This window comes from Acidovorax sp. LjRoot117 (genome assembly GCF_964252695.1).
GTDB lineage: Bacteria > Pseudomonadota > Gammaproteobacteria > Burkholderiales > Burkholderiaceae_C > Acidovorax.
Genome location: NZ_CAXUPO020000002.1, coordinates 394,854 through 845,467, shown reverse-complemented (window position 1 = coordinate 845,467; position 450,614 = coordinate 394,854). Strand labels below are relative to the sequence as shown.

The window sequence follows — 450,614 nt, the reverse complement described above, 5'->3', positions numbered from 1 at the left end:
AGTACCACCGCACCCGACCCGCCCCACCCCGACCTATTAGTCGGCGCACCACCATGAGCCCACCTCCCATCGCCGCAGAAGCCTCCGCCCCAGAGCGCCCTGCCCCTGTCAGCTTTGCCGAGGCCTTCCGGTTCTGGCTCAAGCTCGGCTTCATCAGCTTCGGCGGGCCTGCAGGGCAGATCGCGATCATGCATGCCGAGCTGGTGGAGCGCCGCCGCTGGATCAGCGAAACGCGGTTTCTGCACGCCCTCAACTACTGCATGCTGCTGCCCGGCCCCGAGGCCCAGCAGTTGGCCACGTACATCGGCTGGTTGCTGCACCGCACCTGGGGCGGCATCGTGGCAGGCGCGCTGTTCGTGCTGCCGTCGCTGTTCATCCTGATCGGTCTGTCCTGGGTGTACCTGCGCTTTGGCGACGTGCCGGTGGTGGCGGGCATCTTCTACGGTATCAAGCCCGCCGTGACGGCGCTGGTGCTGCATGCGGCGCACCGCATCGGCACGCGGGCGCTCAAGAACCGCTGGATGTGGGGCATCGCCGCAGCGTCGTTCGTTGCAATCTTCGCTGTCGACGCGCCCTTTCCGGCCATTGTGCTGGCCGCGGGGGTGGTCGGCTATCTGGGTGCACAGCGCTGGCCAGGGGTGTTCGCGCTGGGGGGCGGGCATGCCGCTGCGCGCACGAGCTATGGCCCGGCGCTCATTGACGACGACACGCCCACACCCGCGCATGCGCGGTTTTCGCGCCGCCACCTGGCGCTGGTGCTCGGGGCAGGCCTGGCGCTGTGGCTCGGCGCGATGGCGCTGCTGGTGGCCACGCAGGGGTGGCACGGCACGCTCACCCAGATGGGCTGGTTCTTCACCAAGGCGGCCATGCTGACCTTTGGCGGTGCCTATGCGGTGCTGCCGTATGTGTACCAGGGCGCTGTGGAGCATTACCAGTGGCTCAGCGGCCCGCAGATGATCGACGGGCTGGCGCTGGGGGAGACCACCCCGGGCCCGCTGATCATGGTCGTGGCTTTCGTGGGGTTCGTGGGCGCCTGGCTGCAGCAAGTGTGGGGCCCCGACGCACTGTTCGCTGGCGCCGCTGCCGGCGCGGTGGTGGTGACGTTCGTGACCTTTCTGCCGTCCTTCATCTTCATTCTGACGGGTGGCCCGGTGGTGGAGGCCACGCACGGCAAGCTGGGGTTCACCGCGCCGCTCTCGGCCATCACGGCTGCGGTGGTGGGGGTGATCCTGAACCTGGCGCTGTTCTTTGCCTACCACCTGCTGTGGCCCCAGGGCTTCGCCGGCCGGTTCGATGCCTTCTCTGCCGTGATCGCGGTGGTGGCCGGCGTGGCGCTGTTCCGCTTCAAGACCGGTGTGCTGACCCTGCTGGGCGCGTGTGGTGCGGCCGGGCTGGCAGTGGTGCTGCTCAGGCCGTGGTTCGCCTGAGCCATGGAGCCGGGCAATCGAGCTGGGAAATGCAGCCGAGTTACGGTCTCGATGCGGCCAGGTGACAGGCGTTGTACCCGCCTGCTGGCCCGGTAGCGCGGCCTGAGGCACTGCGTCTTTTGACATACACAGTCTGCTCGATAATGCGGGTATACCCCGCAGCCACCCCTTGGCTGGCGGCTGTCATTGCCCCACGGGCAGCGGCAGCAGACAGATCAAATTTTCTACCGATGTGGTAGATGGCCACAGGAGCCGAGAGCGATGGCGCTGCATATCGAAGACATTGGCAAACAACTGGAAGTGGTCGCCAAGATCCCCGGCATTCCGGCGATCTTGAAACTGCTGCGCGACCAGACCGGTATGCGTTTCGTCGGTCTGGCAAGGGTGACGCCGGACCGGTGGATCACCTGCGCGGTCCTGGACGAAGGCGGATTCGGCCTGGTGCCTGGCGACGAGCTGGATGTGAACACCACCATCTGCAAGGCGCAACTGGGCGAGCCTCAGACGGTCGTGTTCGACGATGCGGACGCCGATCCCCTCTACTGCAAGCACCCGGCGCCACAGCTGTACGGGTTTCGAAGCCACATGTCGGCGGCCATCCACCTGGCGGACGGTAGCTACTTCGGCTCGCTGTGCGTGCTCGACCCCGACCCGGTGGTCGTCAACAACGAACGCAATATCGGCATGCTGGAAGGCATGGCTGCGCTGATCGGGCGGCTGCTGGACGAGAGCTTCGCGCACGGCGCCACCTTGCAGGCACTGAACGAGGAAAAAGCCGCGGGCTTCTCGCGCGAGCAGTTTCTGGCGGTGGTGGCGCACGACCTTCGCAACCCCCTGGCGACCATGCACGTGGCCAGCGAGCTCCTGACGCGCAGCCCCGATGCCGCCATGGGCCGCATCGGAAGGCGCCTGCGCAGCAGTGCCGCCCGCATGACGGGGCTGGTCGACGACCTCGTGGACTTTGCGCGCGGGAGGGCGGGCTCAGCCATGCCCATCCGCATGTCGGCCTGCCAGGACCTCGACGCCATCCTCGAACATGCGGTGCAGGAGATCAGGGACATCCACCCCACCCGGGACATCCGCTCGGACCTTCAGATGGGCGGCCCGGTGTGGTGCGATCCGGCGCGGCTTCAGCAACTGGTGTCCAACCTGCTCGGGAACGCCGTGACCTACAGTGCTGCGGACTCGCAGATCGTGGTGCAGGGCACCGTACAGGACGGCGAAGCCACGGTGGCCGTGACCAACTGGGGCAACACCATCGCCCCGGACCGCATCGACTGCATTTTTGCGGCCTACACCCGCGACAGCGCCCTGTGCGAGGACACCAGCTTGGGCCTGGGGCTGCACATCTGCCAGCTGATCGCGTCGGCACATGGCGGCACGCTCACCGCCAGCTCGGATGCATCTGCCGGAACCCGGTTTGCGATGCGCTGGCCGCCGAGCGCCGGCCGCTGACCGCTGACCTTCACGTCAAGCCGCCACGCTACCCGTAGGCGCACCGGCCTGGGCCATGCGCTGCTGCACCGCTTGCGCCAGCCAGGCCAGCGCGGGCAGCGGCCTGATGAAAACCTCCACGGCAATGACGCGGCCCTGCGCATCGAACTGCAGGCGGTCGATGCCCCTCACGGCATGCGGCCCCAGGTCGCCGTCGAAGCTCAAGGCGAGTTCCTGGCCGTTATCGCTCCACAACGCGTTGCCGTAGGCAAAGCGGCCATACAGGCTGAACGCGAGGCCCAGCACCATGCCCACGGCGGCCGCGCCGCACAGCGGCTGGTCGTCCAGCGGCGACCGCAGCACCACGTCCGGGTGCAGCAGGCGGGGCATCGCAGCAAAGTCACCCGCAGCGAACAGGGCGCGCCACGCGGCCAGGGTACGGGCTGCGTCGGCGTGCGCGGGGGTGTCGCAGGACGGGGGAGAAGAAGGTTCTTGCATAGCGGGTCTTCATAAGTTGGAAAGAAGCCCGCATGCTCAGGTCGGCGCGTCATCGGCGCAATCACCTCCGAGGTCATAGAACCCCGGCCGACTTGTGCCACCATCCGTCGCCATGTCTTTTGCCGACCCCTCCCCCACCGGCCACCCGCCGCCCCGCATCGGCCCGCTGCTGCGGGCGCTTCGCGTGCGCCGGGGGCACAGCCAACTGGCGCTGGCATTGCACACGGGCGTGTCGCAGCGGCACCTGAGCTGCCTGGAAACCGGCAAGGCCCAGCCGAGCCAGGCCATGCTGCTGGCGCTGTTGGATGCGCTGGGGGTACCGCTTGCAGAACGCAACCAGGCCCTGATGGCCGCGGGCTTCGCCCCCCACTACCCGCGCAGCGACTGGGACGCCCAGGGGCTGCTGCAGGTGCGAGATGCCCTGCGCCGCCTGCTGAAGGCCCACGAGCCAGCGCCCGCAATGCTGCTGGATGCCCAATGGAACCTGCTGGAGACCAACGCCGCCGTGCCCGCGCTGATGCGGCTCATCGGCTTTGTGCCGGGCCCTGCGACACCGGGCGAGCCCCTGAATTTGCTCGACCTCTTGCTGCGGCCCGACGGCGTGCAGCGCTGGCTGATCGACGCACCGCGTGTGGCGCAGGCCGTGCGGCAGCGCGCCGAAGCGGAAGCACCCTTCAACCCGGCCCTGGCCGCGCGTCTGCAAGCCATGCCTTCAGCCAGACACCGGGCAGCCGCCAACCTGGCGGTGGCGCCCCCGCCCCATTCGCCGGTGCTGTTGCTTCAGTTGCAGTCTGGTGCGGGTGTGCTCAGCTTCATGTCGGCCTACACCACGCTGGGCTCGCCGATGGACGTGACGCTGGATTCACTGCGCATCGACCACCTGCTGCCGGCGGACGCCAGCACCCGAGAGGCGCTGGAGCGCGAACTGGGTTAGCAGTCGGCCATTCGCAGTCTGTGGTTGCAACTGCCGTTTGCTATATTTTCAGTAGCTGGATGCGCCCGACCATCAAGCGCGAGGGCAGAAAACAACTCGACATGACAAGGCGGTGATGGTCCCTAGGGCCAACATGGAAACGCAACTGCCAAATGTCACGAACAGGCAGTGCGCTTTGCACAGCCCTCGGCGCCGAGCACTGCCGCCCCTTGGCTTGGTGCGGCGCCCTCCCCCTCAACGACTGCGCGGACTACTTGATGAGCGCCAGCACGTCCTTGAAGGCCGGGTGTTCGCAGCTGCCCAGCCACTCGAAAGCCACCATCTCGGTCGTCACCAGTTCGGCACCGGCGCCTGCCAGCCGGTCGAAGGCCGCGTCGCGGTTGCGCTCGGTGCGGGAGCCGCAGGCATCGGTCACCACCCAGACGTCGAACTCGTCCTCGATGAGTTGCAACGCCGTCTGCAGCAGGCACACATGCGCTTCGCAGCCCGCGATAACGATGGTGCCGCGCTCGGGCGCCTGCTGGGCGGGCTTTTGCAGGTGCTTGGGCAGGCTGCGTGCGTTGCCGCCCTGCGGCCGGGCGGGCGGACGCAGCCACTCGCCCAGGCCTTCTTCGGTGGCACTGAAATTCATCTTGGCCAGCGTCTTCTGGCACAGGGCGCGCAGCGCGGGGTCGTTGGCGCCCAGGCGCGATGGGTTTTGCTCGGTGCCCCACACGGGAACGTCCAGCATCGCCGCGATCTGTGCCAGACGGCGGGCGTTGGCCAGCACGGCGGGGCCCTCGAAAATGGCAGGCATCAGGCGTTCCTGGTAGTCGACCAGGACGAGTTGGGATTCTGTGGCGTCAAGCAGCATGGGTGTGGGCCATTCGGAGTGGCCGGTTCTCGGAAGATGGCCGCATTGTCGCAGCCCTGCCTGGCCGGGGGCGCCAACCGCCCGGGGATCAGGATGGCTGCAGGCGCAACAGCCGGCCCTGCGGGCTGTCGGTCAGCAGGTACAGCAGGCCGTCGGGTCCCTGGCGCACGTCGCGGATGCGCTCACCATTGCCTTGCAGCAGCTTTTCTTCGCGCTGCACCTTGCCCTGCGCCACCTCCAGCCGGTGCAGCGTGCCGAACTTGAGCGAGCCGACAAAGAGGCTGCCCTTCCAGGCGTCGCCATAGCGCGTGCTGGTCAGAAACGCCATGCCCGACGGCGCAATGGAAGGCACCCAGTAGTGCAGCGGCTGCTCCATGCCAGCCTTGGCCGTGCCCTCGCCCATCTTGCCGCCGCCGTAGTTCTCGCCGTAGGTGATGACCGGCCAGCCGTAGTTGCGGCCCGGTTGCGGCACGTTGATCTCATCACCCCCCTGGGGTCCGTGCTCGTGCATCCACAAGCTTCCATCGGGCGCCAGCGCGGCCCCTTGCGGGTTGCGATGCCCGTAGCTCCAGATCTCGGGCAAGGCCCCCTGGCGCTGGCGAAAAGGGTTGTCGGCCGGCACCGCGCCGTCGGGCGTGATGCGCACGATCTTGCCGTGGTGGTTGTCGAGCTTTTGCGCGTCGTCCTTGCGCTGGTAGCGCTCGCCCAGCGCCAGAAACAGGTTGCCGTCGGCCGCCTGTACGATGCGGCAGCCGAAGTGCAAAGCGCTGTCCACCTTGGGCCGCTGGCTGAAGATCACTTTCACGTCCTGCAGACTGCGCGCGTCGGCCGACAGCGTCGCACGCGCCAGCGCCGTGCTGTTGCCGGATGCGCCCGCGGCCGCCGGTTCCGAGAAGCAAAAGAAGATGCGGCGGTTGCGCGCGAAGTTCGCGTCGGTGACCACATCCAGCAACCCACCCTGCCCGCTGGCCGCAACCAGAGGCACACCCGCAAGCGCCGGGCCGACCTGCCCTGTCGCCTGCACGACACGCATGCGGCCTGGCCGCTCGGTCACCAGAAATTGCCCGTCGGGCAAGAAGGCCACCGCCCAGGGGTTGAACAGGCCGGTGGCTACCGGAGTCAGCGTCACGGCAGGGGCACTGGCCTGCGCGCCCGCGCTTCCCACGCCACCCGCTATCAAAAAAATAGCTGCACACGCCTTTGCAGCGAGCGCTGCCAGCCCATGTCGATTGCAATCCATCCCGCGACGCTCCTTGAATGCTGTCAACTTCACCATGTGCCCATCATCGGGCAAATGTTACAAATAACCACAAATTTCAGTCGGACTTTAAGCCGGGCGTGCGCAGCCGAGCACCACGCGCGAATGCACGCTCCCACAGGGGAAAGTTTGATTTACATGAACCAAATCAACAGCTTGCAGGGTTGATTATTTCTCATCACTAAGCGTACGTGTTACCCTCCGTCCCCATGTCCAGATGGCTTTGCATCCTCCTGGTGGCCTGCGCCACCTCCGCCCAGGCGGCGCCCCAAGGGGCCAACTCTGACGAGATGGACCGCTTCATTGCGGACAAAGGCCTGCTCACGCGGCTTGAAGACGTCAGTCAGCGTGTCGCAGACAAGGCCCACACGGTGGCGGACAACGCCTCCAACCTGGCCATCCACGCCATGGGTTTCCTCGGTGTGCCCTACAAGCGTGGCGGCAACAGCGCTGAAACCGGTTTTGACTGCAGCGGCTTCGTGCGCGCCATGTACGAACAAACGGTAGGCCTTTTGCTGCCGCGCCGTGCCGACCAGCAGGCTGCGGCCACCCAGGTCATCGACAAAAAAGACCTGCAACCCGGCGACCTGGTGTTCTTCAACACCATGCGCCGCAATTTCAGCCACGTGGGCATTTACGTGGGCGACAACAAATTCATCCACTCACCCCGCAGCGGCAGCGAAGTGCGCGTCGAAGACATGGGTGTCACGTACTGGGCCCGCCGCTTCAATGGCGCGCGCCGCGTCGCCACCGACAAGGACGTCGCCTCTTCCAAGTGAATCCGCGTGCAGCCGGGCATCTGTTCGTTACCGTGCACCACACTGGCTCCCACGCCCTACGGCTTGATCTGGTACGTCGTTTCCGTACTGCGGATCGGCCCGCCCACCACATTCACCGGTCCCGCTGACGGATCACCCCGCAAGATGGCTTTGGCCTTGGCCATGTCCGCCTGATAGCGGGCGCGTGCCTGGGACTCGCAGCTCTTGCGGTCCGCAGCGCCCATGCTGCGGCACTCTTCCAGGCTCACCTTCAAACCGCCGCCCGCTTCGCGGATAGCGGTTTGATAGTGCTGCTGCCGTGTGGTGTCCGGCACTGCGCCACGTGCCAACGAGGCATCATCGCCGCTTTGTGCCAGCGCCGTGCTGGGCGCAATCGCCGCGGCGCCCAAGGCCAGCGCGGCAACAAACACCAGAGGCAAAGATCGGGTCTTGAAGATGGTGGTCATGGCCTTCCTTTTGCTGTGCATGCCGGTCAATGTAGGCCGGGCAGGCAGCCATTGCCGCCAGCACCTGCCGCGCTACCATGTGGGACACCTCCCACAGGCCCGCCATGAACTCCCCTGCCCCCTTGCCCCTGGCCGCAGACACGCCGCACGACAAGAAATACCTGCACCGCCTGCTGTCGCAGCGCAACCAGCAACCCCAGGACGTGCGCGAGGTGGATGCCGCCATAGAGGCGGCCTTCGTGCGCGACGTGGCGATTCTGGTGCTGGACATGTGCGGCTTCTCGCGCATCACCGCCCGCCACGGAATCATCCATTTCCTGGCCATGATCCACCAGATGGAGCAGGCCGCACGGCCTGCCATCGAGGGTAACGGGGGCCAGGTGATCAAGCAGGAGGCCGACAACCTCTTCGCGGTGTTCTCCAGCGCCGAACACGCGCTGGAGGCGGCCCTGGACACGCTGCGCGCGCTCGAGGCGATGAATGCCGTCCTGCCGCCTGAGCGCGCCCTTGCGGTCAGCGCGGGCATCGGCTATGGGCCTACCCTGGTCATCGCCCATGAAGACCTCTTCGGCCCGGAGATGAACTGCGCCTGCAAGCTGGGTGAGGACATCGCCGGCCCGAGCGAGATCCTGCTGACCGAGGCGGCCCATGCGGCCTTGCCAGCGGAACGCTACGCCTTTGCAGCCAGCCAGCACGAGATCTCTGGCGTGACCCTGTCATCCCGCCGCTTCGAGCGCTGCCTGTACGAGCGGCCTCTGGGCGGCGAGCAATGACGCGCGGCTGAGCCAGCACGCTCTGCGCAGCGCCGGTTACGCCAGCCACCGTGACCCCGCGGGGACTGGCACAGGGCATCTTGTCCGACAGGTGCCGGGCCATGCTGTCCCTAAATTCCCAGACAACCGTTCATAACAAAAAGGGAATGATCATGATGGCTCTCATAGGCACTTTATTGGTCGGTCTGGTCGTCGGGTTGCTGGCACGCGCCTTCAAGCCCGGCAAGGACCAGTTGGGGTGGATCATGACGGCACTGTTGGGCGTTGCCGGGGCCTTCCTGGCCACCTACCTGGGCCTGGCCATGGGGTGGTACCAGCATGGCGAAGCGGCCGGCTGGATCGCCTCGGTGATCGGCGCCATGGTGCTGCTGGCCCTGTTCGGGCTCGTCCGCAGCAAGCCCTGACAGCGCGCATGCCATTGCAATCGCTCAGCGCACGGCTCCACTTAACATTTGAAGGCGTCCGGCAGCATCTGCGCGGCGCCCAACACACGCACCACACCATGCCCACTTCCTTCCAGATGGCCGCCGGCAACCCGGCACTCCAGGCGGCGGTCCAGCGCAGCCGCAAGCTGCTCCACCGCCGCGCCCTGGTGGCGGCAGCGGCCAGTGCCATGCCGATTCCGGGGCTGGACTGGGCGGTGGACGCCGCCCTGCTCTCGCGCCTGCTGCCACAGGTCAACACCGAGTTCGGCCTGTCTGCCCAGCAGATAGACCAGCTGGACCCGCACAAACGTGAACAGGTCCAGAAGGCCGTGAGCTTGGTGGGGTCGGTGCTGATCGGCAAACTGGTCACGCGCGAGCTGGTGCTGCGTGCCACCCAGAGCGTGGGCGTGCGCCTGACGACCAAGCAGGCCGCCAAATACGTGCCGCTGGCAGGCCAGGCAGTGGCCGCGGGCATCGGCTACGCCACGCTGCGCTACCTGGGCGAGCAGCACCTGCGCGACTGCGTGCGGGTGTTGCAGGAGGCAGACCTGCAGTTGCCCGCACCCGCTGCCACCCCCCGCCGCAAATAGCCCGCGCGGGCGCCAGCCTTACTCCGCCGCGCAGACGAAGCTGCTCGCATCCTCCACATTGCCCGACCCCTTGTACTTGGCGAATTGGGGGTAGGCACACAGAGGACGGGTGCGGTTGGGCATGTCGGTGTTGGTAGGCAAGGCCTTGGCCGCGATGGTCTCCGGCGCCACGCCCTTCTCCACCCAGTCCACCATGGCCTGGATCGAATCGAAATTGTCCGTGGCGGGGCCACCGGAGCAATGGTTCATGCCCGGTACCAGGAAGGTGCGCGCAAAGCTCTTCGTCGCTGCGATGCCGCCGTTGTTGGCCGCCAGGCGTTCGTAGTAGTCCATCGTGTCCTTCGCCGAGAAGATCGGGTCGGACATGCCGTGGATGAACAGCATCTTGCCGCCGCGCTGCTTGAAGGCCGCGAGCTTGTCGTCGCGGTAGGTGTCGTAGATGGCCGAGTACGCTTCCATGCGGGCCGGGTCGGTGTCGAAGTTGAACGTCAGCGGGTTGAACGTGAGGTCCGGCGGGGTGAAGAACTCGTTGACCAGGGCGTCCACCATCAGCGTGATGTAGCGCGCATCCGGTGTGGCAGTGGTGGAGCTGCCCAGCGTCCAGGCGCGCCAGCCGGGGGCGGCCAGGCCCGGGTCCCACGGCTGGCCGGCATACAGCGCCTGGCCTGCCGAGTTGCGCGGGCCAGCGAACACGCTCTTGAGCGCACCCACCTGGGCGCTGCTCAGGCAGTCGGCACCCTTGGCGCCGCTGCACTGCAGCACGGCCGGGTCGAACTGGCAGGCCTTGACGTTGCTCACCAGGCCATCGGCCACACCGTCCGCGGCGTCGCACGACGCTTTGACGCCGTTGGCCACCAGGTTCAGGTCTGCATTGCTGAAGGCTTGCGACAGGATGCGCTTGCCTGCGCCGTCCTGCGGGGCGATGGCGTTGAACTGGATGGTGTTCCACATCGCCGCCACCGTCGCGCCGCTTGAGACCCGCATGGCCGGCGCGCCTGCGGTGATGGCGTCGAAATAGTCAGGGAACCGCTGCGAGAACATCATGCCCTGCCGCCCGCCGCCGGAGCAGCCCGAAAAGTACGAGTGGTCGGGCTTGCGTCCGTAACGCGTGGCGATCAGCGACTTGGCGGCCACGGCCGTCTTGTCGTAGGAGTTGTAGGCATGGTCGATGCGGGCCTGCGGGTCGGCGCCGAAGCTGGCCGACGTGCCGCTGTGGCCCGCATCGGTAGACACCACCGCGAACCCCTGGCCCAGTGGCGACGGCGTGCCTACCGAAATGCTGGAGCTGAGCGAGGTGTCGCGCAGGATGCCGTCGTTGCCGCCACCGCCGATGAACAGGAAGCGCCCGTTCCAGTTGTCCGGCATGCTCAGCTGAAAACCGATGGCGTAGTTCTTGCCATCCACGCCCACACGCGGGTTGATGGCGCCGGTGACCACGCAGTGGCCCGGCAAAAAGCTGCCGGTGCTGGCACCGCCGGGGCGCTTGGTGTCTGCGGCCACGTAGCTGGTGCTGAGCGATGTAACCGCCAGGCCTGCCTTGGCGGGCAGTTCGGCGCAGGCCGCGGCCGGCGTGGCCTGCTGCGCCGACGCATCGCCGTTGCCGCCGCCGCAGGCGGCCATCAGCAAGGGCATGGCCAGCGCTGCCGGGACAACCTGGCGGCGCAGCCGGGATGAACGGCGCGAGGTGTTCGCGGCGGGTGGCTGGGCCCGCAAGGCATGGACAAAAGGCATGGCGTGTGTCTCCTCAAGTTGTCGTGGTGGTGATGGTTTGGGTGCTGCGCCCAGGCTCCCGCCCGCCTGCGTTCGCACGCGCAGGTCTCTGGACGTGATGGAAGGTGGCGCTGAGCGCCACCCACCGGGCGGCAACTGAGCTGATGAGCTGCTCAGCTGCTCAGCCACTGAAAACGCGCCGTCAGCAGCGCATTCAGTCGGCCTTGAAGCCCGTGGCCGCCACAGCCTTGCCCCAGGTCACGGTGTCGGCCGCGATGGTGCGGGCAAAGTCCTGCTGGCTGGTGCCCGTCACGCGAAAGCCGGCCTCTTCCATCTTGGCCTTGCCTTCGGGCGACTGCACCGCCTTGACGATGTCGGCATTGAGCTTGGCAATGATCTCCGGCGGCGTCTTGGCCGGCGCCACGATGCCGAACCACGACGAGAACTCCAGGTTGGCGTAGCCCTGTTCCTTGATGGTGGGTACGTCCGGCAGCGTGTTGGTGCGGGTGGCGCCGGTGGTGCCCAGTGCGGCCAGCTTGCCGGCCTTCACGTTGGGGGCGGCCAGGCCCACGCTGGCGAACACGCCCTGCACGTCGCCGCTGAACAGGCCGCCCAATGCATCGGCCGTGTTCTTGTAGTGCACCGGCTCGGGCTTGAGCTTGACCGCATCGCCGAACATGAAGGCGCCAAAGTGCCCGGGCGTGCCCGCGCCGAAGGTGGCGAGGAACAGGCCCTTTTGCTGCTTGGTCCAGTCGACGAACTCCTTCACGTTGCGCGCCGGCACCTTTTGCGGGTTGACCAGCAGCACGAAGTCGGAGGTGACCACCTGGCTCACGGCCGTGAAGTCCTTGGCCGGGTCGTAGGGCAGCTTGTTGTAGCTGCTGGGGGCGATGCTGAGCTGGCCTGTTTCGCCCAGCATCAGCGTGTAGCCGTCGGGCGCGGCGCGCGCGGCTTCGCTGGCGGCGATCAGGCCGCCGGCGCCGGGCTTGTTGTCCACGATCACGCCGGCATTGCCCCAGCCTTCGGACAGCTTTTGCGCCAGCAGGCGCGCCACGATGTCCGGCCCGGTGCCGGCCGGAAAGCCCACGATGATGCGCACCGGCTTGTTCGGGTAAGTGGCGGCACTCTGCGCATGGGCGCCGGCCCAGGGCATGAGCCCGGCCAGCAAGGCGGCGGCCACGAGGGCGCGGCGGGGTGTGGTGGTCAGGGAGGAACGAGGCTGGGCGGTGGTCTTCATGGTTGTCTCCAGAAATTCTTGTGGGTCGGTCAGGGTCAAAAAACGCAAAGGCAAACGGTGGGTGGGTTCAACACGGGCAGCCGCCGGCTACCGCAGCTCGAAAAAGCGCATCGCCACGGCGTCCGGGTAGCGCGCGCCGGTGCCGACGAACATGCGCTCGGCGATCCAGGCCAGCGCCGGGGACGCGGTCTCGAAGCTCGGGCTGCAGCGGAAATAGATCTGCGCCGGGTCCACCGGCTCGCCGCGCACCAGGCGGGCGATCAGCTCGGCCGGGCCGGAGCGCACTGCCCGGTTCTGCACATAGATGAGATCGCCGCCATCGGTCTCCAGCACGTAGCGTGCGTCCAGCTCGGACAGCCGGTCGTTCACGATGAGCTGAAAATCCGCTCCACCGGGCAGCACCCGGGCGCTCCAGCCGTCGCCGGTGGCACTGCCGCCCAGGATGGGGATCAGCCGGCGCAGCCCGTGCACGGTGTGGCCCACCTCCTGCGGGGTGCCGACCTCCACGCGCAGGTCGGCAAAAAATCGGAATTGCGGGTCGGGCAAGGGGATGAGGTCAGACATGGGCCCTAGCGTAAGTCCCGTTGCGAAGCATGCCTGTCATCCCAGAGGATGACGGGATAACCCGACTGTCCGGCGGCGGCTGGCCTGGCGGTTTTGACGCACACTTCCCGATTTCCGCCAGCATCACCTCCCCCATTCAGACTTTCCCATGCGGCAGTGGCTCCCCCCTTCCTCGCAGACAGCGCCCGGCCGGCAGGTGCTGCACAGTGCCGCGAGCCAGACGCTCGCCGGCATGGTGCACCGCCTGGGCGACAACGGCTTTGCACCGGGCCTGCTGCAGGACCTGGAGCCGGTGCTGCCTGCGGCGTCCTGGTCGGTGTACCGCACGGGCCACCGCTGCAAGCCCACGCTCTTCATGTCGGCCAGCCGGGGCGTACCGGACACCACGCAGGACTGCTGGTGGGCGTACCTGTCGGGCCCGTACCGCAGCGACCGCACCTGGGGACGCTCGTTCGACGAGGCGCCGTTCGCCCAGCCCGAAACCCGCCTGTGCCATGTGACCGCCACCGAGGTCGAGGGCGAGCACCGCGCCCGTGTGTACGAGGCCCATGGCGTGGCCGAGCGCGTATCGGTGGTCGAATACGAAAGCGATGGCTCGGTGTTCGCCGTCAACTTCTACCGCCACCAGCACCAGCGCGCGTTCAGCGACCGCCAGATCGCCGCCTTCGAGTCCGTCGCACCGGTGCTGCTGGCGCTCACCCGCAAACACATCCTGCTGTCGCACGGCTGCGCGCCCTCCCCGCCCCTGCTGTGGCTGGAGGGGCCGGGCGGCAGCCCGCTGGCCCCTGGGCACGATCAGCCCGGCCCGCACGCCGCCCCGGCCCTGCTGGCGGCCGACGCGCCGCTCGGTCCGCTGGCTTCAGACGCGCTGCCAGCGCTGCGCATGCGCCTGATGCGGCTGCAGGCCGAGCTGACCGACCGCGAGCTCGATGTCTGCGCCCGGCTGCTGCAGGGCATGACGCACGAGGGCATCGCGAGCGACCTGGGCCTGAGCGTGCCCACCGTCAAGACCTACCGCAACCGCGCCTTCGCTCGCCTGGGCATCCACTTTCGCAACGAGCTGTTCGCGCGGGTGCTGGGCGGCTGAAGCGCCCCACCGGCGCGAAGGTCGCAGACCGATGGCCTGCACCTCCACAATGGACCGGCACGGCCACAGGCCCGCCGCCACGCCAGCAGGCATCACCGCGCGCCCGGCCTGAGGCCACACTCCAGGGCACAGCACGGCACAATCGGCGGCCTATGCCCGCCGCAGGCCCAGACGCCGCCCACCCCGAACCGCCCCGCTCCAACCGCGACGCCCTGATCGCCGCCTGGGCCCGCGCGCTGCGCCAGCGCGCCGATACCGCCACGCTGCAGGCACTGGCCCCGCTGACCGATGCCGAGGCCGCGCGCGTGATGGCACTGCTGCGCGAGGGGACCGCGGACGATGCCCCTCCATCCGCAACCGCGGCCGCCGCCCAGTCCGCGCCCACCCCGCCGGCATCGGGCCTGGTGCCGGGGCACTTTCGCCCGCGCATCACCCTCATGACACTGGGCCGGGGCGACGGACTGCTGGGCATGGCACCCCAGGGCAAACTGGGCCCGCGTGGCGAGAACGTGACCCTGGCGCAGATCGACTGGACCTACCGCACCGACAGCGGGGCCCGCTGGGAGACTGCTGCGCCCACCTCGGTGCTCAACGCCCGCCCTGCCCCCGTTCAAGACCTGTACGACACCGGCGGCCCCGTGGTGCGCATGCAGCGCAGCCTGGCGGCCGAGGCCGACGCCATGGACCGGGTGTGGGACCTGGGCCTGGTGCCCGTGGACCCCAAGCACCTGCAATGGCGCCACCGCGAAGCCGCCGCCACGCTGGGCCCCGTGTGGACCCTGCCGCAGGAGGTGCACTTCGGCGACTTCTGGGCCGACCAGATCCCGCAGCTGCGCGCCGAAGGCTGGAGCGTGGTGGTGCGCCCCGGCTTCGCGCACGAAAGCGTGCCGGTGCAGCGCTGGAAGCTCGTCATCGCCCCGGACACCGGCGAGCTGCTGGCCCGGGAAGTCGACGGCCCGCTGGGCCCACGCGAGCGCCCGGTGCAAAAGCTGCACCTGCCCGAACGCGAAGGCGCCTGGCTGCTGAGCCTGGGGATCGAGATCGACGGCGTCATGCTGGACCTGGCGCCCATGCTGGCCGACCTGCTGCGCCGCGATGTGCGCTGGCTCAACGCCCGCCAGATGGCGGCCATCGACGACATCGCCGTCATCTCGCTGCGAGCCCCGGGCGGGCGGCGCATCGACGCGCCCGCCGGCCCGCTCAAGGCCATCGTGGGCGCCATGGTGGACCTGCTCACCGACCCCACGCGCAAACAATTGCAGGACGGCGACCCGCTGCGCCTGGGCGCCTGGGAGACACGCCGCATCGAGGCGCTGCGTGCGGGCCTGGTGCAGGCGCACCGCGTGGGCACGGTGAACGGTTGGGACAACAGCTGGCAACTGCAGGGCGACCTGGGCCTGGCCCACCTGGCCCGGCGGCTGCGCCGCATCGGTGCGCCGCAGCCCGTGGACGCCCCCGCCGGGCTGCAGATACAGCTGCGCCCCTACCAGCTTGAAGGCCTGGCATGGCTGCAGTACCTGCGGGCCCAGGGCCTGGGCGGCATCCTGGCGGACGACATGGGGCTGGGCAAGACGGCGCAAGCCCTGGCCCACGTGCTGGCCGAAAAAGATGCCGGCCGACTCGTCCGCCCCGCCCTGGTGGTGGTGCCCACGTCGCTGCTCTTCAACTGGCAGGCCGAAGCCGCGCGCATGGCGCCCAGCCTGCGCGTGCTGAACCTGCACGGGCCTGACCGGGGCCGGCGGTTCCTGCAGATCGCGCAGCACGACCTGGTGCTGACCACCTATCCCTTGCTCTGGCGCGACGTCGATGCCCTCGCGGCCGAGCCGTTTCATCTGCTCATCCTGGACGAAGCCCAGATGGTCAAGAACGCCGGCAGCCGCAGCGCCCGGGCGCTGCGCAAGCTGCAGGCGCCGCACCTGCTGTGCCTGACGGGCACCCCGCTGGAAAACCACCTGGGCGAACTGTGGGCGCAGTTCGACTTTCTGATGCCCGGCTTTCTGGGCGATGTGCGCAGCTTCAACGCCCGCTGGCGCAAGCCTATCGAAGAGAACGGCGAAACCCTGCGCGCCCAGCTGCTGGCCCAGCGCGTGCGGCCCTTCATCCTGCGCCGGCGCAAGCAGGACGTGGCCACCGAGCTGCCGCCGCGCACCGAGGTCATCCAGCGCGTGCAGCTGCAGGGCAAACAGCGCGAGCTGTACGAAGCGGTTCGCACCACGGCCGACAAGCAGGTGCGCCGCGCGCTGGAGCGCCAGAGCTTCGAAGGCTCGCAGATCACCATCCTGGATGCGCTGCTGAAGCTGCGCCAGGTGTGCTGCGACCCGCACCTGGTCAAAGGCGCCACCGTCCACCCCGGCACCGAGCGCGCCAAGCTCGACCTGCTGGCCGACATGCTGCCCGCGTTGGTCGATGAAGGCCGCCGCGTGCTGGTGTTCTCGCAGTTCACCGAACTGCTGACGCTAGCCGCCGAACGCCTGGATGCGCTGGCCCTGCCCTACGCCACGCTCACCGGCCAGACGCCGCCCGGGCAGCGCGGCGCCGTGGTCCAGCGCTTTCAGGCCCAGGACGCGGCGAGTGCGCCCATCCTGCTGGTCAGCCTCAAGGCCGGCGGCACGGGCCTGAACCTCACCGCGGCAGACACCGTCATCCACTTCGACCCCTGGTGGAACCCTGCCGTGGAAGAACAGGCCACCGCCCGGGCCCACCGCATCGGGCAGGACCAGCCGGTGTTCGTCTACAAGCTGGTGGTGGAAGGCAGCATCGAAGAGCGCATGCTGGAGCTGCAGGCCCGCAAAGCGGCCCTGGCCGACGGCGTGCTGGGGCATGACGAAGCCGGCGCGGTGAAATTCAGCGAGGCCGACCTGACGGCACTGCTGGCGCCGCTGGCCGAGCCGGCCAACAACCCGCTGGCCATACCGGGTGAGGATGCGCGGCGGTGGGGCGGCACGGGCAAGCGCCGGCCCAGGCCCCTGCAGCCGCCTGAAAATGAATAAAAAGTGCCTCTACCGCTTGATAGGAAAGCGCTAGCAGCTATCAAATAAGTAGCAAATCCCCGCAGTACACCCCAACACACCGCAGCACCCGGCGCCAGGCGGTCTATGGCGCTCGCAACCTGCGCTCTCGCCGGATCATGCTGACCGACAAGCGCAGCAACAGCAGCCCGCCGGCACCGGTTAACACCACCGTCACCAGGTCCCACAGCAGCGAACCCACGCGCAGGCTGCGGTCCGCCACCGATTCCGCCGGTTTGTCAGGGTTGACCCATACCTGTATCGGCGCCCCCGTGCGCTGCGCGGCCTGCCACTGCGCCACCAGCTGCTCGTGATAGCGGCGCCCGCCGTCGCCAGCGGTGTCGATCACCGCGCGCTGGCCGGTGTAGTGCGTGCCGTCCGCGATGTAGCGATGGCGCACCAGGGCCTGGTAGTAGGTGCCGCCACGCGCCGTGCCACCCTGGTGCAACCGCGCGGACTCCACCTGCGCAGGCACCGCTTGCCAGTGGCGCATGCGAGACCAGTCCACCAGCGTGGGGCCCACGCCGAAGAACAGCAAGCCCAGGCTGGTGGCCAGCAGCATCAAGGCGGCCACCGCCAGCGCGACCTGCGACCACATCCCCGAACCGACGGGGCGCGCGGTGCTGCCACCGGGCGGTGTGTCGCGTCGGCGCTGCCGTTTGCGCGTACTGGACTTGCCCACTACGCAGTGACCCTGGCAGCATCGCTGCGCGATACGCTCGGCGGCGCGGTGGCAATGGAGACAACAAGGCGGACAAACGCGGTGCGAGGTGGCATGGGTGACTGTTGCCCGCCAGCGTGTGACAGGCTGTGGACGGTGACGATGGAAACGGAAAGACGGCATGAAGTCTAGAACCATCCGCCGCAGTGGCGCAGAATTCAAAAGCAGACTTCGGAGTGCGCCCCGCACACCCCGTCCCTAGAGTGCATGGCATCGCAACCAATTTGTGAGCCATCCACCATGCAGATGAACACCCTAGCCACCCACCGCCCCGCCATGCCCCGCACCCCGACCTCTCGCCAGGCCGACCAGGCCGCACACGCAGCGGCCACCCAGGCCGACCCGCGCTGGGCAGCGGTGCTGGCGCGCGACGCCCAGGCCGACGGCAGTTTCTGGTACTCGGTGCAGACCACCGGCGTGTATTGCCGCCCCAGCTGTGCAGCGCGTACGCCCCGGCCCGAGAACGTGCGGTTCCATGCCAGCTGTGACGACGCTGAAAGCGCCGGGTTTCGCCCCTGCCAGCGCTGCAGGCCCCGGCAGCCTACGGCGCTGGCCCACCATGCGGCGCTCGTGACCGACGCCTGCCGCACCATCGACAACGCCGCAGCCGACGGTGCGCCCTCTGTGGATGCGCTGGCAGCCAGCGCGGGCCTGAGCCCATCGCACTTTCACCGCATCTTCAAGCAGGCCACGGGCCTCACGCCCAAGGCCTATGCCGCCGCCCGGCGCGAGCAGCGCGTGCGCAGCGCGCTGGAGCAACCGGCCGACTCGGTCACCGACGCCATCTACAGCGCGGGCTACCAGTCCAGCAGCCGCTTCTATGAAAAGTCGCACCAGGTGCTGGGCATGACACCCACGCACTATCGAGCGGGCGGAGCCACGCAGCGCATCCGCTTTGCGGTGGCGCAGTGCTCGCTGGGCGCAATCGTGGTGGCGCACAGCGGCCAGGGCCTGTGCGCCATCCTGCTCGGCGACGACCCCGACGCCTTGGTCCGCGACCTGCAGGACCGCTTCGCCCAGGCCCAGCTGGTGGGCGGCGATGCCGACTTCGAAGCGCTGGTCGCCCAGGTGGTGGGCTTCGTCGAGGCCCCCGGCGTGGGCCTGGCCTTGCCGCTGGACGTGCAGGGCACCGCCTTCCAGCAGCGGGTGTGGCAGGCGCTGCGCTCCATCCCGGCTGGGCAGACCGCCAGCTATGCCGAGATCGCCCAGCGCATCGGCGCCCCCACCGCCACGCGCGCCGTGGCGCAGGCCTGCGGCGCCAATGCGCTGGCCGTGGCCATTCCCTGCCACCGGGTGGTGCGGAGCGACGGCGCGCTGTCGGGCTACCGCTGGGGAGTGGAGCGCAAGCGCGCGCTGCTGGAACGCGAGGCCGAGGCCGCAGCCCCAGCAGCCACAAAGAAGGCAGCAGCATGAGCGCACTGCCCTGCACCCCGCCGGCAAGCCCGAGCCAGGGCACCTGGCCTGGTCGCATCGCTGCCATCGACTGGGCCCAGGCCACCGACGACCTGCACACCCAGGGCCACGCGGTGCTGCAGCAACTGCTCGGCCCCGATGAGTGCATGGCGCTGGCCGGGCTGTACCGCCAGGCCGGCCCGCCCGTGTTCCGCAGCCGCGTCGTCATGCAGCGCCACGGTTTCGGCCTGGGCGAATACCAGTACTTCAGCTACCCGCTGCCGGACGTGGTGGCCGGGCTGCGCGATGCGCTGTACCCGCACCTGCAGCCCATCGCCAACCACTGGAACGCCGCCATGGGCATCGAGGTGCGCTACCCCGCGCGGCATGCCGACTTCATTGCGCGCTGCCATGCGGCCGGCCAATTGCGCCCCACACCGCTGCTGCTGCAGTACGCGCCCGGCGACTACAACTGCCTGCACCAGGATCTGTATGGCGAGCATGTGTTTCCGCTGCAGGTCGCCATCCTGCTGTCCGAGCCCGGCCGGGACTTCACCGGGGGCGAGTTCGTGCTGACCGAACAACGCCCCCGCATGCAGTCGCGCGCCGAGGTGGTGCCCCTGCGCCAGGGCGATGCCGTGGCGTTCGCGGTGCACCACCGCCCGGTGCAGGGCACGCGGGGCGTCTACCGGGTGAACCTGCGGCACGGTGTGAGCCGTGTGCGGTCAGGGCAGCGGCATACGGCGGGGATCATCTTTCATGATGGTGAATAAACTTTCTCCCCCTGAGTCGCCTGCGGCGCCTTCCCCCTCTCTCACTGCGCGGGAGTGGGACGCACCCGGTGGCCTGGCAGAGCCAGTTCCACGGGTGCACTGGCCTTGGCCGCGCCAGTTGCTGCGACCGCGTGTTGGCGCAACGGCAGGGATTTGCACACGATGACACTGGATCTGTTCGAACATTTGCCAACACCCCACGAGCCCGAATTGCTGGAGCCGGGTGCCGTGGTGCTGCGCGGCTTTGCCCTGGCGCAAGCGGCCGAGCTGCTGCAGGCCGTCGACGCCATTGCGGGCAGCGCGCCCTTCGGGCACCTCATCACGCCCGGCGGCAAGCGCATGTCGGTCGCCATGACCAATTGCGGACCTTTGGGGTGGATCAGCGATCGCAGCGGGTACCGGTATGGCCCCGTGGACCCGGACACCGGCAAGCGCTGGCCGCCCATGCCCGCTGCATTTCGGCAATTGGCCCTCAATGCCGCCGATGCAGCGGGCTATCCCGGCTTTGCGCCCGACGCCTGCCTCATCAACCGCTACGAGCCCGGCACGCGGCTGTCGCTGCACCAGGACCGCGACGAGGGCAACTACGACCACCCCATCGTGTCCGTCTCGCTCGGCATTCCGGCGGTCTTCCTGTGGGGCGGCGCAGCGCGCGCCGACAAGGCCCGGCGCGTGGGCCTGTGGCATGGCGACGTGGTGGTGTGGGGCGGGCCGGCGCGGCTGCGGTTCCATGGCGTACTGCCGCTGGCCGTGGGGGAGCATGCGATGACGGGGCCGGTGCGCATCAACCTCACCTTTCGCAAGGCCGGCTGACAGACCACAGATTGCGTTCGCCCCGCCGGTGCTGCCATCGCTCCATCCAAGCATCCCATAGACCAGCACAGCCAAACTCTGCGAGATCGATGTTTTGGGCGATGGTCTGGTGCTCACCCAGATCGTCAATCTTGCGTTTGTACAAGCGCATGGCGCCTCTAAACAGCATATTTCTGTGCTCAGCATCCCCTGCGAAGAATAAATGCATAGTTTAAATTTGAATTATGCACGAATCTATATCGTTTCTGTTCGTTGCAGCTGGTCAAGCTTACTCTCGCTATAGTTCCCAATCGTCTCTTGATGATAGCAATATCGAAGTCGAGATGCCGCCTTTTCATCAACATGAAATAGCTTGGGAAACTAATAAATGATGTACTTCTACAAAGATAAAAATGGGCATCCAGTCTATTCAGACCGAATGCCATCTCCAAACGAAACAACTTCACCGGTGACCGTCACATTGAACGGTATCGTGGTAAAAACAGAGTCTGCACCCAAAAGCCCGCATGATGAAGCCAAGGGATACATTGCCGATGCACGCAAGCATATTCCAAAAACAATTGCCTACATTGACTACGTAGAGTACTTAAGAAAAAATAATCCCGTACGCTATCATCAATATATAATGGACATTAAAAAGAATGACCCAAAAACCTTTGTCAAGTTGACGCAAGCCCGTATTTTTCAGCCCCTTCAGCCACACCAACGGCTCTCCAATATGCTGGATGCTGGTACGTCAGTTTTGGGTGATCTGTTTGCAGGCCGCTCCAGCACAGGCACGGCTGCTACGTACGCCGAAAAAACCCTGACAGACTACATGAAGAAAGATGGCTTCATTCCTGGCAGTGTCTTGGGAAACAAGGCAACAACCTTGCCTGAAAAGATACCCACCTACAGCAATACGCGCCTGGGGCAATGGTCACAAAAAGAGAGTGAGAGACTCGCAAAGGCATCCAAGGCAGCGCAGACGGCTGTTTCTGGGCGGCCTGTGTTGACGGCAGCGGGCACTGCGGCTACCAGAGTTGGTGGGCCTGTGTTGGATGCGATGATAGGCGCGCTAGACCCGCAAATGGTTCCTGGCATTGCAGCAACTGCGGGCTTCGCAAAATACAAGAAAAATTTAGAGGCAAAGGGCATTTTTTTGTACGAAGACGAGCTGTACCTTCGACAATACCTGGCAAGCGGTAACTGGGAAGCCGCAAGAAATTTAATCAGAGAAGCGGCCTTGAGGTCCAAAAAATGAAAAGATTTTTTATATTTGTATTCCTGTGGTTATTCATTAATAGTTCCGTCTTGGCGCTCGATTTGCAATGGCCTCCCCAAATGCAACAGCTTTGCAAGAAAGCTGAAAAAGAAAAATTCTCGCCTAGTCCTGCATCATTAAAATCACCACATCCCGAGAAGCTATTTAATTTGATTGAGATGGGTGGAGGCTACGACGAAGTTTCAAAAGAAATCGGTCAAAGAAGCCCTGATAAAATAATCAGCCAAGGTGTCACCCCCATGATGGTGGCTGCGTTGGTGGGAAACTGGGCTGCAGCCTCAGCGTTGATCAGCAAGGGAGCCGATGTAAACTTCAAGCGACCTCCCGAAATCACCACAACTCCGCTTGAGCTCTCGATATTCAGCAGGAAATTTATTTTTGCTTGCAAATTGATGGAGAACGGAGCAAAAATCCCTCGAAGCAAAAATGATAGACAAGCCCTCCTCAGAGACTCTCTAATTACGCTTCCATCTGAAATGGAGGATGGCGCTATTTTTGTGGATTTTTTAATTGAGAACGGATTGAATGCGAATGATATGGGCAGCACACTCGAAACGCCATTAATGCGTGCGGTGGGAGTAGGCTCCATCCCGGCCATTCAAGTTTTGCTATCCCATGGAGCGCGCTTAGATATTGCAAAACACAATGGCTTGACTGTCTGGGATGTAGCAAAAAAGAAGAACAATCCGGAAGTCGTTAACCTATTAATGGCCGCACAGAAAAAACAGAATTCCGCCGGAGGAGGACGTGTTAAATTCAGAAATGAGAAGTAATCGCTGTGGATGATTGATATTTCATACCAGATGATGGATTGGTTTAAAGCGGTATTAACTTCCCAAGGCATTAGCGGTTGCGCAGGATTTTTTGCTGCTGCCAGTGCTCTCGGCGCAAAGAAGCCGCCACATCCGCGTGCTGCTTTTTAATCTGGCTATTTTTGTTCTTTACCGCTGGATGGACAAGCGCCAGCAGCTATGCATTCAATAGCCCTCAGGCGTCCACGCCGCCTCGGGGCCAGAAGCGCACCGGGCCCCATGCGGCCCCGGCTTTGCCAAAATGCCGCCATGACCACGCCCACCGCCCCACTTGGCCGCACGCCGCACTACTGGCTCATGAAGTCCGAGCCCGAAGAATGCTCCATCGACGACGCCCTGGCCGCCCCGGCCGCCACCGTGCCGTGGACCGGCGTGCGCAACTACCAGGCCCGCAACTTCATGCGTGACGACATGCAGGTGGGCGACGGCGTGCTGTTCTACCACTCGAGCTGCCCCGAACCCGGCATCGTCGGCATCGCGCGCGTGGCCTCGGTCACGCGGCCGGACCCGACCCAGTTCGAACCCGCATCGCCCTACCACGACCCCAAGTCACCCACAGACAAGCCGCGCTGGCTGCTGCTGGACGTGCAGGCGGTGAAGAAGACGCGGCTGATGCCCCTGGCTGAAATGCGGGAGCACCCCGCCTTGACCGAGATGCGCGTGCTGCAAAAGGGAAGCCGCCTGTCCATCACGCCCGTCGCCCCGGCCGAGTGGGCGGCCATCGTCAGCGCCTTGCAGGCGGGCTGACGGGGCTCATCGCTTTCGCAATACTGCCGCATCGCTGCGGTATCGCTCCCCAGGGCAGCCATACCGCAGCAACGGCCACCGCCCCACGGCCCGGTCGCGGCCCACGCACTCACCCCCGCCGCCGGGGCATGAGCTCTCGCGGCGCCATGTCGCCCGACGCTGCGGACTGCAGCAGCTTGCGAAACGACGGGCACTCCATGTGGCTCGGCGCCGGGCACACGGCGGCATGGCGCAGGCTGGCGCTCATGGCCTCCAGGCGCCGCACCATTTCATCGATCTGGTCCGCCTTGGCCGTCAGCATGCCGCGGTCGATGTCGGGCTGGCCGTCGCTCGCAAACATGGTGGCGATCTCGTCCAGCGAGAAGCCCGCCACGCGCCCCAGCGCGATCAACGCGAGCTGATCGAGCACCCGCGCGTCGAACAGCCGCCGCAGGCCGTGGCGGCCGGTGGAGGCTATCAAGCCTTTTTCCTCGTAGTACCGCAGTGTGGACGCGGCCACGCCCGAGCGCCTGGCGACTTCGCCGATGTCGATCACAAAAACCTCTTTACTTCAAGTTGACTTGAATTCGTACAGTACCCAAACACCGGTGCTCAGTCAACTGTGAAAGAAACGAGGAACCTATGAATGAATGGACCCACGAGGCGCTGCGCGTGCTGTGGATCGGCGTCGGCGCCACGGCGGTGATGGACGTGTGGCTGACTGCGCTGCGGCGGCTGGGCGTGCCCACGCAGCCGTTTGCGCTCATCGGGCGCTGGGCGGGGCATCTGCTGCGTGGACGGTGGTTTCACGACGCCATTGCCCAGTCCACGCCGGTGCGTGGCGAGCGCGTGGCGGGCTGGACCGTGCACTACGCCGTCGGCATCGGATTTGCGGCCCTGGCTGTGCTGGTGAATGGCCGCGGCTGGGCTGCAGAGCCCACGCTGCTGCCGGCGCTGGCCATCGGCATTGCCACCGTGGTGGCGCCCTGGTTCGTGATGCAGCCCGCCATGGGCAGCGGCATCGCGGCGTCCCGCACTGCCACGCCCTGGCGCAACCGGCTGCGCAGCCTGGCCAACCATGCGGTGTTCGGCCTGGGCCTGTACCTCGCCGCCTGGGCGTGGATCCGCTGCGTTGCGGCCTGACCCTTTTTCGCCTATCCCTGTTTTTGAATGGAGCTTTTGACATGACGACAAGCAAGAAGATCGCCGTGGTGTTCCACAGCGCCCACGGCCACACCGAGCGCATCGCCCAGCACGTCGCGCACGGCGCGCGCAACGTGGGCGGCACACAAGTGCAATTGATCGAGGCCGCCAGCCTGACCCCGGCGCCTGATGTGCTGCAAGAATTCGACGGCCTGGTGTGGGGGTCGCCCACCTACCTGGGCGGTGTGTCGGGCGTGTTCAAGACCTTCATGGACGCGACCGGCGGCCTGTGGCGCCGACAGCAGCTGCAGGGGCGGCTGGCGGCGGGTTTCACCGTGTCGTCGCTGCCTGCGGGCGACAAGCAGTCCACGCTGCTGTCGATGTTCGTGTTCTCCATGCAGCACGGGATGGTCTGGGTGGGCAACCCCATCCTGCCCGAGCAGCACAGCGGCACGCCCTATGACGAAGCGGCCAACCGGCTGGGTTCGTGGTCGGGCCTGATGGCGCAGGCGGGGCATGCGTCTGCACCCGATGCGTTTGCGCCCGGCGACATCAGGACGGCCCACCTGTTCGGGCAAAACTTTGCGCGCAAGGTGCACGGCTTTGCGCCACACACCGTGCAGGGCATGGTGGCCGACGCAGCCGAGGCCGCAGCATGATCCCGCAGCGCTTTGCGCCGGTGCTGTTCGGTTTCATCCTGTCGGGACTGATGTCGCTGCTGGTGTCGGGTATCTCCACGCTGCACGCGCGCGGCTGGTCGGCCGAATTCGTCGGCGTGTGGGCCGGGGCCTGGCTCACGGCCTGGGCTTTTGCGTTCCCTTGCGTGCTGGTGGCGGCCCCGCTGGCGCGGCGCTGGGTGGCGCGGCTTACGTCGCCGTAGCGCTGGCGGGGTCCGGGGCCATCAGGTCAGGCGCGCGGTACACCAGCACCTTGAGCGACCGGTCTGCATCGGCGTCGGCGAACACGGCCGGGTTGGCCACGCGCTCCACAAAGGCGAGCTCCGGCGCCAACTCGCGCATCTGGTCCTGCAGAAAAGCGGCGCCCAGCTCCGGCGCATTCAGGCACAGCAGCGCGTGGCCGCCCGGCGCCAGCAGATCGGGCAGGCGGCGCATCAGGCGCGCATAGTCCTTGGTGGCCACGAAGCTGCCCTTCTGGTAACTGGGCGGGTCCACGATGACCAGGCCATAGGGCCCACCGCGCGTGATCTTGCCCCAGCTGCTGAAGATGTCGTGCGGCAAAAACGCGGCGCCGGTGGTGATGCCGTTGAGCTGGTGGTTCTGCTGCCCGATGCCGATGGCCCCATGGCTCATGTCCACATTGACCACCTGCCGGGCGCCCGCCTGCAGCGCCACCACCGAAAACGCGCAGGTGTACGCAAACAGGTTGAGCACCTTGAGGCCGTAGCGGTCGGCGCTGCGCGCGGCTGCGTAGTCGCGCACCCACCGGCGGCCTGCGGCCATGTCGAGGAACAGGCCGTGGTTCTGGCCGCGCAGCACGTGCACGCGGTAACGCGCGCCGGCTTCGGTCACCGTGTGCGGGTCGGGCACGGCGCCGGCCATCAGGCGGGTCTCGCTGCGGCCCTCGATGCGCAGCGACTCGCCCCGGTGCTGGAACACCCAGTTGAGCGGCTCGCCAGCCGGGGCGATCTGCGCCCAGCGTGCCTGCAGGGCTGCGCCGATGGCAGCCAGCTCTTCTTCCGTCGCGGGCGCAAAGCTGGTCAGCACGAAGACCGGCGGGTAGGCATCCAGCGCCCATTGTTCGCAGCCGGGGTGCAGACCCCCGCGGCCATGAAAGACGCGCCCGGCTTCGGTCGGCAGGGGCATGGAGGCAATGGCGTCGAGCAGGGCTTGCATGGGAGCGTTGAGGTGAAGAACAACCGGGGAGATGATAAAAAACAGCCGCTACCGCTGGATGGACGCGCGCGGGCAGCTACGGAATCAATAGCACCGGATTATCGCGCGCGGGGCGGTGGTACAGGCGTGCACTCGGCGGTTTGCCTTCACTCGCGATTCAGCATCCACCTACACCCACCTGCATCGACCAGTGCAAAGATGTGCGGCCGTGACCAAAGTGCAGACCTATGGGCTATCGATCGACCACCCAAGGCCTGGTAGCAAATGCCATTACATTCGCTGCCAGGGCATGGGCACGGCCTCAACTTCAGCCAAAGACTTCAACCAAGGAACCTCATGTTTTCCATCATCGGAACCATCATCGTCGGCTTCATCGTGGGACTGATCGCGCGGGCCCTGAAGCCGGGCGACGACAAGCTGGGCTTGATCATGACCACGTTGCTAGGCATCGCAGGTGCGTTTGTCGCGCGCTATGTGGGCGTGGCGATGGGCTGGTACGCACCCGAAGCGCCCGTGGGCTGGATCGCATCGATCATCGGCGCCATCGTGCTGCTGGTGATCTACGGGCTGATCAAGAAGAAGGCCTGACCTTCGGCGGGGCTGTGGGCCGCGATGGGTGGGCGGTGCCCTGAAAGCGCAGCACGGCGACCCCACCGCGACCCCACCGCGAGTCTCCGCACCTGATTCCCTTGCGCGGCCCTACCCGGCCGCGCCCTGCAGCATCAACGCCACATGCTGCAACAGCATCACCGTCTTGCCGTCCTCGATGGCGCCGCTGCCGATGCCCGCCAGGGCTTCGGCCAGCGGCATCTCGATGACCTCGATGTCCTCCCCTTCGTCGGCCAACCCGCCCCCGCTGCGGATGCGGTCCGCTGGCTCGTATTCGGCCACGAAGAAGTGGAGCTTTTCAGTGACGGAGCCCGGGCTCATGTACGCCTCGAACACCTTGCGCGGCTGGCGCACGCGGTAGCCGGTTTCTTCCTCTGCCTCGCGGCGGATGCAGGTTTCAGGGTCGTCGCCGTCGAGCAGGCCCGCGCAGGTCTCGACCAACATGCCGTCCGCGCTGCCGTTCAGAAACGCCGGCAGGCGGAACTGGCGTGTGACCACCACCATCCTCCGGCGCGGGTCGAACAGCAGCAGCGCCGCGCCGTTGCCCCGGTCATACGCTTCGCGGCTCAAGGTCTGCCACTGGCCGTCGCGGCGGCGCAGGTCGAAGGTGACCTTGCGCAGCGTGTACCAGTGGTCGGAAAGCACATCCACCGCCAACAGCTGGACCTGGTCAGTGCTGGCCGGCACCGGCGCGGGCACGGGGCGGCTCACAGGCTTGTTCCTTCGGCCGGCACGGCCGGGGTGCGCTGGTGCAGCGGGAGGTCGTGGTCGATAGAGGTGGACATGGTTTTGCGCCATCGTGATTCGTGCAATATCATGCACAAACACGCAAATTCACGCAACCCGGGTACCGTACCGTTTGCCCACGCCACGTTCCTCCCATGCTGACCCGCCACCGCAAGCAACTTATCCTGGAACGCCTTCGGCAGCACGGCCAGGTCGTGGCCAAAGCCCTGAGCGAAGAACTCGGCATCTCCGAAGATACGGTGCGCCGCGACCTGCGCGAGCTGGCGGCCGAAGGCCTGCTGCAGCGCGTGCACGGCGGCGCCCTGCCCGCCTCCGCCGCGGTGGGTAGCCTGCAGGTGCGCGCGCAACTGGCTCCCGAAGACAAGCGCGCCCTGGGCCGCGCCGGGGCGGCGCTGGTGCAGCCCGGCCAGGTGGTGATCCTGGACGGCGGCACCACGTCGCTGCAGGTGGTGCAGCACCTGCCGCTGCAACTGCGCGCCACCATCGTCACGCACAGCCCGGCCGTGGCCGTCGCGCTGGCGGGGCATACGGAGGTGGAGGTGCTGGTGCTGGGGGGCCGCCTGTTCCGCCACTCGATGGTGAACGTGGGCGCCAGCGTGGTCGAAGCTGCGGCCCAGCTGCGCGCGGACCTGTACCTGATGGGCGTGACCGGGGTGCATGCGGACGCGGGCCTGACCACGGGCGACTTCGAGGAGGCCGCCGTCAAACGCGCCCTGCTCCAGCGCGCGGCCGAGACGGTGGTGCTGGCCTCTGCCGACAAGCTGGGGGCCGCATCGGCCTTCACGGTGGCGCCGCTCAAGGCCCTGGTGGGCCTGGTGGTGCCTGCCAATACGCCCGCAAGCGTGCGCAATGCGCTGAAGGCGGCCGGAGCGCCCGTGACCCTGGCACCCGCCTGATCCTGGGTGGACCTGGGGGGCCGGTGCAGACCCGCAGGCGCTGCCTCAGGGCCGGGGCAAGCCGCCGCCCGGCCCCACCAGCGGGGCATGCTGCGCCATCAGGGCCGCCACCCAGTCGATGAACACCCGCGCCTTGGCGCTCACGTGGCGGTTGGGTGGGTAGGCCACGTACAGCGGCATGGTGTCCAGCGCCCAGTCCTGGAACAAAGGCACCAGCTCGCCAGTGCCCAGGTGCGGCTGGGCGATGTAATGCGGCAACCACAGGATGCCCATGCCCGCCAGCCCCGCGGCCTGGTAGGCATTGCCGTCGTCCACCGCCAGCACATAGCGGCCTTGCACCTGCACGTCCTCTGCGCCGCGCCGCATCGCATAAGGAAAGGTCTTGCCCGAGCGCGACCACAGGAATCCCACCACGCGGTGGTGCGTGTCCTCCAGGTCCTTCGGGTGCGCTGGCATCCCGGCGCGCTCCAGATAGCCGGGGGCCGCATACACCCCAAGCTGCAGGTCGCCGACCCGCCGCGCGATGAGCGACTGGTCCTGGATCTCGCCCCCGCGCACCACGCAATCCACGTTGTCGCCGATGAGGTCGACCATGCGGTCGCTCACGCCCATGTCGAGCTGGATGTCGGGGTACTGCGCATGGAACTGCGGCAGGGCCGGTACCAGGATCAGCCGGGCCAGCGGGCTGGGCACATCCACCCGCAGCCGCCCCCGGGGCGCGGCCGATGCGCTCGACAGGCTGGTTTCCGCATCGTCCATGTCGGCCAGCAGCCGCACCGCGCGCTCGTAGTACGCAGCGCCATCGGCGGTGACCTGCACCCGGCGCGTGGTGCGGTGCAGCAGCTTCACCCGCAGCCGCGCCTCCAGCTGCTGCACCAGCTGCGTGACGGTGGTCTTGCTGACGTGCAGGGTGTCCGCCGCCTTGGTGAAGCTGCCCGATTCGACCACCCGCACGAAGGCCTGCATTGCATCGAACCGGTCCATAGCGCTCCTGTCTTGCCCAAGATTGGCCAACGATTGTTTGGAGTTTACAAACAGTGATGGACAGGCTGGCCTGTTTATCCCCGGCGGGCGCGCCGATAAATTGCAGGGCATCGACAACCCGGGCCGACACGGCCCACCGAAAAGGAATATTCCCATGCCCTCGACCATGCCCTCGACGTCTCCCCGCGACGTGGTCTTTCCGCCCGGCCGCCAGGCGCTCTACGAAAAGAACCGCTACTCGCCCGCCATCCGGTCCAACGGCTTTCTGTTCGTCTCCGGCCAGGTCGGCAGCCGCCCCGACGGCTCGCCCGAGCCCGACTACCAGGCCCAGGTGCGGCTGGCCTTCGAGAACCTGAATGCCATCCTGCAGGCCGCTGGCTGCACCTTCGACGACGTGATCGATGTGACGGTGTTCATGGTGGACCCGGAAACCCATTTCGAGGCCGCGTGGGAGGTGGTGGGAGAGTACTGGGGCAACGCGCCGCACCCCACGCTCACGGGCATCGGGGTGACGTGGCTGTATGGCTTTCAGTTCGAGATCAAGGTGATCGCCAAGCTACCCGCAGCTGCGGACCGCTGAACGCTGAACGCCCGCTGCAGCAGGTTCTGTCGGTGTGATGCCGTCCGAGCCACGCCGAATCAGTGCGACCCGGCGCGCAGCGCATCCACCAGCGCCTGCGCAAAGCCCGACAGCTCCACACCGCGGCGCACGCAGATCTGCAGGTCGCGTTGCGCCCAGGGCTCGTCCATCTCGACCACCACGGGCGGCTCGCTCAGGCCCGCGGCCGGCACCGCACCGCGGGGAACCAGGCCGATGCCCACACCCGCCCCCACCATGCGGCACACCGCCTCGAAGCTGCGCACCTGAATGCGTACATCCAGGTGCCGGCCCAGGGCAGCCGCTGCATTCATGGTGAAAGTGTGAATGGCCGAGCCGGCGTGCAGCATGACGAAGGCGTGGTCCAGCACTTCGGCAAACCCCACCTTGGCGCGCGCAGCCAGTGCGTGGCCTGCGGGGACGATGAGCACCAGGCGGTCCTGCCGGTAGGGCGCCAGCTCCACCCCCGCGCCCGTGCCGCTGTCGGCCAGCACCCCCACCTCGATTTCGCCGCTGGCCACCGCGACCACGATCTCTGCGCTGGTGCGCTCCTCCAGGCTCACGCTGACCTGCGGGTGCCGCTTCAGGAACCCCGCCAGGTCGTCCGGCAGAAAAGTGTGGGTAGCGTGCGTGTTGGCCCACAGGCTCACATGGCCACGGATGCCGGTGGCAAAGGGCGACAGGTTGGCGTGCATCTGCTCGATGCTGGCCAGCACCTGCCGCGCATTGCGCAGCAGCGCCTCGCCCGCGCGGGTGAGCGCCAGGCCGCGCGTCTGCCGCTCGAACAGCGTGGTGTTCAGCGCCTCCTCCAGCCGCCGCAGCCGGTGGCTGGCGGACGACGGCGCCAGGTAGGCGCGTGCGGCGCCGCGCGTGAGGTTGCGCTCCTCGGCCATGGCAACGAAGAGGCGCAGATCGGTGAGGTCGTAGTTCAAGGGCGGCCTGGCATCGTTCGTCTGCAACGAACGCAGGGTTGTGGGATGGGCAATTGTGCATGACTGCTTGCCCGGGCACCATGCAACCCCTTATCACTCCATGCCGATGCAAAGCACACACAGCGTTCGAAGATTTCACACGATCTGAACGCACTGCCTTGCCGCACAAATCCCCCATGCCCTGGAAGAACTGGTCCGCCGAACGCCTTGGTCTTGCCCTCGCCATCCTGGCTGCACTGGGCTTTTCGTTCAAGGCCATCTTTGTGAAGCTGGCCTACGCCGTGCCGCAGGCCGTCCCCGTGGATTCGGTCACCTTGCTGTGCCTGCGCATGGCGTTTTCCGTGCCGGTGTTCGCCTGGGTCGGCTGGCGTGCCAGCCGGCAGCTCGCGCCCCTGAGCGGGCGCGACTGGCTGGCCATCGTCGCGCTGGGGCTGCTGGGCTACTACGGCGCCAGCATCCTCGACTTCATCGGCCTGCAGTACATCACTGCCAGCCTGGAGCGACTGATCCTGTTCACCTACCCCACTCTCACCATCGTGATCGGTGTGCTCTTCATGGGCAAGCGGGCATCCCGCCGCGAGATGGGGGCGCTGCTGCTGTCCTACGCCGGCATCGGCCTGGCCGTTGCGCACGACCTGCAGATCGCGGGCGACACCCGCGCCGTGTTCCTGGGCGCAGGCTTCGTGTTCGGCTCGGCGGTGTCGTACGCGTTCTACCAGGCCGGCAGCGAGCCCGCCATCCGCAGGCTGGGCGCGGCGCGCTTCACCGCGCTGGCCATGCTGGTCTCCACCGGTGCGACGCTGCTGCACTTCATGGTGTCGCAACCGATGGGCGCCCTGGTGCAACCGGCACCGGTCTATCTGCACGCGCTCGGCATGGCGGTGTTTTCCACCGTGCTGCCGGTGTTCATGACATCCGCAGCCATCCGCCGCATCGGCGCAGCCCAAACCGCACTGGTGGGCACGCTGGGCCCCATCCTTACGATCTTCTTCGGTTGCTGGCTGCTGGACGAACCGCTGTCCTGGCCGCAGATGGCGGGGGCTGCGCTGGTGCTGGCGGGGGTGTTGCTGATCAGCAAGCGGGGCAGCATGGCGGCGCCCCGCACGCCGGACGGAGCGACGTCGACCGCATCCGCCGAACCCGCCGCCAGGTCAACCTGACACCGCGCGCGGTGGGCGCCCAAGGAGGGGCGTTGGCCTCCCGCCCGTCCGTGCCCAGGCCGCACCAGTGCCTGTGGCCAGGATCGCGGGCTCACTTCAAACCCAGCCGCGTCAGCTTCTTGATCAGGCCCACCCGCGAAATCCCCAGCCGCCGCGCTGCTTCCGACTGATTGCCCGACACCGCCGCCATGGTGTCGCGCAGCATGCGCAGTTCCAGCTCCATCAGCGCTGCGTCCAGCGGCCCGGTGCTGCCGTGCGGGGCCTGCGGGCTGGCGGGGAGGTTCGCCGCGGTGTCCGTCATGTCGGGCATATCGCCGCTGGCCAGTTGCAGCAGCGCTGCATCCACCTCGCGCTGGTCGGGCATCAGCAGTGCCCCGGCGGACTCCACCACGGCCTTGAGCTCGCGCACATTGCCCGGCCACTCGCGCGCCATCAGCCATGCCAGGGCGCTGGCCGACAGGCTGGCGCGGTGTGCCACGCGGTGCAGAAACCGCGTGGCCAGCAGCGGGATGTCGGCGGGCCGCTCCGCCAGCGACGGCGTGCGCAAGACCACCCCTTTGAGGCGGTAGAACAAGTCCTCGCGGAAGGACCCGTCGCGCACCATGGCCTCCAGATCGCGGTGGGTGGCGGCCACCACGCGGGTGTCGGCACGTTTTGGCACACGGCCGCCCACGGGCACGAAGGACCCCTCTTGCAAAAAGCGCAGCAGCTTGACCTGCATGGGCGGCGGCATCTCGCCCACCTCGTCCAGAAACAGCGTGCCGCCGTGCGCAGCCTCCACCAGGCCGGGCTGGTCGCGGTAGGCGCCGGTGAAGCTGCCCTTCATGTGGCCGAAAAGCTCGCTCTCCAGCAGCTCGGCCGACAGGGCGCCGCAGTGGATGGCAACAAAGGCCTCGCTGCGGCGGGCACTGCAGGCGTGCAGGGCGCGGGCCACCAGTTCTTTGCCGGTGCCCGTGGGGCCCAGCACCAGCACGCTGACGTGGGTGGGCGCCACACGGCGCACCAGGGCGCGCAATTGCACTGTGGCAGCGGCCTGCCCCACCATGCCCAGATCGTCCAGCGACTGCCCTGCGCGCAGGGTTGCCAGTTCGGCATCCAGCCGCGCCTTGCGCAGCCCACGTGCCACCACAAACCGCAGCATGTCGGGGTCGATGGGCTTGGTCAGAAAGTCCCAGGCGCCCAGTTCGGTGGCGCGCAGGGCCAGGGCGTGGTCGCCGTGGCCGGTCAACACCACCACCGGCACGCGTGCAAAGCGCGGGATCAGCTCCAGGCCGATCTCTGGGTCCATGTGCGGCGGCATGGCCAGGTCCAGCAGCACCAGTTCGGGCTGCTGTTTGGCAAACGCCGCCAGGGCCTGCTCGCCATCGCCCGCCAGCGTCACGGTGTGGCCCAGGTTGCGCAAAAAGGCGCCGCCCAGCCGCTGGAAGGCTGCCTCGTCATCGACCAGCAGCACGTGGCCGTTGACATGGTCGCTTATCGGCTCGCCCGCTGCCGCGGCGTCTTGCCCTGCATCTGGCTGGGCGTCGGCTGCGTTGTCTGTGGTGTGTGCAGTCATGGCAGGCGTTGCGTCGTCGTCAAAGGAAAGCGCAGCGTGAAACACGTGCTCCACGGCGGCCGCTCGGTCAGCGCCACCGAGCCACCATGCGCCGCCATGATGCGGGCCACGATGGCCAGGCCCAGCCCGGTGCCGCCGGGGCTGCGCGATGCAAAAGGCTCGAACAGGCGGCTGCGGATTTCGTCGGGCACGCCGGGGCCGGCGTCGCAGATGTGCAGCAGCACGGCGTTGTCGGTGGTTTCTGCGTCGATGTGCACGGGGCTGTGTGTTGCTGGCGCCGATTCAACGCCATCGGCCTCGGACTCCATCGCGATGCGTGCGTTCTCCAGCAAATTGGTCAGCACCTGGTCCACACGCCGGGAGTCCGCCTGCAACACCAGCGGCTGGGCCAGGCCCGCGCCCAGGCTCACCTGGGGCAGACGCTGCGCTGCATTGCGCACGTGGGCGGCCAGGTCGAGCTCGCGGGGTGCCAGCTTCCAGGGCTTGGCAAAGTCCAGCAGGTCGTGCGTCAGGTTGGCAATGCGCGCCACCTGGTCGGCCACCTCGCGCCGGGTCTCGCCGGGCGCAGCAGCCACGGCCATCGAGATGATGTTGAGCGGGTTGCGGATGTCGTGCGCCACCGTGGCGGCCAGTGCGCCCAACTCGGCCAGCCGCGCCTGCAACTGGCGCTCGCGTTCGCGGGCGGCAAACTGCTGCGCCTGCTCGACGCGCGCGGCCGCCTCGGCCACCACCGTGCCGAACAGCTCGGCCACATGGCGCGGCCCGGGGGGTGCCGCGTCCCAGCCCTGCAGCGTGGTCTGCCAGCCTTGCTCTGCGGGGCTGCACACCAGCTGCGGGGTGCTGCCGGGGGGCGTTGATGGTGCCGTTGACGCCGTTGACGATGTGGAAGTGGGCGAAGTGCCGATCTGCACCTCCACCTGCGTGCCAATGCGCGTGCTCAGCAGCGTGGCCGCCTGCTGCGCCAGCGCCTGGGGCGTCTCGGCCGACAGCAGTGCGCTGCGCCAGGCGCCCAGGTCGGCCACCGACACCTCGCCCCCTGGGTAGACCAGCCGCTCGGCCACGCGGCGCACCGGGCCGTTGAGCGCCAGCACACTGGCCGCCACCGCCAGACCGCCCAGCCAGCGCGACTCGAACGGCAGCAGTGGCGTGAGCGCCAGCACCACCGCCCCCAGCGCCAACAGCAGCGCCCACACCAGCGCGCGCCGCGCCCAGGCGTTGGCCACAAACACACCGTAGCGCAAGATGCCGTAGACCAGAATCAACGAGTACAGCGGCAGGCCCAGCAGCGGAAACGGGTAGATCGGCCAATCCAGCACCGCAATGCCGTAGCCCGCCAGGCACAGCAGGCCCCACAGGCACGACGCGGTGACGGCGGCAATCTGCCGAAACTTCTGCCCGTCGCCCGACCGGCGCGCGCGCAGCAAGGCCAGCAGCAGCACCGCCACACCGCCCATGCCCAGAATGACCCAGGCCATGCTGGCGATGGTGCCCACCGGGTCGGCCACGGCAATGAAGCCGATGTCGCGGTGCTCGATCAGATGGCCCGGCACCAGGATGACGGAGACCACCGTGGCGCCACCACCCAGCGCATAGGCCGCCGCAACGCCCCAGCGCCCCAGGTCCACCCGGCAAAACACCGTGCAGAAATGAAAAAACAGCGCGGAGGTAAATGGCGCCGTGGCCAGCAAGCGCATCGCCACCGGTTCGGTCTCGGGCCCCAGCCAGTTGGGCAGCTCGTTTCCCACCATCCACATCGAGATGCCGATCAAAAAAGCCGCCAGCAGGCGGGCCCCCGCCACGCGGTCGGCCCAGGCCAGCAGCAGGGCTGCCAGCACCAGCGTTTCGAGCACCGAAAACCCGAGGACGGCGTGGATCAGCATGTGCAAACGGTGGTGGTGATCATGGCGTGACCTGTTCCTGGGGTTAACGGTAGGGGCTGCGCGCACTGTAAACCAAGTATGCAGCCCATAACGCAAATTCCAATGAAATCAACCACTTGCAGCGGCCGCTGAGCCTGGCCCGGGTTTCGCAATAGAGAGTGCAACCGCCACTCTTGCAAAGCCCGCCATGTTTGCCCTTTTCAGCCCCGCGCCCCGCCACTGCACCACCAACCCAGCGCACCCCACCAGCCCCGTGCTGGACTTGCCCGCCCTGGCCGGCGCCGCAGCCTGGGCACGCCTGCCGGCCGCCGTGCAACGCCGCTTTGGCACCGCCCACGCCGACGTCAGCTACCACGGCCACATGGACCTGCGCTGCTCGCTGATCGGCCACATCTACGCCGCGCTGACCCGGGCCTGGGGCGGCCCGCTGACCCACATCAACACCACCGCCCTGCCCGCCACCGTGAACGTCAGTCACAACGGGCGCGGCGGCGTGGTGTGGGAGCGGCGTTTCCACACCGGCACCGAAACCGAAAACGGCACTGACAACGGCGCAGACCGCACCGTGCGGTCCACCAAGGAGCTGGGCACCGACGGCACCCTGCTGGAGCGCACCGACGGCGGTCTGGCCATGTCGCTCGACGTGCTGGAAGAAGACGGCGCACTGGTGTTCCGCAGCCGCCGCTTCTGGTGGGTGCTGGCAGGCCTGCGCATCCCCGTGCCGACCTTGCTGACGCCCGGCACCTGCCGCGTTGCCCACACCGACCTGGGCGCAGGCCAGTTCCGCTTCACGCTGAGCATGGTGCACCCGCTGTGGGGCGAAACCTTCCACCAGTCCGGCGTGTTCACCGATCCCGTGGTCGATTGACCCACCGCACCCGTCGGCATCGATTCATCTTCACACTCACACACACCATGACCGCCATGAACACCATCTTCCTGCTGCTCTCCATTCAGGCCGCCCTGGGCGCGTTTGACAACCTGTGGCACCACGAGCTGCAGGCCCGGCTGCCGCACCGCACTTCGGCACGTTATGAACTCTCGCTGCACGCCGCGCGCGAAGCCATTTACGGCGTCGTCTTTGTCGGCCTGGCCTGGTTTGAATGGCGCGGCGCCTTTGCCGCCGTGCTGGCCGGGCTGCTGCTCATCGAAGTGGGCATCACCCTGGCCGACTTCCTGGAAGAAGACCGCACCCGGCGCCTGCCGCCGTTCGAGCGTGTGCTGCACACGGTGCTGACGATCAGCTACGGCCTCTTCCTGGGCCTGATCGCCCCCGTGCTGTGGGCCTGGGTGCAGCAACCCACCGCGATGGCGCTGGCCCCGCACGGCTGGGTGTCTTGGTTGTTCACGGCCTACGCAGTCGGCGTGTGGACCTGGAGCGTGCGCAACACGCTGGCCGCCATCAAGCTCTACCGCACGGCCCCGCCTGCCCAGCCCAGCGCCACCCTGCATGCCCGTGGCCTGCAACCCCAGCCAGCCACCCTGGTCACAGGCGCCACCGGCTTTGTAGGCAGCGCCCTGGTGGCCGACCTGGTGCGCGACGGCCAGCGGGTGATCGTGTTGACACGCGATGCCCTGCAGGCCCGCGCCAGCTTTGGCCCCGGCGTGTGGGTGGTGGACACGCTGGACGCGATCCCGCCTGAAACGAGCATCGACGCAGTGGTCAACCTGGCAGGCGCCCGCGTGCTGGGCATGCCGTGGACCCAGGCGCGCAGACGCCAACTGCTGGCCAGCCGCGTCGACACCACCGTGGCACTCGTTAGCCTGATGCGGCGCCTGCACAAGGCCCCGCGTGTGCTGGTCAGCGCATCAGCCGTCGGCTTCTACGGCGCATCGCCCAACGCGTCGATGGAGCCCTTGGACGAAACCGCTCTACCCCGCCCGGGCGAATTCCAGTCCGACCTGTGCGCCGCCATCGAACACGAGGCCCGGCGCGCCGAAGCCCTGGGTGTGCGGGTGGTGCGCATGCGGTTTGGCGTGGTGCTGGGGCACGGCGGTGGCGCGTACCCAATGCAAGCGCTGAGCGCCCGCCTGGGCCTGGGCGCCGTGCTGGGCCATGGGCGCCAGCCTGCTCCATGGATTCATCTGGCTGACGCGGTGGGTTTGGTGCGGTTTGCGATGGCGCACCAAACCCTGCAAGGCCCCGTCAATGCTGTGGCGCCTGAGGCGGTGACGCAGGCCAAGTTTGCGCAGGCCCTGGCTGCATCGTTCGGGCGACGCGCCTGGCTGCGCATGCCTGGGTTGCCGTTGCGGGTCATGCTGGGAGAAATGTCCTCCCTGTTGCTGGAGGGGCAGAACCCGGTGCCGAGTGCCGTGCTGGCTCGGGGCTACCGATTTGTGCACCCGCGACTGGGCGGCGCGCTGGCTGAGCTTGCAGGCACTTAAACCTACGCAACAAGGTTCGGCGAAAAATTACTAAACCTTAGGCCCTTCTGCTAATTGAAAAGGCGCTGATAGCTATAAAAATAGTGGTGAATACGATACGCTATTCCACTGTGCAGCGGTAACAGTCGGTCAGAGTGCATTTGACCTATTTTGGCCGAGGTCAAGAACCGGTCACGCGGCAACTTCGAATTTCGACTTCTTGCTGTACATGCCGAGAAGTCTTATTAATCTCCGAAAAATAAAAATTTAACACATGCATAAATTGCCAGAATAATAATAAGACTATACCAAATCGGTTTTAGATATCCTACTAGTGTAAATATTCTATCCAAGAAATTATGCCGAATTGTTGAATGCATTCTTAAATCAACTTCCTCAACAGGCGCGCTTGGGTTTAATAAGGGCAGCCAATACTTCTGCATAAACTTATCACCCACAAAATATGAGCTATGCCCTCCAAGGAAGAATCGATTAATTCTAAACTCATTCTGAGATCCATAAAATCCAAACTTACCTGCCATCCCGGTGCCAAGCACCAGCGCTTGACTCAGATATAGAATGTAATCATGATCAGCGCAATCATTTACAAGACGAATGTTCGCCAATTTCAAAAACTCCAGATCAGTTCCAGAGTGTAGAACGCTTCCAGCAAGTACTAATGTGTGAACAGGTACCACAACTCCGTCTGAAATTAACTGTTTCAAGGCATTAACAGCCAAGAAAGTGCCGAAGCTATGACTGTATATAGTCAACATATTACCATCTAAACTAGGAAATATATTCTCTAGGTCATTTTTTAATCGCGTGATTTCCCGATTTCTAAAAAAAGGAATGAGAAATGCAATAAATGAAAAAACACCATACCTATATGTGAAGAATTGACCACGCCCCAGTGTGTTCCTTGCAAGAATTCGTAGCCGGCGCTGCCAAGCTCCGAAGGTTTGTATGCCGTGTATAGTCAATGCATAGTGTGTAACTTCCCCTACCTGCCCACGCGAGCGCTTCGATATTGTAGTGTGGCTCAGTGATTGCAAAACCTGGTTACGCCACGCAATCTCATCTTCACGAGCTTCAACAACAATCGTACAGTGACTTAGAAAAGCCGTTCGGAATTGAGCGATGTCGTCCAAGTGAGCGGTAATTCCAATGATTTTCTCTGGGCACTTATAGCGAGGCGACGTCGTTGCCAACTTTAATAGATCAATTCCGAGTGCGGCACTTGCGCGTCCACCTGTCCGCTTTGGAATAACAACATCGAGCACCATCACATCGAAATATTCGCGCTTTAATGCCTCTCTAGCTCGGTCTTGGCAGTCGACCTCAAGGACGCATTCTTCACCGAAGCCGCCATGAATCATTAGATGATCAGCTAACTTCTTTCGCCGTCTTTCAGAATCATCAACGATTAGAATTCTCATTTTCTTCTTGCAGGATGATTGAATTTAATTGCTCTTTCCATGTACTCATCGAGCTATCGTAATAAATCATACCTAAAAATTGCGCCCCTAAATCACTAGAAAGCATATCCGAAAGTTCATGGAACGTATATGATAGTCCTTTATCGCCAAAAGACTCATACTGGGTTATAAATACTACACGCTCACCCTTTCCGGCGCGAGATATTTTCCTTGCTATCTCTCTACCGCCCAGCGCCCTAAAACGGCCGCCCGATTCCGTGGGTGACTTGTCATAAGTTGGAAGACTAATATCTGCAATTACCAGATCAAAGGTTATATTGGTAAGCGCCTGGGATCCTGAACTAAACGATCTTGCTTCGGTAATCTGCAAGGATTCTGTCCTCTGCTTTAAAAAATCCAACACTCGCTGTAGTTTATGTGGATTGTCTTCAATGAGCAGAATATTAAGCGACATATCTCACCTCCACGATGAATTGACTCTTTTCTAGCCTGACAGATAAATCGGAACCTGGAGCTTTTTCAGAAAGCTCGTAGTAAGCTTTTCCAATGCCAGTCCCCCCTTGTTTGGTGAGAACCTTCGCGCCACCCTTGCCGCGAAATTTCTTATTAATTGTGCTTAGATAATCTTGATCAAGTACTGCCAAACGATCCTGTGATACGTCATTACGAACTTCAATGGTGACGAAATCTTTTGCTGCCACAGCACGAACTACTACCGCAGTTGCGCGACCCAACCCGCTATGACGAAAACAATTGTCCAACAAGTTGGTTAGAGAAATTGTAAGCGCCTTACGTCTATGCTCGCTAGTTGGAATATCATAGAGTGGACCATCTATTAAAAGATCTAACGGGCGGGGTAATAATTTAAGCCTTTCAAATGACCCGATAGCAATTCTAATTGCATCGTCCAGCGGGACCTTGATATGACTCGGCCCATTTGCTCTTCTAAACCATTCGGAAATAGTCGTAACGTCCTCGCGAACATCTCTCCGACACGCACGTATGGTCGACATTAAGTTGTGAAGCGCAGCGGATCCTTTTTGTTCAGTTATATCAAGCTCTAATGTTTCAAACTGATCATCGATGTGTTTTCGAAATTCTATATTCAAATAATCTCTAATTCCGCTCAAAGAAATCTCAACTTTACTCCAGATCAGTTTTAGCATCTCTTCAATCATCAGATCTGCCGAAGTATCAGCACGTTCAGCCAACTCATGGAAATATTTAAACTCCACCTCAGTTAGCTGCACAAATACTCCTGTCACCTTCTGTTGGGAAGTTATTTTAATAACATCCTCTGCCTTGTCAATTACAGATTTAATGCTTCTAGAGAATTTTGCAAGAGCTTCATCTATACGGTCTAAAATATACTCACCAACAAAACCACACTGTTTTCTCCAATATTCGTTCGGAAGAATTTCACCATTCTTAGAAGCCTCTGTGAGCAGCCTTTTTTCTTCTAATTGCGCCCGCATAAGGTTTGCAAAGAATCCGTGCTTAATTTCCGTGATGAGGTTTTTTGCTAAGCCATGTCGCTCATCAAACAAAAACGCTGTCCGAACACAGAGCCATATTCTAAATAAAACTGTATTGCGTTCTCCAGTTGCGTAAGATGGCGATAGCACCCCTTCGTCGGATGATTCTCCGTATGTTATTACCTGCTCACGCTCAGGAATATTTGGATAAGCTCGGAGGAGCTGAAGCAATACATTGACCTCATTTAAGCAATTGCGTCGAACCAATGCATCATCAACAAAAATTCTTGGACCCGTTAAATCGCTTGCGGCTGAATCCTGAATGAGACGAGACACGAGTTCCTCAAGCTCTCGCATACGGCTCGTTGATTCAACAACATCTCGGTCTGCAAGCCAGTCCAGTATTGCCAATCGCTCAGCATGCAGTTGTTCTGTGCCACTGAAGCAACTTAAATAATCCAAAGTATCAAGCGAGCACACATCTCTGAAAAACGCAATCATCAGTGGAGTCGTTGAGACATCACGAGTGAATAGATCGCTGGGACGGTCGACGCCTTCCTGGTCAAGAAATGCTTCGAATGCCTCATTCAATATATTGGATGCGGAGTCAGATATATTTCTAACGTAACACTGGGCAACAAGTACGGCTTCTATAGAGCAAAGGTTGTTTTTTTCAATGCATTCAATCAAATAATCCATTGGCAAACAAATATGAGCATTTTGATTGTCAACCAATGCATTTGCTGCTTCAACCAGAAGCTCCGCTGCCGCATCCACATATACTGCGTAAGCACTAAATAACTCTAGATAGTCCTTTTTTAATATACCGAGCGCAGGAAGCTTTTTAAGCGCCGAGAAAATTAAATTGCTATTTTCACCTTCGATAATCAGTCTACATATCTTGCGCTTCTCAGCGCGATAGGGCGGGACTTGTGCGGCAGAATCTACTACCTCCCAATTAAAGGCACCTTTCCCGAGAGAAATTGCCGCAGCAAGAGGCGTAACCTCTGGATGTGCTATCCATGCCATAGTAGCTATTGCTTTAGCATCACCTAAAGGATAGCGATATGGAATTGCTTTGAATATTGCCAACTGAACGTGATATCCACCTGTCAATAGTGTCCGAAAACGGATAGCCTCCGATATTAGCTCATGATGCGCTGGGACAGACGCTGCATCCAATTTGTAAATTTTAGATAAATGGTGAATCAAGTTTCGTATTGGATCAGGAAACTCAAAATCTCGTTCTGGCAAATAAGCCAAAGCTTTCGCCACCAAATTCGCATATGCAAATGGATTGGGTAGGGACTGTAGGGATGCCAAATAGTAGTCAACGACCTCCTGATAATAGCCTTGCTCATATTGAGAAAGTAGATGCTTTCCGCAATCTCCCACATCAAATACCATTGTTCCATTCATGGCTAGGGAAATTCGATCTATTACAGGATCATCAACTATTTGACTTAGTTGGAGGATGACCGATGGGGTGATAGGCCTATGTGATTTCGACGACTGGCCTAGCTCAGTGATAGAGTGCGCCAGCAGTTCAAGCGAGACGATATACGCATCGATAGTTCCTACTCTCTGGAGGGAGGTCAGTGTAGGAGCCGGCGAGTCACTTGATAGCAAAGGAATCGGAGTACAAAACGCCTGAAGTAGTCCGACCAGATCCTTTCGGTCCGCTTCGGAAAACTCACGGACATGGGGTGCAATCATTGTATTGTGATGGAATTCTGCATTGCCAGAGTCCACAATAATTTGAAATGCGCCTAGAAGATAGTTTGTGAAGGTTTCTTTAGAGCGGTCTTTTATTGAGTTGCAATATTCAAGCAACTCCTCTCGTTTTTCATAGTGCGAGAAAAGCAAAATTTTTGATTTGACAAGCCAGAGACTTTCTCCACATTGCTCTTCAATTGAAATTAGTGCGCCAAGTGCGGCATCAAAATTTCCAGAAGTAAAGGCACCCTCGAACCGTTCGCGAAGCACTATAAACGCTTGAAGTTCTGCCTTTTCGAATTCAAACTGAGCTAATAGCAGAGCCCATGCATTTTCAACGGTAAGGTCTTCTGCACCCAGTATGGGAAATAAGCCGAATTTCTCAATTCTTTTTGCAAATCCGTTTAAGGTTGATCTTATTTTGGCAGAGCGAAAAATTTTAACTAAACGGCTTCTAAGATTTGCTGACGACTCGTAAGCGATTACGACGATGAGCAATCTACGGATCTCCTCAGTTGAGGAAAGGCTGATGAAGGCTGGATTGCTAAGTTTGAGCCATTCCGTTCGAGGTAGCTTCAGTTTTTTCAAAGTCCGTGTCTCCCCTGCGCTATGGATTTTGTCGAATGCGCGAAGCATACCGAACCTAGAGCTAAAAACTAAACGATGCGGCAATGTGGAACTCAGGCGTGGGCTGTACGCAGCCCAGAAAACTGCATGTCGTTACCGTGGCCTGAAAATTCGCTAGTTGCCGCTCGCGCCTCGCGCTTAAACGCGGGTCTGTTGAGTTTCGCAACGGGCAGCGGAGGGGAGCGATTGCGTCGACGCAGCGTCACGGCTTGACGATGAATGCGTATCTCTGCTTCTAGGAGGCGTTGATTGACTTCAGATCATCGGCAACAACCCGCCTTGAGCGGTCAATGAGCCAGCTCAGCATAGATTTCCTAATACAGAGCACGCCTTCGCCCGCCTGTTGGCCTGCCTCCAGCGCGGCGCAGCACCACTCCTACGGCAAGTTCTCCCGAAATATCACCTGACTCCGCGTCGTCTCCACCCCGCTCGTCGGCTCCCGCCCGTCCCGTAGATTCGCAAATATTCGCACGCAGTTCATCACCGCGCCCTGCGGGTTCTGGGTGATCACCGCATCCATCGTCCCGTCGATCAGCAGCGCGCGCGTATCCGGCGTGAGGCCATGCCCGATGAACACGATCTTGCGGTCTGCGCCCGCCTCTTTCAGCGCGCGGCCGATGCCTTCCGCCCCGCCGCCGATGTTGTAGATGCCCGCCAGGTCGTCATGCTGCTCCAGCAGCGCGCGGGCCTGGCGGTAGTTGCGTTCGGCGTCGTCCTGGCCTTCGCGCACGCCCATCACTTGCACCAGGGGGAACTGTTCTTCAAATAGGTGCAAAAAGCCCGCCTCGCGCTCCTCGTGGGCGCGGTAGCGCAGCGATCCAACAATCATCGCCACATGCGCCTTGCGGCTGTGGGCCAGCGGGCCCATGAAGCGGGCGATCAGGTAGGCGGCGGTGCGGCCTGCGGCGCGGTTGTCCAGGCCCACGTAGGCCACGCGGCGCGAGTTGGATAAATCCGAGATGAGCGTGACGGTGGGCACGCCCTGCTCTGCCAGCTGGGCCACGGCCTCGCGCACCACGGGGTGCTCCAGCGCCATGAAGGCGATGCCGTCGCACCGCTTGCCGTAGTGCAGCAGCGCTTTGGCCAAGGCATCGGGGTTAAAGCTTTCGATGTACGCCGCCTGGCAGCGCACGTTGAACGGTGCCCAGTGGTCTTGCGCGTAGCCGATCACGTCGCCCAGCATTTGCAGAAAGCGGTTGCTGCCCTCGGGGATCAGCACCATCAAGCGCAGGGGCTGCGGCTGCAGTGCTGCGTGCAGCTCGGCCTGCGGCAGGTAGCCCAGGGTGGCAGCGGCCTGCAGCACCCGCTGCGCGGTGGCGTTGCGCACGCCCGAGCGCTGGTTCAGCACCCTGTCGACCGTGGCGGTGGAGACGCCGCACAGCTTTGCGATGTCGGGGATGCGCGGGCTGCGCTGGTTGCTGGGGTTGGGCGGGGTTTGGGCCATGTGCGATTCAATCAAAAACCATCATCCAGCTTGCTGGTATTTGATGGATTCTGCGGATACTATCACTCGGCGTTCGATGCTCAAAGGCATCAGAACCCATCAGTAAAAACCCTAGGTTGTGACGGCTGGCACGCTGGCCAGGCCGATCACGCAGGAGACAAAGACATGCCTGGTATTTCCGCTCACGCTCACGCTCGCCTGCGCCCACAGGGCAAGCCGCCAGCTTTTGGCCGCGGCGCCAGCACACTCGCTGATTGACGCGCACGGCTGCCCGACCCATGACGTACGAGTTCGACTTTGCCAGCGTGCTGGCCAACTGGCCCCAGTTTCTGGAGGGGGCGTGGATGACCATCTTGCTGTCCTTCCCGGCCACGGTGATCGGTTTTGTGGGCGGCACGCTGCTGGCCGTGGGCCGGCGCAGCGACCAGCGCTGGCTGGTCAAGGCCTGCGGTGCGTATGTGGAGGTGCTGCGCAACACGCCGCTGCTGGTGCAGGTGTTTTTAGTGTTCTTCGGCTTGGCCAGCCTGGGCTTCAAGGTGTCGGCGTTTGCTGCGGCGTTGCTGACGCTGGTGATCAACGTGGCGGCCTACACCTGCGAAATCATGCGGGCGGGCATGGATTCGATCCACAAGGGCCAGATCGAGGCGGCCGAGTGCCTGGGCCTGACGCGCCGGCAGGTGTACTGGCACGTGGTGCTGCGCCCGGCGATGGAGAAGGTGTACCCGGCGCTCACCAGCCAGTTCGTGCTGTTGATGTTGGCCTCGTCCATCACCTCGCAGATCTCGGTGGAGGAGCTCACCGCCGTGGCGGCCCGGGTGCAGTCCGAGACCTTTCGCCCGTTCGAGGCTTACATCCTGGTGGCGGTGGCGTACCTGGCGCTGTCGCTGCTGATGCGGTTGGGGCTGTGGGTGTTCGGGCAGATGGTGTTCACGCGCAAGCGCAGGCTCGGCGCCTCTGGGGGCATGCGATGAGCGGGCCACTGACACCGGGTTCGTTCGACCTTCATCCGTTCACGTTGGGCTTGCCCAGGCGCTGCGTGAGGCTTCGACAAGCTCAGCCCGAACGGGGGATTGTCCTTCGACCCTGTCAGCCTCGTTGTCAGCTCAGTAACAACGGCAACAACGGCAGCGACAACCGCTACAGCCAAAACAAAAGCAACAACCCTATGGAGGTGCGCCTGTGATTGATGGCGGACTGAACTCTTATCACCTGCAGTACCTGCTGTGGGGCGCGCTGTGGACCGTCGGCCTGTCGCTGATTGCGTTTGTGGGCGGTGGTCTGGCCGGGGGCGTGATTGCGCTGTGCCGCGTCAGCCCGATCAAGGCGGTGCGCTGGGCAACCATTGCGTGGATTCAGATCATCCAGGGCACGCCGCTGCTGGTGGTGCTGTTCCTGTGCTACTTCGGTCTGTCCATTGCGGGCTTGGAGCTGCCCGCCATCGTGGCGGCCAGCATTGCGATGATTGTTTACGTCAGCGCGTATCTGGGCGAGATCTGGCGCGGGTGCATCGAGTCGGTGCCACGCACGCAGTGGGAGGCGGCCGAGTGCCTGGCCCTGTCGCGCACCCAACGCATGCGGCTGGTGGTGCTGCCGCAGGCCGTGCGCATTGCCACGCCGCCCACGGTGGGCTTCATGGTGCAGATCGTGAAGAACACTTCGCTGGCGTCCATCGTGGGGTTCATCGAGCTGGTGCGTGCCGGGCAGCTCATCAACAACTCGATCTTTCAGCCCTTCACCGTGTACCTGTTGATCGCCATCGTCTACTTTGCGATGTGCTACCCGCTGTCGGTCTGGAGCCGCAAGCTGGAGCAGCGCCAGCAGTTTGGAAACCGTGGCCCAGCCACTGGGCCTGTGACCACCGCATGAAACGAGACGACACCATGAATCTGGCCCAAGACGCTGCCATGCAAGCTTCTGCGCAAGCTGCGCTGTCTGCACAACCACCGCTTCAACAACAGTCACAGCAACAGCAACCGCCGCAGCCCGTGGTGGAACTGAAAGACGTCCACAAAAGTTTTGGCAGCAACCAGGTGCTCAAGGGCGTGTCGTTTGCCATTCCCCGGGGCCAGGTGGTGGCCATCATCGGCAAGAGCGGCTCGGGCAAGAGCACGGCGCTGCGCTGTATCGACCGGCTGGAGATCATCGACAGCGGCACCATCAACGTCTGCGGCCACGCGGTGCACGACCCGGCCATCGACCTGCGCCAGTTGCGCCAGGACGTGGGCATCGTGTTCCAGAGCTACAACCTGTTTCCGCACCTGACGGTGGAGCAGAACATCACGCTGGCCCCCAAGGCCGTGAAGAACATGCCCACGGCCAAGGCGCGCGCGATTGCCGCCCGCACGCTGCAGCAGGTGGGCCTGGCGGACAAGGCGCAGGCGTACCCCGAGCAGCTCTCGGGCGGGCAGCAGCAGCGCGTGGCCATTGCCCGGTCGCTGGCGATGGAGCCGCAAGTGATGCTGTTCGACGAGGTGACCTCGGCCCTGGACCCGCAGCTCACCGGCGAGGTGCTGCGCGTGATCGAAGCCCTGGCCCAAGGCGGCATGACCATGGTGCTGGTCACCCACGAGATGGAGTTTGCCGCCCGGGTGGCGGACACCATCATCTACATGCACGAAGGCAAGGTGTGGGAGACGGGGCCGGGCGCGATGCTCAAGAACCCGCAGACCGCCGAGCTGCGCGACTTTCTGTCCCATGGGCTGTGACTGAAGCCCTGCCCTTTTCGATTTCCTATCCAAAAAACCACCAGGAGACAACACCATGACCACTTCCCTCATCCTCCGCCGCACCCTGCTGGCCCTCAGCGCCGCTGCCCTGTGCGTGCCCGCCATGGCCGAGCTGGCCGACATCAAGTCCGCCGGCAAGCTGCGCGTGGGCATCGACTTTGGTGCGCCGTTCTACGGCTACGTGGACGACAAGATGAAGCCCGTGGGCTCGGACGTGGAGGCGGCCGAGCTGCTGGCCAAGGACCTGGGCCTGACGCTGGAGATCGTGAACACCACCAACTCGTCGCGCATCCCCAACCTGCTGTCCAACAAGGTGGACCTGATCATCTCGTCGCTGTCGATCACGCCCGAGCGCCAGAAGGCGGTGGACTTCTCCATCCCCTACGGCGCCATCCAGGCGGCAGTGGGCGCACCCAAGGGCCTGAAGCTCACCAGCATTGAAGACCTGGCCGGCAAGACCGTAGCCGTGACGCGCGGTGGCCCGCAGGACAAGATCGTGACCGAGCGCGCACCGCAGGCCAAGGTGGTGCGGTTCGACGACGAGTCCGCCTCCATCACCGCAGCCGCCACCGGCCAGGCCGACATCGTGGCCATCACGCCGCCGATCATTGCGGCCATCGCCAAGAAGAACCCGTCGCGCGACTTCGAGACCAAGTTCATCCTGCAGTCGTACCAGCTGGGCGTGGCCATGCGCAAGGGCCAGCCCGAGCTGATGGCCGCCGTCAACGGCTGGATCAAGACCAACCTGGCCAACGGCAAGCTCAACGACATCCACCTGAAGTACGCGGGCGTGCCGATCCCCAAAGAAATCATCGACGGCGCGAAGTAAGCAAGCAAGCAGCCAACAAGACCAGCCAAGCCAAGCCTGCGACAGGGCGGCACGTGATGGGCGGTGGGTAAAGCCACCCCGCCCGGCAGCGCCCTGCCCCGACCTGGCTCGATCCGATCCGACCGTTACCACCAAAGGAAATTTTTATGAGTCGCCATTTCGGTGCCATCCGCCAACTTGGCTATGTGGTCCACGACATCGAAGCCGCCATGGACTACTGGAGCAAGACCCTGGGCGTGGGCCCCTGGTTCTACAACCCCAAGGTTCCGATCAAGAACTACGTGTACCAGGGCGAGTCGTACGAGCCGCACAACTCGGTGGCGCTGGCCAACTCGGGCTATGTGCAGGTCGAGCTGATCCAGACGCGCAACGATGTGCCGTCGATGTACCGCGACTTTTTGCAGGCCGGGCGCACCGGGCTGCAGCACGTGGCGTACTGGACAAGCGACTACGACGCCGACCTGGCGCGCTTGACGGCCCAGGGCTTCAAGACGGTGATGAGCGGCGAGGTGGGTGAAAAAGGCCGCTTTGTCTACTTCGACACCGAGTACCACCCGGGCACCGTGATCGAGCTGTCAGAGGTGGCCGGCCCCAAGGGGCGCATGTTCGACCTGATCCGTGCCGAGTCGGAAACATGGGATGGCGTGACGGACCCGGTGCGGCCTTTTCCTGATCTGTCGAAGATTTGATTTTTAAGGGCCATCCATCTCTCCCCCAACCGTTCGAGCTGAGCCTGTCGAAGCCTGTGCGCATGAGCCAAGTCCGCCTCACCGTTCAGGCTGAGCTTGTCGAAGCTTCTGCGCGCACGGCAAGCCCTTCGTCAGGCTGACTGCGACCGCGGGTAACGCGTTGAGTGCGTGCAATTTTCAAGCCAAATAGGCCTCTACCGCTTGATCTGTAAGCGCTAGCAGCTATCAAAACAGTAGTAAACCGACTTATGTCCCCAGACCGCTTTGAAGCCACCTACCTGATCGAGACCCCGCTAGACCCCGCGCACGTGGCCGAAGTGCTGGCGGGCGAGCAGTCGTGCGGCACCTTCACCCGGGTGGAGGGCGAGACCGACGCGCTGCGCGAACGTGCGCGCGCCACGGTCGAGTCGGTCGAGCTGCTGGACGTGGCGCCCGCCCCTTCGCTGCCCAACGGCTGGATGCAGCGGCGTGGCATGTTCGACACGCCGCAGACCTGGCAGCGGGCCCGGCTGCGGGTGAGCTTTCCGTGCGACAACATCGGCCCCAACCTGCCGACGCTGGCCGCCACGGTGTCGGGCAATCTGTACGACCTGGGCGAGGTCACCGGGCTGCGCCTGGAGTCGATGAAGCTGCCCCGCGCCTACCGCGCCCAGTTCGACATGCCCCGCCACGGCATCGCCGGCACCCGCGCGCTGACCGGTGTGCAGGGCCGACCGCTGATCGGCACCATCATCAAACCCAACGTGGGCTTGTCGGCCGAAGAAACCGGCGACCTGGCCGGCCGTCTGTGCGCTGCGGGGGTGGACTTCATCAAGGACGACGAGGTCTGCGCCAACCCGGTTCACGCGCCGCTGGCCGACCGCGTCAAGGCTGTGATGCGCCGGGTTCGCGCCCACCAGGACAAGACCGGCAAGCTGGTGATGGTGGCCTTCAACATCACCGACGAGACCGACGCCATGCGCCGCCACGCCGACCTGATTGCGGCCGAGGGTGGCAGCTGTGTGATGGTGAGCCTGAACTGGTGTGGCTACTCGGCCGTGCAAACCCTGCGCCGCCACAGCCCGCTGGCGCTGCACGGCCACCGCAATGGCTACGGCGCGCTGTCGCGCCACCCGCTGCTGGGCTTTTCATTCAACGCTTGGCAGACGCTGTGGCGCCTGGCGGGCGTGGACCACATGCATGTGCACGGCCTGCAGGGCAAGTTCTCGCAGACCGACGAAGAAGTCATCGAGTCGGCCCACGACACGCTGGCACCGCTGTGCGAAGGCCTGGACGACCGCGTGCTGCCCGCGTTCTCCAACGGCCAGTGGGCCGGCACCGTGCCCGCCACGTGGGACAGCATCCAGTCCAACGACCTGCTGTTCATGTCCGGCGGCGGCATTCTGGCCCACCCGGACGGCCCCGCTGCGGGCGTGGCCAGCCTGCAGCAGGCCTGGGACGCAGTGCAAAAGGGCGAGACCCTGGCACAGCGCGCCACCCAGGCCTCCGAGCTGCGCCGTGCGATCGAATTCTTCGGCAAGAAATAAGCAATGACGACGAGTGCCCCCCTGTACGGCTGGTACGGAGACGATTTCACCGGCGCCACCGACACCCTGGCCGTGCTGGCCCAGGCCGGCCTGCGCTCGATGTTGTTCATGGGCGTGCCCACTGCAGAGGCCCTGGCCGCTGCCGGGCCGCTCGATGCGGTGGGCATCGCGGGCGCCGCGCGCGCCATGCCGCCAGAGGCGATGCGGGCCGAAATGTCGGCTGTCGGCCGCTTCTTCGACAAGCTGGCACCGCCGGTGCTGCACTACAAGGTGTGCTCCACCTTCGACAGCGCCCCGCATGTCGGCAACATCGCTTGCGGCATTCAGACCCTGCACCCGTTCGTGACCAACCGCTGGGTGCCCATCGTGGGCGGGCAACCCAGCCTGGGGCGCTACTGCGCGTTCAGCAACCTGTTCGCTGCGGCGGGCACCGGCGGCGCCGTGCACCGCATAGACCGGCACCCCACCATGCGCCAGCATCCGGTCACGCCCATGGGCGAGGCCGACCTCCGGCTCCATCTGGCGCGCCAGGGGCTGGATGGCATCACCGCCCTGCACTATCCGCTGTACGACACCACCAACGACAACGACAACGACAACGAAACCACCGCCACTTCCACTACCGACGGCCTGAACGCCGCCCTGCAGGCCCTGCTGGCACATGGCGCAGCGTCCCACGCCATGGCGCCCACCTTGCTGGACCTGACCACGCCTGGCCAGTTGGCCACCGTGGGCCGCCTGCTGTGGCAGCAGTCGCAACACGCCCGGTTGCTGGCCGTGGGCTCCAGCGCCGTGGCCCAGGCGCTGGTCGCCCACTGGGGCAAGCCGGCGTCCACGGCCGCTGCACCGCTGGCGCCCGCCGACGGGCCGGTGTTGGCCTGGGCGGGCAGCTTGTCCCCCCTGACCGCGGTGCAGGTGCAGGCCGCCACCACGTACCACCGCATCGCCGTGGACGCCCAGCGGCTGTGCGGCGACACGGCCTACGCGCAGGGCCTGCAGGACGCTATCTGCGCCGGGCTGCAGAGCGGACAGAACGTGCTGGCCTTCACCGGCCCCACGGACGGCGCGCCGCTGGCCGCTGCGGCGTCGTCCACCGACATCGCCCAGGCCAGCGCCCATCTGATCGCCCGCGTGGTGCAAGCCCGCGCAGAACACGGCGCGCCCCTGCGCCGCATCGGCATTGCTGGCGGTGACACGTCCAGCCACGCAGTGCAGGCGCTGCAGTTGTGGGGGCTGTCGTACAAGACCACGGTCTGCCCGGGCGTCACGCTGAGCAGCGCGCACAGCGCAGACCCGTCACGCCACGGGCTGGAGTTGATGCTCAAGGGCGGGCAGATGGGGGGAGCGGATCTGTTCGAAAGGCTGCTCGGCCATGGCTAACGCCAGCAACGCCCACGTACTCTCCAGACCAGCAAACCGTTCACGCTGAGCCTGTCGAAGCGCGGCACAACTCGTCGAACCACCTCCACTGAGCACATCGCAGGGCCCAGCCCAAACCGCCTGGGATCGGCTTGGCGTACCACGAGACTGAACGCAAACCCGTGGGGCGGACACCCTCAAATTTGCCCACACCCGTTCACGTCCACCCAGACGACAAAAAGCCCGCGCAAGGCGGGCTCTCGGTCATCCATCGCAGGCTTCCTGCATCGGCTCTCTGCATCTGCTTTTATGCACCGACATCACGGCAGGCGATACCCCTGCCGCCACGTTGTCACACGCGCGGCACCGGCGCGCCGGAGTTCACGCACAGCGCCAGGTTCAGCGCCTTGACCGCCGTCTTGTAGTCTTCGCGTTCGATCACGAACTGCATGTTCACCTGGCGCAGCGTCTGCGACACGCAGTTGACGTTGACCTCTGCATCGGCCAGCGCCTGCGCCGCCTTGGCCAGCACGCCGGGAATGCTGATGTTGGAGCCGATGGCGCACACGATGGCGCTGGGCTTGATCGTCACGATCTGGTAGTCCCGCTGCAGCTCGGCCACCATGGCGGGCGTGAGCTGGTTGTCCCACACCAGGTGGGCGATCGAGTTGGCGTTGGTTGCCTTCAGGATGTAGCTCACGCCGTGCTTGCAGAACACGTTCATCAGGCCGGCATCGAAGCCCACCGTGCCCACCATGCTGGGGTCGTGGATCTCGATCAGCGTGACCTTGTCGGTGCCGGTGACGATCTCCACGCGGGCGCGCTCGCCCACGAAGTCCTTGGTGATCAGCGTGCCGGGGTGGTCGGGCTCGAAGGTGTTCTTCAGGCGGATCGGAATGCCGGCCAGCTCCATGGGCTTGGCGGCCTTGGGGTGGATGGCCTCCATGCCCACGTCGGCCAGTTGGTCGGCCACGTCGTAGTTGGTGGCGCCGACCACGATGGCGTTTTCCAGGCCGACCAGGTTGGGGTCGGCAGACGAGAGGTGGAATTCCTTGTGGATCACCGCCTCGGCCGGGCGCACTTCCACCGCGATCTTGCTGAACGTGACCTCGGAATAGCCGCGGTCGAACTCGCGCATGATGCCTTCGGTGCCCTTGGTGTAGCCGGTGGCCACGACCACCTTGTCGCTCAGGTTGAGGCCCTTGAAGCTTTGCGCGATGCGCTCGTCGATGGTCCAGGCTTCGTTGTCTTCAAAGCCGGCCAGATCCATCAGGATGGCATTCACGCCGTTGGCCTTGAGGATCTCGACCGAGTTGAAGGCGCTGTGCGACTCGCCGATGGAGGCCAGCACCTCGCGCGCAGCCAGCAGGACGTCGTGGCGGCTCAGGTAACCGCTGGCCAGCACGTGCTGCATGGCGCCCAGGTACTCGCGTGCCTGGCCGATGCGCTGGTCGATGAAGGCATCCGCCACATCGAGCGGCAGGCCGATGTCGGCATAACCTGCGTTGAGCTTTTTCAGGCTGACGGCCAGCTGGGTCAAGGCATCCTGGTAGCCCTTGCCTTCGGCAAACAGCGCATAGATGCCGCGCTCGCCCGTCTTCTTGTGCTCCAGCAGCTGGTTGGTCACGCCCGAGTACGCGGAGACCACGTAGATCCGGCCGTTGATGCGCTTGGGATCGTGCAGCACGATGTGGCGCAGCACATCGCCAAAGGCGGTCATGGAAGTGCCGCCGATCTTTTCGACAGAGATCTTGGAGTTTTGAACGTCTTGCATGGACAGGCTCAAGGGAGCAAACAAGTAAAAAAACCGGGCCGCAGCGCTGCCCGAAAGGCATGCGGCAGCAAACCCGGTATTTTCCACCACTTTTGGCGCGGCACTCTGGCGCGTCCCTGTGTCGGGGCCGCATGTCGGGGCCAGGCACACGCCACAAGGGCTTCGCGGCGATGGAAGGCTGGCGTGCGCCGCGACAGACACCGGCACAAATTGCGAGACCATTTTCGAGGTTCAGTGACATACTTTGCCGGCGCGCGCTTGCCTGAGGCCTTTGCAAGGCATCCACCGCTTTTGTTCATCCACAACAACCGGTACGAAGCACCATGGCACTACCCAATTTGCATGTCCGTTTTGATGGAATCGAGCAGGCGACGCCTGACATGCCCTGTTACGACCCCGCACAGCCGTGGTTTGCCCACGTGACCGTGATCAATGCCAACTACCGCACCGACCTGAGCCCACCGGACGCCTTCCTCGACCCCAAGAGTCCGACGGGGGAAACCGGGCTGTTCTATGTGCGGTTCGAGGTATTTGCCGGGCCGACGCAAGCGGATGGCCCCATGTACGCGGTGGGCCACGACATCGACAAGCTGGGCGGGTATCCGGGCAGCGGGGACTGCATGATCGGCTTCTCGATGCAGCTGCCCAAGAACATCACCAAGGATCAGTTCGGGTCGAAGCACGGTTTCCGGATCACCGCCGACGGTTATGGCGACGTGATCGAGTCGAACGAGAACGACAACGTGGTGTTGTGGGAAAAGGCGCAAGTGCCCCCGTTGGCGCCGAAGTGGAAAGAAGGCGACCCTAGCCCGTTTTCCAACCTGAAGTTCATCGACTTCAAGGCGGTGCCGGGCAGCAAGCGTCAGCTCGACGTTCTGGTCAAGAACCAGGGCACTGAACAATCGCTGCAACTGGAGCTGCGCCTGACCGTGATGGGCCCGCCCTCCCCGGCCAGCCCTCTTGGCACGGCGGCAGAAACCGTCAGCGTCAACTCCACAGCGATTCCCCCCGGCGGCCAGACCTGGGTGCGCTTCAGCGCGCGCAGCGCCTTCGTGCAGCCGCTGGCGGACCTTTCATTGCGCGAGCGCCGGGGCCTGGCACAAGGGGCCAACCGCCGGTTTCGGCAGGTGCAATCGGGAGCGTCGGGCTTTGCCGATATCGGCCCTTTGTCACGGTACCTGGTGGTGGAAAAGAACTTCGATTTTGTGCCGCTCAAGCCCTTCTTCATCGCACTGATGAACTCGGAGCGCAGCGAGAAGGTCGCTTTCGGAGAACACAAGCCGGTGACCAAACCGCCGCGCAAACGCCCTATTGCGATTCCGCACAAGTGACAGGGGCGGTTTGCATCGGACTCCGGTCCTGATCAGGCTGACAACGGCCCAGCAACCCCTTGGGCAGACAAAAAAAGCCCAGGCAGCGAACTGCCTGGGCTTTTTTGCGCAATGGCTGATGCGATTACTTCTTCTGCGGTGGCACGTCCGTGCAGCTGCCGTGGGCAATCTCCGCCGCCATGCCGATGCTTTCGCCCAGCGTCGGGTGCGGATGGATGGTCTTGCCGATGTCGACTGCGTCCGCGCCCATCTCGATGGCCAAAGCGATCTCGCCGATCATGTCGCCAGCGTGGGTGCCCACGATGCCGCCGCCCAGGATCTTGCCGTGGCCGTGGGCCTCTGGCGAGTCGTCGAACAGCAGCTTGGTCACACCCTCATCGCGGCCGTTGGCGATGGCGCGGCCGGAAGCATTCCACGGGAACAGGCCCTTCTTGACCTTGATGCCTTGCGCCTTGGCCTGGTCTTCGGTCAGGCCCACCCATGCCACTTCGGGGTCGGTGTAGGCCACGCTCGGGATCACGCGGGCGTTGAAGGCGGCGCTGGCCAGTTCCTTGTTGCCTTGCAGTTCACCTGCGATGACTTCGGCTGCCACGTGCGCTTCATGCACCGCCTTGTGCGCCAGCATGGGCTGGCCCACGATGTCGCCGATGGCGAAGATGTGCGGCACGTTGGTGCGCATCTGGATGTCGACGTTGATGAAGCCCCGGTCCGTCACGGCCACGCCGGCCTTGTCGGCGGCGATCTTCTTGCCGTTGGGCGTGCGGCCCACGGCCTGCAGGACCAGGTCGTAGGTCTGCGGCGCGGGCGCGGTGCCGCCCTCTTCCGCTGCGGCGAACGTCACCTCGATGCCTTCAGGCGTGGCCTTGGCCCCCACCGTCTTGGTCTTGAGCATGATGTTGTCGAAGCGCGGCGCGTTCATCTTCTGCCAGATCTTGACGAGGTCGCGGTCGGCGCCCTGCATCAGGCCGTCCATCATCTCGACCACGTCCAGGCGTGCGCCCAGCGTGCTGTACACGGTGCCCATTTCGAGGCCGATGATGCCGCCGCCCAGGATGAGCATGCGCTTGGGGACTTCCTTGAGCGCCAGGGCGCCGGTGGAGTCGACCACGCGTGGATCGTCGGGCATGAAGGGCAGGCGCACGGCCTGGCTGCCGGCGGCGATGATGGCCTTCTTGAAGGCGATGACCTTCTTGGTGCCCGTCTTCTCCTGCGCGGTGCCGCTGGTCTCTTCCACCTCGAGGTGGTTGGCGCCGACGAAGCTGCCGTAGCCGCGCACGGTGGTCACCTTGCGCATCTTGGCCATGGCGGCCAGGCCGCCGGTCAGCTTGCCGATGACCTTGTCCTTGTGGCCGCGCAGCGTGTCGATGTTGACCTGCGGTGCGCCGAAGTCGATGCCGGCCGCCTTGAGGTGGCTGACTTCATCGATCACGGCGGCCACGTGCAGCAACGCCTTGGAGGGGATGCAGCCCACGTTCAGGCACACGCCGCCCAGGGTGGCGTAGCGCTCGACGATGACGACCTTGAGGCCCAGGTCGGCCGCACGGAAGGCGGCGCTGTAGCCGCCGGGGCCGCCACCGAGCACGACAACGTCGCAGTCCAGGTCGGCCGTGCCGCCGAAGCTGGATGCTTCGATTTTAGGAGCGGCTGGCGCTTGCGCGGCGGGCGCTGGAGCAGCTTTTTGCTCAGGACTTGCGGGTGCAGATGCCGCGGCTGGAGCAGCCGCAGGCGCTGGCGCCGGTGCAGCGGCCGCATCCGACGTTTCGAGCGTGAGCACCACCGAGCCTTCGGCGATCTTCTCGCCGAGCTTGACCTTCAGCTCCTTGACCACACCGGCGTGGCTGGAGGGGATCTCCATGGAGGCCTTGTCGGACTCCACGGTGACCAGGCTCTGCTCGGCCTTGATGGTGTCGCCGGGCTTGACCAGCACTTCGATGATCGCCACTTCGGCGAAGTCGCCGATGTCCGGAACCTTGATATCAATGATTGCCATACCAGGGTCTCCTTGTTACAGCAGGATGCGGCGGTAGTCCGCCAGCACCTGGCCCAGATAGGCGTTAAAGCGCGCAGCCGATGCACCGTCGATGACGCGGTGGTCGTACGACAGCGACAGTGGCAACACCAGGCGCGGCACGAACTGCTTGCCGTCCCACACGGGCTTGGTCTGGCCCTTGGACAGGCCCAGGATGGCCACCTCAGGTGCGTTGATGATGGGGGTGAAGTGCGTGCCGCCGATGCCGCCCAGCGAGCTGATCGACATGCAGCCGCCCTGCATGTCGGCAGCGCCGAGCTTGCCGTCGCGGGCCTTCTTGGCCAGTTCGCCCATCTCCTGGCTGATCTGGATGATGCCCTTCTTGTCGGCGTCCTTGAGCACGGGCACCACGAGGCCGTTGGGCGTGTCGGCCGCAAAGCCGATGTGGTAGTACTGCTTGTAGACGAGTGTGTCGCCGTCCAGGCTGGTGTTGAACTCAGGGAATTTCTTGAGCGCGGACACCACGGCCTTGATCACGAAGGCGAGCATGGTCACCTTGACGCCGCTCTTCTCGTTCTCCTTGTTGGTGGAGACGCGGAAGGCTTCGAGTTCGGTGATGTCGGCCTCGTCGTTGTTGGTGACGTGGGGGATCATCACCCAGTTTCGGTGCAGGTTGGCGCCGCTGATCTTCTTGATGCGCGACAGGTCCTTGCGCTCCACCGTGCCGAACTTGGTGAAGTCGACCTTGGGCCAGGGCAGCAGATCCAGGCCTGCGCCGGAGCCACCGCTGACGCCCGCGGGCGCCTTGGCGGCCTGGGCCTTGGTCTGGGTGGCGCCGCTCATCACCTGCTTGGTGAAAGCCTGCACGTCGTCCTGGCTGATGCGGCCCTTGGGCCCGGTGCCCTTGACCTCGTCGAGCGGCACGCCGAGTTCGCGGGCGAACTTGCGCACGGAGGGCGATGCGTGCGGCAGGCCGGGGGTGGGCGTGCCGGGCTGGTGGGCAGGCACGGCCGCCGCTGCCGGGGCAGGTGCTGCCGCAGCGGCCTGGGCCGGAGCCGGTGCTGGGGCCGCAGCCTGGGCTGCAGGCGCAGCAGCAGCAACCGGGGCGGCGGCAGGTGCCGGCGCAGATGCCGCAGGCGCGGCTGCACCTTCCAGCACCGCGACCAGGTCGCCGATGTTCACGGTGTCGCCGATCTTGACCTTGAGTTCCTTGAGCACGCCAGCGGCGGGCGAAGGGATCTCCATGGAGGCCTTGTCGGACTCCACGGTGAAGAGCGACTGCTCGACCTTGACCGTGTCGCCGACCTTGACCAGCATCTCGATGATGGCCACGTCCTTGAAGTCACCGATGTCGGGGACGCGCACTTCCACCGGGCCCGATGCAGCGGCCGGCGCCGCTGCAGGAGCGGGAGCCGGTGCTGCGGCCTGGGGTGCTGCAGCGGGTGCGGGTGCAGATGCCGACGCGGGTGCTGCAGCCGGAGCGGCCGCAGGAGCGCCAGCGTCTGCCGCTTCGAGCACGACGATGACGGAGCCCTGCTTGACCTTGTCGCCGACGGCGGTCTTGATCTCCTTGATCACGCCCGCGTGGCTCGACGGGATTTCCATCGATGCCTTGTCCGATTCCACCGTGATGAGCGACTGCTCTGCCTTGACGGTATCGCCAGGCTTGACGAGCAGCTCGATCACGCCGACTTCGTCGAAGTCGCCGATGTCCGGGACTTGAATGTTGACCAATGCCATTGTTGTCTCCGGTTCGATTTATGCGTAGAGCGGGTTGACCTTGTCGGCCTGGATGTTGTACTTGGCGATGGCTTCTGCCACCTTGGCCACAGGCACCTTGCCTTCTTCGGACAGCGCCTTGAGGGCCGCCACGACGATGTAGTGGCGGTTGATCTCGAAGTGCTCACGCAGCTTGCTGCGGAAGTCGCTGCGCCCGAAGCCGTCGGTGCCCAGCACCTTGTAGGTGCGCCCAGCCGGGATGAACGAGCGGATCTGGTCCGCATAGTTCTTCATGTAGTCGGTGGATGCGACCACGGGGCCCGTGGTCTTGCCCAGTTGCTCGGCCACGAAGGACGTGCGTGGGGTTTCCGTGGGGTGCAGCAGGTTCCAGCGCTCCACGTCCTGGCCGTCGCGGGCCAGTTCGTTGAAGCTGGGGCAGCTCCAGATGCTGGCGGCCACGCCCCATTCCTTTTCGAGCAGTTCCTGGGCGAAGAAGGATTCGCGCAGGATGGTGCCGCTGCCCAGCAGTTGCACGGTGGGTGCGTCTGCCGCCAGGGCGGGCGCCTGCTTGCACAGGTACATGCCCTTGATGATCTGCTCTTCCGTGCCGGGCTGCAGGCCGGGCATGGGGTAGTTTTCGTTGAGCAGCGTCAGGTAGTAGAAGACGTTTTCCTGGCGCTCGACCATGCGCTTCAGACCGTGGTGCATGATCACGCCGACTTCGTGGGCGAAGGTCGGGTCGTAGCTCACGCAGTTGGGGATGGTGCCGGCCAGGATGTGGCTGTGGCCGTCTTCGTGCTGCAGGCCTTCGCCATTGAGCGTGGTGCGTCCGGACGTGCCGCCCAGCAGGAAGCCGCGGGCCTGCATGTCACCCGCCGCCCAGGCCAGGTCGCCGATGCGCTGGAAGCCGAACATCGAGTAGTACACGTAGAACGGGATCATGATCCGGTTGTTCGTGCTGTAGCTGGTGGCAGCGGCGATCCAGCTGGCCATGCCGCCGGCTTCGTTGATGCCTTCCTGCAGGATCTGGCCGGCCTTGTCTTCCTTGTAGTACATCACTTGGTCGCGGTCGACCGGGGTGTACAGCTGGCCCTTGGGGTTGTAGATGCCGATCTGGCGGAACAGGCCTTCCATGCCGAAGGTGCGGGCTTCGTCCACCAGGATGGGCACGACGCGCGGGCCCAGGGCCTGGTCGCGCAGCAGCTGCGTCAAGAAGCGCACGTACGCCTGGGTCGTGGAGATTTCACGGCCTTCGGCGGTGGGCTCCAGCACGGCCTTGAAGGTGTCCAGCGAGGGCACGGTGAAGCTCTCTTCGGCCTTGGGCAGGCGCTTGGGCAGGTAGCCGCCCAGGGCCTTGCGGCGCTCTTGCAGGTACTGCATTTCCGGCGTGTCGTCGGCCGGCTTGTAGTAGGGGATGTCGGCCAGCTGACTGTCCGGAATCGGGATGTTGAAGCGGTCGCGGATGTACTTGATGTCTTCGTCCGACAGCTTCTTGGTCTGGTGCACGGTGTTCTTGCCTTCACCGGCCTTGCCCATGCCATAGCCCTTGACGGTCTTGACCAGCAGCACCGTGGGCTGGTTCTTGTGCTCGTTGGCGGCGTGGAACGCGGCGTACACCTTGGCGGGCTCGTGGCCACCGCGGCGCAGCTCGAAGATCTCTTCGTCGCTCATGTGCTCGACCAGCTTGGCCGTTTCGGGGTACTTGCCGAAGAAGTTCTTGCGCACGAAGGCGCCGTCGTTGGCCTTCATGGCCTGGTAGTCGCCGTCCAGCGTCTCCATCATCAGCTGCTTGAGCTTGCCGGTCTTGTCGCGCGCCAGCAGGGTGTCCCAGCCGTTGCCCCACAGGAGCTTGATGACGTTCCAGCCGCTGCCGCGGAACTCGCTTTCGAGCTCTTGCACGATCTTGCCGTTGCCGCGCACCGGGCCGTCCAGGCGCTGCAGGTTGCAGTTGACGACGAAGACCAAGTTGTCCAGGTTTTCACGCGCGGCCAGGCCGATGGCGCCCAGCGATTCGGGCTCGTCCATTTCGCCGTCGCCGCAGAAGACCCAGACCTTGCGCTTGGCCGTGTCGGCAATGCCGCGGGCGTGCAGGTACTTGAGAAAGCGCGCCTGGTAGATGGCCATCAGCGGGCCCAGGCCCATCGACACCGTGGGGAACTGCCAGAACTCGGGCATGAGCTTGGGGTGCGGGTAGCTCGAGAGGCCCTTGCCATCCACTTCCTGGCGGAAGCTGTCGAGCTGCTCTTCGGTCAGGCGGCCTTCGAGGTAGGCGCGGGCGTAGATGCCGGGCGAGCTGTGGCCCTGGATGTACAGCAGGTCGCCACCGTGGTCCTCACTGGCAGCGTGCCAGAAGTGGTTGAAGCCGGCGCCGAACATGCTGGCGACGGACGCGAACGAGCCGATGTGGCCGCCCAGGTCGCCACCGTCGGCAGGGTTCAGGCGGTTGGCCCGCACGACCATGGCCATGGCGTTCCAGCGCATGTAGGCGCGCAGGCGCTTTTCGATCGCGATATTGCCAGGGCAATGGGCTTCCTGGTCGGCTTCGATGGTGTTGACGTAGCCCGTATTGGCGGAGAACGGCATGTCGATGCTGCTCTGGCGGGCATGTTCGAGAAGTTGCTCGAGCAGGAAATGGGCGCGCTCAGGGCCCTCCTTGTCGATGACGGCGGACAGGGCGTCCATCCATTCACGGGTTTCCTGCTGATCGGCGTCCGTGCCGATGCCGAAACCGGCCTCTTGGTCGGGCTGAGCTGACATGTTTGTCTCCTGTAGATGTGGCAGCAAATTTAGGTCGTTGGCTCTAGTTTCGCATATTTTTTACCAATTTCAAATGGTGCTTTTGCATTTCACATTGCAAGAAAATGCTGCAAACGCACAAAATACCGGGGCCAGCAGGGCCACAAGCCTCACCTACACTCGGAGGATGGACCCGCTGCCGACCACCTCCCCTCCCACGGCCTCCCCCGTGGCCGCCCCGATCCGCTGGTGGCGCAAGTGGTGGCGGGGGCTGTCGCCCACCCGGCAGGACCGTTTTGCCGCCCTGGCGCCGCTGGCTGCGGTGCTGATGTTTCTGGCGGCCATCGTGGCGGCGTTCTGGTATTTGAGGGCCGAAGAGGCCGAACGCGAACAGGAAGCCCTGCGCCGTGATGTGGAATACGCCCAGCAGCGCGTGCGGCTGCGGCTGCTGGAGCGCCAGGAGCAGCTCATGCGCATTGCGCGCGACCTGTCGAACCAGGAGCTCGAGCGCTCCGAATTCGTGAGCCGCGCCGAGACCCTGATCAGCCAGTACCCCGAGCTGCAGGCCATCACCTGGATCGACGAGCGCCGCCGCATCCGCGCCAGCCACGCCGCCCCCACCCTGGCCAGCAGCGAGCTGCGCATCGCGGGCGAAGTGCTCAAGCCCGGCGACACGGCGGACACCTTCGGCCTGGCACGTGACCTGCAGCAACCCGTGTATGCCCAGCCGGCCGTGACGGCGGGCGACACCACGCCGCTGCTGCAACTGCAGGTGCCCCTGAACAACCAGGGCAAGTTCAGCGGCGTGGTGCTGGGCGAATATTCCATCGACAGCCTGCTGCGCTACGGCACCCCCACCGAGGTGCTGGCACGGTATGCCGTGACGCTGCTGGACGGCAAGAACCAGGTGCTGGCCGGCACGCCGCTGGGGCCGCGCAATACCGCCACGCAATTTCTGCCGTGGGCATCGCGTGCCAACGAATACGAAGTGCCCGTATCGCCGGTGGGTAACGGCCTGGTGCTGAAGGCACAGGCCTACCGCACGTCCCTGGGCGTGGTGGGCAGCGGGCTGTTCTGGCTGGTGGGCACGCTCTCGGCCATGACCGCGTGGATGCTGATCGCCACCTGGCGCCACACGCGCCGGCGCATGCAGGCGCAACAGGCCCTGGTGGCCGAGACCAACTTCCGCCGCGCGATGGAGAACTCCATCCTGACCGGCATGCGTGCGCTGGACATGGAAGGCCGCATCACCTACGTGAACGCCGCTTTCTGCCAGATGACGGGCTGGAGCGAGGCCGAGCTGGTGGGCCTGAAGGCGCCCTTCCCCTACTGGCCCGATTCCGACCACGAAGCGCTGCACGCCAAGCTGCGCGACGAGCTCTCGGGCAAGACCATCGTGGGCGGCTTTCAGGTGCGGGTGCGGCGCAAGAGCGGCACCTTGTTCGATGCGCGGCTGTACGTGTCGCCGCTGATCGACGCGCGCGGCCACCAGACCGGCTGGATGACGTCGATGACCGACATCACCGAGCCCAACCGCATCCGCGAGCAGCTGTCGGCCTCGCACGAGCGCTTCACCATCGTGCTGGAGTCGCTGGACGCCTCGGTGTCGGTGGCGCCGCTGGGCAGCGAGGAGCTGCTGTTCGCCAACAAGCTCTACCGCCAATGGTTCGGCTCGCAGACCGGCGGGCACCTGCAACTGGTGGCGCAGGCCGGCGTGGTGCCCGTGGCCGGCAACAACCCCACGGGCATGGACGACGAGGACGGGCTGATGGGCCTGCCGACCGACCCGCTCACCAGCGCCCGCACCGAGAACGCCGAGATCTATTTGCCCGACCTGGGCAAGTGGCTGGAAGTGCGCTCGCGCTACCTGAACTGGGTGGACGGGCGCCTGGCGCAGATGGTGATTGCCACCGACATCACGCCGCGCCGCCAGGCCGAAGAGCAGGCCTCGCGCCAGGCCGAGCGGGCCCAGTCGGTCAGCCGCCTGATCACCATGGGCGAGATGGCGTCGAGCGTGGCGCACGAGCTGAACCAGCCGCTCACGGCCATCAACAACTACTGCAGCGGCATGGTCTCGCGCATCCAGAGCGGGCAGTTGACCGAAGAAGCCCTGCTGACCGCGCTGCAGAAAACGGCGCACCAGGCGCAGCGTGCGGGCCAGATCATCCAGCGCATCCGCGCCTTCGTGAAGAAGAGCGAGCCCAACCGCACGCTGGCGGACGTGCATTCGATGGTGAACGAGGCCGTGGAGCTGGCCGACATCGAACTGCGCCGCCACAACGTGCGCCTGACGCACTACGTGGCTGCGCGCCTGCCGCCGGTGATGGCGGACACCATCCTGATCGAGCAGGTGCTGGTGAACCTGATGAAGAACGGCGCCGAATCCATCCAGCATGCCGACCGCCCGGTGGCTGGCCGCAGCGTGGAGCTGCGGGTGGTGCCCAAGACCATCGAAGACCGGCAGGGCGTGGAGTTCTCGGTGCAGGACACCGGCAAGGGTCTCGCGCCCGAGGTGCTGGAGCGGCTGTTCGAGGCGTTCTTCTCCACCAAGGCCGAAGGCATGGGCATGGGGCTGAACCTGTGCCGCAGCATCGTCGAGTCGCACCAGGGCCGGATGCAGGCGGAGAACCTCTACAATGGAACAGAGGTCATTGGCTGCAGGTTCTTCTTCTGGCTGCCGCTTGCCAAACCTGCGGATGCCACTACAAATTCTGTAGCAAACGTACAAAACCCAAGGACAATTGCATGAGCTTGATTCCGAAAAAAGGCACCGTCTATGTGGTGGATGACGACGAGGCGGTTCGCGATTCCCTGCAGTGGCTGCTGGAAGGCAAGGACTACCGGGTGCGCTGCTTTGATTCGGCCGAGACCTTTTTGTCGCGCTACGACCCGCGCGAGGTGGCCTGCCTGATCGTCGACATCCGCATGGGCGGCATGACCGGCCTGGAGCTGCAGGACCGCCTGATCGAGCGCAAGTCCCCCCTGCCCATCGTCTTCATCACCGGCCACGGCGACGTGCCCATGGCGGTGAACACCATGAAGAAGGGCGCGCTGGATTTCATCCAGAAGCCTTTCAACGAAGAAGAACTGGTCGGCCTGGTCGAGCGCATGCTGGACCACGCCCGCGAAGCCTTCGCCGGCTACCAGCAGGCCGCCAGCCGCGACGCCCTGCTCTCCAAGCTCACCAGCCGCGAAGCCCAGGTGCTCGAACGCATCGTCGCCGGCCGCCTGAACAAGCAGATCGCCGACGACCTGGGCATCAGCATCAAGACGGTGGAAGCGCACCGCGCCAACATCATGGAAAAGCTCAACGCCAACACCGTGGCCGACCTGCTGAAGATCGCCCTCGGACAGAACGCACCCAAGGGCTGAGCTGAACCAATAGCATTGCTCACATTTTCATAGCTTCTTGCGCTCTACAGACCAGCGGTAGCGGCCATTTTGATCCGGTATTTTTGACATGACAGCACAGCTCATCGACGGCAACGCCCTCTCCCGACAATTGCGCGCCGACGTGGCGCAGCGCGCAGCCGCCCTCACCGCACGCGGCCACCAGCCGGGCCTGGCGGTGATCCTGGTCGGCGAAGATCCGGCCTCGGCGGTGTACGTGCGCAACAAGATCAAGGCTTGCGAGGACAGCGGCGTGCGTTCGGTCTTCGAAAAGTACGACGCCGACCTGACCGAAGCGAAGCTGCTCGATCGCATCGCTGCACTCAATGCCGACCCGGCAGTGCACGGCATCCTGGTGCAGATGCCGCTGCCCAAGCACATCGACCCCCACAAAGTGATCGAGGCCATCGCAACGGCCAAGGACGTCGACGGGTACTCCGTGCTGTCGGCCGGTGAGCTCATGGCGGGCCTGGACGGGTTTCGCCCCTGCACGCCTTACGGCAGCATGAAGCTGATCGAATCCACGGGGCAGTCGATCAAGGGCAAGCACGCGGTCGTCATCGGCCGCAGCAACACCGTGGGCAAGCCCATGGCGTTGCTCCTGCTGCAGGCCAACGCCACCGTGACCGTCACCCACAGCGGCACGCCGGACCTGGGCTATCACACCCGCCAGGCAGACATCGTCGTGGCGGCCGTAGGCCGGGCCAACACGCTGACCGCCGACATGGTCAAGCCCGGCGCCATCGTCATCGACGTCGGCATCAACCGGAAGGCGGACGGCAAGCTCTGCGGCGACGTGGACTTCGACGGCGTCAAGGAAGTCGCCGGCTGGATCACCCCCGTTCCTGGCGGGGTCGGCCCGATGACCATTACCATGCTGCTGGTGAACACCATCGAGGCAGCCGAGCGCACTGCGGCCCGCTGAGCGCGGGCCGAAAGCCCAGACGACCACCGGCGACATGCGCTGGCTGCCTTGCAACTTGAACCTACGCCCCTCGGCGTCATCTACCTTCGCATGAGCAACGCCCTTCTCGACTTCACCGGCCTCCCCCCCTTTGACAGCATCCGTCCCGACGACGTGGCGCCCGCCATGGATGTGCTGCTCGAACGGGCCAGTGCGGCCCTGGAAACCGTCACGGCACCCGAGTTCCCGGCCCGCTGGGATGCGATCGCCAAGGTGCTGGACGTGGCGACCGAGCGGCTGGGCATGGCCTGGGGCGCGGTCAGCCACCTCAACAGCGTGGCGGACACCCCCGAGTTGCGCGCCGCATACAACGCCGCCCTGCCCCGCGTGACCGAGTTCTGGACGCGCCTGGGCGCCGACGAACGCCTGTTCGCCAAGTACAAGGCCATCGACCCCGCCACGCTCACGGACGAGCAGCGCCAGGCGCACCGCAACGCCGTGCGCAACTTCGTGCTCAGCGGCGCTGAGCTGACGGGTGCCGCCAAGGAGCGCTTCGCCCAGATCCAGGAGCGCCAGGCCGAGCTGTCCCAGAAGTTCAGCGAGAACGCGCTGGATGCCACCGACGCCTACGCCTACTACGCCACGGCCGACGAGCTGGACGGCATCCCGTCCGATGTGCAGCAGGCTGCGCTCGCAGCCGCGCAGGCCGACGGCAAGGACGGCTACAAGCTCACCCTGAAGATGCCGTGCTATCTGCCGGTGATGCAGTTCGCCACGCGCAGCGACCTGCGCGAGAAGCTGTATCACGCGTACGTCACCCGCGCCTCCGACCAGGCCCAAGGCGATGCGCGCAAGTTCGACAACACGGCGCTGATCGGCGAGATCCTCGCGCTGCGCCGTGAAGAGGCCCAGCTGCTGGGCTACGCCAATTTTGGCGAAGTCTCCGTGGTGCCCAAGATGGCGCAGTCGCCCGCACAGGTCGTCGGATTCCTGCGCGACCTGGCCCGCCGCGCGCGCCCCTATGCCGAAAAAGATGTGGCAGACCTGCGCGCCTTTGCGGCAGAAAAGCTTTCGCTCTCCAATCCACAGGCCTGGGACTGGCCCTATGTCTCCGAAAAGCTCAAGGAAGCGCGTTATGCCTTCAGCGAGCAGGAGGTCAAGGAGTACTTCACGGCGCCCAAGGTGCTGGCGGGCCTTTTCAAGATCATCGAGACCCTGTTCGAGGTGTCCATCCGCCGCGACAGCGCGCCGGTGTGGAACCCTGCGGTGGAGTTCTATCGCATCGAGCGTGGAAGCACATTGGTCGGCCAGTTCTACCTGGACCAGCCGGCCCGCACCGGCAAGCGTGGCGGCGCCTGGATGGACGACGTGCGCGCCCGCTGGCTGCGCCCTGATACCGGCGTGCTGCAGACCCCGGTGGCGCACCTGGTCTGCAACTTCGCCAGTGGTGTGGACGGCAAGCCGCCGCTGCTCACGCACGACGACGTGATCACGCTGTTCCACGAGTTCGGCCATGGCCTGCACCACATGCTGACCCAGGTGAATGAACGCGACGTCTCGGGCATCGGCGGCGTGGAGTGGGATGCGGTGGAACTGCCCAGCCAGTTCATGGAAAACTTCTGCTGGGAATGGGATGTGCTCAAGCACATGACGGCCCATGTGGACACCGGCGCACCGCTGCCCCGCGCGCTGTTCGACAAGATGATTGCGGCCAAGAACTTCCAGAGCGGCATGCAGACGCTGCGCCAGATCGAGTTCTCGCTGTTCGACATGCTGCTGCACACCGAACACGACCCGGCAAAGGACTTCATGCCCCTGCTGGCCCAGGTGCGCGACGAGGTCTCGGTGCTCACCCCACCTGCCTTCAGCCGCACGGCCCACACCTTCAGCCATATCTTTGCCGGCGGCTATGCGGCAGGCTACTACAGCTACAAGTGGGCCGAGGTGCTGAGCGCCGACGCCTACGCCGCCTTCGAAGAGACCGCCGGAAGCGATGGCCTGCCCAGCACGGAGACAGGCCGCCGCTACCGCGAGGCCATCCTGGAGGCTGGCGGCAGCCGCCCCGCCATGGAGTCGTTCAAGGCGTTCCGGGGCCGCGAGCCCAATCTGGACGCCTTGCTGCGCCACCAGGGCATGGCGCAAGCGCCAGCCGCGTGAACAAGACATGGAGCCCGAAGCATGTGCGGTGTTTGTTATGCATCCCGTGCCGACGGACCAGCCCCCGAATGAGTGAGGAGAATCGAGCATGCACAAGCCCCTGACCGCCCCTTTGCTGGCGTCTTTGCTGATGACACTGGCCTGTGCCGGCGCCCATGCGCAAGGCGTCTATCGCATCGTCGGTCCCGACGGCAAGGTGACGTTTTCGGACCGCCCGCCCGCGGAAGGAAACGCACAACCGGCGCGCATGACGGGCACGGCACCGGCTTCTGCCAACGACAATCTGCCGACCTCGCTGCGCCAGGTCGCCGGTCGATTTCCCGTCACGCTCTACACAGGCAATGACTGCACACCGTGTACGTCGGCGCGTACCTTCCTGACATCGCGGGGAATTCCGTTCACGGAGCGCACGGTCACGAGCAATGAAGATATCGCAGCGCTTCAAAAATTGAGCAATAACACCAGCCTGCCGTTTGGCACGATCGGGAATCAGCATCTCATAGGCTTCTCGGAAGGCGAGTGGTCCCAGTACCTGGACACGGCAGGGTATCCCCAGCAATCTCAACTCCCACGCAACTATCGGGCTCCGACGCCGACGCCCCTGGTCGCAGTCAAGGCGGCAGAACCGGCTGCTTCGCCTGCATCAGCGTCTGCACCGCCGGCAGCCACCAATTCACGGGTGCGGCCCCCGGCTCCTGTCAATGAAGGACCCAGTCCCAGCAACCCTGCCGGTATCCGTTTCTGATATCCACCCATTCCGCGGCTCGCAGGTGCCGACACACTGGCGCCGCGGAGCTCCAAACACAAAGGGCCGTTGCTACGGCCCTTTGTGTTTTCTGCAGGGCTCCGGCGCCGTTCAATAAGCCAAGGTTTTGACACCCTGGGCGGTACCCAGCAGGCACACTGACGCCTTCTGGTGCGCGAATACCCCCACCGTCACCACACCGGGCCACTGGTTGATCTCGGACTCGAATGCGAGCGGGTCCTGGATGGAGAGGCCCGTGACATCCAGGATGTGCTGACCGTTGTCAGTGACCAGAGGTTGGCCGTCCTTGAGGCGCAGGCTGGCGGTGCCGCCCATCGCGGCGAACCGGCGCGTGATGTGCTGGGCGGCCATCGGGATGACCTCCACCGGCAGCGGGAACTTGCCCAACGCGGCCACGAGCTTGGATTCGTCGGCGATGCACACAAACCGGCTCGCCAATGCCGCCACGATTTTTTCGCGGGTGAGCGCAGCGCCGCCGCCCTTGACCATGTGGCCTTTGCCATCGATCTCGTCGGCGCCGTCGATGTAGACCGCCAGCGATTCGACCTCGTTCGCATCGAACACCGGGATGCCCAGGGCCTTGAGGCGCTCGGTGCTGGCCACCGAGCTGGAGACCGCGCCCTTGATCTCGCCCTTCATGCCGGCCAGCGCATCGATGAACTTGTTCACCGTGGAGCCTGTGCCCACCCCCACTATCTCGCCGCGCACCACGTATTGCAACGCGGCTTGGCCTACCAGGGTCTTGAGTTCGTCTTGGGAGAGGGAGGTGGAGGTCGTCATGAGAGAAAATCGGAGGTTATTGCGCAATTATCCCCCGCCACACCTCCATGTCCCTGATCCCCTACGCCCTGACCCGCCCTTTCCTCTTCGGCCTGGATGCCGAGGCTGCGCATGAACTCACCATGGACATGCTGGCCCGCGGTCAGCGCACCCCCCTGCAGTGGGCCTGGTGCAACGAGACGGTGGACGACCCCGTGCAACTGGCCGGGCTGACCTTTCCGAACCGCGTCGGCATGGCGGCAGGCCTGGACAAGAACGCCCGCTGCATCGATGCGCTGGGCGCCATGGGGTTTGGTTTTGTAGAGGTGGGCACCGTCACCCCGAAGGCGCAGCCGGGCAACCCCAAGCCACGCATGTTCCGGCTGCCCGAAGCCCGTGCGCTCATCAACCGCCTGGGGTTCAACAATGAGGGGCTGGATGCCTTTTTACACAACGTGCAGCAGGCACGTTTTCGCACCACGCAAGCCCGGCGCCACCCCCTGCTGCTGGGCCTGAACATCGGCAAGAACGCCACCACCCCCATCGAGAACGCCACCAGCGACTACCTGACCTGCCTGGAGGGCGTGTATCCCCATGCCGACTACGTCACGGTCAACATCAGCTCGCCGAACACGCAGAACCTGCGCGCCCTCCAGAGCGATGCGGCGCTGGACGCCTTGTTGGGGGCCATCGCGGAGCGTCGCGAAGTCCTGGCCACGCGCCATTCTCGGCGCGTGCCCGTGTTCGTGAAGATTGCGCCGGACCTGGATGAAGCGCAGGTCGCCGTGATTGCAGCCACCCTGACACGCCATGGCATGGACGGCGTGATCGCCACCAACACCACCATCGTGCGCACTGCCGTGCAAGGCCTGCGGCACGCCGAGGAAACGGGGGGGCTGAGCGGCGCACCCGTGCTGGAGGCCAGCAACCAGGTGATCCGGCAGCTGCGTGCAGCGCTGGGGCCGCAGTTTCCCATCATCGGCGTCGGTGGCGTGATGAGCGCGCAAGACGCTGTGAGCAAGATCCGCGCGGGAGCGGACGTGGTGCAGATCTACACCGGCCTCATTTATGAAGGCCCAGCTCTGGTGGTCAAAGCGGCCAAGGCCATCAAGGCCATGGCGCGATAAACACCCTTCTCGCCGGTCGGAAGGCAAAAAAAAGCCGCTGTACGACAGCGGCCTTGGGATGCACGCGCGCAGCGCTCAGCGGCGCAGCCGCATCAACAGCGGCAACACCACGCCAGCCCAACGGATCAGACGACGAGGCCCCGCCACCAGGCCCACACCCGCCATCGCGACCATGGCCACGGGATGTTCGCGGGCAAAACCCGCCAGGCGCAGTGCCATGGACTCATCGATCCCGCCCGCGCCCTCACGTTGCCGTGACAGCGCCAGGGACTGGGCCCGCGCAACCCGGCGCGCACGCAGGCGCGCGCGCTGGGTGGCAATGCGATCAATGACCTTTTGCTGCGCATCCGTGGGCGGCGGAACGTCCGCCACGTCAGGGACGGCAGTGGTTGGAGATGCGGCGGCCATTACAAACGCTCCTTGATGTCACGCCAGTCTTGCGCCAGTTCTCGGCGGGTCAATGCAAAGCCATCACTGGCCCGCTTGGCCACCGAAACCAGCGACAGCAATGTTGCGCCCCATCCGGCCACCCAGACACCTGCAACGATCCAGGCCACCAGCGTACGCTGTGGCGTGTCCCAAAAATGCACGAGGACGGCCAGAGAGAGCATGATCAGCGCCACCACCGTGAGGCCTGCAACCAGAATGGTCAGCACCAGCATTTGCTGCAAGCGCTGCTTCTGGTCCTGCCACTCCAGGCGCGCCAGATCCATGCGGTCTTCGGCCGCGATGGCAGCCTCGATGACGTTGGCACGCCACCGGGACACCAAGCTTTCAAGCCCCAGAATGGACAGCCAGTTCATGGACGGCCTCCGAACCTTTGCTTCATAGGGCGCGGCACCAGGTTAACGGCGGGCCAGCACGAAGCCCACGAGGGCGCCCACGGCCAGAGCGGCACCGGCCACACGCCATGGCTCATCGTGCGCATAGCGGTCTGCGGCGAGGGCAGCGTCCTTGGCCTGGCGTGCTGCGTCCTGCGCCGCACGGACTGCGGATTCACGGGCGTTGTGCAGGCCATCGTCCAGGCGTTGGCGCAGCACTTTGATGTCGGGCACGGCGTCCAGGTCCTTGCTGGCCAGCAGCCCGCGCAGGTCGGACACCAGTTTTTCCAGTTCGCCCTGGGTCGTGGTGATGGTGTCGGAAACAGTCATACAAGCCTTTCTTGAGAGCAACAAAAAATGTTGGACCTCGACACAGGAGGTCTTGGGTTTCATCTTAGCCACGTGCCCGAAGCCCCTTCGTAGGACGGGGACCCAAGAGGTTACGGTGTGCAAGCAGCTTGCGCCAGATCAAGCCAGCGCCGCCACATGCTCCCCAATCGCGAGGGCACTTGTCAACCCGGGCGATTCGATGCCGAACAGGTTGACCAGCCCTGCGATCCCGTGCACCGATGGCCCCTGGATCACGAAATCCGCCGCCGCGGCGTCGGGACCGTGGATCTTGGGGCGCATGCCCGCATAGCCGGGCACGAGCGCGCCATCGCGCAAACCGGGCCAGTAACGTCGGACCTCGGCATAGAACGCATCGCCACGGGATGGGTCCACCGCCAGATCGTCGGGTGAGTCGACCCACTGCACGTCCGGCCCGAACTTCGCCTGCCCGCCCAGGTCCAGCGTCAGGTGCACACCGAGGCCTGCGGCCTCCGGCACGGGGTAGATCAGCCGGCTGAAGGGCGCCTTGCCAGACAGGGTGAAGTAGTTGCCCTTGGCGTAGTGGGCGACAGGCACATGCGCGGCGCCGAGCCCCGCAAAGCGTGCGGCCAGCCCGGGGGCATGCAGGCCGGCGGCATTGACCACGGAACGCGCCACCAGGCGTGTACCGTCAACCGCTACCAATTCAATAGCATTTGGCGCGCATTCAGCGTGCGCCAGGGGCGAATTCAATACCACCATCCCACCCGCGTGCTCCAGGTCTCCCTGCAGCGCGAGCATCAGCGCATGGCTGTCGACGATGCCGGTGCTCGGCGAATGCAGAGCGGCCACGCACTGCAGCGCAGGCTCCAGCGCCTGCGCGGCCTCGGCATCGAGCCATTGCAGATCGCCAACGCCGTTGGCACGCGCGCGCGCTTCGATGCCCTGCAGCGCCGGGATCTGTTCCGGGGACGTGGCCACGATCAGCTTGCCGCAGCGCCGGTGCGGCACGCCGCGCTCGGCGCAGTAAGCGTAGAGCAGCTCGCGGCCTTGCACGCACAGCCGCGCCTTGAGCGAGCCCGTGGCGTAGTACAGCCCGGCATGGATGACCTCGCTGTTGCGCGAGCTGGTGCCGGTGCCGATGGCATCGGCCGCCTCCAGCACCATGACCTCGCGCCCCTGCAGCGCCAGCGCACGGGCCACGGCCAGGCCGACCACGCCAGCACCGACCACCACGCAGTCGACAGCTTCGCTCATCGCGGGGCCGCCTGCTCGAAACCATCGAGCACGTTCACGGCGTTGTGGCCCAGTTCGGCAGCCGCGTAGCCGCCTTCGAGCACGAACACCGTGGGCAGCCCCAGGGCGGCCAGCCGCTCGCCCAGGCGGGTGAAGTCCGAGGTCTTGAGCGCGAATTTCGAGATGGGGTCGTCCTCGAAGGCGTCGAGCCCCAGCGATACCACCAGCGTGTCCGCCTGGTACTGCGCAATGCGCACGCAGGCCTGCTCCAGCGCGGCGAACCATTGCGTGGCGGTGGTGCCCGCGGGCAGCGGCAGGTTGAGGTTGAAACCTGCGCCCTCGCCTTCGCCGGTTTCGTCGGCATGGCCCAGGTAGAACGGGTATTCGGTGCGTGGATCGCCATGCAGGCTGATGAACAGCACGTCGGCACGGTCGTAGAAGATGCTCTGCGTGCCGTTGCCGTGGTGATAGTCCACGTCCAGCAGGGCTACGCGCCCGGACCCGTGGTTGCGCAGCCACTGCGCCGCCACGGCAGCGTTGTTGACAAAGCAGTAGCCGCCCATGAAGTCGGGCCCTGCATGGTGGCCCGGCGGGCGTGTACAGCAGAACGCGGCACGCGCGCCCTGGGCCACGCGGGCCGCTGCGCTGGCAGCGGCATCGGCCCCTGCCTTCACGGCCTCCCAGGTGCCCGCGGCCATGGGCGTGCCGTTGTCCATGGAGTACAGACCCAGTTTCGCCACGAAGTTGTCCGGCTCCACGTCGCTGCGCAGGCTGCGCACCGGCCACACCGACGGGAATGGCTGGACCGAAGCGTTGGCCGCGTCCAGTGCCAGCCACTGTTGCCATGCGCTCTGCAAAAAAGCCAGGTAGCGCGGCGCATGGATCTGGGCCAGCACCGGCGTGCTGTCCACATCAGGCGCCAACAGCCCATGGCCGCGCTCCAGCAGGGCGTCCTCCACATATTGGGCACGGACCGGTTTCTCGAAGCACGGCACGCGCTCTCCCCGGTAGAACTCATGGACCGGCGCATGCCGGTGGTGCAAGGGGTTGTGGAAAGAAATCATGCGGATACAGAAAGGAAATGGTTTTGCCCGCGTCCGTCGATGCATCCCACGGAGGCAGGCAGGGCTCACCACTTTAGCGCGTCCCAAACCGCTCGAAACGCTGCCCATGCACCACACCGCAGCGAAAACTGGCACCAGGCAAGGCTGGCAGGGCTGGCAGCACAGGCAGGCACCCAGCCGCACGTGCCGCGCTTCATGTGCCGGTACCAGACATCGTCCGGGCCCCAAAGCCACGAGCTTCCCTCTAAGCGCAATGCAGTTCTTGCGGGACTGCCTGCCTCTGGGAGCACATCGATCTTGTCGATCCGCTGCGAACTCAGCGGGCCTGGCACAGCGCTTGCATCTCTTCTTGTATCCAAGATTGAATTCTTCAAAATGGTGCAAGCAACAAACTCCCTGGTGGCCGAATTTCCTCCTGTGCCTGACGGTTCACCGCGCCTCCCATTGGCCGAGCAGGCCTGGTTGGTGCGCTGCGAGCCCGCTGTCGCCGGCAGGGCTGGCGGCCCGCTCAGCGGCCTCCGCTTTGCGGTCAAGGACAACATCGACGTGGCCGGCTACCCCACATCCGCCGCCTGCCCTGGCTTTGCCTACACGGCGACGGCCCATGCAGCGGTAGTGCAGCGCCTGCTCGACGCCGGGGCAACGCTGGTGGGCAAGACCAACCTGGACCAGTTCGCCTGCGGGCTCAACGGCACGCGCTCGCCGCATGGCGCGGTACCCAACGCGCTCAACCCCGCCTACGTGTCCGGTGGCTCCAGTTCAGGCTCTGCCTATGTAGTGGCTACCGACCAGGTGGACTTCGCGCTGGGGACCGACACGGCCGGCTCGGGCCGCGTGCCCGCAGGGCTGAACAACATCGTGGGCATCAAGCCAACCAAGGGTCTCGTCAGTACACGGGGCGTGGTGCCGGCCGCGCAGAGCGCCGACTGTGTCTCGATCTTCGCGCGCACGGTGGACGTGGCGGCCCGCGTGCTCCAGGTCGCACAGGGCTATGACGGGCAAGACCCCTATGGGCGGCAGCTCACCCTGGCCACCAAGCCATTGCCCGCCAGCTTCCGTTTCGGCGTGCCCGATGTGCTCGAGTTCTTCGGCGATGCAGCGGCCGAGGCGGCATTCGCCGAGGCCGTGGCACGCCTTCAGGCGCTGGGCGGCACGCCGGTGCCCATACCCTACGCGCCGCTGGCCCAGGCCGCGGCCCTGCTTTACGAAAGCGCCCTGGTGGCAGAGCGCTATGCCGCCGTGCGCAGCTTCTTCGACCAACACGAGGACCAGGTGGTGGAGCCGGTGCGCAGCATCCTGGCCAGCGGGCGCAGCTACAGCGCGGCCGACCTGTGTGACGCCCAGACCCGGCTGCGCGCCCTGGGCCAGCAGGTGGCACCGATGTGGCAGGGCCCCGAGGCCATCGACGTGCTGCTGGTGCCCACGGCCCCCACGCACTACACGATCGCAGCCATGCAGGCCGACCCGGTGGTGCTCAACCGCAACCTGGGCGCCTACACCAACTTCGTCAACCTGCTGGACTATGCCGCCATTGCGGTGCCCAGCAGCCTGCGCGCCGACGGCCTGCCCTTCGGCATCACGCTGATAGGCCCCTGCGGCAGCGACCTGCAGTTGGCGGAGCTGGGCCAGCGCTACCACCACGCCACCGGCCTGCCCCAGGCCGCCGGCAGCACGCCCTTGCCCGTGCCCCAGCCCATCGCCGGGCTGCAGGCGCCCGCCACAGTACGGGTCGCCGTGGTCGGTGCCCACCTGAGCGGCATGCCGCTGAACGGCCAGCTCACAGACCGCGGCGCCACGCTGGAGCTGGTGACCGAGACAGCCGCCGACTACCAGCTCTACGCCCTGCCCGGCACCGTGCCGCCCAAGCCCGGCCTGCTGCGTGTGGCGCCGGGCCAGGGCACGCGCATCGCCATCGAGGTGTGGCGCATGCCCGCCGCGAACTACGGCAGCTTCGTCGCGTTGATCCCGCAGCCGCTGGGCATAGGCACGCTCACCCTGGCCGACGGCAGCAGCGTGCAGGGCTTCATCTGCGAGCCGCTGGCGCTGGCCGGTGCGCACGACATCAGCCACTTTGGCGGCTGGCGGGCGTACATCGCGTCGCTCAGGGCCGGCACCTGATTCCCTGTTTGTTCCCCTCCAACCCTGCTGCAGGAGCCTTCCATGACATCCCACAGTTCCATCACGTCCACGGGCGCATCGCGCCGCCGCATCTTGCAGGCCTCGGCCGCAACCCTGGGTGTGCTGGCAGCACCCGCGCTGGTGCGCGCCCAGGCGGCGCCCAAGATCCGCATCGGCTTCTGGCCCGTGGCGGCCGGGCTGCCTTTCTTCGCTGCGGTGGAGAAAGGCTATTTCAAGGAGGCAGGCCTGGACGTAGAGCCGCTCAAGTTCGCGGGCGCCCAGCAAGTGATGGAGGCCATGCTCGCGGGCCGCTCCGACGGCAGTTCCAACGGCACGGGGTCGGCCAACCTGGCCATCGGCGAAATCGCCCAGCCGGGTCTTTTCAAGATCTTTGCCACCAACCCGAGCAACGCCAGGTTCGTGCTCGACCAGTTCATCACCGGCAAGGACAGCGCCATCAAGACCATGGCCGACCTCAAGGGCAAGAAGGTCGCCTCGGGCCCCGGCATCCAGAACATGACGCTGTGCAAGACCATGCTGGAGCGCGCCGGCGCCACCGGAGCGACCGTGACCGAGCTACCCATCGGCCAGCACATCGCCGCCATCGTGGCCGGCCAGGTGGATGCCTGCTACACGCTGGAGCCCACCGGCACCATCGGCCGCATGAACGGCACCACGCGGATCATCGAGTCGGGGGTTGTGGCCAGGTACATCCTGGGCGATGCGATGGCGCCCTGGCACGGCGGCGCAGCCAGCCTGACCAGCGAGTTCATCAAGAAGAACCCCGAGGTGGCCAAAAAGTTCATCGCCGCCTACGCCCGCGGTATCGAGCTGGTGCGCAGCAAGCCCGACGAGGCCCGGCAGTTCATGAAGGGCTACACCGCCATCGAAGGCGCGCTCACGGCCGAGGTGCCGCTGGCCTCATACATGCTCTACAACGAGTTCAAGCCCAGCGACCTGGCGTACTTCCAGAAGTTCTACGACCTGTTCACCGAGAAGGGCATCTTCGAGAAGAAGGTCGTGGTCGACAGCCTGATCTACAAGGCCTGAAGGGGCGCACCATGGCCGAAACCACCTCCACCACTGCCGGCGCCTGGTCGCCGCCAGCGAGCACGGCGGCATCCGCTGTGCCCAAGACGCCCGCCTGGGACAGGCTGCTTCCCTTCGTCGGCCCCCTGGCCCTGTTCGTCCTCTGGGACCTGGTGGTGCGCCTGGGCTTCATCAAGCCCATCCTGCTTCCACCACCCGGCGCCACCGTGCTCACGCTGGTCACCGGCCTGGCCGGCGGGCCGCTGCTGCTCGACTTCGCGGTGACCGTCTGGCGCACGGTGCAGGCCTTTTTGATCGCGGCCGTGGTCGGCGTGCCCCTGGGCGTGCTGCTGGGCAGCAACGAGCGCGCGTACCGCAGCGTGGAGTTTCTGATCGACTTCTTCCGCTCCACCCCCTCTTCGGCGCTGATCCCGCTGTTCCTGTTGATCTTCGGCGTGTCGGATGTGAACAAGGTAGCCATCGCCGCGTTCGGCGCCTTCCTGATCGTGATCTTCAACAGCGCCTATGGCGTCATCAACGCCCGCAAGCAGCGCGTCATGGCGGCGCGCGTGATGGGCGCATCGCGCTGGCAGATCTTCAAGGACGTGCTGATCTGGGAAAGCCTGCAACCCACCTTCGTCGGCCTGCGCTCGGCCGTGTCGATGGCGCTGGTCATCGTCATCGTGGCCGAGATGTTCATCGGCTCGGACAACGGCCTGGGCCACCGCATCATCGATGCGCAGCAGGTGCTCAACGTCAAGAGCATGTACGCCGCCATCCTGGCAGCAGGCGCCCTGGGCTATGCCCTGAACATTCTCTTTCTGATCGCCGAACGCAGGATCGTGCACTGGAGCGGCCGATGAACGCCGTCGTCAATGGCGCCGTGTATGCCGATGTGCCCCAGCGTGTCTTCACGCCCGGCCCGGCCGGCACCCACATCACCATCCGTGGGCTGACCAAGTACTTCGCGGGCTGGCCGCTGTACGAGGACTTCGACCTCGACATCCCCAAGCACAAGATCGTCTCGGTCTTCGGCCCCAACGGGTGCGGCAAGAGCACGCTGATCAACATGATCGCGGGCCTCGTGCCCATCGACCGCGGCGAGATCCTGTTCGATGGCAAGAGCCTCAAGGACACGAAGATCGGCTACGTCTTCCAGAACTACCGCGAGGCGATGTTCCCGTGGATGCGCACCATCGACAACATCGCCTACCCGCTCAAGCTCGAAGGCAAGAGCAAGGCCGAGGTGGACCGCCGCATGGCCGAACTGGTGGCCTCGTTCGACGTGAAGTTCGACCTCAACCGCTACCCCTACGAACTCTCGGGCGGGCAGCAGCAGACGGCGTCCATCATGCGCGCGCTGGCGCCCAACCCCGAGGTGCTGTTCCTCGACGAGCCCTTCTCGGCACTCGACTTCGAGATGACGCTGTTCATCCGCGAGAAGCTGCAGGAGGTGTTCATGCAGACCGGCACGACCATGCTGCTGGTGTCGCACGACCTGGAAGAAGCCGTCTACCTGGCCGACGAAGTGCTGCTGCTGACCAAGCGCCCTACCAAGGTGGCCGAGATCCTGAACTACGAAGACGCGCGCCCACGTACGCTGGCCACGCTGAGCGAGCCGAGCTTCGTGGCGATGAAAAAGCTCAGCCTGGAGATCTTCCAGCGCGAGGTGCGCCGATGAACGCCACCGAGCTGGAACGCTACCTCGACGCGGCCTCGGCCGCCATCGGCCTGCCCATCGCGCCCGAACACCGCGCGGCCGTGCTCGGCTACCTGGCGCTGGCCAGCGATTTTGCCGACACCGTCAACGCCGTGCCGCTGGCCACGACGGACGAGCCCGCCATGGCCTTCGTCCCGGTGGTGCCGCCTGAGGGAGGCCGCGCATGACCGCGCCCTGGTGGCAACAGGACGCCGCCGGCATGGCACAGGCCGTGGCGGCGCGCGACGTATCGGCCACGGCGCTGGTGACGGCCTGCCTGGACCGCATCGAGCAGACCGACGCCCGCGTCAACGCCTTCACCGCCGTGCTGCGGGCACGTGCCCTGGCGCGCGCTGCACGCATCGATGCCGGCCTGGCTGCGGGGACACAGGCCGCCCTGCCCCTGCTGGGCGTGCCCTTTGCCGTGAAGAACCTGTTCGACGTGGCGGGCCTCACCACGCTGGCCGGCTCCAAGATCGAGCGCGACCGCCCTCCCGCCCGGGCCGACGGTCTGCTGGTGCAGCGCCTGGAGGCCGCAGGCGCCATTCTGGTGGGGGCGCTCAACATGGACGAGTACGCCTACGGCTTCACCACCGAGAACAGCCACGAGGGCCCCTGCCACAACCCGCACGACCTGGCGCGCATCGCCGGTGGTTCGTCGGGCGGCTCCGGCGCGGCCGTGGCTGCGGGCCAGGTGCCCATCACGCTCGGGTCGGACACCAATGGTTCGATCCGTGTGCCGTCTTCGCTGTGCGGCGTGTTCGGACTCAAACCCACCTTCGGGCGGCTGCCGCGCACGGGCAGCTTTCCCTTCATCTCCAGCCTGGACCACCTGGGCCCCATGGCGCGCAGCGTGCGCGACCTGACGCTGGCCTACGACGCCATGCAAGGCCCGCAGGCGCCTGGCACGCACGCCGATGCAGGCTGCGCGCAGAGGCCCGCAGACCCGGTGGCCCACGACCTGGAGACGGGAATCACCGGTCTGCGCATCGGCGTACTGGGCGGCTACTTTGCCGACAACGCCCTGCCCGAGGCGCGCGCTGCCGTGGCCCGGGTGGCACAGGCGCTGGGCGCAGAGGCCGAGCCGGTGGAACTGCCACTGGTGGAGGCAGGCCGCGCGGCGGCCTTCCTCATCACCAATGCGGAGGCGGGTGCCCTGCACCTCGACAACCTGCGCACGCGCGCAGCCGACTTCGAGCCGCTGTCACGCGATCGCTTCCTGGCAGGCGCGCTGATCCCTGCCGCCTGGGTGGCACGCGCCCAGCGCGTGCGCAGCCGCTATGCCCACGAAGCCGCACGGGTGCTGTCGCGCTACGACCTGCTGCTGGCCCCTGCCACGCCCTGCGCGGCCACGCCCATCGGCACCGAGCGTTTCAACCTGAACGGTCGCGACCTGCCGCTGCGCCCCAACATGGGCCTGCTGACCCAGCCCCTCTCATGCATCGGCCTGCCGGTGTGCGCCGTGCCGGTGTGGGGCGCGCACGCAAGCCTTCCCATCGGCGTGCAGATCATCGCGGCGCCCTGGCGCGAAGACCTGGCGCTGCGTGCCGCCACCGTGCTGGAGGCTGCGGGCATCTGCCGCGCGCCCATCGCCACTTTGTGAAAGCCATCTTTTTCATGCCCTACACCATCAACCAGCCCGAGGTGCTCGCCGAGGTCGAGGACGTGTTCGCCCGCTACGAAGATGCCCTGGTGCACAACAAGGTGGAGGTGCTCGACGAGCTCTTCTGGGACAGCCCCCACACCCTGCGCTACGGCGCCACCGAGAACCTGTACGGCTACGCGCAGATCCAGGCCTTTCGCGCCGGGCGCCCGGCCCAGGGGCTGCAGCGGCGCCTGCTCAAGACCGTGATCACCACCTACGGCCGCGACTTCGCCACCGCCAATGTCGAATTCCAGCGTGAGGGCAGCGCCCGCACCGGCCGCCAGAGCCAGACCTGGCTGCGCACCGAGGCCGGCTGGCGCGTTGTCGCAGCCCACGTGAGCCTTCTATGAAGCACCCCCTGAGTCGCTACGCGCCTTCCCCCTCTCTCGTCTCGCTGCGCGAGTCGGGAGGGGGACGCCCCCAGCGCGGCGGGGCGGCCCTTGCGCGGGGGCACTGGCCTTGGCCGCGCCAGTGGCAGCGGCTTCGGGCATAGCGCGGCCAGAGGCCAGAGGCCAGAGGCCAGAGTAATGCACCTCTCTCGATTTCTTTCTGTTCCCCTTTATCCAACCCCTGCCGAAAGGACCGCCATGAAACACGAGAAACCCATGTCCCGCCTTGCCCACCCGAACCGCCGCGAATCCCTCCAAGCCCTTGCGGCGCTGGGCGCTGCAAGCACCCTGGGCGGCTGGGCAATGCAGGCCAACGCACAGGCCCCGCCCACCGTGGGCGTGATCTATGTGGGCCCGCGCGACGACTACGGCTACAACCAGGCCCATGCGCAGGCTGCGGCCGAGCTCAAGAAGATGCCCGGCATCAAGGTGGTGGAAGAGGAGAACGTGCCCGAGACCGCCGCCGTGCAAAAGACCATGACCGGCATGATCGCGCAGGACGGCGCCAAGCTGTTGTTCCCCACATCGTTCGGCTACTTCGACCCGCACCTGCTGGCCCTGGCCGCCAAGTACCCGGACGTGCGCTTTTCGCACTGCGGCGGCATGTGGACCGAGGGCAAGCACCCCAAGAACGCGGGCAGCTTCTTCGGCTACATCGACGAGTGCCAGTACCTCAACGGCGTGGTGGCCGGCCACATGAGCAAGAGCGGCAAGATCGCCTTCATCGCGGCCAAGCCCATCCCGCAGGTGCTGCGCAACATCAACGCCTTCACGCTGGGCGCGCGCTCGGTCAAGCCGGGCATCACCTGCAGCGTGATCTTCACGGGCGACTGGTCCATGGCCGTCAAGGAGGCCGAGGCCACCAACAGCCTGGCCGACCAGGGCTGCGACGTGTTCACCATGCACGTGGACGGGCCCAAGGTCATTGTCGAAACCGCGGCCAAGCGCGGCAAGATGGTCTGCGGCTACCACGCCAGCCAGGCCAAGCTGGCGCCCCAGGCCTACCTGACGGGCGCCGAATGGAACTGGCTCACGGCCTACACCACCATCATCGAGGCGGCCCGCACCGGCAAGCCGCACCCCAACTTCCTGCGCGGGGGCTTGAAGGAAGGCTTCGTGAAGATGTCCGCCTACGGCCCTGCGGTGAGCGACGCGGCCAAGAAACAGGCCGACGACACCAAGGCGAAAATGATCGCGGGCAGCTTCGACATCTTCAAGGGCCCGCTCAAGAACAACAAGGGCAAGGAGGTCATCGCCAGCGGCAAGTCGTTCAAGCAGACCGACCTGGAGCTGGAAAAGATGGACTACCTGGTCGAAGGCGTCCTGGGTTCGTTCTAAGCAAGGGACTGCCATGCACTCGGCCGCCAAGGACGTCCTCTTGCCCATCGCCGCCATCGGGCTGGCGCTGCTGCTGTTCGGCGGCTTCGTCGGCTTGGCGGGCGTAAACCCAGTGGACATGTGGCTCACGCTGTTCAAGGGCGCGTTCGGCGACTGGTTCTCGTGGCAGAACACCCTGCAGCGTTCTGCGCCATTGATGCTCACGGCCCTGTGCGTGGCATTGCCTGCGCGGGCGGGGCTGACCATCATCGGCGGCGAGGGCGCGCTGGTGCTCGGCGGCCTGGCCGCCGCGGCGCTGCCCATGGCCGTGGCCTTGCCCGGCCATGTGGCGGGCACGGCGCTGGCCTGCGCCGCTGGCGCCGTGGCCGGCGCGCTGTGGATCATGCTGGCGGGCTGGCTGCGCCAGTACCGCGGGATCAACGAGACCATCAGCAGCCTGCTGCTGTCGTACGTCGCCATCGGCCTGTTCAAGCACTTCGTAGAGGGCGCGCTGCGCGACCCGGCCAGCCTGAACAAGCCGGCCACGCCCAGCCTCGATCCGGGCCTGCTGATCGGCGGTATCGGCGGCTCGGACGTGCACTGGGGCCTGGTGCTGGGCGTGCTGGCCTGCGTGGCGCTGGGCCTGTGGCTGCATTTCACCGCCTCGGGCTTCTCGATCCGCGTGGTGGGCGGGAACCCGCGTGCCGCGCAATTGGTGGGCCTGCCGGCCACGCGCCTGATCCTGGTGGCCTGTGCCCTGGGCGGCGCGGCGGCAGGCCTGGCCGGTGCCGTGGAGGTGGCGGCGGTTCACACCAATGCCAATGGCGCGCTGATCGCGGGCTACGGCTATGCCGGCATCCTCGTGGCCTTCATTGCGCGGCACCACCCGATCGCGATCATCCCCGTGGCCATCGTGTTCGGAGGCTTCGGCGCGGCCGGCAGCCTGCTGCAGCGCCGCCTGGGCCTGCCCGACGCCTCGGTGATGGTGCTGCAAGGCATTGCCTTCGTGCTGATCCTGGCCAGCGAGGCGCTGCGCGACGTGGACTGGCGGGCCCTGTGGGCCCAGCGGCGCAGCCGGCCCGCCGAGCCGACGACGCCGAGCGCCCCGCCCACCGCGAATGGGGAGGCGATATGACCGCAGACCAATGGATTGCCCTGATTGCCGGCATCGTGGGCGGGGCCCTGCGCGTGGGCGTACCCTTCCTCTTCGTGAGCCTGGGCGAGTGCCTCACCGAGAAGTCGGGCCGCATCAATCTCGGTCTGGAGGGTGTGCTGGTGCTCTCGGCCATGACCGCCTTCGGCGGCGCCTACGTCACCGGATCGCCCTGGCTCGGGGTGCTGGCCGGTGCCACCGCTGGCGCCGTGCTGGCCACGCTGCACGGCGTGCTGTGTTCGCTTCCGCGCGTGAACGATGTGGCCACCGGCATCGCGCTGATGCTGCTGGGCACGGGCCTCGCCTTCTACCTGGGCAAGCCGCTGATCCAGCCGCAGGCTCCGCAGATCCCCGCCCTGCCCCTGGGCGGCTGGAGCGATTCGCCCGTGGTGCAGTCGGCCCTGCAGGTCAACGCCCTGCTGCCACTGGGCATCGTGCTGGCTGTGTTCCTGTGGTGGGCCTTTGCGCGCACGCGCTGGGGCCTGCTGGTGCGGGTGGCAGGCGACTCGGTCAACGCCACGCGGGCGTTGGGCTATTCGGTGCCGGGCATCCGCATCGCGGCCACGGCGGCCGGCGGCTTCATCGCCGGGCTGGGCGGGGCCTCGCTCACCCTGTTCTACCCCGGCAGCTGGAGCGAGGGCATCTCCAGCGGCCAGGGCCTGATCGCCGTCGCACTGGTGATCTTCGCGCGCTGGAACCCGCTGCGCTGCCTGGTTGCCGCCATGCTTTTCGGCGGTGCCGGCGCCATCGGCCCGGCGCTGCAGTCGGTGGGTGTGGGCTGGGGCTACCACCTGTTCAACACCGTGCCCTATGTGCTGACGCTGCTGATCCTGGTCGTGACCTGCAAGCCCGGCAGTGTCGCCACCGGCAGCCCCGGTGAACTCTCTTCCACCAAACAGTCTTGAAGGACCTCCCACGTGACCACAGCGACCACCCGGCACGTCCAGGCCAATCCCTACGCCTGGCCCTACAACGGCGACCTGCGCCCGGACAACACGGCGCTGCTCGTGATCGACATGCAGACCGACTTCTGCGGCATCGGCGGCTATGTGGACGTGATGGGCTACGACATCGCCCTCACGCGCGCGCCCATCGCGCCGCTGCAGCGCCTGCTGCCGGCGATGCGTGCACAGGGCTTTCGCGTCATCCACACCCGCGAGGGGCACCGCCCGGACCTGGCCGACCTGCCGGCCAACAAGCGCTGGCGCTCGCGCCAGATCGGCAAGGAGGGCCTGGGCATCGGCGATGCCGGGCCCTGCGGGCGCATCCTGGTGCGCGGCGAGCCGGGTTGGGAGCTGATCCCCGAACTCGCGCCGCTGCTCGGCGAGGTGGTGATCGACAAGCCGGGCAAGGGCTCGTTCTACGCCACTGACCTGGACATGGTGCTGCAGCTTACGGGCGTGCAGAACCTGATCCTCGCGGGCATCACCACCGATGTCTGCGTGCACACCACCATGCGCGAGGCCAATGACCGGGGCTACGAGTGCCTGCTGCTGTCCGACTGCACGGCGGCCACCGACCCCGCCAACCACCAGGCTGCGTTGAACATGGTGACCATGCAGGGCGGCGTGTTCGGTGCGCATGCCACGTCTGGCGCACTACTGGCCGCATTGGCTTGAAGGAAAAGGAAGTCCCATGCCCGACCAACCCATAGGCGCGCTGCCCACAGGCACCGGTGCATTGGCGCTGGAGACCTGGAACCTGACCAAGCGCTTTGGCAGCTTCACCGCCATGGACCGCGTGAACATGCGCGTGGAGCCCGGCAGCGTGCACGCCCTGCTGGGCGAGAACGGCGCGGGCAAGAGCACGCTGGTCAAGTGCGTGGCGGGCTTCCAGAGGGCCGAGGAAGGCGCCATTCTGCTGGACGGGCGCGAGCAGGCCATCGCAAACCCCATCGTCGCGCGCAGCCTGGGCATCGGCATGGTCTACCAGCACTTCACACTGGCGCCGGGGATGACGGTAGCCGAGAACCTGCTGCTGGCCGGTGGCCAAACCCCGGCGGTGATCGACTGGCGCGCCCAGCGGGCCGAGCTGCAGGCCTTTCTGGCCACCACGCCCTTCCGGCTGGACCTGGATGCCCGCCCGTCGGAACTGGCAGCCGGCGAAAAGCAGAAGCTCGAACTGCTCAAGCAGCTGTACCTGCGCCCGCGCCTGTTGATCCTGGACGAACCCACCTCGGTGCTGACCCCGCAGGAGGCCGACGAGGTGCTGGGCCATGTGCGCACCTTTGCACGCAGCGGCCAGTGCAGCGTCATCATCATCACGCACAAGTTCCGTGAAGTGATGGCCTATGCCGATGCGGTGACCGTGCTGCGCCGCGGCCAGGCTGTGCACCACGGCCGGGTGGCCGACACCGGCCCTCAGGCGCTGGCACAGGCCATGATGGGCGATGCCGCCAACGCCTCGCCACCCGCAGCCAGCGCGGCAGCGACAGCAGATACGGACAACCCGCCGGGCGAGGTCGCGCTGCAGGTGGAAGGCCTGCAGGCCCTCGGCGACCGTGGCACCCTCGCCCTGCATGGCCTCGATCTGTCGGTGCGCAGGGGCGAGGTGCTGGGCGTGGCCGGCGTGTCGGGCAACGGCCAGCGCGAGCTGGTCGAGGCGCTGGTGGGCCAGCGCCCGCGCCTGGCCGGCAAAGTGCAGGTGCTGGGCCGGGACTACACGGCCACGCGCGCGCAGAACCGTGAACTCAGGGTACGCAGCCTGCCCGAGGAGCCGCTGCGCAATGCCTGCGTGGGCGACCTGTCGGTGGCCGAGAACATGGCCCTGCGCGACTTCGACCAACCGCCGTTGTCAACGGGCGGCGTGCTGCGTTTTTCCACCTGGCGCAGCCGGGCACGCGAGTGGATCGCTGGCTACGGCGTCAAGACCCAGGGGGAAGGCGCCCCCATCCGCAGCCTGTCGGGCGGCAACGTGCAGCGCGCGGTGCTGGCGCGCGAGCTGGCGGGCGAGATCAATGTGCTGATCGCCGCCAACCCGGTGTTCGGGCTGGACTTTGCGGCCGTGGCAGAGATCCATGCTCGCATCCTGGGCGTGCGCGAGCGCCGCGGGGCCGTGCTGCTCATCAGCGAAGACCTGGACGAGCTGCTGGAGCTGGCCGACCGCATCGTGGTCATGAGCGAAGGCCGCATCGTCCACGAAACCCCCTCCGCCATCGCCGAGCGCCATGTGCTGGGCGCCTACATGGGCGGCGGACACGATCACACACCCCACCAGGAAGCGGCATGAGCCTGACGACCATCCACGCCCACCCTTTCGACTACCGCTTCTCGCTGCCGCACACCGCGCTGGTGATCATCGACATGCAGCGCGACTTCATCGAGCCCGGCGGCTTTGGCGAGACGCTGGGCAACGACGTGTCTTTGCTCGAAGCCATCGTGCCGGCCTGCCAGGCCGTGCTCCTGGCCTGGCGCGCCGCGGGCGGCCTGGTCGTGCACACGCGCGAATCGCACCGGCCCGACCTGTCCGACTGTCCGCCCGCCAAGCGCCTGCGCGGCAACCCACAATTGCGCATCGGCGACGCGGGGCCCATGGGCCGCATCCTGGTGGCGGGAGAGCCGGGCAACCAGATCATCCCCGCGCTGGCGCCGGTGGTGGGCGAGATCGTCGTCGACAAGCCCGGCAAGGGGATGTTCTACGCCACGGGCCTGCACGAAACGCTGCAAGCGCGCGGCATCACCCACCTCGTCTTCATGGGCGTGACCACCGAGGTCTGCGTGCAGACCAGCATGCGCGAGGCCAATGACCGCGGGTATGATGGCCTGCTGCTCGAAGACTGCACCGAGAGCTATTTCCCCCATTTCAAGGCAGCCGCCATCGAGATGCTGCGCGCCCAGGGCGCCATCGTCGGCTGGACCGCTCCGTCGGCCGCGTTGCTGCCGCGATTGGCCGACGCGTTGCTGGCCCCGTAGTTGCTAAAGTCGCCCTGTGCAGCCCCCCCGCCCCGCCCCCCCTCCTTCCAAGACGAAACCGGTGCGCAACTCGCGCGCCGACGATGTGTACGCCCAACTCAAGCGCGACGTGGGTGAGTTCAAGCTGGTGCCGGGCGACCGCTTCACCGAGAACGAGATCTGCGAACGGCTGGGCGTCTCGCGCACGCCCGTGCGCCAGGCCCTGGTGCGCCTGCAGCAGGAGGGCTACGTGGAGGTGCTGTTTCGCAGCGGCTGGCGCGTGCTGCCTTTCGACTTCGACCAGTTCGAGCAGCTCTACGACCTGCGCATGGTGCTGGAGACCACGGCCGTGCACCGCCTGTGCGACGAAGGCACGGGCGCTCTCAAGTCCATCCAGGTCGACCACCGGTTGCTCGACGAACTCAACAACATCTGGCTGGTGCCGCCGGACCAGCGCAGCACCGACACCCTGCAGGTGGCAGCCTGGGACGAGGCATTCCACTGCGCGCTGGTGCGCGCCGCCGGCAATGCCGAGATGACGCGCGTGCACCGCGACGTGACCGAGCGCATCCGCATCATCCGCCGGCTCGACTTCACGCAGCAGGCGCGCATCGATGCCACGTACGATGAGCACGCCACCATCCTCAAGGCCATCCGCGCGCACCGCGGCGACCAGGCCGCCATGCTGCTGCGCGCCCACATCCAGACCAGCCAGGCCGAAGTGCGCAAGATCACCCTGCACCAGGTGCACATGGCGCGTCTTGGGTCCAGTGCCGGGTAAGTGACACAATCTGCGGGTTGCGGGTTGCGGGTTGCGGGTTGCGGGTTGCGGGCTGCGGGCTGCGGCAGCAGTCGCAGCCCGGCCCACCCACCGAATGAGGAGATGCCATGCGCTTGAAGTGCTCTGCCGCTGCCCTCTTCCTGGTCGCCGCTTTGTCGGCCCAGGCCCAGAACGTGAAGGTGACGCCGTTGGGCGGCATCGAGGGTGAGCTGTGCCCGCAAGACCGGGCCCTGGTCTTCGAGGACCCCAACGGCACGCGCGTGCTGTACGACCCGGGCCGCACGGTGGCCGGCGCCAGTGACCCGCGCCTGGGCAAGATCGACATCATCCTCGTGAGCCACATGCATGGTGACCATGTGGGCAACGCGCACAACGCGGCGCCCAATTCGGGGACCTGTGCCAGCCCCGACATGTCGGTCTCGGCCCTGCCCAACTCCAACGCGGTGAACATCGCGCTGGCCAAAAAGTCCAAGATCGTGACCGGCAGCGAGATGCCGCCCTTCTTCGCGGCCAAGCTCAAGGCCAACGGCGGCGACCCGGCCAACTCGATGCTGGCGCGCTTCGGCGGCAGCGTCACGGTCGCCGGCGTGCGCATCGCCACGGTGACGGCCATGCACAGCAACGGCGTCGACCCGGACTACATCGGAGGCCAGCTGGGCGATGCGATGAAGGCGGCCGGCATTGCCGGTGACGTTGGCCTGGCAACCGGATACGTGCTGACTTTCAGCAACGGGCTGGTGGCCTACCTGTCGGGCGATACGGGCATCACCGCCGACCAGGAACGCGTGGTGCGTGACTACTACAAGGCCAAGCTCGCGGTGATGAACATCGGCGACGGCTTCAGCACCGGCCCTGCGGAAGCCGCCTTCGTGATCAACGAACTGGTCAAGCCGGCATCCGTGATCGCCTCACATGTCAACGAGGTCGGCACGGTGGACGGGGTGGTGCGCCCGGGGAGCAAGACGGAAGCCTTCATCAAGGCATCGCGCGTTCCGGTCATCGTGCCGCTGTCGGGGCGGACCATGGAGTTCGCGGCCTCGGGCCTGTGCGCCGCTGGCTGCGGCAAGGCCAGCAACTGAGCGGGCTTGTACGCGCCGCAACGAAAAAATCCTTGCAAGCCCTAAGCCTGCAAGGATTTTGAATTGGTGGGAGATGCAAGTTTCGAACTTGCGACCCCTGCAGTGTGAATGCAGTGCTCTACCCCTGAGCTAATCTCCCGCAGCTCCGTCCTTCGAAAAAAGGACTTTGCCGTGGCTTGTCTGCGAGCGTGCTTGGTGGGAGATGCAAGTTTCGAACTTGCGACCCCTGCAGTGTGAATGCAGTGCTCTACCCCTGAGCTAATCTCCCGTCGTCGCTCCGACAAGCCTTCGATTATGGCACAACTTTTCAGGCGTTTTCAAATTTTCGCCAGATTGTCTTGCTGCCGCTGGCCTTGTCGATTTGTGCCAGCACCTCTTCGTGCGCCACATTCTCGGCCTCGCTGGCACTCAGCACCGGCAAGCTGAAAGTGCGCAGATCCACCGCGACGATCGGCAGTCCGTCCGCGCCCTCGTCGCCATCGTCGGCAATCAGCAGCGCGTCCTGGCCCCGCGTGAGGTTGATGTACACATCGGCCAGCAGCTCGGCGTCCAGCAGCGCGCCGTGCAGTGTGCGGCTGGAGTTGTCCACGCCCAAGCGGTCGCACAGGGCATCCAGCGAATTGCGCTTGCCGGGGTACATCTCCTTGGCCATGGCCAGCGTGTCGGTGACGCTTTCCACGTAGGTGCGAAACGCGGGCCGTCCGATCAGCTCCAGCTCCTTGTTCAGGAAGCCGACGTCGAACGCGGCGTTGTGGATGATGATTTCAGCGCCCTGCAGGTACTGCAGGATCTCATCGGCCACTTCCGCAAACTTGGGCTTGTCCTTCAGGAACTCGTTGCTGATGCCGTGCACTTTCAAAGCATCTTCATGGCTGTCGCGGCCCGGGTTGAAGTACAGGTGCAGGTTGTTGCCCGTGAGCTTGCGGTTCAGAAGCTCGACGCAACCGAGCTCGATGATGCGGTCGCCGCTGTCGGCCGACAGGCCGGTGGTTTCGGTGTCGAGAACGATCTGGCGGGTCATGCGCGCCCCCAGGCTTGGCATGCCGTGTCCACGCAGCCCCCCAAGGAGGCGCAACCTTGCTGGGTGTGGCCCGTCGCCGCGCGCATCAGTGGTTCTCCTTGGCGTGGTTGATGGTGTATTTGGGAATCTCCACCACAACGTCCTGCTGCGCCAGGATGGCCTGGCACGACAGGCGCGATTGGGGCTCCAGGCCCCAGGCACGGTCGAGCAGGTCTTCCTCTTCTTCTTCGGCCTCGTTGAGTGAATGAAGACCCTGGCGCACGATGACATGGCAGGTGGTGCAGGCGCAGCTCATGTCGCAGGCGTGCTCGATGTTGATGTGGTTCTCGAGCAGCGCCTCGCAGATCGATGTGCCCGCAGCCGCGGTGATCTCCGTGCCTGCAGGGCAGTATTCGGGATGGGGAAGGATCTTGATGACGGGCATGGGGTCGTTTCTTCTTGTCGTCTGGACGGGTCGTCTCGGTCGTCTTTTCGGGTTTTGTCGGGTTTTGTCGGGGGCTGATGTCGAGTCGGCGTCAGAGCGCCTGAACGTTCTTGCCCGCCAGCGCCTGCTGGATGCCACGGTTCATGCGCTGGGCCGCAAAGGCTTCGGTGCCTTTGGCCAGGGCCTCGGTCGCGGCTTCGATCACGGCGGCATCGTCCACCTCGCGCTGCCCGCGCAAGGAGGCCATCAAGGCCTCGATGCGTGTGCGCTCTTCCGCGGTGAGCACGTCGCCATCTGCATCCAGTGCGCTTTGCGTGGCGATGAGCATGCGGTCGGCATCCACCCGGGCTTCGACCACGGCGCGCGCCTTCATGTCCTGCGCGGCCGTCGCAAAGCCATCCTGCAGCATGCGGGCGATCTCGTCGTCCGAGAGGCCGTACGACGGCTTCACGTCGATGCGCGCCTCCACGCCACTGCCCTGCTCCTTGGCGCTCACGCTCAACAGGCCATCCGCGTCGACCGTGAAGGTCACGCGGATGCGGGCGGCACCGGCCGCCATGGGCGGAATGCCGCGCAACTCGAAGCGCGCCAGGCTGCGGCAGTCCTGCACCAGGTCGCGCTCGCCTTGCACCACGTGGATGGCCAGCGCGGTCTGGCCGTCCTTGTAGGTGGTGAAGTCCTGCGCCTTGGCGGTGGGGATGGTTTCGTTGCGGGCCACGATGCGCTCCACCAGCCCGCCCATGGTTTCGATGCCCAGCGACAGCGGTGTCACGTCCAGCAGCAGCAGGTCCCCAGCGGTGTCGTTGCCCGCCAGCTGGTTGGCCTGCACCGACGCGCCCAGGGCCACCACCTCGTCAGGGTTCAGGTTGTTCAGCGGCTGCTTGCCAAAGAATTCGGCCACGGCACGCTGCACCTGCGGCATGCGGGTGGAGCCCCCCACCATCACCACGCCCTGCACTTCGTCGCGGGCCAGGTGCGCATCGCGCAAGGCGCGGCGCACAGCGGCCATCGAGCGGGCGGTCAGGTCGGCGGTTGCGGCTTCAAAATCAGATTTCTTGACGTCGAAATGCACGCTACCGCCCGATAGATGCGCGCTGAACGCTATCAAATCAGTAGTGGTCAGCGCCTCCTTGCAGGCCCGCGCGGCCATCCGCACGGCCGCCTTGTCGGCAGGGGTCGTCACCTGCAGCTTCAACTGCGCCAGCACCCAGTCTGCCAAGGCTGCGTCGTAGTCGTCACCGCCCAGGGCAGAGTCGCCACCGGTGGCTATCACCTCGAACACGCCCTGCGTGAGCCGCAGGATGGAGATGTCGAAGGTGCCGCCGCCCAGGTCGTACACGGCGTACACACCCTCGCTCGCGTTGTCCAGACCGTAAGCGATGGCCGCGGCCGTCGGCTCGTTGATGAGGCGCAGCAGATGGATGCCGGCCAGCTTGGCGGCGTCTTTGGTGGCCTGGCGCTGCGCGTCGTCGAAGTAGGCAGGCACGGTGATGACCGCGCCGTAAAGGTCGTCGTTGAAGGTGTCTTCCGCGCGGTAGCGCAGCGTGGCCAGGATCTCTGCACTGACTTCCACTGGCGACTTGACGCCATCGGCTGTGTCCAGGCTCACCATGCCTTCGGACTGCGGCCCATTGCCCGATACGAAGTCGTACGGAAGCTTGTCGGCATCGGCCACATCGCGCAGGCCACGGCCCATGAAGCGCTTGACGGACGCAATGGTGTTGCGCGCATCCTGCGTCTGGGCTGTCACCGCGTCGTAGCCGATCTGGCGGCCGCCGTTGCCCAGGTAGCGCACCACCGAGGGCAGCAGCACCCTGCCCTGCGCGTCGGGCAGGCATTCGGCAACGCCATTGCGCACGGCCGCGACCAGAGAATGCGTGGTTCCCAAATCAATGCCCACGGCTATGCGCCGCTGGTGCGGGTCGGGGGACTGGCCGGGCTCGGAAATCTGCAAAAGCGCCATGGAATTCGGTATCTCTAACGAGGAAGGCAGGCCACGGTCACGGCCTGCTTCTGGAGGGGAAACACAAGAAACGGGGGCTATTGTCCCAGTTGCTCTCGCCGGCGCTCGATGTCGTCGGCAAATCGCGCAATGAACATGAGGGCTCTGACCTGCTGCGCGGCGCCCGCATGGTCGTGCTGTCGGTCGATCAACGCCTCGCAGGCTGCCAGCGCCGCCCGGCGCGCCTGCGCCACGGTGTCGTCCAACGCATCGAGTTCGGAGTCCGCCTGCGCCTCTTCGAGCGCCTCGCGCCACTCCATCTGCTGCATGAGGAACGCGGCAGGCATTGCCGTGTTGTCCTCGGCACGGATGGGCGCACCGTGGAGCTCGCACAGGTAGGACGCCCTGCGCATGGGGTCCTTCAGGCGCTGATAGGCCTCGTTGATGCGCACCGACCACTGCATGGCCACGCGCTGGGCGGCAGCGCTCTGGGCGGCGAACTTGTCCGGGTGCGCCTCGCGCTGCAGCTCTTTCCAGCGCGCATCGATGGCGCTGCGATCCTGCGCAAAGCGGCGATCCAGGCCAAAGAGTTCAAAGTCGTCAGATTGCAGGTTCATAGGCCAAGAAAAAACCGCCAACGGGGGCGGTTTGTCAGGTGGTTGTCCATCGCGCTAAGCACTGCCCACAGCCCATGAAACCGATACGGCTGCCACCAGTGCCACCGCAGTGCTCACTCTGCCAAGCCCCGTTGGGCGCCCCACTCCCACGGGAGAGGGGCAAGGCGCTACGCAGCTCACGGGGCGGTTCATACCTCAGACGCGGAAGCTCTCTCCGCAGCCGCAACGATCCCGCTCATTGGGGTTGTTGAACTTGAAGCCCTCGTTGAGGCCTTCACGCACGAAGTCGAGCTCGGTACCGTCGATGTACGCAAGGCTCTTGGGGTCGATCAGCACCTTGACGCCGTGGTTCTCGAACACGATGTCTTCGGGCTGGGTGTCATCCACATATTCCAGCTTGTAGGCCAGGCCAGAGCACCCCGTCGTCTTGACGCCCAGGCGCACGCCCAGCCCCTTGCCCCTGCGGGACAGGTACCGGTTCACATGCCGGGCAGCGGCTTCAGTCAGCGTAATGGCCATGGCAATCAGGCAGCAGTGGCAGTGGCTGCGTGTTTGGTCTTGTAGTCCAGCACGGCGGCCTTGATGGCGTCTTCCGCGAGGATCGAGCAGTGCACCTTGACCGGCGGCAGCGCGAGCTCTTCGGCGATTTCGCTGTTCTTGAGCGCCGCGGCTTCATCCAGCGTCTTGCCCTTGACCCATTCGGTCACGAGCGACGACGAAGCAATGGCAGAGCCACAGCCGTAGGTCTTGAAGCGCGCGTCTTCGATCACGCCGGTGGCAGGGTTGACCTTGATCTGCAGCTTCATCACGTCGCCGCAGGCTGGCGCGCCCACCATGCCGGTGCCCACCGAATCATCACCCTTGTCGAACGAACCCACGTTGCGGGGGTTCTCGTAGTGGTCTACCACTTTGTCTGAGTAAGCCATGATGTGTACCTCTTGAATCTTCGGATATTGGGGATCAGTGCGCAGCCCACTGGATGGTGCTGATGTCGATGCCGTCCTTGTACATCTCCCACAAGGGGCTCAGCTCGCGCAGGCGGGCGACGTTCTCGCGGATGGTGGAAATCGCGTAGTCGATCTCTTCTTCCGTGGTGAAGCGGCCGATGGTCATGCGCAGGCTGCTGTGCGCCAGCTCGTCGCTGCGGCCCAGGGCGCGCAGCACGTAGCTGGGTTCCAGGCTGGCAGACGTGCAGGCGGAGCCGGACGACACTGCCAGACCCTTGATGCCCATGATGAGCGACTCGCCTTCGACGTAGTTGAAGCTCATGTTCAGGTTCTGCGGCACGCGGCGTTCCATGCTGCCGTTGATGAACACCTGCTCGATGTCCTTCAGGCCGTCCAGCAGGCGCTGCTGCAGCGCATGGGCCTTGGCATTGCTTTCGGCCATTTCTTCCTTGGCGATGCGGAAGGCCTCGCCCATGCCCACGATCTGGTGTGTGGGCAAGGTGCCCGAGCGCATGCCGCGCTCGTGGCCGCCGCCGTGCATCTGGGCTTCCAGGCGCACGCGGGGCTTGCGGCGCACGAACAGTGCGCCGATGCCCTTGGGGCCGTAGGTCTTGTGCGCCGTCATGCTCATCAGGTCGACGGGCAGCGTGGCCATGTCGATCGCCACACGGCCGGTGGCCTGGGCCGCGTCGACGTGAAACAAGATGCCCTTCTCACGGCACAGTGCGCCGATGGCCGGAATGTCCTGGATCACGCCGATTTCGTTGTTCACGAACAGCACGCTGATGAGGATGGTGTCAGGGCGGATGGCCGCCTTGAGGGCGTCCATGTTGACCAGGCCGTCTTCCTGCACGTCGAGGTAGGTGACCTCGAAGCCCTGTCGCTCCAGCTCGCGCATGGTGTCCAGCACGGCCTTGTGCTCGGTCTTGAGCGTGATGAGATGCTTGCCCTTGCCTTTGTAGAACTGGGCGGCACCCTTCAGAGCCAGGTTGATCGATTCGGTGGCGCCGCTGGTCCAGACGATTTCGCGCGGGTCGGCGCCGATCAGGTCGGCCACCTGGCCGCGGGCATTCTCTACCGCTTCTTCCGCCTCCCAGCCCCAGGCGTGGCTGCGCGAGGCCGCGTTGCCGAAATGCTCGCGCAGCCAGGGAATCATGGCGTCCACCACGCGCGGGTCCACCGGAGTGGTGGCGCCGTAGTCGAGATAGATGGGGAAGTGCGGGGTCATGTCCATGGCTGGCTCAGTAGAGGTTTCTGGCTGGCAGATTTGCTGGAAGAAGGTCGATGTTCAAATAACGTTCAGGGCGGTGCCGACCCCAGGGCCAGCACGGCGCACCGAGGCTCAAGACTTCGCGAAGACGTTGCCCAGGGCAAAGACGGAGTTCGGGGCATTCACGCGGATGGGCTTGACCACCGGCGTCGTGGAGATCGCGCGGCGCACCACGGGCTTGTCCTCGATCTGCACACCCTTGGCAAGCTGCTCTTCCACCAGCTTTTGCAGCGTGACGGAGTCCAGAAACTCCACCATGCGCTGGTTCAGCGAAGCCCACAGTTCGTGCGTCATGCAGCGGCCGGCTTCGCCCAGGCAGTTTTCCTTGCCTCCGCACTGGGTCGCGTCGATGGGTTCGTCCACCGACACGATGATGTCCGCCACGGTGATGTCGCCCGCCTTGCGGGCCAGGGTGTAGCCGCCACCGGGGCCGCGGGTCGATTCGACCAATTCATGGCGGCGCAGTTTGCCGAACAGCTGCTCGAGGTACGACAGCGAGATCTGCTGGCGCTGGCTGATCGCGGCCAGCGTGACAGGGCCATTGTTCTGGCGCAGGGCCAAATCGATCATGGCGGTGACCGCAAAACGGCCTTTGGTTGTGAGACGCATCGCAAGCTCCTTGTGCTAAGGCTTGTTCGTTGTAGAAACCGCCGCCACTGGCTGATGGCCAGTGAGGCACCGTCTCCGCCCCTTCTCCGTGCGATCACCTGCAAAGGCGTGCAAGGAGCCCTTCATCGCTGGGCTGTTTTCTTGAGTGTTTTGTGCAAGTATAACACAAATCCCTATCGAATTGGTCGGGATAAAAAACCAACTGGTCGCAATTTGATCAGCAATGTCTTAACCCGACACTTCCAACGCCCATTCACAAGGCCACCGAATCATTTCCGTGCGCACCGAACGCCTGGTCCTTGAGCCTCGTCAGCTGGTCCCGCACGCGGGCAGCCTGCTCGAATTCCAGGTTGCGCGCGTGCTCCAGCATGAGCTTTTCCAGCCGCTTGATCTCGCGTGCCACGTCCTTCTCGGACATGTCCTCCACTTGGGCGCGCCGCATGGCTTCCTGCTCCAGACGTTCGGCGTCCTTCCCGGCCTTTTCGCTGTACACACCGTCAATCAGGTCTCTTACCCGCTTGACAATGCTGCGCGGCGTGATTCCGTGTTCCTCGTTGTGTGCGATCTGCTTGATGCGGCGTCGTTCCGTCTCGCCCATGGCTTTTTTCATGGAGTCGGTGATCCGGTCGGCGTACAGGATGGCGCGGCCGTTCAGGTTGCGCGCTGCGCGGCCGATGGTCTGGATCAGGCTGCGCTCGGCACGCAGGAAACCCTCCTTGTCCGCATCCAGAATGGCCACCAGCGATACCTCGGGAATATCGAGCCCCTCCCTCAGCAGGTTGATCCCCACCAGCACATCGAAAGCACCCAGGCGCAGGTCGCGGATGATCTCCACCCGCTCGACCGTGTCCACGTCGCTGTGCAGGTAGCGGACCTTGACGCCGTTGTCGGTCAGGTAGTCGGTCAGTTGCTCGGCCATGCGCTTTGTCAGCGTGGTAATGAGTACGCGCTCGTGCTTTTCAACCCGAATGCGTATTTCCTGCAGCACATCATCCACCTGATGGGTGGCGGGGCGAACCTCGACCTGTGGGTCCACCAGCCCAGTCGGACGCACCACCTGGTCCACGATCTGCCCGGAATGCGTGCGTTCGTACTCCGCAGGGGTCGCGGTGACGAAGATCGCCTGGCGCATGCGCTGCTCGAACTCCTCGAACTTGAGCGGGCGGTTGTCCAGCGCCGACGGCAGCCGAAAGCCGTACTCCACCAGCGTCGTCTTGCGCGATCGGTCGCCGCTGTACATGGCGTTGAGCTGGCCGATCATCTGGTGGCTCTCGTCCAGGAACATCAACGCATCCTTGGGCATGTAGTCCGTCAGCGTGCTGGGCGGGTCGCCCGGCGCAGCGCCGGACAGGTGGCGTGTGTAGTTCTCGATGCCCTTGCAGTGCCCTACTTCGCTGAGCATCTCCAGATCGAACCGGGTACGCTGCTCCAGCCGCTGCGCCTCCACCAGCTTGCCGTCGGCCAACAGTTGCTGCAGGCGTTCGGCCAGCTCCAGCTTGATGGTCTCCACAGCGGTGAGCACCTTGTCGCGTGGTGTGACGTAGTGGCTGCTGGGATACACCGTGAAGCGCGGTATCTTTTGCTTGACGCGGCCGGTCAAGGGGTCGAACAGCTGCAGGCTCTCCACCTCGTCGTCAAAAAGCTCGATCCGGATCGCCAGCTCGGAGTGCTCGGCTGGAAACACGTCGATCGTGTCGCCCCGCACGCGGAACTTGCCGCGTGAAAAATCGGCCTCGTTGCGCTGGTACTGCATGCGGATAAGCTGCGCGATCACGTCTCGCTGGCCCAGCTTGTCGCCCACGCGCAGCGTCATCACCATGCGGTGGTAGCTCTCGGGCTCGCCGATGCCGTAGATGGCCGACACGGTGGCCACGATGACCACATCGCGCCGCTCCATCAAGCTCTTGGTGCAAGACAGCCGCATCTGCTCGATGTGCTCGTTGATCGCGCTGTCCTTTTCAATGAACAGGTCCCGCTGCGGCACATAGGCCTCGGGCTGGTAGTAGTCGTAGTAGCTCACGAAGTACTCCACGGCGTTCTTGGGGAAGAACTCGCGGAACTCGCTGTACAACTGCGCGGCCAGCGTCTTGTTGGGCGCGAAGATGATGGCCGGGCGACCCATGCGGGCGATGACGTTGGCCATGGTGAAGGTCTTGCCCGAGCCCGTCACGCCCAGCAGGGTCTGGAAGGCTTCGCCATCGTTCAGGCCCTCCACCAGCTTGGCAATGGCCTCGGGCTGGTCGCCCGCAGGCGGGTACGGCTGGAACAGCTCGAAGGGTGAATCGGGGAAACTGACGAATTCGCCGTCTTGCTTTTCCGTTATGACCTGTGTGATATCCGGCATGGGTGCAGTCAACGAGTGGTGTGGGCAGGCCGTTAAAATCGGCGGAACCCGGCACAGTACACCACGCCTGGATTCTTCGCTACTGACAACCTTTCAAGGATTTTCATGTCTCTGTTCACCGCCGTCGAAATGGCCCCCCGCGACCCCATCCTGGGCCTCAACGAGCAATTCAACGCTGACACCAACCCCAACAAGGTCAACCTGGGCGTCGGCGTTTATTTCGACGACAACGGCAAGCTGCCCCTGCTGCAGTGCGTGCAGGCCGCAGAAAAGACCATGATGTCCGCCCCCACCGCCCGCGGCTACCTGCCCATCGACGGCATCGTGGCGTATGACAACGCCGTCAAGAGCCTGGTGTTCGGCGCCGTCAGCGAACCCGTCACGTCCGGCCGCGTCGCCACCGTGCAGGCCATCGGCGGCACCGGCGGCCTGAAGATCGGCGCCGACTTCCTCAAGAAGGTCAGCCCCAACGCCAAGGTCTTGATCTCCGACCCCAGCTGGGAAAACCACCGCGCCCTGTTCACCAACGCCGGCTTCGAAGTCGACACCTACGCCTACTATGACGCAGCCAAGCGCGGCGTGAACTTCGAAGGCTTCCTGGCCAGCCTGAACGCAGCCGCTGCCGGCACCATCGTCGTGCTGCACGCCTGCTGCCACAACCCCACCGGCTACGACATCACTCCCGAGCAATGGGACCAGGTGGTGGCCGCCGTCAAGGCCAAGGGCCTGACACCCTTCCTCGACATGGCCTACCAGGGCTTTGGCCACGGCATCGCCGAAGACGGTGCCGTGATCCAGAAGTTCGTGGCCGCTGGCCTCACGTTCTTCGTGTCCACCTCGTTCTCCAAGAGCTTCAGCCTGTATGGCGAGCGCGTGGGCGGCCTGTCGGTGCTGTGCACGGACAAGGAAGAAGCCTCCCGCGTGCTGAGCCAGCTCAAGATCGTGATCCGCACCAACTACTCGAACCCGCCCATCCACGGTGGTGCGGTGGTGGCTGCGGTGCTGAACAACCCAGAGCTGCGCGCTCTGTGGGAAAAAGAGCTGTCCGAAATGCGCGTGCGCATCAAGGCCATGCGCCAGAAGCTGGTCGATGGCCTCAAGGCTGCCGGCGTGAAGCAGGACATGAGCTTCATCACCACCCAGATCGGCATGTTCAGCTACTCGGGCCTGACCAAGGACCAGATGGTGCGCCTGCGCAATGAGTTCGGCGTGTACGGCACGGACACCGGCCGCATGTGCGTGGCTGCGCTCAACAGCAAGAACATCGACTACGTGTGCCAGTCGATTGCCAAGGTGGTCTGACTTGGATGCTGAAGCGGCGCTCGAGCGCCGCTTTGTGACCGAAGCGCTCCAGAACCCGCACAACGCGGCCATTCTGGAGCGTTTGCCACTTCTGGGCCTGCCAGATGCCTGGCTGGTGGCCGGCTGCCTGTTCCAGACGGTGTGGAACCTGCGCTCCGGGTGGGCACCCACGGCGCACATCAAGGACTACGACCTGTTCTACTTCGACGCCGCTGACGTGTCGCAAGCCGCAGAGCACGCAGTGCAGGGCCGCGTCGCCGCCCTCTTCGCCGATCTGCCGATCACTGTGGAAGCCAAGAACCAGGCCCGGGTGCACTTGTGGTACGAGCAGTGGTTCGGCTTTCCTTACGACGCACTGCAGTCAGCCCGCAATGGCATCGAACGCTTTCTGGTGCCCTGCACCTGCGTGGGCTTGCAGCCGGGCGCGGCGGCCGGGGCACCCACGCTGTACGCGCCGTATGGCTTGACAGAGTTGTATGCGGGCATCCTGCGGCCCAACCCGCAGTGCCCTCATCTGCCCCTGTTTCAGGCCAAGGCTGCGAGCTACCGCCATCGCTGGAGCTGGCTGCAGATTCAAGACGCTCAAGACACCAAGACAGAGCAGGCCGGCCTGTCGCCCTGAGCGGTGGGGCCAAGCGATCTGATAAGGCGGTGTCATCCGTTCAGCAGACGGCGCTTGCGCAGCTGCACCAGTGTGGCGGCCAGCACGATGCGCATCACGATGGAGAGCGCCGCCACATACATGCCCACCTTCATCAACTCACGCTCGCGCAATTTGGCAACGTCCTGCCGCTGGTTCAACAGCGACTTCTCGGTTCGCACCACTTCTTGCACCTCAGCGCGCACAGCGTCCATCAGTTGCTTGCCCTGGCCGGTGGCGATCTTCGCCCCTGCAGCGGCAAACCCATCCCTGCGCCGCAGCAAGATCACTTCCCGCAGCTCATCCAGCTTGCTGTCGATCAGGGACTCCAGCCTGTCCATCTGCGAATTCTGAATGGCGCTGCCTACCAACAGCGCGCGCAGCCGCTCGAACGCTGGCCCCGTGGCGCCCACCGCCTGCCGGTAAGGGTCCAGATAGCTGTCGTCACCGGTGATGACGAACCCACGCTGCCCGGTCTCGGCGTCCTGCAGCAGGATGAAAAGCTGGTTGACCTCTCCCAGGACCCGATGGGTGTAGTCCACCTGCGAGCGGCTTTGCACCAGCTGTTCATGAAAATGGTAGGACAAGTAGGTCCCCAGCAGCACGACCATCGTCATCGGCAGCGCCGAGAAAACCGACCACACCATCACACGCCGCGGAGGCGCCTTGAACCGGCGGCTGCGCAGGCTGCGCAAGGGTTTGGTGACGAAACGGAACACTGAGCGTGCCCGACCTGGCACGGCTGAAGACCGGGGCAGCTGAAAATTCATGGCGTTGATCGGTAGGGAGGGACGCTAAAAGATGGGGGACGCCATGTGCACCGCATGCGGTGGATGCAGCAAGCACAACACTGCTCGCCGCCAAGATATGGCGACCCAAGGGCCCCCTCAGTCGGCAGGAAACCTGACAGGCTGTAGTCCGCGCGGCGGGCGCTCAACGGTGGCCGTCGAGCCCGATGCGCGGACGGTATGGGCTTGGGACCGATTGCGCGCGCGCACCGTGCCACAGCGCAGGGCCAAGTGATTCAGTGCCGGTGAGGCGTGAAGGCAAATCACCCCCGTCCCCCTGCGCGAGGCTGCAGCGTGCATACAGAGTGCACGCACTGCCGCGCCGTCTTCATGGCTACCTCAGGCAGAAAAAATACGCGTGGGCCCAGGCCGCCACTGGCACCCAGGCGCTGCATCAACAACAGAGCGCAGCTGCATTGCGACAACGCAGTCGCAAGCCCAAGAGTGCCCGCCCCGTGCAGACGAGATCAACCTGCACGCGTGCCCAAAGAGCCGCTCAACCCCACAGCACCGACCGCATCGAGATCGACGCCGACTGGTAGCCCGTGTTGAAGAACCGCGGCATTTCGCTGGGCGCCACCGCGCCTGCGGCGTACAGCAGCGGCAGGTAATGCTCGTGCGTAGGGTGCGCCTGCTGCGCCACGGCGCCCAGTTTTTGAAAGCCCTGCAGGGCGCCGAGCTGGCCCTTCTTGATCTGGTCCTGCACCACCGTGTCGAACTCGGTGGCCCAGTCGTAGGCCTCGTTGGCGGCAGAGCCGCGGCGCGATGCACGCAGGTTGTGCACGATGTTGCCACTGCCGACGATCAACACGCCGCGATCGCGCAGGCCTTTGAGCTGCTGGCCAAGCGCGTAGTGCTCGGCCGGGGCGCGGCTGTAGTCCATGGACAGCTGCAGCACCGGGATGTCCGCCTTGGGGAACATGGGCTTGAGCACCGACCAGGTACCGTGGTCCAGCCCCCACTCGCCTTCGTCCACCCCCAACGCGCCGCCCGTGGCAGGTGACTTCAACTCCTTGGCCAGGCTGCGCGCCACCGCCGGCGCGCCCGGTGCGGGGTACTGCTGGTCGAACAGCGCCTGCGGAAAGCCGCCGAAATCATGGATCGTCTTGGGCTGCGCCATGCCGGTGACCTGCCAGCCTCCCCGCGTGAGCCAGTGGGCCGACACGCACAGAATGAGCTGCGGCTGCACCGCGCGCGCCATCAACTCCGTGCCGGTGGCCTGCCAACTGCGGCGCCATGCGTTGTCCTCGATCGCGTTCATGGGACTTCCGTGGCCGACGAACAGCACCGGCATGCGGGGCGACGGCTTCAACGCCTGCAAGGGCGGCAAGCCGGCGGCGTGGCTCAAGGAAGTCATGGAGAAAACTCCCGGAAAGGTGGCCAGGCCCGCCAGGGCCGCCAAAGAGGTTCTGCGTTGCATGGGTCTGGGAGCGTAACAAATTATGTATAACGCAGGGAAGGAGCGCCCGCCCCCGCCAAAAGTTCCAGCCAGTGGCGGTGCCGATCCACACCTGTCGCGCCATCTCCGCCATCTCCGCCGTCTCTGCTAGCTCCCAGCCATACCCCCAGCCAACGCCACGCCCCATGTCCGCTCGCACCGCCTTCCTCGCAACCACCGATCAGCCTCAACCTCAGCCCCTGCGCAGCACCCGCATCTTGAGCCTGGCGCTCAACCTGCCCGGCCCTGCCGCACTGATGCGCTGCGCACGCCTGGGCGCGGAGTGCACCAAGCTCGAGCCGCCCCCGGCGACAGGCTACCCCAGTGCCGACCCGATGGGCATCTACAGCCCGGCGGCTTACGCCACGCTGCACGCTGGCGTGCGGGTGTTGCATGCGCACCTCAAGACCCCTGAAGGCCAGGCAGTACTGCATGAGGAACTGGCGCGCACGGATGTCCTGATCACGTCCTTTCGTCCATCGGCGCTGGGCAAGCTGGGCCTGGCGTGGGATGCACTGCAGGCGCGCTACCCGCGCCTGTCGCTGGTGCGCATCGTGGGCGCCGCGGCCGAACGGGCCGAGGAGCCTGGCCACGACCTCACCTACCTGGCCGACGCGGGCCTGGTGACCGGCACCGAGATGCCCCCGACGCTCTACGCCGACATGGGCGGTGCGCTGATGGCCAGCGAAGCCGTATTGCAGGCGCTGCTGGAGCGCGCCCGTAGCGGCCACGGCGTGTGCATCGAGGTCGCACTGGCCGACGCTGCCGCATGGCTGGCCCAGCCCCGCGACTGGGGGCTCACCACCCCCGACGGCGATGTGGGCGGCCAGCATGCGGGCTACCGCATCTACCCCTGCGCCGACGGCCGCGTGGCCGTGGCCGCGCTGGAGCCGCACTTTGCCGCGCGTTTGTGCACCGCCGCAGGCCTGCCCGCGAGCGGTGATGCCGACGTACTGCGCGCACCCGCCACCCACCAGGCCGTGGCCGCATTCCTGCGCACCCAGACTCGGGCACAGCTCGATGCCCTCGCGGTGGCCCAGGACATTCCCCTGCACACCCTGGCCTGACGCACCCGAGACCGATGCAAAAACAAGGCACCGTCATCCGCTGGGACGCCACGCGCGCTTTCGGCTTCATCCGCAGTCCCGGCACGTCGGCCGATGTGTTCTTTCATCTGCGCGACTTTCGCGGGAGCGCGCCGCCCCGCGAAGGGCTGGCCGTCAACTACGAAGAAATCCATGTCGGCGGCAAAGGGCCGAGGGCCATGGCCGTCGAGCCCGCGGGGCTGGCCCCCCGCAGCACAGACATGTCGCGCAACCCTCCAGCCCGGGACGCAGCGCGCCCCAGACCAGACCGCGGCAGCCGCAATGCACCCCGCTCGAACCCCAGCCCAAGGGCCGCGCGCACCCGGGGCAGGCGCGGAGGTGGCCAGTCCGCATCGGCTGGCTTGGCACTGGCACTCACGTTCGGCTGGGTGTTGATGCTGGGGTGGGGCATCTCTGCACACCAGCTGCCGCTCGGCTGGACGCTGACTGCAGCCGCTGCGGTGAACGTGGTTACCTTCTGTGCCTATGCCGCCGACAAGAGCGCCGCCATGCATGGCCGCTGGCGCACGCAGGAAAAGCACCTGCACCTGCTCGGCCTGGCTGGCGGCTGGCCGGCCGCGTGGCTGGGCCAGCAGGTGCTGCGGCACAAATCGAGCAAGCCGGAGTTTCGCGCGGTCTACTGGCTGACCGTGGTGGTGCATTGCGCGGCGCTGGCGGCGTGGATCACGGGCCTGGGCCGTTGACCACGGCATCGCGCCACCGGGCAATTGCTACTGTATTGATAGCTGGTGGCGCTTATCCACTGAGCGTCTGGGGCCATTCAGGCACGAGTGCGCTGCCTGACGGCAAAAAGGCCAGACGACCTACACGGCCGGATCCCGCCGCACGGTTCAATCCAGGCAGTTGAACCACTACCGGGAGATGGCCATGAAGCCTTTGATTCTTGATTCGTCCATGACCAACATGGGCGGCACCTTCTACCCCACCGGCCACGTTTTCGCGCTGTTCCCGGACGAAGACTGCGTGCGCCAGGCCGCCGCGTCCCTGCAGGCGGCTGGGCATGAGGGCGACGCGGCCTACGCCAGCCCCGAGGTCATCATGCAGGACATCGTGCGCACGCTCGGCACGGCCGATGCCCCCCTGCCCTCCGTCGGCGCCGAAGGCGACATGGTCCGGCGCATTGCGGACCTGGCCGGGGCGGGACACCACGGCATGCTGGTGAAGATGGCGGACAAGGACAACGCCGATGCACTCGTGTCCGCCATCACCCCCGAAGGCGCAGTCGCCGCCTTCTACTACCGCACCTTCATCATCGAAGACCTGATCACCCCAGCCATCCCGGACGACCAGCAGTCCGTGACGGTAGGCACGCGCGCAGCGTCACCGGCGCCCTAACGCTAACTTCCAGCGCCCAGCGCCCGGGGCATCGAAGGCTTCGCCTTCGCCCCAGCGACCGGCCCATGGCAGCATGTCTGCCGTGGGCCGTTTCTCTCTGGGCTTGCGCGGCAAGCACGCCAAGGGTCCAGGCGGCCGAGGATCGGGGTGGCGCAAGCTTTGGTGCATTCGCCGCACGATCGCTATATAGTGCGTCGAGACCTTCCGGCAAGGCCCCCACGGCGCCCTGCAACCTGCGGAAGGCACAGCCAGCACGGCCTGGTCAGCTTTTCGGGGAGCAGCACTGCAGGCCCCGGACCTGGGCCACGGCGGGAGATCAATCCATGGATGCGTCGCAGCCGGTTGAGCGGAGCCCCCTGCAGCTGACATTGCGGCTGACCTGGCCATTCATTGCCATGGTGCTGCTGCTGGCCGCCTGCGCCACGGCCAGCCTCTATGTGCTGTCCAGCGTCCGCGCCTTCGTGGCCGGCGAGAGCGTGTGGACGAAAGGGCAAAAGGACGCCATCTACTACCTGGGCCAGTATGCGGCCAATGGCTCGCCCCAGGCATTCGAACGGTTCACGCAGGCCATGCAGATCCCGCTCGGAGATCGATCGGCGCGCCTGGCGCTGCAACCCGGACAAGTGCAGGTCGCGCTGGCGCGCGAGGGCTTTGCGCACGGCGGCAACCACCCGGACGACATCGACAGCCTCATCTGGCTGCTGCGCTACTTCCACCGCTTCGAGATAGTGCAAAAGCCGATGGAGTTCTGGCTGGTGGGCGACGAATACATCAACGCGCTGCGTGACCTGTCGCACGAGATCCGCCATGACACCGAGCTGGGCCAGGTGGACGAGATCACGCGCGTGCACTGGCAAGCCACGATCCGCGACATCAATGCCGGCGTGACGCCTGTGGCCCGCAGTTTCAGCGAGGCACTGGGCGACAGCTCGCGCCGCATCGTGCAGATGCTGATGTGGCTCAACGGCGGCATGGCCGCCACCCTGATCCTGCTGACGCTGTGGCACACACACACCTTGCTCGCACAGCGCCGCCGCGCCGAGCAGGCGCTGAGCGTGAACAGGCCCGCACCACGCTCACCGCCATCGGCGATGCAGTGATCACCACCGACATCCATGGCCAGATCGTCTACATGAACCCGGCGGCCGAGGTTCTGCTGGACCACGCTGCAGCGCCGTCAACAGGGCAGCCGCTCGCGGACATCCTGAAGTTCGACGGTGACGGCGGCCAGGTACCCAGCGCCGCAGCGCTGGTGACCGACATCCTGCAGGCCGGTGCGGGCGGCCACAGCGGCAGCGTTTCGGCGGGCCCGGTGCACGCACCCTCCCACCGCACCATCGTGCGGCCCGACCAGACCGCCGTGCCCGTCAAGCTCATGGGCTCGGCCCTGCGCCACCACGGCACGGTGACGGGTGCAGTGCTGGTGCTGCACGACGTCACGCGTGAGCAGCACTATGTCGAGCAGCTCTCCTGGCAGGCCAGCCACGACGCACTCACGGGCCTCGTCAACCGGCGCGAGTTCGAGCTGCGGCTCGACGCCCTGCTGCGCCGCCCGCGGCAGCCGGGCCGCGAAGGGTGCCTGCTCTACCTGGACCTGGACCAGTTCAAACTCATCAACGACACCTGCGGCCACCAGGCCGGCGACGAGATGCTGCGCGAGGTCTGCCGCATGCTGCAAGCCCATCTGCGCGAAGGCGACACGCTGGCCCGGCTGGGCGGCGACGAGTTCGGCATCCTGCTCACGGACTGTCCCGCGGGGCCCTCGGCGCGCATTGCCGAACAGCTGCGCCAGGCCGGGCAGGACCTGCGGCTGGACTGGGAAGGCCAGCAGCTGACCACCGGCCTGTCCATCGGCATGGTGCAGCTCATCCCGGCCCTGAACTCCATCCAGGAGGCCATGCGCGTCGCCGACATGGCCTGCTACCGCGCCAAGGAAGGCGGGCGCAACCGGGTGTTCATCTACCAGCCCGAAGACATCGAGATGACCCGGCGCGAAGGCGACATGGACTGGGTGCGGCGCCTGCGCCTGGCGCTGGAGCACGACCGGTTCCAGCTGCACGCCCAGGCCATCCGCGCACTGCACACGCCCGGCGACGAAGGACTGCACATGGAGGTGCTGCTGCGCCTGTGCGATGAAGAGGGCGCGCTGGTGGCGCCCGGCGCCTTCATCCCCGCAGCCGAACACTACGGAATGATGCCCTCCATCGACCGCTGGGTGATCCACAACACGCTCAAGGCATTGGCACAGCACCAGCGCACGCCGGGCGCGATGGCAGTGCACGCCTGCGCCATCAACCTCTCGGGCACCAGCCTGGGGGACGACAGCCTGCTCAAGTACATCCGCACGGCCCTCACCGAATCGGGGGTGGAGCCTGCGCTGCTGTGCTTCGAGATCACCGAGACCAGCGCGATATCGCACCTGCCCAACGCGGTGCGCCTGATGAAGGAACTGCAGCAACTGGGCTGCCGGTTTGCGCTGGACGACTTCGGCGCCGGGATGTCTTCCTTCACCTACCTCAAGCACCTGCCCGTGCACTATCTCAAGATCGACGGCGCCTTCGTGAAAGACCTGCTGCACGACCCGACCAGCCAGGCCATGGTGGAGATGGTGCACCGCATCGGCCATGTGATGGGCAAGCAGACCATTGCCGAGTTCGCGGAGTCTGACGCCATCGTGGACGCATTGCGGCTCATCGGCGTGGACTACGCGCAGGGGTATGCGGTGGCAAGGCCCGTGCCGCTGGCGCAACTGCTGCAGCTTCAGGGCACACCGGGCACACCGGGCACACCGGGCACACCGGGCACAAAGCAGCCGCCTAACGAGCTTTCTTGAATGGCTTGCCGCTGCCCTTGCCTGCGCCTGCGGCCGCAGGCCGGCCTGCGGGCGCCGTGCCAGAGCCCGTCACGCGCGGCGGCAAGCCCGTGTGCTGCGTCAGGATGCGGCCCTTGGTGGGCTGCTGCACGCTGCGCGATGCGGGCACCACGGCAGCCTTGGCGCCGGTGGGGGTCGAATTCTTGCGGCGGGCACTCTGGTAGCCGCCATCGGTCAGCGGCTGGAAGGTCGGGATCAGGTGGTGCTTGCCATTGCCGATCAAATCGGCCCGGCCCATGGCCTTGAGCGCATCGCGCAGCAGGGGCCAGTTGTTCGGGTCGTGGTAGCGCAAAAAGGCCTTGTGCAGGCGGCGGCGCTTGTCGCCGCGCACGATGTCCACCGCCTCGCTGTCGCGCGTGATCTTGCGCAGCGGGTTCTTGTTGCTGTGGTACATGGCCGTGGCCGTGGCCATAGGGCTCGGGTAGAAGGTCTGCACCTGGTCGGCACGGAAACCGTTCTTCTTGAGCCAGATGGCGAGGTTCATCATGTCCTCGTCGCTGGTGCCCGGGTGCGCGGCGATGAAGTACGGGATCAAGAACTGCTTCTTGCCCGCCTCTTCGCTGAACTTCTCGAACATCTGCTTGAACTTGTCATAGCTGCCGATGCCCGGCTTCATCATCTTGGTGAGCGGGCCCTGCTCGGTGTGCTCGGGCGCGATCTTGAGGTAGCCGCCCACGTGGTGCTGCACCAGCTCCTTCACGTATTCGGGGCTCTTCACCGCCAGGTCGTAGCGCAGGCCCGAGCCGATCAGGATCTTCTTGATGCCCTTCAAGGCACGGCCGCGGCGGTAGATCTTGATCAGCGGGTCGTGGTTGGTGCCCAGGTTGGAGCAGATGCCGGGGTACACGCAGCTGGGCTTGCGGCAGGCGGCCTCGATCTCGGGGCTCTTGCAGCCCAGGCGGTACATGTTGGCCGTGGGGCCGCCCAGGTCGCTGATGGTGCCGGTGAAGCCGCTCACCTTGTCGCGGATGTCCTCTATCTCCTGGATGATGGAATCCTCGGAGCGGCTCTGGATGATGCGGCCTTCGTGCTCGGTGATGGAGCAGAAGGTGCAGCCGCCAAAGCAGCCGCGCATGATGTTCACGCTGAAGCGGATCATCTCCCACGCGGGGATCTTGGTGCCGTGGTCGTGGCTGCCGTTCTCGTCGGCGTAGCTCGGGTGCGGGCCGCGCGCGTAGTGCAGGTCGAACACATAGTCCATCTCGGCCGTGGTCAGCGGAATGGGCGGCGGGTTGATCCAGACGTCGCGGGCGGTCACGCCCTCGCCGTGGGCCTGCACCAGCGCGCGGGCGTTGCCGGGGTTGGTCTCCAGGTGCAGCACGCGGTTGGCGTGGGCGTACAGCACCGGGTCGCTCTTGACCTGCTCGTAGCTGGGCAGGCGGATCACGCTCTTGTCGCGCGGCGGCACCTTGAGCTTGGCCTTGAGTGCCGGGTTGGCGACGAACTGGATGGGCTGGATCGCAGGGTTGGGGCTGTTTTGGCCGCTACCGCTTGCTGCGCCTGCGCTAGCAGCTATCGAATCAGGAGCATCATCCTTGCTGCAGGTGCTGCCCTGCGCGGCGGCCTGCTCGCTCGTCGTCATGTAGGGGTTGACGTGCGCCTCCACGCGGCCGGGTTCGTCCACGCTGGTGGAGTCGATCTCGAACCAGCCCTTGCCGCTCTCGTCGTCGGGCCGGCGCACGAAGGCGGTGCCGCGCACGTCGGTGATCTTCTCGACCGGCTCGCGCGCCGCGATGCGGTGCGCCACCTCGACCAGGGCACGCTCGGCGTTGCCGTACAGCAGCAGGTCGCACTTGGCGTCCACCACGATGGAGCGGCGCACCTTGTCGCTCCAGTAGTCGTAGTGGGCGATACGGCGCAGGCTGCCCTCGATGCCGCCCAGGATGATGGGCACGTCCTTGTAGGCCTCGCGGCAGCGCTGGCTGTAGACGATGGCGGCGCGGTCGGGGCGCTTGCCGCCGATGTCGCCGGGGGTGTAGGCGTCGTCGCTGCGGATCTTCCGGTCGGCGGTGTACCGGTTGATCATGGAATCCATGTTGCCCGCGGTCACGCCCCAGAACAGGTTGGGCTTGCCCAGCACCTTGAAGGGCTCGGCGCTCTGCCAATCAGGCTGGGCGATGATGCCCACGCGAAAGCCCTGGGCCTCCAGCGTGCGGCCGATGACGGACATGCCGAAGCTCGGGTGGTCGACATACGCGTCGCCGGTGACGAGGATGATGTCGCAGCTGTCCCAGCCCAGCTTGTCCATCTCGGCGCGGCTCATCGGCAAGAACGGGGCCGTGCCAAAGCGCTTGGCCCAGTACGGGCGGTAGCTGGTCAATGGCTTTGCGGCACGCGCAAAAAAGGAGACGTCGACGGGGGCGTTCATTCGGATGGGGAGCGCGGCCGGCCCATGTGCGGATGGGCCCTCGTGGGGCGCGGCTGTGGTGGGTAACCCGCGATTTTACGTGAGTGGGCACTTTTTGTCGCCCCACAAACACTTCCCCCTCGTAATGGCAGGCTTGATGAAGGCTCGGCATATACTTGCTTTTGTCAATTAATTACATGACAAAGGCAATCATGGAGACCCATACTTCCAACGCCAGCAGCTCGACCATCGACCCACCGAACGCGCCTCCTGTCGCGCCGGAGGCTGTGAAGGCCGTGCGCCGGTTCAACCGTTTCTTCACCCGCTGCGTGGGCGTGCTCGACCCGTACCTGGGCAGCGACCTGTCATTGACCGACGTGCGCGTGCTCTATGAACTGGCCCACCGCGACATGCCGGTGGCCAGCGAGCTGGCGCGCGACCTGGGCCTGGACGGCGGCTACCTGAGCCGCATCCTGCGCCGCTTCGAAGCCACGGGCTGGATCAGCCGCAGCGCCAGCACCCGGGACGCGCGCCAGAGCGTGCTGACCCTGACCGCCGCCGGGCGCGCGGCGTTCGAGCCGCTGCAGCAGCGCTCGCGCGACGAAGCCGCCGCCCTGCTCGCCCCCCTGCCCCCGGCCCGGCGCCAGGAGGTGGTGGACGCCATGCAGCGCATCGAGGCATTGCTCGCCCCGGCATCCACACCGCAAGGCCCCGCCAAGGTAGCCGTGCTGCGCGACCCTGTACCGGGCGACATGGGCTGGGTGGTGCAGCAGCATGGCGAGACCTACTGGCGCGAGTACGGCTGGGACGCCCGCTTCGAGGCCCTGGTGGCCGACATCGCCGCGCAGTTCGTGACGAAATTCCAGCCACAGTGGGAGCGCTGCTGGATCGCGGAGCTTGACGGCGAGCGCGTGGGTGCCGTGTTCGTGGTGCGCAAGTCCCCCACCGTGGCGCAGCTGCGCATGCTGATCCTGTCGCCCAAGGCCCGGGGGCTGGGCCTGGGCGCGCGCCTGACCGACGAATGCATCGCCTTTGCCCGCGCCAAGGGCTACAAGAAAATGGTGCTGTGGACCAACAGCTGCCTGGCTGCGGCGCGTGGCATCTATGCCAAACGCGGCTTCCAGTTGGCCCAGTCGGAGCCGTACGAAGGGTTTGGGCAGCAACTGGTGGGAGAGCACTGGGAACTCAAACTCTGAACCGGTGAAGCGTTCTGACGCTTCTAGCCGGTGGACAGCAGTGCCATCCGGGCTTTGGCGGCGCACGGCCGGCGTGGCGATGGCCGCGCACGCATGCCATCATGGCGTCCCACTGCCTTGCCATCGCCCCCATGACGACCGCCAGCCCCACCACCTTGATCCGACCCGTCAGCGCCGGCGATGACCTGCAGCGGCTGACCCACCTCATCCACACTGCCTACGCGCCCCATGCGGCGCGGGGCCTGCGGTACTGGGGAACCCACCAGTCGGTGGAGGACACGGCCAAGCGATTCGCATCCGGGACCGGGCTCGTGATGCTGGAGGGCGATGAATACGTCGGGACCATCACGCTGCGGCCACCCCAGCCTGCCTCCCCGGTGGCCCTGTACCGGGAGCCCGGCGTGTGGACCTTCTGCCAGTTCTGCATCTCGCCCGATGCCAAGGGTCGGGGGTACGGCGGCCAGCTGCATGCACATGCCACTGCGTTTGCACGGCAGGCGGGCGCCCAGGTCATGGGTTTGGATACCGCCCAGCCCGCATCCACGCTGATTGCGATGTACGAGTCTTGGGGCTATCGGGTGGTGGGGGAGTGCGACTGGCGGCCCTTGACCAACTACACCAGCGTGGTCATGTCACGCCAGCTGGTGGGCGGCTGAACGCCCCGCAGCGCGCCAAAAAGGCTGCAGCCGCAAAAGGCAGGCCTGCCTACCACTCGCCCGTTTCGCGCACACGCTGCGCCAGGTCCGGCACCGCGTCGTCCACCGCGGCATCGCTCATTGCCAGCGGCGGCACGGCGGCCTCTGCGCCCGCGGCGGTTGCTGCAGAGCGGGACATGAACCTGCCGAACACGTGGCTGGTCAGGGTTTCGTGCAAAGGCGCGATGAGAGGAATGGCGAACATGGCGGTTCCTTTGTGCCTTCGCTAGGCCGAGTGCCGGCAACCTGGCCGACACCACCGCTTATCGCAAGCAACGCAGAGAGATCGATGAACTGAACATGAAGCGAAGAAGGTCTTCAACACGCTTCAAAAAACGTAGCGCGAGCTTAGACCGCAGCCACAAAAATCCAGTGTAGGAACAGATGCCATCTGCGAGTGTGACCAAACGCACACTCTGAGACGCCATGTGAACAGCGCTGAAAAACAGGCGCGCGCCTGTGGCATTCGCCCCACACCCTGCCGATGCCGCACGCTCAGCCCATGCGCACAGGGCGCATCGGCCGGCGCACGGCCGGTAGCGTGACGCGCCGTAAACTCACCGCCCCATGCCCTACACACTGGCTGCGCCCGCGCACAGCGATATCACCATCAAGAAAAGCCGCTTCATCGGCTGCGTGCAGCCAATGCCCGACCGGGCCAGCGCGCAGGCGGCGGTCGACGCGTTGTGGCAGCAGCACCCCGGCGCGGCGCACATCTGCTGGGCGCTGCTGGCGGGCGGGCAGTCTGCGGCGGTGGATGACGGCGAGCCGGGCGGCACCGCCGGGCGCCCCATGCTCGACGTGCTGCGCCACCAGGACCTGGAAGGCGTGCTCGCCACCGTGGTGCGCTACTTCGGTGGCGTGAAGCTGGGCGCGGGTGGCCTGGTGCGCGCCTACACCGACGCGGTGGCGCAAGCCCTGCTCACCGCGCCCAAGGTGACGCTGCAGCGCATGGCCACGCTGCAGTGCCAGGTGCCCTACTCGCTCGAAGGGCTTCTGCGCCGCGAGATTGAGGCCGCCGGGGCCGAGCTGGGCGAGGTCGGACACGGCTCCCTGGTCACCCTGCAGCTGCGCCTGCCCGAGACGCAGGCAGCCGGCTTCGTGCGGCGCGTCAACGACATCGGTCAGGGCCGCGTCGGCTGGACCGAACCCTGAGAGCCAGAAATGCCTGTGCGCCTACACCGCACCGGCCGGGGCCTGCCGCACACTCCTCGCACCAAGGTTTGCCTAGGAGCCCACCCCATGAGCGAACCGCTCGACACCATCATCATCGGCGCCGGCACCGCCGGCCTGGCTGCCCTGCGCGAGGTGCGCAAGCGCACCAGCCGCTTCCTCATCGTCAATGACGGCCCCTGGGGCACCACGTGTGCCCGCGTGGGGTGCATGCCGTCCAAGACCCTCATCGAAGCCGCCAATGCCTTCCACCGCCGCCATGCGTTCGAAGAATTCGGGATACGCGGTGGCGATGCGCTGAGTGCCGACATCCCCGCCGTATTGCAGCGTGTGCGCGCCCTGCGCGACGACTTCGTGGCCGGCGTGATGAAAGCCACCGACAACCTGGGCCACGCCAGCATCTCGGGCCGCGCCACACTGCTGGGGCCCGGCACGGTGGACATCGACGGCAAGGTCTACCAGGCCAACAGCATCGTCATCGCCACCGGATCGCGCCCCAAGGTGCCCGAGGAATGGCTCGCCTTCGGCGACCGCATGCTGACCACCGACACGCTGTTCGAACAAGCCTCATTGGGCCCGCGGATCGCCGTGGTCGGCATGGGCGCCATCGGCGTGGAGCTGTCGCAGGCGCTGGCGCGGCTGGGCCTGCAGGTGGCCGCATTCAGCACCGGCGACACGCTGGCGGGGCTGAGCGACCCCGGCCTCAACGAAGAACTGGCCGCGCTGCTCAAGAAAGACATGGTGCTGCACACCGGCGAACCCGCCGAGCTGCGCGAAGTGGCCGGTGGCATCGAGGTCTCCAGCGGACCGAACCGGGTGGTGGTGGACCAGGTGATCGCCGCCATGGGCCGCACACCCAACATCGAACACCTGGGGCTGGAGACCCTGGGGGTGCCGCTGGACAAGCGCGGCCTGCCGCAGGTGGACCCGAAAACGCTGCAGGTCGGCAACCTGCGGGTGTTCATGCCCGGCGACGCCAACACGCAGGTTCCGCTGCTGCACGAGGCCGCGGACGAAGGCCACATCGCCGGCATGAACGCCATGGCCGACACGCCCACGCGGTTCCAGCGCCGCACCCCGCTGGCCATCGTGTTCTGCGACCCCAACATTGCCACTGTGGGCCAGCGCCTGGACGACCTCGACCCGGCCTGCACCGTGACGGGCACCGTGGGCTTTGCCGACCAGGGCCGCGCCCGGGCTGCCCTGTACAACCACGGGCGGTTGCTCGTCCACGCCGACAAGACCACGGGCCGCCTGCTGGGTGCCGAGCTGTGCGCACCCGACGGCGAGCACCTGGCCCACCTGCTGGCACTCGCCATCCATCGGGAGCTCACCGTGCAGTGCCTGCTGGGGATGCCGTTCTATCACCCCACGCTGGAGGAAGGCCTGCGCACGGCGCTGCGGGATGTGGCGCGCCAGTTGCCGGACGGATCGGCGTCCGACCTGGCCACATGCGCCGGGCTGGGCGTGCCTGCGCTCGACTGAGAGGGGCTCACAAAACTCTCAGTGCCTGCGACGCAGCGCCTGGCAAGAACCGCTTCGCTGAGTTTTGTTATCAGCTCCAAGCTGCGGGGCCAGGGTGTCACACAAGGTAACAGGCCTCAAGTCTCGGCCTGACCTGCCGATACGGAACCATTAACCCAAGGAACCGCCATGGACGTCGCACTCGCCAACAGCATCGTCAGCACCGCCACATCGCTGGCCAGTGCCAAAACGTCCGACGCCCTGAACATGGTGGTGCTGAAGAAAGCGCTGGACATACAGGCCGTGTCCGCCACCACCCTGCTGGACGCCATGCAGCAGTCCATGCCCCAGCCGGCGCTGGCCACGTCGGGCACGCTGGGCACCCAGGTCAATACCTTCGCCTGAGCGCTGGCAGCAGTCGGCCGCTGCGGGTTTTCGGCGCAATGCGGCCGGTAGGGCGCTGTGCACAGCCCGGGGCGCCCGCTGCCTGAGCTAGCGCCAAACGCGCCCGGCGCCCGGTCCTTCGCTACCGCAACCGCGCCGGCGACAGCGCTTCCGGCACCACCCCCTCACGCACCAATTCATCGCCCAGCGGCTCGCCGCGCAGCAGCTGGCACGCCAGCAGCGATGCGCCCGCCGCGCTCTGGATGCCATAGCCGCCCTGCCCTGCCAGCCAGAAGAAGCGCGGCACGTGGTTGTCCCAGCCGATCACCATGTCGCCGTCCGGCACGAACGAGCGCAAGCCCGCCCAGGTGTGCGACGGGCGGCGAATCTGGAACCGCGTCATTTCCTCGATGTGATAGATGCCGGTGGCCACGTCCAGCTCTTCGGGCACCACGTCGTGCGGGTGCGTGGGGTCGGCATTGGCGGGCGAGCCCAGCAGTTGGCCGGCGTCGGGCTTGAAGTAAAAACTCTCGTCGATACCGATCACCGCAGGCCAGCGGCTGGCGTCCATGCCCTCCGGCACGGCAATGGTGAAAGCCGTGCGGCGGCGCGGCTCCAGGCCGATGGGCGGCACGCCCGCCAGAGCGGCCACCACGTCGGCCCAGGCCCCGGCGGCATTCACGAGGGTGCGGGCCTGCAGCGTGCGGCCATCGGCCAGGGTGATGTGCCATGTCTCCCCCGCCCAGGCCAGGGCCGTGACTTCGGCGCCCGTCAGCACCTGCCCGCCGCGCTGGCGCAGGCCGCGCAGGTAGCCCTGGTGCAGGGCGTGCACATCGATGTCGGCTGCTTCGGGCTCGCTCATGCCCGCCGCCACGGCGTCGGGCTTCAGGCACGGCAGCAGCTCCATCAACGCCGCGTGGTCCACCCACTCCACATTGGGCGACGCTGCGCGGGCGTCGTCGTAAGCCTGCTGCAGCAAGTCGAGCTGCCCGGGCCCCGCGACGTACACCACACCCCGTGGCGACAGGATGGGCGTGTCGCCAAACTCGGGCGGCGGCGCGTCGTAGAACCCGCGGCTCGCGCGGGTCAGCGCCTGGATGTTGGGCGTGCCGTACGTCGCCATGTACAGCGCGGCCGACCGCCCGGTGGTGTGGTAGCCGGGCTGCGATTCGCGCTCCAGCAGCAGCACGCGGGTGGCCGCGTCCGCATCGCCTGCACCGGTGGCCGCGGCCGCCAGTTGCCAGGCCACGGAGGCACCGGCAATGCCCGCACCGATCACCACATGGTCGTATGTCACAGAGTCCATGGCCTGTCCTTCGTTGCCTTCATGGTGGTGCACTGGCGCTGGTCACACCGCCGACACCGCGGCCTGTGACGCCACCCGGTCTTCGCGCGGCAGGCTGCGGGCGTCCCTCGGGTCGGGTGCACCGGTGACGATGGAGGTCAGTGCAGGCTCGGCCCGCGTGCCCTGCAGCTTGGCCAGGTCCGGGCGCGGCCGCGCCAGCCCGGGGATGCCCTTGAACGCCTGCTCCAGCGCATGCCCCACGCCCAGCGTGTGCCGGTCGGCCCTGAAACGCCCGACGATCTGCAAGCCGAACGGCATGCCCGCATCGTCCAGCCCGCACGGCAGGCTGAGCGCGGGGTGGGTGGTGAGCGTGGTGACGTACGTCAGCGCCAGCCAGCGGTAGTAGTTGGCCTGCGGCTCGCCATTGATGTGGCTCGCGTACAGCTGTGTCCACGCAAACGGCGACACCGGCGTGGTCGGCGCCAGAATCACATCGTAGTGCTCGTACAGCTTCTGGAACCGCGCCAGGATGCGCGTCTGCTCGGCCTGGGCCCAGGCGCTGTCGAGCAGCGTCATGGTGGCGCCCAGTTCGTAGTTGGCGCGGGTGTTGGGCCCCAGGCTGGCGGGGTCGCGCTCGTACGCCTCGCGCGTGCTGGCCACGAAAGCCTCGGCACGCAGCACGTCGAAGCAGCGGTGCACGTCGCCCAGGTCCACATCGATGGCGTCGCAGTTGCCAAACAGGTGCTTCATGGCCTGCACCTTGCGGCGGAACACGGCGCGAATGCCGTCGTCCACGGCGCAGGCGCCGAAGTCTTCGGTGTACGCCACGCGCAAGCCGCCCAGGTCCACGCCTTCAGGCAGCAGAAAGCTCATCGGGTCGAGCGGGTAGGTCAGCGGGTCGCCGGCCGACAGCCCGGCTGTGGCGGCCAGCTGCAGGCAGGCCTCTTCGACCGTGCGGCCCATGGGCCCCACCACAGAGATGGGCGTGAAGGCCAGCAGCTTGCGCGAGCTGGGCACCACGCCGGGCGATGGCCGAAAACCCACCACGCCGCATTTGGCGGCCGGAATGCGCAGCGATCCACCCGTGTCCGACCCTGTGCACACGGGCAGCATGTCGCAGGCCAGCGCCGCGGCCGAGCCGCCCGAGGAGCCGCCCGCGTTCAGGTTGGGGTTGAACGGGTTGCCCGTGGCGCCCCACACCGTATTGCGCGAATTGGCGCCAGCACCCATTTCCGGGATGTTGGTCTTGCCGGTGACGATGGCGCCCGCCGCGCGCAGCCGGGCCACCAGCACGTTGTCTTCGGCCGGGATGTTGCTGCGGTAGATCTCCGAACCGTAGGTGGTCAGCAGCCCGGCCGTGGCCTCCAGGTCCTTCACACCCAGCGGCAGGCCGTGCAGCAGGCCCAGCGGCTCGCCGCGCAGCACCGCCTGCTCGGCGGCCTGGGCCTCGGTGCGGGCACGTTCGTAGCAGGTGGCGGTGATGGCGTTCACGTGCGGGTTGATCGCCTCGATGCGTTCGATGCAGGCATCGAGCAGTTCGACGGGCGATACCTCGCGGGTGCCGATGCGGTGGCGCAGCTCGTTGGCGGTCAGCTCGACCAGGGTGCTCCGGTTGCTTTGTGTGCTCATGTCAGGCTTGTGTCCTCTGCTGGTTCGCGGGTGGCTCAGTCGGCGGTGATGCTGGCGCGCTGGGCAATGGCGCGCATCAGCGGCAGCTCCTTGTCGATCAGCTCGGCCACCGCCTTGGACGAAGCATAGGCGGGTTCAAACCCCACCGCGATCATCTTGTCGCGGGTGTCCGGGTCCGACACCACCTGGGCCAGGGTCAGCTCCAGCCGCGACTTGACGGCGGGCGGCAAACCGCGCGGCGCCACCATGGCCAGCCAGGTGTCCATCTCCAGGCCCGGGTAGCCGCTCTCGGCCAGCGTCGGCACCTTGGGCAACAGGGCCGACCGCTTGCCGGCCGTGACGGCAATGGCCTTGATCTTGCCGTCCTTGAGCTGCGGCAGCGCGGCCGACACCGTATCGACCGTGAACGGGATCTGCCCGCCCATCAGGTCCGTCATGGCCGGTGCACTGCCCTTGTAGGGCACATGCTGGATCTTGAGCGCCGCCGCGTGGAAGAACATCTCGCCCGCAAACTGCGACGTGGTGCCTGCGCCGAACGAGCCATACGAATACTTGTCGGGCGCGGCCTTGACCAGCGCCACGAACTGCTTCACGTCTGCCGCGGGCACGTCCTTGTTGGCCAGCAGGATCAGGCTGGTGCGCCCGGCGATGCCGATGGGCTCGAAGCTCTTGACCGGGTCGTACGGCAGCTTGGGGCGCACCGCGGGGTTCACGGTGAAGGTGGTGCCCGAACTCATCAGCAGCGTGTAGCCATCAGGCGCCGCCTTGGCCACGGCACTGGCACCGATGGTGGTGCCCGCCCCGGCGCGGTTGTCGATGACCACGCTTTGCCCCAGCAGGTCGCCCATCTTCTTGCCGATCAGCCGGCCCAGCACGTCGGTGGCGCCACCCGGCGGAAACGGGATCACGAGCGTGATCGGCTTGGCAGGGAAAGGACCGTCCTGCGCCATGGCGGGCGCCCACGCAGCGGCCCCCAGGGCACAGATCACGGCAGACAAAAGCAGCTTCTTGCGGTTCATGGCGTTCTCTTCAAAGGTCAAGGGATTCAAGGGGTTGTCGGGACGGATTCGGTGGGGCGAGAAGGCGGAATGCCGGTGCGATGGACGGGCGTCGGCAGCGTCAGCCACGGGCCGCCAGCAGGGCCCGCCCACGCTGCACAAAACCCTGGTACTGCGCATCGGGCACCAGCAGCCCGCCCGTGGTCCACACCAGATGGGTGGCGTTGGGCAGCGCTGCGCCCACCCCCGCGCGGTGCAGCCAGGCCTGGCCCGCATCGGTGCCGGTCAACATGCCCGGGCCACTGAAACCCGCTGCCGCCGAGGGCTCGATGCGCTCGCCCAGTGCGTCCAGCACCTGCACCAGGTGGGCAAACAAGGTGTCGTCTGCCACGGTGAACACGCCCGACAGCAGCGGCCCCATCAACTGCGCCGCCAGCAGGGACGCGCGGGGCACGGCCAGGCCGTCGGCCTCAGTCTGGTTGGTGAGGCCCCAGTCGTAGACCGAGGGGTGCGCCTGGCCACCACCCGACTGCGTGGCCTGATCCGCCAGCATCTGCACCATGAAGCACGGCGACTGCACCGGCTCGGCAAAGAAACAATGCACATGCGGCCCCAGCACCTGCCGCAGGCCAAACGCAATCCCTGCAGGAGCGCCGCCCACGCCGCAAGGCAGGTACACGATGAGCGGGTGCTCGGCGTCCACCACGATGCCCTGCTCTGCCAGCTGCGCGGGCAGGTGCAGGGCCGCTGCGCTGTAGCCCAGCAGCAGCGAGAAAGATTGCTCGTCGTCGACAAAGTGGCACAGCGGGTCGCTGCCCGCCTGCGCACGGCCGGCAGCCACGGCGCGCTCGTAGTCGCCGGCATGCTCCACCACCTGCACGCCACGCTGGCGCAGGCGCTCTTTCTTCCATTCCTTGGCATCGGCCGACATGTGCACCGCGGCCCTGAAGCCCAAGGCCGACGCCACCACGCCGATGCTCAGCCCCAGGTTGCCGGTGGAGCCCACCGCCACCTGGTAGCGGCCCAGCACCGCGCGCGCCTGCGGGGTGGCCAGCGCGCGGTAGTCACCATCCGGCTGCACCAGGCCGTGCTGCAGCGCCAGCCCCTCCGCAAACTCCAGCACCTCGTGCATGCCGCCCCGGGCCTTGATCGATCCGGCCACCGGCAAACTGTGGTCCGCCTTGATGAACAACCGACCTTGGCCAGGCCCCATGCCCAAGGCTGGCTGCAGCGCTGCGGCAGGCAGCACGGCAGATTCAACGACCCCGCCCGTGCCTGCCAACTCGGGAAACACCTGCGCCAGCAAACCTTCGAAGCGATGGAACCGCGCCGCAGCCTCCCGCGTATCATTCAAACTAATGGTGCGACCCAGTGCCTGAAGGGATGCAGGCGCCTGCAACAGCCGCACCGGGTTGGTCCACAGGCAAGGCTGGGCCTGGCGCAGGTGGCTCGATAGCAGCGGATCGATTCCCTCTAGGGCTGGCGGTTCGACCATGTATTCGGTTTCGGACATAGATGTTTTGGCGGCAGTGGCACACAGTGGGCGGGCAGGTGCTTGTCGCACCCCGGGCCCACGCACTGCAGCATTCTTCGCCTGTCACTCGCTTGTCACAACGCATTTATAGTGACGAAGACATTAGCCAAAGTAATGGACATTCGACTTTCCCCCTCTCTGCTCGCGTGGCTGCGCAGCTTTGATGCGGCCGCCCGACACGGCAGCTTTACCAAGGCGGCGGCAGAGCTGTGCATCACCCAGGGCGCGGTGAGCCAGCAGGTCAAGCAGCTCGAAGACTGGCTGCGCCGCCCGCTGTTCCTTCGCACCCCGCGCGCCCTGGTGCCCACGCCCGAGGGCCAATGGCTGGCCGTGGTGCTGCGCGAGAGCTTCACCGCCATCGAAAGCACCCTGGCCCAGATGCGCCAGCCGCCCGAGTCCGCCACTGCCACCCTCAGCTGCTCGCCGTCGTTCGCCATGAGCTGGCTCACGCCCCGGCTGGGCGAGTTCTTTCGGCAGTACCCGAGCCTGGGCCTGCGCGTTTTCGGGGAGTTCCACACGCTGGACCGCACCCGCATGGTGCGAGACGGCATCGAGGCTGCCGTGCGCTTCGACCTGGGCGGCTACCGCGATCTGAGCGCCACCGTGTTTCTGGACGAATGGCTCATCCCGGTGGCCAGCCCCGCCTTCCTGGCCCGCCACCCGCCCATCACTACGCCAGGTGATCTGCAAGGCGACTGGCTGCTGCACGACGGCAGCGCTTGGGACGGCGCGGACACGTACGAGGAATGGCAGCACTGGTTCACCCAAGTGGGCACCACGCCGCCGTCCTGGGCGGGCGGGCAGCAGTTCAACCTGTCGCAACTGGCGCTGGGCGCGGCCCTGGCAGGCCAGGGCATCGCCATGGGCCGCGCAGCGCTGGTGCTGCAGGACGTGAAGGCCGGGCGCCTGGTGCCTGTCTTGGCGCACAGCGTGTTGTCGCGTGCGGCGTATTCGTTCGTGACCACCGCACACCCCAGCCCGGCGATGGACCAGGTGCGGGAATGGCTGGTGGACGAGGCGCAGCGGTTTTGCGAGGAGCGGCGGCAATTGCTGCCGGCGCCCGCGCAGCAACACACATTGCTTGCCAAGTAAATTCCAGCAAAAAGATCACTATATTTATCTTTTTATCGAAAAAGAGTATAAATAAGATCATGACAAATGATCTTATCCAGAGTTTGGCCGTGGCCCGAAAGTCCACCAAGCTCACCCAGGCAGAGCTGGCCGAGCGCGCCGGCCTTTCCCGCATGACCGTGCAACGCACCGAAGGCGGCGACCTGGACCCGCGCTATTCCACCCTGGCCGAGATGGCCCGTGTGCTGGGCATGGACATCATCGCCGTGCCCAGCAGCCTGCGGCCCAGCCTGGAGGCGTTCATCCAGTCCGGCGGCAAGTTCCTGGGCCAGCCCGAGGGTGTGGACGCACCGCCCTCCGTGGTGGACAGCCTGAGCCGCCCGGGCTGAACGCGCCAGCATCGCGCACAGCCACCACGGCCCCGCAGCCATCGACGCCATGAGCACCTCCATCCGCTACCTGCGCCTGTATCTGCACCGCCCCGTGCTACATGCGGCTGGCTCGTCGGGCCACGCAGACACGCCAGGCACTGCAGACGCACGCGCCAGCCGCCGCGAGCCCATCGGCTATCTCTCGCAGTACGGCGACATCCTGCGCGTTTCGTTCGACGAGAGCTACATCCGCAACCCGCAGCGCCCCACCCTGTCGCTCAGCTTTCAAGGCGCCGACGAGGCGGCCACGCAGCAGATCCTGGCGTCGGCGCGCGATGCCAGGCTGGTGCGCACCGACGGGCGCTGGCCGGTGTACTTTCAGAACCTGCTGCCCGAGGGCCACAACCGCGACCGCCTGGCGCGCGAGCGCGGCTGCAGCCCCGACGACGAGTTCGAACTGCTGGCCGCTGCGGGCCACGACCTGATGGGTGCGCTGGAGGTGGAACCCGTGCCTGCACAGGACGGCATTCCGGACGTGGTGCGGCACTGGCACACCACACAGGGCCTGGACGTGCTGGAGCCGGGGTTTGTCGAATACCCGGTGGAAGACGCGGCGTCCCTGCCCGGCGTGGTGACCAAGTTCAGCGCCGTGCAGGATGGCCGCCGCTACACCGTGCACCGCCGGGGCGCGGCCGGCAGCGTGATCCTGAAGTTACCCACCACGGCCCACCCCGACCTGGTGGCCAACGAGTACACGGGCTACCAGCTGTGCCAGGCGCTGGGCCTGCACTGTGCCGAGGTGCGCGTCATCAGCCGCGCCGAGGCCGACCTGCCCGACACAGTGCCCTTCAACGACATATTGGCCGTGCAGCGCTTTGACCACCTGCCCGGCGGCGCGCGGGTGCACATGGAAGAGTTCAACCAGGTGCTGGGCTACACCCCGCGGCAAAAGTACGGCAAGGGCATGCTCCAGGACTGGGCCACCATGCTGCGCGTGCTCAACCGCCTGAGCAGCCAGCCGGTGCAGGACACGCGCGAATTCATGGCGCGCATGGTGGCGTTCATCCTGATGGGCAACACCGATGCGCACCTCAAGAACTGGGCGCTGGTCTACCCCGACGCCCGCGTGCCGCAGCTGGCGCCGCTGTACGACCCGGTGTGCGTGGCAGCGTTCTTCGACGGCGTGCCCGAGAGCCAGTACGCGGTGAACCGCGCCATCGACCGCACGCTGCGCGCGTTCAGCTGGAGCGACATGGAGGGCCTGATGAAGTCCGCCGGACTGCTGCGCGTGCCGCGCCATCTGGCACTGCTGCGCGATGTGGTGCAGCAGGCGAAGGCGCAGTGGCCCGCGCTGCTGCACACGGCCCCCCCGAACCTGCGCGCCACGGTGATCGAGCGACTGGCGGGCGGCGTAGCGCTGGCGACGGCGTAGCTGCACATGAGCAGGTCGGCAGGCATTCCGCCCGCGGCCTATGCTCCACTTTCGATAGCACCCAGGGCAATATGAGTGAGCGGTAGAGCAGGTTACGGCGCATGCTGCGCCCCACCAGCCATGTCAGACACGGCAAGCGCCCACCACCTTCACGGCGGCGGCCATCTGGCGGTGCCGTCCTTCATGCCGGCCTGCATCGGCACTCGGATACTGATGTGCATGTCTGAAAAACTTCGCTATCAATTGCTGCGGCTGGCCCGCAAGACCTGGAGCCGCTGCGCGCTCTTCTCGCTGTTCGCGTTGATGGCGGTGGCGTCGTCCGCTCTGATCGGGCCCTACATACCAGAGAGCGTGGCGATCAAGCTGGGGTCGGATTCCATCGGCAGCCTGCTGGGCATCCTGGCCTCCAGCATGCTCACGGTGGCCATCTTCTCGGCCAGCACCATGGTGGGCTCTTTCAGCGCGGTGTCGAACAGCGCCACGCCCCGCGCTTCGCAGTTGCTGATCGAAGACTCCACGGTACAGAACACGCTGGCGGCGTTCATCGGGACGTTTTTGTACAGCGTGATCGCCTTGATCGGGCTGCATGCGCATTTGTATGGCGACGGAGGGCGGCTGGTGCTCTTCGGCTTCACGCTGGTCATTCTGGTGCTGGTCGTGGTGGTGCTGCTGCGCTGGATCGACTATCTGTCCGTGTTGGGCCGCCTCGGCGAGACCATCCGGCGGGTCGAAGCTGCCACCATGGCGGCCATGGCACAGCGCCTGCAGAAACCTTTTCTGGGCGGTCAACCGCAGCCACCCGGCGCCCAAGGAAGCCACGCGGTGCGGGCGCCCGCCACCGGCTTCGTGCAGCACATTTCGATGGACATCCTGCAGGCCCGGGCCGAGGCACTGGGCACGACGCTGCATCTGCACGTCCTGCCCGGCGCATTCGTCGAGCCTTCGGTGGTGCTGGCCAGCTGCGATGTCGACCTGACCGTAGAGGAACAGCAGGCCATTGCCGATGCCGTGCTGATCGGCGCCGGGCGCACCTTTGACCACGACCCGCGCTTCGGGATGGTGGTGATGGGCGAGATCGCGGCGCGCGCGATGTCGGCCTCGGTCAACGACCCGGGGACGGCCCTCGACGTGATCGCTGCGGCGGTGCGCACCCTCATCTTCTGGGTGGACACCGGGCGCCAGACCGCTGCGCAACAGGACGCCGCGGTGGAGTTCGACAGGGTCACCGCCCCGCGGTTGCGCGAGGCGGGCTTGCTCGAGGACGTGTGGACGCCCCTGGTGCGCTACGGCGCGCCCGCGGTCGAGGTGGGCATGGCACTTCAGCGCGCGCTGGCCTCGCTGCGGCGGCTGGACCACCCCGGGTTCAATGCGGAGGTGGAAGACCTGTCGCGCTATGCGCTGGAGAAGGCGAGCCATTCCAACCTGATCGATCGGGAAATGGCCATGCTGCGCCGGGAGTCTGCAGCGTGCGGTAGCAGCAACAGCAGCGGCAGCAACGCGGAGGGCACCGGGTACAACCACCAACACGCCGCCACGCATGCATCTTCACAATGATGAGGGCTGAGGCACCGGGCACGGGACGCTACTGACACGACGGAGCATCGCACGACGCATGCACCTGGCGTTTGGCGTGTTGCACGGGTTGTTTTCTAACCCAGAGTCAATTCCCGCCCGCTGCTTCGCTCAGAACGGGTTGAACGCGACCTCTCCAAGCCCTGCCGATTTCCGTCAGACCCATCACAAGGACAAGGACACCCATGGCCAAGATCCTCGAAGTGAAATACGAGCACCAGGCCGACGCCCGCGTGTGCGAGGTGGCCCAGCAGAGCTTGGCCGACCTGTGCTGGCATGAGGTGGCCTACCCCACGCAGGCCAGCGGCGACGCCATCTGGTTCTTCGTGCCCTATGCCAACCAGGCCAGCTTCAAGGTCTTCCGCGTCAAGCATGCGAGCCAGGCCGACATCAAGCTTTTCAAGGTCGCCACGCCCGACGATGCGGGGTGGCGCAACAAGGAGCACCTGCTGCGCGGCAAGCTGGGGTGAAGCCCACTGTTGTCTGCGGGGCGAACACACACGCCCCGCCCCGCCCGGCCTGTCCGAGGGCCGCTGGCCGCGGGGTGTCCGCGCCGTGCACGCCAATCGCTCACCCAGCCTTGCCGCAACGCGACGCCAGCGCCCCGCGCCGAGCCCAGGCGGCGCCTGCGGCGCGCGTAACATGGCGCGTGGGCGCGACGCTCCGGGCCGCCCCTTCGCACCACTCCTGATTTGATAGCTGCTACCGCTCGCCAGATGCGCGGTAGCTGCCACTTTTACTGTGAATTAGTCATGGCCATCGCCACCGATCTGCCCTCCCCCGACCCCACCCCCGGCCTACCGCCGCGGCCCCAGCCCCGCAACCCGTCCGATCTGTTCTGGTCCTTCACCTGGCTGGCCCTGCAGGGCTTTGGCGGCGTGCTGGCCGTGGTGCAGCGCGAACTGGTCGAGAAAAAGCGCTGGATGACCAACGAGGAGTTCGTCGAGGACTGGGCCGTGGCGCAGATCATGCCGGGGCCCAACGTGGTCAACCTCAGCATCATGATCGGCGACCGCTACTTTGGCCTGCGCGGTGCGTTCGCTGCGCTGGCGGGCATGCTGACCTTTCCGCTGATGCTGGTGCTGGCGCTGGCCGTGATCTATGCGGAGTTCTCCAGCCACCCTGCCGTGGCCGGTGCACTGCGCGGCATGGGGGCCGTGGCGGCGGGGCTGATCGCCGGGGTGGGCATCAAGCTCTTCGTGTCCATCAAGAAGCACCCGCTGGGCCGCCCGCTGTGCGTGGCCTTCGTGATTTTGACCGTCATCACCATGGCGGTGCTGCGATGGCCGCTGCTGTGGATCCTGCCCGTGGTGGGCGGCTCGGCCTGCCTGCTGACGTGGAGAAAGCTCGCGCCATGACCACTGCCACCGCTGCTGCCATCACCCTCGCCACCGCCGTGACCGCCCCGCTGATCGCGCTCAGCCCTGCGGACTGGTTCAACCTCTTCCTGTACTACATGTCGCTGTCGCTGCTGGCGGTGGGCGGCGCCATTGCCACCGCGCCCGACATGCACCGCTTTCTGGTCGAGCGCAATGCCTGGCTCACCGACCCGCAGTTCAACGCGTCCATCGCCATCGCCCAGGCCGCGCCCGGCCCCAACGTGCTGTTCATCGCGCTGCTGGGCTGGAACGTGGGCATCAACGCCGGCGGCCCTGGCGTGGGCGGCTGGTTGCTGGGCGCCCTGGGCATGGCGGTGTGCATGCTGGGCGTGATGCTGCCCAGCAGCCTGCTGACCTGGATGGCCACGCGCTGGGGCCACCGCAACCGCGAACGCCGCGGCGTGCGCGCCTTCAAGCAGGGCATGGCCCCGGTGGTGATCGGCCTGCTGCTGGCCACCTCGTGGGTGCTGGCCCGTGCCCATGGCGGGCCGGCCACAGCCTGGCCGCTGTGGCTGCTGAGCGTGGTCACCGTGCTGCTGGTGTGGCGCACCAAGCTGCATTTGCTGTGGATGCTGGGCGCCGGCGCTGTGCTGGGCGCGCTGGGCTGGGTGTGAGCGGCAGCCCATCTGTGCACCGCATGCACCACGCCCCATCGAGCCAGCGCTGTCAGACCACGCCTGAACTCCAGTGCATCCGTTGAACCCGAGCTTCCATCACCCTGCATTGAAAGGCTACGGATGAACCTCCGTCCCCTGGGCCGCTCCGGCCTGCAAGTGTCTCCCCTGTGCTTTGGCGGCAACGTGTTCGGCTGGACGGCCGACGAAGCCACCTCGTTCTCGCTGCTCGATGCCTGGGTCGACGCGGGCTTCAACTTCATCGACACGGCGGATGTGTATTCGCGCTGGGCGCCCGGGCACGCGGGCGGAGAGTCCGAAACCGTCATCGGCCAATGGCTGCGCGCCAGCGGTAAACGCGACCGCATCGTGCTGGCCACCAAGGTCGGCAAGGACATGGGCGACGGCAAGGTGGGCCTGCGGCCCGAGTACATCCGCCAGGCGGTGGAGGCATCGCTCAAGCGCCTGCAGACCGACCGCATCGACCTGTACCAGTCGCACGACGACGATGCCACCGTGCCCCTGGCAGACACGCTGGGCGCGTACGCCGACCTGATCCGCGCGGGCAAGGTGCGGGCCATCGGCGCGTCGAACTTCAGCGCCGCCCGGCTGGCGGAGGCCCTGCAGACCAGCGAGCGCCTGCACCTGCCCCGCTACGAAAGCCTGCAGCCGCTGTTCAACCTGTACGACCGCGCGGTGTTCGAAGACGCGCTGCAGCCGTTGTGCCTGGAGCACGGCGTGGGCGTGATCAACTTCTACGCGCTGGCGGCGGGCTTCCTGACGGGCAAGTACCGCACACCGGCCGATGCGGCCAAAAGTGCCCGCGGCACGAACACGACTGCCAAGTACCTCAACGACCGGGGCCTGCGCATTCTGGCGATGCTGGATGCGGTGGCACAGCGCTACGGCGCCACACCCGGGCAGGTGGCGGTGGCGTGGCAGATGCGCCAGCCCGCCATCGTCGCGCCGATTGCCAGCGCCACGTCCCTGGGCCAATTGCAGGAGCTGGTGAAGGCCGCGCAGCTGGTGCTGGACGATGCCACCTTGGCAGAGCTCAACGCGGCCAGCGCGCAGGGCTGATCGCTGCTGGTCACTGCAGGTTACCCCTGAAAGGCGATGCTCCAGGGGGCGCCGCCCGCCATGGACAGCTCGTTGCTGAAAACTATTGATCAGTGATCAGCGACGAGTGACCAGGGGCCGGTCAGCTGATGCGCCGGCCGTTCTCGGCGTACACCGCCAGGTAGATCGCGTCCGAGCCGATGTACGGTGCCTTGTTGCCAAAGCCCACGTTGAAGTCGCCGAACGACAGCGCCCGGATGCCCGCCAGGCCCGCGCGCAGGCGGTCGCGCGTGAGGTCCTTGCCCGCGTTCTTCAGGCCCTCGATCATGATCTGGCCGTTGAACCAGCCTTCGAGCGCGCTGCCGCTGTTCAGGAACGCCGCATTGGCACCCACGGCCTTCATGGTCGTCTGAAACTTGCGCACCGCCACCGATTTTTGCGAGTTGGCATCCGGAAACACCTGCACCAGCGCCAGGCCGCGCGTGGAGGCAGCGAGCTTGGGCATCTCGGACGCGATCACCGTGACCGACAGGCCCGCCAGCGGCACGCCCTGGGCCTTGGCGCGAAACGCCTGCACAAACGCCGTGTTGGCGGTGCCCGTGGTGGCCAGCAGCACGGCGCCCGGGCGCTCGGCGGCGACCTTGTCGGCCAGCTCGGCGCCGTTCTTGCCATCCACCGCCAGCGCAAATTCGCCACCGCGCTCGACCTTGATCTCGTCCAGTGCGGCAGACATGTCCTTGAGCACTTCCTTGCCGAAGGGGTTGTCCAGATACACCACCGCAATGCGCTTGAGGCCCATGTCCACGATCTGCTTGACCAGGCGCTGCGTTTCTTCGCGGTAGGTGGGGCGCAGGAAGAACACGTGGCGGTTGCCAGCGGCGCGCAGCGAGGTGGCGCCGGTCACCGGCCCCACGGTCGGGATGCCCTTGGACTCGACCAGCGGCAGGATGGACGCGGTATTGGCCGTGCCCAGTGGCGAGATCAGCGCGAACACCGACTGGGCGTCCACCATCTCCGTCACGTTCTTCAGGGTGCGGGCGGCCACGTAGCCGTCGTCCTTCACCTCCATGCGAATCTCGCGGCCGTGCACGCCGCCTGCGGCGTTCACTTCGGCGAACGCGGCCTTCATGCCCGCCAGCTGCTCGATGCCGGCCTGGCCCAGCGGGCCGGTCAGCGCGATGGAGCAGCCCAGCGTCACCGACTTGGCCGTGAGCGCCTCTTCAGCCGCCATCGCGGTGTGGGCCCATGCGGGAAGCCCGGTGGCAGCAGCGACCTGGGTGGCGCGCAGAAGAAAGTGACGACGGCTCATGGTGTGGAACGCCCCAAAGGTAACGGAAACAAAATGTGAAAGGTGGCGCAGGCTACAGGCTGTGCCCGCCCGGCCGGTGTCCGCTGTGCGACACGACGCCGCATTCCTGCAACGAAACCGCCAGGGATCCTCTGCACGCATCGAGCTGCCAAGTGTGCGCTGCGGATCGGGATGGAGTGCAATGCGCAAAACGCAGCAATAGCCGTAGCTATTGCGAGTATTGGCAACGCCGCAGGCCGCCCGAGACCGCAGATGCACACGGCGCGATGATTCGTGCAGAGGGTCCCTAGGGGCAGCTCTCTACCGCGGCTAGAGGCGATCAGCAGCCGGCCGGCCAGGCAGCCGAAAAGTGCGAAGGGGAACGTGGCCGTTGCGCGCTGTGCAGCGGTTCACGGCCTGTGGCCTGGAAGACAGACTGAGCGACCGTGGCGTGGGTCACACCGCCAGCAACTGCGGCAGCAAGCTGCCCGCCGTGCCACGCAGCACGGCATGCGCAGCATCATCGAGCTCGCTCGGCGCCGGGTTGAGCACCACCACCCGCGCCCCGGCAGACCGCGCCTGGCGCGCCAGCCCCGCGGCCGGGTACACGGCGCCTGCCGTGCCGATGACCAGCATCAACGCGCACTGGTGGACGGCCAGCTGCGCTGCGGCGAGGGTGTCATGGGGCAAGGCTTCGCCGAACCACACCACGCCGGGCCGCACCAGGTTGCCGCAGCGGTCGCAGTACGGTGGCTCGCCCTTGACCGCATCGGCGATGTGGCAGCAAGCGCGCGGGGTGTCGAGCCAGCGGTTCTCCCGGATATCGCCGTGCAGGCACAGCACGCCGCTGCTGCCCGCCCGCTGGTGCAATCCGTCGACGTTCTGGGTGATCAGGGTGAGCCGGCCCGGGTGTTGCTGCTCGAAGTCGGCCAGTGCCCGGTGCGCCGCATTGGGCTGCACGCCGGCCAACAGGTCGCGGCGGTACTGGTACCAGTTCCACACGCGCTCCGGGTGGTTGCGAAAGCCCTCTTCCGTGGCCATCTCTTCGGCGCGAAACTGCGCCCAATAGCCGGTCTGCGCATCGCGAAAGGTGGGCACGCCCGACTCCGCACTCACGCCCGCTCCGGTCAGCACCGCAACGCGCTGCGCTTGCTGAACCCAGGATCGGGCGATGTCCAGCATGTCAGTAGCCCCGCGCTCTGCGCGCCACTGGTGGCATGCGATTGAGGGCGGTGTGCCGAAGCCCGCGTGCCCGAGGAATGCGACTCACCGAGCCACCGCATGCCGTCCCATGCCCTGCCATCGGCGGGGCGCCAGACGCACCGTGGCTCGGGTGGCGTTTCATGTCCGCTGGCGCAGAGCCTCGTACAGGCAGACACCGCTGGCCACCGAGACGTTCAGGCTCTCGACCGCGCCTTTCATGGGGATGCTGACCAGCTCGTCGCAGTTCTTGCGGGTGAGCTGGCGCATGCCGTCGCCCTCGGCGCCCAGCACCAGGGCCACGGGGCCTTTGAGGTCCACCTGGTAGATGGTCTTGGGCGCATCGTCGCTGGTGCCGATGCACCAGATGTTGCGCTCCTTGAGCTCGTTCAGCGTGCGCGACAGGTTGGTCACCATGAAGTACGGCATGGTCTCGGCCGCACCGCTGGCCACCTTGGCCACGGTGGCGTTGATGCCCACCGCGTGGTCCTTGGGGGCGATCACCGCGTGCGCGCCCGCGCCGTCGGCCACGCGCAGGCAGGCTCCCAGGTTGTGCGGGTCGGTCACGCCGTCGAGCACCAGCAGCAAGGGCTGCTCGACGCCCGCGGCCTCGAGGTTTTCGAGCAGTTCATCGAGCGAGGTGATCTGGGCTACCGGCTCGACCCGCGCGGCCACGCCCTGGTGGCCGTGGCTGCCGGCCAGCTTGGCGATGCGCTCGCTGTCGGCTTCGATCAGGCGGGCACCGGCCTCGCGGGCGCGGTCGAGGAACTGGCGCATGCGGGCATCGCGCCGCGTGACTTCGTAGTAAATCTCGATGACGGATTTCGGCGCGGTCTTCAAACGCACGCCCACGGCGTGAAAGCCGAAGAGAACTTTGGGGCTGGACATCGGGCGATTATCCGCTGGCAGCAGGGGTGCCTGTCACGTTGCTATCAATTAAATAGCTGCTCGCGCTTGCTGGAAGCGCGGGAGGGTCCGAAAAAGACCTCAATCGGGTGCGTACGGGCCCTGCGGGTGCGTGCAATGCACGCGGTGTGCGGCACTGCCGCGCGCTCGGTGCGGTGCATGGCGAAGCCATTCGCCGTGGTGCGCTGCGCTGCGTTGCGGGTCCTACACCACGCGGCCCGCTTCGATGGTGATGCGCCGCTCGCACTGCGCGGCGATGGCGCGGTCGTGCGTGACCAGCACCAGCGTCGTGCCCTGCTCGCGGTTCAGGTCGAACATCAGCTGCATGATGGTCTCGCCAGTCGCGAAGTCCAGGCTGCCCGTGGGCTCGTCGGCCAGCAGCACGGCGGGGTGCACCACGAAGGCCCGTGCCAGCGCCACACGCTGCTGCTCGCCGCCGGACAGCACCTTGGGGTAGTGGTTCAAACGCTGGCCCAGTCCCACGCGCTGCAGCATGTCGGCCGCGGCCTTGCGCGCATCGCGGCGGTTGGCCAGCTCCAGCGGCAGCATCACGTTTTCGAGCGCCGTGAGGTTGCCCATGAGCTGAAAGCTCTGGAACACGAAGCCGACCTTCTGCGCACGCAGCGCGGCGCGCGCATCCTCGTCCATCGCGAAGAGGTCATGCCCGTCCAGCCGCACCGTACCGCGGGTGGGCGTGTCCAGGCCCGCAATGATCGACAGCAGCGTGCTCTTGCCCGAACCCGATGCCCCCACGATTGCCGCCGTTTCCCTGGGCGCCAGGCGGAAATCGATATCCCGCAGAATGTCGAGCGTGCCGGTGGAATCCGTCACCGACTTGAACACATGCTCGACGGCAATAATCGGCGTGGCAGATGCAGCGGCAGTGGCCGCCGCCACAGGGGATGAGAGGGATTCGGACATGAAAGGTTTTTTACTTTGATCGGATTGACGCACCGGCGCCACTTTATCCTGAGCGCCACTCTCGGCCTCGCGGTGGGGATTTGCGCCCCCGCTGCGCTGGCGCAGTCCTCGGCCAAGACACCCGTGGCCCCGGCCTCCACCAAGCCGCGCACGCAACCCCTGATCCTGGTGCTGGGCGACTCGCTCAGCGCCGAATATGGACTGGCCCGTGGCACCGGCTGGGTGGCCCTGCTGGAAAAACAGCTGGCCCAGGAAAAGCTCGCCGCCACCGTGGTGAACGCGAGCGTGAGCGGCGAGACCACTTCGGGCGGCCGCTCGCGCCTGATGGCGCTGCTGGCGCAGCACCAGCCCACGCACGTGGTGATCGAGCTGGGGGGCAACGACGCCCTGCGCGGGCTGCCGCTCAAGAATACGCAAGAAAATCTGACCGCCATGACGGAGGCTGCGCAAAAGGCTGGCGCCAAGGTCCTGCTGGTGGGCATGCAGGTGCCGCCCAACTATGGCACCGACTACGCCAACAAGTTCGCGGCCCTGTTCACCACGGTGGCGCAGGCCCGCAAGGCGGCGGTGGTGCCTTTCTTCCTGAAAGGTGTGGCGGATGGCCCGGACCCGACCCGCCTGTTCCAGCCCGACCGCATCCACCCGCGCGCCGAAGCGCACCCGCAGATGCTGGCCAACGTGTGGCCGGAGCTGAAGAATCTGCTGCGCTGAGGTCAGGCGCCGGCGCCGCCGGGCTGGCCGGGCGCTGGTGCATCCCCACCGGGCTGGCCGCCCTCGCCGGAGTTCTCCTCGGGCGGGTCTTCCGGCCGGCGCTGGGACTTGGCCCTCAGCTTTTCTTCCTTTTTCTGCTTTTTGGCGAGTTCGCGCTGGCGTTTTTCGTATCCGTAGTTGGGTGTTGCCAAGGTAGTTGCTTCCTGAAGTAATGGCCCACTGTAACAGCATGAACTGGGCGTGGATTCATGCCACCAAGAAGCTGCCCTGCGCCCTTTGGGCCCTTGCAAGTGCCCTGCCACCATTGGATGCCAGGCGTGGCCTGCAAACGGCAGATGGTGCTGGCCTCCAGGGCACCAAAGCCGTAAAAATCTTGCGGGCCGAGCGCAGGGTGGCGCACACAGGCGGGCGCCCCTGCAGGGCCCGCCGCAGCACCTCATGGCAGCGGTACCCCAACGCGATCGCCCCCAAGGCCCGGTGCAATGCCTGACAAGCCAGGCGGCGCTACCGACGCCCGGTAGGCGTGCCAGCTCGCGTGGCCGAGCAGCGGCCCTGCCAGCAGCAGGGGTACGCCCCAGAACCACAACGACAGCCCGACGATGGCCGTGATGAGCGCGCCCCACAGCAGCATGACCGCCGTGTTCTCCAGCACCGCGCGCACGCTGGTGATCCCGGCCGTGAGCGCATCGGTGTCGCGGTCCAGAATCATCGGGATGGAGACGACGGAGGTTGAAAACACCAGCGCCGCGAACACGCCGCCCACCACCGCATAGACCGCCACGAAGCTCCAGTTCTGCGGGTTGAACACGGCATCGAGCACGCCGGTGGTCGATGGCATGCCGGTGTTGAAGAACACCGCAAACACCACGAGCGAGGCGCGGCCCCACAAAAGCTCCAGCACCACGAGCACCAGCACCAGCATGCCCATGCTGCCCATGTGGCTGTCCCAGCACGTCAGCGATTCGCTCAGTTGCGGCCGCTGGCCGGCCTCGTGGCGGCGGCTGGTGTCGTACAGGCCCATCGCCAGGAAGGGGCCGAGCAGCAGGCAGCCGCTGGCGAGGGACATGGTGTATTCAGGGCGGGTGCGGAACACCCAGCCCAGCAGCATCGCCATGCCCCAGAAGCACACGCCATATAACACCGCGATGCCCGGCGCAGCGCGCATGTCGTGCAGGCCGCGCAGCAGCCAGCGAAAAGGGTCTGCCGCATGCAGCCGTTGCAGCGCAATGGGCGCAGCAGTGTCACGCAGCGCCTGCCCCGCAATCGCCTCCGCGCACTGGGCCTGCGATGGCGCAGACGCGTCGGGCACGGGCGTGGGAGATGTGGCAGTCATGCCGCCACACTAAGCCCGCCAGCGCCGGGGCGCCACTGAGGAAACTACCACCCCGCCCCTCGCCGCCGTACATCGCCCTCCGTCACCCTTCCCCGCCCTTCACGCGGCGCAAGGCATCACTGCGTGAACGCGCGCTCCATCGCCTGCTGCAGGTCGTTTTGCAGGTCTTGCACCGCCTCCAGCCCCACCGAGAAGCGCACCAGCGTGCCCTGCCGCAGGTGCTGCGTGCTCTGGCTGCGCATGCTGGGCAGGTCGTAGGGCACCACCAGGCTCATCGGCCCACCCCAGCTGTAGCCGAGCTTGAACCAGCGCAGGCCGTCGCAGAAGGCATCCACCTGCGCCTGGGTGTGGCGCGCGTCGAACAGCACGCTGAACAAACCGGCCGCCGCCCCCTGGCCGCCGTTGGCACTGCCGCACAGGGCCTTCCAGTGCGCGTGGCCGGGCGATCCTTCCAGGGCCGGGTGCAGCACCTGGGCCACCGCGGGCTGCTGCTGCATCCAGCGCGCCAGCTGGCGGGTCGCCTCGTCGTGGGCGCGGTAGCGCAGGCCGATGCTGGGCAGCGCGCGCAGCACGGCCTCGGCATCATTGCCCGCCACCCCAAGGCCCAGGCGCATGTGGGTGAGCTTGAGCTTCATGTGCAGCCCCGCATCGCGGGTGATCACGCTGCCCATGAGCACGTCGCCGCCGCCGCTGGGGTACTTGGTCAGCGCATGGGCCGAGATGTCCACGCCCAGGGTGCCGTCACCCAGAAGATCGAACGGCGCAAACGCCAGGCCCGCGCCCCAGGTGTTGTCCAGCGCAGTCGTCACGCCGCGCGCGCGGCAGATGCGCACCTGCTCGCACAGGTCCGGAAACTCCAGCGTGACCGAGCCCGCGGCCTCCAGCCACACCAGTTTGGTGGCGGGCGTGATGCGCGCAGCCAGGTCGGCCGGGTCGAGCGCGTCGTAGAAGGCATGGGTGATGCCGAAGCGGCGCAGTTCGCCATTGGCGAGGTCTTTGTTGGGGCCGTAGGCGTTGTCAGGGATCAACACCTCGTCGCCGGGCTTGAGCAGCGCCAGGGCGACGTTGGCGATGGCCGCCAGGCCGCTCGGGACCAGCAGGCACTGCAGGCCGCCCTCCAGTGTGCACAAGCGCTCTTCCAGGATGAAGGTCGTAGGGGTGCCGTGCAGGCCATAGGTGTAGCCGCTCTTGTCCTTCCATTCCCGCGACCGCATCGCAGCCACGTTGGGGAAGATAACGGTGGAAGCCTTGAAGACCCCCGGCTGGGGCGAGACGAAGTCGCCGGGAGGAAGATAGTCATGGTGGACGATGCGGGTCGCCAACTGATCGGAATGTGCGTCTTTCATCCGGCCATGGTAGCGCGCCGCGCGGGGCCTCAAACCCCGCGCGGCGCGCAGTCTTTGCCGAGCGCCTCAGGCGCTCGCTCAGGGTCAACCAGCTTAGCTGGCGCTGACCACCAGCTGGTTGTTCACGGCGGTCACGCCGTCTACAGCCTTGGCAATGGTTTCAGCGCGGTCGCGGGCCACGGTCGTGGGCGCGGGGCCGTTCAGGGTGACCTTGCCGTTCACGGTGTCGACATTGATCTTCAATGCGCTCAGATCGGGATCACGGGCCAGGTCAGCGTTGACCTTGGCGGTGATGGTGGCGTCGTCGATGGCGCCCTTGGCATTGGTGGCTGCATCCTTGGCAGAAGCCTCTGCGTTGGCGGCGCTTTGCTCGACCTTGTTTTCGGTGTTCTTCATCGCGGCTTCTGCCTTGATGCGTGCGTCCGTGGCGGCCTGTTCGGTCTTTTCAACGGCGGAATCCAGGCGCTGGCCCACGGTGGGCTCTTCGTTCTTGCCGCAGGCAGACAGGCCCAGGGCCAGAGCGCTCACGGCCAGGATGCTGGCGATACGGTGGGCGGGACGGAGGGTAATCGCGGATGTGTTCATGGTCAGACTCCTTGGGTTGAGGTATGGATCGAACTGTAGGCACGCCCCCGCGCGCACCGGGTCGGACGGTGCCGAAGCCTATGTAGGACGCTCGCGCCTGCTTCCGCAGGCCAAGACTTCCGCCGCCAGGCACGACAATCGGGGCATGTCGCCCACTTCCCTGGCCCGCTGGCTTCCGTTTCTCTCCTGGCCCCGCCCTGACCGCCATCTGATCAAGGGGGAATTCTGGGCCGGCATGACGGTGGGGCTGATGCTGGTGCCGCAGGGAGTCGCCTACGCGGCGCTGGCCGGCATGCCCCTGATCACCGGCATTTACGCGTCGCTCATCCCTGCGCTGGTCGCGGTGTTGTTCAGTTCGTCCACGCGGCTGGGCGTGGGGCCTACGGCGCTGACCAGTTTGCTCATCGGTGCGTCGCTGACCGGCTTGGCCGAACCAGGCAGCGCCCAGTGGGTGGCCATGGCCGCCTGGATGGCGCTGCTGTCCGGCCTGCTGCAACTGATCATGGGTCTCGCACGCTTCGGCTGGCTGCTCAACCTCGTTACCTCGCCGGTGCTCAGCGGGTTCACGCAGGCCGCGGCGTTGCTGATCCTGGGCTCGCAACTGGCGTCGCTCACGGGCCTGCGGGCAGACTGGGGGGCGCTGTTTGCCACGCCGTCGCCGGGGCTGTTCGACCTCACGGCGGCGGCCTTCGGGCTGGGCAGTCTGGCGCTGCTGATACTGGCCCGGCGCTGGCGGCCCAACTTTCCGGCTGCCATCGTCGTGGTGGGTGCCGCGGGGGCGCTGAGCTGGGCGTTGGGCTATGCCGATGCGGGCGGCGCGGTGGTCGGTGCCCTGCCATCCGGCCTGCCTGCGCCGTACTGGCCGGGCATGCTGCCGTGGTCGGGATTCAGCGCGCTGGTGATGCCGGTGCTGGTGGTCACGCTGGTGAGCTTTCTGGAGACGGCCTCCAGCGCCAAGGTCGAAAGCCAGCGCTCGGGCGAGCGCTGGAACGAGAACCAGGACCTCATCGGCCAGGGCCTGGCCAAGATCAGCAGCGGGCTGTGCGGCAGCTTTGCCACCAGCGCGTCGTTCTCACGCTCGGCCATCAACCTGTATGCCGGTGCCAAGAGCGGCTGGGCCACGCTGTTCGCCATTGCGCTGGTGCTGGTGGTGCTGCTGTGGCTAACGCCGGCGCTGTACCACGTGCCCCAGTCGGTGCTGGCCGCGGTGGTGGTAACGGCCGTCATCAGCCTCATCAAGCCCGGCACTTTGCTGCGCCTGTGGCGTGTATCGCGGGTGGAGGCGGTGATCGGTGGCGTGACCTTTGCCCTCACGCTGGCCACGGCGCCCCGCATGTATTGGGGCGTGCTGGTGGGCCTGCTGATGAACCTGAGCCACTTTCTGTACCAGCGGCTGCACCCGCGCATCATCGAGGTGGGCCTGCATCCGGACGGCAGCCTGCGCGACCGCCACCTGTGGCACCTGCCGCCGCTCGCGCCGCAGTTGCTGGCCCTGCGCATGGACGCGGAACTGGATTTTGCTTCTGCCAGCGCGCTGGAGCGGTGGGTGACCGAGCACATGGCCGCCCACCCGGACGTCGCCCACCTGTGCCTGCTGGCCCAGCCCATCAACCGCGTCGATGTGACCGGTGTGGAAACTTTTGCGCAACTGCTGGCGCTGATGCGCGCCCGCGGAGGCACGCTGCACCTGAGCGGGCTCAAACTCCCCGCCGAGAAAGTGCTGCGCCAGGCAGGCCTGCTGGAGCCTGGCTCGGGCTTGGCGATGTACCGCACCGACACCGAAGCACTGATGGCCTTGCAGCAGTTGTGCCGGCCGGCAGGCGGTGCCTGATTCGGGTTTAAACCTATGCCGGCGGCTGGCCCTCTTCTTGCTGGGGCGCTGGTACACTCCGCAAACTCTTTTTGCTCCGATTTGTGTCTGATCCTGCAGCCTCCCATCTTGTAGATCTGCGCGACCTCCGCCTGGATACTGCACACGCGCTGGTAGCACAGGCTGGCGGCAGCGAAGCGGCCTTGCGCCAGGACGTTCCGTCAAGCTATCTGCAAAGCCTCATCGACGGGCTGTGCGAACTCTCCCTGAAAGACCCGCTCACCGGGCTGGCGAATCGCCGGCACTTTCGGGCGGTGCTCGAACGCGAGATCGACCGCGTGACCCGATCCGGCGAAGCCGCGCTGCTGCTCATGCTGGACATCGACCACTTCAAGAAGGTGAACGACACCCACGGCCACCTGGCTGGCGACATCGTGCTGCAGTCGGTGGCCCGCACCCTGGACGCCTGCGTGCGCCCCATGGACACCCTGGCCCGCTACGGCGGCGAAGAATTTGCCGTGGTGCTGCCGGCCTGCCAGGCCGGCTTCGGCAGCGTGGTGGCCGAGCGCATTCGCCGCGCGGTGGCCAACACGCCCATCCGGGTGTCGGGCTCGGTCGAGCTCAACATCACCGTGAGCATCGGCGGCGCGTTTGCGATGCAGTGGATCAGATCCACCACGCTGTTGTGGACCGACCGCGCCGACCAGCAGCTCTACGAAGCCAAGGCCGGGGGCCGCAACCGCATCAGCATCGAGGAGCAACCTGACAGCACCGTCAGTGCCGAAGAGAAAAGCCTGTTGTTCGGCCCGCTCTACACTCCCTCGGGCTGGGGCGACCTGCCCCCACTGGACCCACCAACAGGCAGCGCCTACTGAAAGTTAGAAGATGAGCGACGCGCTGTCCCCCCAACCCCCTTCGCCGGCAGCCCCTGCCGGCCACGCCACGCCCCAGGCCCAGACGCCCGGCGGCGCCCGCATCATCGCCATCACCAGCGGCAAGGGTGGCGTCGGCAAGACCTTCGTATCGGCCAACCTGGCAGCCGCCCTGACCCGCCGCGGCCACCGTGTGCTGGTGCTTGACGCCGACCTCGGGCTGGCCAACCTCGACGTGGTGCTGAACCTGCACCCCAAGATCACCCTGCACGACGTCTTCACAGGCAAAGCCACGCTCGACCAGGCCGTCATCCAGGCGCCCGGCGGCTTCAATGTGCTGCTGGCAGGCTCCGGCATGGTGGAGTATTCGCGCCTCACACCGGAGGTGCGCGGCCAGTTCCTGAGCGTCATCCAGGCGCTGACCCCGCAGTACGACGTGGTGCTGCTGGACACCGGTGCCGGCATTTCCGACGTGGTGCTGTTCTCCATTTCGCTCGCCTCCGAGGTGCTGGTCGTGGCCACGCCCGAGCCCACCTCGCTGACCGACGCCTACGCCGCCATCAAGGTGCTGGCCATGCAGCAAAAGCGCCAGCACGTGCGCATGGTCATCAACCAGGCGGCGCGCGCCGGCGATGGCCGCGCCATTGCCAGCCAGTTGCAGCAGGTGCTGGACCGCTTCGTGACCACCGAGTCCGGCCGCCCGATGCGCCTGATCCACATGGGCGACATTCCGGCCGACCCGTCCGTGCGCGACGCCGTGATGCGCCGCCAGTTGCTGCTGCTGCAAACCCCCGGCTGCCCGGCCGCTTTGGCGATTGCCCAGCTGGCCAACAAGATCGAAGGCGCGCTGCTGACGCCCGTGACCTGACAGCGCCGCGCCGCCCGCACGCGCTCAGCCGCGGTCGCGAGGCGCTGTGGTTATGCGCACTCCCTGCCGTTTGATGGGCGGCGCCCGCCCAGCGATCGCAGCGACCGTACAGTCACACGCCGCACAGCTTATACAGCCCGGCGCATTCAGCGCAGCCGCAATGCCCTATTTGCCGTGAACTCCACCGACACCATCCTCAACATCTCCTGCTACAAGTTCGTGCCCCTGCCCGATGCGGCAGCGTTGCGCGACCTGCTGCACGCCCGCGCCACGGAAGGCGGGCTCAAAGGCACCATCCTGCTCGCAGAAGAAGGCATCAACTTCTTCCTGGCCGGGCGTGCCGATGCGGTGCGCGGCTTTGTCGATGCGCTGCGTACCGACGCGCGCTTTGCTGACGTAGACCCGAAGGAAAGCTGGTCTGCCACCGTGCCGTTTCGCAAGATGCTGGTCAAGGTCAAGCGCGAGATCATCCGCATGGATCACCCCACCATCCAGCCCGCCGCGGGCCGCGCGCCTTCGGTGGACCCCGCCACGCTGCGCCGCTGGCTGGACCAGGGGCACGATGACGCGGGCCGCGAAGTGGTGACCCTGGACACGCGCAACGCCTTCGAGGTGGACCAGGGCACCTTCGACAACGCCATCGACTGGCGCATTGACAAGTTCACCGAGTTCCCCCCGGCCCTGCGGGCGCACAAGGACGACTTGCGGGACAAGACCGTGGTGAGCTTTTGCACCGGCGGCATCCGCTGCGAAAAGGCCGCCATCCTGATGCACGAGGAAGGCCTGCCGCACGTCTACCAGCTCGAAGGCGGCATCCTCAAGTACTTCGAACTGACCGATGGGGCGCACTACCACGGCGGCTGCTTCGTGTTCGATGAGCGGGCGGTGCTGACCAGTGACCTGTCGGCCGATGCGACCACCCATGTGCGCGACATCGCCAGCAAGGCTGCAGGCACCGGTGCCAGTGACGCTGCCGCAGTGTCCACGGCACTGCCACCAGCCACCGGCGCAGCGTGAAGCGCCAACGCCGCAGCGCACGCAGTGGGCAGCGCAACAACACGCGCAAATACTGTTGCTATTGAAAAATGAGCATTCAGCGCCCTACCAGCGCGCGGCAGGGGCTTTTTTGATCTGATTCACGCCGACGAATGCCGGGTGCCTGTAGGCCCCGGCACCCGCCCGCGCCACGCCCTGTCAGGCCTTGAAGCGCCGCTCCGGCAGCGGAATCCACTCCACCTCGCCCGGTACCTGGCCCATGGTCTGGGCTTCCCAGTCGGCCGCCGCCTGCACCATGCGCTCCTTGCGGCTGGAGACGAAGTTCCACCACATGTGGCGCGGGGCCTCCAGCGCGTCGCCGCCAATCACCATGAGGCGTGCGGCAGACTCGCCGGGCACCGACAGGTGCATGGCCTGGCCAGCATCCATCACCGCCAGTAGCTGCGGCCCCACGGCCTCGCCGTTGAGCTGCACCGGGCTGTCCACGGTGTACACCGCCATCTCCTGCGCCAGCGCGGGTATCTCCAGCGTGGCACCGGCCGGGAGCTGCACATCCAGGTACACCGTGGGCGCAAGGGTCGCTACCGGTGATGTCTGACCGAACGCGCTGCCGATCAGCACGCGCACCGTGGCATCGCCCACCCGCACTTCCGGGATGTCTGCCGACGGCGTGTGCACGAACGACGGCTCGGCTTCTTCATGCGCCACGGGCAGCGCGGTCCACAGCTGGATGCCGTGGTTCACATAGGTCTTGTCCACCAGGCTTTCGGGGCGGCGTTCGGAGTGCACGATGCCGCGGCCAGCGGTCATCCAGTTGATGGCCCCGGGCTCGATCTGCTGCACATAGCCCAGGCTGTCGCGGTGCATGATGGCGCCCGAGAACAGGTACGTGACCGTTGCCAGCCCGATGTGCGGGTGCGGGCGCACATCGTGGCTGTCGCCCGGCACCACGGTCACGGGGCCGAAGTGGTCGAAGAACAAAAACGGCCCGACCGCCTGGCGCTGCACGGCCGGCAGCAAGCGGCGCACGGTGAAGCCGCCGCCCAGGTCCTTGGCCTGGCCCTTCAGTTGCAGGATGGCATCGCTCATGGGTGAATCTCCGTGCGGCACGCGGCGGTGCGGGTGGGTGTCCGGTGGCTGGGCACGGCGCTCATGCCATGCGCTCCACCGTGGTGTCGATCTCGGTGGTGACCGTGGTCATGAGCTTGTGCACCGGGCACTTGTGCGCCACAGTTTCCAACTCGGCGATCTGCGCGTCGGTCAGGTCGCCGCTGATCTGCAGGCGTGCCGTGAGGCGGTAGGTGCCGGCGCGCTCGGCAGAAGCGTCGCGCTCGATCACGGTCTTCACGTCTTCCACCGGCAGGCCCTTGCGCCGGGCGTACCACAGCACGGTGAGCGCCTTGCAGGCACCCAGTGCCGCGTCGTACAGGTCGTGCGGGCTGGGGCCGCCATCGGCCCCGCCCTCTTCCACGCTGGCATCCGCCACGAATTCGTGGCTGCGGATGTGAACGGCCTGGGCCATGGGCGCGCCGGGAATGCGCTGCAGTTCGATTGCCATAGGTTCCTTGTGCGCCTTGGTAGTTTTTCAGGTCGCTGGCACTGTAGCGCCATCCGGCGCAGGTTCAGTGCCGTCGCGGTGCTGGCTCAGCGCGCCCAGCGCTGCGCCGCGGCGGCCACGCGCTGGCCGAACTGACGGCCGGTTTCCAGGTCGCCCGGGAACATCTCTGCGGCCGACGCATCGGAGGGCGACTGCGACATCGCGCCGCTGAAGGAGCCCATCCAGTTCACGTCGTCGCGCGTCGCGGCCTTGGAGTTGGCCGGCATCATGCCGTTGCCCACCCACAGGCCGCCGTGCTGCATGGCCAGGTGGTACAGGTAGTCCAGCGTGATCTGCTTGTCGCCGTTCATGCTGGCACTGTTGGTGAAGCCGGCAAACAGCTTGTCCTTCCAGGCCTGGCCGAACCAGGGCTTGGACGACGCGTCGGCAAACTTCTTGAACTGCCAGCTCGGGCCGGCCATGTAGGTGGGCGTGCCGAAGATGATGGCGCTGGCAGCGGCCAGCGTCTCCCAGCCGCCTTCGGGCAGGTTGCCATCGGCATCGATGGCGATGAGCTCGGCGCCTGCGCCGTCCGCCACGGCCTGGGCCAGGCGCTGGGTGTGGCCGTAGCCAGAGTGGTAAACAACTGCGATCTGTGCCATGGAGAAACTCCTCAAAGGGGTTTAAAACGAAAGGAAATGCCAGCCCGTCAGGCCGGCGAAGGGGCCGAGCGAAGCACGATACCGTCGCTCACCCCGCCTCAGCGCTCCCTTCACCGCAGCCGCGCCGACTGCGCGCGGCCAAGGCAAGGGGGTTGCATCGCATCAGCGTTCGCCGCGGCGTGCGTCCAGGCTCCAGCCACCGGCGCCAAAGGCCACCAAAGCCAGCAGGCCACCGCTCACCGCCACGTTCTTGAAGAACATGAGCTGCTGCATCATTTGCTTGTCGGCCGGCAGGCTCCAGTAGGCGTGGAAGAAGAAGCTCGCCACCAGGGTGAACACCGCCAGCGCCAGGGCCGCAAAGCGCGTGCCGAAGCCGAAGATCAGCGCCAGGCTGCCCAGCACCTCGACCGCGGCGGCCACGGCGGCCGCCACCGTCGGCATGGGCAGGCCCACGGACGTGATGTAGCCGACCGTGCCGGCAAAGCCGGTGATCTTGCTGATGCCCGCAGGCAGGAACAGTGCCGCCAGCAGGAAGCGGGACGCCAGGGCGAAGGGGTTTTGCAGGTTGGCGAGCATGGTGGACTCCTCAGGTGGATGGTGTGGATGAAAAGAAAAAGAACGGTGCGAACACCGGGTGGGTGAAGCTTCAGGCGGCCAGGTCAAACACCAGCACCTCGGCGTCGTGGCCATGGGTCAACGACAAGGCGGTTTCGTTTTCCATCAGCGCGGCATCGCCGCCCGACAGGGGTTGTCCGTTGACCTTGAGCGCACCGCGGATCAGGTGCACATAGGTCTTGCGTGCGGGGTTCAGCGCCAGTGTGACGGCCTCTTGCGCGTCGAGCAAGCCCGCGTACACCGCAGCGTCGGCATGGATGCGCACGGAGTCCTGCGCGCCATCGGGCGACGCCACCAGCCGCAGCGCGCCGCGCTTGCCGGACTCTGCAAAGCTCTTTTGGGCGTAGCTCGGCGCAATGCCGCGCACGTTGGGCTCGATCCAGATCTGCAGGAAGTGCGTGCTCTGGCCTTCGGCATGGTTGAACTCGCTGTGCGTCACGCCCGAGCCCGCGCTCATCAACTGCACGTCGCCGGGCGGTATGCCCACGATGTTGCCCATGCTGTCCTTATGGGCCAGCTCGCCCGACAGCACGTAGCTGATGATCTCCATGTCGCGGTGGCCGTGCGTGCCGAAGCCCGTGCCGGCGGCAATGCGGTCTTCGTTGATCACGCGCAGGTTGCCAAAGCCCATGTGCTCGGGGTCGTAGTAGCCCGCGAACGAAAAGCTGTGGAACGACTGGAGCCAGCCATGGTCGGCATGGCCGCGGTCCTGGGATTTGCGAACAGTCAGCATGGTGCGTGCCCCTTTCAAGCCCTCACTGTAGGGCGGCGTGCGCCGTGGCAGGCGCTGCCGGATTGATGGCAATATTCAAAAAAATTGAATTACCATGGGGCAACCATGCAAAACGCACGCGATGTCCTCACCCCCGATGCGCTCGCCATGCTGCAGGTGATCGCCGAGGCCGGCAGCTTTGCCGCGGCGGCGCGGCAGCTGGGGCTGGTGCCCAGCGCCCTCACCTACCGGGTGCGGCAGATCGAGGACGCGCTGGATGTGCTGCTCTTTGACCGCAGCGCACGCCAGGCCAAGCCCACCGAGGCGGGCGTGGAGCTTTTGCGCGAAGGTGCGCGGCTGCTGCAGGACATCGACGCGGTGGCCCACCGCGTGCGCCGCGTGGCCACGGGCTGGGAGCCGCAGCTCACCATCTCGGTCGACGGCATCATCTCGCCCCACACCATGCTGGAGCTGGTGGATGCGTTCTACGCCATGGCCCCGCCCACGCGCCTGAAGCTGCGCGACGGCATCATGACCGGCACGCTGGAGGCACTGACATCGGGCCGCGCGGACCTGGCCATCGGGGTGTCGGTGTCCGGCGCCAGCATCGCGGGCCTGCAGCAGGCACCGTTGGGCGACGTGCTCTTCATCTACGTCGTGGCGCCGCACCACCCGCTGGCCGCTGTGCCCGAACCGATCACCGACGCCACCTTGCTGCAGCACCGCGCCGTGGCCGTGGCCGACTCGGCCACGCGCGGCGGCGCCACCATGGGCCTGCTGGGCGGGCAGGACGTGCTCACCGTGGACACCATGCAGGCCAAGGTGCGCGTGCAACTGCGCGGCCTGGGCGGCGGGTTTCTGCCCGAGCCCATGGTGCGCCCGTACGTGGAGGCCGGCCGCCTGGTCGCCCGCCAGGTGGCGCGCCCCGAACGCAACGTGCGCGTGCACTACGCCTGGGGCGGCCCCGGCTTCACCGCGCCGGGCCGCGCGCTGCAGTGGTGGCTGACCCAGCTGCAAAGCGCCGCCACCCGCCGCGCCCTGCTGGAAAACCACCATCACTTCTGACCCCGATCAGGCGCCAGGCGGGCAGCGCCGCGTGTAGAGTGGTTCCTGTTGGTTTTGTCCTGTTGGTTTTGCATTGCATTTCACCTGTCGACCGTCACCGAAAGGCCTTCCATGAGCAAACCTGATCCCCTCCCCGCCAAACGGCTCCGACGCACCAGCGCCCCCGCTTCCACCCCGCAGGCAGCCCCTGCAGCCCCCACCACCGCATCCGGCAAACCCCAGCGCCATTTCGCCATCATCGGCGCGGGCATGGCGGGCATCGCCTGCGCACGCACCCTGGTGCAGGCCGGCCACCGCGTGACGGTATTCGAGAAATCTTCCCGCGCCGGGGGCCGCACCGCCACCATCGACAGCCCCTTCGGCAACTTCGACGCGGGCGCGCAGTACTTCACCGTGCGCGACCCGCGCTTTGCGCGCGCCATCGACACCGTGCCCGGCGTGTGCAAGCGCTGGAGCGCCAACTCCGTGCAGGTGCTCGACGCCGCAGGCCGCGTGGCCGCCGTCGGGCTGCCGCACCGCGAAGCGCACTGGGTGGCCAGCCCCGGCATGCAGTCGCTGGTGGCCACCTGGGCCGAGCCGCTGCGCCTGGCGGGCCAGCTGATCACCGACACCCGCGTTTCGCGCATCGAGCGCGACGCCGTCAACCCTTCCGGCTGGCAGTTGCGCACCGAAGGCGCCGGTGGTACGCAGCACGTCTATGCCGGTTTCGACGCCGTGCTGCTGGCCCAGCCGGCCGTGCCCGCGCAGGCCCTGCTGGCCAGCTCCGCCATCGACACGCCCCTGTCCGACCCGTTGTCCACCGTCGCCATCGCCCCCTGCTGGACGCTGATGCTGGCCTACCCGCAGGCCGTGCGCCCGGGCCTCACGACGCTCGGCCCGCAGTGGAACGCCGCACGCAGCACCCACCACCGCATCGCCTGGCTGGCCCGCGAATCCTCCAAGCCCGGCCGCAACGTGGTGGAGCGCTGGACCGTGCAGGCCAGCCCCGCCTGGTCGGCCGAACACCTGGAAGACGACGAAGCCCGCGTGCAGGCCAAGCTCCTCAAGGCCTTCTCCGAAGTGACCGGCATCCGCGCGCAGCCTGCGCATGCGGACACGCGCCGCTGGCGCTATGCCCAGACCACCCACCCCCTGGGCAAGACCCATCTGTGGGACGCCGGCATGGGCCTGGGTGCCTGCGGCGACTGGTGCCTGGGGCACCGTGTGGAAGACGCCTTCGTGTCGGGCCTGGAGCTGGCACTCGCGGTGGCATGACGGCTGGCCCGCCCCCGGGGGGGCTGCACATCGGCGGCCATGTCGGCCGCAACATCGGCGGCTATATCGGCCGTTTTGCGCCGTCGCCCACCGGCACGCTGCATGCGGGCTCGCTGGTGGCGGCGCTGGCCAGCTGGCTGGACGCACGGGCGCACGGCGGCCAGTGGCTGGTGCGCATCGAAGATGTGGACACCCCCCGCTGCATCCCCGGCGCCGACACCGTCATCCTGCAGCAGCTGGCGGCCTGCGGCCTGGTGCCCGACGCACCGCCCGTGTGGCAGTCTGCGCGCAGCGATCTCTACCAGAAGGCATTGGACCAGCTGATCGTCCAAGGCGACGCCTACCCCTGCGCCTGTTCCCGCAAGGACATCGAAGACGCCCAGGCGGCCCTGGGCCATGCGCGCGAGCGCCACGCCGCGCTGCCCTACCCCGGCACCTGCCGCCATGGCCTGGGCGGCCGCACAGCGCGTTCGTGGCGATTCAATGTGCACGATTTAGAGCAAAAAAGGGCTCTACCGCTGGATAGAAAAGCGCAAGCAGCTATCAATTCAATAGCAACCAACGTGTTGCACTGGGAAGACCGCCGCCTGGGCCCCCAGCAGCAGAACGTCGCCGACACCGTGGGCGACTTCGTGCTGCGCCGCGCCGACGGCCTGTGGGCCTACCAGCTGGCCGTGGTGGTCGACGATGCCGCGCAGGGCATCACCGACATCGTGCGTGGCGAAGACCTCGCCGACAACACCCCGCGCCAGATACTGCTGCAGCAGGCCCTGGGCGTCCCCACGCCCCGCTACCTGCACACGGCCCTGGTGTGTGGCGAGAACGGCGAAAAGCTGTCCAAGCAAAACGGCGCGCAGGCGCTGGACCTGGACCACCCGCTGCGCGCGCTGGCGCAGGCCGCCGGGGTGCTGAAACTGCCCCCCGTGGCCGATGCAAACACTGGTTGCATTTCAGACGCGTTACAAGCGTGGGTTTCAGCGTGGCGACGAAACTACAATGGCGCACCGTGATTGAACAGAACAACGCCTTAGCCCCCGCCGACGCAGCCGCCGATGCTGCGGTTGCCCCCGCCGCCACCGGAGGCATTCCCGCCGGTGTGACCCACCCCAAGACCATCAAGAGCTTCGTGCGCCGCGCCGGCCGCACGACCACCGGCCAGGCCAAGGCCTTTGAAGATCTCGGCCCGCGCTTCGTGCTGCCCTATACCGCAGCCCCCACCGACGCCACCGCCACCTTCGGCCGCAGCGCCCCCCTGGTGCTGGAGATCGGCTTCGGCATGGGCGAGGCCACGGCCCACATCGCCCGGGTGCGGCCTGGCGACAACTTCCTGTGCTGCGAAGTGCACGAGCCTGGCGTGGGCGCGTTGCTCAAGCGCATCGGCGAGCAGGAGCTGACCAACATCCGCATCCTGCAGCACGACGCGGTCGAAGTCATCGACCACATGCTGCCCGAAGGCAGCCTCGACGGCGTGCACATCTTCTTTCCGGACCCCTGGCACAAGACCAAGCACAACAAGCGGCGCCTGATCCAGCCGCCGCTGGTGGCCAAGCTGGCCGCGCGCCTCAAGCCCGGCGGCTACCTGCATTGCGCCACCGACTGGCAGCCCTATGCCGAGCAGATGCTGCAGGTGCTCAGCGCCGAACCGCTGCTGCAAAACACTGCCGAAGGCTTTGCCCCACAGCCCGACTACCGCCCCCTCACCAAGTTCGAGAACCGCGGATTGCGTCTCGGGCACGGTGTGTGGGATGTTGTGTTCAACAGACGCCATTGACAACGTGTCCTCGCTGGCCCAACGTACATCCCCGATGAAGCCCATTCTCCAGAATCTGGTTGAGATGACCGGCCACCGCGATCACTTGCGGTTGGAAGTGTCGGTGTTGTCCACGTTGCAAAAGCTCAGCAGCATCGTCGAGGTGAGGGCCCTGGAGCTTTTCACCCACGCCGGCGTGCCGCACGTGCGGCCCCGCACCTGGGTCGACAACGGCAACCTGGTGTCCACCGACTCGGAAGCCGCCGCCGACCCCCGGCGCGAGGCACTGGACCAGTACCCCGCCCTGCGCGAATGCGTGGCCAGCCACGGCGACAGCGCATTGGCATCGCCCCGCCGGGGCCGGTACGTGCTGTGGCTGCCGGTGTGGATGCAGGACAAGGTCAGCACATGCCTGGAGATCACCCAGTCCCGCCCGTTCTCGGCCCACAAGCTCGATGTGCTCAAGGGCGTGTTCCAGGTCTACCAGAACTACCAGAGCCTGCTGGACTACAGCGAGCGCGACGCGCTGACCGGCCTGTTCAACCGCAAGACCTTCGACGAGCAGTTCTCCCGCCATGCCAGCGCACTGGCCAGCAGCAACGCAGCGGCCATCAGCGAATCGTTTGCCCCGGAAGACGGCCCGCTGCCCAGCGAACCCGTGCAGCAGTGGCTGGCCGTGGTGGACATCGACCACTTCAAGCAGGTCAACGACCGCTTCGGCCACCTGTACGGCGACGAGGTGCTGATCCTGATCGCCAACATCCTGCGCAGCTCGTTCCGCAGCCACGACCGCATCTTCCGCTTCGGCGGCGAGGAGTTCGTGGTGCTGCTGCGCTCCACCACGCTCAGCACGGCGCACCGCGTGTTCAACCGCTTTCGCATGGCGGTGCAGGAGTACAACTTTCCGCAGGTGGGCACCGTGACGGTGAGCCTGGGGTTCGTGAGCACTTCGCAGGGCTCGCCGGTCGAGATTCTGGGCCAGGCGGACCAGGCGCTCTACTACGCCAAGGAACACGGCCGCAACCAGGTGTGCTTCTACGACGACCTGGTGTCCAGCGGACAGCTCGCGGCCAAGGTGGCCAACGACGACGTCGAGCTGTTTTGACCGCTGGGGCTGGTTGAAGGGATGCAAGCCCGCAACCGGGCTGCACCACCCGCAGCGCCCGGCTCGGTTTGCCACACTCACTCCAGCGACGCGAGGATCGCCTCCACATCCACTGCATCGCGCTGTGCCTCGGGCAGGAACTGCAGCGCATAGTCGCACCACACGCCGCTTTGCAGGAAGAAGCGGAACACCTCCGGATCGATGTGCCGCTCGCGCACCATCTGGGCCATGATCTTGAGCGACTCGGACAGCGTCTTGGGCGGCTTGTAGGGCCTGTCGGCGGCGGTCAGGGCCTCGAAGATGTCGGCCAGCGTCATCACGCGGTCGGCCAGCGTGAGGTCGGCCGATGTCAAACGGCGGGGGTAGCCGGTGCCGTCGAGCTTTTCATGGTGCGACCCGGCAATGCTGGGCACGCGCGCCAGGTGCGGCGGAAACGGCAGGCCGCTGAGCATCACGATGGTCTGCACGATGTGGTCGTTGATCCTGAAACGGTCTTCCGCCGTGAGCGTGCCGCGGCGTATCGACAGGTTGTGCAGCTCGCCGAGGTGCGCCTGCTGCGCGGGCAGCGTCATGTCGAAGCCCCAGCGGTTGGCCGGGTTGCCCGCCTCGACCGGCGGACGCCTGTCACCCCAGGGCACGATGTGCTCCGGCCGGTCGGCCAGCAAGGGCTCGTTCGCCGGCAGGGGCCGCACCGGCACCTTGGCCAGGCGCGCCGCCTCGGCCTTCGACAGGCCCAGCCGGTCGTCGAAATGGCGCTGCCACACCTGCCGCGCAATGGCTGCCAGGCGATGCACATCGGCGTCGTCCATGAACTCGCCACCCACGTTGCACCGGGCGACGAACGCAAACTCCTCCTGCAGCCGGTCGCGCCGCTGCAAGAGCTCGCGCTGCAGTCGCACCGGGTCCACGCCCGCCACCTGCTGCTTCCAGTAATCCAGCTCTGCATCGCGCCACAGCACCTCGAAGCGCATGCGCACCTCGTGGATGCGGTTGTGCAGGGTTTCGAGCTTGGTGGCTTTGTCGATGATGTGCTCGGGGCTCGTGACCTTGCCGCAGTCGTGCAGCCAGGCCCCCAGGCGGAATTCATACCGCTCGGCATCGGTCATCGCCACATGGGCGAACGGCCCCTCCGTGGCATCGCACAGGCGCTGCATCAGCGATTCGGCCAGCTGCGGCACCCGGTCGCAGTGGCCGCCGGTGTAGGGGCTCTTGGCATCGATGGCATCGGCCATCAGGCGGATGACGGCGTCGAACAGCTTCTTTTGCCCCTCGATCAGGCTGCGCGTCTCGATGGCCACCGACAGCGTGCCCGAGAGCTTCTCGACAAACGCCCGAAAATGCACGTCCTCTTCCCGCCCCTCTTCACGCCCCTGCGTCACCCGGTAGCGCAGCACCAGCAGGCCCAGCGGCTGCCCGTCGCGCGTGCGCAGCTGCACCCGCAGCACACGGTGGTGGCTGGCGGTCTCGGCATCGTCGTCCTCGTGCTCATCGCCGGGCTGCGGCTCGCCATGGTTGATGAAGTGGCCCATCGGAAGGTGGTCCGGGTAGCGCGACTGGTGGTCCGGGTCTTCGCAATAGCGGGCCGTGCGCAGCAACCCGGCGCGCTCTAGCTCCACCAGGTACACGGCCCCGGCGGTGCAGCTGGTGGCGCGCACCAGCTCGAACAGCACGCTCGACAGCATCAGGTCCAGCCGCGACTCGGCGCTGATGTGGTGGGTAATGTCCAGAAACTCCTGAATGGTCTCCGACATGCGGTCCATCACCTGGCCCAGCGCCCGCACCTCGCGCACGGGCGACCGGCGCACCGCCGCCCGGCGAAAGTCGAACCTTGCCAGCGCCTGGGCCTGAATGGCCAGGCCCGACAGGCTGCGCCCCACCCTGCGCCCGGCCAGCCATCCCAGCGGCAGCATGAGCGCGATCAAGCCCAGCGACAGCCAGACCTGGCGGCGCAGGTTGTCGTTCACGCCCGAGAGCAATTCCCGGGTCGGGATCGCCATGAGGACCTGCAGGCCCTGCCAGCGGGGCGACGTGAGTGGCAGCACCTTGGCCAGCCACTCCTCGCCGTCGGCCATGAAGCGGTGCGACGGCCCGGCCTTGAGCCCCATCGCCTGGATGGCCTGCAGGCTGGGCACGCCCAGCGCGCTGAGCGTGCCCAGCTCCAGCCGGGGCGAGCCAGCGTCTTCGCTGCGCACCAGCACGCGGGCCATGTCGGGGTAGGCCAGCACGCGCAAATCGGGGTCCACCACGGCGATCTCGGTGCGCGGCATCAGGCGCAGGCTGCCGATCTCGGTGCCCAGGTCGGTCAGGGCCACGTCCAGACCGAGCACCGCGCGCCCATCGTCGGTGGGCTGGCTCAGGGTCACGCCCACCTCCTGGGTGGTGAAGAACACATAGGGGGCCGTGAGCACCTGCGCCTTCTGCAGCGCTGCGTCGGCAAACCAGGGCCGGCTGCGCGGGTCGTACCGGTATTCGGGCCGCACGGCCGAATCGATCAGGCGCAGCTTTGCGTCGTAGTAGCTCCAGCGGCCCACGGTGCTGGAACCGCCGCGCTCCCGCGCCATCGACTGCAGCAGGTACGTCGCCTCGGCAGGGGCCTCCAGCCGTGCGCGCAGGGCCGCATTGCGGATGGGGCGCAGCAGCAGAAACTGCCCGTCGGGGTAGCCGACGAACACGGCCGACAAGAGCTTGTTCTGCTCCAGTAAGCTGGCCAGCACCGGCAGGCGCTGCAGGCGTGCGGGCAAACTGGCGGCCGCAGCGATGGGGTCGAAAGCCAGCAGGCGGATGGTGGCGTCCGCAGGGTCCACGATGCGGTGCACCCGCTCGCTGATCAACTGGCTGATGTGCTGCGCGTTCTCGTCGGACGCATCGATCATCGCCTGCCGCGCGCTGGTGCCCACCTGGTAGACCAGCAGCGCCGTGAGCAGCAGCATGGCCAGCACTACGACCGAGGCGATGAGCACCTCGAAAGGGACGGTGATGCGGCGCCACCAGGGCAAGGCGTCCGCCGCCGTGGCGGCGCGGGCCAGGCGCGCACCGGTGCCCGGCGACAGCGGCTGGGACGGGCGCGAGGAGTCCATCCGCCGCAATGTAGGGCGAAAGGCTGTAAGGCGTCACTTTCTTTTTGGCATGGCGGAGCGCCATGGCATGCGGCGAGATATCCCTCGTCGCCGTCAAACCCACGCAGCGACAGCGACCGCAGAAGTGGCAACCACGGTGAAGCGCGGCAGGGTGCCGTCGAGCGCGATCAAATTCGTCCGAACCCGCTCGTCGTCAGTAGGACGCGGCGCGATGCGGTCGGGCCCTGGCGAGCATCGGCCAGGCGCAAAAAAAGGGGCAGCGCCCCTTTTTCCGTGATGTGCTCGGCCATCGCCTCAGCCCATCGTTACCGACGTCGCGACTTCTTTCGTTGCGCCTGCGCCTGGAGCAGTCCCTCTGGACCGCCTGAACCACCTTCGCCAGACGTCAGCCCGGCAACATGGTGGTCCAGAGCCAGTCGATCAGCCCAGCTGCTGCGTCACCCAGCCCGTCACAGATGCCAGCGCTGCGGGCAGCTTGGACGCATCCGTGCCGCCCGCCATGGCCATGTCAGGCTTGCCGCCGCCCTTGCCGCCCACTTGCTGGGCCACGAAGTTGACCAGTTCGCCGGCCTTGAGCTTGCCGATGCTGTCGGACGTCACGCCCGCGGCGATCTGCACCTTGTCGCCGTCCACGGCCGCCAGCACGATGGCGGCGGTCTTGAGCTTGTCCTTGAGCTTGTCCATGGTGTCGCGCAGGGTCTTGGCATCCGCGCCCGGCAGCGCAGCGGCCAGGACCTTCAGGCCCTTGATCTCCACCGCCTGGTTCACCAACTCGTCGCCCTGGCTGGAGGCCAGCTTGCCCTTCAAGGCCGCCACTTCCTTCTCCAGCGCACGCACGTTGTCGAGCGCCTGGCCGATGCGGCCATTGAGCTCGGTCGCCGATGTCTTGAGCGTGCCGGCCGCCTGGTTGACGGTGCTTTCAAGCTGCTGCAGGTAGGCCAGCGCATTGGTGCCGGTCACGGCCTCGATGCGGCGCACGCCCGCGGCCACGCCGCCTTCGGCCACGACCTTGAACAGGCCGATGTCGCCCGTGCGCTGCACGTGGGTGCCGCCGCACAGCTCGCGGCTGGAGCCGATGTCCAGCACGCGCACGGTCTCGCCGTACTTCTCGCCGAACAGCATCATCGCGCCGGTCTTCTGGGCCGATTCGATGTCCATCACACGGGCCTGCGTGAGGTGGTTGGCCAGGATTTCCTCGTTCACCAGGCGCTCGATCTCGCGCACCTGCGCATCCGTCACCGGGGCGTTGTGTGCAAAGTCGAAGCGGGTGCGCTCGGCGTTCACCAGGCTGCCCTTTTGCTGCACGTGGCTGCCCAGCACTTCGCGCAGGGCCTTGTGCATCAGGTGGGTGGCCGAGTGGTTGCGCACCGTGGCGGCGCGCAGGGCCGTGTTCACCTCGGCCTGCACCGTGTCGCCCACGTTCAGCGTGCCTTCTTCCAGGGTGCCGTGGTGGCCGTACACGTCGGCCTTCACCTTGAGCGTGTCGCCCACCGCAAAACGTGCCGAGCCGCTGGTGATGGTGCCTTCGTCGCCCACCTGCCCGCCGCTTTCGGCGTAGAAGGGCGTGGTGTCGAGCACCACCACGCCGGTCTGGCCGGTCTTGAGGGCCGCGGTGCTGGTGCCGTCCACGTAGATGGCGACAATTTTTGCGGCTTCGGCCAGCTTGTCGTAGCCGGTGAACTGGTTGATGTCACCGGTGTACTCCAACGCCTTGTCCATCTTGAACTTGCCGGCAGCGCGGGCCTGGGCCTTTTGCTTTTCCATGGCGGCCTTGAAGCCGGCCTCGTCCACTTCGACGTCACGTTCACGGCACACGTCGTTGGTCAGGTCCAGCGGAAAGCCATAGGTGTCGTGCAGCTTGAAGGCCACATCGCCGGGCAGCACCTTGGCGCCACCGGCCAGGGTCGAGTCCAGGATTTCCATGCCGTTGGCCAGCGTCTCGAAGAAGCGCTCTTCCTCGGCCTTGAGCACCTCGGTGATGCGCTGCTCCTGCTCGCGCAGTTTGGGGTAGGCATCGCCCATCAGGCGCACCAGGTCGGCCACCAGCTTGTGGAAGAACGGCGTCTTCTTGCCCAGCTTGTAGCCGTGGCGGATGGCGCGGCGCACGATGCGGCGCTGCACGTAGCCGCGGCCTTCGTTGCTCGGGATAACGCCGTCGCTCACCAAAAAGGCGGTGGCGCGGATGTGGTCCGCGATCACGCGCAGGCTCTTGTTGTTCAGGTCGGCCACGCCGGTCTCGCGGCCCGCGGCCTTGATCAGCGCGTCGAACAGGTCGATCTCGTAGTTGCTGTGCACGTGCTGCAGGATGGCGGCCAGGCGCTCCAGGCCCATGCCCGTGTCCACGCAGGGCGCGGGCAGCGGCGTGACCGAGCCGTCTTCGGCCATGTCGAACTGCATGAACACGTTGTTCCAGATCTCGATGAAGCGGTCGCCGTCTTCGTCGGGGCTGCCGGGAGGGCCGCCGGGGATGTGCGGGCCGTGGTCGTAGAAGATTTCCGAGCAGGGGCCGCAGGGGCCGGTGTCGGCCATCATCCAGAAGTTGTCGGACTTGTAGCGGCCGCCCTTGTTGTCGCCGATGCGGATCACGCGCTCGGGCGGCAGGCCGATTTCCTTGGTCCAGATGTCATAGGCCTCGTCGTCTTCCTGGTAGACGGTGGCCAGCAGGCGCTCCTTGGGCAGCTTGTAGACCTCGGTCAGCAGCTCCCACGCCCACTTGAGCGACTCGCGCTTGAAGTAGTCGCCGAACGACCAGTTGCCCAGCATCTCGAAGAAGGTGTGGTGGCGGGCGGTATAGCCCACGTTCTCCAGGTCGTTGTGCTTGCCGCCGGCCCGCAGGCAGGCCTGTACGGACACTGCCCGGTTGTACGGGCGCTTGTCGGTGCCCAGGAACACGTCCTTGAACTGCACCATGCCCGAGTTGGTGAACATCAGCGTGGGATCGTTGCCGGGCACCAGGGGGCTCGACGCCACGATGGTGTGGCCCTTGGAGGCAAAGAAGTCCAGGAAGGACTTGCGGATGTCTGCGACGGAAAAAGTGGGATTGCTCATGGTGTGTAGGAGTGGTTTCACACAGCAGGCCGCCCTGCAGGCCAATGCCTGCGGGCCGCCCATCGGGACCAACCTTTCATTATAGGTTTGCTCTCGCTGGGTGCCGTGGCTGGGCAGCGACAGGCGGGCGCTGCGTACGGCCATGGTCCAACCACCCTTTAAACGCAAAGATGGGTCGCGTCCGCACCGCCCCATTCACGGACTGCAAACGCCGCGCGCCCTGACGCTGCCCGCCCTCCTTCCCTGCTGAAAATCCCGCTTGTGAATTTTAGATATGTTGTTAATATATTTATAAATCCACCGAAGCAGCAGCGCTTCACCCTCACCCCCAAAGGAGCATCCGTGAACCCCCAACCCCGCTGGCAAGGCATCTTCCCCGCCATCACCACCAAGTTCCACGCCGACGAGTCCATCGACGCCGAGGGCACGGCCCGGCACATCGACTTCCAGATCCGCAACGGCATCCATGGCCTGGTGACCTGCGGCTCGCTGGGCGAAGCCAGCACGCTCAGCCTGGAAGAAAAGCTCCAGGTCGCCAAGATCGCGCTCGACGCCGCCGACGGCCGCATCCCGGTGCTGGCCAACGTGTCCGAGACCAGCACCCGCGAGGCCCTGCGCTACATCGACGGCGCCAACAAGCTCGGCGTGGCCGGCTACATGGTCATGCCCTCGGTGATCTACGTCGCCGATGCCCGCGAGGCCATGGCCAACGTGCGCGCCATGGCGGGCGCCGCCCAGCGCCCCCTGATGGTCTACAACAACCCCGTGGCGTACCGCGTGGACCTCAAGCCCGAGCACATGGTCGAGCTGGCCGACTGCGAGTGGATCGCCGCCATCAAGGAAAGCACCGGCGACATCCGCCGCATCACCGACCTGCGCAACACCGTGGGCGACCGCTACCAGCTCTTTTTGGGCGTGGACGACCTGGCCTACGAAGGCCTGGCGCTGGGCTGCGACGGCCTGCTGGCCGGCGTGGGCTGCGCCTTCCCGCGCGAAACCGTGGCGCTGTACGACCTGATGAAGGCCGGCAAGTTTGCCGAGGCGCTGCCGCTGTACCAGTGGATGACGCCCATGCTGCACCTGGATGTATCGAACAAGCTGGTGCAGAACCTCAAGCTCATCGACGCACTCGTCGGCGTGGGCACCGAGCACATGCGCCGCCCGCGCCTGCCGCTGGTGGGCGAAGAGCGCGCGTTCGTCGAAAGCGTGGTGAAGAAGGCGCTCGACACCCGCCCCACCCAGTACCAGTCCGTGGCCTGAGCAGGCCCGACCTGCCAGACCGCACCGCCGGGCCGCACCGCCGGGTCACAGACGACAGCGGCCCTTTCATTCACCTCACCCACCCAAGGCTTCCCATGACACGTGCTTTCGGATTTCGCGCCCTGACCCCTGCCGCCATCGCCGCGCTAATGCTGGCCGGCCACGCCCACCACGCCAGCGCCCAGGAGCAGGTCGTCAAGATCGGCCACAGCGGCCCGCTCTCGGGTCCCAATGCCTTTGCAGGCAAGGACAACGAGAACGGCGTGCGCCTGGCCGTCGAGGAGCTCAATGCCAAGAAGATCACCGTCGAAGGCAAGGTGCTGAAGTTCGAGCTGGTGTCCGAGGACGATCAGTGCGACGCCCGCACCGGCGTCAGCGTGGCGCAAAAGATGGTGGACAGCGGCGTGAAGTTCGTCATGGGCCCGTACTGCTCGGGCGTGGCCATCCCGGCGTCGCGCGTGTACAGCGACGGCGGGGCCATGGTGTCCACCGTGGGCACCAACCCCAAAGTGACAGAGAGTGGCTACAAGAACCTGTTTCGCATCATCGCCAGCGACACGCAGATCGGCTCCAACATGGCCGTGTACGCCGCGCAGGTGATGAAGGTCAAGCAGGTGGCCGTCATCGACGACCGCACCGCCTTCGGCCAGGGCGTGGCCGACCAGTTCACCAAGGAGGCCAAGAAGCAGGGCCTGACCGTGGTGGGCCAGGAGTTCACCACCGACAAGTCCACGGACTTCCTGTCCATCCTCACCAGCCTCAAGGGCAAGCAGCCGCAGGCCATCTTCTTTGGCGGCTACGCACCGCAGGCCGCCCCGATGGCGCGGCAGATGAAGCAGCTGGGCCTGACCGCCAAGCTGCTGGGCGGCGACACGCTGTGCAGCCCCGAGGTGGGCAAGCTGGGTGGCGACGCCGTCAACGACACCGTGTTCTGCGCGCAGGGCGGCACCATGCTCGACAAGGCGGCCAACGGCCCCGCCTTCAAGGCCAAGTACAAGGCGCGCTTCAAGCTCGATGCCGACGCGTATGCGGCGTCTTACTACGACCAGGTGATGTTCATGGGCGAGTCGATGCAAAAGGCCAACTCCACCCAGCCCGCGAAGGTGGGCGCGCAGATGTACAGCGCCAGCTACCAGGGCGTGGCCGGCACCTATGCCTACGATGACAAGGGCAATCTGAAGCAGGCGCCCATCACGGTGCTGACCTTCCGCAACGCTGCGCCCTTTCCCTTGGCGAGTTATTGAAGCTGAAGCCCCCTTGACGAATCTTTGAAGCGCCCCTGGTCCCCATTTCGTCAAAAATGCAAGAACCGTTCAGGCTGAGCTTGTCGAAGCGCTGCGCAAGGCTTCGACAGGCTCAGCCCGAACGGTGTTGAATGATGGATGGAAAGCACATCCGCATCAGCTGCCGGCGGCGCCTTCCCCCGAATCGCCCAGACCATCTGCAACGCCCTGAACCACCTCACACCATGAAACGCATCCAGATCCTCGACTCCCACACCGGCGGCGAGCCCACGCGGCTTGTCGTCGGCGGCTTTCCCGACCTGGGTGCGGGCAGCATGACCGAGCGCCGCGCGCTGCTGGCCAGCCAGCACGATGCATGGCGGGCCGCCACGGTGCTGGAGCCGCGCGGCAACGATGTGATCGTGGGGGCGCTGCTCTGCGCGCCGCAGGACCCTGCCAACGCGGCGGGCGTGATCTTCTTCAACAACACCGGTTACCTCGGCATGTGCGGCCACGGCACCATCGGCCTCGTCGCGTCGCTGGCCTACCTGGGCCGCATCACGCCGGGCGAGCACCGCATCGAGACGCCCGTGGGCACCGTCACCACCACGCTGCACGATGACGGCTCGGTCAGCGTGCGCAACGTGCCGGCGTACCGCCTGCACCACCAGTTGGCCGTCGACGTGCCGGGCTATGGGCGCGTGGTGGGCGACGTGGCCTGGGGCGGCAACTGGTTCTTTCTGGTGGCGGACCACGGCCAGCGCGTGGCCAGCGACAACCTCGACGCCCTGACGGCCTACACCTTCGCAGTCCAGCAGGCATTGAAGGACCAGGGCATCCGCGGCGACAACGGCGGCGAGATCGACCACATCGAACTCTTTGCCGACGACGACCGCACCGATGACCCGGCCGACAGCCGCAACTTCGTGCTGTGCCCCGGCAAGGCCTACGACCGCTCGCCCTGCGGCACCGGCACCAGCGCCAAGGTGGCGTGTCTCGCGGCCGACGGCAAGCTGCAGCCGGGCCAGGTGTGGCGGCAGGCCAGCATCATCGGCAGCGAGTTCGAGGCCAACTACACGCTGGCCGATGACGGTGGCGGCAAGGTCATCCCCACCCTGCGCGGCCGTGCCCATATGAGCGCTGAAGCCACCTTGTTGATAGAAGACAACGACCCCTTCGGCTGGGGTATCCGGCTGTAATTCGTCGCACACCCAGACCTTTCATTCATGCAGCACACCGATGTCCTCGTGATCGGCGCCGGCATCATCGGCGCGGCCTGCGCGCACGCGCTGGTGCAGGCCGGGCTGTCGGTGCGCATCGTCGACGCGCGCCTGGGCGGCGCCACTGCGGCCGGCATGGGGCACCTGGTGCTGATGGACGACAATCCGGCGGAGCTCGCGCTCAGCCAGGCGTCGCTGAACCTCTGGCACACCTGGGCGCCGCGCATGGATGCGGGCTGCGCCTTCAGCGCCTGCGGCACGCTGTGGCTGGCCGCCAATGACGCCGAGCTGCAGGCCGCACAGGACAAGCGCGCCACGTTGCAAGCCCACGGCGTGGACTGCGAACTGTTGGACGCCGCCCCCCTGGCGCGCGCCGAGCCGGCACTGCGCCCCGGCATGGCCGGTGCGCTGCGCGTCGCTGCCGACAGCGTGGTCTACGCCCCACGCGCGGCGCAGTGGCTGCTGGACGACGCCGCCCTGCACGGCGGCCCTGGCCGTCTGTGCATCGAAGAGGCCGAGGTCGTGCACATCGACGGCCAGTGCGCCACGCTGCGGGACGGCAGCACGCGCCAGGCGGGCGCCATCGTGCTGGCCAGCGGCATCCACGCCGCCGCGCTGTGCCCCGGCCTGCCCCTGCGACCAAAAAAGGGCCACCTGCTCATCACCGACCGCTACCCCGGCACCGTGCACCACCAACTGGTGGAGCTGGGCTACATCACCAGCGCGCACCACAGCGACGGCACCTCGGTCGCCTTCAACGTGCAGCCGCGGCCCACGGGGCAGCTGCTGATCGGCTCGTCGCGCGAGTTCGACACCACCGACCCGGCGGTCAACGACGCCGTGCTGGCGCGCATGCTGCAGCGCGCGCTGGAGTACCTGCCGGGCCTGGCCGACCTGAACGCCATCCGCACCTGGACAGGCTTTCGCGCGGCCACGCCCGATGGCCTGCCCATCATCGGCGCGCACCCGCACCGCCCGCACCTCTGGCTGGCCGTGGGCCACGAGGGGCTGGGCGTGACCACCGCCCCGGCCACGGCGCAGCTGCTGGCGGCGCAGATCACGGGCACCCCGCTGCCGCTCGACGCTGCGCCCTTCGCAGCCCACCGTTTCGCATCGCTGCAGGCATGACCGCCCCCGCCACCATCACCCTGTCGCTGGACGGCCATTCCGTGCAGGTACGCCCCGGCACCACCGTGGCCGCGGCCCTGGCGCAAGCGCAGCCGCCGGGCGCCACGCGCCGCTCGGTGCGCGGCGAGGTGCGCGCCCCGCTGTGCGGCATGGGCATCTGCCACGAATGCCGCGTGCAGATCGACGGCGTGCGCCGCCTGGCCTGCCAGACGCTGTGCCGCGACGGCATGCAGGTGGCCACCGGCTTGCAGACCGCGAACAGCAGCCCACCATGACCACCGCCACTCCCACCGCATCCCCCGACGCCCCACCGTCCACCTGCGACCTGCTCATCGTGGGCGCAGGCCCTGCCGGGCTGGCCGCCGCGCTGGCGGCTGCGCCCAGCGGCGCACGCATCGTGCTGCTGGACGACAACCCTGCCCCCGGCGGCCAGATCTGGCGCGACGGCCCAGGCGTCACGCTGCCCCCCGCCGCCCGGCAGCAACGCAAAGCGCTGGAGCGCCACGCCCATGTGCAGCTGCGCTGCGGCACGCGCGTGGTGGGCCTGGCCGAGCAGACGGCGCGCAGCGCGGGCCTGCATGCGCTGTGGCTCGAAGACGCACAGGGCGGCTGGGTGCAGCACGCCCGCCAGATCATCCTGTGCACCGGCGCGCGCGAACTGCTGCTGCCCTTCCCCGGCTGGACGCTGCCGGGCGTGACCGGCGCCGGCGGCTTGCAGGCCCTCATCAAGGGCGGGCTGCCGGTGGCCGGCCAGCGCATCGTGGTGGCGGGCAGCGGCCCGCTGCTGCTGGCGGCTGCGCACACCGCCCGGCAGGCCGGCGCACAGGTCGTCGCCGTGGCCGAGCAGGCCCCCTGGACTGCGCTGGCCCGATTCGGTGCCAGCCTGGTGCGCTGGCCGGGCAAGGCTGTACAGGCCGCAGCCTTGCTGCCCGCGGTGTACCGCGCCGGCAGCCATGTGGTGCGTGCCCATGGCGCCCACAGCCCACACGGCGCGGTGCAGTCGGTCACGCTCCGCCAGGGCGGGCAGGAGCGCGAGATCGCCTGCGACCGCCTGGCCTGCGGCTTTGGCCTGGTGCCCAACACCGAACTCGGCCAGATGCTCGGCGGGCGCGTGGGCAAGCGCCAGGGCCTGGCGGTCGATGCGGACCAGCGGCTGCTGCGCGGTAGCGCCGCCCACGGCCCCGGCGAACCACACCCCGCCGACGCTGTGCCCGGCCTGCTGGCCGCGGGGGAGTGCACCGGCTTTGGCGGCAGCGAGCGCTCGCGCGCCGAAGGTTCCATTGCCGGCCATATCGCCGTGGGCGACATCGCCGCGGCCCGCGCTCTGCGCGCCGAGCGCGCCCGCTGGCATGCCTTTGCGGACGCGCTGCACCGGCACTTTGCGCTGCAGCCCGCGCTGCGCCGGCTGGCCGAGCCGGACACGCTGGTGTGCCGCTGCGAAGACGTGCGCTACGCCGACCTCGCCCAGCGCTCCGGCTGGATCGACGCCAAGCTGCACACCCGCTGTGGCATGGGCGCCTGCCAGGGCCGCATCTGCGGCGCAGCCACGCACCACCTGCTGGGGTGGACGCCCGCCCCGCCGCGCCACCTGCTGGCGCCCGTGCGCATCGGCACGCTGGCCGCTGTGGCCGCTGCGGCCGCTGTGGCCGATGTAGCCGCAAGCAGCAGCCGTGCCGACGAGGCCCCGCGGCACGCCGGTTGACGAGGCGCCACCGCGTGGCGGCAGGCCCCCTTTCGCGCCGGCACTGCCACGGCGCAACATCAGCCGCCGCGTGCGCGCAAGCGCTGCTTGCCGTCGCGCCCGCGGGGTCATACCCTGAGGCCACTAAGATTCCGCTCCAAACACAACACCTACAACACCGGACACGCCCTCCATGACCACCCGCAGCGCCCCCACCCAGCGAGACCCGGCCCTCAAGCGGCGCGCGGCCGACGTGGCCTACGACGCCATCGAGACCATGATCTCCACGCTGCAACTGCTGCCCGGCTCACCGGTGGTCGAGGCCGAGATCGTGGAACGCACCGGCCTGGGCCGCACCCCCGTGCGCGAGGCGCTGCTGCGCATGGTGTCCATCGGGCTGATCGCGCAGCAGCCCCGGCGCGGGCTGCTGGTGTCGCACATCGACCTGGCGGACCATCTGGACGTGATCCAGACCCGCCGTGTGCTGGAGCGCCTGATCGCCGCCTGCGCCGCCCGCCGCGCCACCGCGCCGCAGCGCCAGGCCATCGTGCTGTGCGCGGAGAAAATGGTGGATGCCGCGGCGCGCGGCCACCTGGACGACTACATGCAGGCCGACCACGCGCTGGACGTGGTCGTGCACCAGGCCTGCCAGAACCATTCCGCCGTCAAAAGCGTGCAGCCGCTCATCGTGCAGTGCCGGCGGTTCTGGTACGCCTACCAGCACGAGGGCGAGGTGTCCGAAGGGGCCCGCGCCCACATGCACCTGGCGCAGGGCATCGCCAGCGGTGACGAAGCGCACGCCGTGGCCGGTGCCGAGCAGTTGCTGGACTACCTGGAGCGGTTTGCGCGGCACATCATCGACCGGTGAAGCTTGCATTGCGGGCAGGCGGATGACAAGTCTACTGTGCCTGGTACGTCTTTACTACTTTTTTCATAGCATCTTACGCTTAACCAACAAGCGCTGCAGCCCAGTTGGCGGCACCGCCACCTCATCTGTCCTCGCTGCGGCTGGCGCGGCCGCACCAGCAGTAGGCAGGTATATCCGCCCCCACCGTTCCAGCCGTCCTCACCGGCCCAGTCGCTCATGCCAGTGCCGCATGCGTGACAACCGCGACGTCGCTCCGTGCTAGCCTTTACCCACGCAGCAGAGGCTCTGGCCGCCACCTACGACACCCGTAGTCCGCGCACTCTGTGCCCCAATCCTTCGCCTATCCGGAAGCATTCCCATGGACATGAAGACATCGCCCCTTTCCTTGCTCAACGACCCCACCTTGCTCAAGACCGACGGCCTCATCGACGGCCAGTGGGTGGCGGGCAGCAGCCGCTTCGACGTGAACGACCCGGCCACGGGCCTGAAGCTCGCCGACGTGGCCAACCTGGGCCCGGCAGACGCCGAGGCGGCCATTGCCGCCGCCAACAAGGCCTGGGGCCCCTGGAAGCGCAAGACCGCCAAGGAGCGCAGCATCATCCTGCGCAAGTGGTTTGACCTGCTCATGGCGAACCAGGACGACCTGGGTCGCCTCATGACCGCCGAGCAAGGCAAGCCGCTGGCCGAGGCCAAGGGCGAGGTGGCCTACGGCGCGAGCTTTGTGGAATGGTTTGCCGAAGAGGCCAAGCGCGTGAACGGCGAGATCCTGCCGCAGTTCGACAACACCCGCCGCCTGATGGTGCTCAAGCAGCCCATCGGCGTGTGCGCCGCGATCACGCCCTGGAACTTTCCGCTGGCCATGATCACCCGCAAGGTCGCGCCCGCGCTGGCCGCAGGCTGCCCCGTGGTCATCAAGCCGGCCGAGCTCACGCCGCTGACTGCCCTGGCCGCGGCCGAGCTGGCCATCCGCGCGGGCATTCCGCCAGGCGTGTTCAACATCCTGCCCGCCGACAGCGACAACTCCATTGCCATCGGCAAGGTGCTGTGCGCGAGCGACGTGGTGCGCCACATCAGCTTCACCGGCAGCACCGAGGTGGGCCGCATTCTGATGGCGCAGTCCGCCCCCACGGTCAAGAAGATGTCGCTGGAGCTGGGTGGCAACGCGCCTTTCCTGGTGTTCGACGATGCCGACATCGACAGCGCGGTCGAAGGCGCCTTCGCCAGCAAGTACCGCAACGCCGGCCAGACGTGCGTCTGCACCAACCGCTTTTACGTGCAGGAAGGCGTGTACGACGAGTTCGTGGCCAAGTTCGCGGCCAAGGTCAAAACCGCCAAGGTGGGCAACGGCTTCGAGGCCGGCGTGAACCAGGGCCCGCTGATCGAGGAAGCCGCGCTCGTGAAGGTGCAGCGCCACGTTCAGGATGCGCTGGCCAAGGGCGGCAAGGTGGTGGCCGGCGGCCAGCGCCTGCAAAGCCTGGGTTCGGGCCAGTTCTTCGAGCCCACCGTGGTGGCCGACGCCACGCCCGACATGCTGTGTGCACGCGAAGAGACCTTCGGCCCGTTTGCGCCGGTCTTCAAGTTCAAGACCGAGCAGGAGGCCATCGACGCCGCCAACAACACCGAGTTCGGCCTGGCCAGCTACTTCTACAGCCGCGACGTGAGCCGCATCTTCCGCGTGGGCGAGGCGCTGGAGTACGGCATGGTGGGCGTCAACGTGGGCCTGCTGGCCACCGAGCATGTGCCGTTCGGCGGCGTCAAGCAGTCCGGCCTGGGCCGCGAGGGCTCGCACCACGGCATGGACGACTACGTGGAGATCAAGTACCTGTGCCTGGGGGACATCCAGCAGTAACGCCGGCCGCGTCAGCGTAGGGCCGTGTGCCCTGCGCCGATCACTATCATTTCGATAGCTGCTGCCGCTTGCGCACCGGGCGCGAGCGGCATTTTTTATTCAAATTTTCACTTATCACCGACCGGTGACCGGTTGGTGTAGCTTGCATTGCCCAGCCCCGTGCCCACGGTCAGCACCGCCCAGCGCCTCACGTCCTGCGTGAACGGCAGTTGCGACAGGCCCTGCACCACCGCATCGTTGTGCAGGCACACCTGGGTGCGGCCGTGGCCGATGGTGGGCAGGCGTTCGCACAGGTCGCGCGGCAGGTGAAAGCGGGTGCTCTCCCAGTTGCCGGGCAGGTTCTGCGTGCCCCCGGCGATGGAGCCGTCTTCCACGATCAGGCCGGGGCAGGCCACGCCGATGTAGGGTGCGAGCGCGATCTTCTTTTTCTCGGCATGGGCGATCAGGTCTTCCAGCCGCTCGGCGATGCCTTCGACCAGTTCATCGCGCCGCGGGCTGTCGTCCTTGTGCGTCCATTTTTCGCGGCGCACCACCTCGGCCAGCGACATGTCGGGCGCGCGGTGCAGATGGGTCTGCACGATGCCGCAGCGCACGTTGGTGCCACCGATGTCCACCGCCAGGATCGCGTCGTAGCTCTGCAGCAGCGCCGGTGGCGCCAGGTGCACCCAGCCGATCAGGCCGCCCTCGTCGGCGTGGTGGTGCAGCGTGTGCAGCTCCACCGGGGTCTTGTCGGCCTTGAGGATGTCGCGCACCCGATCGATGGCGCGGCTGCCGAACTCGCTCTGGTGAAAGCCCCCGCCCAGGATGACGCGCTCCACATCGCGCCAGGTGGGCTGCTTCATGAAGCGCTGCACCACGCCGGCCAGCTGCAGTGCATAGTCTTCGGCGGCCTGCTCCAGGGCGTGCGCCGCGTCGTCGTTCTTGTCGGCCAGCTTGTCCAGCTGTTTCTTGGAGAAGTCGCGCGTGGCCTTGCTGCCGAAGGGGTCCTTGCCTGACATGGAGGTGACGAGCTTTCGCCAGGCATCGAGCATGTGGCGAAACGCGGTACCGCTGGCCACGTCGCCCACGAAGCCGTCGCTCTCGCGGTCGCGCAGCTCCAGGCTATAGCCGTTGATGATGACGGACGCCAGCCTCATGTCGCCGTGCGGGCCGAGGATGCCCAGCTCGCGCTGGGCCTTGGAGTCCTTGTCGTCCTGTTTTTCGCTCCCCTTGCCGGTGCGGGGTTCCTTGCCGTCAGTGTCCTTCGAAGCCATTCATGCCCTCTCGCGGTGGGCCCTCACGCGGGGCCGAGCAGGCATCGTGCCGCAGTGACCGGTATTCGCGCGTCAGCCAACGCCGTGACCGCGCACGGGACCGCAGGCCGCAATGGCCCTAGGAAGGCCATGGACTAAGGCCCCGGGAGGACCTGGGCGAACAGGCTCAACGCGCGCCAAAGCCCCGCTGCCGGGCCACGCGCCGGCCCCACAGCCCCGCCCACACCGCAAAGAACACCGCAGCGCCAAACACCCAACCCGACAGCGCCCCCGCCATGCCGCCCGACAGCAAGGTGCCGATGGTGCAGCCCAGCCCCGTCATCGCCCCCCACCCCAGCAGCACCCCACCCGACAGGCCCCGCGCCGCATCGCGCCAGGTGGGCCAGCGCGGCGCGAACTGGCGGCTGGCCAGCGCCGCCACGAAGGCCCCGGCCACCAGCCCCGCCAGCAGCAGCGCATTGGGCGTGAGCCAGGTGGACGGCGGCAGCGTGGCGCAGCCCGCAAAGCCGTCGAGCCCGTCCAGCCGGTCCGGTATCCACCCCTGCCCTTGCGCCCATTGCCGCGCCGCACCCCCCAGCGTGGCCGTCACGCCCAGCGGCCGCATGCGCACGATGGCGAACGCACCGATCAGGCCCACGGCAAGCCCGCCCACCCAGTAGTGCCAGCGACCCGTCCAGAGGCCGCGCCACACCATGCGCAATGGAGGGACCCCGCCCGCACGTGGCCCGCCAGCCTCACGCGCAAAGCCGCGCCACAGCCAGGCAGCCACGAGCACGAGCACGCCCAGTTGCACCAGCAAGGCGCCGCCGTACCCCAGGTGCGCCGGCAGCCACACCACCGGCGCATCGGCCACGCTGGCGCTGTACAGCGTGTTCCAGGTCTTGAAACCGAGGATGAATCCGAGCGCCGACCCCACCAGCGCGAACGGAGACACCACGGACCCCTCGGCCAGCCGGTACCAGTGCGCACTGATGCACGAGCCCGACACCACCATGCCCGCGCCGAACGACAGCCCCGCCGCCAGCAGCACCCAGCTCACCGGGCCGATGTGCATGTCCGGCGGCAGCTTGCCGGGCTGCGGCACGGGCAGCCAGCTGCCCAGCACCACGGTGTAGCCCACCACGCCCACGGCCAACGCCAGCACGATGGCGAGCATGCCCCGCGGGTTGCGGTCCTCGAACCAGTCGCGTGCGTGGCAGTAAAAGCAAAAGCGCGATCGCTGCAGCACGATGCCCAGCACCGCACCGCAGGCCAGTGCAAACACCAGGGTGCGCCCGCCCGCCTGGCCCTGCAGCCACTGGGCGACGGCGATCAGAGCGGCCAGCAGGGTCAAGGCCAGCCATGCTGTCGCAGAGGGAAATCGGAATGAAAAGCTCATAGATTGATGGATGGATCAGTGGGGCCGTTGAGACGACGTGGACAGATGCCGCACAGCGCGAAGTCCCAGGCAGAAAAAAAGCCCGCACGAAGCGGGCTGTAAAAGAGACCCCCTACCAAAAGCCGTGACTTTCGCTGTCTCTCGCTCGTCGCTTCAATCCGTCCACCTCACTTGGCCGCCCACACGGTGCCGGCCGGGTTGTTGATGGGCACGCCGACCGAATTGCCATATTCCGTCCAGGAGCCGTCGTAGTTCTTCACGTTGTAGCCCAGGATCTTGGACAGCGCGAACCAGGTGTGGCTGGAGCGCTCGCCGATGCGGCAGTACGTGATGATGGGCCGGCTGCCGTCCACGCCCGCGTTGGCGTAGAGCTTCTTGAGCTCGTCGGCAGACTTGAAGGTGCCGTCTTCCTTCACCGCCTGGCCCCAGGGCACGTTGGCCGCGCCGGGGATGTGGCCGGCGCGGATGCTCAGTTCCGGCACGCCGGCAGGCGCAAAGATCTTGCCGCTGTATTCGTCGGCCGAGCGGATGTCCACCAGCTTCGCGTTGGTCTTGCCCTCGGCGGCGGCCAGCGCGTCCGACAAGCGGGCCCGCAACTGCGTGTTGACTGCGCCCACCTTGTAGCTGGTGGCCGCGAATTCGGGCACGCGGTTGTTGAGCGGCTGGTTCTCGGCCTCCCACTTCTTGCGGCCACCGTCGAGCAGCTTGACGTTCTTCACGCCGTAGATGTCGAACACCCACGCGCCCCAGGCGGCAAACCAGTTGTTGGTGTCGCCGTACAGCACCACGGTGGTGTCGGGCGACACGCCCGCCTTGGACAGCAGGGCCTCGAAGCCCTCCTTGCTCACGATGTCGCGGCGCACGCGGTCGTTCAGGTCCTGGTGCCACGAGAAGTTGACGGCGCCAGGCACGTGGCCGCGCTCATACAGGCCCGGGTTCACGCTCACCTCGACAATCCGCACCTGCTGGTTGTCCAGGTTCTGCGCCAGCCATTCGGTGCTGACCAGCGGGCCGGCAGGGATGGGCGTGGCAGCCAGCACAGCCCCGCCCCACACCACCATGCTGCCCGCCACACAGGTGCGAAGCCAGGCGCTCCAGGTGGAACGTGTCGAAGGGTTGCGTGGGGTTGTCATGGGCGTCCTTTCCAAGTCTGTGAAGAGAACCTGCGCCGTGTGCAACAGGTGAAAGGAATTTAGGGCGCACAGCCCATCGGCCCAACCAACAAGATCGGCTATGAATATGCGTTTTGCGTGCTTGGCGCAACCCGAGGCCGGGGCCTGCACGGATGCTGCCTATAATCGCAGCCGTCGCGGGTGTAGTTCAATGGTAGAACGGCAGCTTCCCAAGCTTCATACGAGGGTTCGATTCCCTTCACCCGCTCCAGATCCTCGGCCTGATCGCTGACGACCGTACTGTCAGCGATTCGCCCAGAGCCTGCCATGCATACCCGCTTGAAAATGGGAATGACTTGACAGGCTCTTTGTACTTGTGCGTCGGCCGTTGCTGCCGCTTGCCGATGCATTGCCTCCTGACCAGCACCTGACCGCATGCAAGCTTTCAGTGCCACCCGAGGGGTATCAAGCCAACGCCTTGGAGAGATACGGAGCCGTGCGACTGCCCTGGCTTGACGCCACGGCCTGGGGAGTCCCCTGCGCCACGATGCGCCCGCCCTCGTCACCCGCACCGGGGCCCAGGTCGATCACCCAGTCGCAGGCGGCCACCACCCGCATCTCGTGCTCCACCAGGACCACCGTGTTGCCCGCTTCGACCAGGCCATCGAGCTGCGCGAGCAGGCGGTCCACGTCGGCCGGGTGCAGCCCGGTGGTGGGCTCGTCGAGTACATACAACGTTCCCCCGCGCTGCTGCTGGCGCTGCAGCTCCGTGGCCAGCTTGATGCGTTGCGCCTCGCCTCCGCTGAGTTCGGTGGCGGGCTGGCCCAGGCGCAGGTAGCCCAGGCCAATGTCGCGCAGCACGGCCAACGGGCGCAGCACCTGCGGTTCTTGCGCAAACACGTCGCACGCCGCATCGACCGTGAGGCCCAGGACATCGGCGATGGACAGGCCGTTCCACAGGATCTCCAGCGTGGCGGCGTTGTACCGGGCGCCGTGGCACGCCGGGCATGGGGCGTACACGCTGGGCATGAAGAGCAGTTCCACGCTCACGAAGCCCTCGCCCTCGCAGGTCTCGCAGCGCCCCTTGGCCACGTTGAAGGAAAACCGCCCAGCGTCGTAGCGGCGCTTGCGCGCAGACGGTGTGGCTGCAAAAAGTTTGCGCACGGTGTCGAACAGGCCCGTGTAGGTGGCCAGGTTCGAGCGCGGCGTGCGTCCGATGGGCTTTTGGTCCACCTGCACCAGGCGTTTGATGCCCTCGCCGCCAGCGGCCAGGCGGCCTGTTGCAGCTGTGGCGGCCGTGGCGGTTGCCAGAGGGATGGAGCCAAAGCCTGCGCCTTCTCCAGCCGATGCGTCGGCAGCATCGCCGTCCGGGTCTGCCACCACCGGGCGCCCCAGGTGCGCGGACACCAGCTCCAGCAGGGCCTGGCTCACGAGGCTGGATTTTCCGCAGCCCGATACCCCCGTTACCGCCGTCATGCACTGCAGGGGAAAAGCCACATCCAGGTCTTGCAGGTTGTTGCGCGTGATGCCTTCAAGCTGCAGCCAGCCCTGGGCCTGGCGTGGTGCGTGCACCGGGGCGGCGCCTCCGCCAAGACCTGCATGGCCGTCGCCAAACAGGTAGCGCCGGGTTTGCGACCGCTCGATCTTCGCCAAGCCGGCGGGCGGGCCGCTGTAGAGCACCTCGCCGCCGCCTTCGCCAGCGGCCGGGCCCACGTCCACCAGCCAGTCGGCGCGCTGCATGGTGGCCACGTCGTGCTCGACCACGAACAGCGAGTTGCCGGCGGCTTTGAGGTTTTGCAAGGCCGACAGCAGTGCCTCGCCGTCCGCAGGGTGCAGGCCGGCCGAGGGCTCATCCAGCACATAGACCACGCCGAACAGGTGGGACGACAGCTGCGACGCCAGCCGCAGCCGCTGCAGCTCGCCCGGCGACAGCGTGGGCGTGGACCGGTCCAGCGACAGGTAGCCCAGGCCGAGGTCGATCAGCGCCAGCACCCGCCGGTGCACCTCTGCAGCCAGGCGCTGCGCAGCCATCACTTTCTCTTCAGACAGCCAGTGCGTGCGGTGCACGTCGGGCGCCGCCGCGTGCGCATCGCCAGAGGCAGCCCGCTTTTTGCGTGCGCGGGTGGCGCGGCCGCTCAGCTCTGGCTCTCCCTCGCCCAGCCTGCCTTCTGCGGCGGGCCGGAGCAGGTCGGCCAGCGCCTTGAGCGGCAGCTGTGCCAGCGCGGCGATGTCGTGACCGGCGAAGGTGACCGACAGCGCCTCGGTCTTGAGCCGCTTGCCATGGCACACCGGGCACAGCGTGCCCACCATGTACTGCGCCACCCGCTTTTTCATCAGCGCGCTCTGGCTGTGGGCGAAGGTGTGCATCACGTAGCGGCGCGCCCCGGCGAAGGTGCCCATGTAGCTGGGGGTGAGCTTGCGGCGAATCGCATCCTTGACTTCGGCCACGCTGAAGCCTGCGTACACCGGCACGGTGGGCTGCTCGTCGGTGAAGAGGATCCAGTGGCGCAGCTTCTTGGGCAGGTCGCGCCAGGGCGTGTCCACGTCGTGGCCCAGCGTGGTCAGGATGTCGCGCAGGTTCTGCCCCTGCCACGCGGTGGGCCAGGCGGCCACGGCACGTTCGCGGATGGTCAGCGAATCGTCGGGCACCATCGATTGCTCGGTCACCTCGTACACGCGCCCCTGGCCATGGCAATGCGGGCAGGCGCCCTGCGGCGTGTTGGGCGAAAAGTCTTCCGCATACAGCATGGACTGGCCTGCGGGGTAACGACCGGCGCGCGAGTACAGCATGCGCAGCGGGGTCGATATGCCGGTGACGCTGCCCATGGAGGACCGCGCGCTGGGCGTGCCGCGCTGCTGCTGCAGCGCCACGGCGGGGGGCAGGCCCTCGATGCTGTCGACCTGCGGCACGCCGGCCTGCACGATCAGGCGGCGTGCGTAGGGCGCGACGGACTCCAGGTAGCGCCGCTGGGCCTCGGCGAACAGGGTGCCAAAGGCCAGCGACGACTTGCCCGAGCCCGACACGCCCGTGAACACCACGAGCGCATCGCGCGGGATGTCCACATCCACGTCCTTGAGGTTGTGCTCGCGGGCTCCGCGCACGCGCACCATGCCGCGAGCAGAAGGGTCCGTTGCAATGGGCGAGGATTTGGGCATGGGGCGCTGCAGCACGGGGCTGTGGAAGGTGAATGAACCTCGGATCATTGCCTACGACACAGCCTCTTCGTGCAGGCATTCGCCGCATCTTCATGTGATGGGCACCCGGCCCCTGTGTGGATCGGGGTGATGGATCAGCGGCCCCCGAGCGCAAAGTCCACCGCCGCCTGCGAATGCAGTCGCGTGGTGTCCAGCACGGGCAGCACGCTGTCCTGCGGCTGGATGAGGAGCGTGATCTCGGTGCAGCCCAGCACCACGGCCTGCGCGCCGCGCTGCGCCAGCGACTCGATGATGCGCTGGTAGGTCTTGCGGGACGCATCGCGGACCACGCCCGTGCAGAGCTCTTCGTAGATGATGCGGTGCACTTCGGCGCGGTCCGGCTCGTCCGGCACCAGCACCTGCAGGCCGTGGTCACGCGCCAGGCGATCGCGCATGAAGGGCTGCTCCATCGTGAAGCGCGTGCCCAGCAGGCCCAGCACTTGCGCCCCGGTGCGTGCGGCCTCGCGCCCCACCGGGTCGGCGATGTGCAGGAAGGGAATGGGCACCGCCGCCGCGATACGGTCTGCCACCTTGTGCATGGTGTTGGTACACAGCACCACGCAGTCCGCGCCGCCGCGGTGCAAACGCCTGGCGGCGTCCTCCAGCATGCCGGCCAGGTCGTCCCAGCGGCCTGCGTGTTGCGCCTGCTCGATGGGCCCGAAGTCGACGCTGAACATCAGCAGGCTGGCCGAGCGCAGCGGCCCCAGGCGGCTACGCACTTCCTGGTTGATGAGTTCGTAGTATTCGGCGCTGGATTCCCAGCTCATGCCGCCGATGAGGCCGATGGTGCGGGGGCTCTCGCTGCCCTGGTGTGCGGGGGTGTTCATGCCGGCAGTGTCCACGGGCATGTGGCGGGCGTATATCATGGAATTTCAGCCGCGCCACCCTGGCGCCCCGTCTCCGAGATGCCAGACCACCCCCTCTTTGTGGATGCCAGCGCCCTGCAGGACCTGCAGGTGGCGCTGCTCAGCCGCAGGCCGTACAGCGCCAGCGACCCGGTGCGCACGCATTCCGTGGGCATGGCGCTGGAGCGCCAACGGGGCGTGCACGCGATCGGCTCCGACCGTCGGGAGGACTTCGACACCTGGCCCGGCACGCTGGCCTACACACCGCCCGGCGTGGATGTTTTTTCCGAGTCCGCGACGGGCGGCGAATACCTGGTGGTGCGCTGGAATGGCGGCGGCATGGAGCCTGCCAGGCACTTGGGCGGCACGCAGCGCCGCGTTCACTGGATGGGCCATGCGCAGGCCTTGGCGGCAGCCCGGCATCTGCGCCGCCTTGCGCTGGCGCCCGCACCCGACGCGCTGGCCATCGAACAGGCGGCCTGGGGCTTTGTGGGTTGGGCAGGCCTGAGCGAGACCGCCAGCCACGCAACGCACGCCGACCGGTCGCTGCGCCCGCTCTACGCGCGTGTGCTGGACCGCATCGCCAGCGACTACGCCCAGCCCTTGACGATTGCGCAACTGGCGCTGGCCGAGGGCAAATCTCCGCTGCGTTTCCTGCGTGAATTCACGCGGCTCGTGGGTATGACACCCCATGCCTTCATCGTCGAGACGCGCGTGCAGGCCGCCCGCGCATTGCTGCGGCGCAGCACCGAGCCGCTGGCATCCATCGCACTGGACTGCGGCTTCACGCACCAGTCGCACATGGGGACGGCGTTTCGCAAGGTGCTGGGGCAAACGCCCGGGCAGTACGCGGCAACGGCGAAGGCCACCGCCGTGCGGGGTTGACCCCGGGGTGGGGCCGGGCGCCGCTCAGCGCTGCGCCGGCGCGGACGACGGCAGCGACAGCGATGGCGAGCCGCCCGCATGCCCTGCCCCGCCCAGATTGAACTGCGCCACCGCCGACACCATGTGCTGCGCCTGCGTGCGCAGGCTGCTGGCGGCAGCGGCCATTTCTTCGACCAGGGCGGCGTTCTGCTGCGTGGTCTGGTCCAGCTGGGTCACCGCCTCGCCCACCTGCCCCACGCCCGCGGTCTGCTCGCGGCTGGCAGAGCTGATCTCGGCCACCATGTCGGCCACGCGGCGGATGGCGCCGACCACCTCCTGCATGGTGGTGCCCGCCTGGTCGGCCAGGGCAGAGCCCTGCTGCACCATGGCGCTGCTGGCGCCGATCAGTTCCTTGATCGACTTGGCCTCCGCCGCGGTGCGCTGGGCCAGGTTGCGCACTTCGGCAGCCACCACCGCAAAGCCCCGACCCTGGTCGCCGGCGCGGGCGGCTTCCACGGCGGCGTTCAGCGCCAGGATGTTGGTCTGGAAGGCGATGCCATCGATCACGCCGATGATGTCGCTGATGCGGTTGCTGCTGGCATGGATGTCCTGCATGGTGGACACCACTTGCGAGACGACCTCGCCGCCGCGCGTGGCCACCTGGCTGGCGCCCACCGCGAGCTGGTTGGCCTGGCTCGCGTTGTCTGCGTTGTGCCGTATGGTGGCGCCCAGTTGCTCCATGCTGGCGGCGGTCTGCTCCAGCGAGCTGGCCTGGCTTTCTGTGCGGCCCGACAAGTCCTGGTTGCCCTGAGCGATTTCGGTGCTGGCGGCGGAGACACTTTCGGCGCTGGTGCGCACGGTGCTCAGGCTCTCGACCAGGCGCCGGCGAAAGCCCTCCATGGCCTCGGCCAGCGTACCGATCTCGTCGCGCGAGCGCACCGACACCGCATGCGACAAGTCTCCCTGGGCCAGGTAGCCCAGCGCGGTGCTCAGTTGCTGCACCGGAGCGCCCACCAGGCGCCGCGTGACGAACACCAGCACCACCGTGAGCAGCGCCAGCGCCACCAGCACACCCAGCCACAGCCAGGTGAGCACGGTGCGCGCCTCCTGCATCATTTCGGACAGCGGCGCTTCGGCCACGATGCCCAGGTTCCAGGGCTTGTAGCGCTCCACCGCCACGAAGCGCTGCGCGGTGTCCCCCGCACCGGTGCGGCGCGGCGACCAGCTGGATTCGAACGAGCCGGTCTGCTCGATGCCCTCGAGCGACGCCAGCCAGGCCTTGGCATCGCCGTCTTTCTCGTCGAGCTTGACCGGCGCACCTGCCAGGCCGAACACATTGCCCCGCGATGGCCCCGCCGCCAGGCTGACCGAGTAGACCGCGCCGGTGGCGTAGAGCTTTTGCCCGGCCATCACGGCATTGAGCTTGGCCAGGATGGGGCCCATGTCCGAGCCGGTGAACAAGATCCCGATGGTGCGGTTGCCGTCGCGGATGGGCTCGTACACCGTCATGTAGTCGCGGCCGAACAGGTTGGCGCGGCCGATGTAGGTCTTGCCTTCGTTCATCAGCGCATAGGCAGGGTGCTTGCGGTCCAGCAGCGTCTTGTAGGCCCGCTCGCCGTCCTGCTTCTTGAGCGAGGTCGTGACGCGAATGAAGTCCTCGCCAGAGCGCGCGAAGATGGTGGCCACGCCGCCCATGCTGTCCTTGGTGAATTTGTCCACCGCCTGGAAGTCGCCGTTCAAGGGTGCGCCCTCCAACGAGAGCACCGCTTCGGGCTTGCCGTCGGCGCCCGGTGTTTCGCTCACTTCGAATTTGCCCGAGAGGCTGGACTTGAACAGTCCGAAATCGCGCTTGGCCTGCTCTTGCGCCGTTTCATCGAACGACTGCACCAGCGTGCGCACCTGGGCCGCGTACTGCACGCCGTCGTCGCGCGACAGCCGCCCGAAATCCTTCCACAAGAGCACGCTGACCAGGCCCATGGTCACCAGCAACACCACAAGCAGGCTGAGCAAGGCTGTGAGCGACAGCTTGAAAGCCACGGAATGGCGAATGTTTGATGAAATCATCTTGTGCTTTTCTGTAATTTATGCAGTGATGTGCGTCGTGGTCGCTAAAAGTACCGCATCTACTGCTAATTACAAAACCACGCACGTGCAATGGCCATTGCAGACATAGGGAAAACCCTTGTATTGATCACTGCAATGGGGCTGCCGACTGCCGGCCACACCCCGTGGCCCCAGGGCATGCAAGACACACCACTGCCGTTCGGTGTCTCGGCAGGGCCTGACAGTGCTCAGCCCAGTGGCAGTGACTGGGTGGTCTCGAACCTGCGCATACCACCCGTGACAGCGTCCCGGAACTCGAGAGACCGTGCCAGCAACTGCAGAGGTTTTGAATAATCGCCCTCGGGCGGGTCGTTGACGACGGGGTAGAACGGATCGTTGCGCAGCGGCAGCCCCAGCGCCGCCATGTGCACGCGCAACTGATGGCGTTTGCCGGTCACGGGGGACAGCCGGTAGCGCGCCCAGGGGCCGGCCACTTCCAGCACGTCGATGCGGGTCAGGCTGTTGGGCTCGCCCGGCACTTCCTGCATGCGAAAGAACTGCGGACTCTCTTCCAGGCGGCTGGCGTGTTCGAACGGGAAGGTCATGCCGGCGCGCCAGGGCGCGATGGCGTCGTAGTCCTTGGTGATCTGCCGGTCCCTGAACAGCGCCTGGTAGGCCCCCCGCGTGCGTTGCTGCACCGACAGCAGCACCAGACCCGCCGTGTCGCGGTCGATGCGGTGCAGGGGGGAGAGCTCTTGCAGGCCCAGCCGGCGCTTCAGCCGCACCAGCAGCGTGCTGTGCAGGTAGCGGCCCGATGGAGTGACCGGCATGAAGTGCGGCTTGTCGGCGACGACCAAGTGCTCATCCTGGTACAGCACGGTCTCGGAAAACGGTGGTGCGGGCTCGTCGCCCAGGCTGCGGTAGTAGTACACCCGCAGGCCGCCCTCGAAGGGCCTGTCGGGCGCCACGGTCTGCCCGCGCTCATCCACCACATCGCCAGCGTCCAGGCGACGCAGCCATTCTTCGCGCGATACAGCCTGCAGCCGTTGCGCCAGAAAGTCGAGCATGCTGCCCGCGCCCTGGCTGGGCAGCACCACGCAGCTGGCGCCCACACCGTCGCGCGGGGGCGGGGCGTAAGGGTGGCGGGGGTTGTGCATGGCGCGCATTCTAGGCGTGCAGGCGGTGCAACTGCCCCTGTAGGACAAGGGCGGCAGTTGCCATGCCGGGGACGCTGCACGGGGTGATGCGGTCTAGCATGGGGCATGGTGCAGCCCACGGGCGTCGGGCCCGCGCGGCCGGCGTGCGCAGCCGCCCCCAGTCCGCCCAGGGCGCATCACCCCTCAAGCAAAAAATTCCTCCACTACTTTCGCTGCATGCCCTCCGACTCCATCCATCCTTCTCCCGCCCGCCCGCCAGCTTCGGACACAGCTGCCCGGCGCATGGCGCGCGGCCCTTTGCAACGGGCGGCGGTCTGGGGCCTGTGGCTGCTAGGCTTGGTGCTCGCCGTGCTGGTGGTACTGGCCATCGTGGTCGCAGTGATGGACTGGAACCGCGCCAAACCATGGGTGAATGCGAAGGTGAGCGAAGCCACGGGGCGGAATTTTGCGATCGAAGGGGATCTGTCGGTCGACTGGCGCTGGCCTCAGCCGCTGGAGGACGGATGGCAGCGCTGGTTGCCCGGTGTCGCTGTCAAGGCAGACAATCTCGTGATGGACAACCCCGATGCCTTCGTTGCGCCCTTTCGGCGCGCCGATGGCAAGCCAGCGCCCGGCAAGGCCGGCCCGTCGAACAAGGACGCCGAAGCCCCGGCCCAGATGGCCCGCATCGGCAGCGCCACCGCGACGCTCAGTCTCTGGCCGCTGCTGGGCAAGCACGTGGCCATCGACACCGTGGACCTCACCGGTCCGGACATCGCACTGGCGCGCTCGGCCGACGGCAACAACAACTGGACCTTCCAGCGCAAGGATGGGCCACCGAGTGGCTGGTCGTTCGATGTGGACCGCCTGATCGTGCACCAGGGGGTCATCGCCTACGCGGACGGGATCAAAGACCTGGATGTGCGGGTCCGCCTGGACACCACCGCGCCCGAGCTGCCGCGGCAGCGCTCTGCCCCCGGCGGCCGGGCAGCCCCAGCCAACCCTGCCACGGCCAAGGCGTCGGCACCGGCCAGCGCGGCCTCGGGTACTGTCGCCCCATCGGTGGCTGCCGCATCCGCCCCGGCCAACGTGCCGTCGGGCAGCAACGCGCCCGTACCCTATGGCCTGCGGTTCGAGCTGGAAGGCCGCTACCTGAAGGCGCAGATCAAGGGCCAGGGGCGTGCAGGCCAGGTGATCAGCCTGCGCAACAAGGTGGTGAACTACCCGCTGCAGATCGACGCGAGCGCTGGCAGCGTGGTGCTGTCGGCCGAAGGCATCCTTGCCAATCCGGGCGCATTGTCGGGGCTGGACTTTCAGGTGCGGCTCAAGGCAGACAGCATGGCCGACCTGTACGAAGTGACCGGCCTGGTGCTGCCCAACACGCCGCCCTTCGAGACCGACGGACGCCTCACCGGCAGCCTGGAGCCCGAACGTGCGGTGTGGCAATACGACGGCTTCGACGGCAAGGTGGGCCAGAGCGATCTTCACGGTTCGCTCAAGTACACATCGGGCAAGCCGCGCCCGCGCCTGACCGGCACGATGACCTCCAACCAACTGAGGCTGGCGGACCTGGGCCCGACCATCGGCACCAGCAAGGCCGACAACGCCAACCGCGGCCGTGAACGGGTGGGCAAAGGCAAGGTGCTGCCGGATTCCAAGTTCGCGGCCGAGCGCTGGAACGCCATGGACATGGACATCGTGTTCAAGGGCCGCCACATCATCCGGCCCGAAAGCCTGCCGCTCGAAAACCTGAGCGTGCACGCCGTGATGGAAAACGCACAGCTCAAGCTCGCGCCGCTGACCTTCGGCGTGGCCGAGGGCAAGATCGAGTCGCAAGTGAGCATCGACGGCCGCACGCCCCCGCTCAAGGCCCAGATACGCGGCACCGTGCAGGGCCTGCAGCTGTCGGCCCTGTTCCCCAAGGTGCAGCTCATGAAAAAGAGCTTTGGCCGCATGGACGGTGCCATCGCGCTGGAGAGCACCGGCAACAGCGTGGCCGGGCTGCTGGGCCAAGGCACCGGCGAGATGCGGCTGTATGTGCGCGAGGGCACGTTGAGCAAGCAGATGCTGGACCTGGCCGCGCTGAACGTGGGCAGTATCGTGGTGGGCAAACTTTTTGGCGATACCAAGGAAGTGCACCTGCGCTGCGCGGTGGCCGACTTCACGGTGGTGGAGGGCCTGGCCACCACGCGCGTGGTGAAGATGAGCACCGACGACGCCATCATCGAGGCCACCGGCACGATCGACCTGGGCACCGAGGAGATGAACCTGCGCATCAAGCCCGAGTCGCTGGAGTGGAAGTTCTTCTCGCTGCGCTCGCCGCTGTACGTGAAGGGCACGTTCGGAAACCCTGACGTCGGCGTGGAAGCGGGCCCCCTGCTGCTGCGCGCAGGCGCTGCGGTGGTGGCAGCGGCCGTGGCCCCCGTCGCGCTGGCGCTGGTCCCGGTCACGGTGCCCGCGGCCGACGACGACACGCATTGCAAGCCGCTGCTGGACCTGGGCAAGCAGCCCGTGAAGCCTGGCCGCCAGGGCGCAGCGGGTACCGCATCGCAACCTGCGCGACAGGCGGCCAGCAAGGCGGCGCCCGCGCGCTGAGCCCACCTGCAGGCCGGGATAGGGGTTGCACGCACGGCCCTGCCCTGCGCTACAGCCACTCAACTCCTGCCCTGCTCCTGGCCAGTCTCCTGCCAGGCGGAATAATCGCGCTCTCGCGCCCAGGCGCTTACGCGTTGCCCGTTCATGAAAATTGCAAGAAACCTGTGCCTGGGGCTGCTGGCCATCATCGTGGTCGGACTGCTGCTCCCCGAGCGCATCCGCATCCCCGTCGCCGGAGCATCGGCCCGGGACTGGAACCCCCGATCATTCTGGTTCGAGCCCTGGGGCACGTCGGGGGTGCACAAGGGGATCGACATCTTCGGCAAGGTGGGCACGCCCGTGCTGAGCACCACGGATGGCATTGTTCTGTACACGGGCGAGATCTCCAAAGGCGGCAAGGTCGTGCTGGTGCTGGGGCCCCGCTGGCGGCTGCATTACTTTGCGCACCTGGATTCGATACAGACGGGGGCCTTGTCTGTGGTGGCATCCGGCAGCGCCATCGGTACGCTGGGCGCCAGCGGCAACGCGCAGGGCAAGCCGCCCCACCTGCACTACTCCATCGTGCGGATGCTGCCCGCGCCGTGGAAGGCCGATGGCTCCACGCAGGGCTACAAGAAGGCGTTTTTCATCGACCCGCACTCCTACCTGCTGGAGCGGTGAGTCTCCACGGGGCGAGTGCACAGGCGCCTCAATGAAAATCCCGGCTGCCCTGCAGCGCCTGCGCCATGCGCCCGAGCAGCGGGGTCAGGTCCTTGAAGCGCTGGGCCACCAGATGCCGCACCACCATCGGTGCCGCGCCCTGCGATGGCGATGATGCGGCCGGGCCATGGGCTTGGTCTTGGCCGGGCGCACCCTCTTGCGGCACGCTGCACTGCCAGGTGCCCTCCACCGCCAGCAACTGCGAACGCAGCAGCGCGTTGCGCCAGGCATCCACCAGCGAAGGCCACACGATCACGTTGACGGGGCCGGTCTCGTCTTCGAGCGTAACGAACATCGTGCCCTTGGCCGTGCCCGGGCGCTGGCGCACGGTGACGATACCGCAGGCCCGCACCTTGCGGCCGTGGGGCATGGCGTTCAGTTGCAGCGCACTCAGCAGCCGCCAGCGCACCAAGCGCGGGCGCAGCAGGGCCAGCGGGTGGCGACGCAACGTAAGGCCGGTGGCGGCGTAGTCGAACAGTATCTCTTCGCCTTCCGGCGCAGCGGGCAGCGCGAGCGGCGCCTCGTGCACCGGCACGTCGCGCAGCAGGGCCGGTGCCGCATGCTGGGCGGCGGCCTCCCACATCTGCTGGCGCCGGTGGCCCGACAGGCTGGCCAGTGCATCGGCCGCAGCCAGGGCCTGCAGGTCCTGCTGGCTCAGCTGCGCGCGCAGGGCCAGGTCTTCGGTGCTGGCAAAGGCGGGGCCCGCCAGGCGCGTCTGCACCAGTCGCTCGGCAGCATCCCCCTGCAGGCTTGCCACCAGGCGCAGGCCCAGTCGCACCGCGGGTTGCGGCAGGGGCGGCGCGGGCAGCCCCTTGTGGGGCTGCAGGTGCTCCAGGTCACCCTCCAGCGTGCAGTCGACCTCGCTCTGGGTCACATCGATGGGCAGCACCCGCACGCCGTGGCGGCGCGCGTCCTGCACCAGTTGCGACGCGGTGTAGAACCCCATGGGCAGCGAGTTGAGCAGGGCCGCCAGAAAGGCCGCTGGCTCGTGGCACTTGAGCCAGCTGCTGGCATAGGCCAGCAGGGCAAAGCTGTAGGCATGGCTCTCCGGAAAGCCGTATTCGCCAAAGCCCAGCATCTGCTGGAAGATGGCCTGGGCGAACTCCGTGCGGTAGCCGCGCGCCTCCATGCCGCCGACGAGCGGGCGCTCGAAGCGGTGCACCCCACCCCGGCGCTTCCATGCCGCCATGGATCGGCGCAGGTCGTCGGCCATGCCGGCGCTGAAGCCCGCGGCCACCATGGCGATCTGCATCACCTGCTCTTGAAAGATCGGCACGCCCAGCGTGCGCGCCAGGGCACTTTCCAGTTCGGGTTTTTCCAACTCCAGGGGCTCGCCACGGCGTCTGCGTTCCCGCGCCTTCAGGTACGGGTGCACCATGCCCCCCTGGATGGGGCCCGGCCGCACGATGGCGACCTCCACCACCAGGTCGTAGAACTCGCGCGGCCGAAGGCGCGGCAGCATGCTCATCTGCGCGCGGCTCTCGATCTGGAAGACGCCCACGGTGTCGGCCGCGCAGATCATGTCGTAGGTGGCCGGGTCGGCGTGCGGAATGTCCTTGAGTCCCCAGCGTTCGCCGCGCAGGGCGGCGCGCAGGTTCAGGCAGCGGCGCAATGCGCTGAGCATGCCCAGGGCCAGCACATCGACCTTGAGCAGGCCCATGTCGTCGAGGTCGTCCTTGTCCCACTGGATGACCGAGCGATCCTCCATGCTCGCAGGCTCCACCGGCACCAGCCGCGTGAGCTTGCCCTGGGTGAGCACGAAGCCGCCCACGTGCTGGCTCAGGTGTCGCGGGAATCCCTTGAGCTGCGCCGACAGCTGCAGCCAGAGCAACGCGGTGTGCCGCTGCAGTGTTGCCCCCACACCGTGGGCCAGGTCCTGCAGCCGGTCGGCGGCGATCTCCTCGTCGAACCAGTGGTGGTCCTTGGCAAACGCATCCACCAGCACGGGCGCCACGCCCAGCGCCTTGCCCACGTCGCGCAGGGCGCTGCGGGTGCGGTAGGTGGTCACCACCGCCGCAATGGCGGCGCGGTCGCGGCCGTATTTGCCGTAGATGTACTGGATGACCTCTTCGCGCCGGTCGTGCTCGAAGTCCACATCGATGTCCGGCGGCTCCTTGCGCTCCTTGCTGATGAAGCGCTCGAACAGCAGGTTGGAGTTTTCCGGCGGCACGGCGGTGATGCCCAGCATGTAGCAGACCACCGAATTCGCCGCCGAGCCGCGCCCCTGGCACAGGATGTCTCGGCTGCGTGCATAGCGCACGATGTCGTGCACCGTGAGGAAGTACATCTCGTACTGGCAGAACGTGATCAGGTCCAGCTCCTTGCGGATCTGCGCCAGCACGGCGTCGGGTGCGCCCTCCGGGTAATGACCTTGCACGCCCGACTCCACCAGCCAGGCCAGCGCCTGGCCCGGGGTCATGCCTTCGGGCACGGTCTCCAGCGGGTACTGGTACTTGATCTCGTTGAGGCTGAACGTGCAGCGCCCCGCCACGGTGAGCGTGGCCGCCAGCAGGTCCGGCGGATACAGGCCCGCCAGCCGCACGCGCCGGCGCAGGTGCCGTTCGGCGTTGGGCTGCAGCGCGAACCCGCATTCGCCCACGCTGCGGCCCAGGCGCACGGCGGTGATCACGTCCTGCAGCGGCTTGCGCGAGCGGCCATGCATGTGCACGTCGCCCGCAGCCACCAGCGGCAGGCCCAGGGCCGCGCCCGCCTGCTGCAGCGTGGCCAGCCACAGCCCATCGTTGGCGGCCAGGTGCAGCTCGGCAGCCAGCCAGACGTGGCCTTCAAAACTGGCATCAAAATGTGCCCTTGCGCTTGCCAGGCAAGCGCTGACAGCTATCAAATCAGAAGCATCAAAACGTGAACGGATCGGCGCCAGCAGCAACTCGCAGCCTTGCAACAGCGCAAAAGGGCTGCCCGGGCCGACGTGGTATTGGCCCTTGGGTGCCGCCCTGCGCGCTGCCGTGATGAACTCGCACAGATTGCCCCAGCCCTCCACATCCCGCGCCAGGGCCACCAGCCGCACATCGCCCCACAGGAACTCGCTGCCGACGATGAGGTGCAGCCCCAACTCCTCGGCCGTCCCCTTCGCCCGCACCACGCCGGCCACCGAGCATTCGTCGGTCAGTGCCAGCGCCCGGTAGCCCAGCTTGACGGCATGCTCCACCAGCTCCTGCGGGTGCGATGCACCGCGCTGGAAGCTGAAGTTGGACAGGCAATGCAACTCGGCGTAGTCCGGCAAGCCCGCAGCGCGGGTGCTGGGGGTCGCAGGCGGTTTCATGCGCGTCTCCCCATGCAGGCTGCACTATTGCAGGATGGCGGCAAGCACACCACGGCCATGTTCCCTGCTGCCCCATCAACCGAAGATGCCATGCAGGAACCAGCGGTGCGGGCGCGCTGCGGCCTGCGCGTCATCAGGCACCGGTGCCAGGCGCTCGCGGAACACCCACACCAGCCCGGCCACGTCGTTGTGCGCCACGAAGTAGTCGCGCAGGGCGAGGCCCGCCTCCGGATGTGCAGGGTTTTGCTCTTGGTCGGCAGCGGACCACCACCCCGCCTCGAAGCGGTGGGGGCCATCGAGCAGCCGCAGCCGCCCGTGGTGGCACGGCCGGTTGCCCTGCACCGCCAGACGCCGGGGCGGGTTCAGCAGCCAGGTGGGTTGCAGCAGCGCGTCGGGCGTGGCGTCCAGCGACTCGTTCTGGGCCTGCAGTGCGGCGCCCCTGCCCGCAGCGCGGACTGCCGCCGTCGCCACGCGCAGTACCTCGGCCGCAGGGCGCCACTGCTGCATGCGCTCGGGGCGGTGGTCGGCCTGCAGCACCGGGGCCAGCACCCGCTCGGGCCCCAGGCGGGCGGACAGCCGCTCGAGCAACTGGTGCAGGGCCTCGGCCGACGCGCCCGCGGCATCGCTGCCGCCGCCGCTGCGGCCATCGGGCGGCAGCAGGCTGGCGCTGCGCTGCTGCAGCGGTGCGGAGTCGAGCAGGCGCAGCGTGATCTGGTTGGCCGGCGCCGCCATGGCGGTGCGCGCCAGGTTTTCGGACAGCAGCCGCCGCAGGTGGACAGTGTCTTGCGTGGCCTGTGCGGTGCGCACCTGCAGAGCGCGCGTGGCAGGCACCGCCACTCCGTCGAGCCGGCGCAGGTCGTGCCGCCAGGCCAGCTCCAGCCCCAGGGCCCCCTGCTGGCGCGCCTGCAGCCAGCCCTGCAGCACCGTCAGGCAGCGGCTGGCACTCCACAGCAAGGCATCGGCCGACTCGGCCAGCGCGGGCAGCTCGGCGGTCAGCACGAACGCCTCCGGCAGCTCCAGCCAGCTGTGGGCCTGGGGCGCGTGGCCCAGGGCCTGGTCCAGCACCTGCAGCACGGCCGCACCAAAGCGCCGCGCCACCCCTGCGCGCGGCAGCGCCTGCAAGGAGCCCCAGGTGCGGCAACCCATGCGCTCCAGGCTGGCCACGTGAGGGCGCAGGGCCGTCAAGGTGTGCAGCGGCAGGCCCTGCGGCATGCGGGCCGGCAAGGCACGCCCCGCCAGGGCCATCCGCAGCACCGCCTGCGCAAGCAGCGCGGTGGAGCCGCAGCCCCAGACGGGCGAAGGGCCAGGCGGCTGCGGAGCCGAAGAATCTTTCGCACCCGCACCTATCGCGGCAGCACCACCTGCCGCCAGCGACCACGCCTGGCCCACCTGCGCCATCAGCGCGTCCCGCCCACCCCACAGCCGCTCGGTGGTGGAGACTTCCAGCAGCAAGGCATCGCCGTCCACCAGCGCGACCCGGGGGGTGAAGCGCAGCGCCCACCAGCCCACGGCCGTGGCGTCTGCCAGGGTGGCGGGCGCATCAGCCTCCCACCGTGGCAACGGCAGTGCGATCCAGTGCACGCCCCCTCCCCTCTGGTCCGGCAAATGGGTGCGTTGCAGCCACGCCAGCACCGGGCACCACCACCGGAGCCTGGGGTGCCACCGCCGCCATGCCGTGCGCGGCCTCGTGGACGGCACGCTGGCGCGCGGCTTGCGCTGCAAGCTCCTGGGCCAGCCGGGGGTGGCATCCGGGCAGGCACAGGCCATGCATCAGCGGAGGCCCCCTGCGTTTGAGAATCTGCACCTGCATCGCAGGGAACGGGACGCCATCGCCCTGCGCAGCGTGCTCGCGCAAAACCTGCGGGGTGGGTGCCTGCACTTGCAGCCGCAGCAAGGCTGGCGACGCCTGCGGAGCCGCCGCCACGGGCCGAAAGACCCACAAAAGCTGCTGATGCTGGGCGGCCGCCAGCTGCAGCCTGCGCAACGCGGCTGGCTGCACCTGGGGCAGCCACGCCATCACGGCCATCACATCGCGGCAGCGCAAGGCCTGCTCCGCAGCCCACAGCGCGGAAGCCCCCTCGGCCTGCACCAGACACAGCCGCTGGGCCGTCAGCCCGCGCGCCTGCAGCACCGGGCCAAAGGGCTCGTACGGTGGCGCCACGCCCACCACAGCCCCGTCGCGTGAGGCCACGGCCTGGGCCAGTGCCGGCAGCACAAGCTGCCATTCATGCCAGCCGGGCGAGGGCTGCAGCACTTCGCTCAGCGCCCCCACCGGCCATCCACCCCCGGGCAGTTGCGCGTCGAGCAATGCATAGCCCGACGGCTGCGTCAACTGCAAGCCCGCGCCCAGCGAATCCGCATGCCAGACGCCGGGGACGGCGGACGGCAGGTCGGATGCGGCCATCCGGCGGGGAATGCGCAGCGCAGACATGGGAAGGAGCGTCTTTCAACAACATCAATACTGTAAATATACACAGTATTTTGCCGCACCTCACAAAATTTCAGCAGATTATTCCGAGCGCCTTGCCTCCATCAAGGGATTCAAGGGCCTGCCCCCTGAACGGCTTGAAGCTGCTGATCCTGGCACCCCAAGGCGCCTGGAGCCGCCTCCACCCGCTTCAAGCTTTGTCGGCCACCGCAGGAGCTGCGCCATGAAAGACTGCCTCGATGTTGTAGCCGTCCGGGTCCAGCACGAAGGCCGCGAAGTAGCGTGCGTGGTACTGGGGACGCAGGCCGGGCGCGCCGTTATCGCTGCCGCCCGCAGACAGCGCCGCCTGGTGGAAGGCAACCACCTGCGCCTCGCTGTGCGCACGAAAGGCGATGTGCGAACGCGGCGTGAATGGCGGCCCTGCAGAAATCCAGAAATCCCCTCCCGGATCATCTCCGGGCTGGAGCTCCCGGGCGCCAAAGCCCACGGCATCCTCCAGCGCCAGCCGCACGCCATAGCCCAGCGTGGACAGGACGGATTCATAGAACTGCCGGCTGCGGCCGAGCTCTGACACAGTGATGCCTGTGTGGTCGATCATTGCAAACCCCTCCATAAAAGCGGATCACGAAATTCAGCGAAGCGGTTCTGGCCAGGCGCCACGTCGCAGGCAGTACAGGTAGTCGCACGGGTAGCACGACCAGGGCGCGGCAACGGCGCCAAAAGAGTCTTGTACGCCGCTCTCCGTGCATGACAAAAACGGGCCTGCCCCAATGTTGCCAAGGCCGCCCCCACCCGCTCCCACCCGCTCCCACCTGCTACAGCCTGCGGATGGCCCAGTCGCACCAGTCGGCCACGGCGGTGTCGTGTGGCGTGGCACGGTCGGCCAGTTGGGGCCAGCGGCGGTGGCAGGCGTTCAGGATGCTTTCCAGTTGCCACAGCGCTTCGCGGCCCACCAGCGCCACCTCGGCCAGGCCGATGGCATCGCCGTCGAGCTGGGCCATGAGTTCGCTTTGCTGCTGAGGGTGGGAGCCGGATTCGAGCAGGGCCTTCTGCAGCGCCAGCAGGCGGGCGTCGGCAAATGCAAATGCGCTGCCGGGCAAGGCCTTGGCACCGCCCGGCAGGGCCGCCTTGAGGCTGTCCCAGTAGGCAAAGGCCTCGGCCAGCAGCTCGATCTGGCGCGGAGCCTCGTGGCCCAAGGGCATCAGCGAGGATTCGCGCGCCACCTCTTCCTGCAGCAAGGGCAGGATGCAGGCCACCAGCGCCGCCGGAAACTTGCGGTGGTTGAGCCGGAGCACCAGCGACAGGCGCTGCGCGGGCATGTCATCGTACTTTTCGTAGAAGGCGGCCACCACCTCGGCCAGCAGCAGAATGCGCCCCAGCGGCGTGATGTCCGCACCCGCCAGGCCCCGCGGATAGCCGCTGCCGTCCATGCGCTCGTGGTGCTCCAGCACGGCCACCTCCGCGGCTTTGGGGTAGGCGCCGGTGTCACGGACCATGAGCATGGCGGTGATGGGGTGCGCCACCAGGTGCTTGCGCTGCACGCCCACCACCTTGTGGTCCGGATCGCTCCAGGCCGGGTCCATGTGCAGCACCCCCAGGTCGTGCAGCAGGGCCGCAGCCGCCAGGGTGGCGCAATCGCGCTCGCCCAGGCCGGTCTTCAAGCCCAGGAACAGCGCCACGGTCATCATCTGCAGGCCGTGCTGGAACAGCTCCGGGCGCTGCTCGCGCATGACCGTGAGCTTGCAGGCCATGGAGGGCGGCAGCGGCACCGAGCGCAGCGGCGAGAGCAGCCGCGCGCCCGAACCCAGGGCCTGGGCCAGCATGTTGGGCAGGGGCTCCTGCTCGATCAAGGCCTGGCCCGCGGCCATCAAGGCCGCCACATCCACAGGGTTCTCCACGGACAGATGCCGGTCGATGGGCTCGCGCAGCTTGTGCTGAACGAGCCGGTCGTACAGGCGGCTGTCGATGCGCGCTCCCTTGTCCACCAGCTTGATGCCGTTGTCGGTGTAGATGGCGGCATCGGCCACCACGGTACGCCGGTCGGCCATCTCGGTCAGGGCGCGCAGGTAATGGGGGCTGTCTGCCGTATCGATATCGGCCGGTACGGAAATGTCGGTCATGCAAAGGACACAAATGGTGGCCTTCGAATATAAGACCTTCGCCCACCTGCACAGCCCGCAAGGGATACCCCAGCCCTGCCGGGGCTTGAGCTATATCAAGGGGGAATGGCGCAGTGGAAGACCGGGGTTTGCACAGGGCTTGCGCCGGTCGGCGCGGCACGGGTGCGGGATCTTCTGTACGATGGCACTGTCCCGAAATCGCATAAGGGGTTTCCAGCATAAAACCCCTGCAGAAGCCATCGCCAGCCCTATGGCATGGGTAAACCCTCAAAAGTTCCCGATGGATTGTTTCCAATACTGGAACAGTTAGTTCGCGACTCGGTGGTTTTTCTTCCGCCTTCATCCGCGTACAGTTCAACCCATCGATGAGCCGAACCCGCAAGGCGACTCACCGAACCCGGCAGGAAGCACCGACCTGTTTGTCTTCCCTCCGGTTTTTTTGAGACGCTCATTTAATTCAAGGACTTTCATCATGAACAACACCGCACGCTTCCTCTCCATCGCCGCTGTCGCTGCCTTCGCTTCCTTTGGCGCCCAAGCCGACGAAGCCGACGCTTCGCAATATGTGTCCAAGTTCGAAACCAACCGCACCCGCGCCGAAGTGGCGGCAGAAGCTTCGAGCGTTGCCCAGACCCGCAGCATCGAGCCCGCTGGTTCGCGCGTCGTGACCTACAAGTCCACGGCCGACCGCGCTGCGGTGCGTGCCCAGGCTGCCGACGCTGTGCGCACCGGCCAGATCCCTTCGGGTGAGCAAGGCTGATCTGAATCCGACGGATTCAGCTTCCTGACTCTCTCCATAAAAAACCTGACTTCTAAAAAATACACTGGACTTTCATCATGAACAAGACTGCACGTTTCCTCTCCATCGCCGCTGTGTCCGCTTTCGCTGCCTTCGGCGCCCACGCTGACGAAGCCGATGCTTCGCAATTCGCTACCAAGTTCGAAACGAACCGCACCCGCGCTGAAGTGGCTGCCGAAGCCTCCACCGTTGCCCAGACCCGCAGCATCGAGCCTGCTGGTTCGCGCGTGGTGACCTACAAGTCCACGGCCGACCGCGCTGCCGTGCGTGCCCAGGCTGCTGAAGCCGTGCGCACCGGCACGATCCCTTCGGGCGAAATCAGCGCGATGTAATTCGGCTGACGGCCATCAAAAACGGGCTCCATTCGGAGCCCGTTTTTTTTGGCGCCGCACCTGCGGCGACCGGATGTTTTCCAGGGCAGCGCTGCGTTGAGCGAAGCCTTGCGATCACACCATCAAGCGATCAACGTCACACCCGTCTTGGCCTGCAGCGCCTCGAAGGTCACGCCCGGTGCCAGTTCGACCACCTTGAGCCCCTCGGGCGTCACATCCAGCACGGCCAGGTCGGTGATGATGCGGTCCACCACGCCCACGCCGGTCAATGGCAGCGTGCAGGCGGGCAGGATCTTGAGGTCTTCGGTGCCATCCTTCTTCTTGGCCACATGCTCCATGAGCACGATCACGCGCTTGACGCCGGCCACCAGGTCCATCGCGCCGCCCATGCCCTTGACCATCTTGCCGGGGATCATCCAGTTGGCCAGGTCGCCCTTTTCGCTGACCTGCATCGCGCCCAGGATGGACAGGTTGATCTTGCCGCCGCGGATCATGGCGAACGACTGGTCGCTGCCGAAAATGGACGAGCCCTTGATCGTCGTCACGGTCTGCTTGCCAGCGTTGATGAGGTCCGGGTCCACCTTGTCGTCCGTCGGGAAGGGGCCGATGCCCAGCATGCCGTTTTCGGACTGCAGCCACACTTCCTTGTCGCCCGTGAAGTTGGCCACCAGCGTGGGAATGCCGATGCCCAGGTTCACATAGAAGCCGTCTTCGAGTTCTTGGGCCGCGCGGGCGGCCATCTGGTCTTGGGTCCAGGGCATGGTCAGGCTCCTTCTTTCTTTTCCGTGATCGTGCGCTTCTCGATGCGCTTTTCCGGGTTGGCATTGAGCACGATGCGGTGCACGTAGATGCCGGGCAGGTGGATGTCGTCGGGGGCCAGTTCGCCCACTTCCACGATCTTTTCCACCTCGACGATGCAGACCTTGCCGGCAGTGGCGGCTGCGGGGTTGAAGTTGCGCGCGGTGAGGTTGAAGCGCAGGTTGCCCGACTTGTCGGCCACGTCGGCCTTGACCAGGGAGACCTCGGGCACCAGGGCGCGCTCCATCACATAGGTTTCGCCATCGAACTCGCGCAGTTCCTTGCCGTCGGCCACGATAGTGCCCACGCCCGTTTTGGTGAAAAAGGCCGGAATGCCCGCGCCGCCCGCGCGCAGCTTTTCGGCCAGCGTGCCCTGGGGCGTGAATTCCAGTTCCAGCTCGCCGGCCAGGTACTGGCGCTCGAACTCCTTGTTCTCGCCCACGTACGACGAGATCATCTTCTTGATCTGGCGCGTCTCGAGCAGCTTGCCCAGGCCGAAGCCGTCCACGCCAGCGTTGTTGGAGATCACGGTGAGGTTCTTCGCGCCCGAATCGCGCAGCGCGTCGATCAAGGCCTCTGGAATACCGCACAAACCGAAGCCGCCAACGGCCATGAGCTGACCGTCTGCCACGACGCCCTGCAGGGCTTCGGCGGCCGAGGGGAATATCTTGTTCACCACGATCTCCTTATGAATTGGGATGCGCTACGATACTACGTATCTGCATAAGTAGTTTCTCGTAAAGACTTGTACCATGGACGTTGATTACCGGCTGGCTTTCGACATGGCGCCCGTGGGCCTGGTGCTGTCGCGCAACCGCACCATGGTGGACTGCAACCGGCATGTCTGCGAGATGTTCGGCGCCTCGCGCGAGGTGCTGATCGGCCAGTCGTTCCAGGTGCTGTACCCCAGCGCCGACGAATACGAACGCCTGGGCGCGCACATGGAGCCCATCCTGAACGCCAAGGGCCACTACGCTGACAACCGCATCATGAAGCGCGCCAACGGCGAGGTCTTCTGGTGCCATGTGTCGGGCCGCGCCTTGAACCGCGCCGACCCGCATGCTTCGGGCATCTGGAGCTTCGAAGACCTGTCGGCCCAACGCCCGGTGAAGGCCGAGCTGACCGGCCGCGAGCGCGAGGTGGCCGCCCGGCTGCTCGAAGGGCTCACGTCCAAGGAGATCGGCAAGGCGCTGGAGATCAGCCACCGCACGGTGGAGATCTACCGGGCGCGGCTCATGCGCAAGTACAACGCCTCCACCGCGGCCGACCTGGTGCAGAAACTCCTCGCTGGGAGTTAACAAGCCCCCCTGAGCCGCTTCGCGTCTTCCCCCAAGGGGGACGCACCCGGTGGCCTGGCAAAGCCAGTTCCACGGGTGCACTGGCGTGGATCGCGCCAGTGGCAAAGGCCGCGTGCAGATCGCAGGACTCGGTTTTGAACCTCCTGTCCGTTACCCCTTCATGGGTCCGTCAACCACTTCGGCAGCCGTGCGGAATGCGTCCACGGCGCTGGGCAAGCCGCAATAGATGCTCGCGTGCAGCAGCAACTCCTGCAGTTCCTCGGCCGTCACACCGTTGTTGAGCGCGCCGCGCACGTGGGCCTTGAGTTCGTGCTGCTTGCCCATGGCGATCAGCATGGCCACGGTGATCATGCTGCGCGTGCGGCGGTCCAGCCCGGGCCGCTGCCACACGTCGCCCCACGCATTGCGCGTGATGAATTCCTGAATGGGCTGGGTGAACGCCGTGGCATTGCCCAGCGCGCGGTCCACGTAGTCGTCGCCCATGACCTGGCGACGGGTGGTCAGGCCTTGTTCGTAGTCCTTCGATGCGGGGGTCTGTGTCATGCGGTCTTCTCCTTCATGGTTTCGGAATGGTCGGTTCGGCAACCGATCAATGGTAGCGATGCCCACAAACACCTACGCCGCGCAAGCCATGGGCTGCGCGGCGTTGGTTTGTTGTATTGAGTGAGCAGCAGGCTACTAGCGCTCACTCAGCGGCGCTGGGCATCATCACGCCACGTCAAATCGATCAAGGTTCATCACCTTGGTCCAGGCTTTGACGAAGTCCTTGACGAACACCGCCTGCGCATCGCTGCTGCCATACACCTCGGCCAGGGCGCGCAGTTGCGAGTTGGAGCCGAACACCAAGTCGGCCACTGTGCCCGTCCACTTCGGCGCGCCACCGGCGCGGTCCACACCTTCCAGCACGCCGGGGGCCGAGGCAGACTTCTGCCACTTGGTGCGCATGTCCAGCAGGTTCACGAAGAAGTCGTTGCTCAGCGTCTGCGGGCGCTGCGTGAAGTTGCCGTGCGCCGACGCGGCCGCCACGTTGGCACCCAGCACGCGCAGGCCGCCCACCAGCACCGTCATCTCGGGCCCGGTCAGCGTGAGCTGGTTGGCCCGGTCGATCAGCAGCTCGGCCACGGCGCCTTCCATGCCCGGCTTCACATAGTTGCGAAAGCCATCGGCCGCAGGCTCCATGACCTCGAAGGATGGCACATCGGTTTGCTCTTGCGATGCATCGGTGCGGCCGGGGGTGAACGGTACCGTCACATCCTGCCCGGCCTTCTTGGCTGCGGCTTCCACCGCGGCGCCACCGGCCAGCACGATCAGGTCGGCCAGAGAGATCTTCTTGCCGCTGCCGCTGGTCTGTTGCGCTGCATTGAACGCCTGCTGAATCGCTTCGAGCTGGCCCAGCACCTTGGCCAGTTGCGCGGGCTGGTTCACCTCCCAATCCTTTTGCGGCGCCAGGCGGATGCGCGCACCGTTGGCACCGCCGCGCTTGTCGCCACCCCGGAAGGTGGAGGCCGACGCCCAGGCGGTGGACACCAGCTCGGCGATCGACAGGCCCGATGCCAATACCTTGGCCTTGAGCGCCGCCACATCCTGCGCATCGACCAGCGCATGGTCCACATCCGGCACCGGGTCTTGCCACACCAGCACTTCGGCCGGCACGTCTGCGCCCAGGTAGCGCGAGCGCGGGCCCATGTCGCGGTGGGTCAGCTTGAACCAGGCGCGGGCAAACGCATCGGCGAACTGTTCGGGGTGCTCGAGGAAGCGGCGCGAGATCTTCTCGTAGGCCGGGTCGAAGCGCAGCGACAAATCGGTGGTCAGCATGGTGGGCACCAGCTTCTTGGATGGGTCGTGCGCATGCGGGATGGACGCCTCGGCATTCTTGGCGGTCCACTGGTGCGCGCCGGCGGGGCTCTTGGTCAGCTCCCACTCAAAGCCGAACAGGTTTTCGAAGAAGTTGTTGCTCCACTGCGTGGGCGTGGTGGTCCAGGTGACTTCCAGGCCGCTGGTGATGGCGTCGCCGCCAAAGCCGCTGCCGTGCTTGCTGATCCAGCCGAAGCCCTGGTCTTCAATGCCGCCGCCTTCGGGCTCCAGGCCCACCAGGGCCGCGTCGCCCGCGCCGTGGGTCTTGCCGAAGGTGTGGCCGCCGGCGATCAGCGCCACGGTTTCTTCGTCGTCCATGGCCATGCGGGCAAAGGTGTCGCGGATGTCGCGCGCTGCGGCCAGGGGGTCGGGGTTGCCGTTCGGGCCTTCGGGGTTCACGTAGATCAGGCCCATCTGCACGGCGGCCAGGGGCTTGGCCAGGTCGCGCTCGCCGCTGTAGCGCTTGTCGCCGCCGAGCCAGGTGGTCTCTGCTCCCCAGTACACGTTTTCATCGGGTTCCCACACGTCGGGGCGGCCACCGGCAAAGCCGAAGGTCTTGAAGCCCATCGACTCCAGAGCCACGTTGCCCGTGAGGATCATCAGGTCCGCCCACGAGATCTTGCGGCCGTATTTCTGCTTGATGGGCCAGAGCAGGCGGCGGGCCTTGTCCAGGTTGGCGTTGTCGGGCCAGCTGTTCAGGGGCGCAAAACGCTGCTGCCCTGCCCCGGCGCCGCCGCGGCCATCGGCCAGGCGGTAGGTGCCGGCGCTGTGCCAGGCCATGCGCACGAAGAGTGGACCGTAGTGGCCGAAGTCGGCCGGCCACCAGTCCTGCGAGTCGGTCATCAGCGCGTGCAGGTCGGCCTTCACCGCAGCCAGGTCCAGGCTTTTGAACTCTTCGGCGTAGTTGAAGCCGTCGCCCATGGGGTCCACCAGCGGCGAGCTCTGGTTCAGGGGGCGCAGGTTGAGCTGGTTGGGCCACCAGTCCGCATTACCCCGGCCCTTGGGCGCGGCGGTTTGGGTGTGGTCGAACGGGCACTTGCTTTCTTGCGTCATGGGGCACTCCTTGTTGTGGCTGATGAGCGACCGATGCTAAGGAATGCAGACCCTCTTTAAAAGACAATCGTTTCGATTGATTCAATAGCTTTTATCTAATCAATCACGGCAAGCGCAGCGGGCTCCCGGCCTCCTCGCACCCGCAGGTGTCGAACAGCACGGAGCGCACCCAGCGGTGCCCTGGCGAGCGGTGGGTGCGCTCGTGCCAGGCGGCGGTTTTCACAAAGCCCGGAATCGCCACCGGTGGCTCCAGCACCACCAGCCCACGGGCATCGGCCACGACCCGCTGCGGCACCACCGCAATCATGTCGCTGTTGCGCAGGATCTCCGGCAGCACCAGAAAGCTGGTGATGGACAGCACCACGCGCCGCGACCGGCCCAGGCGTGCCAGCACCTCGTCCGTCACGCCGCAGAAGCTGCCGCCGGTGTACGAGATGAGCGCATGGTCCAGCGCGCAGAAGCGGTCCAGCGACAGCGCGCCGCCCCTGGCGTCCGGGTGCCCCGCGCGCATCACACACACATAGCGCTCGTCAAACAGGTGGCGGGCATACAGGTCGGGAGCGGTGTTCTCCGGGCTGATCAGGGCCAGGTCGATATCGCCGCGCTCCAGCCGCTCGTACACCGGCAGGTGCTGGGCAGGCACCACGGCCACACGCACGCCGGGCGCGCGGCGCCGCAGCTTGGCAAGAAACGGCACCACCACCGCCTGCAGCGCGTAGTCGGTGGATGCCAGGTGCACGGTCATCTGCGCCGTGGCAGGGTCGAAGGCCTGGGGCTGCAGCAGCGACTCGATCCCGCCCAACAGTTCCTTGACCGGCGCGGCCAGCTCCTGCGCGCGCAGCGTGGGCGTGATGCCGCGCTGGGTGCGCACGAAAAGCGGGTCGTCGAAGCTTTCGCGCAGACGGGTCAGCATGCCGCTCACTGCCGGCTGTGTCAGGGACAGGCGCCGGGCGGCGCGGGTCACGCTGCGCTCGTCGAGCAAGGCATCCAGCGCCTTGAGCAGGTTCAGGTCCATGGCCCTGATATCGATCGCCATGATTTCAAGAATAAGAAATATCGATTTGGTTTATGGCTGCATAGTACCCACCATCCTCACCGTGTGTGGCCATGACTAGTTTTGGCCCTCCCGCTTCACCCCCCTTTTAGCCTCCCACAAGAAAGAAAGCTGCATGTCTGCCCTGTTCACCCCGTTCCAGCTCCAAAGCGTCACCCTGCGCAACCGCATCGCGGTCCCGCCGATGTGCCAGTACAGCGCCACCGACGGCCTGACCAATGAATGGCACCAGGCGCACTACGCCGGCCTTGCCCGTGGCGGCGCAGGCCTCGTGATCGTCGAGGCCACCGGCGTGTCGCCCGAAGGCCGCATCACCCCGGCCTGCACCGGCCTGTGGAACGACCAGCAGGTCCAAGGCCTGGCCCGCATCGCCGCCAACATCAAGGCTGCTGGCGCCGTGCCCGGCATCCAGATCGGCCACGCCGGGCGCAAGGCCAGCGCCCAGCGCCCGTGGGAAGGCGACGACCACATTCCCGAAAGCGACCCGCGTGCCTGGCAGCCCATCGCCCCGTCAGCCATTGCCTACGGCGGCGACCTGCCCCGCGTGCCCAAGGCCATGACGCTCGCGGACATTGCGCGCGTGCAGGCCGACTTTGTGGCCGCTGCCCGCCGTGCGGTAGCCGCAGGCTTTGAATGGCTGGAGCTGCACTTTGCCCACGGCTACCTCGCGCAGAGCTTCTTCTCGGCCCACAGCAACCAGCGCACCGACCAGTACGGCGGCAGCTTCGACAACCGCGCACGCTTTCTGCTGGAAACCGTGGAGGCTGTGCGCAAGGTTTGGCCCGCGCACCTGCCGCTCACGGCACGTTTCGGCGTGATCGAATACGACGGCCGCGACGAGGAAACCGTGGCCGAGTCCATCGAGCTGGTGCGCCAGATGCGCGAGCGCGGCCTGGACATGGTCAACGTCAGCGCCAATTTCGTGATCGCAGAGACCCAGATCCCCTGGGCCACGCCCGCCTTCCTGGCCCCGGTGGCCCAGCGCGTGCGCAGCGAGGCTGGCCTGCCCGTGGCCTCGTCATGGGGCATCGACGACCCGCACATTGCCGAACGCGCAGTGGCCGACGGCCAGATGGACCTGGTGATGATCGGCCGCGCCCACCTGTCCAACCCGCACTACACCTACCACCTGGCCCAGGTGCTGGGCGAGCCCAAGCCCGAATGGACCACGCTGCCCGCGCCGTATGCCCACTGGCTGTCGCGCTACCGGGGCGCGGCCAAGGTCGCTGCAGCGCAGTAGCCCGCCAAAACGGCGCGGCCCCTTCCCTAACGACGTCCCGGCCGCCCTGCGCCGCCGCCCCTCAGTGCGCGGTCAGGCGGTACAGCGGCAGACCCGGCGCATCCAGTTGCGCGCGCAGCACCTGGCCGTGGGTCGAGTTGGTGACGTAGACACTGCGGCCACCCTCGCCGCCAAAGGCCAGATTGGTGGTCGACGCCCCGGCCGGCCCGCGCAGCACCAACTCGGGTTCTGCCCGGTGGTTGAGCACCCAGACATAGCCCAGGCCCGGGTTGGCCACCAGCAGCCGGCCCTGCGCATCCACGGCCAGCCCATCGGGGCCGCTGGGCCCGTAGGACGTGAAGAACTGCCCCACCTTGGCCACGCTGCCGTCGGGCAACAGCGGCACGCGCCACACGCAGTTGCCGCGCGTGGCGGCCAGGTACAGCACGCGCCCGTCGGGCGACAGGGCCACGCCATTGGGGCTGGGCACGTTGGCCAGCAGCAGGTCGAGCTGGCCATTCGGGCGCAGGCGGTACAGGCGGCCGCTCGGGTCGTGCAGGCCGCTCTGGCCCTGGTCGGTGAAATACAGGTTGCCGTCGGCGTCGAAGATCAAATCGTTCACGCCCTTGAAGCGCTCGCTGTTGCGGCGCTCGAGGTACGGCGTGACGGTACCGGTGGCCACATCCAGGCGCATGAGGCCGTTCTTGTAGTCGGTGATCAGCAGCGTGCCGGCGTCCATGAACTTCATGCCGTTGGGCTCGCCGTCGTACTCGGCCACCAGCGTCCACGCGCCCTCTGGGCTGATGCGAAAGATGCGGCCCCACGGGATGTCGGTCACGTACAGGTGGCCTGCGTCGTCGAACACCGGGCCCTCCAGAAACGAATCGGTGACGGTGCCGCCCCGGTTGGCATCGGCCCACTCGCTGCGCTCGCGGCGGCGAAAGTGGTCGGGCATGGAGGTGAACACATCCAGGTCACGGACCTGGGGTGGTTGCAGCAGAAACATGGCGGTGTCTTTCTTGTTGTTCAGGCAGGAGCGCCGAAACCATACCGCCGCGCCGGGTTGTCGACGAGGCGGCCCCCACCGCATCCATGCGGCATGGCATCGCGCAACGGCAGGACCATGGGCGATCAGTCCAGCTTGATGTTGCCCTTGCGCACCACATCGCCCCACTTGCTGTCTTCCTTCTTGAGGAAGGCCGCGAACTCGGCGGGCGTGGAGCCCACGGGCTGCGCGCCCATGTCGGCCAGGCGCTGCTTGAGCTCGTCTTCCTTCATCACCTCCTGCACGGCCTCGCGCAGCTTGGCAGCGATGGGTTCGGGCGTGCCTGCGGGCAGGAACATGCCGTTCCATTCATATGCTTCGTAGCCGGGGATCACCGTCTCGGCCACCGTGGGCACGTCGGGCAGGCGCTTGGACCGTTCGGGTGCCGACACGGCCAGTGCGCGCAGCTTGCCGCCCGACACGTGCGGGTAGGTGGCCGCCACGGTACCGAACATGAAGTCCACCTGGCCGGCCATCACGTCGGTGATGGCGGGGCCGCCGCTCTTGTAGGGCACGTGCACCATGTCCAGGTTCAGCTGCTGGCGCATCAGCTCGGCCGCCAGGCGCTGCACCGTCCCGCTGCCGCCCGAAGCGAAGTTGAGCTTGCCCGGCGCCGCCTTGGCCCGGGCGACCAGGTCGTTGATGTTCTTGAGCGGCGAGTCCGCCTTCACGATCAGCACGTTGGGCGCCAGCAGCACCAGCGACAGCGGCTGCAGCGCGTTGGCGGCATACGGCATCTTGGGGAACAGGTGCGGGTTGATGGAGTACGGCGTGGCGTCGTACAGCACCGTGTAGCCATCCGCATTGGCCTTTGCCACGTAGCTCGCGCCGATGGTGCCACTGGCGCCGGCCTTGTTGTCCACGATCACGCTGGTGCCCAGCCTGGCACCCAGGCGCGTGGCCAACACGCGGGCCACGGCGTCGGCCGCACCGCCGGGCGCATACGGCACGACGATGGTGATCGGGCGCTCGGGGAACGCGGCATGGGCCAGGCCGGCAGCCAGGGCGCAGGCGGTGATCAGGGGTTTGAGAAAACGCAACATGTCTTGTCTCCGATCCATCGTTCATGCGGGCATTCAGCCCAAATGCTATCAATAACATAGCTATAACCGCTTGATGGACAAGCGGTAGAGGCCATTTTTTTATAAAAATCTTGTTTGCCGGGCTTTCCCAGCCATGGCTACGCGGCACGCATCGCTGGCGTCTCGCGGGCCAGCACTGCCAGCAGGTTCGTGGCCGCGCCCACGCCCATGTTCACGTAGGCGTCGCTGGTCACGCCGCCGATGTGCGGGCTGAGGATGAAATTCTTCTCGCCCTGGAACGGGTGGCCGGCCACCATGGGCTCCACCGCAAAACTGTCCAGCCCCGCCGCCATCACCTGGCCCGAGCGCACGGCTGCGAGCAGCGCGGCTTCGTCGATGAGGCCGCCGCGGGCGGTGTTGACCACGATCACGCCGCGCTTGCACTGTGCGAGCGTGGCGGCATTCAGCATGCCGCGGTTCTCGTCGGTCAGCGGGCAGTGCAGGGACACGGCATCCGCCTCCCGCCAGATCGTTTCGAGCGGAACGCACTGCACGTAGTCGGGCGGGTTCTTGGCGAATGGGTCGAAACCGATCACGCGCATGCCCAACGCATCGGCCATCTTGGCAAAGCGCAGGCCGATGGCGCCCAGGCCCACCAGGCCCACCGTGCGGCCGCCGAGCTCCAGGCTCTTGTGCGTGGCCTTGTCCCAGTGGCCGGCATGCATGCGCGCATCCAGCTGCACCACCGACTTGGCGCAGGCCAGCAGCAGCGCCAGCGCCTGCTCGGCCACGGCTGCGGCATTGGCGCCCACGGCGGCCACCACCTGGATACCGCGCGCCTGGGCCGCCACCTTGTCGATGGTGTCGGTGCCGCTGCCGTGCTTGGAGATCACCTTGAGCGAAGGCGCCGCGTCCATCACGGCCGGGCCCACCTTGCCGTAGCGCACGATGATGGCCACGGGGTCGTGTTGCCTGGCCAGGGCGACCAGGTCGTCTTCGGTCGGCGTCTTGCCAGCGTAGACGATGTCGTAGCCGGTGAGCAGGCCGAGCGCCTGCTGCGCCAGGTCGGCGCCCGTGACGATGATGGTGGGGTTGGTGCTCACAGCGATTCCCCTTCCGCCAGCACACCCGCCGCACGCAGCGCGGCGGGCAGCCACTTGGAGGCCGTGTCGCCACGGGCGATGGCCTCGATGCGGGCAGCTTCATCAGCCACCTTCTTGTCGGCCAGGGCCATCATGCCGGGGGCCTTGGCGCGCTCGATCACGACCACGCCGTCGGCATCGCCCACCACCAGGTCGCCGGGGTTCACGGTGGCGCCACCGGCAGAGATGGGGTGGTTGATGCGGCCGGGCACGTACTTGGTGGGGCCGGCGGGGTTGAAGCCTGCGCTGAACACCGGGAAGTCCAGTTCCAGGATCTCCAGCTTGTCGCGGATGGCGGCATCCACGATCACGCCGGCGAGGCCCCGCTTCTTGCAGGCGCTGAGCATCAGCGTGCCCATCAGGGCGGCGGTCAGGTCGCCCTTGCCGTCGATCACCAGCACGTCGCCCGGCTGGGCCAGCGCAATGGCAGCGTGGATCATCAGGTTGTCGCCGGGGCGCACTTCCACGGTGAAGGCAGGGCCTGCCACTTTCATGCCCTGGTGCACCGGGGCCACGCGGCCGTGCATGGTGCCGCGGCGGCCCGCCACGTCGGCCAGGATGGCGGCCTGGAAGGTCGCGGCTTTGCGCACGACGTCGGCGCTCACGCGGTCGATGTCACGGATGATGTCGGGGAGTTGGCTCATGGTGTTCTGTCCGTTTGAAAAATGAAGAAGGGGTGCGTGCAGGCAATGCCCGTGCAAAAGCCGTCTCACTCAGCTTTTATGTTTCCGTCTTTGATGACCTTGGCCCACTTGGCGGAGTCGGCCCTTTGCAGGTCGCCCAGCTGCTGGGGCGTGCCGCCCACCAGCGTCACGCCCAGCCTGTCGGCCAGGGCGACCACGGCGGGGTCCTTCAGGGCCTTGTTGATTTCCTGGTTCAGGCGCGACACGACGGCGGTGGGCGTCTTGGCCGGTGCGAACACGGCCTGCCACTGCTCCACCACGAAGTCCTTCATGCCCACCTCGGCCATCGTGGGCACGGCCGGCAGGGATTTGAGGCGCTGGGCCGAGGTGACGGCCAGCGCGCGCAGCTTGCCCGCCTGCACATGCGGCAGCGCGGCGGCCGCGGGCGCGAACATGAACTGCACCTGGCTGGTCAGCGTGTCCTGCAGCGCCGGGGTGTCGCCCTTGTAGGGCACGTGAATGAAGCGCGCGCCGGTCTGCTGCTGCAGCAACTCGCCCTGCATCTGCAAGATGGTGCCGTTGCCGCCCGAGGCAAAGGCGAGCTTGCCCGGCTGGGCCTTGGCAGCGGCCAGCAGGTCGGCCACTGTCTTGAACGGCTGGTCCGTGCCCACCACCAAAATGTGCGGAATGGTGCCGATGATGACCACAGGCTCGAAGGCCGTGATGTGGTCGTACGGCAGCTTGCCCATCAGGTGCGGCGCGATCGCCTGCGGCCCGATGGAGGTACCCAGCAGCGTGGTGCCATCGGGCGCCGCCTTGGCGACGAAGGCCGCGCCGATGGTGCCGGTGGCACCGGCCTTGTTGTCCACGATCACGTTGGTGGACAGCGCCGCGCCGATGCGCTGCGCCACGTTGCGGCCCAGCACGTCGGTGCTGCCGCCTGGGGGGTATGGCACCACCCAGGTGATGACGCGGCCGGCGGGCCAGTCACCCTGGGCTCGTGCTGGGGCGGCCAGCCACGGGGCCAGCAGCGCGGCACCGCTGGCGGCGAGCACGCTGCGGCGCGGCAGGCCGGCCGATGGGGTGGGGGTTGCGGATTCGGTCATGGGCAGGTCTCCCGGTGTCGTCAAGGCAATGAAGAATTGGTCGGCGTGAAGCCGTAGAGCGCGGCCGGGTTGTCCACCAGCACGCGCTGCAGCGTGGCGCTGCTGTCGCCAGCCTCGCGCGCCCAGTCGGCCAGCCGGTCCACCTGGCGTGCGTCGTCGGGCAGCGGCTGCACGCCGGCCGATGCGGTGGCATGCGGCCAGTCGCTGCCCCATACCACGCGGAGGGGCGCGCAGCGCAGGTAGCTGGCAGCCAGGGTGTCGAGCGCGGGGTCTTCCACCGAGTGCTGCTCGCTCACGATGTAGCCGCCCGACAGCTTGACCCACGCCTGCCCGCCCTGCAGCAGCGCCAGCAGCAGCGCATGGGCGGGGTGCCGCCCCGCCTGCGCGGGAGCGATGCGGCCGAAGTGGTCGAACACCACCGGCACGGGCAACTGGCGCAGCACATCGGCCTGCGCGACCAGCACATCGGGCGCCATCAGCAGTTGCAGGTGCCAGCCCAGCGGCGCGATGCGGCGGGCCAGCGGCAGCAGCGAATCCGCCGTGCCCGACACGCCCAGCGACAGGTTCAGCCGCACGCCGCGCACGCCGGCGGCGTGCAGGCGCTGCAGCGCTGCATCGCTCTCGGTGCCGTCGATCACCGCCACGCCACGGGCTGGCACGCCCATGGCGCGCAGCGCGGTCAGGCCTTCCAGCATCGGGCGGTTGTCGGTGCCGTAGGTCGACGGCGTGACCAGCACCACCCGCGTGGTTCCGATGCGCTGCTGCAGCGCTGCATAGTCCAGCGCCGACGCATCGGGCGGCAGCAGCCTGGCCTGCGGCGCGGCCGGAAAGCGGCTGTCGTACACATGCACATGGCAGTCGCAGGCACCGGCCGGCACCAGGGTGCGCGGCACGGCAGTACCGGCTGAAAACCGCACGGCGTGGGCGGTACGCACAGGCGTGACAAGGCTGTCGCGGTGCATGGCGCGGACTCTCTGGGGGACGTGAAGCGGTCGCTGTGGCGGCGCTGTCGGTCAGTCCAGGCTGGCGCCCGAGTCCTTGACGATCTTGCCCCAGCGCGGCACTTCGGTGCGCAGCAGCTGGCCGAACTGATCGGCCGAGCCACCCAGGATGTCGCCGCCTTCGGAGCGCAGCTTGTCAGCCACTTCGGCGTGCTGCAGTGCCTGGTTGATCGCCTTGTTGAGCTGCGCCACGATGGGCGCGGGCGTGCCAGCAGGCGCCAGGATGCCGAACCAGGTCACCGCCTCGAAGCCCTTGTAGCCGGACTCGGCCAGCGTGGGCACATCCGGCAATTGCGACGAGCGCTTGGCCGACGTGATGGCCAACACCTTGAGCTTGCCGTTGCGCACCTGGCCCAGCAGCGTGGGCACGGACGACATGTACAGATCGATCTGCCCGCCCACCAGGTCCGTCATGGCCTGGGCCGCGCCCTTGTAGGGGATGTGGCGCAGCTTGATGCCCGCCGCGTTCTCGGCCAGCTCGCCGGCCAGGTGGGCCACCGTGCCGTTGCCCGAGTAGCCCAGGGTGAGTGCGTCAGGCTTGCCCTTGGAGGCGGCCACCACGTCGGCGAAGGTCTTGTACGGCGAACTGGCCGGCGCGGCGATCACGATGGGCGACGACGACACCAGCGCCACGGGCACCAGGTCCTTGATGGGGTCGTAGGGCAGCTTGGGGTACAGCGTGGGGTTGATCGCCAGGTTGCTGGTCTGGCCCATGACCAGCGTGTAGCCATCCGGGGCCGACTTGGCCGCGGCGTCCACGCCCAGGTTGCCGCCCGCGCCGGAGCGGTTGTCCACGATCACGTTCCACTTGTTCTGGTCCGTGAGTTTTTGCGCCACGGTGCGCGCGATCATGTCGGTGCCGCCACCGGGTGGGAACGGAACGATCAGGCGGATGGGTTTGTTGGGGTAAGCGGCTTGGGCCTGGGCGGCCACGGGCACGGCGGTTGCGGCAAGGCCCATCAAGGCTGCGCACAGGTGCGCGCCGACAGCACGCGAAAGCGATGGAAAAGCTGGCATGGATTTGTCTCCGTTTTATGGTGGTTCGTCACGCCGGTCTGCAGAACCTGCGAGGGCCCGGCGCCGTGGCTGCGACTTTACGCAGACGTTTCAACCCATACAATGGCGTTGCACACAATGAAACGAATGGCACCATGAGCAACAGCCCCAGCAAGCCAGCGCGCCCTGCCGCCCACCGTGCACGGGCGCCCGAGCCACCGGCTCCAACGCCAGCCCCAGAGGCCTCAGGGACCGCAGACTCCGAGCCTGCGACGGGCGTCATCGCCGTCACCCGGGCCCTGCAGGTGCTGGAGGCTTTTGCCCTGGGCGAATCCAGCCTGCCGCTGGCCGAACTGAGCCGCCGCTGCGGCCTGCACAAGACCACGGTGCTGCGCCTGGCGCGCACGCTGGCGCAGTCGGGCTTCATGGTGCAGCGCGAGGATGGCGACTGGCGCCTGGGCCCCGCCGCGGGCTGGCTGGGCGCGCGCTACCAGGCGGGCTTCGATGTGCAGAACGTGCTGGAGCCCGCGCTGCGCGAGCTGACCCACGCCACGGGCGAAAGCGCGGCCTTTTACGTGCGCGAAGGCCAGGTGCGGACCTGCCTGGTACGCGTGGAGGGCCCGCAGGCACTGCGCCACCACGCCCGCATGGGCGAAGGGCTGCCGCTGGACAAAGGCTCCCCGGGCCGCGTGATCCTGGCGTTCTCGGGCGAGCCGGGCAAGGCCTACGAGGACATCCGCAAGAAGGGCTACCACTGGTCCATCGGCGAGCGCGAGCAAGGCGTGGCCACGGTGTCGGCGCCGGTGTTCGGCATGCACTGGCGCCTGATGGGGTCTGTGTGCATCTCGGGCCCTGCATCGCGCCTGCCCGCTGAAAAGCTCGAAGCCCTGGCCCAGACGGTGGTTGCCGCCGCCACGCAGTTGTCGTATGCGCTGGCAGGCAACACGGCAGCGCCCGCGCAAAGCCCGGTGCGGGCCACGCACTGGCATCCTTGACCCCCCTGAGCCGCCTGGCGGCGTCTTCCCCCTAAGGGGGACGCACCCAGTGGACCGGCGGAGCCGGATCCACGGGTGCACTGGCATGGTCAGCGACAGTTTCGGGGGGCGTGGGCGACGCATGCATCGCGGATACTGGCATCCACGACACAACACAACACAGCCAAGGAGACCTTCGTGAGCCGCTATCCCTTCCCCGACCTGAACACCCTGCCCGACGACATCCGCGCACGCATCGTGGAAGTGCAGGAAAAGGCCGGCTTCATCCCCAACGTGTTCCTGGCGTTTGCGCGCCGCCCTGCCGAGTGGCGAGCGTTCTTCGCGTACCACGATGCGCTCATGCTCAAGGAAGAAGGCAGCCTGACCAAGGGCGAGCGCGAGATGATCGTCACCACCACCAGCGCTGCCAACCAGTGCCTGTACTGCGTGGTGGCCCACGGCGCCATCCTGCGCATCTACGAGAAGAAGCCGCTGATTGCCGACCAGGTGGCGGTCAACCACCGCAAGGCCGACATCAGCCCGCGCGAGCGCGCCATGCTGGACTTTGCGATGAAGGTCTGCCAGCGCTCGCACGAGATCGAGGACGCCGACTTCGAGGCCCTGCACCCGCACGGCTTCGACGACGAGGACATCTGGGACATCGCGGCCATCACCGCGTTCTTCGGGCTGTCGAACCGCATGGCCAGCTTTGCCGGCATGCAGCCCAACCCCGAGTTCTATCTGATGGGCCGCCTGCCGCGCGAGAAGAACAAGTAGGTGCGGCCCCGGCAAGCCCGGGGGCCCTTACAACGTGGCCGATCCGGCCGCGGCGTCAGCCCGGCACGGCTGCGGTGGAGGCCCGCTCGATCAGCTCGAACCCCAGGTCGAACGTCGAGCGCTGCGGCTGCACGCCGCGGCAGCGGTCCATGATGAGCTGCGCTGCCAGGCGGCCGATCTCGGGCCCGTCCACGTGCACGGTGGTGATGGGCGGCACCATGTGCGCGCTGAAGTCCGCATTGCCAAAGCCGGAGATCGCCAGGTCCTGCGGCACGCGCAGACCGCGCGCCTGCGCCTCCACCAGAATGCCGTGGGCCAGCATGTCCGAGCTGCACACCACCGCCTGCAGGCCGGGCTCACGGGCGAGCAGCTCGCACAGCGCCCTGCGGCCCAGTTGCAGCGTGCTGGGCGCAGGCACCACGGCCGTGGGTACGTCGCGGCCCCAGGCGGCCAGAAAACCCTCGCGCCGCTCCATCGCGCGCTGGTCGCCGCCGGTGGCGATGCCCACGCGCTGGTAGCCCCGCGACAGGAAGTACCCCGCCAGCGCACTGCCGACCTTGAGGTGCGAAAACCCGATCACCATGTCCACCGGCCGGTCGCTGATGTCCCAGGTCTCCACCACCGGCACGCCCGCTTTGCGCAGGCGGTCGCGCGCGGCTTCGGACTGCACCAGGCCCATCATCACGATGCCGTCCGGCTGCCGGCTGACCATGGCATTGAGCACGTCGATCTCGCGCTGCGCGTCGTAGAACGTCTGGCCCAGCAGGAGTTGGTAGCCCTCTTCCGCCAGCGTGGCGGTGAGCGACTGCACCGTGGGCAAAAACTGCGACACCGACAGCGCCGGCACGATCCCCGCCACCATGCGGCTGCGCTTGGACTTGAGCCCGCCGGCCAGCAGATTGGGGATGTAGCCCGTGGCTTCCACCGCCTGCTGCACGCGCGCACGCGTCTTCTCCGACACGATGCCGGGGTTCCCCAGCGCACGCGACGCCGTGATGGGCGAGACGCCAGCCGCCTGGGCAACGTCGTGCAGGGTGGCGGGCTTGCGGGGCGATGGCAGGTTCATGAAGGGTACGGCGGAGACTGCGGAAAGAGCGGAAGGGGCGGACAAGCGGATGTCGGTGCGAGAAGCGGCCGGTGGGGACCACGGCCCGTGCAGTGGGCTGTGGCGGCCGTGCGCTTCAGGGCACAACCCACAGCGCGACCCGCCATGCGCGACGTTAGCAGATAGCGCAGCGGCCCCGCCCCGGTGCCCGCCTGCGCGAAGACCGCGCGCAGAGCCTGCCAAGCACCCCCGATGGACGCGCCCAGCCGGCGCCCTGGTCGCCGCACCCAGCGAAACATGCAGCAGATCGCACCGCATTGACTTTTGAAATGACAACGATATCATTTATCCGGCCAACAAAAAAACAGAGTTCATGGCGACAGAAATAAAACAGATGCTGGCATTCGCCCAAAAATGACAACGATGTCATTCAACCATCAAGGAGACAAGCATGAAGAAACTTTGGATCACCGCCGCGCTGGCCATGGCCGCGTGGAGCACCTCGGCCCTCGCCTGGCCCGACAAGGCCGTCACGCTGGTGGTGCCCTTCCCGCCCGGCGGCTCCACCGACCAGGTCGCCCGTGCCGTGAGCCCCCGCCTGACCGACAAGCTCAAGCAGCCGTTCACGGTCGACAACCGGGCCGGCGCCACCGGCACGATCGGCGCCACCTTCGTGCAGCGGGCTCCGGCCGATGGCTACACCTTCCTGGTCACGTCGCTCGGCCCGCTGGTCATCGTGCCGCACCTGCTCAAGAGCCTGCCCTACGACCCCACCAAGGATTTCGACTTCATCACCGTGGCCGTGGCCTCGCCCAACGTGCTGGTGGTGCCCGCCAACTCGCCCCACAAGAGCGTGGCCGACGTGATCGCGCACCTCAAGGCCAACCCCCACAAGATGAGCTTCGCGTCCGCCGGCAATGGCTCCAGCGACCACCTCACGGCCGAGCTGTTCTGGCAGCAGACGGGCACGCAGGGCGTGCACATCCCCTACAAGGGCGGCGCTCCCGCGCACACCGACCTGATCGGCGGCCAGGTGGATGCGTCGTTCCAGAACATCAACGCCGTGATCCAGTACATCAAGGGCGGCAAGATGCGCGCCCTGGCCGTGACCAGCCCCCAGCGCTCGCCCGTGCTGCCGGATCTGCCCACGCTGGCCGAAGCAGGCGTGAAGAACGTCGAAGTCGCATCCTGGCAAGCCATCGTCGCGCCCAAGGGCCTGCCGCCCGCCGTGCGCCAGAAGGCCCATGCCGCGTTCGTGGAAGCGCTGAACGACCCCAAGGTGAAGGAGCAATTCGTCTCCATCGGGTTCGAGATGGTGGCCAACACGCCGGAAGAATTCGCCGCCTTCCAGCGCAAGGAATACGACCGCTGGAAGACCGTGATCCAGGCCGGAAAGATCACCATCGACTGACCCCTGGCCGCCGGGAAACCCGCGCAGGCCGCCGCGGGTTTCCCTTGCACGCATCGCCCTGCTCCCAGCCCGTTTTTTGCCTTTCGTCCTTTCGTCGCCCCCCCGCTTGAACGCCATGACTGCCCTCTCATCCGCCGACAACACCCCGCTGAGCCCCGACAGCATCGCCTGGATCCGCCTCTCGTCGTGCTACCTGCCGCTGGCCAACCCCATCAGCGACGCCAAGGTGCTGACCGGCCGCCAAAAACCCATGACCGAGATCGCGATGCTGTTCGCCGAGATCGAGACCCGCGAGGGCCACCGGGGCCTGGGCCTGAGCTACTCCAAGCGCGCCGGCGGCCCCGGCCAGTTCGCGCATGCCAGGGAGATCGCCCCCGCGCTCATCGGCGAAGACCCGAACGACATCGCCCGCCTGTGGACCAAGCTGTGCTGGGCGGGCGCCTCGGTGGGCCGCAGTGGCATGGGCGTGCAGGCCATCGGCGCGTTCGACGTGGCGCTGTGGGACCTGAAGGCCCGCCGCGCCAACCTGTCGCTGTCCAAGCTGCTGGGTTCGCAGCGCGAATCCGTGCGCTGCTACAACACATCGGGCGGCTTCCTGCACACGCCGCTCGACCAGCTCAAGGTGAACGCCCGGGCCTCGCTGGACCGGGGCATCGGCGGCATCAAGCTCAAGGTGGGCCAGCCCGACTGCGCGCTGGACATCCAGCGGGTGCAAGCCATGCGCGAGCACCTGGGCGACGCCACCCCCATCATGGTCGACGCCAACCAGCAGTGGGACCGCCCCACCGCCCAGCGCATGTGCCGCATCTTCGAGCAGTACAACCTGATCTGGATCGAGGAGCCGCTGGACGCCTACGACTACGAAGGCCACGCCGCGCTGGCAGCCCAGTTTGACACCCCCATCGCCACCGGCGAGATGCTGACCAGCGCCGCCGAGCATGGCGAGCTGATCCGCCACCGCAGCGCCGACTTCCTCATGCCCGACGGCCCGCGCCTGGGCGGCATCACGCCCTTCCTCAAGGTCGCGGCGCAGGCCGAACTCGCCAACGTGATGCTGGCCCCGCACTTCGCGATGGAGCTGCACGTGCACCTGGGCGCCGTGTACCCCAGCGAGCCCTGGGTCGAGCATTTCGACTGGCTGGAGCCCCTGTTCAACGAACGCCTGGAACTGAAAGACGGCCGCATGCTGGTGCCTACCCGCCCGGGCCTGGGCCTTTCGCTCACGGAGCAGGCCCGCGCCTGGACCCGCGAATCCGTCGAGGTGGGCCAGCGGGTCTGACGGCTCACCCTGCGTTGCCCACCCCGCTGCCCCATCCCGCCACCACCACCCGCCAGCGCATCGAACACACGGCACGCCCTGCGTGCCCAGGAGCCAGCCCCATGAACGCCAGAACCACTCCCTTGCGCCCTCCTCTGTGCATCCAGATGCACGAGGCCGACAACGTCGCGATCGTCGCCAACGACGGTGGCCTGCCGGCCGGCACCACCCTGCCTGCGGGCGTGACGCTGGTGGATGCCGTGCCCCAGGCGCACAAGGTGGCGCTCCAGGACATCCCCCAAGGCGGCGTGGTGCGGCGCTACAACGTGCCCATCGGCTATGCCATCCGTGCCATCCCGGCCGGCAGCTGGGTGCATGAAAAGCTGCTGGACATGCCCGATGCGCGCTCGCTCGACGGCCTGCCCATCGCCACCGTGAAGCCGGCTGCACTACCGCCGCTCACGGGCTACACCTTCGAGGGCTACCGCAACGCAGACGGCTCGGTGGGCACGCGCAACATCCTGGCCATCACCGAGACCGTGCAGTGCGTGGCCGGCGTGACCGAGTTCGCGGTGCAGCGCATCAAAGCCGAGCTGCTGCCGAAGTACCCGAAAGTGGACGACGTGGTCGCCCTGGCCCACACCTACGGCTGCGGCGTGGCCATCGACGCGCCCGATGCCGTGATCCCCATTCGCACGCTGCGCAACATCAGCCTGAACCCCAACTTCGGCGGCGAAGTGATGGTGGTGAGCCTGGGCTGCGAGAAGCTGCAACCCGAGCGCCTGCTGCCCCCCGGCTCCATCCCGCTGGTGGACGAACGCACGCAGGCACCAACCCCGCTGGACGTGGTCTGCCTGCAGGACGAGGCGCATGTGGGCTTCATGTCCATGGTCGATTCGGTGATGCGCCAGGCCGAGCGGCACCTGCAGCGCCTGAACCAGCGCCGCCGCGAAACCGTGCCCGTCAGTGAGCTCGTCGTGGGCGTGCAGTGCGGCGGCAGCGACGCCTTCAGCGGCGTCACCGCCAACCCGGCCGTGGGCTTTTGCACCGACCTGCTGGTGCGCGCGGGCGCCACGGTGATGTTCAGCGAAGTGACCGAGGTGCGCGACGGCATCGACCAGCTCACCGCGCGCGCATCGACCCCCGAGGTGGCCGACGCCATGATCCGCGAGATGGCCTGGTACGACGCCTACCTGCAGCGCGGCCGGGTGGACCGCAGCGCCAACACCACGCCCGGCAACAAGAAGGGCGGCCTGTCCAACATCGTGGAAAAGGCCATGGGCTCCATCGTCAAGTCAGGCAGCTCGCCCATCACGGGCGTGATCTCCCCGGGCGAGAAACTCCAACAAAAGGGCCTGATCTACGCCGCCACGCCCGCCAGCGACTTCATCTGCGGCACGCTGCAGGTGGCAGCGGGCATGAACCTGCACGTCTTCACCACCGGCCGCGGCACGCCCTACGGCCTGGCCGAGGTGCCCGTCATCAAGGTCGCCACGCGCGACGACCTGGCACGCCGCTGGCACGACCTGATGGACATCAACGCCGGCACCATCGCCACCGGCGAGAAGACCATCGAAGACGTGGGCTGGGAGATGTTCCACCTCATGCTGGAGGTAGCCAGCGGCCGCAAGAAGACCTGGGCCGAACACTGGAAGCTGCGCAATGCGCTGGTGCTGTTCAACCCGGCGCCGGTGACTTGAGCTGATCTGAGCTGAGCCCCAGCGGAATGCTACTATTTCAATAGCTTCTGGCGCTTTACCAGTGCGCGGTAGAGCACTATTTCGCTCGAATTTTCACTACCCCATCAGGCACTGACGAGCGCCCGCATCCAGTCGGGCAGGTCCGTGGCCTTCTGCCGCGGAAAGTCCACCCAGATGGTGGTGGCACCGCCTGCCGCGCACACCACGCCCGGCTGGTCCACGCGCTCCATGGTGCCCCAGGTCTCGAAAGTGGTGCGGCCCGGGTCGCTCACGTAGAGCTTGAGCAGCACATCGGCCGGGTACTCCAGCTGCCGGTAGAAGTTGCAGAACGCATTGACGATGACCGGCCCCTGGCCCTGCGGGTCGGGGTTGCAGCCCACCGACACCAGCCAGTCGATGCGCGCCGTCTCCAGGTACCTGAAGTACACCGTGTTGTTGACATGGCCCATCGCATCCATGTCGCCCCAGCGCACAGGAAAACGCATCTCGTAGACCAGCTTCTTGGCTTCAGGAATTTCAATCTTCATCGATAGTCCAGTTTGGTGGTACCGCCCAGGTCTGTGAAACTGGCGCTGCCCCATGCCAGTGCCACCGTGGAACTGGCTCCGCCAGGCCACCGGTGGCGTCCCCCCTCGGGGGATGGCGCGCAGCGCCTCAGGGCGGCTTCCTGTTCCGGGGGCTTCCTATACAGCGAAGCCGTCGTCAGCGGCGATGACGGCGCCGTTGATGAAATGGCTCTGGTCGCTGGCCAGCATGACCAGCAAGGCATCCAGGTCCTGCGGGCTGCCCACGCGTTTGCGGGGGAGCATGGCGATGAGCTTCTTGCCCTGCTCGGTGTCCCAGTGGTGGTGGTTGATCTCGGTGTCGATGTAGCCGGGGCAGATCGCGTTGGTGTTGATGCCGAACTTGCCCCATTCCATGGCCATGGCGCGGGTCATCTGCACCACGGCGGCCTTGCTCATGCAGTAGGCGCCGATCTGCGGCAGCACCTTGAGGCCCGCCATCGAGGCGATGTTGATGATGCGCCCACCCGTGAAGCTGCCTGGCGCAGCACCGCGCGAGCGGGCCAACATGCGCTTGCCGACCTCCTGCGCCACGAAGAATGCACCCTTCACGTTGGTGTCGAAGATGAAGTCGTAGTCCTCGGGCGTCACGTCCTGCAGGCGCTGCGTGGTGCTCACGCCCGAGTTGTTGACCAGGATGTCGATGGAGCCCATCTCGGTCTCGGCATGCGCGACGGCAGACTTGATGGAGTCATGGTCGGTCACATCGAGCTCGATCACGTGGGCGTCACCGCCCTCGCCTTCGATGCGCGCGCGCAGCTCCTTGAGCTTTTCCACCCGGCGGCTGGCCAGCACCACCCCGGCGCCGGCGCGGGCCAGCGTGCGGGCAAACTGTGCGCCCAGGCCGCTGGAGGCGCCGGTGATGAAGGCCACCCGGCCGGACAAGTCGATGCTGTAAGCCATTTAGAGTCTCTCCACTCAACAAAATAGAACGGTCGTTCGATTGTCGCTATTCCATGAATACAATCAGTCGCCAGCCAGACAGGGCATTGCATCCTGTTCTGTTCAAAATATCCATTATCAAACGCCCGACGAGAAGCCCATGACAAACGAAGAAATCATCGCCCAGTATGGTCCCCGTGAATCGATGGAATACGACGTGGTGGTCGTCGGTGGCGGCCCCGGCGGCCTGGCCACCGCGATCCGTCTGAAGCAGCTGGCTGCCGAAAAGGGCCAGGATGTCTCGGTGGTGGTGCTGGAAAAAGGCTCCGAGCCCGGCGCGCACATCCTGTCGGGCGCCATCATGGACCCCAAGGCACTGACCGAGCTGATCCCCGACTGGAAAAAGCGCGGCGCACCCCTCAAGCAGCCCGTCACCGACGACGCCTACATCTTCCTGTCGGAAAAATCGGGCCTGCGCGTGCCCAATGTGTTTCTGCCCCCCTTCGCGCAGAACCACGGCAACTACATCGTGCGCCTGGGCGACGTGACCAAATGGATGGCCGAGCAGGCCGAGGCCCTGGGCGTGGAGATCTTCCCCGGCTTTGCCGCCGCCGAAGTGCTCTACAACGAGAATGGTTCGGTCAAGGGCGTGGCCACTGGCAACATGGGCGTGGGCAAGGACGGCGAGCCTACCGAGAACTTCCAGCTGGGCATGGAACTGCTGGGCAAGTACACCGTGTTCGCCGAAGGCGCACGCGGCCACCTGGGCCGCCAGCTGATCGAGCGCTTTCACCTGTCCGAAGGGCGCGACCCGCAAAGCTTCGGCCTGGGCGTGAAGGAACTGTGGGAGATCGACCCCAAGAAGCACCAGCCCGGCTTCGTGATGCACACCGCCGGCTGGCCGATGGAGAACGACACCTACGGCGGCGCATTCCTGTACCACCTGGACGACAACAAGGTCGCGCTCGGCTTCGTGACCGGGCTGGGCTACAAGAACCCCTACCTCAGCCCGTTCGAGGAATTCCAGCGCTGGAAAACCCACCCCAACGTCCGCTACTACTTCGAGAACGAAAAAGGCGAGATCACGGCCAAGCGCCTGTCCTACGGCGCGCGCGCCATCAACGCCAGCGGCATCAACGCCCTGCCCAAGACCATCTTCCCGGGTGGCGCACTCGTGGGCTGCAACGCAGGCTACCTGAACGTGGGCCGCATCAAGGGCAGCCACGCCGCCATCAAGACGGGCATGCTGGCCGCCGAGGCTGCGTACGACGCCGTCGTGGCCGGCCGCCAGCACGACGAACTCAAGGCCTACCCCAAGGCTTTCGAGGAAAGCTGGCTCTACACCGAGCTGAACAAGGACCGCAACTTCAAGAACTGGTTCAAGTACGGCCTGACCACGGCCACGGTGATGAACGGCTTCGAGCAGCTGATACTGCGCGGCCGCATGCCCTGGACGCTGCACCGTGACAAGCCCGACCACGCCTACCTCAAGCCCGCGGCCGAGTGCAAGCCCATCGTCTACCCCAAGCCCGATGGCAAGCTCACGTTCGACCGCCTGAGCAGCGTGTTCATCAGCAACACCAACCACGAAGAGAACCAGCCGGCCCACCTGACGCTCAAGGACGCGAGCGTGCCGGTCAACATCAACCTGGCCAAGTACGCCGGCCCCGAGGCGCGCTACTGCCCGGCGGGTGTGTACGAGTTCGTGCCCGATGTGGCCAAGGGCGGCGACGCGCAGCGCCTGCAGATCAACGCGCAAAACTGCGTGCACTGCAAGACCTGCGACATCAAGGACCCGACGCAGAACATCGTGTGGGTCACGCCCGAAGGTGGCGGCGGCCCGAACTACTCGGGCATGTGACCCGCGCTGGCGATACACCGCCAGCCACCCAGATCAAAGGGCCTGCCATGCAGGCCCTTTTTCATGGCGCGGGCCCGCAGGCCCGGTTCACTCAGCGGCCACGCATTCGCCGAACCCGCCACCGCCCGGGGTGGAGATCTCGAACACATCGCCCGGCTCCATCTGCGCGGCGCCGATGTGGCCCAGCTCCTCGACCTGGCCGTTCGCGCGCAGCACCCGGTTGGCGCCTGCGCGGCCCGGCTGGCCGCCCGCCATGCCGAAGGCGGGGTTGAGCCGCCCGTTGGACAGGATGCTGGCCGTCATGGCCTCCAGAAAGCGCACGCGCCGCACGCCGCCGTCACCACCGGCCCAGCGCCCCGCGCCGCCTGACCCACGCTGGATCTCGTAGCTGTCGAGCACCACCGGGAAGCGGAACTCCAGCACCTCGGGGTCCGTGAGGCGCGAGTTGGTCATGTGGGTCTGGACCACGCTCGTGCCGTCGAACCCGCGCACCGCGCGGCCTGATGCATCGAACACCGCACCCGCACCGCTGCCGCCGGCAATGGTTTCGTAGTACTGGTACTGCGCGTTGCCGAAGGTGAAGTTGTTCATCGTGGGCTGGCTGCCCGCCATCACGCCCAGGGCGCCGAACAGCGCGTTGGTGATGCAGGTGGAGGTCTCCACATTGCCCGCCACCACCGAGGCCGGCGGGTTGGGGTTGAGCATGGAGCCCTGCGGGATGATGACCTGCAAGGGCTTCAAGCACCCGGCGTTGAGCGGAATATCGTCGTCCACCAGCGTGCGGAACACGTACAGCACCGCGGCCATGCACACCGCACGCGGCGCGTTGAAGTTGTTGGTCTGCTGCGCGCTGGTGCCCGCAAAGTCGATCACCGCGCTGCGCTCGGCCACGTTGACCTTGACCGACACGCTGATCTGCGCGCCGTTGTCGAGCGGCAGGGTGAACTGCCCGTCCTTGAGCTGCGTGATCACGCGGCGCACCGACTCTTCGGCGTTGTCCTGCACATGGCGCATGTAGGCCTGCACGACGGGCAGGCCGAACTGCTCCACCATCTTGGAGAGTTCCTGCACGCCCTTTTCGTTGGCCGCGATCTGCGCGCGCAGGTCGGCCAGGTTCTGCTGGGGGTTGCGGCTGGGGTACTGGGTGGTGCCGCCGCCCGTGGCCAGCAGCGTGCGCACCTCCTCTTCCAGGAAGATGCCGCGGTCCACCAGCTTCACGTTGTTGATCTGCACGCCCTCTTCGTCGATGCGCGTGGAAAACGGCGGCATGGAGCCCGGCGTGGTGCCGCCAATGTCCGCATGGTGGCCCCGGCTGCCGACGTAGAACGTGGGCTCTGCGCCTGCGGCCACGTAGACCGGCGTGATCACCGTCACATCGGGCAGATGGGTGCCGCCGTGGTAGGGGTCGTTGAGCATGAACACATCGCCCGGGTGCATCTTGCCGGTGTTCTCGCGGATCACGGTCTTGATGCTCTCGCCCATCGAACCCAGGTGCACCGGCATGTGCGGCGCGTTGGCAATGAGGTTGCCGGCAGCATCGAACAACGCGCAGCTGAAGTCCAGGCGCTCCTTGATGTTCACCGAATAGGCCGTGTTCTGCAGCTGCAGGCCCATCTGCTCGGCGATGTTCATGAACAGGTTGTTGAACACCTCCAGCAGCACCGGGTCCACCGTGGTGCCGGCGGCGTACTGGACCTTGCGCGCGGTCACGCGGTCCAGCACCAGGTGGTCCAGGTCGGTCAGGCGCGCCGACCAGCCGGGCTCCACCACGGTGGTGGTGTTCTTCTCGGCAATGATCGCGGGGCCCGGGACCACGTCGCCGGGGCGCAGGTCCTCGCGCACCACCAGGGCTGCGTCGTGCCACTCGCTGCCCGAATACATCTGCACCGTCTCGCGCAGCGGGTGCTTGCGGTGGGCGTGCACCGGCAGGCGCGGCTCGGCGGGCGCATCGCCGGCGATCACCGCCTCGACCGACACTGCCTCCACCACCAGGCCCTTGCCCACCATCAGGAAGGCAAAGCGCTGGCGGTACGCCGCTTCGAAGGCGGACTGGATGGTCGCCATGTCGCCGAAGGGCACGACCAGCGCGGAGTCGGTGCCCTCGTAGCGCACATGCACGTTGTGGCGCACCTGCACGGGGTTGGCGCTGACCTGCTGGCGCTCCAGCTCGGCCTGGGCGGCAGAGCCCAGCGCGTCCAGCCGCTCGGCAATCAGGGGCAGCACCTCGGTGGCGAGCGGCATCTCCACCGCCTGCTCACGGATCACGTTCTGGTCCGCCAGGCCCATGCCGTAGGCGCTGAGCACGCCCGCCAGCGGGTGCACGAACACCCGCGTCATGCCCAGGGCGTCGGCCACCAGGCAGGCGTGCTGGCCGCCCGCGCCGCCAAAGCACTGCAGCGTGTAGCGCGTGACGTCGTAGCCGCGCGCCACGCTGATCTTCTTGATCGCGTTGGCCATCTGCTGCACGGCGATCTGGATGAAGCCTTCGGCCACTTCCTCGGGCTTGCGCTGGGTCTGCGTGGCGATGTCCTGAAAACGTGCGCGCACCGCGTCGGCATCCAGCGTCTCGTTGGCGGCAGGGCCGAACACGCTGGGGAAGTAGCGTGGCTGCACCTTGCCGACCATCACGTTCGCGTCCGTCACGGCCAGCGGGCCGCCGCGGCGGTAGCTGACGGGGCCGGGGTTGGCACCCGCGCTCTCCGGGCCCACCCGGAACCGCGATCCGTCGTACGCCAGCACCGACCCGCCGCCGGCTGCCACCGTATGGATGCTCATCATGGGTGCGCGCATGCGCACGCCGGCCACATGGGTTTCGAACTCGCGCTCGAACGCACCGGCGTAGTGGCTCACGTCGGTGGACGTGCCGCCCATGTCGAAGCCGATGACCTTCTCATGCCCCGCCAGCCCTGCGGTGCGCGCCATGCCCACGATGCCGCCGGCCGGGCCGGACAGTATGGCGTCCTTGCCCTGGAAGGTGCCCGCATCGGTGAGGCCACCGGACGACTGCATGAAGAACAGCTTGACGCCCGGCATCTCGCTGGCCACCTGGTCCACGTAGCGGCGCAGGATGGGCGAGAGGTATGCATCCACCACCGTGGTGTCGCCGCGGCTCACGAACTTCATCATGGGGCTGGTTTCATGCGATGTGCTGATCTGCGTGAACCCGACCGACCGCGCGATGCGCTGCGCCGCCTTTTCGTGCTGCGCGTAGCGGTAGCCGTGCATGAACACGATGGCCACGCTGCGCAGGCCGCGCGCGTAGGCTGCCAGCAAATCGCCGCGCAGCGTGGGCTCGTCCAGGGGCAGCATCACGCTGCCGTGCGCACCCATGCGTTCGCGGGCCTCGATCACCTCGGTGTAGAGCAGCTCGGGCAACTGGATATGGCGGTCGAACAGGCGCGGACGGTTCTGGTACGCGATGCGCAGCGCATCGCGAAAGCCGCGCGTGGTGACCAGCAGCGTGGGCTCGCCCTTGCGCTCCAGCAGTGCATTGGTGGCCACGGTGGTGCCCATCTTCACGCACTCGACCTGGGCAGGCGTCACCGGCTCGCCGGGCTTGAGCCCCAGCAGGTGGCGTATGCCCGCCACCGCGGCGTCCTTGTACTGCTCGGGGTTTTCGGACAGCAGCTTGTGGGTGGTGAGCGAGCCATCGGGCCGCTTGGCCACGATGTCGGTGAAAGTGCCGCCCCGGTCGATCCAGAACTGCCAGCGGGGCGTGTGTGTGGGGGGTGTCAGGTTATTCATGGTGTGATGGTTCCGACAGTTGAGAAAGGGAAAAACGGAATGCCGCAGCGCCTTTCAGCGCTGCGTGTAGTACGGAATGAAAAGCTGGTTGGCCTCGCTGCCCACCGATCGCACCCACTCCCGCGAGAAGCGTTCGCCCAGCCGCTTGAGTTCGGCGTTGAGCTCGGCGGTGGGGCGCTCCACCTTGATGCCCTTGCGCTGCAGTTCGCCGACCGACTCCTGCGCGATGGCCTCGCTCATCGCCCAGCCGCGGGTTTCCGCCTCGGCTGCCGCCTTGGTGACGGCCTGGCGCACGGGTGGCGGCAGCGCGTCGAACGCCTGCTGGTTGACGAACACGATGTTCTTGGGGAACCACGCGTCGATGCCGTAGTACTGGCGGATCTGGCCCCAGACCTGGTTCTCCACGCCGGTGAGGGCTGAGGTGATCATGGAGTCGAGCTGCCCGCCGGCCAGCGCCTTGTTGACCTCGACCATGGGCACGTCCACCGGCGTGGCGCCCAGCAGCTCGGCAATGCGAACGGTGGCGGGGTTGTAGGTGCGCATGCGGGTGCCCTTGAAGTCGGCGGACGACTTCACGGGCGCCACGGAGAACAACCCCTGCGGCGGCCACGGCACCGCGTACAGGGCCTTGAGCCCCTTGCGCGCGAAATGCCCCTCGATCAGCGGCCGCTGCAGTCCCCACATGCGCCGCGCGTCGGCGTAGCTGTGCACCACGAAGGGCACGGCGTCGGCCCCTGCGATGGGCATCTCGGCCACGAGGCTGGTCATGATGGTCTCGCCTGCCTGGACCTTGCCGCCCTGCACTGCCGCAGGAATGTCGGCCAGCTTGGCCAGCGTGTTGTTGGCGTGCACCTCGATGCGCAGCGCACCCGACGATGCGGCCTCGACGTCCTGCGCGAACTGCACCAGGTTGCGCGTGTGGAACGATTCGGCACGGTAGCCCGTGGCCAGCTTCCATTGCACCGGCGTCTGGGCCAGCACATCGAAGGCGCAGCCCATCCCCGCCGCACACAGTGCGGTCATCCAAAAAGCTTTCACAGGAACTCCTGGGAGGTGAAATGACCGGCTGGCTGGGCGTGGCAGGTCGGGCACGCAGGCGCGCGGGATTAAAGGCCCAGGTACGCCTTCTTGACGCCTTCGTCGTGCAGCAGCGTCTGGGCCGGGCCTTCCATCGCAATGCGCCCGGTCTGTATGACGTAGCCGCGGTGTGCGATGGCCAGCGCCTTGTGCAGGTTCTGCTCCACCAGCAAGATGGAGACGCCCTTGGCGTTGATCTGCTGGATCACGTCCAGCACCTTGGTCACGAACTTGGGCGCGATGCCCCACGAGGGTTCGTCCAGCATCAGCAGCTTGGGCCGCGCCATCAGCCCGCGGGCGATGGCCAGCATCTGCTGCTCGCCACCGCTCATGGTGCCCGCGAGCTGCGTCGCGCGCTCCTTGAGGATGGGGAACAGCCCCAGCATCTCGTCGATGCTGCTGGCCACCTCGTGCTTGTCTCCTCGGGTGAAGGCGCCAAGCTCCAGGTTGCGCAGCACCGTGAGGCGCGGGAACAGCCGGCGCCCTTCGGGCACCAGGGATAGCCCGAGCGACACCCGCTTGTGGGCTGGCAGCCCGCCGATGGACTGGCCGTTGAAGGACACCTTGCCAGCCGCAGCCGCGTTGAGCCCTGCCACTGCGCGCAAGGTGGTGGACTTGCCGTTGCCGTTGCCGCCCACCAGGGCCACGATCTCGCCGGCCCCCACGGTAAGACTCACGTCCGAGATGGCCAGCACGTCGTCGTAGCAGACCTTGAGGTTTTGGATGTCGAGCATTTTCATTCGTCTCCCAGGTAGGCGGAGATGACGTGCGGGTCGCTGGAGACCTGTTGCGGCGTTCCCTCCGCGATCTTCACGCCCCGGTCCAGCACCACGATCTTGTCGGCGATGGGCATGATGCCCTCGAGCACGTGTTCCACGATCAGGCAGGCGATGCCCCGCTCGCGGATCTTGAGCACCACGTCCACGGCCTCGCGCACTTCGGACGGGTTCAGCCCCGCCATCACTTCATCCATCAGCAATATCTGCGGCTCGATGGCCAGCGCACGGGCCACCGCCAGGCGGCGCTGCTCGCTGATGGTCATGCTGCCCGCAGGCTTGTCGGCAAAGCGGTGCAGGTTGACGAACGCCAGCCACTGCATCGCCGAAGCCCGGGCCTTGGCCACGTTGTGCTGCAGCAGCATGGCGCCGGTCATCACGTTCTCGCACGCCGTCATGCTGGTGAAGCTGCGCGCCACCTGGAAGGTGCGGCCCACGCCGGCACGGGCACAGGCCTCGGGCGGCAGCCCGGCGATGTTGCGACCGCCCAGCAGGATGCTGCCCTCTGTGGGCGCGAAGTAGCCCGCCACGCAGTTGAACATGGTGGTCTTGCCCGCGCCGTTGGGACCGATGAGCCCCACGACGGTGCCCTTGTCCACATCGAAAGAGACGTCCTGGTTGGCGGTCAGCCCGCCAAAGCGCTTGCTGACCTGTTTGACTTCGAGCAGTTTCATCAGACCTCTCCCTTTGCCGACTGCAGGGGCGCAGCGCCGGCTGCATGCTCGGCCACCTGGCGCGATGCGTCGGCCCGGGCCGCCCGCCGCTCCTTGAAGCTCTTGACCCATCCGAGAATCCCCATGGGGTAGTACACGGCGATCAGGATGATCATGGTGGCGTAGATGATCACGTCCGTGCCCCGGCCCGTGCCACCGAAGACGATGCGTGTGAACTCTTCGATGCTGGTGAGCACGATGGAACCCACCACCGGACCGAACAGCGTGCCCACCCCGCCCAGGATGGCCACCAGGGCCATCTTGATCGACAGCGCCGTGGACAGCACCGAGCCCGGGTCGATGAACAGCTCCTTCTGGGCATACAGGCTGCCCCCCAGCGCCGCAAAGAAGGCGCTCAGCGACAGGGCCACCTGCTTGTAGCGGGCGATGTTGATGCCCACGCTCCGCGCAGCATCGGGCTCGTCCTTGATGGCCCGGAAGTAGTAGCCCAGGTAGCTGCGCTCCACCCACCAGTTGGCGGCCAGGGTCAGCACCAGCAGGCCCAGCGCCAGCCAGTAGTACGGCAGCTTGGTGGCGAAGTTCATCCACAGCCAGCCCTGCTTGTCCATGGGCACGTACAGGCCCACGGCGGCGCCGCCGTACTCCCACTCGTTGAAGAAGATCTGCACCAGCTCGGCCACGGCAATGGTGGCCATGGCGAAATAGTGGCCCTTCAAGCGAAAGCACGACCAGCCGAACGCCAGGCTGAGCAAGGCCGACAGGGCCCCGCCGATCAGCGCGCCGATCCACGGGTTGACGCCGAACTTGAGCAGCAGCAGCGTGGAGGTGTAGGCCCCCAGCCCGAAGAACGCGGCATGGCCCAGGGACACTTGCCCGGCGTACCCGCCGAGCATGTTCCACGCCACGCCCAGCTGGGCGGCCATGAGCACGAGGATAGCCATGTTCAGGTGCGACGCATCCACGAAGGACGGCAGCGCCAGGGTGGCCAGCAGCAGCGCTGCGATAAGGATTGAGTTTTTCATGGTGATCACGCCTTGCCCATGAGGCCTTGCGGGCGGAACATCAGCACTCCGAGGAAGAGCACCAGCACCACCGCGGTCTTGTACTGGGGCCCGAGCAGCAGGCCCCCCATCACCTCGATCACGCCGACCAGGATCCCGGCCCAGAAGGCACCGGTGATGCTGCCGAAGCCGCCCAGGTTCACCACCACGAAGGCCAGCAGGATGAAGTTCGCGCCGACGTCCGGAAAGATGGGAAAGAAGGTGGACAGCAGCACCCCGGCAGCGCCGGCGCAGGCAGCAGCCACACCCCAGGCCAGCGCAAACATCTTGTGCGAATCGATGCCCATGAGGCGCGCGGCTTCCTTGTCGGACGCGGTGGCTTCCAGCGCCGCTCCCAGGCGCGTCTTGTTGAGGAAGAAGTAGATGAGGCCGGTGATGACGATGGCCCCGATGCCCGCCACCAGCTGGGGCTGCCCGACCTGCACGCCGAAGCCCTTGACGGTGCCGCTGACCAGCGAGTTCTCGATGGAGCGGAAGTCGGGCTTCCAGAAGAACTGGGCCACGCCGCGCAGCAGGATCATGATTCCGAAGGTCGTGAAGATCTGCGAGAGCATGGGCGCATTGATGATGCGCACGATCACGAACTGGTACAGCAGCACACCGAACGCGAACAGCATGAGGACCGTGAGCGGCAGGGTATAGAGGGGGTCGAGCGCGTACAGCGAGAACATCCAGAACGCCGAGTACATGCCCAGCATCAGGAACTCACCGTGCGCGAAGTTAACGATGTCCATGACCCCGAAAATCATGGTCAATCCGATCGCAACCAGCGCATATATCAACCCGATCATCACGCCCGAGGCCAGCGTCTGAAACAGAATTTCCGCAGTCATGGTTTTCTTTCAGGATTCAGCCCGTGGGGCCTTCACTTGCGCTGGTCCCACTTGGGCATGGGCCACACCACTTCGCGGGTTGCCATGTTGAAGGGCCAGACCGTGTGGTACTTGCCGTCGATGATCTGCACCAGGATGCCGCGGCCCAGCGTGTTCTGGCCCGAGGTGTCGAACTTCACACCCTTCCACGGCATGATGATGTCGTCGGCCCGGATGTTGGTCTGCGTGAGCGCGGTGCGCACGGCCTCGGGCTCGGTGGAGCCCGCACGGTTGATCGCGTCGGCCATCACCATCAGGCCGGTGAAGGTGCGCGAGCTGTTGCCGGTGAAGTTGATCTTGTAGCGCTTTTGAAAGAGGTCGTTGACCTCCTTGATCATCGGATTGCGCGTGGCCAGGTCCAGCGCCCAGGTCTCGCGGGTGATGATGAAGTCGGCGTCCTTGCCCAGTGTCCTTATGAAGTCGGTGTCGGTGAACCCGGCGTTGTTGGCCAGGATCATGTCGGGCGAGAAGCCCAGTTCCTTGTACGTCTTGATGGACATGATGGCGTCCGCCGTGTACGACGACTGCAGCACCAGGTTGGGGTTGGCCGCCTTCAGGGTCTGCACTTCGGACGTGAGCTGCGTGGTCTTGGCCGGGTAGGACACCTGCTTGACGATGTTCTGGCCGAACTCTGTCGCCAGCTTGGTCTGCAGCTTGGTCGTCTCGGCGCCCCACAGGCCGTTCTCGTTGAGCGATGCGATCACCTTGGGCTTGATGCCCCGCTTGGCCTCGAACTCCTTCAAAAACTCGAACGCGTTGTGCACGAACAGATCGTCATGCGGCGTGGTGCGGAAGAACCACTTGAAGTTGCGCTGCGTGAGCGAGGCCGAGGACGACTCGGGGTTCAGGAACGGAATGCCGGCCCGTTCGGCCACCTGGCTGGCCGTGGCCGTCACGTTGCTGTTGTACGAACCGATCAGGGCGACCACCTTTTCCTGGGTGATCAGGCGCTCGGCTTCCGTCGCGCCGATCTGCGGGTTGGACTGGTGGTCGGCGAACACGAGCTTGATCTTGGCGCCCTTGAGGTTGGGCAGGCCCTTGCCGGCCGCGAACGGCAGGTTGGGGACTGAGGGAGCACCGTTGTTGACGATGTCGGCGGCCAGCTCCAGCGCACTGCGCAGCTCGGCGCCCACGGCCGCGCCGGTGCCGGTCAGCGGGTAGATCACGCCGATCTTGACTTCCTGCTGCGCATGGGCGGCCAAGGTCATGCAGGCACCGCCGATAGCCGCGGCCACACGGGCCCAGAGGGTCTTTTTCATCTCAGATACTCCTTTGAAAGGTTGAAAGATTCGTCGCGGGGTGAAGAACTCAGAAAGACGCGAGGTGGTGGTTGAGCAACGAGGTCACCAACATGGCCCCGGGTGCGTGCGTGATGCAGAACGCAGGCTGCGCGGTCAGGATGGCCGACTGGGGGGTGACGCCACAGGCCCAGAAGACAGGGATGTCGCCGGGGGCCAGCTCCACCGCGTCGCCGTAGTCGGGCCGGGCCAGGTCCTTGATGCCGATGAGCGAGGGGTCGCCGATGTGCACCGGTGCCCCATGCACATTGGGGAAGCGCGAGGTGACCTGGACCGCCCGGATGACATCGGCCGCGGGCATGGGCCGCATGGACACGACCATGGCGCCGCTGAAGGGACCGGCAGGCTCGGTCGCGATGTTGGTGCGGTACATCGCCACGTTGCGGCTCTCGTCGATGTGGCGCAGGCGGATGCCGGCCTCCTGCAGCGCATGCTCGAACGAGAATGAGCAGCCCAGCACGAAAGTCACCAGGTCGGGGCGCCACAGGTCCGTGATGTCGGCGACTTCGTCCTTGAGCTCGCCGTGGCGCCAGACGCGGTACATCGGCACATCGCTGCGGATGTCGATGTCCTCGCCCAGGCTGGGCAGGCCCACCTGGCCGGGCTCGCCCACGGCCAGCACCGGGCAGGGCTTGGGGTTGCGCTGGCAAAAGCGCAGGAAGTCGCCGGCCAGCGCCTCGGGCAGGATGACGAGGTTGCCCTGCACATGGCCATGCGCCAGGCCACTGGTGTGCAGGGTCCACAGCCCTTTGCGAATGACGCCGCGCACATGGGCTGCGTCGCCGTGGCCCTCAGGGCCGAAGGCTGCCAGTGTGTTTTTTGCTTCCGGTTCCACCGTGTTTCCTCGCATCGAAAAATGTCAAATGCATGACGATGGGAGGATTGTGTTGGCGGGGTGCGAGCACTGGCAAATTCAAAAATTTTCTCTCACTTCATCGATTTTTTCGATGCACTACCCTGGAGCACACTTCACCCAACTTGGTGCTCAGTAAAAACCCTAGGACTCTGAAATCCACGCCGTCGCGCCCCTGGCCGATACCTCCGCAAGCCCCGTGCGGCGGGCTTTTGTGGCCGATGGTGATAACGCGCCATCCAGACGATGCCGGCCGCGCCCGGGCTTGTGCGTGCCGATGGCATGCACCAACAGCAGGCACTGGAACGCGATGGACACCGTTGGAGAGTGCGCGCGGCAGCCACGCAGCGCACCCCAAAGGCTTGCGCAGTGCGCAGGCCACCGCCGTGGCGACGCGGGAGACGCGCCGTCCGTCAGCTTGGCTTCAGGTTTTGGCGCGCACCTTGGTGCGTTCGGACTGCAGTTCGAGGAACGCCATGGCCGAGCGCACCACGCTGTCGACCGGGGTGGACGGGTCTTCGCGGTAGCTCAGGTGGATGGGCAAGGGCCGCAACTCCGTGTCGCAGGCCAGCGCCCGCAGGTCCGGAAACGCCAGCAGCCGCTGCACGGCGTGGCGCGGCAAGGTCGCGATGCCAAAGCCGCCCTGCACCAACTGCACCATGGCCGAGATGGACGAGATGGTGTGCACGCGGCGCGGCTCCACCTGGGCCTGGCGCAGCGCATCCAGCAACGTTACGTGCGGGTGCGATCCGCGCTGGAAGGTCAGGATGTCCATCTCGGCGAAATCCGCCAGCGCGTAGCGCCGCTTGCGGTGCAGCTTGCTGTTGCCGACGAACACCATCTCCATGGGCGCCAGGGCCTGGGTGCGGATGCCTTCGGCGGACGCCGGCAGCGCCGCGAACACCGTGTCCAGCGCGCCGCGGCGGATCTGGTCCAACAGCACGGGCGTGGTTTCCATGGTGAGTTCAAGCTCCAGCGCCGGGTTGTCCTTGCGCAACTGCTCGATCCACGGGATCAGCCAGGAGTGCAGCACCGACTCGATCGCGCCCAGTCGGATGGAGACTTCCATCGGCCCGCCCGACCCCATCTCTGCCTTCAGCTGGCGCTGCAGCTCCAGCATGCGCTTGGCATAGGTCAGAAACCGCGTGCCCGCCACCGTGAGCTTGAAGCGCTTGTCGCTGCGGTCCAGCAGCAGCACGCCCAGCTCTTCCTCCAGCGCCGCCACGCGGCTGGACATGGCCGACTGGGTGAGGAACAGTTTTTCGGCGGCGCGCGTCACGCTGCGCAGGGACGCGACCCAGTAGAAGGCTTCGACGAAACGCAGGTTCATGGTGTGTGGCGCGGTACTGGCGGTGTGGACGGTGTGAGCAGTGCGGGCGATGTATGCGGCGGCTGGATTCTGCACCTGTGCCAGCCCGCAGAGCAGCGAACGTGCCAGCGCCTTAGGCCTTAGTCCACGTAGAGCGGCATGTCGGCTTTTTTCAGCGTGCGCAGCACGAAGCTCGAGCGGCTGTGGCGTATGCCCTTGATCTTGTAGAGCTTCTCGCGCAGCAACCGCTCGTAGTCGCGCGTGTCCTTGACCACCACGCGCAGCAGATAGTCGTAGTCGCCCGAGACTAGGTGGGCTTCGATCACTTCCGGAATGCTGGCCAGCGTCTCGCCGAACTTCTCCAGCGTGTTGTCCGAATGGCTGTCGAGCGTAACCTGCACCAGCACCGTGTCGGGCAGCCCCAGCGCCTGCGGGTTGAGCCGTACGGTGTAGCCCTGGATGACACCGGCCTCTTCCATCTTCTTGATGCGGCCCCAACACGGCGAAGGGCTCAGGCCGACGGCCTGCCCGATCTCCTGCAGACTGGCGCGCGCGTCGCCCTGCAGCACAGCGAGAATTTTTCTGTCTAGACGGTCCATGCTGCGGATTATTCCTTGAACTCCGCAGATGCAAAAGGATTTTCTGCAACAGCCAACTTTTGAAGCAAAGAACAGCAAGAACTACCGGCGCTTGCCGCGCATACTTCATCCATCAAGGCGTTCTTACCGGAGCGCACGAACTGACAGGGCCCCGGACCGGTTACCGCCGGACCGGGGCACTTGGCAAGACGGCAGCGGCGGCACACGCTTTTGCACACATCCGCAGACCCTGGATTCAACGGGCATCTGCACGCAGCCTTTCCTACACGCCAGCGTCGCCTCACCAGGGCGATGCTGCGCTCCACAGCAGCACCTCCGTCACCTGTCCCGCTCGCGACCCGTAAACCGGTACCGCACGACCGGCAAGCCATCGCTTTAGTAAGCACGCTTACCAGCACAAACCCCGATGCCCTGCGGCATGTTGCAGCGCCATAATTTTTGAGTCCGTGGCACTGGCTGCGCGAAGCCTCCAGCGACAGGTACGCAGGCGACCACGGCAAGAACCACATATACAGGAGACACCATGCAACTGACTTCTCTCGCCGCGGGCCTGGGCCTTGCGTTCGGCTTGATCGCCACGGCCGGCGCGCAGACCACGACGCTCAAGATCGGCTACGCCACGGCGCCCGATTCGCACTATGGCGTGGGCTCCAAGGTGTTCTGCGATGAAGTCGAAAAAGGCACGCAGGGGCGCTACAAGTGCCAGTACTTTCCCAACTCGGCGCTGGGCGGCGAGCGCGAGCAGATCGAGGCCATCCAGCTCGGCACGCAGGACCTGGTGAACACCTCCACCGGCCCTGTGGGCAACTTCGTGCCCGAAGTGAAGATCGTGGACATTCCGTTCCTGTTCCGCGATTACGACCATGCACGCAAGGTGATGGACGGCCCCATCGGCCAGGACATCCTGACCAAGTTCCCGAGCAAGGGCATCATCGCGCTGGCCTGGACCGAAAACGGCTTTCGCCACATGACCAACAGCAAGCGCGACATCGTCAAGCCCGAGGACGCCAAGGGCCTGAAGATGCGCACCATGGAGAACAAGGTGCACATGGACGGCTACCGCACCTTCGGCATCCTGCCCACGCCCATGGCCTTCCCCGAGCTGTTCGGTGCCATGCAGCAGGGCACGGTGGACGGCCAGGAGAACCCTATCCCGGTGATCCTGTCGGCCAAGTTCTCGCAGGTGCAAAAGCACCTGTCGCTGACCGGCCACGTGTACTCGCCCGCGCTTCTGCTGCTCTCGCCCAAGGTGTGGAACAAGCTCAACGATGCCGACAAGAAGGTCTTCACCGACGCCGCCAAGAGCGCTTCGGTGGCGCAGCGCAAGAAGGTCAACGACGATGAGAACAATGGCATCGCGCTGCTTGAATCGCAAGGCATGAAGGTCACGAAGACGGTGGACGGCGCAGCCTTCCGCGAAGCGCTCAAGCCGGCGTATGTGGGCTATGCCAAGGAGTTCGGGGCCGACAACATCAAGAAGATCCAGGACGTTCGTTAACCCGAGCAGACAAACTCCAACCGTTCACGCTGAGCCTGTCGAAGCGCCGCGCAAGGCTTCGACAAGCTCAGCCCGAACGGTTTTTTTTCGCTTTCAGCCAGAACCGAGAACAACACCGTGAAAGCCTTCGAACGCTATTTCCTTGCCGCCAACCGCTGGGCGCTGATCCTGCTGCTGGCGGCCATGTCGATCATCATCTTCACCAACGTGGTGATGCGCTACGTGACCCACAACTCGCTGGAGTGGGCTGAAGAGGTCTCGCGCCACATGATGATCTGGCTGACCTTTCTGGGCGCCGGGCCGGTGCTGCGCTACGGCGGCCACATTGCGGTGGAGAACCTGCAGGACGCCCTGCCCCGCGCAGGCGGCATTGCCATCCGGGCGGTGGTGGCCGCGCTGCTGTTCGCCTTCTTCGGCTTCATGGTCTGGTACGGCTGGCTGTACATGCAGCGCACCATGTTCCAGATGACGGCCGTGACGCAGGTGCCCTTCGCCTACATCTACAGCGCCATGCTGATCGGCGGGGTGTTGCTCATCGTGCACTTTGCGTTCGTCGTGCGTGGCTATGTGCTCGACCGCACCTTCGCGGCCGATGAGCACTTCGATGCGAATGCGAGTGCCTCACTATGAGCGCGTCCATCATCCTCATCGTTTCGGCCTGCCTGTTCCTGGCCATCGGCGTGCCGGTGGCGTTTGCCCTGGGCCTGGCCACCGCGGCCACGCTGATCCTGGCCGAGAGCTACCCGCTGATGGTGCTGCTCAAGGAGACCTTCACCGGCATCGACAGCTTTCCGCTGATGGCCGTGCCGTTCTTCATTCTGGCGGCCGAGCTCATGAGCGGCGGCTCGCTGACCGAGGTGCTGCTGCGCTTCGCCGGCCAGTTTGTGGGCCACAAGCGCGGCGGGCTGGGCTACACCAACGTGGTGTCGCTGACGTTCTTCTCGGGCATCTCGGGCTCGGCACTGGCCGATGCGGCCGGCCCGGGCTCGATGCTGATCCGCATGATGGACAAGGCGGGCTACGACCGTTCGTATGCAGCGGCGCTCACCGCGTCCACTGCCATCGTGGGGCCCATCATTCCGCCGTCCATCATCATGATCATCTATGCGCTGCAGGATGAAACGGTGTCGGTGGGTGCGCTGTTCGTGGCCGGCCTGCTGCCGGGCCTGCTGATCGCGGTGGCCATGTGCATCGTGAACTTCCATGTGTCGAAGAAGCGCAACTACAAGGGCGACGGCAAGATGCCGCCCATGGCCGAAATCCTGACCACCACCTGGAAGGCGCTGCCCGCCATCTTGCTGCCCGTGGTGATCCTGGGCGGCATGCGTGCAGGCTGGTTCACACCCACCGAGGCCTCGGTGGTGGCCGTGTTCTACGCGCTGGTGTGCGGCAAGTTCGTCTACCGCACGCTGCAGTGGAAGGCCCTGCCCGACATCCTGGCGCGCTCGGCCCTGCTGTCGGCGTCGGTGCTGATCATCATCGGGCTGTCGGCCGCGTTCGCGTGGATTTTGACCATCGAGGGCATTCCGCAGCAGATGGCCGAGTGGCTCATCAGCATGAACCTGTCGCCCTGGATGTTCCTCATCATCGTGAACATCTTTCTGCTGCTGTTCGGCATCTTCATTGAGCCGCTGCCGGGGGTGATGGTGCTTGCGCCCATCCTCGCGCCCGTGGCCGTGAAGCTGGGCGTGGACCCGGTGCACTTCGCGATGATCGTGATCTACAACCTCACGCTCGGGATGATCACGCCGCCGGTGGGAGGGCTACTCTTCGTCACCTGCAATGTCTCCCGCGTGCCGATGTCGCAACTGGTGCGCGAGCTGGTGCCCTTCCTGTGGGCGCATGGCGTGGTGCTGGTGATGCTGACCTTCATCCCGCAACTGTCCACCTGGCTGCCGAAGGTGTGGGGTTTCATCAAGTAGCGGGGCTTTCCAGCGGGGGTGCCAGGCGCCAGCGGATATACTGGCGCCCGTCAGGAGAGAGCCCCCTTCGCGGGGGCCGCCGAAGGCGCAGGGACAACCCGAACGCTCAGGCAAAAGGACTGGCAACCGCCCGCAGTGATGCGGGCGTTTCCTTGCTGGAGAGAGATGGACCGCCGGTCACACCGCGCGCGGCACCCATCCACCGAAGGAGCAAGCCGCACGGCCAGCCAGGGCGCTGCGGTGAATCTCTCAGGTAAAGCGGACAGCAGGGCAAATACCGTGGCCTGGTACAGGCTGCGGCTTTCATTTGCCTTGTCCTGAGAAGCCCGCCATGTCCGCCACCGCTCCCCTGCTCACCACGCCCCTGAACGCACTGCACATCGAGCTGGGCGCCCGCATGGTGCCGTTCGCCGGCTATTCCATGCCCGTGCAGTACCCGGCCGGCCTCATGGCCGAGCACCTGCACACCCGCACCGCAGCGGGGCTGTTCGATGTCTCCCACATGGGCCAGCTCAAGCTCGTCGGCCCGGACGCTGCGGCCGCCTTCGAAACCCTGATGCCGGTCGATGTGATCGACCTGCCCGTGGGCAAGCAGCGCTACGGCCTGCTGCTGACCGATGAGGGCACGGTCATCGACGACCTGATGTTCTTCAACCAGGGCACGGTCGAAGGCGAGCCCACCCTGTTCGTCATCGTCAACGGCGCCTGCAAGGTGGGCGACATCGCCCACATAGAGGCCCGCATCGGCCAGCGCTGCCAGGTGGTGCCCATGCCCGACCATGCGCTGCTGGCGCTGCAAGGCCCGCAGGCGGTCACCGCCCTTGCCCGCCTGGCGCCGGGTGTGGACCAGCTGGTGTTCATGACCGGCGGCGCGTTCGACATTGCGGGCTGCGACTGCTTCGTCACCCGCAGCGGCTACACCGGCGAAGACGGCTTTGAAATCTCGGTGCCCGCAGTCCAGGCCGACACCCTGGCGCGGGCGCTGCTGGCCCAGCCCGAAGTCAAACCCATCGGCCTGGGCGCGCGCAACTCGCTGCGCCTGGAAGCGGGCCTGTGCCTGTACGGCAACGACATCGACACCACCACCACACCGCCCGAAGCGGCCCTGAACTGGGCCATCCAGAAGGTGCGCCGCACCGGCGGCGCACGGGCGGGCGGCTTTCCAGGCGCGGACAAGGTCCTCGCGCAGATCGACAACCCCGCCACCCTGCAACGCAAGCGCGTCGGCCTCGTGGCGCTGGAGCGCGTGCCCGTGCGCGAGCACACCGAACTGCAGAGTACCGACGGCCAGAAGATCGGCGAAGTCACGAGCGGCCTGCTCGGCCCCACGGTGAACGAGCCAGTGGCCATGGGCTACGTCGTCCCTGAATTCGCCGCCATCGGCACGCGCGTGAACGCCATCGTGCGCGGCAAGGCCGTGCCGATGGAGGTGCGTGCCATGCCGTTCACCCCCGCGCGCTACTACCGCGGCTGAACCCCCGCATTCGTTTGCCGCGCATTGCATCGCCTGCGCCCCAGCCCGGCTACAGTGGCAGCTGGCATCGGCACTTTTTTAGACAACCCTTTTTTCTGGAGCCCCCATGACTGTCAAGTATTCCAAGGACCACGAGTGGATCGACATCTCCGACCACGAAGCCGCCACCGTCGGCATCACGCTGCATGCGCAGGACGCGCTGGGCGACGTGGTGTTCGTGGACCTGCCCGCCGTCGGCACCACCTTCACCCAGGGTGAAGTGGCCGGCGTGGTCGAGTCCGTCAAGGCCGCAGCCGACGTGTACATGCCCGTTACCGGCGAGATCGTCGAAGTGAACGAGGCGCTGCGCGCCGACCCGTCCCTGGCCAACAGCGACCCGATGGGCGCCGGCTGGTTCTTCAAGGTCCACGTGACCGACATGACGCAGTTCGACGCGCTCATGGACGAGCCGGCCTACGCCGAGTTCGCCAAGAACGCCTGATCGGACCGCCCCTCCCTTCGCGGCCTGGCAGCCACCTGCCGGGCCATGTGTCCCCGCCCTTGCCGCCGCCGCCGATGACCTCCCAAGCCCCCCTGCCCTCCCTCGCCGCGCTCGAGAACGCCACCGAATTCCTGCCCCGCCACATCGGCATCGACGCTGCGGATGAAACCCACATGCTGTCGGTGATCGGCGAGGCCTCGCGCAGCGCCCTCATCGAAAGCATCGTGCCGCGCTCCATTGCGCGCACCACGCCCATGGACCTGCCCCTGCCCGTCACCGAAGCGGCAGCGCTGGCCGAGCTCAAGGCGATTGCGGGCAAGAACAAGGTCCTGCGCAGCTTCATCGGCCAGGGCTACTACGGCACGCACACGCCGGGCGTCATCCTGCGCAACATCCTGGAAAACCCCGCCTGGTACACCGCCTACACGCCCTACCAGGCCGAGATCTCGCAAGGCCGTATGGAGGCCTTGGTCAACTTCCAGACCATGGTGTGCGACCTGACCGGCATGCCGATTGCCAACGCATCCATGCTGGACGAAGCCACCGCCGCCGCCGAGGCCATGACCCTGGCCAGGCGCTCGGTCAAATCCAAGAGCAATGTCTTCGTGGTGGCGGGCGACGCGCACCCGCAGACCATCGAAGTCATCCAGACCCGCGCCAAGCCCCTGGGCCTGGAAGTGCGCCTGGCCAACTCGGCCGAGGAATGGAACGACCTGCTGGCCGGCGACTACTTCGCCGTGCTGGCCCAGTACCCCGCCACCAGCGGCCGCATCGAAGACCTGCGCGCCGATGTGGAAAAAGCCCACGCCAAGCAGGCCGCCTTCATCGTGGCCGCCGACCTGCTGGCGCTGACGCTCATCACGCCGCCCGGCGAATACGGCGCCGACATCGTGGTGGGCACCACGCAGCGCTTTGGCATGCCCATGGGCGCGGGCGGCCCGCACGCTGCCTACATGGCCTGCCGCGACGAGTTCAAGCGCAGCCTGCCCGGCCGCCTGGTGGGAGTGAGTGTGGACGTGCACGGCAAACCGGCCTACCGCCTGGCCCTGCAAACGCGCGAGCAGCACATCCGCCGCGAGAAAGCCACGTCCAACATCTGCACGGCGCAGGTGCTGCCGGCCGTCATCGCCAGCATGTACGCCGTGTACCACGGCCCCGAGGGCCTGCAACGCATCGCCCAGCGCGTGGCCAGCTACACCGCCATCCTGGCCCAGGGCCTGGTGCAGCTGGGCGCGCCGGTGCGCCCGCAAGCCACCTTCGACACGCTGAGCCTGCATACCGGCGACGCTACCAAATCGATAGCTGCTCGCGCAATCCAGATGGGCGCCAACCTGCGAATCTACTTCGAAGAGTACCTGTGCATCTCGCTGGACGAGACCACCACGCGCGCCGACGTCGAGCTGCTGTGGAAGGTCTTCGCCCAGGACGGCCAGGCCCTGCCCACCTTCGACGCGTTCGAGAACGGCGTGGAGCCGCTGATCCCCGCCGCGCTGCGCCGCACCAGCCGCTACCTCACGCACCCGGTGTTCAACACCCACCATTCCGAAACCGGCATGCTGCGCTACATCCGCCAGCTGTCCGACAAGGACCTGGCGCTGGACCGCAGCATGATCCCGCTGGGCAGCTGCACCATGAAGCTCAACGCCACCAGCGAGATGATCCCCATCACCTGGCCCGAGTTCGCGCACATGCACCCCTACGCGCCCGCCGACCAGCAGGCCGGCTACCGCGAGCTGGACGAGCAGCTGCGCGCCTGGCTGTGCCAGGCCACGGGCTACGCCGGCATCAGCCTGCAGCCCAACGCCGGCAGCCAGGGCGAATACGCGGGCCTGCTGGCCATCCAGGCCTACCACCGGGCGCAGGGCGAAGGCCACCGCAACATCTGCCTCATCCCCAGCAGCGCACATGGCACCAACCCCGCCAGCGCGCAGATGGTGGGCATGCAGGTAGTGGTCACGGCGTGCGACGCCGCCGGCAACGTGGACCTGGCCGACCTCAAGGCCAAGTGCGAGCAGCACAGCGGAAGCATTGCCTGCGTGATGATCACCTACCCCAGCACGCACGGCGTGTTCGAGACCCAGGTCAAAGAGCTGTGCGCGCTGGTGCACAGCCACGGCGGCCGCGTGTACGTGGACGGCGCCAACATGAACGCCCTGGTGGGCGTGGCCGCCCCCGGCGAGTTCGGCGGCGACGTGAGCCACCTGAACCTGCACAAGACCTTCTGCATCCCCCACGGCGGTGGCGGCCCGGGCGTCGGCCCGGTGTGCGTGGTCGAAGACCTCGTGCCCTACCTGCCCGGCCTGCCGGGCCAGGGCGACCAGCCGCTGGCCCCCGCCGACGGCAAGGTGGGCCCGGTCAGCGCTGCCCCCCTGGGCAACGCCGCCGTGCTGCCCATCAGCTGGATGTACATCCGCATGATGGGCGCCGAAGGCCTGCAGGCCGCGACCGAGACAGCCATCCTGTCGGCCAACTACATCAGCGCGCGCCTGAAGGACCACTACCCCACGCTGTACGCCAGCGCCAACGGCCACGTGGCGCACGAGTGCATCCTGGACCTGCGCGGCCTGAAGGAGACCAGCGGCGTGATGGCCGAGGACGTCGCCAAGCGCCTGATCGACTACGGCTTTCATGCGCCCACGCTGAGCTTTCCCGTGCCCAACACGCTGATGGTGGAGCCCACGGAGAGCGAGACGCTGTTCGAGATCGACCGCTTCATCGACGCGATGATCGCCATCCGCGAAGAGATCCGCCAGATCGAGGCGGGCAAACTGCCGCAGGACAACAACCCGCTGAAGAACGCGCCGCACACGGCGGAGAATCTTCTGACCGGCGAGTGGGCCCGCCCGTACACGCGTGAGGCCGCGGCTTACCCGGTGGCGGCCCTGCGCCAAGGTAAGTACTGGTCGCCTGTGGGACGCGTGGACAATGTGTATGGGGATCGGAATCTGTTCTGCAGTTGTGTGCCGGTAGGTGACCTGGCGTAAGCCAAATATCGCGCACCGCACCCAAGCCTGGGCTATCACAAGGACTCTCATTCTGCAGACCATCTTCACACAATGAGTAAGTCACAACCGTCTGTTTTGCCTATCCGAACGGTCTGTCGGGACGGCCAAAAGCTCCGTTGCGCGTTCACCGCATTGACTGTGCTTCTTGCCCTCTCGATCACTTCAATTGCAGATGCGGCTGACAGCTATCACGCGTTGGTAGCGCCCTGCAAGAGCGTCCTTCACGACTCCGATTTCGAATTGAATATTCCGATCGCCGAAGGTCAACGTCGGGTCCGCGCCACTTGCGAGACACGGCAGGTTTCGTCGGGTCCGAAAAAACGCCATCGCACTCAAATGGAGGTACGGTTCAACTGTCGCACGGCTCCCGCAAATCCAGGAGATGAATCCACTGAGTTCTACGCAAGAAAGATCCTCTACTTCACATTGCGCAAGTCGGAGTGGCGCATTGAGTCCGCTGAGCTCAATCTGACTGGAATTCCGCCAACCCCATCAGCGATTCAGACGGAAAAAATACCAACAGCATCACTGGGTCCTCTGCTACCTCAAGCAACCGCATGTCTTGGGTCGCCATGACGCCGTGAGACTCACCAACGGGTCAAACACACTGCGGCAATATGCAATGCGCTAAAAGCGAAAGGCCCTAACATCAGGCCTTTGTTTTTTCCTGGAGTTTTCTTCATGCGTGTTCTTCTCGCACTGCTCGCCTCTCTTGCCTTTGCCCCAGTTGCTCAGGCACAAACCGCCCAGCCCGTCACCACCGCCAGCGGCCTGGTGTTTGAATCCTTGAAGGAAGGCTCAGGCGATTCGCCCAAGTCCACCGACACCGTGAAGGTGCACTACAAGGGCACATTCCTCGACGGCAAGGAGTTCGACAGTTCCTACAAGCGCGGCGAGCCCACCGAGTTTCCGCTCAACCGCGTGATCCCCTGCTGGACCGAAGGTGTGCAGCGCATGAAGCCCGGCGGCAAGGCCAAGCTGACCTGCCCACCTGCCATTGCGTACGGCGCTGCGGGCGCAGGTGGCGTGATTCCGCCCAACAGCACGCTCAACTTCGAGATCGAACTGATCTCGGTGCGCAAGTAAGAAGAAGACCCATGCTGCTGAAGGTCGGTGATCTCGCGCGGCGCACCGGCCTCACGGTGCGCACGCTGCACCATTACGACGAGATCGGGCTGCTCAAGCCTTCGGGCCGGTCGGACGCGGGCTATCGGCTGTACAGCCAGGCCGACGTGCAGCGGCTGCACGGCATCCAGACGATGCGGCAGATGGGCTTGGCGCTCAGCGACATCGGCGACCTGCTGGTGGGCGACACGATGGCGCCCGAACGCATCATCGGCCAGCAGATCCGCGCGCTGGACCAGCAGATATCGCAGGCCACCGAACTGCGGGGGCGCTTGACCATGCTGCGCGACGGGCTCATGGCGGGGGCCGAGCCCGACATGGGCAACTGGCTCGAAGCGCTGGCGCTGATGACCACCTACGGCAAGTACTTCAGCTCGGCCGAGCTCAAGCAGATCTTCACTAAATGGAGCCTGATCGAGTCCGATTGGCTGGTGGTGAAGGAGCTGGTGCAGAGTGCCATGGACCGCCAGTTGCCACCCGAAGACCCCGAGGTGCAGGCGCTGGCATACCGCTGGATGGCGCTGATGCTGCACTGGATGGGCGGCGACATGGACCTGCTGGAGCGCTGGGGCCACATGTTCCGCACCGAGCCCACGACCCATGGCCGCAACCATGCGCCGCCGGGCGAGATGATCGAGTACGTCGAAGTGGCCATCAAGCTGCGCATGAACCTGCTGGACAAGTACCTGACCCGCGACGACCTGCGCGCGCTGGGTCATGTATCCCACACGCAGTGGGCGGCGCTGGAAGACTGGGTGCAGCAACTGCTGGCGCGCGGCGTGGCCCCGCAGCACGCTGACGCCGCGGCCGCTGCGCAGCGCTGGGATGCGCTGTTCGGCCAACTCACACGCAACGACGCGGCACTGCGCCAGAAGCTGCTCACCGCGTCGATGCAGGAGCCGTTGCTCCAGGCGGGCTCGCCGCTGAGCGCGCCCGTGCGCGCCTACCTGCACGCCGCCCTGGCGCACGCACGGGCTTCGCACGCAGTGGCAACCTCGCCACCCCAACGCAAAAAAGCAGCAAAAATCGCTTGACCCTCACGCAACGTGAGGCTTGACAGTCGGTCTCTTGATGGACCGACACATGACTGCTGACCCCTCCCCCTATCCCGCCGCGGCCTCCGGGCGCCTGCACGCGCTGGACCACCTGCGCGCCACCATGATGTGGCTGGGCATCGTGCTGCACGCCTCCATTGCGTACATGGCAGCACCGTCGCCCCTGCCGTGGCACGACGACCTGTCCACGCCGGTGGCCGACCTGCTGGTGGCGGTGATCCATGCGTTTCGCATGCCGCTGTTCTTCATCCTGGCGGGCTTCTTCGTGGCGCTGCTGGTGCAGCAGCGGGGCCTGGCCGGCATGGCCCGCCACCGCGTGCGCCGCCTGGGCCTGCCGTTCGTGGTGTTCTGGCCGCCGCTGTTCATGGCGACGGCGCTGCTCGGGCTGATGTTCCTGCACCGCATGGCGCACGGCACCTGGGGCATGGACCGCAGCCTGCTGCCGCGCGGCCCCAACGTGCCGCACGGCCCGCCCACCATGCATCTGTGGTTTCTGTGGATGCTGCTGTGGCTGAGCATGCTCACCCCGCCGGTGTGGGCAGCAGCCCGGGCGCTGCCATCGTCGGTGCAGCGCAAGTTGCAGGCTGCGTCGGCATGGCTGTGCGCCACGCCGCTGGGTGGCGTGCTGCTTACGCTGCCGCTGGGGTGGATCGGCGCGCAGTACGACCACGGCATCGTCACGCCGAGCGGGTCGTTTTTGCCGCCGCTGGCGGAATGGGTGCACAACGGCTTGTTCTACGCGTTCGGCCTGTGCCTGTACAGCCAGCGGCGCCTGCTGATGGCGCGCTACGAAAGGCATTGGCCGGTGTTCGCCGCTGCAGGGCTGGCGTGCTTTGTGGTGACCGGGTTCCTGTCAGAGATATTGGCCCAGCCCGAAGCATCGGCCTTTGCGCTGGTGCTGCTGACCGGTGGCTTCACCGACGTGCTGGCCGCGCCGGTGTCGGCCATCCGGCATCTGCAGTTCTGGATGGCGCTGGCCTACAACGCGGCGTCGTGGCTGTGGAGCTTTGCGCTCATCGGCCTGTTTCTGCGGCATGTGGCGCGGCCCCGGGCCTGGCTGGCCTACCTGGCAGACAGCGCGTACTGGGTGTACCTGGTGCACCTGCCGCTGACGGTGGGCTTTGGCGCGCTGCTGTATGGCGTGCCCATCCCTGCGATTGCCAAGATTTTTCTCAACGTGTTGGCGACCACGGCTCTGTGCCTGGCCAGCTACCACCTGTTCGTTCGTTTTACCGCGGTGGGCCAGTTGCTCAACGGCCACCGCCATTCCCGCCCCTACCCCGGAGAACCTGCCCATGCCCACTGATACCCCCACCCGCGACAACCCGCCGCCGCGTGCCGAGCACGCCCAGCCCGCACCCGCAAGCCCTGCAGGCCCCGACCAGCGCGCCGCGCTGCTCAAGGACCGCAACTTCCGCTGGCTGACCGGCGGCGCTTTCCTGTCGATGCTGGGCGACCAGTTCACGCTCATCGCCCTGCCCTGGTTGGTGCTGCAGATGACCGGCGACACGCTGGTGCTGGGCACCGTGCTGGCTCTCATCAGCGTGCCGCGCGCGCTGTTCATTTTGATCGGCGGCGCGCTGGTGGACCGCCATTCGCCCAAGCAGGTGCTGATGATCACCAAGTACATCAACCTGGTGCTGCTGGCCGTGCTGGCCGCCCTGGTGCTCGCTGGCAGCCTCACGCTGTGGATGGTGTATGCGCTGTCGCTGGGCATTGGCCTGGCCACGGCGTTCAGCATTCCCGCGGGCGTCGCGATGATGCCGCACGTGGTGGCCCGCCACCAGCTGCAGGCCGCCAATGGCGTGAACCTGGGCCTGCGCCAGCTCACGATGTTTCTCGGGCCGCTGCTGGCGGGCGTGCTGATCGCGCTGTTCGGCGATGCCACGGCGGTGCATGCCAGCGGCAGCGGAGAAGCGCGCGCCAATGCCACCGGCATCGGCCTGGCGTTTGCGCTCGATGCGCTGAGCTTTGCGGTGTCGGCCTGGACGCTGGCCCAGGTGCGCACGCTCGGCGGCGGCGGTGCACCGTCGGCTGCAGCACCCGCAGCCCCGCCGCAGGCGGTGCTGGCATCGGTGGCGCAGGGCCTGGTGCACTTTTGGCGCGACACCGAGCTGCGCACCTGCTTTCTTTACTGGAGCGCCATCGCCCTGTTCATCATGGGGCCCATCCACATTGCCATTCCGGTGCTGGCCAGCAGCGCGCCCGGGCTGGGCGCGGCCGCGTTCGGCATCATCGTGGGCGCGCACGGCGCGGGTACGCTGCTCGGCATGGTGGTGTCGGGCATGGTGCCGCGGCTGCGCATCGGCAGCCTGGGCATGACCATCCTGGCGTTCGACGCGGTCATCGGCGCGCTGTTCATGCCCATGGGCCTGATCACCGCTGTGTGGCAAGGGGCGGCGCTGATGCTGGCCATCGGCCTGTTGGGCGGCTTCATGCAGGTGAGCGTGTTCACCTGGATCCAGCAGCGCGTACCGCCCATGCTGCTGGGCCGCGCGATGAGTCTGTTCATGTTCATCTTCATGGGCCTGGCGCCTATCTCGGCCGCCGTCACCGGCTGGTTGATGAAGAGTGTCACGCTGACCCAGCTGTTCGTTGCCAGCGGCGGCACGCTGGTGGTGCTGGCTGCGCTGGCCCTGGTGCTGACGCCCATGCGCCGCGTGACGGATGCGGCACCCGTGGCCCGCTGAGCGCCGCTTCATGAAAAATGCCGGGCGTGTGCCCGGCATTCTTTTATGCGTCGCCTGAAGCCTCAGGTTCAGACTTCGGTCACGAACTGCTCGCGGGGGCGGCGCACCTTCTTCAGGTTCACCAGCCAGTCGCCTTCGTCGGCACGGTAGCCCAGCGGCAGGATCGACACGCTGCGCAGGCCGCGTGCCCGCAGGCCCAGGATCTCGTCCAGGGCGTTGGGGTCGAACCCTTCCATGGGGGTGGAGTCCACTTGCTCGAAAGCGGCGGCGATCAGGGCGGCGCTCAGGCCGATGTAGGCCTGGCGGGCCGCGTGCTGAAAGTTCACCTCGGCATCGCGCTGGGGGTAGCTGCTCAGCAGCATCTGGCGGTAGTTCTCCCAGCCTTCGTTCTTGAAGCCGCGCTGGTCGTTGGTCAGGTCGAACATCATGTTGATGCGATCGGCCGTGTAGTTGTCCCACGCCGCGAACACCAGCAGGTGCGAGCCGTCGGTGATCTGGGCCTGGTTCCAGGCGATGGGCTGGATCTTGGCGCGCACCGCGGGGTCGGTCACGACGATGATCTCGAACGGCTGCAGGCCGCTGGAGGTGGGGGCCAGGCGTGCGGCCTCCAGGATGCGCTCGACCTTGTCTTGCGGAACCTTCTTTTCGGGGTTCAGCTTCTTGGCGGCATAGCGCCATTGCAGTTGGTCGAGCAGCGGCTGGGCAGCGGCAGCGGTGGTGGTGGTGGTGTTGGCAGTGGTCATGTTGGAATAGTCCTGTGATCTGGGCCGTGATGGGTGCGCACGCCGTGCGGTACGGCGGCGGCATATCAAATGTATGCAGGCCTGCGCGCGCCGGTAAGCCGTCAAAGGGAAAAGGATTGTTCACGTTTGGCCAACAATCGCCGCTTTTGCAGCAGGCCGGTGCGGGGCCAGCGAACACCCCGCGACCCGCGCCTACCCGCCTACCCGCCTACCCGCCAACATCCGCCTCCCACCCACAGCGACCCACGCCAACCCACCTGGCGGGCTGTGGTCTTGCGCGCTGCGCCTGCCGCGGCGCAATCTGCGGGCGTACACTTCGGCGCATGCCTTGCGGCGCCCCCGCAAGCCCTGCACGGCGGCAGCGCACGGCCCTTGCGCTGCACAGCACCTGCGTGGAGTCCGCGCGGCCTTTTTCCCATGAGCGAACCCGACCTGTCTTTTCTGGACCCCTCCCGCCGCATGCCCGCCGAGGCAGCCGGTGCGCCGGGCCCACCGGTGGTGCGCACCGGCCCGCCCGCGCTGCAGCCCGGCGCGCCTGCCGACGGCCTGGTGGCGGAGCTGCGCGCCTACCAGGCCGAGCTGGAAAGCCAGAACAAGGTGCTGCGCTACAGCCAGACCGTGGCCGAGAGCGCCTACGAGCGGTTCGAGACGCTGTTCGCCAGCCTGCCCCTGGCCCTGATGGTGGTGGACGAACACGACCTGGTGGTGCAGGCCAACTCCATGGCGCACCGATCTTTCCAGCCCACCGAGCGGGCCCGGCCGCTGACGGCACTGCTGCCCTTCGTGCGCGAGCAGGACGCTCGGCGGGTGCGCGAGGCCTTCGCGCTGGCCAAGGACCTGGGCCACAGCGACGTCAAGGAGGTGGTGTTCGCGATCAATGACGACACCCGCATCAACGGCGACCTGCACATCGCCCATATCGAGGCACCGCAGGCCAGCGGGCCGCCGCTGCCGCAGTTCCTGTGCGCGGTGATCGACCAGGGCCCGCTGCTGGCCGAGCGCCAGGCGCTGCAGCACAGCGCGCTCACGCTGCAGCAGCGCAACCAGCAGCTCTACGCCAGCGAAAAGCGGCTGGAGGCCATCATCAATTCGGCGCTCGATGCCATCCTGTGCGTGGACCAGCACCAGCGCATCACCGTGTTCAACCCCACGGCCGCGGCGCTGTTCCAGTGCAGCGCGGGCGACGCGCTGGGCAGCACGCTCGACCGCTTTCTGCCCGACGCGGCGCAGGCCCTGGCGTTTGCGCAGCTCACCACGCAGGCCATGCTGGGCGAGATGACCGCGCTCACGGCCAGCGGCAAGGAGCTGGCGGTGGAAGTCAGCGTCTCGTTCGAGCGCCACGCGGAAGGCGAGACCACCACGGTGTTCGCGCGCGACCTCACCGGCCGCAAGAAGGCCGAGGCGCACCGCAACGAGCTGGAGGCGCAACTGCGCGAGTCGCAAAAAATGCAGGCCGTGGGCACCATGGCCGGCGGCATCGCGCACGACTTCAACAACATCCTGGGCGCCATCCTGGGCAATGTGGAACTGGCCAAGGCCGACTGCGCGCCCCACTCGCCGGTGCTGGAGAGCCTGCTGGAGATCGACAAGGCCGGACGCCGCGCGCGCGACCTGGTGCGCCAGATCCTCACCTTCAGCCGCAACGAGCCGCCGCGGCGCACCGCCGTCTCGCTGGCCGAAGTGGTGCACGACACCGAGCGCCTGCTGCGCGTGACGCTGCCCCCCGCGGTGGAGCTGCACATGCACCTGCAGCAGGGCCTGCCGCCCGTGCTGGGCGACGCCACGCAGGTGGAGCAGGCGCTGCTGAACCTGTGCACCAACGCCGTCCACGCCATCGGCACCGAGCGCGGCAGCATCCATGTCGAAGCGGCCGCCGTGCAGCCCGACCACCGGCTCAGCGAGCGGCTGGGCCTGGCCCCGATGGACTACGTGGCGCTGGCCGTGCGCGACACCGGCCCGGGCATGGACGCGGCCACGCTGGAGCGCATCTTCGAGCCCTTCTTCACCACCAAGCCTGTGGGCCAGGGCACGGGCCTGGGCCTGGCGGTGGTGCATGGCGTGATGCGCACGCACGAAGGCGGCGTGGACGTGCAAAGCGCGCCCGGCCAGGGCAGCCGGTTCACGCTGTACTTTCCGGTGGCGCCGGCCAGCACCCTGCCCACCCCGCCCCCCGTGCCGCACACCCCGCCAGCCGCACCGCCCCCTGAGCCCGAGGTGGCCGACTGCGCACCGCCACCGCGCAAGCCGCATGTGATGTACGTGGACGACGACCAGGCCCTGGTGTTCCTGGTGCAGCGGCTGCTGCGCCGCCGGGGCTACGAAGTCAGCGGCTTCACCGACCCGCACGAGGCCACGGCCGCGCTGCGCGCCGCGCCCCAGTGCTACGACCTGCTGGTGACCGACTACAACATGCCCGGCTTCTGCGGCGTGGACCTGGTGCGCGAGGCCCGGCTCATCCGACCCGACCTGCCGGTGGCGCTGGCGTCGGGCTACGTGACGGCCGAGATCGAACAGGAAGCCCTGGCCGAAGGCGCGCGTGCCCTGATCCACAAGCCCAACGACGTGGAAGAACTCTGCGCCACCGTGCAGCGGCTCATTGCCGGCAGCGCAGCAGGCGATGACGCCGCCTGAGCCGGCTGAGCCCGCGGTGGGCGCCGGGCACGCGGTGGACGCTCTTCACGCCCCGCCCGCTGCGCAAGCCGCGCTCGCCGTGCAGGCGATGTACGAGGACGCCGATCTGCTGGTGCTGCAAAAGCCCTCCGGCCTGCTGTGCGTGCCCGGACGCGGGCCGGACAAGCAGGACTGCCTGAGCGCCCGCGCGCAAGAGCGCTGGCCCGGCGCGCTCATCGTGCACCGGCTGGACCAGGCGACGTCCGGCCTCGTGATCATGGCGCGCCACATCGACGCCCAGCGGCGCCTGAGCCACGCCTTTGCCGAGCGCCAGGTGCACAAGCGCTACCAGGCCGTGGTGCAGGGCCGCATGCAGCCCGACGGCCAGGCGACCGATGCCTGGCAGGACATCGACCTGCTGATCGCGGCCGACTGGGAGCGCCGCCCCCTGCGCGTGATCGACCCCGTGCTGGGCAAGCCCAGCCTGACGCGCTGGCGCGTGCGCCGCCACGACGCGGCCCAGGGCACTACCCATGTCGAGCTGGAGCCGGTGACCGGGCGCACCCACCAGCTGCGCGTGCACCTGGCGGCGTTGGGCCACCCCATTCTGGGCGACGCGCTGTATGCCGATGCCGCCACGCAAGCACAGGCCCCGCGGCTGCTGCTGCATGCGAGCCATCTGCGCCTCTTGCACCCGGCCACACGGGCCGAGGTGGCGCTGGAATGGCCGGCCGAATTTGAATAAAAACAGGGCCTACCGCTCTCTAGACAAGCGCTGGCAGCCATTATTTCAATAGCAACTGCCGGTGACCGCTCCGTGCAGCAGTGCCGTCAAACGCGCCCCAGGCTACACCGTCGCAGGCCGCGACATCGCCCACTGCACCGCCAGGATGCTGCCCAGCACCACCAGCATGCCCACCAGCGAGATGCCCCGCATCGACTGCCCCAGCAGCGCCCAGCCCAGCAGCACCGCCGTCACCGGGCTCAGTAGCCCCAGCGACGACACCGCCACCGAAGGCAGCCGCGCAATGCCGCGGAACCACAGCGCATAGGCCAGCAAGGCGCCCGCCACGCTCAGGTACACATAGCCGGCCACGTTGACGGCGGTCAGCACGGGCAGCGGCGGGTCCACCAGCCAGGCCACGGGCGCCAGCATGAGGCCGCCCGCCAGCAGTTGCCAGCCGGTGAAGGCCAGCACCGGCAGGTCGGACCGCCAGCGGCGCGACCAGAAGGTACCCGCCGCCATGCACAGCGTGCCCACCAGCGCAGCGGCCACGCCCACCATGTCCCAGCGTGCGCCGGGCGACAGCAGCAGCGCCGCCATGCCCAGCACGCCCAGGGCACCGGCCGCCAGGGCCACGGCGGGTGGGCGCCGGTGGTCCATCGCCCAGGTCAGTCCCATCACCACCAGCGGGCCGATGGCGCCCACCACGGCGGCCACGCCACCCGGCAGCCGGTACGCCGCCACAAACAGCAGCGCCTGGAACACGCCGATGTTCAGCGCCGCCAGCACCACCAGGCGCCGCCAGCCGGTCCAGTCGCCCCATGCCGGCCAGCGGCGGCACCACAGCACCAGCAGCAGGCCGGCGGGCAACGTGCGCAGCAGCGCGGCGGTGAAGGGCCGGTCTGGCGGCAGCAGCTCGGTGGTGACGATGTAGGTGGAGCCCCAGATCACAGGGCCCACCGCGGTGGTCAGCGCATCGAGCCAGGGGGTGGAGCGGGTGCCTTGCATGGTTATTTATCTTCAATTCAAGATAAATAACTCTACCATACAATCTTGAAATCAAGATATTTTGAAGCCCGACACGATGGCCACACAACGCCAACCCGACGCCGTGGACGCCATCCTGGCTCAGTGGCACCGCGAGCGCCCCGACCTCGACGTCAGCCCCATGGGGCCGATCGGCCGCATCAAGCGCTGCACCGCCCTGCTGGAGCGCCGGCTGGACGAGACCTTTGCCGAGTTCGGCCTGAGCGTGTGGGAGTTCGACATGCTGGCCACGCTGCGCCGCTCTGGCGCGCCGTATTGCCTGGCGCCCACCACGCTGTTCTCCACCCTCATGGTCACGTCGGGCACGATGACGCACCGCATGGGCAAGCTCAAAGCCAGCGGCTGGATCACCCGGCTGCCCAACCCCGACGACGCGCGCAGCTCGCTGGTGCAGTTGACCCCCGCCGGGCTCGCGCTGATCGACCGGGCCGTGGAGGCCCATGTGGCCAACGAACACCGCATCCTGGCGCCGCTCAAGGCCGCCGACCTGGCCGCGCTGGACGCCCGGCTGTCGCTGCTGCTGGCGGCGCTGGAGTCCCCCACGGGGCAGTAGTTAGCCACCGACACGCGCTGCGGTGCGTACTGCGCAGTAACATGGCGGGATGCCTCAAAACCACCTCTACATCCTGACCGGCGCGTCGCGCGGCATGGGCCTGGCCATGGCCCAGCAGCTTTTGCGCAGCGGCAACACGCTGATCTGCATCGCCCGCAGCGCCAACACCGACCTGGCCACCGAAGCCAAGGCTTCAGGCGTCACCATCGAACAATGGCAGCTCGACCTGTCGCAGGGCGAGCAGGCCGCGCACAAGCTGCAGGCCTGGCTGGCAGCCCAGGGCCCGCAGGCGTTTGCCAGCGCCACGCTGATCAACAATGCCGGCATGATCCCGCGCATCGCCCCGCTGTCCGGCAGCGATGCCGCCGACCTGGCCACTGCCCTGCGCGTGGGGCTGGAGGCGCCCATGCAGCTGACCGCCGCCTTCCTGGGCGCCACCGATGCATGGACGAGCGTGCCGCGCAAGGTGCTCAACATCTCCTCGGGCCTGGGCCGCCGCGCCATGGCCTCGCAAGCCGCGTACTGCGCGGCCAAGGCGGGCATGGACCATTTCACGCGCTGCGTGGCGCTGGACGAAGCCATCAAGCCCCACGGCGCCAAGGTGTGCTCGCTGGCGCCGGGCGTGATCGACACCGACATGCAGGTGCAGCTGCGCGGCGCTGCGCCCGATGCCTTCCCGGACCAGCAGAACTTTGCCAACCTCAAGACCGGCGGGCAGCTCACATCGCCGACGGACGCCGCCGCCCGCGTTCTGGCCTGGCTCGACCGCGCCGATTTCGGTGCGAACCCGGTGGCGGACGTGCGGGACGCGTAAACCGAAAGCTCCCATTTTGATAGCTGCTGGCGCTTGATGGACAAGCGGTAGCGGCCCATTTGATTCAAAACCTCTCTGAAAGGACCTCCCCATGACCCGTGAAGTCGTCGTCGTCAGCGCAGTGCGCACCGCCATCGGCACCTTTGGCGGCAGCCTCAAGGACATTCCGCCCACCGAGCTGGGCGCCCTGGTCGTCAAGGAATCGCTGGCGCGCGCCAACGTGGACGGCAAGGACGTCGGCCATGTGGTGTTCGGCCATGTGGTCAACACCGAACCCAAAGACATGTACCTGTCGCGCGTGGCGGCCATTAACGGCGGCTGCGGCGAGGGCACTCCTGCCTACAACGTCAACCGCCTGTGCGGCTCGGGCCTGCAGGCCATCGTGAACGCCAGCCAGTCCATCCTGCTGGGCGACACCGACGTCGCCATCGGCGCCGGTGCCGAGGTCATGAGCCGCGCACCGTTCGCGAGCCTGAACATGCGCTGGGGCGCCCGCATGGGCGACACCAAGATGGTGGACATGATGATCGGCGCGCTGCACGACCCCTTCCACAACATCCACATGGGCGTGACGGCCGAGAACATCGCCGCCAAGTGGGGCATCGGCCGCGAGCAGCAGGACCAGCTGGCGGTGGAGAGCCACAACCGCGCCGAGCGCGCCACGGCCGCCGGCTACTTCAAGGACCAGATCGTGCCCGTGACCTTGAAGAGCAAGAAGGGTGACGTGTCGTACGCGACCGATGAGCACTTTCGCCCCGGCGCCACGCTGGCCGACATGGCCAAGCTCAAGCCCGTGTTCGCCAAGGAAAACGGCACGGTGACGGCCGGAAACGCCTCGGGCATCAACGACGCCGCCGCCGCGCTGGTGCTGATGGAAGCCGGTGCCGCCAAGGCGCGCGGCGCCAAGCCTCTGGCCCGCCTGGTGGCCTATGCCCACGCGGGTGTGGACCCCAAGTACATGGGCATCGGCCCGGTGCCGGCCACGCAGGCGGCGCTGAAGAAGGCCGGCCTCACCGTGGCGGACCTCGATGTGATCGAGGCCAACGAAGCGTTTGCCGCGCAGGCCTGTGCCGTCACCCAAGACCTGGGCCTGGACCCGGCCAAGGTCAACCCGAACGGCTCGGGCATTTCGCTCGGCCACCCCATCGGCGCCACCGGCGCGCTGATCACCGTGAAGGCGCTGCACGAACTGCAGCGCGTGCAGGGCCGCTACGCGCTGGTGACCATGTGCATCGGCGGCGGCCAGGGCATCGCCGCGATTTTCGAGCGCATGTAGTCCATGCGTTCGCCGCCCGGTGCGGCAGCCATCGCCAGCGGCGATGCTGCCACCCTGGATTGGCAAGGCAGGGCCCCCGGCGGATCAGCGATCATCCCCGGGTGCTGGCACCAAGACCGGCAGAGCGGCGCGCGGCCCATGCACATGGGCAACGCCGCCCGCCCATTTCATTGAACCGACGGAGACATATCTGACCATGATTCGCACCCTGCTTTCTTCCTTCACCGCGCTCGCCCTGGCGATGGGTGCCACCGCCCAGGCCCAGACGGCCGCCACCCCGGCCGCGTCCGGCGCTTACCCCAACAAGCCCATCCGCCTGATCGTGCCCTTCCCGCCCGGCGGCGGCACCGACATCCTGTCGCGCCTGGTGGCCACCAAGCTCACCGAGAGCGCCAAGTGGACCGTGGTGGCCGACAACAAGGCCGGCGCCGGCGGCACCATCGGCATCGGCGAGGCTGTCAAGGCCGCCCCGACCGGCTACGACCTGGTGATGGGCCAGAAGGACAACCTGGTCATCGGCCCCTGGCTGTACAAGAACCTGCCCTGGGACCCCACCAAGGACCTGACGCCCGTGGCCCACGTGGCCTACACGCCCGTGGTCATCGCCACCAGCGTGAACTCCAAGTACAAGAGCCTGGCCGACGTGGTGGCCGCCGCCAAGGCCGCGCCCGGCACCGTGACCTACGGCTCGCCCGGCAACGGCACGTCCATCCACCTGGCGGGCGATCTGTTCGAGAAGGCCGCGGGCGTGAAGCTCAGCCACATCCCGTACAAGGGTTCCAACCCCGCGCTGATGGATGCGCTGGCGGGCAACGTGGACCTGCTGGTGTCGTCGCTGCCCTCGGCCATGGGCCAGATCAAGTCCGGCAAGCTGCGCCCACTGGCGGTCACGTCGGCCAAGCGCAGCTCGTCGCTGCCTGATGTGCCCACCGTGGCCGAGTCGGGCTTCAAGGGCTTTGACGTGAGCACCTGGTACGGCGTGTTCGCACCCGCAGGCACGCCTGCCAACGTGGTGGCCGCGGTGAATGCCGAAGTCAACAAGCTGCTGGCCACCGCCGACATGAAGGCCGCCATCCACGCGCAAGGCGCGGAGCCCGAAGCCATGTCGCCAGCGCAGCTGGGCACGCTGCTCAAGACCGAGTATGTGCAATGGAAGGGGATCGTTGAAGCTTCTGGCGCGAAAATAGAGTAACCCCCTGAGTCGCTTCGCGCCTTCCCCCAAGGGGGACGCACCCGGTGGCCTGGAGAACAGGAAGTCCCCCTGAGTCGCTTCGCGCCTTCCCCCCAAGGGGGACGCACCCAGTGGCCTGGCAAAGCCAGTTCCACGGGTGCACTGGCCTGGGGGCGTGCCAGTTTCCATGGCTGTGGCGATGGGCGGCGTTGTCAAGAATTCCAACGAAAAACGGCTCCCTTGGGAGCCGTTTGTCATGGGGCGGTGCTGTTTGCGGTGATCAGGTGCGAACGACCAGCACGGGGATGTGCACCACACCCAGCACCCGCTGGGTGACGCTGCCCAGGACCAGCTTTTCCAGGCCGCGACGGCCGTGGGAGCCCATCACGATGAGGTCGGCGCCGGTGCTCTCCAGCGCACGCAGGATGCCGTCGTGAACGGCATGGCCTTCGCCGACCACGGTGGTCACCTGCACGCCCGCTTCGGCCATGGCCTTGCGGGCGGCTTCGAGCGCCGTGTTGGCCTCTGCGGTGGCGGCGTTGATGTACTGCGCCTGGCCGTAGGCGAAATCAGCGCCCACGCCGGTGAAGGGATAGGGGTCGACCACATACACCGCCGTCACTGCGCTGCCGAAGGTCTTGGCCAGGGCGGCGGCCTTGGACACCGCCAGTGCGGAGGTCTCCGAGCCGTCTACAGGAACCAGAATGTGCTTGAACATGGTGCTTCTCCTTGGAGTGGATGGAAAGGGGGATGGGCCGGCTTGTGGCGGGCCCGTCTGACGCCAGTGTGAACGTCCACCATACCTTGCATCTTGATTCGCATCAAATGCGGCGCAGTCATTCCCGCGAGCCCGCAGGGTTTGACGCTGCGCCGGCCAGCATCCCGCAGGCCTGGCCGGGTCAGCCGCCCGCCGGCACCGTCCCCACCACGTCCGCACCCTGGAAGTTGCCGCGCCGGCAGGTGACCACGAGCGTGTCGCGGTGGCCCGCAGCGTCCACCGGCTGGATGGGGGTGGACTCATGGATCATGCGCGCGTCGTCCAGCAGCAGCAGCGACCATGGCTCGGTCAGGGTGAAGCGCTGGCCGCTCGGGCCATGGGCTTCAAACACCCGCGTCTCGCCGCCCTTGATGCCCGCGCGCCCCACCAGGAACACGGCCACCAGGTCCACGCCGTCGCGGTGCGCGCCTTCGGGCGTGGGGCGGCCGATGCCGTCGGTGGTGTCGATGCGGAACTGGTGCGCCTCCACGAACCAGGGCTGCGGCGCATTGGCGTTGGTTGCAAACACGGCGTCGGAGACGTTGGCCAGAGCCGCCAGCAACTGATGCCATGCGGGCTGGGCCACGGTGGCGGGCTCCATGGGCGCGAACCAGCGCTCCATGCCGCCGTGCAGCGCGTTGTATTCCACCGGCTGCCAGTGGGCGCGGTGCGGCACCTGCTGCACCTGCCCGCCCTGCACCACGAAGCACGCGTGGCGACGGCGGCGGTAGCGTCCGCCGTCTTTCAGAAATTCATCGGGCGGCAGGCTGTCCCAGTCGCGATTGAGCGCCATCAACGCCGGCAAGTCGCCGCCGATGAAGTGGGCCACATCGGCCGGGGACAGCACGGCATAGCCGCGCTGGCTCAGATGATTGGCAACGTCCGAAGGGGTGGTGAACGGGGGTGAGAAAGTGACTTGGGCCATAGAGGCCCGAGCTTAACCGCTGCCACCTTCGCAGCGTCTGCGCTGGCGCAAATGGCAGCGCCTTCCAGGCCTATAGGCTCAGGAAGGCGCGGGAGGCTGGAAAGGGCGCTGGGCGCTTCAGGCCGCCAGCTCACCCCTCAATCGCGGTGGCCGTGCCCGTGCCCCTTGCCGTGGCCGCGTCCCCGGTCGTCGTCGCCGTGGCGATCACGTCCACGGTCCCGGTCGTGCTTGCCGCCATGGCGGTGGTCGTCGTCCCAGCGGCGGTCATCGCGCCCGTGCGGGCCGCGATGGTGGGGAGGACCCCGGCGCGGTGGGGGCTCCTGCACAAAGTAGACCGGCTGGTTGCAGGCGTTGTAGCGGCCGCAGTGCTTGCCCCAGTTCTTGGCATGGCCGGGCGGCACGTACATGTAGATGGGCGCGCGGGGCACCACGACCGCAGGGCGGTGGATGATCACGGGCTCGGCGTACAGCACGGGTGGCGGTGCCGCGTTGCCGATGTTGATGCGGCCATACACACCCGGTGCCAGTTCGCCGCCGACGGTGGCGTTGACGTAGCCCTGTGCCTGCGCACCGCCCGCCACAGCCATCAGCAGCGCAGCGGCGGCGCCAGAAAAGAAAAGGCGAAGACCGGAGGTCATCGTGGGGGTTGTGGTGTTTGTCATCGGGTGCTCCTTGTTGTTCAACGCGCCACGCACGCCAACCGTGCACCAGGGCCACCCATGGGCTGGACCATCAAGCGCCCTTGACCCTACTGCATCGCGCCGCGCAGCGATGTCATCCAATGGCGACAGACGGGCCGACCAGCCGCAAGATGCCCAGGCCTGCAGACCCCGCATCCCGCGCCATGCCGGCCGTGCCCGAGGCCACCACCGCTAAGACAGCGAAGACAGCGAAGAAGGCGACGACGATGTTCTCAGGCCAACACGATCTCGGGCACGGCGAGCAGCGCGCTGGCCGGGCCCGGCCGTCCGAACAGGTAGCCCTGCCACACGTGGCAGCCCAGGCTGGCCAGCATGTCGCGCTGCTCGGCGGTCTCCACGCCCTCGGCGATCACGCCCAGTTCCATGGTCTGCGCCAGGGTGACGATGGCGCGCGCAATGCTGGCGTCGTTGGCGTCGGTGAGCAGATCGCGCACGAAGCCCTGGTCGATCTTGAGCTGGTCCAGCGGCAGCCGCTTGAGGTACGCCAGGCTGGAATAGCCCGTGCCGAAGTCATCGAGCGAGAAGCGGATGCCCAAAGCCCGCAGCGTGGTCATGCGCAGGATGGTGTCTTCCACGTCGTCCAGCAGCAGGGTCTCGGTCAGCTCCAGCTTCAGGCGCTGCGGGTCGGCGCCGGTCTCTTCGAGCATGGTCAGCACATCGTCGACGAAGTCGGGGTGGCGGAACTGGCGCGCGCTCACGTTCACGGCCAGGCTCCAGTGGGCAGTCACCGGGCTTTGCGCCCACTGCACCAGCTGCACGCACGCGGTGCGCAAGATCCACGCGCCCAGCGGCACGATCATGCCCGACGCCTCCGCCACCGGGACGAACTCCCCCGGCGACACCAGGCCCCGCTCGGGGTGCTGCCAGCGCACCAGCGCCTCGGCCCCCACCATGCCGTCAAACTGGCTGATCTGCGCCTGGTAATGCAGCAGGAACTGTCCGTCGCGCAGGGCCTCGCGCAGGTCGGCCTCCAGTGCGGTGCGGGCCGACACGGCTGCCTGCGTGCGGGGGTCGAAGAACTGCAGCGTGTTGCGCCCTGCCGCCTTGGCCTGGTACATGGCCAGGTCCCCGCGCTTGAGCAGCTCGTCCACCGAGCCCTGCGCATCGGCATACAAGGCCACGCCGATGCTGCAGGAGCCGTGGTACATGCGCCCGCCCAGCGGGTAGCCCTGCCCCAGCGCCAGCAACACGGTGCGCGCCACCGCCTCGGCCTGCGCCGCGGCTTCCGCGGGCTGAGGGCTCAGCCCCTCGATCAGCAGGACGAACTCATCACCGCCCAGGCGCGCCACGGTCACGCCCTGGCGCACGCCGCCCAGCCTGGCCGCCACCTGGCACAGCAGCTGGTCGCCGATCTCGTGGCCCTGCGTGTCGTTCAGGTCCTTGAAGTTGTCCAGGTCCACGAACAGCAGCGCACCGCCGGTGCCCATGCGCGCCGCACTCGCGAGTCCATGCTGCAGGCGGTCGGCCATCAGGCGCCGGTTGGGCAGACCCGTCAGCGGGTCGTAGTACGCCAGCAGGCGGATCTCTTCCTCCGCCGCCTTGCGGGCCGAGATGTCGGTCTGCGTGCCCACGTAGTGCGTGATCTCGCCCTGCGGCGAACGCACCGCGGTGACGGTGATCCACGCGGGGTACACCTCGCCGTTCTTGCGGCGGTTCCAGACCTCGCCCTGCCAGCCACCGGTGGCGCTGAGCGCGTCCTTGAGCGCGGTATAGAAATGCGTGTCGTGGCGGCCCGATTGCAGCAGCCGCGGCGTCTCGCCCACGAGCTCCTGCACCGAGTAGCCCGTCAGCCGCGCATACGACTGGTTGGCCGTCAGGATGCGCTGGTCCGGCCCGGTCACCACCATGCCTTCGAACGACTCGAACACCGTGGCGGCGATGCGCAGCGACTCTTCGGCCTTGCGCCGCTCGGTGATGTCGGTGGAGATGCCGCACAGCGCATGGATGCTGCCATCGGGCAGGCGCAGCGGGATCTTGACGGACAGGTACGCGCGGGTCTCGCCCGTGGCCAGGTGCGTGTTGACCTCCTCCACCTCCAGCAGCTCGCCCTGCTGCAGCACGCGCCGGTCGTTGGCCTGCAGCTGCGCGGTGGTGGCCTGGTCGAAGAAGGCGGAATCATCGAGCCCCACCACGTCCTGCGCCTGCCGGCCGAACAGGCCAAGGATGTGGTGGTTGGCGTATTCGTAGCGGAAGTCCTGTCCCTTGATGTAGATGAAGGCGCCCACGCTGTCCAGGATGGTGGCCAGCTTCTGCTCGCTGGCCTGCAGCTTGCGCGTGCGCTCGTCCACCTTGCGCCGCAGCGCCACCGCCGACACCGCCGCCAGCAGCGCGAACACCGCCAGCGCCACCATGGCCCAGCCCATGGCCGCCGACATCTGCGCCCCTGCTTCAGGCCCGGCCCAACGGCCCATCACCTGCGTGTAGCGCGGCTCCGCGCCGGAGCGCCAGCGCTGCACCGACTGGTCGATGGCCGCCAGCACATCGGCATTGCGGCCCGGGCCGGTGGCGAAATACAGCGACGAGGGCTGGAACACGATGCCCGCATCGACCAGGCCGAACTGCCCCGCCTGCAGGTTGCCGAACAGGTGGTTGGAGATCACCGCGTCCGCATCGCCGCGCTGCACGAACTCGAAGGCTTCGACCAGCGTCGACGCGTCGATCAACAGCACGGCGATGCCGAAGCTGTCCATCATGCTCAGAAAGGTGGCGCGCTGCACCGAGCCCTTGAGCACCGCCACACGCTTGCCCGCCAGGTCGAACATCGACTGGATGGTGCTGCCGCGTGCGCGGTAGACCTGCGACCAGCTGTGCAGCACCGGCAGGGAATGGAAGTCGTACAGCCGCTCGCGCTCGCGGGTGCGGGCCACATCGGGCATCAGGTCGAGCTGACCCGCGGCCAGGGCATCCAGGCAGTCCTGCCATTCGCACGGCACATAGCGCAGCGTCCAGTGCTCGCGCTCGGCCACCAGCTGCAGCAGGTCGACAAAAATGCCCGACGCCCTGCCCTGCGCGTCGACAAACAGCTTGGGCTCGTTGGAGTACACCCCCACGCGCAACTCGCGGGGCGCAGCATGCGCACTGGTGCCGATGCATGCATACAGCAATGGCGCCAGCACCATCCAGCGCAGCCACACAGCGTACCGGGCTCTGAACAGGGATGCGCGTGAATTCAACAGCTGATCCCCTAAGAGAAAGCCACATGTTACCGAAAGGTTGCAAAAACATCCAAACGTAATAAGCGACCGGCGCGCTTGGAGTAGCATGTACCCACCACCCCGCTTCGCCCAGGAGACAGCGATGCCCCATGAACGGCGCCACTTCGTCCGCGTTGGTTTCGACGCACCGGCCCTGCTGACCACCGCCACGGATGCCTTCAGCGTGCACGTGCTGGATTTGTCCCTCAAGGGCGCGCTGCTGGTGGCCCCCGCCCAGGCGGAGCTGGAAGCCGGCATGCTGTGCCAGCTCACCATCCCGCTGGCCGAGACGGGCAACCACATCGCCATGTCCACCGAAATTGCCCACGTCGAGGGCCAGCACGCCGGCCTGCTGTGCCGCGGCATCGACCTGGACAGCGTGACCCACCTGCGCCGCCTGATCGAACTGCAGCTGGGCGACCCGGCCCTGCTGGAGCGGGACCTGGGCGAGCTGACGCTGGCGGGGCCGCAGCACTGAGGGTGCTGATGCGGCCTTGCATGCGGCCCCCTCTCCCCAGCCCTCTCCCGCGAGGGGAGAGGGAGTGAAGGCAGCGGAGCCTGCGCGCGCCGAGTGGCCGCCGTCCTACTGCTGCGCTTCCTGCTCCTGCAGCGCCCGCCACATCACTTTGCCGCTGCCGCTCTTGGGCAATGCGCTCACAAACTGCACGATGCGCGGCACCTTGTAGACCGCCATGTTCTCGCGGCACCAGTCGATGATCTGCTGCTCGGTGGTGGTGTCCTTGTGCGATGCGCGCAGCACCACCACGGCCTTGACCGTCTCGCCGCGGTAGCTGTCCTTGGCGGCGATGATGCAGGCCTCCTGGATGGCGGGGTAGCGGAACATCAGCGCCTCGACCTCGGCCGGCCAGACCTTGAAGCCGCTGGCGTTGATCATGCGTTTCAAGCGGTCGGTCAGGAAGAAATAGCCGTCCTCGTCCATGCGGCCCAGGTCGCCCGAGCGGAAGAACCGCTTGCCCTCGAATTCGATGAAGGCCGAAGCCGTGGCGTCCGGGCGTTTCCAGTAGCCCTCGAACACCTCGGGGCCGTGGATGATGATTTCGCCCTGCTCACCCACGGGCATTTCCTGCAGGGTGTCGGGGTCGACCACGCGCGCATCGGTGCTCATGAACGGGATGCCCAGGCACTGCTGCTTGGGGTGGTCCGGCGGGTTGGAGTGCGACGGCGCGGCGGTCTCGGTCAGGCCGTAGCCTTCGGAATACCGCAGCCCGTACTGCTCCAGCAGGCGCTGCGCCACGGCCTGCGGCATGGCCGCGCCACCGCCGCCGATGTAGACCAGGCTGGAGAGGTCGTAGCTGGCAAAGTTGGGGCTGCCCAGCAGGTCGATGACCATGGTGGGGATGTTGGTCCAGTTGGTGACCTGGTAGCGCGAGATGAGGCGCCCGGCGAGGTCGCGGTCCCACCGGGGCATGATGACCAGCGTGGCGGCCGAGTAGATGGCCGTGTGCATCACGCTCACCATGCCGGTGATGTGGAACATGGGCACCACGGCCAGCGTGACGCTGTCGACCGACCCTGTGCCCCACAGCGCACTGGCGGCAGCGTTGTGCAGGATGCTCCGGTGCAGGTGCATGCAGCCCTTGGGCAGGCCGGTGGTGCCGCTGGTGTAGGGCAGCAGTGCCAGGTCGTCCGGGCCCACCTGCAGTTCGGGCGGCGCCTGCGCAATGTCGAGCGCGTCGGTCCACGCATGGGCCTGGCCTCCGTCGAGCACGGGCAGCGGGTGGCGTGTGCCCAGCCACTCCATCCAGGCCTCCGGGGGAGCATCCGCCCCGGTCACGTTCACATCGAAGGCATCGGTGAACTGCGTCACCACCAGGTGCGCCAGGCGTTCAGCAGCGGGCAGCGCGTTGCTGGCCTTGGCCATCTCGGCGGCCAGGTCGCCGGTGGTCAGCGCGACCTTGGTATCGGGGTCGGTGATGTAGTGCTTGAGCTCTTCGGCCCGGTTCATCGGGTTGACCGGCACCACCACCGCATTGGCGCGCAGGATGGCGAAGTGCGCCATCACCAGCTGCGGGCAGTTCTGCATGCACAGCACCACGCGGTCGCCGCGCTGCACGCCCAGGGCTGCGAGCCGTGCGGCCAGGCGCTCGGCGCCTTCCACCAGTTGCCGGTAGGTCAGCGTGCGGCCAAAAAAGACCAGCGCCGCCTTGTCCGGGTAGCGGCGCGCACTGATGGCCAGGTTGTCCCACAGCGAGGTGGACGGCAGCGTGATGGCCTTGGGCAGGCGGTGGGGCCAGAACTTGTAGTGAGGGCGCATGGAGCAAGGATTCCTTTGAAGAACGCAGCCTAGTTCGCATGGTGCCCGACGGCATTGGGGATGGCACTGATGCAGCGTCGCGCAGGTGACGCTCCGAGGTCGCGGCGGACCGGGCCCCGGCGGCGCTGTGCTGCGGCTTCGGCAGCACCAGGGCCCCGCAGGGCGTCGGCTACCATCGTCACCACGCCGCCTGTTCTTTTTTGCCCTGCTTCATTCAAGACCCGACGACATGCTGACCCTCGCCTACTACGCACTGATGCTCCTGGTCGGATACTTCTTCTACCGGTACGGGCAGAAGCTGCTCCACCAGGGCCGGCGTGACGACAACGATGAGCTCACCAAGCCGCCTGTCGGGCCCATCAGCTTTCTGTTCGTGGCCGGCTTGGCGTGCTATCTCCTGTTCGAGGCCCTGCGCGCCATCGTGCTGCAGCAGATTCCATGCATCGGCAAAGGCTGCAAGGGGCAGCTTTACACCTTGGCGGAGCATTCCGGCCCGTACTGGGCGAACCTGTTCTTTGTGGTGTGGATGGTGCTGGCCCTGGGCTACACGATGTACGTGACGGTCAGGATCTGGACCAGGGACTGAAGACCGGGCTGTATGCGCCGCACCGCATGGCCTGGCCCGCGCGAGACCTCATCCCCGTGGCCACACGACGCCACCTCTGCCTGATCGTCGGGGATGGGCACCCCGTACTTCCCCAGCCCTACAGCCTCCGGACAATTCGGGCGCGGCAGGGCTGCGGCAAGCAGCCAGAGCGTCACGAAGATGAGCCCGCCAATACCGCGCAGCCCCGCATGCCGCCGGGGCATGCGCAACAGGCCCGCCACGAGAGCAGCGGACACCAGAAAGCAGGCAGACAACGCGTCGCGGTAGTTGCCGTAGTACACCCACTCGGCGTAGTGGCCGCCCCACCGGTTCACCAGCCAGAACGACCACATCGGCAAAGTCGCCGCCAGCACCAGGGCCAACCACCAGGCCATCGCCCGGCGCCAGCCAGACCGCTGCGGCGTCAGCTCTGGATCTGCGCCCACAGCTTGTCCAGGCGCTTGACGCTCACCGGCTGCGGCGTGCGCAGCTCCTGCGCGAAAAAGCTCACGCGCAATTCCTCCAGCAGCCAGCGCAGTTCCTGCATGCGCGCATCCACCGCGCCCTTGCGCTCGGCCACCAGGCGCCAGTAGCGCTGCTCTTGCGGGCGCAGCTCGGCCAGCTTGGTGGCGTCGCGGGCGGGGTCGGCGCGGTACTTGTCCAGCCGCAGGGTGATGGCCTTGAGGTAGCGCGGAAAGTGCGCCAACTGGGCCCAGGGCGCCTGCGCGATGAACTGCTTGGGCACCAGGCGCTGCAGTTGCTGCTGCGCGTCCTGCGTGGCGTCGGGGGCGTTCTTGGTGTCCTTGATCTTGCGGGCGGCAGCGGCGTACTCGACCAGGATGCCGGAGGCCAGCCGCGCCACTTCGTTGGCGATCAAGGTCAGCCGGCCCCGGCCCTCTTCCACGCGGCGCTTGAAGGCGTACTCGTCGGTGGGCAGCGGGTCGAGCAGGAACGCGCGGTCCAGCGCCACGTCGATGATCTGGGCGCGCAGTTCTTCCTGCGTGCCGCCGCCGGTGCCGTCCGGCGACCGGCCGACCTGCATGTAGGCCACCGCCATTTTCTGCAGGTCGGGGATGTTCTTTTCCAGGTACTTGAGCGCGTCCTTGATCTGCAGCGCAAACAGGCGGCGCAGCCCGGCGCGGTGCTTGGCGGCGGCCACTTCGGGCTCGTCGAAGACTTCGATGGTCACCGCATCGCCGCCATCGATCAGCGCCGGAAAGCCCACCAGGGTCTGGCCGCTCTTCTTGATTTCCATCAGCTCCGGCAGCTCGCCAAAGGTCCAGGCGGTGTAGCGCTGGCCGGCTGGCGCAGCCGGGGCAGAAGGAGGCGCTGCAGCCGGTGCGGCCTTGCCACCCGCCCCGCCCTTTGCTCCTGATTCGATAGCTGCTTGCGCTCGCCCAGCAATCGGTGGGGGCTGTTTTTGCTCAATATTTGCACTGTCTGCAGCGCCACCACCGCTGCCACCACCGAGCTTGAGCCCCGCCAGCGCCTGGAACGCGCCCCGCGCCTTGGCGCCCCATTCGGCCTTCAGGGCGCCCAGGTTGCGGCCATGGCCCAGTTGGCGGCCGTGCTCGTCCACCACGCGGAAGTTCATGAACAGGTGCGGGCTGAGCATATCGAGCTTGAAGTCGGCGCGCTTCACATCGAGCGATGTCTCGTCGCGCACCTGCTTGAGCAGTGCGTCCGTGAGGCTGCCGGTACCAAACCGCTCGGGCGTGTTGAACAGCGCGGCCAGGCGCGTGGCCGACTCGGGCAGCGGCACGAATCGGCTGCGCGGGCGCTGGTGCAGGCTCTTGAGCAGGGCCTGGATCTTGTCCTTGAGCATGCCGGGCACCAGCCACTCGCAGCGCTCGTCGTTCACCTGGTTGAGCACGAACAGCGGGATGGTCACGGTGATGCCGTCACGCGGGTCGCCAGGCTCGTGCAGGTAGGTGGCTGCGCAGTCCACCCCACCCAGGCGCACGGTCTTGGGAAACGCGTTGCTGGTGATGCCCGCGGCCTCGTGGCGCATGAGCTCTTCGCGCGTGAGCTTGAGCAGGTCGGGCTTGGCCTTCGACTCTTCGCGGTACCAGGCCTCGAAGCCATGGCCGTTGCAGATGTCCGCTGGCAGCTGCTGGTCGTAGAAGGCATAGATAAGCTCGTCGTCCACCAGCACGTCCTGCCGGCGCGACTTGTGTTCCAGCTCTTCGACCTTTGCGATGAGCTTCTGGTTGGCGGCCAAGAACGGCAGCCGGGTCTCCCAGTTGCCGCCCACCAGCGCTTCGCGGATGAAGATCTCGCGTGCAGCATAGGGATCGATCTTGCCGAAGTTGATGCGCCGGCCGCTGTAGATCACGATGCCGTAGAGCGTGGCGCGCTCCAGCGCCGTCACCTCGGCCGACTTCTTCTCCCAGTGCGGGTCGAGCAGCTGCTTTTTCAGCAGATGGCCGCCCACCTGCTCGATCCACTGCGGCTCGATGGCGGCGATCCCCCGGCCGAACAGGCGCGTGGTCTCCACCAGTTCGGCCGCCACGATCCAGCGGCCGGGCTTCTTCGACAGGTGCGCGCCCGGGTGCTTGTAGAACTTGATGCCGCGCGCGCCCAGGTACCAGTCTTCCTCTTCGCTGCGCGCACCGATGTTGCCCAGCAGCCCGGCCAGCATGGACAGGTGCAGCTGCTCGTAGCTGGCAGGCTGCGTGTTGATGGGCCACTTGTGCTCGGTGACCACGGTGAGCAGCTGGGTGTGGATGTCGCGCCACTCTCGCAGGCGGCGGATGCTGATGAAGTTCTGGCGCAGCAACTGCTCGTACTGGCGGTTGCTCAGCTTGTGGGTGGGCGCCGGTGCGGTGGCGCTGGCCACGGCGGGCGCGGGTGCCGCAGCGGCCACCAGCCGCTGGGCCACGGGCAGGTGGGCCTGCGACGGGGCGCGCTGGTGGGCCATGGCCTTTTGCGCGCGGGCCGAGGGCAGCGTGGGCGCGCCGCCGCGGGCCTCGTTGATCCACTTCCAGAGCTTGAGGTAGCCGCTGAATTCGCTCTTTTCGTCGTCGAACTTGGCATGCGCCTGGTCGGCCTGCTGCTGGGCTTCCATGGGCCGGTCGCGCACGTCCTGCACGCTCAGGGCGCTGGCGATGACCAGCACTTCGTCCAGCGCCTTGCGATCGCGCGCCTCCAGAATCATGCGGCCCACGCGCGGGTCCAGCGGCAGGCGCGACAGCTCCACGCCCATCGGCGTGAGTTCGTTGGACTCGTCCACCGCGCCCAGCTCGGCCAGCAGTTGGTAGCCGTCGGCAATGGCGCGGCCCGACGGGGCCTCGATGAACGGGAACTGCACCACGTCGCCCAGGTGCAGCGACTTCATGCGCAGGATGACGCCGGCCAGCGATGACCGCAGGATTTCGGGGTCGGTGAAGCGCGGGCGGGCGTTGAAGTCCGCCTCGTCGTACAGGCGGATGCAGATGCCGTTGGCCACGCGCCCGCAGCGGCCCGCGCGCTGGTTGGCTGCCGCCTGGCTGATGGGCTCGACCAGCAGTTGCTCCACCTTGCTACGGAAAGAATAGCGCTTCACGCGCGCCGTGCCTGCGTCGATGACGTACCGGATGCCCGGCACGGTGAGCGAGGTCTCGGCCACGTTGGTCGCCAGCACCAGGCGGCGGCCGGTGTGGCCGTCGAAGATGCGGTCCTGCTCGGCCTGCGACAGGCGGGCGAACAGCGGCAGCACCTCGGCGTTGCGCATCACCGGCTGGTGGGCCAGGTGCTTGCGCAGGTGGTCGGCGGCCTCGCGGATCTCGCGCTCGCCGGGCAGGAAGATGAGGATGTCGCCACCGGCATTGCCCTGCCAGAGCTCGTCCACCCCATCGGCGATGGCTTCATTGAGGCCGTAGTCGCGCGTGTCCTCGAACGGGCGCCAGCGCTGCTCCACGGGAAAGGTGCGGCCCGACACGTAAATGATCGGCGCAGGGCCTTTGGCGGATTCGAAATGCTTGGCAAACCGGTCCGCATCGATGGTGGCAGACGTGACGATGACCTTGAGGTCCGGCCGGCGCGGAAGGATCTGGCGGATATAGCCCAGCAGGAAGTCGATGTTCAGGCTGCGCTCGTGCGCCTCGTCGATGATGATGGTGTCGTAGGCCTTTAGCAGCGGGTCGGTCTGCGTCTCGGCCAGCAAGATGCCGTCGGTCATCAGCTTGACCGACGCATCGCGCGACAGCCGGTCCTGAAAGCGCACCTTGAAGCCCACCACGTCACCGAGCGGCGTGTTCAGTTCTTCGGCGATGCGCTTGGCCACGCTGCTGGCGGCGATGCGGCGCGGCTGGGTGTGGCCGATGAGCTGGCCCTTCTGCCCGGGCTTGGCATTGCACTTGCCACGGCCCAGCGCCAGCGCGATCTTGGGCAGCTGCGTGGTCTTGCCCGAGCCCGTCTCGCCGCACACGATCACGACCTGGTGCTTCTCGATGGCCGCCATGATCTCCTCGCGCCTGCCCGACACCGGCAGCGACTCCGGGAAGGTGATCCGCAGCGGCGCGGTTTTGGGGGCAGTGGGCGGGGCTGCTGCTGGCGGGGAGGTAGGAGGCGCGGATTCGGTCATGAAGGCACGCATTATCGGAGGCAGGCGTTGGCCCTGTGCAACACAGGCCATGCGCACCACCGCGCCGCACCTCGCACGGCACCCGCGCAGGCCCCGCTCGGTGCCGTCTTTTTGCCGAGTGCTACTTTTTGATGGGGTGGATTTCAGGATGTAATGCGCACACCCCATTGCGCCCCGACGATGTCTGCGTGGCGGGTGCCCCTCAGGATTTTGACCGCATGCTCCCGCAGACATCAGCCACCCCATTTTCACCGGACGACAGCGCCACGCCCGCGCAGCCCCCGCACCCCTCGCGCCGCGACTGGCTGGCGTGGGCCGGCGCCGCCGCCCTGGCGCCCCTGCTGCCGGCCTGCGGAGGCACCGGCAACCCCGGCCCCACGCTCGCGGCCACCATGGCCTGGGGCCGCAGCGAAATCCGCCAGGCCATGCAGCGCAGCGAGGCGCGGGCGGCCTCCGTCGCCCTGCTGCAGGGCGACCGGCTGGTGTGGCAGGAGGCCTTCGGCGTGCTGGACGACACCACCCGCGCGCTGGCGACGCCGGACACGCGCTTCAATGTGGGCTCCGTGAGCAAGGTGGTGGCGGCGCTGGCCGTGATGGTGCTGGTGGACCGGCAGATGGTGCAGCTCGATGCGCCGGTGGTGCGCTACCTGCCTCAGTTCACCATGCTGTCGCCGGGCTACCGCGACATCACCGTGCGCCACCTGCTCAGCCATGCATCGGGGCTGCCGGGCACGCACACGCACAACCTGTTCGCCACCGCGCCGCTGCCAGGCTATGCCGCCGAGCTGGAAGAAGCGCTGGCCGACGCCCACCTCAAGCACGCGCCCGGCGCGCTGGCGGTGTACTGCAACGACGGCTTCACGCTGATCGAGCGCATCGTGCTCGCAGTGACCGGGCAGACCTACCCGGCGTTCGTGCAGTCGGCCCTGCTCAACCCGCTGGGCATGGCCCGCTCGGGCTACACCCTGCTGCCGCTGCCCGAAGGCAGCTTCGCCCACGGCTACATCCGCAAGCAGCGCCAGGCCCAGGAGTTCGTGATGGGCTACGCCACCGGCGGGCTGTGCACCACGCCCGGCGACATGATGAAGCTGGCCACCATGCTGCTGCAAGGCGGCGAATACGACGGCCGGCGCGTCGTCTCCAAGGCTGGCGTGCTGGAGATGGGCCGCGGCCAGAACCCGGGCCTGCGCGCCGACCTGACGCCCGACTGGCAGTGGGGCCTGGGGTGGGACAGCGCGCAGCAGCAGGGCCTGTCTGCCGCGGGCGTGCTGGCCTGGCAAAAGAGCGGCGGCACCATGTTCTATTCGAGCGATTTCTACGTGCTGCCGCAGGCGGGCATGGCGCTGCTGATCACCGGCAGCGCATCGGCCTTCAAGCCCGGGCCGGTGGCCGAAGGCATCCTGCTGCGGGCGCTGCAGGAGACCGGGCAGCTCGCAGCACTGCCGCCCAAGGTGTCGACGGCGGCCCCGTCACTGGCCACCTCGTCGGCCAGCGCGGTCGATGCGGTGCTGGGCATCTACGGCCGGTCCGCCAAGCCCCTGAAAGCCACCTCGCCTGACAGCCAGCAGATCGACCTGTGGGTATGGTCGGCCGAGGCCAGGGGCTGGACGATGCTGAGCGCCGGGCTGCGCCTGCGCAGCGACGGCTGGTGGTGGTCCGACGCGCAGCCGCGCACCCAGTACCGCTGGGAGCAGGCCGACGGCCGCCGCTACCTGCTGTCGCGCGAGCCCGCCACCGCTGGGCACTACTGGGTGACCATGCCCATGGCGCAGCAGATGCCCCGCGCCGCAGCGCCCCTGCCCGCGCAGTGGGTGGCGCGCCTGGACAGCCATTGGGTGCTGGCGAACGAGGCGCCCGAATCGATTCCGCTCGCGTTCGGCGTGCCGGCAGCGACGCTCCGGGAACTGCCCGAACTGCCCGGCTATTTGTTCTGGGACGACAGCCAGTTCTTGCTGCCGCTGTCGCCCGACCGCGCGGGCATGACCGTGCAGGTGCCCCTCAACGACGGCCGCGATCTCGTCGAGCTGGTGGTGCAGGCGCGCGACGAGCAGGAATGGCTGCACGCGGCCGGGTGGAGCTACCGCCGCCAGGCCTAGCCCGGCACGCGCCCGCCCTGTCCCACAGCCACCAGCGCACACGCGCCGGCCGCGGCGCACTGTGCGTTTCATGCGACAGATGCAGGTTGCCAAAGCCCTGAGCGCTTGCCAAGCCGCAGAGCCCTCGCCACAATTCGCGCTTCTTTCTTTCAGCCACGGGCACACCGCCACGCAGCCGCTGAAACCACTGGAGGTCACCGCTATGTTTGTTCCTTTGTCCGCAATCACCTGACCACAGTCCACCGCCCCGGCTGGACTGTGCATTCACAAGTCCAGCCAAGGCCGACAAGCGCGCTATTGCACCCCGTGCAGCGCTCCACAAGCCCTGGCTACCTTGCCGGGGTTTTTTGTTTGTGGAGTGCACATGAGTGCTCAAAAAATCTCTCGGGCCTTTGCCCAGGGTCAAGTCAAGAAGCTGCGCCGCATGAAGCAGCCCCTGGTTCTGAAGCTCGAGGCCTCGGGCCCGCCCCGAAACCCTGTGGCCACTGCGCTGGCCCAGCGCAGCCTGTCGAGCGCGGCAGGCAAGCACATCCGAAGCGCCGGCGCCCAGCGCCGCGCGGACAAGGTCGCCCTGCGCAAGGCGACACGAACAGACTTTTCTTTCCATGACTGACAACAACCATCCCACCGCCGCACTGGCGGACACGCGGGCGCCGTGGGGCCCCGCCCAACCTGGATACCCAGGACAACCCGGGCACCCAGGACAACCTGCATCCAGGGCAACGCCCGACCCGGCGGAACCCCGCACGCTGAACGTGGACGCCACCGTGGCCCCGCACGGGCTGCCGCCCGCGCACAGTGCAGCGGCTGTGCCAACACACCGGCTGCCCACCGCCGCCGAACTGGCCCAGCGTCAGCAGCACCTGGCCGACACCGCGGCGCAACTCAAGACCGAGCTCGTTGGCATCGACGAGGTCATCGACCGCGTGATCGATGCGGTGCGCGCCTGGTACGTGCTGCCGCAGCTCATCCGCCGCCCGGTCATCGTGTGCCTGTGGGGCCTGACCGGCACGGGCAAGACGCAGCTCACGCGGCGCCTGGCCCAGCTGCTGGGCTTCTACGACCGCTTTGTCGAAGTGCAGATGGACGGCTTCAGCCACGGCGCGGGCTACCGCAGCTCCACCATCTCCGGCATGCTGGCGGACTCCGGCATCTCCGAAGGTGCGCCGGGCATGCTGGTGCTGGACGAGTTCCAGCGCTTTCGCACGGTGGACCGCAAGGGCGAAGAGGCCAAGGTGGAGCGCTACCAGGACGTGTGGTCCCTGCTGTCGGACGGGCGCCTGCCGCCCGCGCTGACGGCCCTGTCCAACATCGAACGCAAGCTGGCCGACAGCCACTACGAGGCCGAGCGCGCCGAGGACGACGAGAACGAACGCGCGGGCAAGAAGCCCTACCGCTTTCAGCTCGACGCATGGGACGCGCAAGAGCTCAAGCGCATGCTCAAGCTCTCCGAACCCCTGGCCGAGATCATGCAATGGCCCTCGGCCAAGGTGCTGGCGATGTACATGGAGTTCCAGCGCTCCAACCAGTCGTGGGAGACCGACTACAGCCGGCTGCTGGTCTTCGTGTGCGGCAACCTCGACGAGATGTACCACGAGACCGCGCAGCGCGTGGAAGACTGCGATACCGACGCCGACATCTTTCACCGCCTCACGCGCAAGCTGTCCATCATCGACGTGAAGAAGGCGCTGTCCGAGCGCTTCAAGCCCGAGCAGATCGCGCGGCTGGGCAACGAGCATGTGATCTACCCGTCTTTCAGCCGCGCCACGTACGAGCTGCTGATCCGCCAGCTGTGCGACCGTTACGTGCAGGACGTGGCCGCCCAGTGCGGCGTGCGCTTTGCGATCGGAGAGGACGTGCAGCGTGAGATCTACGCCAACGCGGTCTTCCCCGCGCAGGGCACACGGCCCCTGTTCTCGTCGGTGCACGCCATCCTGAGCGCCAACTTGGTCAAGGCCACGCTGTGGGTGATGGAGCAATCGCTGCCGCTGTCGCAGGTGTTCGCCATCCACCTCGCGGCAGACCGCCGGCACCTGGCCGTGCAAGGCGCCGACGCCCACGGCGGCACGCACGAGCGCCAGTTCGCGGTGGCGCTGGAGCTCAACCGCCTCAAGCAGCGCGCCAACGCCGACTTTCGCGCGCTGCTGGCGGTGCACGAGGCCGGGCATGCGCTGGTCTACTGCCTGCTGTTCGGCCAGGCCCCGCAGGAGGTGAAGATCAACATCGCCTCGTTCGAGGGCGGCTACAACAGCTTTGCGGGCCTGAAGGTCACCACGCGCCAGAACGCGCTGGACATGATGTGCGTGGGCCTGGCCGGTCGCGTGGCCGAAGAGCTGGTGTTCGGCGAGATGGCCTGCACCACGGGCGCCGAGCAGGACTACAAGCAGGCGACGGCCGAGGCCGCCCGCTACGTGCGCCACCACTGCTTTGGCGCGCGCATCAGCCGCACCGACGCCACGGTGGAGATGGACAACCACATCAACACCGACGTCGGTCCCAGCAATGCCGCCATCGAGGCCTTGCTGCAGTCCCAGTACCAGCGCACCCAGGCGCTGCTGCACGGCCACCAGCCCGCGCTCAACGCCCTGGTGGGTGCGCTGATGGACCACGGCATGATCGCGCAGGACGAGATGCAGGCGCTGATGGCGGCCCAGGGCCTGCCGCTCGCCGTGCGGCCCGGGTCGTGCGGCGGTGCGGAAGATTCGCTGGTTCTGGAGCCCTTTGCCGAGCGGCTGGCGCTGTTTCAGCGCCACGGCACCACGCAATGAGGCGCCCTGTCACCACAAGGATGCCCTGCATGCTTATGATGCGCGCCTACAGCGGATTTACACCGCAGGCTTTCACACACCACCCGCCATGTCCGCCGTTTTCAATTTCACCTTCGTGCCCTGGTTCCGCTCGGTCGCGCCGTACATCCACAAGTTTCGCAACCAGACGTTCGTGATCGGCCTCACGGGCGAGGCGATTGCGGCGGGCAAGCTGCACAGCCTGGCGCAGGACCTGGCGCTGATCCAGGCCATGGGCGTGAAGATCGTGCTGGTGCACGGCTTTCGCCCGCAGGTGAACGAGCAACTGGCAGCCAAGGGGCACGCCGCCAAGTATTCGCACGGCATCCGCATCACCGACTCGGTGGCGCTCGACTGCGCGCAGGAGGCTGCGGGCCAGCTGCGCTACGAGATCGAGGCCGCGTTCAGCCAGGGCCTGCCCAACACGCCCATGGCGGGTGCGACGGTGCGGGTGATCTCGGGCAACTTCCTCACGGCGCGGCCCGTGGGCATCGTGGACGGGGTGGACTTTCAGCACTCGGGCCTGGTGCGCAAGGTGGACGTGGCGGGCATCCAGCGCACGCTGGACATGGGAGCGCTGGTGCTGCTGTCGCCGTTCGGCTTCTCGCCCACGGGCGAGGCCTTCAACCTGAGCATGGAAGAAGTGGCCACCAGCGTGGCCATCGAGCTGCGCGCGGACAAGCTGATCTTCTTGACCGAGGTGCCCGGCATCCGCATGCAGCCGAACGAGCCCGAGAGCGAAGACAACCCTATCGACACCGAGCTGCCGCTGGCCGCCGCGCAGGCCCTGCTGGCCACGCTGCCCGAGGCGCAAACGCCCACCGACACCGGTTTTTACCTGCAGCACTGCGTGAAGGCCTGCAAGGCCGGCGTGGAGCGCAGCCACATCCTGCCGTTTGCGGTGGACGGGTCGCTGCTGCTGGAGGTGTACGTGCACGATGGTATCGGCACCATGGTCATCGACGAAAAGCTCGAAGAGCTGCGCGAGGCCACCATCGACGACGTGGGCGGCATCCTGCAACTGATCGAGCCGTTCGAAAAAGACGGCACGCTGGTCAAGCGCGACCGCACCGAGATCGAGCGCGACATCGCCACCTACACCATCATCGAACACGACGGCGTGATCTTTGGCTGCGCAGCGCTCTACCCCTACCCCGAAGCCCGGACGGCCGAAATGGCCGCGGTGACCGTGTCGCCCCAAAGCCAGGGCACGGGCGACGGCGAAAAGCTGCTCAAGCGCATCGAGCAGCGCGCCCGCATCCTGGGGCTGGACAGCATCTTCGTGCTGACCACCCGCACCATGCACTGGTTCATCAAGCGCGGGTTCCAGCCGGTGGACCCGGACTGGCTGCCGGATGCCCGCAAGCGCAAGTACAACTGGGACCGCAGGAGCCAGGTGCTGGTGAAGAAGCTCTGAGTTTTTGGTTTGCGGTTTGCGGTTTGCGGTATTCAGTTGGGGTGACCATAGAGCACGGCAACCTCACATCCGTTCACGCTGAGCTCCGTCGAAGCGCCGCGCAAGGCTTCGACAGGCTCAGGCCGAACGGTGGGGAGGTGATCAGGCTCAGCCCGAACGGTCGGTGGCGGCTGAGCCCTAGCGCGAACGGTCGGTGGCGGCCTAGACCCAGCCCGAGCGGTGGAGCTGTGGCTGAGGCTCGACCAAGACTGACAGCTACCCCTGCCTGGCCGCCACCACCGCACGCGCCACCTGCGCGATCGCCGCATCGCGCTGTTCAGACGACGCAGTCGACGCGGTGACGTAGCAGGTCACCACCACCGGCGCACCTCCGCCCGGCGGCCACATCACAGCGATGTCGTTGGAGGTGCCGCTGTCGGTGGTGCCCGTCTTGTCCCCCACCTTCCAGCCCGGCACGCCGGCGCGCAGGCGCTTGCCGCCGGTGCTGGTCTCCAACAGCCAGCGCTGCAGCCAGGCGCGTGACGCGGGGGTGAGCACGTCGCCCAGCACCAGTTTCTGCAAGGTCTGCAGCATGGCCAGCGGCGTGGTGGTGTCGCGCGGGTCGCCCACCTTGGCTTCGTTCAGCGTGGGCTCGGTGCGGTCCAGCCGGGTGGTGCCGTCGCCCAGCGACCGCACGAAGGCGGTCAACCCGGCCGGCCCGCCGTGGCGCGCCAGCAGCACGTTGGCGGCGGTGTTGTCGCTCAGGCTCACGGTGGCGGCGCACAGCTCGCCCACCGTCAGGCCGCCACCGTCGCCTGCGCGGGGGCCGCTGACGGGTGAATACGCCACCACATCGGCCGCGGCGTAGTGCACGCGCGCATCCAGGCGCTCCTTGCCCTGGTCCACCAGCGCCAGCATCCAGCCCGCCAGCACCGCCTTGAAGGTGCTGGCCATGGCAAAACGCTCGTCCTGGCGCCAGCCCAGCGCCAGGCCCGTGCCGGTGTCGAGCATGGCCACACCGAGGCGGCCCTGGGCGGTGCGTTCGATGCCGGCCAGGGTGTCGTTCCAGGCCCGCGCACTGTGGCCGCCGGCAGCGCGACCCGGCCCGCCGGCGGCATTGCCGGCGCCGGCACAACCCCACAGAGGTACCGCTGCAGCGGCCATCAAGCCCAAGGAAAACTGTCGTCTTTGCATAAAAATGGGGAGTGAAGTGGAAACAAGGCCTGAACGATAAGGACTCCGGGCCCGCAGCACCATCGACAATAATTGCCGCCAGCCCCAACAAAAACTTGGATCGGCACACACAACTCTTTCGGCGTCACTGCGGCGCCCGGGTCCCGGTACTACCGCACTGCCCGCATCGCAGCGACTGGCCCGACCCGTTGCGCCGAGTTGTGTGATCCGCCCTCAGCCTTCGCAATGCACCTGCCACTGAACGCCCTGCGCGCCTTCGAAGCCTCGGCGCGCCACCTGAACCTCACCCGTGCGGCCGAGGAGCTGCACGTCACCCAGACCGCGGTGAGCCAGCACATCCGCAAGCTCGAAGACCGCCTGGGCAAGCCGCTGTTTCGCCGCCTGCCGCGCGGCCTGGCGCTGACGGACGAGGGCCAGGCGCTGCTGCCCGTGGTGGTGGAGTCGTTCGCCAACCTGGCGCGGGCGCTGGAGAAGCTGGGCGACACCCGCCCGCGCGAGGTGCTGACCGTGGGCGCCGTGGGCACGTTCGCCGTCGGCTGGCTGCTGCCCCGGCTGCGCGACTTTCAGGCGGCGTGCCCGTTCGTGGACCTGCGCCTGCTCACCCACAACAACCGGGTGGACATGGCCGGCGAAGGGCTGGACCTAGCGATCCGGTTTGGCGACGGCGCTTGGCATGGCACGCACGCCGAACGCATCATGGACGCGCCGATGTCGGTGATGTGCACCCCCGCCCTGGCCCACGGCCTGCGCACCGCTGCCGACCTGGCGCGCCAGCCACTGCTGCGCAGCTATCGCGCCGACGAATGGGCGGCATGGTTCGACGCGGCGGGCGCGCCCTGCCCGGTGGTGCGCGGCGCCGTGTTCGACTCGTCGCTCACGCTGGCCGAGGCCGCTGCGCAGGGCGCCGGCATGGCCCTGCTGCCGGTGCGCATGTTCACGCGCGAGCTGCGCCAGGGGCGGCTGGTGCGGCCGTTCCCGCAGGAGCTGCAGCGCGGCTCTTACTGGATCACGCGGCTGCAGTCACGCCCGGCCACCGGCGCCATGGCGGCCTTCTGCGACTGGTTGATGGCCCAGGCGGGCAGCGAGACCGATGAATTGGAATAAAAAAGGCAGCTATCGCTCTCTGGACGGGCGCCAATAGCTATTAAAAATATAGCAAATGATTCCCTTGCCAGAGGTGGAGACAAGCCCGAGGCGCGGGGGCGTTCAGACGTGCAGCGGCATTGGCATTGGCATTGGCAGGGTGGCGCAGGCGTTCGTTCCACGGTCCACGGACGGGGTCAGGCGGCCAAGCCGGCGCTACGCAAACCCCAGCGCCGCGATGTCCACCCCATCCACCTGGCCGGCGTCGAGAAATTCCTGGCCGTAGCGCAGGTATACCCCTTCGCGCACGAACACCTCGAACAGGTCTGGGTCGATGTGCCCGTTGTCCCGCATGCGGCACATGATCGCCAGCGCCTGCGACAGCGTCATGCCGCTTTTGTACGGCCGGTCGGCCGCGGTCAGTGCCTCGAAGATATCGGCGATGCCCATCATGCGGGCCTGCAGCGACATCTGATCGCGCGTGAGGCCGCGGGGGTAGCCCTTGCCGTCCATGCGCTCGTGGTGGCCGCCCGCGTACTCGGGCACGTTCTTCAGGTGCCGGGGCCAGGGCAGCGTCTCCAGCATCTTGATGGTGGCGACGATGTGGTAGTTGATGGTGTCGCGCTCGGCCTGGTTCAGGGTGCCGGAGCGGATGGTGAGGTTCTCCACCTCTTCGGCGGTCAGAAAGCTGGTCTGCACGCCCTGCGGGTTGCGCCAGTGCCGCAGGGCGGCGATGTCGCGCACGCGCTGCTGGTCTTCGGCCCGCATGGCTTCGCTGCCGGTATTGCAGCGGCGCAGGAAGTCGCGGTCTTCTTCCAGCGCCTGGATCTCGTGCTGCAGGCCCAGCAGCTCCTGGCCCTCGGCGCGCGCGTCCACCACCGGGCGCAGCGCCAGCTGGCGGCGCAGCGCGGCCAGCTCGGCATCGCGCTTGAGCACCTCGAAGCGGGTGTCCACCACGCCGATGCGGTCGTACAGGGTCTGCAGCTTGGTGGCCTTGTCCACCACGTGCACGGGGGTGGTGATCTTGCCGCAGTCGTGCAGCAGGCCGGCCATCTTGAGCTCGTACCGGTCGCGGTCGCTCATGCTGAAGCCGGCCAGCGGGCCGCTCTGCGTGGCGTTCACGGCTTCGGCCAGCATCATGGTGAGCGCCGGCACCCGCTGGCAGTGGCCGCCGGTGTAGGGGGACTTTTCGTCGATGGCCAGGTTGATGAGGTTCACGAACGATTCGAACAGCCGCTCCAGCTGCGTGATGAGCAGCCGGTTGGTGAGCGCAATGGCGGCCTGCGATGCCAGCGACTCCGCCAGGCTCTGGTCTGCCTCCGAGAACGTGGTGACGTCGCCGGTGTCCGGGTCGTGCGGGTTGATGAGCTGCAGCACGCCGATGAGCTCATGGTCGTGGTTCTTCATCGGCACGGTCAGGAACGAGCGCGAGCGGTAGCCGGTGCGCGCATCGAACGCCCGCGTGCCCGAGAAGTCGAACCCCGCCGCGGCATACGCATCGGCAATGTTCACCGTGCGGTCGTGGATGGCGGCGTGCGCGGCCACCAGCGAATCATTGGGCGAGCCGTCGGCGTGGCGCAGCGGCAGGTGCGGAAAGTCGATGGGCTTGCCCGTGGTGCCGCCCAGGCGGATGCCGAGCGAATCCGTGCGCAGGATCTCGAACTTGAGCGCCGTGCCGTCGTCCGTCACGCTGTAGAGCGTGCCGCCATCGGCGCCGGTGATGGCCTTGGCGGCCTCCAGGATGTTCTCCAGCAGCCGGTCGATGTCCCGCTCGCGCGACAGCGCGGCGCCGATGCCGTTGAGCTGCTCCAGCCGGCGAAAGAGGTTGACTGTGGATTCCTTGCCCATAAAAGCCCTGCGTCCCGCGGTGGTGAGAGCGTGCCGTGCGCGCCCCAACGCACATCGTAACGAAAAGTGACCGCTATCATCAGCCCCCTGCCCCTTCCTTTTCCCATCCCTCCCGCTATTTTTGTGGACTCGGTCACACCCCGCTTTCTCACTGCCGCCCTCTACCAGTTCGTCGACCTGCCGGACTTTGCAGACCTGCGCGAGCCCTTGCAGTCCCTGTGCGACACACACGGCGTGCGCGGCATGCTGCTGCTGGCGCCCGAGGGCATCAATGGCACCATCGCGGGCGAACCGCAGGGCGTGTACGCCGTGCTGGCCTGGCTGCGCAGCGACCCGCGGTTCGCCGCCCTGCAGCACAAGGAGGCGCATGCGGAGCGCCTGCCGTTCTACCGCATGCGCGTGCGCTTGAAGCGCGAGATCGTCACCCTGGGCGTGCCGGGCCTGAACCCGGCGCGCAACGCGGGTACCTATGTGAAGCCCGAGGACTGGAACGCGCTCATCGACGACCCCGGCGTGGTGGTGGTCGACACGCGCAACGACTACGAAGTGGGCATCGGCACCTTCCAGGGTGCCGTCAACCCGCACACCAGCAGCTTTGCGGAGTTTCCGGCCTGGGTGGCCGCGCAGTCGCAACCGGGCGGCGTACTGGCCGGCAAGCCGCGCGTGGCCATGTTCTGCACCGGCGGCATCCGCTGCGAGAAGTCCACCGCGCTGCTCAAGTCGCAGGGGTTCGAGGAGGTCTTCCACCTCGAAGGCGGCATCCTCAAATACCTGGAAACCGTGCCCGAGGACGCCAGCCGCTGGCAGGGCGACTGCTTCGTGTTCGACGAGCGCGTGTCGGTGGGCCACGGCCTGGTGCGCGGCCACCACCAGCTGTGCCGGTCCTGCCGCATGCCGCTGGGCGAGGCCGAATTGCAGTCCCCACACTACGCGCGCGGCGTGAGTTGCCCCTATTGCCACGGCACCCGCACGCCAGAGCAGGAACGCGCCTTGGCCGAGCGCCAGCGCCAGATGGACCTGGCGGACCAACGCGGCGAAGCCCATCTGGGCGCACGCCAGCCGGGCAACCCGGCGCGGCGCCTCGTCGCGGACGAGCCGACTGGCGAAGTGACAGGTGGGGTGGCTGGCGAGGACAGCCCCCCGTGAGCGCCCTGCCCGTTCTCTACTCCTTTCGCCGCTGCCCGTATGCCATGCGCGCGCGGCTGGCGCTGGCCGTCAGCGGCCAGGTCTGCGAATTGCGCGAGGTGGTATTGCGCAGCAAGCCCCAGGGCCTGCTGCAGGCCTCGCCCAAAGCGACCGTGCCCGTGCTGGTGCTGGCGGACGGACAGGTGCTGGACCAGAGCCTGGACATCATGCTGTGGGCCCTGCAGCGGCGCGACCCCGGCGCCTGGCTGGCACCGAGCGATGGCAATCTGCAAGACATGCTGGCGCTGATTGCAGAATGCGATGGCCCGTTCAAACACGCGCTCGACCGGTGCAAGTACCCCAGCCGCTACCCGGACACCGAGATCGACGCCGAGCGTGCCAAAGCCACGGCTTGGCTGGGCCTGCTGGACGCACGCCTGTCCACCCGGCCCCACCTGTTCGGCACCCATGCGGCGCTGGCCGACATGGCCATCGGCCCGTTCGTGCGCCAGTTCGCGGCGATCGATGCACCGTGGTGGGACGCCCAGCCCTGGCCCCATCTGCAGGCCTGGCTGGCGCACTGGCAGGCGGCGCTGCTGCTGGCCCGCGTGATGGACAAGCTGCCGGCGTGGGTGGACGGGACGCTGGGGGTGGTGTTTCCGGCAGAGCCAGCGCCCTAGCGCCGGACGACGGCACAGCGAGCGCGCGCAAGTCGATCACAACGCAGGGTGCTCCAGGATCTCCTGGCCCTCCGGTCAATCGCAGTACTGTTGCCCGAACCGCCTCTCAACCGCGCTATCGCGGCACTGCACGCCAACGTCCGGTTGTCCTACCCCTGGCGTTGTGTTGCGGCACAAGGATGGTGCTTCACCACAGAAAGCACCTTGATGACCGACCCTCGCAACATTGCCCACGACAAGAAAGTCCAGCAAGCCAAGAAGCACAACAACGAGGAGATCGCTCCCGGCGCCGACAAGACGCCGCAGCCCGGCAAGAAGACGCCCATGGAACATCACGCGTCCGACACTCCCAAAGTACCGGATGAGGCGGCCCCTGTGCCCACCGAAGAAAAGCCTTTGAACTAGGCGCAAAGGCCAGGCCCATGCAAAAGGCGCTCCGAGGAGCGCCCTTTTTTACGAAACCTAGTGCAACCGCAACGGCATCACACCGTCGAGTAGGCGGACCCGCCGCGGCGACCGCCCTGAAGGCCGCGCGCCAGCAACGCCAGCAGCACCACGGCAAAACCCACGAAGCAGACGAACGACCAGTTGGCAATCGAGCCGCCCAGGAAGGTCCAGTCGATCGCGGCGCAGTCGCCCGAGCCGCGGAAGATCATGGGGATGGCGCGGCTGATGGGGTAGTTTTCGATCATGCCGTAGAAGTCGCGGCCGCAGGTGGCGACTTCGGGCGGGTACCACTGCAGCCAGCTCTGGCGGGCTGCCACAAAGGCACCGAAGCCGGAGGCGATGACGGCGATGCCCGCCATCGACATCCACCAGCCGCGCGAGTCGCGCGCGGCGGCCAGGCCTGTGAAGATGGCAACGCCGATCAGTGCGTAGCGCTGAACGATGCACATGGGGCAAGGCTCCAGGCCCACCACATGCTGCAGGTACATGCCAAAAGCCAGCATGGCCACGCAGGCAGCGCTGATCAGTGCCAGCACACGGCGCGGGTTCGCGGTCAACCAATTCATTTTTTATCCCTCATCCAATAAGCCGTTGCAAACGGTGCCGCCGGTGAAACGGGCACGGTCCGCGCCAGTGCACCCGTGGATCTGGCTCCGCCAGTCCACCGGGTGCGTCCCCCACAGGGGGATGGCGCCGAAGGCGACTCAGGGGGGAATCAAATCCCCGCGGCGTGGTCCAGAAAAACCCGGGCGCGGCGCGGTGTCACCACCAGCGTTTCACCCTCTTTGAAACCCATCTCCTTGAACTGCTGCGCAGGGATCTGCGCTTCGATCAAGTGGTCCGGGGACGCATTGTCCGCTGGTTTGTGATCGTCGGATGGAATAAGTTCCAGCCGCGCGATGGGGCCCACGACGATGGCGCGGCTCAGTTGCGCCACGATGCCGCGCGGGCGGCCTTCGGCATCAAGCCCTGCGCCGGGCGAGTAGCGCTGCACATCCAGGTCGTGCGGGCGCACGTAGGCAAAGGCCTTGGCGTTCTGCGCGGTCTGGTGTTCGGGCGAGTCGATCTGCATGCCGTCCAGGTGCACCAGGCCTTCGTGGGCACGGCCATGGAACAGGTTCACATCGCCCAGGAAGCCGTAGACGAAGGGGCTCGCGGGCTGGTCCCACACCTGCTGGGGCGAGCCGCTTTGCTCGATGCGGCCCTGGTTGATCACGACCACGCGGTCGGCCACCTCCAGGGCCTCTTCCTGGTCGTGGGTGACGAAGATGCTGGTCACGTGCAGCTCGTCGTGCAAGCGGCGCAGCCAGCGGCGCAGCTCCTTGCGCACCTTGGCGTCCAAAGCGCCGAAGGGCTCGTCGAGCAGCAGCACCTTGGGCTCCACCGCCAGCGCGCGGGCCAGCGCGATGCGCTGGCGCTGGCCGCCGGACAGCTGCGAAGGGTAGCGGTCGGCCAGCCAGTCGAGCTGCACGAGCTTGAGCAGGTCGGTCACCTTCTGCTTGATCTGCGCCTCGCTCGGGCGCTCGCCGCGGGGCTTCACGCGCAGGCCGAAGGCCACGTTCTCGAACACGGTCATGTGGCGAAACAGCGCGTAGTGCTGGAACACGAAGCCCACGTTGCGCTCGCGCACGTGCACATCGGTGGTGTCTTCGCCGCTGAAGTGGATGGTCCCGACATCGGCCGTCTCCAGGCCCGCGATGATGCGCAACAGCGTGGTCTTGCCGCAGCCCGAGGGGCCGAGCAGCGCGATGAGTTCGCCGGAGGCGATGTCCAGGCTCACGTCGCGCAGCGCGTGGAAGTCGCCGAACTGCTTGCTGACGTTACGGATTTCAATGCTCATGGTCTTGTTCCTTCAGCGGGCGGCGGGCGCAGGTGTGGGCCGCTCGGGGGGCAATTCGGCAGCCGCCTTCTGCGCCTGCTCGTTGCGGTGTTCGGCAATGGTCTTGATGACCAGCGTGACCAGGGCCAGCAAGGCCAGCAGCGATGCAGCGGCGAACGCGGCCACGGACTGGTACTCGTTGTAGAGAATTTCGACGTGCAGCGGAATGGTGTTGGTCTGCCCACGGATGTGGCCCGACACGACGGACACCGCACCGAACTCGCCCATGGCCCGCGCATTGCACAAAATCACGCCGTACAGCAGGCCCCACTTGATGTTGGGCAGCGTCACGTACCAGAAGGTCTGCCAGCCGGTGGCGCCCAGCACGATGGCGGCCTGCTCCTCGTCGTTGCCCTGGGCCTGCATCAGCGGGATCAGTTCGCGCGCGATGAACGGGAAGGTCACGAACACCGTGGCCAGCACGATGCCCGGCACGGCGAAGATGATCTTGATGTCATGCGCCTGCAGCCAGGGGCCGAACCAGCCCTGCGCGCCGAACATCAGCACGTAGATCAGGCCGGCCACCACGGGAGAGACGGAAAACGGCAGGTCCACCAGCGTGGTCAGGAACGCCTTGCCCCTGAACTCGTACTTGGCAATGCACCAGGCGGCCGCGACGCCGAACACGAGGTTCAGCGGCACCGCGATGGCGGCGGTGATCAGCGTGAGCTTGATGGCCGCCCAGGCGTCGGGCTCGCGCAGGCCTTCGAGGTAGGCCCCGAAGCCCTTGCGCAAGGCCTCGGCGAACACGGCGGCCAGCGGCAGCACCAGGAACAGCAGCATGAAGGCCAGCGCGATGGTGATCAGCGTGTAGCGGACCCAGGGCGCTTCGGTCGTACCGGCCTGTGCGCGGCGGATGGTCCGGGAGTTGTTGCCGCTCATGCTGGAGCCCCTGCGTGGCGTCGCTGCCAGGCCTGCAGCGCATTGATGATGAGCAGCAGGATGAACGAGATGACCAGCATGACCACCGCCACGGCGGTGGCGCCGGCGTAGTCGTACTGCTCGAGCTTGCCGATGATGATGAGCGGCGTGATCTCAGACACCATGGGCATGTTGCCGGCGATGAAGATCACCGAGCCGTACTCCCCCACCGCCCGCGCGAACGCCATGGCAAAGCCGGTGAGAAGCGCGGGGGTGATGGAGGGCAGGATGACCTTGGTGAAGGTTTGCAGGCGCGTGGCCCCGAGGCAGGTGGCGGCTTCTTCCAGCTCTTTTTCAGCGTCTTCCAGCACCGGCTGCACGGTGCGTACCACGAAAGGCAGGCCGATGAAGATCAGCGCGATCACGATGCCCGCGGGCTTGAACGCCAGCTGGATGCCCATGGGCTCCAGGATGCTGCCGACCCAGCCATTGCCGGCCAGCAAGGCGGTCAGCGAGATGCCGGCCACGGCGGTGGGCAGCGCAAACGGCAGGTCCACCAGCGCGTCCACAATCTTCTTGCCGGGAAACTTGTAGCGCACCAGCACCCAGGCGATCAGCAGGCCGAACACCAGGTTGACCAGCGCCGCCAGGAACGAGGCGCCGAAGGTGAGGCGGTATGACGCCATCACGCGCGGCGCGCTGATGGCAGCCCAGAATTGCTCCCAGGTCAGGGTGAAGGTCTTGAAGATCAGTGCCGACAGCGGGATCAGCACGATGATGCTCAGATAGAAAAGCGTGTAGCCCAGGGTCAGCCCAAAGCCGGGCAGCACGCGTTTGGGCGCGCGCCGTCCGGCCGGGGCTGCGGCCACTGCAGTTGCGGTGGTCATAAGTGCGGAGGTAGAGACGAAACGCGCTGGCTTACTTGGCGCCGGGCGTGTAGATCTTGTCGAACTGGCCGCCGTCGTTGAAGTGCACCTTCTGCGCTTCGGTCAGCGAGCCGAAGTACTTGGCCACTGTGAACTGCTTGAGCGGCTTGAAGGTGTCGGCGTACTTCTTGAGCACGGCTTCCGAACGCGGGCGGATGGCGTGCTTGGCGGCGATTTCCTGGGCTTCGTCAGAGTACAGGTAGTCCAGGTACGCCTTGGCCAGCTGGGCCGTTCCCTTCTTGGCCACGGTGCGTTCGACCACGGCCACGGGGTTTTCGGCCACCACGCTCACCGACGGGTAGATCGCATCGACCTTGCCGGCGCCGAACTCGCGGTCGATGGAGACCACTTCGGACTCGAACGTGATCAGCACGTCGCCCTGGTTGCGCTGCAGGAAGGTGGCGGTGGCATCGCGCCCGCCCTTGGCCAGCACGGGCACGTTCTTGTAGAGCTTGCCGACGAACTCGGCCGCCTGCGCTTCGGTGCCGCCCTTTTCGCGGATGGCGCCCCAGGCAGCCAGGTAGGCGTAGCGGCCGTTGCCGCCGGTCTTGGGGTTCACCACGATCACCTGCACGCCGGGCTTGATGAGGTCTTCCCAATCCTTGATGCCCTTGGGGTTGCCATTGCGCACCAGGAACAGCATGGTCGAGGTGGTGGGCGATGCGTCGTGCGGGAATTTCTTGGTCCAGTCCTTGGCCACCACGCCGTTGTCGGCCAGGAACTGCACGTCGGTGGTCGTGTTCATGGTGACCACGTCAGCCGCCAAGCCGTCGTTCACGGCGCGCGCCTGGGCGCTGGAGCCAGCGTGCGACTGGTCGATCTTGATGTCCTGGCCGGTCGTCTTCTTGTAGTGGGCGGTGAAGGCGGCGTTGTAGTCCTTGTAGAACTCGCGCGCCACGTCGTACGAGACATTGAGCAGCGAGTTCTGCGCGGCGGCCATGCCGCTGGCAGCCAGGGCCAGGGAGGCCAGGAGAGTCTTGAGTTTTAAAGAGGTCATGGTCGCTTCGCCCGAAGGTGCTGGTACTGGAGATGCTCCATTGTGCGGAGCAAGCACTTAAAACTCAAAAGAATATATTCTTGTTAAATAATCAGCTATTGGCATATAGATTTTCTATGGCCGGTGGGCGGACGAAAGCCGCTGCTGATGCATGGCGGGTGCCAGGACTGCGCTCGCAGCCCAAAGCCCCTCTAGCGCTTGCGGGACAAGCGCCAGCAGCTACAAAATTGATAGCTATCAGTCTACTGCGCGGCCGAAGACGCTTGCGCGTGCTGCGGGGCCGGCTGGGCGGCCTGGGCCCGGAGGGCGGGTTCACCCTCCAGCGACTGGAGCAGCGCCCAGCCCAAAGGCCATTCGCCATGGCCGGATTCGATGTTGATGTGCCCCGCGTTCTGCATGCGCACGAATTCGCTGCCCCAGGCACGCGCATAGGCGCCCGCCAGGCGGATGGGGCAGTACGGATCGTTGCTGCTCGCCACCACGATGCTGCGGTACGGCAGTGCCGCATACGGCACCGGCGCAAAGTCGCTCAGCACTGCGCGGCGCTCCGGGTCGGCCGGGGCCACGAGCAGTGCGCCGCACACGCGGGCAGCCGCCTCGGGGCCGATGTGGCTGGTGGCAATGCAGCCCAGGCTGTGCGCCACGATCACCACCGGGTGGGGCGCGGCGAGCACGGTTTTTTCCAGCTGGCCCACCCAGGCCGCGCGCGTCGGCGTGATCCAGTCGTCCTGCACCACGCGGCTGGCATGCGGCAGGCGCTCGGCCCACAGGCTCTGCCAGTGGCCGGGGCCCGAGTCGCGCCAGCCAGGAACGATGATGATGGAGGTCGTGGTCACGAAGATCAGAGGGCCTGCCGCAGCGTTGCGCCGCGGCCCTGCCCTGTGGTTGTGGTTTGTGTCTTCTGCCGCTTACTTGTTGGGCTGCGGCGTGATGCGCAGGTAGGGGCGCACGGCCTTGAAGCCCTTAGGGAAGCGCTGCGCGATCTCGGCCGGGTCCTGCAGGCTGGGCACGATGATCACGTCGTCGCCGTCCTTCCAGTTGGCGGGCGTGGCCACCTTGTGGCTGTCGGTCAGCTGCAGCGAGTCGATGACGCGCAGGATCTCGTCGAAGTTGCGGCCCGTGCTGGCGGGGTAGGTGAAGGTGGTGCGGATGACCTTCTTGGGGTCGATGATGAACACGCTGCGCACCGTGACCGTGGTCGATGCGTTGGGGTGGATCATGTCGTAGAGGTCTGCCACCTTCTTGTCCGCATCGGCCAGGATGGGGAAGTTGACGGTGGTGTTCTGCGTCTCGTTGATGTCGCCCACCCAGCGGTTGTGCGAATCGACCGGATCCACGCTCACGGCGATGGGCAAAACGCGGCGCTTGGCAAACTCGCCGCCCAGAGCGGCCGTCTTGCCCAGTTCGGTGGTGCAGACGGGCGTGAAGTCGGCGGGGTGCGAGAACAGCACCACCCACGAATCACCCGCCCATTCGTGAAAGCGGATGGTGCCGGCAGTGGATTCCTGGGTGAAGTCGGGGGCGGTATCGCCGAGTCGCAGGGTGGCCATGGAATGTGCTCCTTCAATGTCTGATGGAGCATTCTGCGAGCCGATCTTTAAAACCCAAACGAATATATAGCTCTTACTTAATCGCCAAAAGGTCTATAAAGCGGGCTCGCCAAAAGCCTGTCACCCTGCGAGCAGGCGCTGGAGCCGATCCCGATAGTTGTTCAGGAAGTCGTGCGTCACCACGTAGTGCTCGGTGTCCTCGAATGCGACTTCGGACAAGCCGCCGCCGTCGAACTGGATGATCTTGGCGTTCGGGTAAGACAGCAGGATGGGCGAGTGCGTGGCGATGATGAACTGCGACTTGTCCTCGACCAACCGGTGGATGGCCGCCAGCGCAGCCAGCTGCCGATTGGGCGACAGCGCGGACTCGGGTTCGTCCAGCAGGTACAGGCCCTTGCCCTGGAATTTGTGGGTGAGCAGTGCCATGAAGGCTTCGCCGTGCGAGCGGGCATGCAGCGACTTGCCGCCATAGGAGTCCAGGTAACCCACCTCGTCCATGTAGGTGGCGACATTGAAGAAGCTCTCGGCCCGCAGAAAGTAGCCATCCTTCGGCGCGCGGTAGCTGCGCGCGAGCCGCAGCACCTTATGCAGCGACGACTCGGACCCCGCGGTGGCCAGCTGAAAGTTGCGGGTGCCGCCCTCGGGGCTGTAACCGAGGGCCAGGGCAATGCCCTCCAGCAGCGTCGACTTTCCCGAGCCGTTTTCACCCACGAAGAACGTCACGTCCGGGTGAAACTCCAGCCGGCCCAACTCGCGGATGGCGGGGATGTTGTAGGGGTAGGTGTCATAGTCGATGGCTGCATCCGGGCGGATGCAGGCGCTCTGGAGGTAGGGTTTGGCAGACAGCATGCACCCCATGCTAACGGGCGCAATGGCCGGCTGCGGCGGCGCCATGGCCTCGCCGCCCAGGCACACGCACAGGCACAAGCAGGCCCTGCATCCTGAACTTTGGAAAAAATTTTGAAATTTTTCAGCGCCGCTTAACCCCATTCGCCCGCCCCGTTCGTTTCACCTAGCACCAACAACCCCTTTGATGGAGCTGCCATGACAACCGGTGCATTCCCCCTCCCCGTAATCACCCACGCCGCACTTGCGGCCCTGACTGCCGTGCTGACGCTGGCCAGCGCGCCGGCACATGCCGTCGGCCGCCTGGCCGACATCACCATCGTGGACCGCGACACCGGGGCCACGCTGCCGGTGCATTACGCCAAGGGCGAGTACTGGGTGGCGGGCCGCCCGGGGGCGCGCTATGCCGTCACGGTGCACAACCGCAGCGGGGAGCGCTTGCTGGCCGTGCCGTCGGTGGACGGTGTCAACGTGCTCAGCGGCGAGACCGCGGCCTGGGACCAGCGCGGGTACGTGTTCTCGCCGTACGAGCGCTACCAGATCACCGGCTGGCGCAAGAGCAGCAGCGAGGTGGCAGCGTTCGAATTTTCGAGCATCGCCAATTCCTATGCCGGCCGCACGGGCCGTCCAGCCAACGTGGGCGTGATCGGGGTGGCGCTGTTCCGTGAACAGCAGCCGGTGGCGGTGCCGTCCATCACGCCCGAGCCCTACCGCCAGCGGCGCGAGGCACGCGACAGCGCCGAGCTGCAGCGCAGCATGCCCTCTGCCGGTGCCCTGCCCCCGCCGCCTGCAGCGGCGGCGCCTGCCCCGACCGCAGAAGCCGACTCCTCCGCTGCGGGGCCATCCGCACTGTCGGAGCAGCGGTCCGCCAACAGCAGCGTGGCCAAGTCGATGCCGGCACCCTCGCTCCGGCTCGGCACCGCCCATGGCCAGCGCGAGACCTCGGTCGTGTCGCACACCACCTTCACGCGCCTGCAGGACCAGCCCAACGAGGTGATCAGCATCCGCTACGACAGCCGCGCCAACCTGGTGGCCAGCGGCGTGATCCGCGAGCAGCCAGCGCGCGCACCGTCGCCCCGCGCATTCCCGCAGTCGGACAACGTGTCGTATGTGCCCGACCCGCATTGAACGGCCCGCGGGCCGCAGCCGGTGCATGCCGGCCTGCCACGCGACGCGCCGACGGTGAATGGGCGCCTCGCATAATGCGCGGGTGCCGACCGCCCCCTCCTCCGACGATGCCGACAACGCCGACGAAACGCTGATGCAGCGTTTTGCCGCCGGAGATATGGGCGCCTTCGACACGCTGTACGGCCGGCACGAGCTGGCGGTGTGGCGGTTTGTCTATCGCAGCGTGAAGGTCCAGGCGGTGGCCGACGACCTGCTGCAGGATGTCTGGTTTGCCGTGGCGCGCAGTGCGGGCGGCTACCAGGCCACCGCCCGGTTCCGCACCTGGCTGTTCACCCTGGCGCACAACCGTCTGGTGGACCATCTCCGAACCGCCCGGCAGCACCTGAGCCTCGATGCCAACGACGACACGGAGCGCAGCCTGGCGGACACGCTGGCCGCCGACTCCGGCTTCGGACCCGTGCGCCAGCTGCAGTCCCGCGAGCAGGCCGCCGCCCTGATCGCTGCGGTGGAGCAGTTGCCCTTCGAGCAGCGCGAGGCCTTTTTGCTGCAGGCCGAAGGCGACCTGAGCGTGCAGGAGATTGCACAAGCCACCGGTGTCCATTTTGAAACGGCCAAGAGCCGCCTGCGCTATGCGCGGGCCAGCCTTCGCCAGCATCTGCAGGAGTTTGCATGAGCGCGCCGGACCACGACGAGCTGACCGAGCGGTACCGCCAAGCCAGCGCCCAGGACGATGCCCGCCCCGGCGCGCAGGTCCGCGATGCCGTGCGTGCGCATGCCCAGATGCTGGCGGCTGCTGCTGCGGCCTCAGGCTCGGCGTCTGCCGCTGCAGCGCCGTCGCCGACCACAGCCGCACCGGGGCGCGCCGCCGCGAACCAGTCGTACTGGAAGCTGTCGGCCCTGGCCACTGTGGCGGTGATGGGCCTGACCGGTTTGCTGCTGCTGCAGTTTCAGCGCGGAACGCCCGAAGAACGCGAAGTGGCATTCGGCGAGCGCCAGGTGGCCGCAACGCCCCCCGCGGAGTTACCCGCGCCTGAACCTGCAGCACCAACCACCTCGCCACCCACCTCGCCACCCACCGCGCCTTCTGCGGCGGCGGATGCCAACGTTGTCCCGGCGCCTCCACCGCCCACGGCAGCGCCCTCCCAGGCAACGCAGGACCGCGCTGTGGACCAGCAAAGACGTGCTGCCCAACGCGCAGCCCAAGAACGGGTGGACCCGGCAGAGACACCCCCTAGGCCGCAGGCCAAGTCGGCCCCTGCCCCTGCGGCCACCGAGGCCGAGTCCGCCCGGCGAGAGCCAGGCAGCAACGCAGCAGCACCCCGGCTGCACGCGCCCGCGCCGCTGGTGACCGATGGCGCTGTGGCACCGCAGACCGCGCCTGCGCCAGCACCCGTGCAGTCGCCGCAGCCGTCACCGTCGCCGCCTGCAGGTCCGCCCCACCCCTCCGCCGCGCCTGAAACATTGCGCGAGCGGGCCACCGCGCAACGCATGCCTGCCGCCCGGGATGCTGCGCGATCTGCCGAGGCACCTGCGCCGGCAAACGCGTCCGTGTCCGCACCGGCGCCTGCCGCCCAGGCAGCCCCCGAAGCGCCTCCTGCCCGTAGCCAGCAAAGCAACAATGCGGCTACCGCGGGCGTTGCGGCCGGTGCCGCAGCAGCCAAGCCCAGCGCCGCCGGCGAGCACCGCGACGCGTTGGCACAGGCGTTGCGCCAGGCGGCGCGTGAGGGCCGTGCCCAGCGCGTAGAGCAACTGGTGCAGCAAGGCGCGCCCATCGACGCCCGCGACGGCACGGGCAAAACGGCGCTGATGCTGGCCGCCGCCAACGGCCAGGCGGAGACAGTTCAGCGGATCATGGCCCTGGGTGCCAATCGCGCACTGGCAGACCAGGCAGGCCTGACTGCCGCGCAGCAAGCACGGCGCCTGGGCCACATGCGCATCGCAGACCGGATCGACGCGGGGCCCTGACTGGCTCCTAGAACCGCACGGCCTCAAACGCTGGGTGCAGCTCGTCGATCCAGTGGTCCAGCTCTTCCGGCGGGACCGCCAGGTGGTCCATGCAGGCCTGGCCGTGATCCTGCCATTCCCGCGTGGGCGGCAGGTTGTCGTGGTGGTTGACCAGGTACTCGGCCAGCATCCCCAGCGCCACCAGATGGCGCACCGTGGGGTTGAAGCGCTCGTCGCCCAGGCACGCAAAGTCGTGGTGCAGCCAGATGGCCTGCGCCACGTCGCCGGGCAGATGCCAGGTGCGGGCCACGATCGCGCCCATCACCGCGTGGTCGGTGCGGTGGTTGGCGTTTTCGGTCTGGGTGAAGGTGCGGTCCCTGCGGGCCAGTGCTTCGGTCACGGTGGACCCGTAGCCGCGCACCGCCTTCACCAGCACCGGCATGCCCACATGGCAGAACAGCCCGAAGCTGTAGCCCAGGCCGGGGTCGAAGCTGTAGAGCTGGCGGCCGATGTGCTCGCAGGCGATGGCGCGGCGCTGCGAGCTCTCCCAGAAATGGTCGAGCAGCGGCGAGCGCACCAGCAGCGCGTTGCGGGTGATGAAGGCCGACAGCAGCTCCACCGACGGGTGCAAGCCCAGCACCGTGAGCGCCATGCCCACGGTTTGCACCGGCTGCGCCAGCGCGTGCAGCGGGCTGTTGGCCAGGCGGATCAACGCCGCCGCCATGGCCACGTCGGAAGAGGCCAGCTGATCGAGCGCATCGGCGTCGATCTCCGGCTCGGCCATGATGGCCTGCAGCCGCAGGAGCGACTCCGGGCACGGAGGAATCACGATGGCCCGCACGGACGGGTGCATGCGCACCTGCCGGATGTGCTGGTCGATGGGGTGGGCTGAAGTCAAGGCGCGTACCGGGCAGCGCGCACGGTTGTGCGCGGCGTCCCACTCAGTTTCAATTGGTTGCATTGTGGCGCCAAAACTGGGCGCTGGCACGAACCTCGGTGTCAGGCAGGCGCTGGACCGGGGGCGTGGCCCTATCGTGGCGCGGCTGCAGAAAGGTCCGCCGCACGCTGGTACAGCGCCGCGACATGGCCGCTGGCAAAAACCTGCTCGCCCACCCGCACGAAACCACACCGCTCGTAGTAGCGGCACAGGCCAGGGTTGCCTGCGGAGCAATCGAGCCGCAGCCAGCCCCTGCCTTGCGCCGACACATGGCGCAGCGCCCACTCGATGATCCCGTGGCCGATGCCTGCGCCGCGACAGGCGCTGTGGATGGCCAGGCCGTGCAGGTAACCCGCCACGGGCGGCTGGGGGCCCCAGTAGGTTGCATCGTCCCACTGGATGCACGCCGTGCCGATGTCCTGCCCCGCGTGGCTCACCACATGCATCTCACCACGCTCGATGGCGCCGGCCACGCGGCGGGCGGAGTCGCCGCGCGGCCCCCAGGCCAGGTCTCCACGCTCGACCTTGTAGAGCGTGGCGTCGTCCATGATGGCGATGAGCGATGCGGCGTCGCTACCGCACGCCTGGCGGACCGAGATGCCCGCCCAGTCCACCGCGCCGAGCCTTGCCTTTTCCAGGTCCACGTGCGCACCCATCAGATGTTGGAGCCGTCCACGCCGTCCATTGCCTGCCGTGTGACCTGACTGCTGCGGCCCGGCATGGCCTCGCCCAGGTAGTCCAGAAACCGGCGCACCGCGGGCGACAGGCCGCGGCGCGACGGAAAGACGGCATGCACGATGGCGGGCAGCGGTGCCCAGTCGGGCAGCACGCGCACCAGGCGGCGGGCACGGATCTCGTCGTAGCACATGTAGTCCGGCATCCAGCAGATGCCGGTGCCGGCCATGGCCGCGATCTTGAGCGTGAGCAGGTCGTCGGCGACGTAGCGCGGCGCGTGGTGCACCACCTGGTGCACGCCGCCGGGGCCGATCAGGTTCCAGGTGGAGCGCCCGTCGGGCGCCGACATGGCGATGCTGTCCAGGCGCGACAGGTCTTCCAGCGTTTCAGGGGTGCCCTGGCGGATGAGCTGCTCGGGGCTGGCCACGAGGATCTGCGTGGCGTGGTCCAGCCGCTTGACCACCATGCTGCCGCTGTCCTCCACCGACGGACGCACCCGCAGCGCCACGTCGACGCCCTCCTCCACCAGATTGACGGCGCGGTTGCTCACCATGATCTCCACGCGCACCTCCGGGTAGGTGGCCAGGAACTTGGGCATCAGTTCGGCCAGCACGGTCTGCGCCAGGGTCACCGGACAGCTCACGCGGATGGTGCCGCGCGGCGCTGTCTGCACCTGGGCCACGGTGTCCGCCGCCGCCTGCGCCGACTCGCGCATGGCCTGGCAATGGCGCAGGTAGGCCTCGCCGACTTCCGTCAAAGACAGCTTTCGGGTGGTGCGCTGCAGCAGGCGCACGCCCAGGTGGGTTTCCAGGTCCGACACGCGCCGCGACAGCCGGGACTTGGGAATGCCGAGGGCCCGGCCGGCGGCTGCAAAGCCCCCGCGCTCCACCACTTCAGCGAAATACAGCATGTCGTTGAGGTCTTGCATAAAGTTCATCGTTCCACTGATAGAACAATCTATCGCAAGTTCAGTACCTTATCAACATTTTGATGAATCTCCACAATTCATTCCATGGCCACACAGCGTGGCACCCACCCAACGGCGATCCAACACACTCCCAGGAGTTCTCTCATGCAACTGCTTCACATCGACTCGGCCATCACCGGCGAACAATCCGTCTCCCGCGAGCTGACCGCCCGCACCGTGGCCGCCTGGAAGGCTGCCCACCCCGGCACCACTGTGCAATATCTGGACCTGGCAGTACAGGCGCCTTCGCACCTGTCGGCCCAGTCGATGGGTTTTCGCACCGGCCAGGCCGCCGCCACCGACGTGGAGCGCCAGGAAAACGCGCTGTCCGAAGCGCTGGTGAGCCAGTTCCTGGCGGCTGACGTGGTCGTGATCGGTGCGCCGCTGTACAACTTTTCGATCCCCAGCCAGCTCAAGGCCTGGATCGACCGCCTCGCCCAGGCCGGCCGCACCTTCAAGTACACCGACAAGGGCCCTGTGGGCCTGGCCGGCGGCAAGACCGTGATCGTGGCATCGAGCCGCGGCGGCGTGTACTCCACCAGCGAAGGTGGCCAGGCCATGGAACACCAGGAGAGCTATCTGAAGGTGGTGTTCGGCTTCTTCGGCATCACCGACGTGCGCTTTGTGCGTGCCGAAGGCGTGGCCATGGGGCCTGACGCCAAGGCTGCAGCCCTGGTCAACGCCGACCGCGATGTGCAGGCGCACACGGCCGCAGCGGCGAATCAGCCCCACGCCACACAAGCCGCCTGACGCACACTGCGCGCCGGGCGAGCGTTGCCCGGTCGCGCCGATGGTTACTAGACGCAAGCAGGCACTGGCCACACCTGCGGCTTACCGGCTTGCTTGCGACACAGACAGCCCCAAACGCATTGACCACAGACGCTCAAGGCCGTTGGCCAGAGCGTTCTGTCGGACGCCCTCGATCAAACAGTCGGTTGTGACGTCACGCAGATCCGCGTGTCACTGCATGAACCAGCCGTGGCTGACCACCAGCGACTGCCCGGTCAGCGCGTTCGTCGGGAAGCCCGCGAACATCAGCGCGACCTGCGCGACGTCATCGGTGGTGGTGAACTCGCCGTCCACGGTCTCCTTGAGCATCACGTTCTTCACGACTTCCTCTTCGGTGATGCCCAGGGTCTTGGCCTGCTCGGGGATCTGCTTTTCCACCAATGGCGTGCGAACGAAGCCGGGGCAGATCACGTTGGCGCGCACGCCGTGTTTCGCGCCTTCCTTGGCCACCGTCTTGCACAGGCCGATCAGGCCATGCTTGGCCGTGACGTAGGGCGCCTTGAGCATCGACGCCTCCTTCGAATGCACGGAGCCCATGTAGATCACGCTGCCGCCGCGGCCCTGCGCATACATGTGCTGGAGGCAAGCCTTGGTGGTGAGGAAGGCACCGTCCAGGTGGATCGCCAGCATTTTCTTCCAGTCAGCGAAGGTGAATTCCTCGACGGGATGCACGATCTGGATGCCGGCGTTGCTGATCAGGATATCGATGCCGCCGAACGCAGTCGCCGCTTCTTCGACGGCTGCATTCACCTGCTCTTCGCTCGTCACGTCCACGCCGACGCCGATGGCCTGTGCGCCCGTGGCCTTGAGTTCTGCCGCTGTCGCATCCGCAGCTTCCTTGTTCAAGTCGGCAATGACGATCTTGGCGCCCTCCTTCGCGAAGACGATGGCGATCTCCTTGCCGATACCGCTGGCCGAGCCGGTGATGAAAGCGACTTTGTCTTTGAGCTGCATGAGGTTTCCTTGTGTGGAGGTTGGGGAGAGGGGAAAAAAGGGAAAAGGGAAAATCGGGTGGATGAAGAAGCTACTGCTTCGCCGCCAGATAGTCGTATTCGACGGTACCCAGCGCCAATGTCATGTCTGCAATGAAATGCACGGCGGACTCGATGTTCAGCACCGGCAGGTCGGCCACGGGCGCCAGCGCATGCGGATGCAACGCCAGCGAGGCTGGTGCGGTCCAGGCGCCGTGCAGCGTGACGTCGACCATGTGGTAGCGCACCAGTTCGCAGATGCGGGCCGTGCCGTCCACGTGCGGAATGATCTTGAGCAGGAAGTTGGGCTGGGCAATGCCCGCGAGAACCGGGCCCGGCTCCAGCGCCTTGTGCTTGAACCCCATCGTCGCGCTGGCCACGCGCACCTTGCCGTAGTCCAGCGTGCCGACCACCACGTCGGTCTCGTAGGCGAATGCGGGCGACGCCAGCTTTTTCGGAAAGCCCCACAGCTCGCGCCCGCCAGCGATGGGCGGGTGGTCGTTGAGGTACATCGAATGCACGTAGGCACCCTGCTCCACGCCCGCGGCGGTGCGCAGTTGCACGGGGATGACCTGGCCGGATTCTGTGTAGTCGCCGAACCCGGTGGAGTCCGGCATGCGGATGAACTCGTACTTGACCAGCGGCTCGACCACCTCGAGCGGCTCGGGCACCACCGCACGCAGGGCATCGAGGTCGGTGCGGTAGGTGATGACCATGAACTCCCGTCGCATGAAGCGGTAGGGGCCCGGCGGAAATGCCGGGCTGGTCAGCGGCATGGCAAAAGCGCGTTGCCTGACGTCGTCGATCTTCATGGAGCGGATTCCTTGCTGTCGGTTGAAGGTCAATTCAATGGGCACTGAGCGAGTCCCACGTGCGCCATCGCCATCGCCATCCGCGTTGCCGAGGACTCGTTCGTTCTGCGCCGTCTGGAGGCACTGCCAGTCTTTGCGCCAAGACTTAGGCCCCGCTTAAAGCGACCCGGCAAGCCCGCCCCCTCACAGCGGCCGCCTGGGTTTGCGTGGCGCACTGCCCTGCAGGTCCAGCGCGGGGCGGCGCACGCGCTGCACGCCGGGCTCGCCCAGGTCGAAGGTGGTCACGCCGTACTGGGTCTCGCTTTGCAGCCATTCGGGGTGCGACAGCGTGTTGCGCATGTCGCGCATGCCGGCCTCCCAATGCTCCGCCACCGATGTGCGCGAGAACTCATAGTCTTTCGAGTCGAGCTCGTAGGGCTTGTTGCGGTAGATGAGGTGCACGATGTCGATGGGTTTGTGCGTCATCTGCGCGCACAGCGCCGTCACGCTGGGGTCGTCGTGCAGGTGCGGCGGCAGCTTTTCCATCAGGTCGGCCAGCGCCTGCTGCAGGTTCACGTTGGCCGACAGCGCATCGGTGTTCATCCGTGTGCGGCTGGAATACGTGATGTCCTTTTGCCGCTGTGACACCTCCGACAGTGTCTTGGGCATGGCGCCGCGCGCACTGAACAGGTCGACCTGCAGCACCACCAGCGGCCGGGTGCGCGGATGGACATCCAGCACATACTGCAGCGGCGTGTTCGACACGATGCCGCCATCCCAGTAGTCCTCGCCGTCGATGTGCACCGCCGGAAAGCCCGGCGGCAGCGCGCCGCTGGCCATGATGTGCTCGGCACCGATCTTGTGCGTCGTGTTGTCGAAGTAGACCGAATTGCCGGTGCGCACGTTCACAGCGCCCACGCTCAGCCGCATGCTGCGGTGATTGTTGATCCGGTCGAAGTCGATCAGCCGCTCCAGCGTCAGCTTGAGCGGCCCGGTGTCGTAGTAGCTGACAACCGGCGCCGCGCCTCCGAGCCACAGGGTCGGGTCCAGGCGCGGCTTGAAGAAACCCGGAATGCCGAACAGCACCGCCGTGGCCGCGCTCAATTGGTTGAGCGCCGTGCGGTCGCCCGCAATGCCGGGCACCTGCTGGCCAAAGCCCGAAGACACCTGCTGCCAGAACTCGCGCAGCCGCGCCACGCGGTGCTCCGGCGCATTGCCGGCGATCAAGGCGGCGTTGATGGCCCCGATCGACACGCCGGCCACCCAGTCCAGGTGTGGGAATTTATCGAACAGCACGTCATAGACGCCCGCCTGGTAAGAGCCCAGCGCCCCACCGCCCTGCAGTACCAGCGCCCGATCGGCGGAGGCCATGTCGATACCTGAAGCAAGCCGTGGGGTGGATGCCAACGCTGATGGGGACCGAGGTGAAGTCGTCGCCATGGTTATCCGTCTGAAAGGCTGCCAGTGTGCGGCCATTTCTGATGGCGGCCTTGTCAGCGGGCTTCGTTTTTCCACGGCGATTCCGTCGCAAACCGCTGTTTGCGCACCGACCACGGCTGGGCTGCAGACACCCGGCAGGCTGGCCCGAGCCGAATGCGACGCCCAACGAAAAGGGCGGCAACTGCCGCCCTTCTTCGGTGTGTTGACCCGCCCGCTGCCCGCTTAGAAGCCCGGCAGCACCGAACCCTTGAACTCGGTCTGGATGAACTTCCTCACTTCTTCCGACTGGTAGGCCTTCACCAGCTTGGCCACCCAGGGCTTGTCCTTGTCGGCTTCGCGCACGGCGATCAGGTTGACGTAGGGGCTCTTGGCGTTCTCTTGTGCGATGGCGTCCTTGCCGGGGTTCAGGCCTGCGGACAGCGCGAAGTTGGTGTTGATGGCCGAAGCGTCCAGGTCATCGAGCGAGCGGGGAAGCTGGGCCGCGTCGAGTTCGACGAACTTGAGCTTCTTGGGGTTGCTCACCACGTCCAGCGGCGTGGCCTTGAGGTCCGCACCGTCACGCAGCTTGATCAGGCCCTTGTCCTGCAGCACCAGCAGCACGCGGCCGCCGTTGGTGGGGTCGTTGGGGATGCCGAACTTGGCGCCTTCCTTCAGGTCTTCGAGCTTCTTGACCTTCTTGGAATACAGGCCGATGGGGAAATTGACCGTGTAGCCCACGGGCACCAGCTTGTAGCCGCGGTCCTTGACCTGGGCATCCAGGTAGGGCTTGTGCTGGTAGCTGTTGGCATCCAGGTCGCCAGCGGCCAGCGCGGCGTTGGGCTGCACGTAGTCGCTGAACTCGACGATCTGAATCTTCAGGCCGTCCTTCTCGGCGATCTTCTTGACCTGCTCGAAGATCTGGGCGTGGGGGCCGCCCGTCACGCCGATCTTCAGGGGCTTGTCTTGCGCCATCACGCCGGTGGAGAAACCTGCGGCCAGGGCCAGGGCGAGAGTGGTTTGCAGCAGCGAGCGCTTGTTCACGGGAATACCTTTTCGTTAAGAGATGTTTCGCATATTAGGGTTTACCCAATAAAACCGGAACGAATAGGTTCTTATTTTCTTAGAACCTGTGAGCATAAAGAAGCCGCACATGCACCGACCCGCACGCGCACTGCGCACTGGTTCGACCCAAGGATGTCGGTGTCGCCCCGGGCTGGGGCGAGCGCAACGGCTGCCTAAGCTCTGAGCGCGACGTTGTTCAGCTTGTCCAGGCGCTCGGGCCAGGTGCCGCCTACCGTGGCGCCCTGCAGCAGGATGCGCGTCCAGGCCACCCAGGCGTCCCACTGCACGCGCTTGTCCCACGAATTGCCCCAGGCGCTGAAGAGCTGCAGCGCGCTCGCGGCGGCCACTCGCGCGTCGTCCTGGCGCCCGGCCGACAGGTACAACTGCGCCAGCACCATTTGCGGCTCCCCCACCCAGGGGTTGTGGTGCACGGCGCTTTCCAGCACGCCGGTGGCCACGTCCAGGTCCACCAGCGGCTGGTCCTGCTGGATCACCGACCAGTACAGCGACGCGGCCGCCGCCTCGTCCGCGGGCGCCAGGGGCTGGGTGCAGCGGGCGAACACGGGCGGCATCGGCAGCAGGCCCTGCAGACCCGGGTGCTGCAGTGCGAGCGCGAGGCCAGTGATCTGCGAGACCATGCGCCCAGTGGGCCGCATCGGGCCGGGCCACAGCGACGCCGCCCAGTGCACCGCTTGCGGGCGGTGCTGCACCGCCGGAAAGCGCGAGAAGATGTCGTCCTGCCAGCTGAACCACTGCTCGATGGTGTCGGCCATGCTCACGATGATGAACACCGCCACCTCATAGGGCGTGAGCACGCGGTGCCCGCCGCCTTGGCCCGCGTCCTGCTCCAGCACCAGGCTACCGTCGCCCTCCAGCGCACCGGCCAGCACCTTCTGCACGAACTGCGTGCGCGACTGCGTGCAGAACAGGTACACCAGGTGCTCGGCCGACTCACCCGCGATCTCGCGCACGCGGGCCCGTTCCTTGGCGGGGTCGAACTTCACCAGGTCCACGAAGGCATTGCCGTACACGCTGTGCAGCAGGCCCAGCAGCCGCACATCGCGCGGCTGCTGCCACACCGTGAGCGACCGCGCCACGCCGACCAGGTGGTGCCGGAAGGTGCCCGCCTTGTGCCAGTCCTGGCCCACATTGCGCGCGAGCACGGTGGGCAGCACCGGAGCGAGATCGGGGTCGCGCCCCAGCCACTCGTCGTCCAGCAGAGGTTGCACGCGGCTGAACAGGTCGGCGTCCAACGGTTGGAAAGGCAGGTTCATGGCTTGGGTCTCCTGAAATTTTTATGGGGAATACAACGTGCACACAGTATCAGGCGTGGCGGCTTTGGAGCGGCCGCGGCCCGTGCATGCACGCGGGCAAAGCCCCTGGAGCTGCCCATTTTTGTAAAAAAAATGCCTGTACCGCTTTACTGGCAAGCGCCATTAGCTATGAAAAAAGGAGCAATCTTGTCCAACACCTGACGCCGTGTGGATGGCGGGAAGCGACATGCCACACGACCATTAAGGGCAGCGACACAGGCCGTGACGCAGTGATCATCCATTTTAATGGATTAATTTTCCATTAAACTGCCACCATGGACATCAACACCCGCATCGCCCAGCGCCTGCGCGATCTGCGCACCGCACGCGGCTATTCGCTGGAGACCCTGGCGGAACGCAGTGGCGTGAGCCGCTCGAACATCTCGCTGATCGAGCGCGGCCAGAGCAGCCCCACGGCTGCCGTGCTCGACAAGCTGGCCATCGGCCTGAGCGTGGCGCTGGCGTCGTTCTTTGAAGACAGCAGCGACAACGCCGCAGCCCCCTCGCCCCTGATCCGAGCTGCCGACCAGCCGCGGTGGCAGGACCCGGCATCGGGCTACGTGCGCCGCCGGCTCTCGCCGCCCGCGCCTTCGCCGCTGCAACTGGTGGAGGTGGTGTTCCCGCCCGGCCAGCGCGTGTCGCTCGATTCCGCGGTGCATGACGCCGACATCCACCAGCAGGTCTGGCTGATCGAAGGCCGCATGGACCTGACCGTGGGCGAGACCACCTGGGCGCTGGCCGCGGGCGACTGCCTGGCCATGCAGCTCAACCGGCCCGTCGTCTTCCACAACCCCGGCGCGCAGGCCGCGCGCTACGTGGTCGCCTTGACCACCCTCCCCGCTTCTGCCCCCACGGCCCGGAGAAAGCCATGACCGACACCACCCTGCCGCCCTCCCCCGACACCGCCACCGCCAACGAGGCGCCCGGCATCACCATCCGCCGCCTGGGTGCCGACGAGGCCGCCGCCTGCGCTGAGGCCCTGGCCAAGGTGCTGATCGACTGCGTGCAAGGCGGTGCGTCGGTCAGCTTCATGTGGCCCCTGCCGCACGACAAGGCCCTGGCCTTCTGGCGCGGCGTGGCCGATGGCGTGGCGCGCAACGAGCGCGTGCTGCTGGTGGCCGAGGATGCACAGGGGTGCGTCGTGGGCACGGTGCAGCTCATCACCGCCATGCCCGACAACCAGCCCCACCGCGCCGACGTGGCCAAGATGCTGGTCCACCGCCAGGCCCGCCGCCAGGGCGTGGCCCAGCGCCTGATGGCCGCCGTGGACGAGGCCGCGCGCGATGCGGGCAAGGCGGTGCTGGTGCTCGACACGGTGACGGGCGGCGACGCCGAGCGCCTGTACGAGTGCGCCGGCTGGCAGCGGGTGGGCGTGGTGCCCGACTACGCCCTCATGCCCGATGGCGCGTTCTGCGGCACTACCTTCTTTTGCAAGCGGGTCTGAGGGCCTCCGCCCCCGTGTCTACACGGCCAACCTGGCGCAGCGCAGGCCGAAAGAATTCGCCGGTCCCCATGCCACGGCCCACCGGCCACGGGCTTGCAGGCAGTGCCCGCCGGCTGACCTTTGGCCTCCGCCACCCGTGGCTGCTCAGCCGCTGGTACGGCCCTCAAGTGATGTAACCCTCGCGCTGCATGATCTTCTTCACGGCCTGGGCGGCATCGTTCAATGCAGCTTCGGCGGGTTGGCGCCCTGCGATCACGTCGTGGATGCTCTTGCCCAGCACATCGGTGTTGATCTCGTCCCACTGCGCAATGATGGGCCGCCAGTTGGGATTGGCGTCCCCGATGCTGCGCGACAGCATCTGGAACTCCGGGTACTTCCTGCCCAGGCTCTCGTCTGCCAGGGTGGACATGCGGTGCGGCATGCCGCCCAGGTGGCACACCGCCTTGTCCTGGTTTTTTGCGGTGAGCCACTGCATCAGCAAGAACGCACTGTCGGCGTTCCTGGCGTTGGTGGGGATGGCGAGGCCCAGACCCCCGGTCTGTGAGGCATACCTGCTGCCGCGCGGATGCCTGGCAAACGCCACCTTGCCGTTGACCTTGGACAGCTTGGGGTCGCGCACCGCGCCGAAGATAAGGGTGGAGTCGAGGTACATGGCGGACTCGCCCTGCAGGAAGGCGTTGATCATCTCGCTCTGGCCGAAATTGAGCGCCCCTGCCGGGCCGGTGTCGATGATCTTCTTGAGCAGCTGCGCCGCGCGCACGCCCGCCGCATCATTGAAGCGGGGCAGCCAGCTGTTCTCGAAGATGCCACCGTTGAGCGGGTTCAGGTGCAGCAGCCAGGCGTGCACGCACTGGTGCCCCTCTTTGCCCCGCGACGCGAGCGCTCCCATGCCCGCCTTGTCGTGGAGCACCGGCAGCATCTGTTCGAGCTCGAAGTACGACGTGGGCGCCTTGAGGTTGAGCTTGTCGAAGATGTCGCTGCGGTACGCCAGCACGGAGGTCTCGGCGCCATAGGGCAGTCCGTACAGCTTGGCGGCACCGCCCGCCAGGTAGCCCTTCCAGCCACCCACCAGCCCGATGTTTTCCAGAAAGCTGGGAATGACGTCCGGCAGGTCGAAATCACCGAGTGCCAGCTGCGGGTTCTTGAGAAAGGGCTCGATCTCGCGGATGAAGTTCTTCTTGACGTACTCGCCCTTCCACATCACGACGTACGAAATCAGGTCGTAGCCGCCCTGGCCCTTGGCCATCTCCACCAACTGCTTCTTCTTCATCTCCGCAATCGGCAGCTGCTCGAACTCCACCAGGATGCCGGTCTCCTGGGTGAACTGCGGAAACAGCTTGATCGCAGCGTCGTAATGGTGGTGTTTGGGCAAGCTCAGCACGACCTTCTGCCCACGGTAGCGCGCATAGATATCGGCGGCCCGCAAAGACGGCACAAAGGCTGCCGGGACGGCGGCGGCGCACGCCGACCGGATCAACAAGGCTCTTCGCTTCATACGGCATTCCCCCCATTTACCTGCTTGTCCATGAATCTGCTCACTCGATGTCCAGCACATAGACGCCGGACGAGACGAACGTGTCGCCCACCCGCTGCACATAGGCCTTCTTGACCATGACGCGCTGCGTGACGGGATTGAGGATGTGGTACGGCGCAGACCACCCGCTGTTGCGGTCCCGGGCCAGATCGCGGGAGTTCTTGACGATGGGCACGCCGTTGAAGTCCTTCATGTCGATCAGCGTCTTGCCCACGTTGGCGGGGTTGGCGCCGTGGGCCAGGTTGCGGCCGCCGAAGTCGTACACCGTGATGTACAAATCCCGGTCCTTGAAATTGGTGCCGCGGGTGAACTCGGCGTAGGCCTTTTCCGGGCCCACCTGGTGGATGAGGGCCACGGCGCGCCGCACCTGCTCCTCGGCCTCGCGCGCCGACCCGTTCAGCGTGAAGACGTTGACGGACTCGACTAGGCGGGCCGCCTGCAGGCGCAGCTGCTGCGAGGCGGCGGCCGTCTGCTCCACCAGCGCGGCGTTCTGCTGCGTGGCCTGGTCGATCATCTCGATGGACTGGATCACCTCGCCGACGTTCTGGCGCTGGGTGCGGCTCGACTGCGCGATCTCCGTCATGATGCTGGTGGCGCTGTGGATGGCCTGCGTCATGCCGCTCAGCTGCCTGGCCGCGGTGTGCACAAGGTTCGCACCGGTGGCGATGCGGTCGCTGCTGCCGGTCAGCAGCTCCTTGATCTCCTTGGCCGCATCAGCGCTGCGCTGGGCCAGCGACCGCACCTCGCTGGCCACCACGGCAAAGCCCCGGCCCTGCTCCCCCGCGCGGGCCGCCTCGACCGCCGCGTTGAGCGCCAGGATGTTGGTCTGGAACGCAATGCCGTCGATCAGCGAGATGATATCCGCGGCACGCGCCGAGTCCGACGCGATCTGCTGCATCGTCTGCTGCACCGAGGCAAAGGCCCGGTTGCCGTGTTCGCCCGCCTGGGCCGTCTGCTGCGCAATCGTGTTGCCGGAGTCGGACTTGGCCCCCACGAGCGAGGCGCTGCTGGCCAGCGCGTCGATGGCGTCGGAGGTCTGCCGCAGCGACATCGCCTGGCGCTCGGTGCGCTCCGACAGGTCGGTGTTGGCCTGCGATATTTCGTCGCTAGCGATGGAGACCTCTTGAGCGCCCGCCCGCACCTTGGTGACCACCTTGGTCAGCGACTCCTGCATCTCGCGCATCGCCGTCATGAGCGGCGAGAACTCGTCGGCCACCGGATCGTGGATCAGCGTGGTGAGGTTGCCCACCCGCACGTCGTCGGTGAACTTGCGCGCCAGCGCCACGCGCCGGCGCAGCACGCTCCCCACCCACCACGCCAAGGCCAGCAGACCGGCCACCACCAGCGCGACCGTGATGCCCAGCATCTGCTGCGCGGCCCCCACGCTGTCGGCGATGGCACCGGCTTCGGCCGACGCCGCAGCCTTGCCGGCCACCGTACCGAGCCGGTCGGACACCTGCCATGCACCCAGCAGCACCAGCGCGGCGAGCGTGGTCGACAAGGCAAAAAGTTTCTGCGCAATGCTCAGCTTCTGCGTGATTCTCATAAGGTCTGTGCGGTGACTGGGGGAAAGGTTCGGCGTCAGGCAAGCGGAGCACGGCGATCCGGCGGGGCGTCAGCCCTTGACGGCGCCGGCCGTCAGCCCGGTGATGATCTGGCGGGCCGCGACGAAGGTGAAGATCAGCGGCGGAATGGCAATGAGGCTGCCCATGGCCATCACCCGCCCCCAGTCCACTCCCATGTCGGTGATGAACAGCGATGCAGCCACGGGCAAGGTGCGGGTGTGGCGGTCGGTGAGCACCAGGGCGAGGATGAACTCGTTCCAGGCGATGCGGAAGGTGAAGATCGACGCCGCGGCCAGCCCCGGCGCCATCAGCGGCAGGAGCACCTTGGTGAACACCCTGATGGGGCCGCAGCCGTCGATGGCGGCGGCTTCTTCCAGCTCGACCGGCACCTGCAGCACGAAGCCGTACAGCAGCCAGATCGTGAACGGCAGGTTGACCGCCACGTACAGGAGGACCAGGCCCCACAGGCTGTTGACCAGATGCCATTCGTTCCAGATGAGGAACACCGGAATCGCCATCACGGCCAGCGGCACCGTTCGGAGCAGCAGCGTGGTGTAGGCCAGCGCATGCCGCCCGGGAAAGCGAAAGCGCGCCAGGCCATACGCCGCCATGCAGCCCAGGACCAGCGTCACGGCAGTGGAGATCACGCCGACGAACAGGCTGTTGTAGAGGTAGCGGTCCAACTTGTCTTCCTGCAGCACGGCGCGGTAGTTCTCCAGCGTGGGCGTGAAGAGAAAATTCAGCGGCTCGGAGAAGATGTTGACCTGCTGGCGCAGGCTGGTGGCGAAGATGACCGCGATGGGCGCGATGCACAGCAGGGCCAGGCCCACCAGCATGGCGTAGTGCGCGGTGACGAGGACGGGAGAGCGTTTCATGGACATGTCCGGCCTCGCTTACTTTTTGCTGTCCAGCGGGTTGGAAATGCGCAGCGCCGCAAACGACAGCCCGGCCACCACCACCAGCAGCAGCACGGAGATCGCCGCCGCCACACCGAGCTGTTGGCCCACGAAGGCGGTCTTGTAGATGTGAAGCGCCAGGATCTCGGTTGAATCGCCGGGCCCGCCGAAGGTCAGCACATAGATGACTTCCAGCACGCGGAAGGCATCGACCAGCCGCATCATCAAGGTGATGGCGATGACGTGCGCGATCATGGGCAGCTTCACCAGGGTGGTCATCTGCCACCAGTTGGCGCCGTCGATGCGCGACGCTTCGATCACGGCGCCATCCACGTTGGCCAGCGCCGCGACCATCATGATGAAAACGAACGGCGTCCACTGCCAGATGTCGGCAATCACGATCGCGGCGAACGCGAGCGTGGGGTCTGCCAGCCAGGTCAGGGGGGCGATCTTGAACAGGCCCAGCACGGCATTGATCAGGCCGAACTGCGCATCGAACATGTAGCGCCACGCCAAGCCCACGGCGATGGGCGCGATCATCATCGGCAGGATAAACAGGGTGCGGAAGATGGCCGTGCCGCGCACGGGCCGCTCCAGGGCCAACGCCAGCGCGATGCCCAGCAGCATCTCTGCCGTGACGCAGACGCCGGCGAACATCAGCGTGGTCCAGAGCGACGACCAGACCCGCGGGTTCTTGAAGGCGGCCGCGAAGGCATCGAGGCCGACCCAGCGGGCTTCGCTCCACGGCGTGCCCATGCTCCAGTCGTACAGGCCCAGCTGAAAGGCCGAGAGGACCGGGTAGAGGCAGGCCGCGGCCATGATCAGCGCGGCCGGCCCCACATAGAGGAGAGGAACCCAGGAGGGGGTGCGCATGCCGTACGCTCCTCAGACCTTGTAGCCGGCTTCGCGCATGATCTGCGTGACCGGGGCCACCAGGTCGTTGAGCGCAGCCTCGGCGGTCTTCTTGCCGGTCAGCGCCTCCGAGATGCCCACCCCCAGTGCCTGCACGTTGATCTTGTCCCAAACAGGAATGATCGGGCGCCAGTCGGGGTTGGAGTACTTGAGGGCTTCCTTGAAGGTGATGAACTCGGGGTACTGCCGCACCAGGTCGGCGTCGGCCAGCGTCGAGTTGCGCGTGGGCGCACCGCCCGCCTTGGTCACGGCCTTGTCCTGCGCCTTCGAGGTGAGCCACTGCATGAGCAGAAAGCCTGCATCCGCGTTCTTGGCATTCTTCGCAATGGCCAGGCCCAGGCCGCCCGACTGCGATGCCCGGCGGGTGCCCATCGGATGCAGCGCCCAGCTCACCTTGCCCACGATCTTGGACTTGGCCGGATCGTTCACCAGGCCCGCGATGGACGTGGAGTCGAGGTACATCGCGGCCTGCCCCTGCAGGAACGCGGTGTTGCTCTCGCCCTGTCCGTACCCTGGAATGCCCGCCGGCCCGGTAGCGACCACCTCCTGCAGGAACTTGAGCGCCTCGACGCCCACCTTGTCGTTGAAGCGCACGCGCCACTGGTCGTCGAACACGCTGCCGCCCAGGGGGTTGAGGTGCAGCAGCCAGGCATGCACCGCCTGGTGGCCGGCCTGCCCGCGCGAGGCCAGCGCGCCAATGCCTTCCTTGTCCCTGATGACCCTGAGCAGCTGGCCGAGATCGGCATAGGTCTCGGGGACCTTGAGGTTGTGCTTGGCAAAGATGTCCTTGCGGTAGGCCAGCACCGACGTCTCCGCGCCGTACGGCAGGCCGTAGAGCTTGGCGCCCGGCCCTGCCAGGTAGCCTTTGGGGCCGCCCACCAGGCCCAGGTTTTCCAGGTAGACGGGGATGATGTCCTTGATGTCGTAGGCGGGGTCTGCGAGCGCGGGGTTCTGCAAGAAGGGATCGAGCGGCCGGATCAGGTTCTTGGCGACGTATTCGCCCTTCCACATCACCACATAGCAGCCCAGGTCATAGTCGCCCTGCGGCTTGGCCATCTCCAGCAGCTGCTTTTCCTTCATGCGGCCCATGGCCAGGCGGTCGGTCTCGACCTTGATGCCGGTTTCCTTGGTGAACTCCGGCAGGATCTTCATCATGGCGTCGTAGTGCGGGTGCGACGGCACGCTGAACGTGACGGTCTGACCCGCATACTTGGAATAGCGGCTCTGCGCACGGATGCCGCTGAAAGGCAGGCTGGCGCCGAACACGGTGGCACTGGCACGTTTGACGAAGTCGCGTCTTTGCATGGTTGTCTCCTGGGGCATAAGGGGTGGTGCGCGTCGAGATGGGGTGAAAGCAGGTTCAAAGGTGCAGCGAGCGGCCGGATTCGGTGTCGAAGACATGCATGTCCGCGGTGTCGAAGCCCAGATCGATGCGCTGGTGCAACTGGCTCTGCGCATTGCCGGGCACCATCGCCGCCACGCGCTGCCCGGAGGGCGTGTTCATGTGGCCCACGACCTGGCTTTCGGTGCCCAGGTACTCCACGACATCCACCTGCAGGCTGAGCAGGCTGTTGTAGTCGCCCCGGGGCCGCAAGGCCTGGGGGCGCAAGCCCAGCGTGAGCGCCTGGTCGGGCCGCGGCTGCTTGGCCACCAGCCACTCGGGGGCCGCCCACGCGAACCCCTCCCCGCGCAGGATGCCCAGGCCCTGGTCCAGGGTGTAGCGCGCCTGAAAGAAATTCATGGTGGGCGTGCCGATGAAGCCCGCCACGAACAGGCTGGCGGGGCGCGTGAAAACCTCTGACGGTGTACCGACCTGCTGGATGCGCCCTTTGTCGAAGATCACGATGCGCGACGCCAGCGTCATCGCCTCCACCTGGTCGTGGGTGACGTACACCGTGGTCTTGGCCAGTCTTTCGTGCAGCAGGGCCAGTTCTGCGCGCATGTGGCCCCGCAGCTTGGCGTCCAGGTTGGACAGGGGCTCGTCGAACAGGAAGACCTTGGGCTCCCGGACGATGGACCGGCCGATCGCCACACGCTGCCGCTGCCCGCCCGACAGCTCCTTGGGCTTGCGTTCGAGCAGATGCTCGATGTTGAGGATGCGTGCGGCTGCGTTCACCTTGTCGGCGATCTCGGCCTTGGACCGGCCCGAGAGCCGCAGCGCGAACGACATGTTCTCGGCCACGTTCATGTGCGGATACAGCGCGTAGTTCTGGAACACCATCGCGATGTCGCGGTCCATGGGCGCGGCGTGCGTCACGTCTCGGCCGCCGATCAGGATCTGCCCCTGCGTGACCTCCTCCAGCCCAGCGATCATCCGCAGCGTCGTGCTCTTGCCGCAGCCCGATTCACCGAGCAGCACGATGAACTCGCCCTCTTGAATGGACAAATCCATCTGCTGCACGACCGTCACATCGCCGAAGCGCTTGACGACATTGCGTAGTTCCAGTCCTGCCATGTGTTCTCCTGATTGCCTATCGTTGTTGGTGGGGCATGCGCGGCGGCGGGGGCGGCCCGAACTTCTGTTGCCACTGGTCGGCGGTGTAGCGTTTGACGCCCCAGCCCACGGGCGGCCGCTGGCTGGCCGGCGTGCCCGTGTCAGGGCCCCAGATGGCCTGGTAGGTGTCCATGCAGCGACCGCGGTGCTGCAGGACGGCGAACACTGCGCCCAGCACCAGCCACCACGCCACCAGCACGATCCACATCCACCGCGGGGCATCGACGGCAAAGAGGCCCAGCAAGATCGTGGCAACGGATGCCAGCAGTGCGATGTAGCCACCCGCCTTGTGGACATGCTCGAAGGTCACGCGCGTGGGCGTCATGTCGAAGTGGTCGCCGCGCATCTGCGCGCTGGTGGGCCCGCCCTTGGTGCCGCGCGCCCAGGCAGACGCTATCTGCACGATCACCAGGCCCAGCACGCCCCATCCCATGGCACCGTGCAGGGTCGCCACCGGGTGCGCCCCGCGGGCGTTGCCCCAGGCAAGCGCAACGCCCAGGAGCATCAACGCGAAGCCGGCGTACTGCAGCCCCCGGTGCGCGTGCCACCAGGCCTTGTTGTCGCGCACGGCAGGCCAGTTCTGGCCCGGCATGACCTTGAAGAAGCGCGCCACCAAAATGCCCAGTGGCAGCACGATGGCCCACGCCAGCACCATGACCCGCGCATGCCAGTAGGCCCAGGGGGCGATCTCGTGGTGCGTGGAGCCACTGATGGGCGTCAGCAGCCACTGCAGCAGTTCGTTCATGGCAAGCCTTCCGTGTTGCTATGCGTGCGAACGGCTGAGAACACGCGACACGTCGGGCTCGCGCTGCGTGGGCACGAAGCGCTCGAACTGCAGCGTCTCCATGTGGAAGTACCCGAGCAGATCGTTGTCCTGGCTGACGAAGGCGATGGGGCGTGTGGGGTGAAAGCTCAACGCGATGGCCCGGGCGTCCATCTGCACGTGGGCCGTCTCCTGCAAGGTCGCAGGGTCCACGATGGACAGGCTGCGGGCCCCGTAGTTGGTGACCACCAGGCGGCCGTCGCGGTACAGGTACAAGCGCGTGGCATCGTCGCGCGACGGCGCCTGGTACTTGACCTGCATGGTGGCCGTGTCGATGGCGCACAGCGTGTTGCTCCAGCGGCATGTCACGTACAGGGTCTTCTCGTCCTCGCTCAGCGCATAGCCCTCGGGCTTCTCGCCGGGTGCGCAGGCGACGGGTGCTGCCGTGGCGTCGTGCGGGCGGATCTTGGTCACGGTATGCGACAGCAGGTTCATCGCGTACGCCGTCTGGCCGTCGCGCGTCAGCGCGAACAGGTGGCTCTTGATGCCGCCGGTGCTGACCGCGCGGCGCGGCGCGGTGTCGGTGGCTGGGTGGTCCAGCACGACAAGCTGCGCGCGGTCTTCGCTCAGTGCGTACAGCCGGTCCTGTGCGTCCATCTGCATGCCGTGCAGCCGGTTGAAGGGCGCGATGTCGATGGTCCGGGCCAACTCGCGGCGGGCGATGTCCACCTGGAAGATCTGCGTGCCGCCAAAACCCAGGTGGCCCGACGTCTCGACACCGTAGTGGCCGATGTACGCGTACCGCTCCTGCGAGTCGATCACGAACTCGTGGGGAAAGTCTGGCAACTGGATGCTGGCCAGGCGCTCACCGGTGTCGATGTCGTAGTAGCTCAGGCAGTGGCTGCATTTTTCCACCAGCAAAAGGATGTTGTCGGTCATGGTCGGATGGCTCCGCGGGTATTGAGGACGATGCTGTAGAGCGATGTGCTGGCGGCAATGAACAGCGTGTCGCCGCGCACGCCCCCGAAGGTGAGGTTGCCGACCTTTTCAGGCACCAGGATCTTTCCCAGCAGCGTTCCGTCGGGGTGGTACACCTGCACGCTGTCCAGGCTGCTGGTGTAGATCCAGCCGCAGTGGTCGACGCGAAATCCGTCCGGCAGGCCGGGGGATATCTCGGCGAAGACGCGCGGGTTCTGGAGCGTGTGGCCCTTCACATCGAACACCACGATGTGGTGGTGGCCCGTGCCGTCGGCGCTCAGGGCTGCCGAGGTGTCGCTGACATACAGCAACTGCTCGTCCGGCGAGAACGCCAGGCCATTGGGCTCCTGCATGAAGTCGGAGGCCGCGTGCAGCGTTCCCGCAGCGGGGTCATAGCAAAACACATGGTTGTGCGGCTGCTCGCGCCGCCCCTGGTGGCCTTCGCGGTCGCTCAAAATGCCGTACGGCGGGTCGGTGAACCAGATGCAGCCATTGCTCTGCACCACGACATCGTTGGGGGAGTTCAGGCGCTTGCCCTGGAACTCGCGTACCAGCACCTCGTCGATGGTGTCGGCGCGGATCACGCCCTGTACCTGCGGGGTGCGGACAATGGCGCGCAGGCCGTGCGAGCAATGGAGCAGGTTGCCTTCGCGGTCCAGCGCATGTCCGTTGGTGAACTCCACCTGCTCGCGCCACACCGACATGCCGGACGCGGCGCTCCAGCGCAGGATACGGTTGTTGGGGATGTCGCTCCACAGCACGGATTGGTCCTGCGACAGCCAGATGGGCCCCTCGCTCCAGATGGCGCCCGTGCACAGCCGGCGCAGCGACGCGCCCGCAAACACCGGCGCCACGCGCGTGTCCAGGATCCGCAAGGAAGAAGTGGTGTCGTTCGCGGTCATGCGTGGATGTAGGTCGTCTTCACGGTGGTGAAAAATTCCTGGGCGTGCGAGCCCTGCTCGCGGGGGCCGTAGCTGCTGGCCTTGCGCCCGCCAAAGGGCACGTGGTAGTCCACGCCGGCGGTGGGCAGGTTCACCATCACCATGCCCGCCTGCGCGTGGCGTTTGAAATGCATGACGTGCTTGAGGCTCGCCGTGGCGATGCCGGCCGACAGGCCGAACGGGGTGTCGTTGGCCACCTGCAGGGCCTCTTCGTAGTCCTTCACGCGGATGACGCTGGCCACCGGGCCGAAGATCTCCTCGCAGTTGACGCGCATCGACGGCAGGCTGTCCACGAACAAGGTGGGCGCCATGAAGTAGCCCTTCTTCCCGCTGCCCGTGTGGCAGTCGACCGGATGCCCGCCCACCGCCAGCGCCGCGCCTTCGGAGCGGCCGATATCGACGTACTCCAGGTCTTGCTCCAGCTGGCTCTGGCTGACCACCGGGCCCATGTCGGTGCCGATGGCGCGGGCGTCGCCGACCTTGATCTTCTGCACCCGCGCCTGCAGTGCGGCAATGAACGCGGGATAGATCCTGTCGGTCACGATGAGGCGGCTGGAGGCCGTGCAGCGCTGGCCCGTCGAGTAGAAGGCGCTTTGCGCACAGAGTTCGACGGCCTGGCCCAGGTCTGCGTCGTCCAGCACCACCTGGGGGTTCTTTCCGCCCATCTCCACCTGGATCTTCTTGCCCAGTTGCGCGCACACGGCGGAGATGCCGCGGCCCACGCCCACAGAGCCGGTGAAGCTGATGGCAGCGACGTCGGGGTGGCGCGTCAGGGCCTCGCCGACCAGGCGGCCCTGGCCCATGACCAGGTTGAACACACCGGCCGGAATGCCGCTGCGCAGGATGATGTCCGCGAGCGCCCAGGCGCAGCCGGGCGCCAGTTCGGCAGGCTTCAAGACCACGCAGTTGCCGAAGGCCAGCGCGGGCGCGATCTTCCACGCCGGAATGGCCATGGGAAAGTTCCAGGGCGTGATCAGGCCCACCACGCCCACCGGCTCGCGGGAGACCTCCACGCCCACGCCAGGACGGACCGACGGGAGCATTTCTCCCGCCAGGCGCAGGCATTCGCCCGCGAAGAACTTGAAGATGTGGCCCGCGCGCGTGACCTCGCCAATAGCTTCGGGCAGCGTCTTGCCCTCTTCACGCGCAAGCAGGTTGCCCAGTGCCTCCTTGCGGGCATGGATCTCGGCCGCGATCTTTTCCAGCGCATCGTGCCGGGCCTGGACGCCCGACGTGCTCCATGCCGGGAATGCGGTTTTCGCCGCGAACACGGCAGCGTTCACGTCGCCGGTATCCCCCTGGGCGTATTCGCCGATCACGTCCGAGAGGTCGCTGGGATTCGTATTGGCCGCATAGGCAGCCGCGGGCGAGCGCTCGCCGTGGATGAAATTGTCGTAACGAAGCATGCAGTTCTTTCAGCGGGCCCAGCGCAAAACCAGGGGATCCAGGCGCCGCGCGATGTCCAGCAGTTGTGCGCGTACCTGGGGGTGCAGGGGTGGCCAGGGGTGGCGGGGGGCATCGCACGCGATCACGCCGCCCTCTTTCATCAAGGCCTTGGCGGCCAGGAAGCCGGCCTGGCGGTTCTCGTGGTTGATGAGCGGCAGCCAGCGCTGGTAGTGCGCAAACGCCGCGTCCTTGTCTCCGGCGCGGTGCGCCTGCAGGATGGGCCGGATACCGTCGGCAAAGCCCGCGCCCGTCATGGCACCGGTGGCGCCAGCCTCCAGGTCGGCCAGCAGGGTGATGGCCTCTTCCCCGTCCCAGGGGCCTTCGATGGCCTCGCCGCCCAAGGCGATCAGCTCGCGCAGTTTGTTGGCGGCACCGGCGGTTTCCATCTTGAAGTAGCAGACCTGCTCGATGTCCTGCGCCATGCGCGCGAGAAACGCGGGCGACAGCGGCGTGCCGGCCGCCGGCGCGTCCTGCACCATGATGGGAATGCCGATGGCGTCGGACACCTGGGCGTAGAACGCGTGGATCTGCGACTCGCTGAAGCGGAAGGTGGCGCCGTGGTACGGCGGCATCACCATCACCATGGCGGCGCCCATGTCCTGCGCGCGGCGGCTGCGTGCTGCGCAGATCGCGGTGCCGGTGTGGGTGGTGGTGACGATGACCGGCACGCGGCCTGCCACATGCTCGAGCACGGTGCGCGTGAGGCTCTCCCGCTCTTCATCCGAGATCAGGAACTGCTCTGAGAAGTTGGCGAGGATGCACAGGCCGTCCACGCCGGAGTCGATCATGAAGTCCACGCAGCGTTTCTGGCTCGCAAGGTCCAGGCTGCCGTCTTCATGGAAGGTGGTCGGCGCCACAGGGAAGATGCCGCGCAAGCGCGGGCTGGAGAGTCCGGGCATGCTGCTCACTCGGTGATGTCGAACTGGTCCAGGTAGTCCGTCTTGAGCGTCAGGCCCAGGCCCGGCACGTCGTCCTTGAGCTGGATGAAGCCGTTTTCCGCGATGGGCTCTCCGTCGAAGATGTACCAGAACAGCTCGTTGCCCACCTCGACGTCGAAGATGGGGAAGTACTCGGCCATGGGCGACGCCAGCGTGCTCATGGTCAGGTGGTAGTTGTGCATCTGCCCGGCGTGCGGGATGACAGGCACGCTGTAGGCCTCGCACAGTGCATTGATCTTGTGGGCCGCAGTGATGCCGCCGACACGGTTGGTGTCGTACTGCACGACGCTCACCGCCTTCTTGTCCAGCAGTTGCTTGAACCCGTAGAGGCTGAACTCGTGCTCTCCGCCCGAGATCGGGATGCTGGTGAGCTGGTTGAGCTCGGCATAGCCGTCGATGTCGTCCGCGATGACGGGCTCCTCCAGCCAGCGGGGCTCGAACTTTTCGAGTTTGGGCAGGATGCGCTTGGCGTACTCGACGTTCCAGCCCATGTAGCACTCGAGCATGAGATCGTTGTCATAACCGATCACCTCGCGCACGGCCTCGACGGACCGGAGGTTCTCCCTTACGCCCTGCTGCAGGTGCGCCGGGCCGTAGCCGAAACGCATCTTGAACGCCGTGAAGCCCTGGTCCAGGAACTTCTGCGCTTCCTGCTGCATGTCTTCGAGGCGGGTGCGGTACAGCTTGGAGTAGTAGCAGGGGATCTTCTCCTTCGTGCGCCCGCCCAGCAGCTTGAACACGGGCTTGTTCACGCTCTTGCCCAGGATGTCCCAGATGGCCAGGTCCACCGCCGAGATCGCGGCCATGGTGACGCCCTTGCGGCCCCAGGCATGCGTGGCCCGGTACATGCGCTGCCACAGATATTCGTAGTCCCACGGGTCCTGGCCGATCACCAGCGGCGCCAGGTACTGGTCGATGATGGCTTTGGCGATGCTGGGCGCCAGGGCCACATTGCCCAGGCCCACGATGCCGTCGTCGGTCTCGATCTCGACCACCGTCCACGCATGGAAACGGAAGGTGCTCATGGTCTCCTGCGGCGCGTAGAGCAGGTCCATCGCGTTGGAGCAGAAGTTGCCTTGCGGCGGCACGGTCTTGCCCTTCCATTGGAAAACGCGGGCGCGGACGGATTTGATTTTCATGGTGCGCGGTGTCCTGGTGGTCAGTGGTTGGAGGTGGCCTGGTCACGGGCCTGCGACGCGCTGTGCCCCATGCGGGCGGCGATCTGAAACGCGTTGCGCGTGGCATTGACATCGGCCATGCCCTGGCCGGCAATGTCGAAAGCGGTGCCGTGCGCCGGGGTGGTGATGGGCACTGGCAGCCCGCCTTGCACCGTCACGCCCTTGCTGAATCCCATGAGCTTGATGGCGATCTGGCCCTGGTCGTGGTACATGGTCACGATCGCCTGGTAGAGGCCGTCGCGGGCCTTGAGGAAGATGGTGTCCGCCGGGAACGGGCCCTCCACCGGAAAGCCGCTGTCCCTGAGCTGCCGCACCGCGGGGGCGATGATGTCGATCTCTTCCCGCCCGCACATGCCGCCGTCGCCGCCATGCGGGTTGAACGCAGCCACCGCCACCCTGGGCTCGGGGTGGCCGCTGGCCTGCAGCGATTGGTAGATGAGCCGGGCGGCGCTGACAATGCGCTCCTGGCTCAGCATGCGGGCCGCATCCTTGAGCGGGATGTGCGAGGACACGCGCGACGTCCACAGGTCACCCAGGGTGTTGAATTCGCAGAAGTAGCCCTGCACGCCGAGGTACTCGGCGAAGTGGTGCAGCTCGTCTTCACGCGCCAGGCCGCCCAGCTTCATGGCGTGCTTGTTCAGGGGGGCGAAACAGATGGCATCCACCTCGCCCGCCTGCGCTCCATCCATGCACCGGTCCAGCACCTGCAGCACCGAGGCGCCGCAGTCGGCGCTGGCCTGGCCGAGCTGCACTTGCTCCGGCTTGATCGTGGCGACGCTCAGGAAAGCGGGGCGACTGCTGTCTGCGCGGCTTCGCACATCGGACAGGCCAGCGATTGCCTGCGTGGCGACGTTCACCCCCGCGACGCGCTGCCCCTCGAGCCACACCCAGTGGTCCCCCACCACGACGATGTTGGCCTGCTCTGTGACGCCGGGTGTGGCCAGCAGTTTGGCGATCAGTTCGGGGCCTATGCCTGCAGGGTCTCCGAGGGTGATGGCAACGACGGGCTTGGTGGACTTCATCATGTACGGCATGTACGCAGGGGTTACAAAAAGCTTCAGGCAGCGGATGGGGGGCGAATATAAGAACAAATACTATTAACGTATATTGAAAAGTTGCACTCGACAGATAACCCATGGCTATCATTTATGATTTATATGTACTATTTGGTACATACAAACTTTTGTGCTGTCAGACATGCCTGAAAACACCCAGCTTCTGGTCTCCCAGATCCTCAACCGCCTGCGCATGCGCCAGGTGGCATTGCTGCTGAGCTTTGCGGACCACGGCACGCTGCGCCGTGCGGCCGCAGAGCTGGGCATGAGCCAGCCGGCGGCCACCAAGATGATTCAGGAACTGGAGTCGGCGCTGGGGCAGCGGCTCTTCGAGCGCGATGGCCGCGGCCAGAAGATGACGCAGGCCGGCGAGAAGGTGCTGGGCTTCTTCCAGGGCATGCGCGGCTCGCTGGAGTCGATGGTGCGCGAGCTCGACGAGCTGCAGCTGGGCAGCTCCGGGCGGGTGTCGGTCGGCTGCATCATGGCCCCGCTGCCTACGCTGCTCAACCAGGCCATCATCGCGCTCAACAAGACCTACCCGCTGATCACGATCCACGTGACGCTGGACACCAGCGACCGGCTGGTGGAGATGCTCAAGGACGGCTCCATCGACATCGCCGTGGGCCGGGTGGCGCCCGAGCACCGCGCCGACTTCATCTTTCAGCCGCTGGAAAACGAAACGCTGTCGGTGGTGGTGGGCGTGGACCACCCGCTGTCCACCAAGAAGCATGTTCCGTTCGACAGCCTGCTCGAATACTCCTGGATCCTGCAGCCCTCCGGCAGCCCCATGCGGGACGTGCTGGAGCAGGAGTTCCGCGCCATCCATGCTCCATTGCCGCGCGGGCTGGTCGAGACCGCGTCCATCCTGACCACCATGCGCCTGATCGCGGACACCACGATGATTGCGGTGATTCCCCTGTCGATCGCCGACATCTACGCGCGGCACAATCTGCTGTGCATCCTGCCCTGCCACATAAAGCACAAGATGGGCGCCTTCGGCTCCATCATCCGCAAGGACAGACCGCTGCCGGAGGCGGCGCGCTACTTTCTTTCAGGCCTGCACAACACGGTGTGAGGGCGGCGGCGGTGCCGCCACGTTGGCAAACGTGTCCAGCGCGCGCCACACCGCCAGGATGGCCGGGTCCTGCGCGTCGGCGGACCGGCGGGCGAGCCCCAGTTCGCGCAGCAAGGGCGGGTGCAGCGGGCGCACCTGCAGCTCCGCGCCGTCCGGCTCGCCATGCTGTCCCGCCACGCCCGGCTGCTCCAGCGGCAGCACGGCCACGCCATGGCCAGCCACCACCAGGCTGCGCAGCGCCAGCGGGTGGTTCAACTCCATGCGGGGCCGCGGGTTCAGGCCGGCCTGGGCGAACCAGCCGGCCGTGAGACGGTACATCAGCGTGGCCGGGCCGAACGACATCCAGCGCTGATCCGCCAGCCACTGGGGCGTGACCTGCGGCGGCGCGGGCCACGCCGCAGGCACCAGCGCCACCATGGGGTCGCTGCGCCAGGCGTCCACCTGCACCCCGCTGCCCGACGCCTGCGGCAGGGCCACGATGGCCAGGTCGAGCGTGCCTGCCACCAGGCGGGCCATCGACTCGGCAGAACTGAGCACATCCAGCTTCACGTCCACCCCGGGGCTCTGCTGGGCCAGCCACTGCATCAGCGGCGGCAGCAGGCCCGCGCTCACGCCGGCCGTGGTGGCCAGGCGCACCACGCCCTGCAGCCCCTGCGCACGCCGGTGCACCTGCTCCACCGCCTCGTCCGCAGCGGCCAGCAGCCGGCGCCCCGCGTCGACCATCACCTGGCCCGCGGCAGTCAGGCTGGCCTGCCGCCGGCCGCGCACCACCAACGTGGTCCCCAGGCGCGACTCCAGCTCACTGATGTGCAGGCTCACGGTGGGGGGCGCCAGGTGCAGGGCCTGGGCCGCCGCGGCCAGCGTTTTCAGGTCGGCGATCGCTATCAGCGTCTGCACTTGGTCGAGGTTGAGGTTTCGCATCAGAAATCCTGAATCCAATCATCATTGAACTCAACTTTACAGAAGTCTGCTTCAAAAAGATCATCACGCATCCAAATAAAATGCTGCGCCCTCATGCTCACAAACGACATTTTCTTCGTCGTGCTGCTGTCCGCGGCACTCAATGCCGGGTGGAACAGTGCCATCAAGGTGGGCGGCGACCGGATCACCGCCATGGCGATCACCACGCTGATGGGCAGCGGGTTGTCCCTGCTGGCGCTGCCGTGGGTGGACCTGCCGGCGTCGGCCAGTTGGCCGCTGCTAGCCCTGTCGATCGCGGTGCACACGGCCTACCACTTCGCCCTGCCCGTGGCCTACAACCACGGGGACATGGGGCAGGTGTACCCCATCGCCCGGGGCTCCGCGCCGCTGATGGTGATGCTGGGCGCCGCAGTGTTTGCGGGCGAATGGCCCGGCGTGGGCGCGGTGTGGGGCGTGACGTGCCTGTGCACAGGCGTGCTGTCGCTAGCGCTCATCCGCAGCGGCACGGGGAGCGGCCGCGCCCAGCGCAAGGCTGTGGGCTATGCACTGCTGACGGGGGCGCTGATCGCCGCCTACACGGTGATCGACGCCATGGGTGCGCGCCAGGCGGGTTCGGCCATCGGCTTTGCAGTCATCCTCACGCTAGGCGACGGCATTGCCACGGCGCTCATCGTGCTGCTGTGGAAGGGGCCCCGCACCTTCTGCGTGGACCGCGCCATGCTCTGGCGCTGTAGCGCCGCGGGCACCATGCAGATGGGGGCGTATTGGATTGCGGTGTGGGCGCTGGCACGGGCCCCCATGGGCGCGGTGTCGGCCCTGCGCGAGACCAGCGTGCTGCTGGTGGCGCTGATCTCCACCTGGCTGCTCAAGGAGCGCATGGGCCCGGCGCGCATCATGTCGGCCGTGCTGGTGTGCGCAGGGCTGCTCATGGTGCGGCTGTCGTCCTGAGCCACCAACTCCAGGCCCGCTGCGGCCTCACGGACTGCTGGCCGGGCGCTTTGCCGCCGCATCCCTGGCGCCCGGTTTCGTACCAGCCCTGGCCGCTTTCTTCGCACCAGGCCCGGGCCCTGCGCCGTCTCCCACGTCCACCCCCGCCAGCGTGCCCGACTTCGCCAACGCCTCAGCCAGAAACTTCACGAAGGTCTGCACCCGCGTCGAGAACTGGTGGCGCTGGGGGTACACCGCGTACACGTCGGCCGCAGGCGTCTGGTAGTGCGGCAGCACGGGCTCCAGCAGGCCCTGCGCCAGGTGCCTGTTCACGTCCCACTCGGCACGCATCACGATGCCGTGCCCCTGCAACGCCCACAGCACGGCGATCTCGCCGTCGTTCGTGGTCAGGTTGCCGGTGATCTTGATGGACTCGGTGTGGGCCTTGCTGCCCCGCCCGGTGGTCAGCCGCCACAGGCCGTAGGCCTCGTCGCCCTGGCGGATGCCGATGCACTGGTGGGCCATCAGGTCGCGCGGCACGCGGGGCCGGCCGTGGCGCTCCAGGTAGGCCGGCGCCGCGCACAGCACGCGCCGGTTGGGTGCGATGCGCCGGGCGATCACGCGGCCGTCGGGTGGCTCGCCGAACCGCACGCACACGTCGTAGGCGTCGTCGGTGATGGGTGGCGGGTGAACCGACAGCTGCAACTGCACATCCACCTCAGGGTACAGCCGCACGAAGTCGGAGATAGCCGGCGCGATGTGCATGCGCCCGAAGCCCAGCGTGGCGTTCACGCGCAGCAGGCCCTTGGGGCTGGCGCGGGACTGCACGATGAGCTCGTCCAGCGCATCGATCTCGCGCAGGATGCGGCGCGCGTGCTCCAGCAGCAGTTCGCCCTCGGGCGTGAGGCTCATGCGGCGCGTGGACCGGTTCACCAGCACCACGCCCAGGCGCCGCTCCATCTGCGCCAGGTGCTTGCTGACAGCGGCGGTGGAGACGCCCATCTCGCGCCCGGCGGCACTCAGGCTGGGGCTGGCGGCCAGGGTGGAGAAAAAACCCAGTTCGGCGGGCTGGATGGTGCTGGAACTCATCGGCTAAATCTTCAACCCAGGGTTAACGATGGATTCACTTTATCGCCGTTCCTGCGCCGCGTCCAGGCCTACAGTCCGCTCCATCCCTTCAGCCACCCACCGCGTTCAACGCCCTACCACCATGACCACCTACGCAATAGCCACCATTCCCGGAGACGGCATCGGCAAGGAAGTGATTCCCGCCGGCCAGCGCGTGCTCGAAGCCCTGTCCACCCAGCACCCCGGCCTGCAGTTCGAGTTCGAAAACTTCGGCTGGGGCGGCGACTGGTACCGCGCCCATGGCGTGATGATGCCGGCCGATGGGCTCGATGCCCTGCGCGGCAAGGACGCCATCCTGTTCGGCTCGGCCGGCGACCCGGACATCCCCGACCACATCACGCTGTGGGGACTGCGCCTGAAAATCTGCCAAGGGTTCGACCAGTACGCCAACGTGCGGCCCACGCGCATCCTGCCGGGCATCGACGCACCGCTCAAGCGCTGCGCCCCCAAGGACCTGGACTGGGTCATCGTGCGCGAAAACTCCGAAGGCGAATACTCCGGCGTGGGCGGCCGCGTGCACCAGGGCCACCCGATCGAGGCCGCCACCGACGTCTCCATGATGACCCGGGTGGGCGTGGAGCGCATCCTGCGTTTTGCCTTCCGCCTGGCGCAGTCCCGCCCCCGCAAGCTGCTCACCGTCATCACCAAGAGCAACGCCCAGCGCCATGCGATGGTGATGTGGGACGAGATCGCCGCGCAGGTCAGCCAGGAGTTCCCCGACGTGAAGTGGGACAAGGAACTGGTGGACGCCGCCACGGCCCGCATGGTCAACCGCCCCGCCACGCTGGACACCATCGTCGCCACCAACCTGCATGCCGACATCCTCTCGGACCTGGCCGCCGCGCTGGCCGGCAGCCTGGGCATCGCGCCCACCGGCAACATCGACCCGGAGCGCCGCTACCCGAGCATGTTCGAGCCCATCCACGGCTCGGCCTTCGACATCATGGGCAAGGGCCTGGCCAACCCCATCGGCACCTTCTGGTCGGTGGTGATGCTGCTGGAGCACCTGGGCGAGACCGAGGCCGCCCGGCAGGTGATGCAGGCCATCGAGCAGGTCACCGCCAACCCGGCCCTGCACACCCGCGACCTGGGCGGCTCGGCCACCACGGCGCAGGTGACCGACGCGGTCTGCGACCTGCTGGCGCGGGCACCGCTGCAGCGCGCGGCCTGAGGCGCGGCACGCCGTAGAGCCCCTGGCAAGGCGACCGTAGGTCACCACCCGCCAGGGGCCACGTCGTTGCAGGCGGAACGTTCATCAGAGCGCCAGCCGCACTCGCGCAGACATGGCCAGCGAAGCCATGCGCGCCCCACAGGTCCCCACCACAGGCCCTGCCACAAAAAACACAACGGAGACAACTATGAACCCCATCGCCCTTCCCCGTTCCACCGCCACGCAACGGCCCACCCGGGCTGCACAGCCGCACGCCCTGCCCTCACGCCGCAGCCTCATGGCTGGCGTCGCCATCGCGGCAGCCGTCTGGTGCTTGTCGGGCACCCAGGCCAGGGCGCAAACGCCAGCGTGGCCGACCAAGCCCGTCACGCTCGTCGTGCCGTTTGCCGCAGGCGGCACCACCGATGTGCTGGCGCGCGCACTGGGCGAAAAGCTGGGCGCGGCCCTGGGCCAGCCGGTGATCGTGGAAAACCGCGGCGGCGCGGGCGCCACCATCGGCGCCGACTACGTGGCCAAGGCCGCGCCCGACGGCCACACGCTGCTGATGGGCGCGGTGCACCACACCATCGCCACCAGCGTGTACAAGAAGCTCGGCTACGACTTTCAAAAGAGCTTTGCGCCCATCACCACCGTGGCCCTGGTGCCCAACGTGCTCGCCGTGGCCGCCACCACGCCCGCCAAGGATGTGAAGGAACTGGTGGCCTTGATCAAGGCCGCGCCTGACAAGTTCTCGTACGGCTCCAACGGTGCTGGTACCGCGCAACATTTGATCGGCACGCAGTTCGCCGCCGCCATCGGCCAGCCGCTGCTGCACGTGCCCTACAAGGGCAGCGGCCCGCTGACCACCGACCTGCTGGGCGGCCAGGTGTCGATGTCGTTCGACACGGTGACCCCCGTGCTGCCCCACATCAAGGCCGGCAAGCTGCGCGCGCTGGCAGTGACCACGGCCAGGCGGTCTTCGTCGCTGCCCGATGTGCCCACGCTGGCGGAAAGCGGCTTTCCGGGGTTTGACATCGGCACCTGGTTCGGCGTGCTGGCCCCCGCCCGCACACCGCCCGAGGTGGTGGAGCGGCTCAACGCCGAGATGGTCAAGGTGATCCAGTCGGCCGACTTCAAAAAGCGCATGCAGGACATCGGCGCCGAGCCCATCGGCAACACCCCGGCGCAAATGGCGCAGCAGATCGCGAGCGACACCGCGCGCTTTGGCAGGCTGGTGACGGAACACAAGATATCGACGGACTGATGCGCTGAGGCCTGGGGGCGCCCGTTGGCGGGTGCCAGGGCGGCAACCATGCACTGCGCCAACTCGCTCCGCCGTGCCGTGCCGCGCAGTGCAGTGCAGTGCAGTGCTGCACGCTCGTAGCGAGAGGTCGCGCGGCGCGAAACGGTTTCGGCGAGGCTGCTTGCGGACCCCAACAGATGCGCCTGCCGCTGCATAGCGCGGCAAGTTAGCGGTTCAGCGATTCAACGCACGCAGCAGTCCAGCGTGCTCCACCGCCAGGTCGGGCGACTGGTCGAAGTGGTGAAGGTACCGCGCACCAAACTCTCCAGGCTGATCCCGGTCGAGCCGCAGCAGGTCGCGCACCCGCTGAGCGACCACCGTGGGGGCGACGCTGTCAATGCCCTTGCCTTGCGCATCCAGCGCCTCGTCCAGCATCACGATCAACCGGCTCAACGGCTCCAGCCACCGCATGGACTCGTCGTACGCCATGAGCTGCAGAAACTGCCCCGCAGACTGCTGGCCGTGTTGCTTCTCATAGTCGCGCCGCTCCAGTTCCACCAGGGTGCGGTGCAAGCCCAGCAGGGCTGTGCGCAACTGGGCGCATTCGTCGGACGGGGCGTGGTTGGGGGTGGTCATGGGCTGGCGATCAGGAGTCGAGGGATGGGCGATGGTAGTGGCTCGGAAACGGTCTGGGAGAGAAGCAGCAGCCCTTCTGCCTAAAAATGCCTCTACCGCCCTCAACGAAAGCGCCACCAGCTATAAAAACCATAGCGAATGTGCCAGGACCAGAGTTCGGCTGCCCCCACCTGTCAGTCCCAACGGCGTCTTCAAATCGCCAAGTGTTGCTGCCCGGCCCAAAACCGGCTTTCAGCATTTTTTGCGCACGGCCCTCTCCTAGAATCGCCCCGCGAGTTTCGGCTGGTCAGCTGTCACTCGCAAGCAAGCAAGCAAGAGGGAGGCAGGAACGGGCCGTGCCCGCCGTCGGCGGAGACTGGCACGCACTCCTGCCTGGGATTTTCAATTTCAACATCAAGACATATGAAAAATAGAAACCGTTCGTGGTTATCCAGAGGCGCAAGTGCTCTGTTCATGGCGGCTGCCGTCTTCCTGACGGGTTGCGCATCCGTCTACGTCGATACCGCCACCAAGGAAGTTGGGGATGCGGACATCAGGCGCCCAGCCACCGCGATACCCGCCACGCTGGTCTTCGACTACCAGAACAGCGGCGCGCCCAACACGCGGGCCACGCAATTTTTGAAGGACCAGGTCACCGCCCAGGTGAAGAAAACAGGCATCTTCGAGATCGCCGCTGGCGAAGCCACAGGCAAAACAGCCTTGCTGACCATCACCATCAACAACGTGCCCATCACCAAGGATGCGGCGCAGCAAGGCTTTGTGACGGGCCTCACATTCGGCCTGGCAGGCAGCGCGGTCACAGACGGCTTTGTCTGCACCGTGACCTACGTGCCCGCCGACGGAAGCTCCACACTGGTCAGCACAGCGCGGCACGCCGTTCACACCACGATCGGCAATGCCTCGGCGCCGGCCAATGCCGTCAAGTCCGCCAGCATCGAAGAAGGCCTGCGCACCATGACCCGGCAGATCGTAGCCAACGCATTGCGGGACCTGTCCACCAACCCGCAGCTCAAGTAACAGCCCAAGGCACCACCATGAAAACCACACTCATCAAGCTCTTCGCTCTGGCATCCGTCGTCCTGTTCACAGGGTGCGCCCAACTCACCATGGGCGCTCCGCAACCCACCGCCGAAAACACCGCCAACCTGCGCCGCGCAGACCTGGCTGAAACGCGTGTGGGCTCGTTCACGCTGGACGCGGCCAAGCCTGCGACCATCGACAAGGGCCACTCGATGCGCGGTGTCAACACCTTGCAAGCCCCCACCAACAGCTCCTTCGCCGAGTACGTTCGCGAAAGCCTGAGGGTGGAGCTGGCAGCCGCCGGACTGCTCAACCCCCAAGCCGCCGCCGTCATCTCCGGCGTGCTGCTGGACACCCAGCTGGAGCCCGACATCGGCACCGGCAAGGGCTTGATCAAGGTGCGCTTCACCGTCATGCGGGGCACCGAAAAGCGCTACGAGAAGGACCTGACCGCCAAGGCTGAATGGGAATCCTCCTTCGTCGGCGCCATCGCCATTCCTGCGGCAGCGCAGAACTACGAAGGCCTGTACCGCAAGCTCGTCGGCCAGCTGATCGCCGACCCGGATTTCCGCAAGGCACTGGCCAAGTAACCAGCGCGCGGTGGCGCCAACGACCGCCACCGCCCCCCCACTGAAAAGGCCTTCTCTGCCACAAGCGGAGAAGGCCTTTTCTGTTGGCAAGGCAGAGCGTCGGACGGTCGGGCGCGTGGCCCGGACACCCACCGCGGAGAGGCCCCGTGACTGCGCCGGCATGTGCCGGGCCAGAACCGCAGCACCGTGTCCTTATACGCAGCGGGCCCGAACGCTGCAGGTCCACATGCCCGGCCCCTTCCACGCGCCACAGCTCCTTGGGTTCAGAAACCGCGCGCGGGCCAGCATCTGCGTTCTGTCTGCCCGCACGCCGTGCAGCAGCTGCACGGCCCCCTTGCCGGGCCGTCCTGTGGCCAGCCACCCCGCCACGGCCTGCCCGGCGGATGTGTGGGCCAGAAACGCCCGCACCGGAAAATCGTGCGGGGCGGGGCCGATCTTCCGATGAGCAGGATGACTGAGTAACTCGCCCGCAGCCACAGCTGCCAGGGCGAAAGTCGCCACCCCTGCGATACAGGCGAAGACAAGGCGTCGAACCCGCATGCCTGGGATGCCTACAAGGTGGCTGGCACCGGCCCCGCCCTCACCGGTGGCTCAGCCTGCGCACCGCCCAATCGCCCAGGCTCTGCACCGCCTGCACGAAGAAGATCAGCACCAGCACCACGGCCAGCATGATCTCGGGCAAGAAGCGCTGGTAGCCGTAGCGGATGCCCAGGTCGCCCAGGCCGCCGCCGCCGATGGCGCCGGCCATGGCCGAGTAGCCGGTCAGGCTGACGAAAGTGATGGTCAGGCCCGCGACGATGCCGGGCAGTGCCTCGGGCAGCAGCACCTTCCAGACGATCTGGCTGGTGGTGGCGCCCATGGCCTGGGCGGCTTCGACCAGGCCGTGGTCGACCTCACGCAGTGCGGCTTCGACCAGGCGTGCCACGAACGGCGCGGCGGCGATGGTCAGGGGCACCACGGCGGCGGCCGTGCCGATGGACGAGCCGGTGATGAAGCGCGTAAACGGAATGATCGCCACCAGCAAGATGATGAATGGCGTGGACCGCACGGCATTGACCAGCCAGCCCACGAGCTTGTTGGTGGGGCCGTTTTCCAGCACGCCGCCGTGGTCCGTCAGCCGCAAAAAGACGCCCAGCGGCACGCCGATGAGGCCGCCGACGATGCCGGAGATGCCCACCATGATGAGCGTCTCCCACAGCGAGGACGCGAACAGGTCGAGCATGGCGGGGGTGAAGTTGTTGAACATGGGTCGTAGTCCTTTTCTGTTCAGGCCGCCACGGCGACTTCTTCGACCTCGACACCACCCGCGCGCAGGTGCGCCACGGCGCCGGACAGGCGCTCGGCCTCGCCGCTGGCGTACACGGCCAGCGAGCCGAAGGTCTCGTCCTGGATCTCGTCCACCTGGCCGTGCAGGATGCTCATGTCCACGCCGAACTCGCGGATCAGCTGCGACAGGATGGGCTGGTAGGCGCTGTCACCCGCGTACGACAGGCGCAGCAGCCGGCCGGTGCGCCCGGCGCCCAGCTGGCTGGCGAGCTTGCGCACGTGGCCGAGCACGCTGGGGGGTAACTCTTGCGGCAAGATCTCGTCGATCAGGCTTTGGGTGATGGGCTGCTGCGGGCGGGTGAAGACCTCCAGCACGCGGCCCTGCTCCACGATGCGGCCGGCCTCGATCACGGCCACACGGTCCGCCACCTGCTTGATGACCTGCATCTGGTGCGTGATGAGCACCACGGTGAGGCCCAGCTCGCGGTTGACCTGGCGCAGCAGGTCCAGGATGGAGCGTGTGGTCTCCGGGTCCAGCGCGGACGTGGCTTCGTCGCTCAGCAGCACCTTGGGCCGGCTGGCCAGCGCGCGCGCAATGCCCACGCGCTGCTTTTGGCCGCCGCTGATCTGCGCGGGGTAGCGGTCTGCCAGGGCCGACAGGCCCACCAGCTCCAGCAGCGGGTTCACGCGCTCGCGGATGGCCGCCTTGTCCATGCCGGCCAGCTCCAGCGGCAGCGCGGCGTTGTCGAACACGGTGCGCGACGACAGCAGGTTGAAGTGCTGGAACACCATGCCGATGTCTCGGCGCGCTTCGCGCAGTTGCGAGTCATTGAGCTGGGTCAGGTCTCGGCCATCCACGATGACCTGGCCCGTGGTGGGGCGGTTGAGCAGGTTGATGACGCGCACCAGCGAGCTTTTACCCGCGCCGCTTTTGCCGATGATGCCGAACACTTCGCCGGACGTGATGTGCAGGTCAATGCCCTTCAAGGCCTCGACCGGGCCTTGTGAGCCCTGGTAGGTTTGGGTGATACCCCGTAAATCGATCATGGAAATGCCAGAGCGCCGCACAGGCTGTTGTCAACCCGCTGCGGCGCCCATGTCAGTGAAAAAAAGGGATGCAGGAAATGTATCGGCAAAGCCTCATATCTCAAACGATAGAAAAATCGATTGGTTAGACCTGACGCTTATATGAACAGTGCTAGCGGCTGCACTTGCTATATTATTGATAGCATTCAGCGCTTACCAGATGCGCGGTAGAAGGCATTTCAGATCACAGGCGGGCATACCAGTGCAAACATGAACACACCGGCCCGTTGGGCCAGCGTCAGGCACGCACGGATCAGAGTCCGACAGATCAGCGCCGTCGCGCCCCTGACAGCGCCCCAGCCTACCCGCCCGTCCCCATCACAGCATGCACCTTGTTGACCAACGCCTGCGCATCGAAAGGCTTGACCAGCAGCTCCATCTGCGTGCCCAGGAACTGCGGGTTCATGGCCGCCTGCTCGGCGTAGCCCGTCATGAGGATGATCTTGATGGCGGGCAGCTTTTCGCGCGCGTAGTCGGCCACCTGGCGGCCGTTGGGCCCGGGTAGCCCCACGTCGGACAGCAGCAAATCGAAGTGCACGGCACCCGACAGCAAGGCCATGGCCGCGCTGCCCGACGCGGCCTCCATCACGTAAAAGCCGTTGTCGCGCAGCAGCTCCACGGCCAGTGCGCGCACGGTGTCGTCGTCTTCCACCACCAGGGCCGAGTCCGGGCGGCGCGGGCTGGTGAGCGGGGTGGCAGGCTCGGTACGCTCGGCAGGGGCTTCGGCGCGCGACCGGCAAAAGTACAGCGACACGCGCGTGCCCTGCCCCACGGTGCTCTCCAGCACGGCCATGCCGCCGGACTGCCGCATGAAGCCGTAGATCATCGACAGCCCCAGCCCCGTGCCCTGCCCCAGCGGCTTGGTGGTGAAGAACGGGTCGAACGCGCGGGCCATCACATCGGCCGGCATGCCGGTGCCGGTGTCGCTCACGGCCACGCGCACGTAGTCGCCAGCGTCCAGGCCCAGCACCGAGTCGTCGCCCGATGCCTGCAACTGCACGTTGTCGGCCGCGATGCGCAGGGTGCCCCGGTCGGGCATGGCGTCGCGGGCATTGATACAAAGGTTCAGCACCGCGTTGTCGAACTGGTGAACGTCGGTGTACGCCGGCCACAGGTCCGGCTGCAGCGACATCTGCAGCGTGATGTTTTCGCCGCAGGTGCTGCGCACGATGGTCTCCAGGCTGCTCAGCGACGCGCCCAGGTCCACCGCGCGCGAGTCGAGCGGCTGGCGGCGCGAGAACGCCAGCAGCCGCTGCGTGAGCGCCGCTGCGCGCTTGGCGGCGGCCAGGCCGGCGTCGATGTATTTGCCCGCCTCTTCCTCGCGGCCCTGGGCAATGCGCTGGCGGATGATCTGCAGCGGCAGGACGATGCCCTGCAGCATGTTGTTCAGGTCGTGCGCGATGCCGCCCGTGAGCTGCCCCAGCGCTTCCATCTTCTGGCTCTGGCGCAATTGCTCCTCGGCGCTGCGCAGGGCCTCGGCCTGGGCGCGCTCCTCGGTCACGTCGCGGCCCACGGCCTGCACGAAGCCGTCGGCCGGCGCGGCCGTCCACGCCACCCAGCGGTCCGTGCCGTCACGGTGGCGGTAGCGCAGCGTGCCCTGGCGCTTGGGCGCGCCCTTTTGCAGCGACTGAAGCTCGCGCACCAGCGTGGGCTCGTCCTCCGGGTGGGCAAAGGCCTGCACGGGCCGGCCCACGGTTTCTTGCTCCGTCCAGCCCAGCACCGACGTCCAGGCCGGGTTCACCGCCACGATGTGGCCGTCGAAGCGCGTGACCATCAGCAGCGCGTCCGAGCCGAGCCACAGGCGGTTGCGGTCGGCCGTGCGCTCGGCCACCTGCTGCTCCAGCGACGCTGCGGCCTCGCGCAAGCGCCGCTCGGCTGCCACTTTGCCGGTGGTTTCGATCACCGTGTCCATCATGGCGACCACGGCGCCGTTGTCGTCGCGCACCGGGCTGTAGCAGAAGGTGAAGTACGCCTCTTCGCTGTAGCCGTGGCGGTTGATGGTGAGCGGAAAGTCCTCGACAAAGGTGGACTCGCCCTGGAACGCCTTGTCCACGATGGGGCCGATCACATCCCACACCTCGCTCCACACCTCCTGCACCGGGCGGCCCAGCGCGTCGGGCTTGTCGCCCAGAATGGTGCCAAATGCATCGTTGTAGAAGCAGTAGCGGTCCTCGCCCCACATCAGGCACTTGGGAAAGTCCGACGACAGCACCATCTCCACCGCAAACCGCAGCGCCCGCGGCCAGCCTTCGGCGGGGCCCAGCGGGTGACTGGCCCAGTCGTAGTGCCGGATCTTGTCACTCATCACGCCAGCGGCGTGCGGAAATCCAAGGGATGCGGGCGGGAAGGAATCGGTCATGGCAAAAAGGTCGGCCCGGAGTCTGTGTCGTAGTGGATGATCCAAAGTGGGGAGTGGCCCGCAGGTGCGCTGCAGCCAGGGCGGGGCCGTGTGCGCATGGTGCTTGCCCTCTGGGCATGCCACCGCACACGGTCCTCTCGGAGTCTACAAGCGAAAACCCTGCAGGCCGAAGGTCTGCGGGTATCCCCCAGCGGTGGCGGACAAAGGGGCCCCGCCGGGGCCTTGCGCCTCAGGCGCCTGCAACCACGGCCCCGCGCGCCTGCACCCGGCGCGAGACCAGCAGGCCCAGCACGAACACGCCCAGCGCCGCCACCGAGAACACGGGCGGCAGCCAGCCCCGGTCGACGCTGAACGCCACGATCAAGACACCCGTGGACTGGCCCAGGAACAGCAGGCACGCGAACATGGTCACCGCCGCGCCCCGCGCCTGCGGTGCCATTTGCGTGGCCTGCACCTGCAGCGTGTTGTGCAGCATGTAAAAGCCGATGCCCGCCATGAAGCAGCCCAGCATCGCCCAGCCCACCGCCGGGGCCCAGGCCAAAGACAGCAGGCCCACGGCGATCAGCGTGGCGCCCGTGATGGCCAGGCCCCGCTCTCCCAGCGCGGCCAGCCAGCGGCGCGCGAACACGCTGTAGATCAGGCCGCCCACGCCGTACAGCACCATCACGCCCCCGGCCGCGGCGGCCGATAAGCCGAAGCCATCGACCATTCGTGCCGGCACAAAAGCCAGCGTGCCGAACGCGAGCGCCCCCTCGATGGCCACCACCGTCAGCACCCAGCGCACACGCTCGATGCGCAGCAGGGCCAAAGTGCCCGCCAGGTAATTGGCCAGCGAGAAGGCCGGTGCGCCCGGTGCGGCGGCAGGCCGCAGCGCCCCGCTGGCGCGTGCATGGCGCAGCAGCAGCGTGGCGGCGGCAAAGAACAGCACGGCCAATGCGCCCAGCGCCGCGCGCCAGCCCAGCGTTTCGGTGGCAAAGCCGCCAAACCACTGGCCCGCCATCATCCCGGTGACGGTGGCCACCATGAGGCGCGCCAGGGTTTCCTGCCGCTGCTCGTAGGCCACCTCGTCACCGATCCAGGCCATCGACAGCGGAATGATCCCCGCCGCGGCCGCACCCATGGCGGCGCGCGCCACCACCAGCAGCGTGAAGCTCTGCGCCAGTGCGGTGACGGCACTGAACACCGCGCACGCCGCCGTGGCGCCGATGATCACGCGCACCTTACCGATGCGGTCGCCCAGCGGGCCGTACACCAGCTGCAGCACGCCGTAGGCCACGGCAAACGCCGCGATCACGGCTGAGGCATCGCCGGTGGTGATTTGGTATTCGAGGGACAGTGCGACCAGCATCGGGTCGCACACGCGCATGGACGCCATGCTGCAAAAGGCCGCCAGGCTGATCAGCCGCAGCATCGTCGAGGAAGAGGTCATGGGACCCGATTGTGGTGCGGCTGGCGCGATGGTGCTTGCGCCGCGCGCTATGCACCCCGCGGGTTGAAGGTCTGGACCGCGGTTCGATCGATGGTTGACCGTTCACGGAGCGGTGGGTCGGGAGCAGCACTTCGACAGACTTAGCGCGAATGGGCGGGGATGGCCCTCGGCCGATGGCCCCTCACCCCCACCCGTTCGGGCTGAGCTTGTCGAAGCCTCGCAGCGCGCCCCACCAAGCCCCGCCTGAAAAGCGAGGAGGCCTGCTTCACGACGAAAGCGTCGCAGACGTCTCGCTCAGCCCTTGCCCACATTGAAGCTCGTATCGAACGTGCCCCGCACATCGAGCCGCTGCTTGATGAGCCCGGCCGCCAGATAGAAGTCGGCCGTCTTCTGCTGGTCCGCCAGCACCTGGGCGTCGATGTCCTGCCAGCGGGTGGCGCGGCGGTCGAACTGTAGCTGCGCTGCGTCGGCCGGGATGCCGACGATGCGGGCCAGAGACTGGCCAAAAGATTTGGAGTTCTGGTACGACCAGACCTGCGCCCGTGCCACGCGCTCCTTGAAGTCCTGCAGCACGGTGCGTTTTTCGGCCAGCGCCGCGTCGGTGGCGGCCAGGAAAGACAGGCCCGTCCACAGCCCCCGGCCACTGACCAGCACGCGCGCATGGCCGCTGGTTTCGGCCAGCGCGGTGTAGGGCTCCCACGTGGCCCAGGCGTCCACCGAGCCCTGCGTGAGCGCAAGCTTGGCGTCCGGCGGCGGGATGAAGCGCAGTTGCACGTCGTCGGCCTTGAGCCCGGCGGATTCAAGCACTTTGAGCGTGACGAAGTGGCCGATGGAGCCGCGGTTGGTGGCGATGCTCTTGCCCTTCAGGTCGGCCGCCGTCTTGAGCGGCGAGTTGGGCGCCACCAGCACCGCGGTGCCGTACGCGTCCGACCGGTTGGCCGCAAAGGCCTTGACGCGGCTGCCCGCGGCCAGAGTGAACAGCAACGGCGCATCGCCAATGGGCCCGAAATCCACGGCGTTGGCGTTGAGCGCCTCGGCCAGCGGCGCAGCGGCCGGGAACTCGCTCCACTTGATGTCGTAGGGCAGGTTCTTCAGTTCGCCCGCAGCGTCGAGCAACGCCTGCAGCCCGCCCTTCTGGTCGCCTGCACGCAGCAGCACGCGCTGCTGGGCGTGGGTGAGCACGGGCGAGAGGAACGAACTGGCGGCGACGGAGGCGGTCAGCAGATGGTGGAATTGGCGGCGCAGCATGGTGGTCGGGTGTGAAAGGGGGTTGGCACTGTCGAAGGGACTCTGGCTGCCATTGCATCACCGGGCCCGCGCTAAACCAACGAAGCCTTGCGACCATCCATATGCGGTTTTCGCATGCAGGGCACTGGCCGCGTGCGGCCCCTGCCCGCCCGCGCGACCTGGCATCAGTAGCCCCGCGCCCCATCCACCACGTCTTCCAGCGGCTCCCCTGCCACATGGCGCGCCAGGTTGGCCACGAACTTCCGGGCCGTCAATTCCGCTGCGCCCTGCGCCGCCCACGACACATGGGGCGTGAGCCGCACGCGCGGGTGGGTGTACAGCGGGTGACCGTCGGGCAGGGGCTCGGGGTCGGTCACATCCAGCGTGGCGCCCGCCAGGCGGCCGCTGCCCAGCGCATGCAGCAGCGCCTGCTGGTCCACGAGTGCTCCGCGCGCAATGTTCACCAAGTGCAGCCCAGGCTTGGCGTGCGCCAGGGTGGCGGCGTTGATGAGGTGGTAGGTCTGCGCGGTGATCGGCAGGGCCAGCACCAGGTGGTCCGAGGCCGCTAGCAGCTGCTCGATGGAGGGGGCGGTGCGCACACCATCATCGCCCTGCACATCCGCCCCGCCGCGGCGCAGCACCGTGACCTGCATGCCGAAGGCCTGCGCCAGCCGCGCCACCTCGCGCCCGATGGCGCCGTAGCCCGCGATGCCCAGGGCCCGCCCCTGCAGCGTGCCGGGCAGTTGCTGGTCCACCCGCGCAAACGTCTCGCGCCACGGCCCGGCGCCCGACACCTGCAGCGTGTCCCATGCGCGCTGGTGCGTCAGCAGCGCGGTCAACACGTACTCGGCAATGGGCACGGCCGCCACGCCGCGCGAGCAGGTCACCTGCGGCACCTGCAGCAGCCAGGGCGGAAAGAAGTCGATGCCGGCAGATGCCACGTGCACCCATTTCAATCGCCCGGGCCAGCCTGCGGGTGCGGTGGCCGGCGCCTGGCGCCAGCCGTTGCGCGGGCCGGTGAAGAGGATGTCCACGTCGGCGGCGCGCTCCCAGGCGGGCACGTCGGCGTCGTCGGCGGCCAGCACCACGGGCAGGCCCGCTCCCGCCACCAGCGCGTCGGCTTCGGGTCCCGTCTGGTTCAGAACGACCCAGCGATCCGCATCAACCCTGGCGTCCGTGTCGTCACGTGCATCGACGTTCCCGCTGCCAGGGTCATGCGCAGTCAGCACCGCGCTCATGCGGCCCCCACGGCCAGCGCCCGGCGGCCCGCGGCAACATAGGCGCTGTCGTCCTGCGGCGTGTGCACGCGGCCGCACAGCACATCGCGCAGGTGGCGCTCCAGCGGGTTCTTGCGGGCCAGGCCGTGGTTGCTGGTCAGCTCCAGCGCGGCCTGCACGGCCTCGATGGCGTTGCGCGTGGCCAGGGCCTTCACCAGGCCGCTGTCCACGGTGGGCACCAGCGTGCCGGCATCCAGGTCATGGGCCAGGCTGGCGATCAGGCGGTCGTTGGTGAGCAGCAGGCCTTCGATGCGGCCCACGGCCTCTTGCGCGCGGGGCAAGGTCGCCAGCGGCGCGCCCAGGCTGGCGGGCACGCGCTCCCGCAGAAACTGCACCAGCCAGTCGCGCGCGGCGCGTGCCACGCCGGTGTACAGCGCAGCCAGCATCACCGTCATCTCGGCCTGCATGGCGGGCTCGCCGCGGGCCCAGTCCTGTGGCAGACGCAGGTCCAGCGCGTGTGCGTGGGGGATCAGCACATCGTGCAGGTGCACATCGTGGCTGCCGCTGGCGCGCAGGCCCAGGTGGTCCCAGGTTTCCTCGATGCGGATGCCGGGCAGGCCCGCTCGCACCAGGAAGGCGCCGGTGCGCGGCGCGTCCTCGTCCGTGCGGGCCCACACCACGTACCAACGCAGGATGGGCGCGCCGGTGGAATACACCTTGTGCCCGCTGATGCGCCAGCCCTCGGCCGTGTGCCGCGCCACCGTGGCCGGCAGCCCGCCGCGCGCGGGCGAGCCCAGCTCGGGCTCCACGCGCAGTGCGTTGATCAGCGACACCTCATGCACCGATTCATTCACCAGCTGCTGCGCCAGTGCCTGCGGCCAGGGCGAGCCAGGGCGGCCCATGCCGCGCTGCTGGATGTACTGCATGGTCAGCACCAGCGCCGTGGCCGGGCAGCCCTGGCCGATGGCGCCGATCACCTCGGCCAGTTGCGCGGCCGACGCGCCCTGCCCGCCCAGTGACCGCGGCGCGGCCAGGGCCAGCAGGCCGGCCTGCTGCAGCCCGTAAAAGTTGGCGTGCGGAAAGCTCGCGTCGCGGTCGTGCACCGCGGCGCGCGCACCGAACTCCACCGCCAGCGCGCGTGCGGCCTGCCCCCACGTCAGTGGCGCATTCACTGCAGCACCTCGGGCTGGTCGCGCACGATGATGTCGAACAGGCTCTTGAACGCGAACTGCGCACCACCCGGCCCGCCGATCTGCGAATGCGTGCGCTGCGCGATCTCGTGCGGGATGGGCTTGGGGGTGCCGGCGGCTTCGGCCAGCAACTGGGCCTGGCAGGCGTTCTCCAGCGCGATGTACCACCACGCGGCGGCCTCCACCGAGGGGCCTGCGGTCAGGATGCCGTGGTTCTGCAGGATCACGGCCTTTTGCGCGCCCAGGGCTTCGCCGATGCGAAAACCTTCGTCGGTCTCCAGCACCACGCCGGTGAAGTCGTCGAACAGCGCGTGGTCTTCATAGAAGATGCACGAGTCCTGCGTGAGCGGATCGAGCTTGCGGCCCAGGGCTGACCAGGCCTTGCCGTAGGTCGAATGCGTGTGCGCGGCGGCCACGATGTCGGGACGCGTCTCGTGCAGCGCGGCGTGGATCGCGAACGCCGCGCGGTTCAGCGGGCCCTGGCCCACCACGATCTCGCCGGCAGCGTTGACCAGCAGCAGGTCGGACACCTTGATCTGCGAGAAATGCAGGCCCAGCGGGTTCACCCAGAAGTGGTCCGTCCACTCCGGGTCGCGCGCGGTGATGTGGCCTGCCAGCCCGTAGTTGAAGCCCTGCTGCGCAAACAACCGGAAGGCCACGGCCAGCGTCTCCTGCCGGTGGCGGCGCTCGGCCTCCACTGTGGGGCGCGCCACCGGGGCGTCGAACCAGTCCTTGCGCTGGGGCGCGGGGTTGAGGGCGAGCTGGGCGGTGGGCAGGGGTTTGAGGACGGCGGACATGGCGGTGGCTTTCGGTATCGGTGGGGGTTGGAATGCAGGACCCCGTCCACCTTAGAAGCGCCCCGCCGCCATGCCAACGAAGAAATCCGCGTGACCACATACGGTTTTGTCATGAACCAGCGCCGTGCCGCAGCCACCGCGGTCATGCACCCCGCTGGGTGCTGCGTTTCACGCATAACGATGCTACGCAAAGGTCTTTGCGCGCAGGCCGGGCTTGGCGGAATCTCGCTGCCCAAGCACGCAACCCCTCTGCTGCTGCCCACCGACCCATAAAAGGCCCGACCACCATGCATCGCAACTGCACCCCCACACTCAACCGCCGCCACCTCATCCAGGCCGGCCTGGGCGCCGCCGCCTGGGCCGCCACGGCGGGCGTGCCCGCGCTGGCCGCCCCTCCAGCCCCCGACCTCTCCAGAGTGACCCTGCGCATCGGCACCTACAAGGGCCTGTGGCGCGCCCTCATCGCTGCGTCCGGCCAGGGCAACACACCCTACCGCATCGAATGGCGCGAGCTGAACAACGGCGTGCTGCACATCGAGGCCCTGAACGGCGACGCGCTGGACCTGGGCTCGGGCAGCGAGATCCCGGCCCTGTTCGCCGCGCGGCAAAAAGCCCAGGTGCGCTTCATCGCCGTGGTGCGCGAAGACCTCAACAACCAGGTCACGCTGGCCCGCAAGGACGCGCCCATCCAGCGCATCGCCGACCTCAAGGGCAAGCGCGTGGGCTACGTGCGCGCCACCACCTCGCACTACTACCTGAGCCGGCAGCTGGCCGAGGCGGGCCTGTCGTTCGCCGACATCAACGCCATCAACCTCACGCCGGCCGACGGGCTGTCGGCCTTCGACCGGGGCGACCTGGATGCCTGGGCCATCTACGGCTACAACGGCCAGCTGGCGCGGCTGCGCTACGGCGCACGCGTGCTCAAGACGGGCCAGGGGTACCTGTCGGGCAACTTCCCCATCTACGCCAACCCACGCGCGGTGGAAGACCCGGCCCGCCACGCTGCCATCAGCGACTACCTGCAGCGCCTGCGCCGCGCCTACCTCTGGGCCAACGGCAACTACCTCGACTACGCCCGCGCCCAGTCTGCCGAAACCCGTGTGCCGGTGGGCGACCTGATCGAGCTGTGGAACAACCGCAGCACCGACTACGACCTGCGCCCCGTGGACGACGGCGTGGTCAAGGGCCACCAGGCCGTGGCCGATGCCTTCCTGCAGCTGGGCGTGCTGGACGGCCCCGCGCAGGTCGCGCCCCTGTGGGACCGCAGCTTCAAGACCGTGCTGCAGCCCCTGGCCGCAGACAAGGCGGCGTGAGCCTGGGCGGTGGTGGCCCCGGCGTATGGAGCGACGGCCCCAGCGTGCCATTTTTTGCGTGGCGTGGGCGCCGGTTGCGCTTAGGATGCGCCCCTCATTTGCACCGAGGAGCCCATCCACATGAACAAACGCCACTTCATCACCGCCACTTTGGGCACCGCCAGCCTGTGGTCTGCCACCGGCGGCAGCAGCCACGCCGCACCGCCAGCGAAGGCCGCCACCGGCCCCACGCTGCTGACTATCAGCGGCGCCATCACCAAGCCCAACCGCGGCGCGCTCGACCCTGCCATCGACCAGATGATGGGCAAGCACGGCATCCAGTTCAGCAACGCCCATGCGCTGGACGCCGCCGCCCTGCAGCGCATGCCCGCCGTCACCATCAAGCCCACGCTGGAGTACGACAGCAAACCCCACACCCTGACAGGCCCCCTGCTCACCACCGTGCTGGCCGCAGCCGGCGTGGCCGCAGGCAGCCCGGTGCAGCTGGTGCTGCGCGCGGTGGACGGCTACAACGTCACCCTCAGCATGGCCGACGCGCAGGCGTACGGCATGATCGTTGCCACCCACATCGACGGCCAGCCCATGGCCCTGGGCGGCCTGGGCCCGCAGTGGGCTGTGTACGACGCCGACGTGCTGCCCGCCTTCAAGGACAAGCCGGTGAAAGAACGCTTTGGCCTGTGCCCCTGGGGGCTGTATCACATCGAGGTGAAGAAGGCCTGAGGCTTGAGGCCTGGCGACTGAGGCCACCGACCGCTTGGCCAGCGTGGCGCAGTCCAGAAAAAGAGCGGCTCCATGGCCGCTCTTTTTTTGATAGCTACTAGCGCTTACCCAGCAAGCGGTAGAGGCAATTTTTATCCAAAAATCAGCGCACACGCCCTGCCATCCGCACCGCCAGTGCAGCCAGCGACCCCACGGTAGCCAACGCCACGACGCCCAGCCAGCCCCACTGCGCCAGCGCCAGGCTGCCCAGCGCGGCACCGGCCGACATGCCGATGAACATGCCGGTGAACAGCAGCGCATTGAGCCGGCTGCGCGCGGCGGGGTCGATGCCGTACACGATGGTCTGGTGCGCCACCAGCGTGGCCTGCACGCCGAAGTCAAAACCGATGGCACTCACCACGATCAACGCCAGCTGCGCCTGGGCGGGCAGCAAGGGTGCCAGCGCCATTGCGGCAAACGATGCAGCGGCCAACCCGGAGCCATAACGGGTCACGACCTCGGGCCCGCGCTTGTCGGCCAGCCGCCCGGCCAGCGGGGCAGCCAGGGCACCCGCCGCCCCCGCCAGTCCAAACGCCCCGGCTGCGGCCGTGCCCAGGTGGAACTGGCTGTGCAGCATCACGGCCAGCGTGGACCAGAACGCGCTGAAGCCCACGGCCAGCAGCCCCTGCGCCCAGGCCGCCCGGCGCAGCGCACTGTGCTGGCGCCACAAGGCCACCATCGAGCCGATCAGCGCGCCGTAGCCCAGTTGCGTGGTGGGCGCAAACCGCGGCAGCCCGCGCCACACCGCCACCGTCAGCAGCGCAATCGCCACAGCCGCCGCCACATACACCGTGCGCCAGCCCCACTGCTGCGCCACAAAGCCGCTGACCACGCGCGACAGCAAGATGCCCAGCAGAAGCCCCGTCATCACCGTGCCCACCATGCGCCCGCGCTGCGCGGCCGGGGCCAGCGTGGCGGCAGCGGGCACCACGTCCTGCGCCACCGTGGCCGCCAGGCCCACGGCCAGGCTGGCCGCCAGCAGCGCGCCCATGCCGGGCGCCAGGCCGCTGAGCAACAGTGCCAGCATCAGCGCCACCGACTTGATGACGATGATGCGGCGCCGGTCGTACCGGTCGCCCAGCGGGGCCAGCAGCAAGATGCCCAGCGCGTAGCCCAGCTGCGTGAGCGTGGGCACGAGGCCCACCACCCGGCTGTCGGCCTGCATGTCCGGCCCCAGCACGCCCAGCATGGGCTGGCTGTAGTACAGCGACGCCACGCTCAGCCCCGCCGTGGTGGCCAGCAGCAGCAACAGCGGCGCGCTCACCGTTGCCTCGGCCGGCGGCTGCCCCGGCGCGGTGCCGACGGCAGGGCTTGCATGCACGTTTTGAATGGAAGACATCTCGACACCTGTTCGACTAAAGGAATGGTGCGATTGTTCTTGGGTTGCAACGCAGTGGGTAGTGGGCTGGGCTGCAGATTTATTATACGCTTGGCGTATGACCATCGCCATGCCACCCGGCGCCGACCGCATCGAGCTGATGCAGACCTTCATCCGCATCGTCGAAACCGGCAGCCTGTCTGCCGCCGCCCAGCAGCTGGGCACCAGCCAGCCCACCGTGAGCCGTCGCCTTCAGGCGCTGGAGCGCAGCCTGGGCATCAAGCTGCTGCAGCGGTCCACCCATGTGATGAAGCTCACCAAGGATGGCGAGCGCTGCTTTGACCACGCCAAGGCCCTGCTCGAAGACTGGCGCGCCATGGAGGACGACTTGCGCGGCACGGCCGACACCCCGCGCGGCACCCTGCGCGTGCTGGCGCCGCACGCCTTCGGGCAAGACCAGTTCATTGCTCCGCTGATGGCCTACCTGCGCCGCTACCCCGAGGTGGATGTGGAATGGATGCTGCACGACCGGCGCCCGAACTTCATCGCCGAAGGCATCGACTGCGCGATCCAGGTCGGCGCGGTGGACGACCCCTCCGTCGTGGCCGTGCGCCTGGCCGAGGTACCGCGCATCGTGCTGGCGTCCCCCGCCCTCATGGCCGGGCGCGCCACGCCAGCGCACGCGCAGGACCTGCAGCCGCTGCCCTGGCTGGCGCTGAGCACCTTCTACCGGCGCGACGTGACGCTGACGCACGAGCCCAGCGGCGAGGCCCACACCTTCGGCATCACGCCGCGCCTGGCCACCGACAGCCTGTACGCCCTGCGCAGCGCCGCACTGGCCGGGCTGGGGGCGTGCATTTCATCGGCATGGATCGTGGACGGCGATGTGCGCCGCGGAGACTTGCTGCACCTGGTACCCACCTGGCACGCGTCGCCGCTGCCGGTGTACCTGGTGTACCCGTATGCGCGGTTTTATCCGGCGCGGTTGCGGCTGTTTCTGGAGGCGATGCGCGGGGCGATGCCGGGGCTGGTGGGGATGCGGGCGGTGGGGGTTTGAGTGCAGGACCCTCATCGGCCACGATGAGGCGTCCAGGCAGGTGTCGGCAGGCGCTTGTAAGTCCGGCAGGCGCTCAGGGTTCGCCGGCTTCGTTTTTTTTCTTCTTCTTGTCTTGGTCGTAATGCCACTTGATGGCGAAAAACATGCCCGTGCCGAACACGAGAACCTTGAACACGATGAAGACTACAGGGACCCAATCCATCTTTGATCACTTCCTGGCGGTTAACTCACACTATGGGTCGTGATCGTAGCAAGCCAGGCAGCCATTGGGTTGGGACATTTTGTCTCACCGAGGCTCGCTCACGCCGCGCCTTTCCACACCCCCACATCCGTGATCCCCGCCACATCCACCCGCACCGGCAGGATTCCGTCCCGCGCCGACCGGTCCGCCACCGTCTGCAGCGCAGTGACATCCGCCTGCGTCACCGGCCGCGCCGCAATGGCCGCGCGCCCCGTGATGATGCGCGAGGCCTCGATGGGCAGACGTGTGAGCTGCGTGTAGACCTGCGCATACGCCTCGCGGTTGGCCAGGGCCCAGTCGCCGGCGCGGGCCAGGCGGTCCAGGTACTGCACGATGGCGGCGCGCTTGGCCGGGTCGGCCAGGGCCGCCTCGGTGGCGGTGATGAAGCCCAGCGCGGTGTTGATGCCGCGCCCGTCGCGCAGGATGCGGCCGCCCTGCTGCAGGGCGATGGTGTAGTAGGGGTCGAAGATGGCCCAGGCGTCGATCTGTTTGGATGCGAACGCGGCGGCCGCGTCGGTGGGCAGCACGAACTTGACCGTCACCTCCTCGCGCTTCACGCCCGCCTCTTCCAGCGCGCCGTACAGCTGGTACTGCGAGATGCTGCCGCGGGCGGACGAGACAATCACCGTCTTGCCCCGCAGGTCGGCCACGCTGCGCAGGGGCGAGTTGCCCTGCACCACGATGCCCAGCGAGTCGGGCTGGCCGACGCGGGTGGCCACGATCTTGAGCGCGGTCTTGCCCACAGCGGCGGCCAGCACAGGCAGGTCGCCCGCCATGGCGGTGTCGACAGCGCCGCTGCGGTGCGCTTCGAACAGCGGCGCGGCGCCCTGGAAGTTGGCCCAGCGCCAGGCAAACGGTGCGCCGTCCAGCGTCTTGGCGGCTTCGAACAGGGCACGCAAACCGCCCGCCTGGTCGCCCAGCACCAGCGATGCGGCCGGTGCCGGAGCCGGTGCCTGCGCCTGTGCATGCGCGGCCGAGCCCAGGCCCAGGATGCCGGTGGCGCCCACCGACAGCGCTGCCGCCTGCTGCAGCCATTGGCGGCGCGATGTGCCAGGGCGGCTGGGGTGGCCGGCGCTGCCTGCGCCGTCACTGCCGATGCCGTGAAGGTTGCCCTCTGCGTGGTCGATGCGGCCGCTCATCACGCCGCCTTGCGCAGGGTGTGCGCAGCGTGCTCGCCGTCGCGTTCGGCGACTTTGGCGCGCACCAGGGGCAGCAGTTCGCGGCCGTAGTCGATGGCATCCACCAGGGGGTCGAAGCCCCGGATCAGGAAGGTGGTGATGCCCAGGTCGTAGTACTTGAGCAGCGCGTCGGCCACCTGCTCGGGCGTGCCGACCAGGGACGTGGAGTTGGACCGCCCGCCGATCTCGCGCGCCACCGCCGTCCACAGGCGTTCGTCCACGCGGTCACCGTTGGCAGCATCGGCCAGCAGGCGCTGCGCGCCCTCGCTCTGCTGCGGGCCGACACCGCGTGCGTAGCCCTGCTGCACGCGCAGGCGGCGGGTGTCGTCCAGAATGCGGTCGGCCTTGGCCCAGGCCTCTTCTTCGGTCTTGCCCAGGATGGGGCGGAACGAGATGCTGAAGTCCACGTGCCGGCCGTTCAGCGTGGCCTCGGCACGCACGCGGCGCACCAGGTCGCCGGCCTGGTCCAGCGATTCGCCCCACAGCGCGTACACGTCGGCGTGCTTGCCCGCCACCTGCAACGCGGGCGCCGATGCACCGCCGAAGTAGATGGGCACACGCTGGCCCTGCAGGGGCTTCACTTCGGACACGGCGCCCTTGGCGCGGTAGTAGGTGCCTGCGTGGTCGAAGGGTTTGTCTTCGGCCCACACCCGGCGCAGGATGGTGAGGTACTCGTCGGTGCGCGCATAGCGCTCGTCGTGGCTGAGGAAGTCGCCGTCGCGCTGCTGGTCTTCGTCCGAGCCGCCGCTGATGTAGTGCACCGCCAGGCGGCCGCCGGTGTAGTGGTCCAGCGTGGCCAACTGGCGCGCAGCCAGCGTGGGGGCCACGAAGCCGGGGCGGTGGGCCAGCAGCAGGCCGATCTTCTCTGTGACCGACGCCGCATAGGTGGCCGTGAGCAGCGTGTCGGGGCTGGACGAGCTGGCAGGCACCAGGATGCGGTCGAAGCCCGCATGCTCGTGCGCCTGGGCGAACGCACGCACGTAGGCCGGGTCGATCGCCGGGCCCTTGCGCGGGATGGTTTCAGAGACTTCGTGCGGCTGGATCATGCCGATGAACTGGACGGGCATAGCGGGCTCCTGGGCGTTGGATGGGAAACGGTTTGGGTGTGGGTTGCAGCCCATGATCTGCGCGGGGGAGCAGTGCACCAACGAAGAAAAACGCGTTTGCAAAGTCGCAGGCTGCATACAGGGCGTCTGTTGCGGTACGACGGGAGCGACGGGCGGTTAGAGTGGCGGACAGGTAGCCCGGTGGCCTCAGACCGTCCGTGATCAGTCGCGGCCCTGATGGCTTGCATCGCACCCGCTTTCCATGAAGTTGCTAGAACCCGCGCAGTACCAGACCAAAGCCGCAGCCGTGTTTGCGGATGTGGCCGCCCAAGTGGCGGCAATCCTTCCGCTCGCCCGCATCGAACACATCGGTGCGTCGTCGATTGCAGGCGCCATCTCCAAGGGCGACCTGGACATCTGCGTGCTGGTAGCACTGCAGGACCACGCACGCAGCGTCACCACGTTGGAAGCTGCAGGTTATGTCGTCAAGACAGACACGCTGCGCACGCCCGCGCTGTGCATGTTGCTGGCGCCCAGCGCGCCCATGGACGTTGCTCTGCAGGTGGTGGCCGTCGGGTCGGAGTTCGAATTCTTCCTGCACTTTCGCGATGCCTTGCGCGCCAACCCTGACCTGGTGGCGCTGTACAACCAGCTCAAACAACGTTTTGCAACCGAGGGCATGGATCGCTATCGCGAGGAAAAGTCGCGGTTCATCGCTGGAGTCCTCCAGGGCGCGGGCACGACCGCCACGCCGAGCTGATCCGCCGCCGTCGCACGATCACTGCGCCACAGGAGACACGCACATGCCGTCCAGACCCACCACAGCCACCCAGCCCGCATCGACCCTCATCGACCAGCCATCGCCGACCTCGCCGACTGGCGCGGCCCGGTGCTGGCCCGCATGCGCGCGCTCATCCACGAAGCGGCGCCCGATGTGGTGGAAGAGTGGAAGTGGATGGGCACGCCCGTGTGGTCATTGGGCGGCATCCTGTGCACTGGCGAGAGCTACAAGGCGGCCGTCAAGCTCACCTTCCTCAAAGGCGCGTCGCTGCCCGACCCGGCGCAGCTGTTCAACGCCAGCCTGGACGGCAATGCGCGGCGTGCCATCGACATCCACGAGGGCGACACCGTGGACGCTGACGCTTTCAAGGCGCTCATCCGCGCTGCGGTGGCACTCAACGCCGCCAAGCCCGCAGGCAGAAAACCTTCTGCCGGCGCAAAGGCAAAGTGAAGGCGCGTGTACAGCGCCTGGGGAAAGCCGATGAGGTGACAGCCCGTCGCAGCCTGCAACGCCCCGCGCAGCAACCGCTACGTTTTCGATAGCATCTTGCGCTTTCTGGACAAGCGGTAGCTGGCAATTTCTTCTGTTTTTTGGTGCTTGCCCTGCGTTGTCGTTGCGAGAAAACGGGTCTGTCAGGGTTGATCCCATAGCCATGCCTGCCCAAATGACTGTACATTTATACAGTTATTCAACCAGGAGAACGCCATGGACACCCTCGAAGCCTGCTACACGGTCACTCTGCGCGACTACCCCGAAGAACTGCCTGCCCAGCAGCGGGCGAACGCCGAGCGGCGCTATGCCAAAGAGCTGGAAAAGCAGTTCGGCGGCCCCGAGCAAGTAGCTGCAGCCCTCGACACCATGTCGAGCCTGGAAGAGTCCCCCCCAGAGATCGTCTCGCCCGGCGACCTCACCCTGCTCAAGCACTGGGGCCGCGCCAGCGTCGCCGCCAAGCAGGCGGGTTTTCGGGACCTGGGCGAAGCTGATGGTGCGTACTTTGAAGTGCGCGTGGCTTGACTTGCGCCGACAGCGACGACCGCAGTGGCAACGCTGATGGGCCCGGCAGTTGCAATCGCATCCTTAACTTGCGTCACCTTCAGCCGCGTCTTTAATTCGGTCGCGCGGACGGGCACTTTTTAGGCTGCGATGCAGGGGCCGCACAGCCACACAGAATCGACCCCGTTGGTGCCTGCGTCGATTCGTGTCCAGCCTTGTTTCGACTCCCGCTGCAGCCCTGTTCCAGCCTTGTTCTTGACCGCGGTCAAGACCTAGCGGCGGTACAGGCTTTTGTCCGACAGGCCAGCGAATCGATGGATGGCGAATCAGGTGTGCAGGCGGCTCAAGAATTTGTTCAGCGGGCCCTGACCCGCCTGTTCAAAGACATGACAAGGAGCACCTCATGAACCCCATCCTCCACCCTGCCGCCGACACTACGGCACATCCTGCGGCCTCCAGCACCGACACGCACACGACGGTCGACGCAGACCTGGCAGCCCAGGCCGTCCCTGGCCACGGTGTTCCATCACAGGACCCCGACCCCGCCGCGCAGCACGCGCTGACCGACAGCGAGTCCCGCCGCGAATCGCAGTCTGCCCTGATGGGCGGCGGCGTGATGGCAGGCGCCGCTGCAGGTGCTGCCGTGGGTGTCGCCGTGGCCGGGCCGGTGGGCGTGTTCGTTGGTGGTACGGCGGGCGCGATTGCCGGTGCCCTTGGCGGCGCTGCCGTGGGGCAAGTGGTGGAACCTCAGCCACCCGTTGGGACCGACTATGAGGCAGCGCAGCCACGGTCCATCGAAAGGCCCTGAACACGGCACCGGTCCACCGAGCCGGCCCCTGTAAAGCCCGCGCAATGCGGGCTTTTTTTATGCGCACTGCTGAAGGCTCAAGCAGGACGAATGCGGCACATGGCAAAGAATCCTTAAGCGTTGTAAGGCACTACAGGGCCGATGACATGCAACCAACGTTGGAGCTTCAATCCAACAAATCCAAGGCGCAGTTGAGCGCCGACAAGCACTGCTGGTATGCGGCCTCTGGCTGACTTGGCCCACCGTGTCTACTTCTTCGTCTGCTCATACAACGGTCCGAAGCTCAGCTTGGTCGCCGTACTGCCCTTGCGCGCCGACACTTCCGGCGCCAGCTCCCGGGCAGCATCGTCAATGGATTTCATGATCTTGACGGCCTGCACCAGTTCATCGGCGCTTCCTGTGCGCTCCGCGGCACGGAACATGCCAAACGCCATGTTCAAGGCTTTCTGCTTCTCGCTCAGGTCGGTGTGGGCGGTGCGGCTCACGTCGTAGGCCGTGCTGTCCGCGAGCCCTTCGATCAGATGGGCAACGTCGCTTTTCAGCAAGGTGAAGCAAGACTCTTTGCGGGTGGGGTCGGTTGCTGCCTGATAGGCATCGAGCGTGGGCAGAGAGGCCAGGATGCGGGTCGCCAATTCCTCCTGCAACGCTTTTTTTGCGGTGTCGTAAGTCTTTTCCACCTGCTTCGGGTCTTCGCCGGATTTCGGCACGGGCTTCGGCCCGGCCGCCGGAAGGCCATAGGCCTGCAGTGTGGTGTCCAGGATGGGACCACTCAGGCTCCCCGTGGCCTGGCGAAGCACGGCGGTGATCCCGGCCTCGCCAGTGGCCGAACTGAGTTGCTGCAGCCGCTGATCTTCTGTGTGGTGCAGTGCCGCCGTGGAGGAGCCCGCGCGCTGGTTCTCCAACGCATCGCCCAGAAAGAAGTTGCCTTTGCAGACGAACAAGAAATTGTTGAGCTTGCCTGCTGTGGCCAAGCCACGCTGGTGGTCGTCCTTGATGGGCGAGACGTCGCCCATGGCGTCAGCGAGCCGGTCCAGGGTGGCGTAGTTCTGTTGATCGGTCTTGGAGATTCGCAACACGGCCTGCACGGAGGACTGCATGGTTTCGTAGGCCACCACGTGGCGCAGGTCCTGCGCGTGGCCTTCGCCGTCCTTGCGGGAAATGACTCTGCCGGTCAGGGGCGTATCCCACCTGGGCCGTTCGAGCCTGCTGCAAAGCTCTTCGGTCTTGGGCTTGTCGCGCAAAGGCGTGGCCCGGGTGGCGTCCAGCGACTCGCGCAGGGCCCATTGCAGCGCTGCACTGCTGCTCATGGGGTCGGTGGATGCCTTGACCGCACTGCCGGACGAGGACATGAGCAGCGCTTTCTTGGTGCTGGCTTCGGTGGTGGGATCGCCCCCCTCGTCTCCCCGGGCACGCTTGGTGCCTTGCGCAGTAGACGCAGTAGGCGCAGCGCCGTCGTCCGCAGGCAGTGGCGGAAAGCCATCTGGCACAACCAGCGCCATGTGGAACACCGTTGTCGATGCCGTCAACCCAGGGTCGGCCAGGTCGCCGCCCAGTTGCGTGCCGGGCATGTCGTGCGGCAACGTGCCCGGCGTGAACAGGCTGGGCACGCCCTGGGGCAAACCGCCCTGCGACGGCGACAGCGGCGCGATGAAAGGCTGGCTGATGGAGGGGAAATGGCTGGACATGGTCAGCGTCTCGATGGCTGTGCGTGAATGGGATCAGGCCCGCAGGTTCATGAACTGGCTCGACAGTGCGGGCGCGGGCACCTCGGCGGCAGCGCCTGCCCTGGCAGCCGTGGCCTCCAAGCCCCACAGTCGCTGGGCGAGCGGGCCCGCGCGGGCCGCCAGATTGGCGATGACGTTGGCCAGCACCGTGCCGTCCAGGCCGTGGAGCGGAAGCCGGTAGCACAGGTACAGGCTGCCGTCGCCATTGGGGTGCGCGGCCACCGCGGCACCGTCGCCCTCGGCCAGGAACATGTTGTACTGCAGCGCGGCCATCACAACGGATTGGCGGGCCGCTGGGTCGGATGGCAGCGAGCCCAGGCCCGTACTGCAGACCACGTGGCGTGCATGCGCGGGCACGTCCACCACCACGGTGGCCTCCCCCGCGGTGAGCACGCCCCGGCCTTCGGCGGTGAGTGCGAAAGCTGCGTGGCCCACCAGCTCTCGCAGCTCGGCCTCCACGCGTTGTTGCTCCGGCGTCAAAAGGGTCATGCGGTGAGGCTCCAGGGTGGCGAATGGTTAAGGTGGCCGCAGTGGCAAGGCATACATCACGCCCCCCAACGGAGGGCCGTGCCGCCAATATAGGCGCGCCTGCCCAAGCAGCCCAGCAAAGAATTGCAACGTGGAATCGCGCCGCGAAGCCACCTCCGCACCGATGGCCGCCTGCAGGACGCGGGCCTGCGCGCGTGCAGGCAAGTGCACGATCGCGGTGCAGGGGCCAGACCATGCAGAATCGGCCAGCGCTCCCATGATCAACCACCCGGCCGAGCACCATGGACCATAAGACGATCAAGCAACCGCCCCTGGAACACACCCGCCACAACCCATCGACATCGGGCGAGCCGATGTCCGTGCTGATGGTCTGCATGGGCAACATCTGCCGCAGCCCCACGGCCCACGGCGTGCTGCAGAAGATGGTGGCCGACGCAGGCCTGGCGGACCGCATCCACGTGGACTCCGCCGGCACGCACGGCTACCACGTGGGCGAGCCACCCGACGAACGCGCCCAGGCCCACGCGGCGCGCCGCGGGTACGACCTGTCATCCCAGCGCGCGCGCAAGCTCACCCGGCGCGACTTCAGCGACTACGACCTGGTGCTGGTGATGGACGACAACAACGAACACGCCGCCCGCGCGCTGTGCCCGCCCGGAAGCGAAGACCGTTTGCGCAGGCTGACGGACTTCTGCATCAGGCTTGAAGCCCACGAGGTGCCCGACCCGTACTACGGGGGCGCCGACGGGTTTGAGCATGTGCTGGATGTGGTGGAGGATGGGTGCGAGGGTGTGATGCGCTGGTGGATGGACAAGCGCTGAAGGTGACGTCTGCAAAGTTCACTGGCCTTTTGGACACAGCACGCCTTGAACACAGCACGTGTTTCAAAAGCTAGATGTGGTTGTCGCAGCCGTACCCTTGGGGCCCACATGCATGGTGAGGTATCCGGTAAGTGCGTGCATGGCTGAGTAGGGGCGGGGGCGCGCAGTGTAGAAAGTGCCCATCCGTACGGGCGGGCATTTCCACACGGCCCGCCGGGATCATGTGGCACGGGTGCCACGCAGCGCGCCGCAGGTTGGCGCAGGCATACCGCCTTCGAGCTGCGCATTCCGGTGATGATGACGGGTTAGTTCAGCACCATGAAACCCGCAGCAGGTATCCTCAATCAGCGGCCGCAAGCGGCCAGAACCGGCCGTTCGCCAGTCGGTCAGAATCCTCCGTGAGCTCTCATTCAAGAAGCTATGAACCGCTGAACTCCAATTTCTCGTGAAGAGCTGGAGGGGCTATTGTCCGATCAGCTCGCCAAGTGCTTACAAGAACACGCCGAACGGTTTGCCCGCTTTCGCGTCCCATTTCGCACCGCATCGGTCATGCGTGGCGGTGTGAGCGAATCAGTATTTATCGTGGCGCAGCTTGGGCAAGTAGCCATCTACTACGAAGACGTTGAAGAAGGGTTCAACGTTTCAGAGGTCGCATCCGACGGCTCACTTATCACCCCCGGTTTCGAGCAGTGGACTATCTCCGATGCAATTCAACACCTTCTCGCCCTCCCTCACGATAGCGTTCGGAGCGAGCCTGATACTGCCCATCGTTGACAGGCAAAGCTCGGCAACGAGCGGGCTGTCGCAGTGACAATTCATCAGGATGACCAAGAAGCCATTTCCGCCATTGGAGTTTTGCAAACGTCGCATATAAGTTGACGAGGCAGAGAACCAGCTAAAGGTAAAAGCAGCGCATTACGGTGTCGAAATCAGTCCCCAGTGGCTGAATCGTTGAGTTGCGTTCAAAGTGGAAATTCTTCCGGGCGACGAGCTTTGGTGGTGGGAGAACTTCGCTGGACCAATGACAGGGGGTGCCGGACACTGCGTTGTACGTGATGGGGCAAGCGCGCACTGGATCGCGACAATGCGCAGTTGAGAATTCTTCGCTGAATGACTGCTGTCGAGCGCGCCTCACGCCCGCTATGGGCCCATTTGAAAAATTCGCACTTGCCCAGAACGGTCTTACGCCTCTGCGAGTTGTAGGCGTCGCGCTCTATCGAAAATGGAACTTCACAACCTGACTGTCCGACGCTTTAAATGAAGTGGCGGAGCAACTACTCAGACTGACGTCTGACTTATGCCAAAGCAAAGCTCAGACAAGGCTATGCCTGAGTAGAAAGTGTCAGCAGCTCGGCATGCCCTTCAAAAGGCGGAGCCGAGCCTTGGGCAAGAGCCCACTGCGCGAACTTAGCAGACTCATCCAGACGGCATTGCAATTTGCGCAAACGGGCCATTGCGTAGGCTATGCGAATGCTGCTTCCAAAGCTATAGCGTCCGAGCGCGTCGATGTCGGCTCCGGGTTGCAAAGTTAGAAGGAGCGACGTAGGTCCGGAGAACTGGGAAAAAAAAGGAACCCCGCTCCGTTGAAAAACCCCTGCGGCATTCGTGACTGCGGCAGCCATGCTTTCGCTCGTTCCGTCGTGGTCCCACTCGCCCACCGAATTCCCTTCTGCGAGGCGGTCTCTAAACTCGCACTTTTCATGAGTGACTTTCTTCGGGTCAACTGTCCCGCCGCCTGTGTATGGCAATCCCAAGGGCTGCACCCCGAGATTCACGGCAAATCGTCCCCCGTAATAGAAACCTTGCACATTGACGACGTGGACCGTGTCGTCAACGACACGACGGAACGTTCGTCCTGCCCCTTTGAATCCTTCTTGGCGAAGGAGTGGTGCAAAGTGAACGCGAATAGCGTCTTCGAGGTTGGGTAGCTTTTCACTCATGTTATGGGTTGCGTTTTGCCATCAGTTGCCATGCACCTATGTGTTCAAACGTCCGCTCCAGGCCTAGTTGAGCGGTGCAAACGAATGACAGTTTCTGGCCGAATTGTGCCGTAGAGGAGCGTCTGGACAGGCTGGCTGGCGGCCTGTCATCGGTGCCGGCGGAGTGGTCAGATCGAAATGGACTCAGTGTTCAGTTGCGCCCGGAATACGCACGAGCCCTCCCCGCCCGCCTTGCGCGGCATGGCAATTGCATGCTTTCAACGCCGATGAACCAAGAGCCCAACTTCCTTGCGAATGTCCGTGAAGAACTGAAGAACGGCCGGCGCTGGCTGGACCGCACCATCGTGCTGGCCTGTGCGTGCGCGGCCGGACTGTGCGTGGTGGCCTTCACGCTGATGGCCGATGCCGCGTTCGAGCTGTTCATGCACATCTACCACTGGCGCGGCGGCTGGGCTGTGCTGGTGTGGATGCCGGCCGTCACCGTCGCGGTCGTGTGGGCCACGCGGCGCTGGGCGCCGGGTGCGGCGGGCTCGGGCATCCCGCAGGTGATGACGGCCCTGGAGCCTGCGCTCGACGCGAACCAGCGCGGGCGCTTTGTCTCGCTGTGGCTGTCGTTCGCCAAGATCGTGCTGGCCAGCGCCGGTTTTCTGGCGGGCCTGTCCATCGGGCGCGAGGGGCCGTCGGTGCAGGTGGCAGCGGGCGTGATGCACCATGCGCGGCGGTGGTTCGACCCGCGCTCGGGCATCACGGCCCATGCGCTGCTGGTGGCGGGCGGGGCCGCCGGCATTGCGGCGGCGTTCAATGCGCCGCTGGCGGGCGTGGTGTTCGCCATCGAGGAGCTGTCGCGCAAGATGGAATCGCGCAGCAGCGGCGTGATCATCACGGCCATCGTGCTGGCGGGGCTGATGGGCGTCTCGGTGTTCGGCAACCTGAGCTACTTCGGCCGCATCCAGGTACCGCGCCTGGATTGGGACGCGCTGGTGCCCGGCCTGGCCGTCGCCCTGGCCTGCGGCGTGCTGGGCGGTCTGTTCGCCAAGCTGCTGGCGGCGTCGCTCACCGGCCGTACCGAGCGCATGTCCCGGCTGCGGGCGCGCTTTCCGCTGCGTTTTGCCGCGTGCGGCGCCCTGGTGGTGGCCGTCATCGGCCTGGTCACCGGTGGCGCCACCTTCGGCGCCGGGTCCGAGGCGGTCAAGCACATGCTGGCCGGGCAGGCCGACGTACCGGCCCTCTACGTCACCCTCAAGTTCATCGCCACGTGGCTGTCGGCCTGGCTGGGCGTGCCGGGCGGCATCTTCGCGCCGTCACTGTCCATCGGCGCGGGCGTGGGGCACAACGTGTCGGTGCTGCTGGGCTCGGACATCGGCCCTGCCCTCATCGCGATGGGCATGGCAGCCTTCCTCGCGGCGGTCACGCAGGCCCCGCTCACGGCGTTCATCATCGTCATGGAGATGGTGGACGGCCATGCCATGGTGCTCAGCCTCATGGCTGCAGCGATGCTGGCCAGCCTGGTCTCGCGCATGCTGGCGCGGCCTTTGTACGAAACGCTGGCGATGGCAATGCTTCACAACCTGGCACCACCTCCGCCTGCAGTGGACCCGGCACCGCCTGCGCCTCGGTAACCTGGCCGCAGGACGCGCATCCAGAAGTCAGCCCGTAGCCCAGAGGCGCAGGCCGCGCCGACGCAGCAGCAGCAGCAGCACCAGCAGCTGCGCCACCACAGGTCAATGCGGAAAACCGCCCCGCAGCAGCCGCACCGGCTCTGCATCCATGCGGCGAATGAGTGCCTGCAGTCCATCCACCTCTGGCGCCGCAGCGCTGCCGCCACGGCTTGCTGGCGAACCGTCACCAGGCGCTGCCGCCGCGCTGGAGCGGCAGACCAGGTCGTCCTCCGACCACGCCGCCTGGCCGGGCGCACCCCGGGCGCGCAGCCAGCCTGCACGGTCGACGATGAGCTGGTAGCCCGGCAGTTCTGCGGTCGGCACGCCCAGCACCAGGGCCAATGCCTGCTGGGTGGCAGCCATCGCATCTGGGCCGCCCTGCGGCTGGCACTCGGCATCGGCCCCCGCGGGCAGACCCGCGACCAGCGTGACCAGGCGCGGGTCATCGGCCACGGCAGGCGCACCCTGTGATGCGGCCACCACGCGCACGCGCTGGCCTGCCAGGTCACGGCTGTGGCGAACCCGCCCCTGGCGGCATGCCACGGCCATGGCCGGCAGGCGCACAGGGCGGTCCCAGGTGCCTGACTCGCGCAGCATCTGCCCGGCCGCATGGGCCTGCAGGTACTCCAGCACCTCCCAGATCTGATCGTCGCGCAGCGCATCGCCCACGCCGGGCATGGTCACCACACCGGCGCGGTTGTGCATGCCTTCGCGCACACGCCAGAAGAGTTCTCCGTCCAGCCGCTTCCACAGCAGCGCGCCGTTCAGGTTGGGGGGCCACTGCGCCAGTTGCGCGGCGTCCGGGCCTTCACCGCGCCCATCGGTGCCGTGGCAGCGCACGCAGTGCTGCTGGTACACCGCCTGCCCGCGCACGATGCCGGTGGCTTCAAAGCCGGTGGGTGACTGGTGCAGGCTGGTGGGCACGGCAGGCGCCAGCAGCAGGTGTGCCTGCGGCCACGGGGCCAGCACCAAGAGCGCGATGGCAGCGGCCCACAGCGGCACGCGGGCGCGCCGCCAGGGCAGCGACAGCCCCAGGGCCAACACCGCGGTGCCCGCGCACAGCAGCGACAGCAGCACGCGCCGGGCATGGCCGGCGTCCACCACCAGCATCTCCGCGGCGATGCGGTGGGCGAGTGGCCAGGCCGGCTGTCCATGGACATCGGGCGCCAGGCCCAGCAGGTGCAGCAGCGCGCGCAGGCCCTGCTGCGCGGCATGCAGGCCTTCGAGCAGGCCGTTCAACAGATCAGGAGACAAGGGGAAAAACCGGCGCTCCGTGGTTACCAGCTCGCGTCCAGCCCCAGCAGCGCCAGCGCCTCGTGGCGCAGTGCGGCCAGGCGCGGGTCGCCGCGGTGGCGCGGGTACGGCAGGTCGTTGACCAGCACCTGCTTCACACGGGCCGGCCGGTCGGAGAAGACCACCACGCGCTGCGCCATGAAGAGCGCCTCTTCCACATCGTGCGTGACCAGCAGGGCCGAGAACCCCGTGCGCTGCCACAGCTGCACCAGCTCGGTCTGCATCGTCAGCCGCGTGAGCGAGTCGAGCTTGCCCAGGGGTTCATCCAGCACCAGCAGGCTGGGGTCGTTGACCAGCGCACGCGCCAGCGCCACGCGCTGCGCCATGCCGCCCGACAGCTGGTGCGGAAAGGCCTTGGCAAAGTCCTGCAGGCCGACCAGGGCCAGGGCTTCGTCCACCCGGTGGCGCTGCGCCTTGAGGATGCCCCGCGCCTGCAGGCCCAGGGCCACGTTGTCCCACACCGTGCGCCACGGGAAGAGCGTGGGATCCTGGAACACCACGATGCGCGACGGGTCGGGCTCGGTGATGGGTACGCCGTCCTGCAGCAGCTCGCCGGTGGTGGCGGGCTCCAGACCCGCCACCAGGCGCAGCAGCGTGCTCTTGCCGCAGCCGCTGGGGCCCAGCAGCGCGACGAATTCGCCGGGCGCAATCGACAAGTCCAGCTCGTCGATGACATGCAGCGGGCCGGCGGGCAGGTCGAACCAGTGGCTGACATTGCGCACGTCTATCCGTGCGCCTTTAATTTCGGGCACATCGATGCGTGCGCCTTGACCTGCAGGCACGTCGATGCGTGCACCCTCCGGCACGGCGGGGGTTGCCACGGAACTCACCATTTCACCACCCCTTTTTGCCACGACAGCACGCGGTCGCGCAGCACGAACAGCAGCGTGATCACGCTGGAGAACAGCAGCGCCATCACGATGAGCGCCGCATACATGTTGGGGTATGCCGCCCAGCCCTGCGCCCAGGTCAGGTACCAGCCCAGGCCCGCCTTCACACCCAGCATCTCGGCCACCACCAGCGTGGAGAACGCGGCCCCGAGGCCCATGAACAGGCCCACGAACACCTGCGGCAGCGCTGCCGGAATGGCCACGCGCAGCACCAGGAACCAGGGCGATGCGCCCAGGGTGCGTGCCACGTCGTAGTAGTTCTTGTGCACCCCCGCCACGCCCGACCAGGTGAGGATGGCCACCGGAAAGGCCGTGCCCAGCGCGATCAGAAAGATGGCGGTGGACCAGCTGGACGGAAAGAAGTAGAAGCTCACTGGCAACAGTGCGGTGGTGGGCACCGGGCCCAGGATGCGCAGCACCGGATGGATCCAGTAGCTGGCCTGGCGCGACCAGCCGATCAACACACCGGTGACGAAGCCCGCCACAGCGCCAATGGCGATGCCCAGCGCCAGCAGGCGGACGGAGGCCACGGCGCTTTCCAGCAGCCGCGCCCAGTCGGTCACGTACACCTCGACCAGGCTTTGCGGCGGCGCAAAGAATGGCGGCGGCAGCGTGCCCAGCTTGGCGGTGAAGACCTCCCATACCGCCAGACCGACGGCAATGGCCACCAGCCAAGGGCCTGCAGGCCGCAGCCGCTGGCCCACCGCACCCAGCACGCGGGGCACCAAAGCCACCACCGCCAGCGCCAACGCAATGACTGCCGCACCGGCTGCGAACTCTTCGGTAAACGCCCATTCGCTGAAACCCGCCGGCTTGTTGGGCCAGACATAGGTCAGCACGGCCAGCGCCGCCCAGGCCACGGCGGCGGCCAGCCCTGTCCACCAGAAACGCTGGAAGGCATGGGCCGCCTTGAAGTCGGGCACGGCGGCAGGCCGGGCACTGATGGAGGCACGCGGTGATGCGCCGGGCGCAGGCAGGGGTGGTGGCGATGGCTTGGGGCTGATGCCCGGTGGTGCGCCCAGGATTTGGTCGGCAACAGTGCTCATGTCAGGTCCAGTGGTGTGGGTTCATCACGGTGAATGCTTCTTCGCTGCAGCGGTGCGATATGGGCGCGGCCCATGCCAGGGCAGCCGGGCAAGGGCCGACGCGCAGCGACTCAGCGGGGTGCTCCCTGCTAAGCCAGCACGTCTGCGTGCACGTGCGCCGCAAAGCGTGCCGGGTCGGTCGAGGGCTTGAGCACGTTCACCAGCTTGAAGTCGCGCGCATAGAACTCGATCTCCTGGCGCAGTGCCGTGCCCACCGGGTGGCTGCGGTGCGTGAGCGTGCCCAGCACGGCGCGCAGGTCTTCCTGCGGCACTTTGGAATACGGACTGAAAATGCGCGCGGTCTCGTTGGGGTTGTCGGCCACGAAGTCCGACGCCTCGATGATGGCGCGCGTGAGCGCCGCTGCCGTGCCCTTGTCGTTGCGCACCATGGCGCCGCTCACGCCCAGCACGCAGCAGGTCTTGGCGGCGTACTCGCCCGACAGGTTCGAGGCCAGGTCCACCAGGCCCTTGGTGCGGCGCTGGATGAGCAGCAGGTTGGGGTCCCCGTCGGCAATGGCCTGGGCCTCGCCTTTTTCCACGGCCAGGCCCAGCATGTCGCCGGGGAATTGGCGCCAGGTCACGTCTTTTTCGGGGTGGAGGCCGGCCTTGGTCAGCAGCACGGCAAAGAAGTTCTTGCCCGGGCTGTTGAGGTCCGACACGGCAATGGTCTTGCCCTTGAGCTTTTGCAGGCTGGTCACGCCCGCCGCCTCATACCCCACCAGGCGCGAGCAGCCGCCGTGCGAGCTGCCCACCAGCTTCACATCGAAGCCCGACTCCAGCGGCTTGATCCAGCGGTGGATCATGCCCACGCCGGCATCGGCCTTGGACGTGGCGATGGTCTCCAGCAACTGGTCGGTGGAGCCCGCAAAGTTGATGAGCTCGACCTTGAGGCCGTGCTTTTCAAAAATGCCGCGCTCCACCGCCACGGGCGCGGCCGACAGGCAGATCGCGTTGGCGTTCCAGGCCAGCTTCACCTCGCGCAGCTTGCCGGCCGCCAGCACCTGGCTGCCCACCACGCCGGACGCTGCCACCACGCTGGCGCCACCGGCCACGCGCAGCAACTGCCGGCGCGACCACTGCGTGCCTGCTCCCCCCAGAATAGGGCCCTTGTCGTTCATGCTCTGCACCTCGTGTAATGAATAAGACCACGGTGATCCGCACCGCACTGCCCGCATTGAAGACGGCGCGGCCCGCAAAGAGAACGAAGAAAAACGGAGATGCATATGCAAAAGATTCCGCACACCCCGATGCCCGGCGCTGGTGCAATACCACCCATGAATGCCGTCGCCTCTACCGCCCTGCCGCTGCCCGCGTCCACCGCGACGCCCGCAGCCCCCGACACCGCCCGCCTGCGCCACTTCGTGCAGCAACTGGCCGCCCTGGTGGACAGCGCGCCGCCCGAGCCCGACCTCCTGGCACGCGGCGGCGCGCTGCTGGGCGCACTGGTGGCACACGACGACTGGCTGCCCGCTGCCTATGCGCAGCCCAGCCCCGAGCGCTACCAGCAGTACCTGCTGCATGCCGATGCGCTCGGCCGTTTCTCGGTGGTGAGCTTCGTGTGGGGGCCCGGCCAGGCCACCCCCATCCACGACCACACGGTGTGGGGCCTGATCGGCATGCTGCGCGGGTCCGAGGACTCGCAGGCTTTTGCCCGCACCGCCGACGGCCGCTGGGCGCCCCAGGGCTCGCCGCACCGCCTTCATCCCGGTGACGTGGATGCCGTGTCCCCCACCATCGGCGACGTGCACCGGGTGAACAACGCGTGGGAGGGCCAGACGTCCATCAGCATCCACGTGTATGGCGCCAACATCGGCGCCGTGCAGCGCAGCGTGTACCTGGAAGACGGTACGGCCAAGCCGTTCATCTCCGGCTACAGCAACGCCACGCTGCCCAATATCTGGGACCTGTCCCGCAACCCCGCCGCTGCCGCCTGACCTTCCAGCACAGATCCAGCCTTCCAAGACTTTGCCCATGACCGCTCCCGCCCTGCCCCAGACATCCGTCCTCCAGGTCCGCGAGGCCCTGCTCGCCCGCCGTGAAATCGCCCTGCTCGACGTGCGCGAGGAAGACCCCTTCGCCCAGGGCCACCCGCTGTTCGCCGCCAACCTGCCCGCCAGCAAGATCGAGCTGGAGGCGTTCGCGCGCATACCGCGCCGCGACACCTTCATCGTGGTCTACGACGATGGCGAGGGCCTGGCCGAACCTGCTGCGCGCACGCTGCAGGCGCTGGGCTACACAGAGGTGAGCCTGCTCGCACGCGGCCTGCAGGGCTGGCGCGACGCGGGGGGCGAGCTGTTCATCGACGTGAACGTGCCCAGCAAGTCCTTCGGCGAACTGGTGGAGGCCGAGCGCCACACGCCCTCGCTGGCGGCTGAAGAAGTGCAGGCGCTCATCGACGCCCAGGCCGACGTGGTGGTGCTGGACGCGCGCCGCTACGACGAGTACCACACCATGAACATTCCCACCGGCGTGAGCGTGCCCGGCGCCGAGCTGGTGCTGCGCGCGCAGGCGCTCGCGCCCAACCCGGCCACGCAGATCATCGTGAACTGCGCGGGCCGCACGCGCAGCATCATCGGCACGCAGTCGCTGGTGAACGCGGGCATCCCCAACCCCGTGGCCGCATTGCGCAACGGCACCATCGGCTGGCTGCTGGCCGGACAAACGCTGGAGCGCGGCGCCACGCGCCGCTTCGACCCCGCCGTGCATGCCGACCGCACCCGCGCCCCCGCACAGGCCCGCAACGTGGCCGACCGCGCCCGTGTGCAGCGCGCGCAGGCCGCCGACCTGGCCCGCTTTGCGACCGAGGCCCGGCGCACCACCTACCTGCTGGACGTGCGCACACCCGAAGAGTTTGCCGCGGGCCACCTGCCGGGCTTTCGCAACGCCCCCGGCGGCCAGCTGGTGCAGGAGACCGACCACACGGCCGCGGTGCGCGGCGCGCGGCTGGTGCTGGTGGACGACGACGGCGTGCGCGCCAACATGAGCGCATCGTGGCTGGCGCAGATGGGCTGGGAGGTGTGGGTGCTGGACGGCGCGCAGCCTGCCGACTTCACTGAAACCGGTGCCGTGGCCAACGCCGTGCCCGAGCCCGAAGGCCCCATCCGCTGGACCACGCCCGCGCAACTGGCTGCCTGGCTGAAAGACGAAAGCCCCGGCCACACCGCCGTGCTGGACCTGACCACCAGCGCCAACTACACCCTGCGCCACATCCCGGGCGCGTGGTTTGTGATCCGCTCGCAGCTGGCGCAGGCCTTGCAGTCCATTCCGAAGGCGCAGCGCTACGTGCTGACCTGCGGCAGCAGCCTGCTGGCCAAGTTCGCGGCGAAGGACCTGGAGCGTTTGACGGGCGGTGCTGAGGTCCTGGTGCTGGAAGGCGGCACGCTGGCCTGGATCGCCCAGGGCCTGCCGCTGGAACACGGCGAGACGCGCCTGGCCTCCCCCCGCATCGACCGCTACCGCCGGCCGTACGAAGGCACGGAGAGCCCGCGCGAAGCCATGCAGGCGTATTTGGATTGGGAGTTTGGCCTGGTCGCGCAACTGGGGCGCGATGGCACCCATGGATTTCAGGTGCTGTGACGGTGACGGTGACTGTGACTGTGCCCGAGTACGTTCGCTACAAAATCAATAGCTGCCAGCGCTTTCTGGTCAAGCGGTAGCAGGCAATTTTGATCTGAACTTCGGGTTGCAGCCCCGCTTCAACCCGGCATCGATTCGTAGCGCCACTGCACCTTCAACTCCAGCGACTCCCCCTGCGCCAACGTCCGCAGTCCCGGCTGCCCGGGCTGGTGGAACGCGTCGATGGGCTGGGTGATGGGCTCGAAGCAGAACGCGGGGCCCTGCGGCGGGCGGTAGATCAGGCAGTAGTGTTCCGACGCGCCACCGTCCCGTTCGAAGTCCGGCATGCGGGCCGTCAGTTGCAAACCGCGCTCGGGCCACTCGATGCGGGCCGTGCCGCCCCAGCCGGTGTAGGCGTTGTCGATCAGGCTGCCGTTCGCAGGGATGCCCTCGCTCAGGTTCCAGCTGTCGGGAAACTGCGTGGTGTGCTGGGTCGGTATCGGGTCGCTGCCGCTGAGCCACACGGCTTCCACCGGGGCAGTGATGCGCGTGGCCGGTGTGCGCGGGAACCACGGATGCAGGCCCAGGCCATACGGCATCGGCCGGGTGCCCAGGTGCCGCACCCGCAGGCTCTGGTCCAGGCCCCCATCCACCAGGCGAAAGGTCTGCACGCAGTCGTAGTCGTACGGGTTGCCGTCGAAGCGCTCGGAGCGCAGCGCCATCTCCAGCGTGTCGCTGGCCGGTTGGCTGATGGCCCAGGGCTGCAGCCAGCCGTCGCCATGGATGGGGTACGGCTCGCCAGCGCGGTTGGGCTGCATGGCATGGAACTGTCCGCCGTGCGAGAACCCGCCGCCGCTGATGCGGTTGGACCAGGGCACCATCGCGAACGATGCCAGCTTGTACAGGTCAGGGGTCTGGCCGTCCCAGCGTCGCCACAGGTCGATGCGCTCGGGCGTCCCGCGCGGGTCATCGACCTGCCAGGCCGCGACGCTGCCGCCCAGGGTGGGAACCAGCCCCAGGTGCTGGTTGGCGTGGTGGAGCCAGACGATGGGGTGCGTGGCTTCGGTCATGGGCAGGCTTTCTTGAAATGGAGACGTTGAAGGGTGCACAAGGCAAGGCAGGGGAACTGCGGCCCGCTTGCCATGCTGCGCGATGCGATGCGATGCGGTGGGGTGCAGGGCTGCGCGCCGCCGCCTCGGTCAACCGCCGAACAGGTGGGCGGGCAAGCCCGCGCTGTCCACGGACACGGCGAACAGCGCCCCGGCCAGCGGCTCGGCCGCCAGCTGCGCAGGCGTCAGGCCCCCGCGCGCCGAGGTGATGAACAGCGTGCGCAAGTCGGCCCCGCCGAAGGCGCAGTTGGTGACCTGGCTCACCGGCAAGGCCACGCGGCCCAACTCGGCCCCCGTCACCGGGTCGTGGCAGGTCACGCACGAGCCGCCCCAGTGCGCAATCCACAGCCGCCCCTGCGCATCCGTGGTCATGCCGTCGGGCACGCCGTCCTCGGGCAGCCAGCGCATCCACAGCATCTTGTTCGTCAAGGTGCCCGTCGCGGGGTCGGTGTCGTAGCGGTAGGTGCAGCCTTGCACGGTGTCGTTGAAGTACATCGCCAGGCCCTGCCCCGTGCCCGACCACGTGGGGCCATTCGTCACGGCAAAACCGTCGTCATGGCGGGTGCAGCGGCCATCGGGGTCGTAGCGGTACAGGGCGCCCGCGGGGGCCTCGCACGCAAAGTCCATGGAGCCCGCCCAGAAGCGCCCTTGCGCATCGCACTTGCCGTCGTTGAAGCGGTTTCCCGCGCGCTCCATTTCGGGCTGGTGCACGTAGCGGGGCTGTTCATCGGCGGCCGGGTCGAAGAGGGCGAAACCCCGGCGCAGCGTCACGATGAGGCCCGGCGCATGGGCGCGCTCGGCCAGGGCAGAGATTTCTTCGGCAAAGGTCCAGCGCCGGTATGCGTCGCTCGCCGGGTCCCAGCGGTGCAGGTGCCGCGCGAGGATGTCCACCCAGTACAGCGCCTGTTCGCGCACGGACCACATCAGGCCCTCGCCCAGTTCCGACTCCAGCGCCTGCACGCAGCGCACCGTGCCGATGGTGGGCACTGAGAAAGCCGCAGCCTGTGGCGCGGCGGTGGACATATTGAGCTGGCTCACGCGTTGTCTCCGGTGATTGTTTTTGGCCCTGTCTGCTGCAGGGCTCTTGACGGTCGGCATCTTATCAACGCAAACTGATGCCTGTAATTTATATTTTTATCATCCATCGATACCAATATTGATATGTCATCAAATTCGACCCCCACAGCTGCCGTCCCGGGGGCATCGGCCCTGCTGCCCGACGGCCTGTCGCTCTTTCCCAGCCTGCGCGGGCGCTCGGTGTTTGTCACCGGCGGCGGCAGCGGCATCGGCGCCGCCATCGTGGCCGCGTTCGCCCAGCAAGGCGCACGTGTCGCTTTTGTCGACGTGGCCCGGCAGGCCAGCGAAGACCTGGCACAGCAACTGGCAGACGCCGGATTCGCCCGCCCCTGGTGGCGCGTGTGCGACGTGCGCGACATCGACGCCCTGCGCGCCGCCATCCAGGACGCCGCCACGGAGCTGGGCGACTTCCACACGCTGGTGAACAACGTGGCCAGCGATGACCGCCATACGCTCGAGTCGGTGACGCCGGCGTACTACGACGAGCGCATGGCCATCAACGAACGGCCCGCATTCTTTGCCATTCAGGCGGCGGTGCCGGGCATGCGCAGGCTGGGGGGTGGGTCGGTGATCAATCTGGGCTCTACCGGTTGGCAGGGCAAGGGCACGGGCTACCCCTGCTATGCGATTGCGAAGTCGTCGGTGAACGGGCTTACGCGCGGGCTGGCCAAGAGCTTGGGGCAGGACCGGATCCGCATCAATACCGTGTCGCCGGGGTGGGTGATGACGGAGCGGCAGATCAAGCTGTGGCTGGATGCGAAGGGCGAGGAGGAGATTGCGCGGAATCAGTGTTTGCCGGACAAGCTGCGGCCGCATGACATTGCGCGGATGGTGTTGTTTCTGGCGTCGGATGATGCGGCGATGTGTACGGCGCAGGAGTTCAAGGTGGATGCTGGGTGGGTCTAGTGTCACCCTCGCCCGTTCAGGTTGAGCTTGTCGAAACCTGGGCGCTGCGACCCACAGCCGTTCGGGTTGAGCCTGTCGAAACCTGGGCGCAGCGACCCACAGCCGTTCGGGTTGAGCCTGTCGAAACCTGGGCGCAGCGACCCACAGCCGTTCGGGTTGAGCCTGTCGAAACCTGGGCGCTGCTCGCAGGCTCGCTGATGGGCAGCATGCCTTTGTTGAGGGCGGAGGCCGGGAGTCGCCCGGCGTGCGAGTAACTTTCTTTCGCGTCGCCGAAAGAAAGTCACCAAAGAAAGGGCGACCCTACAGCCTGCGTCCCCACTCGCCCTGCGGGCGAGTGGGGCAACCTGCGGTGCTCGGTCGTGGGGTGCGCTGCGGAACTCGCTGCGCGCTGCCGCGCTACGCTCAAACATCCGCAGCGAGTCAGTTCACGATGCGTGTGTCCTTCGGCACACGCTCACCCCACGCCCTGCGCTCCTCGGCGCATCCTGAAGGGATGGGGATGGGGGGAGAGAACATCCACACGGGCCATCGCTGCGCTCGGCCTGGCGGTCGCGGCGCGAAGCGCCTGCGCGTTCGGGGCCGAGCAACGCGATGGCCCGTGTGGCTGTTCGGCTGTCCACCCCCTGTGGCTGCGCCTGCGGCGGGGCGGTTGCGGGGTGGCATGCGCGTCGGAGCGCGCATGCTTCGTGCTCTAGCTCGCCGCAGTTGTTTGAACGTAGCTGCAAAGCAGCGCAGTGAGTTCTGCGGCGCACCCCGCAACCGCCCCGACGCAGGTTTGCCCCGTAGCGCAGCGAAGGGGTCGCAGACTTGGGGTCGCCTTCTCTTTGGTGACTTTCTCTTGGCGAACCAAGAGAAAGTTACCGCGCCGCCGGGCGCGCACCCCGGCTCCCGCCCTCAACACAGGCACACCTCTCAAACCAGCGAGCTCGCGAGCAGCGCCCAGGTTTCAACAAGCTCAACCCGAAGGGATGGAGTTGCGGACGGGCAAGGTTTCGACAGGCTCAACCCGAACGGGCGTGGATCGATGCGCCCAGGTTTCGACAAGCTCAACCCGACCGGACAGTGATGACGTACAAAAGCTTCGACAGGCTCAGCCCGAACGGCCGGTGAGCGCACACAACGCCCCTCACTCACCCACCTCCAGCTTCCTCCCATACTGCACCAGACTCGTCTGCTTCAACGCCCTCATCATCACCTTCGCCGCCGGCGACAACAACCGATCCGTCCGCGTGATGATCCCGAACGCATCCATATGGCAAGGCATCGCCATCGGCAAGACCGCCACGATCCCATGCGACGCGTAGTAATGCGCCACATCCGCCCCCACCACCGCCACCATGTCGCTCTGCTGCAGCATCCGCGTCATGAACAACAGGGCCGCTGTCTCCACCACATTCACCGGCGGCGCCAGGCCATCCTGCTGGAACATCAGGTCGAACCGGTGCCGCAGCACACTCCCCGCGGGCGGCACGATCCAGCTGGCCGACAGCACATCGCGCAGCGTCAGCCCGCTCATGCTCGACAACGGATGCCCCGGCCGGGTAATGGCGCAGACCAGCTCCTCGGTCAGCGGCTCATAGCGCAGGTTGCTCTTGTCGTGCTCTTCATACAGGCGCCCCACCACGATGTCGAGCTTGCCCTGGTCCAGGCGCTCCAGCAGCACCGGGCTGGTTTCGATGTCCAGCGAAATGCGCAGGCTCGGGTGCTCCTGCTTGACCAGCGCTACCGCCGCCGGCAGCAGGCTCAGGCCCGGCGAGGTGATCGCGCCGATGCCCACCTGGCCGTAGTGGCCCCGCTTGAGCGCGCCGATCTCGTCGTGCGCCTGGTTCAAATTGGCCAGCGCCATGCGCGCGTGGCGGATCATGGTCTCGCCGTACCAGGTGGGGCGCATGCCGCGGGGCAGGCGCTCGAACAGGGGCACCTCCAGCACATCCTCCAGGTCCTTGAGCAGCTTGGACGCCGCAGGCTGCGTCATGCTCAGCACCTGGGCCGCGCGGTGGATGTTGCCCTCCTCGGCCAGCGCCACCAGCAGCAGCAGCTGGCGCGTCTTGAGGCGGGCGCGGATGAACCAATGGTTGTAGGTACTCATGGGGAGGGGCGCCGCGAGGCGTGGTGGCTGGGGTTTTCCAGAATGCGGTTATCGATATGTATTTTGACGAAAAAATGATTGGATTGATATCAAAATCATCCATAGACTTCGCCGCAACAGTCACAACGGCTCTTAAAGACCCCCATGAAGTTCGGCGACATGCAGCAGAACCCCCGGCACCTGATCAACGGCCGATGGGAAATCGGCACCACCACCGGCGTCAGCACCAACCCATCGGACACCCGCGAAGTGGTGGCCGAATACGCCCGTGCGGACCGCAACCAGACCGAACTGGCCGTGCGGGCCGCCGCCGATGCCCTGCCCAGCTGGAGCCAGAGCAACCCGCAGCGCCGCGCCGACGTGCTGGACATGATCGGCAGCGAACTGCTGGCCCGCAAGGAGGCCCTGGGCACGCTGCTGGCCCGCGAAGAGGGCAAGACCCTGCCCGAGGCCATCGCCGAGGTCGCGCGCAGCGGGCAGATCTTCAAGTTCTTCGCAGGCGAAGCACTGCGCATCCAGGGCGAGCTGATGGCTTCAGTTCGCCAGGGCGTGCAGGTGGACGTCACCCGCGAACCCGTGGGTGTGGTGGGCATCATCGCGCCGTGGAATTTTCCGTTTGCCATCCCGGCCTGGAAGATCGCCCCGGCCCTGGCCTACGGCAACACGGTGGTCTTCAAGCCGGCCGAGCTGGTACCCGCCTGTGGCTGGGCGCTGGCCGAGATCATCAGCCGCAGCGGCCTGCCCGCCGGTGCCTTCAACCTCGTCATGGGCAGCGGCCGCGAGGTCGGCCAGACCCTGGTGGACCACCCGCTGGTCAACGCGCTGAGCTTCACCGGCTCCGTGGCCACCGGCGACCGCATCCTGCGCTCGGCCTCGGCACGGCGCGCCAAGGTGCAGCTGGAGATGGGCGGCAAGAACCCGCTGATCGTGCTGGCCGATGCCGACCTGGAGCAGGCGGTGGACTGCGCGCTGCAGGGCTCGTACTTCTCCACCGGCCAGCGCTGCACGGCGTCAAGCCGCCTGATCGTGGAAGCGCGCGCGCACGACGCCTTCGTGGGCCGCCTGCGCGAGCGGCTCACCGCGCTCAAGGTCGGCAATGCGCTGGAGCGCGGCATTGAAATGGGCCCGGTGGTGGACAGCACCCAGCTCGATCAGAACCTCAGCTACGTCGATATCGCCCGCACCGAAGGGGCCGAGCATGTGTGGGGCGGCGAGCGCATCGAGCGCGCCACGCCCGGCCACTACATGAGCCCCGCCCTCTTCCTGGCGCGGCCCGAGCACCGCATCGCCCGCGAGGAAATCTTCGGCCCCGTGGCCTGCGTGCTGCGCGCCGACGACTACGACCACGCGCTGTCGCTGGCCAATGACACGCCTTACGGCCTGTGCGCGGGCATCTGCACCACATCGCTCAAGCACGCCATGCACTTCAAGCGCAACGCGGCGGTGGGCATGACCATGGTCAACCTGCCCACGGCGGGCGTGGACTTTCACGTGCCCTTCGGCGGGCGCAAGGAGTCGAGCTACGGAGCGCGCGAGCAGGGCCGCTACGCCGCCGAGTTCTACACCACCGTCAAGACCGGCTACATGCTGGCCTGAACGAATCAAACAGAGTCAAAGAAGAGTCACCGAAGAGTCAAGAGAGCCGAGAAAAAGACGCACGATCGATCCCGCAACGCTGTCATCAACCAACCATTAAAGAAACCAGGAGACAAATGATGATGAAACTGAACCGCCGCACCCTTGCCATAGCCCTCGCAGCCAGCCCCGTGGCCGCGCTGCTGCCTTCGGCCGCCTGGGCACAAAAGCCCATCGTCCTGGGCTTCAGCCAGGTCGGCGCCGAAAGCGAATGGCGCACCGCCAACACCGAATCCATCAAGTCGGCCGCCAAGGAGGCCGGCATCGAACTGAAGTTCTCGGACGCCCGGCAAAAGCAGGAGAACCAGATCAAGGCCATTCGCTCGTTCATCGCGCAGAAGGTGGACGTGATCGCGTTCTCGCCCGTGGTCGAGTCCGGCTGGGAGCCCGTGCTGCGCGAAGCCAAGGCCGCGAAGATCCCCGTGGTGCTGACCGACCGCTCCGTCAACGTCAAGGACACCTCGCTCTACGTGACCTTCATGGGCTCGGACTTCGTGGAAGAAGGCCGCAAGGCCGGCCGCTGGCTGGTCGAGAAGATGAAGGACCAAAAGGGCGACGTCAACATCGTCGAGCTGCAGGGCACCGTGGGCTCGGCTCCCGCCATCGACCGCAAGAAGGGCTTCGAGGAAGTCATCAAGGCGGACCCCAAGTTCAAGATCCTGCGCTCGCAGACCGGCGACTTCACCCGCGCCAAGGGCAAGGAAGTGATGGAAGCCTTCCTCAAGGCCGAGGGCAAGAAGATCAACGTGCTGTACGCGCACAACGACGACATGGCCATCGGCGCGATCCAGGCCATCGAAGAGGCCGGCATGAAGCCCGCCAAGGACATCACCATCATCTCCATCGACGCGGTCAAGGGCGCCTTCGAAGCCATGATCGCCGGCAAGCTCAACGTGAGCGTGGAGTGCAGCCCCCTGCTGGGCCCGCAGCTGATGAGCGCGGTCAAGGACATCAAGGCCGGCAAGACGGTGCAAAAGCGCATCGTGACGGAAGAAGGCATCTTCCCGATGGAGGTCGCGGCGAAAGAATTTCCTAACCGCAAGTATTGACCCCCCTGAGCCGCCTGCGGCGTCTTCCCCCTGAGGGGGACGCCACCAGCGCCCGCAAGTGAAACGCAGCGTTCGCTGCGTGGCGGCCCTTGCGCGGTAGCACTGGCCTTGGGCCGCGCCAGTTGCAAAGGCCATGACGCCACTGGCATCCCTTAAAGCAAAAGATTCACAACAGGAGACGACAACAAATGAAGCGTGCAATTTTCAAGGCCGTGCTGGCCACCGTGGCGCTCGCAGCCATCGGCGCCACGTCGGTGGCATCGGCCCAGGACAAGGGCAGCATCGGCATCTCGATGCCCACCAAGTCCTCGTCGCGCTGGATCGCCGACGGCGACAACATGGTCAAGGTGCTCAAGGAGCGCGGCTACAAGACCGACCTGCAGTACGCGGACGACGACATCCCCAACCAGCTGGCCCAGATCGAGAACATGATCACCAAGGGCGCCAAGGTGCTGGTGATCGCCTCCATCGACGGCACCACGCTCTCGCGCGTACTCCAGAACGCGGCCGACAAAGGCGTGAAGGTCATCGCGTACGACCGCCTGATCAAGGGCTCGAAGAACGTGGACTACTACGCCACGTTCGACAACTTCCAGGTCGGCGTGCTGCAGGCCACGTCCATCGTGGACAAGCTCGGCGTCAAGCAGGGCAAAGGCCCGTTCAACATCGAACTCTTCGGCGGTTCGCCCGACGACAACAACGCCTTCTTCTTCTACGACGGCGCGATGAGCGTGCTGCAGCCGTACATCGACAGCGGCAAGCTGGTGGTGCGCAGCAAGCAGACGGGCATGAACAAGGTGGGCACGCTGCGCTGGGACGGCTCGGTCGCCCAGGCGCGCATGGACAACCTGCTGTCGGCCTACTACGGCAAGGAGAAGGTGCATGCGGTGCTGTCGCCCTACGACGGCCTGTCCATCGGCATCCTGTCGTCCTTGAAGGGCGTGGGCTACTGCACGGCCCAGCAGCCCTGCCCCGTGGTCAGCGGCCAGGACGCCGAGGTGCCATCGGTCAAGTCCATCCTGAAGGGCGAGCAGTACTCCACCGTGTTCAAGGACACGCGCGAGCTGGCCAAGGTGGCCGCCAACATGGTGGACGCCACGCTGTCGGGCAAGCAGCCCGAGATCAACGACACCAAGACCTACAACAACGGCGTGAAGGTGGTGCCCTCGTACCTGCTCAAGCCCGTGTCGGTCGATGCATCCAACTGGAACGCCATCCTGGTGGGTAGCGGCTACTACAAGGAATCGCAGATCAAGTAGTGCAGAGCGTCTCAAAAACTCTTCTGGCGTCGTTGCCGGGTCTTGTCGTACTGGCGTACTGCCTGCGACCCAGCGCCTAGCCAGAACCGCTGCGCTGAGTTTTGTGAAACGCTCCACGCCATGCCTCGCTGCCGGGACACCACCCGGCAGCAAGACTTTCAGGGCCCCAGACGGCCCCCTGTACGAGCCTAGTCAGTCCATGCTTCTTGAAATGCGGAACATCCGCAAAACCTTCCCCGGTGTGGTGGCCCTGAACCAGGTGAACCTGCGCGTGAAGGCCGGTGAGATCCATGCCATCGTCGGCGAGAACGGCGCGGGCAAGTCCACGCTGATGAAGGTGCTGTCCGGCGTGTACCCGCACGGCAGCTACAGCGGCGAGATCGTCTACGACGGCGAGGAACGCCAGTTCGGCGGCATCCGCGACAGCGAACACCTGGGCGTGATCATCATCCACCAGGAGCTGGCGCTGGTGCCTTTGCTCTCCATCGCCGAAAACATCTTCCTGGGCAACGAGACCGCGCGCTACGGCGTGATCGACTGGATGGCCGCGCACAGCAAGACGCAGGCGCTGCTGCACAAGGTGGGCCTGCGCGAATCCCCCGAGACGCTGGTCACGCACCTGGGCGTGGGCAAGCAGCAGCTGGTGGAGATCGCCAAGGCGCTGTCGCGCCAGGTGCGCCTGTTGATCCTGGACGAGCCCACCGCCAGCCTGAACGAGAACGACAGCCAGGCGCTGCTGGACCTGCTGCTGGAACTCAAGGCCCAGGGCATCACCTGCATCCTGATCTCGCACAAGCTCAACGAAATCTCGCGCGTGGCCGACTCCATCACCGTGCTGCGCGACGGCAGCACCGTCGAGACGATGGACTGTGGCGCAGCGCCCGTGAGCGAAGATCGCGTGATCAAGGCCATGGTCGGCCGCGAGATGGCCGACCGCTACCCGCCGCGCGAGCCCCGCATCGGCGAGACCGTGTTCGAGGTGCGCGACTGGCACGCCTGGCACCCCCAGCGCCCCGACCGCGCCTTCATCAAGGGCGTGAACCTGCAGGTGCGCAAGGGCGAGATCGTGGGCATTGCCGGCCTGATGGGCGCAGGCCGCACCGAGCTGGCCATGAGCATCTTCGGCCGCTCGTGGGGCGAGCGCATCAGCGGCCAGGTGCTGCTGCACGGCCGCCCCATCGATGTGAGCACCGTGGAAAAGGCCGTGGCGCATGGCCTGGCCTACGTGACCGAAGACCGCAAGGGCAACGGCCTGGTGCTGAGCGAGGACATCCAGTTCAACGTGTCGCTGGCCAACCTGGGCGGCGTCTCCACCGCCACCGTGATCGACGGCGGGCAGGAGCACCGCGTGGCACAGGACTACCGCGAGAAGCTGCGCATCCGCTGCTCGGGCGTGGACCAGAAGACGCTGAATCTCTCGGGCGGCAACCAGCAGAAGGTGGTGCTGAGCAAATGGCTCTTCACCAACCCCGAGGTGCTCATCCTCGACGAGCCCACCCGCGGCATCGACGTGGGCGCCAAGTACGAGATCTACACCCTGATCGCCCAACTGGCGGCCGAGGGCAAGTGCGTGATCGTGATCTCGTCGGAGATGCCCGAGCTGCTGGGCATCACCGACCGCCTGTACGTGATGAACGAGGGGCGCTTCGTGGCCGAGATGCCGACCGCCGAGGCGTCGCAGGAAAAGATCATGCGCGTGATAGTGGCTGCCCCCCCTGAGTCGCTTCGCGCCATCCCCCCCGAGGGGGACGCCGCCCGTGCGGCGGGGCGGCCCTTGCACGGCGGCTCTGGCCTGGACCGCGCCAATGCCAGCGCCAGCGCCAGCGCCAATCCCTCCGCATCAGACAGCCACCCGCAGCGCAACGCATAACAACCATGAGCCAGATGACCAATCCCTCCCCCACGGCCTCGGCCGCGCCTGCACCGGGTGCGCCCGCGCGCCCCACCCGTTCGCTGCTGGACCACGCCAAGCACAACCTGCGCGAGTACGGCATGCTCATCACGCTGGTCGCCATCATGGGCTTCTTCCAGTACATGACGGACGGCACGCTGATGCAGCCGCTCAACCTCACCAACCTGGTGCTGCAAAACAGCTACATCGTCATCATGGCGCTGGGCATGCTGCTGGTGATCGTGGCGGGGCACATCGACCTGTCGGTGGGCTCCGTGTGCGGCTTCATCGGCGCGCTGGCTGCGGTGCTGATGGTGCAGTACCAGTGGCACTTCGTGCCCGCCACGCTGGCCTGCCTGGCCTGCGGCGGCCTCATCGGTGCGGTGCAGGGCTGGTTCGTGGCGTTCTCGCGCATTCCTTCGTTCATCGTCACGCTGGCCGGCATGCTGGTCTTCAAGGGCCTAGCGCTGGCGCTGCTGGCCGGGCAGTCGGTGGGCCCCTTTCCTGAAGCGTTCCAGATGCTGAGCTCGGGCTTCATGCCCGACCTGTTCAGCGTGGAGGGGCTCAAGCTCACATCGCTGCTGCTGGGCGTGGCCGTGGCGGCCGCGCTGGTGGTGGCCGGCCTGCGCGCCCGGGCCAACCGGCTGCGCCACGGCGTGCATGTGGAGCCCACCGCATTCTTCCTGGCACGCACCGCGGTGTTTGCCGCACTGCTCATCTACTTCAGCTACCTGCTGGCCTCGTACAAGGGCCTGCCCAATGTGCTCATCGTGATGGCGCTGCTGATCGTGCTGTTCGACTTCATCACCAGCCGCACCACCATCGGCCGGCGCATCTACGCCATGGGCGGCAACGAAAAGGCGGCCAAGCTCTCGGGCATCAAGACCGAACGGCTGTCGTTCTACGCCTTCGTCAACATGGGCGTGCTGGCGGCGCTGGCGGGCCTGGTGTTCGCCGCGCGTCTGAACACCGCCACGCCCAAGGCGGGCCTGGGCTTCGAGCTCGATGTGATCGCGGCCTGCTTCATCGGCGGTGCGTCTGCCTCGGGCGGTGTGGGCAAGGTGATGGGTGCGGTGATCGGCGCGTTCGTGATGGGCGTGATGAACAACGGCATGTCCATCCTGGGCATCGGCATCGACTACCAGCAGGTGATCAAGGGTGTGGTGCTGCTGGCTGCCGTGCTCGTTGACGTCTACAACAAGAACAAAGCCTGATGCCATGGACGCGGCCACCGCTCACACCCCTGCCCCCGTGCTCGAACTCACGGGCATCCACAAGCAGTTCGCGGGCATCCCCGTTCTGCGCGATGTGCAGTTGCGCCTGTACCCCGGCGAGATCCATGCGCTGATGGGGCAGAACGGTGCGGGCAAGTCCACGCTGATCAAGGTGCTGACGGGCGTGATCAAGCCCAGCGGCGGGCAGATGCGGCTGGGGGATGATGCGGTGTGGCCCGACTCGCCGCTGGCCGCGCAGCGCCTGGGCATCAGCACCGTGTACCAGGAGGTCAACCTCTGCCCCAACCTCTCGGTGGCCGAGAACATCTTTGCGGGCCGCTACCCACGCTGCGGCATCGCGCAGGGCTTTCGCATCGACTGGGCGCTGATGCACCAGCGCTCGCGCGAGCTGGTGGCGCGCATCGGGCTGAACATCGACGTGACGCGCCTGCTGTCGGACTACCCCGTGGCCGTGCAGCAGCTGGTGGCCATTGCCCGCGCGCTGAGCATCGAAGCGCGCGTGCTCATCCTGGACGAGCCCACCTCCAGCCTGGACGACGACGAGGTGCAAAAGCTCTTCGAGGTGCTGCGCCGGCTGCGGGGCGAGGGCCTGTCGATCGTGTTCGTGACGCACTTCCTGAACCAGGTGTATGCCGTGTCGGACCGCATCACCGTGCTGCGCAACGGCACCTGGGTGGGTGAATGGGCCGTCAACGACCTGGGGCCCCAGGCCCTGATCGCCGCCATGCTGGGCCGCGACCTGGCTGCGCAGGCCGCGCAGACATCGCCGCCCCCCGTGGCGAACGCTTCGGACACCGCACTGCTGCAGACCGAAGGCCTGGGGCAGACCGGCCAGCTGCAGCCGCTGGACCTGCAGATCCGCGCGGGCGAAGTGGTGGGCCTGGCGGGCCTGCTGGGCGCGGGCCGCACCGAGCTGGCACGCCTGCTGTTCGGGCTGGAGCAGCCCGACCGCGGCATGCTGCGCATCGACGGCAAGGCGGTGAGCTTTTCCAACCCCATGGACGCCATCCGCCAGGGCCTGGCACTGTGCCCCGAAGAGCGCAAGACCGACGGCATCGTGGCCGAGCTGTCGGTGCGCGAGAACATCGCCCTGGCACTGCAGGCGCGCATGGGCGTGGGCAAATTCCTCTCGCGCGCCGAGCAGGCGGCCATTGCCGACCGCTATGTGCAGCTGCTGGGCATCAAGACCGCGAGCGTGGACACGCCCATCGGCCTGCTGTCAGGCGGCAACCAGCAAAAGGCCATCCTCGCGCGCTGGATGGCGATCGAGCCGCGCCTGTTGATCCTGGACGAGCCCACCCGCGGCATCGACGTGGCGGCCAAGCAGGAAATCATGGACCAGATCCTGCGCCTGGCGCAGGCCGGCATGGCCGTGCTGTTCATCTCGTCGGAGATGAGCGAAGTGGTGCGCGTGGCCCACCGCATCGTGGTGCTGCGCGACCGCCGCAAGGTGGGCGAGCTGCCCGCCGGCAGCACCGAAGACGCCGTGTACGAACTCATCGCTGCCGAACATGCTTGAAGAACGCAATACCCCTTCCCCATTTGCAGCGCTGATGCGCCACCGCCTGGCCTGGCCCATCATCACGCTGCTGCTGTTGCTGGCCGTCAACACGGCCTTCAACGCCAGCTTCGTGCGCATCGAGTGGCGCGACGGGCATCTGTACGGCAGCCTGATCGACATCCTCAACCGCGCGGCGCCGCTGGTGCTGGTGTCGCTGGGCATGACGATGGTCATTGCCACGCGCGGCATCGACATCTCGGTGGGTGCGGTGGTGGCCATTGCCGCCGCCGTGGCGGCCTGGATGATCGGCGGTTCGGTGTCGGGCACCGAGAGCCGCTTTCCGCTGCCCGTGGCCATCCTGGGCGCCATTGGCGTGGCCCTGCTCTGCGGGCTGTGGAACGGCGTGCTCGTGGCGCGCGTGGGCATGCAGCCCATCATCGCCACGCTGATCCTCATGGTGGCGGGCCGGGGCATCGCCCAGCTGATCACCGACGGGCAGATCATCACCATCTACTACACGCCCTACTTCTTCATCGGCGGCGGGTACCTGGCCGGGCTGCCGTTCTCGCTGTTCATCGTGGCGGCCGTGTTTGCCGTGCTGTACCTGGCCGTCACGCGCACGGCGCTGGGCCTGTTCGTGCAGGCAGTCGGCATCAACCCCACGGCGGCGCGGGTGGCGGGCGTGCAGGCGGGCCGCCTGACCATGGCGGCCTACGTCTTCTGCGGCGTGTGCGCGGGCATCGCGGGCCTGTTGATCAGCTCCAACGTGAAGAGCGCGGACGGCAACAACGCAGGCCAGTTGCTGGAGCTCGATGCCATCCTGGCCGTGACGCTGGGCGGCACGGCGTTGACCGGCGGGCGATTCAGCCTGGTGGGCAGCGTGATCGGCGCGCTCATCATCCAGACGCTGACCTATGCCATCTACTCGCTGGGCGTGCCGCCCGAGGTCAACCTGGTGGTCAAGGCCGTGGTGGTGTTCATCGTGATGCTGCTGCAGTCGCCCGAGTTTCGCGCGCAGGTCGGCGCCATCGCACGCCGACCAGGCGCGGGGGCCCTGTCATGAGCGCCGTTCCGAAGACTGCAGGCTTGAGCACCGTGGCCTCCTCATCCGCGCCCCAGGCCGCCGGCACACGCTCGCGGCTCAACCCCAAGTACCTGCCGCTGGCCGCCACCATCTCGCTGTTCGTGGCCATGGCGACGCTGGGCTCGGTGATGTACACCGGGTTCTTCTCGGCCCAGGTGTTCCTCAACCTGCTGATCGACAACGCTTTTCTCATCATCGTGGCAGTGGGCATGACGTTCGTCATCCTGTCGGGCGGCATCGACCTGTCGGTGGGCTCGGTGGTGGCGCTGACCACCATGGTGCTGGCCGCGCTGGTGGAGCACAAGGGCTGGAGCCCGCTGGTGGCCGTGCCGGTGGTGCTGCTGATGGGCACGCTGTTCGGCGCTTTCATGGGCTTTCTCATCGAGCGGTTTCGACTGCAGCCGTTCATCGTGACGCTGGCGGGCATGTTCCTCGCGCGGGGGCTGTGCTACCTCATCAGCATCGACTCGATCAGCATTACGCACGAGGCGTACTCCGAGATCTCGCAGTGGCGCCTGCCGCTTTGGGAGGGTGCCTCGCTGTCGCTGGGCGCGCTGATCGCCATCGCGGTGCTGCTGGCGGCGCTGTTCGTCGCGCACTGCACGCCGTTCGGCCGCGCGGTGTATGCCGTGGGCGGCAGCGAGAACTCCGCCGTGCTGATGGGCCTGCCCGTGCGCGCCACGCTGATCGGGGTGTACACGCTCTCGGGCTTTTGCTCGGCGCTGGCGGGTGTGGTGTTCACGTTCTACATGCTCTCGGGCTATGGCCTGCATGCCGTGGGCATGGAGCTTGACGCCATCGCCGCCGTCGTGATCGGCGGCACGCTGCTCACCGGTGGGGTCGGCTACGTGGTGGGCACGCTGTTCGGCGTGCTGATGCTCGGAATCATCCAGACCCTGATCTCGTTCGACGGCACGCTCAGCTCGTGGTGGACCCGCATCGTCGTCGGCGTGCTGCTGTTCGTCTTCTGCCTGCTGCAGCGCCTGCTCACGCGCCGCTCCGGCAAGCGGTCCTGACCTTTACCCATCTTCTCCCTGATCCGCATCCACAATGACCAACACCCCGCGCAAACTCCGCTCCGCCGAATGGTTCGGCACCGCCGACAAGAACGGCTTCATGTACCGAAGCTGGATGAAGAACCAGGGCATTCCGGACCATGAGTTCGACGGCCGCCCGATCATCGGCATCTGCAACACCTGGTCAGAGCTCACGCCCTGCAACGCGCACTTTCGCAAGATCGCCGAGCACGTCAAGCGCGGCATCTACGAGGCGGGCGGCTTTCCGGTCGAGTTCCCGGTGTTCTCCAACGGCGAATCCAACCTGCGCCCCACGGCCATGCTCACGCGCAACCTGGCCAGCATGGACGTGGAAGAAGCCATTCGCGGCAACCCCATCGACGCGGTGGTGCTGCTGGTGGGCTGCGACAAGACCACGCCCGCGCTGCTGATGGGCGCGGCCAGCTGCGACGTGCCGGCCATCGTGGTCACGGGCGGGCCCATGCTCAACGGCAAGCTCGACGGCAAGGACATCGGCTCGGGCACGGCCGTGTGGCGCCTGCACGAATCGCTGAAGGCCGGCGAGATCAACGAGCACCAGTTCTTCGCGGCCGAGGCCGGCATGTCCCGCTCCGCCGGCACCTGCAACACCATGGGCACAGCCAGCACCATGGCCTGCATGGCCGAGTCGCTGGGCACATCGCTGCCGCACAACGCGGCCATACCCGCGGTGGACTCGCGCCGCTACGTGCTGGCCCACATGTCGGGCCGCCGCATCGTGGAGATGGCGCACGAAGGGCTCACGCTCTCCAAGATCCTGACGCGCGAAGCGTTCGAGAACGCGATCCGCACCAACGCGGCCATCGGCGGCTCGACCAACGCGGTCATCCACCTCAAGGCCATCGCGGGCCGCATCGGCGTGCAGCTGGACCTGGAGGACTGGACGCGCATCGGCCGCGGCACGCCCACGCTGGTGGACCTGCAGCCCTCGGGCCGCTTCCTGATGGAAGAGTTCTACTACGCCGGGGGCCTGCCGGCGGTGCTGCGCCGCCTGGGCGAGAACAACCTGCTGCCCCACCCCGACGCACTGACCGTGAACGGCAAGACGCTGTGGGACAACGTGCGCGAGGCGCCCCAGTACAACGACGAAGTCATCCGCACCATCGACAACCCGCTGATCGCCGACGGCGGCATCTGCATCCTGCGCGGCAACCTGTCGCCGCGCGGCGCAGTGCTGAAGCCCTCTGCCGCGTCGCCCGAGCTGCTCAAGCACCGCGGCCGCGCCGTGGTGTTCGAGAACCTGGAGCATTACAAGGAGCGCATCGTCGATGAGGACCTGGACATCGACGCCAGCTGCGTGATGGTGATGAAGAACTGCGGCCCCAAGGGCTACCCCGGCATGGCCGAGGTGGGCAACATGGGCCTGCCCCCGAAGCTGCTGCGCCAGGGCGTGAAGGACATGGTGCGCATCTCCGACGCGCGCATGAGCGGCACGGCGTACGGCACCGTGGTGCTGCATGTGGCCCCCGAGGCCGCCGCGGGTGGCCCGCTGGCCGCCGTGCGCGATGGCGATTTCATCGAGCTGGACTGCGAGCAAGGCCGCCTGCACCTCGATATCAGCGACGAGGAACTGGCCGCGCGCCTGGCCGCATTGGCCAGCACCGACATGGGCGGGCGCGGTGGCTACCAGCGCCTGTATGTGGACCACGTGCTGCAGGCCGACGACGGCTGCGACTTCGACTTCCTGGTCGGCTGCCGCGGCTCTGCCGTCCCTCGTCACTCGCACTGATACCAATGGCCCATCCGCTACAGGACGCGCTACATATTTCATAGCTTTTAGCGCTTTCCAGACAAGCGCTAGAGCCGCATTTCATTCAAATATTCACCCATCCTCCGCCATGCCAGCCACGCCTTCCCTCCAGAGCCCACGCTACCGCGGGATCTTCCCCGTAGTGCCCACCACGTTCCATGAAGACGGCACCCTGGACATCGAGAGCCAGAAGCGCTGCCTCGACTTCATGATCGACGCCGGTGTGGACGGCGTCTGCATCCTGGCCAACTTCTCCGAACAGTTTTCGCTGTCCGACGCCGAGCGCGAGACGCTGACCCGCGTCTCGCTGGAGCACGTGGCCGGCCGCGTGCCGGTCATCGTCACCACCACCCACTACGGCACCCGCGTGTGCGCCGAGCGCAGCCGCGCCGCGCAGGACATGGGCGCCGCCATGGTGATGATCATGCCGCCCTACCACGGTGCTACCTTCCGCGTGCCCGAAGCGCAGATCCACGAGTTCTATGCCCGCGTGTCCGATGCGATCCGCATTCCGATCATGGTGCAGGACGCACCCGCCAGCGGCACCGTGCTGTCGGCCCCGTTCCTCGCGCGCATGGCGCAGGAGATCGAGCACCTGGCCTATTTCAAGATTGAGGTGCCCGGCGCTGCGAGCAAGCTGCGCGAGCTGATCCGCCTGGGCGGCGCGGCCGTCGAAGGCCCGTGGGACGGCGAAGAGGCCATCACCCTGCTGGCCGACCTGGATGCCGGCGCCACCGGCGCGATGACGGGCGGCGCCTTCCCCGACGGCATCCGCCCCATCATCGAAGCCCACCGCCAGGGCGACATGGACCAGGCCTTTGCGCTCTACCAGCGCTGGCTGCCCCTCATCAACCACGAAAACCGCCAGGGCGGCATCCTGACCGCCAAGGCGCTGATGAAGGAAGGCGGCGTGATCGCCTGCGAGGCGGGCCGCCACCCCTTCCCGGCCATGCACCCTGAAGTGCGCCGGGGCCTGATCGACATCGCACGCCGGCTGGACCCGCTGGTGCTGCGCTGGGGCCGGTAAACACGCCATGGCCGACACCGCCAACCTCTCGGACACCCGCCTGGTGGCCCTGGACTGGGGCACCAGTTCGCTGCGCGCCTTTCGCCTGGGCGCCCACGGGCAGGTGCTGGAGCAACGCAGCCGCCCCTGGGGCATCATGAACCTGCCCCCGGTACCCGCGGGCCAGGCCGATGCCGAGCCCGGCGCAGCCTTCGAGCGCGCCTTGCAGGACGCCTGCGGCGACTGGCTGGCCACCCTGCCCTCGGTGCCGGTGCTGGCCTGCGGCATGGTGGGCAGCGCCCAGGGCTGGCGCGAAGCCCAATACCTGGACACCCCCACTTCGCTGGACGACCTCGGGCGCGGTCTGACCGTGGTGCAGCGTGGCAGCGGCACCCCCCTGCACATCGTGCCCGGGCTGCTGCAGCGCGCGGGCCTGCCCAACGTGATGCGCGGTGAGGAAACGCAGGTGCTGGGTGTCTTGGCCGACACATCCGTCGCCAGCCCAGGCCCCGTACTGGTCGGCCTGCCGGGCACGCACAGCAAGTGGGTGGTGGCGCAGGGCGACGGTGCCCGGCGCAGCATCCAGGGGTTCCACACCTTCATGACCGGCGAAGTGTTTGCCGCACTGCGCGGGCACACCATCCTGGGCAAGACGATGCAGGCACCCGCCGCGCCTGACGACGCCGCCTTTGCGCAGGGCCTGCAGGTGGCGCGCGGCAGCGATGCGGCGCTGGGCCTGCTGTCGCACATCTTCAGCACCCGCACGCTGGGCCTGACGGGCGCGTTGCCCGCCGCGGCGCAGGCGGACTACCTGTCGGGCATCCTCATCGGGCACGAGATCGCCAGCCTGGCGCGCCTGCACCCGCCCACTGGCGCCGCCCCCATCCCGCTGGTGCTGTGCGGCGAGGCCGACCTGTGCCGCCGCTACGCCATCGCCCTGCAGGCCTATGGATTTACACAGCCCACCATCGCTGCGCAGGCCACCGTCACGGGCCTGTGGCAGATCGCCATCGCTGCTGGGCTCGCCGCCGGGCTGCCAGCAGCAACGGACGCAGAACGCACCCCATTCCCCAGGAGCCACGCCGCATGAACCCCATCGACAAGAACCTGTTCAGCACCATGCAGGCCTGCGGCCTGATCGCCATCCTGCGCGGCGTGCAGCCGCACGAGGTGGTGGCCATCGGCCACGTGCTGTACGACGCGGGGTTTCGCATCATCGAGGTGCCGCTGAACTCCCCACAGCCCCTGGCCAGCATCCGCGCCCTGCGCAATGCGCTGCCCGCCGACTGCCTGGTGGGCGCGGGCACGGTGATCACGGCCGAGGCCTGCGCTGACGTGGCCGCCGCGGGCGGGCAGATCATCGTCATGCCCCACAGCGACCCCGCGGTGATCCGCACCGCCCGCGCGGCCGGCATGGCCTGCGCACCCGGCGTGGCCACGCTGACCGAGGCCTATGCCGCGCTGGCCGCGGGCGCCAACATGCTCAAGCTCTTTCCGGCCGAGGCGCTGCCGCCGCATGTGCTCAAAGCCTGGCGCGCGGTCATCACCCCACCCATGGCGCTGGTGCCGGTGGGCGGCATCGTGCCCGAGAGCATCGCCACCTACGCAGCGGCCGGGGCCAGCGGCTTCGGCCTGGGCTCGGCCCTGTACCGCCCGGGCGACAGCGCAGGCGACGTGGCCGCCAAGGCCGTTGCGTTCGTCACCGCGTGGCAGGACGCCTACAGCCCGGCACACGGTGCGCACCCCAATGCCGCCACGGGCCCGGCTGCCTAGACGTCCTATCGCTGCGTTGCCGCTCCTCAACCGCATTTGCATTCCCACGGTTTCCTTTCCATCCGCCCTCCCATGAAGATCACCCGACTGACCACATTCCTGGTGCCCCCGCGCTGGTGCTTTCTGAAAATCGAAACCGACGAAGGCATCGTCGGCTGGGGCGAGCCCATCCTGGAAGGCCGCGCGCAGACCGTGGCCGCCGCGGTCGAAGAGCTGGGCGACTACCTCATCGGCAAGGACCCGCGCCACATCGAAGACCACTGGACGGTGCTGTACCGCGGCGGCTTCTACCGGGGTGGCGGCGTGCACATGAGCGCCCTGGCCGGCATCGACCAGGCGCTGTGGGACATCAAGGGCAAGGCCCTGGGCGTGCCCGTGTCCGAGCTGCTGGGCGGCAACGTGCGCGACCGCATCCGCGTGTACAGCTGGATCGGCGGCGACCGCCCCAGCGAAACCGCCCAGCAGGCGCGGGACGCCGTGGCCCGGGGCTTCACCGCCGTGAAAATGAACGGCACCGAAGAAATGCAGTTTGTGGACACCTACGACAAGGTGGAGCGCTGCCTGCAGAACGTGGCCGCGGTGCGCGAGGCCGTGGGCCCCCATGTGGGCATCGGCGTCGACTTCCATGGCCGGGTGCACCGCCCCATGGCCAAGGTGCTGATCAAGGAGCTGGAGCCCTACCGCCTGATGTTCATCGAGGAGCCCGTGCTCAGCGAGCACGAAGAGGCGCTGAAAGAGATCGCGCGTATCTCGTCCACCCCCATCGCCCTGGGCGAGCGCCTGTACTCCCGCTGGGACTTCAAGCGCGTGCTGCAGGAGGGGTATGCCGACATCATCCAGCCCGACCCGTCGCACTCCGGCGGCATCACCGAAACCCGCAAGATCGCCACCATGGCAGAGGCCTACGACGTGGCCCTGGCCCTGCACTGCCCCCTGGGCCCCATCGCGCTGGCCGCCAACCTCCAGCTGGACGCGGTCTGCTACAACGCCTTCATCCAGGAGCAAAGCCTGGGCATCCACTACAACCAGGACAACGACCTGATGGACTACGTGTCCAACCCGCAAGTGTTTGCGTACGAGGACGGGATGGTGGCCATACCGAACGGACCGGGGCTGGGCATCGAGGTGAACGAGGAGTACGTGCGCGAACGTGCGCAGCAGGGGCACCGGTGGCGCAACCCGGTGTGGCGGCACAAGGACGGGAGCTTTGCGGAGTGGTGAGCGGGCGCATCCGGGGCGCATCCTTGGCGCCCTGTGACGCCCTCTTCCCGCGCACCCGGCCCGCACAGCCCCCGTCACCGCGGGGGGCGCGCCGCGCGGCTCAGACCTTCAACGACCGCTCGATGTCGGTGAGCTTGTAGCGAGCCAGGGCCAGATTGCCCTTGGCCTTGTCCAGCACCAGGTACAGGAACAGCCCGTCATTGTTGGGCACCAGGCGGATCAGGTGGTACTGGTCGGCCAGGGTGATGAGGATGTCCTCGATGCCGCGCTTGATGCCCAGGGCCTCCATGGTCTTGAGCTTGGCCTGCACCACCCGGGTGTTGCCGGCCGCCGCCAGGTCCAGGTTCATGCCGCCCCCCGCCTGGGCCAGGCACATGCCGCTGCGGTAGTCGACCAGGGCGACCGCCTGTGCGCCGTCGATGGTCATCGCGGCATCCATGGAACTCTTCAGATTCGAACTCATATCGTCGGGCCTTCTGTCTTCGTTGAAATAATCGTTGACGCGCGGGATCTTTCCCATCTGCTCCATCAGCACGAACCACAGCGTCTGCGGGTCGCTGTTGGGCAACTGGTACTTGTGCACGCCGGCACGCCGTTGGGCGCCCAGGAACCTGGTGATTTCGATGTCTTCCATCACTGCGTTGGGCAAAAGAACGAACCAGACCGCGGGCGCGGAACGCACGGTGCCAAGCGCCAGGATGGCCGGCAGCATGGTGAAGACGCCGGGCCCGACCAGGACGGCCAGTGCGTCGGGCTGCGCAGGCAGTTTCTTCAGGTCGGCCAGGGCTGCCGGCCGGTACCAGCTGATCTCGGGGGCGCCCGCAACCTCCCCCAGCGGCAGGCGTTCCCAGGCGCCATGGCCCGATGCGCCCGCCACGCCCAGGTGGGCCAGTGCGTATCCGCCGATGCGGGAGGTCAGGTCCAGCACTGCGAGTTCAGGGGTGCGCATCGACGGTGGGTGTCCTTGTGGTGGTTCTTGCGCCTCCCGCCGCTGCGCGAGCGCAGGGTGGCTGCGCGGCACGGCGGCAAAGCTCTGGCAAAAAACGCGGTGATCGTGGGTGGTGGGGTGGATGCAGGGCGTGTGGCTGTGGGGGCCACTGCGTCAGCGGGCTGCGCTGGCCCGGCCTGGGCGGCACGCCAGCGTGGGGTTGCCGCATCGGTCGGGCTGCGTTGCGGCGGATTCTAGGGACGTGCATCGGCACTCAACCGCTTGTTGAATGCATTCAACAGTTCATCCCGTCGCAACGATTTTTTTGCTGCAATCGCCATGGCTGGCGGCCTCATTCCGCAGATAGCTCTGCGCCAACGCAGGTCACACCGCGGCCCCGGTATGTGCTGCGGTGCCAGGTGCCTTGACCATAGCCAGAGCCATCAGGCGCCACGCGAAACGGGCGCACTGACTGCGATAGCGCTGGTTGACCGGCGCGATGCACGCGCTCTGCTCTGCATCGCCTGCCTCGGTCGCGGCCGATGCCGTGCGGGGCGAATCGGTGCGGTGGTGCACCCGGTCACCGGGCATTGCCGAACGCCATCGTGGCGCGAGGAGGAGATTCGGAACCCCCTCAGTCCCTCTCGCAAGGCACTATATTTTTTATAGCATTTACCGCTTATGCAGTGAGCGATGGAGTCCAACAATACCCCCCCCCAAACCCCTCGCCCCCCATGATCACGGCCCCGTGTTGAGCATCTGCAGGTACTGTGATTAAAATCAGTGCCCAGCCTGCCGACCCCACCACCCCATGACGGCTCTGCCCTCCCCCGCATCGGCCCCTGCGCCCGCCATCCAGCTCACCCGCTTTCACCGCACGCGCCTCATGCAAATCTGGCGCTCGGCGGGTTGGCCGTGCAAGGACGCGCTGGAGATCGACCTGCTGGCCGCGCAACTGGTGGTGCTGCAGGTGTCGCCCGAGGGGTTCGAGTCCCTGCGGCTCACCGACGAGGGCATCCGCACGCTGGCCGTGGCACGCCAGCGCAGCGTGCGGGCGCTGAGCACGCACGACCGGCTGGCCGCCAGGTTCGCCGAGCACCTGCTGGCGGCGGGGCGCATCGTGTGGCGCGAGCTGTCACTGCGCGCGGTGGTGGACGGGCCGGCGCCGCTGACGCCACCTGCGGCGGACGCCGCCCTGCCGACCGTCCCCACCCCCATCGGCCACGGCCGCAGCACCCCGCTGTGGAGCGAAGACACCGATTCGCCCGCAGCCCGCGCCGCCGCCAACGTGTGGCGCATGGCGCGGCCTGACCTGTTTTCGGTGCGCAACACGTCCGTGCCGGCCTACTTGCAGCCCATGGTGCACGAGGTCAAAGCGAGCCGGGCCGACCTGCTGTCGGACTTGCGGCACGACGCCAAGCGCCAGGCCTACCAGTGGCTGTGCGAGGAGTGCTACTACGTGTTCCCGGCAGGCATCGCCCAGCCGGAGGAGATCCCGGAGCACTTCGGCATCTGGGTGCTGCACGGCAAGCTGGACGATGGCGCGCACAGCCGGTTCGAGCTGCTGCGGCCCGCGCGGCATGCCAGCTGCACCCTGCCCTTCGCGGTGTGGATGGCGCTGTGCAAGGCCACGCCGATGCGCAGCGAGGCCGAGCTGGCGCAGGCCCACCTGGGCGAGGCCGCAGAAGCTGCGGAGCAGACGGCGGGGCATGCGGCAGGGCAGACCGCGGTGCCCGCCAACGATGCATCGGCCAACGACGCCTCGGCCACCAGCGACACGCTGACCGGCGACCTCCCCGCCCCGCCCTGCGCCGAGCCCCCGCCATGACCTACACCGTGGCGGTGCGCGAGCTGTGCGAGTTCACCGCCAAGCTGGGCGACCTGGACCTGCGCTTCACCCCGGCGCCCACGGCGCTGGAGGGCATCGCGGGCCATTCCACCGTGGCCACGCGCCGGGGCGCTGGTTACCGCGCCGAAGTGGCATTGGCGGGCCAGTACAAGACGCTGCGCGTGCGCGGCCGGGCCGATGGCGTCGATGCGGCGCAGCAGCGCCTGGACGAGGTCAAGACCTTCAAGGGCCGCCTGGACCGGCAACCCGCATCGCACCGCGCCCTGCACTGGGCGCAGGCGCGCATCTACGGCTGGCTGCTGTGCCAGCAGGAGGGCTGGAGCCACATCGACCTGGCGCTGGTGTACTTCGACATCGGCACGCAAAAGGAAACCGTGTTCACCGACCGCCACACCGCGGACGACCTGCAGCAGCACTTCGAGGCGCAGTGCGAACGGTTCCTCGCCTGGGCCGAGGCCCAGGTGGCGCACCGTGCGGCGCGCGATGCGGCCCTGGGTGCGCTGGCGTTTCCGTTCGGCACCTTTCGCGCCGGGCAGCGCCCGCTGGCCGAGGCGGTGTACAAGGCCGCCGCGTCGGGCCGCTGCCTGCTGGCCCAGGCGCCCACGGGCATCGGCAAGACCATGGGCACACTGTTCCCACTGCTCAAGGCCATGCCGGGGCAGCAGATCGACAAGGTGTTCTTTCTGGCGGCCAAGACCTCCGGCCGGCAGATGGCGCTGGATGCGCTCCAGCGCCTGGCCCCACCTGCCGCCACCGCCCCGGGCCTGCCGCTGCGCGTGCTGGAGCTGGTGGCGCGCGACAAGGCCTGCGAACACCCCGACAAGGCCTGCCACGGCGAGTCGTGCCCGCTGGCGCAGGGCTTCTACGACCGACTGCCTGCGGCCCGCGCCGCCGCCGTGGCCCCAGCCACCGAAGGCGGCAGCCAGGGCCCGGCCCCGCTGCTGCAGGCCCGCGTGCGCGAGGTGGCGCTGGCCCACCAGGTCTGCCCCTACTACCTGAGCCAGGAACTCGCGCGCTGGGCCGATGTGGTGGTGGGCGACTACAACTACTACTTCGACCTGGGCGGCCTGCTGCATGGCCTGACGCAGGCCAACCAGTGGCGCGCCGCGCTGCTGGTGGACGAGGCCCACAACCTGGTGGAACGCGGCCGCAAGATGTACACGGCCGAGCTGCGCCCGGACAGCCTGGCGCTGGCCCGCCAGTCGCCCGCCGCCACGCGCCACCCCGCCGTAAAAAAGGCGCTGGACAAGGTGCGCCGCTGCTGGGTCGCGCTGGACAAGGAACAAACCGCGGCTGGCGCCCACTACGCGGTCTTCGATGCCTTCCCCGACAAGCTGCTGGCCGCGCTGCAGCAGTGCGGCAGCACGCTGTCGGACCACTTTGCCGACCACCCGGCCGAGCCCGATGCGGCGCTGCAGGCCTTCTACTTCGATGCGCTGCACCTGGTGCGCATGGCGGAGCTGCTGGACACGCATTCGTTGGTGGACATTACCCAGCCCCACCAGCCCACGCAGCGCCCGCAGCGCGCAGCCGGCAAGGCACCGGCGCCGGGCGGCTCCACACTGTGCATCCGCAACGTGGTGCCCGCGCCCTTCCTGCAGCCGCGCCTGCAGGCTGCGCACACCAGCACGCTGTTTTCGGCCACGCTGCAGCCTGCGCGCTACTACGGCGACCTGCTGGGCCTGCCCGACCAGCATGTGTGGGTGGATGTGGAATCGCCTTTTGCCAGCGCGCAGCTGCAGGTGCAGGTGGCCCGCCACATCTCCACCCGCTACCCGGACCGCAATGCGTCGCTGGCGCCCATTGCCGACCTGATGGCGCGGCAGTTCACCGCGCGGCCGGGCAACTACCTGGCGTTCTTCAGCAGCTACGAGTATCTGCAGCAGGTGGCCCATGTGTTCGAGCGCAACCACCCGCACCTGCCGCACTGGCGCCAGTCGCGTCGCATGCTGGAGGCCGAGCAGCGGCAGTTTCTGGACCGCTTCACCGACACCAGCGAAGGCATTGCGTTCGCGGTGCTGGGCGGCGCGTTTGCCGAGGGCATCGACCTGCCCGGGCGCCGGCTGATCGGCGCCTTCCTGGCCACGCTGGGCCTGCCGCAGGTCAACCCGGTCAACGAACAGATCCGCCAGCGCATGCAGGCCCTGTTCGGCGACGGGTATGACTACACCTACCTGTACCCCGGCCTGCAGAAGGTGGTGCAGGCGGCGGGCCGCGTGATCCGCACGCCCAGCGACGAGGGCGTGGTGCACCTGATGGACGACCGGTTCGGGCGCAGCGAGGTGCGGGCGTTGCTGCCGACGTGGTGGCAAGCGTGAGAAATGCCCCCCACGCTCCCCACTTCGTGTGGTCGCTGCCCCCCGAGGGGGCCGCTTTTCATCTTGGGGCGACACAGCGATAAAAAAAAAGGCCGGTCACGCAGGGTGACCGGCCTTGTCAAGGCTGCCGAAGCAGCTTACAGAGAGTCAATCTGTCGGGTCGTTGAGGTGGTTTCTTCAGCTGGTCTCAGGTCGCAGCCGGTGCCACCACCTCCAGGTCCTTGGCCTTTCCGCGCTGGCGGAAGAAGCCGAATGTCTGCCAGGCGATGAACAGCACGATCAGGCCGATGAGCGTGCCGCTGATGGGGCGGTTGACGAACACATCGAAGCTGCCGCGCGACAGCAGCATGGAGCGGCGGAAGTTCTCCTCCAGCATGGGGCCCAGGATGAAGCCCAGCATGAGCGGCGACGGGTCCATCTCGAGCCGCATGAACAGGTAGCCCAGCGCACCGAAGGCCACGGTGATGAACACGTCGTCCAGGTTGTTGTTGATGCTGTACGTGCCGATGCAGCAGAAGAACAGAATGGCCGGGAACAGCACGTTGTACGGGATCTTGAACACCGACAGCCAGTAGCGCACCAGCGGCACGTTCAGGATCAGCAGGAAGCAGTTGCCGATCCACATGCTGGCGACCAGGCCCCAGAACAGCTCGGGGTGGCCGGCGATCATGTTGGGGCCGGGCTGGATGCCCTTGATGATGAACGCGGCCATCATCAGCGCCATGACGGCGTTCTCGGGGATGCCGATGCTCATCAGCGGGATGAAGCTGGTGCGGGCGGCAGCCTCGTCGGCAGCGGCCTGGCCGGCCACGCCTTCGATGGAGCCGTTGCCGATCTCGTGTTTGTACTTGCTGACCTTCTTGTCGAGCGCGTAGGCTGCGAACTGGGCGATCGTCGGGCCGCCGCCGGGCAGGATACCCAGGATGGAGCCCACCACACTGCCCCGCAGCGCGCTGGGGATGATGCGCTTGAACTCGGGCCAGGTGGGGATGAGCTTGATCGTGCCGTTGAAGGGCGAGCGCTCTTCACGCGCATCCAGGTTCTTGGTGATCTCGGCGATGCCGAAGCACCCGAGCGCAATGCTCACGATGCCCACGCCGTCGGCCAGGAAGGGCATGTCCAGCGTGAAGCGGGCCGTGCCGCTGTTCACGTCGGTCCCGATCGAGCCCAGCAGCACGCCCACCATGCACATGGCCAGGCCGTTGAGCAGGCTGCCGGTGGTCACGAAGCTCACGCACACGAAGCCCACCAGCATCAGCGCGCAGTAGTCCGCAGGGCCGAACAGGAAGGCCACCTCGCCCAGGCTGGGCGCGAGGAAGGTCAGCACCAGGATGGCCACCGTGCCGCCGATGAAGCTCGACACCCCCGCCGTGAACAGCGCCAGGCCCGTCTTGCCTTTCAAGGTCATCTGGTACCCGTCGATGCACGCCACGATGGAACTGGCGTGCGGGATCTTCATGGTGATGGCGCTCACGCTGTCGCCGTACTGCGCCCCGTAGTAGATGCCGGCCAGCATGATGAGCGCGCCGGTGGTGTCGATGGAATAGGTCAGCGGCAGCAGCAGGCTGATGGTGGCCAGCGGGCCGAGGCCCGGCAGCAGGCCCACCAGGGTGCCCACGGTGCAGCCGAGGGCGCAGAACATCAGGTTCTGCAGCGTGAGCGCGTGGCCGAAGCCGAACGCGAGGTTGTGAAGGACTTCCATGGTGGTGCTCTCAGAACAGCGGCAGGTTGACGCCCAGAAGCTTCTGGAACATGAAGGCGATGCCCAGCAGCACCGCGGCGATCTTGAGGTTGCGCACCACCGAGTACGACGTGCCCGCAAACCCCGAGCAGAACACCAGGAACACGATGCCCGCGATCATGTTCACGTAGTGCGACAGCGCCGCAAAGCCGCACAGGCTGCCCAGGATGATCGAGATGTTGCGCACCTGGAAATTCAGCGGCGCCGGCGCCACCAGCCGCGAGCGCACCACGGTGATCACGCCGATGGCGAACAGCATGCAGCTCACGATGAACGGGAACAGGCCGGGCCCGGCGTGGCTGAGCTTGCCCAGCGAATAGCCCACCGACGGCAGGCCAAAGCCCAGCGCCAGCGCCATGAGGACGACGCCCCTGGCTAAGTTGCGGTTGACCATGAAATGTTGTCTCCAGAAAAGCTTGTGGGGGACACCCCGGCGAGCCGGTCCGCACCGGTGGCTGGGGTATGCTGACGGCGCAACTATCCCCACCGAACCTGATCGCTGGCTGATCTGGGCCATGCGTAATTCCACGTAGAACTTTGAACCGACCATGCGCCTCCTTCTGGTGGAAGACGACCCCGTGCTCAGCCGCACCATGGCCCGGGGCCTTGAAAACGCAGGCCACCGCGTCGAGCTGGCCCACACGGTGGAAGAGGCCCAGCACTGGTGGGCCGTGCAGGCCTTCGACGCCGTGCTGCTGGACCTGAACCTGCCCCATGCAGCGCACGCGCGCAGCGGCCTGGGCAGCGGCCTCACCGCCCTGCGCAGCGCCCGCGCCCGCGGCGACCGCACGCCGGTGCTGGTGCTCAGCGCGCGCGACAGCACCGAGGAGCGCATCGCCGGCCTGGACGCCGGGGCCGACGACTACCTGGGCAAGCCCTACGAACTCAAGGAAGTGGAAGCCCGCCTGCGCGCCCTGCTGCGCCGCGCCAGCGGCACGGCCGACCTGGTGACCGTGGGCCAGCTGGCGCTGGACCGGCAGGCCCGCCGCGTGAGCGTGGCCGGGCAGCCGCTGGAGCTGCCCGCGCGCGAGTTCGACCTGCTGTGGGAGCTGATGACCCCGCCCGGCCGCGTGCTGAGCAAGGGCGATCTGTCGTCGCGCCTGTCCGATGCGGGCGAGGCGCTGGGCGAGAACGCGCTGGAGGCGTCGTTCTCGCGCCTGCGCCGCAAGATCGCGGGCAGCGGCGCGGCCATCCGCACGCTGCGCGGGCTGGGCTACCTGCTGGAGGAAGAATGAGGCACCGCCCCGCCGAGGCCCTTGCGCGGCGCCGGCCTCGTGCATCGCAGGTGGAGCGCAGTGCCACGCCCCGCTGACACGACGCCCGCGCGCCAGCGCCCCGCCCTGCGCGAGCGCATCGGGCGGCACGTGCTGCTGTCGCTGGTGCTGATCTGGGGCCTGGGCAGCACTGTGGTGCTGGGCGTGGGCAACCACTTTGTGGCCGAGGCCTTCGACCGCGCGCTGCTGGACGACGCGCATGCACTGGCGGCGCACGTGCGCGGTGGCGACGCCGCACCCGGCACGGCGCCGCTGCAGCTGGACCTGACGCAGCGCGAGGTCGGGCTGCTGCGGTTCGACCAGAGCGAGACCGTGTGGTTTGCGGTGTACGGCGACGGCGGCACGCTGGTGGCGGGCGAGGCGGACCTGGCCCCGGACGGCGTTGCGCCCGGCAGCACACACACCTTCTCGCCATTGCGGCGCGACGGCCGGGAGCTGCGCCGGGTGAGCCTGCGCATCGACGGGCCGCAGCCCTTCACCGTGGTGATGGCTCAGACCACCGCCGAGCGCACGCAGTTGCTGCGCCGGCTGCTGGTGTACTCGGGCCTGGCGCAGCTGTGGCTGCTGGTGGCGCTGGGCTCGTGGCTGCTGCGCGGCATCGAGCGCGACCTGCAGCCGCTGAGTGACCTGCAGGACGCCGTAGACCGCCGCGACGCGGCCGACCTGCAGCCGCTGCCCCCGGCCCTCACCCACGATGCCGCCACGCGCGACGTCCAGCGCCTGGGCGAGGCGCTGGACGGCCTGCTGGCGCGTGTGCAGCAAAGCCTGCATGCGCAGCGCGAATTTGCGGGCAACGTGGCGCACGAGCTGCGCACGCCGCTGGCCGGCATCCGCACCCAAGCGGCGCACGCGCTGGCGCACAGCGACCCCGCCGTGTGGCGCAATGAACTCGAAGGCATCGCCGCTGCCGAGCAGCGCGCCAGCCGCACCGTGGACCAGTTGCTGGCGCTGGCCCGCGCGACTGAAGGCGGCATTGCGCTGGCGCTGCAGCCCCTGGCACTGAACACCGCCGTGCGCGACACCGTGCTGCGCTACCTGCCGCGTGCCGATGCGCAGGGCGTGGACCTGGGTGCCGAGGGGCTGGACCACGCCGTGGGGGTGCATGCCAACCTGGCGCTGGTCGAGGGCATCCTCAACAACCTGCTGGACAACGCGCTGCGCTACGGCCGCGGCCAGCCGCCGCGCATCACCGTGTCGGTGCATACAGAGGCCGACCACGCCGTGCTGTGCGTGGCCGACAACGGCCCCGGCGTGGGCCCGGACCTTGCCGGACAGCTGCAGCGGCGCTGGGCCCAGGGCGACCCGGGCCTGCAACTGGGCCAGGGCGCGGGCCTGGGGCTGTCCATCGTGGCGCGGTATGCGCAGCTGATGGGCGGGCGGCTGGAGCTGGCCGAAGCAGAACCCGGTGCGCAGGCCACGGGGCTGGCCGCCCGGGTGTGGCTGCCCCTGGCGGCGCGGAGCGCGCGGGACGGCGGCCCCGCGAACGACAGGACCGACGGAACCAGCGGCAACACGCACGCTTGATGCAGGTCAAGGCGGCTGCGGGCAGCCTGGCCACAATGGGCCGGTGCCAAACCTCCTGAACCCGCCTTCCCGCTCCCCCACATCGACCGTGACCAGCATCACCGACCGCAGACTGCAGCGTGCCGCGCTCTGCGTGGCCGTGGTGGCCGCCGCGGTGGCACTGGCGGCCTGCGACAGGGTGGGTGGTGCGCTGGGCACCCAGGCTGCCGTGCCTGCAGTTGCCAGCACGGCCGAGGCAGACTTCGACACGCTGGTGGCCGCCTGCACGCAGTCGCTGGCAGGCCGGGAGCGCACGGTGCAGCCCGACAACGAAGGCCAGTGGACGCAGACCGGCTACAGCCCCGCACAGGTGCAGCGCGAGGTCCTGCGCACCGAGTCCCCCATCACGCCTTACGTGGGCAAGATCGTGGCCAAGGACAACGTGGCGCAGGCCAGCGCCGGGTCGCAGGCCGAGGCGGCGGCCATCACGCTGACGCCCGCGCACCTGCGCTCCAACCGCACCCACACCTTCGTCTACAGCTTTGATGGCCAGCGGTGGCGCTGGAACAACGGCCTGCGGCTGACCAAGGCGCCGCCGCAGAACGACGAGACCACGCCGTTGGCGCTGGCCGATGTGGCAGCGGACAAGGGCCTGGCGGGCTGCCTGCCGCGGTGATGCGCCAGCGGCGGGCGCCAGGCCACCGCTATCATTTCAATAGCTTCCAGCGCTTGACCATCAAGCGGTAGAGGCCATTTTCATTCAGAACTAGCGGCCCCTGTGCTGCCGAGCGCGGGCTGGCTGCCCGCTCCTTCACGGACCCCGGGGCGTCAATCACCCACCGGGGTGCCGATCACTGGCCGGATCAAGCCCTGTCGCGGCTGCGGCCAGCGTCATGCAGGCACGGCGTCCTGAGCGCTGGGCACCGTCGACGCGGACGGGGCGTCGGGTGCAGCAGCCGCCCGCGCCGCCCCGTTGCGCCGTGCGGTGTACCGGTTCTCCGGCACCGGCAGGCTCAGATTGCCGCGCAGGGTCTCGGCCGCGTATTCGGTGCGCAGCAGCCCGCGCGCCTGCAGCGCCGGCACGGCCAGCTCGACAAAGGCCTTGAGCGAGGTGTTGGGCAGCGCCTCGAAGAAGTTGAAGCCATCGGCCGCCCCGCCCTCGAACCAGCGCTGGATTTCATCGGCGACCTGCTCCGCCGTGCCGACGAAGGTGCGCTTGGGCCGGGCGTGCCACAGCGCCACCTCGCGCAGCGTCAGGCCGTGCTCGCGGGCGTGCCGCTTGATGCGGTCGCTCGCGCTTTGCTGGCTGTTGCGGCCCAGGTCGCCCAGGTCCGGGAAGGGTTCGTCCAGCGGGTACTGCGAGAAGTCGTGGTCGCTGAACGGACGCGCCAGCGCGGCGATGGCGTTCTCGATGGGCACCAGCGCGGCCAGTTCCTCGTAGCGCTGCGCGGCCTCCTGCTCCGTGCGGCCCACGATGGGCCGAAAGCCCGGCAGCAAGAAGACCTCGTCGGGGTTGCGCCCCTCGGCCCGCACGCGGGCCTTCACGTCCCGGTAGTAGGCCTGGGCTTCCTCGAACGTGTCGGCGTGAAAGAAGATGGCGTCGGCCCGCTGCGCGGCAAAGGTCTTGCCGTCGTGCGAGGCGCCGGCCTGGAAGATCACGGGCTGCCCCTGGCGCGAGCGGGCGATGTTCAGCGGCCCCTCCACCGCAAAGAACTCGCCCTGGTGGTCCAGTTTGTGCAGCTTGTCTTCGTCGAAGAACTGGCCGGTGGCCTTGTCGTGCACCAGGGCATCGTCCTCCCACGAGTCCCACAGGCCCTGCACCACATCCAGGTGCTCGCCCGCCAGGCGGTAGCGCACGTCGTGGGCGTAGTGCTCCTGGCGGCTGTAGTTGCGCGCGCTGCCGTCCAGCCACGACGTGACCACGTTCCAGCCCGCGCGCCCGCCGCTGATGTGGTCGAGCGAGGCGAACTGCCGCGCCACCGTGAAGGGCTCGCTGTAGCTGGCGGTGAGCGTGGCCACCAGGCCGATGTGCGAGGTGGCGGCCGCCAGCGCCGACAGGATGGTGATGGGCTCGAAGCGGTTGAGGTAGTGCGGGCTGGAGCGCGGCGTGATGTGCACGCTGTCGGCCACGAACAGGAAGGTGAAGCGCGCCTGCTCGGCCAGCTGCGCCTGGGCCTTGTAGAACGCGAAATTGGTGCTGGCCTCGGTCACCGCGTCCGGGTGGCGCCAGTCGCCCCACCCGGCACCCACGCCGTGCAGCACCAGGCCGAGTTGAAGGGTGCGCGGCGCGCGTGGCGCCGGCGTGGCGGGTGCGGAAGATGAGGTCATGGTGGTCCCTAAACAAAGGCCCGAAGGCAGGTCACAAACCCCCCAGCGTAGAAACCTCGGCCCGCCGCGCCAACGAAGAAATTCAGATATCGGTATGCCCCCGCTCATCGCCCACCGCATCGCCCGCGCCCTGGCCCAGGCCGTGCGCGCTTTGCTGCACCGCCTTCTCCACCGCGTCGCGGGTGAGCGTGGGCACGAAGCTTTCGATGAAGTGGTAGGCATAGCCCCGCAGCCAGGCCCCGCGGCGCAAGCCCAGGCGCGTGAGGTTCACCTCGAACAGGTGGCCCGCGTCGATCAGGCGCAGGTGGCGGTCGCGCTCGGCATCCACCGCGATGGACGCGACGATGCCCACGCCCATGCCCAGCTCCACATAGGTCTTGATCACGTCGGCGTCCATGGCGGTGAGCACGATGTCGGGCGCGATGCCCTCGCGCGCAAACGCCTCGTCGATGTGCGCGCGGCCGGTGTAGCCCAGCTCGTAGGTGATGATGGGGTGCTCTGCCAGCTGCTCCAGCGTCACGGGGCCCGCCAGGTCCAGCAGTGGGTGGCCCGGGGGCACGACGATGCTGTGCGTCCAGCGGTAGCAGGGCAGCGTGACCAGCCCGTCGTAGCCCGCCAGCGCCTCGGTGGCCACGCCGATGTCGGCCTCGCCGGACATCAGCATCTCGGCCACCTGGCGCGGCGAGCCCTGGTGCAGGTGCAGCGACACCTGCGGGAACATCGCCCGGAAGTCGCGCACCACCTGGGGCAGTGCGTAGCGCGCCTGCGAGTGCGTGGCCGCCACCGACAGGCGCCCCTGCGCGCTGGCGCTGAAGTCCTGGCCCGCGCGCTTCAAATTGTCGGCTTCGAGCAGCAGGCGCTCCACCGTGGGCAGCAGCGCCTCGCCCGGCGGGGTCAGGCCCGTCAGGCGCTTGCCGGCGCGCACGAAGATCTCCACACCCAGCTCTTCCTCCAGCTCGCGGATCTGGCGGCTCACGCCCGGCTGCGAGGTGTGCAGCATGTTGGCCACTTCGGTCAGGTTGAAGCCGCGCCGGACGGCTTCGCGCACGGAGCGCAGTTGCTGGAAGTTCATGGCTGGCTCCTGGCGGGGAGCGATGATGGCGCTTTGGGCGCGCGCACAGCCAGGCGAGAGGTCGAGTGGGCAAAGGAGATCACAGGCTGTATGTTGTAGTTCAAATAACCTGTCAATCTTAAAATAACGAATTTAAAACGATAAACAATATATAGAGATAACTTTCCGCCCAAAATGTCTATGTGGACTGGCTGCACGGCGAGCGGGAGGCGAACGCAAGCTCCGCCCGAAGAGGCTCCCAAGGTGCCAACTCTTTTGGGGGAAGTGAATCGATGGCCGTTGGACGGCCGGGTACCTGGGCCCAGCCTCAGCGCACCGCGATGCGCCGCAGCCAGAGCATCACGAACACGGCGCCTAGCCCCGCGGTGACGATACCCACGGGCAGCTCCTGCGCGCCCAGCACCGTGCGGGCCAGCAGGTCGCTGCCCAGCAGCAGCGTGGCGCCCAGCAAGGCCGCGCACGGCACGAACGCCGCATGCAGCGGGCCCACGAAGCGCCGCGCGACGTGCGGCACCATCAGGCCGACAAAGCCGATCACCCCTGTCAGCGCCACGCAGCAGGCGGCTGCCACGGCAGCGACGAGAAAGACCTGCACCCGCAGCCGCTCGGGCGCCACGCCCACGCTGTGGGCGGTGTCGTCGCCCGCCAGCAGCGCGTCGAGCGCGCGGTGCCGCAGCGCCACGAAGGCCGCCACCACCACCAGGCCCGCCAGTGCCAGCCACAGGTTGTCCCACCGCGCCAGGCCCAGGCCGCCCATGGACCAGAACACCACGGCATGCGCCGCACGCTGGTCGCCGGCAAACACCAGCGCGTGCGTCAGCGCGCCGAACAGGAAAGACACCGACAGCCCCGCCAGCACCGTCTGCGCCGGGCCCTGCCCCACCGCGCGGCGCACCAGCAGCAGCACGGCCGCTGCGGCCACCATGGCCCCGGCGAAGGTGGCCAGCGGCAAGGTCCAGGCGCCCAGCGAGTCGCCCGCCCAGGCCAGCACTGCCACCGCACCCGCCGATGCGCCCGAGGACAGCCCGAACAGGAACGGGTCGGCCAGGTCGTTGCGGGTGACGGTCTGCAGCAGGCTGCCCACCATGGCCAGTGTGGCGCCCACCAGCAGCGCCAGCAGCACGCGCGGCAGACGCAGGTCGCGCACGATGGCCTGGGCCATGGCGCCATCCGCGCCCCCACCACCGGGGCGCGCCAGCGCAGCCAGGGCGTCGTGCCACGCGACAGGGGTGCTGCCCATGGTCAGCGACAGCAGGGCCAGCACCAGCAGCACGGCCCCGGCGGCTAGCGGCAGGGCCCAGCGCGGCAGCGTCATGGCAGGGCCCGCAGCGCGCGGGCGATCTTTTCGATGGCGCCGATGTTGGCCGGCCCCGGCGTGAGCTCGGCATAGCGCAGCGGGATGAAGCGGCCGTTGCGCACCGCGTCGGTGAGCCGCATGGCCGGGTGCGACTGCAGCACCTGGCGCAGGTGGTCGGGGCCCTGGCCGTTCTGGTAGTCGAGCAGCACGATGAACTGCGGGTTGCTGGCCGCCACGGCCTCCCACGACGCGGTGCCCCAGCTCATGGGCAGGCCGTCCATCACGTTGCGGCCGCCGGCGGCGTCGATCAGTGCGGTGGGCATGGCGGCGCGCCCGGCGGTGAAGGGCTTGTCCTCGCCCGAGTCGTAGACGAACACGCGCGGTGCCGCTGGCAGCACGGGCTGCGCTGCGGCCCGCACGCGCGCCTGCCACTGGGCCACCAGCCGCTCGGCCGCGTCGCGGCGGCCGAACACCGTGCCCAGGCGCAGCATGTCGCCGTAGAGCAGGTCCAGGGTGGCGCGGGGCTTGTCGCGCAGCGTGTGCGCGCAGCTTTCGGTCAGCACCAGGGTCTTGATGCCGTGGCGTGCCAGCGTGGTGGGCGTGACCTCGCCCCCGGGCTGCATGCCGTAGTACCAGCCTGCCATGAAAAGGTCGGGCCGCGCGGCGAGCAGGTTCTCGAGCGTGGGGTACTTGGGCGCGAGCTCGGGCACGTCGCCCAGGGTCTCGCGCAGCGATGCGTCGGACTTGTACCAGCCGGTGATGCCCGTCACGCCCACCAGTTGCGGGCGCAGGCCGAGGGCCAGCGCAATCTCGGTCATGTTGAGGTCGTGCACCACCAGGCGTTGCGGCGGGGCATCGAAGCGCAGGGTGTCGCCGCAGTTGGAGACGGTGACGGGAAAGCCCGAAGCACCAATACCAGCACCTGCAGGGCCTGCTGCAGCCACAGGGCCCGCAAAAGCCAGCAGCAGCGATGCGGACGACAACCAGGATTGCAGCACTGCCTTCATCACGCGGCCTCTCTTTCAAACGACCACAGCGTGCCGCCGTGCCGTGGGTGCCGGGTGCGCACCAGCTCCATGCCGAACACGCTGGCCACGCGCTGCGCGCTCAGCGCCTCGCGCGGGGGGCCGTCGGCCACCAGGCGGCCGGCCTGCAGCATCCACACCCGGTCGGCAAAGGATGGCACCAGCCCCAGTTCATGCAATGCCGCCACCACCGTGATGCCCAGGCCGCGCACCAGCGCCAGCAGGTCGGCGCGGGCCGCCAGGTCCAGGTGGTTGGTGGGTTCGTCCAGCAGCAGCAGCGTGGGCTCTTGCGCCAGCGCCCGCGCCAGGTGCGCGCGCTGGCGCTCGCCGCCCGACAAGGTGGAGAGCCTGCGCGCGGCCAGGGTGTCGACTCGGCAGGTGCGCAGCGCGGCGTCCACCACCCGCGCGTGTTCGGCGCGGGCCACGCGGTGCTGGTGCGGCAGCCGGCCGATGGCCACGTAGTCGCGCACCCGCAGGCCCAGGTCCACCGATTCGGACTGCGCCAGCACCGCCACGTGGCGTGCGCGGTCCAGCGCGGGCCAGCCGGCCAGGTCGTGCCCCTGCACCCGCACCACACCGTGCGTGGCCGCGATGCGTGCGCACAGCATTTTCAGCAGCGTGCTTTTGCCCGCGCCGTTGGGCCCCACCAGGGCCACGCATTCGCCGCGGTGCACGGTGGCATCGATGGGCGCCAGCAGTTCGCGCCCGCCGTCGGTGCAAAAGCCTGCGACCTGCAGCTGCAGCACGGGGGTGGGCGTGGCCAGGGGTGGAGACATGCGGCGAGCTTATAGCGCCCAGCGCACGGCCAGCTCGACGCTGCGCGGCGCGCCCAGCAGGATCTGGTCGGGGTAGAACGGATCCGACCAGGCGGCATACACCTTGTTGGCCAGGTTGCGGCCCCGCAGCGTGACCTGCACGCCGCGCGCCACGTCCACCGTCAAAGCCGCGTCCAGTGCGGTGTAGGCGGCCAGGCGCACAGTGTTGGCGTCGCTGTGAAAGCGCTCGCCCACGTGCCGCACCGAGGCCGACAGCTGCATCGGCACGCCTGCCACGAAGCGGTAGCCCACGCCCGCATTGGCCACCACGCGCGGCGCGTTGGGCGGTGTGTTGCCCGACAGCGACCCGCCGCCGGCCAGGGCGTAGTCCTGGTAGCGCGCGCGGTTGAGCGCCAGGTTGCCCCACACGCTCCACTGCGCATCGGGCCGCAATGCGACCGAGGCCTCGGCGCCGCGCGACTGCAGGGCGCCGGCCCGCGCCAGCGTCTGGCCGCCCTGCCCCGCATACACGTTGCGCCGCTTGGTGTCGTACAGCGCGAAGGTCCACTCGCCACGGTCCTGCCAGAAGCCCTGCTTCACGCCCACCTCGGCATTGCGGGTGCGGGTGAGATCCAGCGGCTGCGTGCCGCTGAGCAGGAAGATGTTGTTGGCCGCCACGTCGGCGCCCGTGCCGTACTGGCCGTACACGGTGGTGCCCGCCGCAGCCTCCCAGGTGAAGCCCAGGCGGCCCGTGGTAGGGCGCCAGGTCTTGTCGAACGGAAAGCCGTTGCGCTGCACGCCCTGGGCGTTGGCCGAGGTGCGCGACAGCTCGATGGACTCGTGCCGCACGCCGCCGATGAGCGCCACGCTGGGCGTGAGCTTGAGGCGGTCTTCCAGTGCCAGCACGGTGTTGCGGATGCCGGTGGTCTGCCGCTGCTGCGTGAGCGGACCGTAAGTGCCGCGCGCGGGGTTCACCAGGCTCACACTGTCGCCGGGGAAGTTGGCCGCACCGGGGCGGATGAAGTCGAGGTCGCTGTATTCGAACGCCGCCACCAGGCGGTTGTCGCGGCCCGCCACCTGGCTGTCCCACTGCAGCTCGGTCTTGTTGCCCACCGAGGTCTGGTCGTGCGCCAGGAAGAAGCGCTCGCGGTCCACCAGGCCCGTGGTGGCGTTGAACGCGGCGATCTCGTTGTTGAACCAGGTGCGGTCGGCGGTGTAGCGGTAGAACTGGGTGCGCAGCGTGAAGGCGCTGTCGATGCGCCAGTCGGCGCCCGCGCGCAGCCAGGTCTCGCGGGCCTCGTTGCGGTTATCGAGCACGTTGTAGTTGGTGCGCAGCGTGCGGCGGTCGATGGCCACCGGGCCCAGGTTGGTGCCGTTGTAGTTGGAGGTGTAGGTGCCCGACACCACACCGCCCACCGGCTGGATGCCCGGGGCGTTGGCCGACACCAGCGGCGTGCCCCAGTAGCTGCTGCCGTTGTCGCGCTTGGCCTCGCCGGCGACGAAGAGCTTGACGCCCGGCGCCACATGCCAGTCGAGCCCGCCCGAGATATGGCGGTTGCGCTGGCCGGTGTCGTTGACGAAGCCGTCGCTGTGCGAGCCGCTCACGTCGATGCGGTAGTCCAGGTCCTTCCAGGCCGTGGTGCCGCCCGAGCCGAAGGCCACACGCCGCTCGCCGAACGAGCCGACTGCGCCGGTCACTTCGCTCTGCACCGCGCCGCGGTGCGGCGCACGGGTGACGAAGTTGACGGCACCACCCACAGCGCCCTCGCCCGACATCAGCGATGCGGCGCCCTTCAAGAACTCGATGCGCTCCAGATTGGCCGCGTCCATCACACGCGATGTCATGTTGGGCGGACCGATCTTGATGCCGTTGTACAGCGTGTTGATCTGGCTGTTGGCAAAGCCGCGCATCGAGAACGCGCTGGGCTCGGCCGGAAAGTCCCCCGCCGTTACGCCGACTGCGGCCTGTGCGGCCTCGGTCACCGTGCGCAGGCCGCGCTCGGCCAGCACCTCGCGCGGCACCACGTCGATGGACGCGGGTGTCTCGCGCACCGTGAGGCCCAGGCGCGATGCGCCGTCAGCGCGCTGATCGAGCAGCGGGCCGGGCGTGGCGGACTCCTTCACGACAACGTCGGGCAAGGTGCCTGCGGTCTGGGCATGCGAAGGGAATGCAGCGGCCAGTGCCCACGGCACGACGGCCATCCGCAGGGGATGAAAAGAGTGGCTCATACGATGATGGAAAACAAATAGGCCCGGCGCCGGCCTCCCGCCAGCGCTTGAGCGTTATGGCAGCGCTCCATAGGAGCTCCACCCACTTGTTGGCCGGTATCCGGGCTGGCGGAAGAATCCCCCAAAGCCTTCCCAGGTGCTTGTTCAAGGCAGTCCAGTGGCTGTGCGTAAGGGGAGCGGGCTGCCGAGGTGGCGACCCATCCGTTGACCGTTGCGGGGGCAGCGCAGGCGCGGCACGGTCCTGTTCGGTGGTGCCTCCCTGCTTCCCGTTGAACTGCGGCATGCGAACCATGCTGCGAGCACCAACGGGGCGATTCTAGGGGCACGGTGCGCCCTCGCGTCAGAAGTCATACCGGGCCGACAGCTCGAAGGTGCGCTGCGGCGCGATCAGCACCTGGCTGGTGGCCCGGCCTGCAAAGCTGGCGTAGAGCTTGTCGGTGAGGTTGCGCACACGGAAGGTCAGCAGCACCGGCTGGATGCGCCAGCTGGCCGCCACGTCGGCCGTGGTGTGGCCGTTGATGCGAATCTGGTTGGCGTTGTCGGTGTACATCTTGCCGGTGTGGTTGATGGACAGGAACAGATCGAGCGGCAGGTCCTTGAACCGGTAGTTGGCGAACAGGTTCACGATGCGTTCGGGCACGTTGGGCGGCGTGTTGCCCACGCGCGATACGCCGCCCGCCTCGGTCAGCGTGTCGAAGCGCGCATCCAGTGCCGCCACATTGCCCGACAGCGTGAGCTGCTTCGTCGCGCGCCACGCAGCGGCCAACTCGACCCCGCGCGACGACTGCCGGCCGTTGTTGATGGTGACGTTGGCGTTGTTCGGGTCGCGCGAGAGCACGTTGTCGAGCGCGATGTGGTAGGCCGCCGCCGTCCATTCCACGCTGGCCAGGCTTTGCTTGAAGCCCACTTCCAGCTGTTGGCCCTTGGACTGCGGAAACGCCGCGTTGCCCGCCGACAGCAGGAAGAGCGAGCCCACCGGAATGGTGGCGTTGGTGTACTGCGCGTAGACGGACGATGCCGCGCTGAGGTCGAACACCGTGCCCAGCCGCGCGGAGTTGGACGAATACTGCGTGCCGAAGGCGCTGAACGTGCCCAGGTTGAGGTCGGTCACGCTGCGGTCCACATCCACGCGGTCGTGGCGCAGGCCGCCCACCAGCGTCCAGGCCGGGGTGAGCTTGAGCGAGTCTTCGGCAAACACCGAGGTGCTGCGCACGTCCGAGGTGAAGTTGGTGCGGTTGCCGCCGCCCGCCATCAGCGCCGGGTCGTCGTTGTAGGTGCCCACGGCCGGGTCGAACAGCGGCACGCGCAGGCTGGCAGCAGTGGCCGCCGAGCCGTTGGAAAAGCGCCGCGTGTTGTCGAAGTCGGTCTTGCTGATCTCGCCGCCCACCACGAACTTGTTCGCCATGCCCGCCAGGCGCCCTGTGTGCGCGGCATCCAGCCGGTTGGACAGGTAGCGCTGGTCGTGCGCGATGGTGGTCTGGTCGCGCGTGATGGACGCGGGGGCGGTGAACACCGCGCTTTCTGAATTGCGCCACAGCCGGTCGACCTGGTTGGCCGTGAGCTCGTTGCGCAGCGTCCACTCGGGCGTCAGGCGGTGGGTGATGCGGGCGCGCAGCCAGTAGGCCTCGGACTGGTTCCTGTCGTCCAGGATGTTGTAGTTGTTGCGCGCGATGCGCCGGTCCACCACCCGGCCGTCGGGCGTGCTGACCACGCTGGTGGGCTGGGTCGCCAGACTGCCGGGAACGAGCGGCGTGCCCCAGTAGGCATGGCCTTCGTCGCGGGCATAGTCGAACGACACATCGAGCCGGGTGGCACGCGCCAGGTCGAACGACACGCCGGTGGTCAGGTGCTCGAGCCTTTCGCTGTTGCGGTCGATGGTGCCCACGCGGGTGTCGTTGCGGCTGTAGTCGATGCGGTAGGCGCCCGTCTCGCCCACGGCGCCGCCCAGGCCCACCGCCGCCCGGGTGGAGCCGTAGCTGCCGTAGGACAGCAGGGCCTCGCGTCCGGGGTTGCCACGGTCGGGCCGCTTGGTCTGGAAGTTGACGAGGCCGCCGATGGCGCTGTCGCCCTGCAGCACCGACGCCGGGCCCTTGAGCACCTCGATGCGCTCGTAGTTCCAGGTGTCCTGCACCCGGTTGGTCACGCCCGCGCCGGACATGCGCACGCCGTCGTACAGGTACAGCACGTTGGTGAAGCCGCGCATCGACAGCGTGGTGGGTGCCGCAGGCGTGCCCCCGCCCGCCATGCCGGCCGCACCGCGCAGCGCCTCGCGCAAGGTGCGTGCGCCGCGCTCCTGGATCACGTCCTGCGACAGGATCTCCACCGACGCGGGCGTTTCGCGCAGCGTGAGGCCGAGGCGCGATGCGCTGGTGCTGCGCTGGTCCAGCTGCAGGCTGTCGCGGTCCTGCCCGCCCACGATGCTGACCGCGGGCAATTCGCGGTCGGGCTCTGGCGTCTGCGACCAGCTGGCGTGCGTGGCAGCAGCCACCGCCAGCGCCACGGCGGTGCGGGTGAAGGGGGTCATGGAATCGTCCTCTCGGGTTTGTTGTTCGGTGTTGGATGGATGCGCTAGACGACGCGGTAGCGGCGCAGCCGCCAGAGCGCTACGCCCAGCAGCACGAGCGTGGGCAGCAGCAGCTGCAGCACGGCCCGCGCGGCCTGGGCCTGCACAGTGCCGGGCGCTTCGTCGCGCCATGCAAAGGCGGGGATGTGCGCGAAGTCCGCCTCGGTGATGGCCAGGCCACCGTCGATGCGGGGAAAGAAGAAGTCCTTCCACGCCTGGTGGTAGGCCGTGATCTGCGCCATGAACCAGGCGTTGCGGCTGTGCCCCGTGCCCGCCAGCGCGGTGATGCCCTCGTACGCCACGGCCGCAGGCGACACGGCGCTCCAGCGCGCGACCAGTGCCTGTTGCTGCGCCTGCTGCGCATCGAAGCGGTCCAGCTCGGGCTGCAGCGTGTCGTCCACCTGGCGCTGGATGCGGTAGTTGGCCATGGCCCGCCCGCTCATGGCCAGGCGGCCGTCCTTGGGCACCAGCACGTCGGGCTTGTCCACATGCTCGTAGTCGGTGGCCAGCAGCGCGGCGTTCTGCGACATGGCCTGCGCGGTGACCACGCGGGTGCGGGTGGCCAGCTCTGCGCGCGAGGGCGCCGGGCTGGTGTGCGTGACCGCGATGTTCAGCAGCACCGGCACCACCAGCACCAGCACCACCCAGCCGATGATGAGCACCATCGCATTGGTGGCCGAAGACCGGCCGAAGGCATTGACCGCCACCACCGCGGTGAACCAGAAGAGCGCATACGCCCCCACCACCAGCGCCCACCACAGCGTGGCGCCGGGCAGGGCCAGGGCCTGCGGGCGCGCCACCAGCAGCACCGCCAGCGGCACCAGCACGGCGGCGCCCAGCAGCACCGCGGCGCGCACCGCGATCTTGCCGGCAATCAGCGTCGGCAAGGCCAGCGGCTGCGAGAGCAGCAGGCGCAAGGTGCCGTCTTCCTTCTCGCCGGACAGCAGGTTGTAGCTGAGCGCGAAGATCAGCAGCGGGAGCAGGTACACCACCACGAACGCCAGGTCGAAGTGCCCGCTGAGCAGGTGCCAGGGGTTCTCGATGTCGTTGTTGTGCAGGAAGTTGACCTTGCTCTGGTGCGTGACCTTGAACTGCGACGGGAACAGGTCGGTCTGCCCCAGCGCCATCGGCGCCAGCGCGGCGCTGGGCATGACGGCGTAGTGCGCGCCCAGCCCGCCGGCCATGTTGGCGGGGTTGGCCGGGTTGCCGAACGGCGTGGGGGTTTCGGTGCCGGCCATGATGCGCTGGAGCTGCGCCAGTTGGCCGGCGCGCGACTGCGCATCGGCCGCCACCAGGGCCGCCTGCGCGCTGTCGCGCTGCGTGGTCTGCAGCACGCCGTTGAAGAGCGCATAGCCGATGAGCAACAGGAACAGGCCGCCCACCCACCAGAGGCTGCGCTCCTTGAGCAGCAGGCGCAGCTCCTGCCGGGCGACCATGCGAAATCGTTGGAACTGAAATGCTTGCACGGATGGTTTCCTTAGAGCGCCCGTTGGCGCGCCACGGCAGCCCAGGCGAAGGCCACGGCGAGCAGAAGGCTGGCGCACAGCACCGCCAGGCTCGCACCGCTGCGGGCCAGCGCCCAGCCCACGGAGGGCGCGTGGTACTCAAAAGCCGGCACACGCGCCCACAGCGACGGGCTGGCCTGGTAGGCGAAGTGCTGGTGGCCCAGCGGGTCGGCGTGCGCCACCAGGTCCTGGCTCACGATGTCCTGGATGACGCGGCGATGGCTCTCCGCAGCGGTGGTGAAGTCACGGTGGTGCACGAAGTCGGTGCCCGCCATGGCGGTAGAGAAGGTGCGGATGGCCAGCAGCGGCATCAACAGGCCACCGGCTTCCTGCACCGCCTGCTGGCTCTCCCAGGTGTCCCACAGCCGCCCGAAGTGGCGGTCGTACACCGCATAGCTGGACTGGTCGTCGAGCTTGAGCGCGATGCCCCATTTGTTCAGCGGCACATCGCGGCTCCAGCGCTCGGTGGTGCCGAAGGCCTGCATCCAGACCTTGTCGGAAGTCGCCTTGCGGTCGGCGTCGAGCGCCTGGTTGAATGCGAGCCGCGTCGGGCTGGGGAACACGGCGCGCGACAGCTCGGACATCACGCGCGGCGCCACCACGGTGTTGGCGATCCACAGCGCCAGCAGCACGGTGATGGCCACGCGCGAGGTGCGCGATGCGGCCGACACCCCGAGCGTGACGAACACGAAGATCGCCAGGTACAGCGCATAGCCCAGCGCCAGGCCCGCAAAGCGCAGCAAGGCGTCGCCGCGCTCGCCACTGGCGGCAGACAGGGCCACCACCGCCGCCGCGATCAATGCGGCCGGCAGCAGCAGCGCCGCCAGGCCCAGGCCCAAAGCGGTTGCCTTGCCCCACAACAGGCGCAGCGGCGGCACGCCCAGGCTCAGCGTCTGGCGCAGGATGCCCTGCTCGCGCTCGCCGGCTAAGGCGTTGAAGCCCAGCACCACCACCAGCAAGGGGCCCAACACCTGCAGGATCCAGCCCACCGACAGGTCGCCGAAGCGCTGCAGGCCGGTGGCGTCCTGCGCGGGGCGGAACTTCACCTCACTTTGCCGGTGCGCCTGCAGCCACACGGTGCTGCCGATGTAGGGGTTGATGCCGGGGTCCAGCAGCGCCAGCGCCGCGTCGGGCTTGAAGGCGTGCATGCCCTGGTGCGCCGCGTCGTGCGGGTGGCGTGCGCCCTGCCGCAGCCAGTCCTGGTAGTCGGAGTTCTGGGCCGCGGCCTGCTCTGCGCGTGCCTCCTTCTGGTGGCCGTAGCCCACGGCGAGCGCGGTGAACAGCAGCAGCATGACGATGCCACCCGCCCAGTACAGCCGCCCGTCGCGCAGGCGCTCGCGCAGGTCCTTGAACGCGATCAGCCAGATCATTGGCCGCCCCGCATGTGCCGCAGGTACAGGGCCTGCAGGTCGGTGTCGCTGATCTGCTGGCTGTCCAGGCTCTCGACCAGGCGCCCCTGTTTCATGATGCCGATGCGCGTGGCCGTCTGCTTGGCGTGGAACAGGTCGTGCGTGGTGGCCAGGATGGCCACACCCGCGTCGCTCGCGCGCTGCAGCAATGTGGTGAACTCGGCCGCAGCATGCGGGTCCAGGCCCGAGGTGGGCTCGTCCAGCAGCAGCGCCTTGGCGTCCTTGGCCAGTGCCACGGCGATCCAGATCTTCTGGCGCATGCCTTTGGAGTACGCGGCCACCCGCTTGTCGGCCGCGCCGGCGTCGAGCCCCACCTGGGCCATCAGCTCCAGCAAGCGCGTGCGCGGCGGCGGCTCGCCCAGGGCCAGCGCCGCGAAGTAGCGCAGGTTCTCCAGCCCGGTCAGCGTGCCGTACAGGTTCACCTGCTCGGGGATGTAGGCCAGGTACTGCTTGGTGGCCACAGGCTCGCGCGTCACGTCCACGCCGTGGATCAGCGCCTGCCCTCCGTCGGGGTCGATGAAATTGAGGAACAGGTTGACGGTGGTCGTCTTGCCCGCGCCGTTGGCGCCCAGCAGGCAATAGATTTCGCCCGGGCGAATGCACAGGTCGAGCGGGTGCAGGGCGGTGTGGTCGCCGTAGCGTTTGGTCAGGCCGATGGCTTCGAGCACGGGGAGGTTCTCCAGTCAGGCGCGGGAAAGGGGGCAAGCTGGCTACTGCACCGAGGCACAGGGGCACAGGGGCACAAGGGCAGCCAGCGATCGGCGCAAAAACCTGGCGATGCCAGATCAGCCTTTAATGATAATGCATTATCGATATCAAAAAAACCCATCCGGTGGACTGCACAAGAAACCACACGCCCGGCATCGCGGGCCGCATGGAGTGCAGTCACCGATAATTCGCAGTCCCTGCTCCACGCCACCCTGTCTTCCCCGATGGAACGATCCACCAAGCAACGCACCGCCATCCACGCCGCCATTGCGGACGCACACCGCCCCCTGACACCGCAGGAGGTGCTGGACAGCGCACGGGAGAGCGTGCAGGGCCTGGGCCTGGCGACGGTCTATCGCAACATCAAGGCGCTGGTGGAAGACGGGTCGGTGCAGGTGGTGAACCTGCCGGGCGAGAGCCCGCGGTACGAGTCGTCTGCGCACGACCACCACCATCACTTTCAATGCACGGTGTGCTCGCGGGTGTTCGACGTGCACGAGTGCCCCGGCGATCTGCGCAACCTGGCGCCCAAGGGCTTCACCGTGGAGCGGCACGAGCTGACGCTGTACGGGCGGTGTGCGGATTGCGCGCCGGTGCCTGCGCGGGCGCGTGCCAGGCGGTAGGCAGCGGGCGGTACGCGTTTGGTGCGTACCGGGCTGCCGGCCAGAACGCAAAAAGGCGAGCCGTGGCTCGCCTTTTCTTCTGGCACCACCGCAACGCGTGAGGCTGCGCTGCGACCTGTGGCTACCCCCGCGTGAGCCGGTGCGGCACGTAGTGGTCGGCCTGGACGTCGGGCGTCACGCCATGGGTGTAGACGTCGTCGGTGATGGGCAAGAACTGCGCGTCCCACGCGGCCCACCGCGTCTTCAGGCGCGCGAAGACCGCGGGCTCGAGGTCGCGCAGGTTGGCGCGTTCGCGCTCGTCCTCGGCCACGTTGAACAAAAACTCGTTGTCATTGACCTTGAGGTACTTCCAGTGGCCGTCGCGCACCGCGCGCTGGGCCTGTGCCTTGTAGCGCCAGTACAGCGTGCGCGGATGCGCGGGCGCTGCGCCTTGCAGCACCGGCAGGATGTTCTCGCCATCGCTCGGGTAGTCCGCATGCGGCGACAACCCAGCAGCGGCCAGCAGCGTGGGCAGCCAGTCCATCGATGCGGTGACCTGGTGCTGCACCTGCGGCGCGATGCGCGCGGACCAGCGCAAGAGCGTGGGCACGCGCAGGCCGCCTTCGAGCAGCTCGGTCTTCTGGCCGGTGAAGGGCCAAGTCTTGGAGAAGCGCTCGCCGCCGTTGTCGCTGGTGAAGACGACGATGGTGTTGTCGGCCTCGCCCACATCATGGAGCGCCGCGAGCACCTGGCCCACCGCGGCATCGAGCGCTTCGACGATTTCGCCGTACTTGCGCAGGCTGCCGCCGTCGTAGTGGAACAGGCTCTTGATCTGGTGCGCCACGGCCTCGTCGCCCGGCCCTTCCCAGGGCCAGTGCGGCGCGGTGAAGTGCAGCGACAGGAAGAACGGCTTGCGCTCGTCCGCGCCCTGCCCTGCGCGGGCGTTGATGTACGCCGTGGCCTCGTCGGCCAGCACCTGGGTGTAGTAGCCGGCGCGCTCCACGGGCACCTCGTTCTCCCACAGGTCGCGCGCCACGTCGTCGCCCACGCCCGGCTTGTGCGTGAAGTAGTCGATGGCACCGTGCAGGTTGCCGAAGAAGCGGTCGTAGCCGCTCTGCAGCGGCCCGTACTGCGGCGGCAGGCCCAGGTGCCACTTGCCGATGAGGGCCGTGTCGTAGCCCACGGCCTTGAGCAGCGACGGCAGCGTAGGGTGCTCGGGCGGCAAGCCCAGGCCGGTGTCGCGCAAGGCGATGGGCTCTTCCAGCCCCGCGCGCAGCCGGTACTGGTAGCGGCCGGTGATGAGCGCGATGCGCGTGGCCGAGCACACGGCCGAATTGGCGTACGCCTGCGTGAACCGCACGCCCTGCCCGGCCAGGCGGTCCAGGTGGGGCGTGGCGAAGTCCGTGGCGCCATAGACGCCCAGGTCCGCCCAGCCGAGGTCGTCGGCCAGGATGAAAACGATGTTGGGAGCCTGGGCCACGGTCAATCCGCCCAGAACCCGGACGACTCGATCACCGGCCGCCATTTGGCGATCTCGGCCACGCGCAGTTGCTCCAGGGCTTGCGGCGTGCGCGGGTCCGGGTCGAGCGCGATCTCGTCGAGCCGTGCCTTGACCACCGGGTCTGCCAGCGCCTTGTTGAGCGCACGGTTGAAAGCGGTGACGGTGGCTGCCGGCGTGCCGCTGCGGGCCCACAGGCTGTACCAGCCGCTGCCCACGGCCTTGGGGTAGCCGGACTCGGCGAAGGTGGGCACGTCGGGCAGTTCGCGCGTGCGCTTTTCCGAGAAGGTGCCCAGGATGCGGATCTTGCCCTGCTTGTGCAGCGGCAGCAGCTCGGTGGTGGTCTGGATGGCCGAGCTGATCTGCCCGCCCGCCAGGTCCGACAGCATGGGCCCGCCGCCCTTGTAGGCGATGTGCACGATGTCGATCTGCGCCGCGCCACCCAGCAGCAGTCCGAAGAAATGCGGCAGGCTGCCCGCCGCCGGGCTGCCGAAGTTGGCGCGGTCGGGGTGGGCCTTGAGCCAGGCCACGAACTCGGCCACGTTGCGCGCCGGGTGGTTGGCCGGCACGGCCAGCGCGAACTGGAAGTGCGCGAGCAGGCCCACCGGCGTGAAATCCTTGGCCGGGTCGTAGCCCGGCTTCTTGTAGACGATCTGCGACAGCACCGGCGTGATCAGCGGGGCGATCAGAAAAGTGCTGCCATCTGCAGGCGCCGACAGCAGCGCCTGCGCGGCGATCTGGCCGCCGGCACCGGGCCGGTTGTCCACGATGATGTTGTGCTTGCCGCCCAGGTGCGCGGGGATGCGCTCGGCCAGCACGCGGGCCAGCAGGTCGATGCCGCCGCCCGCGCCAAAGCCGACCAGGATGCGCGAAGACTCGGGCACCGCCGTCGCCTGGGCCCACGCGGCCGGGGCACCGCCCACACCGCAGGCCAGCGCGCACACGCTGGCCGCAGCGCGGCCCAGCAGCGTGCGCCGCTGGCGCGAAAACTCTGTCGACGATGGCGAAGTCCGTGTCTCGGTCATGGCTGCTTCCGGGTCAGAGCTTGGCGATGGAGACTTCGGTGGACTTCACCAGGGCCACCACATCGGAGCCCACGACCAGGGCCAAGTCGTCCACCGAGCGGGTGGTGATGACCGACGTGACGATGCCCCAGGGGGTTTCGACATCGACTTCGGAGACGACATCGCCGCGAATGATCTCGCGCACTTTGCCCTTGAACTGGTTGCGGACGTTGATGGCTTGGATGGACATGAAAAGGCTCCTGGAAGATAGGAAAAAAATGGGCGGATGCTGGGGCGGAGGCCCGTGTCGACAACGATCTGTCGCACCGGGCAACCTGCCGTGCATCCACAAAACTAAACAACCAGAAGCAATGTAAATTAAGTTTCTTATACGAATAAATGGTCATTACTCATAAGCTTTGACTTAGATGTGTGGGGCATGAGTTGCAGCCACCACGGCATAAGCGCGGGCCGTGGAAGTGCCCCCGGCATCCAGGCCGCACCACCCGATGGCCGCTGCCAAACGCAGCCGCCCCGCCAGACCTTGCAATCTGGCGGGGCGAATGGAAGCGGCCGGTTCAGCCGGGGAGGTTGCTGGTGTCTCAGGCGGGCTGCGGCAGGTAGCTCGGCCGCGTGGCCGTCATCGACAGCTTGACGTGCTGCGTGAGCTCATCGGCCAGCACTTCGTCCGCGCCTGCCGCCAGGCCGTCCAGCGCGCGCTGCACGATCTGCTCGGGGCTCGACTTGGGGACGTCGAAGCCGCGCGTCAGGTCGGTATCGACATAGGCCATGTGCAGGCCCAGCACCTGCGTCTTTTGCGCCGCCAGTTCGTGGCGCAGTGCGTTGGTCAGCGACCATGCGGCCGACTTGCTGGCCGAATACGCCGCCAGCTCGCCGCCGTTGACCCACGACGCCACCGACAGCACGTTGAGCAGAGCCCCACCGCCATTGGCCGCGAGGATGGGCGCAAAGGCCTTGCTCACGCGCAGCACGGCGAAGACGTTGGTGTCGAAGATGCGGCGGGCCACCTCTTCGCTATCGGCGGCCATGAAGCCCCCAGGCTGGGCGATGCCGGCGTTGTTGATGACCAGCGTCACATCGTGCGCCTCAGCCGCTGCAGCGGCCACGTCGGCCGGGTTGTTGACATCCAGGCGCAGGGCCTGCACCCCCGGCTGGGGCGTAACGGTGGCGGGGTCGCGCGCACCGGCGTAGACCTTGCGTGCGCCGCGGGCGAGCAGCTCGCGGGCAAATGCCAGGCCGATGCCGCGGTTGGCACCGGTGATGAGGACGACAGCGTTTTCGATCTTCATGGAAATCTCCAGAGGGACAGGTGGAACGGATGGGACGTTGGGTGGGGACTGACGGCGTGTGAAAAAGGATGTGCAGCGGCCTGCTGGCTCACACCACCTGGATGACGACCTTGCCCTTGGCACGGCCCGCTTCCACATAGGCCAGGGCGTCGTTGGTGGCGCTGAACGGAAAGACTTTGTCGACCACCGGGCGGATGGCGCCCGCTTCGACAAGGCGCGTGATCTCCTGCAGCTGCGCGCCGTGCGCCCGCATGAAGAGGAACGAGTAGCCCACGCCCAGCGCCTTGGCGCGCCGCCGGGTGCCGGCGCTCAGCAGGCGCATCACCAGCCGCACAAAGCCGGGGGCGCGAATGGCTTGGCCGAATGCCGGGTCGGGCGGGCCGGAGATCGAGACGACCTGGCCGCCGGGCTTGAGCACGCGCAGCGACTTCGCCAGCGCCTTGCCGTCCTGGCTGTGCAGCACGACGTCGTAGTCGCGCAGCACCTCTTCGAAGTCCTGCGTCTTGTAGTCGATGACGACATCGGCGCCCAGGCTGTGGACCAGCGCAGCATTGCCCGCGCTGGCCGTGGTGGCGACGGTGGCGCCCAGGTGCTTGGCCAGCTGGATGGCAAAGGTGCCCACCCCACCCGACCCGGCCTGGATGAAGACCTTCTGGCCTTTTCGCAACTGCGCCTTTTCCACCAGCGCCTGCCAGGCCGTCAGGCCCACCAGCGGGATCGATGCGGCCTCTTCCATCGTCAGGCCGCGGGGCTTGCGGGCCAGCGACGATGCCTTGACGGCGATGAGTTCTGCAAAGGTGCCGATGCGGAAATCGTCGGCCCGGGCATAGACCTCGTCGCCCGGCTGGAACTGCTGCACGCGCGGCCCCACCCGCACCACCACGCCCGCCACGTCGTGCCCTAGCACCAGCGGCATGGCGTACGGCAGGATGAGCTTGAACTCGCCGCTGCGGATCTTGGCGTCGAGCAGGTTCACGCCGGCGGCATGCACCGCCACCAGCACCTCGTCGTCGCGCAGGTCCGGCGCGGGGACATCGGCGTGCCGCAGTGGGCCCTGCTTGGCGTAGCGGTCAAGGACAAAGGCTTTCATGGGGCTTCCTGGGTAAAGGACACAGCGCTAGGCGGTGCAGATCGCAAGCAAAGTCGCATGATGATCGTCATATGTAAAGGCAAAAAAAAGCGCCCCGCTGGGGAAGTCAGCCGGGCGCGCCGGGCGGCGTGGCAGGTGCAGCGTCTGCAGCGTGCGTCGAGTTCGTCAGCTGTATCAGGTGCTTGAGCGCGGCCTCGCGCAGGCTGTCCGACAGCGCGGGCTCGTCCACCGCGCGGGACAGCACCAGCGCACCCACCATCGTGGCCATGGTGACGAGCGCCTGGTCGTGGGCTGCGGGCTGGCCCCACTGCGGCGACTGGCGCGCGATGAGATCGACCATTTCCTTGATATGCCGGGTGGCCACGCGGCGCACCTCGGGTGCCTGGCGCGATGTCTCCGAGCCCAGGGCCGCCAGGGGGCAGCCCATCTCGACACTCTCGACATGTTGGCGCGACAAGTAGGCCGAGAGCATGGCGGCCAGCGCGCGGGGCAACGGCTCGCCGGCCGCGGCACCGGCCGCCAGCGCTGCGGATTCGGTGCATGCCTTGGCAGCGGCCTCGGCCAGCATGGCCTCGCGGGAGTCGAAGTGCGCATAGAAGGCGCCGTGCGTCAGGCCCGCCTCTTTCATGATGTCCGCCACGCCCGTGCCGTGGTAGCCCTCGCGCCGGATCGCGCGCGAGGCCACCGACACGATGCGCTCGTGCGTGGCCTCCTTGGCGGCGGCTCTGGAATGGTGCGTGGACTTTGGCATGATGCGCATCATACGACATAGCGCCGTGTGTCGCAACCCCGGCCGTCTGCGCCGCTGCTTCTGCGAGGCCCCATCCACCGGAGCCCCGGCCCCCTCGATACCAGAGATTCAGGCCCTGCAAAAAGGCCTGTCTGCAAACACTACTATTTTCATAGCGCCTTGCGCCCTACCAGCAAGCGGTAGGGGCATTTTTCCTCTCTCACCCGCTCACAGTTTGGCGATGGACACCTCGGTCGACTTGACCAGCGCGACCACGTCGGAGCCCACGGCCAGCGCCAGCTCGTCCACCGAGCGCGTGGTGATGACCGACGTGACGATGCCCCAGGGCGTTTCGACATCGACTTCGGAGACGACATCGCCGCGCACTATCTCGCGGACTTTGCCCTTGAACTGGTTGCGCACGTTGATGGCTTGGATGGACATGTGTTTCTCCTTGATGGGGCCTTTGGGCGAAGAAAGGAATGACAGAAGACAGGAAGAAAGCAGCGACAGGCAGCGGGCGCCAGAAACGGCTACACCGCCCAGCGCAGACCATGCGCAGGCACGCCGGGCCACGGCGCTTCGTGCGCCGGCTCGCCGTCGGGCTTTTGCAGCACGCGGTCCAGGATGCGCTTTTCGATGGCGGCAAAGGCGGCGTCACCGTGCGACCGGGGACGCGGCAGGTCTATGCGCTGGTCCAGCGCGATCTGCCCGTCCTCGATCAGGATCACGCGGTCGGCCAGGGCCACGGCTTCTTGCACATCGTGGGTCACCAGCAGTGCGGTGAAGCCGCTGTTGCGCCACAGGCCTTCGATGAGGCGGTGCATCTCGATGCGGGTCAGGGCATCGAGAGCGCCCAGCGGTTCGTCGAGCAGCAGCAAGCGCGGGTTGTGCACCAGGGCTCGGGCCAGGGCCACGCGCTGGCGCTGGCCGCCGGACAGGCGCGCAGGCCATTCGCCCAGGCGGTCGCCCAGGCCCACGCGGGCCAGCACGTCGGCGGCGGCGCCGCGCCGCGTGGGCGGCAGGCCCAGGGCCACGTTGTCGGCCACGCGCTTCCAGGGCAAGAGGCGCGAGTCCTGGAACATGATGCGGGTGTCCTCGCTCAGGCCGGCCACGTCCTTGCCGTCGAGGCGGATCGCGCCGCCCGACACGGATTCGAGCCCCGCCACAAGGCGCAGCAGCGTGCTCTTGCCGCAGCCGCTGCGGCCCACGATGGCCACGAACTGGCCAGGCTCGATCACGAGTTCGGTCTTCTTGAGTACGTCGCGCGCGCCGTAGCGCTTGTCCACGCCACGCACTTCCAGGCGCACGCCTTGCGCGGCGGGGGTGTTGGTCGTCTGGGTCATGGTGTCAGGCTCCGGTCTTGAACAGCGGCACGTCCAGCGCGTTCACGCGCTTGGGCAGCAGCTTTTCGGCAAAGAAGGCATCGGCGATGCGTTGTTGTTCGGTCAGCGCCGCGGGCACCACGGCACGCACCTCGTAGCTGCGGCGGCTGTTGGCCAGCTCGATCACGCCCGCGTCCAGCCCCCACACGGGCGCCAGCAGCGCGGCTGCGTCCTTGGGGCTTTGCTTGACCCACACGCCGGCCTTTTGCAGCTCGTTGAAGAACACGCGCAGCACGTCGGGCCGCGCCTGGGCAAACGGGGTGCCGGCCAGGTAGTAGCGCTGGTAGGAGGCCAGGTCGCGCCCGTCGGCCAGCACGCGCACGGCGGACTGCTTTTGCACGGCGGCGAGGAACGGGTCCCACACCACCCATGCGTCGATGGCGCCGCGCTCGAAGGCGGCGCGGCCATCCGCGGGGGTCAGGTACGCAGGCTCGATGTCCTTGAACGACAGGCCGGACTTTTCCAGCGCGGCGATCAGCAGGAAGTGCACGCCGGCGGCCTTGGCAAAACCGATCTTCTTGCCCTTGAGCTCGGCCACCGTCTTGATGGGCGAATCAGCCCGCACCACGATGGCCTGGGCCGATGGCGACGGCGATTCCTGCGCCACGAAGGTCAGGTTGGCGCCCGCCGCCTGGGCGAACACCGGCACGGTGTCGGCCACGTCGGCGCTCACGTCGATGTTGCCCAGGTTCAGCGCTTCGAGCAGCGGGAGGCCGCTGGTGAACTCGTGCCACGTCACCTTGACGTTGAGCGGCGCGAGCAACTGCTCCAGCGTGCCGCGCGTGCGCAGGATGGTGGTGAGTGTGGATGACTTTTGCAAGCCAATACGCAGTGTTTGCAAGGTTTCAGGCTTGCCCTGCGCGGCGGCCAAACCGCTCGACAACGCGGCGATGGCACCCAGCACGGTGCGCCGGTGAAGGTTGAAAGAGGTGGTCATGGTGGTCCGCAATGTTGGAATGACAGTGAGAGTGGGCGATTCAGCGAGGTATGTCTTGCCCGCGATCTTTGCAACTGGCGCGCCCGAAGCGAGGGACGCCGCGCAAGGGCCGCCCCGCCGCGCTGGCGTCGTCCCTCTTCCCTAGCGCGCAGCGCGTAGAGAGAAGGGGGAAGCCGCGCAGCGGCTCAGGGGGTTGCATAACCAGGATGCCAACGCAGCCAGTAGCGCTCCAGGCCCTTGGCGAACAGGTCGGCCAGCTTGCCCAGCAGTGCGTACAGCAGGATGCCGACCAGCACGATGTCGGTCTGCAAAAACTCGCGGGCGTTCATCGTGAGGTAGCCGATGCCCGCCTGCGCCGAGATGGTCTCGGCCACGATCAGGATCACCCACATCAGGCCCAGCGAGAAGCGCAGGCCCACCAGAATGCTGGAGAGCGCGCCGGGCAGGATGATCTGTTTGTACAGCTGCCAGCGGCCGAGGCCATAGGTGCGCCCCATCTCGATCAGGCCCGGGTCCACATTGCGGATGCCGTGGAAGGTGTTGAGGTAGATCGGGAAGAACACCGACACGCTGATGAGGAACAGCTTGGCCGATTCGTCGATGCCGAACCACAGGATCACCAGCGGGATGAGCGCCAGCGCCGGGATGTTGCGCACCATCTGGATGGTGGAGTCGAGCAGGGTCTCGAACAAGCGCACCGAGCCGGTGAGCAGGCCCAGCAGCAGGCCCAGCCCGCCGCCAATGGCCAGGCCTGCCAGCGCGCGGCCGGCGCTCACCTTGACGTGGGTCCACAGCTCGCCCGACACGGTGAGCGTCCACGCGGCCTTGATGACTTCGAGCGGCGCTGGCAGCACGCGGGTGGACAGCCAGCCCTGCGACGATGCGATCTGCCACAGCACGATGAGCCCCACGGGCACGGCCCAGGGCAGCAGGCGCTGCAGCAGGCCGGACAGGAAGCGGGAGAGCGCTGCAGGCAGCACGGGCTTGTCGATCGGCAGATCGACGGAATCGGCCACAGGCGATACCTGCAGCTCGCGGACGGTCTGGGTTGGGGTCATGGGGTGATTTCCTGTTCGTGATCGGGTTCCAGGAACTCCAGCTGGTTGCCCGCCGGGTCCTTGACGTAAAAGCGCAGATAGCCGGGCAGCGCGCGGTTCTCTACCAGCGGCAGGTCGGCCTGCAGCAGGCGGTGGCGCAGGGCCGGCAGGTCCTGCACTTCGAATGCCAGGTGCGACACCGCGGGCGCGGGCTGCCAGTGCTCGGTGGGCACCAGGTCGATGCGCTGGGTGCCCGCGGCAAAGCGCAGCGTGTTGCCCGCCTGCAGGCGCACCTCGGGCAGGCCCAGCAGGCTGGCGTAAAAGCGCCGCATCGGCGCCTCGGCACCGGCCGGAAAGGCCAGTTGCACGTGGTTGATGGACTGGATGCTCATGGCGTGGCTCCTCATCGGTGCGTTCAGCTTTGCGAAGCGCGTGGCACGAAGTCGTTGGCCACGGTTTCGCCGAACGGGCCCAGCGGATTGCCGCCGGTGAGCTTCTCGCGCACGCCCAGCGGCAGCAGCGGGAACACCAGCTCGGCAAAGCGGTAGGCTTCTTCGAGATGGGGGTAACCCGACAGCACGAAGTGGTCGAGCCCCAGGTCTGCGTATTCCGTGATGCGCGCGGCCACCGTCTCAGGGTCGCCCACCAGGGCCGTGCCCGCGCCACCGCGCACCAGGCCCACGCCGGCCCACAGGTTGGGGCTGATCTCCAGATCTGCGCGGCTGCGCTTCACGCCCCCGGCATGCAGCGCGGCCATGCGGCGCTGGCCTTCGGAGTCCATGCGTGCAAAGACCGACTGCGCGCGCGCCACGGTCTCGTCGTCCACATGGCTGATGAGCTCTTCGGCTGCGGCCCAGGCCTGTGCCTCGGTCTCGCGCACGATGACGTGCAGGCGGATGCCGAAGCTGACGGTGCGGCCGTGCCTGGCCGCGCGGGCGCGCACGTCGGCCACCTTCTTGGCGACCTCGGCCGGTGGCTCGCCCCAGGTCAGATACGTTTCCACCTGCTCGGCCGCCAGGTCGTGCGCAGCGTCGGACGAGCCGCCGAAGTACACGGGCGGATGCGGCTCCTGCAGCGGCGGGAACAGCAGCTTGGCGCCCTTGACCGACAGGTGCTTGCCTTCGTAGTCGAAGCTTTCGCCCCGGTGGCTGCGCGTGAGGATCTCGCGCCAGATGCGGATGAACTCGGCCGACTGCTCGTAGCGCGTGGCGTGGTCCAGGAACACGCCGTCGCCTTCCAGCTCGGCCCGGTCGCCACCCGTCACCAGATTGACCAGCAGGCGCCCACCGGAGAGCCGGTCGAACGTGGCGGCCATGCGGGCGGCCAACGCGGGCTGGTGCAGGCCGGGGCGCACGGCGACCAGGAACTTGAGCTTTTTGGTGACCGCCAGCAGGCTCGATGCGATGACCCACGGGTCTTCGCACGAACGGCCGGTGGGGATGAGCACGCCTTCGTAGCCCAGGCTGTCGGCGGCCACTGCCACCTGCTGCAGGTATTCGAGGCTGAGCTGGCGTGCGCCCTTGGCCGTGCCAAGGTAGCGGCTATCGCCGTGGGTAGGGATGAACCAGAAGATTTTCATATCGTCGCGTGCCTTGAACGTGTGCCGTGAGGGGATCAGTAAGAGAAGGCCAGGCCGTAGCCCGCCAGCGAAAAGCCGAAACGCAATGGACAAGCCCGCATGCCGCCCGCCGCCACATCGGCACGCACACCGGCATGCACACGGTTGCGCGTGCGGACCGGCCTGCGCGCCGGCGCCTTCAGGCGCCAGGCGTTGGCCGTGGTGCGCAGCACGCGGCGTGCTGCGTCGTGGACAGGATTAGCGGAAGCGGTGGGCATGTCAGGGCTCCTTGGTTTCAATTGCGGCGACTGTGTGACGCACGGCCGTTAAAACTGGCGCTGCCGAGGCCAGTGCACCCGTGGATCTGGCTCTGCCAGGCCACCGGGTGCGTCCCCCTCCCGCGCAGCGAGAGAGGGGGAAGGCGCGAAGCGACTCAGGGGGTGCACCCCGCCCCCTACCACGGCGAGCGCGCCACATCGCGCACCTGGATGCGCTGGGGGATCAGCTTCAGGTTGAAGAAGGTGTCCGCGATCTTTTGCTGCTCGGCCAGGATCTCGGGCGTCACCGGGCCGGTGCCGTACTCGGCACGCGACGTGGACAGATCGAGCACGGCCTTGGGGATGCCGAACAGCGGGGCCAGTTCGGCCGCCAGCAGGTCGCGGTTGACCTTGGCCCAGATGTCGATCTTGTTGAGCTCTTCGATCGCGATGCGCAGCACATCGGTGTTCTTGTCGGCGTACTGCAGCGACGAGAAGTAGTACGCGCGGTTGCCCACCACGCCCGTGGCGTCGGCCAGCAGGCGGGCATCCAGCGTCTTTTCGGCCGCGGCGGCAAACGGGTCCCAGATCACCCAGGCGTCCACAGAGCCCTTCTCGAAAGCGGCGCGCGCGTCGGCAGGGGGCAGGAAGGCCACGTTCACGTCGCTGTACTTGAGGCCGTGCTTCTCCAGCAGCTTGACCAGGAAGTAGTGCACGTTGCTGCCCTTGTTGAGCGCGATCTTCTTGCCCTTGAGGTCGGCCACGGTCTTGATCGGCGAGCCCTTGGGCAGCAGCACGCTCTCGGCCTTGGGGCGGGGCACGGTGGCGGCCACATAGGCCAACGGGGCTCCTGCGGCCTGGGCAAAGATCGGAGGGGCTTCGCCCACGTCGCCGAAGTCGATGGAGCCGACGTTCAGTGCTTCGAGCTGCACGGGGCCGGCGGTGAACTCGGTCCATTTGATGGAAACACCCAGCGGGGTCAGGCGCTTTTCCAGCGTGCCGCGGCCCTTGAGCAGGCTCAGGAAGCCCTTCTGGTGGCCGATGCGGAACTCACGCGCCGGGGTTGTTTGCGCCAACGCGCCGAAGGCCGGCAGCGCCACAGCGCTGGCCGCACCCTGGACGAGGCGGCGGCGGGACAGGGAGATCGAAGTCGTCATGGTGTTCTTCTGAAAATGGATGCGTGTGCAACAGGCCGGGGCATCAAGGCTGCGCGCCGAGCACGACGGCGTCGCTCACCTTGATGGCCTTGGGGATCAGCTTCAGCTCGAAGAACGTGTCGGCGATCTTTTGCTGGTCGGCCGCCACCGCAGGCGTGATGGGCTTGACGTTGAATTCATAGCGCTGCAGCGCCAGCTCGACCACGTCCACCGGCAGACCTTGCAGCGGCGCGATCAGCTCTGCGGCCTGGCGCAGGTTCTTCTTGAGCCAGATGCCTTGCGCCACCGAGTCTTCGAACAGCGCTGCGATGACCTTGGGGTTCTTGGTGACGAAGTCGCGCGCGCCCAGGTAGTACTGGTAGTTGTTGACCACACCGCCCGTGCCGTCGGCCAGCACGCGGGCGCCGGTGGCTTTTTCAGCCGCGGCCTGGAACGGGTCCCAGATCACCCAGGCATCCACGTTCTTGCTTTCGAACGCGGCACGGCCGTCGGCCGGGGCGAGGTACACAGGCGTGATGTCGGACAGCTTGAGGCCGTTCTTCTCCAGCTGCTTGACCAGCAGGTAGTGCACGTTGCTGCCCTTGTTGAGCGCGACCTTCTTGCCCTTGAGGTCGGCCACCGACTTGATGGGCGAGTCCTTGGCGACCAGGATGGCCTCGGCGCGCGGTGCGGCGGGGTCGTGGCCGAAGTAGACGAACTTGGCACCGGCGGCCTGGCCGAAGATGGGCGGTGCCTCGCCCACATAGCCCACATCCACGGCGCCCACGTTCAGGCCTTCCAGCAGTTGAGGGCCCGCCGGGAACTCGACCCACTTCACGCCGAATCCCAGGGGCGCAAGCTTCTTTTCCAGCGTGCCCGTGGCCTTTTGCAGCACGAACAGGCTGGCGGCTTTCTGGTAGCCGATGCGCAACTCGCCCTTGGTCTGGGCCTGCACCGGCTGTGCCAGCAGGAAGGCGGCGATCAGCACGAAGGCCGTGAAGACCACGAAGCCGATGAACATGTTGCGCAGGGCGGCCAGGCCGCCGGCGCGCGGGGCATGTTGCGCGCGGTCTGAACTGGCTGCGCCGTCGCGTGTCAGTGTGCTCATGGTGAATGTCCTTTGAATCATGGAAAAAGGTGGCGTCTGTCTGAACCCGGGCAGTGCTCCGCCCAGCCCACCGCTCGGGGCAGCGGGTCTGTAAAAAAAGGGGGAACGAGAAATGCGGGAGCCCGGCCGCGCCGCAACACCCCCACGGTGGGGTGCGCGCAGGGCGGGCGGCGCCCGTCAGACGCTACATCGCACCTGCGAGAAATGCACCGGCGCAAACCGCGTGGCCTGGGCGGGCGAGGGGCGCAGGGTTTCCGTGACGAGCACGTTCACGGCGTCGTCCAGCCGTGTGGCGATGTCTTCGTTCACGTGGTAGGCGCCTTCGGGCGTCAGCGTGACCTGAGCGTCGGTGGCGTAGATGCCGGGCAGGATGCTCTTGGCACCCAGCGACTGCAGCACGGGGCGCAGCGCATAGTCCAGCGCCAGCATGTGGTGCGGACTGCCGCCGGTGGCCAGGGGCAGCACGATCTTGCCCTTGAGCGCCGTCTGTGGCAGCAGGTCCAGAAAGACCTTGAGCACGCCGCTGTACGCGGCCTTGTAGACCGGCGTGGCCACCACCAGCACGCTGGCCTGGGCGACCTGGTCCACGGCACCCACGACAGTGGGATGGCCGAAGTCAGCCAGCAGCAGGGCCTGGGGCGACAGGTCGCGGATGTGGATACGGTCCACCAGCGCACCGCGCACCGTCAGGCGCTGGGCGACAGCGTCCAGCAGAGCGGCGGAGCGTGAACGCTCGGAGGGGCTGCCGGCGATGAGAAGAGCGGACATGAAATGTGTTTCCTGAGGGCGTGACTTGGCCAGCGCCACCGTGGATCCGGCTTCGCCGGGCCACGGGTGGCGCCCCTTGAGGGGAGGCGGCCGCAGGGCCGCTTCGGGGTGAACTTACTTCTTGGTGTAGATCTGGTCGAAGCTGGCGTTGTCGGCAAAGTGCTCCTTGGCCGCCTTGTCCCAGCCACCGAACGCGTCGTTGATGGTGAACAGGTTCAGCTTGGGGAACTGCTTGGCGTACTTGGCCTTGGCCTTGTCGGACACGGCCGGGCGGTAGAAGTGCTTGCCGGCGATGTCCTGGCCTTCTTCGGTGTACAGGTACTGCAGGTAGGCCTCGGCCACGGCGCGCGTGCCCTTCTTGTCCACGTTCTTGTCCACCACCGTCACGGCGGGCTCGGCCAGGATGGAGATCGAGGGGGCGATCACGTCGAACTTGGTGCCGAATTCCTTTTCCAGCAGGTAGGCCTCGTTCTCCCAGGCGATCAGCACGTCGCCCTGGTTGCGCTGGGCAAACGTGATGGTGGAGCCGCGTGCGCCGGTGTCCAGCACTGGCACGTTGCCGTACAGCTTGGCCACGAAGTCCTTGGCCTTGGCGTCGCCGCCGTACTTGCGCTTGGCGAATTCCCACGCGGCCAGGTAGTTCCAGCGGGCGCCGCCCGAGGTCTTGGGGTTGGGCGTGATCACGCTGATGCCGGGCTTGACGAGGTCGTCCCAGTCCTTGATGCCCTTGGGGTTGCCCTGGCGCACCACCAGCACGATGGTGGAGGTGTAGGGCGAGCTGTTGTGGGGCAGGCGTTTTTGCCAGTCCTTGGGGATCCAGCCGCCGTTGGTGTGCAGCGCGTCGGTGTCGCCGGCCAGCGCCAGGGTGGCCACGTCGGCCTCCAGCCCGTCGATGATGGAGCGCGCCTGCTTGCCCGAGCCGCCGTGGCTTTGCTTGACGGTCACGTCCTGGCCGGTCTTGGCTTTCCAGTGCTTGGCGAACGCCTGGTTGAAGTCGACATACAGCTCGCGGGTGGGGTCGTACGACACGTTGAGCAGCGTCACGGACTGCGCAAAGCACGGCAATGCCGTCAGGGCCAAGCTGCCCACCAGGGCGGCGGCGAAGGGAAACTTGATAAAGTCGCGGCGAAAGTTCATTGGGAGGCCTCTTTTTTGGAATGCTGAACGGTGCAATTCACCGATGAAGCGCATTCTGAAAGCCCCTCTACAAAACTGGAACTACTGAGATTTCAGTTCTTTATATCCAAATCATCTGAGCCGCACCACCTCCAGGACGCGGCTCACCCCACATTCATACACAAGGAAACCCCATGGCACGCACCGTCCAATGCATCAAGCTCAACAAGGAAGCCGAGGGCCTCGACTTTCCGCCCTACCCCGGCGAGCTGGGCAAGCGCATCTGGGAAAGCGTGAGCAAGGAAGCGTGGGCCGGCTGGCTCAAGCACCAGACCATGCTGGTCAATGAAAACCGCCTGAACCTGGCCGACGCCCGCGCCCGCCAGTACCTGGCGCGGCAGATGGAGAATCACTTCTTTGGCGGTGGCGCAGATGCTGCGGCCGGCTACGTGCCCCCCAGCGAGTAAGCAGCGAACCGCGCACCTTTTCGCACCCGTCGCAACAATCAGTCAGCACACACGTCCAAGCCTCATGTCCGAACCAGTGGACTGGCTGCCGGACGGCACCCCCTACAGCCCCCGCTTCGGCGACCGCTACCACAGTGAAAAAGGCGGCCTGGACCAGGCCCGCCACGTTTTCCTGCACGGCTGCGGCCTGCCCGCGGCGTGGGCGGGGCAGCCGCAATGGCGCATTCTGGAAACCGGGTTCGGCTTCGGGCTGAACTTCCTGGTGACCTGGGCTGCCTGGCGGGCCGACCCCGCGCGCCCCACCCTGCTGCACTTCGTGTCGACCGAGGCCTGGCCCGTGAGCGCGGCCGACCTGCTGCGCGCCACCACGGCCCACCCCGACCTGGCGCCGCTGGCCGAGGAACTGCACCGCCAATGGTGGGGCCTGCTGCCGGGCGTGCACCGTCTGCGGTTCGACGAAGGCCGTGTGCTGCTCACCCTGTTTGTGGGCGACACGCAGGCCATGCTGCGCGCGCAGAGCCTGACGGTGGACGCGGTCTACCTGGACGGCTTCAGCCCCCAGCGCAACCCCGAAATCTGGGACCTGCACACCCTCAAAGCCGTGGCACGCTGCTGCCGCCGCGGCACCCGCCTGGCCACCTGGACCATTGCGCGGGCCGTGCGCGACGCGCTGGCGCAGTGCGGCTTCGACGTGAGCCGCGTGCCGGGCGTGCCGCCCAAGCGCGACAACCTGCATGCGGTGTACGACCCGCGCTGGGAGCCCCGCACATCCCGCAAGGATGGGCGCCAGGATGCCGCCGGGACCGCCCCGCGGCCACCCGGCCGCTGCATCGTCGTCGGCGGCGGACTGGCCGGTGCAGCCACGGCCGCCAGCCTGGCGCGGCGCGGTTGGCAAGTGCAGGTGCTGGACCAGGCCGACGCCCCCGCGGCGGGCGCATCCGGCCTGCCCGCAGGCGTGTTCGCGCCCCATGTGTCGCCGGACGACAGCGTGCTGTCGCGCCTGTCGCGCAGCGGGGTGCGCACCACGCTGCAACAGGCCGCCTGGCTGCTGCGCGAAGGGGCGGAGTGGGCCCCCAGCGGCGTACTGGAGCACCGCACCGACGGCACGCCGGGCCTGGGCGCCGGCTGGGCCGACGGAGCCGGCGCGGACTGGAGCGAGGCCGCCAGCGCCGACGCCCTGCAGGCCGCCGGCCTGCCGTTGTCCACCACCGCATGCTGGCACCACCAGGGCGGCTGGGTGCGGCCACCCCGCCTGGTGGCCGCGCTGATGGCGCAACCGGGCATCGAGTGGCAGGGTCGGTGCAAGGTGGCGCAATGGCGGCGCGTGGACCCCGCGCCCGCGGACGCCCCAACGCCTGAGCACGCAGACGCCGCCCCTGACACAGCGGCCCAGACGACCCCGCCGGGCGCTGCCGGCCACTGGCAGGCCCTGGACGAACAGGGCCATGTGCTGGCACAAGCACCCGTCGTCGTCATCGCGGCAGGGGCCGGCAGCTTGCCACTGCTGCCGGCGCACTGGCAGTTGCAGCCGGTGCGCGGCCAGGTGTCCTGGGGGGCTGCGTCAACCGCGGCAGAGGCCCCGCGCGTGCCGTTTCCGGTCAACGGCCACGGCAACCTGGTGCCCCGGTTTCCCCCAAGCGATGGCAACGATGACACCCACGCCGAGGGCGCCCCCCCTGCCACAGCCTGGGTCATGGGCTCCACCTTCGAGCGCGATGTGAGCGCCCTGCCCCCTTCGCCCGCCGACCAGCAGGCCGCGCACGCCACCAACTGGGCCAAGCTGCAGACGCTGCTCCCGGCTGTGGCGCAGCAGCTACAGCCTGCGTTCGCCACGGTGGTGCCCGTGGGTGGAGGCCCCGGCGCAGCCGCCAGCCCGACGCCACCTGCCGCTGCGGTCCAGTCCTGGGCCGCCGTCCGCTGCACGGCCGCCGACCGCCTGCCCATCGTCGGCCCGGTCGACCCTGCCACCCTGCCCGGCATCTGGGCCTGCACTGCCATGGGGGCCCGCGGCCTCACGCTGGCGCTGCTGTGCGCAGAACTGCTGGCCGCCAGGCTGCAGGGCGAGCCCCTGCCGCTGGACGCCAGACTGGCCAGGGCCCTGGGCAGCGAGCGGCTTTGACGGGACGACAGCCCCTGCAGGGCTGGGCACGGCAACCCCGCCACATCCCGCATCAATCCTTGCTTATATGAAAAAAGACATACTGGAAGTCAAAAACAATAGTTTGTTTTCATAAGCGAGGCCTCTACATTCGCTGCCATGCATGAATTGGCGTTTGTTTTTGCGGGCTTTGCGGTGGGGCTGATCGTCGGCCTGACCGGTGTGGGCGGTGGCTCGCTGATGACGCCTGTGCTGATCTTTTTCTTCGGCGTGAAGCCGCACCTGGCCATCGGCACCGATCTGTTGTTCGCGGCCTTCACCAAGATGGGCGGCACGGTCAGCATGGCGCGCCAGCGCCTGGTGCCCTGGCGCGTGGTGGGCCAGTTGTGCGCGGGCAGCATCCCGGCCGCGCTGCTGTCGTTGTGGGCGCTGCAGATCCTGGGTCCCGCCAGCGGCACGGCGCAGCGCATCATGACCACGACACTGGGCTTTGCGCTGCTGCTGACGGCGGCGGCCACGCTGTACAAGGTGGTGGCCTTCTCGCGCGAACGCCAGGCGGCCGACCATGCCAAGCGCGTGGCCGGTGCCGAGCATGCCACGCGCCCCCGCCACTGGGCCCTGCCCGTGCTGCTGGGCGCCGTGATCGGCACCATGGTCACCTTCACGTCAGTGGGCGCAGGCGCCATCGGCGTCACGGTGCTGCTGCTGGTCTACCCGCTGCTGCCCCTGCCACGCGTGATCGGTGCCGACATCGCCTACGCGGTGCCATTGACCCTGGTGGCAGGCCTGGGCCATGCCACGCTGGGCTCGGTGGACTGGCCTTTGCTTGCACAATTGCTGGCTGGCTCGTTGCCGGGCATCTGGCTGGGCTCGCGCCTGGTCACCCGCACACCTGAACGCCTGATCCGCTCCGCGCTGTCCCTCCTGCTGGCCTGGGCGGGCGCCAAATTAATAATGATCTGATGGGTCCACGATGTATCAATACACCCCTTTCGACAAAAAGTTCGTAGAGCAGCGCGCGCACCAGTTCCGCGACCAGCTCAACCGCTGGCAGGCCGGCAAACTGGCTGAGGACGACTTCCGCCCCCTGCGCCTGCAAAACGGCTGGTACGTGCAGCGCTACGCCCCCATGCTGCGCGTGGCCGTGCCCTACGGCGAGATCGCCAGCCGCCAGCTGCGCGTGCTGGCCACCATCGCCCGCGAGTACGACGAGCCCGAAGCGGCCGTGTTCAAGGCCGCCATGGAAGGCCAGGGCCTGCTGGGCACCACCTTCCTGCCCAAGAACTGCGCCCACTTCACCACGCGCACCAACGTGCAGTTCAACTGGATCCCGCTGTCCAAGAGCGCTGACGTGATGGACCTGCTGGCCACCGTGGACATGCACGGCATCCAGACCAGCGGCAACTGCATCCGCAACACCACCACCGACGCGCTGGCCGGCGTGGCCGTGGACGAGATCGTGGACCCGCGCCCCTACGCGGAAATCATCCGCCAGTGGACCACGCTGCACCCCGAGTTCGCGTTCCTGCCGCGCAAGTTCAAGATCGCCATCAGCGGCGCCAAGGACGACCGCGCCGCCACCGGCTGGCACGACGTGGGCCTGCACCTCATCAAGAACGATGCGGGCGAGATCGGCTTCAAGGTCTTCGTGGGCGGCGGCATGGGCCGCACGCCGGTGATCGGCACGGTGATCCGCGAGTTCCTGCCCTGGAACCAGATCATGAATTACATCGAGGCCATCGTGCGCGTGTACAACGAGCACGGCCGCCGCGACAACAAGTACAAGGCCCGCATCAAGATCCTGGTCAAGTCCGAAGGCCAGCAGTACATCGACGATGTGGAAGAAGAGTACCGCCAGATCGTGGAGATCGACGGCGGCCCGCACACCGTGCCGCAGGCCGAATTCGACCGCGTGGCGGCGTGCTTCGTGGCACCCCAACTGGCCGACATCGCCGACGTGGACCCCGCGGCGCTGCAGGCATCGCTCACGGCCCAGGCGGCCGAGCACGTGGCCTTCGGCCGCTGGCTGCAGCGCAACGTGCACGCGCACCAGAACCCGCAGCTGCGCGCCGTGACGCTATCGTTCAAGCGCCCCGGCCAGTCGCCCGGCGACGCGACCAGCGAACAGCTGATCGCCGTGGCCGACCTGGTGGACAAGTACTCCGCCGGCGAAGCCCGCGTGACGCACGACCAGAACGTGGTGCTGCCCTGGGTGCATGCCAGCCGCCTGTTCGACCTGTGGCAAGAGGCCAAGGCCCTGGGCCTGGCCAGCGCCAACGTGCAGCTGCTCACCGACATGATCGCCTGCCCCGGCGGCGACTTCTGCGCGCTGGCCAACGCCCGCTCGCTGCCCATCGCAGAGGCCATCACCCAACGCTACCAGGACCTGGACGAGCTCGACGACATCGGCGAGATCGACCTGCACATCAGCGGCTGCATCAACAGCTGCGGCCACCACCACAGCGGCCACATCGGCATCCTGGGCGTCGACAAGGACGGCAAGGAGTGGTACCAGGTCACGCTCGGCGGCTCGGACGGCTCGGACCTGTCGGGCGCCGCCGTGGCCGGCAAGGTGATCGGCCCGTCGTTCTCGGCCGCCGAGGTGCCGGACGTGATCGAAGCCGTGCTGACCACCTACCGCAGCCTGCGCGAAAGCGGCGAGACCTTCCAGAACACCGTGCGCCGCACCGGCCTCGACCCCTTCAAGGAAGCCGCCAAGACCGCTCGCCACCCCGCCAAGCAAGAGCTGGCCACCGCCTGATCGCCAGCCGCCAAGCCCTGATGAGACCCATGAAAATTCTTGCCTCCCAAGACCACCAGCCGCCCGCAGAGGGCGATGCCCGCGCCGTGGCGCTGGCCAACGATGCCGACGCACTGGCGCTGCCGCTCGACGGCGTCGAGCGCGTGGACCTGCATTTCCCCAACTTCACCGATGGCCGCGCGTTCAGCCAGGCCTTCTTGCTGCGCCGCCGCCGCGGCTTCAAAGGCGACATCCGCGCCACGGGCGACGTGCTGATCGACCAGCTGGTGCAGATGCAGCGCACGGGCTTTTCGTCGGCCGTGCTGCGCGATGGCGTGGACCCGGCCGACGCACAGCGCCAGTTCGAGATGTTCCCCGGCTTCTACCAGGGCGACGCGGTGCACCCGCAACCCATCTTTGCCGACAAGGCTGCCGCCTGAGCCAGGCCCGCAGCGCTGCTACGCACACCCACCAGCACTCCACCATGAGCCAATTCGATCTCGCACGCGTCAATGCCGACCTGGGCCGCAACGCCGAAGGCCTCGTCGCCTGGGCCCTGGGCCTGGGCCAGAGCCCCATCGTCACCACCAACTTCCGCCCGTTCGAGGCGGTGATCCTGCACATGGTGTCCGCGGTGAACCCGGACGTGCCGGTGGTCTGGATGGACAACGGCTACAACACCGAAGCCACCTACCGCTTTGCCGACGAGGTGACGAAGCAGCTGGGCCTGAACCTCAAGATCTACCTGCCGCTGCGCTCGCGCGCGCACCGTGAGGCCGTGGACGGACCGACGCCTGCGCTGGACGACCCACGCCACGCTGCGTTCACCGAAGAAGTGAAGCTCGAACCCTTTGCCCGCGCCCTGCGCGAAACCGCACCCAACGTCTGGTTCACCGCGCTGCGCGCCACCGACACCGCCGTGCGCGCACAGATGGACCCGGTCAGCATCAACCCCGACGGCCTGATCAAGGTGGCGCCGCTGCTGCACTGGTCCTCCAAAGAGTTGCACGAGTACTGCGTCAAGCACGGCCTGCCCAACAACTTTGACTATGTGGATCCGACCAAAGGCGAAGACAACCGTGAGTGCGGCCTTCACATAGCGCACTGAAATGACACCCCCTGAGCCGCTTCGCGTCTTCCCCCTGTCTCGCTTCGCGGGAGGGGGACGCACCCGGTGGCCCGGCAAAGCCGGTTCCACAGGTGCACTGGCCTCGGGCGTGCCAGTTGCGCACGCCACGGACATTGAATCGACGACCGAAAGCAACCCACCATGAATGCCCGCACCGATGCCGCGCAGCTGCTGCAGAACAACGACATGAGCTACCACCTGAACAACTCGCACCTGGACGCGCTGGAAGAAGAAACCATCTTCATCCTGCGTGAAGTCGCCGCCGCCTTCGAGCGCCCCACCCTGCTGTTCTCGGGCGGCAAGGACTCGCTGGTGATGCTCAAGTGCGCCGAGAAAGCTTTTGGCACCAAGGCGAGCGGCGGCGGCATTCCGTACCCGCTGCTCATGATCGACACGGGCCACAACTTCCCCGAGGTGACGGACTTCCGCGACTTCCGTGCCAAAGAGCTCGGTGCCGAACTCATCGTGCGCAGCGTCGAAGACTCGATGGCGCGCGGCACCGTGCGCCTGTCGCACCCCGGCGAGAGCCGCAACGTGCACCAGTCGGTCACGCTGCTCGAAGCCATCGAGGAATTCCGCTTCGACGCGCTGATCGGCGGTGCGCGCCGCGACGAGGAAAAGGCCCGTGCCAAGGAGCGCATCTTCTCGCACCGCGACAGCTTCGGCCAATGGCAGCCCAAGGCCCAGCGGCCCGAGCTGTGGACCCTGTTCAACACCCGCCTGCAGCCCAATGAGCACTTTCGCGTGTTCCCGATCAGCAACTGGACCGAGCTCGATGTCTGGCAGTACATCGACCGCGAAAGCATTGCGCTGCCCAGCATCTACTACACCCACAAGCGCCAGGTGGTGGACCGCAAGGGCCTCCTGATGCCGGTGACCGAGCTGACCCCGCCGCGCGACGGCGACGTGGTGGAGACGCGCGACGTGCGCTTTCGCACCGTGGGCGACATCACCTGCACCGCACCGGTGGAGAGCACCGCCGCCACCGCGGCCGACATCGTGATCGAGACCCTGGCCGCCGACGTCAGCGAGCGTGGCGCCACGCGCATGGACGACAAGACGAGCGACGCTTCGATGGAGAAGCGCAAAAAAGACGGCTATTTTTGAGACGGGTACTCTGATGACCACTATGAATTCGATAGCTAGCAGCGCTTTGCAGGCAAGCGGTACAGCCCCAAACAACCATGCTTCCGCCCTGAAGTTCATCACCTGCGGGTCGGTGGACGACGGCAAGAGCACGCTGATCGGCCGCCTGCTGGTGGACAGCAAGGCCGTGCTGCAGGACCACCTGGCCGGTGTGCAGCGCCAGGGCGAGACCGACCTGGCCCTGCTGACCGACGGCCTCTCGGCCGAGCGCGAGCAGGGCATCACCATCGACGTGGCGTACCGCTACTTCGCCACCGAAGAGCGCAAGTTCATCATCGGCGACGCACCCGGCCACGAGCAGTACACCCGCAACATGGTCACGGCCGCCAGCAGCGCCGACGCGGCCGTGGTGCTGGTCGATGCCACCAAGCTCGACTGGAAGAACGCCGGCCTGGCCCTGCTGCCGCAGACCCGCCGCCACAGCCTGCTGGCCCACCTGCTGCGCGTGCATTCGCTGGTGTTCGCCGTGAACAAGCTCGACGCGGTGGAAGACCCCGCCCTGGCCTGGAAGCACATCCAGGGCGCGCTGGCAGCGTTCGCCCAGGCCGCCGGCATCGCCGTGCGTGCGACGGTCCCCGTGTCGGCCCTCAAGGGCTGGAACGTGGTGGACGCCCACCCCGGCTGGTGCGGCTACAACGGCCCTACGCTGCTGCAGGTGCTCGAAGAGCTGCCCAACACGCCCGCCGACACCGGCCTGCCCCTGGCCTTCCCGGTGCAGTGGGTCGAGAAAACCTCGTCCTCGTCGTCGGACACATCCCAGGGCCGCCGCGTGTTCTGGGGCCGTGTGGCGTCGGGCCGCGTTGCGCCCGGCACCGCCGTGCAGATCTTCCCCAGTGGTCAGCTCGCCACCGTGGCCCAGGTGCTGGACCATGCCCGCCGCCCTGCCGATGTGCCCGCAGGCACCAGCGCCGGCATCATCCTGGACCGCGAGGTGGACGTCTCGCGCGGCGACTGGATCCTGGCCGCGCCCACGGCGGCTGCCGCTGCGCCCGCCGACGACGACTTCGGCGACACCCCCGCCGCCACGCCCGCCTGGCCCGCCAGCCGCGAACTGCGCACCACCGTGGCGTGGATGGACGACGAACCCCTGGTCGCCGGCCGCGTGTACTGGGCGCTGCACGGCCACCGCTGGGTCAAGGCCAAGGTGAAAGCCGTGGTGCACAAGCTCAACATCAACACGCTGGCCGAAGAAGCCGCCACGCAGCTCGACCCCAACGCCATCGGCCATGTGGATTTGTTGCTGCAAGAGGCCATCCCGGCGGCTGCGTTCGGCATGGCACGCGTGCTCGGTTCCCTGATCCTGGTGGACACCGCCAGCCACAAGACGGCCGGCGCCGTGCTGGTGAACTGATCCACATCAGGCCAGAGACGGGTTGGCCCTCCATCGCATGACCAGGCGGGAGCCGCAGACAGTGCTTTGGCACGGCAAGGCGAACCACCGGCGTCAGGCGTTTGAAGGCAAATTCTCAAGACATCCCTCCCAAGAGAGGGGCCCTGTAACCAAAGGTCGGTGAAAGCTTTTAAAATCGAGGGTTTTCACCGACCCACACAACACTGTCATGACCCACGTCGTCTCCGAAAACTGCATCAAGTGCAAGTACACCGATTGTGTGGACGTGTGCCCTGTGGACTGCTTCCGCGAAGGCCCGAACATGCTCGTCATCGATCCCGATGAGTGCATCGACTGCGCCGTGTGCATCCCCGAGTGCCCGGCCAACGCCATCTTTGCCGAAGAAGACCTGCCCGCAGACCAGATCGCCTTCATCAAGATCAACGCCGACCTGGCCTTTGCCGACGGCTGGAAGAGCATCACCAAGCGCAAGCCCGCCCTGCCCGACGCCGACGAATGGAATGGCAAGCCTGGCAAGGTCAACGAATTGGTCAAGTGACCCTTCACCCCCAACCGTTCGGGCTGAGCTTGTCGAAGCCTTGCGCCGCGCTTCGACAAGCTCAGCGTGAACGGTTTGTGTCGATCCAACTCGGCGTGGCGCCTGACGCTGCCACCCTGCCGTGCCGACCATGATTCAAGAAACCGACGCCGTCGTCATCGGCGCCGGCCCGGTGGGCCTGTTCCAGGTCTTCCAGCTGGGCCTGCAGGGCATCACCGCCCACCTGATCGACGCCCTGCCCCATGCGGGCGGCCAGTGCGTGGAGCTGTATGGCGACAAGCCCATCTATGACATTCCGGGCATTCCGGTGTGCACCGGGCGCGAGCTGGCGGCGCTGCTGCTGCGGCAGATCGAGCCCTTCCAGACCCACTGGCACCTGAACACGCTGGTCGCTGCGCTGTCTCTACAGGACGACGGACGCCTGCTGGTCGAGACATCGCAGGGTGCGCAGTTGCTGGCCCGCAGCGTTTTCATCGCGGCGGGCGTGGGCGCTTTTGTGCCGCGCGCGCTCAAGGTGGACGGCATCGAGCAATATGTGGGCACGCAGGTGCATTACCAAAGCCTGCCTGCCGACACCGCGCTGGCCGGGCAGCATGTGGTGGTGCACGGGGGCGACGAGCCCGCCGTGGCGCGTGCGGTGGAGCTGGCCGAAGCCGGCCTGGCCGCCCGCGTGAGCCTGCTGCACCGCCGCGATGTGTTCCAGGCGCCTGACGCCCTGCTGCAGCGCCTGCAGCAGTTGCGGGATGCAGGCCGCATCCATGTCGAGGCCGCACAGATCACGGGCATCGAGACTGCGGGCGACCGGCTGGCCGCACTGCAGCTGGTGGATGCCGATGGCAGTACCCGCGCGCTGGCGCTGGACCTGCTGGTGCCGGTGCTGGGCATCTCGCCGCGCCTGGGGCCGATCGCCGACTGGGGCTTGGCCATGGACCGCAAGCAGCTGGTGGTGGACACCGAGGCGTTCCGCACCAGCGTGCCGGGCATCTACGCGGTGGGCGACATCAATACGTACCCCGGCAAGCGCAAGCTGATCCTGTGCGGCTTTCATGAAGCCACGTTGGCTGCTTTCGGCGCGGCCGAGGCGCTCAAGGGCGACAAGGTGGCGCTGCAGTACACCACCACCAGCCCCCGGCTGCACCAGCTGCTGGGCGTGGCCGTAGCGCCGCCCGCCAGCGCATAGCCTGCGGCCCATGCCCGCCATCATTGGCACGATGCAACGGGCCTGTGGCAAGCGAAGAAAAAAGCACAAAATGTCCAAATGACGGATAGGTGCTCGGCACGATGGCGTCTCCAATCCACCAACAGGAGTACCGCACCATGAGCCAGCCACTTCAATCCATCTGGGACACCTACACCGCGTCGTGGAAAACCGACTCGCCCACCGAGCGCGATGCCCTATTTGCGCAGTCACTCGACCCCGCCTGCACCTACGACGACCCACTGGCCGCCACGCAGGGCTGGGGGCAACTGACGGCCTACATGGACGATTTTCACCGCCAGGTGCCCGGCGGCCATTTCGTGACGCACTACTTCGCCAGCCACCACCAACAAAGCATCGCCAAGTGGAACATGCTGGACGGCAACGGCCAGGTGATCGGCGAGGGCGTGAGCTACGGCCGCTACAACGGCGACAACCGGCTGGTGGCCATGACCGGTTTCTTCGAAACCCCTTGAACCACAGGCCCGACTCCCGTGCTGCATCTGCGACAACTCCAGGAGGGCATCGACTTCATCGAGGCCCACCTCGAATCCGACATCGAGCTGGCCGACGTGGCACGGGCCGCGGGCCTGAGCCAGTGGCACTTCCAGCGCATCTTCAAGGCGCTGACCCACGAGACCTTGAAGACCTACATCCGCTCGCGCCGGTTTGCCCAGGCGCTGGAGCAACTGGCCGGCACCCGCCTGAGCGTGCTGGACATCGCACTGGCCGCCGGCTTTGAGACGCAGGAGAGCTTCACCCGCGCGTTCAAGGACTGCTTTCGGCTGACCCCGTCGCAATACCGCCGCATGGGCAACCGATCGCTCTTCGTGCGCAAGATCCGGCTGGACGAGGGCTACCTGGCGCACCTGCGCCACAACGTCTCGCTGGCACCCCAGATCGAAGCGCGCCCCGCCATGCGCATGGTGGGCCTGCCCACCGACTACTACGGCATCGACTCCGAAAAGAACAACCTGGGCCAGAAGCTGCCACCCCTCTGGGGACAGTTCGTTCCGCGGCTGAAAGAAATTACCAACGCGATACCAGGCGTCTGCTACGGCGTGGTGGCACCGGCCTCGCCCGACAGCGAGCAGTTGCGCTACCTGGCCTGCATTGAGGTCCAGGGCCCCGGCGATGTGCCGCCGGGCATGGCTGCGCTGGAGCTTCCAGCAGCGACCTATGCGCGGTTCACCCACCGCGGCCCCGCGCAAAATGTCGATGCCACGGTCAACTACATCTATGGCAGCTGGATGATGTCGTCCGGCCAGGCCCATTCCCTGGGGCCGGACCTGGAGATCTACGATGCGCAGTACCACCCGACATCCGAGCAGTCGGTGATGCACTACGCGATCCCCGTGAGGCCCCCGGGAGCTTGAACAGCCATCACGGCAGCTATCACGGCGCAACGCCTTGAACGCCGTTATTGCGGTTGTCGCGTTATCGCCGGTCAGGTCGGCGCACCATCTCCAAACCACTTCAGCGCACCCGCCGCGTGGAGCGACTGCAGCAGGTCCACCGGATCGACGGCCTGCGCCAGGGCCAGCGCGCCGCGGTGCGGGTACGCAGGGCCGAGCAGACGCTGCGCCACCTCCACCACGATGGGTGCCGTCACCGCATAGATGTCCTGGCCGCGCACCCCCGCCATGCGTCTGGAGCCGCCCTGCACCACGTGTACGGCCAGCTCGAACCGCTGGGCTGAGCGCCCCGTGCCGTCCGTGGCCGTGGGTGGCGGGGTGGCCGCATCGCGGATGTCCTGCAGCGCAGAGCGGTTGAGCAGCGAACGGATCTCGCCCACCGGCAGGTGGTGGGCCAGGGTGATGACTTCGCTGAACGGAATCTCGACCATGGCCTGGCGGCCCAGCGGCTCGGCAAAGGTCCAGTCCGGCACGTCGGCGGACGGCACCAAGGGCGCAAGTCGGCCCTGCCGGACCACCAGCCGGGGCGCGGTGTTGCGCTCGCCGGTGCGGCGCGTGCCCGCCGTGGGCCACCAGTGGTCGAGCGCGACCGCCACGGTGATCATGTCGATAGGGCCCGGTGCGGCGAGCGTGCTGGCCAGCAGGTCGGCCAGCCCGCCGTAGAAGGCAGCGGCTGGCACCACCACGCGGCCCGCCGCGCGGGCCGGAGCATCCAGACCGTCCAGGGTGGCCAGGGTGCTGGCCTGCTCGGCTGTCACGTCCAGGTAGTGGCACCCTGCCCGCAGGGCGGCCTGCCCCACCGGCACGGCGGTGTCCATGAACGGCCCGGCGCAGTTGATGACGACGGCGCAGCCGGCAAACGCCGGGTCCAGGCTGGACGGATCGGCCAGGTCGGCGGTACGGCAGGCCACGCCCGGCGGCATCGTGTCGGCCAGCTTGCGTGCGTCCCGGCCCACGGCGACAACGGCCAGGCCGCGCCGCAGCGCCTCTTGCACCACGAACTGGCCGGTGTGGCCGGCGGCACCGAATACGGCGATGGATGGCTGGGTGGATTTCATGGCAGTCCTTGATGGTTGGGCTTGAAAAGATACAGACCTGTCTGTTCTTAAAATATTACAGACAGGTCTGTATCATTGTCAACATGCCCACTGCAAAAACTTCTGAACCCGTTGCCGTCCGGGGTGTCCCGTCGGTGGACGCCAGCGCCAGCGCCACGGCCGCTCCCACCCGCCCAGCGCCCAGGCGCGCTGCCAAGGCCGCCGCCAGCGACGGCGCCGATGTGCGCAGCCGCATCCTGGACACGGCCTCCCGGCTGTTCTATGAACGCGGCGTGCGCGCCGTGGGGGTGGACCTGGTGGTGCTGGAGGCCGAGGTCGCCAAGACCAGCCTGTACCGCTACTTCCCCACCAAGGACGACCTCATCGTGGCGTTTCTGGAGCGGGAGGATGTGGACTTCTGGGCCACGTGGGACGGAGTGGCCGCGCAGTTCGGCGACGACCCGGCGGGCGAGCTGAACGCCCACATGGGCTGGATCGGCGAGCGCCTGGCACGGTCGAACTACCGGGGCTGCCCGCAAATCAACGTGGCCGCCGAATTTGCCGAGCAGGACCACCCCGCGCGCCTGGTATCGCAGCGGCACATGCAGGCGCTGCGCCAAAGACTGCATGAGATCGCAGAGCGGCTGGGCGCTCCCCGGCCTGACCAGTTGGCGGCCCAGCTGGCGGTACTGGTCAACGGCGCCTTCGTGAGCGCGGGCTTGCTCAGTGCACAGGAAGGCACGGGCGTGCTGCGTGCCGCACTGCAGGCCCTGCTGGCGGGCGCGCAAGCCCAGGGCTGATGCCATCGCGGGGCTGCTGAGTTCCAAGACTGGGCGTGCGTGGGGAGTTCCTTCACCCGCGCCCACGCCTCGCCCCCTTTGCCGCCCCGGTCGTAACCGACCGTTTCCGCGTGGCACAATCGCGCCGCTGCCTTCGGGCGGCAATGCTAGGGGTGTCCCGCCGAGCGCGGGGCTGAGATCACACCCTTTGAACCTGTTGCACACCCGCCGTCTGATCGCCTGACGGCTGTGTGCGTGAGATCATCCTCGCGCAGGGAAGCCAAGTCCGACGACGCCACGCCCTGCACCCCTTGCGCTGCCGGGCGCCAGCCACCCGGGCCGCCCCTGCTCTGTACGCCTGTCTGTCTACGGAGCCCTCCATGCCTGTCCACACCGCCGCGCCCGCTGCCACCAACGAAGCGCTGGCCCCCGTCTCCCCCGACCGCCGCGTCTTCCAGTGGCACGACCACGCCTCGCTCTGGTTCAGCCTGGGCGTGGGCCTGCTGGTCATGCAGGTGGGCGCGTACCTGATGCCTGCGCTGGGCACGCAAGAGGCGCTGATCGCCATCGTCTGCGGCTCCATCGTGGGCGCGGGCCTGCTGGGCTGGGTGGCCAAGCTGGGCTGCGACAGCGGCCTGGCCAGCGCCGGGCTGATGCATGCGGTGTACGGCCGCACGTTCGCCAGCCTGCCGATCATCTTGAACATCGTGCAGCTGGTGGGCTGGGGCACGTTCGAGCTGGTGGTCATGCGCGATGCCACGGTGGCCATCGGCCAGCAGTCCGGCACCCTGGCCGGCGCGCACTGGCCCGTGCTGGCCACGCTGCTGTGGGGCGGCGTGGTGATGCTGCTCATCAGCGGATCGATGGTGCAGCTGGTGCGCAAGGTGATTGCCCGCGTGGCGCTGCCGCTGGTGGTGCTGTCGCTGCTCTGGCTGTCGTGGCAGTTCTTGTCGCTGGCGCAAGCCCAGGGTTTTGAAGCGCTGTGGACGCGCAAGGGCGCAGGCGGCATGGGCGTGCTGCCCGCGCTGGACCTGGTGATCGCAATGCCGATCTCGTGGCTGCCGCTGGTGGCCGACTACGCGCGCCACGGCAAGAGCGGTGGCGCTGCGCTGCGCGGCACCTGGCTGGGCTACGCGCTGGCCAACATGTGGTGCTACACCCTGGGCGTGTTGGTGGCGCTGACGCTGCCCAGCAAGGACCTGGTGCAGGCGCTGCTGCTGGCCCAGGGCGGGCTGATCGCACTGTCGCTGATCCTCATCGACGAGGTGGACAACGCCTACGGCGACACGTACTCGGGCGCGGTGTCGGCCCACAGCCTGCTGCCGCGCTGGAGCGTGCGTCGCTGGGGCCTGGGCGTGGCCGCCGTGTGCACCGCCCTCGCGCTGGTGCTGCCCATGCACAGCCTGGAGCCCTTCCTGCTGCTGCTCAGTTCGGTGTTCGTGCCGCTGTTCGGCGTGATCCTGGGCCGCCTGGCATTCGGCGCCAACGCGCCCGCACTGCTGGCCAATGCACGCCGCGTGAATGCGGCGCCGGTGGCCATCTGGGTGCTGGGCATCGCGGTGTACCACCTGGCTCCGCAGGTGGTACCCGGGGCCGGGTCGGCACTGCCGGCGCTGGCGTTCAGCTTTGTGCTGGCGCTGGCCACGCGGCCGCGCGCTGCGTGATCTGCACCCCTGGCAAAGCCTGCAACGCCTTCACCCTGGCGTTGCTACCAAATTCATAGCTTCTACCGCTTTATGGACAAGCGGTAGCAGCCTAAAAGCCATACATCAGTCCCGAACCATCCCCATGGCTGCGGCATCTTTTATTTAACTTGAACAAACCGTTCGGGCTGAGCTTGTCGAAGCCTTGCGCGGCGCTTCGGCAAGCTCAGCGTGAACGGTTCAAGTTGAAGAACGCCGAATCAATAAACCACGACCTGCGCCACCGGCGCATAGCCGTGGTTCAGCGGCCCGTGGCCACGGCCCGTGTGCACGTCGGCACCGGCGGCGATGGCGCCCAGGATGTAGCTCCGGGCGCGCTCCACCGCCTGCTGCAGCGGCAGGCCCAGCGCCAGGTGCGCGGCAATGGCGGACGACAGCGTGCAGCCCGTGCCGTGGCCGTTGTGCGTGGCGATGCGCGCTGATTCGAGCCGCTGCGCCACGCCGCCGCGCGTGCCCAGCAGGTCCACCACCCAGTCGCCGGGCAAGTGCCCGCCCTTGAGCAGCGCGGCGGGCGCGCCCAGCGCCAGCAGGCCATCCACCGCGCCCTGCAACGCATCCACACCCTCGATCGTGCGGCCCAGCAGCCAGCCGGCCTCGTCCAGGTTGGGGGTGATCACCTCGGCCAGCGGGAACAGCTCTTGGACCAGCACCGCCACCGTCTCCTGCGCGATCAGCCGGTCGCCGCTGGTGGCCACCATGACAGGGTCCAGCACCACGTGCGGCAGCTGGTAGGTGCGGATGGCATCGGCCACCACGCGCACCACCTCGGGCGAATGCAGCATGCCGATCTTGACCGCATCCACGCCGATGTCCTGCACCACCGCGTCGATCTGGGCCTTGAGCATCTCGGGCGGAATGCCGTGGATGCCGGTGACGCCGCAGGTGTTTTGCGCGGTGATGGCGGTGATCGCCGTCATGCCGTAGCAGCCCAGGGCGCTGAAGGTCTTGAGGTCGGCCTGGATGCCCGCCCCGCCGCCGCTGTCCGAGCCGGCAATGGAAAGCACGCGTGCGTAACGCCGCGCCGCGGGGGGCGCCTGAGTCGAAGATGTCATGGCAAAAATTATGGCCTATGCGCCACATCAAAAAGGCGCGGCAGAGGGATGTGCTGTAATTGATTTTTCCGGACGAAACAGGGGTGTCCCGCCCGCCCGGTCATGGATGCATGGCCGGCAAGGGGACTGAGAAATACCCTGGGGCCCCGCATCGCCACCGGCATGCACCCGCCCCGCTACCCGATCCAGGTCATGCTGGCGTGGGGAGTTTCCACCAACGGCACAGCCCCGTTTTGTCCCTTGCACCCCGGCTCGCACTGTCGTCGCGCCTGGCCTGCAGCCCACGGACACACGAATCGCCTATGCCCCTGTCACCCTCTTCCTTTGCCATCCTGGGCGCAGGCCTCATGGGCCGTCTTCTGGCCGTGGAGCTGGCCCGCCAGGGGCACCGTGTCGACATCTACGACGCCGGCGGCCCGGCCGCCGAAGGCTCGGCCGCCACCGTGGCGGCGGCCATGCTGGCGCCCCTGGCCGAATCGGCCATCACCGAGCCCGGCGTGGTGCGCATGGGGCACCACGCCCTCACCCGCTGGCCGCAGCTGCTGGCGCCGCTGGCCGAGCCGGTGTTCTTTCAGCAGGCGGGCACCCTCATCGTCTGGCACCGGCAGGATGCCGCCGAGGCCCAGCGCCTGACCCGCCAGCTGGAGACCAACCAGCGCACCGTGCAGGAGCTGCCCAGCCTGCAAAAGCTCGATGCCACCGGCCTGGCCCAGGCCGAGCCCACGCTGGCCCACCGGTTTGCGCAGGGCCTGTACCTGCCCGGCGAAGGCCAGCTGGACAACCGCCAGCTGCTCGCCGCCCTGGTGGTGGAGATGCAGCGGCTGGCAGTGCGCACCCACTGGCACGCACCCCGCTCGCCCGAGGCCTTTGCCCCCGGCCAGCCGGGCCAGCCCGACTGGGTGCTCGACTGCCGCGGCCTGGGCGCCCGGCCCCAGTGGGCCGCGCTGCGCGGCGTGCGCGGCGAAGTGGCGCGCATCCACGCCCCCGACGTGACGCTGCAGCGCCCCACGCGGCTCGTGCACCCGCGCTACCCCATCTACATCGCGCCCAAGGAAGACCACCTGTTCGTCATCGGCGCCACCGAGATCGAGTCCGACGACCTGTCTCCCGCCAGCGTGCGCTCCACGCTGGAGCTGCTGTCTGCCGCCTACGCCGTGCACCCGGGATTTGGCGAAGGCCGCATTCTGGAGTTGGCCACGCAGTGCCGCCCCACCCTGCCCGACAACCTGCCCGCCATCCGCCAGCCGCGCCCCGGCGTGCTGGAGATCAACGGCCTGTACCGCCACGGCTTCATGATCGCGCCCGCCATGCTGGATGTGACGCTGGAGGTGCTGAACGCGGGACAATCGCAGCTTTCGCAACGTTTTGACCTGGCGCTGGACCTGGAGCCCACCCCCGAGGGCCCGGCCCGCGCCACCGATTCAGCAGCCCGCGCCATCGCATGAACATCTCCATCAACCAGACCCCGCACGACCTGCCCGAGGGCGCCACCGTGGCCGACGCCGTGGCCGCCATCGCCGCGCGGCCCCCGTTCGCCGTGGCGGTGAACACCACCTTCGTGCCCAACACGCGCTATGCCGCCCACACGCTGCAGCCGGGCGACCGGGTGGAAGTCATCTCGCCCGTGACAGGGGGCTGATCCACCCTCAAATTCGAGCAAAATCGGCCCCTACCGCTGATCCAGCAAGCGCTAACAGCTATCAAATTCATAGTACAGACATGACCACCCCGACGCCCCAAGACCCCCTGGTGCTGTACGGCCAGCTGTTCGCCAGCCGGCTGCTGCTGGGCACCTCCCGCTACCCCTCGCCCGCCGTGCTGGAGGCCGCCGTGCAGCGCGCGCAGCCGGCCATGGTCACCGCGTCGCTGCGCCGCCAGGGCAGCAACCCGGCCGAGAGCGGCAACAGCTTCTGGGAGCTGCTGCGCAAGCTCAACGTGCCGGTGCTGCCCAACACCGCGGGCTGCCACAGCGCGCAAGAGGCCATCACCACCGCGCAGATGGCGCGCGAGGTGTTCGACACGCCGTGGATCAAGCTCGAACTGATCGGCGACGACTACACCCTGCAGCCCGACACGCTCAACCTGGTGGGCGTGGCCGAACACCTCATCAAGGAAGGCTTTCAGGTGCTGCCCTACTGCACCGAAGACCTGGTGCTGTGCCAGCGCCTGGTGGACGTGGGCTGCCAGGCCGTCATGCCCTGGGCAGCGCCCATCGGCACCGGGCGCGGCCCCGTCAACCCGTATGCCCTGCAGACGCTGCGCGAGCGGCTGAACGTGCCCATGTTGGTGGATGCCGGGCTGGGCCTGCCGTCGCACGCCTGCCAGGTGATGGAATGGGGATACGACGGCGTGCTGCTGAACACCGCCGTCGCCCTGGCGCAAGACCCGGTCGCCATGGCTGGCGCGTTTGCCGACGCGGTGAACGCCGGGCGCACCGCGCGCCGGGCCGGCGCCATGTCGGCGCAGGATGCCGCCCAGCCCAGCACGCCCGTGCTGGGCACCCCTTTTTGGCACCATGCTCAAGATGCTTGATACGAAAGCCCTGGCGCAACAGATCGTTGCGCACCACGCCGCCACCTTTGCGGGCTTTGCGCCCCAGGCGGCGCCTGCCTCCACCCGGCAGGACCCGGCCTATCTGGCGGCACTGCAGGCCTGCAGCACGCTGGGTTTCATCGCCCACGACGCCGAATGCGTGGCGCAGGCCTGGCAGGCCCGCACCGAGCGCACCGGCGCCGTGCAGCCCGAACTCTGGCCCGACGCGCCCGAGGACTTCGGCCTGCAGCCCGTGCCGCGCGCGCAGGCATTCGCCCCCTGCCCGCAGCACCTGGGTCTGTACGCCGTGCTGCCCGACGCCGACTGGGTGGGCCGCATGGCCCGTGCGGGCGTGCCGACGGTGCAGTTGCGCTTCAAGTCCGACGACGCCGCGGCCATCGACCGCGAAGTGCGGGCCGCCGTGCAGGCCGTGCTGGGCACGTCCGCGCTACTGTTCATCAACGACCACTGGCAGGCGGCCATCGCCGCGGGTGCCTACGGCATCCACCTGGGCCAGGAAGACCTGGATGCGCTCAGCGCGGACGACCTGCAGGCCCTGCGCGCGTCCGGCCTGCGCCTGGGCGTGAGCACCCATGGCTATGCCGAAATGGTGCGCGCGGATGCCGTGGGCCCGAGCTACATCGCCATGGGCGCCGTGTTCCCCACCACGCTCAAGAAGATGGCCACCGCGCCCCAGGGCGTGGGCCGCCTGGGCGTGTACGCGCGGCTGCTGCGCCACTACCCGCAGGTGGCCATCGGCGGCATTGGCGCCGGTCAGTTCGCGGAGGTCCTGGCGACCGGCGTGGGGTCGATCGCGGTGGTGAGAGCGCTGGTCAATGCGCCCGACCCGGAGGCCGAAGCCGGCGCCCTGATGCGGGCCATGCGGGTCGTGGGCACCACCGCCTGAACCCGCGGCGCCCTGCGGGCTGCGGCTCGCGCCAGCCTTGGTCGCGTCGCCTGCCAGAGCGGCAGCCACCACGGACCCGCTGAACGGCGGCGCTGCCCCGCACCGCAAGACGGGCGTGGGCAGAACCCGAAAGAATGGGAACAAACTCGGAAAGGCCGGCAAGCGCTCGGCCCCTCGCCCATCCGCAACCCCCGCTCAGCGGCTCAGCGGCTCAGGGACGGCCCTTGTTGCTGTTGTCCTTTTGCTCCAGCTCCAGGCGCAGTTCCATCAGGTCGTTGTCCATGCCAAAGCCCACCGCCCCGCCCGATGCCGGAGGCGGCGTGACCGGCACGGGCGGCAGGTCGCTGAGCGTGAGGTGGGGAGGCTCGGACAGGTCCAGGTCCAGCGGCGCGCCCCGCGTGTCCACAGCGACGCCAGGCGGTGCCATGGGGGGCCGCGTGGCCGCAGGCGGCTCGGGTGTCTGCACGGCGCGCGGCGTGCGCAGCGACTCGTCGAAATCGAACTCCAGGCTGGCCGCCAGCGAGTCGAGCGGCAGGTCGTCTTGCGGCGCGGCAGGCCGGGGCGGCGGGGCCGAGGGCTCGGGCATCACCACCGCGTCGATGCGATCGGGAGCCAGCGGCGTGGTGCGCTTGCGCGGCCCGTCGTCGCCGCGTGCGGAGGCCGGCGTGGTCTGCGCAATGGCCAGCAACAGCAGCAGCTCGTCGTAGGCCGCCATGTCGAACGGCTCGATGGCGCCGACACCATCGCGCCTGAACAGGTACTTCTCAAGCAGTACCAGCACGGACGGCGACGTCCACTCGGCCTCGATCTCGGCCAGTGCATCGGTGTAGTGGTACAGCATGCGTCCCGTGCGGTGAAAGCCGGTGAACTCCGGCACCTGCGCGTTGAACGACTGCATGAACTGCTTGCGCAGCTGGGCGAACTCTTCCACGCGGCTCAGCGTGTGGTACAGCCGCAGCAGCTCCAGGTACGCCAGCGGGGACACATCGCCGCGCTCGTCGATGTGCTTCTTGAGCACTTCGATGGCCTGCTGGTGCTCGCCCACCGAGATGAAGAACTCGGCTTGCTGCTGGATGTCGAACAGCTCTTCCGGGCTGACGATGTGCAGCGCTGCCCGGCTGGCGGAGGCCGATGCGGCGGCGGCTGCCGCTGCGGTGGCCGCGGTGCTCGCAGGCGCCGGCGCCGTGGGGCTGGGCGAAGCCTGGGTATCCGCCATGGAGGGCGCCAGCGGCGCGGCCCCCGAGCTGCGGCCGGCCCCCTGGGCCGCCGGGGCTGCGGCGGGCGCGGCCTGCGGCACTGGGGACGGCGTGGTGTCGGGCGGCAGCCAGGTGTCGCCCGGATGGGGCCTGAGGCCCAGCGCCTCGTCGCGGGCCGCGAGCGCGGGGTCGCGCCCGCCCAACGCAGCCACGGAGTCGCGCCAGTCGCGGATGGCCTTCTCGGAGCGGGTGCGCATCCGCACCAGCACCCACGCCACCAGCAGCAGCGCGGCGGCCAGCAGGCCACCGAGCACATACACCACCAGGGCGGGGAAACGTTCTTCCTGGACCTGCTCCAGCTGTTGCTGCGCCTGCGCGGCGCTGGCGCGGTCGCGGCTGGCCTGGGCGCGCAGGGTGGCCATGTCGGCCTCCAGCGCCTTCAGGCGGTCTGCGTCCTGGTTGATGTCTTCGGGCTGCGCGTTCAGGGACTTCCAGACCGCAGCAGCCTGGGCACGCTGTGCAGACGGCTGGTCCGACGGCGTGACCAGCAGCTCGGGCGACGAACGCAGGGCCACGGGGCGGTCAAGCCACAGGTCCAGCGGCTCCACGACCAGGCGCGAGCGCTCTGCGGGCTTGGGTGCAGCGGCCGCAGCCGCAGCCGCGGGAGGGCGCTGCGCACTGCGCGCTGGCGCCGCATTGTTGGCTGCAGCGCGTGGCACCGGCCGGCTGGCAGCCGCGGCGGGTGGCCGCGCTGGCGCGGCAGGCGTGTCACCGGGCAATGCGGCGGGCGCGGAACCGGCGGGGGCACGCTGAGCGGTAGTGCCCGTGCCCATGCCAGTTGCGGCGCTGGTGCCGGCCGCGCTGCGGGGCACGTCCGCCGAGCCGGGCGTTGCCGACGACAGCCGTGACACATCGACAGGCGCCGTGGAGCGCGCCACCGAGGCAGGCAGTTCGGACAAAAAGGTATAGGTGCGGCTGATCTTGCTGCTGCAGCCCGCCGACAGCGTGACCGTGAGCACGGGCTCGTCGATGGCCACGTTGGCCTGCACGCGCACACCGGGCGGGCGGCCGCGCATGTCGGGCAGCGGCGTGATGCGCACCCGGGCGTCGCCGATGGGGGTATCACCGGCCCGGACCTGGGCCGACACGCAGGACGATGCGACATCGGAGCCGGCATCCGGCTGCACCTCGAACGACACATCCAGGGGCGCGCCCAACACCACCGTGCCTCTGCTGCTGCCGAGCGAGAGTGCACCGGCGCCCGCAGCAACCACCCACAGCCCGGCTCCAAGTACGGTGTTACGGATTTTCACAATAGGTTCTATTTATGGTGCGGCCCATTCTTGCACATAAGTCCCGGTCAAGGCCAGAGCCATAATGGCGCTATGAAAATTCAGTTTCACCACATCGGAATCGTAGGCACCGGCGCCATGGGCCGGGGCATTGCCCAGATCGCAGCCCAGGCCGGAAGCCAGGTGTATCTGCTGGACGCCAATCCCGGCGCCGCCCAGGCCGCGCAGGCCGCGCTGCAAGAGCAGTGGGCCAAGCTGGTCGCCAAGGGGCGCATCGAGGCCGACGAGGCCACGGCCCTGGCAGCGCGGCTGCACCCGGTGCAGGCGGTGGCCGACCTGGCGGGCTGCGACCTGGTGGTGGAAGCCATCGTGGAGCGCCTGGATGTGAAGAAAACGCTGTTCGCCGAGCTCGAAGCCGTGGTGCGCAGCGACGCGGTGCTGGCGACCAACACGTCCTCGCTGTCCGTCACCGCGATTGCGGCGGGCCTGCAGCGGCCCGAGCGCCTGGCGGGCTTTCATTTCTTCAACCCCGTACCACTCATGAAGGTGGTCGAGGTGATCGCCGGGCTCAAGACCGACGCTGCCGTCTGCACCGCGCTGGCTGCATACGCCCGCCAGATGGGCCACACGCCCGTGCAGGCGCAGGACACGCCGGGCTTCATCGTCAACCACGCAGGGCGCGGCTTCGGCACCGAGGCCCTGCGCATCGTGGGCGAAGGCGTGGCCGACTTCGCCACCATCGACCGCATCCTGCGCGACCAGGTGGGCTTCAAGCTCGGGCCCTTCGAGCTGATGGACCTCACGGCGCTGGACGTGTCGCACCCGGTGATGGAATCCATCTACCGCCAGTACTACGACGAGCCGCGTTTTCGGCCCAGCGTGATCACCGCGCAGCGCCTGGCCGGGGGCGTGGTGGGCAAGAAGGTGGGCGAAGGCTTCTACCGCTACGTGGACGGCGCGGCCCAGGTGCCCGCCGAGCCACCCGTGCCCGTGGTGGGCGACATCCCGCCGGTGTGGGTGTCGCCCCGCGCCGCGCGGCGTGCCGAGCTGTACCAGCTGCTCAAGGACCTGGGCGCCACCATCGAGACCGGGCAATCGCCCTCGCCGCAGGCCATCACGCTGGTCGCGCCGCTGGGCTTTGACGTGACCACCGTGGCGGTGGTCGAGCGGCTGGACCCTGCGCGCACCATCGGCATCGACATGCTGGTGGAGGACGCAGCCACCAAGCGCCGCGTGCTGGCCACCAACCCCGCCACGCGCGTGGACATCCGCAACGCGGCGCACGCCCTGTTCGCCCGCGACGGCAAGGCGGTGAGCGTGATCCGCGACAGCGGCGGCTTCGTCACGCAGCGCGTGGTGGCCACCATCGTCAACATCGCCGCCGACATCTGCCAGCAAGGCATCTGCTCGCCCAAGGACCTGGAGACCGCCGTGACCCTGGGCCTGGGCTACCCGCAGGGCCCGCTGGCCATGGGCGACCGCTGGGGCCCGACCAACATCCTCGAGGTGCTGTTCAACATGCAGACCGTGTATGGCGACACCCGCTACCGCCCCAGCCCCTGGCTGCGCCGGCGCGGCGCCATCGGCCTGAGCCTCACCCACGTCGAGGAATGAATTCGGTGCATCCCCCTGAGTCGCTTTCGCGCCTTCCCCCTTCTCTCGAATTGCTATGCAATTCGGGAAGGGGGACGCAGCCGGTGCGGCGGGGCGGCCCTTGCACGGCTGCCCTCGCTTAGGCCGCGCCCAATTTTGGCAAACTTCACGCGGTGAATAACGCCGTGAAAACCTGACGGCTACAGTCGAAGCCGTTTCGAGAACAAAGATGCCCGCAGAACTCAAGAGCACCAGCCAGGGCCAGACCCTGATCCTGACCCTCAGCAACCCCGAACGGCGCAACGCGATCGACCCGTCGATGTACGCGGCGGGCATCGAGGCGCTGAGCGTGGCCGAAGGCAGCGCCGACATCCGCAGCGTGATCATCACCGGCTCGGACGGCATGTTCTGCTCGGGCGGCAACCTGCAGCGCCTGCTGGCCAACCGCCAGCAGCCGCCCGAGGTGCAGGCCCAGAGCATCGAAGGCCTGCACAACTGGATCGAGACCATCCGCACCTACCCCAAGCCCGTCATCGCAGCGGTCGAGGGCGCGGCGGCCGGTGCGGGCTTTTCGCTGGCGCTGGCCTGCGACTTCATCGTGTCGGCGCGCAACGCGGTGTTCGTGATGGCGTACAGCAACGTGGCGCTGTCGCCCGATGGCGGCGCGAGCTGGAGCCTGTCGCAGGCCCTGCCCCGGCAGGCGGCCACCGAGATCCTGATGGGCGGCGACCGCATCGGCGCCGAACGCCTGCACGCGCTGGGCGTGGTCAACCGCGTGGCCGAGCCCGGGGCGGCGCTCGATGCGGCGCTGGCGCTGGCCGAGCAGCTCAATGGCAAGGCGCCCAACGCGCTCGCCAGCATCAAGGAGCTGCTCAACGACGCGCCCGGTGCCAGCCTGACCCAGCACCTGGGCCACGAGCGCGACCACTTCGTGAAGAACCTGCACCACCTCAACGGCGGCGAGGGCATCACCGCCTTTTTGGAAAAGCGCGCGCCGCGCTACGAGTGACCGCGCGCCTTGCGCCGCGGCAGTGTCCGCGTCGCTTGCAAAGCGCTCCACAAGCCCCTGCGTGCCCCGTCGGCACCCAGGGGTTTTTTTCTGCGCGCACGCGCAGACGCGCAGGTGACAACCCTGACGCAGCGCGAAGGTCCCTCACGCGACAATGGTCCTGTTTCTAGTCACGCAAAAGACAGGCCATGGACGACCCGATTCTTACTATCGAAGAACGTGAAGCGATCAACTCAGGTCGCTGGTTTTCATCCCTTTCACCCTCGCTACGCCACGACATCCTGCGATGTGCATACGTCAAACGCTTCAAGGACGGCGGCCTCATCGCCGCCCGCGGCGACCCGCCCGAGGAGTGGATTGCCTGCGCGCGCGGTGCGGTGCGGGTGAGCTCCACCTCCATCTCGGGCAAGCAGATCACGCTGACCTATGTGGAGCCGGGCATCTGGTTCGGCGACGTGGCGATCTTCGACGGGGACCGGCGCACGCACGATGCCTATGCGCATGGGGACACCACGATCCTGTGCGTGGCCAAGGCCGACTTCAAGAAGATCCTCGCGGCGCACACCGAGCTGTACGAGGCCATGCTGCGCCTGCATGCACGGCGCATACGGCAGCTGTTCGGGCTGGTGGAAGACCTCAACACCCTGCCCTTGCGCTCGCGCCTGGCCAAGCAGCTGGTGCACCTGGTGCGCAGCTACGGCGTGCCCAGCCTGTCGGACGGCAGCGAGATGCGCATCGGCCTGCAGCTGGCGCAGGAAGAACTGGCGCAGCTGCTGGGCGCATCGCGCCAGCGGGTGAACCAGGAGCTCAAGGCCATGGAGCGCGAGGATGCCATCCGCATCGAGCCGGGCGGCCTGGTGGTGCGCGACCGGGAGGCGCTCATGCGCATTGCCGAAACCGACAACTGAAGAACGACAACACACCCCTCGCCCACCCATGAGCAATTTCGACCATTTCGTGGGCACCCGGCCCGTCTCCGACCAGCACGCGTTCGACATCGACACGCTGACGGCCTGGCTGGCACAGCACATGGAGGGCTTTGCCGGCCCCCTGACGGTGGAGATGTTCAAGGGAGGGCAGTCCAACCCCACCTACAAGCTCATCACCCCCGGCACCAGCTACGTGATGCGGGCCAAGCCCGGCCCGGTGGCCAAGCTGCTGCCCTCGGCCCATGCCATCGAGCGTGAATTCGCGGTGATGAGCGGCCTGTACGGCACCGACGTGCCCGTGCCCCGCATGTTCGTGCTGTGCGAGGACGAATCGGTCATCGGCCGCGCCTTCTACGTCATGGAATGCATGCAGGGCCGTGTGATGTGGGACCAGTCCCTGCCCGGCATGGAGCCCGCCGAGCGCGCCGCGATCTATGACGAGATGAACCGCGTGATCTCTGCGCTGCACAGCGTGAAGTTCGCCGACCGGGGCCTGGCCGGCTATGGCAAGCCCGGCAATTATTTCGACCGCCAGATCGGCCGCTGGAGCAAGCAGTACGTCGCGTCGGTCACGCAGCCCATCCCCGAGATGGACAAGCTCATGGAATGGCTGCCCGCCCACATGCCCGCCAGCGCGCGGGACGAGGGGCACGTGTCCATCGTGCACGGCGACTACCGGCTCGACAACCTGATGTTCCACCCCACCGAGGCGCGCGTGATCGCGGTGCTCGACTGGGAGCTGTCCACGCTGGGCCATCCGCTGGCGGACTTCAGCTACCACTGCATGAGCTGGCACATCCCCGCCGCCATGGGCCGCGGCATCGCCGGGCAGGACCTGGCGGCGCTGGGCATCCCCGACGAAGACAGCTACATCCGCCGCTACTGCGAACGCACCGGCATCGCCACGCCCGACGCACTGCGTGCCGACTGGAACTTCTACCTGGCCTACAACATGTTCCGCATCGCCGCCATCCTGCAGGGCATTGCCAAGCGGGTGGAAGCCGGCACCGCGTCCAGCGCGCAGGCCAAGGCCTCGGGCGACACGGCACGGCCCATGGCCGAGCTGGCCTGGTCGTTCGCGCAGCGCGGATGAAGACCACACCCACGCCCGCACCGAGACCCACACGATAGAGCGGCACCGACGCCGCCCTGACGATCCCACGATTACCAACGGAGACGACACCCATGGACTTTGACTACTCGCCCAAAACCAAGGAACTGCAGTCCAGGCTGCTCCAGTTCATGGATGACCACATCTATCCGAACGAGGTGGCGTACAAGAACGAGCTGATCGCCAACACCGCGGCCGGCAAGCGGTGGACGGCCCTGTCCACCATCGAGAACTTGAAGCCCAAGGCCCAGGCCGCCGGTCTGTGGAACCTGTTCCTGCCGGTGGACAGCGCCGCAGCCTCGGGCTACGACGGTGCAGGCCTGACCAACCAGGAATACGCGCCCCTGGCCGAGATCATGGGCCGCGTGCCATGGGCGAGCGAGGTGTTCAACTGCTCGGCGCCCGACACCGGCAACATGGAGACCATCGCCCGCTACGGCGACGAGGCCAACAAGGCCCGCTGGCTCAAGCCGCTGCTCGAAGGCAAGATCCGCTCGGCCTTCGCGATGACCGAGCCCGACGTGGCCTCGAGCGACGCGACCAACATCGAGACGCGCATCGACCGCGACGGCGACGAGTACGTGATCAACGGCCGCAAGTGGTGGATCTCCGGTGCGGCCGACCCGCGCTGCGCGGTGTTCATCACCATGGGCAAGACCGACCCCGAAGCGCCGCGCCACTCGCAGCAGAGCATGGTGCTGGTGCCCGCCGATGCCAAGGGCATCACCATCATCCGGCCGCTGAACGTGTTCGGCTACGACGACGCGCCGCACGGCCATGTGGAGATGACCTTCGAGAACGTGCGCGTGCCCGTCTCCAACATCCTGCTGGGCGAAGGCCGCGGCTTCGAGATCGCCCAAGGGCGCCTGGGCCCCGGGCGTATTCACCACTGCATGCGCCTCATCGGCCTGGCCGAGCGCGCGCTGGAGCTGATGTGCAGGCGCGCCTCGTCGCGCGTGGCCTTCGGCAAGACCGTGGCGCAGCAGACCGTTACGCAGGAACGCATTGCCGAAGCCCGCTGCAAGATCGACATGGCCCGCCTCTTGACCCTGAAGGCCGCCTGGCTGATGGACGTGGCCGGCAACAAGGTCGCCAAGACCGAGATCGCCATGATCAAGGTGGTGGCCCCGAGCATGGCCTGCCAGGTCATCGACTGGGCCATGCAGGTGCATGGCGGCGGCGGCATGAGCGACGACTTCCCGCTGGCGTACGCCTACGCCGGTGCACGCACGCTGCGCTTTGCCGACGGCCCGGACGAGGTGCACCGCAACGCGATCGCCAAGTGGGAGCTGGGCAAGTACGGCGCCTATGGCCGCGATGCGGGTGTGCCGATCACTCGCGGAAGTTAAGTAAGCACCCCCTGAGCCGCTTCGCGTCTTCCCCCTCTCTCGCGCTGCGCGCGGGACGGGGACGCACGCGGTGGCCTGGCGAAGCCAGTTCCACGGGTGCACTGGCCGGGGGCGTGCCAGTTTCGGAGGGCGGGGGCGTATCGCGCCAAACAACACGGGGCCACAGGCCCCGTTTTTGTTTTGCAGCGAGAGTGTGCGATGTCAGCGGCCGAAACCCGCCTCGTCATCCGGCCCCGCCACCGACATGGGCGGCAGGTTCTGCAGCGCGGCCTGGCCGGCCACCAGCAGGAGTTGCTTGGCGTGCGCGATCTCGGCCAGGCTGCGCTGGGTGTGTTCCAGGCGCAGGTAGACCTTGCCGCGCGCGAGCATCAGCACCATGGGGGATTTGGCGCGTTCGGCGCCGCCCTCGCCTTCCACCGCGTTGAGCAGCTGCGAGACCACGGGCGCGTGGATCCAGCGCTGGGCCTGCTCGATGCGCTCGGCGACCACGGTGAAATGGTCGCGGAACGACGCGGGCAAGCCGGGCCAGGTCACTTCCTCGTACATCGACAGCCATCGCATTTCTTCAGGCAGGCTGGTGCTGATGGCCGTCTGCAGGGTGTCGGTGATCTCGTCGTAGGCGGTGCGCTCCAGCACCTCCTGCAGGGGGCGGTTGATCACCATCACCGCGGCGTCAGGGTCGGCGCCCACGTCGGCGCGGCCGCGCAGCTCCAGGCCCTGCACGTAGTCGCGCGTGGGCGTGCTGCACTCGAGCCGCCAGGGGTGGCCGTGGATGTCGCCGCCCAGGTCGAAATGCCCGTCGGTGGCGTGGGCGACGATGGGCAGGCGCTGGTCCGCCGCCCAGCGGGACACATCCCGGTTGGTCACAGGCCGGCCGGGGGCGCCCAAGGAGCCAGTGGCGCTGAATGCTTTGCGGAGACGGTCAAACATGTTGGGCCGAAGCACAAAGCTTCGCAAGAGTCACAGGTGCAGGCATTATTGAGGGCATTGCAGTGGATAGAAAGCCCCCCTGAGTCGCCTGGCGGCGCCTTCCCCCAGAGGGGGACGCACCCGGTGGACTGGCGAAGCCAGATCCACGGGTGCACTGGCCGGTTGCGCGCCAGTTTCGGCGGTTGTGCGTGTGAGCACGCTTTTTGGATGAAGACATGTTTTTTGTGACTGTGAACCGGCGTTTTGCCGTGACGGCTTTGGTTGCTGGTGGTGTGCTGGCAGCCGTGCCCGCGGCCTCTGCGCCATTGCCCCAGGATGCCTCGCCCACGGCGCGCCGGCTGGTGCGCTGGGCCACCGATACGGCCGACCACCAGGGCCTGCCGTTTGCCGTGATCGACAAGCCTGCCGCTCGCATCCATGTGTTTTCGGCACAGGGGCAGTGGCTGGGCAGCTCGCCGGTGCTGCTGGGCGCGGCGCTGGGCGACCGGTCGGCGCCGGACATCGGCCAGCGCCCACTGTCGCAGATCCGCCCAGAAGAGCGCACCACGCCCGCTGGGCGCTTCGTCACCGAGCCCGGGCGCAATTTGAAGGGCGACGACATCGTCTGGATCGACTACGACGCCGCCGTGTCGCTGCACCGGGTGCGCAGCGTCAGCGCCGCCGAGCGCCGCCACCAGCGCCTGGCCAGCCAGGGCGCGCAGGACAAGCGCATCAGCTACGGCTGCGTGAATGCGCCCGAGGCGTTCTACAACCAGTTCATCGCACCGCTGTTCGGCCAGTCACGCGGCGTGATCTATGTGCTGCCCGACACGGAGCCGTTTGCTACTATTTTTGTAGCTGCTAGCGCTTACTAGTCAAGCGGTAGCGGCATTTTTCAATCAAATTCCGGCGCGCGCAGCGCAGTGGCCCGCACGACAGCCCCGGCAGAACCACTGTCAAACACCCGGCTCAGGCGCTGGCGGGCTCCAGCTTGAACACCACCCGCCGCTCGCCCACCTGCAAGCCCTTGGCGTTGACGATGCGTGCGGACCGGCGCGGGGCCAGTGCCTCGCGCTGACCGGCATCCAGCCAGCCGAGCTGCTCCATCACCTCCACGGCAGCCGCGACCTGCGCCACCATGCTGCCGTCCATGACCTTGAGCGCAAAGGCCTCGCCCCGGCTGCGGCTTCCCACCACCTGCACGCCGTCGGCGCCGGTCTTGGATACCCAGTCACCCTGCCCGGCCCGCATAAAGTCCAGGTCATGCCGCCCGGTGCCCGAACCCAGTTCGGGCCGCGCGACCATCGCGTCGGCCAGCGTGGTCAGGCTGTCGTGCAACGCAGTATCCGGTGCGCCGCCCGCCAGACGCGCATAGCCGCGCGCCAGGTACGCCAGCGGCATGGCGTAGTTGGGCGCCGAGCAGCCGTCGATGCCCATGGGCATTTGGTCGGGCGCCAGGCCCACGGCCTGCGCCACATGGTCACGAATGGCCACCTGCAGCGGGTGTGCCGGGTCCAGATGCCCCTGCAGCGGCAACCCCTGCTGCACGCAGTGCGCCACAAAACCCGCGTGCTTGCCGCTGCAGTTGTTGTGGCGCTCGTCGGGCACGAAGCCTGCAGGCAGCGTTCCCAGCCCCAGCTCTGCGAACAGCGGCCGGTGGCAGCCGCACTGCAGCGCGTGGTAGTCCTGGCCCACGGTGGCCAGCATGCGCTCGGCCTGCGCCACGTGCATCGGTTCGCCGTTGTGGCTGGCGCACAGCAGGGCCAGCTCGCCCTGGCCCCAGCCCAGTGCGGCCGCGCCGCCTGCCTGCATGAACGGCAGCGCCTGGAAGGCCTTGATGGTGGAGCGGGTGAAGGTGACGGTGTACGGGTCGCCCACGCGGGCCAGCACCTTGCCTTCGCGGTTGGACACCGCCACGGCACCCCAGTGCTGACACTCGGGAAAGCCGCCGCGGCTGACGTCGATCAACGGTACGAAACCCATGGTGTATTCCTTGCAGGCCGCGTCACTTCGCAGCGGTGTCGGGGGTCAGCGTGAGCGTATGCACCCAGCGTGCGGGCTCGCGCTGCAGCCCGCGGTAGCCGGTGGCCGCCCAGGTGGTGCTCATGTCGCGGTAACGCGGCGAGAACACCAGGCCGCTCTGGCCCGTCTGGTAGATGAAGCGCGACTGCTCCAGGTCGGCCAGGTCGTACACCGCGCGCAGCGATGCCGCATGGCGGTTGACGAACGGGCCGCTGGCCTCGCCCGCGTTGTACTGGCCCACGTTCACCGTATAGCCGTCGCCATGCGAGGGCACGCTCACGTCGAAGAAACGGGCCAGGGCGGGCACGTTGCCAAAAGGCCGGTGCACGCTGAGCGCGGGGTGTGCCGCGCCCCAGCGCCACTGGGCCGGGTCAGCGCCATAGGCGGCCTGCAGGCGGTCGAGCGCACGGCCCAGGGCGGCGGCGGACTGCTCGGCGCAGGTCGCGGGCTGGCACCACCAGGTGTCGTTGCGCTCCAGGATTCCCTCCAGCGCCGCACGGTAGTCGCGCTTGCCGTAGGTGGCGGTGAAGCGGTCCTCGCCGATGCGCGGGACGATGAGGCCGCGGGCCAGCTCGTCCGTCCAGGCGGCAAAGATCAACGGGGCCGGCTTGTTCGCGTCCATCACGCCATCGAAGCCCTGCAGCTGTTTGTGCGCTGCGGCTGCCAATGCATGGGACGACTGTGCCTGCTGCAAGTACGGCAGCAGGCGGCGCGCCGCGAGCGATGTGATGTCGCGGTGGATGGCCTGCATGCTGGCCGCGTCGTGCTTCGGCGTGGCTTCGATCAATTGTGCGATGCGGTCGTAGCGGTAGGGCAAGGCCCAGTCCTGGGTCAGGAAGTGCGGGTAGTCGGGGGCCGTCACGCGCTGGTTGGCCGTGGCGATCCATCCCTTGCTGCCGTCGTCCTGCGGGGTCTGGTCGTACGGTATCCAGCCCTTCCAGTCGTAGCGCGCATCCCATCCCGGCGACGGGGCCACGCCGCGGATGTCGTTGGCGGCATCGCGCAGCGGCGCGCGGCCTGCGGCCTTGAAGCGGATGGTGCCCTGGTCGTCGGCCGCCACCACGCTCTGCATGGGCGAATGGTAGTGCGCCAGGCCCGCAAACAGCTCGTCCACGCTCTTGGACTGGTTGGTCTTGAAGCCCGCGACCACCGTCTGGTTGTCGTCGTCCAGGGCGCTCCAGCGCAGCGCCAGCACGTACTTGCCCAGGTCGAGCACTTCGGCGTGCGACTTCTGCGCGTCGCTCAGCACCGGGCCGTGCCGGGTGCTGCGCAGCGGCACCTTCACGTCGGCCTCGCCCTTGACGCGGATGGTCTCGTTGCGCACCGTGAACGGCGCCCAGCCGTCGGGCGTGCGGTACTGCGTAGGGTCGGCGGGGTTGATCTGCTCCAGGTACAGGTCCTGCACATCGGGCCCGGTGTTGGTGAAGCCCCAGGCCACCTTGTCGGTGCGGCCCAGCACGACGAAGGGCAGGCCCGGCAAGGTGGCGCCCACCGCGTCGATGGGCGCGATCGGCGTGCCGTCGGCGGCCTTGCCGGCCGGTGCCTGCAGCCCCGCGAAGTACCAGATGGCGGGGGCCGACAGGCCCAGGTGCGGGTCGTTGGCCAGCAGCGGCTTGCCGCTCACGGTGCGCGTGCCAGCGATCACCCAGTTGTTGCTGCCCTTGCCCTCGTTGGTGCCCGCGTTGCGCGTGAGCTCGTCGGCCCAGGCCAGCATGCCGGCGCTGATCTGGCGGGACAGCGGGCCTTGGGCCTGCCGCCCGGCCACACCGGCCACGTCTTCTGCTGCGGAGCCCGGCACGGCCGCGGTGGAGCCCGCCCCGGCCGCGCGGTACACACCCAGCTGGCGGTACAGCGCCGCCAGGTCGGCCGTTGCGGCGGGCTTCTCGCCAGGGTATGGCGGCATCAGCTGCCACAAGCGGTCGGTGTCGAGCGTGCGGGCCACCGACAGGCGCGCGAACTCGGTGCCCCAGTTGCCGCCCAGGTCCAGCGCCATCATCAGCGCCCAGCCCACGCTGTCTTCGGGCTCCCACACGGCACGCCGGTCGCCTCCGGGCTTGGCGCCCAGCAGCAGGAACTCCGGCGGCAGCGCCTGCGGGCGCTGGTTGTGGAAGGCGTGGATGCCCTGGCTGTAGGCCTGCAGCGCCTCCTTGGCGTATGGCGGCAGCCCCGCATACTGGCGGCGCGCCACGCCCATGATGTCCAGCGCGCGCATGAGCTTGTCGGTCTCCAGCGTGGCGGGGCCGAACAGTTCGGACAGCTCGCCGTGCATCACGCGGCGGTTGAACTCGAGCTGCCAGGTGCGCTCCTGCGCATGCACGTAGCCCATCGCAAACCAGGCGTCCTGCGGGGTCTGCGCCCGCACGTGCGTCACGTCGGCCGCATCGCGCTGCACCTGCACCGCCTGGGCCAGGCCCGCCACGCTGAGCTTGCCGTCCAGCGCCGCAAAGCTGCGCTGCACATACACCGCTGCGCCGGTCCCGGCGAGCAACGCCACCGCCACCAGGCCGACGGCGGTCCGCTTCATCCATGCCATATTGATCTGTCTCCGATACTGTCTTGAAGGGGCCGGCGCGGCGGGTGCGCGCATGCCAAAAGGGGGGCCCGGCCGTCAGCCCAGGTGGACGTTCGCACCTGCGACCTGGAAGTTCATGACGGGTGCGCTGGGCTCGTTGAACGACACGCCCAGCGCAATCTGCCCGGTGCCATGCAGGATGCAGGCATCGCGGCGCAGCCGCACCGGCGCGTCGCTGCCGTCAAAGCGCACCCAGGTGCCGAAGCTGCTCATGTCGGTCAGCAGGAACCCGCTGTTGCGCCAGTCGATGCGGGCATGCAGGCGCGACACGCGGGGGTCGTTGATGCACAGCTGGGCGTGGTTGGCGCGCCCCACATGCACCGGTGCGTCCGACGAGCTGAAGGACATGTCCACCCCGTGCCACGAGAACTGGATCTGCCCCAGGATGGAATCGGCGGGCGCGAAGCTGCTGACCAGGGCGGCCTGCATGGTGAGCGAGTCGGGCGCTTCGTCCTCGCGCCATTCGACCTGGTAGAGCATGAGCGATTCGGCCTTGCCGCGGATCTCCATCATGCCGAGCTTGCGGTACCAGACGTCGGGCGCGGCACCTGCGAGCAGCACCGTGGTCTCGGTGGCCCAGATCTCGGCCGGGCCGGCACGCTCGCACAGGCGGGACGCGACGTTGACGGCGTCGCCATAGCAGTCGCCATCCACGTCGATCACTTCGCCGCTGGCCACGCCCACCCGGATGTCCATGCGCAGGGGCTGGGGCCAGCGTCCTAGCCGCAGCTTGTGCTGGCGCAGCATGGTGGCCATGGCGGACACGCCGCCGGCCGCATCGCCGAACACGCCCAGCACGCCATCGCCCAGCGTCTTGACCACCCGCCCGCCGTGGGTCTCGATGGTGCCGCTGATCCACTGCGTGACCTGCGTCACCGCCTCGGCAGCCCGCTCGTTGCCCAAAGCTTCGTACAGCGCCGCACTGCCCGATATGTCCGCGAAGACCATCGTTGAGAGCACACTCATGAACGCTGGCCTATTAGTAACATCATGTGAATCAGTTTAGACCAAGCTCCCTGGCGGCGCACACACAAAACCGTCAAGAATCGTTGCGCCAGGCGGCCAAGCTTCGTACCGGGCAGGTTTGCCGGCCCGCAAGCAGGACGGCGACCCGAACTGCGTAAAAGTTGGCAACAAATCCGCTTGATTTGTTGTCTTTCTGCAAAAACAGGAGCAACACCCTTGCGCCGATGCGAGCTCCCGCTTAATTTGGCCGGCCCTGTTACAAAAACCCTGCCTCACTTTCCCCACCATGCGCTGGAACAAGCCCAATGTCCGCAACAACCTGCACGACCTGCTCGGCCGTGACAAGCCGTCGTCCACGGCGTGGGTGCGCGACCAGGGCCTGGAGGACGTGCGCCGGGCCATGCTGCAAAGCCTGATGGGCACGACCGGGTGCGAAGTCGCCCGGATGAGCATGCGCCTGCGCTATGCCGCGGACATCGAGGCGCTGTGGTACCTGCGCATCGATCTGTTCAAGACCCTGCTGCTGCTGCGCGGCGACGTCAGCGCGCAGCGCACCATCGACGAGCTCACCCTGCTGTTCCAGGGCCAGCTGCCGCGCTCGCCGCGCCCGCCGCAGGCACCCCATCTGCCCCCCATGCACTGAGCGCCGCGCTGGCACCCAGCCCACCATGGGCAGCGTCAGCTCTGGTGCCCCCAGTAGATGAGCGCGTCGCGCTCTTCCACCGACAACGACACCGTGGCGCCCACGGGCAGCAGGACCTTGGTCTCGACATGGCCGAACGGCAGGTTGGTCAGCACCGGCGCCTTGATCTGCGTGCGCAGCCAGGCCACCACCGACTGCAGCTTGTAGCCCTTGTCGTGGGGCGCGAGCTTGAAGTTGGTGAACTGCCCCAGCACCACGGCTTTTTGCCGGGCCAGCACCCCGGCGTGCAGCAGCTGGGTGAGCATGCGCTCGATGCGGTAGGGGTGCTCGTGCACGTCTTCAATGAACAGCACGCCGCCCTTGATGGCCGGCAGGTACGGCGTGCCCACCAGCGAGGCCAGCACGGCCAGGTTGCCGCCCCACAGCGTGGCGCTTTTCACGTACACGTTGGGCACTGCGGGCTTGCCGGTGGTGGCGTTGGGCTTTTCGTTGTTCATGCGCCAGCCCGTGCCTTCGCCGTGGCCGGTGAGCAGGTCGTCGAAACAGGCTTCCATGATGTCGTCCGGCTCGCCCGCCACGCCGAAGTCGGCGCCCAGCGACGGGCCCGCCCACGAGGTAGCGCCTGTCTTGGCCAGCAGCGCCATCTGGAACGCCGTGAAGTCGCTGACGCCCACGAAGCGCATGCCGCCCGCGATGGCCTTGGCCACCGCCTTGTAGCGAATGCCCGGCAGGATGCGCGACAGGCCATAGCCGCCGCGCGAGATCAGCGCCACATCGGCGCCGCTGGCCGCCGCGCGGTGGATGGCGGCCAGGCGCGTGTCGTCGTCGCCCGCAAAGCGGGTGTGCGTGGCCAGCGCGTCCACGTCCACCTCCACCTCGTGGCCCAGGGCCTTCAGGCGGGCGATGCCGCGCTTGAAGGCGGCCTTGTCGCGCACCGCGCTGGAGGGCGAGTAGATGTAGATGTGCTGGGGGCCGTGGTCGTGGCTGCACTCGGAATGGTCGTGATCGTGGTGGTGATCGTGTGCGTGGTCGTGCAAAGCGCTCAGGCCGTGAAGGGGCCTGCTCCGTCAAAAAGAGGGGTCGTGCGGGGCCAGGTCAGCCGGCAGAGCGGCCGGCCCCGGGAAACGAGAAGTATTCCACAGCCTGCCGGGCGATCGCGCCGCCCTGCTCCTGCACGAAGTGCCCGGCGTCTGGCAGCACCGTCGGCGCGGGGCAGCCGCGAATGTGGCGGTGCAGCCCGTGCATGGTGGCGGGTCTTAGCACCGGGTCCCGCGCGCCGATGACCATCAGGCTCTGGCCCTGCCACTGGTGCTGCCAGAAGTCACGCGCCTGGCGGGACAGCGCCGCGCCGGGCGCATCGGTGCGGTCCGGCACGCGCTCGGGGAACGCGCGCAGCGCGGCGCGGTAGCCCTTGTCCGGAAACGGCGCGTCGTACGCCGCGCATTCGGCGGCGGTCAGGTGCGGGTTGCCGCGTGCGAGCAGGCGCCCCACGCCGTACAGCGGCTTGTCGCGGCACATAGCGCGCCAGTCGACAAACCCGTCAGGCAGCGGCGCATCGCCCGTGGCCAGCACCGTGTTCATCACCAGCAGGCCCGCAAAACGGTCCGGGCAGGCCATGGGCAGGGTCAGCCCCAGAATGCCGCCCCAGTCCTGCACCACCAGCACCACGTTGCTCAGGTCAAGCCGCTCGACCAGCTCCAGCAGCACCTGGCGGTGCCACTCGAACTGGTGCACGGCCTCTTTCTTGGGCTTGTCGCTCTTGCCGAAGCCGATCAGGTCGGGCGCCACCACGCGGTCGCCCGCGGCCACAAACACCGGCAGCATGTGCCGGTACAGGTAGCTCCAGGCCGGATTGCCGTGCAGGCACAGCCAGGTGCGGGGCGCATCCGCCGGGCCTTCGTCCACGTAGTGCATGCGCAGGCCCGCCAGGGTAGGCAGGTCGCTGACGTACCGGGGTGCCCACGGGTAGCCCGGCAGATCGGCAAAGG

The 450,614-nt window shown here is 67.3% G+C and carries 399 protein-coding genes, 3 tRNA genes, 3 pseudogenes and 3 riboswitches (1 of these 408 only partly in view); of the genes and pseudogenes, 201 read left to right on the top strand and 204 right to left on the bottom strand.

Features of this window, described 5'->3' with window-relative positions; all coding sequences use genetic code 11:
• The first annotated feature begins 53 nt into the window (after window positions 1-53).
• Together chrA and ACSQ3D_RS09195 are read left to right on the top strand one after the other, a co-directional pair.
• Window positions 54-1,427: a chromate efflux transporter gene (chrA, locus tag ACSQ3D_RS09200; RefSeq protein WP_436126649.1), complete on the top strand. Its 1,374-nt coding sequence runs from the start codon at window positions 54-56 to the stop codon at window positions 1,425-1,427.
• 261 nt (window positions 1,428-1,688) lie between these two features.
• A complete protein-coding gene (locus ACSQ3D_RS09195; RefSeq protein ID WP_436126648.1) occupies window positions 1,689-2,882 on the top strand; it encodes a GAF domain-containing sensor histidine kinase in 1,194 nt (397 codons plus the stop codon).
• A 15-nt stretch (window positions 2,883-2,897) separates the two neighbouring features.
• Here the strand turns inward: ACSQ3D_RS09195 and ACSQ3D_RS09190 are convergent, their stop codons facing one another.
• On the bottom strand, window positions 2,898-3,359 hold the full coding sequence (locus ACSQ3D_RS09190; RefSeq protein ID WP_056421337.1) for a nuclear transport factor 2 family protein: 462 nt from the start codon (window positions 3,357-3,359) through the stop codon (window positions 2,898-2,900).
• Window positions 3,360-3,471: 112 nt separating this feature from the next.
• Between ACSQ3D_RS09190 and ACSQ3D_RS09185 the strand changes: the two genes are divergently transcribed.
• Window positions 3,472-4,293 carry a helix-turn-helix domain-containing protein gene (locus ACSQ3D_RS09185; RefSeq protein ID WP_436126647.1) on the top strand — a complete coding sequence of 274 codons (822 nt, stop codon included), beginning with the start codon at window positions 3,472-3,474 and terminating at the stop codon, window positions 4,291-4,293.
• A 250-nt stretch (window positions 4,294-4,543) separates the two neighbouring features.
• On the opposite strand, the gene ACSQ3D_RS09180 is transcribed toward ACSQ3D_RS09185, so the two are convergent.
• The gene (locus tag ACSQ3D_RS09180) at window positions 4,544-5,146 is read right to left on the bottom strand and encodes an isochorismatase family protein (protein WP_056421339.1); all 603 of its coding nucleotides are present in this window, start codon (window positions 5,144-5,146) and stop codon (window positions 4,544-4,546) included.
• An 88-nt stretch (window positions 5,147-5,234) separates the two neighbouring features.
• A complete protein-coding gene (locus ACSQ3D_RS09175; protein ID WP_436126646.1) occupies window positions 5,235-6,386 on the bottom strand; it encodes a PQQ-dependent sugar dehydrogenase in 1,152 nt (383 codons plus the stop codon).
• 227 nt (window positions 6,387-6,613) lie between these two features.
• On the opposite strand from ACSQ3D_RS09175, the gene ACSQ3D_RS09170 reads away from it, so the two are divergent.
• Window positions 6,614-7,183 carry a C40 family peptidase gene (locus ACSQ3D_RS09170; RefSeq protein ID WP_056421341.1) on the top strand — a complete coding sequence of 190 codons (570 nt, stop codon included), beginning with the start codon at window positions 6,614-6,616 and terminating at the stop codon, window positions 7,181-7,183.
• 56 nt (window positions 7,184-7,239) lie between these two features.
• Here the strand turns inward: ACSQ3D_RS09170 and ACSQ3D_RS09165 are convergent, their stop codons facing one another.
• Entirely contained in the window at window positions 7,240-7,629 is a 390-nt protein-coding gene (locus ACSQ3D_RS09165) for a hypothetical protein (protein ID WP_056421342.1), read from the bottom strand.
• Window positions 7,630-7,733: 104 nt separating this feature from the next.
• Here ACSQ3D_RS09165 and ACSQ3D_RS09160 point away from each other — a divergent pair, with 104 nt between their 5' ends.
• The 3 genes from ACSQ3D_RS09160 (at window position 7,734) to ACSQ3D_RS09150 (ending at window position 9,417) form a co-directional block, all read left to right on the top strand.
• Window positions 7,734-8,402 carry an adenylate/guanylate cyclase domain-containing protein gene (locus ACSQ3D_RS09160; RefSeq protein WP_056421343.1) on the top strand — a complete coding sequence of 223 codons (669 nt, stop codon included), beginning with the start codon at window positions 7,734-7,736 and terminating at the stop codon, window positions 8,400-8,402.
• Window positions 8,403-8,554: 152 nt separating this feature from the next.
• Window positions 8,555-8,806, top strand: a complete 252-nt coding sequence (locus ACSQ3D_RS09155) for a GlsB/YeaQ/YmgE family stress response membrane protein (protein WP_056421481.1) — start codon at window positions 8,555-8,557, stop codon at window positions 8,804-8,806.
• 98 nt (window positions 8,807-8,904) lie between these two features.
• The gene (locus ACSQ3D_RS09150; RefSeq protein WP_436126645.1) at window positions 8,905-9,417 is read left to right on the top strand and encodes a hypothetical protein; all 513 of its coding nucleotides are present in this window, start codon (window positions 8,905-8,907) and stop codon (window positions 9,415-9,417) included.
• 18 nt (window positions 9,418-9,435) lie between these two features.
• Here ACSQ3D_RS09150 and ACSQ3D_RS09145 read toward each other — a convergent pair whose 3' ends face one another.
• The 3 genes from ACSQ3D_RS09145 to ACSQ3D_RS09135 all read right to left on the bottom strand — a co-directional run bounded on the left by ACSQ3D_RS09145 (window position 9,436) and on the right by ACSQ3D_RS09135 (window position 12,928).
• Window positions 9,436-11,148, bottom strand: a complete 1,713-nt coding sequence (locus ACSQ3D_RS09145) for a DUF6351 family protein (protein ID WP_436126644.1) — start codon at window positions 11,146-11,148, stop codon at window positions 9,436-9,438.
• 193 nt (window positions 11,149-11,341) lie between these two features.
• The gene (locus ACSQ3D_RS09140) at window positions 11,342-12,364 is read right to left on the bottom strand and encodes a Bug family tripartite tricarboxylate transporter substrate binding protein (protein ID WP_436126643.1); all 1,023 of its coding nucleotides are present in this window, start codon (window positions 12,362-12,364) and stop codon (window positions 11,342-11,344) included.
• Window positions 12,365-12,451: 87 nt separating this feature from the next.
• On the bottom strand, window positions 12,452-12,928 hold the full coding sequence (locus tag ACSQ3D_RS09135; protein ID WP_056169004.1) for a DUF3237 domain-containing protein: 477 nt from the start codon (window positions 12,926-12,928) through the stop codon (window positions 12,452-12,454).
• Between the two features lie 148 nt (window positions 12,929-13,076).
• Between ACSQ3D_RS09135 and ACSQ3D_RS09130 the strand changes: the two genes are divergently transcribed.
• Window positions 13,077-14,015, top strand: coding sequence for a helix-turn-helix transcriptional regulator (locus ACSQ3D_RS09130; protein ID WP_436126642.1), 939 nt, complete (start codon window positions 13,077-13,079; stop codon window positions 14,013-14,015).
• 152 nt (window positions 14,016-14,167) lie between these two features.
• Window positions 14,168-17,005 (top strand): DEAD/DEAH box helicase, encoded by a 2,838-nt coding sequence (locus tag ACSQ3D_RS09125; protein WP_436126641.1) that lies wholly within the window; start codon window positions 14,168-14,170, stop codon window positions 17,003-17,005.
• 103 nt (window positions 17,006-17,108) lie between these two features.
• On the opposite strand, the gene ACSQ3D_RS09120 is transcribed toward ACSQ3D_RS09125, so the two are convergent.
• Window positions 17,109-17,621, bottom strand: a complete 513-nt coding sequence (locus tag ACSQ3D_RS09120; protein WP_436126640.1) for a DUF3592 domain-containing protein — start codon at window positions 17,619-17,621, stop codon at window positions 17,109-17,111.
• Between the two features lie 399 nt (window positions 17,622-18,020).
• On the opposite strand from ACSQ3D_RS09120, the gene ada reads away from it, so the two are divergent.
• From ada to ACSQ3D_RS09085, 7 genes are all read left to right on the top strand, one after another.
• A complete protein-coding gene (gene ada / locus ACSQ3D_RS09115; protein ID WP_436126639.1) occupies window positions 18,021-19,157 on the top strand; it encodes a bifunctional DNA-binding transcriptional regulator/O6-methylguanine-DNA methyltransferase Ada in 1,137 nt (378 codons plus the stop codon).
• Window positions 19,154-19,909 (top strand): 2OG-Fe(II) oxygenase, encoded by a 756-nt coding sequence (locus ACSQ3D_RS09110; RefSeq protein ID WP_436126638.1) that lies wholly within the window; start codon window positions 19,154-19,156, stop codon window positions 19,907-19,909. The genes ada and ACSQ3D_RS09110 overlap by 4 nt, the downstream gene beginning before the upstream one ends.
• A 162-nt stretch (window positions 19,910-20,071) precedes the next feature.
• Complete coding sequence (gene alkB, locus ACSQ3D_RS09105) at window positions 20,072-20,722, top strand: DNA oxidative demethylase AlkB (protein ID WP_436126637.1); 651 nt, start codon at window positions 20,072-20,074, stop codon at window positions 20,720-20,722.
• A gap of 367 nt (window positions 20,723-21,089) precedes the next feature.
• A complete protein-coding gene (locus ACSQ3D_RS09100) occupies window positions 21,090-21,965 on the top strand; it encodes a hypothetical protein (RefSeq protein ID WP_436126636.1) in 876 nt (291 codons plus the stop codon).
• On the top strand, window positions 21,962-22,759 hold the full coding sequence (locus ACSQ3D_RS09095) for an ankyrin repeat domain-containing protein (RefSeq protein ID WP_436126635.1): 798 nt from the start codon (window positions 21,962-21,964) through the stop codon (window positions 22,757-22,759). The genes ACSQ3D_RS09100 and ACSQ3D_RS09095 overlap by 4 nt, the downstream gene beginning before the upstream one ends.
• A gap of 9 nt (window positions 22,760-22,768) precedes the next feature.
• Window positions 22,769-22,909 (top strand): hypothetical protein, encoded by a 141-nt coding sequence (locus ACSQ3D_RS09090; protein WP_436126634.1) that lies wholly within the window; start codon window positions 22,769-22,771, stop codon window positions 22,907-22,909.
• Between the two features lie 138 nt (window positions 22,910-23,047).
• Window positions 23,048-23,545, top strand: coding sequence for an EVE domain-containing protein (locus tag ACSQ3D_RS09085; RefSeq protein WP_436126633.1), 498 nt, complete (start codon window positions 23,048-23,050; stop codon window positions 23,543-23,545).
• 109 nt (window positions 23,546-23,654) lie between these two features.
• On the opposite strand, the gene ACSQ3D_RS09080 is transcribed toward ACSQ3D_RS09085, so the two are convergent.
• A complete protein-coding gene (locus ACSQ3D_RS09080) occupies window positions 23,655-24,080 on the bottom strand; it encodes a helix-turn-helix domain-containing protein (RefSeq protein WP_056421351.1) in 426 nt (141 codons plus the stop codon).
• Window positions 24,081-24,166: 86 nt separating this feature from the next.
• Here ACSQ3D_RS09080 and ACSQ3D_RS09075 point away from each other — a divergent pair, with 86 nt between their 5' ends.
• The 3 genes from ACSQ3D_RS09075 to ACSQ3D_RS09065 are packed head-to-tail and all read left to right on the top strand — an operon-like array spanning window position 24,167 to window position 25,547.
• Entirely contained in the window at window positions 24,167-24,667 is a 501-nt protein-coding gene (locus tag ACSQ3D_RS09075; protein WP_436126632.1) for a DUF2938 domain-containing protein, read from the top strand.
• A 41-nt stretch (window positions 24,668-24,708) separates the two neighbouring features.
• Complete coding sequence (locus ACSQ3D_RS09070; RefSeq protein ID WP_436126631.1) at window positions 24,709-25,326, top strand: flavodoxin family protein; 618 nt, start codon at window positions 24,709-24,711, stop codon at window positions 25,324-25,326.
• The gene (locus ACSQ3D_RS09065; RefSeq protein ID WP_056421354.1) at window positions 25,323-25,547 is read left to right on the top strand and encodes a DUF2798 domain-containing protein; all 225 of its coding nucleotides are present in this window, start codon (window positions 25,323-25,325) and stop codon (window positions 25,545-25,547) included. Before ACSQ3D_RS09070 ends, ACSQ3D_RS09065 begins: the two co-directional genes overlap by 4 nt.
• On the opposite strand, the gene ACSQ3D_RS09060 is transcribed toward ACSQ3D_RS09065, so the two are convergent.
• The gene (locus ACSQ3D_RS09060; protein WP_436126630.1) at window positions 25,534-26,520 is read right to left on the bottom strand and encodes a class I SAM-dependent methyltransferase; all 987 of its coding nucleotides are present in this window, start codon (window positions 26,518-26,520) and stop codon (window positions 25,534-25,536) included. The two genes, ACSQ3D_RS09065 and ACSQ3D_RS09060, sit on opposite strands and share 14 nt — an antisense overlap.
• Window positions 26,521-26,856: 336 nt before the next feature.
• Between ACSQ3D_RS09060 and ACSQ3D_RS09055 the strand changes: the two genes are divergently transcribed.
• Window positions 26,857-27,108, top strand: a complete 252-nt coding sequence (locus ACSQ3D_RS09055) for a GlsB/YeaQ/YmgE family stress response membrane protein (protein WP_056168968.1) — start codon at window positions 26,857-26,859, stop codon at window positions 27,106-27,108.
• 111 nt (window positions 27,109-27,219) lie between these two features.
• Here the strand turns inward: ACSQ3D_RS09055 and ACSQ3D_RS09050 are convergent, their stop codons facing one another.
• Window positions 27,220-27,816 (bottom strand): NUDIX domain-containing protein, encoded by a 597-nt coding sequence (locus tag ACSQ3D_RS09050; protein WP_436126735.1) that lies wholly within the window; start codon window positions 27,814-27,816, stop codon window positions 27,220-27,222.
• A gap of 194 nt (window positions 27,817-28,010) precedes the next feature.
• On the opposite strand from ACSQ3D_RS09050, the gene ACSQ3D_RS09045 reads away from it, so the two are divergent.
• Entirely contained in the window at window positions 28,011-28,772 is a 762-nt protein-coding gene (locus tag ACSQ3D_RS09045; protein WP_436126629.1) for a DeoR/GlpR family DNA-binding transcription regulator, read from the top strand.
• A gap of 45 nt (window positions 28,773-28,817) precedes the next feature.
• Here ACSQ3D_RS09045 and ACSQ3D_RS09040 read toward each other — a convergent pair whose 3' ends face one another.
• Entirely contained in the window at window positions 28,818-29,756 is a 939-nt protein-coding gene (locus ACSQ3D_RS09040) for a LysR substrate-binding domain-containing protein (protein ID WP_396505473.1), read from the bottom strand.
• Between the two features lie 154 nt (window positions 29,757-29,910).
• On the opposite strand from ACSQ3D_RS09040, the gene ACSQ3D_RS09035 reads away from it, so the two are divergent.
• Complete coding sequence (locus ACSQ3D_RS09035) at window positions 29,911-30,336, top strand: RidA family protein (protein WP_396505472.1); 426 nt, start codon at window positions 29,911-29,913, stop codon at window positions 30,334-30,336.
• Between the two features lie 59 nt (window positions 30,337-30,395).
• Here ACSQ3D_RS09035 and ACSQ3D_RS09030 read toward each other — a convergent pair whose 3' ends face one another.
• Window positions 30,396-31,286 (bottom strand): LysR family transcriptional regulator, encoded by an 891-nt coding sequence (locus ACSQ3D_RS09030; RefSeq protein WP_436126628.1) that lies wholly within the window; start codon window positions 31,284-31,286, stop codon window positions 30,396-30,398.
• Window positions 31,287-31,462: 176 nt separating this feature from the next.
• Between ACSQ3D_RS09030 and ACSQ3D_RS09025 the strand changes: the two genes are divergently transcribed.
• Window positions 31,463-32,446, top strand: coding sequence for a DMT family transporter (locus ACSQ3D_RS09025; protein ID WP_436126627.1), 984 nt, complete (start codon window positions 31,463-31,465; stop codon window positions 32,444-32,446).
• A 91-nt stretch (window positions 32,447-32,537) separates the two neighbouring features.
• On the opposite strand, the gene ACSQ3D_RS09020 is transcribed toward ACSQ3D_RS09025, so the two are convergent.
• Both ACSQ3D_RS09020 and ACSQ3D_RS09015 read right to left on the bottom strand, forming a co-directional pair.
• On the bottom strand, window positions 32,538-34,001 hold the full coding sequence (locus ACSQ3D_RS09020; RefSeq protein ID WP_436126626.1) for a sigma-54-dependent transcriptional regulator: 1,464 nt from the start codon (window positions 33,999-34,001) through the stop codon (window positions 32,538-32,540).
• Window positions 33,998-35,881: a sensor histidine kinase gene (locus ACSQ3D_RS09015; RefSeq protein WP_436126625.1), complete on the bottom strand. Its 1,884-nt coding sequence runs from the start codon at window positions 35,879-35,881 to the stop codon at window positions 33,998-34,000. Before ACSQ3D_RS09015 ends, ACSQ3D_RS09020 begins: the two co-directional genes overlap by 4 nt.
• A gap of 187 nt (window positions 35,882-36,068) precedes the next feature.
• On the opposite strand from ACSQ3D_RS09015, the gene ACSQ3D_RS09010 reads away from it, so the two are divergent.
• Together ACSQ3D_RS09010 and ACSQ3D_RS09005 are read left to right on the top strand one after the other, a co-directional pair.
• Window positions 36,069-36,749: a DUF4166 domain-containing protein gene (locus ACSQ3D_RS09010; protein ID WP_436126624.1), complete on the top strand. Its 681-nt coding sequence runs from the start codon at window positions 36,069-36,071 to the stop codon at window positions 36,747-36,749.
• A 47-nt stretch (window positions 36,750-36,796) separates the two neighbouring features.
• On the top strand, window positions 36,797-38,266 hold the full coding sequence (locus ACSQ3D_RS09005) for a TIGR01777 family oxidoreductase (RefSeq protein ID WP_436126623.1): 1,470 nt from the start codon (window positions 36,797-36,799) through the stop codon (window positions 38,264-38,266).
• A 224-nt stretch (window positions 38,267-38,490) separates the two neighbouring features.
• Here the strand turns inward: ACSQ3D_RS09005 and ACSQ3D_RS09000 are convergent, their stop codons facing one another.
• From ACSQ3D_RS09000 to ACSQ3D_RS08985, 4 genes are all read right to left on the bottom strand, one after another.
• Window positions 38,491-39,684 carry a hypothetical protein gene (locus ACSQ3D_RS09000; RefSeq protein WP_436126622.1) on the bottom strand — a complete coding sequence of 398 codons (1,194 nt, stop codon included), beginning with the start codon at window positions 39,682-39,684 and terminating at the stop codon, window positions 38,491-38,493.
• On the bottom strand, window positions 39,665-40,138 hold the full coding sequence (locus ACSQ3D_RS08995; RefSeq protein ID WP_436126621.1) for a hypothetical protein: 474 nt from the start codon (window positions 40,136-40,138) through the stop codon (window positions 39,665-39,667). Before ACSQ3D_RS08995 ends, ACSQ3D_RS09000 begins: the two co-directional genes overlap by 20 nt.
• The gene (locus tag ACSQ3D_RS08990; protein WP_436126620.1) at window positions 40,128-43,463 is read right to left on the bottom strand and encodes a hypothetical protein; all 3,336 of its coding nucleotides are present in this window, start codon (window positions 43,461-43,463) and stop codon (window positions 40,128-40,130) included. The genes ACSQ3D_RS08995 and ACSQ3D_RS08990 overlap by 11 nt, the downstream gene beginning before the upstream one ends.
• 415 nt (window positions 43,464-43,878) lie before the next feature.
• Window positions 43,879-44,946, bottom strand: a complete 1,068-nt coding sequence (locus ACSQ3D_RS08985; RefSeq protein ID WP_436126619.1) for a LacI family DNA-binding transcriptional regulator — start codon at window positions 44,944-44,946, stop codon at window positions 43,879-43,881.
• 278 nt (window positions 44,947-45,224) lie between these two features.
• Between ACSQ3D_RS08985 and ACSQ3D_RS08980 the strand changes: the two genes are divergently transcribed.
• The 7 genes from ACSQ3D_RS08980 (at window position 45,225) to ACSQ3D_RS08950 (ending at window position 52,096) form a co-directional block, all read left to right on the top strand.
• Complete coding sequence (locus ACSQ3D_RS08980; protein WP_436126618.1) at window positions 45,225-45,917, top strand: amino acid ABC transporter permease; 693 nt, start codon at window positions 45,225-45,227, stop codon at window positions 45,915-45,917.
• Window positions 45,918-46,140: 223 nt separating this feature from the next.
• Entirely contained in the window at window positions 46,141-46,812 is a 672-nt protein-coding gene (locus ACSQ3D_RS08975) for an amino acid ABC transporter permease (protein WP_436126734.1), read from the top strand.
• 14 nt (window positions 46,813-46,826) lie between these two features.
• The gene (locus ACSQ3D_RS08970; protein ID WP_436126617.1) at window positions 46,827-47,651 is read left to right on the top strand and encodes an amino acid ABC transporter ATP-binding protein; all 825 of its coding nucleotides are present in this window, start codon (window positions 46,827-46,829) and stop codon (window positions 47,649-47,651) included.
• Between the two features lie 55 nt (window positions 47,652-47,706).
• On the top strand, window positions 47,707-48,501 hold the full coding sequence (locus tag ACSQ3D_RS08965; protein WP_436126616.1) for a transporter substrate-binding domain-containing protein: 795 nt from the start codon (window positions 47,707-47,709) through the stop codon (window positions 48,499-48,501).
• 146 nt (window positions 48,502-48,647) lie between these two features.
• Window positions 48,648-49,190 (top strand): VOC family protein, encoded by a 543-nt coding sequence (locus ACSQ3D_RS08960; protein WP_056168930.1) that lies wholly within the window; start codon window positions 48,648-48,650, stop codon window positions 49,188-49,190.
• A gap of 248 nt (window positions 49,191-49,438) precedes the next feature.
• Window positions 49,439-50,716, top strand: coding sequence for a ribulose-bisphosphate carboxylase large subunit family protein (locus ACSQ3D_RS08955; RefSeq protein WP_396505455.1), 1,278 nt, complete (start codon window positions 49,439-49,441; stop codon window positions 50,714-50,716).
• 3 nt (window positions 50,717-50,719) lie between these two features.
• A complete protein-coding gene (locus ACSQ3D_RS08950) occupies window positions 50,720-52,096 on the top strand; it encodes a four-carbon acid sugar kinase family protein (protein ID WP_396505454.1) in 1,377 nt (458 codons plus the stop codon).
• Between the two features lie 331 nt (window positions 52,097-52,427).
• Here ACSQ3D_RS08950 and ACSQ3D_RS08945 read toward each other — a convergent pair whose 3' ends face one another.
• The gene (locus tag ACSQ3D_RS08945; RefSeq protein ID WP_056421489.1) at window positions 52,428-53,849 is read right to left on the bottom strand and encodes an aspartate kinase; all 1,422 of its coding nucleotides are present in this window, start codon (window positions 53,847-53,849) and stop codon (window positions 52,428-52,430) included.
• Window positions 53,850-54,229: 380 nt separating this feature from the next.
• Here ACSQ3D_RS08945 and ACSQ3D_RS08940 point away from each other — a divergent pair, with 380 nt between their 5' ends.
• Window positions 54,230-55,180, top strand: a complete 951-nt coding sequence (locus ACSQ3D_RS08940; protein WP_436126615.1) for a hypothetical protein — start codon at window positions 54,230-54,232, stop codon at window positions 55,178-55,180.
• A 124-nt stretch (window positions 55,181-55,304) separates the two neighbouring features.
• On the opposite strand, the gene lpdA is transcribed toward ACSQ3D_RS08940, so the two are convergent.
• The 3 genes from lpdA to aceE are packed head-to-tail and all read right to left on the bottom strand — an operon-like array spanning window position 55,305 to window position 61,625.
• Complete coding sequence (gene lpdA / locus ACSQ3D_RS08935) at window positions 55,305-57,170, bottom strand: dihydrolipoyl dehydrogenase (protein ID WP_396505452.1); 1,866 nt, start codon at window positions 57,168-57,170, stop codon at window positions 55,305-55,307.
• A 15-nt stretch (window positions 57,171-57,185) separates the two neighbouring features.
• Window positions 57,186-58,889: a dihydrolipoyllysine-residue acetyltransferase gene (gene aceF / locus ACSQ3D_RS08930; protein WP_396505451.1), complete on the bottom strand. Its 1,704-nt coding sequence runs from the start codon at window positions 58,887-58,889 to the stop codon at window positions 57,186-57,188.
• Between the two features lie 18 nt (window positions 58,890-58,907).
• Window positions 58,908-61,625 (bottom strand): pyruvate dehydrogenase (acetyl-transferring), homodimeric type, encoded by a 2,718-nt coding sequence (gene aceE, locus ACSQ3D_RS08925; RefSeq protein ID WP_436126614.1) that lies wholly within the window; start codon window positions 61,623-61,625, stop codon window positions 58,908-58,910.
• A gap of 166 nt (window positions 61,626-61,791) precedes the next feature.
• On the opposite strand from aceE, the gene ACSQ3D_RS08920 reads away from it, so the two are divergent.
• The 5 genes from ACSQ3D_RS08920 (at window position 61,792) to ACSQ3D_RS08900 (ending at window position 68,800) form a co-directional block, all read left to right on the top strand.
• Window positions 61,792-64,353, top strand: a complete 2,562-nt coding sequence (locus tag ACSQ3D_RS08920) for a PAS domain S-box protein (protein ID WP_056421381.1) — start codon at window positions 61,792-61,794, stop codon at window positions 64,351-64,353.
• A complete protein-coding gene (locus tag ACSQ3D_RS08915) occupies window positions 64,350-64,976 on the top strand; it encodes a response regulator transcription factor (protein WP_056168907.1) in 627 nt (208 codons plus the stop codon). The genes ACSQ3D_RS08920 and ACSQ3D_RS08915 overlap by 4 nt, the downstream gene beginning before the upstream one ends.
• 88 nt (window positions 64,977-65,064) lie before the next feature.
• Entirely contained in the window at window positions 65,065-65,919 is an 855-nt protein-coding gene (gene folD / locus ACSQ3D_RS08910) for a bifunctional methylenetetrahydrofolate dehydrogenase/methenyltetrahydrofolate cyclohydrolase FolD (protein ID WP_056421382.1), read from the top strand.
• A 90-nt stretch (window positions 65,920-66,009) separates the two neighbouring features.
• Window positions 66,010-68,055: a M3 family metallopeptidase gene (locus ACSQ3D_RS08905; RefSeq protein ID WP_436126613.1), complete on the top strand. Its 2,046-nt coding sequence runs from the start codon at window positions 66,010-66,012 to the stop codon at window positions 68,053-68,055.
• Window positions 68,056-68,143: 88 nt separating this feature from the next.
• Window positions 68,144-68,800 (top strand): glutaredoxin family protein, encoded by a 657-nt coding sequence (locus ACSQ3D_RS08900; RefSeq protein WP_436126612.1) that lies wholly within the window; start codon window positions 68,144-68,146, stop codon window positions 68,798-68,800.
• Between the two features lie 111 nt (window positions 68,801-68,911).
• On the opposite strand, the gene rpiA is transcribed toward ACSQ3D_RS08900, so the two are convergent.
• Window positions 68,912-69,601 (bottom strand): ribose-5-phosphate isomerase RpiA, encoded by a 690-nt coding sequence (gene rpiA, locus ACSQ3D_RS08895; protein ID WP_436126611.1) that lies wholly within the window; start codon window positions 69,599-69,601, stop codon window positions 68,912-68,914.
• Window positions 69,602-69,648: 47 nt separating this feature from the next.
• On the opposite strand from rpiA, the gene ACSQ3D_RS08890 reads away from it, so the two are divergent.
• The gene (locus ACSQ3D_RS08890; protein WP_436126610.1) at window positions 69,649-70,707 is read left to right on the top strand and encodes a quinone-dependent dihydroorotate dehydrogenase; all 1,059 of its coding nucleotides are present in this window, start codon (window positions 69,649-69,651) and stop codon (window positions 70,705-70,707) included.
• A gap of 75 nt (window positions 70,708-70,782) precedes the next feature.
• Here the strand turns inward: ACSQ3D_RS08890 and ACSQ3D_RS08885 are convergent, their stop codons facing one another.
• The 5 genes from ACSQ3D_RS08885 to ACSQ3D_RS08865 form a co-directional block, all read right to left on the bottom strand.
• Window positions 70,783-71,115, bottom strand: a complete 333-nt coding sequence (locus ACSQ3D_RS08885) for a hypothetical protein (protein WP_436126609.1) — start codon at window positions 71,113-71,115, stop codon at window positions 70,783-70,785.
• Window positions 71,115-71,510 (bottom strand): phage holin family protein, encoded by a 396-nt coding sequence (locus ACSQ3D_RS08880; RefSeq protein WP_056423341.1) that lies wholly within the window; start codon window positions 71,508-71,510, stop codon window positions 71,115-71,117. Before ACSQ3D_RS08880 ends, ACSQ3D_RS08885 begins: the two co-directional genes overlap by 1 nt.
• A 42-nt stretch (window positions 71,511-71,552) precedes the next feature.
• Complete coding sequence (locus ACSQ3D_RS08875; RefSeq protein ID WP_056421388.1) at window positions 71,553-71,858, bottom strand: DUF883 family protein; 306 nt, start codon at window positions 71,856-71,858, stop codon at window positions 71,553-71,555.
• A gap of 138 nt (window positions 71,859-71,996) precedes the next feature.
• Window positions 71,997-73,094 (bottom strand): NAD(P)/FAD-dependent oxidoreductase, encoded by a 1,098-nt coding sequence (locus ACSQ3D_RS08870; RefSeq protein ID WP_436126608.1) that lies wholly within the window; start codon window positions 73,092-73,094, stop codon window positions 71,997-71,999.
• Window positions 73,091-74,137 carry a histone deacetylase family protein gene (locus tag ACSQ3D_RS08865; protein ID WP_056421390.1) on the bottom strand — a complete coding sequence of 349 codons (1,047 nt, stop codon included), beginning with the start codon at window positions 74,135-74,137 and terminating at the stop codon, window positions 73,091-73,093. The genes ACSQ3D_RS08870 and ACSQ3D_RS08865 overlap by 4 nt, the downstream gene beginning before the upstream one ends.
• Before the next feature lie 375 nt (window positions 74,138-74,512).
• On the opposite strand from ACSQ3D_RS08865, the gene atzF reads away from it, so the two are divergent.
• The 15 genes from atzF to ACSQ3D_RS08790 all read left to right on the top strand — a co-directional run bounded on the left by atzF (window position 74,513) and on the right by ACSQ3D_RS08790 (window position 89,237).
• Window positions 74,513-76,255, top strand: a complete 1,743-nt coding sequence (gene atzF, locus ACSQ3D_RS08860) for an allophanate hydrolase (protein WP_436126607.1) — start codon at window positions 74,513-74,515, stop codon at window positions 76,253-76,255.
• Between the two features lie 42 nt (window positions 76,256-76,297).
• A complete protein-coding gene (locus tag ACSQ3D_RS08855) occupies window positions 76,298-77,305 on the top strand; it encodes an ABC transporter substrate-binding protein (RefSeq protein ID WP_436126606.1) in 1,008 nt (335 codons plus the stop codon).
• 11 nt (window positions 77,306-77,316) lie between these two features.
• On the top strand, window positions 77,317-78,147 hold the full coding sequence (locus ACSQ3D_RS08850; protein WP_436126605.1) for an ABC transporter permease: 831 nt from the start codon (window positions 77,317-77,319) through the stop codon (window positions 78,145-78,147).
• Window positions 78,144-78,965, top strand: coding sequence for an ABC transporter ATP-binding protein (locus tag ACSQ3D_RS08845; RefSeq protein WP_436126604.1), 822 nt, complete (start codon window positions 78,144-78,146; stop codon window positions 78,963-78,965). Before ACSQ3D_RS08850 ends, ACSQ3D_RS08845 begins: the two co-directional genes overlap by 4 nt.
• The gene (locus ACSQ3D_RS08840) at window positions 78,962-79,171 is read left to right on the top strand and encodes a DUF4089 domain-containing protein (RefSeq protein WP_056421395.1); all 210 of its coding nucleotides are present in this window, start codon (window positions 78,962-78,964) and stop codon (window positions 79,169-79,171) included. Before ACSQ3D_RS08845 ends, ACSQ3D_RS08840 begins: the two co-directional genes overlap by 4 nt.
• Window positions 79,168-80,586: an AtzE family amidohydrolase gene (locus ACSQ3D_RS08835; protein ID WP_436126603.1), complete on the top strand. Its 1,419-nt coding sequence runs from the start codon at window positions 79,168-79,170 to the stop codon at window positions 80,584-80,586. Before ACSQ3D_RS08840 ends, ACSQ3D_RS08835 begins: the two co-directional genes overlap by 4 nt.
• A 14-nt stretch (window positions 80,587-80,600) precedes the next feature.
• Window positions 80,601-80,978: an oxalurate catabolism protein HpxZ gene (gene hpxZ, locus ACSQ3D_RS08830; RefSeq protein ID WP_436126602.1), complete on the top strand. Its 378-nt coding sequence runs from the start codon at window positions 80,601-80,603 to the stop codon at window positions 80,976-80,978.
• Window positions 80,979-81,233: 255 nt separating this feature from the next.
• Window positions 81,234-82,355, top strand: a complete 1,122-nt coding sequence (locus tag ACSQ3D_RS08825) for a BMP family ABC transporter substrate-binding protein (RefSeq protein ID WP_436126601.1) — start codon at window positions 81,234-81,236, stop codon at window positions 82,353-82,355.
• 13 nt (window positions 82,356-82,368) lie between these two features.
• Window positions 82,369-83,469, top strand: coding sequence for an ABC transporter permease (locus ACSQ3D_RS08820; protein ID WP_436126600.1), 1,101 nt, complete (start codon window positions 82,369-82,371; stop codon window positions 83,467-83,469).
• Complete coding sequence (locus ACSQ3D_RS08815; protein WP_436126599.1) at window positions 83,466-84,392, top strand: ABC transporter permease; 927 nt, start codon at window positions 83,466-83,468, stop codon at window positions 84,390-84,392. Before ACSQ3D_RS08820 ends, ACSQ3D_RS08815 begins: the two co-directional genes overlap by 4 nt.
• 12 nt (window positions 84,393-84,404) lie before the next feature.
• On the top strand, window positions 84,405-85,106 hold the full coding sequence (gene biuH / locus ACSQ3D_RS08810; protein ID WP_436126598.1) for a biuret amidohydrolase: 702 nt from the start codon (window positions 84,405-84,407) through the stop codon (window positions 85,104-85,106).
• Between the two features lie 16 nt (window positions 85,107-85,122).
• Window positions 85,123-86,715: an ABC transporter ATP-binding protein gene (locus tag ACSQ3D_RS08805; protein ID WP_436126597.1), complete on the top strand. Its 1,593-nt coding sequence runs from the start codon at window positions 85,123-85,125 to the stop codon at window positions 86,713-86,715.
• Entirely contained in the window at window positions 86,712-87,398 is a 687-nt protein-coding gene (locus ACSQ3D_RS08800) for a cysteine hydrolase family protein (protein ID WP_056421401.1), read from the top strand. Before ACSQ3D_RS08805 ends, ACSQ3D_RS08800 begins: the two co-directional genes overlap by 4 nt.
• A gap of 16 nt (window positions 87,399-87,414) precedes the next feature.
• Window positions 87,415-88,158, top strand: a complete 744-nt coding sequence (locus ACSQ3D_RS08795; protein WP_436126596.1) for a GntR family transcriptional regulator — start codon at window positions 87,415-87,417, stop codon at window positions 88,156-88,158.
• Window positions 88,159-88,265: 107 nt separating this feature from the next.
• On the top strand, window positions 88,266-89,237 hold the full coding sequence (locus ACSQ3D_RS08790; protein ID WP_056421403.1) for an MBL fold metallo-hydrolase: 972 nt from the start codon (window positions 88,266-88,268) through the stop codon (window positions 89,235-89,237).
• A gap of 64 nt (window positions 89,238-89,301) precedes the next feature.
• Here ACSQ3D_RS08790 and ACSQ3D_RS08785 read toward each other — a convergent pair.
• The 11 genes from ACSQ3D_RS08785 to uvrB form a co-directional block, all read right to left on the bottom strand.
• A tRNA-Val gene (locus tag ACSQ3D_RS08785) sits at window positions 89,302-89,376 on the bottom strand.
• Window positions 89,377-89,430: 54 nt separating this feature from the next.
• Window positions 89,431-89,505 (bottom strand) — tRNA-Val (locus ACSQ3D_RS08780).
• Window positions 89,506-89,544: 39 nt separating this feature from the next.
• On the bottom strand, window positions 89,545-90,258 hold the full coding sequence (dnaQ, locus tag ACSQ3D_RS08775; protein ID WP_056421404.1) for a DNA polymerase III subunit epsilon: 714 nt from the start codon (window positions 90,256-90,258) through the stop codon (window positions 89,545-89,547).
• A gap of 85 nt (window positions 90,259-90,343) precedes the next feature.
• Window positions 90,344-90,682: an ISC system 2Fe-2S type ferredoxin gene (gene fdx, locus ACSQ3D_RS08770; protein WP_056421405.1), complete on the bottom strand. Its 339-nt coding sequence runs from the start codon at window positions 90,680-90,682 to the stop codon at window positions 90,344-90,346.
• Window positions 90,683-90,773: 91 nt separating this feature from the next.
• A complete protein-coding gene (hscA, locus tag ACSQ3D_RS08765; protein ID WP_436126595.1) occupies window positions 90,774-92,645 on the bottom strand; it encodes a Fe-S protein assembly chaperone HscA in 1,872 nt (623 codons plus the stop codon).
• A 77-nt stretch (window positions 92,646-92,722) separates the two neighbouring features.
• Window positions 92,723-93,241, bottom strand: a complete 519-nt coding sequence (gene hscB, locus ACSQ3D_RS08760; protein ID WP_436126594.1) for a Fe-S protein assembly co-chaperone HscB — start codon at window positions 93,239-93,241, stop codon at window positions 92,723-92,725.
• Window positions 93,242-93,436: 195 nt separating this feature from the next.
• The gene (iscA, locus tag ACSQ3D_RS08755) at window positions 93,437-93,760 is read right to left on the bottom strand and encodes an iron-sulfur cluster assembly protein IscA (RefSeq protein WP_056421408.1); all 324 of its coding nucleotides are present in this window, start codon (window positions 93,758-93,760) and stop codon (window positions 93,437-93,439) included.
• A gap of 5 nt (window positions 93,761-93,765) precedes the next feature.
• Window positions 93,766-94,167 carry a Fe-S cluster assembly scaffold IscU gene (gene iscU, locus ACSQ3D_RS08750; protein ID WP_056421409.1) on the bottom strand — a complete coding sequence of 134 codons (402 nt, stop codon included), beginning with the start codon at window positions 94,165-94,167 and terminating at the stop codon, window positions 93,766-93,768.
• A 34-nt stretch (window positions 94,168-94,201) separates the two neighbouring features.
• Complete coding sequence (locus tag ACSQ3D_RS08745; RefSeq protein ID WP_056421410.1) at window positions 94,202-95,422, bottom strand: IscS subfamily cysteine desulfurase; 1,221 nt, start codon at window positions 95,420-95,422, stop codon at window positions 94,202-94,204.
• Window positions 95,423-95,530: 108 nt separating this feature from the next.
• Window positions 95,531-96,067 carry a Fe-S cluster assembly transcriptional regulator IscR gene (iscR, locus tag ACSQ3D_RS08740; RefSeq protein WP_007851285.1) on the bottom strand — a complete coding sequence of 179 codons (537 nt, stop codon included), beginning with the start codon at window positions 96,065-96,067 and terminating at the stop codon, window positions 95,531-95,533.
• 253 nt (window positions 96,068-96,320) lie between these two features.
• Window positions 96,321-98,411, bottom strand: coding sequence for an excinuclease ABC subunit UvrB (gene uvrB, locus ACSQ3D_RS08735; protein WP_056421411.1), 2,091 nt, complete (start codon window positions 98,409-98,411; stop codon window positions 96,321-96,323).
• Between the two features lie 105 nt (window positions 98,412-98,516).
• On the opposite strand from uvrB, the gene ACSQ3D_RS08730 reads away from it, so the two are divergent.
• Together ACSQ3D_RS08730 and ACSQ3D_RS08725 are read left to right on the top strand one after the other, a co-directional pair.
• On the top strand, window positions 98,517-99,713 hold the full coding sequence (locus ACSQ3D_RS08730) for an amino acid aminotransferase (RefSeq protein WP_436126593.1): 1,197 nt from the start codon (window positions 98,517-98,519) through the stop codon (window positions 99,711-99,713).
• 1 nt (window position 99,714) lies between these two features.
• Complete coding sequence (locus ACSQ3D_RS08725; RefSeq protein ID WP_436126592.1) at window positions 99,715-100,335, top strand: nucleotidyltransferase family protein; 621 nt, start codon at window positions 99,715-99,717, stop codon at window positions 100,333-100,335.
• Between the two features lie 32 nt (window positions 100,336-100,367).
• Here ACSQ3D_RS08725 and ACSQ3D_RS08720 read toward each other — a convergent pair whose 3' ends face one another.
• Together ACSQ3D_RS08720 and ygiD are read right to left on the bottom strand one after the other, a co-directional pair.
• The gene (locus tag ACSQ3D_RS08720; protein ID WP_436126591.1) at window positions 100,368-101,123 is read right to left on the bottom strand and encodes a CHASE3 domain-containing protein; all 756 of its coding nucleotides are present in this window, start codon (window positions 101,121-101,123) and stop codon (window positions 100,368-100,370) included.
• 514 nt (window positions 101,124-101,637) lie between these two features.
• Window positions 101,638-102,498, bottom strand: coding sequence for a 4,5-DOPA dioxygenase extradiol (gene ygiD / locus ACSQ3D_RS08715; protein WP_436126590.1), 861 nt, complete (start codon window positions 102,496-102,498; stop codon window positions 101,638-101,640).
• Window positions 102,499-102,725: 227 nt separating this feature from the next.
• Here ygiD and ACSQ3D_RS08710 point away from each other — a divergent pair, with 227 nt between their 5' ends.
• The 5 genes from ACSQ3D_RS08710 to ACSQ3D_RS08690 all read left to right on the top strand — a co-directional run bounded on the left by ACSQ3D_RS08710 (window position 102,726) and on the right by ACSQ3D_RS08690 (window position 107,853).
• Complete coding sequence (locus tag ACSQ3D_RS08710) at window positions 102,726-103,646, top strand: CoA transferase (protein WP_436126589.1); 921 nt, start codon at window positions 102,726-102,728, stop codon at window positions 103,644-103,646.
• Between the two features lie 14 nt (window positions 103,647-103,660).
• Entirely contained in the window at window positions 103,661-104,368 is a 708-nt protein-coding gene (locus tag ACSQ3D_RS08705) for a DUF1294 domain-containing protein (protein ID WP_436126588.1), read from the top strand.
• 184 nt (window positions 104,369-104,552) lie between these two features.
• Window positions 104,553-105,020 carry a hypothetical protein gene (locus tag ACSQ3D_RS08700; RefSeq protein WP_056421493.1) on the top strand — a complete coding sequence of 156 codons (468 nt, stop codon included), beginning with the start codon at window positions 104,553-104,555 and terminating at the stop codon, window positions 105,018-105,020.
• Between the two features lie 323 nt (window positions 105,021-105,343).
• Entirely contained in the window at window positions 105,344-106,120 is a 777-nt protein-coding gene (locus ACSQ3D_RS08695) for a hypothetical protein (RefSeq protein ID WP_436126587.1), read from the top strand.
• Complete coding sequence (locus tag ACSQ3D_RS08690; protein WP_436126586.1) at window positions 106,021-107,853, top strand: EAL domain-containing protein; 1,833 nt, start codon at window positions 106,021-106,023, stop codon at window positions 107,851-107,853. The genes ACSQ3D_RS08695 and ACSQ3D_RS08690 overlap by 100 nt, the downstream gene beginning before the upstream one ends.
• Here the strand turns inward: ACSQ3D_RS08690 and ACSQ3D_RS08685 are convergent.
• A complete protein-coding gene (locus ACSQ3D_RS08685) occupies window positions 107,837-110,260 on the bottom strand; it encodes a YgiQ family radical SAM protein (RefSeq protein WP_436126585.1) in 2,424 nt (807 codons plus the stop codon). The genes ACSQ3D_RS08690 and ACSQ3D_RS08685 overlap by 17 nt on opposite strands.
• Before the next feature lie 191 nt (window positions 110,261-110,451).
• On the opposite strand from ACSQ3D_RS08685, the gene ACSQ3D_RS08680 reads away from it, so the two are divergent.
• Together ACSQ3D_RS08680 and ACSQ3D_RS08675 are read left to right on the top strand one after the other, a co-directional pair.
• A complete protein-coding gene (locus ACSQ3D_RS08680; RefSeq protein WP_436126584.1) occupies window positions 110,452-111,435 on the top strand; it encodes a bifunctional helix-turn-helix transcriptional regulator/GNAT family N-acetyltransferase in 984 nt (327 codons plus the stop codon).
• A 131-nt stretch (window positions 111,436-111,566) separates the two neighbouring features.
• Window positions 111,567-112,091, top strand: coding sequence for a GNAT family N-acetyltransferase (locus ACSQ3D_RS08675; RefSeq protein ID WP_056421419.1), 525 nt, complete (start codon window positions 111,567-111,569; stop codon window positions 112,089-112,091).
• A gap of 49 nt (window positions 112,092-112,140) precedes the next feature.
• Here ACSQ3D_RS08675 and ACSQ3D_RS08670 read toward each other — a convergent pair whose 3' ends face one another.
• Window positions 112,141-112,335 (bottom strand): hypothetical protein, encoded by a 195-nt coding sequence (locus ACSQ3D_RS08670; RefSeq protein WP_436126583.1) that lies wholly within the window; start codon window positions 112,333-112,335, stop codon window positions 112,141-112,143.
• Between the two features lie 362 nt (window positions 112,336-112,697).
• Here ACSQ3D_RS08670 and ACSQ3D_RS08665 point away from each other — a divergent pair, with 362 nt between their 5' ends.
• From ACSQ3D_RS08665 to ACSQ3D_RS08655, 3 genes are all read left to right on the top strand, one after another.
• Window positions 112,698-113,285: an IMPACT family protein gene (locus tag ACSQ3D_RS08665; protein ID WP_436126582.1), complete on the top strand. Its 588-nt coding sequence runs from the start codon at window positions 112,698-112,700 to the stop codon at window positions 113,283-113,285.
• An 87-nt stretch (window positions 113,286-113,372) separates the two neighbouring features.
• Window positions 113,373-114,788 carry a dihydrolipoyl dehydrogenase gene (locus ACSQ3D_RS08660; protein ID WP_436126581.1) on the top strand — a complete coding sequence of 472 codons (1,416 nt, stop codon included), beginning with the start codon at window positions 113,373-113,375 and terminating at the stop codon, window positions 114,786-114,788.
• Window positions 114,789-114,956: 168 nt separating this feature from the next.
• The gene (locus ACSQ3D_RS08655; protein ID WP_436126580.1) at window positions 114,957-115,172 is read left to right on the top strand and encodes a YjfB family protein; all 216 of its coding nucleotides are present in this window, start codon (window positions 114,957-114,959) and stop codon (window positions 115,170-115,172) included.
• Window positions 115,173-115,293: 121 nt separating this feature from the next.
• Here the strand turns inward: ACSQ3D_RS08655 and ACSQ3D_RS08650 are convergent, their stop codons facing one another.
• The 4 genes from ACSQ3D_RS08650 to ACSQ3D_RS08635 form a co-directional block, all read right to left on the bottom strand.
• On the bottom strand, window positions 115,294-116,457 hold the full coding sequence (locus tag ACSQ3D_RS08650; protein WP_436126579.1) for an NAD(P)/FAD-dependent oxidoreductase: 1,164 nt from the start codon (window positions 116,455-116,457) through the stop codon (window positions 115,294-115,296).
• A 42-nt stretch (window positions 116,458-116,499) separates the two neighbouring features.
• Entirely contained in the window at window positions 116,500-118,065 is a 1,566-nt protein-coding gene (locus ACSQ3D_RS08645; protein WP_436126578.1) for an amidase, read from the bottom strand.
• Window positions 118,066-118,100: 35 nt separating this feature from the next.
• Window positions 118,101-119,084: a Bug family tripartite tricarboxylate transporter substrate binding protein gene (locus tag ACSQ3D_RS08640; RefSeq protein WP_056421426.1), complete on the bottom strand. Its 984-nt coding sequence runs from the start codon at window positions 119,082-119,084 to the stop codon at window positions 118,101-118,103.
• A 100-nt stretch (window positions 119,085-119,184) separates the two neighbouring features.
• Window positions 119,185-120,558: a D-serine ammonia-lyase gene (locus ACSQ3D_RS08635; protein WP_436126733.1), complete on the bottom strand. Its 1,374-nt coding sequence runs from the start codon at window positions 120,556-120,558 to the stop codon at window positions 119,185-119,187.
• A gap of 153 nt (window positions 120,559-120,711) precedes the next feature.
• Here ACSQ3D_RS08635 and ACSQ3D_RS08630 point away from each other — a divergent pair, with 153 nt between their 5' ends.
• The 8 genes from ACSQ3D_RS08630 to ACSQ3D_RS08595 all read left to right on the top strand — a co-directional run bounded on the left by ACSQ3D_RS08630 (window position 120,712) and on the right by ACSQ3D_RS08595 (window position 128,116).
• Window positions 120,712-121,689, top strand: a complete 978-nt coding sequence (locus tag ACSQ3D_RS08630) for a LysR substrate-binding domain-containing protein (RefSeq protein WP_436126577.1) — start codon at window positions 120,712-120,714, stop codon at window positions 121,687-121,689.
• Window positions 121,690-121,748: 59 nt separating this feature from the next.
• Window positions 121,749-122,057: a helix-turn-helix domain-containing protein gene (locus ACSQ3D_RS08625; RefSeq protein WP_436126576.1), complete on the top strand. Its 309-nt coding sequence runs from the start codon at window positions 121,749-121,751 to the stop codon at window positions 122,055-122,057.
• Window positions 122,058-122,106: 49 nt separating this feature from the next.
• Window positions 122,107-123,471 carry a type II toxin-antitoxin system HipA family toxin gene (locus ACSQ3D_RS08620; protein WP_436126575.1) on the top strand — a complete coding sequence of 455 codons (1,365 nt, stop codon included), beginning with the start codon at window positions 122,107-122,109 and terminating at the stop codon, window positions 123,469-123,471.
• A 219-nt stretch (window positions 123,472-123,690) separates the two neighbouring features.
• The gene (locus tag ACSQ3D_RS08615; protein ID WP_436126574.1) at window positions 123,691-125,025 is read left to right on the top strand and encodes a DUF2254 domain-containing protein; all 1,335 of its coding nucleotides are present in this window, start codon (window positions 123,691-123,693) and stop codon (window positions 125,023-125,025) included.
• 203 nt (window positions 125,026-125,228) lie between these two features.
• Complete coding sequence (locus ACSQ3D_RS08610; protein WP_436126573.1) at window positions 125,229-125,513, top strand: DUF6150 family protein; 285 nt, start codon at window positions 125,229-125,231, stop codon at window positions 125,511-125,513.
• 282 nt (window positions 125,514-125,795) lie between these two features.
• On the top strand, window positions 125,796-126,401 hold the full coding sequence (locus ACSQ3D_RS08605) for a chromate transporter (protein ID WP_436126572.1): 606 nt from the start codon (window positions 125,796-125,798) through the stop codon (window positions 126,399-126,401).
• The gene (locus ACSQ3D_RS08600) at window positions 126,398-127,036 is read left to right on the top strand and encodes a chromate transporter (protein ID WP_436126571.1); all 639 of its coding nucleotides are present in this window, start codon (window positions 126,398-126,400) and stop codon (window positions 127,034-127,036) included. Before ACSQ3D_RS08605 ends, ACSQ3D_RS08600 begins: the two co-directional genes overlap by 4 nt.
• Before the next feature lie 123 nt (window positions 127,037-127,159).
• Window positions 127,160-128,116, top strand: a complete 957-nt coding sequence (locus tag ACSQ3D_RS08595) for an aldo/keto reductase (RefSeq protein ID WP_436126570.1) — start codon at window positions 127,160-127,162, stop codon at window positions 128,114-128,116.
• Between the two features lie 121 nt (window positions 128,117-128,237).
• On the opposite strand, the gene ACSQ3D_RS08590 is transcribed toward ACSQ3D_RS08595, so the two are convergent.
• From ACSQ3D_RS08590 to ACSQ3D_RS08575, 4 genes are all read right to left on the bottom strand, one after another.
• Window positions 128,238-129,404: an ABC transporter substrate-binding protein gene (locus ACSQ3D_RS08590; RefSeq protein ID WP_056421434.1), complete on the bottom strand. Its 1,167-nt coding sequence runs from the start codon at window positions 129,402-129,404 to the stop codon at window positions 128,238-128,240.
• Window positions 129,405-129,839: 435 nt separating this feature from the next.
• Entirely contained in the window at window positions 129,840-130,565 is a 726-nt protein-coding gene (locus ACSQ3D_RS08585; protein ID WP_436126569.1) for an SIR2 family NAD-dependent protein deacylase, read from the bottom strand.
• A 159-nt stretch (window positions 130,566-130,724) separates the two neighbouring features.
• Complete coding sequence (gene rlmB, locus ACSQ3D_RS08580; protein WP_056421436.1) at window positions 130,725-131,471, bottom strand: 23S rRNA (guanosine(2251)-2'-O)-methyltransferase RlmB; 747 nt, start codon at window positions 131,469-131,471, stop codon at window positions 130,725-130,727.
• A 222-nt stretch (window positions 131,472-131,693) separates the two neighbouring features.
• On the bottom strand, window positions 131,694-132,410 hold the full coding sequence (locus ACSQ3D_RS08575) for an ABC transporter ATP-binding protein (RefSeq protein ID WP_436126568.1): 717 nt from the start codon (window positions 132,408-132,410) through the stop codon (window positions 131,694-131,696).
• Between the two features lie 15 nt (window positions 132,411-132,425).
• Here ACSQ3D_RS08575 and ACSQ3D_RS08570 point away from each other — a divergent pair, with 15 nt between their 5' ends.
• Window positions 132,426-133,121 (top strand): arylesterase, encoded by a 696-nt coding sequence (locus tag ACSQ3D_RS08570; RefSeq protein WP_436126567.1) that lies wholly within the window; start codon window positions 132,426-132,428, stop codon window positions 133,119-133,121.
• Window positions 133,122-133,123: 2 nt separating this feature from the next.
• Here ACSQ3D_RS08570 and ACSQ3D_RS08565 read toward each other — a convergent pair whose 3' ends face one another.
• The 4 genes from ACSQ3D_RS08565 to ACSQ3D_RS08550 form a co-directional block, all read right to left on the bottom strand.
• A complete protein-coding gene (locus tag ACSQ3D_RS08565; protein ID WP_056421439.1) occupies window positions 133,124-133,312 on the bottom strand; it encodes a hypothetical protein in 189 nt (62 codons plus the stop codon).
• A 245-nt stretch (window positions 133,313-133,557) separates the two neighbouring features.
• The gene (locus ACSQ3D_RS08560) at window positions 133,558-134,454 is read right to left on the bottom strand and encodes a DUF2189 domain-containing protein (protein WP_436126566.1); all 897 of its coding nucleotides are present in this window, start codon (window positions 134,452-134,454) and stop codon (window positions 133,558-133,560) included.
• Between the two features lie 116 nt (window positions 134,455-134,570).
• A complete protein-coding gene (locus ACSQ3D_RS08555; RefSeq protein ID WP_436126565.1) occupies window positions 134,571-135,800 on the bottom strand; it encodes a PLP-dependent transferase in 1,230 nt (409 codons plus the stop codon).
• A 93-nt stretch (window positions 135,801-135,893) separates the two neighbouring features.
• Window positions 135,894-136,385, bottom strand: coding sequence for a BON domain-containing protein (locus ACSQ3D_RS08550; RefSeq protein WP_056168741.1), 492 nt, complete (start codon window positions 136,383-136,385; stop codon window positions 135,894-135,896).
• Window positions 136,386-136,530: 145 nt separating this feature from the next.
• On the opposite strand from ACSQ3D_RS08550, the gene ACSQ3D_RS08545 reads away from it, so the two are divergent.
• The 4 genes from ACSQ3D_RS08545 (at window position 136,531) to ACSQ3D_RS08530 (ending at window position 140,952) form a co-directional block, all read left to right on the top strand.
• Complete coding sequence (locus tag ACSQ3D_RS08545; RefSeq protein WP_436126564.1) at window positions 136,531-138,216, top strand: SulP family inorganic anion transporter; 1,686 nt, start codon at window positions 136,531-136,533, stop codon at window positions 138,214-138,216.
• An 83-nt stretch (window positions 138,217-138,299) separates the two neighbouring features.
• Window positions 138,300-139,070 carry a GGDEF domain-containing protein gene (locus ACSQ3D_RS08540; protein WP_056168736.1) on the top strand — a complete coding sequence of 257 codons (771 nt, stop codon included), beginning with the start codon at window positions 138,300-138,302 and terminating at the stop codon, window positions 139,068-139,070.
• Between the two features lie 10 nt (window positions 139,071-139,080).
• The gene (locus tag ACSQ3D_RS08535; protein ID WP_056168733.1) at window positions 139,081-139,935 is read left to right on the top strand and encodes a MinD/ParA family protein; all 855 of its coding nucleotides are present in this window, start codon (window positions 139,081-139,083) and stop codon (window positions 139,933-139,935) included.
• A 174-nt stretch (window positions 139,936-140,109) separates the two neighbouring features.
• On the top strand, window positions 140,110-140,952 hold the full coding sequence (locus tag ACSQ3D_RS08530; protein WP_436126563.1) for a sulfurtransferase: 843 nt from the start codon (window positions 140,110-140,112) through the stop codon (window positions 140,950-140,952).
• A gap of 177 nt (window positions 140,953-141,129) precedes the next feature.
• Here the strand turns inward: ACSQ3D_RS08530 and ACSQ3D_RS08525 are convergent, their stop codons facing one another.
• From ACSQ3D_RS08525 to ACSQ3D_RS08505, 5 genes are all read right to left on the bottom strand, one after another.
• Window positions 141,130-142,020 (bottom strand): pirin family protein, encoded by an 891-nt coding sequence (locus ACSQ3D_RS08525; RefSeq protein WP_436126562.1) that lies wholly within the window; start codon window positions 142,018-142,020, stop codon window positions 141,130-141,132.
• 61 nt (window positions 142,021-142,081) lie between these two features.
• A complete protein-coding gene (locus tag ACSQ3D_RS08520) occupies window positions 142,082-142,489 on the bottom strand; it encodes an OsmC family protein (protein ID WP_056421446.1) in 408 nt (135 codons plus the stop codon).
• An 86-nt stretch (window positions 142,490-142,575) separates the two neighbouring features.
• Window positions 142,576-143,130 carry a flavodoxin family protein gene (locus ACSQ3D_RS08515; protein WP_056421447.1) on the bottom strand — a complete coding sequence of 185 codons (555 nt, stop codon included), beginning with the start codon at window positions 143,128-143,130 and terminating at the stop codon, window positions 142,576-142,578.
• A gap of 162 nt (window positions 143,131-143,292) precedes the next feature.
• Window positions 143,293-143,706: a DoxX family protein gene (locus ACSQ3D_RS08510; protein WP_056421448.1), complete on the bottom strand. Its 414-nt coding sequence runs from the start codon at window positions 143,704-143,706 to the stop codon at window positions 143,293-143,295.
• Between the two features lie 70 nt (window positions 143,707-143,776).
• A complete protein-coding gene (locus tag ACSQ3D_RS08505; RefSeq protein ID WP_056421449.1) occupies window positions 143,777-144,478 on the bottom strand; it encodes a pirin family protein in 702 nt (233 codons plus the stop codon).
• Between the two features lie 105 nt (window positions 144,479-144,583).
• Here ACSQ3D_RS08505 and ACSQ3D_RS08500 point away from each other — a divergent pair, with 105 nt between their 5' ends.
• From ACSQ3D_RS08500 to ACSQ3D_RS08480, 5 genes are all read left to right on the top strand, one after another.
• The gene (locus tag ACSQ3D_RS08500) at window positions 144,584-145,522 is read left to right on the top strand and encodes a LysR family transcriptional regulator (RefSeq protein ID WP_056421450.1); all 939 of its coding nucleotides are present in this window, start codon (window positions 144,584-144,586) and stop codon (window positions 145,520-145,522) included.
• A 111-nt stretch (window positions 145,523-145,633) separates the two neighbouring features.
• The gene (locus ACSQ3D_RS08495) at window positions 145,634-146,776 is read left to right on the top strand and encodes an NAD(P)/FAD-dependent oxidoreductase (protein WP_396505395.1); all 1,143 of its coding nucleotides are present in this window, start codon (window positions 145,634-145,636) and stop codon (window positions 146,774-146,776) included.
• Window positions 146,773-147,786 carry a tRNA glutamyl-Q(34) synthetase GluQRS gene (gluQRS, locus tag ACSQ3D_RS08490; RefSeq protein WP_436126561.1) on the top strand — a complete coding sequence of 338 codons (1,014 nt, stop codon included), beginning with the start codon at window positions 146,773-146,775 and terminating at the stop codon, window positions 147,784-147,786. Before ACSQ3D_RS08495 ends, gluQRS begins: the two co-directional genes overlap by 4 nt.
• Entirely contained in the window at window positions 147,783-148,547 is a 765-nt protein-coding gene (gene trmB, locus ACSQ3D_RS08485) for a tRNA (guanosine(46)-N7)-methyltransferase TrmB (protein WP_436126560.1), read from the top strand. Before gluQRS ends, trmB begins: the two co-directional genes overlap by 4 nt.
• 34 nt (window positions 148,548-148,581) lie before the next feature.
• Window positions 148,582-149,631, top strand: coding sequence for a GGDEF domain-containing protein (locus ACSQ3D_RS08480; protein WP_056421453.1), 1,050 nt, complete (start codon window positions 148,582-148,584; stop codon window positions 149,629-149,631).
• A gap of 77 nt (window positions 149,632-149,708) precedes the next feature.
• On the opposite strand, the gene ACSQ3D_RS08475 is transcribed toward ACSQ3D_RS08480, so the two are convergent.
• Both ACSQ3D_RS08475 and alaS read right to left on the bottom strand, forming a co-directional pair.
• A complete protein-coding gene (locus ACSQ3D_RS08475) occupies window positions 149,709-152,708 on the bottom strand; it encodes an HD domain-containing phosphohydrolase (RefSeq protein ID WP_436126559.1) in 3,000 nt (999 codons plus the stop codon).
• 420 nt (window positions 152,709-153,128) lie between these two features.
• A complete protein-coding gene (alaS, locus tag ACSQ3D_RS08470; RefSeq protein WP_436126558.1) occupies window positions 153,129-155,756 on the bottom strand; it encodes an alanine--tRNA ligase in 2,628 nt (875 codons plus the stop codon).
• Window positions 155,757-156,098: 342 nt separating this feature from the next.
• On the opposite strand from alaS, the gene ACSQ3D_RS08465 reads away from it, so the two are divergent.
• The 8 genes from ACSQ3D_RS08465 to ACSQ3D_RS08430 all read left to right on the top strand — a co-directional run bounded on the left by ACSQ3D_RS08465 (window position 156,099) and on the right by ACSQ3D_RS08430 (window position 164,985).
• Window positions 156,099-157,016: a dihydrodipicolinate synthase family protein gene (locus ACSQ3D_RS08465; protein ID WP_056168700.1), complete on the top strand. Its 918-nt coding sequence runs from the start codon at window positions 156,099-156,101 to the stop codon at window positions 157,014-157,016.
• Between the two features lie 95 nt (window positions 157,017-157,111).
• Window positions 157,112-158,260 (top strand): branched-chain amino acid ABC transporter substrate-binding protein, encoded by a 1,149-nt coding sequence (locus tag ACSQ3D_RS08460; RefSeq protein ID WP_436126557.1) that lies wholly within the window; start codon window positions 157,112-157,114, stop codon window positions 158,258-158,260.
• 224 nt (window positions 158,261-158,484) lie between these two features.
• Entirely contained in the window at window positions 158,485-159,438 is a 954-nt protein-coding gene (locus ACSQ3D_RS08455) for a 4-hydroxyproline epimerase (RefSeq protein WP_436126556.1), read from the top strand.
• A 27-nt stretch (window positions 159,439-159,465) separates the two neighbouring features.
• Window positions 159,466-160,587, top strand: coding sequence for an NAD(P)/FAD-dependent oxidoreductase (locus ACSQ3D_RS08450; protein ID WP_436126555.1), 1,122 nt, complete (start codon window positions 159,466-159,468; stop codon window positions 160,585-160,587).
• Window positions 160,584-160,862: a 2Fe-2S iron-sulfur cluster-binding protein gene (locus ACSQ3D_RS08445; RefSeq protein WP_436126554.1), complete on the top strand. Its 279-nt coding sequence runs from the start codon at window positions 160,584-160,586 to the stop codon at window positions 160,860-160,862. Before ACSQ3D_RS08450 ends, ACSQ3D_RS08445 begins: the two co-directional genes overlap by 4 nt.
• Complete coding sequence (locus tag ACSQ3D_RS08440; protein ID WP_436126553.1) at window positions 160,859-162,289, top strand: FAD-dependent oxidoreductase; 1,431 nt, start codon at window positions 160,859-160,861, stop codon at window positions 162,287-162,289. Before ACSQ3D_RS08445 ends, ACSQ3D_RS08440 begins: the two co-directional genes overlap by 4 nt.
• Before the next feature lie 172 nt (window positions 162,290-162,461).
• Window positions 162,462-163,136: a GntR family transcriptional regulator gene (locus tag ACSQ3D_RS08435; protein ID WP_056421461.1), complete on the top strand. Its 675-nt coding sequence runs from the start codon at window positions 162,462-162,464 to the stop codon at window positions 163,134-163,136.
• Window positions 163,137-163,494: 358 nt separating this feature from the next.
• Window positions 163,495-164,985 carry an NAD-dependent succinate-semialdehyde dehydrogenase gene (locus ACSQ3D_RS08430; protein WP_436126552.1) on the top strand — a complete coding sequence of 497 codons (1,491 nt, stop codon included), beginning with the start codon at window positions 163,495-163,497 and terminating at the stop codon, window positions 164,983-164,985.
• Between the two features lie 107 nt (window positions 164,986-165,092).
• Here ACSQ3D_RS08430 and ACSQ3D_RS08425 read toward each other — a convergent pair whose 3' ends face one another.
• The 3 genes from ACSQ3D_RS08425 to ACSQ3D_RS08415 all read right to left on the bottom strand — a co-directional run bounded on the left by ACSQ3D_RS08425 (window position 165,093) and on the right by ACSQ3D_RS08415 (window position 168,677).
• Window positions 165,093-166,238, bottom strand: coding sequence for an ROK family protein (locus tag ACSQ3D_RS08425; protein ID WP_436126551.1), 1,146 nt, complete (start codon window positions 166,236-166,238; stop codon window positions 165,093-165,095).
• A 166-nt stretch (window positions 166,239-166,404) separates the two neighbouring features.
• A complete protein-coding gene (locus ACSQ3D_RS08420; protein WP_436126550.1) occupies window positions 166,405-167,616 on the bottom strand; it encodes a YeeE/YedE family protein in 1,212 nt (403 codons plus the stop codon).
• A gap of 167 nt (window positions 167,617-167,783) precedes the next feature.
• Window positions 167,784-168,677 (bottom strand): sulfurtransferase, encoded by an 894-nt coding sequence (locus ACSQ3D_RS08415; RefSeq protein WP_156370952.1) that lies wholly within the window; start codon window positions 168,675-168,677, stop codon window positions 167,784-167,786.
• 248 nt (window positions 168,678-168,925) lie between these two features.
• Here ACSQ3D_RS08415 and ACSQ3D_RS08410 point away from each other — a divergent pair.
• Window positions 168,926-168,999, top strand: a tRNA-Gly gene (locus ACSQ3D_RS08410).
• A gap of 194 nt (window positions 169,000-169,193) precedes the next feature.
• Here the strand turns inward: ACSQ3D_RS08410 and ACSQ3D_RS08405 are convergent.
• The gene (locus ACSQ3D_RS08405; RefSeq protein WP_436126549.1) at window positions 169,194-171,884 is read right to left on the bottom strand and encodes an excinuclease ABC subunit A; all 2,691 of its coding nucleotides are present in this window, start codon (window positions 171,882-171,884) and stop codon (window positions 169,194-169,196) included.
• A gap of 134 nt (window positions 171,885-172,018) precedes the next feature.
• A complete protein-coding gene (locus tag ACSQ3D_RS08400) occupies window positions 172,019-172,750 on the bottom strand; it encodes an aspartate/glutamate racemase family protein (RefSeq protein ID WP_436126548.1) in 732 nt (243 codons plus the stop codon).
• 78 nt (window positions 172,751-172,828) lie between these two features.
• Here ACSQ3D_RS08400 and ACSQ3D_RS08395 point away from each other — a divergent pair, with 78 nt between their 5' ends.
• A complete protein-coding gene (locus ACSQ3D_RS08395; protein ID WP_436126547.1) occupies window positions 172,829-173,653 on the top strand; it encodes a helix-turn-helix domain-containing protein in 825 nt (274 codons plus the stop codon).
• Window positions 173,654-173,677: 24 nt separating this feature from the next.
• Here ACSQ3D_RS08395 and ACSQ3D_RS08390 read toward each other — a convergent pair whose 3' ends face one another.
• A complete protein-coding gene (locus ACSQ3D_RS08390) occupies window positions 173,678-175,669 on the bottom strand; it encodes a methyl-accepting chemotaxis protein (protein ID WP_436126546.1) in 1,992 nt (663 codons plus the stop codon).
• A 254-nt stretch (window positions 175,670-175,923) separates the two neighbouring features.
• A complete protein-coding gene (locus ACSQ3D_RS08385; RefSeq protein ID WP_436126545.1) occupies window positions 175,924-176,832 on the bottom strand; it encodes a pseudouridine synthase in 909 nt (302 codons plus the stop codon).
• Window positions 176,833-177,048: 216 nt separating this feature from the next.
• Here ACSQ3D_RS08385 and ACSQ3D_RS08380 point away from each other — a divergent pair, with 216 nt between their 5' ends.
• Together ACSQ3D_RS08380 and ACSQ3D_RS08375 are read left to right on the top strand one after the other, a co-directional pair.
• Window positions 177,049-179,406: an AsmA family protein gene (locus ACSQ3D_RS08380; RefSeq protein WP_436126544.1), complete on the top strand. Its 2,358-nt coding sequence runs from the start codon at window positions 177,049-177,051 to the stop codon at window positions 179,404-179,406.
• Window positions 179,407-179,550: 144 nt separating this feature from the next.
• The gene (locus ACSQ3D_RS08375; RefSeq protein ID WP_436126543.1) at window positions 179,551-180,066 is read left to right on the top strand and encodes a M23 family metallopeptidase; all 516 of its coding nucleotides are present in this window, start codon (window positions 179,551-179,553) and stop codon (window positions 180,064-180,066) included.
• A 28-nt stretch (window positions 180,067-180,094) separates the two neighbouring features.
• Here the strand turns inward: ACSQ3D_RS08375 and ACSQ3D_RS08370 are convergent, their stop codons facing one another.
• The 5 genes from ACSQ3D_RS08370 to ACSQ3D_RS08350 form a co-directional block, all read right to left on the bottom strand.
• Window positions 180,095-183,385 carry an error-prone DNA polymerase gene (locus tag ACSQ3D_RS08370; RefSeq protein ID WP_436126542.1) on the bottom strand — a complete coding sequence of 1,097 codons (3,291 nt, stop codon included), beginning with the start codon at window positions 183,383-183,385 and terminating at the stop codon, window positions 180,095-180,097.
• A gap of 75 nt (window positions 183,386-183,460) precedes the next feature.
• On the bottom strand, window positions 183,461-184,966 hold the full coding sequence (locus tag ACSQ3D_RS08365) for a Y-family DNA polymerase (protein WP_436126541.1): 1,506 nt from the start codon (window positions 184,964-184,966) through the stop codon (window positions 183,461-183,463).
• Window positions 184,926-185,816, bottom strand: a complete 891-nt coding sequence (gene imuA / locus ACSQ3D_RS08360; protein ID WP_436126540.1) for a translesion DNA synthesis-associated protein ImuA — start codon at window positions 185,814-185,816, stop codon at window positions 184,926-184,928. The genes ACSQ3D_RS08365 and imuA overlap by 41 nt, the downstream gene beginning before the upstream one ends.
• A gap of 187 nt (window positions 185,817-186,003) precedes the next feature.
• Entirely contained in the window at window positions 186,004-186,411 is a 408-nt protein-coding gene (locus tag ACSQ3D_RS08355) for a VOC family protein (protein WP_436126539.1), read from the bottom strand.
• A gap of 217 nt (window positions 186,412-186,628) precedes the next feature.
• Window positions 186,629-187,933 carry an HD-GYP domain-containing protein gene (locus ACSQ3D_RS08350; RefSeq protein ID WP_396505371.1) on the bottom strand — a complete coding sequence of 435 codons (1,305 nt, stop codon included), beginning with the start codon at window positions 187,931-187,933 and terminating at the stop codon, window positions 186,629-186,631.
• 472 nt (window positions 187,934-188,405) lie between these two features.
• Between ACSQ3D_RS08350 and ACSQ3D_RS08345 the strand changes: the two genes are divergently transcribed.
• Together ACSQ3D_RS08345 and ACSQ3D_RS08340 are read left to right on the top strand one after the other, a co-directional pair.
• The gene (locus ACSQ3D_RS08345) at window positions 188,406-188,693 is read left to right on the top strand and encodes a hypothetical protein (RefSeq protein WP_056168637.1); all 288 of its coding nucleotides are present in this window, start codon (window positions 188,406-188,408) and stop codon (window positions 188,691-188,693) included.
• A 77-nt stretch (window positions 188,694-188,770) separates the two neighbouring features.
• The gene (locus ACSQ3D_RS08340; protein WP_396505370.1) at window positions 188,771-189,064 is read left to right on the top strand and encodes a DUF4148 domain-containing protein; all 294 of its coding nucleotides are present in this window, start codon (window positions 188,771-188,773) and stop codon (window positions 189,062-189,064) included.
• Between the two features lie 122 nt (window positions 189,065-189,186).
• Here the strand turns inward: ACSQ3D_RS08340 and ACSQ3D_RS08335 are convergent, their stop codons facing one another.
• Window positions 189,187-189,825, bottom strand: a complete 639-nt coding sequence (locus ACSQ3D_RS08335; protein WP_056412384.1) for a 3-oxoacid CoA-transferase subunit B — start codon at window positions 189,823-189,825, stop codon at window positions 189,187-189,189.
• A gap of 2 nt (window positions 189,826-189,827) precedes the next feature.
• Window positions 189,828-190,538, bottom strand: coding sequence for a CoA transferase subunit A (locus tag ACSQ3D_RS08330; RefSeq protein WP_056412733.1), 711 nt, complete (start codon window positions 190,536-190,538; stop codon window positions 189,828-189,830).
• A 76-nt stretch (window positions 190,539-190,614) separates the two neighbouring features.
• Here ACSQ3D_RS08330 and ACSQ3D_RS08325 point away from each other — a divergent pair, with 76 nt between their 5' ends.
• Window positions 190,615-191,160 (top strand): PAS and helix-turn-helix domain-containing protein, encoded by a 546-nt coding sequence (locus tag ACSQ3D_RS08325; RefSeq protein WP_056168618.1) that lies wholly within the window; start codon window positions 190,615-190,617, stop codon window positions 191,158-191,160.
• 150 nt (window positions 191,161-191,310) lie between these two features.
• Here ACSQ3D_RS08325 and pcaC read toward each other — a convergent pair whose 3' ends face one another.
• The 3 genes from pcaC to ACSQ3D_RS08310 all read right to left on the bottom strand — a co-directional run bounded on the left by pcaC (window position 191,311) and on the right by ACSQ3D_RS08310 (window position 195,103).
• A complete protein-coding gene (pcaC, locus tag ACSQ3D_RS08320; protein WP_436126538.1) occupies window positions 191,311-191,703 on the bottom strand; it encodes a 4-carboxymuconolactone decarboxylase in 393 nt (130 codons plus the stop codon).
• A gap of 165 nt (window positions 191,704-191,868) precedes the next feature.
• The gene (gene katG, locus ACSQ3D_RS08315) at window positions 191,869-194,067 is read right to left on the bottom strand and encodes a catalase/peroxidase HPI (RefSeq protein WP_436126537.1); all 2,199 of its coding nucleotides are present in this window, start codon (window positions 194,065-194,067) and stop codon (window positions 191,869-191,871) included.
• 103 nt (window positions 194,068-194,170) lie between these two features.
• Entirely contained in the window at window positions 194,171-195,103 is a 933-nt protein-coding gene (locus ACSQ3D_RS08310; protein ID WP_436126536.1) for a LysR family transcriptional regulator, read from the bottom strand.
• Between the two features lie 133 nt (window positions 195,104-195,236).
• Between ACSQ3D_RS08310 and ACSQ3D_RS08305 the strand changes: the two genes are divergently transcribed.
• A complete protein-coding gene (locus tag ACSQ3D_RS08305; RefSeq protein WP_436126535.1) occupies window positions 195,237-196,361 on the top strand; it encodes an NADH:flavin oxidoreductase/NADH oxidase in 1,125 nt (374 codons plus the stop codon).
• A 61-nt stretch (window positions 196,362-196,422) separates the two neighbouring features.
• Here ACSQ3D_RS08305 and ACSQ3D_RS08300 read toward each other — a convergent pair whose 3' ends face one another.
• The 7 genes from ACSQ3D_RS08300 to ACSQ3D_RS08270 all read right to left on the bottom strand — a co-directional run bounded on the left by ACSQ3D_RS08300 (window position 196,423) and on the right by ACSQ3D_RS08270 (window position 203,296).
• Window positions 196,423-197,346, bottom strand: a complete 924-nt coding sequence (locus ACSQ3D_RS08300; RefSeq protein ID WP_436126534.1) for an SMP-30/gluconolactonase/LRE family protein — start codon at window positions 197,344-197,346, stop codon at window positions 196,423-196,425.
• 125 nt (window positions 197,347-197,471) lie between these two features.
• The gene (locus ACSQ3D_RS08295; RefSeq protein ID WP_436126533.1) at window positions 197,472-198,428 is read right to left on the bottom strand and encodes a Bug family tripartite tricarboxylate transporter substrate binding protein; all 957 of its coding nucleotides are present in this window, start codon (window positions 198,426-198,428) and stop codon (window positions 197,472-197,474) included.
• Window positions 198,429-198,565: 137 nt separating this feature from the next.
• Window positions 198,566-199,510, bottom strand: coding sequence for an NAD(P)-dependent oxidoreductase (locus ACSQ3D_RS08290; protein ID WP_436126532.1), 945 nt, complete (start codon window positions 199,508-199,510; stop codon window positions 198,566-198,568).
• Window positions 199,507-200,193, bottom strand: coding sequence for an RraA family protein (locus ACSQ3D_RS08285; protein WP_396505362.1), 687 nt, complete (start codon window positions 200,191-200,193; stop codon window positions 199,507-199,509). Before ACSQ3D_RS08285 ends, ACSQ3D_RS08290 begins: the two co-directional genes overlap by 4 nt.
• 65 nt (window positions 200,194-200,258) lie before the next feature.
• The gene (locus ACSQ3D_RS08280; protein ID WP_436126531.1) at window positions 200,259-201,278 is read right to left on the bottom strand and encodes a Bug family tripartite tricarboxylate transporter substrate binding protein; all 1,020 of its coding nucleotides are present in this window, start codon (window positions 201,276-201,278) and stop codon (window positions 200,259-200,261) included.
• Window positions 201,279-201,298: 20 nt separating this feature from the next.
• On the bottom strand, window positions 201,299-202,240 hold the full coding sequence (locus tag ACSQ3D_RS08275; protein WP_436126530.1) for an amidohydrolase family protein: 942 nt from the start codon (window positions 202,238-202,240) through the stop codon (window positions 201,299-201,301).
• A 51-nt stretch (window positions 202,241-202,291) separates the two neighbouring features.
• A complete protein-coding gene (locus ACSQ3D_RS08270; RefSeq protein WP_436126529.1) occupies window positions 202,292-203,296 on the bottom strand; it encodes a Bug family tripartite tricarboxylate transporter substrate binding protein in 1,005 nt (334 codons plus the stop codon).
• Between the two features lie 134 nt (window positions 203,297-203,430).
• On the opposite strand from ACSQ3D_RS08270, the gene ACSQ3D_RS08265 reads away from it, so the two are divergent.
• Window positions 203,431-204,270, top strand: coding sequence for an IclR family transcriptional regulator (locus ACSQ3D_RS08265; protein WP_436126528.1), 840 nt, complete (start codon window positions 203,431-203,433; stop codon window positions 204,268-204,270).
• Between the two features lie 177 nt (window positions 204,271-204,447).
• Window positions 204,448-205,026 carry a peroxidase-related enzyme gene (locus ACSQ3D_RS08260; protein WP_056412419.1) on the top strand — a complete coding sequence of 193 codons (579 nt, stop codon included), beginning with the start codon at window positions 204,448-204,450 and terminating at the stop codon, window positions 205,024-205,026.
• Between the two features lie 55 nt (window positions 205,027-205,081).
• Here ACSQ3D_RS08260 and ACSQ3D_RS08255 read toward each other — a convergent pair whose 3' ends face one another.
• On the bottom strand, window positions 205,082-206,092 hold the full coding sequence (locus ACSQ3D_RS08255; protein ID WP_436126732.1) for a LacI family DNA-binding transcriptional regulator: 1,011 nt from the start codon (window positions 206,090-206,092) through the stop codon (window positions 205,082-205,084).
• 430 nt (window positions 206,093-206,522) lie between these two features.
• Between ACSQ3D_RS08255 and ACSQ3D_RS08250 the strand changes: the two genes are divergently transcribed.
• The 3 genes from ACSQ3D_RS08250 to garD all read left to right on the top strand — a co-directional run bounded on the left by ACSQ3D_RS08250 (window position 206,523) and on the right by garD (window position 210,440).
• Window positions 206,523-207,482, top strand: coding sequence for a Bug family tripartite tricarboxylate transporter substrate binding protein (locus tag ACSQ3D_RS08250; RefSeq protein ID WP_056412424.1), 960 nt, complete (start codon window positions 206,523-206,525; stop codon window positions 207,480-207,482).
• A 115-nt stretch (window positions 207,483-207,597) separates the two neighbouring features.
• Complete coding sequence (locus ACSQ3D_RS08245) at window positions 207,598-208,761, top strand: L-talarate/galactarate dehydratase (protein ID WP_436126527.1); 1,164 nt, start codon at window positions 207,598-207,600, stop codon at window positions 208,759-208,761.
• Between the two features lie 101 nt (window positions 208,762-208,862).
• On the top strand, window positions 208,863-210,440 hold the full coding sequence (gene garD / locus ACSQ3D_RS08240) for a galactarate dehydratase (RefSeq protein WP_436126526.1): 1,578 nt from the start codon (window positions 208,863-208,865) through the stop codon (window positions 210,438-210,440).
• A 104-nt stretch (window positions 210,441-210,544) separates the two neighbouring features.
• Here garD and ACSQ3D_RS08235 read toward each other — a convergent pair whose 3' ends face one another.
• A complete protein-coding gene (locus tag ACSQ3D_RS08235; RefSeq protein WP_056168568.1) occupies window positions 210,545-210,967 on the bottom strand; it encodes an acyl-CoA thioesterase in 423 nt (140 codons plus the stop codon).
• A 156-nt stretch (window positions 210,968-211,123) separates the two neighbouring features.
• Window positions 211,124-211,906: an SDR family oxidoreductase gene (locus ACSQ3D_RS08230; RefSeq protein WP_056168565.1), complete on the bottom strand. Its 783-nt coding sequence runs from the start codon at window positions 211,904-211,906 to the stop codon at window positions 211,124-211,126.
• Window positions 211,907-212,045: 139 nt separating this feature from the next.
• Here ACSQ3D_RS08230 and ACSQ3D_RS08225 point away from each other — a divergent pair, with 139 nt between their 5' ends.
• Window positions 212,046-213,746: an electron transfer flavoprotein-ubiquinone oxidoreductase gene (locus ACSQ3D_RS08225; protein ID WP_056412435.1), complete on the top strand. Its 1,701-nt coding sequence runs from the start codon at window positions 212,046-212,048 to the stop codon at window positions 213,744-213,746.
• An 87-nt stretch (window positions 213,747-213,833) separates the two neighbouring features.
• Here ACSQ3D_RS08225 and ACSQ3D_RS08220 read toward each other — a convergent pair whose 3' ends face one another.
• The 10 genes from ACSQ3D_RS08220 to ACSQ3D_RS08175 form a co-directional block, all read right to left on the bottom strand.
• Window positions 213,834-217,490, bottom strand: coding sequence for a hydantoinase B/oxoprolinase family protein (locus ACSQ3D_RS08220; protein ID WP_056412439.1), 3,657 nt, complete (start codon window positions 217,488-217,490; stop codon window positions 213,834-213,836).
• Window positions 217,491-217,544: 54 nt separating this feature from the next.
• Entirely contained in the window at window positions 217,545-218,513 is a 969-nt protein-coding gene (locus ACSQ3D_RS08215; protein ID WP_436126731.1) for a TRAP transporter substrate-binding protein, read from the bottom strand.
• 83 nt (window positions 218,514-218,596) lie between these two features.
• Window positions 218,597-219,301, bottom strand: a complete 705-nt coding sequence (locus ACSQ3D_RS08210; protein WP_056412445.1) for an ABC transporter ATP-binding protein — start codon at window positions 219,299-219,301, stop codon at window positions 218,597-218,599.
• Between the two features lie 2 nt (window positions 219,302-219,303).
• Entirely contained in the window at window positions 219,304-220,017 is a 714-nt protein-coding gene (locus ACSQ3D_RS08205; protein ID WP_056412448.1) for an ABC transporter ATP-binding protein, read from the bottom strand.
• Window positions 220,017-221,039: a branched-chain amino acid ABC transporter permease gene (locus tag ACSQ3D_RS08200; RefSeq protein WP_056412736.1), complete on the bottom strand. Its 1,023-nt coding sequence runs from the start codon at window positions 221,037-221,039 to the stop codon at window positions 220,017-220,019. The genes ACSQ3D_RS08205 and ACSQ3D_RS08200 overlap by 1 nt, the downstream gene beginning before the upstream one ends.
• Before the next feature lie 5 nt (window positions 221,040-221,044).
• On the bottom strand, window positions 221,045-221,911 hold the full coding sequence (locus tag ACSQ3D_RS08195) for a branched-chain amino acid ABC transporter permease (RefSeq protein WP_056168550.1): 867 nt from the start codon (window positions 221,909-221,911) through the stop codon (window positions 221,045-221,047).
• 32 nt (window positions 221,912-221,943) lie between these two features.
• Window positions 221,944-223,209 (bottom strand): ABC transporter substrate-binding protein, encoded by a 1,266-nt coding sequence (locus ACSQ3D_RS08190; protein WP_056168547.1) that lies wholly within the window; start codon window positions 223,207-223,209, stop codon window positions 221,944-221,946.
• A gap of 49 nt (window positions 223,210-223,258) precedes the next feature.
• Window positions 223,259-224,017: a putative hydro-lyase gene (locus ACSQ3D_RS08185; protein ID WP_056169316.1), complete on the bottom strand. Its 759-nt coding sequence runs from the start codon at window positions 224,015-224,017 to the stop codon at window positions 223,259-223,261.
• 508 nt (window positions 224,018-224,525) lie between these two features.
• Window positions 224,526-225,431: a LysR family transcriptional regulator gene (locus ACSQ3D_RS08180; protein WP_056168545.1), complete on the bottom strand. Its 906-nt coding sequence runs from the start codon at window positions 225,429-225,431 to the stop codon at window positions 224,526-224,528.
• Window positions 225,432-225,550: 119 nt separating this feature from the next.
• Complete coding sequence (locus tag ACSQ3D_RS08175; protein WP_436126525.1) at window positions 225,551-226,009, bottom strand: Lrp/AsnC family transcriptional regulator; 459 nt, start codon at window positions 226,007-226,009, stop codon at window positions 225,551-225,553.
• 523 nt (window positions 226,010-226,532) lie between these two features.
• Here ACSQ3D_RS08175 and ACSQ3D_RS08170 point away from each other — a divergent pair.
• The 10 genes from ACSQ3D_RS08170 (at window position 226,533) to ACSQ3D_RS08125 (ending at window position 239,259) form a co-directional block, all read left to right on the top strand.
• Window positions 226,533-227,507 carry a TRAP transporter substrate-binding protein gene (locus ACSQ3D_RS08170; RefSeq protein WP_056168540.1) on the top strand — a complete coding sequence of 325 codons (975 nt, stop codon included), beginning with the start codon at window positions 226,533-226,535 and terminating at the stop codon, window positions 227,505-227,507.
• 117 nt (window positions 227,508-227,624) lie between these two features.
• Window positions 227,625-228,137 (top strand): TRAP transporter small permease, encoded by a 513-nt coding sequence (locus ACSQ3D_RS08165; protein ID WP_056168538.1) that lies wholly within the window; start codon window positions 227,625-227,627, stop codon window positions 228,135-228,137.
• Entirely contained in the window at window positions 228,134-229,429 is a 1,296-nt protein-coding gene (locus ACSQ3D_RS08160; protein WP_436126524.1) for a TRAP transporter large permease, read from the top strand. Before ACSQ3D_RS08165 ends, ACSQ3D_RS08160 begins: the two co-directional genes overlap by 4 nt.
• A 41-nt stretch (window positions 229,430-229,470) precedes the next feature.
• Window positions 229,471-229,561, top strand: a riboswitch (glycine riboswitch).
• A 13-nt stretch (window positions 229,562-229,574) separates the two neighbouring features.
• Window positions 229,575-229,705, top strand: a riboswitch (glycine riboswitch).
• 55 nt (window positions 229,706-229,760) lie between these two features.
• Complete coding sequence (gene gcvT / locus ACSQ3D_RS08155) at window positions 229,761-230,903, top strand: glycine cleavage system aminomethyltransferase GcvT (protein WP_436126523.1); 1,143 nt, start codon at window positions 229,761-229,763, stop codon at window positions 230,901-230,903.
• A 106-nt stretch (window positions 230,904-231,009) separates the two neighbouring features.
• A complete protein-coding gene (gcvH, locus tag ACSQ3D_RS08150) occupies window positions 231,010-231,384 on the top strand; it encodes a glycine cleavage system protein GcvH (RefSeq protein ID WP_056168529.1) in 375 nt (124 codons plus the stop codon).
• 74 nt (window positions 231,385-231,458) lie between these two features.
• Window positions 231,459-234,368 carry an aminomethyl-transferring glycine dehydrogenase gene (gcvP, locus tag ACSQ3D_RS08145; RefSeq protein ID WP_436126522.1) on the top strand — a complete coding sequence of 970 codons (2,910 nt, stop codon included), beginning with the start codon at window positions 231,459-231,461 and terminating at the stop codon, window positions 234,366-234,368.
• A 702-nt stretch (window positions 234,369-235,070) separates the two neighbouring features.
• Window positions 235,071-235,475, top strand: coding sequence for an FKBP-type peptidyl-prolyl cis-trans isomerase (locus ACSQ3D_RS08140; protein ID WP_056168522.1), 405 nt, complete (start codon window positions 235,071-235,073; stop codon window positions 235,473-235,475).
• Between the two features lie 11 nt (window positions 235,476-235,486).
• Complete coding sequence (locus ACSQ3D_RS08135) at window positions 235,487-236,548, top strand: MerR family transcriptional regulator (protein ID WP_396505961.1); 1,062 nt, start codon at window positions 235,487-235,489, stop codon at window positions 236,546-236,548.
• A gap of 49 nt (window positions 236,549-236,597) precedes the next feature.
• Window positions 236,598-237,875 carry an acyltransferase family protein gene (locus tag ACSQ3D_RS08130; protein ID WP_436126521.1) on the top strand — a complete coding sequence of 426 codons (1,278 nt, stop codon included), beginning with the start codon at window positions 236,598-236,600 and terminating at the stop codon, window positions 237,873-237,875.
• Window positions 237,865-239,259 carry an MFS transporter gene (locus tag ACSQ3D_RS08125; RefSeq protein WP_436126520.1) on the top strand — a complete coding sequence of 465 codons (1,395 nt, stop codon included), beginning with the start codon at window positions 237,865-237,867 and terminating at the stop codon, window positions 239,257-239,259. The genes ACSQ3D_RS08130 and ACSQ3D_RS08125 overlap by 11 nt, the downstream gene beginning before the upstream one ends.
• A 68-nt stretch (window positions 239,260-239,327) precedes the next feature.
• On the opposite strand, the gene ACSQ3D_RS08120 is transcribed toward ACSQ3D_RS08125, so the two are convergent.
• Window positions 239,328-240,002 carry an NAD(P)H-dependent oxidoreductase gene (locus ACSQ3D_RS08120; RefSeq protein ID WP_436126519.1) on the bottom strand — a complete coding sequence of 225 codons (675 nt, stop codon included), beginning with the start codon at window positions 240,000-240,002 and terminating at the stop codon, window positions 239,328-239,330.
• 417 nt (window positions 240,003-240,419) lie between these two features.
• On the opposite strand from ACSQ3D_RS08120, the gene ACSQ3D_RS08115 reads away from it, so the two are divergent.
• Window positions 240,420-242,633 (top strand): ATP-binding protein, encoded by a 2,214-nt coding sequence (locus tag ACSQ3D_RS08115; RefSeq protein WP_436126518.1) that lies wholly within the window; start codon window positions 240,420-240,422, stop codon window positions 242,631-242,633.
• 88 nt (window positions 242,634-242,721) lie between these two features.
• Entirely contained in the window at window positions 242,722-243,357 is a 636-nt protein-coding gene (locus tag ACSQ3D_RS08110; RefSeq protein WP_436126730.1) for an RluA family pseudouridine synthase, read from the top strand.
• 102 nt (window positions 243,358-243,459) lie between these two features.
• Here the strand turns inward: ACSQ3D_RS08110 and ACSQ3D_RS08105 are convergent, their stop codons facing one another.
• The gene (locus tag ACSQ3D_RS08105; protein WP_436126517.1) at window positions 243,460-244,344 is read right to left on the bottom strand and encodes an EamA family transporter; all 885 of its coding nucleotides are present in this window, start codon (window positions 244,342-244,344) and stop codon (window positions 243,460-243,462) included.
• Window positions 244,345-244,420: 76 nt separating this feature from the next.
• Here ACSQ3D_RS08105 and ACSQ3D_RS08100 point away from each other — a divergent pair, with 76 nt between their 5' ends.
• The 4 genes from ACSQ3D_RS08100 (at window position 244,421) to ACSQ3D_RS08085 (ending at window position 248,218) form a co-directional block, all read left to right on the top strand.
• Window positions 244,421-244,936 (top strand): MarR family winged helix-turn-helix transcriptional regulator, encoded by a 516-nt coding sequence (locus ACSQ3D_RS08100; RefSeq protein WP_436126516.1) that lies wholly within the window; start codon window positions 244,421-244,423, stop codon window positions 244,934-244,936.
• Window positions 244,937-244,985: 49 nt separating this feature from the next.
• Window positions 244,986-245,750, top strand: a complete 765-nt coding sequence (locus ACSQ3D_RS08095) for an SDR family NAD(P)-dependent oxidoreductase (RefSeq protein WP_436126515.1) — start codon at window positions 244,986-244,988, stop codon at window positions 245,748-245,750.
• A 91-nt stretch (window positions 245,751-245,841) separates the two neighbouring features.
• Window positions 245,842-247,026 carry a beta-ketothiolase BktB gene (bktB, locus tag ACSQ3D_RS08090; RefSeq protein ID WP_436126514.1) on the top strand — a complete coding sequence of 395 codons (1,185 nt, stop codon included), beginning with the start codon at window positions 245,842-245,844 and terminating at the stop codon, window positions 247,024-247,026.
• 196 nt (window positions 247,027-247,222) lie between these two features.
• Window positions 247,223-248,218, top strand: a complete 996-nt coding sequence (locus ACSQ3D_RS08085) for a tripartite tricarboxylate transporter substrate binding protein (RefSeq protein ID WP_056412496.1) — start codon at window positions 247,223-247,225, stop codon at window positions 248,216-248,218.
• Between the two features lie 259 nt (window positions 248,219-248,477).
• Here ACSQ3D_RS08085 and ACSQ3D_RS08080 read toward each other — a convergent pair whose 3' ends face one another.
• From ACSQ3D_RS08080 to ACSQ3D_RS08065, 4 genes are all read right to left on the bottom strand, one after another.
• The gene (locus ACSQ3D_RS08080) at window positions 248,478-248,915 is read right to left on the bottom strand and encodes a universal stress protein (RefSeq protein ID WP_056412499.1); all 438 of its coding nucleotides are present in this window, start codon (window positions 248,913-248,915) and stop codon (window positions 248,478-248,480) included.
• Between the two features lie 181 nt (window positions 248,916-249,096).
• A complete protein-coding gene (locus tag ACSQ3D_RS08075) occupies window positions 249,097-249,879 on the bottom strand; it encodes a 2OG-Fe dioxygenase family protein (protein WP_436126513.1) in 783 nt (260 codons plus the stop codon).
• Window positions 249,880-250,016: 137 nt separating this feature from the next.
• Window positions 250,017-250,541, bottom strand: coding sequence for a hypothetical protein (locus tag ACSQ3D_RS08070; RefSeq protein ID WP_436126512.1), 525 nt, complete (start codon window positions 250,539-250,541; stop codon window positions 250,017-250,019).
• Window positions 250,542-250,792: 251 nt separating this feature from the next.
• A complete protein-coding gene (locus ACSQ3D_RS08065) occupies window positions 250,793-253,753 on the bottom strand; it encodes an EAL domain-containing protein (RefSeq protein ID WP_436126511.1) in 2,961 nt (986 codons plus the stop codon).
• Window positions 253,754-253,877: 124 nt separating this feature from the next.
• Between ACSQ3D_RS08065 and ACSQ3D_RS08060 the strand changes: the two genes are divergently transcribed.
• Window positions 253,878-254,252: a PilZ domain-containing protein gene (locus tag ACSQ3D_RS08060; protein ID WP_056412506.1), complete on the top strand. Its 375-nt coding sequence runs from the start codon at window positions 253,878-253,880 to the stop codon at window positions 254,250-254,252.
• A gap of 105 nt (window positions 254,253-254,357) precedes the next feature.
• Here ACSQ3D_RS08060 and ACSQ3D_RS08055 read toward each other — a convergent pair whose 3' ends face one another.
• On the bottom strand, window positions 254,358-256,049 hold the full coding sequence (locus ACSQ3D_RS08055) for a long-chain fatty acid--CoA ligase (protein ID WP_436126510.1): 1,692 nt from the start codon (window positions 256,047-256,049) through the stop codon (window positions 254,358-254,360).
• A 229-nt stretch (window positions 256,050-256,278) separates the two neighbouring features.
• Between ACSQ3D_RS08055 and ACSQ3D_RS08050 the strand changes: the two genes are divergently transcribed.
• Entirely contained in the window at window positions 256,279-256,635 is a 357-nt protein-coding gene (locus ACSQ3D_RS08050; RefSeq protein ID WP_436126509.1) for a hypothetical protein, read from the top strand.
• Here ACSQ3D_RS08050 and ACSQ3D_RS08045 read toward each other — a convergent pair.
• Both ACSQ3D_RS08045 and hrpA read right to left on the bottom strand, forming a co-directional pair.
• Window positions 256,593-257,030, bottom strand: coding sequence for a hypothetical protein (locus ACSQ3D_RS08045; RefSeq protein ID WP_436126508.1), 438 nt, complete (start codon window positions 257,028-257,030; stop codon window positions 256,593-256,595). The two genes, ACSQ3D_RS08050 and ACSQ3D_RS08045, sit on opposite strands and share 43 nt — an antisense overlap.
• 29 nt (window positions 257,031-257,059) lie before the next feature.
• Window positions 257,060-261,199, bottom strand: a complete 4,140-nt coding sequence (gene hrpA / locus ACSQ3D_RS08040) for an ATP-dependent RNA helicase HrpA (protein ID WP_436126507.1) — start codon at window positions 261,197-261,199, stop codon at window positions 257,060-257,062.
• Window positions 261,200-261,417: 218 nt separating this feature from the next.
• On the opposite strand from hrpA, the gene ACSQ3D_RS08035 reads away from it, so the two are divergent.
• From ACSQ3D_RS08035 to argA, 4 genes are all read left to right on the top strand, one after another.
• Complete coding sequence (locus ACSQ3D_RS08035; protein WP_436126506.1) at window positions 261,418-263,295, top strand: serine hydrolase domain-containing protein; 1,878 nt, start codon at window positions 261,418-261,420, stop codon at window positions 263,293-263,295.
• Window positions 263,296-263,659: 364 nt separating this feature from the next.
• Complete coding sequence (locus ACSQ3D_RS08030) at window positions 263,660-263,908, top strand: hypothetical protein (RefSeq protein WP_056168481.1); 249 nt, start codon at window positions 263,660-263,662, stop codon at window positions 263,906-263,908.
• Window positions 263,901-266,063 (top strand): AAA family ATPase, encoded by a 2,163-nt coding sequence (locus ACSQ3D_RS08025; protein WP_436126505.1) that lies wholly within the window; start codon window positions 263,901-263,903, stop codon window positions 266,061-266,063. Before ACSQ3D_RS08030 ends, ACSQ3D_RS08025 begins: the two co-directional genes overlap by 8 nt.
• A gap of 88 nt (window positions 266,064-266,151) precedes the next feature.
• Window positions 266,152-267,498, top strand: a complete 1,347-nt coding sequence (gene argA, locus ACSQ3D_RS08020; protein ID WP_056168478.1) for an amino-acid N-acetyltransferase — start codon at window positions 266,152-266,154, stop codon at window positions 267,496-267,498.
• Window positions 267,499-267,753: 255 nt separating this feature from the next.
• On the opposite strand, the gene blaACA is transcribed toward argA, so the two are convergent.
• Entirely contained in the window at window positions 267,754-268,671 is a 918-nt protein-coding gene (blaACA, locus tag ACSQ3D_RS08015) for an ACA family class A beta-lactamase (RefSeq protein ID WP_436126504.1), read from the bottom strand.
• Between the two features lie 225 nt (window positions 268,672-268,896).
• Here blaACA and ACSQ3D_RS08010 point away from each other — a divergent pair, with 225 nt between their 5' ends.
• Window positions 268,897-269,775, top strand: coding sequence for a LysR family transcriptional regulator (locus ACSQ3D_RS08010; RefSeq protein WP_056412527.1), 879 nt, complete (start codon window positions 268,897-268,899; stop codon window positions 269,773-269,775).
• A 195-nt stretch (window positions 269,776-269,970) separates the two neighbouring features.
• Here ACSQ3D_RS08010 and ACSQ3D_RS08005 read toward each other — a convergent pair whose 3' ends face one another.
• The gene (locus ACSQ3D_RS08005; protein WP_056412529.1) at window positions 269,971-271,602 is read right to left on the bottom strand and encodes an HD family phosphohydrolase; all 1,632 of its coding nucleotides are present in this window, start codon (window positions 271,600-271,602) and stop codon (window positions 269,971-269,973) included.
• Window positions 271,603-271,725: 123 nt separating this feature from the next.
• Between ACSQ3D_RS08005 and trhO the strand changes: the two genes are divergently transcribed.
• The 3 genes from trhO to ACSQ3D_RS07990 all read left to right on the top strand — a co-directional run bounded on the left by trhO (window position 271,726) and on the right by ACSQ3D_RS07990 (window position 273,812).
• Window positions 271,726-272,748 (top strand): oxygen-dependent tRNA uridine(34) hydroxylase TrhO, encoded by a 1,023-nt coding sequence (trhO, locus tag ACSQ3D_RS08000; protein ID WP_436126503.1) that lies wholly within the window; start codon window positions 271,726-271,728, stop codon window positions 272,746-272,748.
• Window positions 272,745-273,407 (top strand): glutathione S-transferase, encoded by a 663-nt coding sequence (locus tag ACSQ3D_RS07995; RefSeq protein ID WP_436126502.1) that lies wholly within the window; start codon window positions 272,745-272,747, stop codon window positions 273,405-273,407. The genes trhO and ACSQ3D_RS07995 overlap by 4 nt, the downstream gene beginning before the upstream one ends.
• Before the next feature lie 207 nt (window positions 273,408-273,614).
• Entirely contained in the window at window positions 273,615-273,812 is a 198-nt protein-coding gene (locus ACSQ3D_RS07990; RefSeq protein ID WP_056168460.1) for a hypothetical protein, read from the top strand.
• A 77-nt stretch (window positions 273,813-273,889) separates the two neighbouring features.
• Here the strand turns inward: ACSQ3D_RS07990 and ACSQ3D_RS07985 are convergent, their stop codons facing one another.
• The 8 genes from ACSQ3D_RS07985 to ACSQ3D_RS07950 all read right to left on the bottom strand — a co-directional run bounded on the left by ACSQ3D_RS07985 (window position 273,890) and on the right by ACSQ3D_RS07950 (window position 280,916).
• Window positions 273,890-274,420 (bottom strand): disulfide bond formation protein B, encoded by a 531-nt coding sequence (locus tag ACSQ3D_RS07985; RefSeq protein ID WP_396505929.1) that lies wholly within the window; start codon window positions 274,418-274,420, stop codon window positions 273,890-273,892.
• Between the two features lie 149 nt (window positions 274,421-274,569).
• The gene (locus ACSQ3D_RS07980; protein ID WP_056412545.1) at window positions 274,570-275,694 is read right to left on the bottom strand and encodes a sulfate/molybdate ABC transporter ATP-binding protein; all 1,125 of its coding nucleotides are present in this window, start codon (window positions 275,692-275,694) and stop codon (window positions 274,570-274,572) included.
• Window positions 275,695-275,706: 12 nt separating this feature from the next.
• Complete coding sequence (gene cysW / locus ACSQ3D_RS07975) at window positions 275,707-276,615, bottom strand: sulfate ABC transporter permease subunit CysW (protein WP_056412549.1); 909 nt, start codon at window positions 276,613-276,615, stop codon at window positions 275,707-275,709.
• A complete protein-coding gene (gene cysT / locus ACSQ3D_RS07970) occupies window positions 276,612-277,481 on the bottom strand; it encodes a sulfate ABC transporter permease subunit CysT (RefSeq protein ID WP_436126501.1) in 870 nt (289 codons plus the stop codon). Before cysT ends, cysW begins: the two co-directional genes overlap by 4 nt.
• 31 nt (window positions 277,482-277,512) lie before the next feature.
• Window positions 277,513-278,517, bottom strand: coding sequence for a sulfate ABC transporter substrate-binding protein (locus ACSQ3D_RS07965; RefSeq protein ID WP_056412555.1), 1,005 nt, complete (start codon window positions 278,515-278,517; stop codon window positions 277,513-277,515).
• A 242-nt stretch (window positions 278,518-278,759) separates the two neighbouring features.
• Entirely contained in the window at window positions 278,760-279,353 is a 594-nt protein-coding gene (locus tag ACSQ3D_RS07960; protein ID WP_056412558.1) for an RBBP9/YdeN family alpha/beta hydrolase, read from the bottom strand.
• 72 nt (window positions 279,354-279,425) lie between these two features.
• Entirely contained in the window at window positions 279,426-280,067 is a 642-nt protein-coding gene (locus ACSQ3D_RS07955) for a peroxiredoxin (RefSeq protein ID WP_056412561.1), read from the bottom strand.
• 120 nt (window positions 280,068-280,187) lie between these two features.
• Window positions 280,188-280,916 carry an AAA family ATPase gene (locus ACSQ3D_RS07950; protein ID WP_436126500.1) on the bottom strand — a complete coding sequence of 243 codons (729 nt, stop codon included), beginning with the start codon at window positions 280,914-280,916 and terminating at the stop codon, window positions 280,188-280,190.
• A gap of 195 nt (window positions 280,917-281,111) precedes the next feature.
• Between ACSQ3D_RS07950 and ACSQ3D_RS07945 the strand changes: the two genes are divergently transcribed.
• The 3 genes from ACSQ3D_RS07945 to ACSQ3D_RS07935 are packed head-to-tail and all read left to right on the top strand — an operon-like array spanning window position 281,112 to window position 284,006.
• Window positions 281,112-282,041, top strand: coding sequence for a hypothetical protein (locus ACSQ3D_RS07945; RefSeq protein ID WP_436126499.1), 930 nt, complete (start codon window positions 281,112-281,114; stop codon window positions 282,039-282,041).
• 58 nt (window positions 282,042-282,099) lie between these two features.
• Entirely contained in the window at window positions 282,100-282,714 is a 615-nt protein-coding gene (locus tag ACSQ3D_RS07940) for a sigma-70 family RNA polymerase sigma factor (RefSeq protein WP_056168434.1), read from the top strand.
• A complete protein-coding gene (locus ACSQ3D_RS07935; protein ID WP_436126498.1) occupies window positions 282,711-284,006 on the top strand; it encodes an ankyrin repeat domain-containing protein in 1,296 nt (431 codons plus the stop codon). The genes ACSQ3D_RS07940 and ACSQ3D_RS07935 overlap by 4 nt, the downstream gene beginning before the upstream one ends.
• 7 nt (window positions 284,007-284,013) lie before the next feature.
• Here ACSQ3D_RS07935 and ACSQ3D_RS07930 read toward each other — a convergent pair whose 3' ends face one another.
• The 3 genes from ACSQ3D_RS07930 to ACSQ3D_RS07920 form a co-directional block, all read right to left on the bottom strand.
• A complete protein-coding gene (locus ACSQ3D_RS07930; protein ID WP_056412575.1) occupies window positions 284,014-284,883 on the bottom strand; it encodes an HDOD domain-containing protein in 870 nt (289 codons plus the stop codon).
• Window positions 284,884-285,014: 131 nt separating this feature from the next.
• On the bottom strand, window positions 285,015-285,578 hold the full coding sequence (locus tag ACSQ3D_RS07925) for a GNAT family N-acetyltransferase (RefSeq protein WP_056412577.1): 564 nt from the start codon (window positions 285,576-285,578) through the stop codon (window positions 285,015-285,017).
• Window positions 285,578-286,525 (bottom strand): LysR family transcriptional regulator, encoded by a 948-nt coding sequence (locus ACSQ3D_RS07920; RefSeq protein WP_056412580.1) that lies wholly within the window; start codon window positions 286,523-286,525, stop codon window positions 285,578-285,580. The genes ACSQ3D_RS07925 and ACSQ3D_RS07920 overlap by 1 nt, the downstream gene beginning before the upstream one ends.
• Before the next feature lie 144 nt (window positions 286,526-286,669).
• Between ACSQ3D_RS07920 and ACSQ3D_RS07915 the strand changes: the two genes are divergently transcribed.
• A complete protein-coding gene (locus ACSQ3D_RS07915; RefSeq protein ID WP_436126497.1) occupies window positions 286,670-287,314 on the top strand; it encodes an FMN-dependent NADH-azoreductase in 645 nt (214 codons plus the stop codon).
• Window positions 287,315-287,524: 210 nt separating this feature from the next.
• On the opposite strand, the gene ACSQ3D_RS07910 is transcribed toward ACSQ3D_RS07915, so the two are convergent.
• From ACSQ3D_RS07910 to ACSQ3D_RS07890, 5 genes are all read right to left on the bottom strand, one after another.
• Window positions 287,525-288,307, bottom strand: a complete 783-nt coding sequence (locus tag ACSQ3D_RS07910; RefSeq protein WP_056412585.1) for a 3-hydroxybutyrate dehydrogenase — start codon at window positions 288,305-288,307, stop codon at window positions 287,525-287,527.
• A 70-nt stretch (window positions 288,308-288,377) separates the two neighbouring features.
• Window positions 288,378-289,136 carry an acetoacetate decarboxylase gene (locus ACSQ3D_RS07905; RefSeq protein WP_056412588.1) on the bottom strand — a complete coding sequence of 253 codons (759 nt, stop codon included), beginning with the start codon at window positions 289,134-289,136 and terminating at the stop codon, window positions 288,378-288,380.
• Window positions 289,137-289,319: 183 nt separating this feature from the next.
• The gene (locus ACSQ3D_RS07900; RefSeq protein WP_436126496.1) at window positions 289,320-290,486 is read right to left on the bottom strand and encodes a DUF3734 domain-containing protein; all 1,167 of its coding nucleotides are present in this window, start codon (window positions 290,484-290,486) and stop codon (window positions 289,320-289,322) included.
• A gap of 291 nt (window positions 290,487-290,777) precedes the next feature.
• On the bottom strand, window positions 290,778-291,575 hold the full coding sequence (locus tag ACSQ3D_RS07895) for a MetQ/NlpA family ABC transporter substrate-binding protein (RefSeq protein ID WP_056412594.1): 798 nt from the start codon (window positions 291,573-291,575) through the stop codon (window positions 290,778-290,780).
• 194 nt (window positions 291,576-291,769) lie between these two features.
• Complete coding sequence (locus ACSQ3D_RS07890; RefSeq protein ID WP_436126495.1) at window positions 291,770-292,870, bottom strand: DUF6817 domain-containing protein; 1,101 nt, start codon at window positions 292,868-292,870, stop codon at window positions 291,770-291,772.
• 314 nt (window positions 292,871-293,184) lie between these two features.
• Here ACSQ3D_RS07890 and ACSQ3D_RS07885 point away from each other — a divergent pair, with 314 nt between their 5' ends.
• Both ACSQ3D_RS07885 and ACSQ3D_RS07880 read left to right on the top strand, forming a co-directional pair.
• A complete protein-coding gene (locus ACSQ3D_RS07885) occupies window positions 293,185-293,781 on the top strand; it encodes a helix-turn-helix domain-containing protein (RefSeq protein WP_436126494.1) in 597 nt (198 codons plus the stop codon).
• Window positions 293,778-294,353 carry a GNAT family N-acetyltransferase gene (locus tag ACSQ3D_RS07880; protein ID WP_436126493.1) on the top strand — a complete coding sequence of 192 codons (576 nt, stop codon included), beginning with the start codon at window positions 293,778-293,780 and terminating at the stop codon, window positions 294,351-294,353. Before ACSQ3D_RS07885 ends, ACSQ3D_RS07880 begins: the two co-directional genes overlap by 4 nt.
• 163 nt (window positions 294,354-294,516) lie before the next feature.
• Here the strand turns inward: ACSQ3D_RS07880 and ACSQ3D_RS07875 are convergent, their stop codons facing one another.
• From ACSQ3D_RS07875 to ACSQ3D_RS07810, 14 genes and pseudogenes are all read right to left on the bottom strand, one after another.
• Complete coding sequence (locus ACSQ3D_RS07875) at window positions 294,517-295,848, bottom strand: ABC transporter substrate-binding protein (RefSeq protein WP_436126492.1); 1,332 nt, start codon at window positions 295,846-295,848, stop codon at window positions 294,517-294,519.
• A gap of 40 nt (window positions 295,849-295,888) precedes the next feature.
• Window positions 295,889-296,428, bottom strand: a pseudogene (locus ACSQ3D_RS07870) (cache domain-containing protein); the annotation flags it as partial.
• A gap of 18 nt (window positions 296,429-296,446) precedes the next feature.
• Window positions 296,447-296,938 (bottom strand): annotated as a pseudogene (locus tag ACSQ3D_RS07865) (methyl-accepting chemotaxis protein); the annotation flags it as partial.
• 564 nt (window positions 296,939-297,502) lie between these two features.
• The gene (locus ACSQ3D_RS07860) at window positions 297,503-298,327 is read right to left on the bottom strand and encodes a carbohydrate ABC transporter permease (protein ID WP_436126491.1); all 825 of its coding nucleotides are present in this window, start codon (window positions 298,325-298,327) and stop codon (window positions 297,503-297,505) included.
• 18 nt (window positions 298,328-298,345) lie between these two features.
• Window positions 298,346-299,221 (bottom strand): carbohydrate ABC transporter permease, encoded by an 876-nt coding sequence (locus ACSQ3D_RS07855; RefSeq protein WP_436126490.1) that lies wholly within the window; start codon window positions 299,219-299,221, stop codon window positions 298,346-298,348.
• Window positions 299,222-299,233: 12 nt separating this feature from the next.
• Window positions 299,234-300,565, bottom strand: a complete 1,332-nt coding sequence (locus ACSQ3D_RS07850; RefSeq protein WP_056412752.1) for an extracellular solute-binding protein — start codon at window positions 300,563-300,565, stop codon at window positions 299,234-299,236.
• Between the two features lie 55 nt (window positions 300,566-300,620).
• Window positions 300,621-301,715: an ABC transporter ATP-binding protein gene (locus ACSQ3D_RS07845; protein ID WP_056412616.1), complete on the bottom strand. Its 1,095-nt coding sequence runs from the start codon at window positions 301,713-301,715 to the stop codon at window positions 300,621-300,623.
• Window positions 301,716-301,731: 16 nt separating this feature from the next.
• Entirely contained in the window at window positions 301,732-302,499 is a 768-nt protein-coding gene (locus ACSQ3D_RS07840) for a cytochrome b561 domain-containing protein (protein ID WP_056412619.1), read from the bottom strand.
• Window positions 302,500-302,517: 18 nt separating this feature from the next.
• The gene (locus ACSQ3D_RS07835; protein WP_436126489.1) at window positions 302,518-303,456 is read right to left on the bottom strand and encodes a YncE family protein; all 939 of its coding nucleotides are present in this window, start codon (window positions 303,454-303,456) and stop codon (window positions 302,518-302,520) included.
• Entirely contained in the window at window positions 303,453-304,397 is a 945-nt protein-coding gene (locus ACSQ3D_RS07830; protein WP_436126488.1) for an SMP-30/gluconolactonase/LRE family protein, read from the bottom strand. The genes ACSQ3D_RS07835 and ACSQ3D_RS07830 overlap by 4 nt, the downstream gene beginning before the upstream one ends.
• Window positions 304,394-305,842: an aldehyde dehydrogenase family protein gene (locus ACSQ3D_RS07825; RefSeq protein ID WP_436126487.1), complete on the bottom strand. Its 1,449-nt coding sequence runs from the start codon at window positions 305,840-305,842 to the stop codon at window positions 304,394-304,396. The genes ACSQ3D_RS07830 and ACSQ3D_RS07825 overlap by 4 nt, the downstream gene beginning before the upstream one ends.
• A gap of 9 nt (window positions 305,843-305,851) precedes the next feature.
• A complete protein-coding gene (locus tag ACSQ3D_RS07820) occupies window positions 305,852-306,781 on the bottom strand; it encodes a dihydrodipicolinate synthase family protein (RefSeq protein ID WP_436126486.1) in 930 nt (309 codons plus the stop codon).
• 5 nt (window positions 306,782-306,786) lie between these two features.
• A complete protein-coding gene (locus ACSQ3D_RS07815; protein WP_436126485.1) occupies window positions 306,787-307,959 on the bottom strand; it encodes an L-rhamnonate dehydratase in 1,173 nt (390 codons plus the stop codon).
• Between the two features lie 20 nt (window positions 307,960-307,979).
• Window positions 307,980-309,023, bottom strand: a complete 1,044-nt coding sequence (locus tag ACSQ3D_RS07810; protein WP_436126484.1) for a 4-hydroxythreonine-4-phosphate dehydrogenase PdxA — start codon at window positions 309,021-309,023, stop codon at window positions 307,980-307,982.
• A 172-nt stretch (window positions 309,024-309,195) separates the two neighbouring features.
• Between ACSQ3D_RS07810 and ACSQ3D_RS07805 the strand changes: the two genes are divergently transcribed.
• Window positions 309,196-310,128: a LysR family transcriptional regulator gene (locus tag ACSQ3D_RS07805; protein ID WP_436126483.1), complete on the top strand. Its 933-nt coding sequence runs from the start codon at window positions 309,196-309,198 to the stop codon at window positions 310,126-310,128.
• On the opposite strand, the gene ACSQ3D_RS07800 is transcribed toward ACSQ3D_RS07805, so the two are convergent.
• Entirely contained in the window at window positions 310,105-311,049 is a 945-nt protein-coding gene (locus ACSQ3D_RS07800) for a LysR family transcriptional regulator (protein WP_436126482.1), read from the bottom strand. The genes ACSQ3D_RS07805 and ACSQ3D_RS07800 overlap by 24 nt on opposite strands.
• 93 nt (window positions 311,050-311,142) lie before the next feature.
• Between ACSQ3D_RS07800 and ACSQ3D_RS07795 the strand changes: the two genes are divergently transcribed.
• Complete coding sequence (locus ACSQ3D_RS07795; protein ID WP_436126481.1) at window positions 311,143-311,997, top strand: EamA family transporter; 855 nt, start codon at window positions 311,143-311,145, stop codon at window positions 311,995-311,997.
• Between the two features lie 27 nt (window positions 311,998-312,024).
• Here ACSQ3D_RS07795 and ACSQ3D_RS07790 read toward each other — a convergent pair whose 3' ends face one another.
• Complete coding sequence (locus tag ACSQ3D_RS07790) at window positions 312,025-313,065, bottom strand: LysR family transcriptional regulator (protein ID WP_235503924.1); 1,041 nt, start codon at window positions 313,063-313,065, stop codon at window positions 312,025-312,027.
• A gap of 121 nt (window positions 313,066-313,186) precedes the next feature.
• Here ACSQ3D_RS07790 and ACSQ3D_RS07785 point away from each other — a divergent pair, with 121 nt between their 5' ends.
• Window positions 313,187-314,275 (top strand): tartrate dehydrogenase, encoded by a 1,089-nt coding sequence (locus ACSQ3D_RS07785; protein WP_436126480.1) that lies wholly within the window; start codon window positions 313,187-313,189, stop codon window positions 314,273-314,275.
• A gap of 277 nt (window positions 314,276-314,552) precedes the next feature.
• Window positions 314,553-315,518 carry a Bug family tripartite tricarboxylate transporter substrate binding protein gene (locus ACSQ3D_RS07780; RefSeq protein ID WP_436126729.1) on the top strand — a complete coding sequence of 322 codons (966 nt, stop codon included), beginning with the start codon at window positions 314,553-314,555 and terminating at the stop codon, window positions 315,516-315,518.
• 213 nt (window positions 315,519-315,731) lie between these two features.
• Here ACSQ3D_RS07780 and ACSQ3D_RS07775 read toward each other — a convergent pair whose 3' ends face one another.
• Window positions 315,732-316,133, bottom strand: coding sequence for a hypothetical protein (locus ACSQ3D_RS07775; protein ID WP_436126479.1), 402 nt, complete (start codon window positions 316,131-316,133; stop codon window positions 315,732-315,734).
• A 453-nt stretch (window positions 316,134-316,586) separates the two neighbouring features.
• On the opposite strand from ACSQ3D_RS07775, the gene ACSQ3D_RS07770 reads away from it, so the two are divergent.
• Together ACSQ3D_RS07770 and ACSQ3D_RS07765 are read left to right on the top strand one after the other, a co-directional pair.
• Window positions 316,587-317,150: a hypothetical protein gene (locus ACSQ3D_RS07770; protein WP_436126478.1), complete on the top strand. Its 564-nt coding sequence runs from the start codon at window positions 316,587-316,589 to the stop codon at window positions 317,148-317,150.
• Window positions 317,151-317,167: 17 nt separating this feature from the next.
• Window positions 317,168-317,743 (top strand): hypothetical protein, encoded by a 576-nt coding sequence (locus ACSQ3D_RS07765; RefSeq protein ID WP_056412650.1) that lies wholly within the window; start codon window positions 317,168-317,170, stop codon window positions 317,741-317,743.
• Between the two features lie 580 nt (window positions 317,744-318,323).
• On the opposite strand, the gene ACSQ3D_RS07760 is transcribed toward ACSQ3D_RS07765, so the two are convergent.
• The 8 genes from ACSQ3D_RS07760 to ACSQ3D_RS07725 form a co-directional block, all read right to left on the bottom strand.
• Entirely contained in the window at window positions 318,324-318,989 is a 666-nt protein-coding gene (locus ACSQ3D_RS07760; RefSeq protein ID WP_056168360.1) for a methionine ABC transporter permease, read from the bottom strand.
• 20 nt (window positions 318,990-319,009) lie between these two features.
• Entirely contained in the window at window positions 319,010-320,056 is a 1,047-nt protein-coding gene (locus ACSQ3D_RS07755; RefSeq protein WP_436126477.1) for a methionine ABC transporter ATP-binding protein, read from the bottom strand.
• A gap of 340 nt (window positions 320,057-320,396) precedes the next feature.
• Window positions 320,397-322,454 (bottom strand): PAS domain S-box protein, encoded by a 2,058-nt coding sequence (locus tag ACSQ3D_RS07750; RefSeq protein WP_436126476.1) that lies wholly within the window; start codon window positions 322,452-322,454, stop codon window positions 320,397-320,399.
• Window positions 322,455-322,683: 229 nt separating this feature from the next.
• Window positions 322,684-323,883, bottom strand: a complete 1,200-nt coding sequence (locus ACSQ3D_RS07745) for an MFS transporter (protein ID WP_436126475.1) — start codon at window positions 323,881-323,883, stop codon at window positions 322,684-322,686.
• A 294-nt stretch (window positions 323,884-324,177) separates the two neighbouring features.
• Window positions 324,178-325,131 carry an ABC transporter substrate-binding protein gene (locus tag ACSQ3D_RS07740; RefSeq protein WP_436126474.1) on the bottom strand — a complete coding sequence of 318 codons (954 nt, stop codon included), beginning with the start codon at window positions 325,129-325,131 and terminating at the stop codon, window positions 324,178-324,180.
• A 164-nt stretch (window positions 325,132-325,295) separates the two neighbouring features.
• Window positions 325,296-326,339, bottom strand: a complete 1,044-nt coding sequence (locus tag ACSQ3D_RS07735; RefSeq protein WP_436126473.1) for an NAD(P)-dependent oxidoreductase — start codon at window positions 326,337-326,339, stop codon at window positions 325,296-325,298.
• 5 nt (window positions 326,340-326,344) lie between these two features.
• Window positions 326,345-327,499: an acyl-CoA dehydrogenase family protein gene (locus ACSQ3D_RS07730; protein WP_436126472.1), complete on the bottom strand. Its 1,155-nt coding sequence runs from the start codon at window positions 327,497-327,499 to the stop codon at window positions 326,345-326,347.
• Window positions 327,496-328,314, bottom strand: a complete 819-nt coding sequence (locus ACSQ3D_RS07725; protein WP_436126471.1) for a class II aldolase/adducin family protein — start codon at window positions 328,312-328,314, stop codon at window positions 327,496-327,498. Before ACSQ3D_RS07725 ends, ACSQ3D_RS07730 begins: the two co-directional genes overlap by 4 nt.
• A 287-nt stretch (window positions 328,315-328,601) precedes the next feature.
• Here ACSQ3D_RS07725 and ACSQ3D_RS07720 point away from each other — a divergent pair, with 287 nt between their 5' ends.
• Both ACSQ3D_RS07720 and ACSQ3D_RS07715 read left to right on the top strand, forming a co-directional pair.
• On the top strand, window positions 328,602-329,627 hold the full coding sequence (locus ACSQ3D_RS07720; RefSeq protein WP_436126470.1) for an ABC transporter substrate-binding protein: 1,026 nt from the start codon (window positions 328,602-328,604) through the stop codon (window positions 329,625-329,627).
• 120 nt (window positions 329,628-329,747) lie between these two features.
• Window positions 329,748-330,347 carry a molybdopterin-dependent oxidoreductase gene (locus ACSQ3D_RS07715; RefSeq protein WP_436126469.1) on the top strand — a complete coding sequence of 200 codons (600 nt, stop codon included), beginning with the start codon at window positions 329,748-329,750 and terminating at the stop codon, window positions 330,345-330,347.
• A 142-nt stretch (window positions 330,348-330,489) separates the two neighbouring features.
• On the opposite strand, the gene ACSQ3D_RS07710 is transcribed toward ACSQ3D_RS07715, so the two are convergent.
• A complete protein-coding gene (locus tag ACSQ3D_RS07710; protein WP_436126468.1) occupies window positions 330,490-331,725 on the bottom strand; it encodes an MFS transporter in 1,236 nt (411 codons plus the stop codon).
• A 97-nt stretch (window positions 331,726-331,822) separates the two neighbouring features.
• Between ACSQ3D_RS07710 and ACSQ3D_RS07705 the strand changes: the two genes are divergently transcribed.
• The gene (locus ACSQ3D_RS07705) at window positions 331,823-332,761 is read left to right on the top strand and encodes a LysR family transcriptional regulator (RefSeq protein ID WP_436126467.1); all 939 of its coding nucleotides are present in this window, start codon (window positions 331,823-331,825) and stop codon (window positions 332,759-332,761) included.
• A gap of 300 nt (window positions 332,762-333,061) precedes the next feature.
• On the opposite strand, the gene ACSQ3D_RS07700 is transcribed toward ACSQ3D_RS07705, so the two are convergent.
• Together ACSQ3D_RS07700 and ACSQ3D_RS07695 are read right to left on the bottom strand one after the other, a co-directional pair.
• Window positions 333,062-334,141, bottom strand: coding sequence for an ABC transporter substrate-binding protein (locus ACSQ3D_RS07700; RefSeq protein ID WP_436126466.1), 1,080 nt, complete (start codon window positions 334,139-334,141; stop codon window positions 333,062-333,064).
• Window positions 334,141-335,247, bottom strand: a complete 1,107-nt coding sequence (locus ACSQ3D_RS07695; RefSeq protein WP_436126465.1) for an LLM class flavin-dependent oxidoreductase — start codon at window positions 335,245-335,247, stop codon at window positions 334,141-334,143. Before ACSQ3D_RS07695 ends, ACSQ3D_RS07700 begins: the two co-directional genes overlap by 1 nt.
• Before the next feature lie 241 nt (window positions 335,248-335,488).
• Between ACSQ3D_RS07695 and ACSQ3D_RS07690 the strand changes: the two genes are divergently transcribed.
• The 4 genes and pseudogenes from ACSQ3D_RS07690 (at window position 335,489) to ACSQ3D_RS07675 (ending at window position 337,808) form a co-directional block, all read left to right on the top strand.
• Window positions 335,489-335,986: a GrpB family protein gene (locus ACSQ3D_RS07690; protein ID WP_436126464.1), complete on the top strand. Its 498-nt coding sequence runs from the start codon at window positions 335,489-335,491 to the stop codon at window positions 335,984-335,986.
• 43 nt (window positions 335,987-336,029) lie between these two features.
• Window positions 336,030-336,457, top strand: a pseudogene (locus ACSQ3D_RS07685) (DUF1801 domain-containing protein).
• Between the two features lie 255 nt (window positions 336,458-336,712).
• Complete coding sequence (locus ACSQ3D_RS07680) at window positions 336,713-337,021, top strand: hypothetical protein (protein WP_056168319.1); 309 nt, start codon at window positions 336,713-336,715, stop codon at window positions 337,019-337,021.
• Window positions 337,022-337,403: 382 nt separating this feature from the next.
• Window positions 337,404-337,808 carry a bacteriocin gene (locus ACSQ3D_RS07675; protein ID WP_436126463.1) on the top strand — a complete coding sequence of 135 codons (405 nt, stop codon included), beginning with the start codon at window positions 337,404-337,406 and terminating at the stop codon, window positions 337,806-337,808.
• Window positions 337,809-338,056: 248 nt separating this feature from the next.
• On the opposite strand, the gene ACSQ3D_RS07670 is transcribed toward ACSQ3D_RS07675, so the two are convergent.
• Window positions 338,057-339,493, bottom strand: a complete 1,437-nt coding sequence (locus tag ACSQ3D_RS07670) for a hypothetical protein (protein ID WP_436126462.1) — start codon at window positions 339,491-339,493, stop codon at window positions 338,057-338,059.
• A gap of 33 nt (window positions 339,494-339,526) precedes the next feature.
• A complete protein-coding gene (locus ACSQ3D_RS07665; protein WP_436126461.1) occupies window positions 339,527-340,021 on the bottom strand; it encodes a type III secretion system chaperone in 495 nt (164 codons plus the stop codon).
• 365 nt (window positions 340,022-340,386) lie between these two features.
• On the opposite strand from ACSQ3D_RS07665, the gene ACSQ3D_RS07660 reads away from it, so the two are divergent.
• Entirely contained in the window at window positions 340,387-340,842 is a 456-nt protein-coding gene (locus ACSQ3D_RS07660; RefSeq protein ID WP_436126728.1) for a low molecular weight protein-tyrosine-phosphatase, read from the top strand.
• Between the two features lie 465 nt (window positions 340,843-341,307).
• Window positions 341,308-341,616 carry a hypothetical protein gene (locus ACSQ3D_RS07655; RefSeq protein ID WP_436126460.1) on the top strand — a complete coding sequence of 103 codons (309 nt, stop codon included), beginning with the start codon at window positions 341,308-341,310 and terminating at the stop codon, window positions 341,614-341,616.
• A 548-nt stretch (window positions 341,617-342,164) separates the two neighbouring features.
• Here the strand turns inward: ACSQ3D_RS07655 and ACSQ3D_RS07650 are convergent.
• Window positions 342,165-342,782 carry a DUF4304 domain-containing protein gene (locus ACSQ3D_RS07650; RefSeq protein WP_436126459.1) on the bottom strand — a complete coding sequence of 206 codons (618 nt, stop codon included), beginning with the start codon at window positions 342,780-342,782 and terminating at the stop codon, window positions 342,165-342,167.
• Window positions 342,783-343,048: 266 nt separating this feature from the next.
• On the opposite strand from ACSQ3D_RS07650, the gene ACSQ3D_RS07645 reads away from it, so the two are divergent.
• Window positions 343,049-344,401, top strand: coding sequence for a chloride channel protein (locus tag ACSQ3D_RS07645; RefSeq protein WP_056412705.1), 1,353 nt, complete (start codon window positions 343,049-343,051; stop codon window positions 344,399-344,401).
• Between the two features lie 102 nt (window positions 344,402-344,503).
• Here ACSQ3D_RS07645 and ACSQ3D_RS07640 read toward each other — a convergent pair whose 3' ends face one another.
• From ACSQ3D_RS07640 to ACSQ3D_RS07625, 4 genes are all read right to left on the bottom strand, one after another.
• Window positions 344,504-345,694 (bottom strand): c-type cytochrome, encoded by a 1,191-nt coding sequence (locus tag ACSQ3D_RS07640; RefSeq protein ID WP_436126458.1) that lies wholly within the window; start codon window positions 345,692-345,694, stop codon window positions 344,504-344,506.
• Between the two features lie 23 nt (window positions 345,695-345,717).
• Window positions 345,718-346,566 (bottom strand): ABC transporter ATP-binding protein, encoded by an 849-nt coding sequence (locus tag ACSQ3D_RS07635; RefSeq protein ID WP_436126457.1) that lies wholly within the window; start codon window positions 346,564-346,566, stop codon window positions 345,718-345,720.
• The gene (locus ACSQ3D_RS07630; RefSeq protein ID WP_436126456.1) at window positions 346,560-347,669 is read right to left on the bottom strand and encodes an ABC transporter permease; all 1,110 of its coding nucleotides are present in this window, start codon (window positions 347,667-347,669) and stop codon (window positions 346,560-346,562) included. Before ACSQ3D_RS07630 ends, ACSQ3D_RS07635 begins: the two co-directional genes overlap by 7 nt.
• Window positions 347,670-347,797: 128 nt before the next feature.
• A complete protein-coding gene (locus ACSQ3D_RS07625; protein WP_396505856.1) occupies window positions 347,798-348,826 on the bottom strand; it encodes an ABC transporter substrate-binding protein in 1,029 nt (342 codons plus the stop codon).
• A 156-nt stretch (window positions 348,827-348,982) separates the two neighbouring features.
• Here ACSQ3D_RS07625 and ACSQ3D_RS07620 point away from each other — a divergent pair, with 156 nt between their 5' ends.
• On the top strand, window positions 348,983-349,642 hold the full coding sequence (locus ACSQ3D_RS07620; protein ID WP_396505854.1) for a cysteine dioxygenase: 660 nt from the start codon (window positions 348,983-348,985) through the stop codon (window positions 349,640-349,642).
• 37 nt (window positions 349,643-349,679) lie between these two features.
• Window positions 349,680-351,284 (top strand): rhodanese homology domain-containing protein, encoded by a 1,605-nt coding sequence (locus ACSQ3D_RS07615; RefSeq protein ID WP_436126455.1) that lies wholly within the window; start codon window positions 349,680-349,682, stop codon window positions 351,282-351,284.
• A 119-nt stretch (window positions 351,285-351,403) separates the two neighbouring features.
• On the opposite strand, the gene ACSQ3D_RS07610 is transcribed toward ACSQ3D_RS07615, so the two are convergent.
• The gene (locus tag ACSQ3D_RS07610; protein WP_436126454.1) at window positions 351,404-352,333 is read right to left on the bottom strand and encodes an aldose 1-epimerase; all 930 of its coding nucleotides are present in this window, start codon (window positions 352,331-352,333) and stop codon (window positions 351,404-351,406) included.
• A gap of 129 nt (window positions 352,334-352,462) precedes the next feature.
• Window positions 352,463-353,395 carry an SMP-30/gluconolactonase/LRE family protein gene (locus tag ACSQ3D_RS07605; RefSeq protein ID WP_436126727.1) on the bottom strand — a complete coding sequence of 311 codons (933 nt, stop codon included), beginning with the start codon at window positions 353,393-353,395 and terminating at the stop codon, window positions 352,463-352,465.
• 138 nt (window positions 353,396-353,533) lie between these two features.
• Here ACSQ3D_RS07605 and ACSQ3D_RS07600 point away from each other — a divergent pair, with 138 nt between their 5' ends.
• Complete coding sequence (locus ACSQ3D_RS07600) at window positions 353,534-354,355, top strand: SDR family NAD(P)-dependent oxidoreductase (RefSeq protein ID WP_436126453.1); 822 nt, start codon at window positions 353,534-353,536, stop codon at window positions 354,353-354,355.
• Between the two features lie 1,126 nt (window positions 354,356-355,481).
• Here ACSQ3D_RS07600 and ACSQ3D_RS07595 read toward each other — a convergent pair.
• Window positions 355,482-356,444, bottom strand: coding sequence for a LysR family transcriptional regulator (locus ACSQ3D_RS07595; protein ID WP_056168290.1), 963 nt, complete (start codon window positions 356,442-356,444; stop codon window positions 355,482-355,484).
• A gap of 144 nt (window positions 356,445-356,588) precedes the next feature.
• Here ACSQ3D_RS07595 and ACSQ3D_RS07590 point away from each other — a divergent pair, with 144 nt between their 5' ends.
• From ACSQ3D_RS07590 to dgoD, 13 genes are all read left to right on the top strand, one after another.
• Entirely contained in the window at window positions 356,589-358,040 is a 1,452-nt protein-coding gene (locus ACSQ3D_RS07590) for an aldehyde dehydrogenase family protein (protein WP_436126452.1), read from the top strand.
• Window positions 358,041-358,162: 122 nt separating this feature from the next.
• The gene (locus tag ACSQ3D_RS07585; protein ID WP_436126726.1) at window positions 358,163-359,128 is read left to right on the top strand and encodes an ABC transporter substrate-binding protein; all 966 of its coding nucleotides are present in this window, start codon (window positions 358,163-358,165) and stop codon (window positions 359,126-359,128) included.
• A 188-nt stretch (window positions 359,129-359,316) separates the two neighbouring features.
• Window positions 359,317-360,387 carry a multiple monosaccharide ABC transporter substrate-binding protein gene (gene chvE, locus ACSQ3D_RS07580; protein WP_436126451.1) on the top strand — a complete coding sequence of 357 codons (1,071 nt, stop codon included), beginning with the start codon at window positions 359,317-359,319 and terminating at the stop codon, window positions 360,385-360,387.
• Window positions 360,388-360,586: 199 nt separating this feature from the next.
• A complete protein-coding gene (gene mmsA, locus ACSQ3D_RS07575) occupies window positions 360,587-362,257 on the top strand; it encodes a multiple monosaccharide ABC transporter ATP-binding protein (RefSeq protein WP_436126450.1) in 1,671 nt (556 codons plus the stop codon).
• A gap of 5 nt (window positions 362,258-362,262) precedes the next feature.
• On the top strand, window positions 362,263-363,492 hold the full coding sequence (gene mmsB, locus ACSQ3D_RS07570; RefSeq protein ID WP_436126449.1) for a multiple monosaccharide ABC transporter permease: 1,230 nt from the start codon (window positions 362,263-362,265) through the stop codon (window positions 363,490-363,492).
• 4 nt (window positions 363,493-363,496) lie between these two features.
• Window positions 363,497-365,032 carry a sugar ABC transporter ATP-binding protein gene (locus ACSQ3D_RS07565; protein ID WP_436126448.1) on the top strand — a complete coding sequence of 512 codons (1,536 nt, stop codon included), beginning with the start codon at window positions 363,497-363,499 and terminating at the stop codon, window positions 365,030-365,032.
• Entirely contained in the window at window positions 365,025-366,077 is a 1,053-nt protein-coding gene (locus ACSQ3D_RS07560; protein WP_436126447.1) for an ABC transporter permease, read from the top strand. Before ACSQ3D_RS07565 ends, ACSQ3D_RS07560 begins: the two co-directional genes overlap by 8 nt.
• Complete coding sequence (gene yjfF, locus ACSQ3D_RS07555) at window positions 366,074-367,114, top strand: galactofuranose ABC transporter, permease protein YjfF (protein WP_218381673.1); 1,041 nt, start codon at window positions 366,074-366,076, stop codon at window positions 367,112-367,114. Before ACSQ3D_RS07560 ends, yjfF begins: the two co-directional genes overlap by 4 nt.
• A gap of 34 nt (window positions 367,115-367,148) precedes the next feature.
• Window positions 367,149-368,882: an IlvD/Edd family dehydratase gene (locus ACSQ3D_RS07550; RefSeq protein ID WP_436126446.1), complete on the top strand. Its 1,734-nt coding sequence runs from the start codon at window positions 367,149-367,151 to the stop codon at window positions 368,880-368,882.
• Window positions 368,883-368,991: 109 nt separating this feature from the next.
• Window positions 368,992-369,930, top strand: coding sequence for a dihydrodipicolinate synthase family protein (locus ACSQ3D_RS07545; protein ID WP_436126445.1), 939 nt, complete (start codon window positions 368,992-368,994; stop codon window positions 369,928-369,930).
• Between the two features lie 7 nt (window positions 369,931-369,937).
• Window positions 369,938-370,999 (top strand): 2-dehydro-3-deoxygalactonokinase, encoded by a 1,062-nt coding sequence (locus ACSQ3D_RS07540; RefSeq protein ID WP_436126444.1) that lies wholly within the window; start codon window positions 369,938-369,940, stop codon window positions 370,997-370,999.
• Window positions 370,996-371,682: a 2-dehydro-3-deoxy-6-phosphogalactonate aldolase gene (locus tag ACSQ3D_RS07535; protein WP_056168265.1), complete on the top strand. Its 687-nt coding sequence runs from the start codon at window positions 370,996-370,998 to the stop codon at window positions 371,680-371,682. The genes ACSQ3D_RS07540 and ACSQ3D_RS07535 overlap by 4 nt, the downstream gene beginning before the upstream one ends.
• Before the next feature lie 72 nt (window positions 371,683-371,754).
• Window positions 371,755-372,903 (top strand): galactonate dehydratase, encoded by a 1,149-nt coding sequence (gene dgoD, locus ACSQ3D_RS07530; RefSeq protein ID WP_396505512.1) that lies wholly within the window; start codon window positions 371,755-371,757, stop codon window positions 372,901-372,903.
• Between the two features lie 100 nt (window positions 372,904-373,003).
• Here the strand turns inward: dgoD and ACSQ3D_RS07525 are convergent, their stop codons facing one another.
• Window positions 373,004-373,852: a hypothetical protein gene (locus tag ACSQ3D_RS07525; RefSeq protein ID WP_396505513.1), complete on the bottom strand. Its 849-nt coding sequence runs from the start codon at window positions 373,850-373,852 to the stop codon at window positions 373,004-373,006.
• A 790-nt stretch (window positions 373,853-374,642) separates the two neighbouring features.
• On the opposite strand from ACSQ3D_RS07525, the gene ACSQ3D_RS07520 reads away from it, so the two are divergent.
• Window positions 374,643-375,659 carry a hypothetical protein gene (locus ACSQ3D_RS07520; protein WP_436126443.1) on the top strand — a complete coding sequence of 339 codons (1,017 nt, stop codon included), beginning with the start codon at window positions 374,643-374,645 and terminating at the stop codon, window positions 375,657-375,659.
• A complete protein-coding gene (locus ACSQ3D_RS07515; protein WP_436126442.1) occupies window positions 375,656-377,998 on the top strand; it encodes a helicase C-terminal domain-containing protein in 2,343 nt (780 codons plus the stop codon). The genes ACSQ3D_RS07520 and ACSQ3D_RS07515 overlap by 4 nt, the downstream gene beginning before the upstream one ends.
• 187 nt (window positions 377,999-378,185) lie before the next feature.
• Here the strand turns inward: ACSQ3D_RS07515 and ACSQ3D_RS07510 are convergent, their stop codons facing one another.
• Together ACSQ3D_RS07510 and ACSQ3D_RS07505 are read right to left on the bottom strand one after the other, a co-directional pair.
• A complete protein-coding gene (locus ACSQ3D_RS07510) occupies window positions 378,186-379,700 on the bottom strand; it encodes a tripartite tricarboxylate transporter permease (protein WP_056168239.1) in 1,515 nt (504 codons plus the stop codon).
• 10 nt (window positions 379,701-379,710) lie between these two features.
• Window positions 379,711-380,133 carry a tripartite tricarboxylate transporter TctB family protein gene (locus ACSQ3D_RS07505; protein WP_436126441.1) on the bottom strand — a complete coding sequence of 141 codons (423 nt, stop codon included), beginning with the start codon at window positions 380,131-380,133 and terminating at the stop codon, window positions 379,711-379,713.
• A gap of 154 nt (window positions 380,134-380,287) precedes the next feature.
• Between ACSQ3D_RS07505 and ACSQ3D_RS07500 the strand changes: the two genes are divergently transcribed.
• The 3 genes from ACSQ3D_RS07500 to ACSQ3D_RS07490 all read left to right on the top strand — a co-directional run bounded on the left by ACSQ3D_RS07500 (window position 380,288) and on the right by ACSQ3D_RS07490 (window position 383,192).
• The gene (locus tag ACSQ3D_RS07500; RefSeq protein ID WP_436126440.1) at window positions 380,288-380,974 is read left to right on the top strand and encodes a response regulator transcription factor; all 687 of its coding nucleotides are present in this window, start codon (window positions 380,288-380,290) and stop codon (window positions 380,972-380,974) included.
• Window positions 380,975-381,034: 60 nt separating this feature from the next.
• A complete protein-coding gene (locus ACSQ3D_RS07495; RefSeq protein ID WP_436126439.1) occupies window positions 381,035-382,537 on the top strand; it encodes a sensor histidine kinase in 1,503 nt (500 codons plus the stop codon).
• Window positions 382,538-382,625: 88 nt separating this feature from the next.
• Window positions 382,626-383,192 carry a hypothetical protein gene (locus ACSQ3D_RS07490; RefSeq protein ID WP_436126438.1) on the top strand — a complete coding sequence of 189 codons (567 nt, stop codon included), beginning with the start codon at window positions 382,626-382,628 and terminating at the stop codon, window positions 383,190-383,192.
• Between the two features lie 215 nt (window positions 383,193-383,407).
• Here ACSQ3D_RS07490 and ACSQ3D_RS07485 read toward each other — a convergent pair whose 3' ends face one another.
• From ACSQ3D_RS07485 to ACSQ3D_RS07440, 10 genes are all read right to left on the bottom strand, one after another.
• Window positions 383,408-384,844, bottom strand: a complete 1,437-nt coding sequence (locus ACSQ3D_RS07485) for an LLM class flavin-dependent oxidoreductase (RefSeq protein ID WP_436126437.1) — start codon at window positions 384,842-384,844, stop codon at window positions 383,408-383,410.
• An 82-nt stretch (window positions 384,845-384,926) separates the two neighbouring features.
• Window positions 384,927-385,916 (bottom strand): CysB family HTH-type transcriptional regulator, encoded by a 990-nt coding sequence (locus ACSQ3D_RS07480; protein WP_436126436.1) that lies wholly within the window; start codon window positions 385,914-385,916, stop codon window positions 384,927-384,929.
• A 307-nt stretch (window positions 385,917-386,223) separates the two neighbouring features.
• Window positions 386,224-387,231 carry a FecCD family ABC transporter permease gene (locus ACSQ3D_RS07475; protein WP_436126435.1) on the bottom strand — a complete coding sequence of 336 codons (1,008 nt, stop codon included), beginning with the start codon at window positions 387,229-387,231 and terminating at the stop codon, window positions 386,224-386,226.
• On the bottom strand, window positions 387,228-388,220 hold the full coding sequence (locus tag ACSQ3D_RS07470) for an ABC transporter substrate-binding protein (RefSeq protein WP_436126434.1): 993 nt from the start codon (window positions 388,218-388,220) through the stop codon (window positions 387,228-387,230). Before ACSQ3D_RS07470 ends, ACSQ3D_RS07475 begins: the two co-directional genes overlap by 4 nt.
• Window positions 388,220-389,014, bottom strand: a complete 795-nt coding sequence (locus ACSQ3D_RS07465; RefSeq protein ID WP_436126433.1) for an ABC transporter ATP-binding protein — start codon at window positions 389,012-389,014, stop codon at window positions 388,220-388,222. The genes ACSQ3D_RS07470 and ACSQ3D_RS07465 overlap by 1 nt, the downstream gene beginning before the upstream one ends.
• A gap of 9 nt (window positions 389,015-389,023) precedes the next feature.
• On the bottom strand, window positions 389,024-391,222 hold the full coding sequence (locus ACSQ3D_RS07460; RefSeq protein WP_436126432.1) for a TonB-dependent receptor: 2,199 nt from the start codon (window positions 391,220-391,222) through the stop codon (window positions 389,024-389,026).
• 74 nt (window positions 391,223-391,296) lie between these two features.
• A riboswitch (cobalamin riboswitch) is annotated at window positions 391,297-391,541 on the bottom strand.
• Between the two features lie 21 nt (window positions 391,542-391,562).
• A complete protein-coding gene (locus tag ACSQ3D_RS07455; RefSeq protein WP_436126431.1) occupies window positions 391,563-393,746 on the bottom strand; it encodes a TonB-dependent receptor in 2,184 nt (727 codons plus the stop codon).
• Window positions 393,747-393,790: 44 nt separating this feature from the next.
• Entirely contained in the window at window positions 393,791-395,251 is a 1,461-nt protein-coding gene (locus ACSQ3D_RS07450) for an ABC transporter permease subunit (protein WP_436126430.1), read from the bottom strand.
• Between the two features lie 11 nt (window positions 395,252-395,262).
• Complete coding sequence (locus tag ACSQ3D_RS07445; RefSeq protein WP_436126429.1) at window positions 395,263-396,660, bottom strand: ABC transporter permease subunit; 1,398 nt, start codon at window positions 396,658-396,660, stop codon at window positions 395,263-395,265.
• Window positions 396,657-397,367 carry an ABC transporter ATP-binding protein gene (locus ACSQ3D_RS07440; protein ID WP_056168206.1) on the bottom strand — a complete coding sequence of 237 codons (711 nt, stop codon included), beginning with the start codon at window positions 397,365-397,367 and terminating at the stop codon, window positions 396,657-396,659. The genes ACSQ3D_RS07445 and ACSQ3D_RS07440 overlap by 4 nt, the downstream gene beginning before the upstream one ends.
• Window positions 397,368-397,631: 264 nt before the next feature.
• On the opposite strand from ACSQ3D_RS07440, the gene ACSQ3D_RS07435 reads away from it, so the two are divergent.
• Entirely contained in the window at window positions 397,632-398,030 is a 399-nt protein-coding gene (locus tag ACSQ3D_RS07435) for a Fur family transcriptional regulator (protein ID WP_436126428.1), read from the top strand.
• 121 nt (window positions 398,031-398,151) lie between these two features.
• Here ACSQ3D_RS07435 and ACSQ3D_RS07430 read toward each other — a convergent pair whose 3' ends face one another.
• From ACSQ3D_RS07430 to ACSQ3D_RS07350, 17 genes are all read right to left on the bottom strand, one after another.
• The gene (locus tag ACSQ3D_RS07430) at window positions 398,152-399,534 is read right to left on the bottom strand and encodes a sulfatase family protein (RefSeq protein ID WP_436126427.1); all 1,383 of its coding nucleotides are present in this window, start codon (window positions 399,532-399,534) and stop codon (window positions 398,152-398,154) included.
• Complete coding sequence (locus ACSQ3D_RS07425; RefSeq protein WP_436126426.1) at window positions 399,492-400,532, bottom strand: Bug family tripartite tricarboxylate transporter substrate binding protein; 1,041 nt, start codon at window positions 400,530-400,532, stop codon at window positions 399,492-399,494. Before ACSQ3D_RS07425 ends, ACSQ3D_RS07430 begins: the two co-directional genes overlap by 43 nt.
• A gap of 13 nt (window positions 400,533-400,545) precedes the next feature.
• Complete coding sequence (locus ACSQ3D_RS07420) at window positions 400,546-400,761, bottom strand: TOBE domain-containing protein (RefSeq protein WP_056168199.1); 216 nt, start codon at window positions 400,759-400,761, stop codon at window positions 400,546-400,548.
• A 352-nt stretch (window positions 400,762-401,113) separates the two neighbouring features.
• Window positions 401,114-401,821 (bottom strand): SDR family oxidoreductase, encoded by a 708-nt coding sequence (locus ACSQ3D_RS07415; RefSeq protein ID WP_436126425.1) that lies wholly within the window; start codon window positions 401,819-401,821, stop codon window positions 401,114-401,116.
• An 88-nt stretch (window positions 401,822-401,909) separates the two neighbouring features.
• Window positions 401,910-402,911, bottom strand: a complete 1,002-nt coding sequence (locus tag ACSQ3D_RS07410; protein WP_436126424.1) for an NADP-dependent oxidoreductase — start codon at window positions 402,909-402,911, stop codon at window positions 401,910-401,912.
• Window positions 402,912-403,017: 106 nt separating this feature from the next.
• A complete protein-coding gene (locus ACSQ3D_RS07405; RefSeq protein WP_436126423.1) occupies window positions 403,018-403,674 on the bottom strand; it encodes a TetR/AcrR family transcriptional regulator in 657 nt (218 codons plus the stop codon).
• A gap of 195 nt (window positions 403,675-403,869) precedes the next feature.
• Entirely contained in the window at window positions 403,870-404,085 is a 216-nt protein-coding gene (locus tag ACSQ3D_RS07400; protein ID WP_436126422.1) for a TOBE domain-containing protein, read from the bottom strand.
• Window positions 404,086-404,174: 89 nt separating this feature from the next.
• Entirely contained in the window at window positions 404,175-404,987 is an 813-nt protein-coding gene (locus ACSQ3D_RS07395) for an ATP-binding cassette domain-containing protein (protein ID WP_436126421.1), read from the bottom strand.
• A gap of 4 nt (window positions 404,988-404,991) precedes the next feature.
• The gene (locus ACSQ3D_RS07390) at window positions 404,992-405,963 is read right to left on the bottom strand and encodes an aliphatic sulfonate ABC transporter substrate-binding protein (protein WP_436126420.1); all 972 of its coding nucleotides are present in this window, start codon (window positions 405,961-405,963) and stop codon (window positions 404,992-404,994) included.
• 185 nt (window positions 405,964-406,148) lie between these two features.
• Window positions 406,149-407,021: an aliphatic sulfonate ABC transporter permease SsuC gene (gene ssuC, locus ACSQ3D_RS07385; protein ID WP_436126419.1), complete on the bottom strand. Its 873-nt coding sequence runs from the start codon at window positions 407,019-407,021 to the stop codon at window positions 406,149-406,151.
• Window positions 407,018-407,392, bottom strand: a complete 375-nt coding sequence (locus ACSQ3D_RS07380; RefSeq protein ID WP_436126418.1) for a VOC family protein — start codon at window positions 407,390-407,392, stop codon at window positions 407,018-407,020. The genes ssuC and ACSQ3D_RS07380 overlap by 4 nt, the downstream gene beginning before the upstream one ends.
• 23 nt (window positions 407,393-407,415) lie before the next feature.
• Complete coding sequence (gene ssuD / locus ACSQ3D_RS07375; RefSeq protein WP_436126417.1) at window positions 407,416-408,579, bottom strand: FMNH2-dependent alkanesulfonate monooxygenase; 1,164 nt, start codon at window positions 408,577-408,579, stop codon at window positions 407,416-407,418.
• A 35-nt stretch (window positions 408,580-408,614) separates the two neighbouring features.
• The gene (locus ACSQ3D_RS07370) at window positions 408,615-408,836 is read right to left on the bottom strand and encodes a hypothetical protein (RefSeq protein WP_218381706.1); all 222 of its coding nucleotides are present in this window, start codon (window positions 408,834-408,836) and stop codon (window positions 408,615-408,617) included.
• A 176-nt stretch (window positions 408,837-409,012) separates the two neighbouring features.
• Window positions 409,013-409,972: a sulfonate ABC transporter substrate-binding protein gene (locus ACSQ3D_RS07365; RefSeq protein ID WP_436126416.1), complete on the bottom strand. Its 960-nt coding sequence runs from the start codon at window positions 409,970-409,972 to the stop codon at window positions 409,013-409,015.
• A gap of 43 nt (window positions 409,973-410,015) precedes the next feature.
• The gene (locus ACSQ3D_RS07360) at window positions 410,016-411,059 is read right to left on the bottom strand and encodes a sulfonate ABC transporter substrate-binding protein (protein ID WP_436126415.1); all 1,044 of its coding nucleotides are present in this window, start codon (window positions 411,057-411,059) and stop codon (window positions 410,016-410,018) included.
• 177 nt (window positions 411,060-411,236) lie between these two features.
• Window positions 411,237-411,827 (bottom strand): NADPH-dependent FMN reductase, encoded by a 591-nt coding sequence (gene ssuE, locus ACSQ3D_RS07355; RefSeq protein ID WP_056421271.1) that lies wholly within the window; start codon window positions 411,825-411,827, stop codon window positions 411,237-411,239.
• A 114-nt stretch (window positions 411,828-411,941) separates the two neighbouring features.
• On the bottom strand, window positions 411,942-412,964 hold the full coding sequence (locus ACSQ3D_RS07350) for a sulfate ABC transporter substrate-binding protein (RefSeq protein WP_436126414.1): 1,023 nt from the start codon (window positions 412,962-412,964) through the stop codon (window positions 411,942-411,944).
• Window positions 412,965-413,137: 173 nt separating this feature from the next.
• Here ACSQ3D_RS07350 and ACSQ3D_RS07345 point away from each other — a divergent pair, with 173 nt between their 5' ends.
• The 12 genes from ACSQ3D_RS07345 to ACSQ3D_RS07290 all read left to right on the top strand — a co-directional run bounded on the left by ACSQ3D_RS07345 (window position 413,138) and on the right by ACSQ3D_RS07290 (window position 424,986).
• Complete coding sequence (locus tag ACSQ3D_RS07345) at window positions 413,138-413,410, top strand: oxidative damage protection protein (RefSeq protein WP_056421269.1); 273 nt, start codon at window positions 413,138-413,140, stop codon at window positions 413,408-413,410.
• Window positions 413,411-413,474: 64 nt separating this feature from the next.
• Window positions 413,475-415,529 (top strand): tRNA (5-methylaminomethyl-2-thiouridine)(34)-methyltransferase MnmD, encoded by a 2,055-nt coding sequence (gene mnmD, locus ACSQ3D_RS07340; RefSeq protein WP_436126413.1) that lies wholly within the window; start codon window positions 413,475-413,477, stop codon window positions 415,527-415,529.
• Window positions 415,530-415,667: 138 nt separating this feature from the next.
• Window positions 415,668-416,471, top strand: coding sequence for a sulfite exporter TauE/SafE family protein (locus ACSQ3D_RS07335; protein ID WP_396505543.1), 804 nt, complete (start codon window positions 415,668-415,670; stop codon window positions 416,469-416,471).
• Between the two features lie 10 nt (window positions 416,472-416,481).
• The gene (locus ACSQ3D_RS07330) at window positions 416,482-418,269 is read left to right on the top strand and encodes a nitrite/sulfite reductase (RefSeq protein ID WP_436126412.1); all 1,788 of its coding nucleotides are present in this window, start codon (window positions 416,482-416,484) and stop codon (window positions 418,267-418,269) included.
• Between the two features lie 29 nt (window positions 418,270-418,298).
• Window positions 418,299-418,688, top strand: coding sequence for a DUF934 domain-containing protein (locus ACSQ3D_RS07325; RefSeq protein WP_056421265.1), 390 nt, complete (start codon window positions 418,299-418,301; stop codon window positions 418,686-418,688).
• A 44-nt stretch (window positions 418,689-418,732) separates the two neighbouring features.
• The gene (locus ACSQ3D_RS07320; RefSeq protein WP_436126411.1) at window positions 418,733-419,356 is read left to right on the top strand and encodes a phosphoadenosine phosphosulfate reductase domain-containing protein; all 624 of its coding nucleotides are present in this window, start codon (window positions 418,733-418,735) and stop codon (window positions 419,354-419,356) included.
• A gap of 162 nt (window positions 419,357-419,518) precedes the next feature.
• Window positions 419,519-420,484 carry a sulfate adenylyltransferase subunit CysD gene (gene cysD / locus ACSQ3D_RS07315; RefSeq protein ID WP_056421263.1) on the top strand — a complete coding sequence of 322 codons (966 nt, stop codon included), beginning with the start codon at window positions 419,519-419,521 and terminating at the stop codon, window positions 420,482-420,484.
• A 13-nt stretch (window positions 420,485-420,497) separates the two neighbouring features.
• A complete protein-coding gene (locus tag ACSQ3D_RS07310) occupies window positions 420,498-421,874 on the top strand; it encodes a sulfate adenylyltransferase subunit 1 (protein ID WP_436126410.1) in 1,377 nt (458 codons plus the stop codon).
• A gap of 208 nt (window positions 421,875-422,082) precedes the next feature.
• Window positions 422,083-422,412, top strand: a complete 330-nt coding sequence (gene fdxA, locus ACSQ3D_RS07305; protein WP_056168144.1) for a ferredoxin FdxA — start codon at window positions 422,083-422,085, stop codon at window positions 422,410-422,412.
• Between the two features lie 130 nt (window positions 422,413-422,542).
• Entirely contained in the window at window positions 422,543-423,592 is a 1,050-nt protein-coding gene (locus ACSQ3D_RS07300) for an NAD(P)/FAD-dependent oxidoreductase (protein WP_436126409.1), read from the top strand.
• Window positions 423,593-423,729: 137 nt separating this feature from the next.
• Entirely contained in the window at window positions 423,730-424,086 is a 357-nt protein-coding gene (locus ACSQ3D_RS07295) for a nuclear transport factor 2 family protein (protein WP_436126408.1), read from the top strand.
• An 18-nt stretch (window positions 424,087-424,104) separates the two neighbouring features.
• Entirely contained in the window at window positions 424,105-424,986 is an 882-nt protein-coding gene (locus ACSQ3D_RS07290; RefSeq protein WP_436126407.1) for an AraC family transcriptional regulator, read from the top strand.
• Window positions 424,987-425,057: 71 nt separating this feature from the next.
• Here the strand turns inward: ACSQ3D_RS07290 and ACSQ3D_RS07285 are convergent, their stop codons facing one another.
• Window positions 425,058-426,083 carry a saccharopine dehydrogenase family protein gene (locus tag ACSQ3D_RS07285; RefSeq protein WP_436126406.1) on the bottom strand — a complete coding sequence of 342 codons (1,026 nt, stop codon included), beginning with the start codon at window positions 426,081-426,083 and terminating at the stop codon, window positions 425,058-425,060.
• An 83-nt stretch (window positions 426,084-426,166) separates the two neighbouring features.
• Here ACSQ3D_RS07285 and ACSQ3D_RS07280 point away from each other — a divergent pair, with 83 nt between their 5' ends.
• Both ACSQ3D_RS07280 and ACSQ3D_RS07275 read left to right on the top strand, forming a co-directional pair.
• Complete coding sequence (locus tag ACSQ3D_RS07280) at window positions 426,167-426,862, top strand: TetR/AcrR family transcriptional regulator (RefSeq protein ID WP_436126405.1); 696 nt, start codon at window positions 426,167-426,169, stop codon at window positions 426,860-426,862.
• Between the two features lie 359 nt (window positions 426,863-427,221).
• Window positions 427,222-428,505: a purine-cytosine permease family protein gene (locus ACSQ3D_RS07275; protein ID WP_056421258.1), complete on the top strand. Its 1,284-nt coding sequence runs from the start codon at window positions 427,222-427,224 to the stop codon at window positions 428,503-428,505.
• A gap of 239 nt (window positions 428,506-428,744) precedes the next feature.
• Here the strand turns inward: ACSQ3D_RS07275 and thiD are convergent, their stop codons facing one another.
• Window positions 428,745-429,596, bottom strand: coding sequence for a bifunctional hydroxymethylpyrimidine kinase/phosphomethylpyrimidine kinase (gene thiD / locus ACSQ3D_RS07270; protein WP_436126404.1), 852 nt, complete (start codon window positions 429,594-429,596; stop codon window positions 428,745-428,747).
• Between the two features lie 302 nt (window positions 429,597-429,898).
• On the opposite strand from thiD, the gene ACSQ3D_RS07265 reads away from it, so the two are divergent.
• From ACSQ3D_RS07265 to ACSQ3D_RS07250, 4 genes are all read left to right on the top strand, one after another.
• Window positions 429,899-431,041 (top strand): FAD-dependent oxidoreductase, encoded by a 1,143-nt coding sequence (locus tag ACSQ3D_RS07265; RefSeq protein ID WP_436126403.1) that lies wholly within the window; start codon window positions 429,899-429,901, stop codon window positions 431,039-431,041.
• Window positions 431,038-431,235, top strand: coding sequence for a sulfur carrier protein ThiS (gene thiS / locus ACSQ3D_RS07260; protein ID WP_056168117.1), 198 nt, complete (start codon window positions 431,038-431,040; stop codon window positions 431,233-431,235). Before ACSQ3D_RS07265 ends, thiS begins: the two co-directional genes overlap by 4 nt.
• A gap of 80 nt (window positions 431,236-431,315) precedes the next feature.
• Window positions 431,316-432,128 carry a thiazole synthase gene (locus tag ACSQ3D_RS07255; protein ID WP_436126402.1) on the top strand — a complete coding sequence of 271 codons (813 nt, stop codon included), beginning with the start codon at window positions 431,316-431,318 and terminating at the stop codon, window positions 432,126-432,128.
• The gene (locus tag ACSQ3D_RS07250) at window positions 432,121-433,035 is read left to right on the top strand and encodes a thiamine phosphate synthase (protein ID WP_436126725.1); all 915 of its coding nucleotides are present in this window, start codon (window positions 432,121-432,123) and stop codon (window positions 433,033-433,035) included. The genes ACSQ3D_RS07255 and ACSQ3D_RS07250 overlap by 8 nt, the downstream gene beginning before the upstream one ends.
• A 211-nt stretch (window positions 433,036-433,246) precedes the next feature.
• Here the strand turns inward: ACSQ3D_RS07250 and ACSQ3D_RS07245 are convergent, their stop codons facing one another.
• On the bottom strand, window positions 433,247-435,544 hold the full coding sequence (locus ACSQ3D_RS07245; protein WP_436126401.1) for a type IV pilus assembly protein FimV: 2,298 nt from the start codon (window positions 435,542-435,544) through the stop codon (window positions 433,247-433,249).
• Window positions 435,545-435,616: 72 nt separating this feature from the next.
• Here ACSQ3D_RS07245 and ACSQ3D_RS07240 point away from each other — a divergent pair, with 72 nt between their 5' ends.
• The 5 genes from ACSQ3D_RS07240 to ACSQ3D_RS07220 all read left to right on the top strand — a co-directional run bounded on the left by ACSQ3D_RS07240 (window position 435,617) and on the right by ACSQ3D_RS07220 (window position 441,514).
• The gene (locus ACSQ3D_RS07240; protein WP_056423223.1) at window positions 435,617-437,137 is read left to right on the top strand and encodes a 3-hydroxyacyl-CoA dehydrogenase; all 1,521 of its coding nucleotides are present in this window, start codon (window positions 435,617-435,619) and stop codon (window positions 437,135-437,137) included.
• Between the two features lie 208 nt (window positions 437,138-437,345).
• Entirely contained in the window at window positions 437,346-438,125 is a 780-nt protein-coding gene (locus tag ACSQ3D_RS07235) for an oxepin-CoA hydrolase, alternative type (RefSeq protein ID WP_436126400.1), read from the top strand.
• A 188-nt stretch (window positions 438,126-438,313) separates the two neighbouring features.
• Entirely contained in the window at window positions 438,314-439,033 is a 720-nt protein-coding gene (locus ACSQ3D_RS07230; RefSeq protein ID WP_056421251.1) for a Crp/Fnr family transcriptional regulator, read from the top strand.
• 28 nt (window positions 439,034-439,061) lie between these two features.
• A complete protein-coding gene (locus ACSQ3D_RS07225; protein WP_436126399.1) occupies window positions 439,062-440,147 on the top strand; it encodes a phosphotransferase in 1,086 nt (361 codons plus the stop codon).
• Between the two features lie 92 nt (window positions 440,148-440,239).
• On the top strand, window positions 440,240-441,514 hold the full coding sequence (locus tag ACSQ3D_RS07220; RefSeq protein WP_056168097.1) for an acyl-CoA dehydrogenase family protein: 1,275 nt from the start codon (window positions 440,240-440,242) through the stop codon (window positions 441,512-441,514).
• Between the two features lie 201 nt (window positions 441,515-441,715).
• Here the strand turns inward: ACSQ3D_RS07220 and ACSQ3D_RS07215 are convergent, their stop codons facing one another.
• Window positions 441,716-442,444 carry a hypothetical protein gene (locus ACSQ3D_RS07215; RefSeq protein ID WP_396505558.1) on the bottom strand — a complete coding sequence of 243 codons (729 nt, stop codon included), beginning with the start codon at window positions 442,442-442,444 and terminating at the stop codon, window positions 441,716-441,718.
• A gap of 215 nt (window positions 442,445-442,659) precedes the next feature.
• On the opposite strand from ACSQ3D_RS07215, the gene ACSQ3D_RS07210 reads away from it, so the two are divergent.
• Window positions 442,660-443,298 carry a hypothetical protein gene (locus ACSQ3D_RS07210; RefSeq protein ID WP_436126398.1) on the top strand — a complete coding sequence of 213 codons (639 nt, stop codon included), beginning with the start codon at window positions 442,660-442,662 and terminating at the stop codon, window positions 443,296-443,298.
• A 94-nt stretch (window positions 443,299-443,392) separates the two neighbouring features.
• Here ACSQ3D_RS07210 and ACSQ3D_RS07205 read toward each other — a convergent pair whose 3' ends face one another.
• The 3 genes from ACSQ3D_RS07205 to ACSQ3D_RS07195 form a co-directional block, all read right to left on the bottom strand.
• The gene (locus tag ACSQ3D_RS07205; RefSeq protein WP_436126397.1) at window positions 443,393-444,406 is read right to left on the bottom strand and encodes an asparaginase; all 1,014 of its coding nucleotides are present in this window, start codon (window positions 444,404-444,406) and stop codon (window positions 443,393-443,395) included.
• Window positions 444,407-444,428: 22 nt separating this feature from the next.
• Complete coding sequence (locus ACSQ3D_RS07200; RefSeq protein ID WP_436126396.1) at window positions 444,429-446,978, bottom strand: penicillin acylase family protein; 2,550 nt, start codon at window positions 446,976-446,978, stop codon at window positions 444,429-444,431.
• A gap of 75 nt (window positions 446,979-447,053) precedes the next feature.
• Window positions 447,054-447,983 carry an adenylate/guanylate cyclase domain-containing protein gene (locus tag ACSQ3D_RS07195; RefSeq protein ID WP_200912474.1) on the bottom strand — a complete coding sequence of 310 codons (930 nt, stop codon included), beginning with the start codon at window positions 447,981-447,983 and terminating at the stop codon, window positions 447,054-447,056.
• Between the two features lie 286 nt (window positions 447,984-448,269).
• Between ACSQ3D_RS07195 and ACSQ3D_RS07190 the strand changes: the two genes are divergently transcribed.
• On the top strand, window positions 448,270-448,626 hold the full coding sequence (locus ACSQ3D_RS07190; RefSeq protein WP_396505561.1) for a hypothetical protein: 357 nt from the start codon (window positions 448,270-448,272) through the stop codon (window positions 448,624-448,626).
• A 35-nt stretch (window positions 448,627-448,661) separates the two neighbouring features.
• Here ACSQ3D_RS07190 and ACSQ3D_RS07185 read toward each other — a convergent pair whose 3' ends face one another.
• Window positions 448,662-449,663 (bottom strand): LD-carboxypeptidase, encoded by a 1,002-nt coding sequence (locus ACSQ3D_RS07185; protein ID WP_436126395.1) that lies wholly within the window; start codon window positions 449,661-449,663, stop codon window positions 448,662-448,664.
• A gap of 58 nt (window positions 449,664-449,721) precedes the next feature.
• On the bottom strand, window positions 449,722-450,614 hold the 3' portion of the coding sequence (gene tadA, locus ACSQ3D_RS07180; RefSeq protein ID WP_436126394.1) for a tRNA adenosine(34) deaminase TadA. The gene runs 532 nt beyond the window's last position; the window shows 893 of its 1,425 coding nt (coding positions 533-1,425); its start codon lies beyond the right edge, outside the window — the gene reads right to left on this strand; the stop codon is at window positions 449,722-449,724.

Coding starts and splice junctions, on each gene's coding strand:
- chrA (WP_436126649.1), top strand. CDS start 54: ATGAGCCCACCTCCCATCGCCGCAGAAGCCTCCGCCCCAGAGCGCCCT.
- ACSQ3D_RS09195 (WP_436126648.1), top strand. CDS start 1,689: ATGGCGCTGCATATCGAAGACATTGGCAAACAACTGGAAGTGGTCGCC.
- ACSQ3D_RS09190 (WP_056421337.1), bottom strand. CDS start 3,359: ATGCAAGAACCTTCTTCTCCCCCGTCCTGCGACACCCCCGCGCACGCC.
- ACSQ3D_RS09185 (WP_436126647.1), top strand. CDS start 3,472: ATGTCTTTTGCCGACCCCTCCCCCACCGGCCACCCGCCGCCCCGCATC.
- ACSQ3D_RS09180 (WP_056421339.1), bottom strand. CDS start 5,146: ATGCTGCTTGACGCCACAGAATCCCAACTCGTCCTGGTCGACTACCAG.
- ACSQ3D_RS09175 (WP_436126646.1), bottom strand. CDS start 6,386: ATGGATTGCAATCGACATGGGCTGGCAGCGCTCGCTGCAAAGGCGTGT.
- ACSQ3D_RS09170 (WP_056421341.1), top strand. CDS start 6,614: ATGTCCAGATGGCTTTGCATCCTCCTGGTGGCCTGCGCCACCTCCGCC.
- ACSQ3D_RS09165 (WP_056421342.1), bottom strand. CDS start 7,629: ATGACCACCATCTTCAAGACCCGATCTTTGCCTCTGGTGTTTGTTGCC.
- ACSQ3D_RS09160 (WP_056421343.1), top strand. CDS start 7,734: ATGAACTCCCCTGCCCCCTTGCCCCTGGCCGCAGACACGCCGCACGAC.
- ACSQ3D_RS09155 (WP_056421481.1), top strand. CDS start 8,555: ATGATGGCTCTCATAGGCACTTTATTGGTCGGTCTGGTCGTCGGGTTG.
- ACSQ3D_RS09150 (WP_436126645.1), top strand. CDS start 8,905: ATGCCCACTTCCTTCCAGATGGCCGCCGGCAACCCGGCACTCCAGGCG.
- ACSQ3D_RS09145 (WP_436126644.1), bottom strand. CDS start 11,148: ATGCCTTTTGTCCATGCCTTGCGGGCCCAGCCACCCGCCGCGAACACC.
- ACSQ3D_RS09140 (WP_436126643.1), bottom strand. CDS start 12,364: ATGAAGACCACCGCCCAGCCTCGTTCCTCCCTGACCACCACACCCCGC.
- ACSQ3D_RS09135 (WP_056169004.1), bottom strand. CDS start 12,928: ATGTCTGACCTCATCCCCTTGCCCGACCCGCAATTCCGATTTTTTGCC.
- ACSQ3D_RS09130 (WP_436126642.1), top strand. CDS start 13,077: ATGCGGCAGTGGCTCCCCCCTTCCTCGCAGACAGCGCCCGGCCGGCAG.
- ACSQ3D_RS09125 (WP_436126641.1), top strand. CDS start 14,168: ATGCCCGCCGCAGGCCCAGACGCCGCCCACCCCGAACCGCCCCGCTCC.
- ACSQ3D_RS09120 (WP_436126640.1), bottom strand. CDS start 17,621: ATGTGGTCGCAGGTCGCGCTGGCGGTGGCCGCCTTGATGCTGCTGGCC.
- ada (WP_436126639.1), top strand. CDS start 18,021: ATGCCCCGCACCCCGACCTCTCGCCAGGCCGACCAGGCCGCACACGCA.
- ACSQ3D_RS09110 (WP_436126638.1), top strand. CDS start 19,154: ATGAGCGCACTGCCCTGCACCCCGCCGGCAAGCCCGAGCCAGGGCACC.
- alkB (WP_436126637.1), top strand. CDS start 20,072: ATGACACTGGATCTGTTCGAACATTTGCCAACACCCCACGAGCCCGAA.
- ACSQ3D_RS09100 (WP_436126636.1), top strand. CDS start 21,090: ATGATGTACTTCTACAAAGATAAAAATGGGCATCCAGTCTATTCAGAC.
- ACSQ3D_RS09095 (WP_436126635.1), top strand. CDS start 21,962: ATGAAAAGATTTTTTATATTTGTATTCCTGTGGTTATTCATTAATAGT.
- ACSQ3D_RS09090 (WP_436126634.1), top strand. CDS start 22,769: ATGATTGATATTTCATACCAGATGATGGATTGGTTTAAAGCGGTATTA.
- ACSQ3D_RS09085 (WP_436126633.1), top strand. CDS start 23,048: ATGACCACGCCCACCGCCCCACTTGGCCGCACGCCGCACTACTGGCTC.
- ACSQ3D_RS09075 (WP_436126632.1), top strand. CDS start 24,167: ATGAATGAATGGACCCACGAGGCGCTGCGCGTGCTGTGGATCGGCGTC.
- ACSQ3D_RS09070 (WP_436126631.1), top strand. CDS start 24,709: ATGACGACAAGCAAGAAGATCGCCGTGGTGTTCCACAGCGCCCACGGC.
- ACSQ3D_RS09065 (WP_056421354.1), top strand. CDS start 25,323: ATGATCCCGCAGCGCTTTGCGCCGGTGCTGTTCGGTTTCATCCTGTCG.
- ACSQ3D_RS09060 (WP_436126630.1), bottom strand. CDS start 26,520: ATGCAAGCCCTGCTCGACGCCATTGCCTCCATGCCCCTGCCGACCGAA.
- ACSQ3D_RS09055 (WP_056168968.1), top strand. CDS start 26,857: ATGTTTTCCATCATCGGAACCATCATCGTCGGCTTCATCGTGGGACTG.
- ACSQ3D_RS09045 (WP_436126629.1), top strand. CDS start 28,011: ATGCTGACCCGCCACCGCAAGCAACTTATCCTGGAACGCCTTCGGCAG.
- ACSQ3D_RS09040 (WP_396505473.1), bottom strand. CDS start 29,756: ATGGACCGGTTCGATGCAATGCAGGCCTTCGTGCGGGTGGTCGAATCG.
- ACSQ3D_RS09035 (WP_396505472.1), top strand. CDS start 29,911: ATGCCCTCGACCATGCCCTCGACGTCTCCCCGCGACGTGGTCTTTCCG.
- ACSQ3D_RS09025 (WP_436126627.1), top strand. CDS start 31,463: ATGCCCTGGAAGAACTGGTCCGCCGAACGCCTTGGTCTTGCCCTCGCC.
- ACSQ3D_RS09020 (WP_436126626.1), bottom strand. CDS start 34,001: ATGACTGCACACACCACAGACAACGCAGCCGACGCCCAGCCAGATGCA.
- ACSQ3D_RS09015 (WP_436126625.1), bottom strand. CDS start 35,881: ATGCTGATCCACGCCGTCCTCGGGTTTTCGGTGCTCGAAACGCTGGTG.
- ACSQ3D_RS09010 (WP_436126624.1), top strand. CDS start 36,069: ATGTTTGCCCTTTTCAGCCCCGCGCCCCGCCACTGCACCACCAACCCA.
- ACSQ3D_RS09005 (WP_436126623.1), top strand. CDS start 36,797: ATGACCGCCATGAACACCATCTTCCTGCTGCTCTCCATTCAGGCCGCC.
- ACSQ3D_RS09000 (WP_436126622.1), bottom strand. CDS start 39,684: ATGAGAATTCTAATCGTTGATGATTCTGAAAGACGGCGAAAGAAGTTA.
- ACSQ3D_RS08995 (WP_436126621.1), bottom strand. CDS start 40,138: ATGTCGCTTAATATTCTGCTCATTGAAGACAATCCACATAAACTACAG.
- ACSQ3D_RS08985 (WP_436126619.1), bottom strand. CDS start 44,946: ATGGCCCAAACCCCGCCCAACCCCAGCAACCAGCGCAGCCCGCGCATC.
- ACSQ3D_RS08980 (WP_436126618.1), top strand. CDS start 45,225: ATGACGTACGAGTTCGACTTTGCCAGCGTGCTGGCCAACTGGCCCCAG.
- ACSQ3D_RS08970 (WP_436126617.1), top strand. CDS start 46,827: ATGAATCTGGCCCAAGACGCTGCCATGCAAGCTTCTGCGCAAGCTGCG.
- ACSQ3D_RS08965 (WP_436126616.1), top strand. CDS start 47,707: ATGACCACTTCCCTCATCCTCCGCCGCACCCTGCTGGCCCTCAGCGCC.
- ACSQ3D_RS08960 (WP_056168930.1), top strand. CDS start 48,648: ATGAGTCGCCATTTCGGTGCCATCCGCCAACTTGGCTATGTGGTCCAC.
- ACSQ3D_RS08955 (WP_396505455.1), top strand. CDS start 49,439: ATGTCCCCAGACCGCTTTGAAGCCACCTACCTGATCGAGACCCCGCTA.
- ACSQ3D_RS08950 (WP_396505454.1), top strand. CDS start 50,720: ATGACGACGAGTGCCCCCCTGTACGGCTGGTACGGAGACGATTTCACC.
- ACSQ3D_RS08945 (WP_056421489.1), bottom strand. CDS start 53,849: ATGCAAGACGTTCAAAACTCCAAGATCTCTGTCGAAAAGATCGGCGGC.
- ACSQ3D_RS08940 (WP_436126615.1), top strand. CDS start 54,230: ATGCCCTGTTACGACCCCGCACAGCCGTGGTTTGCCCACGTGACCGTG.
- lpdA (WP_396505452.1), bottom strand. CDS start 57,170: ATGGCAATCATTGATATCAAGGTTCCGGACATCGGCGACTTCGCCGAA.
- aceF (WP_396505451.1), bottom strand. CDS start 58,889: ATGGCATTGGTCAACATTCAAGTCCCGGACATCGGCGACTTCGACGAA.
- aceE (WP_436126614.1), bottom strand. CDS start 61,625: ATGTCAGCTCAGCCCGACCAAGAGGCCGGTTTCGGCATCGGCACGGAC.
- ACSQ3D_RS08920 (WP_056421381.1), top strand. CDS start 61,792: ATGGACCCGCTGCCGACCACCTCCCCTCCCACGGCCTCCCCCGTGGCC.
- ACSQ3D_RS08915 (WP_056168907.1), top strand. CDS start 64,350: ATGAGCTTGATTCCGAAAAAAGGCACCGTCTATGTGGTGGATGACGAC.
- folD (WP_056421382.1), top strand. CDS start 65,065: ATGACAGCACAGCTCATCGACGGCAACGCCCTCTCCCGACAATTGCGC.
- ACSQ3D_RS08905 (WP_436126613.1), top strand. CDS start 66,010: ATGAGCAACGCCCTTCTCGACTTCACCGGCCTCCCCCCCTTTGACAGC.
- ACSQ3D_RS08900 (WP_436126612.1), top strand. CDS start 68,144: ATGCACAAGCCCCTGACCGCCCCTTTGCTGGCGTCTTTGCTGATGACA.
- rpiA (WP_436126611.1), bottom strand. CDS start 69,601: ATGACGACCTCCACCTCCCTCTCCCAAGACGAACTCAAGACCCTGGTA.
- ACSQ3D_RS08890 (WP_436126610.1), top strand. CDS start 69,649: ATGTCCCTGATCCCCTACGCCCTGACCCGCCCTTTCCTCTTCGGCCTG.
- ACSQ3D_RS08885 (WP_436126609.1), bottom strand. CDS start 71,115: ATGGCCGCCGCATCTCCAACCACTGCCGTCCCTGACGTGGCGGACGTT.
- ACSQ3D_RS08880 (WP_056423341.1), bottom strand. CDS start 71,510: ATGAACTGGCTGTCCATTCTGGGGCTTGAAAGCTTGGTGTCCCGGTGG.
- ACSQ3D_RS08875 (WP_056421388.1), bottom strand. CDS start 71,858: ATGACTGTTTCCGACACCATCACCACGACCCAGGGCGAACTGGAAAAA.
- ACSQ3D_RS08870 (WP_436126608.1), bottom strand. CDS start 73,094: ATGAGCGAAGCTGTCGACTGCGTGGTGGTCGGTGCTGGCGTGGTCGGC.
- ACSQ3D_RS08865 (WP_056421390.1), bottom strand. CDS start 74,137: ATGATTTCTTTCCACAACCCCTTGCACCACCGGCATGCGCCGGTCCAT.
- atzF (WP_436126607.1), top strand. CDS start 74,513: ATGGTGCAAGCAACAAACTCCCTGGTGGCCGAATTTCCTCCTGTGCCT.
- ACSQ3D_RS08855 (WP_436126606.1), top strand. CDS start 76,298: ATGACATCCCACAGTTCCATCACGTCCACGGGCGCATCGCGCCGCCGC.
- ACSQ3D_RS08850 (WP_436126605.1), top strand. CDS start 77,317: ATGGCCGAAACCACCTCCACCACTGCCGGCGCCTGGTCGCCGCCAGCG.
- ACSQ3D_RS08845 (WP_436126604.1), top strand. CDS start 78,144: ATGAACGCCGTCGTCAATGGCGCCGTGTATGCCGATGTGCCCCAGCGT.
- ACSQ3D_RS08840 (WP_056421395.1), top strand. CDS start 78,962: ATGAACGCCACCGAGCTGGAACGCTACCTCGACGCGGCCTCGGCCGCC.
- ACSQ3D_RS08835 (WP_436126603.1), top strand. CDS start 79,168: ATGACCGCGCCCTGGTGGCAACAGGACGCCGCCGGCATGGCACAGGCC.
- hpxZ (WP_436126602.1), top strand. CDS start 80,601: ATGCCCTACACCATCAACCAGCCCGAGGTGCTCGCCGAGGTCGAGGAC.
- ACSQ3D_RS08825 (WP_436126601.1), top strand. CDS start 81,234: ATGTCCCGCCTTGCCCACCCGAACCGCCGCGAATCCCTCCAAGCCCTT.
- ACSQ3D_RS08820 (WP_436126600.1), top strand. CDS start 82,369: ATGCACTCGGCCGCCAAGGACGTCCTCTTGCCCATCGCCGCCATCGGG.
- ACSQ3D_RS08815 (WP_436126599.1), top strand. CDS start 83,466: ATGACCGCAGACCAATGGATTGCCCTGATTGCCGGCATCGTGGGCGGG.
- ACSQ3D_RS08805 (WP_436126597.1), top strand. CDS start 85,123: ATGCCCGACCAACCCATAGGCGCGCTGCCCACAGGCACCGGTGCATTG.
- ACSQ3D_RS08800 (WP_056421401.1), top strand. CDS start 86,712: ATGAGCCTGACGACCATCCACGCCCACCCTTTCGACTACCGCTTCTCG.
- ACSQ3D_RS08790 (WP_056421403.1), top strand. CDS start 88,266: ATGCGCTTGAAGTGCTCTGCCGCTGCCCTCTTCCTGGTCGCCGCTTTG.
- dnaQ (WP_056421404.1), bottom strand. CDS start 90,258: ATGACCCGCCAGATCGTTCTCGACACCGAAACCACCGGCCTGTCGGCC.
- fdx (WP_056421405.1), bottom strand. CDS start 90,682: ATGCCCGTCATCAAGATCCTTCCCCATCCCGAATACTGCCCTGCAGGC.
- hscA (WP_436126595.1), bottom strand. CDS start 92,645: ATGGCGCTTTTGCAGATTTCCGAGCCCGGCCAGTCCCCCGACCCGCAC.
- hscB (WP_436126594.1), bottom strand. CDS start 93,241: ATGAACCTGCAATCTGACGACTTTGAACTCTTTGGCCTGGATCGCCGC.
- iscA (WP_056421408.1), bottom strand. CDS start 93,760: ATGGCCATTACGCTGACTGAAGCCGCTGCCCGGCATGTGAACCGGTAC.
- iscU (WP_056421409.1), bottom strand. CDS start 94,167: ATGGCTTACTCAGACAAAGTGGTAGACCACTACGAGAACCCCCGCAAC.
- ACSQ3D_RS08745 (WP_056421410.1), bottom strand. CDS start 95,422: ATGGACATGACCCCGCACTTCCCCATCTATCTCGACTACGGCGCCACC.
- iscR (WP_007851285.1), bottom strand. CDS start 96,067: ATGCGTCTCACAACCAAAGGCCGTTTTGCGGTCACCGCCATGATCGAT.
- uvrB (WP_056421411.1), bottom strand. CDS start 98,411: ATGCCGGATATCACACAGGTCATAACGGAAAAGCAAGACGGCGAATTC.
- ACSQ3D_RS08730 (WP_436126593.1), top strand. CDS start 98,517: ATGTCTCTGTTCACCGCCGTCGAAATGGCCCCCCGCGACCCCATCCTG.
- ACSQ3D_RS08720 (WP_436126591.1), bottom strand. CDS start 101,123: ATGAATTTTCAGCTGCCCCGGTCTTCAGCCGTGCCAGGTCGGGCACGC.
- ygiD (WP_436126590.1), bottom strand. CDS start 102,498: ATGACTTCCTTGAGCCACGCCGCCGGCTTGCCGCCCTTGCAGGCGTTG.
- ACSQ3D_RS08710 (WP_436126589.1), top strand. CDS start 102,726: ATGTCCGCTCGCACCGCCTTCCTCGCAACCACCGATCAGCCTCAACCT.
- ACSQ3D_RS08705 (WP_436126588.1), top strand. CDS start 103,661: ATGCAAAAACAAGGCACCGTCATCCGCTGGGACGCCACGCGCGCTTTC.
- ACSQ3D_RS08700 (WP_056421493.1), top strand. CDS start 104,553: ATGAAGCCTTTGATTCTTGATTCGTCCATGACCAACATGGGCGGCACC.
- ACSQ3D_RS08695 (WP_436126587.1), top strand. CDS start 105,344: ATGGATGCGTCGCAGCCGGTTGAGCGGAGCCCCCTGCAGCTGACATTG.
- ACSQ3D_RS08685 (WP_436126585.1), bottom strand. CDS start 110,260: ATGAACGCCCCCGTCGACGTCTCCTTTTTTGCGCGTGCCGCAAAGCCA.
- ACSQ3D_RS08680 (WP_436126584.1), top strand. CDS start 110,452: ATGGAGACCCATACTTCCAACGCCAGCAGCTCGACCATCGACCCACCG.
- ACSQ3D_RS08675 (WP_056421419.1), top strand. CDS start 111,567: ATGACGACCGCCAGCCCCACCACCTTGATCCGACCCGTCAGCGCCGGC.
- ACSQ3D_RS08670 (WP_436126583.1), bottom strand. CDS start 112,335: ATGTTCGCCATTCCTCTCATCGCGCCTTTGCACGAAACCCTGACCAGC.
- ACSQ3D_RS08665 (WP_436126582.1), top strand. CDS start 112,698: ATGCCCTACACACTGGCTGCGCCCGCGCACAGCGATATCACCATCAAG.
- ACSQ3D_RS08660 (WP_436126581.1), top strand. CDS start 113,373: ATGAGCGAACCGCTCGACACCATCATCATCGGCGCCGGCACCGCCGGC.
- ACSQ3D_RS08655 (WP_436126580.1), top strand. CDS start 114,957: ATGGACGTCGCACTCGCCAACAGCATCGTCAGCACCGCCACATCGCTG.
- ACSQ3D_RS08650 (WP_436126579.1), bottom strand. CDS start 116,457: ATGGACTCTGTGACATACGACCATGTGGTGATCGGTGCGGGCATTGCC.
- ACSQ3D_RS08645 (WP_436126578.1), bottom strand. CDS start 118,065: ATGAGCACACAAAGCAACCGGAGCACCCTGGTCGAGCTGACCGCCAAC.
- ACSQ3D_RS08640 (WP_056421426.1), bottom strand. CDS start 119,084: ATGAACCGCAAGAAGCTGCTTTTGTCTGCCGTGATCTGTGCCCTGGGG.
- ACSQ3D_RS08635 (WP_436126733.1), bottom strand. CDS start 120,558: ATGGTCGAACCGCCAGCCCTAGAGGGAATCGATCCGCTGCTATCGAGC.
- ACSQ3D_RS08630 (WP_436126577.1), top strand. CDS start 120,712: ATGGACATTCGACTTTCCCCCTCTCTGCTCGCGTGGCTGCGCAGCTTT.
- ACSQ3D_RS08625 (WP_436126576.1), top strand. CDS start 121,749: ATGACAAATGATCTTATCCAGAGTTTGGCCGTGGCCCGAAAGTCCACC.
- ACSQ3D_RS08620 (WP_436126575.1), top strand. CDS start 122,107: ATGAGCACCTCCATCCGCTACCTGCGCCTGTATCTGCACCGCCCCGTG.
- ACSQ3D_RS08615 (WP_436126574.1), top strand. CDS start 123,691: ATGTCTGAAAAACTTCGCTATCAATTGCTGCGGCTGGCCCGCAAGACC.
- ACSQ3D_RS08610 (WP_436126573.1), top strand. CDS start 125,229: ATGGCCAAGATCCTCGAAGTGAAATACGAGCACCAGGCCGACGCCCGC.
- ACSQ3D_RS08605 (WP_436126572.1), top strand. CDS start 125,796: ATGGCCATCGCCACCGATCTGCCCTCCCCCGACCCCACCCCCGGCCTA.
- ACSQ3D_RS08600 (WP_436126571.1), top strand. CDS start 126,398: ATGACCACTGCCACCGCTGCTGCCATCACCCTCGCCACCGCCGTGACC.
- ACSQ3D_RS08595 (WP_436126570.1), top strand. CDS start 127,160: ATGAACCTCCGTCCCCTGGGCCGCTCCGGCCTGCAAGTGTCTCCCCTG.
- ACSQ3D_RS08590 (WP_056421434.1), bottom strand. CDS start 129,404: ATGAGCCGTCGTCACTTTCTTCTGCGCGCCACCCAGGTCGCTGCTGCC.
- ACSQ3D_RS08585 (WP_436126569.1), bottom strand. CDS start 130,565: ATGCTGGACATCGCCCGATCCTGGGTTCAGCAAGCGCAGCGCGTTGCG.
- rlmB (WP_056421436.1), bottom strand. CDS start 131,471: ATGTCCAGCCCCAAAGTTCTCTTCGGCTTTCACGCCGTGGGCGTGCGT.
- ACSQ3D_RS08575 (WP_436126568.1), bottom strand. CDS start 132,410: ATGTCCGAATCCCTCTCATCCCCTGTGGCGGCGGCCACTGCCGCTGCA.
- ACSQ3D_RS08560 (WP_436126566.1), bottom strand. CDS start 134,454: ATGACTGCCACATCTCCCACGCCCGTGCCCGACGCGTCTGCGCCATCG.
- ACSQ3D_RS08555 (WP_436126565.1), bottom strand. CDS start 135,800: ATGAAAGACGCACATTCCGATCAGTTGGCGACCCGCATCGTCCACCAT.
- ACSQ3D_RS08550 (WP_056168741.1), bottom strand. CDS start 136,385: ATGAACACATCCGCGATTACCCTCCGTCCCGCCCACCGTATCGCCAGC.
- ACSQ3D_RS08545 (WP_436126564.1), top strand. CDS start 136,531: ATGTCGCCCACTTCCCTGGCCCGCTGGCTTCCGTTTCTCTCCTGGCCC.
- ACSQ3D_RS08535 (WP_056168733.1), top strand. CDS start 139,081: ATGAGCGACGCGCTGTCCCCCCAACCCCCTTCGCCGGCAGCCCCTGCC.
- ACSQ3D_RS08525 (WP_436126562.1), bottom strand. CDS start 142,020: ATGAGCGATGCCATCCTGCAACTGAAGGGCCAGGCCAAGGACCTGGGC.
- ACSQ3D_RS08520 (WP_056421446.1), bottom strand. CDS start 142,489: ATGGCAATCGAACTGCAGCGCATTCCCGGCGCGCCCATGGCCCAGGCC.
- ACSQ3D_RS08515 (WP_056421447.1), bottom strand. CDS start 143,130: ATGGCACAGATCGCAGTTGTTTACCACTCTGGCTACGGCCACACCCAG.
- ACSQ3D_RS08510 (WP_056421448.1), bottom strand. CDS start 143,706: ATGCTCGCCAACCTGCAAAACCCCTTCGCCCTGGCGTCCCGCTTCCTG.
- ACSQ3D_RS08505 (WP_056421449.1), bottom strand. CDS start 144,478: ATGCTGACTGTTCGCAAATCCCAGGACCGCGGCCATGCCGACCATGGC.
- ACSQ3D_RS08500 (WP_056421450.1), top strand. CDS start 144,584: ATGCAAAACGCACGCGATGTCCTCACCCCCGATGCGCTCGCCATGCTG.
- ACSQ3D_RS08495 (WP_396505395.1), top strand. CDS start 145,634: ATGAGCAAACCTGATCCCCTCCCCGCCAAACGGCTCCGACGCACCAGC.
- gluQRS (WP_436126561.1), top strand. CDS start 146,773: ATGACGGCTGGCCCGCCCCCGGGGGGGCTGCACATCGGCGGCCATGTC.
- ACSQ3D_RS08480 (WP_056421453.1), top strand. CDS start 148,582: ATGAAGCCCATTCTCCAGAATCTGGTTGAGATGACCGGCCACCGCGAT.
- ACSQ3D_RS08475 (WP_436126559.1), bottom strand. CDS start 152,708: ATGGACTCCTCGCGCCCGTCCCAGCCGCTGTCGCCGGGCACCGGTGCG.
- alaS (WP_436126558.1), bottom strand. CDS start 155,756: ATGAGCAATCCCACTTTTTCCGTCGCAGACATCCGCAAGTCCTTCCTG.
- ACSQ3D_RS08460 (WP_436126557.1), top strand. CDS start 157,112: ATGACACGTGCTTTCGGATTTCGCGCCCTGACCCCTGCCGCCATCGCC.
- ACSQ3D_RS08455 (WP_436126556.1), top strand. CDS start 158,485: ATGAAACGCATCCAGATCCTCGACTCCCACACCGGCGGCGAGCCCACG.
- ACSQ3D_RS08450 (WP_436126555.1), top strand. CDS start 159,466: ATGCAGCACACCGATGTCCTCGTGATCGGCGCCGGCATCATCGGCGCG.
- ACSQ3D_RS08445 (WP_436126554.1), top strand. CDS start 160,584: ATGACCGCCCCCGCCACCATCACCCTGTCGCTGGACGGCCATTCCGTG.
- ACSQ3D_RS08440 (WP_436126553.1), top strand. CDS start 160,859: ATGACCACCGCCACTCCCACCGCATCCCCCGACGCCCCACCGTCCACC.
- ACSQ3D_RS08435 (WP_056421461.1), top strand. CDS start 162,462: ATGACCACCCGCAGCGCCCCCACCCAGCGAGACCCGGCCCTCAAGCGG.
- ACSQ3D_RS08430 (WP_436126552.1), top strand. CDS start 163,495: ATGGACATGAAGACATCGCCCCTTTCCTTGCTCAACGACCCCACCTTG.
- ACSQ3D_RS08425 (WP_436126551.1), bottom strand. CDS start 166,238: ATGGCTTCGAAGGACACTGACGGCAAGGAACCCCGCACCGGCAAGGGG.
- ACSQ3D_RS08420 (WP_436126550.1), bottom strand. CDS start 167,616: ATGAGCTTTTCATTCCGATTTCCCTCTGCGACAGCATGGCTGGCCTTG.
- ACSQ3D_RS08415 (WP_156370952.1), bottom strand. CDS start 168,677: ATGGTGGTGTGGGGCGGGGCTGTGCTGGCTGCCACGCCCATCCCTGCC.
- ACSQ3D_RS08405 (WP_436126549.1), bottom strand. CDS start 171,884: ATGCCCAAATCCTCGCCCATTGCAACGGACCCTTCTGCTCGCGGCATG.
- ACSQ3D_RS08400 (WP_436126548.1), bottom strand. CDS start 172,750: ATGAACACCCCCGCACACCAGGGCAGCGAGAGCCCCCGCACCATCGGC.
- ACSQ3D_RS08395 (WP_436126547.1), top strand. CDS start 172,829: ATGCCAGACCACCCCCTCTTTGTGGATGCCAGCGCCCTGCAGGACCTG.
- ACSQ3D_RS08385 (WP_436126545.1), bottom strand. CDS start 176,832: ATGCACAACCCCCGCCACCCTTACGCCCCGCCCCCGCGCGACGGTGTG.
- ACSQ3D_RS08380 (WP_436126544.1), top strand. CDS start 177,049: ATGCCCTCCGACTCCATCCATCCTTCTCCCGCCCGCCCGCCAGCTTCG.
- ACSQ3D_RS08375 (WP_436126543.1), top strand. CDS start 179,551: ATGAAAATTGCAAGAAACCTGTGCCTGGGGCTGCTGGCCATCATCGTG.
- ACSQ3D_RS08370 (WP_436126542.1), bottom strand. CDS start 183,385: ATGAAACCGCCTGCGACCCCCAGCACCCGCGCTGCGGGCTTGCCGGAC.
- imuA (WP_436126540.1), bottom strand. CDS start 185,816: ATGTCTGCGCTGCGCATTCCCCGCCGGATGGCCGCATCCGACCTGCCG.
- ACSQ3D_RS08355 (WP_436126539.1), bottom strand. CDS start 186,411: ATGATCGACCACACAGGCATCACTGTGTCAGAGCTCGGCCGCAGCCGG.
- ACSQ3D_RS08350 (WP_396505371.1), bottom strand. CDS start 187,933: ATGACCGACATTTCCGTACCGGCCGATATCGATACGGCAGACAGCCCC.
- ACSQ3D_RS08345 (WP_056168637.1), top strand. CDS start 188,406: ATGAACAACACCGCACGCTTCCTCTCCATCGCCGCTGTCGCTGCCTTC.
- ACSQ3D_RS08340 (WP_396505370.1), top strand. CDS start 188,771: ATGAACAAGACTGCACGTTTCCTCTCCATCGCCGCTGTGTCCGCTTTC.
- ACSQ3D_RS08335 (WP_056412384.1), bottom strand. CDS start 189,825: ATGCCCTGGACCCAAGACCAGATGGCCGCCCGCGCGGCCCAAGAACTC.
- ACSQ3D_RS08325 (WP_056168618.1), top strand. CDS start 190,615: ATGGACGTTGATTACCGGCTGGCTTTCGACATGGCGCCCGTGGGCCTG.
- pcaC (WP_436126538.1), bottom strand. CDS start 191,703: ATGACACAGACCCCCGCATCGAAGGACTACGAACAAGGCCTGACCACC.
- katG (WP_436126537.1), bottom strand. CDS start 194,067: ATGACGCAAGAAAGCAAGTGCCCGTTCGACCACACCCAAACCGCCGCG.
- ACSQ3D_RS08310 (WP_436126536.1), bottom strand. CDS start 195,103: ATGGCGATCGATATCAGGGCCATGGACCTGAACCTGCTCAAGGCGCTG.
- ACSQ3D_RS08305 (WP_436126535.1), top strand. CDS start 195,237: ATGTCTGCCCTGTTCACCCCGTTCCAGCTCCAAAGCGTCACCCTGCGC.
- ACSQ3D_RS08300 (WP_436126534.1), bottom strand. CDS start 197,346: ATGTTTCTGCTGCAACCACCCCAGGTCCGTGACCTGGATGTGTTCACC.
- ACSQ3D_RS08295 (WP_436126533.1), bottom strand. CDS start 198,428: ATGTTGCGTTTTCTCAAACCCCTGATCACCGCCTGCGCCCTGGCTGCC.
- ACSQ3D_RS08285 (WP_396505362.1), bottom strand. CDS start 200,193: ATGAGCCAACTCCCCGACATCATCCGTGACATCGACCGCGTGAGCGCC.
- ACSQ3D_RS08280 (WP_436126531.1), bottom strand. CDS start 201,278: ATGACCGAATCCGCAACCCCCACCCCATCGGCCGGCCTGCCGCGCCGC.
- ACSQ3D_RS08275 (WP_436126530.1), bottom strand. CDS start 202,240: ATGCACCGCGACAGCCTTGTCACGCCTGTGCGTACCGCCCACGCCGTG.
- ACSQ3D_RS08270 (WP_436126529.1), bottom strand. CDS start 203,296: ATGCCAGCTTTTCCATCGCTTTCGCGTGCTGTCGGCGCGCACCTGTGC.
- ACSQ3D_RS08265 (WP_436126528.1), top strand. CDS start 203,431: ATGAGCAACAGCCCCAGCAAGCCAGCGCGCCCTGCCGCCCACCGTGCA.
- ACSQ3D_RS08255 (WP_436126732.1), bottom strand. CDS start 206,092: ATGAACCTGCCATCGCCCCGCAAGCCCGCCACCCTGCACGACGTTGCC.
- ACSQ3D_RS08250 (WP_056412424.1), top strand. CDS start 206,523: ATGAAGAAACTTTGGATCACCGCCGCGCTGGCCATGGCCGCGTGGAGC.
- ACSQ3D_RS08245 (WP_436126527.1), top strand. CDS start 207,598: ATGACTGCCCTCTCATCCGCCGACAACACCCCGCTGAGCCCCGACAGC.
- garD (WP_436126526.1), top strand. CDS start 208,863: ATGAACGCCAGAACCACTCCCTTGCGCCCTCCTCTGTGCATCCAGATG.
- ACSQ3D_RS08235 (WP_056168568.1), bottom strand. CDS start 210,967: ATGAAGATTGAAATTCCTGAAGCCAAGAAGCTGGTCTACGAGATGCGT.
- ACSQ3D_RS08230 (WP_056168565.1), bottom strand. CDS start 211,906: ATGGCTTACAGCATCGACTTGTCCGGCCGGGTGGCCTTCATCACCGGC.
- ACSQ3D_RS08225 (WP_056412435.1), top strand. CDS start 212,046: ATGACAAACGAAGAAATCATCGCCCAGTATGGTCCCCGTGAATCGATG.
- ACSQ3D_RS08220 (WP_056412439.1), bottom strand. CDS start 217,490: ATGAATAACCTGACACCCCCCACACACACGCCCCGCTGGCAGTTCTGG.
- ACSQ3D_RS08215 (WP_436126731.1), bottom strand. CDS start 218,513: ATGACCGCACTGTGTGCGGCGGGGATGGGCTGCGCCTTCGATGTGCTG.
- ACSQ3D_RS08210 (WP_056412445.1), bottom strand. CDS start 219,301: ATGCTCGACATCCAAAACCTCAAGGTCTGCTACGACGACGTGCTGGCC.
- ACSQ3D_RS08205 (WP_056412448.1), bottom strand. CDS start 220,017: ATGAAACTGCTCGAAGTCAAACAGGTCAGCAAGCGCTTTGGCGGGCTG.
- ACSQ3D_RS08200 (WP_056412736.1), bottom strand. CDS start 221,039: ATGAAAAACTCAATCCTTATCGCAGCGCTGCTGCTGGCCACCCTGGCG.
- ACSQ3D_RS08195 (WP_056168550.1), bottom strand. CDS start 221,911: ATGACTGCGGAAATTCTGTTTCAGACGCTGGCCTCGGGCGTGATGATC.
- ACSQ3D_RS08190 (WP_056168547.1), bottom strand. CDS start 223,209: ATGAAAAAGACCCTCTGGGCCCGTGTGGCCGCGGCTATCGGCGGTGCC.
- ACSQ3D_RS08180 (WP_056168545.1), bottom strand. CDS start 225,431: ATGAACCTGCGTTTCGTCGAAGCCTTCTACTGGGTCGCGTCCCTGCGC.
- ACSQ3D_RS08175 (WP_436126525.1), bottom strand. CDS start 226,009: ATGGACCGTCTAGACAGAAAAATTCTCGCTGTGCTGCAGGGCGACGCG.
- ACSQ3D_RS08170 (WP_056168540.1), top strand. CDS start 226,533: ATGCAACTGACTTCTCTCGCCGCGGGCCTGGGCCTTGCGTTCGGCTTG.
- ACSQ3D_RS08160 (WP_436126524.1), top strand. CDS start 228,134: ATGAGCGCGTCCATCATCCTCATCGTTTCGGCCTGCCTGTTCCTGGCC.
- gcvT (WP_436126523.1), top strand. CDS start 229,761: ATGTCCGCCACCGCTCCCCTGCTCACCACGCCCCTGAACGCACTGCAC.
- gcvH (WP_056168529.1), top strand. CDS start 231,010: ATGACTGTCAAGTATTCCAAGGACCACGAGTGGATCGACATCTCCGAC.
- gcvP (WP_436126522.1), top strand. CDS start 231,459: ATGACCTCCCAAGCCCCCCTGCCCTCCCTCGCCGCGCTCGAGAACGCC.
- ACSQ3D_RS08140 (WP_056168522.1), top strand. CDS start 235,071: ATGCGTGTTCTTCTCGCACTGCTCGCCTCTCTTGCCTTTGCCCCAGTT.
- ACSQ3D_RS08135 (WP_396505961.1), top strand. CDS start 235,487: ATGCTGCTGAAGGTCGGTGATCTCGCGCGGCGCACCGGCCTCACGGTG.
- ACSQ3D_RS08130 (WP_436126521.1), top strand. CDS start 236,598: ATGACTGCTGACCCCTCCCCCTATCCCGCCGCGGCCTCCGGGCGCCTG.
- ACSQ3D_RS08125 (WP_436126520.1), top strand. CDS start 237,865: ATGCCCACTGATACCCCCACCCGCGACAACCCGCCGCCGCGTGCCGAG.
- ACSQ3D_RS08120 (WP_436126519.1), bottom strand. CDS start 240,002: ATGACCACTGCCAACACCACCACCACCACCGCTGCCGCTGCCCAGCCG.
- ACSQ3D_RS08115 (WP_436126518.1), top strand. CDS start 240,420: ATGAGCGAACCCGACCTGTCTTTTCTGGACCCCTCCCGCCGCATGCCC.
- ACSQ3D_RS08110 (WP_436126730.1), top strand. CDS start 242,722: ATGTACGAGGACGCCGATCTGCTGGTGCTGCAAAAGCCCTCCGGCCTG.
- ACSQ3D_RS08105 (WP_436126517.1), bottom strand. CDS start 244,344: ATGCAAGGCACCCGCTCCACCCCCTGGCTCGATGCGCTGACCACCGCG.
- ACSQ3D_RS08100 (WP_436126516.1), top strand. CDS start 244,421: ATGGCCACACAACGCCAACCCGACGCCGTGGACGCCATCCTGGCTCAG.
- ACSQ3D_RS08095 (WP_436126515.1), top strand. CDS start 244,986: ATGCCTCAAAACCACCTCTACATCCTGACCGGCGCGTCGCGCGGCATG.
- bktB (WP_436126514.1), top strand. CDS start 245,842: ATGACCCGTGAAGTCGTCGTCGTCAGCGCAGTGCGCACCGCCATCGGC.
- ACSQ3D_RS08085 (WP_056412496.1), top strand. CDS start 247,223: ATGATTCGCACCCTGCTTTCTTCCTTCACCGCGCTCGCCCTGGCGATG.
- ACSQ3D_RS08080 (WP_056412499.1), bottom strand. CDS start 248,915: ATGTTCAAGCACATTCTGGTTCCTGTAGACGGCTCGGAGACCTCCGCA.
- ACSQ3D_RS08075 (WP_436126513.1), bottom strand. CDS start 249,879: ATGGCCCAAGTCACTTTCTCACCCCCGTTCACCACCCCTTCGGACGTT.
- ACSQ3D_RS08070 (WP_436126512.1), bottom strand. CDS start 250,541: ATGACAAACACCACAACCCCCACGATGACCTCCGGTCTTCGCCTTTTC.
- ACSQ3D_RS08060 (WP_056412506.1), top strand. CDS start 253,878: ATGCCCCATGAACGGCGCCACTTCGTCCGCGTTGGTTTCGACGCACCG.
- ACSQ3D_RS08055 (WP_436126510.1), bottom strand. CDS start 256,049: ATGCGCCCTCACTACAAGTTCTGGCCCCACCGCCTGCCCAAGGCCATC.
- ACSQ3D_RS08050 (WP_436126509.1), top strand. CDS start 256,279: ATGCTGACCCTCGCCTACTACGCACTGATGCTCCTGGTCGGATACTTC.
- ACSQ3D_RS08045 (WP_436126508.1), bottom strand. CDS start 257,030: ATGGCCTGGTGGTTGGCCCTGGTGCTGGCGGCGACTTTGCCGATGTGG.
- hrpA (WP_436126507.1), bottom strand. CDS start 261,199: ATGACCGAATCCGCGCCTCCTACCTCCCCGCCAGCAGCAGCCCCGCCC.
- ACSQ3D_RS08035 (WP_436126506.1), top strand. CDS start 261,418: ATGCTCCCGCAGACATCAGCCACCCCATTTTCACCGGACGACAGCGCC.
- ACSQ3D_RS08030 (WP_056168481.1), top strand. CDS start 263,660: ATGAGTGCTCAAAAAATCTCTCGGGCCTTTGCCCAGGGTCAAGTCAAG.
- ACSQ3D_RS08025 (WP_436126505.1), top strand. CDS start 263,901: ATGACTGACAACAACCATCCCACCGCCGCACTGGCGGACACGCGGGCG.
- argA (WP_056168478.1), top strand. CDS start 266,152: ATGTCCGCCGTTTTCAATTTCACCTTCGTGCCCTGGTTCCGCTCGGTC.
- blaACA (WP_436126504.1), bottom strand. CDS start 268,671: ATGCAAAGACGACAGTTTTCCTTGGGCTTGATGGCCGCTGCAGCGGTA.
- ACSQ3D_RS08010 (WP_056412527.1), top strand. CDS start 268,897: ATGCACCTGCCACTGAACGCCCTGCGCGCCTTCGAAGCCTCGGCGCGC.
- ACSQ3D_RS08005 (WP_056412529.1), bottom strand. CDS start 271,602: ATGGGCAAGGAATCCACAGTCAACCTCTTTCGCCGGCTGGAGCAGCTC.
- ACSQ3D_RS07990 (WP_056168460.1), top strand. CDS start 273,615: ATGACCGACCCTCGCAACATTGCCCACGACAAGAAAGTCCAGCAAGCC.
- ACSQ3D_RS07985 (WP_396505929.1), bottom strand. CDS start 274,420: ATGAATTGGTTGACCGCGAACCCGCGCCGTGTGCTGGCACTGATCAGC.
- ACSQ3D_RS07980 (WP_056412545.1), bottom strand. CDS start 275,694: ATGAGCATTGAAATCCGTAACGTCAGCAAGCAGTTCGGCGACTTCCAC.
- cysW (WP_056412549.1), bottom strand. CDS start 276,615: ATGAGCGGCAACAACTCCCGGACCATCCGCCGCGCACAGGCCGGTACG.
- cysT (WP_436126501.1), bottom strand. CDS start 277,481: ATGACCACCGCAACTGCAGTGGCCGCAGCCCCGGCCGGACGGCGCGCG.
- ACSQ3D_RS07965 (WP_056412555.1), bottom strand. CDS start 278,517: ATGACCTCTTTAAAACTCAAGACTCTCCTGGCCTCCCTGGCCCTGGCT.
- ACSQ3D_RS07955 (WP_056412561.1), bottom strand. CDS start 280,067: ATGGCCACCCTGCGACTCGGCGATACCGCCCCCGACTTCACCCAGGAA.
- ACSQ3D_RS07950 (WP_436126500.1), bottom strand. CDS start 280,916: ATGCTGTCTGCCAAACCCTACCTCCAGAGCGCCTGCATCCGCCCGGAT.
- ACSQ3D_RS07945 (WP_436126499.1), top strand. CDS start 281,112: ATGACAACCGGTGCATTCCCCCTCCCCGTAATCACCCACGCCGCACTT.
- ACSQ3D_RS07940 (WP_056168434.1), top strand. CDS start 282,100: ATGGGCGCCTCGCATAATGCGCGGGTGCCGACCGCCCCCTCCTCCGAC.
- ACSQ3D_RS07935 (WP_436126498.1), top strand. CDS start 282,711: ATGAGCGCGCCGGACCACGACGAGCTGACCGAGCGGTACCGCCAAGCC.
- ACSQ3D_RS07925 (WP_056412577.1), bottom strand. CDS start 285,578: ATGGGTGCGCACGTGGACCTGGAAAAGGCAAGGCTCGGCGCGGTGGAC.
- ACSQ3D_RS07920 (WP_056412580.1), bottom strand. CDS start 286,525: ATGCAAGACCTCAACGACATGCTGTATTTCGCTGAAGTGGTGGAGCGC.
- ACSQ3D_RS07915 (WP_436126497.1), top strand. CDS start 286,670: ATGCAACTGCTTCACATCGACTCGGCCATCACCGGCGAACAATCCGTC.
- ACSQ3D_RS07910 (WP_056412585.1), bottom strand. CDS start 288,307: ATGCAGCTCAAAGACAAAGTCGCTTTCATCACCGGCTCGGCCAGCGGT.
- ACSQ3D_RS07905 (WP_056412588.1), bottom strand. CDS start 289,136: ATGAAGATCGACGACGTCAGGCAACGCGCTTTTGCCATGCCGCTGACC.
- ACSQ3D_RS07900 (WP_436126496.1), bottom strand. CDS start 290,486: ATGGCCTCCGCCGATCGGGCGCTGGTACTGCAGGGCGGTGGGGCGCTG.
- ACSQ3D_RS07890 (WP_436126495.1), bottom strand. CDS start 292,870: ATGAACCTGCCTTTCCAACCGTTGGACGCCGACCTGTTCAGCCGCGTG.
- ACSQ3D_RS07885 (WP_436126494.1), top strand. CDS start 293,185: ATGGACATCAACACCCGCATCGCCCAGCGCCTGCGCGATCTGCGCACC.
- ACSQ3D_RS07880 (WP_436126493.1), top strand. CDS start 293,778: ATGACCGACACCACCCTGCCGCCCTCCCCCGACACCGCCACCGCCAAC.
- ACSQ3D_RS07875 (WP_436126492.1), bottom strand. CDS start 295,848: ATGAAGCGAAGAGCCTTGTTGATCCGGTCGGCGTGCGCCGCCGCCGTC.
- ACSQ3D_RS07860 (WP_436126491.1), bottom strand. CDS start 298,327: ATGAAACGCTCTCCCGTCCTCGTCACCGCGCACTACGCCATGCTGGTG.
- ACSQ3D_RS07855 (WP_436126490.1), bottom strand. CDS start 299,221: ATGCGCACCCCCTCCTGGGTTCCTCTCCTCTATGTGGGGCCGGCCGCG.
- ACSQ3D_RS07850 (WP_056412752.1), bottom strand. CDS start 300,565: ATGCAAAGACGCGACTTCGTCAAACGTGCCAGTGCCACCGTGTTCGGC.
- ACSQ3D_RS07845 (WP_056412616.1), bottom strand. CDS start 301,715: ATGGCAGGACTGGAACTACGCAATGTCGTCAAGCGCTTCGGCGATGTG.
- ACSQ3D_RS07840 (WP_056412619.1), bottom strand. CDS start 302,499: ATGAACGAACTGCTGCAGTGGCTGCTGACGCCCATCAGTGGCTCCACG.
- ACSQ3D_RS07835 (WP_436126489.1), bottom strand. CDS start 303,456: ATGACCGACAACATCCTTTTGCTGGTGGAAAAATGCAGCCACTGCCTG.
- ACSQ3D_RS07830 (WP_436126488.1), bottom strand. CDS start 304,397: ATGACCGCGAACGACACCACTTCTTCCTTGCGGATCCTGGACACGCGC.
- ACSQ3D_RS07825 (WP_436126487.1), bottom strand. CDS start 305,842: ATGCTTCGTTACGACAATTTCATCCACGGCGAGCGCTCGCCCGCGGCT.
- ACSQ3D_RS07820 (WP_436126486.1), bottom strand. CDS start 306,781: ATGCCCGGACTCTCCAGCCCGCGCTTGCGCGGCATCTTCCCTGTGGCG.
- ACSQ3D_RS07815 (WP_436126485.1), bottom strand. CDS start 307,959: ATGAAAATCAAATCCGTCCGCGCCCGCGTTTTCCAATGGAAGGGCAAG.
- ACSQ3D_RS07810 (WP_436126484.1), bottom strand. CDS start 309,023: ATGATGAAGTCCACCAAGCCCGTCGTTGCCATCACCCTCGGAGACCCT.
- ACSQ3D_RS07805 (WP_436126483.1), top strand. CDS start 309,196: ATGCCTGAAAACACCCAGCTTCTGGTCTCCCAGATCCTCAACCGCCTG.
- ACSQ3D_RS07800 (WP_436126482.1), bottom strand. CDS start 311,049: ATGCGAAACCTCAACCTCGACCAAGTGCAGACGCTGATAGCGATCGCC.
- ACSQ3D_RS07795 (WP_436126481.1), top strand. CDS start 311,143: ATGCTCACAAACGACATTTTCTTCGTCGTGCTGCTGTCCGCGGCACTC.
- ACSQ3D_RS07790 (WP_235503924.1), bottom strand. CDS start 313,065: ATGAGTTCCAGCACCATCCAGCCCGCCGAACTGGGTTTTTTCTCCACC.
- ACSQ3D_RS07785 (WP_436126480.1), top strand. CDS start 313,187: ATGACCACCTACGCAATAGCCACCATTCCCGGAGACGGCATCGGCAAG.
- ACSQ3D_RS07780 (WP_436126729.1), top strand. CDS start 314,553: ATGGCTGGCGTCGCCATCGCGGCAGCCGTCTGGTGCTTGTCGGGCACC.
- ACSQ3D_RS07775 (WP_436126479.1), bottom strand. CDS start 316,133: ATGACCACCCCCAACCACGCCCCGTCCGACGAATGCGCCCAGTTGCGC.
- ACSQ3D_RS07770 (WP_436126478.1), top strand. CDS start 316,587: ATGGCGGCTGCCGTCTTCCTGACGGGTTGCGCATCCGTCTACGTCGAT.
- ACSQ3D_RS07765 (WP_056412650.1), top strand. CDS start 317,168: ATGAAAACCACACTCATCAAGCTCTTCGCTCTGGCATCCGTCGTCCTG.
- ACSQ3D_RS07760 (WP_056168360.1), bottom strand. CDS start 318,989: ATGTTCAACAACTTCACCCCCGCCATGCTCGACCTGTTCGCGTCCTCG.
- ACSQ3D_RS07755 (WP_436126477.1), bottom strand. CDS start 320,056: ATGATCGATTTACGGGGTATCACCCAAACCTACCAGGGCTCACAAGGC.
- ACSQ3D_RS07750 (WP_436126476.1), bottom strand. CDS start 322,454: ATGACCGATTCCTTCCCGCCCGCATCCCTTGGATTTCCGCACGCCGCT.
- ACSQ3D_RS07745 (WP_436126475.1), bottom strand. CDS start 323,883: ATGACCTCTTCCTCGACGATGCTGCGGCTGATCAGCCTGGCGGCCTTT.
- ACSQ3D_RS07740 (WP_436126474.1), bottom strand. CDS start 325,131: ATGCTGCGCCGCCAATTCCACCATCTGCTGACCGCCTCCGTCGCCGCC.
- ACSQ3D_RS07725 (WP_436126471.1), bottom strand. CDS start 328,314: ATGTCCGCCGTCCTCAAACCCCTGCCCACCGCCCAGCTCGCCCTCAAC.
- ACSQ3D_RS07720 (WP_436126470.1), top strand. CDS start 328,602: ATGCATCGCAACTGCACCCCCACACTCAACCGCCGCCACCTCATCCAG.
- ACSQ3D_RS07715 (WP_436126469.1), top strand. CDS start 329,748: ATGAACAAACGCCACTTCATCACCGCCACTTTGGGCACCGCCAGCCTG.
- ACSQ3D_RS07710 (WP_436126468.1), bottom strand. CDS start 331,725: ATGTCTTCCATTCAAAACGTGCATGCAAGCCCTGCCGTCGGCACCGCG.
- ACSQ3D_RS07705 (WP_436126467.1), top strand. CDS start 331,823: ATGACCATCGCCATGCCACCCGGCGCCGACCGCATCGAGCTGATGCAG.
- ACSQ3D_RS07700 (WP_436126466.1), bottom strand. CDS start 334,141: ATGAGCGGCCGCATCGACCACGCAGAGGGCAACCTTCACGGCATCGGC.
- ACSQ3D_RS07695 (WP_436126465.1), bottom strand. CDS start 335,247: ATGCCCGTCCAGTTCATCGGCATGATCCAGCCGCACGAAGTCTCTGAA.
- ACSQ3D_RS07690 (WP_436126464.1), top strand. CDS start 335,489: ATGAAGTTGCTAGAACCCGCGCAGTACCAGACCAAAGCCGCAGCCGTG.
- ACSQ3D_RS07680 (WP_056168319.1), top strand. CDS start 336,713: ATGGACACCCTCGAAGCCTGCTACACGGTCACTCTGCGCGACTACCCC.
- ACSQ3D_RS07675 (WP_436126463.1), top strand. CDS start 337,404: ATGAACCCCATCCTCCACCCTGCCGCCGACACTACGGCACATCCTGCG.
- ACSQ3D_RS07670 (WP_436126462.1), bottom strand. CDS start 339,493: ATGTCCAGCCATTTCCCCTCCATCAGCCAGCCTTTCATCGCGCCGCTG.
- ACSQ3D_RS07665 (WP_436126461.1), bottom strand. CDS start 340,021: ATGACCCTTTTGACGCCGGAGCAACAACGCGTGGAGGCCGAGCTGCGA.
- ACSQ3D_RS07660 (WP_436126728.1), top strand. CDS start 340,387: ATGGTCTGCATGGGCAACATCTGCCGCAGCCCCACGGCCCACGGCGTG.
- ACSQ3D_RS07650 (WP_436126459.1), bottom strand. CDS start 342,782: ATGAGTGAAAAGCTACCCAACCTCGAAGACGCTATTCGCGTTCACTTT.
- ACSQ3D_RS07645 (WP_056412705.1), top strand. CDS start 343,049: ATGAACCAAGAGCCCAACTTCCTTGCGAATGTCCGTGAAGAACTGAAG.
- ACSQ3D_RS07635 (WP_436126457.1), bottom strand. CDS start 346,566: ATGGTGAGTTCCGTGGCAACCCCCGCCGTGCCGGAGGGTGCACGCATC.
- ACSQ3D_RS07630 (WP_436126456.1), bottom strand. CDS start 347,669: ATGAGCACTGTTGCCGACCAAATCCTGGGCGCACCACCGGGCATCAGC.
- ACSQ3D_RS07625 (WP_396505856.1), bottom strand. CDS start 348,826: ATGAACGACAAGGGCCCTATTCTGGGGGGAGCAGGCACGCAGTGGTCG.
- ACSQ3D_RS07620 (WP_396505854.1), top strand. CDS start 348,983: ATGAATGCCGTCGCCTCTACCGCCCTGCCGCTGCCCGCGTCCACCGCG.
- ACSQ3D_RS07615 (WP_436126455.1), top strand. CDS start 349,680: ATGACCGCTCCCGCCCTGCCCCAGACATCCGTCCTCCAGGTCCGCGAG.
- ACSQ3D_RS07610 (WP_436126454.1), bottom strand. CDS start 352,333: ATGACCGAAGCCACGCACCCCATCGTCTGGCTCCACCACGCCAACCAG.
- ACSQ3D_RS07605 (WP_436126727.1), bottom strand. CDS start 353,395: ATGTCCACCGCCGCGCCACAGGCTGCGGCTTTCTCAGTGCCCACCATC.
- ACSQ3D_RS07600 (WP_436126453.1), top strand. CDS start 353,534: ATGTCATCAAATTCGACCCCCACAGCTGCCGTCCCGGGGGCATCGGCC.
- ACSQ3D_RS07595 (WP_056168290.1), bottom strand. CDS start 356,444: ATGAGTACCTACAACCATTGGTTCATCCGCGCCCGCCTCAAGACGCGC.
- ACSQ3D_RS07590 (WP_436126452.1), top strand. CDS start 356,589: ATGAAGTTCGGCGACATGCAGCAGAACCCCCGGCACCTGATCAACGGC.
- ACSQ3D_RS07585 (WP_436126726.1), top strand. CDS start 358,163: ATGAAACTGAACCGCCGCACCCTTGCCATAGCCCTCGCAGCCAGCCCC.
- chvE (WP_436126451.1), top strand. CDS start 359,317: ATGAAGCGTGCAATTTTCAAGGCCGTGCTGGCCACCGTGGCGCTCGCA.
- mmsA (WP_436126450.1), top strand. CDS start 360,587: ATGCTTCTTGAAATGCGGAACATCCGCAAAACCTTCCCCGGTGTGGTG.
- mmsB (WP_436126449.1), top strand. CDS start 362,263: ATGAGCCAGATGACCAATCCCTCCCCCACGGCCTCGGCCGCGCCTGCA.
- ACSQ3D_RS07565 (WP_436126448.1), top strand. CDS start 363,497: ATGGACGCGGCCACCGCTCACACCCCTGCCCCCGTGCTCGAACTCACG.
- ACSQ3D_RS07560 (WP_436126447.1), top strand. CDS start 365,025: ATGCTTGAAGAACGCAATACCCCTTCCCCATTTGCAGCGCTGATGCGC.
- yjfF (WP_218381673.1), top strand. CDS start 366,074: ATGAGCGCCGTTCCGAAGACTGCAGGCTTGAGCACCGTGGCCTCCTCA.
- ACSQ3D_RS07550 (WP_436126446.1), top strand. CDS start 367,149: ATGACCAACACCCCGCGCAAACTCCGCTCCGCCGAATGGTTCGGCACC.
- ACSQ3D_RS07545 (WP_436126445.1), top strand. CDS start 368,992: ATGCCAGCCACGCCTTCCCTCCAGAGCCCACGCTACCGCGGGATCTTC.
- ACSQ3D_RS07540 (WP_436126444.1), top strand. CDS start 369,938: ATGGCCGACACCGCCAACCTCTCGGACACCCGCCTGGTGGCCCTGGAC.
- ACSQ3D_RS07535 (WP_056168265.1), top strand. CDS start 370,996: ATGAACCCCATCGACAAGAACCTGTTCAGCACCATGCAGGCCTGCGGC.
- dgoD (WP_396505512.1), top strand. CDS start 371,755: ATGAAGATCACCCGACTGACCACATTCCTGGTGCCCCCGCGCTGGTGC.
- ACSQ3D_RS07525 (WP_396505513.1), bottom strand. CDS start 373,852: ATGCGCACCCCTGAACTCGCAGTGCTGGACCTGACCTCCCGCATCGGC.
- ACSQ3D_RS07520 (WP_436126443.1), top strand. CDS start 374,643: ATGACGGCTCTGCCCTCCCCCGCATCGGCCCCTGCGCCCGCCATCCAG.
- ACSQ3D_RS07515 (WP_436126442.1), top strand. CDS start 375,656: ATGACCTACACCGTGGCGGTGCGCGAGCTGTGCGAGTTCACCGCCAAG.
- ACSQ3D_RS07510 (WP_056168239.1), bottom strand. CDS start 379,700: ATGGAAGTCCTTCACAACCTCGCGTTCGGCTTCGGCCACGCGCTCACG.
- ACSQ3D_RS07505 (WP_436126441.1), bottom strand. CDS start 380,133: ATGGTCAACCGCAACTTAGCCAGGGGCGTCGTCCTCATGGCGCTGGCG.
- ACSQ3D_RS07500 (WP_436126440.1), top strand. CDS start 380,288: ATGCGCCTCCTTCTGGTGGAAGACGACCCCGTGCTCAGCCGCACCATG.
- ACSQ3D_RS07485 (WP_436126437.1), bottom strand. CDS start 384,844: ATGACCTCATCTTCCGCACCCGCCACGCCGGCGCCACGCGCGCCGCGC.
- ACSQ3D_RS07480 (WP_436126436.1), bottom strand. CDS start 385,916: ATGAACTTCCAGCAACTGCGCTCCGTGCGCGAAGCCGTCCGGCGCGGC.
- ACSQ3D_RS07475 (WP_436126435.1), bottom strand. CDS start 387,231: ATGACGCTGCCGCGCTGGGCCCTGCCGCTAGCCGCCGGGGCCGTGCTG.
- ACSQ3D_RS07470 (WP_436126434.1), bottom strand. CDS start 388,220: ATGAAGGCAGTGCTGCAATCCTGGTTGTCGTCCGCATCGCTGCTGCTG.
- ACSQ3D_RS07465 (WP_436126433.1), bottom strand. CDS start 389,014: ATGTCTCCACCCCTGGCCACGCCCACCCCCGTGCTGCAGCTGCAGGTC.
- ACSQ3D_RS07460 (WP_436126432.1), bottom strand. CDS start 391,222: ATGAGCCACTCTTTTCATCCCCTGCGGATGGCCGTCGTGCCGTGGGCA.
- ACSQ3D_RS07455 (WP_436126431.1), bottom strand. CDS start 393,746: ATGACCCCCTTCACCCGCACCGCCGTGGCGCTGGCGGTGGCTGCTGCC.
- ACSQ3D_RS07445 (WP_436126429.1), bottom strand. CDS start 396,660: ATGATCTGGCTGATCGCGTTCAAGGACCTGCGCGAGCGCCTGCGCGAC.
- ACSQ3D_RS07435 (WP_436126428.1), top strand. CDS start 397,632: ATGGAACGATCCACCAAGCAACGCACCGCCATCCACGCCGCCATTGCG.
- ACSQ3D_RS07430 (WP_436126427.1), bottom strand. CDS start 399,534: ATGGCGGCCGGTGATCGAGTCGTCCGGGTTCTGGGCGGATTGACCGTG.
- ACSQ3D_RS07425 (WP_436126426.1), bottom strand. CDS start 400,532: ATGACCGAGACACGGACTTCGCCATCGTCGACAGAGTTTTCGCGCCAG.
- ACSQ3D_RS07420 (WP_056168199.1), bottom strand. CDS start 400,761: ATGTCCATCCAAGCCATCAACGTCCGCAACCAGTTCAAGGGCAAAGTG.
- ACSQ3D_RS07415 (WP_436126425.1), bottom strand. CDS start 401,821: ATGAAGATCGAAAACGCTGTCGTCCTCATCACCGGTGCCAACCGCGGC.
- ACSQ3D_RS07410 (WP_436126424.1), bottom strand. CDS start 402,911: ATGAAAGCCTTTGTCCTTGACCGCTACGCCAAGCAGGGCCCACTGCGG.
- ACSQ3D_RS07405 (WP_436126423.1), bottom strand. CDS start 403,674: ATGATGCGCATCATGCCAAAGTCCACGCACCATTCCAGAGCCGCCGCC.
- ACSQ3D_RS07400 (WP_436126422.1), bottom strand. CDS start 404,085: ATGTCCATCCAAGCCATCAACGTGCGCAACCAGTTCAAGGGCAAAGTC.
- ACSQ3D_RS07395 (WP_436126421.1), bottom strand. CDS start 404,987: ATGACCCAGACGACCAACACCCCCGCCGCGCAAGGCGTGCGCCTGGAA.
- ACSQ3D_RS07390 (WP_436126420.1), bottom strand. CDS start 405,963: ATGACCACCTCTTTCAACCTTCACCGGCGCACCGTGCTGGGTGCCATC.
- ssuC (WP_436126419.1), bottom strand. CDS start 407,021: ATGACCCCAACCCAGACCGTCCGCGAGCTGCAGGTATCGCCTGTGGCC.
- ACSQ3D_RS07380 (WP_436126418.1), bottom strand. CDS start 407,392: ATGAGCATCCAGTCCATCAACCACGTGCAACTGGCCTTTCCGGCCGGT.
- ssuD (WP_436126417.1), bottom strand. CDS start 408,579: ATGAAAATCTTCTGGTTCATCCCTACCCACGGCGATAGCCGCTACCTT.
- ACSQ3D_RS07370 (WP_218381706.1), bottom strand. CDS start 408,836: ATGCCCACCGCTTCCGCTAATCCTGTCCACGACGCAGCACGCCGCGTG.
- ACSQ3D_RS07365 (WP_436126416.1), bottom strand. CDS start 409,972: ATGACGACTTCGATCTCCCTGTCCCGCCGCCGCCTCGTCCAGGGTGCG.
- ACSQ3D_RS07360 (WP_436126415.1), bottom strand. CDS start 411,059: ATGAGCACACTGACACGCGACGGCGCAGCCAGTTCAGACCGCGCGCAA.
- ssuE (WP_056421271.1), bottom strand. CDS start 411,827: ATGTCCGCTCTTCTCATCGCCGGCAGCCCCTCCGAGCGTTCACGCTCC.
- ACSQ3D_RS07350 (WP_436126414.1), bottom strand. CDS start 412,964: ATGAACTTTCGCCGCGACTTTATCAAGTTTCCCTTCGCCGCCGCCCTG.
- ACSQ3D_RS07345 (WP_056421269.1), top strand. CDS start 413,138: ATGGCACGCACCGTCCAATGCATCAAGCTCAACAAGGAAGCCGAGGGC.
- mnmD (WP_436126413.1), top strand. CDS start 413,475: ATGTCCGAACCAGTGGACTGGCTGCCGGACGGCACCCCCTACAGCCCC.
- ACSQ3D_RS07335 (WP_396505543.1), top strand. CDS start 415,668: ATGCATGAATTGGCGTTTGTTTTTGCGGGCTTTGCGGTGGGGCTGATC.
- ACSQ3D_RS07330 (WP_436126412.1), top strand. CDS start 416,482: ATGTATCAATACACCCCTTTCGACAAAAAGTTCGTAGAGCAGCGCGCG.
- ACSQ3D_RS07325 (WP_056421265.1), top strand. CDS start 418,299: ATGAAAATTCTTGCCTCCCAAGACCACCAGCCGCCCGCAGAGGGCGAT.
- ACSQ3D_RS07320 (WP_436126411.1), top strand. CDS start 418,733: ATGAGCCAATTCGATCTCGCACGCGTCAATGCCGACCTGGGCCGCAAC.
- cysD (WP_056421263.1), top strand. CDS start 419,519: ATGAATGCCCGCACCGATGCCGCGCAGCTGCTGCAGAACAACGACATG.
- ACSQ3D_RS07310 (WP_436126410.1), top strand. CDS start 420,498: ATGACCACTATGAATTCGATAGCTAGCAGCGCTTTGCAGGCAAGCGGT.
- fdxA (WP_056168144.1), top strand. CDS start 422,083: ATGACCCACGTCGTCTCCGAAAACTGCATCAAGTGCAAGTACACCGAT.
- ACSQ3D_RS07300 (WP_436126409.1), top strand. CDS start 422,543: ATGATTCAAGAAACCGACGCCGTCGTCATCGGCGCCGGCCCGGTGGGC.
- ACSQ3D_RS07295 (WP_436126408.1), top strand. CDS start 423,730: ATGAGCCAGCCACTTCAATCCATCTGGGACACCTACACCGCGTCGTGG.
- ACSQ3D_RS07285 (WP_436126406.1), bottom strand. CDS start 426,083: ATGAAATCCACCCAGCCATCCATCGCCGTATTCGGTGCCGCCGGCCAC.
- ACSQ3D_RS07280 (WP_436126405.1), top strand. CDS start 426,167: ATGCCCACTGCAAAAACTTCTGAACCCGTTGCCGTCCGGGGTGTCCCG.
- ACSQ3D_RS07275 (WP_056421258.1), top strand. CDS start 427,222: ATGCCTGTCCACACCGCCGCGCCCGCTGCCACCAACGAAGCGCTGGCC.
- thiD (WP_436126404.1), bottom strand. CDS start 429,596: ATGACATCTTCGACTCAGGCGCCCCCCGCGGCGCGGCGTTACGCACGC.
- ACSQ3D_RS07265 (WP_436126403.1), top strand. CDS start 429,899: ATGCCCCTGTCACCCTCTTCCTTTGCCATCCTGGGCGCAGGCCTCATG.
- thiS (WP_056168117.1), top strand. CDS start 431,038: ATGAACATCTCCATCAACCAGACCCCGCACGACCTGCCCGAGGGCGCC.
- ACSQ3D_RS07255 (WP_436126402.1), top strand. CDS start 431,316: ATGACCACCCCGACGCCCCAAGACCCCCTGGTGCTGTACGGCCAGCTG.
- ACSQ3D_RS07250 (WP_436126725.1), top strand. CDS start 432,121: ATGCTTGATACGAAAGCCCTGGCGCAACAGATCGTTGCGCACCACGCC.
- ACSQ3D_RS07240 (WP_056423223.1), top strand. CDS start 435,617: ATGAAAATTCAGTTTCACCACATCGGAATCGTAGGCACCGGCGCCATG.
- ACSQ3D_RS07235 (WP_436126400.1), top strand. CDS start 437,346: ATGCCCGCAGAACTCAAGAGCACCAGCCAGGGCCAGACCCTGATCCTG.
- ACSQ3D_RS07230 (WP_056421251.1), top strand. CDS start 438,314: ATGGACGACCCGATTCTTACTATCGAAGAACGTGAAGCGATCAACTCA.
- ACSQ3D_RS07225 (WP_436126399.1), top strand. CDS start 439,062: ATGAGCAATTTCGACCATTTCGTGGGCACCCGGCCCGTCTCCGACCAG.
- ACSQ3D_RS07220 (WP_056168097.1), top strand. CDS start 440,240: ATGGACTTTGACTACTCGCCCAAAACCAAGGAACTGCAGTCCAGGCTG.
- ACSQ3D_RS07215 (WP_396505558.1), bottom strand. CDS start 442,444: ATGTTTGACCGTCTCCGCAAAGCATTCAGCGCCACTGGCTCCTTGGGC.
- ACSQ3D_RS07210 (WP_436126398.1), top strand. CDS start 442,660: ATGTTTTTTGTGACTGTGAACCGGCGTTTTGCCGTGACGGCTTTGGTT.
- ACSQ3D_RS07205 (WP_436126397.1), bottom strand. CDS start 444,406: ATGGGTTTCGTACCGTTGATCGACGTCAGCCGCGGCGGCTTTCCCGAG.
- ACSQ3D_RS07200 (WP_436126396.1), bottom strand. CDS start 446,978: ATGGCATGGATGAAGCGGACCGCCGTCGGCCTGGTGGCGGTGGCGTTG.
- ACSQ3D_RS07195 (WP_200912474.1), bottom strand. CDS start 447,983: ATGAGTGTGCTCTCAACGATGGTCTTCGCGGACATATCGGGCAGTGCG.
- ACSQ3D_RS07190 (WP_396505561.1), top strand. CDS start 448,270: ATGCGCTGGAACAAGCCCAATGTCCGCAACAACCTGCACGACCTGCTC.